Source organism: Arthrobacter sp. GmRoot5-12, assembly GCF_059739365.1.
The window spans coordinates 2,270,870-2,721,607 of record NZ_AP046056.1; the positions used below are offsets into that span (position 1 = coordinate 2,270,870).

General features: G+C 66.5%; 420 protein-coding genes, 1 tRNA gene and 1 riboswitch (2 of these 422 only partly in view). Of the genes, 224 read left to right on the forward strand and 197 right to left on the reverse strand.

All coding sequences use genetic code 11. The features are described from left to right. Positions 1-97: the beginning of a MarR family winged helix-turn-helix transcriptional regulator gene (locus tag AC6JAM_RS10345; protein WP_488315486.1), read on the reverse strand. Its footprint begins 416 nt before the window's first position; only the first 97 of its 513 coding nucleotides appear in the window; the start codon lies at positions 95-97; its stop codon lies beyond the left edge, outside the window. Positions 98-282: 185 nt separating this feature from the next. On the opposite strand from AC6JAM_RS10345, the gene AC6JAM_RS10350 reads away from it, so the two are divergent. Next, positions 283-2,484 carry an MMPL family transporter gene (locus AC6JAM_RS10350; RefSeq protein ID WP_497934608.1) on the forward strand — a complete coding sequence of 734 codons (2,202 nt, stop codon included), beginning with the start codon at positions 283-285 and terminating at the stop codon, positions 2,482-2,484. Positions 2,485-2,514: 30 nt separating this feature from the next. Here AC6JAM_RS10350 and AC6JAM_RS10355 read toward each other — a convergent pair whose 3' ends face one another. Continuing rightward, positions 2,515-3,444 (reverse strand): NAD-dependent epimerase/dehydratase family protein, encoded by a 930-nt coding sequence (locus tag AC6JAM_RS10355; protein WP_497934609.1) that lies wholly within the window; start codon positions 3,442-3,444, stop codon positions 2,515-2,517. Positions 3,445-3,570: 126 nt separating this feature from the next. Between AC6JAM_RS10355 and AC6JAM_RS10360 the strand changes: the two genes are divergently transcribed. The 7 genes from AC6JAM_RS10360 to AC6JAM_RS10390 all read left to right on the forward strand — a co-directional run bounded on the left by AC6JAM_RS10360 (position 3,571) and on the right by AC6JAM_RS10390 (position 9,786). Beyond that, positions 3,571-4,323 (forward strand): TetR/AcrR family transcriptional regulator, encoded by a 753-nt coding sequence (locus AC6JAM_RS10360; protein WP_497934610.1) that lies wholly within the window; start codon positions 3,571-3,573, stop codon positions 4,321-4,323. Positions 4,324-4,413: 90 nt separating this feature from the next. Then, a complete protein-coding gene (locus tag AC6JAM_RS10365) occupies positions 4,414-4,848 on the forward strand; it encodes a hypothetical protein (RefSeq protein WP_478222764.1) in 435 nt (144 codons plus the stop codon). Positions 4,849-5,081: 233 nt separating this feature from the next. Next, positions 5,082-6,959, forward strand: a complete 1,878-nt coding sequence (dnaK, locus tag AC6JAM_RS10370) for a molecular chaperone DnaK (protein ID WP_018770004.1) — start codon at positions 5,082-5,084, stop codon at positions 6,957-6,959. A gap of 3 nt (positions 6,960-6,962) precedes the next feature. Beyond that, complete coding sequence (locus AC6JAM_RS10375) at positions 6,963-7,661, forward strand: nucleotide exchange factor GrpE (RefSeq protein ID WP_018770005.1); 699 nt, start codon at positions 6,963-6,965, stop codon at positions 7,659-7,661. A 109-nt stretch (positions 7,662-7,770) separates the two neighbouring features. Next, complete coding sequence (locus AC6JAM_RS10380) at positions 7,771-8,742, forward strand: DnaJ C-terminal domain-containing protein (protein WP_026265889.1); 972 nt, start codon at positions 7,771-7,773, stop codon at positions 8,740-8,742. Positions 8,743-8,757: 15 nt separating this feature from the next. Then, positions 8,758-9,183 (forward strand): heat shock protein transcriptional repressor HspR, encoded by a 426-nt coding sequence (locus AC6JAM_RS10385; protein ID WP_018770007.1) that lies wholly within the window; start codon positions 8,758-8,760, stop codon positions 9,181-9,183. 216 nt (positions 9,184-9,399) lie between these two features. Continuing rightward, the gene (locus tag AC6JAM_RS10390; RefSeq protein WP_018770008.1) at positions 9,400-9,786 is read left to right on the forward strand and encodes a hypothetical protein; all 387 of its coding nucleotides are present in this window, start codon (positions 9,400-9,402) and stop codon (positions 9,784-9,786) included. Positions 9,787-9,847: 61 nt separating this feature from the next. On the opposite strand, the gene AC6JAM_RS10395 is transcribed toward AC6JAM_RS10390, so the two are convergent. Continuing rightward, complete coding sequence (locus tag AC6JAM_RS10395; RefSeq protein ID WP_018770009.1) at positions 9,848-11,257, reverse strand: aldehyde dehydrogenase family protein; 1,410 nt, start codon at positions 11,255-11,257, stop codon at positions 9,848-9,850. 344 nt (positions 11,258-11,601) lie between these two features. On the opposite strand from AC6JAM_RS10395, the gene AC6JAM_RS10400 reads away from it, so the two are divergent. Further along, positions 11,602-11,838, forward strand: coding sequence for a hypothetical protein (locus AC6JAM_RS10400; protein WP_134165026.1), 237 nt, complete (start codon positions 11,602-11,604; stop codon positions 11,836-11,838). Positions 11,839-11,899: 61 nt separating this feature from the next. On the opposite strand, the gene AC6JAM_RS10405 is transcribed toward AC6JAM_RS10400, so the two are convergent. The 7 genes from AC6JAM_RS10405 to AC6JAM_RS10435 all read right to left on the reverse strand — a co-directional run bounded on the left by AC6JAM_RS10405 (position 11,900) and on the right by AC6JAM_RS10435 (position 19,912). Then, the gene (locus AC6JAM_RS10405) at positions 11,900-13,402 is read right to left on the reverse strand and encodes an NAD-dependent succinate-semialdehyde dehydrogenase (RefSeq protein WP_497934614.1); all 1,503 of its coding nucleotides are present in this window, start codon (positions 13,400-13,402) and stop codon (positions 11,900-11,902) included. 23 nt (positions 13,403-13,425) lie between these two features. Beyond that, positions 13,426-14,247 carry an HpcH/HpaI aldolase family protein gene (locus tag AC6JAM_RS10410; protein WP_478222767.1) on the reverse strand — a complete coding sequence of 274 codons (822 nt, stop codon included), beginning with the start codon at positions 14,245-14,247 and terminating at the stop codon, positions 13,426-13,428. Next, positions 14,232-15,017, reverse strand: coding sequence for a 2-oxo-hept-4-ene-1,7-dioate hydratase (hpaH, locus tag AC6JAM_RS10415; RefSeq protein WP_056391900.1), 786 nt, complete (start codon positions 15,015-15,017; stop codon positions 14,232-14,234). Before hpaH ends, AC6JAM_RS10410 begins: the two co-directional genes overlap by 16 nt. A gap of 2 nt (positions 15,018-15,019) precedes the next feature. Beyond that, positions 15,020-16,105, reverse strand: coding sequence for a 3,4-dihydroxyphenylacetate 2,3-dioxygenase (gene hpaD, locus AC6JAM_RS10420; RefSeq protein WP_495634938.1), 1,086 nt, complete (start codon positions 16,103-16,105; stop codon positions 15,020-15,022). A 100-nt stretch (positions 16,106-16,205) separates the two neighbouring features. Then, positions 16,206-17,717 carry a 5-carboxymethyl-2-hydroxymuconate semialdehyde dehydrogenase gene (hpaE, locus tag AC6JAM_RS10425; protein WP_018770015.1) on the reverse strand — a complete coding sequence of 504 codons (1,512 nt, stop codon included), beginning with the start codon at positions 17,715-17,717 and terminating at the stop codon, positions 16,206-16,208. A 64-nt stretch (positions 17,718-17,781) separates the two neighbouring features. Beyond that, positions 17,782-18,456: a GntR family transcriptional regulator gene (locus tag AC6JAM_RS10430; protein WP_018770016.1), complete on the reverse strand. Its 675-nt coding sequence runs from the start codon at positions 18,454-18,456 to the stop codon at positions 17,782-17,784. After that, positions 18,449-19,912, reverse strand: coding sequence for a fumarylacetoacetate hydrolase family protein (locus tag AC6JAM_RS10435; RefSeq protein ID WP_478222770.1), 1,464 nt, complete (start codon positions 19,910-19,912; stop codon positions 18,449-18,451). Before AC6JAM_RS10435 ends, AC6JAM_RS10430 begins: the two co-directional genes overlap by 8 nt. A 231-nt stretch (positions 19,913-20,143) precedes the next feature. Between AC6JAM_RS10435 and AC6JAM_RS10440 the strand changes: the two genes are divergently transcribed. Beyond that, entirely contained in the window at positions 20,144-22,063 is a 1,920-nt protein-coding gene (locus tag AC6JAM_RS10440) for an FAD-binding monooxygenase (protein WP_497934615.1), read from the forward strand. Here AC6JAM_RS10440 and AC6JAM_RS10445 read toward each other — a convergent pair. The 7 genes from AC6JAM_RS10445 to AC6JAM_RS10475 form a co-directional block, all read right to left on the reverse strand. Further along, complete coding sequence (locus AC6JAM_RS10445) at positions 22,039-22,890, reverse strand: prephenate dehydratase (RefSeq protein WP_497934616.1); 852 nt, start codon at positions 22,888-22,890, stop codon at positions 22,039-22,041. The genes AC6JAM_RS10440 and AC6JAM_RS10445 overlap by 25 nt on opposite strands. 53 nt (positions 22,891-22,943) lie before the next feature. Next, positions 22,944-24,857: an amylosucrase gene (locus AC6JAM_RS10450; protein WP_497934617.1), complete on the reverse strand. Its 1,914-nt coding sequence runs from the start codon at positions 24,855-24,857 to the stop codon at positions 22,944-22,946. Positions 24,858-24,919: 62 nt separating this feature from the next. Next, positions 24,920-25,735, reverse strand: coding sequence for a polyphosphate--glucose phosphotransferase (ppgK, locus tag AC6JAM_RS10455; RefSeq protein WP_018770021.1), 816 nt, complete (start codon positions 25,733-25,735; stop codon positions 24,920-24,922). After that, positions 25,723-27,438: a glycoside hydrolase family 13 protein gene (locus AC6JAM_RS10460; RefSeq protein WP_497934618.1), complete on the reverse strand. Its 1,716-nt coding sequence runs from the start codon at positions 27,436-27,438 to the stop codon at positions 25,723-25,725. Before AC6JAM_RS10460 ends, ppgK begins: the two co-directional genes overlap by 13 nt. A 46-nt stretch (positions 27,439-27,484) precedes the next feature. After that, a complete protein-coding gene (locus AC6JAM_RS10465) occupies positions 27,485-28,375 on the reverse strand; it encodes a carbohydrate ABC transporter permease (RefSeq protein ID WP_134165034.1) in 891 nt (296 codons plus the stop codon). Continuing rightward, positions 28,372-29,310 carry a carbohydrate ABC transporter permease gene (locus tag AC6JAM_RS10470; RefSeq protein WP_497934619.1) on the reverse strand — a complete coding sequence of 313 codons (939 nt, stop codon included), beginning with the start codon at positions 29,308-29,310 and terminating at the stop codon, positions 28,372-28,374. Before AC6JAM_RS10470 ends, AC6JAM_RS10465 begins: the two co-directional genes overlap by 4 nt. 43 nt (positions 29,311-29,353) lie before the next feature. Further along, entirely contained in the window at positions 29,354-30,631 is a 1,278-nt protein-coding gene (locus tag AC6JAM_RS10475; protein ID WP_196804766.1) for an ABC transporter substrate-binding protein, read from the reverse strand. Between the two features lie 89 nt (positions 30,632-30,720). On the opposite strand from AC6JAM_RS10475, the gene AC6JAM_RS10480 reads away from it, so the two are divergent. After that, entirely contained in the window at positions 30,721-31,926 is a 1,206-nt protein-coding gene (locus AC6JAM_RS10480) for an ROK family protein (protein ID WP_497934620.1), read from the forward strand. Positions 31,927-31,946: 20 nt separating this feature from the next. On the opposite strand, the gene AC6JAM_RS10485 is transcribed toward AC6JAM_RS10480, so the two are convergent. Continuing rightward, entirely contained in the window at positions 31,947-32,606 is a 660-nt protein-coding gene (locus AC6JAM_RS10485; RefSeq protein ID WP_497934621.1) for a GntR family transcriptional regulator, read from the reverse strand. Positions 32,607-32,741: 135 nt separating this feature from the next. Here AC6JAM_RS10485 and glyA point away from each other — a divergent pair, with 135 nt between their 5' ends. Genes glyA through purU (AC6JAM_RS10520) form a run of 7 tightly spaced genes read left to right on the forward strand, consistent with a single transcriptional unit; the run spans position 32,742 to position 41,597 of the window. Beyond that, positions 32,742-34,082 carry a serine hydroxymethyltransferase gene (gene glyA / locus AC6JAM_RS10490; RefSeq protein WP_497934622.1) on the forward strand — a complete coding sequence of 447 codons (1,341 nt, stop codon included), beginning with the start codon at positions 32,742-32,744 and terminating at the stop codon, positions 34,080-34,082. Further along, a complete protein-coding gene (locus tag AC6JAM_RS10495; protein WP_018770029.1) occupies positions 34,079-35,299 on the forward strand; it encodes a sarcosine oxidase subunit beta family protein in 1,221 nt (406 codons plus the stop codon). Before glyA ends, AC6JAM_RS10495 begins: the two co-directional genes overlap by 4 nt. Before the next feature lie 29 nt (positions 35,300-35,328). Continuing rightward, positions 35,329-35,700 carry a sarcosine oxidase subunit delta gene (locus tag AC6JAM_RS10500; protein WP_018770030.1) on the forward strand — a complete coding sequence of 124 codons (372 nt, stop codon included), beginning with the start codon at positions 35,329-35,331 and terminating at the stop codon, positions 35,698-35,700. After that, positions 35,697-38,639, forward strand: coding sequence for a sarcosine oxidase subunit alpha family protein (locus AC6JAM_RS10505; protein ID WP_478222776.1), 2,943 nt, complete (start codon positions 35,697-35,699; stop codon positions 38,637-38,639). Before AC6JAM_RS10500 ends, AC6JAM_RS10505 begins: the two co-directional genes overlap by 4 nt. Continuing rightward, positions 38,632-39,270, forward strand: a complete 639-nt coding sequence (locus AC6JAM_RS10510) for a sarcosine oxidase subunit gamma (RefSeq protein ID WP_018770032.1) — start codon at positions 38,632-38,634, stop codon at positions 39,268-39,270. The genes AC6JAM_RS10505 and AC6JAM_RS10510 overlap by 8 nt, the downstream gene beginning before the upstream one ends. Then, on the forward strand, positions 39,270-40,697 hold the full coding sequence (locus AC6JAM_RS10515; protein ID WP_497934623.1) for an L-serine ammonia-lyase: 1,428 nt from the start codon (positions 39,270-39,272) through the stop codon (positions 40,695-40,697). The genes AC6JAM_RS10510 and AC6JAM_RS10515 overlap by 1 nt, the downstream gene beginning before the upstream one ends. Positions 40,698-40,700: 3 nt before the next feature. Next, positions 40,701-41,597, forward strand: a complete 897-nt coding sequence (gene purU, locus AC6JAM_RS10520) for a formyltetrahydrofolate deformylase (protein ID WP_056391878.1) — start codon at positions 40,701-40,703, stop codon at positions 41,595-41,597. A gap of 87 nt (positions 41,598-41,684) precedes the next feature. On the opposite strand, the gene AC6JAM_RS10525 is transcribed toward purU (AC6JAM_RS10520), so the two are convergent. After that, entirely contained in the window at positions 41,685-42,113 is a 429-nt protein-coding gene (locus AC6JAM_RS10525; protein WP_497934624.1) for a TetR family transcriptional regulator C-terminal domain-containing protein, read from the reverse strand. Positions 42,114-42,411: 298 nt separating this feature from the next. On the opposite strand from AC6JAM_RS10525, the gene AC6JAM_RS10530 reads away from it, so the two are divergent. Genes AC6JAM_RS10530 through AC6JAM_RS10540 form a run of 3 tightly spaced genes read left to right on the forward strand, consistent with a single transcriptional unit; the run spans position 42,412 to position 45,679 of the window. Further along, positions 42,412-42,756 carry a cupin domain-containing protein gene (locus AC6JAM_RS10530; protein ID WP_223992883.1) on the forward strand — a complete coding sequence of 115 codons (345 nt, stop codon included), beginning with the start codon at positions 42,412-42,414 and terminating at the stop codon, positions 42,754-42,756. Positions 42,757-42,764: 8 nt separating this feature from the next. Beyond that, the gene (locus AC6JAM_RS10535; protein WP_018770037.1) at positions 42,765-44,186 is read left to right on the forward strand and encodes a flavin monoamine oxidase family protein; all 1,422 of its coding nucleotides are present in this window, start codon (positions 42,765-42,767) and stop codon (positions 44,184-44,186) included. 17 nt (positions 44,187-44,203) lie between these two features. Continuing rightward, complete coding sequence (locus AC6JAM_RS10540) at positions 44,204-45,679, forward strand: APC family permease (protein ID WP_018770038.1); 1,476 nt, start codon at positions 44,204-44,206, stop codon at positions 45,677-45,679. Here the strand turns inward: AC6JAM_RS10540 and AC6JAM_RS10545 are convergent. Beyond that, entirely contained in the window at positions 45,672-46,301 is a 630-nt protein-coding gene (locus tag AC6JAM_RS10545; protein WP_497934625.1) for an AmiS/UreI family transporter, read from the reverse strand. The two genes, AC6JAM_RS10540 and AC6JAM_RS10545, sit on opposite strands and share 8 nt — an antisense overlap. A 203-nt stretch (positions 46,302-46,504) precedes the next feature. On the opposite strand from AC6JAM_RS10545, the gene gdhA reads away from it, so the two are divergent. Continuing rightward, positions 46,505-47,842, forward strand: a complete 1,338-nt coding sequence (gdhA, locus tag AC6JAM_RS10550; protein ID WP_497934626.1) for an NADP-specific glutamate dehydrogenase — start codon at positions 46,505-46,507, stop codon at positions 47,840-47,842. 56 nt (positions 47,843-47,898) lie between these two features. Here gdhA and AC6JAM_RS10555 read toward each other — a convergent pair whose 3' ends face one another. Then, on the reverse strand, positions 47,899-48,870 hold the full coding sequence (locus AC6JAM_RS10555; protein ID WP_497934627.1) for an AraC-like ligand-binding domain-containing protein: 972 nt from the start codon (positions 48,868-48,870) through the stop codon (positions 47,899-47,901). A 185-nt stretch (positions 48,871-49,055) separates the two neighbouring features. On the opposite strand from AC6JAM_RS10555, the gene AC6JAM_RS10560 reads away from it, so the two are divergent. Further along, on the forward strand, positions 49,056-49,730 hold the full coding sequence (locus AC6JAM_RS10560) for a DUF1345 domain-containing protein (RefSeq protein ID WP_223992878.1): 675 nt from the start codon (positions 49,056-49,058) through the stop codon (positions 49,728-49,730). 36 nt (positions 49,731-49,766) lie between these two features. Further along, positions 49,767-50,204 carry a DUF1003 domain-containing protein gene (locus tag AC6JAM_RS10565; protein WP_018770043.1) on the forward strand — a complete coding sequence of 146 codons (438 nt, stop codon included), beginning with the start codon at positions 49,767-49,769 and terminating at the stop codon, positions 50,202-50,204. A 54-nt stretch (positions 50,205-50,258) separates the two neighbouring features. Here the strand turns inward: AC6JAM_RS10565 and AC6JAM_RS10570 are convergent, their stop codons facing one another. Together AC6JAM_RS10570 and AC6JAM_RS10575 are read right to left on the reverse strand one after the other, a co-directional pair. Next, on the reverse strand, positions 50,259-50,435 hold the full coding sequence (locus AC6JAM_RS10570) for a CsbD family protein (protein WP_018770044.1): 177 nt from the start codon (positions 50,433-50,435) through the stop codon (positions 50,259-50,261). 85 nt (positions 50,436-50,520) lie between these two features. Further along, positions 50,521-51,126 carry a TetR/AcrR family transcriptional regulator gene (locus AC6JAM_RS10575; RefSeq protein WP_056392088.1) on the reverse strand — a complete coding sequence of 202 codons (606 nt, stop codon included), beginning with the start codon at positions 51,124-51,126 and terminating at the stop codon, positions 50,521-50,523. 124 nt (positions 51,127-51,250) lie between these two features. Between AC6JAM_RS10575 and AC6JAM_RS10580 the strand changes: the two genes are divergently transcribed. Together AC6JAM_RS10580 and AC6JAM_RS10585 are read left to right on the forward strand one after the other, a co-directional pair. Continuing rightward, positions 51,251-53,194 carry a primary-amine oxidase gene (locus tag AC6JAM_RS10580; RefSeq protein ID WP_497934629.1) on the forward strand — a complete coding sequence of 648 codons (1,944 nt, stop codon included), beginning with the start codon at positions 51,251-51,253 and terminating at the stop codon, positions 53,192-53,194. Further along, a complete protein-coding gene (locus tag AC6JAM_RS10585; RefSeq protein ID WP_223992876.1) occupies positions 53,178-53,642 on the forward strand; it encodes a hypothetical protein in 465 nt (154 codons plus the stop codon). Before AC6JAM_RS10580 ends, AC6JAM_RS10585 begins: the two co-directional genes overlap by 17 nt. A gap of 20 nt (positions 53,643-53,662) precedes the next feature. Here AC6JAM_RS10585 and AC6JAM_RS10590 read toward each other — a convergent pair whose 3' ends face one another. From AC6JAM_RS10590 to AC6JAM_RS10610, 5 genes are all read right to left on the reverse strand, one after another. Further along, positions 53,663-54,649: an NAD-dependent epimerase/dehydratase family protein gene (locus AC6JAM_RS10590; RefSeq protein ID WP_223992875.1), complete on the reverse strand. Its 987-nt coding sequence runs from the start codon at positions 54,647-54,649 to the stop codon at positions 53,663-53,665. Positions 54,650-54,753: 104 nt separating this feature from the next. Further along, a complete protein-coding gene (locus AC6JAM_RS10595; protein WP_018770049.1) occupies positions 54,754-55,128 on the reverse strand; it encodes a cupin domain-containing protein in 375 nt (124 codons plus the stop codon). A gap of 158 nt (positions 55,129-55,286) precedes the next feature. Then, complete coding sequence (locus AC6JAM_RS10600) at positions 55,287-56,033, reverse strand: ThuA domain-containing protein (RefSeq protein WP_497934630.1); 747 nt, start codon at positions 56,031-56,033, stop codon at positions 55,287-55,289. Further along, complete coding sequence (locus AC6JAM_RS10605; RefSeq protein ID WP_497934631.1) at positions 56,033-57,160, reverse strand: Gfo/Idh/MocA family protein; 1,128 nt, start codon at positions 57,158-57,160, stop codon at positions 56,033-56,035. The genes AC6JAM_RS10600 and AC6JAM_RS10605 overlap by 1 nt, the downstream gene beginning before the upstream one ends. A 135-nt stretch (positions 57,161-57,295) precedes the next feature. Then, the gene (locus AC6JAM_RS10610; protein ID WP_497934632.1) at positions 57,296-58,291 is read right to left on the reverse strand and encodes a LacI family DNA-binding transcriptional regulator; all 996 of its coding nucleotides are present in this window, start codon (positions 58,289-58,291) and stop codon (positions 57,296-57,298) included. Positions 58,292-58,532: 241 nt separating this feature from the next. Here AC6JAM_RS10610 and glnT point away from each other — a divergent pair, with 241 nt between their 5' ends. From glnT to AC6JAM_RS10650, 8 genes are all read left to right on the forward strand, one after another. Then, the gene (gene glnT / locus AC6JAM_RS10615) at positions 58,533-59,933 is read left to right on the forward strand and encodes a type III glutamate--ammonia ligase (protein ID WP_488315508.1); all 1,401 of its coding nucleotides are present in this window, start codon (positions 58,533-58,535) and stop codon (positions 59,931-59,933) included. Positions 59,934-59,963: 30 nt separating this feature from the next. Next, positions 59,964-60,872: a class II glutamine amidotransferase domain-containing protein gene (locus AC6JAM_RS10620; protein ID WP_223992856.1), complete on the forward strand. Its 909-nt coding sequence runs from the start codon at positions 59,964-59,966 to the stop codon at positions 60,870-60,872. After that, positions 60,860-61,591: a protein glxC gene (locus AC6JAM_RS10625; protein WP_497934633.1), complete on the forward strand. Its 732-nt coding sequence runs from the start codon at positions 60,860-60,862 to the stop codon at positions 61,589-61,591. The genes AC6JAM_RS10620 and AC6JAM_RS10625 overlap by 13 nt, the downstream gene beginning before the upstream one ends. Positions 61,592-61,600: 9 nt before the next feature. Beyond that, positions 61,601-62,953, forward strand: coding sequence for an FMN-binding glutamate synthase family protein (locus tag AC6JAM_RS10630; protein ID WP_223992853.1), 1,353 nt, complete (start codon positions 61,601-61,603; stop codon positions 62,951-62,953). Further along, positions 62,953-64,113 carry an FAD-dependent oxidoreductase gene (locus AC6JAM_RS10635; protein ID WP_497934634.1) on the forward strand — a complete coding sequence of 387 codons (1,161 nt, stop codon included), beginning with the start codon at positions 62,953-62,955 and terminating at the stop codon, positions 64,111-64,113. Before AC6JAM_RS10630 ends, AC6JAM_RS10635 begins: the two co-directional genes overlap by 1 nt. A gap of 10 nt (positions 64,114-64,123) precedes the next feature. Continuing rightward, positions 64,124-65,410 (forward strand): allantoate amidohydrolase, encoded by a 1,287-nt coding sequence (locus AC6JAM_RS10640; protein ID WP_223992849.1) that lies wholly within the window; start codon positions 64,124-64,126, stop codon positions 65,408-65,410. A gap of 38 nt (positions 65,411-65,448) precedes the next feature. Then, positions 65,449-66,072 (forward strand): helix-turn-helix domain-containing protein, encoded by a 624-nt coding sequence (locus tag AC6JAM_RS10645; RefSeq protein WP_056391819.1) that lies wholly within the window; start codon positions 65,449-65,451, stop codon positions 66,070-66,072. A 246-nt stretch (positions 66,073-66,318) separates the two neighbouring features. After that, positions 66,319-67,611 (forward strand): ammonium transporter, encoded by a 1,293-nt coding sequence (locus tag AC6JAM_RS10650; protein ID WP_018770060.1) that lies wholly within the window; start codon positions 66,319-66,321, stop codon positions 67,609-67,611. Positions 67,612-67,761: 150 nt separating this feature from the next. On the opposite strand, the gene AC6JAM_RS10655 is transcribed toward AC6JAM_RS10650, so the two are convergent. Then, positions 67,762-68,808, reverse strand: a complete 1,047-nt coding sequence (locus AC6JAM_RS10655) for a family 43 glycosylhydrolase (protein ID WP_497934635.1) — start codon at positions 68,806-68,808, stop codon at positions 67,762-67,764. 124 nt (positions 68,809-68,932) lie between these two features. Further along, positions 68,933-72,433 carry a DEAD/DEAH box helicase gene (locus AC6JAM_RS10660; protein WP_497934636.1) on the reverse strand — a complete coding sequence of 1,167 codons (3,501 nt, stop codon included), beginning with the start codon at positions 72,431-72,433 and terminating at the stop codon, positions 68,933-68,935. Between the two features lie 213 nt (positions 72,434-72,646). On the opposite strand from AC6JAM_RS10660, the gene AC6JAM_RS10665 reads away from it, so the two are divergent. The 4 genes from AC6JAM_RS10665 to AC6JAM_RS10680 all read left to right on the forward strand — a co-directional run bounded on the left by AC6JAM_RS10665 (position 72,647) and on the right by AC6JAM_RS10680 (position 75,517). Continuing rightward, positions 72,647-73,228: a DMP19 family protein gene (locus tag AC6JAM_RS10665; RefSeq protein WP_497934637.1), complete on the forward strand. Its 582-nt coding sequence runs from the start codon at positions 72,647-72,649 to the stop codon at positions 73,226-73,228. Positions 73,229-73,315: 87 nt separating this feature from the next. After that, positions 73,316-74,011 (forward strand): protein tyrosine phosphatase, encoded by a 696-nt coding sequence (locus AC6JAM_RS10670; RefSeq protein ID WP_497934638.1) that lies wholly within the window; start codon positions 73,316-73,318, stop codon positions 74,009-74,011. Positions 74,012-74,193: 182 nt separating this feature from the next. Next, the gene (locus AC6JAM_RS10675) at positions 74,194-74,772 is read left to right on the forward strand and encodes an RNA polymerase sigma factor (protein WP_056391811.1); all 579 of its coding nucleotides are present in this window, start codon (positions 74,194-74,196) and stop codon (positions 74,770-74,772) included. Then, positions 74,765-75,517 carry a hypothetical protein gene (locus tag AC6JAM_RS10680; protein ID WP_497934639.1) on the forward strand — a complete coding sequence of 251 codons (753 nt, stop codon included), beginning with the start codon at positions 74,765-74,767 and terminating at the stop codon, positions 75,515-75,517. The genes AC6JAM_RS10675 and AC6JAM_RS10680 overlap by 8 nt, the downstream gene beginning before the upstream one ends. A 23-nt stretch (positions 75,518-75,540) precedes the next feature. Here AC6JAM_RS10680 and AC6JAM_RS10685 read toward each other — a convergent pair whose 3' ends face one another. Next, positions 75,541-76,098 (reverse strand): COG4315 family predicted lipoprotein, encoded by a 558-nt coding sequence (locus AC6JAM_RS10685; RefSeq protein ID WP_018770067.1) that lies wholly within the window; start codon positions 76,096-76,098, stop codon positions 75,541-75,543. Between the two features lie 233 nt (positions 76,099-76,331). On the opposite strand from AC6JAM_RS10685, the gene AC6JAM_RS10690 reads away from it, so the two are divergent. Both AC6JAM_RS10690 and AC6JAM_RS10695 read left to right on the forward strand, forming a co-directional pair. Further along, the gene (locus AC6JAM_RS10690) at positions 76,332-76,832 is read left to right on the forward strand and encodes a sigma-70 family RNA polymerase sigma factor (protein ID WP_134165059.1); all 501 of its coding nucleotides are present in this window, start codon (positions 76,332-76,334) and stop codon (positions 76,830-76,832) included. Continuing rightward, complete coding sequence (locus tag AC6JAM_RS10695) at positions 76,829-77,482, forward strand: anti-sigma factor family protein (protein ID WP_144600143.1); 654 nt, start codon at positions 76,829-76,831, stop codon at positions 77,480-77,482. Before AC6JAM_RS10690 ends, AC6JAM_RS10695 begins: the two co-directional genes overlap by 4 nt. Here AC6JAM_RS10695 and AC6JAM_RS10700 read toward each other — a convergent pair. Next, complete coding sequence (locus AC6JAM_RS10700) at positions 77,479-77,958, reverse strand: SRPBCC family protein (RefSeq protein ID WP_134165060.1); 480 nt, start codon at positions 77,956-77,958, stop codon at positions 77,479-77,481. The genes AC6JAM_RS10695 and AC6JAM_RS10700 overlap by 4 nt on opposite strands. Positions 77,959-77,987: 29 nt before the next feature. Then, on the reverse strand, positions 77,988-78,806 hold the full coding sequence (locus tag AC6JAM_RS10705; RefSeq protein WP_043425048.1) for a DUF1206 domain-containing protein: 819 nt from the start codon (positions 78,804-78,806) through the stop codon (positions 77,988-77,990). Positions 78,807-79,120: 314 nt separating this feature from the next. On the opposite strand from AC6JAM_RS10705, the gene AC6JAM_RS10710 reads away from it, so the two are divergent. After that, entirely contained in the window at positions 79,121-80,695 is a 1,575-nt protein-coding gene (locus tag AC6JAM_RS10710; protein ID WP_497934640.1) for a fimbrial protein, read from the forward strand. Between the two features lie 5 nt (positions 80,696-80,700). After that, positions 80,701-81,147: a hypothetical protein gene (locus AC6JAM_RS10715; RefSeq protein ID WP_018770073.1), complete on the forward strand. Its 447-nt coding sequence runs from the start codon at positions 80,701-80,703 to the stop codon at positions 81,145-81,147. Positions 81,148-81,164: 17 nt separating this feature from the next. Here the strand turns inward: AC6JAM_RS10715 and trmB are convergent, their stop codons facing one another. Further along, positions 81,165-82,088, reverse strand: a complete 924-nt coding sequence (gene trmB / locus AC6JAM_RS10720) for a tRNA (guanosine(46)-N7)-methyltransferase TrmB (protein WP_018770074.1) — start codon at positions 82,086-82,088, stop codon at positions 81,165-81,167. Positions 82,089-82,132: 44 nt separating this feature from the next. Continuing rightward, positions 82,133-82,552: a hypothetical protein gene (locus tag AC6JAM_RS10725; protein ID WP_156400205.1), complete on the reverse strand. Its 420-nt coding sequence runs from the start codon at positions 82,550-82,552 to the stop codon at positions 82,133-82,135. Between the two features lie 149 nt (positions 82,553-82,701). Here AC6JAM_RS10725 and AC6JAM_RS10730 point away from each other — a divergent pair, with 149 nt between their 5' ends. Together AC6JAM_RS10730 and AC6JAM_RS10735 are read left to right on the forward strand one after the other, a co-directional pair. Continuing rightward, the gene (locus tag AC6JAM_RS10730; RefSeq protein WP_208324273.1) at positions 82,702-84,048 is read left to right on the forward strand and encodes an MFS transporter; all 1,347 of its coding nucleotides are present in this window, start codon (positions 82,702-82,704) and stop codon (positions 84,046-84,048) included. Positions 84,049-84,056: 8 nt separating this feature from the next. Then, complete coding sequence (locus tag AC6JAM_RS10735) at positions 84,057-85,463, forward strand: MFS transporter (protein ID WP_497934641.1); 1,407 nt, start codon at positions 84,057-84,059, stop codon at positions 85,461-85,463. On the opposite strand, the gene AC6JAM_RS10740 is transcribed toward AC6JAM_RS10735, so the two are convergent. Further along, positions 85,460-86,218, reverse strand: coding sequence for an SAM-dependent methyltransferase (locus AC6JAM_RS10740; protein WP_497934642.1), 759 nt, complete (start codon positions 86,216-86,218; stop codon positions 85,460-85,462). The two genes, AC6JAM_RS10735 and AC6JAM_RS10740, sit on opposite strands and share 4 nt — an antisense overlap. Before the next feature lie 316 nt (positions 86,219-86,534). Between AC6JAM_RS10740 and AC6JAM_RS10745 the strand changes: the two genes are divergently transcribed. Next, complete coding sequence (locus tag AC6JAM_RS10745; protein WP_018770079.1) at positions 86,535-88,427, forward strand: DEAD/DEAH box helicase; 1,893 nt, start codon at positions 86,535-86,537, stop codon at positions 88,425-88,427. Positions 88,428-88,499: 72 nt separating this feature from the next. Here the strand turns inward: AC6JAM_RS10745 and AC6JAM_RS10750 are convergent, their stop codons facing one another. The 7 genes from AC6JAM_RS10750 to AC6JAM_RS10780 form a co-directional block, all read right to left on the reverse strand. After that, positions 88,500-89,150, reverse strand: a complete 651-nt coding sequence (locus AC6JAM_RS10750) for an MBL fold metallo-hydrolase (protein ID WP_497934643.1) — start codon at positions 89,148-89,150, stop codon at positions 88,500-88,502. Between the two features lie 21 nt (positions 89,151-89,171). Continuing rightward, positions 89,172-89,474, reverse strand: coding sequence for a putative quinol monooxygenase (locus tag AC6JAM_RS10755; RefSeq protein ID WP_018770081.1), 303 nt, complete (start codon positions 89,472-89,474; stop codon positions 89,172-89,174). A 45-nt stretch (positions 89,475-89,519) separates the two neighbouring features. Then, on the reverse strand, positions 89,520-90,533 hold the full coding sequence (locus AC6JAM_RS10760; RefSeq protein WP_144600149.1) for an aldo/keto reductase: 1,014 nt from the start codon (positions 90,531-90,533) through the stop codon (positions 89,520-89,522). A 39-nt stretch (positions 90,534-90,572) separates the two neighbouring features. Further along, complete coding sequence (locus AC6JAM_RS10765; protein ID WP_497934644.1) at positions 90,573-91,199, reverse strand: nucleoside/nucleotide kinase family protein; 627 nt, start codon at positions 91,197-91,199, stop codon at positions 90,573-90,575. A gap of 22 nt (positions 91,200-91,221) precedes the next feature. Beyond that, positions 91,222-91,599: a DMT family transporter gene (locus AC6JAM_RS10770; RefSeq protein ID WP_056391787.1), complete on the reverse strand. Its 378-nt coding sequence runs from the start codon at positions 91,597-91,599 to the stop codon at positions 91,222-91,224. Continuing rightward, the gene (locus tag AC6JAM_RS10775) at positions 91,599-91,922 is read right to left on the reverse strand and encodes a DMT family transporter (RefSeq protein ID WP_056391785.1); all 324 of its coding nucleotides are present in this window, start codon (positions 91,920-91,922) and stop codon (positions 91,599-91,601) included. Before AC6JAM_RS10775 ends, AC6JAM_RS10770 begins: the two co-directional genes overlap by 1 nt. Before the next feature lie 10 nt (positions 91,923-91,932). Then, positions 91,933-91,998, reverse strand: a riboswitch (guanidine-III (ykkC-III) riboswitch). Positions 91,999-92,085: 87 nt separating this feature from the next. Next, on the reverse strand, positions 92,086-93,267 hold the full coding sequence (locus AC6JAM_RS10780) for an ROK family transcriptional regulator (RefSeq protein ID WP_056391782.1): 1,182 nt from the start codon (positions 93,265-93,267) through the stop codon (positions 92,086-92,088). A 126-nt stretch (positions 93,268-93,393) separates the two neighbouring features. Here AC6JAM_RS10780 and AC6JAM_RS10785 point away from each other — a divergent pair, with 126 nt between their 5' ends. The 6 genes from AC6JAM_RS10785 to AC6JAM_RS10810 are packed head-to-tail and all read left to right on the forward strand — an operon-like array spanning position 93,394 to position 100,301. Continuing rightward, positions 93,394-94,722 carry an ABC transporter substrate-binding protein gene (locus tag AC6JAM_RS10785; protein WP_018772145.1) on the forward strand — a complete coding sequence of 443 codons (1,329 nt, stop codon included), beginning with the start codon at positions 93,394-93,396 and terminating at the stop codon, positions 94,720-94,722. Beyond that, positions 94,722-95,636: a carbohydrate ABC transporter permease gene (locus AC6JAM_RS10790; protein ID WP_018772144.1), complete on the forward strand. Its 915-nt coding sequence runs from the start codon at positions 94,722-94,724 to the stop codon at positions 95,634-95,636. The genes AC6JAM_RS10785 and AC6JAM_RS10790 overlap by 1 nt, the downstream gene beginning before the upstream one ends. Next, positions 95,633-96,517: a carbohydrate ABC transporter permease gene (locus AC6JAM_RS10795; RefSeq protein ID WP_144600154.1), complete on the forward strand. Its 885-nt coding sequence runs from the start codon at positions 95,633-95,635 to the stop codon at positions 96,515-96,517. The genes AC6JAM_RS10790 and AC6JAM_RS10795 overlap by 4 nt, the downstream gene beginning before the upstream one ends. A gap of 23 nt (positions 96,518-96,540) precedes the next feature. After that, the gene (locus tag AC6JAM_RS10800; RefSeq protein ID WP_018772142.1) at positions 96,541-97,629 is read left to right on the forward strand and encodes an ABC transporter ATP-binding protein; all 1,089 of its coding nucleotides are present in this window, start codon (positions 96,541-96,543) and stop codon (positions 97,627-97,629) included. Then, positions 97,626-98,981, forward strand: a complete 1,356-nt coding sequence (gene ggh / locus AC6JAM_RS10805; RefSeq protein ID WP_497934646.1) for a glucosylglycerate hydrolase — start codon at positions 97,626-97,628, stop codon at positions 98,979-98,981. Before AC6JAM_RS10800 ends, ggh begins: the two co-directional genes overlap by 4 nt. Positions 98,982-99,026: 45 nt before the next feature. Continuing rightward, entirely contained in the window at positions 99,027-100,301 is a 1,275-nt protein-coding gene (locus AC6JAM_RS10810) for a Gfo/Idh/MocA family protein (RefSeq protein WP_497934647.1), read from the forward strand. Here the strand turns inward: AC6JAM_RS10810 and AC6JAM_RS10815 are convergent. Then, entirely contained in the window at positions 100,285-100,854 is a 570-nt protein-coding gene (locus AC6JAM_RS10815; RefSeq protein WP_488315522.1) for a HutD/Ves family protein, read from the reverse strand. The genes AC6JAM_RS10810 and AC6JAM_RS10815 overlap by 17 nt on opposite strands. Before the next feature lie 105 nt (positions 100,855-100,959). On the opposite strand from AC6JAM_RS10815, the gene AC6JAM_RS10820 reads away from it, so the two are divergent. Together AC6JAM_RS10820 and AC6JAM_RS10825 are read left to right on the forward strand one after the other, a co-directional pair. Next, on the forward strand, positions 100,960-101,571 hold the full coding sequence (locus AC6JAM_RS10820) for a phosphoribosylanthranilate isomerase (RefSeq protein ID WP_018772138.1): 612 nt from the start codon (positions 100,960-100,962) through the stop codon (positions 101,569-101,571). A gap of 84 nt (positions 101,572-101,655) precedes the next feature. Beyond that, positions 101,656-102,072 (forward strand): YccF domain-containing protein, encoded by a 417-nt coding sequence (locus AC6JAM_RS10825; protein ID WP_134165067.1) that lies wholly within the window; start codon positions 101,656-101,658, stop codon positions 102,070-102,072. On the opposite strand, the gene AC6JAM_RS10830 is transcribed toward AC6JAM_RS10825, so the two are convergent. Genes AC6JAM_RS10830 through AC6JAM_RS10840 form a run of 3 tightly spaced genes read right to left on the reverse strand, consistent with a single transcriptional unit; the run spans position 102,069 to position 104,184 of the window. Next, a complete protein-coding gene (locus AC6JAM_RS10830) occupies positions 102,069-102,452 on the reverse strand; it encodes a VOC family protein (protein ID WP_018772136.1) in 384 nt (127 codons plus the stop codon). The two genes, AC6JAM_RS10825 and AC6JAM_RS10830, sit on opposite strands and share 4 nt — an antisense overlap. Positions 102,453-102,508: 56 nt before the next feature. Then, entirely contained in the window at positions 102,509-103,318 is an 810-nt protein-coding gene (locus AC6JAM_RS10835) for a 2-phosphosulfolactate phosphatase (protein ID WP_134165068.1), read from the reverse strand. Next, positions 103,315-104,184: a DUF4031 domain-containing protein gene (locus AC6JAM_RS10840; protein WP_497934648.1), complete on the reverse strand. Its 870-nt coding sequence runs from the start codon at positions 104,182-104,184 to the stop codon at positions 103,315-103,317. Before AC6JAM_RS10840 ends, AC6JAM_RS10835 begins: the two co-directional genes overlap by 4 nt. A gap of 118 nt (positions 104,185-104,302) precedes the next feature. Between AC6JAM_RS10840 and AC6JAM_RS10845 the strand changes: the two genes are divergently transcribed. The 5 genes from AC6JAM_RS10845 (at position 104,303) to clpB (ending at position 110,385) form a co-directional block, all read left to right on the forward strand. Beyond that, positions 104,303-104,713, forward strand: a complete 411-nt coding sequence (locus AC6JAM_RS10845) for a TOBE domain-containing protein (RefSeq protein WP_268002071.1) — start codon at positions 104,303-104,305, stop codon at positions 104,711-104,713. Beyond that, positions 104,710-105,600, forward strand: coding sequence for a molybdate ABC transporter substrate-binding protein (gene modA / locus AC6JAM_RS10850; RefSeq protein WP_495634911.1), 891 nt, complete (start codon positions 104,710-104,712; stop codon positions 105,598-105,600). The genes AC6JAM_RS10845 and modA overlap by 4 nt, the downstream gene beginning before the upstream one ends. Before the next feature lie 38 nt (positions 105,601-105,638). Then, on the forward strand, positions 105,639-106,499 hold the full coding sequence (locus tag AC6JAM_RS10855; RefSeq protein WP_043425686.1) for an ABC transporter permease: 861 nt from the start codon (positions 105,639-105,641) through the stop codon (positions 106,497-106,499). Then, positions 106,496-107,581 (forward strand): sulfate/molybdate ABC transporter ATP-binding protein, encoded by a 1,086-nt coding sequence (locus AC6JAM_RS10860; protein ID WP_018772130.1) that lies wholly within the window; start codon positions 106,496-106,498, stop codon positions 107,579-107,581. Before AC6JAM_RS10855 ends, AC6JAM_RS10860 begins: the two co-directional genes overlap by 4 nt. A gap of 161 nt (positions 107,582-107,742) precedes the next feature. Continuing rightward, complete coding sequence (gene clpB / locus AC6JAM_RS10865) at positions 107,743-110,385, forward strand: ATP-dependent chaperone ClpB (protein WP_497934649.1); 2,643 nt, start codon at positions 107,743-107,745, stop codon at positions 110,383-110,385. A gap of 46 nt (positions 110,386-110,431) precedes the next feature. On the opposite strand, the gene AC6JAM_RS10870 is transcribed toward clpB, so the two are convergent. After that, positions 110,432-111,109 carry a septum formation family protein gene (locus tag AC6JAM_RS10870; RefSeq protein ID WP_018772128.1) on the reverse strand — a complete coding sequence of 226 codons (678 nt, stop codon included), beginning with the start codon at positions 111,107-111,109 and terminating at the stop codon, positions 110,432-110,434. A 272-nt stretch (positions 111,110-111,381) separates the two neighbouring features. Between AC6JAM_RS10870 and AC6JAM_RS10875 the strand changes: the two genes are divergently transcribed. Both AC6JAM_RS10875 and AC6JAM_RS10880 read left to right on the forward strand, forming a co-directional pair. Then, positions 111,382-111,615, forward strand: a complete 234-nt coding sequence (locus AC6JAM_RS10875; RefSeq protein WP_018772127.1) for a DUF3073 domain-containing protein — start codon at positions 111,382-111,384, stop codon at positions 111,613-111,615. Between the two features lie 126 nt (positions 111,616-111,741). Further along, a complete protein-coding gene (locus AC6JAM_RS10880) occupies positions 111,742-112,515 on the forward strand; it encodes a VOC family protein (RefSeq protein ID WP_223992823.1) in 774 nt (257 codons plus the stop codon). A 47-nt stretch (positions 112,516-112,562) separates the two neighbouring features. Here the strand turns inward: AC6JAM_RS10880 and purM are convergent, their stop codons facing one another. From purM to AC6JAM_RS10895, 3 genes are read right to left on the reverse strand one after another with little or no spacing between them, the layout of a single operon-like run. Then, positions 112,563-113,708 (reverse strand): phosphoribosylformylglycinamidine cyclo-ligase, encoded by a 1,146-nt coding sequence (purM, locus tag AC6JAM_RS10885; protein WP_018772125.1) that lies wholly within the window; start codon positions 113,706-113,708, stop codon positions 112,563-112,565. After that, the gene (gene purF, locus AC6JAM_RS10890) at positions 113,705-115,375 is read right to left on the reverse strand and encodes an amidophosphoribosyltransferase (protein WP_018772124.1); all 1,671 of its coding nucleotides are present in this window, start codon (positions 115,373-115,375) and stop codon (positions 113,705-113,707) included. Before purF ends, purM begins: the two co-directional genes overlap by 4 nt. A 57-nt stretch (positions 115,376-115,432) precedes the next feature. After that, positions 115,433-115,747 (reverse strand): hypothetical protein, encoded by a 315-nt coding sequence (locus AC6JAM_RS10895; protein WP_018772123.1) that lies wholly within the window; start codon positions 115,745-115,747, stop codon positions 115,433-115,435. A 320-nt stretch (positions 115,748-116,067) separates the two neighbouring features. On the opposite strand from AC6JAM_RS10895, the gene AC6JAM_RS10900 reads away from it, so the two are divergent. From AC6JAM_RS10900 to AC6JAM_RS10910, 3 genes are all read left to right on the forward strand, one after another. Continuing rightward, a complete protein-coding gene (locus AC6JAM_RS10900; protein WP_497934650.1) occupies positions 116,068-117,174 on the forward strand; it encodes an S-(hydroxymethyl)mycothiol dehydrogenase in 1,107 nt (368 codons plus the stop codon). Then, positions 117,171-117,791, forward strand: coding sequence for an MBL fold metallo-hydrolase (locus tag AC6JAM_RS10905; protein WP_497934651.1), 621 nt, complete (start codon positions 117,171-117,173; stop codon positions 117,789-117,791). The genes AC6JAM_RS10900 and AC6JAM_RS10905 overlap by 4 nt, the downstream gene beginning before the upstream one ends. Before the next feature lie 140 nt (positions 117,792-117,931). Further along, complete coding sequence (locus tag AC6JAM_RS10910; protein WP_497934652.1) at positions 117,932-120,280, forward strand: FdhF/YdeP family oxidoreductase; 2,349 nt, start codon at positions 117,932-117,934, stop codon at positions 120,278-120,280. Positions 120,281-120,357: 77 nt separating this feature from the next. On the opposite strand, the gene AC6JAM_RS10915 is transcribed toward AC6JAM_RS10910, so the two are convergent. The 9 genes from AC6JAM_RS10915 to purU (AC6JAM_RS10955) form a co-directional block, all read right to left on the reverse strand. Then, a complete protein-coding gene (locus AC6JAM_RS10915) occupies positions 120,358-120,576 on the reverse strand; it encodes a hypothetical protein (protein WP_497934653.1) in 219 nt (72 codons plus the stop codon). Positions 120,577-120,710: 134 nt separating this feature from the next. Beyond that, positions 120,711-122,189, reverse strand: coding sequence for an HNH endonuclease signature motif containing protein (locus AC6JAM_RS10920; protein WP_497934654.1), 1,479 nt, complete (start codon positions 122,187-122,189; stop codon positions 120,711-120,713). A gap of 499 nt (positions 122,190-122,688) precedes the next feature. Continuing rightward, complete coding sequence (locus AC6JAM_RS10925) at positions 122,689-125,196, reverse strand: GcvT family protein (protein ID WP_268002063.1); 2,508 nt, start codon at positions 125,194-125,196, stop codon at positions 122,689-122,691. Positions 125,197-125,452: 256 nt separating this feature from the next. Next, a complete protein-coding gene (locus AC6JAM_RS10930; protein WP_497934655.1) occupies positions 125,453-126,865 on the reverse strand; it encodes an MFS transporter in 1,413 nt (470 codons plus the stop codon). 529 nt (positions 126,866-127,394) lie between these two features. Beyond that, positions 127,395-128,726 carry a molybdopterin molybdotransferase MoeA gene (locus AC6JAM_RS10935; RefSeq protein WP_497934657.1) on the reverse strand — a complete coding sequence of 444 codons (1,332 nt, stop codon included), beginning with the start codon at positions 128,724-128,726 and terminating at the stop codon, positions 127,395-127,397. Between the two features lie 157 nt (positions 128,727-128,883). Then, positions 128,884-129,789 carry a bifunctional 5,10-methylenetetrahydrofolate dehydrogenase/5,10-methenyltetrahydrofolate cyclohydrolase gene (locus AC6JAM_RS10940; RefSeq protein WP_018771781.1) on the reverse strand — a complete coding sequence of 302 codons (906 nt, stop codon included), beginning with the start codon at positions 129,787-129,789 and terminating at the stop codon, positions 128,884-128,886. Further along, entirely contained in the window at positions 129,786-130,412 is a 627-nt protein-coding gene (locus AC6JAM_RS10945) for a cyclodeaminase/cyclohydrolase family protein (RefSeq protein ID WP_134165081.1), read from the reverse strand. The genes AC6JAM_RS10940 and AC6JAM_RS10945 overlap by 4 nt, the downstream gene beginning before the upstream one ends. A gap of 4 nt (positions 130,413-130,416) precedes the next feature. Continuing rightward, positions 130,417-132,909 (reverse strand): GcvT family protein, encoded by a 2,493-nt coding sequence (locus AC6JAM_RS10950; RefSeq protein WP_478222814.1) that lies wholly within the window; start codon positions 132,907-132,909, stop codon positions 130,417-130,419. Between the two features lie 49 nt (positions 132,910-132,958). Continuing rightward, positions 132,959-133,864 carry a formyltetrahydrofolate deformylase gene (gene purU, locus AC6JAM_RS10955; RefSeq protein WP_018771778.1) on the reverse strand — a complete coding sequence of 302 codons (906 nt, stop codon included), beginning with the start codon at positions 133,862-133,864 and terminating at the stop codon, positions 132,959-132,961. A gap of 122 nt (positions 133,865-133,986) precedes the next feature. Between purU (AC6JAM_RS10955) and AC6JAM_RS10960 the strand changes: the two genes are divergently transcribed. Beyond that, a complete protein-coding gene (locus tag AC6JAM_RS10960) occupies positions 133,987-134,667 on the forward strand; it encodes a GntR family transcriptional regulator (RefSeq protein ID WP_018771777.1) in 681 nt (226 codons plus the stop codon). Positions 134,668-134,799: 132 nt separating this feature from the next. Next, positions 134,800-135,081, forward strand: coding sequence for a hypothetical protein (locus tag AC6JAM_RS10965; protein WP_134165083.1), 282 nt, complete (start codon positions 134,800-134,802; stop codon positions 135,079-135,081). A 28-nt stretch (positions 135,082-135,109) separates the two neighbouring features. Here the strand turns inward: AC6JAM_RS10965 and AC6JAM_RS10970 are convergent, their stop codons facing one another. Next, entirely contained in the window at positions 135,110-136,426 is a 1,317-nt protein-coding gene (locus AC6JAM_RS10970) for a helix-turn-helix transcriptional regulator (RefSeq protein WP_134165084.1), read from the reverse strand. A 130-nt stretch (positions 136,427-136,556) separates the two neighbouring features. Between AC6JAM_RS10970 and hxlB the strand changes: the two genes are divergently transcribed. The 3 genes from hxlB to AC6JAM_RS10985 all read left to right on the forward strand — a co-directional run bounded on the left by hxlB (position 136,557) and on the right by AC6JAM_RS10985 (position 138,914). Further along, positions 136,557-137,156 (forward strand): 6-phospho-3-hexuloisomerase, encoded by a 600-nt coding sequence (gene hxlB / locus AC6JAM_RS10975; RefSeq protein WP_134165085.1) that lies wholly within the window; start codon positions 136,557-136,559, stop codon positions 137,154-137,156. A 54-nt stretch (positions 137,157-137,210) separates the two neighbouring features. After that, positions 137,211-137,834: a 3-hexulose-6-phosphate synthase gene (gene hxlA, locus AC6JAM_RS10980; protein ID WP_018771773.1), complete on the forward strand. Its 624-nt coding sequence runs from the start codon at positions 137,211-137,213 to the stop codon at positions 137,832-137,834. A 102-nt stretch (positions 137,835-137,936) separates the two neighbouring features. Beyond that, the gene (locus tag AC6JAM_RS10985; RefSeq protein ID WP_478222817.1) at positions 137,937-138,914 is read left to right on the forward strand and encodes a glucose-6-phosphate dehydrogenase assembly protein OpcA; all 978 of its coding nucleotides are present in this window, start codon (positions 137,937-137,939) and stop codon (positions 138,912-138,914) included. Between the two features lie 65 nt (positions 138,915-138,979). Here AC6JAM_RS10985 and AC6JAM_RS10990 read toward each other — a convergent pair whose 3' ends face one another. The 8 genes from AC6JAM_RS10990 to AC6JAM_RS11025 form a co-directional block, all read right to left on the reverse strand. Beyond that, entirely contained in the window at positions 138,980-140,899 is a 1,920-nt protein-coding gene (locus AC6JAM_RS10990) for a BCCT family transporter (protein WP_056391711.1), read from the reverse strand. A 386-nt stretch (positions 140,900-141,285) separates the two neighbouring features. Further along, positions 141,286-142,095, reverse strand: coding sequence for an IclR family transcriptional regulator (locus AC6JAM_RS10995; RefSeq protein ID WP_478222818.1), 810 nt, complete (start codon positions 142,093-142,095; stop codon positions 141,286-141,288). 81 nt (positions 142,096-142,176) lie between these two features. After that, positions 142,177-142,515: a hydroxyisourate hydrolase gene (gene uraH, locus AC6JAM_RS11000; protein ID WP_018771769.1), complete on the reverse strand. Its 339-nt coding sequence runs from the start codon at positions 142,513-142,515 to the stop codon at positions 142,177-142,179. Next, entirely contained in the window at positions 142,512-143,009 is a 498-nt protein-coding gene (uraD, locus tag AC6JAM_RS11005) for a 2-oxo-4-hydroxy-4-carboxy-5-ureidoimidazoline decarboxylase (RefSeq protein WP_056392068.1), read from the reverse strand. Before uraD ends, uraH begins: the two co-directional genes overlap by 4 nt. Positions 143,010-143,204: 195 nt before the next feature. Further along, positions 143,205-143,630, reverse strand: a complete 426-nt coding sequence (locus AC6JAM_RS11010; protein ID WP_018771767.1) for an ATP-binding protein — start codon at positions 143,628-143,630, stop codon at positions 143,205-143,207. Continuing rightward, entirely contained in the window at positions 143,623-143,955 is a 333-nt protein-coding gene (locus tag AC6JAM_RS11015) for an STAS domain-containing protein (RefSeq protein ID WP_018771766.1), read from the reverse strand. Before AC6JAM_RS11015 ends, AC6JAM_RS11010 begins: the two co-directional genes overlap by 8 nt. Beyond that, complete coding sequence (locus AC6JAM_RS11020; RefSeq protein ID WP_018771765.1) at positions 143,955-145,913, reverse strand: glycosyltransferase family 2 protein; 1,959 nt, start codon at positions 145,911-145,913, stop codon at positions 143,955-143,957. The genes AC6JAM_RS11015 and AC6JAM_RS11020 overlap by 1 nt, the downstream gene beginning before the upstream one ends. After that, on the reverse strand, positions 145,910-147,022 hold the full coding sequence (locus tag AC6JAM_RS11025) for a PP2C family protein-serine/threonine phosphatase (RefSeq protein ID WP_497934661.1): 1,113 nt from the start codon (positions 147,020-147,022) through the stop codon (positions 145,910-145,912). Before AC6JAM_RS11025 ends, AC6JAM_RS11020 begins: the two co-directional genes overlap by 4 nt. Before the next feature lie 244 nt (positions 147,023-147,266). Here AC6JAM_RS11025 and AC6JAM_RS11030 point away from each other — a divergent pair, with 244 nt between their 5' ends. Beyond that, the gene (locus tag AC6JAM_RS11030; RefSeq protein ID WP_223992807.1) at positions 147,267-147,548 is read left to right on the forward strand and encodes a hypothetical protein; all 282 of its coding nucleotides are present in this window, start codon (positions 147,267-147,269) and stop codon (positions 147,546-147,548) included. A 172-nt stretch (positions 147,549-147,720) separates the two neighbouring features. Here the strand turns inward: AC6JAM_RS11030 and AC6JAM_RS11035 are convergent, their stop codons facing one another. Then, positions 147,721-148,293, reverse strand: a complete 573-nt coding sequence (locus tag AC6JAM_RS11035; protein ID WP_018771761.1) for a GNAT family N-acetyltransferase — start codon at positions 148,291-148,293, stop codon at positions 147,721-147,723. Between the two features lie 71 nt (positions 148,294-148,364). Here AC6JAM_RS11035 and AC6JAM_RS11040 point away from each other — a divergent pair, with 71 nt between their 5' ends. Continuing rightward, positions 148,365-149,759 (forward strand): MFS transporter, encoded by a 1,395-nt coding sequence (locus AC6JAM_RS11040; RefSeq protein WP_018771760.1) that lies wholly within the window; start codon positions 148,365-148,367, stop codon positions 149,757-149,759. Positions 149,760-149,826: 67 nt separating this feature from the next. Here the strand turns inward: AC6JAM_RS11040 and bcp are convergent, their stop codons facing one another. From bcp to AC6JAM_RS11075, 7 genes are all read right to left on the reverse strand, one after another. Further along, positions 149,827-150,306 carry a thioredoxin-dependent thiol peroxidase gene (bcp, locus tag AC6JAM_RS11045; RefSeq protein WP_018771759.1) on the reverse strand — a complete coding sequence of 160 codons (480 nt, stop codon included), beginning with the start codon at positions 150,304-150,306 and terminating at the stop codon, positions 149,827-149,829. A gap of 81 nt (positions 150,307-150,387) precedes the next feature. After that, a complete protein-coding gene (locus AC6JAM_RS11050; protein ID WP_018771758.1) occupies positions 150,388-151,032 on the reverse strand; it encodes a winged helix-turn-helix domain-containing protein in 645 nt (214 codons plus the stop codon). A gap of 9 nt (positions 151,033-151,041) precedes the next feature. After that, positions 151,042-152,385 (reverse strand): allantoinase AllB, encoded by a 1,344-nt coding sequence (gene allB / locus AC6JAM_RS11055; RefSeq protein ID WP_056391695.1) that lies wholly within the window; start codon positions 152,383-152,385, stop codon positions 151,042-151,044. Further along, complete coding sequence (locus tag AC6JAM_RS11060; protein ID WP_497934662.1) at positions 152,378-153,571, reverse strand: glycerate kinase; 1,194 nt, start codon at positions 153,569-153,571, stop codon at positions 152,378-152,380. The genes allB and AC6JAM_RS11060 overlap by 8 nt, the downstream gene beginning before the upstream one ends. Positions 153,572-153,573: 2 nt before the next feature. Next, positions 153,574-155,364 carry a glyoxylate carboligase gene (gene gcl, locus AC6JAM_RS11065; RefSeq protein WP_497934663.1) on the reverse strand — a complete coding sequence of 597 codons (1,791 nt, stop codon included), beginning with the start codon at positions 155,362-155,364 and terminating at the stop codon, positions 153,574-153,576. Between the two features lie 166 nt (positions 155,365-155,530). Beyond that, positions 155,531-156,484, reverse strand: a complete 954-nt coding sequence (locus tag AC6JAM_RS11070) for a 2-hydroxy-3-oxopropionate reductase (RefSeq protein ID WP_497934664.1) — start codon at positions 156,482-156,484, stop codon at positions 155,531-155,533. A 37-nt stretch (positions 156,485-156,521) separates the two neighbouring features. Then, a complete protein-coding gene (locus tag AC6JAM_RS11075) occupies positions 156,522-157,322 on the reverse strand; it encodes a hydroxypyruvate isomerase family protein (protein WP_495634896.1) in 801 nt (266 codons plus the stop codon). A gap of 189 nt (positions 157,323-157,511) precedes the next feature. Here AC6JAM_RS11075 and AC6JAM_RS11080 point away from each other — a divergent pair, with 189 nt between their 5' ends. The 8 genes from AC6JAM_RS11080 to AC6JAM_RS11115 all read left to right on the forward strand — a co-directional run bounded on the left by AC6JAM_RS11080 (position 157,512) and on the right by AC6JAM_RS11115 (position 166,835). Beyond that, complete coding sequence (locus AC6JAM_RS11080; RefSeq protein ID WP_134165094.1) at positions 157,512-158,384, forward strand: hypothetical protein; 873 nt, start codon at positions 157,512-157,514, stop codon at positions 158,382-158,384. A 182-nt stretch (positions 158,385-158,566) separates the two neighbouring features. Next, positions 158,567-159,850, forward strand: a complete 1,284-nt coding sequence (locus AC6JAM_RS11085) for an ABC transporter substrate-binding protein (RefSeq protein ID WP_018771752.1) — start codon at positions 158,567-158,569, stop codon at positions 159,848-159,850. Positions 159,851-159,916: 66 nt separating this feature from the next. Then, entirely contained in the window at positions 159,917-160,804 is an 888-nt protein-coding gene (locus tag AC6JAM_RS11090) for a carbohydrate ABC transporter permease (RefSeq protein ID WP_497934665.1), read from the forward strand. Beyond that, a complete protein-coding gene (locus AC6JAM_RS11095; protein WP_018771750.1) occupies positions 160,804-161,754 on the forward strand; it encodes a carbohydrate ABC transporter permease in 951 nt (316 codons plus the stop codon). Before AC6JAM_RS11090 ends, AC6JAM_RS11095 begins: the two co-directional genes overlap by 1 nt. A gap of 68 nt (positions 161,755-161,822) precedes the next feature. After that, positions 161,823-162,866, forward strand: a complete 1,044-nt coding sequence (locus AC6JAM_RS11100; protein ID WP_018771749.1) for a LacI family DNA-binding transcriptional regulator — start codon at positions 161,823-161,825, stop codon at positions 162,864-162,866. Positions 162,867-162,905: 39 nt separating this feature from the next. Then, positions 162,906-164,489: a glycoside hydrolase family 32 protein gene (locus tag AC6JAM_RS11105; protein ID WP_056391679.1), complete on the forward strand. Its 1,584-nt coding sequence runs from the start codon at positions 162,906-162,908 to the stop codon at positions 164,487-164,489. Between the two features lie 34 nt (positions 164,490-164,523). Beyond that, positions 164,524-165,471 carry a carbohydrate kinase family protein gene (locus tag AC6JAM_RS11110; protein WP_497934666.1) on the forward strand — a complete coding sequence of 316 codons (948 nt, stop codon included), beginning with the start codon at positions 164,524-164,526 and terminating at the stop codon, positions 165,469-165,471. Between the two features lie 26 nt (positions 165,472-165,497). After that, positions 165,498-166,835: a NosD domain-containing protein gene (locus AC6JAM_RS11115; protein ID WP_478222829.1), complete on the forward strand. Its 1,338-nt coding sequence runs from the start codon at positions 165,498-165,500 to the stop codon at positions 166,833-166,835. Positions 166,836-166,913: 78 nt separating this feature from the next. Here AC6JAM_RS11115 and AC6JAM_RS11120 read toward each other — a convergent pair whose 3' ends face one another. Further along, positions 166,914-168,203, reverse strand: coding sequence for an MFS transporter (locus tag AC6JAM_RS11120; RefSeq protein ID WP_497934668.1), 1,290 nt, complete (start codon positions 168,201-168,203; stop codon positions 166,914-166,916). A gap of 45 nt (positions 168,204-168,248) precedes the next feature. After that, on the reverse strand, positions 168,249-169,517 hold the full coding sequence (locus AC6JAM_RS11125) for a M20 metallopeptidase family protein (protein WP_497934669.1): 1,269 nt from the start codon (positions 169,515-169,517) through the stop codon (positions 168,249-168,251). 137 nt (positions 169,518-169,654) lie between these two features. Between AC6JAM_RS11125 and AC6JAM_RS11130 the strand changes: the two genes are divergently transcribed. The 6 genes from AC6JAM_RS11130 to AC6JAM_RS11155 all read left to right on the forward strand — a co-directional run bounded on the left by AC6JAM_RS11130 (position 169,655) and on the right by AC6JAM_RS11155 (position 175,193). Beyond that, on the forward strand, positions 169,655-170,674 hold the full coding sequence (locus AC6JAM_RS11130) for an Lrp/AsnC family transcriptional regulator (RefSeq protein WP_018771743.1): 1,020 nt from the start codon (positions 169,655-169,657) through the stop codon (positions 170,672-170,674). 195 nt (positions 170,675-170,869) lie between these two features. Next, the gene (locus tag AC6JAM_RS11135; protein WP_144600312.1) at positions 170,870-172,321 is read left to right on the forward strand and encodes a cation:dicarboxylate symporter family transporter; all 1,452 of its coding nucleotides are present in this window, start codon (positions 170,870-170,872) and stop codon (positions 172,319-172,321) included. Positions 172,322-172,361: 40 nt separating this feature from the next. Beyond that, a complete protein-coding gene (locus AC6JAM_RS11140; protein ID WP_026266145.1) occupies positions 172,362-172,661 on the forward strand; it encodes a putative quinol monooxygenase in 300 nt (99 codons plus the stop codon). 92 nt (positions 172,662-172,753) lie between these two features. Next, on the forward strand, positions 172,754-173,632 hold the full coding sequence (locus tag AC6JAM_RS11145; RefSeq protein ID WP_134165102.1) for a Rieske (2Fe-2S) protein: 879 nt from the start codon (positions 172,754-172,756) through the stop codon (positions 173,630-173,632). A gap of 151 nt (positions 173,633-173,783) precedes the next feature. Continuing rightward, positions 173,784-174,356, forward strand: a complete 573-nt coding sequence (locus tag AC6JAM_RS11150) for a GyrI-like domain-containing protein (RefSeq protein ID WP_497934670.1) — start codon at positions 173,784-173,786, stop codon at positions 174,354-174,356. Between the two features lie 3 nt (positions 174,357-174,359). Continuing rightward, positions 174,360-175,193: an MBL fold metallo-hydrolase gene (locus AC6JAM_RS11155; protein WP_018771738.1), complete on the forward strand. Its 834-nt coding sequence runs from the start codon at positions 174,360-174,362 to the stop codon at positions 175,191-175,193. An 86-nt stretch (positions 175,194-175,279) separates the two neighbouring features. Here the strand turns inward: AC6JAM_RS11155 and AC6JAM_RS11160 are convergent, their stop codons facing one another. The 5 genes from AC6JAM_RS11160 to AC6JAM_RS11180 all read right to left on the reverse strand — a co-directional run bounded on the left by AC6JAM_RS11160 (position 175,280) and on the right by AC6JAM_RS11180 (position 180,948). Next, the gene (locus tag AC6JAM_RS11160; protein ID WP_497934671.1) at positions 175,280-176,788 is read right to left on the reverse strand and encodes an HNH endonuclease signature motif containing protein; all 1,509 of its coding nucleotides are present in this window, start codon (positions 176,786-176,788) and stop codon (positions 175,280-175,282) included. Positions 176,789-176,869: 81 nt separating this feature from the next. After that, positions 176,870-178,069 carry an N-acetylglucosamine-6-phosphate deacetylase gene (locus tag AC6JAM_RS11165; protein ID WP_497934672.1) on the reverse strand — a complete coding sequence of 400 codons (1,200 nt, stop codon included), beginning with the start codon at positions 178,067-178,069 and terminating at the stop codon, positions 176,870-176,872. A 3-nt stretch (positions 178,070-178,072) separates the two neighbouring features. Next, complete coding sequence (locus tag AC6JAM_RS11170; protein WP_497934673.1) at positions 178,073-178,876, reverse strand: copper homeostasis protein CutC; 804 nt, start codon at positions 178,874-178,876, stop codon at positions 178,073-178,075. Beyond that, complete coding sequence (nagB, locus tag AC6JAM_RS11175) at positions 178,861-179,640, reverse strand: glucosamine-6-phosphate deaminase (protein WP_056391656.1); 780 nt, start codon at positions 179,638-179,640, stop codon at positions 178,861-178,863. Before nagB ends, AC6JAM_RS11170 begins: the two co-directional genes overlap by 16 nt. A 57-nt stretch (positions 179,641-179,697) precedes the next feature. Further along, positions 179,698-180,948: a PTS transporter subunit EIIC gene (locus tag AC6JAM_RS11180; RefSeq protein ID WP_018770723.1), complete on the reverse strand. Its 1,251-nt coding sequence runs from the start codon at positions 180,946-180,948 to the stop codon at positions 179,698-179,700. Between the two features lie 231 nt (positions 180,949-181,179). On the opposite strand from AC6JAM_RS11180, the gene AC6JAM_RS11185 reads away from it, so the two are divergent. Continuing rightward, on the forward strand, positions 181,180-181,410 hold the full coding sequence (locus AC6JAM_RS11185) for a PTS sugar transporter subunit IIB (RefSeq protein WP_018770722.1): 231 nt from the start codon (positions 181,180-181,182) through the stop codon (positions 181,408-181,410). After that, positions 181,410-181,868, forward strand: coding sequence for a PTS sugar transporter subunit IIA (locus tag AC6JAM_RS11190; RefSeq protein ID WP_018770721.1), 459 nt, complete (start codon positions 181,410-181,412; stop codon positions 181,866-181,868). Before AC6JAM_RS11185 ends, AC6JAM_RS11190 begins: the two co-directional genes overlap by 1 nt. Positions 181,869-181,878: 10 nt before the next feature. On the opposite strand, the gene AC6JAM_RS11195 is transcribed toward AC6JAM_RS11190, so the two are convergent. Both AC6JAM_RS11195 and AC6JAM_RS11200 read right to left on the reverse strand, forming a co-directional pair. Continuing rightward, positions 181,879-182,631 (reverse strand): GntR family transcriptional regulator, encoded by a 753-nt coding sequence (locus tag AC6JAM_RS11195; RefSeq protein ID WP_018770720.1) that lies wholly within the window; start codon positions 182,629-182,631, stop codon positions 181,879-181,881. 111 nt (positions 182,632-182,742) lie between these two features. Continuing rightward, complete coding sequence (locus tag AC6JAM_RS11200; protein ID WP_497934675.1) at positions 182,743-184,137, reverse strand: MFS transporter; 1,395 nt, start codon at positions 184,135-184,137, stop codon at positions 182,743-182,745. A 59-nt stretch (positions 184,138-184,196) separates the two neighbouring features. Between AC6JAM_RS11200 and AC6JAM_RS11205 the strand changes: the two genes are divergently transcribed. Both AC6JAM_RS11205 and AC6JAM_RS11210 read left to right on the forward strand, forming a co-directional pair. Beyond that, positions 184,197-185,078 (forward strand): IclR family transcriptional regulator, encoded by an 882-nt coding sequence (locus tag AC6JAM_RS11205; RefSeq protein ID WP_082581751.1) that lies wholly within the window; start codon positions 184,197-184,199, stop codon positions 185,076-185,078. Between the two features lie 127 nt (positions 185,079-185,205). Further along, entirely contained in the window at positions 185,206-186,084 is an 879-nt protein-coding gene (locus AC6JAM_RS11210; RefSeq protein WP_497934676.1) for a hypothetical protein, read from the forward strand. Between the two features lie 84 nt (positions 186,085-186,168). Here the strand turns inward: AC6JAM_RS11210 and AC6JAM_RS11215 are convergent, their stop codons facing one another. The 3 genes from AC6JAM_RS11215 to AC6JAM_RS11225 form a co-directional block, all read right to left on the reverse strand. Further along, positions 186,169-187,656, reverse strand: coding sequence for a cation:dicarboxylate symporter family transporter (locus tag AC6JAM_RS11215; protein WP_488315550.1), 1,488 nt, complete (start codon positions 187,654-187,656; stop codon positions 186,169-186,171). A gap of 108 nt (positions 187,657-187,764) precedes the next feature. Further along, positions 187,765-188,349: a dTMP kinase gene (locus AC6JAM_RS11220; RefSeq protein WP_056391648.1), complete on the reverse strand. Its 585-nt coding sequence runs from the start codon at positions 188,347-188,349 to the stop codon at positions 187,765-187,767. A gap of 163 nt (positions 188,350-188,512) precedes the next feature. Then, the gene (locus tag AC6JAM_RS11225) at positions 188,513-189,895 is read right to left on the reverse strand and encodes an SLC13 family permease (protein WP_268002037.1); all 1,383 of its coding nucleotides are present in this window, start codon (positions 189,893-189,895) and stop codon (positions 188,513-188,515) included. A gap of 116 nt (positions 189,896-190,011) precedes the next feature. Between AC6JAM_RS11225 and AC6JAM_RS11230 the strand changes: the two genes are divergently transcribed. Further along, on the forward strand, positions 190,012-190,287 hold the full coding sequence (locus AC6JAM_RS11230) for a hypothetical protein (protein ID WP_018770713.1): 276 nt from the start codon (positions 190,012-190,014) through the stop codon (positions 190,285-190,287). Positions 190,288-190,289: 2 nt separating this feature from the next. Continuing rightward, complete coding sequence (locus AC6JAM_RS11235) at positions 190,290-191,222, forward strand: threonine/serine dehydratase (protein WP_134165513.1); 933 nt, start codon at positions 190,290-190,292, stop codon at positions 191,220-191,222. Between the two features lie 80 nt (positions 191,223-191,302). Here AC6JAM_RS11235 and AC6JAM_RS11240 read toward each other — a convergent pair whose 3' ends face one another. Then, positions 191,303-191,653 (reverse strand): hypothetical protein, encoded by a 351-nt coding sequence (locus tag AC6JAM_RS11240; protein ID WP_018770711.1) that lies wholly within the window; start codon positions 191,651-191,653, stop codon positions 191,303-191,305. A gap of 156 nt (positions 191,654-191,809) precedes the next feature. Between AC6JAM_RS11240 and AC6JAM_RS11245 the strand changes: the two genes are divergently transcribed. Next, a complete protein-coding gene (locus AC6JAM_RS11245; RefSeq protein ID WP_018770710.1) occupies positions 191,810-192,727 on the forward strand; it encodes an SMP-30/gluconolactonase/LRE family protein in 918 nt (305 codons plus the stop codon). A gap of 60 nt (positions 192,728-192,787) precedes the next feature. On the opposite strand, the gene AC6JAM_RS11250 is transcribed toward AC6JAM_RS11245, so the two are convergent. The 3 genes from AC6JAM_RS11250 to hisC form a co-directional block, all read right to left on the reverse strand. After that, the gene (locus AC6JAM_RS11250) at positions 192,788-193,429 is read right to left on the reverse strand and encodes an NADPH-dependent F420 reductase (RefSeq protein WP_018770709.1); all 642 of its coding nucleotides are present in this window, start codon (positions 193,427-193,429) and stop codon (positions 192,788-192,790) included. Positions 193,430-193,499: 70 nt separating this feature from the next. After that, positions 193,500-194,132, reverse strand: coding sequence for a YitT family protein (locus AC6JAM_RS11255; RefSeq protein WP_497935952.1), 633 nt, complete (start codon positions 194,130-194,132; stop codon positions 193,500-193,502). A gap of 50 nt (positions 194,133-194,182) precedes the next feature. Beyond that, the gene (gene hisC, locus AC6JAM_RS11260) at positions 194,183-195,301 is read right to left on the reverse strand and encodes a histidinol-phosphate transaminase (protein WP_018770707.1); all 1,119 of its coding nucleotides are present in this window, start codon (positions 195,299-195,301) and stop codon (positions 194,183-194,185) included. 92 nt (positions 195,302-195,393) lie between these two features. On the opposite strand from hisC, the gene AC6JAM_RS11265 reads away from it, so the two are divergent. Together AC6JAM_RS11265 and AC6JAM_RS11270 are read left to right on the forward strand one after the other, a co-directional pair. Next, the gene (locus AC6JAM_RS11265; RefSeq protein WP_018770706.1) at positions 195,394-195,867 is read left to right on the forward strand and encodes an Lrp/AsnC family transcriptional regulator; all 474 of its coding nucleotides are present in this window, start codon (positions 195,394-195,396) and stop codon (positions 195,865-195,867) included. Between the two features lie 244 nt (positions 195,868-196,111). Next, complete coding sequence (locus AC6JAM_RS11270; protein WP_268003444.1) at positions 196,112-198,112, forward strand: rhamnogalacturonan lyase; 2,001 nt, start codon at positions 196,112-196,114, stop codon at positions 198,110-198,112. Positions 198,113-198,500: 388 nt separating this feature from the next. Here the strand turns inward: AC6JAM_RS11270 and AC6JAM_RS11275 are convergent, their stop codons facing one another. The 3 genes from AC6JAM_RS11275 to AC6JAM_RS11285 form a co-directional block, all read right to left on the reverse strand. Further along, complete coding sequence (locus AC6JAM_RS11275; RefSeq protein ID WP_134165512.1) at positions 198,501-199,040, reverse strand: hypothetical protein; 540 nt, start codon at positions 199,038-199,040, stop codon at positions 198,501-198,503. Between the two features lie 59 nt (positions 199,041-199,099). Further along, entirely contained in the window at positions 199,100-199,921 is an 822-nt protein-coding gene (locus tag AC6JAM_RS11280) for a hypothetical protein (RefSeq protein WP_224084126.1), read from the reverse strand. Between the two features lie 523 nt (positions 199,922-200,444). Continuing rightward, positions 200,445-201,323 carry a MurR/RpiR family transcriptional regulator gene (locus AC6JAM_RS11285; protein WP_026265989.1) on the reverse strand — a complete coding sequence of 293 codons (879 nt, stop codon included), beginning with the start codon at positions 201,321-201,323 and terminating at the stop codon, positions 200,445-200,447. 101 nt (positions 201,324-201,424) lie between these two features. Here AC6JAM_RS11285 and AC6JAM_RS11290 point away from each other — a divergent pair, with 101 nt between their 5' ends. Genes AC6JAM_RS11290 through AC6JAM_RS11300 form a run of 3 tightly spaced genes read left to right on the forward strand, consistent with a single transcriptional unit; the run spans position 201,425 to position 204,542 of the window. Continuing rightward, positions 201,425-202,819, forward strand: a complete 1,395-nt coding sequence (locus AC6JAM_RS11290) for an MFS transporter (protein WP_026265988.1) — start codon at positions 201,425-201,427, stop codon at positions 202,817-202,819. Beyond that, positions 202,816-203,307, forward strand: coding sequence for a GAF domain-containing protein (locus AC6JAM_RS11295; protein ID WP_018770699.1), 492 nt, complete (start codon positions 202,816-202,818; stop codon positions 203,305-203,307). Before AC6JAM_RS11290 ends, AC6JAM_RS11295 begins: the two co-directional genes overlap by 4 nt. Next, on the forward strand, positions 203,304-204,542 hold the full coding sequence (locus AC6JAM_RS11300) for a metal-dependent hydrolase family protein (protein ID WP_497934677.1): 1,239 nt from the start codon (positions 203,304-203,306) through the stop codon (positions 204,540-204,542). Before AC6JAM_RS11295 ends, AC6JAM_RS11300 begins: the two co-directional genes overlap by 4 nt. Before the next feature lie 70 nt (positions 204,543-204,612). Here the strand turns inward: AC6JAM_RS11300 and AC6JAM_RS11305 are convergent, their stop codons facing one another. The 3 genes from AC6JAM_RS11305 to AC6JAM_RS11315 all read right to left on the reverse strand — a co-directional run bounded on the left by AC6JAM_RS11305 (position 204,613) and on the right by AC6JAM_RS11315 (position 208,712). Further along, a complete protein-coding gene (locus AC6JAM_RS11305) occupies positions 204,613-205,581 on the reverse strand; it encodes an SRPBCC family protein (protein ID WP_056391636.1) in 969 nt (322 codons plus the stop codon). A gap of 177 nt (positions 205,582-205,758) precedes the next feature. After that, positions 205,759-208,416 carry an exo-rhamnogalacturonan lyase family protein gene (locus AC6JAM_RS11310; RefSeq protein WP_497934678.1) on the reverse strand — a complete coding sequence of 886 codons (2,658 nt, stop codon included), beginning with the start codon at positions 208,414-208,416 and terminating at the stop codon, positions 205,759-205,761. 143 nt (positions 208,417-208,559) lie between these two features. Then, positions 208,560-208,712 carry a hypothetical protein gene (locus AC6JAM_RS11315; RefSeq protein WP_200953170.1) on the reverse strand — a complete coding sequence of 51 codons (153 nt, stop codon included), beginning with the start codon at positions 208,710-208,712 and terminating at the stop codon, positions 208,560-208,562. 227 nt (positions 208,713-208,939) lie between these two features. On the opposite strand from AC6JAM_RS11315, the gene AC6JAM_RS11320 reads away from it, so the two are divergent. Beyond that, on the forward strand, positions 208,940-209,551 hold the full coding sequence (locus AC6JAM_RS11320) for an NADPH-dependent FMN reductase (protein WP_018770694.1): 612 nt from the start codon (positions 208,940-208,942) through the stop codon (positions 209,549-209,551). 93 nt (positions 209,552-209,644) lie between these two features. Here AC6JAM_RS11320 and AC6JAM_RS11325 read toward each other — a convergent pair whose 3' ends face one another. Then, positions 209,645-210,121 carry a sensor histidine kinase gene (locus AC6JAM_RS11325; RefSeq protein ID WP_497934679.1) on the reverse strand — a complete coding sequence of 159 codons (477 nt, stop codon included), beginning with the start codon at positions 210,119-210,121 and terminating at the stop codon, positions 209,645-209,647. Between the two features lie 169 nt (positions 210,122-210,290). Between AC6JAM_RS11325 and AC6JAM_RS11330 the strand changes: the two genes are divergently transcribed. Further along, the gene (locus AC6JAM_RS11330) at positions 210,291-211,043 is read left to right on the forward strand and encodes a ZIP family metal transporter (protein WP_497934680.1); all 753 of its coding nucleotides are present in this window, start codon (positions 210,291-210,293) and stop codon (positions 211,041-211,043) included. 12 nt (positions 211,044-211,055) lie between these two features. On the opposite strand, the gene AC6JAM_RS11335 is transcribed toward AC6JAM_RS11330, so the two are convergent. Next, on the reverse strand, positions 211,056-211,760 hold the full coding sequence (locus AC6JAM_RS11335; RefSeq protein WP_497934682.1) for an ABC transporter ATP-binding protein: 705 nt from the start codon (positions 211,758-211,760) through the stop codon (positions 211,056-211,058). A gap of 26 nt (positions 211,761-211,786) precedes the next feature. Next, positions 211,787-212,890 (reverse strand): FtsX-like permease family protein, encoded by a 1,104-nt coding sequence (locus tag AC6JAM_RS11340; protein ID WP_497934683.1) that lies wholly within the window; start codon positions 212,888-212,890, stop codon positions 211,787-211,789. A gap of 166 nt (positions 212,891-213,056) precedes the next feature. Between AC6JAM_RS11340 and AC6JAM_RS11345 the strand changes: the two genes are divergently transcribed. The 4 genes from AC6JAM_RS11345 to AC6JAM_RS11360 all read left to right on the forward strand — a co-directional run bounded on the left by AC6JAM_RS11345 (position 213,057) and on the right by AC6JAM_RS11360 (position 216,993). Beyond that, positions 213,057-214,376, forward strand: a complete 1,320-nt coding sequence (locus AC6JAM_RS11345; RefSeq protein ID WP_497934684.1) for a sensor histidine kinase — start codon at positions 213,057-213,059, stop codon at positions 214,374-214,376. Then, complete coding sequence (locus tag AC6JAM_RS11350) at positions 214,369-215,028, forward strand: response regulator transcription factor (RefSeq protein ID WP_497934685.1); 660 nt, start codon at positions 214,369-214,371, stop codon at positions 215,026-215,028. Before AC6JAM_RS11345 ends, AC6JAM_RS11350 begins: the two co-directional genes overlap by 8 nt. 86 nt (positions 215,029-215,114) lie before the next feature. Then, positions 215,115-216,728, forward strand: a complete 1,614-nt coding sequence (locus AC6JAM_RS11355; protein WP_497934687.1) for an AMP-binding protein — start codon at positions 215,115-215,117, stop codon at positions 216,726-216,728. Between the two features lie 79 nt (positions 216,729-216,807). Further along, positions 216,808-216,993 carry a hypothetical protein gene (locus AC6JAM_RS11360; RefSeq protein WP_018770686.1) on the forward strand — a complete coding sequence of 62 codons (186 nt, stop codon included), beginning with the start codon at positions 216,808-216,810 and terminating at the stop codon, positions 216,991-216,993. A 189-nt stretch (positions 216,994-217,182) separates the two neighbouring features. Here AC6JAM_RS11360 and AC6JAM_RS11365 read toward each other — a convergent pair whose 3' ends face one another. Further along, on the reverse strand, positions 217,183-217,701 hold the full coding sequence (locus tag AC6JAM_RS11365; RefSeq protein WP_223992769.1) for a GNAT family N-acetyltransferase: 519 nt from the start codon (positions 217,699-217,701) through the stop codon (positions 217,183-217,185). A gap of 127 nt (positions 217,702-217,828) precedes the next feature. On the opposite strand from AC6JAM_RS11365, the gene AC6JAM_RS11370 reads away from it, so the two are divergent. Then, on the forward strand, positions 217,829-219,067 hold the full coding sequence (locus AC6JAM_RS11370; RefSeq protein ID WP_056391612.1) for a sensor histidine kinase: 1,239 nt from the start codon (positions 217,829-217,831) through the stop codon (positions 219,065-219,067). Between the two features lie 59 nt (positions 219,068-219,126). Here AC6JAM_RS11370 and katG read toward each other — a convergent pair whose 3' ends face one another. Then, complete coding sequence (katG, locus tag AC6JAM_RS11375) at positions 219,127-221,421, reverse strand: catalase/peroxidase HPI (protein ID WP_497934688.1); 2,295 nt, start codon at positions 221,419-221,421, stop codon at positions 219,127-219,129. 274 nt (positions 221,422-221,695) lie between these two features. Between katG and AC6JAM_RS11380 the strand changes: the two genes are divergently transcribed. From AC6JAM_RS11380 to AC6JAM_RS11395, 4 genes are all read left to right on the forward strand, one after another. Beyond that, positions 221,696-221,893 (forward strand): hypothetical protein, encoded by a 198-nt coding sequence (locus tag AC6JAM_RS11380; protein ID WP_134165503.1) that lies wholly within the window; start codon positions 221,696-221,698, stop codon positions 221,891-221,893. A gap of 102 nt (positions 221,894-221,995) precedes the next feature. Continuing rightward, a complete protein-coding gene (locus tag AC6JAM_RS11385; RefSeq protein WP_497934689.1) occupies positions 221,996-223,105 on the forward strand; it encodes an SDR family oxidoreductase in 1,110 nt (369 codons plus the stop codon). A 156-nt stretch (positions 223,106-223,261) separates the two neighbouring features. Beyond that, positions 223,262-225,010: an ABC transporter ATP-binding protein gene (locus AC6JAM_RS11390; protein ID WP_497934690.1), complete on the forward strand. Its 1,749-nt coding sequence runs from the start codon at positions 223,262-223,264 to the stop codon at positions 225,008-225,010. Further along, positions 225,007-227,043, forward strand: a complete 2,037-nt coding sequence (locus tag AC6JAM_RS11395; protein WP_497934692.1) for an ABC transporter ATP-binding protein — start codon at positions 225,007-225,009, stop codon at positions 227,041-227,043. Before AC6JAM_RS11390 ends, AC6JAM_RS11395 begins: the two co-directional genes overlap by 4 nt. Positions 227,044-227,157: 114 nt before the next feature. Here the strand turns inward: AC6JAM_RS11395 and AC6JAM_RS11400 are convergent, their stop codons facing one another. From AC6JAM_RS11400 to AC6JAM_RS11430, 7 genes are all read right to left on the reverse strand, one after another. Next, entirely contained in the window at positions 227,158-228,534 is a 1,377-nt protein-coding gene (locus AC6JAM_RS11400; RefSeq protein WP_223992760.1) for an MFS transporter, read from the reverse strand. Positions 228,535-228,621: 87 nt separating this feature from the next. Next, positions 228,622-229,074 (reverse strand): MaoC family dehydratase, encoded by a 453-nt coding sequence (locus tag AC6JAM_RS11405; protein WP_018770675.1) that lies wholly within the window; start codon positions 229,072-229,074, stop codon positions 228,622-228,624. Continuing rightward, entirely contained in the window at positions 229,075-230,268 is a 1,194-nt protein-coding gene (locus tag AC6JAM_RS11410; RefSeq protein WP_223992758.1) for a thiolase family protein, read from the reverse strand. Beyond that, the gene (fabG, locus tag AC6JAM_RS11415; RefSeq protein ID WP_018770673.1) at positions 230,268-231,044 is read right to left on the reverse strand and encodes a 3-oxoacyl-ACP reductase FabG; all 777 of its coding nucleotides are present in this window, start codon (positions 231,042-231,044) and stop codon (positions 230,268-230,270) included. Before fabG ends, AC6JAM_RS11410 begins: the two co-directional genes overlap by 1 nt. Before the next feature lie 63 nt (positions 231,045-231,107). Beyond that, the gene (locus AC6JAM_RS11420) at positions 231,108-232,304 is read right to left on the reverse strand and encodes an acyl-CoA dehydrogenase family protein (protein WP_497934693.1); all 1,197 of its coding nucleotides are present in this window, start codon (positions 232,302-232,304) and stop codon (positions 231,108-231,110) included. Further along, complete coding sequence (locus tag AC6JAM_RS11425) at positions 232,301-232,765, reverse strand: acyl-CoA thioesterase (RefSeq protein WP_018770671.1); 465 nt, start codon at positions 232,763-232,765, stop codon at positions 232,301-232,303. The genes AC6JAM_RS11420 and AC6JAM_RS11425 overlap by 4 nt, the downstream gene beginning before the upstream one ends. After that, on the reverse strand, positions 232,758-234,008 hold the full coding sequence (locus AC6JAM_RS11430) for a CaiB/BaiF CoA transferase family protein (RefSeq protein WP_497934694.1): 1,251 nt from the start codon (positions 234,006-234,008) through the stop codon (positions 232,758-232,760). The genes AC6JAM_RS11425 and AC6JAM_RS11430 overlap by 8 nt, the downstream gene beginning before the upstream one ends. 174 nt (positions 234,009-234,182) lie before the next feature. Here AC6JAM_RS11430 and AC6JAM_RS11435 point away from each other — a divergent pair, with 174 nt between their 5' ends. After that, on the forward strand, positions 234,183-235,079 hold the full coding sequence (locus tag AC6JAM_RS11435; RefSeq protein ID WP_497934695.1) for a LysR substrate-binding domain-containing protein: 897 nt from the start codon (positions 234,183-234,185) through the stop codon (positions 235,077-235,079). Positions 235,080-235,229: 150 nt separating this feature from the next. After that, the gene (locus AC6JAM_RS11440; protein WP_497934696.1) at positions 235,230-236,417 is read left to right on the forward strand and encodes an acyl-CoA dehydrogenase family protein; all 1,188 of its coding nucleotides are present in this window, start codon (positions 235,230-235,232) and stop codon (positions 236,415-236,417) included. 43 nt (positions 236,418-236,460) lie between these two features. Here the strand turns inward: AC6JAM_RS11440 and AC6JAM_RS11445 are convergent, their stop codons facing one another. Together AC6JAM_RS11445 and AC6JAM_RS11450 are read right to left on the reverse strand one after the other, a co-directional pair. Next, positions 236,461-237,732, reverse strand: coding sequence for an alkaline phosphatase family protein (locus AC6JAM_RS11445; RefSeq protein WP_497934697.1), 1,272 nt, complete (start codon positions 237,730-237,732; stop codon positions 236,461-236,463). Continuing rightward, a complete protein-coding gene (locus AC6JAM_RS11450) occupies positions 237,729-239,381 on the reverse strand; it encodes an alkaline phosphatase D family protein (RefSeq protein ID WP_497934698.1) in 1,653 nt (550 codons plus the stop codon). Before AC6JAM_RS11450 ends, AC6JAM_RS11445 begins: the two co-directional genes overlap by 4 nt. A gap of 302 nt (positions 239,382-239,683) precedes the next feature. Between AC6JAM_RS11450 and AC6JAM_RS11455 the strand changes: the two genes are divergently transcribed. From AC6JAM_RS11455 to AC6JAM_RS11470, 4 genes are all read left to right on the forward strand, one after another. Then, the gene (locus AC6JAM_RS11455; protein WP_497934699.1) at positions 239,684-241,132 is read left to right on the forward strand and encodes an HNH endonuclease signature motif containing protein; all 1,449 of its coding nucleotides are present in this window, start codon (positions 239,684-239,686) and stop codon (positions 241,130-241,132) included. Positions 241,133-241,440: 308 nt separating this feature from the next. Then, positions 241,441-242,319 (forward strand): phosphatidylinositol-specific phospholipase C/glycerophosphodiester phosphodiesterase family protein, encoded by an 879-nt coding sequence (locus AC6JAM_RS11460; RefSeq protein ID WP_497934700.1) that lies wholly within the window; start codon positions 241,441-241,443, stop codon positions 242,317-242,319. Between the two features lie 27 nt (positions 242,320-242,346). Further along, positions 242,347-243,402 (forward strand): hypothetical protein, encoded by a 1,056-nt coding sequence (locus AC6JAM_RS11465; RefSeq protein WP_497934701.1) that lies wholly within the window; start codon positions 242,347-242,349, stop codon positions 243,400-243,402. Positions 243,403-243,581: 179 nt separating this feature from the next. After that, the gene (locus tag AC6JAM_RS11470; RefSeq protein ID WP_018770662.1) at positions 243,582-244,064 is read left to right on the forward strand and encodes an SRPBCC family protein; all 483 of its coding nucleotides are present in this window, start codon (positions 243,582-243,584) and stop codon (positions 244,062-244,064) included. 79 nt (positions 244,065-244,143) lie between these two features. On the opposite strand, the gene AC6JAM_RS11475 is transcribed toward AC6JAM_RS11470, so the two are convergent. Both AC6JAM_RS11475 and AC6JAM_RS11480 read right to left on the reverse strand, forming a co-directional pair. Beyond that, entirely contained in the window at positions 244,144-245,541 is a 1,398-nt protein-coding gene (locus AC6JAM_RS11475; protein WP_018770661.1) for an MFS transporter, read from the reverse strand. 115 nt (positions 245,542-245,656) lie between these two features. After that, positions 245,657-246,592, reverse strand: coding sequence for a dihydrodipicolinate synthase family protein (locus AC6JAM_RS11480; protein ID WP_026265982.1), 936 nt, complete (start codon positions 246,590-246,592; stop codon positions 245,657-245,659). 166 nt (positions 246,593-246,758) lie between these two features. Between AC6JAM_RS11480 and AC6JAM_RS11485 the strand changes: the two genes are divergently transcribed. Beyond that, positions 246,759-247,784 carry a LacI family DNA-binding transcriptional regulator gene (locus tag AC6JAM_RS11485; protein WP_134165498.1) on the forward strand — a complete coding sequence of 342 codons (1,026 nt, stop codon included), beginning with the start codon at positions 246,759-246,761 and terminating at the stop codon, positions 247,782-247,784. A 14-nt stretch (positions 247,785-247,798) separates the two neighbouring features. Here AC6JAM_RS11485 and AC6JAM_RS11490 read toward each other — a convergent pair whose 3' ends face one another. Next, positions 247,799-248,278, reverse strand: coding sequence for a GNAT family N-acetyltransferase (locus tag AC6JAM_RS11490; protein ID WP_134165497.1), 480 nt, complete (start codon positions 248,276-248,278; stop codon positions 247,799-247,801). 190 nt (positions 248,279-248,468) lie between these two features. Between AC6JAM_RS11490 and AC6JAM_RS11495 the strand changes: the two genes are divergently transcribed. Further along, entirely contained in the window at positions 248,469-249,389 is a 921-nt protein-coding gene (locus AC6JAM_RS11495) for a patatin-like phospholipase family protein (protein WP_026265980.1), read from the forward strand. Positions 249,390-249,597: 208 nt separating this feature from the next. After that, positions 249,598-249,741, forward strand: coding sequence for a hypothetical protein (locus AC6JAM_RS11500; RefSeq protein ID WP_155845608.1), 144 nt, complete (start codon positions 249,598-249,600; stop codon positions 249,739-249,741). A 238-nt stretch (positions 249,742-249,979) separates the two neighbouring features. On the opposite strand, the gene AC6JAM_RS11505 is transcribed toward AC6JAM_RS11500, so the two are convergent. Then, a complete protein-coding gene (locus AC6JAM_RS11505; protein WP_144600224.1) occupies positions 249,980-250,339 on the reverse strand; it encodes a VOC family protein in 360 nt (119 codons plus the stop codon). Between the two features lie 119 nt (positions 250,340-250,458). Between AC6JAM_RS11505 and AC6JAM_RS11510 the strand changes: the two genes are divergently transcribed. From AC6JAM_RS11510 to AC6JAM_RS11550, 9 genes are all read left to right on the forward strand, one after another. Next, positions 250,459-251,361, forward strand: coding sequence for a LysR family transcriptional regulator (locus tag AC6JAM_RS11510; RefSeq protein ID WP_497934702.1), 903 nt, complete (start codon positions 250,459-250,461; stop codon positions 251,359-251,361). 131 nt (positions 251,362-251,492) lie between these two features. Beyond that, complete coding sequence (locus AC6JAM_RS11515; RefSeq protein WP_018770652.1) at positions 251,493-252,866, forward strand: MFS transporter; 1,374 nt, start codon at positions 251,493-251,495, stop codon at positions 252,864-252,866. Then, positions 252,863-253,774: a shikimate dehydrogenase gene (locus AC6JAM_RS11520; RefSeq protein ID WP_018770651.1), complete on the forward strand. Its 912-nt coding sequence runs from the start codon at positions 252,863-252,865 to the stop codon at positions 253,772-253,774. The genes AC6JAM_RS11515 and AC6JAM_RS11520 overlap by 4 nt, the downstream gene beginning before the upstream one ends. Then, a complete protein-coding gene (locus AC6JAM_RS11525) occupies positions 253,771-254,511 on the forward strand; it encodes an SDR family NAD(P)-dependent oxidoreductase (protein ID WP_056391576.1) in 741 nt (246 codons plus the stop codon). Before AC6JAM_RS11520 ends, AC6JAM_RS11525 begins: the two co-directional genes overlap by 4 nt. A 66-nt stretch (positions 254,512-254,577) precedes the next feature. Continuing rightward, the gene (locus AC6JAM_RS11530; protein ID WP_488315575.1) at positions 254,578-255,702 is read left to right on the forward strand and encodes a Gfo/Idh/MocA family protein; all 1,125 of its coding nucleotides are present in this window, start codon (positions 254,578-254,580) and stop codon (positions 255,700-255,702) included. Positions 255,703-255,710: 8 nt separating this feature from the next. After that, the gene (locus AC6JAM_RS11535; protein ID WP_497934704.1) at positions 255,711-257,777 is read left to right on the forward strand and encodes an FAD-dependent oxidoreductase; all 2,067 of its coding nucleotides are present in this window, start codon (positions 255,711-255,713) and stop codon (positions 257,775-257,777) included. After that, positions 257,774-258,643, forward strand: coding sequence for a sugar phosphate isomerase/epimerase family protein (locus AC6JAM_RS11540; RefSeq protein ID WP_497934705.1), 870 nt, complete (start codon positions 257,774-257,776; stop codon positions 258,641-258,643). Before AC6JAM_RS11535 ends, AC6JAM_RS11540 begins: the two co-directional genes overlap by 4 nt. After that, positions 258,640-259,479 (forward strand): aldo/keto reductase, encoded by an 840-nt coding sequence (locus tag AC6JAM_RS11545; protein WP_018770646.1) that lies wholly within the window; start codon positions 258,640-258,642, stop codon positions 259,477-259,479. Before AC6JAM_RS11540 ends, AC6JAM_RS11545 begins: the two co-directional genes overlap by 4 nt. Before the next feature lie 12 nt (positions 259,480-259,491). Next, on the forward strand, positions 259,492-261,285 hold the full coding sequence (locus AC6JAM_RS11550; protein WP_497934706.1) for an FAD-dependent oxidoreductase: 1,794 nt from the start codon (positions 259,492-259,494) through the stop codon (positions 261,283-261,285). Between the two features lie 61 nt (positions 261,286-261,346). Here AC6JAM_RS11550 and AC6JAM_RS11555 read toward each other — a convergent pair whose 3' ends face one another. Further along, the gene (locus tag AC6JAM_RS11555; protein WP_223992730.1) at positions 261,347-263,218 is read right to left on the reverse strand and encodes a pectinesterase family protein; all 1,872 of its coding nucleotides are present in this window, start codon (positions 263,216-263,218) and stop codon (positions 261,347-261,349) included. After that, positions 263,218-264,561, reverse strand: a complete 1,344-nt coding sequence (locus AC6JAM_RS11560) for a pectate lyase family protein (RefSeq protein WP_497934707.1) — start codon at positions 264,559-264,561, stop codon at positions 263,218-263,220. The genes AC6JAM_RS11555 and AC6JAM_RS11560 overlap by 1 nt, the downstream gene beginning before the upstream one ends. A 164-nt stretch (positions 264,562-264,725) precedes the next feature. Here AC6JAM_RS11560 and AC6JAM_RS11565 point away from each other — a divergent pair, with 164 nt between their 5' ends. The 4 genes from AC6JAM_RS11565 (at position 264,726) to AC6JAM_RS11580 (ending at position 266,181) form a co-directional block, all read left to right on the forward strand. Beyond that, complete coding sequence (locus tag AC6JAM_RS11565; protein WP_134165488.1) at positions 264,726-265,028, forward strand: hypothetical protein; 303 nt, start codon at positions 264,726-264,728, stop codon at positions 265,026-265,028. Between the two features lie 82 nt (positions 265,029-265,110). Beyond that, the gene (locus AC6JAM_RS11570) at positions 265,111-265,425 is read left to right on the forward strand and encodes an ArsR/SmtB family transcription factor (protein WP_018770641.1); all 315 of its coding nucleotides are present in this window, start codon (positions 265,111-265,113) and stop codon (positions 265,423-265,425) included. Then, positions 265,422-265,829 carry an SRPBCC family protein gene (locus AC6JAM_RS11575; RefSeq protein ID WP_018770640.1) on the forward strand — a complete coding sequence of 136 codons (408 nt, stop codon included), beginning with the start codon at positions 265,422-265,424 and terminating at the stop codon, positions 265,827-265,829. The genes AC6JAM_RS11570 and AC6JAM_RS11575 overlap by 4 nt, the downstream gene beginning before the upstream one ends. 103 nt (positions 265,830-265,932) lie before the next feature. Next, complete coding sequence (locus AC6JAM_RS11580; RefSeq protein ID WP_018770639.1) at positions 265,933-266,181, forward strand: hypothetical protein; 249 nt, start codon at positions 265,933-265,935, stop codon at positions 266,179-266,181. 433 nt (positions 266,182-266,614) lie between these two features. On the opposite strand, the gene AC6JAM_RS11585 is transcribed toward AC6JAM_RS11580, so the two are convergent. Then, positions 266,615-268,375, reverse strand: coding sequence for a DUF5671 domain-containing protein (locus AC6JAM_RS11585; protein ID WP_497935953.1), 1,761 nt, complete (start codon positions 268,373-268,375; stop codon positions 266,615-266,617). Then, positions 268,372-268,836 (reverse strand): LpqB family beta-propeller domain-containing protein, encoded by a 465-nt coding sequence (locus AC6JAM_RS11590; RefSeq protein ID WP_018770637.1) that lies wholly within the window; start codon positions 268,834-268,836, stop codon positions 268,372-268,374. Before AC6JAM_RS11590 ends, AC6JAM_RS11585 begins: the two co-directional genes overlap by 4 nt. A gap of 265 nt (positions 268,837-269,101) precedes the next feature. Between AC6JAM_RS11590 and AC6JAM_RS11595 the strand changes: the two genes are divergently transcribed. From AC6JAM_RS11595 to AC6JAM_RS11605, 3 genes are all read left to right on the forward strand, one after another. Then, a complete protein-coding gene (locus AC6JAM_RS11595; RefSeq protein WP_018770636.1) occupies positions 269,102-270,472 on the forward strand; it encodes an MFS transporter in 1,371 nt (456 codons plus the stop codon). A 110-nt stretch (positions 270,473-270,582) separates the two neighbouring features. Beyond that, positions 270,583-271,839 (forward strand): aminopeptidase P family protein, encoded by a 1,257-nt coding sequence (locus tag AC6JAM_RS11600; protein ID WP_018770635.1) that lies wholly within the window; start codon positions 270,583-270,585, stop codon positions 271,837-271,839. A gap of 62 nt (positions 271,840-271,901) precedes the next feature. Next, on the forward strand, positions 271,902-272,738 hold the full coding sequence (locus AC6JAM_RS11605) for an IclR family transcriptional regulator (protein ID WP_056391544.1): 837 nt from the start codon (positions 271,902-271,904) through the stop codon (positions 272,736-272,738). A gap of 26 nt (positions 272,739-272,764) precedes the next feature. Here AC6JAM_RS11605 and AC6JAM_RS11610 read toward each other — a convergent pair whose 3' ends face one another. Both AC6JAM_RS11610 and AC6JAM_RS11615 read right to left on the reverse strand, forming a co-directional pair. Continuing rightward, complete coding sequence (locus AC6JAM_RS11610) at positions 272,765-274,099, reverse strand: MBL fold metallo-hydrolase RNA specificity domain-containing protein (protein WP_223992714.1); 1,335 nt, start codon at positions 274,097-274,099, stop codon at positions 272,765-272,767. Positions 274,100-274,165: 66 nt separating this feature from the next. Further along, the gene (locus AC6JAM_RS11615; RefSeq protein ID WP_018770632.1) at positions 274,166-274,633 is read right to left on the reverse strand and encodes an Hsp20/alpha crystallin family protein; all 468 of its coding nucleotides are present in this window, start codon (positions 274,631-274,633) and stop codon (positions 274,166-274,168) included. Between the two features lie 271 nt (positions 274,634-274,904). Between AC6JAM_RS11615 and AC6JAM_RS11620 the strand changes: the two genes are divergently transcribed. Beyond that, complete coding sequence (locus AC6JAM_RS11620) at positions 274,905-275,372, forward strand: DUF4383 domain-containing protein (protein WP_056391542.1); 468 nt, start codon at positions 274,905-274,907, stop codon at positions 275,370-275,372. 44 nt (positions 275,373-275,416) lie between these two features. Beyond that, positions 275,417-275,872 (forward strand): universal stress protein, encoded by a 456-nt coding sequence (locus tag AC6JAM_RS11625; RefSeq protein ID WP_134165487.1) that lies wholly within the window; start codon positions 275,417-275,419, stop codon positions 275,870-275,872. Positions 275,873-276,373: 501 nt separating this feature from the next. Here AC6JAM_RS11625 and AC6JAM_RS11630 read toward each other — a convergent pair. Then, complete coding sequence (locus tag AC6JAM_RS11630) at positions 276,374-277,987, reverse strand: PucR family transcriptional regulator (protein ID WP_223992709.1); 1,614 nt, start codon at positions 277,985-277,987, stop codon at positions 276,374-276,376. 106 nt (positions 277,988-278,093) lie between these two features. On the opposite strand from AC6JAM_RS11630, the gene AC6JAM_RS11635 reads away from it, so the two are divergent. Together AC6JAM_RS11635 and AC6JAM_RS11640 are read left to right on the forward strand one after the other, a co-directional pair. Further along, a complete protein-coding gene (locus tag AC6JAM_RS11635; protein WP_144600233.1) occupies positions 278,094-279,644 on the forward strand; it encodes a purine-cytosine permease family protein in 1,551 nt (516 codons plus the stop codon). 60 nt (positions 279,645-279,704) lie between these two features. Continuing rightward, on the forward strand, positions 279,705-280,652 hold the full coding sequence (locus AC6JAM_RS11640; protein WP_056391529.1) for a polysaccharide deacetylase family protein: 948 nt from the start codon (positions 279,705-279,707) through the stop codon (positions 280,650-280,652). An 87-nt stretch (positions 280,653-280,739) separates the two neighbouring features. On the opposite strand, the gene AC6JAM_RS11645 is transcribed toward AC6JAM_RS11640, so the two are convergent. Beyond that, on the reverse strand, positions 280,740-281,582 hold the full coding sequence (locus AC6JAM_RS11645; RefSeq protein WP_488315592.1) for a helix-turn-helix transcriptional regulator: 843 nt from the start codon (positions 281,580-281,582) through the stop codon (positions 280,740-280,742). Between the two features lie 85 nt (positions 281,583-281,667). On the opposite strand from AC6JAM_RS11645, the gene ilvD reads away from it, so the two are divergent. The 6 genes from ilvD (at position 281,668) to AC6JAM_RS11675 (ending at position 287,960) form a co-directional block, all read left to right on the forward strand. Next, the gene (gene ilvD / locus AC6JAM_RS11650) at positions 281,668-283,527 is read left to right on the forward strand and encodes a dihydroxy-acid dehydratase (protein WP_497934709.1); all 1,860 of its coding nucleotides are present in this window, start codon (positions 281,668-281,670) and stop codon (positions 283,525-283,527) included. Positions 283,528-283,632: 105 nt separating this feature from the next. Then, positions 283,633-284,406, forward strand: coding sequence for a hypothetical protein (locus AC6JAM_RS11655; protein WP_497934711.1), 774 nt, complete (start codon positions 283,633-283,635; stop codon positions 284,404-284,406). Between the two features lie 82 nt (positions 284,407-284,488). After that, positions 284,489-285,307: an oxygenase MpaB family protein gene (locus AC6JAM_RS11660; protein WP_056391521.1), complete on the forward strand. Its 819-nt coding sequence runs from the start codon at positions 284,489-284,491 to the stop codon at positions 285,305-285,307. Further along, positions 285,300-286,208: a DUF817 domain-containing protein gene (locus AC6JAM_RS11665; RefSeq protein WP_134165480.1), complete on the forward strand. Its 909-nt coding sequence runs from the start codon at positions 285,300-285,302 to the stop codon at positions 286,206-286,208. Before AC6JAM_RS11660 ends, AC6JAM_RS11665 begins: the two co-directional genes overlap by 8 nt. A gap of 70 nt (positions 286,209-286,278) precedes the next feature. Beyond that, positions 286,279-287,520 carry an MFS transporter gene (locus AC6JAM_RS11670; RefSeq protein ID WP_497934713.1) on the forward strand — a complete coding sequence of 414 codons (1,242 nt, stop codon included), beginning with the start codon at positions 286,279-286,281 and terminating at the stop codon, positions 287,518-287,520. 44 nt (positions 287,521-287,564) lie between these two features. Then, complete coding sequence (locus AC6JAM_RS11675) at positions 287,565-287,960, forward strand: (R)-mandelonitrile lyase (RefSeq protein ID WP_134165516.1); 396 nt, start codon at positions 287,565-287,567, stop codon at positions 287,958-287,960. A 77-nt stretch (positions 287,961-288,037) separates the two neighbouring features. On the opposite strand, the gene AC6JAM_RS11680 is transcribed toward AC6JAM_RS11675, so the two are convergent. The 6 genes from AC6JAM_RS11680 to AC6JAM_RS11705 all read right to left on the reverse strand — a co-directional run bounded on the left by AC6JAM_RS11680 (position 288,038) and on the right by AC6JAM_RS11705 (position 293,926). Continuing rightward, complete coding sequence (locus AC6JAM_RS11680; RefSeq protein WP_018770619.1) at positions 288,038-288,460, reverse strand: universal stress protein; 423 nt, start codon at positions 288,458-288,460, stop codon at positions 288,038-288,040. 111 nt (positions 288,461-288,571) lie between these two features. Beyond that, entirely contained in the window at positions 288,572-289,948 is a 1,377-nt protein-coding gene (locus AC6JAM_RS11685) for an LLM class flavin-dependent oxidoreductase (RefSeq protein ID WP_488315594.1), read from the reverse strand. A gap of 24 nt (positions 289,949-289,972) precedes the next feature. Continuing rightward, on the reverse strand, positions 289,973-290,731 hold the full coding sequence (locus AC6JAM_RS11690) for an ABC transporter ATP-binding protein (RefSeq protein WP_018770617.1): 759 nt from the start codon (positions 290,729-290,731) through the stop codon (positions 289,973-289,975). Beyond that, positions 290,707-291,561, reverse strand: a complete 855-nt coding sequence (locus AC6JAM_RS11695) for an ABC transporter permease (RefSeq protein ID WP_223992704.1) — start codon at positions 291,559-291,561, stop codon at positions 290,707-290,709. The genes AC6JAM_RS11690 and AC6JAM_RS11695 overlap by 25 nt, the downstream gene beginning before the upstream one ends. Further along, complete coding sequence (locus AC6JAM_RS11700) at positions 291,558-292,676, reverse strand: ABC transporter substrate-binding protein (RefSeq protein WP_497934715.1); 1,119 nt, start codon at positions 292,674-292,676, stop codon at positions 291,558-291,560. The genes AC6JAM_RS11695 and AC6JAM_RS11700 overlap by 4 nt, the downstream gene beginning before the upstream one ends. Before the next feature lie 356 nt (positions 292,677-293,032). Continuing rightward, positions 293,033-293,926 carry a helix-turn-helix transcriptional regulator gene (locus tag AC6JAM_RS11705; RefSeq protein ID WP_497934716.1) on the reverse strand — a complete coding sequence of 298 codons (894 nt, stop codon included), beginning with the start codon at positions 293,924-293,926 and terminating at the stop codon, positions 293,033-293,035. Positions 293,927-294,066: 140 nt separating this feature from the next. Here AC6JAM_RS11705 and AC6JAM_RS11710 point away from each other — a divergent pair, with 140 nt between their 5' ends. Next, on the forward strand, positions 294,067-295,083 hold the full coding sequence (locus AC6JAM_RS11710; protein ID WP_018770613.1) for a zinc-dependent alcohol dehydrogenase family protein: 1,017 nt from the start codon (positions 294,067-294,069) through the stop codon (positions 295,081-295,083). 145 nt (positions 295,084-295,228) lie between these two features. After that, positions 295,229-296,269 (forward strand): NAD(P)-dependent alcohol dehydrogenase, encoded by a 1,041-nt coding sequence (locus tag AC6JAM_RS11715; protein WP_144600240.1) that lies wholly within the window; start codon positions 295,229-295,231, stop codon positions 296,267-296,269. A 93-nt stretch (positions 296,270-296,362) separates the two neighbouring features. Here the strand turns inward: AC6JAM_RS11715 and AC6JAM_RS11720 are convergent, their stop codons facing one another. The 5 genes from AC6JAM_RS11720 to AC6JAM_RS11740 form a co-directional block, all read right to left on the reverse strand. Then, positions 296,363-297,400, reverse strand: a complete 1,038-nt coding sequence (locus AC6JAM_RS11720; protein ID WP_018770611.1) for a nitronate monooxygenase — start codon at positions 297,398-297,400, stop codon at positions 296,363-296,365. A 171-nt stretch (positions 297,401-297,571) separates the two neighbouring features. Next, positions 297,572-297,766, reverse strand: a complete 195-nt coding sequence (locus tag AC6JAM_RS11725) for a hypothetical protein (RefSeq protein WP_497934717.1) — start codon at positions 297,764-297,766, stop codon at positions 297,572-297,574. 318 nt (positions 297,767-298,084) lie between these two features. Beyond that, complete coding sequence (locus tag AC6JAM_RS11730; RefSeq protein ID WP_497934718.1) at positions 298,085-298,816, reverse strand: GAF and ANTAR domain-containing protein; 732 nt, start codon at positions 298,814-298,816, stop codon at positions 298,085-298,087. Between the two features lie 100 nt (positions 298,817-298,916). Continuing rightward, a complete protein-coding gene (locus AC6JAM_RS11735; protein WP_134165464.1) occupies positions 298,917-299,267 on the reverse strand; it encodes a hypothetical protein in 351 nt (116 codons plus the stop codon). A 9-nt stretch (positions 299,268-299,276) separates the two neighbouring features. Then, positions 299,277-299,996, reverse strand: coding sequence for a GAF and ANTAR domain-containing protein (locus AC6JAM_RS11740; protein WP_223992695.1), 720 nt, complete (start codon positions 299,994-299,996; stop codon positions 299,277-299,279). Between the two features lie 67 nt (positions 299,997-300,063). Between AC6JAM_RS11740 and AC6JAM_RS11745 the strand changes: the two genes are divergently transcribed. Beyond that, positions 300,064-300,798 carry a GAF and ANTAR domain-containing protein gene (locus AC6JAM_RS11745; protein ID WP_018770606.1) on the forward strand — a complete coding sequence of 245 codons (735 nt, stop codon included), beginning with the start codon at positions 300,064-300,066 and terminating at the stop codon, positions 300,796-300,798. A gap of 31 nt (positions 300,799-300,829) precedes the next feature. Here AC6JAM_RS11745 and AC6JAM_RS11750 read toward each other — a convergent pair whose 3' ends face one another. Next, complete coding sequence (locus tag AC6JAM_RS11750) at positions 300,830-301,555, reverse strand: Type 1 glutamine amidotransferase-like domain-containing protein (RefSeq protein WP_018770605.1); 726 nt, start codon at positions 301,553-301,555, stop codon at positions 300,830-300,832. Between the two features lie 82 nt (positions 301,556-301,637). On the opposite strand from AC6JAM_RS11750, the gene AC6JAM_RS11755 reads away from it, so the two are divergent. The 3 genes from AC6JAM_RS11755 to AC6JAM_RS11765 all read left to right on the forward strand — a co-directional run bounded on the left by AC6JAM_RS11755 (position 301,638) and on the right by AC6JAM_RS11765 (position 303,236). Next, a complete protein-coding gene (locus AC6JAM_RS11755; RefSeq protein ID WP_018770604.1) occupies positions 301,638-301,970 on the forward strand; it encodes an ArsR/SmtB family transcription factor in 333 nt (110 codons plus the stop codon). A 12-nt stretch (positions 301,971-301,982) separates the two neighbouring features. Continuing rightward, positions 301,983-302,480 carry an SRPBCC family protein gene (locus tag AC6JAM_RS11760; protein ID WP_223992689.1) on the forward strand — a complete coding sequence of 166 codons (498 nt, stop codon included), beginning with the start codon at positions 301,983-301,985 and terminating at the stop codon, positions 302,478-302,480. Positions 302,481-302,636: 156 nt separating this feature from the next. Further along, entirely contained in the window at positions 302,637-303,236 is a 600-nt protein-coding gene (locus tag AC6JAM_RS11765) for a DnaJ family domain-containing protein (protein ID WP_497934719.1), read from the forward strand. A 133-nt stretch (positions 303,237-303,369) separates the two neighbouring features. Here AC6JAM_RS11765 and AC6JAM_RS11770 read toward each other — a convergent pair whose 3' ends face one another. Next, on the reverse strand, positions 303,370-305,541 hold the full coding sequence (locus tag AC6JAM_RS11770; protein WP_497934720.1) for a transglycosylase domain-containing protein: 2,172 nt from the start codon (positions 305,539-305,541) through the stop codon (positions 303,370-303,372). Between the two features lie 178 nt (positions 305,542-305,719). On the opposite strand from AC6JAM_RS11770, the gene AC6JAM_RS11775 reads away from it, so the two are divergent. Beyond that, on the forward strand, positions 305,720-306,346 hold the full coding sequence (locus AC6JAM_RS11775; protein WP_018770600.1) for a PadR family transcriptional regulator: 627 nt from the start codon (positions 305,720-305,722) through the stop codon (positions 306,344-306,346). Between the two features lie 24 nt (positions 306,347-306,370). Here the strand turns inward: AC6JAM_RS11775 and AC6JAM_RS11780 are convergent, their stop codons facing one another. The 3 genes from AC6JAM_RS11780 to AC6JAM_RS11790 form a co-directional block, all read right to left on the reverse strand. Continuing rightward, on the reverse strand, positions 306,371-307,690 hold the full coding sequence (locus AC6JAM_RS11780) for an ammonium transporter (protein ID WP_018770599.1): 1,320 nt from the start codon (positions 307,688-307,690) through the stop codon (positions 306,371-306,373). Positions 307,691-308,012: 322 nt separating this feature from the next. After that, entirely contained in the window at positions 308,013-308,807 is a 795-nt protein-coding gene (locus tag AC6JAM_RS11785; protein ID WP_497934721.1) for a carbon-nitrogen hydrolase family protein, read from the reverse strand. Next, a complete protein-coding gene (locus tag AC6JAM_RS11790; RefSeq protein WP_026265973.1) occupies positions 308,807-309,043 on the reverse strand; it encodes a DUF2630 family protein in 237 nt (78 codons plus the stop codon). The genes AC6JAM_RS11785 and AC6JAM_RS11790 overlap by 1 nt, the downstream gene beginning before the upstream one ends. An 85-nt stretch (positions 309,044-309,128) precedes the next feature. Here AC6JAM_RS11790 and AC6JAM_RS11795 point away from each other — a divergent pair, with 85 nt between their 5' ends. Continuing rightward, positions 309,129-309,527, forward strand: a complete 399-nt coding sequence (locus tag AC6JAM_RS11795) for a hypothetical protein (protein ID WP_018770596.1) — start codon at positions 309,129-309,131, stop codon at positions 309,525-309,527. Positions 309,528-309,559: 32 nt separating this feature from the next. On the opposite strand, the gene AC6JAM_RS11800 is transcribed toward AC6JAM_RS11795, so the two are convergent. The 3 genes from AC6JAM_RS11800 to AC6JAM_RS11810 are packed head-to-tail and all read right to left on the reverse strand — an operon-like array spanning position 309,560 to position 310,664. After that, positions 309,560-309,895: a DUF202 domain-containing protein gene (locus AC6JAM_RS11800; protein WP_144600246.1), complete on the reverse strand. Its 336-nt coding sequence runs from the start codon at positions 309,893-309,895 to the stop codon at positions 309,560-309,562. A 4-nt stretch (positions 309,896-309,899) separates the two neighbouring features. Continuing rightward, entirely contained in the window at positions 309,900-310,295 is a 396-nt protein-coding gene (locus AC6JAM_RS11805; RefSeq protein ID WP_495634838.1) for a YidH family protein, read from the reverse strand. Positions 310,296-310,304: 9 nt separating this feature from the next. Further along, positions 310,305-310,664, reverse strand: coding sequence for a YnfA family protein (locus AC6JAM_RS11810; protein WP_056392051.1), 360 nt, complete (start codon positions 310,662-310,664; stop codon positions 310,305-310,307). 54 nt (positions 310,665-310,718) lie between these two features. Between AC6JAM_RS11810 and AC6JAM_RS11815 the strand changes: the two genes are divergently transcribed. From AC6JAM_RS11815 to AC6JAM_RS11825, 3 genes are all read left to right on the forward strand, one after another. Further along, positions 310,719-311,747: an LLM class flavin-dependent oxidoreductase gene (locus AC6JAM_RS11815; RefSeq protein WP_056391473.1), complete on the forward strand. Its 1,029-nt coding sequence runs from the start codon at positions 310,719-310,721 to the stop codon at positions 311,745-311,747. 156 nt (positions 311,748-311,903) lie between these two features. Further along, the gene (locus AC6JAM_RS11820) at positions 311,904-313,001 is read left to right on the forward strand and encodes a ferredoxin reductase (RefSeq protein WP_018770591.1); all 1,098 of its coding nucleotides are present in this window, start codon (positions 311,904-311,906) and stop codon (positions 312,999-313,001) included. A 13-nt stretch (positions 313,002-313,014) separates the two neighbouring features. Continuing rightward, on the forward strand, positions 313,015-314,199 hold the full coding sequence (locus tag AC6JAM_RS11825) for a fatty acid desaturase family protein (protein WP_497934722.1): 1,185 nt from the start codon (positions 313,015-313,017) through the stop codon (positions 314,197-314,199). Positions 314,200-314,272: 73 nt separating this feature from the next. Here AC6JAM_RS11825 and AC6JAM_RS11830 read toward each other — a convergent pair whose 3' ends face one another. Together AC6JAM_RS11830 and AC6JAM_RS11835 are read right to left on the reverse strand one after the other, a co-directional pair. Next, on the reverse strand, positions 314,273-315,184 hold the full coding sequence (locus AC6JAM_RS11830) for a cation diffusion facilitator family transporter (RefSeq protein ID WP_497935954.1): 912 nt from the start codon (positions 315,182-315,184) through the stop codon (positions 314,273-314,275). 125 nt (positions 315,185-315,309) lie between these two features. Beyond that, entirely contained in the window at positions 315,310-315,717 is a 408-nt protein-coding gene (locus tag AC6JAM_RS11835) for an ArsR/SmtB family transcription factor (protein WP_497934723.1), read from the reverse strand. Positions 315,718-315,891: 174 nt separating this feature from the next. Here AC6JAM_RS11835 and AC6JAM_RS11840 point away from each other — a divergent pair, with 174 nt between their 5' ends. After that, positions 315,892-316,728 (forward strand): alpha/beta fold hydrolase, encoded by an 837-nt coding sequence (locus AC6JAM_RS11840; protein ID WP_497934724.1) that lies wholly within the window; start codon positions 315,892-315,894, stop codon positions 316,726-316,728. Positions 316,729-316,827: 99 nt separating this feature from the next. On the opposite strand, the gene AC6JAM_RS11845 is transcribed toward AC6JAM_RS11840, so the two are convergent. Continuing rightward, positions 316,828-317,238 carry a response regulator transcription factor gene (locus AC6JAM_RS11845; RefSeq protein WP_134165453.1) on the reverse strand — a complete coding sequence of 137 codons (411 nt, stop codon included), beginning with the start codon at positions 317,236-317,238 and terminating at the stop codon, positions 316,828-316,830. A 76-nt stretch (positions 317,239-317,314) separates the two neighbouring features. After that, entirely contained in the window at positions 317,315-318,058 is a 744-nt protein-coding gene (locus AC6JAM_RS11850; protein ID WP_018770584.1) for a GAF and ANTAR domain-containing protein, read from the reverse strand. Between the two features lie 295 nt (positions 318,059-318,353). On the opposite strand from AC6JAM_RS11850, the gene AC6JAM_RS11855 reads away from it, so the two are divergent. The 4 genes from AC6JAM_RS11855 to AC6JAM_RS11870 all read left to right on the forward strand — a co-directional run bounded on the left by AC6JAM_RS11855 (position 318,354) and on the right by AC6JAM_RS11870 (position 322,709). Further along, complete coding sequence (locus AC6JAM_RS11855; protein WP_056391456.1) at positions 318,354-318,947, forward strand: adenylate kinase; 594 nt, start codon at positions 318,354-318,356, stop codon at positions 318,945-318,947. Between the two features lie 46 nt (positions 318,948-318,993). Then, positions 318,994-319,872 carry an NAD-dependent epimerase/dehydratase family protein gene (locus AC6JAM_RS11860; protein WP_018770582.1) on the forward strand — a complete coding sequence of 293 codons (879 nt, stop codon included), beginning with the start codon at positions 318,994-318,996 and terminating at the stop codon, positions 319,870-319,872. 95 nt (positions 319,873-319,967) lie between these two features. Then, positions 319,968-321,815, forward strand: coding sequence for a S8 family serine peptidase (locus tag AC6JAM_RS11865; RefSeq protein WP_497934725.1), 1,848 nt, complete (start codon positions 319,968-319,970; stop codon positions 321,813-321,815). 96 nt (positions 321,816-321,911) lie between these two features. After that, positions 321,912-322,709 (forward strand): phosphatase PAP2 family protein, encoded by a 798-nt coding sequence (locus AC6JAM_RS11870; RefSeq protein WP_134165452.1) that lies wholly within the window; start codon positions 321,912-321,914, stop codon positions 322,707-322,709. 60 nt (positions 322,710-322,769) lie between these two features. On the opposite strand, the gene AC6JAM_RS11875 is transcribed toward AC6JAM_RS11870, so the two are convergent. Further along, on the reverse strand, positions 322,770-323,087 hold the full coding sequence (locus AC6JAM_RS11875) for a MerR family transcriptional regulator (protein WP_018770579.1): 318 nt from the start codon (positions 323,085-323,087) through the stop codon (positions 322,770-322,772). Positions 323,088-323,231: 144 nt separating this feature from the next. Between AC6JAM_RS11875 and AC6JAM_RS11880 the strand changes: the two genes are divergently transcribed. The 4 genes from AC6JAM_RS11880 to AC6JAM_RS11895 all read left to right on the forward strand — a co-directional run bounded on the left by AC6JAM_RS11880 (position 323,232) and on the right by AC6JAM_RS11895 (position 326,163). Beyond that, entirely contained in the window at positions 323,232-323,657 is a 426-nt protein-coding gene (locus AC6JAM_RS11880) for an Hsp20/alpha crystallin family protein (protein WP_026265970.1), read from the forward strand. 64 nt (positions 323,658-323,721) lie between these two features. Next, complete coding sequence (locus tag AC6JAM_RS11885; RefSeq protein WP_497934726.1) at positions 323,722-324,099, forward strand: J domain-containing protein; 378 nt, start codon at positions 323,722-323,724, stop codon at positions 324,097-324,099. Between the two features lie 41 nt (positions 324,100-324,140). Continuing rightward, the gene (locus tag AC6JAM_RS11890) at positions 324,141-324,518 is read left to right on the forward strand and encodes a hypothetical protein (protein WP_018770576.1); all 378 of its coding nucleotides are present in this window, start codon (positions 324,141-324,143) and stop codon (positions 324,516-324,518) included. Between the two features lie 97 nt (positions 324,519-324,615). Next, entirely contained in the window at positions 324,616-326,163 is a 1,548-nt protein-coding gene (locus AC6JAM_RS11895) for a glycoside hydrolase family 1 protein (protein WP_056391432.1), read from the forward strand. Positions 326,164-326,184: 21 nt separating this feature from the next. Here AC6JAM_RS11895 and AC6JAM_RS11900 read toward each other — a convergent pair whose 3' ends face one another. Then, complete coding sequence (locus AC6JAM_RS11900; protein ID WP_223992669.1) at positions 326,185-327,297, reverse strand: App1 family protein phosphatidate phosphatase; 1,113 nt, start codon at positions 327,295-327,297, stop codon at positions 326,185-326,187. A gap of 32 nt (positions 327,298-327,329) precedes the next feature. Continuing rightward, positions 327,330-328,061 carry a DUF72 domain-containing protein gene (locus tag AC6JAM_RS11905; protein ID WP_223992668.1) on the reverse strand — a complete coding sequence of 244 codons (732 nt, stop codon included), beginning with the start codon at positions 328,059-328,061 and terminating at the stop codon, positions 327,330-327,332. 43 nt (positions 328,062-328,104) lie between these two features. On the opposite strand from AC6JAM_RS11905, the gene AC6JAM_RS11910 reads away from it, so the two are divergent. The 3 genes from AC6JAM_RS11910 to AC6JAM_RS11920 all read left to right on the forward strand — a co-directional run bounded on the left by AC6JAM_RS11910 (position 328,105) and on the right by AC6JAM_RS11920 (position 331,049). Continuing rightward, on the forward strand, positions 328,105-329,931 hold the full coding sequence (locus tag AC6JAM_RS11910; protein WP_261377376.1) for a glycoside hydrolase family 15 protein: 1,827 nt from the start codon (positions 328,105-328,107) through the stop codon (positions 329,929-329,931). Between the two features lie 114 nt (positions 329,932-330,045). Further along, positions 330,046-330,336 (forward strand): hypothetical protein, encoded by a 291-nt coding sequence (locus AC6JAM_RS11915; protein ID WP_018770571.1) that lies wholly within the window; start codon positions 330,046-330,048, stop codon positions 330,334-330,336. Continuing rightward, positions 330,336-331,049: an HAD family hydrolase gene (locus AC6JAM_RS11920; RefSeq protein ID WP_223992667.1), complete on the forward strand. Its 714-nt coding sequence runs from the start codon at positions 330,336-330,338 to the stop codon at positions 331,047-331,049. The genes AC6JAM_RS11915 and AC6JAM_RS11920 overlap by 1 nt, the downstream gene beginning before the upstream one ends. A gap of 37 nt (positions 331,050-331,086) precedes the next feature. Here AC6JAM_RS11920 and AC6JAM_RS11925 read toward each other — a convergent pair whose 3' ends face one another. Further along, complete coding sequence (locus tag AC6JAM_RS11925; protein ID WP_223992666.1) at positions 331,087-331,335, reverse strand: hypothetical protein; 249 nt, start codon at positions 331,333-331,335, stop codon at positions 331,087-331,089. A gap of 192 nt (positions 331,336-331,527) precedes the next feature. On the opposite strand from AC6JAM_RS11925, the gene AC6JAM_RS11930 reads away from it, so the two are divergent. Continuing rightward, positions 331,528-332,709, forward strand: a complete 1,182-nt coding sequence (locus AC6JAM_RS11930) for a zinc-dependent alcohol dehydrogenase (RefSeq protein ID WP_223992665.1) — start codon at positions 331,528-331,530, stop codon at positions 332,707-332,709. 85 nt (positions 332,710-332,794) lie between these two features. Here AC6JAM_RS11930 and AC6JAM_RS11935 read toward each other — a convergent pair whose 3' ends face one another. From AC6JAM_RS11935 to AC6JAM_RS11950, 4 genes are read right to left on the reverse strand one after another with little or no spacing between them, the layout of a single operon-like run. Further along, positions 332,795-333,607 carry a bifunctional allantoicase/(S)-ureidoglycine aminohydrolase gene (locus AC6JAM_RS11935; protein ID WP_018770567.1) on the reverse strand — a complete coding sequence of 271 codons (813 nt, stop codon included), beginning with the start codon at positions 333,605-333,607 and terminating at the stop codon, positions 332,795-332,797. Between the two features lie 17 nt (positions 333,608-333,624). After that, on the reverse strand, positions 333,625-334,902 hold the full coding sequence (locus AC6JAM_RS11940; protein WP_497934729.1) for a DUF6986 family protein: 1,278 nt from the start codon (positions 334,900-334,902) through the stop codon (positions 333,625-333,627). A gap of 3 nt (positions 334,903-334,905) precedes the next feature. Then, positions 334,906-336,504: a malate synthase A gene (gene aceB, locus AC6JAM_RS11945; protein ID WP_134165445.1), complete on the reverse strand. Its 1,599-nt coding sequence runs from the start codon at positions 336,502-336,504 to the stop codon at positions 334,906-334,908. A gap of 34 nt (positions 336,505-336,538) precedes the next feature. After that, entirely contained in the window at positions 336,539-337,987 is a 1,449-nt protein-coding gene (locus AC6JAM_RS11950; RefSeq protein ID WP_056391405.1) for an NAD-dependent malic enzyme, read from the reverse strand. A 221-nt stretch (positions 337,988-338,208) separates the two neighbouring features. Here AC6JAM_RS11950 and AC6JAM_RS11955 point away from each other — a divergent pair, with 221 nt between their 5' ends. Further along, positions 338,209-338,964 (forward strand): IclR family transcriptional regulator, encoded by a 756-nt coding sequence (locus tag AC6JAM_RS11955; protein ID WP_018769696.1) that lies wholly within the window; start codon positions 338,209-338,211, stop codon positions 338,962-338,964. 89 nt (positions 338,965-339,053) lie between these two features. Here the strand turns inward: AC6JAM_RS11955 and AC6JAM_RS11960 are convergent, their stop codons facing one another. Then, positions 339,054-340,559 (reverse strand): nucleobase:cation symporter-2 family protein, encoded by a 1,506-nt coding sequence (locus tag AC6JAM_RS11960; RefSeq protein WP_134165443.1) that lies wholly within the window; start codon positions 340,557-340,559, stop codon positions 339,054-339,056. Positions 340,560-340,693: 134 nt separating this feature from the next. After that, positions 340,694-341,602 (reverse strand): factor-independent urate hydroxylase, encoded by a 909-nt coding sequence (gene pucL, locus AC6JAM_RS11965; protein WP_018769698.1) that lies wholly within the window; start codon positions 341,600-341,602, stop codon positions 340,694-340,696. A gap of 371 nt (positions 341,603-341,973) precedes the next feature. Between pucL and AC6JAM_RS11970 the strand changes: the two genes are divergently transcribed. Continuing rightward, entirely contained in the window at positions 341,974-342,144 is a 171-nt protein-coding gene (locus AC6JAM_RS11970) for a hypothetical protein (protein ID WP_018769699.1), read from the forward strand. 30 nt (positions 342,145-342,174) lie between these two features. Here the strand turns inward: AC6JAM_RS11970 and ligD are convergent, their stop codons facing one another. Continuing rightward, on the reverse strand, positions 342,175-343,419 hold the full coding sequence (ligD, locus tag AC6JAM_RS11975) for a non-homologous end-joining DNA ligase (protein ID WP_018769700.1): 1,245 nt from the start codon (positions 343,417-343,419) through the stop codon (positions 342,175-342,177). A 31-nt stretch (positions 343,420-343,450) separates the two neighbouring features. After that, a complete protein-coding gene (locus AC6JAM_RS11980; RefSeq protein ID WP_497934734.1) occupies positions 343,451-344,821 on the reverse strand; it encodes an 8-oxoguanine deaminase in 1,371 nt (456 codons plus the stop codon). A 401-nt stretch (positions 344,822-345,222) separates the two neighbouring features. Between AC6JAM_RS11980 and AC6JAM_RS11985 the strand changes: the two genes are divergently transcribed. The 9 genes from AC6JAM_RS11985 to AC6JAM_RS12025 all read left to right on the forward strand — a co-directional run bounded on the left by AC6JAM_RS11985 (position 345,223) and on the right by AC6JAM_RS12025 (position 356,363). Then, complete coding sequence (locus tag AC6JAM_RS11985) at positions 345,223-345,717, forward strand: nucleoside deaminase (RefSeq protein ID WP_018769702.1); 495 nt, start codon at positions 345,223-345,225, stop codon at positions 345,715-345,717. A 9-nt stretch (positions 345,718-345,726) separates the two neighbouring features. After that, on the forward strand, positions 345,727-347,268 hold the full coding sequence (locus AC6JAM_RS11990; RefSeq protein WP_497934735.1) for an NCS2 family permease: 1,542 nt from the start codon (positions 345,727-345,729) through the stop codon (positions 347,266-347,268). A 99-nt stretch (positions 347,269-347,367) separates the two neighbouring features. Beyond that, complete coding sequence (locus AC6JAM_RS11995) at positions 347,368-348,585, forward strand: XdhC family protein (protein WP_497934736.1); 1,218 nt, start codon at positions 347,368-347,370, stop codon at positions 348,583-348,585. Further along, positions 348,576-349,511 carry an FAD binding domain-containing protein gene (locus tag AC6JAM_RS12000; RefSeq protein ID WP_497934737.1) on the forward strand — a complete coding sequence of 312 codons (936 nt, stop codon included), beginning with the start codon at positions 348,576-348,578 and terminating at the stop codon, positions 349,509-349,511. Before AC6JAM_RS11995 ends, AC6JAM_RS12000 begins: the two co-directional genes overlap by 10 nt. 2 nt (positions 349,512-349,513) lie before the next feature. After that, positions 349,514-352,357, forward strand: coding sequence for a molybdopterin-dependent oxidoreductase (locus AC6JAM_RS12005; RefSeq protein WP_497934738.1), 2,844 nt, complete (start codon positions 349,514-349,516; stop codon positions 352,355-352,357). Positions 352,358-352,455: 98 nt separating this feature from the next. Beyond that, the gene (locus AC6JAM_RS12010; RefSeq protein WP_497934739.1) at positions 352,456-353,436 is read left to right on the forward strand and encodes an aldo/keto reductase; all 981 of its coding nucleotides are present in this window, start codon (positions 352,456-352,458) and stop codon (positions 353,434-353,436) included. A gap of 32 nt (positions 353,437-353,468) precedes the next feature. Further along, positions 353,469-354,209, forward strand: a complete 741-nt coding sequence (locus AC6JAM_RS12015; protein WP_056391387.1) for a HEAT repeat domain-containing protein — start codon at positions 353,469-353,471, stop codon at positions 354,207-354,209. Next, complete coding sequence (locus AC6JAM_RS12020; RefSeq protein ID WP_497934741.1) at positions 354,206-354,856, forward strand: uracil-DNA glycosylase; 651 nt, start codon at positions 354,206-354,208, stop codon at positions 354,854-354,856. Before AC6JAM_RS12015 ends, AC6JAM_RS12020 begins: the two co-directional genes overlap by 4 nt. A 49-nt stretch (positions 354,857-354,905) precedes the next feature. Then, complete coding sequence (locus tag AC6JAM_RS12025; protein WP_497934742.1) at positions 354,906-356,363, forward strand: HNH endonuclease signature motif containing protein; 1,458 nt, start codon at positions 354,906-354,908, stop codon at positions 356,361-356,363. Positions 356,364-356,376: 13 nt separating this feature from the next. Here AC6JAM_RS12025 and nboR read toward each other — a convergent pair whose 3' ends face one another. The 3 genes from nboR to aceE form a co-directional block, all read right to left on the reverse strand. Continuing rightward, a complete protein-coding gene (nboR, locus tag AC6JAM_RS12030) occupies positions 356,377-357,027 on the reverse strand; it encodes a nicotine blue oxidoreductase (protein WP_223992647.1) in 651 nt (216 codons plus the stop codon). Between the two features lie 34 nt (positions 357,028-357,061). Then, complete coding sequence (locus AC6JAM_RS12035; protein WP_497934743.1) at positions 357,062-358,039, reverse strand: NAD(P)H-dependent flavin oxidoreductase; 978 nt, start codon at positions 358,037-358,039, stop codon at positions 357,062-357,064. A gap of 118 nt (positions 358,040-358,157) precedes the next feature. Next, positions 358,158-360,899, reverse strand: coding sequence for a pyruvate dehydrogenase (acetyl-transferring), homodimeric type (aceE, locus tag AC6JAM_RS12040; RefSeq protein ID WP_144601043.1), 2,742 nt, complete (start codon positions 360,897-360,899; stop codon positions 358,158-358,160). A 310-nt stretch (positions 360,900-361,209) separates the two neighbouring features. On the opposite strand from aceE, the gene AC6JAM_RS12045 reads away from it, so the two are divergent. Genes AC6JAM_RS12045 through AC6JAM_RS12055 form a run of 3 tightly spaced genes read left to right on the forward strand, consistent with a single transcriptional unit; the run spans position 361,210 to position 364,324 of the window. Continuing rightward, on the forward strand, positions 361,210-362,778 hold the full coding sequence (locus tag AC6JAM_RS12045; protein ID WP_134164163.1) for an NCS1 family nucleobase:cation symporter-1: 1,569 nt from the start codon (positions 361,210-361,212) through the stop codon (positions 362,776-362,778). 27 nt (positions 362,779-362,805) lie between these two features. Beyond that, complete coding sequence (locus tag AC6JAM_RS12050) at positions 362,806-363,549, forward strand: aspartate/glutamate racemase family protein (RefSeq protein ID WP_018768995.1); 744 nt, start codon at positions 362,806-362,808, stop codon at positions 363,547-363,549. 13 nt (positions 363,550-363,562) lie between these two features. Next, positions 363,563-364,324 carry an SDR family oxidoreductase gene (locus AC6JAM_RS12055; protein WP_018768994.1) on the forward strand — a complete coding sequence of 254 codons (762 nt, stop codon included), beginning with the start codon at positions 363,563-363,565 and terminating at the stop codon, positions 364,322-364,324. A 40-nt stretch (positions 364,325-364,364) separates the two neighbouring features. Here the strand turns inward: AC6JAM_RS12055 and AC6JAM_RS12060 are convergent, their stop codons facing one another. From AC6JAM_RS12060 to AC6JAM_RS12070, 3 genes are read right to left on the reverse strand one after another with little or no spacing between them, the layout of a single operon-like run. Further along, positions 364,365-364,742, reverse strand: coding sequence for a sterol carrier family protein (locus tag AC6JAM_RS12060; protein WP_018768993.1), 378 nt, complete (start codon positions 364,740-364,742; stop codon positions 364,365-364,367). 40 nt (positions 364,743-364,782) lie between these two features. Next, a complete protein-coding gene (locus AC6JAM_RS12065; RefSeq protein ID WP_018768992.1) occupies positions 364,783-365,799 on the reverse strand; it encodes an asparaginase in 1,017 nt (338 codons plus the stop codon). Positions 365,800-365,852: 53 nt separating this feature from the next. Then, complete coding sequence (locus AC6JAM_RS12070) at positions 365,853-367,439, reverse strand: molybdopterin-dependent oxidoreductase (protein WP_497934745.1); 1,587 nt, start codon at positions 367,437-367,439, stop codon at positions 365,853-365,855. A gap of 95 nt (positions 367,440-367,534) precedes the next feature. On the opposite strand from AC6JAM_RS12070, the gene purD reads away from it, so the two are divergent. Continuing rightward, positions 367,535-368,851, forward strand: a complete 1,317-nt coding sequence (gene purD / locus AC6JAM_RS12075; protein ID WP_488315946.1) for a phosphoribosylamine--glycine ligase — start codon at positions 367,535-367,537, stop codon at positions 368,849-368,851. Between the two features lies 1 nt (position 368,852). Beyond that, entirely contained in the window at positions 368,853-369,791 is a 939-nt protein-coding gene (locus AC6JAM_RS12080) for a phosphoribosylaminoimidazolesuccinocarboxamide synthase (protein WP_018768989.1), read from the forward strand. A gap of 48 nt (positions 369,792-369,839) precedes the next feature. Here AC6JAM_RS12080 and AC6JAM_RS12085 read toward each other — a convergent pair whose 3' ends face one another. After that, positions 369,840-371,108, reverse strand: a complete 1,269-nt coding sequence (locus AC6JAM_RS12085) for a helix-turn-helix domain-containing protein (RefSeq protein WP_018768988.1) — start codon at positions 371,106-371,108, stop codon at positions 369,840-369,842. 128 nt (positions 371,109-371,236) lie between these two features. On the opposite strand from AC6JAM_RS12085, the gene AC6JAM_RS12090 reads away from it, so the two are divergent. After that, positions 371,237-371,455: a hypothetical protein gene (locus AC6JAM_RS12090; protein ID WP_018768987.1), complete on the forward strand. Its 219-nt coding sequence runs from the start codon at positions 371,237-371,239 to the stop codon at positions 371,453-371,455. Positions 371,456-371,591: 136 nt separating this feature from the next. On the opposite strand, the gene AC6JAM_RS12095 is transcribed toward AC6JAM_RS12090, so the two are convergent. The 5 genes from AC6JAM_RS12095 to AC6JAM_RS12115 all read right to left on the reverse strand — a co-directional run bounded on the left by AC6JAM_RS12095 (position 371,592) and on the right by AC6JAM_RS12115 (position 378,792). Then, positions 371,592-371,668, reverse strand: a tRNA-Pro gene (locus AC6JAM_RS12095). 83 nt (positions 371,669-371,751) lie between these two features. Beyond that, complete coding sequence (locus tag AC6JAM_RS12100; protein WP_056392561.1) at positions 371,752-373,578, reverse strand: ABC transporter ATP-binding protein; 1,827 nt, start codon at positions 373,576-373,578, stop codon at positions 371,752-371,754. Then, positions 373,575-375,383 (reverse strand): ABC transporter ATP-binding protein, encoded by a 1,809-nt coding sequence (locus tag AC6JAM_RS12105; RefSeq protein ID WP_056392563.1) that lies wholly within the window; start codon positions 375,381-375,383, stop codon positions 373,575-373,577. Before AC6JAM_RS12105 ends, AC6JAM_RS12100 begins: the two co-directional genes overlap by 4 nt. A 136-nt stretch (positions 375,384-375,519) precedes the next feature. After that, the gene (locus tag AC6JAM_RS12110) at positions 375,520-376,464 is read right to left on the reverse strand and encodes a metallophosphoesterase (RefSeq protein ID WP_056392564.1); all 945 of its coding nucleotides are present in this window, start codon (positions 376,462-376,464) and stop codon (positions 375,520-375,522) included. Positions 376,465-376,470: 6 nt separating this feature from the next. Beyond that, complete coding sequence (locus AC6JAM_RS12115; protein WP_043424879.1) at positions 376,471-378,792, reverse strand: transglycosylase domain-containing protein; 2,322 nt, start codon at positions 378,790-378,792, stop codon at positions 376,471-376,473. A gap of 37 nt (positions 378,793-378,829) precedes the next feature. Between AC6JAM_RS12115 and sp36 the strand changes: the two genes are divergently transcribed. The 11 genes from sp36 (at position 378,830) to AC6JAM_RS12170 (ending at position 388,243) form a co-directional block, all read left to right on the forward strand. Continuing rightward, entirely contained in the window at positions 378,830-378,985 is a 156-nt protein-coding gene (gene sp36 / locus AC6JAM_RS12120; RefSeq protein ID WP_009359196.1) for a Sp36 family protein, read from the forward strand. Between the two features lies 1 nt (position 378,986). Further along, the gene (locus tag AC6JAM_RS12125; protein ID WP_056392565.1) at positions 378,987-379,520 is read left to right on the forward strand and encodes a RidA family protein; all 534 of its coding nucleotides are present in this window, start codon (positions 378,987-378,989) and stop codon (positions 379,518-379,520) included. 15 nt (positions 379,521-379,535) lie between these two features. Next, the gene (locus AC6JAM_RS12130; protein WP_018768981.1) at positions 379,536-380,447 is read left to right on the forward strand and encodes an NUDIX hydrolase; all 912 of its coding nucleotides are present in this window, start codon (positions 379,536-379,538) and stop codon (positions 380,445-380,447) included. Positions 380,448-380,506: 59 nt separating this feature from the next. Further along, positions 380,507-381,505, forward strand: a complete 999-nt coding sequence (locus tag AC6JAM_RS12135) for a LacI family DNA-binding transcriptional regulator (protein WP_497934747.1) — start codon at positions 380,507-380,509, stop codon at positions 381,503-381,505. A gap of 291 nt (positions 381,506-381,796) precedes the next feature. Beyond that, complete coding sequence (locus AC6JAM_RS12140; protein WP_377204863.1) at positions 381,797-383,062, forward strand: extracellular solute-binding protein; 1,266 nt, start codon at positions 381,797-381,799, stop codon at positions 383,060-383,062. 26 nt (positions 383,063-383,088) lie between these two features. Further along, entirely contained in the window at positions 383,089-383,991 is a 903-nt protein-coding gene (locus tag AC6JAM_RS12145; RefSeq protein ID WP_018768978.1) for a carbohydrate ABC transporter permease, read from the forward strand. A 2-nt stretch (positions 383,992-383,993) separates the two neighbouring features. After that, the gene (locus AC6JAM_RS12150; protein WP_056392567.1) at positions 383,994-384,890 is read left to right on the forward strand and encodes a carbohydrate ABC transporter permease; all 897 of its coding nucleotides are present in this window, start codon (positions 383,994-383,996) and stop codon (positions 384,888-384,890) included. Positions 384,891-384,955: 65 nt separating this feature from the next. Continuing rightward, positions 384,956-386,494 (forward strand): arabinosylfuranosidase ArfA, encoded by a 1,539-nt coding sequence (gene arfA / locus AC6JAM_RS12155; RefSeq protein WP_497934748.1) that lies wholly within the window; start codon positions 384,956-384,958, stop codon positions 386,492-386,494. Between the two features lie 135 nt (positions 386,495-386,629). Next, positions 386,630-387,118, forward strand: a complete 489-nt coding sequence (locus AC6JAM_RS12160) for a helix-turn-helix domain-containing protein (RefSeq protein WP_497934749.1) — start codon at positions 386,630-386,632, stop codon at positions 387,116-387,118. Positions 387,119-387,156: 38 nt separating this feature from the next. Continuing rightward, positions 387,157-387,969, forward strand: coding sequence for an IS3 family transposase (locus tag AC6JAM_RS12165; RefSeq protein WP_497934750.1), 813 nt, complete (start codon positions 387,157-387,159; stop codon positions 387,967-387,969). Positions 387,970-388,042: 73 nt separating this feature from the next. Beyond that, complete coding sequence (locus AC6JAM_RS12170) at positions 388,043-388,243, forward strand: hypothetical protein (protein ID WP_018771088.1); 201 nt, start codon at positions 388,043-388,045, stop codon at positions 388,241-388,243. 148 nt (positions 388,244-388,391) lie between these two features. Here the strand turns inward: AC6JAM_RS12170 and AC6JAM_RS12175 are convergent, their stop codons facing one another. The 3 genes from AC6JAM_RS12175 to AC6JAM_RS12185 all read right to left on the reverse strand — a co-directional run bounded on the left by AC6JAM_RS12175 (position 388,392) and on the right by AC6JAM_RS12185 (position 390,546). After that, the gene (locus tag AC6JAM_RS12175; RefSeq protein WP_056388138.1) at positions 388,392-389,246 is read right to left on the reverse strand and encodes an IS3 family transposase; all 855 of its coding nucleotides are present in this window, start codon (positions 389,244-389,246) and stop codon (positions 388,392-388,394) included. Continuing rightward, positions 389,243-389,569: a helix-turn-helix domain-containing protein gene (locus AC6JAM_RS12180; protein ID WP_018772270.1), complete on the reverse strand. Its 327-nt coding sequence runs from the start codon at positions 389,567-389,569 to the stop codon at positions 389,243-389,245. The genes AC6JAM_RS12175 and AC6JAM_RS12180 overlap by 4 nt, the downstream gene beginning before the upstream one ends. Before the next feature lie 299 nt (positions 389,570-389,868). Then, the gene (locus AC6JAM_RS12185) at positions 389,869-390,546 is read right to left on the reverse strand and encodes a Crp/Fnr family transcriptional regulator (protein WP_011775987.1); all 678 of its coding nucleotides are present in this window, start codon (positions 390,544-390,546) and stop codon (positions 389,869-389,871) included. 195 nt (positions 390,547-390,741) lie between these two features. On the opposite strand from AC6JAM_RS12185, the gene AC6JAM_RS12190 reads away from it, so the two are divergent. After that, on the forward strand, positions 390,742-391,926 hold the full coding sequence (locus tag AC6JAM_RS12190; RefSeq protein WP_134164154.1) for a MarP family serine protease: 1,185 nt from the start codon (positions 390,742-390,744) through the stop codon (positions 391,924-391,926). 10 nt (positions 391,927-391,936) lie between these two features. Here the strand turns inward: AC6JAM_RS12190 and aroQ are convergent, their stop codons facing one another. The 5 genes from aroQ to AC6JAM_RS12215 form a co-directional block, all read right to left on the reverse strand. Then, a complete protein-coding gene (gene aroQ / locus AC6JAM_RS12195) occupies positions 391,937-392,401 on the reverse strand; it encodes a type II 3-dehydroquinate dehydratase (RefSeq protein WP_056392571.1) in 465 nt (154 codons plus the stop codon). 81 nt (positions 392,402-392,482) lie between these two features. Next, entirely contained in the window at positions 392,483-394,675 is a 2,193-nt protein-coding gene (locus AC6JAM_RS12200; protein WP_056392573.1) for an alpha-galactosidase, read from the reverse strand. A gap of 152 nt (positions 394,676-394,827) precedes the next feature. Beyond that, on the reverse strand, positions 394,828-396,174 hold the full coding sequence (locus AC6JAM_RS12205) for an ABC transporter substrate-binding protein (protein WP_056392575.1): 1,347 nt from the start codon (positions 396,172-396,174) through the stop codon (positions 394,828-394,830). A 76-nt stretch (positions 396,175-396,250) separates the two neighbouring features. Then, complete coding sequence (locus AC6JAM_RS12210) at positions 396,251-397,174, reverse strand: carbohydrate ABC transporter permease (RefSeq protein ID WP_018768971.1); 924 nt, start codon at positions 397,172-397,174, stop codon at positions 396,251-396,253. Positions 397,175-397,184: 10 nt separating this feature from the next. Beyond that, positions 397,185-398,117 carry a carbohydrate ABC transporter permease gene (locus tag AC6JAM_RS12215; protein WP_018768970.1) on the reverse strand — a complete coding sequence of 311 codons (933 nt, stop codon included), beginning with the start codon at positions 398,115-398,117 and terminating at the stop codon, positions 397,185-397,187. Positions 398,118-398,299: 182 nt separating this feature from the next. Between AC6JAM_RS12215 and AC6JAM_RS12220 the strand changes: the two genes are divergently transcribed. Both AC6JAM_RS12220 and AC6JAM_RS12225 read left to right on the forward strand, forming a co-directional pair. Then, entirely contained in the window at positions 398,300-399,505 is a 1,206-nt protein-coding gene (locus tag AC6JAM_RS12220; RefSeq protein WP_018768969.1) for a Gfo/Idh/MocA family protein, read from the forward strand. A gap of 10 nt (positions 399,506-399,515) precedes the next feature. Next, entirely contained in the window at positions 399,516-400,538 is a 1,023-nt protein-coding gene (locus tag AC6JAM_RS12225) for a LacI family DNA-binding transcriptional regulator (protein WP_018768968.1), read from the forward strand. Here the strand turns inward: AC6JAM_RS12225 and AC6JAM_RS12230 are convergent. Both AC6JAM_RS12230 and acs read right to left on the reverse strand, forming a co-directional pair. Then, positions 400,535-401,332, reverse strand: coding sequence for a DeoR/GlpR family DNA-binding transcription regulator (locus AC6JAM_RS12230; RefSeq protein ID WP_144601062.1), 798 nt, complete (start codon positions 401,330-401,332; stop codon positions 400,535-400,537). The two genes, AC6JAM_RS12225 and AC6JAM_RS12230, sit on opposite strands and share 4 nt — an antisense overlap. 90 nt (positions 401,333-401,422) lie before the next feature. Then, a complete protein-coding gene (gene acs / locus AC6JAM_RS12235) occupies positions 401,423-403,444 on the reverse strand; it encodes an acetate--CoA ligase (protein ID WP_497934755.1) in 2,022 nt (673 codons plus the stop codon). Positions 403,445-403,854: 410 nt separating this feature from the next. Here acs and AC6JAM_RS12240 point away from each other — a divergent pair, with 410 nt between their 5' ends. From AC6JAM_RS12240 to AC6JAM_RS12250, 3 genes are read left to right on the forward strand one after another with little or no spacing between them, the layout of a single operon-like run. Further along, positions 403,855-405,276, forward strand: a complete 1,422-nt coding sequence (locus AC6JAM_RS12240; protein WP_497934756.1) for an energy-coupling factor transporter transmembrane component T family protein — start codon at positions 403,855-403,857, stop codon at positions 405,274-405,276. Positions 405,277-405,319: 43 nt separating this feature from the next. After that, positions 405,320-406,114 carry an endonuclease III gene (gene nth / locus AC6JAM_RS12245; RefSeq protein ID WP_018768965.1) on the forward strand — a complete coding sequence of 265 codons (795 nt, stop codon included), beginning with the start codon at positions 405,320-405,322 and terminating at the stop codon, positions 406,112-406,114. Continuing rightward, positions 406,111-406,788, forward strand: a complete 678-nt coding sequence (locus tag AC6JAM_RS12250; RefSeq protein WP_056392582.1) for an NUDIX hydrolase — start codon at positions 406,111-406,113, stop codon at positions 406,786-406,788. The genes nth and AC6JAM_RS12250 overlap by 4 nt, the downstream gene beginning before the upstream one ends. 3 nt (positions 406,789-406,791) lie before the next feature. On the opposite strand, the gene AC6JAM_RS12255 is transcribed toward AC6JAM_RS12250, so the two are convergent. Continuing rightward, positions 406,792-406,983 (reverse strand): YegP family protein, encoded by a 192-nt coding sequence (locus AC6JAM_RS12255; protein ID WP_497934760.1) that lies wholly within the window; start codon positions 406,981-406,983, stop codon positions 406,792-406,794. 165 nt (positions 406,984-407,148) lie between these two features. Further along, positions 407,149-408,885, reverse strand: coding sequence for a bifunctional 3'-5' exonuclease/DNA polymerase (locus AC6JAM_RS12260; RefSeq protein WP_497934763.1), 1,737 nt, complete (start codon positions 408,883-408,885; stop codon positions 407,149-407,151). 343 nt (positions 408,886-409,228) lie between these two features. On the opposite strand from AC6JAM_RS12260, the gene ssd reads away from it, so the two are divergent. The 7 genes from ssd to AC6JAM_RS12295 all read left to right on the forward strand — a co-directional run bounded on the left by ssd (position 409,229) and on the right by AC6JAM_RS12295 (position 414,457). Beyond that, positions 409,229-410,296 carry a septum site-determining protein Ssd gene (ssd, locus tag AC6JAM_RS12265; protein WP_497935955.1) on the forward strand — a complete coding sequence of 356 codons (1,068 nt, stop codon included), beginning with the start codon at positions 409,229-409,231 and terminating at the stop codon, positions 410,294-410,296. Then, positions 410,293-411,597 carry a TadA family conjugal transfer-associated ATPase gene (locus AC6JAM_RS12270; protein ID WP_497934765.1) on the forward strand — a complete coding sequence of 435 codons (1,305 nt, stop codon included), beginning with the start codon at positions 410,293-410,295 and terminating at the stop codon, positions 411,595-411,597. The genes ssd and AC6JAM_RS12270 overlap by 4 nt, the downstream gene beginning before the upstream one ends. After that, positions 411,594-412,391, forward strand: a complete 798-nt coding sequence (locus tag AC6JAM_RS12275) for a type II secretion system F family protein (protein ID WP_497934766.1) — start codon at positions 411,594-411,596, stop codon at positions 412,389-412,391. Before AC6JAM_RS12270 ends, AC6JAM_RS12275 begins: the two co-directional genes overlap by 4 nt. Continuing rightward, complete coding sequence (locus AC6JAM_RS12280) at positions 412,388-412,993, forward strand: type II secretion system F family protein (RefSeq protein WP_497934767.1); 606 nt, start codon at positions 412,388-412,390, stop codon at positions 412,991-412,993. Before AC6JAM_RS12275 ends, AC6JAM_RS12280 begins: the two co-directional genes overlap by 4 nt. Before the next feature lie 164 nt (positions 412,994-413,157). Then, positions 413,158-413,538 (forward strand): DUF4244 domain-containing protein, encoded by a 381-nt coding sequence (locus tag AC6JAM_RS12285; protein ID WP_497934768.1) that lies wholly within the window; start codon positions 413,158-413,160, stop codon positions 413,536-413,538. Further along, positions 413,535-414,038, forward strand: coding sequence for a TadE family type IV pilus minor pilin (locus tag AC6JAM_RS12290; RefSeq protein WP_497934769.1), 504 nt, complete (start codon positions 413,535-413,537; stop codon positions 414,036-414,038). The genes AC6JAM_RS12285 and AC6JAM_RS12290 overlap by 4 nt, the downstream gene beginning before the upstream one ends. Further along, a complete protein-coding gene (locus tag AC6JAM_RS12295; protein ID WP_497934770.1) occupies positions 414,035-414,457 on the forward strand; it encodes an Rv3654c family TadE-like protein in 423 nt (140 codons plus the stop codon). The genes AC6JAM_RS12290 and AC6JAM_RS12295 overlap by 4 nt, the downstream gene beginning before the upstream one ends. A 21-nt stretch (positions 414,458-414,478) precedes the next feature. On the opposite strand, the gene AC6JAM_RS12300 is transcribed toward AC6JAM_RS12295, so the two are convergent. Then, the gene (locus AC6JAM_RS12300) at positions 414,479-416,854 is read right to left on the reverse strand and encodes a DEAD/DEAH box helicase (protein WP_056392592.1); all 2,376 of its coding nucleotides are present in this window, start codon (positions 416,852-416,854) and stop codon (positions 414,479-414,481) included. An 86-nt stretch (positions 416,855-416,940) separates the two neighbouring features. After that, complete coding sequence (locus tag AC6JAM_RS12305) at positions 416,941-417,633, reverse strand: GNAT family N-acetyltransferase (RefSeq protein WP_018768953.1); 693 nt, start codon at positions 417,631-417,633, stop codon at positions 416,941-416,943. Between the two features lie 132 nt (positions 417,634-417,765). On the opposite strand from AC6JAM_RS12305, the gene trhO reads away from it, so the two are divergent. Beyond that, positions 417,766-418,662, forward strand: coding sequence for an oxygen-dependent tRNA uridine(34) hydroxylase TrhO (trhO, locus tag AC6JAM_RS12310; protein WP_497934771.1), 897 nt, complete (start codon positions 417,766-417,768; stop codon positions 418,660-418,662). A gap of 66 nt (positions 418,663-418,728) precedes the next feature. On the opposite strand, the gene AC6JAM_RS12315 is transcribed toward trhO, so the two are convergent. Continuing rightward, on the reverse strand, positions 418,729-419,292 hold the full coding sequence (locus tag AC6JAM_RS12315; protein ID WP_235509831.1) for a DUF6023 family protein: 564 nt from the start codon (positions 419,290-419,292) through the stop codon (positions 418,729-418,731). Between the two features lie 50 nt (positions 419,293-419,342). Beyond that, complete coding sequence (locus AC6JAM_RS12320; protein ID WP_497934773.1) at positions 419,343-419,819, reverse strand: DUF6023 family protein; 477 nt, start codon at positions 419,817-419,819, stop codon at positions 419,343-419,345. 43 nt (positions 419,820-419,862) lie between these two features. Here AC6JAM_RS12320 and AC6JAM_RS12325 point away from each other — a divergent pair, with 43 nt between their 5' ends. The 5 genes from AC6JAM_RS12325 (at position 419,863) to proC (ending at position 426,923) form a co-directional block, all read left to right on the forward strand. Then, positions 419,863-421,530, forward strand: a complete 1,668-nt coding sequence (locus AC6JAM_RS12325; RefSeq protein WP_497934774.1) for a DUF7059 domain-containing protein — start codon at positions 419,863-419,865, stop codon at positions 421,528-421,530. Positions 421,531-421,659: 129 nt separating this feature from the next. Further along, positions 421,660-424,386, forward strand: a complete 2,727-nt coding sequence (gene topA / locus AC6JAM_RS12330) for a type I DNA topoisomerase (protein WP_497934775.1) — start codon at positions 421,660-421,662, stop codon at positions 424,384-424,386. Positions 424,387-424,437: 51 nt separating this feature from the next. Further along, a complete protein-coding gene (locus AC6JAM_RS12335; RefSeq protein ID WP_018768947.1) occupies positions 424,438-424,857 on the forward strand; it encodes an SseB family protein in 420 nt (139 codons plus the stop codon). Positions 424,858-424,864: 7 nt separating this feature from the next. Further along, complete coding sequence (locus tag AC6JAM_RS12340) at positions 424,865-425,854, forward strand: Ppx/GppA phosphatase family protein (protein WP_018768946.1); 990 nt, start codon at positions 424,865-424,867, stop codon at positions 425,852-425,854. A gap of 235 nt (positions 425,855-426,089) precedes the next feature. Continuing rightward, on the forward strand, positions 426,090-426,923 hold the full coding sequence (proC, locus tag AC6JAM_RS12345) for a pyrroline-5-carboxylate reductase (protein ID WP_018768945.1): 834 nt from the start codon (positions 426,090-426,092) through the stop codon (positions 426,921-426,923). Here the strand turns inward: proC and AC6JAM_RS12350 are convergent. Together AC6JAM_RS12350 and AC6JAM_RS12355 are read right to left on the reverse strand one after the other, a co-directional pair. Then, the gene (locus tag AC6JAM_RS12350; RefSeq protein ID WP_026265713.1) at positions 426,920-427,606 is read right to left on the reverse strand and encodes a potassium channel family protein; all 687 of its coding nucleotides are present in this window, start codon (positions 427,604-427,606) and stop codon (positions 426,920-426,922) included. The genes proC and AC6JAM_RS12350 overlap by 4 nt on opposite strands. Further along, positions 427,599-429,032, reverse strand: coding sequence for a TrkH family potassium uptake protein (locus AC6JAM_RS12355; protein WP_018768943.1), 1,434 nt, complete (start codon positions 429,030-429,032; stop codon positions 427,599-427,601). The genes AC6JAM_RS12350 and AC6JAM_RS12355 overlap by 8 nt, the downstream gene beginning before the upstream one ends. Positions 429,033-429,136: 104 nt before the next feature. Here AC6JAM_RS12355 and AC6JAM_RS12360 point away from each other — a divergent pair, with 104 nt between their 5' ends. Together AC6JAM_RS12360 and AC6JAM_RS12365 are read left to right on the forward strand one after the other, a co-directional pair. Then, the gene (locus AC6JAM_RS12360; RefSeq protein ID WP_497934777.1) at positions 429,137-430,348 is read left to right on the forward strand and encodes an acetoin utilization protein AcuC; all 1,212 of its coding nucleotides are present in this window, start codon (positions 429,137-429,139) and stop codon (positions 430,346-430,348) included. A 60-nt stretch (positions 430,349-430,408) separates the two neighbouring features. Continuing rightward, positions 430,409-431,053: an ArsR/SmtB family transcription factor gene (locus AC6JAM_RS12365; protein WP_056392605.1), complete on the forward strand. Its 645-nt coding sequence runs from the start codon at positions 430,409-430,411 to the stop codon at positions 431,051-431,053. A gap of 24 nt (positions 431,054-431,077) precedes the next feature. Here the strand turns inward: AC6JAM_RS12365 and AC6JAM_RS12370 are convergent, their stop codons facing one another. Then, positions 431,078-432,415 carry an alpha-hydroxy acid oxidase gene (locus AC6JAM_RS12370; RefSeq protein ID WP_056392608.1) on the reverse strand — a complete coding sequence of 446 codons (1,338 nt, stop codon included), beginning with the start codon at positions 432,413-432,415 and terminating at the stop codon, positions 431,078-431,080. 66 nt (positions 432,416-432,481) lie between these two features. Between AC6JAM_RS12370 and AC6JAM_RS12375 the strand changes: the two genes are divergently transcribed. Next, a complete protein-coding gene (locus AC6JAM_RS12375) occupies positions 432,482-433,174 on the forward strand; it encodes a FadR/GntR family transcriptional regulator (protein ID WP_056393107.1) in 693 nt (230 codons plus the stop codon). 25 nt (positions 433,175-433,199) lie between these two features. Here AC6JAM_RS12375 and AC6JAM_RS12380 read toward each other — a convergent pair whose 3' ends face one another. Beyond that, entirely contained in the window at positions 433,200-434,234 is a 1,035-nt protein-coding gene (locus AC6JAM_RS12380) for a LacI family DNA-binding transcriptional regulator (RefSeq protein WP_018768938.1), read from the reverse strand. Between the two features lie 360 nt (positions 434,235-434,594). Here AC6JAM_RS12380 and AC6JAM_RS12385 point away from each other — a divergent pair, with 360 nt between their 5' ends. From AC6JAM_RS12385 to AC6JAM_RS12405, 5 genes are read left to right on the forward strand one after another with little or no spacing between them, the layout of a single operon-like run. After that, complete coding sequence (locus AC6JAM_RS12385; RefSeq protein ID WP_497934778.1) at positions 434,595-436,010, forward strand: Gfo/Idh/MocA family protein; 1,416 nt, start codon at positions 434,595-434,597, stop codon at positions 436,008-436,010. 10 nt (positions 436,011-436,020) lie between these two features. After that, positions 436,021-436,986: an NAD-dependent epimerase/dehydratase family protein gene (locus AC6JAM_RS12390; RefSeq protein WP_018768936.1), complete on the forward strand. Its 966-nt coding sequence runs from the start codon at positions 436,021-436,023 to the stop codon at positions 436,984-436,986. After that, on the forward strand, positions 436,983-437,888 hold the full coding sequence (locus AC6JAM_RS12395) for a 5-dehydro-4-deoxyglucarate dehydratase (protein WP_497934779.1): 906 nt from the start codon (positions 436,983-436,985) through the stop codon (positions 437,886-437,888). The genes AC6JAM_RS12390 and AC6JAM_RS12395 overlap by 4 nt, the downstream gene beginning before the upstream one ends. After that, complete coding sequence (locus AC6JAM_RS12400) at positions 437,888-438,997, forward strand: mandelate racemase/muconate lactonizing enzyme family protein (protein ID WP_497934780.1); 1,110 nt, start codon at positions 437,888-437,890, stop codon at positions 438,995-438,997. The genes AC6JAM_RS12395 and AC6JAM_RS12400 overlap by 1 nt, the downstream gene beginning before the upstream one ends. Positions 438,998-439,025: 28 nt before the next feature. Then, positions 439,026-440,477 carry an aldehyde dehydrogenase (NADP(+)) gene (locus AC6JAM_RS12405; protein ID WP_018768933.1) on the forward strand — a complete coding sequence of 484 codons (1,452 nt, stop codon included), beginning with the start codon at positions 439,026-439,028 and terminating at the stop codon, positions 440,475-440,477. 78 nt (positions 440,478-440,555) lie between these two features. Here the strand turns inward: AC6JAM_RS12405 and AC6JAM_RS12410 are convergent, their stop codons facing one another. The 4 genes from AC6JAM_RS12410 to AC6JAM_RS12425 are packed head-to-tail and all read right to left on the reverse strand — an operon-like array spanning position 440,556 to position 446,185. Next, a complete protein-coding gene (locus AC6JAM_RS12410) occupies positions 440,556-441,668 on the reverse strand; it encodes a M24 family metallopeptidase (RefSeq protein ID WP_497934781.1) in 1,113 nt (370 codons plus the stop codon). Further along, complete coding sequence (locus tag AC6JAM_RS12415) at positions 441,665-443,710, reverse strand: DUF6807 family protein (protein ID WP_497934782.1); 2,046 nt, start codon at positions 443,708-443,710, stop codon at positions 441,665-441,667. The genes AC6JAM_RS12410 and AC6JAM_RS12415 overlap by 4 nt, the downstream gene beginning before the upstream one ends. A gap of 30 nt (positions 443,711-443,740) precedes the next feature. Next, entirely contained in the window at positions 443,741-444,862 is a 1,122-nt protein-coding gene (locus tag AC6JAM_RS12420) for an acetylxylan esterase (protein WP_497934783.1), read from the reverse strand. 54 nt (positions 444,863-444,916) lie between these two features. Beyond that, complete coding sequence (locus tag AC6JAM_RS12425) at positions 444,917-446,185, reverse strand: ABC transporter substrate-binding protein (RefSeq protein ID WP_497934784.1); 1,269 nt, start codon at positions 446,183-446,185, stop codon at positions 444,917-444,919. 371 nt (positions 446,186-446,556) lie between these two features. Here AC6JAM_RS12425 and AC6JAM_RS12430 point away from each other — a divergent pair, with 371 nt between their 5' ends. The 3 genes from AC6JAM_RS12430 to AC6JAM_RS12440 all read left to right on the forward strand — a co-directional run bounded on the left by AC6JAM_RS12430 (position 446,557) and on the right by AC6JAM_RS12440 (position 450,048). Further along, positions 446,557-447,501 carry a carbohydrate ABC transporter permease gene (locus tag AC6JAM_RS12430; RefSeq protein ID WP_018761806.1) on the forward strand — a complete coding sequence of 315 codons (945 nt, stop codon included), beginning with the start codon at positions 446,557-446,559 and terminating at the stop codon, positions 447,499-447,501. Then, entirely contained in the window at positions 447,491-448,435 is a 945-nt protein-coding gene (locus AC6JAM_RS12435; RefSeq protein WP_018768928.1) for a carbohydrate ABC transporter permease, read from the forward strand. The genes AC6JAM_RS12430 and AC6JAM_RS12435 overlap by 11 nt, the downstream gene beginning before the upstream one ends. Before the next feature lie 254 nt (positions 448,436-448,689). Then, on the forward strand, positions 448,690-450,048 hold the full coding sequence (locus AC6JAM_RS12440; RefSeq protein WP_134164126.1) for an ABC transporter substrate-binding protein: 1,359 nt from the start codon (positions 448,690-448,692) through the stop codon (positions 450,046-450,048). A gap of 123 nt (positions 450,049-450,171) precedes the next feature. Here AC6JAM_RS12440 and AC6JAM_RS12445 read toward each other — a convergent pair whose 3' ends face one another. After that, positions 450,172-450,738, reverse strand: partial view of a beta-galactosidase gene (locus AC6JAM_RS12445; protein ID WP_497934785.1) — the end only. The gene runs 1,485 nt beyond the window's last position; the window shows 567 of its 2,052 coding nt (coding positions 1,486-2,052); its start codon lies beyond the right edge, outside the window; it ends in the stop codon at positions 450,172-450,174.

Below are 450,738 nucleotides of genomic sequence, written 5' to 3' on the forward strand. Positions count from 1 at the left end.
TGAACTCCTGCAGGAGGCGGATCAGCGGGTGTGGCGGACCACCGGGAGGGCCGCCGGATGGTCCTGGTGCCGCGCCAGCTGACGTCTTGCGTGCCATGCCCACCTCCCTGCCTTCCTGGTTCCACGCCCACACTTCCGTCCGGCCGTACTGACGGATATTACTGCAGGCCCGGCATTCGTCCCCTACCTGCCGAAAAAAGCTTGGCAGCCACTTATCTCTATGGTGGAGATAATCTATGCTGGAACAAATACTACTCCGCCCGCTTATCGATGGAAGGCGCCATGAACCGCAATAAAGTTGCCAAGGAGCGAGTCCCTTTCTGGCTGCGCTGGCTGGTCCCTGTCGTCCTGGTGCTGACCTGGCTGGGTCTCGCCGGGGTCGGCGGCCCCACCTTCGGCCGGTTGGAGGAGGTCTCCTCCAACGACCAGGCGTCATTCCTGCCCGCCAGCGCCGAGGCCACCGAGGCGCAGGACTGGCAGGCAAAGTTCCGGGACTCGGATGAGGTCCCGGGGATCATCGTCATCGAGAAAAGCGAGGCTTTCACTCCCGCCCAGCTGGGGGAGCTGGCCACGCTCAAGACCAGCCTTGAAGACCTCAAGCTGGGCAGCGCGGTGATCGGCCCGATTCCCTCCAAGGACGCCAAGGCGGTGCAGTTCGTGGTCCCGGTCGGGTCCTCGGTTGAGCTCAAGGATGCGGTCAAGGAACTCCGCGGGACTGTCACAGAAGCGGCCCCGGCAGGTGCCCAGACCTTCGTGACCGGCCCCGCCGGCCTTGCCGCCGACCTCACCGCAGCCTTCGGCGGCATTGACGGCATCCTCCTGCTGGTGGCCTTGTCCGCGGTGTTCGTCATCCTCCTCATCGTTTACCGGTCCCTGCTGCTGCCCATCATGGTGCTGCTGACCTCCGTGTTTGCCCTGTGCGCAGCAATCCTGCTGGTGTTCGGCATGGCCAAAGCCGGCTGGATCCAGCTCAACGGCCAAAGCCAGGGCATCCTCTCCATCCTGGTAATCGGCGCGGCCACGGACTACGCCCTGCTGTTCGTGGCACGCTTCCGGGAAGCGCTCACCCACACCACCAACCGCACCGCGGCTGTCCTGAACGCCTGGAAGGCGTCCTTCGAGCCCATCCTGGCGTCCGGCGCCACCGTGATCATCGCGCTGCTGTGCCTGCTCTTCTCCGACCTGAACTCCAACAAGGCGCTGGGACCGGTGGCGGCCGCAGGCATCCTGTGTGCCCTGTTCGCAGCGCTGACCCTGCTGCCCGCGCTGATGGCCCTGCTGGGCCGGGCAGCCTTCTGGCCGTTCCGTCCCAAGCTCCTCCCTGCAGACCAGCGTGAACCCGAACTGGTTACGGGCCTGGAAGGCCAGAAGGGGCTGTGGCGTGCCACCGGTTCGCTGGTAGCGCGGCGGCCCAGGACCGTCTGGGTGGCTTCGGTCCTCCTGCTGCTGGTTGCGGCAGGCGGCCTGTTCCAGCTGAAGGCCAACGGCGTACCGCAGACCGACGTCATCCTCACCGCCTCCAACGCCGTCGACGGCCAGGACGCACTGGCCCGCCATTTCGACGCCGGCAGCGGCAGCCCCGCCGTCGTGATTGCTGACCAGGCCAAGGCCGCCGAGGTGCTGGACCGCGTGAAAGCGGACGACGGCGTGGGCGAGGCCTACCTGCTGGGCCCGGGCAGCGTCCCCATCACCGGAGCCCCCGGGGCTCCCAGCGCCCCGGACGTCCGCGAAGGAAAGGTGATCATCAACGCCACCCTCAACGACGCGGCGGACTCGCTGGAAGCGGAGGAAACCGTCAAGGCGCTGCGGGCCGGGGTGAAGGCCGTCGATCCCGGCGCCCTGGTGGGCGGCGTCACCGCTACGGCGCTGGACACCAACACCACCGCCCAGCACGACCTGGTGGTCATCATTCCGGTGGTCCTGGTGGTGATCCTCTTCATGCTGATGCTGCTGCTGCGCTCGATCGTGGCCCCGGTCCTGCTGGTGCTCTCCGTGGTGCTTTCCTACGCGGCGGCGCTCGGTGTGTCGGCCTTTGTCTTCAACAACATCCTTGGCTTCCCGGGCGCGGATGCGACGGTTCCGCTGTTTGGCTTCGTGTTCCTGGTGGCCCTGGGCGTGGACTACAACATCTTCCTGATGAGCCGGGTCCGTGAAGAGTCGCTCAAGCACGGCACCCGGCCCGGCATCCTCCGTGGCCTGGTGGTGACCGGAGGGGTCATCACCTCCGCGGGCGTGGTGCTCGCGGCCACATTTGCAGCGCTTGGCGTCATTCCCATCATGTTCCTGGTGCAGCTGGCGTTCATAGTGGCGTTCGGTGTGCTGCTGGACACCGTCCTGGTGCGCTCGCTGCTGGTGCCGGCGCTGGCCTACGACATCGGACCGAAGATCTGGTGGCCCAGCAAGCTGGGGCGCGCGGACGGCGGGAATGCAGCCCGGCCGCGGGAGCCCGGCGTCGAGCCGCTGGAAGAAGTGCCCAGCCGCTGACCCTGCGCCAAAGCGCTAAACCTCGGAGCACTAACCCTGCTGCCGCCACCAGTCCACGGTGGCGGCAGCAGCCGTTTCCAGCGGAGTCGGACCGACTTCCAGGGCAGCCTGGGACGCGGCCGAGTCCATGATGAACGGCCGCTCAAACTGGTACAGCATCTCGGCCAGCTCGCGGGCGTCGGTTGAGAGTATCCCGGCGGTGCGGAGGGTCCAGCCGGGCAGGGCGCGCACCTTGGGCGCCGGCCGTCCTGCCGCGGCGGCGAAGGCGTGGGCCAGCTCCATCTGGGTAAGGGCCGGACCCGTGGGGGCGTGCCATACGGCATTCCAGGCGGAGGGCCTGTCCGCCGCCGCGATCATCGCCGTGGCCAGGTCCGGGACGTACGTGAACGAGTGCGGCTGCCGTGAGCTGCCCACCACGCTGACGTTCTTCCCCGCCAGGATGGGCACCACCATGCGCTCCCCGCCGTGCGCCATCCGGACGCGGGGACCAAAAAAGTCGCCTGCCACCACGCTCACCGTTGGCGTTGTGGCGGCCTCGCGGGTCCGGAGCAGCTCCGTCCGCACCCCGCGTTTGCCGCCCGCAGCGTGGCGCGGGCTGCCCTCCGTCATCACGCTGTCCGGCTCGCTGTAGGAGTAGAGGCTTTCCGGGAATACGACGACGGCACCCGCTTGGTGCGCCGCAGTGAGGACCGCCTGCTCGGCGGCGGGAAGCTCCGCCCGCCATGCCGCGGCGGTGTACGCCGAGCCGTGAATGCAGTGGAAGACTGCCCGGGCGCCGGCCAGGGCTGATCGCAGAACCTCGGGATCCTTCGCGTCACCGGCGATGAGATCGATCAGCGGGTGCTGTGGTCCGCTGCCCGACCGCGTGAGGACGCGCACCTGCCGTCCCAGGTCTGCCAACTGTTCGGCCACCGTCCACCCCACCGGTCCCGCTCCGGTTACTACGTACACATCTGCCATTGTGGCTTCCTTGTTGCTGTTTCCGAGAGCACTGCTCTCGGAAACAGCATGACCCTATAAGCCGGCTAAGTCAAGAGCGGTGCTCTCTTTTGATTCCGGCGCTCTCGTTTATGGCATGCTGGACCCGTGACTGACGTCGAAAAAACAGCCGGCACTGTTGTCCGCCCCCTCACCCCGCGGCAACGGGCACGGGCGCAAACCGTGGCGGATATCGTCCGCCTGGGGCGGCAGCACCTGGCAACGCACGGTGCGGCCGCTCTCTCCCTGCGGGCGGTGGCGAGGGACCTCGGGGTGGTGTCCTCCGCGGTCTACCGCTATGTGGAGAGCCGGGACGAGCTCCTGACCTTGTTGCTGATAGACGCCTTCGGCGAGCTTGGGGACGCGGTGGACGCCGCCGTCGCCCAAGCGCCGGAGGATGACCACACTGCCCGCTTCCGGGCGCTGGGCCGCGCGGTCCGGGAATGGGCCCTGCGCGAGCCTGCCAGCTACGCGCTCCTTTTTGGCAGCCCCGTGCCCGGCTACAGCGCCCCGGCGGAGCGCACGGCGGGCCCGGGCACCAGGGTCATCGTCAGCCTCATCGGCATCCTGGATGCAGCTTCCCGGGCAGGGCAGCTGGCAGTTCCGGCCGAAGGCGCACCACAACTGCCGCCAACCCTGGGCAGGGACCTTGCCGCCATCCGTTCCGAGTTTGGCCTGGACCTTCCGGAGGAACTGGTGGCGAGGGGTGTCCTGGTGTGGAGCTCCCTCTTTGGTGCGGTCAGCTTCGAGGTGTTCAACCAGTACGGGCCGGATACCTTCCATGCGCCCGCTGACCTCTTCGACCATCACCTCGCCGTCCTGGCAGGCATCGCCGGCCTGCCGGCAGGGGCCTCCCGATAGGTGCCGGCGAAGCCCTGTTGGTGCGCGCGGGCCGTCGATAGACTGCCAGTGCGCCCGCATGGACGCGGAGCCTCGAAGGAGAGATGCACCATGACCGAGAACCCTGAAGTTGCAGCCGAGGAGCCCCGCAAGGGAAGCAGCGCACCCGGACTGGAGGGTGAAGGCGGGCAGTACGTGGATGGTGACTATGGCGATGCCGGAGCCGTGGAAAGGCCGGCGGGCGAACGGGACGACCAGTATCCGGAAGGCAACTACGGCGATGCCGGAACAGTTGGGGCCCCTGCCGGAGGTGCGGGCGAAGGCGGGCAATACGTGGACGCGGACCATGGCGCCGGCGGTACCGTCAACGGGCCCGGGCGGGACCTTGCCGACGGCGAATACGAGGAAGGCGACTACGGGGAGGCCGGCACAGCCGGCGGCGCCCGAACAGAGGAGGCCGTCCGCGAAGGGCTTACCGACCGCCAGGTCCAGGCGACGGCGGAAGAGCGCGGCCCGCTGCACGGCGACCGGGACACGGAGCGCTGAGTAGCCCGGCGCCGCGTTCTCCTAAAGCGAACCCGCCTTCCGGCGTCGTAATTCTGCGCGCAGAAGCCCGGAAATCCAAGGAATACCGCGGCTGTTATCCGGCGCGGCATCCAAAGTTGAGCGGACTGCACTCAACTTTGGATTGACATCGGTGGCGCCCTGAGTAAAGTTGAGTGCAGAACGCTCAATGCTTAGGGCGCCAACCAGTTTCCAAGGAAAGAAGGAAGCAACACATGTCACGTGCAGTAGGTATCGACCTCGGAACCACCAACTCCGTCGTCTCCGTTCTCGAAGGTGGCGAGCCCACCGTTATTGCCAACGCCGAGGGTGGCCGCACCACGCCGTCGGTCGTTGCATTCTCCAAGTCCGGCGAGGTCCTGGTTGGCGAAATCGCCAAGCGCCAGGCTGTCAACAACATCGAGCGCACCATCGCTTCAGTCAAGCGCCACATGGGCACCGACTGGAAGGTGGACATCGACGCCAAGAAGTACACCCCGCAGGAAATTTCCGCGCGTATCCTCATGAAGCTGAAGAACGACGCCGAGTCCTACCTGGGTGAAAAGGTCACCGACGCCGTCATCACCGTCCCGGCCTACTTCAACGACGCCGAGCGCCAGGCCACCAAGGAAGCCGGCGAAATCGCAGGCCTGAACGTCCTGCGCATCGTCAACGAGCCCACCGCCGCGGCACTGGCCTACGGCCTGGACAAGGGCAAGGAAGACGAACTCATCCTGGTCTTCGACCTCGGTGGCGGCACCTTCGACGTCTCCCTGCTGGAAGTCGGCAAGGACGAAGACAACTTCTCCACCATCCAGGTCCGCGCCACCGCCGGTGACAACCGCCTGGGCGGCGACGACTGGGACCAGCGCGTCGTTGACTACCTGCTGAACCAGCTCAAGGTGAAGGGCATCGACCTCTCCAAGGACAAGATCGCCCTTCAGCGCCTCCGCGAAGCAGCTGAGCAGGCCAAGAAGGAACTCTCCTCCTCCACCAGCACCAACGTCTCGCTCCAGTACCTCTCCGTCACCCCCGACGGCCCGGTCCACCTGGACGAGCAGCTGACCCGCGCCAAGTTCCAGGACCTCACCAAGGACCTGCTGGAGCGCACCAAGAAGCCGTTCCACGACGTCATCAAGGAAGCCGGCATCAAGCTATCCGACATCAACCACATCGTGCTGGTGGGCGGTTCAACCCGTATGCCCGCCGTCTACGACCTCGTGAAGGAACTGGCCGGCGGCAAGGAGCCCAACAAGGGCGTGAACCCGGACGAGGTCGTCGCAGTCGGCGCAGCCCTGCAGGCCGGCGTGCTGAAGGGTGAGCGCAAGGACGTCCTCCTGATCGACGTCACCCCGCTGTCCCTCGGCATCGAAACCAAGGGTGGCGTGATGACGCACCTGATCGAGCGCAACACCGCCATCCCCACCAAGCGGTCCGAGACCTTCACCACGGCGGATGACAACCAGCCGTCCGTGGCGATCCAGGTCTTCCAGGGCGAGCGCGAGTTCACCCGCGACAACAAGCCGCTGGGCACGTTCGAACTCACCGGCATCGCCCCGGCACCGCGCGGTATTCCGCAGATCGAGGTCACCTTCGACATCGACGCGAACGGCATCGTGCACGTCTCCGCCAAGGACAAGGGCACCGGCAAGGAGCAGTCCATGACCATCACCGGTGGCTCCAGCCTCTCCAAGGAAGACATCGACCGGATGGTCCGCGACGCCGAGGAGCACGCAGCCGAGGACAAGGCGCGCCGCGAGGCAACCGACACCCGCAACACGGCCGAGCAGCTTGCCTACTCCGTGGACAAACTGATCGCCGACAACGCGGACAAGCTGCCCGAAGAGGTCAAGACCGAGGTCCAGGCCGACGTCGACAGCCTCAAGAAGGCCCTTGAAGGCACCGACGACGCCGCTGTGAAGTCCGCGTTCGAGAAGCTGCAGGCTTCCCAGACCAAGCTGGGCGAGGCCATCTACGCCCAGGCCGGTTCGCCGGACGGCGCAGGCGCTGCAGGTGCTGCAGGTGCTGAAGGTGCCGCCGGAGCCTCGGCAGGTTCCAAGGACGAGGACATCGTCGACGCCGAAATCATCGACGAAGACGAAGCGAAGAAGTAACCCATGCCGCACCACGGTAACGAGGAAGAGCACAACACATCCGCAAGCCAGCAGAACACGCAGGGCAACGGCCAGGAGCCCGTCATCCGGGACAACCGCAAGGTTGACCCGGTGACCGGGCAGGCCCGGCACCCCGAGGGCGGCCAGTCCGCGCCGGGGGCCGGTTCCCGGGCCGGGGCAGCAGATTCCGACGGCGACGCGCTGGCCCAGGCCGAGGAGATTCTCAACGGCGTGGACGTGCCGGCCGAGGAATCCGTGGCCCAGGGTGCGCCCGCAGGGTCCGCCGGCGCCGAGGCAGCCGAACTGCGCAACGACCTGCTCCGCCTTCAGGCTGAGTACGTCAACTACCGCAAGCGCGTTGAACGCGACCGTGCCGTGGCAGGGGAAATGGCCGTCATCGGCGTCCTGAATTCCCTGCTCCCGGTCCTGGACGACGTCGACGCCGCACGGCAGCACGGTGACCTCACCGACGGCCCCTTCGCCGCGATCGCCACCAAACTGGAGAACGCGCTGAAGACCTACGGCCTGGTCCGCATCGACGAAACCGGCGTGGAGTTCGATCCCACGATCCACGAAGCCCTGATCCAGCAGCCCGGCGAGGACATCGAGGTTGACACCGTCAGCCAGGTCCTCCGCTCCGGCTACAAGTCAGGCGACCGTGTCCTCCGCGCAGCCCAGGTGATCGTGGCCGTCCCGGCTTAGTTGCCCCTCGCCTCCGCGGATGAGGGGGTCCCGCCCGGGCCCCCTCATCCGCTCCGGCGTTCAGCGGTAATCTCGCCCTAACGCTTTTGTACTTTGAAAGGAAACGCCATTGGCTAGCCAGGATTGGGTGGACAAGGACTTTTACAAGATCCTTGGTGTTGCCAAGGACGCTTCCGACGCCGACATCAAGAAGGCCTACCGGAAGCTTGCGCGGCAGCACCACCCTGATACGAATGCGGGGAACGCCGCTTCCGAGAGGAAGTTCAAGGACATCTCCGAGGCTTATTCGGTGCTTTCGGATCCGGATGAGCGCCAGCAGTATGACGCCATCCGGGCCATGGGCAGCGGGGCCCGCTTTGCTCCCGGCGGCGCCGGCGCCCCCAACGGCGGGTTCGAGGACATGTTCGGCGGCCTGTTCACCGGCAATACCGGACGGCACGCCGGTGGTTTCAATCCCTCCGCCGGCGGCATCCCGCCCGAGTTCGCCGACCTCTTCGGCGGCTTCGGCGGCGCCCCCGGATTCCAGCGCGCCCCGCAGAAGGGCGCCGACCGGACCGCGTCGACCAGCATCTCCTTTGCCGGCTCCATCCGCGGCACCACCATCGGCCTGCGTGAACCCAGCGGCGAGGTCATCGATGTCCGGGTTCCCGCGGGTATCAAGGACGGCCAGAAGGTCCGCGTGCGTGGCAAGGGCCAGCCCGGTCCTGCCGGCAATGGTGACCTGGTGGTCTCCGTGTCGGTCCAGCCACATGCGTTTTACACGCGCGACGGCGACAACCTCCGGATCCACGTCCCCGTCACCTTCCCGGAGGCTGCTTTGGGCGCGGACATCGAAGTTCCCACCATCGACGGCGACAAGGTCAAGGTCCGCGTCCCGGCAGGCACGCCGTCCGGCCGTACCCTGCGGGTCAAGGGCAAAGGCGTCAAGACGCCCAAGGCCACCGGCGACCTGCTGGTGACGATCGACGTCGCGGTTCCCAAGAATCTCAACAAGGACGCCGAAGCTGCGGTCAAGGCGTTCGCCGAGGCCACGTCGTCGGCGGACGTTCGCGAGGGCCTGGCAGCCAAGGCCCGGCTCTAGGCGCGGAGGTGAGGCGTGGACATCAATGCTGACCAGCCGATCTTTGTGATTTCGGTGGCGGCAGAGCTGGCGGACATGCACCCCCAGACCCTGCGGCAGTACGACAGGCTTGGCATCGTCAAGCCCAGCCGTGCCCCTGGAAAGTCCCGGCGCTATTCGCAGCGTGACGTGAACATGCTGCGGGAAGTGCAGCGGCTGTCGCACGAAGGTGTGTCGCTGGAGGGGATCAAGCGCATCCTGGAACTCGAAAACCAGGTGGCAGCCCTCCAGAGCCGGATCGCTGAACTCACCGAGGAACTCGGGCGGCGGCCGCGTTCCGTGGATTCGCGCATCTTCGCCGCCGGCGCCGCGGGCGATGTGGTGAGCCTGGCCCGTGGCCAGCGCCCCCGGCCCCGGTCACAGGCGGTCATGTTGTGGCGGCCCCGGGCGATCGGACAATAAGTGCGATCGGACAATAACGGGATGCCGGAGAGCAGGTAGCGTTTCCCGGTGCCCCGGACAAATATGAGTACCCGCTACTCGTGACGGAAAAGCCCCCTGGAATTTGAATGGAACCATCGCCGGATCAGCGGCGATGGTTCCGCAATTTCTGGGGGTTTTCGTGTTTAAGGTTCTCAGCGAAGCTGCTTCAACCCGGGTCCGGCCATGAGCCCGGGGATGGAATCCGTGGCCGCGTTCAGCAGCTCCTTGCCGGGGCAGATCCTGCTGGCCATCGGGCAGACCATTGTTGTGGTCTGCGTCTGCTTTGACATGGTCCGTGAATTGTCCGTCCCGCGGTCCCACCGGCGTTACGTGGCCAGCACCGTCTTCCGTACCCTGGCGATCCCGTCGATCGTGGCCAATGCCATGACTGTCTTCATCGCCCTGGTGGTGTCCTCCTGGGTGGACGTGGTGATGGGCATGTTTGTCCTGGTGGCCATTGTTTTCCGGTTCCACCACAACCAGGACGAGGACAACTGGTGGAAGGGCAAGGGCAAGAAACTTGCCCGGTGGGCCCGCCGGCAGTTCGCCGGCCGGACGTCCACGGCCCCGGCCATGGGGTAGCGCCGCGAAGCCCCGGGAGCCCGGCGCCGGCAACCTTGCGTGCCGGGCTCCCGCGTCAACATCAGCCGTTGATCACCTGCGGTACGCCCAGGGCCTTGAGGCCCTCCACGCCGAATTCCACGCCGTAGCCGGACTGCTTGGCGCCGCCGAACGGGATGCGCGGGTCCACGGCGCCGTGCCGGTTGATCCACACGGTTCCGGCCTGGATGCGGGCCGCGACCTCCCGGGCTGCTTCCAGGTTGGGGGACCAGACGGAGGCGCCCAGGCCGACGTCGAGCCCGTTCGCCTTTTCCACCGCCTCGTCGATGCTGCTGTAGCGGATGATCGGCAGGGCGGGGCCGAACTGTTCCTCGGCCACCAGCGGGTTGTCGTTGTCGATGTCCGCCACCAGGGTGGTGGGGTAGAAGTAGCCGGGCTGGCTGGTATCCGGGTTCCCGCCCAGCAGGACGCGTGCCCCGGAAGCCTTGGCCGCCTCCACGAGGGTGGCCACGACGTCGTACTGCGCCTTGTTCTGCAGCGGTCCCAGCACGTTGTTCTCGTCCAGGCCGTTGCCCATGGGCATCTGCTTGGCGACCGCCACGAGCTCGTCACAAACGGCGTCGTAGATGTCGTCGTGGACGTAGAGGCGCTTGAGCGCGGCGCAGGTCTGGCCGGTGTTGAGGAAGGCGCCCCAGAAGATGTCCGTGGCAATGGCCTTGGGGTCGGCGTCGGGCAGGACAATACCGGCGTCGTTGCCCCCAAGTTCCAGGGTGAGCCGCTTGACGGTGTCGGCGGAGGACTTGATGATGGCGCGGCCGCCGGCGGTGGAGCCGGTGAACATGATCTTGCCGATCGCCGGGTGGTCGGTGAGGCGGGCGCCCACCTCGCGGCCGCAGGACACCACGGACAGGATGCCTTCGGGGAGTTCTTCGTTGAGGACCTTGACCAGCGCCAGCACGGAGAGCGGGGTGTTGCCGGAGGGCTTGACGACGACGGTGTTGCCCATGCGCAGGGCCGGCGCCAGCTGCCAGACGGCGATCATCATGGGCCAGTTCCACGGGCCGATCGCCCCGACCACGCCGATGGGCCGGTAATGCAGCTCGGCGCGGGTCTCACCGTCGTCCACGATGGTTTCCGGTTCCAGCGGCAGGCCGGCCGTGGCGCGGAGCCAGGCGACGCAGGCGCCCACTTCGAAGCGGGCGTTGGGGCCGTTCAGCGGTTTGCCCTGCTCGCGGGAGAGCAGCTGGGCGAGTTCCTCGGCGGAGCGTTCGACGGCGTCGGCTGCCTTGAGCAGCGCGGCGGACCTTGCGTCGTGGCCCAGGGCAGCCCAGGCTGGCTGCGCGGCCACGGCTGCGGCCACGGCGCTTTCCAGGTAATCGAGGCTGTGGACGGGGGCTTCGCCTACCGGTTCGCCCGTGGCCGGATTGAGGATGGTCCGGCCAGTGCCGGCAGCGGGGGCAATGGAGGCAAGAAGTGCATCGTACGTTTCCAAGGGATACTCCACATCGAGTAGGCGAGGACGCCAGCCGGTCGGCGTAGCGGGTTACTCCCCAGTTTGGGTGAGTGCCCGCCCCCCGCTCTTGTGTTTGTGCGCAGGACTGTTGGCGGAGAGGGAACGGCGTAAAATCGGCCGGCCTTATTGTGAACTTGTCAGATTAAGCCTTAGGGTGGGGATCAGGCCGGCGAAGCCCTCGAGAACCGCCGGGTAACTCCTCCCCGGATCCAGGCAAACGACCCCGTCAAACGCCCAGCAGCGGTACCGCGGCCCTTATTGCGCCACGGCGCACAGGTGCTGGGTTTTGCGTCGTCGACGCCCCCGACAAGCAGGAGAACACCATGACCGTAGAGTCCGAGCTCACTGAAGCGCCCGCAACAGCACCTACCGACATCTCCCGAGGGGGCAGCTACGTTACGTTGCCATCCGGATCGGAGGTATCGCCGAAGCTTGAGGGCAGCTACGTCACGGTGCCCGGAGCCCTTCCCGGACATGGCAACAGGGCCCAGGGCACGTACGTGACACTTCCCGCGGCGCCGGCGGGGGCGACCGAGATCAGCTACACCCGCGTCGGCTGACCCGCGTCAAGAAGCACCTGCCACCCTTTCGACCAGGGCGGCAGGTGCTTCTTCCCCGCGGTTACCCGGCGTAGGGGTTGTTGATGCCGATGTATTGGGTGGTGGTGTATTCGGCGATGCCTTCGGAGCCGCCTTCGCGGCCCAGGCCGGATTGCTTGACGCCGCCGAAGGGTGCGGCGGCGTTGGAGATGACGCCGGCGTTGAACCCGACCATGCCGAATTCGATCTGTTCCGCGACGCGCAGGAGGCGGTTGAAGTCGCGGCTGTAGAGGTAGGACGCCAGGCCGTATTCGGTGTTGTTGGCGAGCCGGATGGCGTCTTCCTCGGTGCTGAAGGTGGTCACCGGGGCTACGGGGCCGAAGATTTCCTGGCCAAGGATCGCCGCGTGGTTGGGCACGTTGGCCAGGACGGTGGGCTGGTAGAAGTAGCCCGGTCCGTCCACCGGTGCGCCGCCGGTCACGGCCACTGCTCCGGCGTCGACGGCGGCGCTCACCAGTGCATGCACCTCATCACGGGCGCCTGCGTCGATGAGGGGTCCCACCTGGGTGGCCGCCTCGGTGCCGCGCCCGGTGTGCAGGGCGCCCATGGCGGCGGCGAACTTCCGGGTGAACTCCTGCGCCACGGATTCGTGGACCAGGAACCGGTTGGCCGCGGTGCAGGCTTCGCCCATGTTCCGCATCTTGGCTGCCATGGCCCCTTCGACGGCCTTGTCCAGGTCGGCATCTTCGAAGACGATGAACGGCGCGTTCCCGCCGAGCTCCATCGAGGTGCGCAGCACGTTCTGCGCGGCGTCTGCCATGAGGCGCTTGCCGACGGGGGTGGAGCCGGTGAAGGAGACCTTCCGCAGCCTTGAGTCCTTCAGGAGCGGGCCGGAAATCCCGGACGCGGAGGAGGATGCGACGACGTTGAGGACCCCGGCGGGAAGGCCGGCGTCGAGCATGGTCTGGGCGAAGTACTGCGCCGTAAGCGGGGTGAGCTTGGCGGGTTTGAGGACCATGGTGCAGCCGGCGGCGATGGCGGGGGCGACCTTGCGGGTGGCCATGGCGAGCGGGAAGTTCCAGGGGGTGATGAGCAGGCAGGGGCCCACGGGTTTGTGCTGGACCAGGATCTTGTTCCTGCCCTCCGGGGTGGTGAGGTAGCGGCCATAGTCGCGGACGGTTTCCTCGGCGAACCAGCGCAGGAACTCTGCCCCGTAGGTGACCTCACCGCGGGCCTCGGCCAGCGGTTTGCCCATTTCCAGGGTCATCAGCAGGGCGAAGTCCTCGGCCCGCTCGGTCACCAGGTCGAAGGCCCGCCGGAGGATCTCCGCCCGGGTCCTAGGTGCGGTGCGCGCCCAGGACGCCTGCACGGCGTCGGCTGCATCGAGTGCGGCAATGGCGTCTTCGCTGGTGGCGGAGGCGAGGGTGGCGAGCACCTCCCCGGTGGCGGGGTCGTGCACGTCGAACGTGCCGCCGTCGGACGCCTCGCGCCACTGACCGTTGATGAGCAGGCCGGTGGGGACGGAAGCCAGGAGCGAGGCTTCATGCTCCGGCGAAAAGGCAGGGGAGATCGCAGAAAGTGTCATGGGAAGTCCTTAGGAAGGGAAGGTCAGTAGCTGGCGGGGGTGTCGCCGTCGGCGTGGGGAATGTACTTTGCTGCGAGGGCCTCGGAACCGCGGGCGAGGAGTGCGACGTCGGCGCCCACCAGGATGAAGTCCGCGCCGTTGGCGAGGTAGTGCTCGGCCGTGGCGGGAGCGAAGGCGTTGACGCCCCCGGGTTTCCCGGCCGCCTTGGCAACGGACAGGCAGTGTTCGACGGCGGCGCGCACCTCGGGGTGTTCCTGCTGTCCCAGCAGGCCCATGGAAGCGGCGAGGTCGGAGGGGCCCACGAAGATGGCGTCCACGCCGTCGACTTTGAGGATGTCCTCCACAGCCTCGACGGCCGCCGTCGATTCAATCTGGACGGTGACGCTGATGGTCTCGCTGGCCCGGGCGAGGTAGTCCGGGACCCGGTTCCAGCGTGCGGCGCGGGCCAGGGCCGAGCCCACGCCGCGGGCGCCGTGGGGCGGATAGCGGGTGGCAGCAACCGCCGCCTCCGCTTCCGCCACCGAATTCACCATGGGGATCAGCAGGTTCTGAACCCCCAGGTCCAGGTACTGCTTGATCACCACCGTGTCATTCACCGGCGGCCGGACCACGGTGTGGACCGGGTAGCCATGGATGGCCTGGAGCTGGGCGAGGATGGACTCGAGGCCGTTGGGGCTGTGCTCCGCGTCCACCAGCAGCCAGTCCAGCCCTGCCCCCGCGCAGAGTTCGGCGACCAGCGGGCTGCCGGAGCACACCCACATCCCGGCGAGCGGGCGGCCTGCCTTTCCCTTCTGTTTTTGCGCAGCCAGGGCGGAGCGGAAGGTGTCTTCTATTCGAAACGGCATGTCACAGCTCCCAGGGGTCCGTAGTCGGCGTGGACGGTGTCGCCCTTGTACACCCACAGTGGGCGGGTGAACGAGCCGGCCAGGATGATGTCGCCTGCCTTGAGCGCGTCGCCGTGGGCGGCGATCTTGTTGGCCAGCCAGTGCACGCCGTTGGCGGGGTGGTCCAGCACGCCCGCGGCCACGCCGGTTTCCTCCACGGTCTGGTTCTTGTAGAGGATGGCGGAGACCCAGCGCAGGTCAACGGCGTCCGGCTTGACCGGGTTGCCGCCGATCACCATGGCGCCCATGGCGGCGTTGTCCGAGATGGTGTCCACGATGGTCCGGCCCTCCATCTCGATCCGGGAGTCCAGGATTTCGAGGGCCGGAACCACGTAGTCGGTGGCCTTCAGGACATCGAAGATGGTCACGCCCGGGCCCTTGAGTCCGTCCCTGAGGACGAACGCCAGCTCCACCTCCACGCGCGGGTGGGTGTACTGGTCCCACCGAACGGAGCAGCCGGTCTCCAGCACCATGTCATCGAAGATGGCGCCGTAGTCCGGTTCGGTGATGCCGGTGGCGGCCTGCATGGCCTTGGACGTGAGGCCGATCTTGCGCCCCACCAGGGTCCGGCCGGCGTCCTCGTTGCGGCGCCGCCACAGCTGCTGCACCGCGTAGGAATCCTCCACCGTCATCTCCGGGTACCGGGCGGTCAGGCGGGGGACAGGGGTGCGGGTCCGGCCGGCTTCCACCAGCTCGTCCGCGATGGCCTCAATCGTCGTGGGCTCCAGCATGGCTAGACCTGGACTCCCAGCTTGAAGCCCGTCCGGTCGCCTTCGGGCGAGCCGTCCTTGCGGGTGTAGGAGAAGCCGTCGGCGCCCACCGTGACCGCCATCTCGGACTTTTCCTCGCGGACGATGACCGGCTGCGGGTTGCCGTCCAGGTCCAGGACCAGGGAGGCCTCGGTGTACCAGGAGGGGACCACGGGGTTGCCCCACCAGTCGCGGCGCTGGTTGTCGTGGACGTCCCAGGTGATGGTGGGGTTGTCCGGGTCGCCGGTGTAGTAGTCCTGGGTGTAGATCTCAATGCGGTGGCCGTCCGGGTCCAGGATGTAGAGGTAGAACGCGTTGGACACGCCGTGGCGGCCGGGGCCGCGTTCGATCCGGTCGCTGATGCGCAGGGCGCCCATCTTGTCGCAGATCTGGATGATGTTGTGCTTCTCGTGCGTGGCGAACGCGACGTGGTGCATGCGGGGGCCGTTGCCGCCGGTCAGGGCGGTGTCATGGACGGTCTGCTTGCGGTGCATCCAGGCGGCGTAGGTGACGCCGTCGGCATCCTTGATGTCCTCGGAGACGCGGAAGCCCAGGTCCTCCAGGTACTTGCGGCCGCGCGGGACGTCCGGGGTGACCTGGTTGAAGTGGTCCAGGCGGACCAGTTCACCGGCGGAGTAGAGGTCATAGCGCTGGGTGAGCCGCTCCACGTGCTCCACGTCGTAGAAGAACTCGTACGGGAAGCCCAGCGGGTCCTCCACGCGGACGGAGTCGCCGATGCCTTTGGTGAAGCCTTCCTTGCGGCGCTCCACCCGGCAGCCGAGCTCCTTGTAGTAGGCCTCGGCGGCATCCACCTCCGCAGGGGACTTCACCCGGTAGGCGAAGGCGGCGACGGCGGCGATGGGTCCCTTGCGGAGCACCAGGTTGTGGTGGATGAATTCCTCCAGGGAGCGCAGGTAGATCGCGTTCTCGTCCTCCTCGGTGACGTGCAGGCCCAGGACGTCGACGTAGAACTCGCGGGACCTGGCGAGGTCGGTGACCACGATCTCCATGTAGGCGCAGCGGACGATGTCCGGTGCCGGGACGCTGGGGGTGGGAACGAAGTTGGTCATGATGGTCTCTCTTCTTTGAAAGGGGGCTTCTTCCCCAACTGACTGGCAGTAGTTGTCGTTTTGAGGCCTCAAAACGACAACAAATGCGAGCTGGTTGGGTTCAGGCGCCGAATTTGGGGGTGTGGACGGTGCCGAGCGTGATGTGCACGGCCTGCTGGTCGGTGTAGAAGTCGATGGAGCGGTAGCCGCCCTCGTGGCCCAGGCCGGAGGCCTTGACGCCGCCGAACGGGGTGCGCAGGTCGCGGACGTTGTGGCTGTTCAGCCACACCATGCCGGCTTCGACGTTCTGCGAGAAGTTGTGGGCCCGGGTCAGGTTCTGGGTCCAGATGTAGGCGGCCAGGCCGTACTTGGTGTTGTTCGCCAGGGCGAGGGCCTCGTCGTCGTTCTCGAACGGGGTGATGGCCACGACGGGTCCGAAGATTTCCTCCTGGAAGATCCGGGCATCGGGCGCGACGTCGGCGAACACCGTGGGTGCGATGTAGTTGCCTTCGGGCAGGTGGCCGGGGCGGCCGCCGCCGGCCAGGAGCCGGCCTTCGGACTTTCCAATCTCCACGTAGGAGGCCACCTTGTCGTAGTGCTCGGGGTGGACCAGGGCCCCCACTTCGGTCTTGGGGTCATGGGGGTCACCCACCACGATGTTCTTTGCCCGGGCGGCGTACTTTTCGCAGAATTCGTCGTAGATGGCGCGCTCCACCAGGATGCGTGAGCCGGCGGTGCAGCGCTCCCCGTTGAGGGAGAAGACCCCGAACAGGGCGGAGTCGATGGCGGCGTCCACGTCGGCGTCGGCGAACACGACGCAGGGGGATTTGCCGCCGAGCTCCATGGACAGGCCCTTGAGGTTGGCCGCGGCGTTGCGGAAGATCGTCTGGCCGGTGGTGGTCTCGCCGGTGAAGGAGATCAGCGGGACGTCCGGGTGCTTGACCAGGGCGTCGCCGGCCTCCTCGCCCAGGCCGTTGACCAGGTTGAAGACGCCGTCCGGCAGCCCTGCATCCTTGAAGATGGTGGCCCACAGGGAGGCGGACAGCGGGGTGAATTCGGCGGGCTTGAGGACCACGGTGTTGCCGGTGGCCAGCGCCGGGGCGAGCTTCCACGACTCCAGCATGAACGGGGTGTTCCACGGCGTAATCAGGCCGGCGACGCCGATGGGCTTGCGGTTGACGTAGTTGATCTGGGAGCCGGGGACCTTCATGGCGTCGTCGAACTGGGCCACGATCAGGTCGGCGAAGAACCGGAAGTTCTCCGCAGCGCGGAGGGCCTGGCCCTTGGCCTGGGTGATCGGCAGGCCGGTGTCGAACGTTTCGAGTTCGGCGAGCCGGGCTTCCTGGGCCTCGACGGCGTCGGCAATCCGGTTCAGGACACGGGCGCGTTCACGGGGCTTCATCCGGGGCCACGGGCCGTTCACGAATGCTTCACGGGCGGCCGCGACGGCGAGGTCGATGTCTTCCTTCTGGCCGGCCGCGGCGGTGGCGTAGTTGCGGTTGGACACCGGGTCCAGGACATCGAAGGTCTTGCCGGAGATTGAGTCCACGAACTGGCCGTTGATGTAGTGCTGGATGTGGCTGGGCAGGTCATCCGGAACGTAGTGCTTGGTGGTTTCTACTGAGGTCGTCATCGTTGAAGTCCTAACTGTGGTCTCTTCGTACAAGTGGTCGCGTCGTACAACTGGTCTTTTCGTACTAATTGGTTTGGGCGAGGTAAGCGTCCAGGGTCGCCGTGCGGTGCCGGCGGGCTGCCTTCTCGATGTCGTCGGCATCAGCGCCGGACTCGATCAGCTTTAGGAGTTCCTCATGTTCTTCCACCGAGTCGCGGGCCCGGCCGGGGACGAAGCGGAAGGTGGAGGACCTGAGTGCGGCCAGCCGGTTCCAGCCGCGGTGTACCAGGTCCAGGATGTGCGGGTTGGGGCAGTGTTCGAACAGGACGCTGTGGAAGTCCTGGTTGAGCTGGGTGAAGCGCACCGGATCGAAGTGCTCCAGGCACTGGCGCATTTCCTGGTTCACGGCACGGGCCCGGGCAATGGCCTGGCCGTCGATCAGCGGTGCGGAGAGTGCCGTGGCGGCACCTTCCACGATGCTGAGGGTCTGCATGGTGTAGAGGTATTCGGTGGGGTCGATGCCTGCCACCGTGGCGCCGACGTTCCGTTCAAACGTCACCAGTCCCTCGGCTTCAAGCCTGCGGATCGCTTCCCGGACCGGAACCACGCTGAAGCCCAGGTCCTTCGCTATGGCACCCAGGACCAGCCGGTAGCCGGGAGTGTAGGTGCCTTCCACGATCCGTGCCTTGACGGCCTGGTAGGCCTGTTGGGACTTGCTGCCGGGAGTGGCTGCCACGCCGGCCACGGCGGTTTCAGTCATGGCGGTTGCCTGCCCATTCCTTGTACCGGGCCTGCCATTCGGCGTTCATCGGGTAGAGGCCGTCCACGCTGTTGCCCTGCTTGACCATCTCGAAGATGAAGGCCTCTTCCTTTTCCTGCTGGATGCAGTCCTCAACGAGTTCTTCGGCGATGGCGGGCGGGATGACCAGGATGCCGTCGGAGTCGGCCACGATGATGTCGCCGGGCTGGACGGTGGCTCCGCCGCAGGCGATGGTGATGTCCGTGTCCCACGGGATGTGCCGGCGGCCCAGCACGGCGGGGTGCGGGTTGGCGAAGTACGTGGGCATTTCCAGGCCGGCCACCGCGGTATAGTCGCGGACGCCGCCGTCGGTGATGATCGCTGCCGCGCCGCGGACCTGGGCGCGCAGGGCCAGGATGTCGCCCACGGTGCCGGTGCCCTTTTCGCCGCGGGCTTCCATGACCAGGATTTCGCCTTCGTTGACGGAATCGATGGCGCGTTTCTGGGCGTTGAAGCCGCCGCCATGGGTCTTGAAGAGGTCTTCACGGTTGGGCACGTAGCGCAGGGTCCGGGCCAGGCCCACCACGCGCCGGTCCGGGCGGGTGGCCTGGAGGCCGTCGATGCTGACGTTGTTAAGGCCGCGCTTGCGCATCTGGGATGACAGGGTGGCGGTGGCGACCGACTCAAGCTTGGCTTTCAGTTCCGGGGTGAGGGCGCTGGCTGGAGCAGGGAGCCCTGCGGCTTCGCGGGATCCGTAGGCCTCCTCCCGCTGCAGGTCGTCAACCTTGGGCTGGGCGCCAAAGTCCGCGAACGCCGTCGTGCCTTGCTCAACGGTGGTGACCAGGCGTCCGGTGGTGAGGGTGCCATCAATCGTGCCCGCCTCAACCTCCAGGACGTCGCCCGGTGCGGCCACGGAGGCGCCGGCAGGGGTGCCGGTGAGGATAATGTCGCCCTCCTCGAGGGTGAGGAGCTGGGACAGGTCCGCCACCAGCCGGGCGAAGGGGAAGAGCAGGTCAGCGGTTGTGTCGTCCTGGACCAGTTCACCGTTGTGCCAGGTCCGGATGCGAAGTTTGGAAGGGTCGACGGCGTCTGCCGGAAGAAGTGCCGGGCCCACAGGGGTGAACCCGTCCCCGCCCTTGGACCGGAGGTTGGAGCCCTTGTCCGCGTAGCGCAGGTCGTACACGCCGAGGTCGTTGCTGGCGGTGACGGCGGCAACGTGGCTCCAGGCCTCCTCGACCGTGACGCGGCGGGCGGCCTTGCCGATGATGAGCGCAATCTCGCCTTCGTAGCCGAGCAGTTCGCAGCCGGCCGGGCGCTCCACGGGGCTTCCGCTGAGCGCCAGCGAGCTGGAAGGCTTGAGGAAGTAGGACGGTTGGGCCGGGGTGCGGCCACGCTGGGCGGCCCGGCTGGGGTAGTTGATGTGCACCGCGACCACCTTGCGTGCTGCTGCCAGGGTGTCGCCGTTGACCTGCTCCAAAACGTCTCCTCATCAGGTACGAAATCGTATACGATCACTATCCATAGATTTGCAGCTTCCGTCAACCCCCTTGTTTCGGCTGTTTTTGCGGCACTTCCGGAGCCACTTGTCGCCCGCGTCACAACCGGCGTACAGTGGAAAACAAGTTTAGAGTTTTCGATTATCGAATCTACTGTTCTGATATAGAACACGAACTGATGTGAATCATCCACAACGAAGTGAGGAAAGCCCGTGCAGTTCCACCACCACGGATACGTATCCGGTGACCCGCGCATCAAGCCGGCAGCCGGCGTCGGACTGAACCGCCCCGAGGAGCTCCCGGAGGAAGTGGACGTGCTCATCGTCGGCACCGGCCCGGCCGGAATGCTCGCCGCCGCGCAGCTGTCCATGTTCCCCAATGTCACCACGCGGATCATTGACCGCCGGCCGGGCCGCCTCGCTATTGGGCAGGCTGACGGGATCCAGGCGCGCAGCGTCGAAACCTTCCAGGCCTTCGGGTTCGCAGAGCGGATCATCGCCGAGGCGTACCGGATCACGGAGATGGCGTTCTGGAAGCCGGACCCTGCCAACAACGCCAACATCATCCGCGCCGCACGCGCCGTCGACGACGAAACAGGGATCAGCGAGTTCCCGCACCTGATCGTCAACCAGGCCCGCGTGCTGGACTACTTTGCCGAGTTTGCGGCGAACTCACCCACCCGCCTCAAGCCCGACTATGGCTATGACTTCCAGGGCCTCACCGTCGCCACCGAGGGCGACTACCCGGTCACTGTGACGCTGCTTCACACCGCCGGACCCAACGAGGGCCAGGAGCGGATTGTCCGTGCAAAGTACGTGGTGGGGGCCGACGGCGCGCGCAGCAAGGTTCGCCAGGCGATCGGCTGTACGCTGGCAGGGGACCAGGCCAACCACGCCTGGGGCGTCATGGACGTCCTGGCCGTCACCGACTTCCCTGACATCCGCACCAAGTGCGCCATCCAGGCCGAGAAGGGCAGCATCCTGCTGATTCCGCGGGAAGGCGGCTACCTGTTCCGCATGTACGTGGACCTGGGCGAAGTGGATCCTGCCACCCACCACGCCGTCCGCAACACGAGCATCGAGCAGATCATCCACAAGGCAAACGAGATCCTGCACCCCTACACCCTGGATGTACGCAACGTGGCATGGCACAGCGTGTACGAGGTGGGCCACCGCCTCACGGACAGGTTCGACGACGTCCTGCCCGCGGACCGCGGCACCCGCACCCCGCGGGTGTTCATCACCGGCGATGCCTGCCACACCCACAGTGCCAAGGCCGGCCAGGGCATGAACGTCTCCATGCAGGACGGGTTCAACATCGCCTGGAAGCTGGGGCATGTGCTGGAGGGCCGCAGCCCCGAGAGCCTGCTGACCACCTACTCGGAGGAGCGGCAGGTGGTGGCCAGGAACCTGATCGACTTCGACAAGGAGTGGTCCACCATGATGGCCAAGAAGCCCGAGGAGTTCGAGCACCCCTCGGACCTTGAGGACTTCTACGTGCGGACCGCCGAGTTCCCGGCAGGTTTCATGACCCAGTACGCGCCGTCCCTGATTGTTGGCGGCACCGACCACCAGGACCTGGCCGCCGGCTTCCCCGTGGGCAAGCGTTTCAAGTCGGCACCGGTAGTCCGCGTGGGCGACACCAACCCCATCCACCTGGGCCACCACGCCACGGCTGACGGCCGCTGGCGGATCTATGTCTTCGCGGATGCGGCCCAGCCCGGAACGGACTCCACCACGGACAAGCTCGCCGAGTGGTTCGCGCACTCGCCGGAATCACCTCTGGCAGCAACACCCGCGGACGCCGACCCGGACGCGTGGTTCGATCTGAAGGTCATTTACCAGCAGCCGCACACCGCCGTCGACATCAATGCCGTCCCCTCCGTCTTCAAGCCGCAGGTGGGCCCGTTCAAGCTCACCGACTACGAGAAGGTGTACGCAACCGATCCCACGGCGGACATCTTCGACCTGCGCGGACTGGACCGCAACGGCACCGTGGTGGTGGTCCGCCCGGACCAGTACGTGGCCAACGTCCTGCCGCTGACGGCAACCGCCGAGCTCGGCGCGTTCTTCGCGCCGCTGCTCAAGGCCGCGCCCGCACAGCCACGTCAGGCGGTGGCCGCCGCCCGGTAGTCAGCCGCGGGGTACACGCCGAGGATCCGCACCTCGGTGGTGAAGAAGTCCAGTTCCTCGAGGGCCAGCTTCAGCGGCAGGTCCTCGGGGTGGCCCTCGACGTCGGCCATGAACATGGTGGCGGCAAACTCGTTGCCCACCATGTAACTCTCCAGACGCGTCATGTTCACGCCGTTCGTGGCAAACCCGCCCAGCGCCTTGTACAGGGCGGAGGGGACGTTGCGGACGCGGAACACGAAACTGGTGACTGCCGGTCCGGGAAGACCCTGCCGGGCCGGCAGTGCCGTTTCCCGGGCAAGGACCACGAAGCGGGTGGTGTTGGAGGGGTCGTCCTCCACGCGCGAGGCCAGCACCTGGAGGCCGTAGATCTCCGCGGCCAGCGGGGGAGCCAGCGAGAGCTTGCGGGGGTCATTCCACTCGGCCACCTCCCGGGCGGACCCGGCGGTGTCACCGGCGATGACCGGCTTGAGGCCGTGGTCGCGGATCAGCTTCCGGCACTGGCCCAGGGCGTGGATGTGGCTGTGCACCTCGGTGGCGCCCTCAATGGTGCTGCCCGGAATGCCCAGCAGGTCGAAATGGATGGGCAGGAAGTATTCGCCCACGATCTGCAGGTTGGACTGCGGCAGCAGAATGTGGATGTCCGCCACCCGGCCCGCGATGGAATTCTCGATGGGGATCATGGCCAGGTCCGCTTCGCCGCCGGCCACCAGTTCGAAGGCGTCCTCGAAGCTGGCGCACGGGACGCTTTCCATGTCCGGGAACATCTGCTGACACGCGATATTGGAGTTGGCGCCGGGCTCACCCTGGTACGCAATCTTGGAGGCCATGGTCCGTATGCTTTCACGCGCGCGGGCCCGTTGCGAAAACGGGCCCGCGAGTGCTACGCGGGGGTGACGCGCAGCCAGAGGTACTGCCGGGGGAGGAGGGTGATGCCGTCGTCCAGTTGCAGGGTGGCTTCGGAGAGAAGGTCGACGGCGGCAGGGGAGTACCCGCTAAAGGTTTCCGCCGGGAGGGTCTGGGCGGAGTCGCTGAAATTGGCGAGGGCCAGGACGGTGCTGCCACCGTCCGGACCGCCCGGGCGCTGGTAGCCGAGCACCGAGCGGTTGTTCGTACGGAAATCCACCAGCGTGGTTCCGGCAAATTCAGGAGTGCCCGCCCGGACCTCGATCATGCGCTTCAATCCGGCGTAGACGGCCCCCTCGGGGGTGGAGGGATCGTCACGGCGGGCGTATTGTTCGGCGGGAAAGTGCGGCCGGTGCACCCAGCGGCTGTCCTCCTCGTGGCCGGGCTCGGACGCGTAGGAGTAGTCGTTGACCTGCCCCACTTCGTCGCCCAGGTACAGCAGCGGGATGCCGCCGGTGCTGAAGGGCACCGAATGGGCCAGGAGGATCCGTTCCACCGCGTCCGCCGGGTCAACCTCCATCCCGCACAGGGACGCCGTCGTGCCGGAAATCCGGCAGTCACCCGTCTTGGGGTTGTCCTGGAAGGGGACGCCGCGGGCGAAGCTGCCCGGGAACCGGTTGACGTAGAAGGAGTTCAGGAAGCGGCGGTGGTCAAAGCCGTTGATGCCCAGCTCGGCCGCGTCCTCATCGGCGAAGGTCCAGCCGATGTCGTCATGGCTGCGGACGTAGTTCACCCATGCCGTACCGTCGGGGATGTTGTGCCTGCGCTCCAGCGCCTGTGACAGCAGGGACACGTCCCTGGTGGCCAGGGACTCCCAGATCAGGGCCATCTGCAGCGGGTTGTAGGAAAGCTGGCATTCCGCGGGGTCGATGTACAGTGCCACCTCGTCGGGGTGCACGATGGCCTCCGACTTGAACAGCAGCGACGGTGCCGCCAGGCGGCAGACCGCGTTGAACGCCCGGAGCAGCGTGTGCGCCTGGGGGAGGTTTTCGCAGGGCGTCCCCAGCTGCTTCCAGATGAAGGCGACAGCGTCCATGCGCAGGATATCCACCCCCTGGTTGGCCAGGAACAGCATCTCGGCGGCCATGGCCCGGAAAACGCCGGGGTTGGAGTAGTTCAGGTCCCACTGGTAGGTGTGGAACGTGGCCCACACCCACCGGCCGTCCGCCATCTGGATGAAGGACCCCGGATGGTTCTCCGGGAAGATCTCGCGGACACTCGCCTCAAAGGCGTCCGGCATGGTCCGGTCCGGGAAGATCCAGTAGTAGTCGCTGCACTCGGGATCGCCCGCGGCTGCCTTCCGGGCCCATTCGTGCTCGTCCGAGGTGTGGTTGAAGATGAAGTCCACCACCAGGCTGATCCCGTTGGCGCGCAGTTCGGCGGCGAGGGAGCGCAGCTGTTCCATGGTGCCCAGCTTGGGGTTGACCTCCCGGTAGCTCGACACGGCGTAGCCGCCGTCCGAATGCGGTTCGGGCGCCAGGAACAGCGGCATCAGGTGCAGGTAGGTGAGGCCCAGCTCCTTGAAGTAGGGAATGCGGCTGCGCACTCCCTCCAGGCTTTCGGCGTAGCGGTCCACATAGCAGACGCCGCCCAGCATGCCGTTGGACTGGAACCAGTCCGGCGCCTCCTCGCGTTCGGCGTCCAGCGCCTTCAGCTCCGGGGAGCGCTCCTGCCACGACCGCGCGCTCTGCACCACCAGGGCGGACAGCTGCTCCAGCCAGTCCTGCCGGGCGCCGTAAAGCGAGTGGAACAGGCTGCGGAGGGTGGGGAAGTGCTCATCCAGCCGCCGGTCAAAGTCCGGATCCGCAGGGAGGCCGAGGTCCCGTTGCCGGGCGAGTGAAGCGATGACGGCCTGGCGCGCCTCTTCGTCCTCGTTAACGGTTTCCTGCATGCCACTGCCCCTTCCAGCCGCCGCCGAGATGTCCGGCCGCACATGTACTGAAGTATTCCATGTCACACATACTGAGCCTGTCCATCCTTGAGCCGCCTGCCGGCAAGGGCGGCGCCCACAACGCCCGCGGCGTTCTCGAGGCTGGCCGGAATGACCGGGGTGCGCAGTGAGAGGCGAGGGAGGTATTCGGTACTGCACGCTGAAATGCCCCCACCGATGATGATGAGGTCGGGCGAGAAGAGGAACTCCACGTGCGACAGGTACTGCTGCAGCCGGTCGGCGTACTCCACCCAGGTGAGGCCTTGGTTCTCCCTGACGACGGCCGATGCCCGGGACTCTGCCTTGCAGCCGCCGATTTCCAGGTGGCCCAGCTCGAAATTGGGAACGAGCCTGCCGTCCACCAGCAGTGCGGATCCGATGCCCGTCCCCAGGGTCAGGACCAGGACAACGCCGCGCTGGCCTTTCCCGGCGCCGTACAGGGCTTCCGCCGTACCGGCAGCGTCTGCGTCATTCACGACGCAAACGGATCGTCCAAGCCGGGACTCCAGGTAGGACTGGACATCAAGTCCCACCCAGCTGCCGTCCATGTTTGCTGCCGACAGCGCCACTCCGCGCTGGACAATCGAGGGGATGGCGACGCCGGCAGCCAGGTTCCCGTGCCCGGGGCTTTCGGATTGGAGCTCACTGATGAGCTGGTCCAGGGTGTCTGCCACGTCATCCACCCTGCCGCTGGACGGGGTCCGCAGGCGGCGGACACCGCCGGCCGGGGTGCCGCTGCCCAGGTTGACGAGTGCACCCTTAATCCAGGTCCCGCCAACATCGATTCCTATTCCGAAATCCAGTCCGGAGCCGGCGGCAGGGGCGCTCACCGCAGCCACGCCGTGGCAGCGCCGGGCAGCCGGCCGGCTTCGAGTGGCGAGCTGGAGACCAGCAGCTGGCCCGCGGGCAGCTCGAAGGGTTCCGTACCGAAGTTCGTTATGGAGGTCCAGCCGTTGGGGCGCCGGAAGGCCAGGACGTCATCCCGGCCGGTTTCCAGCAGCTCCAGCGCTTCTGTTGTTTGCAGCTGCGACCGCAGGGCGAGCGCCCGGCGGTAGAGGGACAGGGTTGAATCCCCCTTGCCCTCCTGGGCCTCCACTGAGCTGCCCGCGAACCATTCCGGCTGCGGCAGGTGGGAGCCGCCGGGGCCGAAACCGAATGAGCTGCCCGCCGAGGTCCACGGCAAGGGGACGCGGCAGCCGTCGCGGCCGATCTCCACGCCCTTGTTCCGGAAGAAAGCCGGATCCTGCCGGGCGGAGTCCGGGATTTCACTGCCGACTTCCTGCAGTCCCAGTTCCTCGCCTTGGTACAGGTACGCAGAACCCGGAAGGGCGAACATCAGCAGGGACGCGGCTCGGGCGCGGCGCAGGCCGAGTTCGGCGTCGACATCTTCCTGCCTGCCGCCGGCCAGAAGCCACCGCTTGCCCGCCTGGCCGGCCATGATGTCACCTCCGGCCGAAGGCTCGGACGCGGGGAGGCCGTAGCGCGTGGCATGCCGGACCACATCGTGGTTTGAGAACACCCAGGTGGACGACGCGCCGGATGCTTTGGCCTCTGCCAGGTTCTTGATGATCGTCTTCCGGAACTGGGCGGCGTCGAAGTCCGCCTGCAGCAAGTCGAAGTTGAAGGCCTGGCCCAGTCCCTCCGGGCTGGCGTAGCGGGCGCGGCGGTCGGTATGGACCCAGGCTTCGGCGACGGCGGTGCGCGGCGGGTTGTATTCATTGAACACGCGGCGCCACTCGGCGTAGATATCGTGGACCTCGTCGCGGTCCCAGTACGGGTGCTGCCCCGTGAGGTACAGCGCCTCGCCCTGGGCCTCGAGGTCCGCCTTGGTGGGCAGGGTTTCTTCCAGGTTCTTCGTCAGGGCGTGGGCGACGTCGATGCGGAAGCCGTCCACGCCCCGGTCCGACCAGAAGCGCAGGGTTTTCAGGAAGTCTTCGCGGACTTTGGGGTTGTCCCAGTTGAAGTCGGGCTGTTCCTTGGCAAAGATGTGCATGTACCACTGCCCCGGGCTGCCGTCGGGTTCGGTGATGCGCTCCCAGGCGGGGCCGCCGAACACCGAGTCCCAGTCCGACGGCGGCAGCTCGCCTTTTTCGCCCAGCCCGTCGCGGAAGATGTACCGGTTGCGCGCCGCGGACCCCTTGGGCGAGGCGAGGGCTTCCCGGAACCACTGGTGCCGGTCCGACGAGTGGTTGGGCACGATGTCCACGATCAGCTTGAGGCCGGCGGCGTGCAGGGCGTTGGCCATCGCGTCGAAGTCCTCCAGCGTGCCCAGCAGCGGGTCCACGTTGCGGTAGTCGTCCACGTCGTAGCCCCCATCGGCGAGTGCGGAGGGGTAGAAGGGGCTCAGCCAGACGGCATCGATGCCCAGGTTTTTCAGGTAAGGAACCTTGGCGGTGATGCCGTTGATGTCGCCGATGCCGTCGCCGTTCGAGTCCGCAAAGCTGCGGGGGTAGATCTGGTACACGGAGGCCTGACGCCACCAGTTGGGGTCGGCCGTGGGGGCGGGGTGGCTTTGGGTTGCCTGGGTGGCGGTGGTGGGCAAGATTGCTTCCTTCAGTTTCAGCTGTATCAGGTGTGTGGGTCCGGAGTTACTTGACGGCGCCCTGGGTGAGGCCGGACATGACCCAGCGCTGGGTAAACAGGTAGACGATGATCGCGGGGGCCATTGCCATCAGGTAGGAGGCGAAGGCCACGTTGTAGCTGTTGCTGAACTGCGTCTGGAAGATCTTTTGCAGCACGGGGATGGTCTGCAGTTCAGGATCGGAAATGATGAGTGACGGCATCATGAAGTCGTTCCATGACGCGATGAAGGCGAAGATGCCCACGGTTGCGCTCATGGGCCCCAGCAGGGGGAAGATGAGCTTCCAAAACACCTGCCACGTTCCCGCGCCGTCCATCCGCATGCTTTCCTCCAACTCCAGGGGGATCGAGCGGAGGAAGGCGGTGAAGAGCATGGTGTTGAAGGCCAGGGCGAAAACGATGTGCAGGATGGCTACCCCGAGCGGGTTGTCGAGTCCGACGAGTCCCGTGAGCTGGATCTGCGGCAGCGCCACCACGGGGAACGGGATGAACATTGCCGCGAGCAGGTAAAAGAAGGACCAGCGGAAGAGCCGACGGTCCCAGTTGCGGACGATGGCGTAGGCGGCCAGGGCCGAAACGATGATCTCCCCTGCAACGGCGATCACCGACACGAACACGGAAATTCCAAAGCCGCGGGGGAAGTTTGTGAGTGTCCAAGCCTGGGCAAAGCTGTCGAAGGTCAGGGGGCTTGGCAGGGAGAACGCGTTGCCGTCTACTGCCTGGCCAGTGGTTTTGAAGGCCATGCTGACCGTGACGTAGAGCGGGACGAGCACGCTGAGGGTGCAGACAATGAGGATGATGGTGGCGGGCCACTGGATGCGTTCGGGCCCGGCGGGTAGCCGGCGGCCCTTGGCGGCCGCCGTGGGTTCTGCCTGGATGATGCTGGGTGCGCTGCTCATGCTGCGATCCCTCCCTTGCCACGTGTGAAGCGAAGTTGGACGAGTGCGATGACGATGCTGATGAGGAAGAAGATCACGGCGTTGGCCATCTGGTAGGCATAGTCGCCGCCTTCGAAGCCGCGGAAGATCGACATCGCGACGCTTCGTGTGGCCACGCCGGGCCCGCCGTCGGTGAGGCCGATGATGATGTCGTAGGCGTTGAGGTAGTTCTTGAAGCCGAGGACCGTGTTGATCACGGCGTACCCCGCAATGAGCGGCAGGGTGATGTGCCGCAGGTTCTGCCAGGGCGATGCCCCGTCGATGGAACTCGCCTCGTAGACCTCGGCGGGGACCGTGAGGAGCCCTGCGATGTAGATCAGCATGGCACTCGGGATGGACTGCCACGCCGTGACGAAGACGATCGCAAGCCACGCGAGCTGGGGGTTTGCGAGAAGGCTGGTGGCCAGCGGCTCGATTCCCATGCTTTTGCCGGCAAGGGGCAGCGAGTTCGAGAAGAGGTACTGGAACACGAACGCGATGACGATGCCGGAGATCACCATGGGGATGACGAAGACGGTGCGAAGCGCGGCACGGAAGCGGACGCGGGACGTGAGGCCCAGGGCCAGGAGGAAGGCCACGGCATTCACGACGATGACGGTGACCAGCGAGAAAACGAGTGTGAAGCCGTAGGCGCCGAGGACTCCTTCATCACGGAACACCGCGATGAAGTTCCGGATGCCGATGAAATCGAAGTCACCGAAGCCCACGGAGTTCGTGAAGCTGTAGATGAACCCGAGAACGGCGGGCAGCGTGACGGCCAGCGTGAAGATCACCAGCGAGGGCAAGAGGAAAACATAGTAGAGCGGATCAATGCGGCTTTTGCGCACGCGTGTGGTTCCAGCCGCTGCCGGGGCCGTCACCTCCACCCTGGTGGAAGGTCTCGTCATTGATGACATGGATGGTCCTCGTTTCGTGCTTTGAGAGATCGAAAGTGTGGGTCTAAGCGCGGAAAGCCAGGCGGGCCCAGTCGGCGTCCATCCTGCGCAGCGTGCTCTCGGCATCGGCGCCGCCGATGATCGACTGGATGTAGTTGGCGGCCGGAATCGAGTTCGGAATGAACTGTGAGGCGCCCATGTAGAAGCGGCCCTCGTCGTAGTACTTCTGCATCTCGACGATTCGTGGGTCGGTCACCGGTGGCGCGTCCTTGGTCGTCCCGAAACCCAGGAATTTGGCGTTGTAAGGGTTCTGGATCTCCGGCCGCATCAGGTACTGCAGGAAATCGCGGGCACCCTGCTGCCCGTTGGCGACCTCGGGAACCCAGAGCGAGAGGTCGATGTTGACGCGGACTTTGAGATCTGCGGGATCACCGGTCATGGGCAGCGGGAAAGTTCCCAGATCCAGGTCTTTGCCGGCCTTTTCGATCTCGCCAAAGGCCCAGGGTCCCTGGAAGTACATGGCGGCCTGGCCCTGGGCCATTGCCGTGTTGCCGTCTCCGTAGCCGCGGCTTGCCGCATCGGGATTGACGTATTTGGTCAGTTGGACCATGCGCTTCACCGGCTCGAGCATCGTTTTCTGGAACGAAACTTCCGAATCCGGTCCGACGTTTTCGCCAATCCCATGCATTTTCTGATAGAAGTCGCGCACGTTGACCATGCCGCCCACCGTGTAGTCGAACAATCCCTGTGCCACGGTCCAGGGGTCGCGGAAAGTGCCGTAGATCGGCGTGATGCCTGCTGCCTTGAGCACCTCGCACACCTCGATCAGTTCATCCCAGGTTGTTGGGACGGCCACCCCGTTCTCTTCGAAGATGCGGCGGTTGTAGATGACCGAGGCCGCCATGACCGAGTAGGGGATGACGCTGGTGCGGCCGGCATAGGTTGGATACCAGTTGGTGAGGTCCAGCACGTCGTCCCGGATGGAGGCCGCTGCCGGGAGGTCGGAAAGATCCGAGAGCGCCCCGCGCTCCATGAACCGCGCCATCTCCAGGTTGTAGTTGAGGCATCCGAGGTCCGGGGGACTGCTGCGGACGAAGCTGGCAGAGAGATTTGTCGCCATGTCATGCAGGACGCGCACCCGGTCCTGCGAGTCGGTGAACTTCGCAGCCAGGTCCCGGAAGTATGGAACTGCCTCCGGCTTTGACTGGTGGAACGTGATGGTGGGCCTGGCACTGGCCGGGGCGCAGCCGGCCAACCCGAAAGCGGTGAGCGCACCTCCCGCAGCGGCAAGGAAAGTGCGCCGGGAAACGTGTCTCCCGGCGGACGTCAAAGGTGGCAACATCGGCTCCTCTTGGACTCTCGGATAATTTATATGGGTCTTATATTTAGGACCTATATGAGGATGGGGGACGCAGGGGCTATCGTCAAGGGGTGGACGGAAATACGGCGAGCTCGACACAACTGTTACGGCAGATCAACTCGGAGGCGCTGTTGCGCTTCGCCCTCCAGGAACAGGTGTTTACTGCCGGAGCAGCCATGGCTGCCACCGGGCTTACCCGCGCCACGGTGCTCGGGGTTTGTGACGGCCTGGTTGATGCGGGCTGGCTGGAGGAATTGACTGACGCCCGTACCGAGGCCGGCAGGCTCAAGGGCAGGCCGGCGCGGCAGTACCAGCTGCGCGAAGCTGCGGGTGTGGTTGTGGGCCTGGATGCCGGGGAGGGCTACTTCACAACCATCGTTGCCGACCTGCGCGGCCGCGAGCTGGGCAAGCGCCGCCAAAGCATTGATTCGCACGCGCTGGGACGCGCCGGCCGCGTGGCGAATGCACGGGAGCTGATCCGCCTGACCCTTGAGGATGTTTCATGCACCCCGGAGGATGTCCTGCTCACGGCCGTCGGCATCCCGGCGCCCATTGACGCGAACGGCGCGTCTCCCGCCGGAGGAGAATTCTGGCAGTTGATGAATTCCGGCTTCGCAGGGCACCTTTGGGGCACTGTCATCGTCGAAAATGACGCCAATCTCGCCGCCATCGCGGAGCAGGCACAGGAGCCGTCAGCCAACGTGGCCACCTTGCTGTCGGGTGAGCGGTTTGGTGCCGGCCTGATTGTCGATGGGCGCCTGCTGCGGGGTCGCCAGGGGGGCGCGGGGGAGATGCGGTTCCTGGATGAGCTGGACAGCAAGTTCGTGCCGGATGAGGGGAGCTCGGACGGGTTCGGAGCACTTGCGCGGAAGTGGGCGCGTGCCCGCATCCATTCCTACGATGGCGAGACGGTGCTGCGGCAAATACCCGAGGGGGACATCAACGCCGAAGATGTCTTCCAGGCGGCCCGCGCGGGAGACCCGCTGGCACAGGACATCATCGCCAGGCTCGGGGTGCGGCTGGCGCGAATCGCTGTGGTGCTCTCCAGCCTTCTTGACATTGAGCGGGTGGTCATCGCCGGCGCGATCTCACGCGCCATCGAACCGGTCCTGGAGCACGCCCGCAGCCTGCTGCCCACGGATTCCGGCCTGCCGCTGCCGGATCTGGTTGCGAGCACTCTCGGGGCGGAATCCGTAGTCCGGGGTGCCATTGAGTCGGCGCTGATGCGGATCAGGCGTGAACCCTCAGCGTTCATTCCGCGGGCGCCCCGTTCCTGAAAGGCGGGCGGGCGGACAGCCTAAAGCACGCTGCGGATGGCCTGCTCGAAACTGGTCACGTGCTCAAGGGCCAGCTTGCCCGCCCGGTCCGAGTCGCCGTCGGCCACTGCCTCCAGCAGTTCCACGTGTTCGGCGATGTGCTCCGCCACTGACGGCACCTTTTCCAGCACCATGCACCAAATGCGGGTGGCCAGGTTGTCGTAACGGATCAGCACGTCCTCGAGGTGGGTGTTGGCGGCGGCCCGGTAGATGAGGCGGTGGACCTTGATGTCATACCGCATGAGGTCATAGGGATCGTCATCCGCCCCCATCCTGGCAATTGCCGCCGCGGTTTCCCGTATTTCCTTGCGCAGGGCAGGGGGTGCCAGCTTGGCGGCCCGGCGGGCTGCCAGGGGTTCCAATGACTCCCGGAGTTCGGAGACGTCCGCGAGTTCGGTGATGTCGACGACGGTGGCGAACGTTCCACGGCGGGGGTACGACACGACGAGGTGGTCACCTTCCAGGCGCTTGAGCGCTTCCCGGACCGGCGTGCGGCCGATCCCGAGCTCGGCGGCGAGCTTGCCGTCGTTGATGGCCTCACCCGGCCGGATGTCGAGCATGATGAGCCGGTCCCGAAGGTGCCGGTAGGCCTGCTCGGCGAGCGAGAGGTCGCCTTCTCCGGCCAGCTGGTTCTCTGTCATTACGCTCATTCCGAGCTCTCCCAAGGTAGCTATTGACTGCCGCGTGATCTACAACATACTATTACGTCAGTTCTAATATATCAGTTACAGATCAGTTATGGATCAGTAACTTCGAAGGGCCCCAGAAGGAGAACCATGCAGGATGTACTGAACGCCTCGCTCGCCACGGTTGACGCCGACGTCGCCGCCGCTGTGGCACGGGAACTGCACCGCCAGCAGTCCACCCTTGAAATGATCGCGTCGGAGAACTTCGCTCCGTCAGCCGTGATGGAAGCCCAGGGCTCGGTCCTGACCAACAAGTACGCCGAAGGCTACCCGGGCAAGCGCTACTACGGCGGCTGCGAGCACGTGGACGTCATTGAACAGCTCGCCATCGACCGCGTCAAAGCCCTCTTCGGCGCCGAATTCGCCAACGTCCAGCCGCACTCCGGCGCGCAGGCCAACGCCGCCGCCATGTTCGCCCTGCTGAACCCGGGTGACACCATCCTTGGCCTCTCCCTGGCCCACGGCGGCCACCTGACCCACGGGATGAAGATTAACTTCTCCGGCAAGCTCTACAACGTGGTCCCCTACCACGTCCGCGAATCAGACCTCCGCGTGGACATGGCCGAGGTGGAAGCGCTGGCCCTGGAACACAAGCCCAAACTGATCGTGGCCGGCTGGTCCGCCTACTCCCGCCAGCTGGACTTCGCCGAATTCCGCCGTATCGCCGACCTCGTGGGCGCCTACCTCATGGTGGACATGGCCCACTTCGCCGGCCTGGTGGCTGCAGGCCTGCATCCCAACCCCGTCCCGTACGCCGACGTGGTCACCACCACCACCCACAAGACCCTTGGCGGACCCCGCGGCGGCGTCATCCTCGCCAAGGAGGAATACGCCAAGAAGATCAACAGCGCCGTGTTCCCCGGCCAGCAGGGCGGACCGCTGGAGCACGTGGTTGCCGCCAAGGCGGTGGCCTTCAAACTTGCCGCTGCTCCTGAATTCAAGGAACGCCAGGAGCGCGTCCTGCAGGGAGCAAAGCTGCTGGCAGAGCGACTCCTCCAGCCGGACGTCCAGGCCGCAGGCATCTCCGTGGTCAACGGCGGCACCGACGTCCACCTGGTCCTGGTGGACCTGCGCCACTCCGAACTGGACGGCCAGCAGGGTGAAGACGCCCTCCACAAGATCGGCATCACCGTCAACCGCAACGCCGTCCCGTTCGATCCCCGCCCGCCGATGGTTTCCTCCGGCCTCCGGATCGGCACCCCCGCCCTGGCCGCCCGCGGATTCGGCGCCCCCGAGTTCACCGAAGTGGCCGACATCATCGCTTCCGCGCTGATCGCATCGGCCGGCACGGGCACCCTGCCCGGGGACACCGCCGTCGAACTCCGCGAACGCGTGACGGCCCTGGCCGAAAAGTTCCCCCTTTACCCGCACCTCACCGCCGACGCCGGCCTGGCCGACGCTGAAGCAGACCTGATTGGAGCCGCCCAGTGAGCACCCAGCACCTTCCGGAGCACCCGGACTTCCTCTGGCGGAACCCGGAACCCAAGTCCTCCTATGACGCCGTGATCGTGGGCGGCGGCGGGCACGGCCTGGCCACCGCCTACTTCCTGGCCAAGAACCACGGGATGACCAACATTGCCGTCCTGGAAAAAGGCTGGCTGGCCGGCGGCAACATGGCCCGCAACACCACCATCATCCGCTCCAACTACCTCTGGGATGAGAGTGCGGCCATCTACGAGCACGCCCTCAAGCTCTGGGAGATCCTGCCCGAGGAACTCGAGTACGACTTCCTGTTCAGCCAGCGCGGCGTGATGAACCTGGCCCACACCCTGGGCGACGTCCGCGAAAGCATCCGCCGCGTGGGCGCCAACAAGCTCAACGGCGTGGACGCCGAATGGCTGGACCCGCAGCAGGTCAAGGAACTCTGCCCCATCCTGAACATCCGCGACAACATCCGCTACCCCGTCATGGGCGCCACCTACCAGCCGCGCGCCGGCATCGCCAAGCACGACCACGTGGCCTGGGCCTTCGCCCGCAAATGCGACGAAATGGGCGTTGACATCATCCAGAACTGCGAGGTGACCGGCTTCCTGAAGGAGGGGGACCGCGTGGTGGGCGTCAAGACCAACCGCGGCACCATCAACACCGAAAAGGTGGGCCTCTGCGCCGCAGGCCACAGCTCGGTCCTGGCCGAAATGGCCGGCTTCCAGCTGCCCATCCAGTCCCACCCCCTGCAGGCGCTGGTGTCCGAACTGCACGAGCCCGTCCACCCCACGGTGGTCATGTCCAACCACGTCCACGTCTACGTCTCCCAGGCCCACAAGGGCGAACTGGTCATGGGCGCCGGCGTCGACTCCTACAACGGCTACGGCCAGCGCGGCTCCTTCCACGTCATCGAGCAGCAGATGGCGGCCGCCGTCGAGCTCTTCCCCATCTTCGCCCGGGCCCACGTGCTCCGGACCTGGGGCGGGATCGTGGACACCACCCTGGACGCTTCCCCGATTGTGGGCCTGACCCCGGTGGAGAACATGTTCGTGAACTGCGGCTGGGGTACCGGCGGGTTCAAGGGCACGCCCGCCGCCGGCCTGACCTTCGCGCACACCATCGCCACCGGCGCCCCGCACGCACTGAACAAGCCGTTCTCGCTGGAGCGCTTCGAAACCGGCGCCCTCATCGACGAACACGGCGCCGCCGCCGTGGCCCACTAGCCGCCGCCACCAGAAAAGGACTAACGCACATGCTGCTGATCCCATGCCCCAACTGCGGCCCGCGGGACGAAACCGAATTCCACTACGGTGGCCAGGCCCACGTTCCGTACCCGGAGAACCCGTACGAGCTGAGCGACACCGAATGGTCCCGCTACCTCTTCTACCGCGAGAACCCCAAGGGCATCTTCGCCGAACGCTGGGTCCACAGCACCGGCTGCCGCCAGTGGTTCAACATGCTCCGCGACACCGTGAGCTACGACATCCAGGCCGTGTACCCGATGGGCGTGCCGCGGCCGGCCGCGCCCGTCCCGCCTGCAGCCGATACCGGCACCGCAAGCACCGGCCCGGCGAGCACCACCCCCCTCAGCCCCAGCACCGCCCCGGAAGGAGCGACCAAGTGACTTCCCAGAACGCCCGCCTGGCAACCGGCGGCCGCATCGACCGCACCATTTCCTGGCGCTTCACCGTTGACGGCGAGGAGTTCACCGGGCACCCCGGCGACACCCTGGCCTCGGCACTGCTGGCCAACGGCCACATCGCCGCAGGCAACTCGCTCTACGAGGACCGCCCCCGCGGCATCATGTCCGCCGGCGTCGAGGAAGCCAACGCTCTGGTCCGCGTGGAGGCCCGGTTCCCCGGCCACGTCGCCGAGTCCATGCTCCCTGCCACCACCGTCTCGCTGGTGGACGGGCTGCAGGCCACCCTGCTGAACGGCCTGGGCAAGCTGGATCCGGAAGATGACCGCGCCGAGTACGACAAGAAGTACGTCCACACCGACATCCTGGTCATCGGCGGCGGCCCTGCCGGCCTGGCCGCGGCCCGCGAGGCAGTCCGCAGCGGTGCCCGCGTGATGCTCCTGGACGACCAGCCCGAGCTCGGCGGCTCCCTGCTCTCCGGCTCCACGGCCCCGGGCGTGGCAGAGACCATCGAGGGCAAGCCCGCCCTGGAATGGGTGGCCGACGTCGAAGCCGAGCTGGTGTCCGGCGCGGAATCCACCGTGCTGAACCGCACCACCGCGTTCGGCGCCTACGACGCCAACTACGTCATCGCCGTCCAGAACCGCACCGACCACCTGGGCAGCCCCGCGGCTCCCGGTGTGTCACGCCAGCGGATTTGGCACATCCGTGCCAACCAGGTGGTCCTGGCGCCCGGCGCCCACGAGCGTCCCCTGGTGTTCGAGAACAACGACCGCCCCGGCATCATGCTGGCATCGGCCGTCCGCACCTACCTCAACCGGTACGGCGTGGCCGCCGGGAAGCGCGTGGTCATCAGCACCACCAACGACAGTGCCTACGCCGCCGCAGCCGATCTCGCCGCCGCCGGCGTCAAGGTTGCCGCGGTGGTGGACGCCCGCCCTGCGCTGACCGCCGTGGCAACTGCCGCCGTCGAATCCGGAATCCGGGTGCTGATCGGCAGCGCGGTGGCCAACACCTCTGCCGACGCATCCGGCCGGCTGGACGGCGTCACCGTCCGCAGCATCAACGACGACGGCGAGCTCACCTCCGGCATCGAGCAGATCGCCTGCGACCTGCTGGCGGTGTCCGGCGGCTGGAGCCCGCTGGTCCACCTGCACTCGCAGCGGCAGGGCAAGCTGCGCTGGGATGACGAGCTGGCAGCCTTCGTGCCCAGCACCGAAGTGCCCAACCAGCAGACCATCGGCTCCGGCCGCGGCTCCTTCGCCACCGCCGACTGCCTTGCCGAGGGCGTCTCCGCCGGCGCGCGGGCCGCCATCGCCGCGGGCTTCGAATCCGCCGTCGAGCCTTCCGTTTTCGCTGAGCCCAAGGCCGCCGCCCCCACCCGCCAGCTCTGGCTGGTGCCGGGGGAGAACGGCACCCCCGACGACTGGCACCACCACTTCGTGGACTTCCAGCGCGACCAGTCCGTGGCTGATGTGCTGCGCTCCACCGGGGCCGGCATGCGTTCCGTGGAGCACATCAAGCGGTACACCTCCATCAGCACCGCCAACGACCAGGGCAAGACCTCCGGCGTCAACGCCATCGGCGTGATCGCGGCGGCCCTCCGCACGGCCGGCGAGGCCTCGCGCGGCATCGGCGACATCGGCACCACCACCTACCGTGCACCGTTCACCCCGGTGGCCTTTGCGGCACTGGCCGGACGCCAGCGCGGCGAACTGTTCGATCCCGCCCGCATCACCTCCATCCACCCCTGGCACGTCGCCAAGGGCGCACTGTTCGAGGACGTTGGACAGTGGAAGCGGCCCTGGTACTACCCCCAGGGCGGGGAGGACATGGACGCTGCCGTGCTCCGCGAGTGCGCCGCCGTCCGCGAATCCGTGGGCTTCATGGACGCCACCACCCTGGGCAAGATCGAGATCCGCGGCAAGGACGCGGGGGAGTTCCTGAACCGGGTTTACACCAACGCGTTCAAGAAGCTCGCCCCGGGTTCGGCGCGTTACGGCGTCATGTGCACGCCGGACGGGATGATCTTCGACGACGGCGTGACCCTCCGCGTGGACGACGACACCTACTTCATGACCACCACCACCGGCGGCGCCGCGAAGGTCCTGGACTGGCTGGAGGAGTGGCTGCAGACCGAGTGGCCCGAACTGGACGTGCACTGCACCTCGGTGACGGAACAGTGGAGCACCATCGCCGTCGTGGGACCCAAGTCCCGCGAAGTCATCGCGAAGGTGGCTCCGGAACTGGCTGCCAACGGTGGCCTGGAGGCCGAGGCGTTCCCGTTCATGACCTTCCGCGAAACCATCCTTGCCTCCGGCGTGCGGGCCCGGATCTGCCGGATTTCGTTCTCCGGTGAACTGGCCTACGAAATCAACGTGCCGGCCTGGTACGGACTGAACACCTGGGAAGCCGTGGCCGCCGCAGGTGCTGAATTCAACATCACCCCCTACGGCACGGAAACCATGCACGTGCTGCGCGCCGAAAAGGGTTACCCGATCGTCGGCCAGGACACGGACGGCACCGTCACGCCGCAGGATGCCGGGATGGAATGGATTGTCTCCAAGGCCAAGGACTTCATCGGCAAGCGCTCCTACTCCCGGGCCGATGCCCAGCGCGAGGACCGCAAGCACCTGGTGAGCGTCCTGCCCGTCGACGGAACGCTCCGGCTGCCCGAAGGCACCCAGCTGGTGGAAAAGGGCCGCTCAACCAACCCGGCCTACGGCCCGGTGCCGATGGAAGGCTTCGTGACTTCCAGCTACCACAGCGCAGCGCTGGGCAGGTCCTTCGGCCTGGCCCTGATCAAGAACGGCCGCAACCGCATCGGCGAGACCCTGGTGGCCGCCGCCGGCGACCAGCTGGTTGACGTGGTTGTTGCAGAAACAGTGCTTTTTGACCCAGAAGGGACCCGTAAAGATGGCTGAAACAGCAGCATCCCCCACCGCCGCAGACAAGAATCTCGCAGCCCGCGTCAGCCCCGCCAGGCAGCTCGCGGAGGCCTTCGCGGCAGGCTCCCTGGCCGGCACCGTCGAACTTAGGGAGCTGCCCTTCCTCACCATGGTGGGTCTCCGGGCCCAGGCAGGATCGGACACCGCGCAGCGCCTGGCCGCCGTCACCGGCGGACTGCCGGCCGGCGTCGGCGCCGTGGACAGCTCCGGCGACACCTCGGTCCTCTGGCTGGGACCCGGTGAATTCCTGGTGGTGGCACCCACCGAGGCACACGAGTCCCTGGGCGGCGGCCTGATCCCCGCCCTCCGGGACGCGCTGGGCGACGGCGCGGGCCAGGTGGTGGACCTGTCCGCCAACCGGACCACGTTCGAACTGTCCGGCCCCCGTGCCCGGGCGGTCCTGGAAAAGGGCTGCTCGCTGGACCTGCACCCCCGGGTGTTCAAGGCCGGCACCGCCTACTCCACGGAGATCGCCAACATCCCCGCCATCCTGTGGAAGACCGGTGAGGACTCCTTCCGGATCTTCCCGCGGGCATCGTTCGCCGAGTTCCTGGGCCGGTGGCTGCTGGACGCCATGCGGGAGTACGCCTCGCCAGAGGTCCCCTGATGGCGCTCAGCGTCCTGGACCTGTTCTCTGTTGGCATCGGGCCCTCGTCATCACACACGGTGGGCCCGATGCGGGCGGCCAAGCTCTTCGCCGATGGCCTGAAGGGCGACGGCCAGCTGGCATCCACCGTGCGCGTCCAGTCGGAACTGTTCGGTTCCCTGGGCGCCACGGGGCGCGGCCACGGCTCCGACAAGGCGGTGGTCCTGGGACTGCAGGGCCTGGAACCCGAAACGGTGGATACGTTCACCGCGGACGACCAGGTGGCGGCCGCGGCCCTCAACGCTGAACTGCACGTCGCCGGCTCGCACCGCGTGGACTTCAACTGGGAAGAGGACGTGGTGCTCCACCGCCGCAAGTCCCTTCCCGCGCACCCCAACGGCATGACCTTCCGGGCTTTCGACCACACCGGAGCCGTGCTGAACGAGCGGAGCTTCTACTCGATCGGCGGCGGGTTCGTGGTGGACGGCGACGCGGAAGGCGCGGACAAGGTGGTGGCGGACGACACCGTCCTGCCCTACCCGTTCTCCACGGCGGACGAGCTCCTGCAGATCTGCAGCCGCGAAGGCATGTCCATCTCCGACGTCATGCTGGCCAACGAGCTCACCTGGCACAGCGAAGCCGAACTGCGGGAGAAGCTGCTGGGCCTGTGGGCCGTGATGCGCGAATGCGTGGAGAACGGCTGCAACGCCGAGGGCATCCTGCCGGGCGGCCTCAAGGTACCCCGGCGCGCACCTGCGCTGTTCCGCACGCTGACTGCCTCCGCAGCATCGGCGGAGGCGTCCGCAAAGGCGGCGGCAGCAACGCCGTCGCCCGTCCAGGCGCCGGCGGACCCGCTGCTGGCGATGGAATGGGTCAACCTGTTCGCGCTCGCCGTCAATGAGGAGAATGCGGCCGGCGGGCGGATCGTCACCGCGCCCACCAATGGCGCTGCCGGGATCGTGCCTGCCGTGCTGCACTACTACGTGAAATTTGTTCCGGGAGCAGACGACGACGGCGTGGTCCGCTTCCTGCTGGCGGCTGCCGCCGTCGGAATCCTGTTCAAGACGAACGCCTCCATCTCCGGTGCCGAAGTGGGCTGCCAGGGGGAGGTGGGCTCCGCCTGTTCGATGGCGGCGGCCGGGCTCTGCGAAGTGCTCGGCGGAACGCCCGCCCAGGTTGAGAACGCCGCGGAGGTGGGGATCGAGCACAACCTGGGCCTCACCTGCGATCCGGTGGGCGGCCTGGTGCAGATCCCCTGCATCGAGCGGAACGCGATCGCCAGCGTGAAGGCGATCAACGCAGCCCGCCTGGCCCTGCACGGGGACGGCAGCCACAAGGTCTCGCTGGACAAGGCCATCAAGACCATGCGCGACACCGGAGCCGACATGAAAACCAAGTACAAGGAAACCTCCAGAGGAGGACTCGCCGTGAATGTGATCGAGTGCTGAGCCATGACTGTTACTGAGACCCAGATGCCCGCCCCGAAGGCGCCCACCACCGTGGAACACGTCCTGACCCTCGACTGCGCCGAGGGCCCCGGCATTGTGCATGCCGTCTCCGGCTTCCTGCTGGAACACGGCTGCGACATCATCGACAACAAGCAGTTCGGTGAGCGCTCCGAGGGCCACTTCTTCATGCGCGTCCACTTCGTGTCCGAGGGGGACGAGTCCACGCTGGATACCCTGCGGAAATCGTTTGCTCCCGTGGCGGACAAGTTCGGCATGCGGTGGCAGCTTGAACGCCACGGTTCAAAGCGCAGGGTGCTGATCATGGTGTCCAAGTTTGGGCACTGCCTCAACGACCTGCTGTTCCGGGCCCGCATCGGCGAACTTCCCGTTGACGTGGTGGCGGTGGTGTCCAACCACCGTGACCACCAGGCCCTGGTGGAGTGGCACGGCATCCCGTTCCACCACATCCCGGTCACGGCTGACACCAAGCCCGACGCCGAGGCCAGGCTCATGGAACTGGTTGATGGGCTGGAGGTGGAACTGGTGGTGCTGGCCCGCTACATGCAGGTGCTCAGTGACGACCTGACCCGGAAGCTGGACGGCCGCGCCATCAACATCCACCACTCGTTCCTGCCCAGCTTCAAGGGCGCCAAGCCGTACCACCAGGCCTATGCACGCGGCGTCAAGACCGTGGGCGCCACCGCCCACTACGTCAACGCCGAACTGGACGAGGGACCCATCATCGCCCAGCAGGTGGTGGAGGTGGACCACACCTACGGGCCCGAGGACCTGGTGGCCGCCGGCCGCGACACGGAATGCAAGGCCCTCTCCAACGCGGTGAAATGGCACTGCGAGGGCAGGGTCCTGCTGCAGGGCAACCGGACCGTGGTGCTGCGGTAGGCCGGTACAACTAAACATCACCGGCGCGGCCGGCTGCCCCCAAGGGCGCCCGGCCGCGCTTTGGCGTGCCCGGGCGGTGGCGGCCGCTCACGCCTCCCGCCGCGAAAGCACAACCCGGTGTACCTCCTCAAGGGCCGCGGCAATCTGGTCCCGCCCAACCCCGGCCAGGTACTGCAGCACCAGTCCGTCCAGGGCCGCGAAGAGCGTGCGGGCAACGATGCGGACGTCGCCCTGGACGCCAAAAGCCTGCAGCCCCTCGGCAAGTGCGTTGACGTAGTTTTCGTACAGTTCCGCCACCGGGCCAGCCAACTCGGGGCGCCGGCGTGCTTCCAGGATCATCTCGTACTGGAATACCTGCAGTCCGGGATCCTCCAGCAGCAGCTCCAGCAGTGCTTCGGTGAAGCTTCCCTCCTGCTCCGCTGCCTCCCGCAACCTGGACGCGGCGATGGATTGCTCCGAAGCCCATTGCAGCGCGGCGGCAATCAGCGCATCCCGGGACCCGAAGTGGTGTGCCACCAGGGAATTGTTCACGGTAGGTAAGCCCGCGCAGGCCCTTTTGCGCCACCACGTCCACCGCGGCGCGCAGCAGGGCTTCACGCCCTTTGCCGTACCCAGGAGTCGCCGCGGGAGCAGTTGAAGCAGTCATGACGACGAGTCTAGCCAGCACCAGGCCGGTTCAAATCCCCTATTGACTTAAAACTAAGCAATTGCTTAGATTGCTTCCATCGGGTGATGCCCATCACAGGCGAACCTCTTCCGTCCCGTTTTCCGGTGACCGCCCCGGCAACAAGCCGGCCCTTCCCTTGGAGCACTTATGACCACAACGACTGCATTCACCACCTCGTCCTCCTTTGACCCCGCCAGGAATGAGCCCTTTGAACTTGGCCGCGTCCAGTGGATCCGCCGCTTTGGCGAGGGCGGCCGGCCTGCCCTCGCCTGCGGCTACTGGCACGTCGACCCCACAGAGGCGCCCGAGCCTTTCGATCTCGTTATGGAGGCGGACGAGACCATCCACATCATCGAGGGCCACCTCCGCATCGAAGTGGAGGGCGGGGATGTGCATGAGCTCACCGCCGGCGGTGCCGCATCCTTCAACAAAGGGGCACGCACACGCTGGGCCGTGCTGGCGCCCACCGTCGAATTCTTCGTCTACTCCTAGGCCGCCCCATGGATCAGGAACGCAGCGCCGCGGAAAACGACGGCCTGGACGTCATTATCGTGGGGGCCGGGTTCGCCGGCCTGACCGCTGCCCGGGAACTGAACCGGCAGGGGTTGTCCGTGCACATCGTGGAAGCCCGGGCCCGCATAGGAGGCAGGACCTGGCTGGACCACCGGCTGGGCCGGGACCTTGAGATCGGCGGAACGTGGGTGCACTGGACCCAGCCTTACGTTTGGGCCGAACTGAAGCGCTACGGCATCGGCACGGTTCCGAGCCCGGCGCCGCAGCAGGCCTTCTGGTGGGCCGACGGCGCCCGCCGGGCAGGTGCCCCCGCCGACCTTCTGGAACTGATCGGCACCTGCAATGCGCAGTTCGTCCAGGACTCGCGCCGCTACTTCCCCGAGCCCTTCAGTCCGTTGGCCAGCGATGACTTCAAAGAGATCGACCACATCGCGGTCCAGGACCGGATCCGGGAGCAGTTCCCCGCGGGGACTGCGCGGGACATCCTGGAATCGTTCTGGGCATTGAACTTCAATGGTCCGCTGGAGGACGCCGCCCTGACCCAGGCGCTGCGTTGGGTGGCCCTGACCAACGGTGACTGGGCCGTCAACTTCGAAGCCTGCGCCACCTACAAGATCCAGGGTGGAACCGCGGCCCTGGCCAACGCCATCCTCCAGGACACGCAGGCGGGCATGGACTTCGGCTTCACGGCAGCGGGGATCGTCGACGACGGACATTCCGTGACCGTCCGCAGCACCGGCGGCCGGACGGTGACCGCAAAGACGGCCATTGTGACGGTGCCTATGCATGTCCTCCCGGGAATCGTGTTCGAGCCCCCGCTGCCACCGGCAAAAACGGACGGCGCCCGGCGCGGGCAGATCTCCAAAGGCGTCAAGGTATGGATCCGGCTCCGGGGCGAACGTGCACCCTTTGTCGCACTGGGGAACGCCGACTGGCCGTTGAACTTCTTCCAGGCTGAATACACGCTCGACGGCGACACGATCGTCGTCGGCTTCGGCCCGGACGCGTCGAAGCTCGACGCCGCTGACAGGGCCGCAGTGCAGGCTCAGCTGGCCCGGCTGGTGCCCGGCGTTGAGGTGCTGGAGGTGGCCACCCACGACTGGGTGGCGGATCCGCTGGCAGGGGAGACATGGCCGATGCACAGGACAGGCTTCCTGGCCAACCACCTGGCCGCCCTGCAGGCTGGGCACGGAAACGTCCTCTTTGCCGGCTCTGACATCGCCAACGGCTGGGGCGGCTTCATTGACGGTGCCATCGAGAGCGGCATGGAGGCCGCGCTTGAAGCAGCATCGATTGTCAGCGGACGGACCGGCACTGCGCTGACGGACAACAACTCATCGCTGGTGGACAAAGCAGCAGCGGGCGCCGCTGCCAAGCTGGATCCCACAGCAATTTTCCCGAACTCATGACCGTTAAGAAGGATCCAATGAGTATTTCGAATTCCGAGGCCAGGACCACTGACGCTCCGGCAAAGGAGCATTCCACGGCCCTCCGCGCCGGCAGCATCGGCGTGCTGGGCATCCTGTTCTTCGTCCTGTCCGCCCAGGCACCACTGACGGGGATCGTCGGCGCAGCGCCGCTCGCGGCAGCGCTGGGCAACGGCGCCGGCGCCCCGGGCGCCTACCTGATCGTGGGCATCGTCATCGTGATCTTCGCCGTGGGTTTTGTGGCGATGAGCCGGAAGATCCAGGCCAACGGAGCCTTCTACGCCTACGTGACGGCGGCATTCGGCAGGCGGACCGGAGCCGGCGCGGCCTGGCTGGCACTGCTGGCCTACAGCACCGTCCAGGCTGCCATGTACGGGCTCTACGGTGCGGCGTTCTCCGGGCTCCTTGCCTCTGCCGGGCTGGACATTCCCTGGTGGTTGCTGGCCCTGGCCACCATGGCCGGCGTCCAGGTACTGGGCTCCCTCAACATCGAACTCGGCGCCCGCGTGCTGGCCGTGCTGGTGGGGCTGGAGGTGGCCATCCTCCTGATGTTCGGCTTCACCGTGCTGTTCCATGGCGGCGGCCCGGAAGGCATCAGCGTGGCCGCGTCCTTCTCCCCGGAAGCCATCGGGGCAGGAGCTCCCGGTGTTGCCATCATGTTCGCGGTGGCCTCCATGTTCGGCTTCGAGTCCACGGCCATCTACTCCGCCGAGGCCAAGGATCCGCACCGCACCGTGGCCCGGGCAACCTACCTGTCCGTCGGCGTGATCTCGGTGTTCTTCGCCTTTATTTCCTGGATGCTGGTCAGCTATTACGGCCCCTCGCAGGTGATGGACGCCGCGGGCGCCGCGCTCGAATCAGGGGATGCCACGTCCTTCGTCCTGGGCCCGCTCGTGGAACTGTTCGGCCCCTGGGCGGGCATCGTGGCCGGCATCCTGCTGGTCACCTCGCTGCTCGCCGGCATCATCGCCTTCCATAACGGCATCAACCGCTACCTCCACTCCCTGGCGCTGCGTGGTTCCATGCCCGCCGTCCTCGCCCGGACCAACCGGCACCGGGCACCTGCCGTGGCAGCCTGGGTCCAGTCCGCCACCGCCGTCGTGCTGGTGGTGCCCTTCGCCATCCTGGCCCTGGATCCCGTCCTGACGCTGTTTTCCTGGTTCAGCGGCCTGGCCGTGGCGGCACTGCTGGTGCTGTACATGCTGTGCTCCGCGGCCGTCGTCGCGTTCTTCCGCCGGGAAAGTGCCGGCGCCCAACTGTGGCAGACCCGCGTCGCTCCCGTCCTGGCGGCGGTCCTGCTGGCCTGGGTTTTGTCCCTGGTGGTCAGCAACTTCACCGCCCTCATCGGCGGCAGCGCCGAGACTGCGACGGCCCTGCTGGTGGCGGTCCCGGTGGTCTTCCTGGCCGGCGTCCTGGTGGAATCGGCCATCCAGCGCCGCCACCACATTGCCACCCTGGGCCACGCGCTCACTTAGCCGGCAGGGACTTCCCGGCACCGGCCCGGCGCGGAACATTCTGTCCGCGCCGGGCCAGTGTGCGTGCTGCCACGAACAGGCCCGCCAGGAGCAACGCGGCCAGCCACGCAACAGCGGCCGATCGCGGCCAGAGACCGGCCAGGCCAACAAGCGCCGGAACCGTGGCCGACGCCTGGCTGGTGAGCACCAGGGCCCAGCCCGTGAAGGGTTCGAGCCGCACTGCGTCGAGGGCCATGCCGGCGAACAGCAGTGCCCACAGCGCGGACCAGCACAGCCAAAGAACCGCGAGCAGCGGGTCAACGGTCAGCCAGGCGGCCGCCAGCACCAGCCCGCAGAATGCCACCATCCCGCAGAACCAGCCCAGGCCACGGCCCCCGAGTGCCAGCAGCAGGTCCAGTCCCGAGTACAGGTAGGTCACCGCGAACAGGAACATGCCGGCGGCCGTCAGGAGCATCGCCGGAGCGTCCCCGGACGAGGAAAGCTGGACGACGCCGAGCGCCAGTTGGGTGCCCCCGACGACGAGGCTGAGGACGGCGGCGTCGCGGCGGGGGAGGTGCCCAAGGGTGGCGAGGCCGTTGACCAGCAGGGCGGCGCCCGAAAGGAGGAGGCAGACGTACGGCATCAGGGCATCCTGTCCCGGTCACGCGGCTGATGGAATCCCATATAGCGGAAGGTTGCTGTCACAATGTGGAGATTAGCGCACGTGGGGGCGCCCGGCTAACGGCGCCCGGTCGCAATCCGATAGGTTGAAACGTAAACCTATCGGGGCGATGTTGCCTGCCTGGCGGCCGCTCCTGCCCCGGCGCAACGGTAAGGAAAAAGTTCATGGACGCACGGCTGGAAGCCATTAGGGACACCGTCCTGGCACGGAACCCGGGGGAAACAGAATTCCACCAGGCGGTGGTGGAGGTCTTTGAAAGCCTGGGCCCGGTGCACGACCGCCACCCCGAATTCCTGGAAGCCGCGATCCTGGAGCGCCTCTGCGAGCCCGAGCGCCAGATCATCTTCCGGGTCCCCTGGACGGACGACTCCGGCCGCGTGCGGATCAACCGCGGCTTCCGGGTGGAGTTCAACTCCGCCCTGGGCCCGTACAAGGGAGGCCTGCGCTTCCACCCTTCCGTATACCTCGGGATCGTCAAGTTCCTCGGCTTTGAGCAGATTTTCAAGAACGCCCTGACGGGAATGCCCATCGGCGGCGGCAAGGGCGGTTCCGACTTCGATCCCCGCGGCCGCAGCGACGCCGAAGTCATGAGGTTCTGCCAGTCCTTCATGACCGAGCTCTACCGCCATATCGGCGAATACACCGACGTCCCCGCCGGCGACATCGGTGTGGGCGGCCGCGAAATTGGCTACCTCTTCGGCCAGTACAAGCGGATCACCAACCGGTATGAGTCCGGGGTTCTCACCGGCAAGGGCATCTCCTGGGGCGGATCACTGGTGCGGCCGGAGGCCACCGGATTTGGCACTGTGATCTTCACAGAGCAGATGCTCCGGACCCGCGGGACGTCCTTTGATGGCCAGCGCGTCGTTGTCTCCGGATCCGGCAACGTGGCCATCAACGCCATCGCCAAGGCGCAGTCGCTCGGCGCCACCGTGGTGGCCTGCTCCGATTCCTCCGGTTACGTGGTGGATGAGGCGGGCATCGACGTCGGACTGCTCCGCGAGGTGAAGGAAGTGCAGCGGGCGCGGCTCAAGGACTACGCCGAGCGGCGGCCGGGCGTTGCCTACGTGGACGGCGGCTCGGTCTGGGACGTGGACGCTTCGGTGGCGCTGCCGTGCGCCACCCAGAATGAGCTCGACGGCGGTGCTGCCGCCCGGCTGGTGCGCGGCGGCCTGATGGCCGTCGGGGAAGGTGCCAACATGCCGTCCACGCGCGACGCCGTGGCGGTGTTCCAGGACGCCGGGGTGCTCTTCGGTCCCGGCAAAGCGGCGAATGCGGGAGGGGTAGCCACGTCGGCCCTGGAAATGCAGCAGAACGCCAGCCGGGACGCGTGGTCCTTCGAGCATACCGAGGCGCGGCTGACGGACATCATGGTGGGCATCCACGACCGGTGCGCGGCAACCGCCGAGGAATACGGCGAACCGGGCAACTACGTGCTCGGCGCGAACATCGGCGGCTTCATCAAGGTGGCCGACGCCATGTTGGCGCAGGGCTTGATCTAGCAGGGCTTGATCTAGCAGGGCTTGATCCGGGAGGGCTTTTTCCAGCAGGGCTTGATTTAGCCGCCGCGGCGCCACTGGGTGGGGGAGACCCCGAACGCGTCCCGGAACGTGCGGCTGAAGTGGGCGGCGTCCAGGAATCCCCAGGCGGCGGCCACGGCGCCCACGGACTTTCCGGCGTGCAGCGGGTCCCGAAGGTCCCGCCGGGCACCGTCCAGGCGCTGGCTCCGGATGAAGCCGGCAACTGTGCTGCCGGACTCGTGGAAGACGTTGTGCAGGTGCCGGGTGGAGATGAAGTGCGCCGCGGCGATTCCCGCCGGTGACAGCAGCGGATCGGAGAGGTTGGCCTCGATGTACTCCCGGATCGACACGGCCAGGAGTGCCTGCGGCTTCATCCTGTCCGGGGAGATGTCCATTTCCGCATGCAGCATGGTGGACACCAGGTCCAGGGCATTCGTGGCCAGCCTGGATCCACTGGGCCCGTTCAGGACATCCAGGTTCGACGACAGCTGCCGGATGAACTGGCCCACAATGCCGCTGAGGCCGCTGCTGCCCATCCGTACCGCCGCAAGCTGGCCGACGTAATCCGTGGGCAGGGACAGCGCGTCGCAGGGAAACATGAGCACCATGATCCGGGTATTTTCCTCGAAGGCGAGGGTATAGGGCCGGTTGGTGTCGTAGATGGCAAGGTCCCCGGGGTGAAGCACCGCTTCCCGGTTGTCCTGGATCAGCAGGCCCGTTCCCTCCAGCTGCAGGTTCAGCTTGAAGTAGCGCTCGTGGGCCTGGGCGATCAACGCCGGCGTGCGGTGGACCTCGTGGGAGCTGGCGGTGACTTCAACGATGGACATCCGGTCCAGCACCCGCGAACGCATCTGTCCCCGGAAGCCGTCCACGTCGTCGGTCCGCGCTGTGAGGGGCACGAAGGATTCGGCCACCAGGTGCTTCCAGTGGTCGAACGAGCCGGCCACCCTGGAAACAAGGTCCTGCGGTGCATGTCCGGACGTTGCCCGGGTTGGAGCTGTTGCTGGCATGGTGTTCCTCGTTACGTATGCAGCGTGACGTTCCCCCGGCTGTGTCGTGGGACACAGTGAGTCCAGATTAACCCCGGCTCCGTCTTTTTTCAACAGTTGGCGAAAATAAAACTGCGGCTCCGCGCTGGGTAAATCCGGCGCGCGCTTCACAGGTGGGCTGCAGCCTCCCGTGGCAGGATCGAGCCATGGACGGAGCAGCTGCCCCCGGGGGCATCAAGCGGAACTTTAATTCCCCTGCGCACCACTCGCGGCTCAGGATGCTGGTGATGCTGGGCGTGGGCCTGGCTGCCGCCCTGCTGGTGGGCTTTTGGGGCAATTGGGCATACGCACCCGCTCTTGGCTGGGCTGCTGCGTCCGTGACGTACCTGCTGTGGGTGTGGATCGTCATTGGGCGCCTGGGGCCCGCCGCCACCGCGGCCCATGCGTTGCGTGAGGACCCGGGCCGGGTCTTTTCGGATGCGCTGGTGCTCACGGCCACGGTGGCCAGCTTTGCGGGCGTGGGGCTGATCCTGGCGGATGCCTCCAATGCCCAGGGCTACACCAAGGACGCAACCGTGGCCATGGCCCTGGGCAGCATTGCCTTGTCCTGGTTCCTGGTCCACACCCTGTTCACCCTGAGGTATGCGGCCATTTACTACCGGGACGGGACCGGCGTTGATTTCAACGAGGAGACCCCTCCCCGGTACGCGGACTTCGCCTACCTGGCCTTCACTGTGGGGATGACGTTCCAGGTGTCCGATACAGACCTCAAAACCAACGCCATCCGTTCCACCGTCCTGCGGCAGGCACTGCTGTCCTACCTCCTTGGTGCGATCGTGCTGGCCACCACCATCAACCTCGTGTCGGGTCTTATCCACTAGCCGCGCCGCCGGGCTGGCGGGACATAGTCTGGGTCCATGGCGGACATCAGAGTCAACTGGCACCGGCGGCACAAGGAAGGGCTCACCCCTGGCGAAAGGGCCGCGGACACCCTCCGGAACGGGATGGGCAGCTGGCCCTTCGTGGGCATCTTTTTGGCTTTCATGATGCTGTGGGCCGCCCTGAACTCCTACGTCCTGGCAACCAGTGCGTGGGACCCCTATCCCTACATCCTCCTGAACCTTTTCCTGTCCATGCTGGCCGGCCTGCAGGGGGCCATCCTGCTGATCGCGGCCAAGCGCCAGGATGCCATTGCCTCGGCGATGGCGCAGCATGACTATGAGACGGACGTGAGGGCGGCGGCGCAGATAGAAATGCTCATGAACATCAATGCCGAACAGTTGAAGCTGCTGCAGGAACTGCGGGACATGAGGAACGGGCCGCCCGCCGAAGGCGCCGGAGCCGAATTCCCCTGAAAACGACAATGGGTGCAGCTCCTGCTGGAGCTGCACCCATTACGCGAGCGTCGATTAATCCTTCTTGAACGCATCCTTGACGTGCTCGCCGGCCTGCTTGAGGTCCGACTTTGCCTGGTCTGTCTGGCCTTCGGCCTTCAGGCTTTCATCGCCTGTGGCGTTTCCGGCAGCTTCCTTGCCCTTGCCGCCGAGCTTCTCTGCTGCGTTGCCAATCTTGTCATCCAAACCCATGGAGATGCTCCTTACAGTTCGTGCTCGCTCCGGTGTGAACCAGAACCTGACCCCTCAATAGTAAGCATACTTTCGAGTATGGCGCTCATTTGCCCGCGGGATTTTTGCCGAGCAGCGCAAGGTAGCCCTCAAGCTGGGCGGCGTGTCCAAAGTCCGTCCTGCCCTCCGGCGCAAGGGCAGCCTCAATCTGCGCGCCGAGGAGCATGTTCAAAAGTTGGCCGGCCAGGACGTGGTCGTCGACGGCGGCGGTCACGTCCCCGCTGTCCCTCGCCTCCGCCAGGTAGCGCCGGATGGCAGCCAGCCATTCGTCCATGGAGCGCTGGTGGATCCCGGCTTTTTCGGCATCGTTGACCGCCCTCTGCCAGAACGGGATAACAATCCGTGCCTCGTTGACGCGCTCCTCATCCAGGGGGAGCACTTCAAGGCAAAAGGCCCGGAGTGCGGCGAGGCCGGACTTGCCCTGCGTGACCTCTGCAATCCGCTGGTTGGTGCGGTTGAACACATGGCTGAATGCGAACTCCAGCAGTGTGTCCTTGGTGGGGAAGTAGGGTTTCAGTGCGCCGTTGGCGAATCCTGCCTCCATGGCAATCTCCCGCATGGTGGCGCCTTCGAGACCCTGCCGGGCAATGATCCGCCAGGTGGCATCCACCAGTTCCAGGCGCCGCTCGTCATGGTCAACAATCTTGGGCACTGCGGCCACTCCCCGAAAAAATATTGGTCCAGCCTCTTGTGAGCCATGTTACGGACGTTTATTCTCTACAACTATAGAAAATAAACCCAGTGGCCGGAAACGGCCCGGACAAAGGTTCACCCCCATGACGCTTGCCCCAACCGAAACTGTCTCCGCCTTTGGCCTGGCAACCGCCGCCGAAATCCTGCAGGTTCGGGCCATCCTGCAGGCGGAAGGCCACCTGGGCCCGCAGCACAGGATCGCCTACCTTGGCCTGCTCGATCCCGCCCGCGGCGCGGCTCCGGAAACCGCGGACCGCCGCTTCCGTGTGTTCATCCACGACGTCTCCGGCGCGGCCCCACGCGACGTCATTGTCTCCGCCACGCACCAAAAGGTGGCCTCCGCCGTCGAACTCGACACCGCGGTGACCGGCGAACTGCCGGTCCTGGAGGAGGAATTCGAAGTGGTGGAGTCCCTGCTGGCCACCGATGAACGGTGGCTCAAGGCGCTGGCGGACCGCGGTCTCGCCGTGGAGAAAGTCCGCGTGGCTCCGCTGTCCGCCGGTGTCTTCGAATATGCCGGGGAGAAGGGCCGGCGCATCCTGCGCGGGCTGGCATTCGTCCAGGAGTTCCCGGAGGACAGCGCCTGGGCGCACCCCGTGGACGGCCTGGTGGCCTATGTGGACGTGGTCAGCAAGGAGGTCACCCAGGTGATCGACCTCGGCGTGATGCCCATCCCGGCCGAGCACGGCAACTACACGGACCCGGAACTGACCGGGCCGCTGCGGACCACCCAGAAACCCATCAGCATTACCCAGCCGGAGGGGCCCAGCTTCACGGTGACGGGCGGCAACCACGTGGAGTGGGAAAAGTGGAGCGTGGATGTGGGGTTCGATGTCCGCGAAGGCGTGGTCCTGCACAACCTTGCCTTCCAGGACGGCGGCCGGAAGCGGCCCATCATCAACCGGGCGTCCATCGCCGAGATGGTGGTCCCGTACGGTGACCCGTCACCGGTCCGGTCCTGGCAGAACTACTTCGACACCGGCGAATACCTGGTGGGCCAGTACGCCAACTCCCTGGAACTGGGCTGCGACTGCCTGGGCGATATCACCTACCTGAGCCCCGTCATCTCCGATGCCTTTGGCAACCCCCGGGAAATCCGCAACGGCATCTGCATGCACGAGGAGGACTGGAGCATCCTCTCCAAGCACTCGGACCTCTGGAGCGGCGTCACCTACACCCGCCGCAACCGGCGCCTGGTCATTTCCTTCTTCACCACCATCGGCAACTACGACTACGGCTTCTACTGGTACCTCTACCTGGACGGCACCATCGAATTCGAGGCCAAGGCCACCGGCATTGTCTTCACGTCCGCCTTCCCCGAGGGCGGCTCGGATAACATTTCGCAGCTGGCACCCGGGCTGGGCGCGCCCTTCCATCAGCACCTCTTCAGTGCCCGGCTGGACATGGCCATCGACGGGTTCACCAACCGCGTGGAGGAGGAGGATGTGGTCCGCCAGCCCATGGGACCCGGCAATGAGCGGGGCAATGCCTTCTCCCGCAGGCGCACCGTCCTGGCCCGTGAATCACAGGGTGTCCGGGAGGCCGACGCGCGCACCGGCCGGACCTGGATCATCTCCAACCCGGACTCCCGGAACCGGCTGGGCGAACCCGTGGGCTACAAACTGCATTCCCACAACCAGCCCACCCTGCTGGCGGATCCCGGCTCCTCCATCGCCCGCCGGGCCGCGTTCGCCACCAAGGACCTGTGGGTCACCCGCTACGCCGAGGACGAGCGCTACCCCACGGGCGACTTCGTGAACCAGCACGCCGGGGGAGCGGGCCTGCCGGCCTACGTGGCGCAGGACCGCGATATCGACGGGCAGGACATCGTGGTGTGGCACACCTTTGGCCTCACCCACTTCCCCCGCGTGGAGGACTGGCCCATCATGCCCGTGGACACCGTGGGCTTCAAGCTCCGTCCCGAGGGCTTCTTCGACCGCAGCCCGGTGCTGGATGTCCCGGCCAATCCGAACATGCAGGCTGCGGCCTGCCACACCGAGGGCGGCAGCGGTGGCTCCTGCCACTGACCTCCTTGCGCCGGCAGGGAGCACGACGGCGGCAGGACGGGCCGGTGCCAGGGGCCCGGTCCTGCATCCGCGGCTGGTGGCCGTGGTCACCGCCGTCTGCTGCGCGGCACACCTGTGGCTGGCCGCTGCCGGCCGTCATGGGGTGTGGCTGAGTGTACTCATGCTGGCACTCGCCGCCATCTGCATGCCATGCGCGGTCCACATCTGGCGGCACAGCCGCGTGGGCGCCCTGCACCAGGTCACCGCCGCTGCAGTGGCCATGGCCGCCGTGCACGCCTTCCTGCTGCTGGCCGCCGGCGGTGCGGGGCACGCCCATGCCGGCGCCCCGCCGTCGTCCGTTGCCCCTGCGGACGGCGCGGCGGAACTGCTGCTGGTCATCGCACTGGAATTGGCGACAGCCCTGCTGGCCGCCGCGCTGGTGGCACGGCTCCGGCGGGTGCCCGTTTAGCGGGTGCCGCCCGGCCGGAGTCAGCCCGCGGGGACGCCCAGGGGCCGGGCGACGTGCAGCCGCTCATGCTCCACCAGCCATTGGATGGATTCGAAGACGGCCTGCTCCGGCTCATACCGGGGCGCATAACCCAGCACGGACGCGGCCTTTTCAATGCTGAAGCAGTGGCTGCGGTAGAGGTGGCCCCAGCTGGACTCGGCGTAGTCCCGGGAGGTGTTTTCGCGGAAGCGGTCCCACGTCACCGTCTCCAGCACGGCGGCGTGCCCGAACCAGGCAGCCGCGATGTCCGCGTAGCCACGCACGGTCAGGGCTGTGGGGGCCACGATGTTGAAGTCCTCGCCGGCGGCCGCCTCCCGCTGCGCGATGGCCTTTTCGAAAGCCTGGGCGACGTCGTCGGCATGCACGTGGTGCATCAGTTCCGCGCCGCTGCCGGGGATCCGGAGGGGTTGGCCGGCGGAGAGCGTCTGCCAGACGGACGGATCCAGGTTTCCGAGCGGGCCAACGGGGTGCCATCCCGGACCGACGATGTGGCCGGGGTGCAGCGACGTGGTTGCCAGGCCTCCGCTGGCGGTCTCTTCCTTGAGCATCAACGCGATCCGGTTCTTCTGGATGCCGTAGTCGCCAAAGGGTGCTGCGGCGGAATCCAAACCTTCCCGGATGGGCAGCTTCAGGCTTTGCCCGTAGCGCCAGATGGAGCCGCAGTGCAGCAGGTGCCCCACCTCGCCGCGCAACCGGTGCACCAGCGCCGCCGCAGATTCGAGGGTGAAGCAGACCAGATCCACCACGGCATCCGGCTTGAGCGCGGACACCCGCTCGGCGAACGTTCCGTCCCGGTCTTCCTCCTGCCGGTCCGCGATGACCTGGTGGACCTGTTGCCATTCGGGCGTGTCCGTGTAGGGGGCGCTGGTGCCGCGGCTGATGTTGGTGACTTCGTGGCCTGCGCGGACCAGCCGGGGGACCAGGAACGAACCGATGTGGCCGCTGCCGCCGATGACGGTGACTTTCATTGCTCTCCGATCGTCGTGTTCCCCTCAACGGTAGGGCCCCGGCGGCAGGAAAGGGAGGTCTGGGGGACCTCCCTTTCCTGCCGGTTCGCCGTGCTTCCGCAGAATCAGGCGGGCTTGGCGTACTCGGCCGCGCTGATGACTTCATACCCAACGAACGTCTCGCCGCCCTCCACCCAGGCGTCGTGCCCGGCCGGGATGGAATAGGCGTCACCGGCGTGGATGGTCTTCTGCGTTCCATCGTTGAGCTGCACCGTCAAGGTGCCGCCGGTGCAGAAGCCCAGATGGTTGTTCTGGCAGCTGTCCGTCTTGACCACCGTCTTCACGGTTTCAGACCAGCGCCAGCCGGGCTCGAAGGTGAACCGGCCAAGGGTGGCGCCGCCAATGCTGACCACATCCACCTGGGTCTTGGGTGGGCGGCGCTTCTCATCGGGCTCGTCGAAAGATTTGGTTGCAAGGTCCGTGACCGTTACTGCGGGCATTTCTGGCTCCTTCATAAGGAGTGGTTATTGAGTTCGTCCGGGGCTGTGTGCGCCGGGAAAGGGGACCGGCAGGGCGGGATGTGCCCGTCCAGAACCTGCCGGCCCCGTGTGCGACGCTCCCAATGTGCTCCCGGACGGACCCGATGTCAATGACGCTTTTACTCCTGGAACCACTCCCGGGCAGGGTTGGTCACCGCCGGGGCTGAACGGGCCAGCTCCGGCTGGGCGGCCCACTTCACGCCGTTGGCCAGGACCCGCTGGATCTGCGGGTGGTGGTACACCGGGTACTCCTGGTCGCCGGGGCTGAAGTAGAAGATGCGGCCCTTGCCCCGGGTGAACGTAACGCCGGAGCGGAACACCTCGCCGCCCGCGAAGGAACTGATGAAGATCAGGTCGTCCGGATCCGGGATGTCGAACAGCTCGCCGTACATCTCCTGTTCGGGGATGACGATGGGACTGTCCACGCCTTCGGCGATGGGATGGGACGGCTTGACGGTCCAGACCAGTTCGCGCCCGCCGTCGTTGCGCCAGGCGAGGGAGCAGCTGGTGCCCAGGAGTTTGGTGAAGATCTTCGCGAAGTGCCCCGAATGGAGCACAATCAGTCCCATGCCGCCAAGCACGTGCCGGTGGACGCGTTCGACGACGGCGTCGCCCACCTCGGCGTGGGCCATATGGCCCCACCAGAGCAGGACGTCCGTCTCCGCAAGCACCTCCTCGTCAAGGCCGTGCTGGTCGTCGGTGGCCAGGACCGCCGTCGTGATGTCAGCGTCCGGGAAGTAGGAACGAAGTCCTGCCGCAATGGCACCGTGGATGCCGTCAGGATAGATCCCCCCGATGTGCGACGGCTCGTTGATGGCCTCGTGGACGCCCTCGTTCCACACCCGGATCCTCAGTTTGCCGTTCATTAGAGACGAACCTCCCTCTGCTCCAGCGCGGACTGGTAGCACGCGTCAATGATCTGTGCACGGTAGAGCGCGAGGGAGCCGTCATGCCCGGCCCAAACGGCGTCGCCGCCGCGCACTGCCGTAACGAAGTCTTCCACCACTGCGTCATGCGCGCGGCCCGGGAGCACAGTTGGCACGTAGTCTGCGGATTCGCCGTCCTTGTCGGTAAACACCCGGAGCTGGCCGACCGGCGGGAAGGGTGCGCCGTGTACCTTGAGCTCCGCGCCGCCGTCGGTGCCGTAAACCGTGAAATCGAGCAGGTCGTCCTGTTCCCGGTAGGTGGCCCAGCCCGCCTCGATCAGCAGTGTGCCGCCGCCCTCAAGCCGGAGGAACGCTGACGCGAAGTCTTCCACCTCGAACGCGTGGCTGGTGGCCTGGGCCGTATACCGGCTGCCGCCGCCCCTGCCCTGCGGGCCAAGCTCCGAGTGGGTGGCGGCGGAGACAGCCAGCACCTTCGGTTCGCCCAGGAGGTGGAGGGCGTAATCCAGCGCGTGCACGCCGATGTCCGCCAGCGGTCCGCCGCCGGCAAGTTCGGGGTTGGTGAACCAGCTTCCCAGCGTCGGGATGCCGGAGCGGCGCAGCCAGGAAGCCTTGGCGTAGTAGGGCCGGCCCAGCCCGCCGTCGTCGATCACTTCCTTCAACGCCTGGATGTCGCCGCGCCGGCGGTGGTTGAAGGCGACGTCCAGGACACGGCCTGCCTTGCGGGAGGCGTCCACCATGGCCTGGCCCTCGACGGCGTTGCGCGCGATGGGCTTTTCGCTCAGCACGTGGATTCCCCGCTCCAGGGCGGCGATGGCGATGGGTGCGTGGAGGAAGGTGGGCACTGCCACACTGATGGCGTCCAGGCCGCCGTGGTCCAGCATCTCTTCCCATCCGGCGAAACCGTTGGGGATGGCGTATTCGGCCTGCAGGGAGTCACGGAGCTCCTGCTCCATCCCGGCCAGCGACACGATGCGGACACCGTCCAGCTCGGAATAGGCCTTGAGGTGCTGCTGGCCGGCCCAGCCAATGCCCACCACGCCCACGCGCAGTTCCGGGTTTCCTCCTGGCGCTGGTGGCTGCTGGACGGGGGTTTGCTGGTTGTTCACGAGGTTCTTTCCTTTTCCGGGCGGCGTTGGGGTGGGGTCATGGAATCGATTCCAAAATGGTTGGGGGTGGATCGCAGAGGTTTTGGAATCGATTCCAAAATCCTTTCAGGAACTGCCCCGGGGAGTCAACCCCTGTCAGTTCTTTGTGGAATCCCGGATGACGAGCTCGTGCGGGAGGAATGTCCGGCCGCGGCGGTGGGCCTGGCCGGTCATCCGTTCGAGGAGTGCTTCGAAGGCCACGCGGCCCAGGTCGTAGGCCGGTTGCCGGATGGTGGTGAGCTCCGGGATGCACATCTCCGCCTGGATGGAATCATCGAAGCCGGCAACCGCCACATCGTCCGGCACCCGCAGGTCGGCGTCGATGATTTCCCGGACGCAGCCTGCCGCCACCGTGTCGCTGCCGCAGAACACGGCATCGGGCAGGCGGTCCATGGCCAGCAGTTTCCTGGTGAGGCGGCGGCCGGCGTGGAAATCGAAGTCACCGTTGGCGAACAGGCCCTGTTCCGCGGCCAGGCCCGCCTCGGACAGGGCCTCCCGGAAACCCTGTTCGCGCAGCCTGCCGGAGCGGGCAGCCCGGTTGCCGATAATGGCAAGCCGCCGGGCGCCTGTCCCGATGAGGTGCCGCGTAATGTCGTAGGCGGCCTGCCGGTCATCAATGGATACGCCGAACGCTGCCTCGGAATCGACGATCTCGCAGACCTGGACAACGCTCAGCTGCTCTGCCAGCGCTTCAATGTCGCCGTCCGGCATGGTGGGGGAAAACAGGATCAATCCGTCCACGGACCCGTTGCGCAGCATGTCCACGAGCTGCTGTTCCCGCTCGAGGTCGCCGGACGTCGGGGCGATCAGGCTGACATAGCCGGACAAGGCCGCGGCGTCACCGAAGCCACGGAACGCTTCGCTGATGACGGGGGACTCGAGGTTTTTCGAGAGCGCCAGGATGCGCATGGTGCGGTCGCGGCGCAGGTCGCGTGCGGAGGCGAGCGGGCGGTAGTTGAGCTGCCGGATGGCACCGGCCACCTTTTCCCTGCTTGACGCGCTCACGGCAGGGCTTCCATTCAGCACGCGCGATACCGTGCCGACGGACACTCCCGCCGTTTTGGCGACGTCCTGCACAGTTGCTCGAGCCATTCCGATTCGTCCTTCCGCGGCCACTGGCCGAAGCCGCCCTCCACCCCGTGGTTGCGATTTTCAGCTTAGCCGCCGTTGCGGATGCGGCGGGCCGGCTGCTGCGGCCCCATCATGCCCATCCCTTCCCGTCGGCTGAAACATGCATTTAACCTTCCTGTCCGACGCACGAAATCACTCCTTGGCTAATCTGGTGCAACAAGGTTTACTGATAGCTAACGCCAACCCTGACAGGAATGTTTCGATGACGAGTGTCGCAACCCCTGCTGTGACCCCAATGCCAGAAGGCGGGCTGAAGGCGCCCGCGCCGGCCGAAGAACCAACCATCTCCCTGGCCGATATTGCGCGTGCCCACAACGTCCGCTTCCTGCTGGCCACGTTCGTGGACATGACCGGGAAGCCCTGCGCCAAGCTGGTCCCGGTGGAGGCCGCGGCTGAACTCGAGGACGGCGCCATGGGGTTCGCGGGCTATGCCGCGGGCCTAATGGGGCAGAAGCCGCAGGACCCGGACCTGATCGCTGTTCCCGATCTGGCGTCCTTCACCCCGGTCCCCTTCATCAAGGAAGGCCTGGCCATCATCCACTGCGACCCGCATGTGGGCGGGAAGCCCTGGCCCTACGCCCCGCGCGTCATTCTGAAGAACACGTTGGCCGGCCTGGCGGAGAAAGGCATGCAGGCCAAGGTGGGCGCCGAGGTGGAGTACTTCCTGGTGAAGAAAAACGACGACGGGACGCTGAGTACCGCCGACGACAGGGACGATTCGCCCCGCCCCTGCTACGACGCCCGCGGCGTCACCCGGATGTACGACCACCTCACCTCCATTTCGGAGGCGATGAACTCCCTGGGCTGGGGCAACTATGCGAACGATCACGAGGACGCCGCCGGCCAGTTCGAGCAGAACTTCAACTTCACGGACGCGCTGACCACGGCGGACCGCGTGGTGTCCCTCCGCTACATCCTGAATATCCTGGCCGGGCAGCGCGGCATGACCGCCACCTTCATGCCCAAGCCGTTCACCGACCGCACCGGCACCGGCCTGCACTTCCACTTTTCGCTGTGGGCAGGTTCCGATCCGCTGTTCCCCAGTGAGGGAACGGACGACGGCGGCCGCGGCCTCGGGCTTTCCGGCCTGGCTTGTTCGTTCATCGCCGGGATCCTGGAACATGCTCCTGCGCTGCAGGCCTTCCTCGCCCCCACCGTGAACTCCTACAAGCGGACCGGCGCCACCACCAGCTCCTCGGGTGCCACCTGGTCGCCGCGGAAGGCATCCTTCGGCGGGAACGACCGCACCCACATGATCCGGGTGCCGGACAACAAACGGATCGAACTCCGCTCCGGCGACGGCTCCGCCAACCCGTACCTGGCCATCGCCACCGCCCTTGCCGCCGGGCTGGACGGCGTGGAGAAGTCCCTGGATCCGGGCCGGCCGTCCGGGCCGGGAGAGTCCAAACCCGACGCGCATCTCCTTCCGGCTACGCTGCTCCACGCCGTGGAAGCACTGCGGAAGGACCCCGTGATCCTGGCCAGTCTCAGCGGGGATCCTGCCGTCGGCGGCTACTACGCGGACGCCAAGGAAGAGGAATTCCTCAGCTGGCACAACCAGGTCAGCGACTGGGAAATCCGCACGTACCTGACCTCGATTTAGCAACCCACACATCCAAGAAAAGGACTTTCCATGTGCGGAATCGCCGCGCTGCAGCTGCGCAATCCCTCGCTGCACCCCCAAATGGGCGCCCTGCTGTCCTCCATGCTCTGCCAGATTGTGGACCGCGGACCGGACTCGGCCGGCCTGGCCGTCTACAACACCCCGGGCCTGGTTTCTCCCGGAACCTCCACCCTCAGCCTCCTGGGCAAGGACCAGGGAATGACGCCGGCGGCCATCACCGCCGGCGTGGCCGGCCTCCTCCCGCTGGACGCGGCAGCAGCCGTCCGCGTGGTGGGTGACACCACCCTGGTGAGTGCCGGCGTCGGGACGGACCTCCTGGTGAAGGCCGTCGGCGAAACCCTGCCCGCCGCCACCATCATTGGCCGTGGCGAACACGTGGCCGTGATGAAGAGCGTGGGCCATCCCATGGAGATCGCCGCCGAGCACGGACTTGAGGCGATGGCCGGCAGCCAGGGCCTGTCCCACACCCGGATGGCCACCGAGTCAGCCGTCACCGCCGGGGGCTCGCACCCCTTTTCCGTGGCCGACGACCTCTGCCTGGTGCACAACGGCTCCTTCTCCAACCACGCCACCGTCCGCCGGGAACTCAAGCGCGAAGGCGTGGTGTTCGATTCCGAGAATGACACCGAGGTGGGCGCCCGATACGTAGCCTCCCGCCTGCAGCAGGGCGACACCCTCGAGGAAGCCCTGGTGAACCTGGGTAAGGTCCTGGACGGCTTCTACACGCTGGTGGTCACCACGGCGGACAGCATGGCCGTGGTCCGCGACCCCATCGCCTGCAAGCCGGCCATCATCGCCGAAACGGACGACTACGTGGCCATGGCCTCCGAATACCGTGCCCTGGCCGGGCTGCCCGGCATCGACAACGCCCGCATCTTTGAACCGGAACCCGGAAAGGTCTACACATGGTCACTCTGACGGCCCCCGAAACTTTCGCCCCGACGGCCGCCCCCGATGCCGGGCAGGCAGTGGTTGACCTGGCCATCAGCTCTGTCCGGGAACTGAACCAGGCCATCCACGACGCCGAAGACGGCCAGTCCTGGACCGTCACCAACCCCGGCGGGAAGCACAGCCTGGCCGTTGGCATCGACGCGGACATCGCGGTGGCCATCGACGGCCATGCCGGCTACTACGCAGCCGGGATGCACCAAAAGGGGAGCGTGGCCATCAACGGCAATGCCGGCGTCGGGCTGGCGGAAAACATCATGTCCGGGAAGGTCCATGTGACGGGGGATGCGTCCCAGTCCGCCGCGGCTACCGGGCACGGCGGCCTGGTGGTCATCGACGGCAACGCCGGAGCCCGCTGCGGGATCTCCATGAAAGGCGTGGACATCGTGGTGGGCGGCAACATCGGCCACATGTCCGCCTTCATGGCCCAGGCCGGCCGGCTGGTGGTCTGCGGCGACGCCGGTGACGCCCTGGGCGACTCCATCTACGAGGCACGGATCTACGTCAAAGGCACGGTGGCCTCCCTCGGCGCGGACTGCGTCGAAAAGCCGCTGCGCGAAGAGCATCTGGCCGAGCTCGCGGAACTGCTGGCCGCAGCCGGCCGTGCCGACAACCCGGCCGACTTCAAGCGCTACGGCTCAGCCCGGAACCTCTACCACTTCCACGTCGACAACTCGACTGCCTACTAGGAGGCCCCCATGACCATCACCTCCATGCCCGCCCCTGACATCGCTGAGCTTGGCCTGCGCGAGTCCGCCACCTTCGACCGCGCCACCATCGCCGACATCCAGCGCGCGGCCGCCACCGGCGTGTACGACATCCGCGGCTGGGGCGCCAAGCGCAAGGTCCCGCACTTCGACGACCTGCTCTTCCTCGGCGCCTCCATGTCCCGCTACCCACTGGAGGGCTACCGCGAAAAGTGCGATACCGACGTCGTCCTCGGCGACCGGTACGCCAGCCGCCCGCTGCACCTGCAGACCCCGGTGACCATCGCCGGCATGAGCTTTGGCGCCCTCTCCGCCAACGCCAAGGAAGCGCTGGGGCGCGGCGCATCCGAGGTGGGAACCTCCACAACCACGGGCGACGGCGGCATGACGCCCGAGGAGCGCGGCCAGTCCAGGCACCTGGTGTACCAGTACCTGCCGTCCCGGTACGGCATGAACCCTGACGACCTCCGCAAGGCGGACGCCATCGAGATCGTGCTGGGCCAAGGCGCCAAGCCCGGTGGCGGGGGCATGCTCCTGGGCCAGAAAATCACCGAACGCGTCGCCGGGATGCGCACCCTGCCGGTGGGCATCGACCAGCGTTCCGCCAGCCGCCACCCGGACTGGACCGGCCCGGACGACCTCGAAATCAAGATAGGCGAACTCCGCGAGATCACCGACTGGAAAACCCCCATTTACGTCAAGATCGGCGCCTCCCGGCCGTACTACGACACCGCCCTGGCAGTGAAGTCCGGCGCGGATGTGGTGGTGGTGGACGGGATGCAGGGCGGGACCGCCGCCACGCAGCAGGTGTTCATCGAGAACGTGGGCATCCCCACCCTGGCCGCCATCCCGCAGGCCGTCCAGGCCCTCCAGGAACTCGGCGTCCACCGCAAGGTCCAGCTCATCGTCTCCGGCGGAATCCGGACAGGGGCCGACGTCGCCAAGGCCATGGCCCTGGGTGCCGACGCCGTGGCCATCGGCACCGCGGCGCTGATCGCGCTGGGCGACAACGATCCCCGCTACGCTGCCGAATACTCCGCGCTGGGTTCCGCCGCCGGCTTCTACGACGACTTCCAGGACGGCCGCGACCCCGCCGGCATCACCACCCAGGACCCCGAATTGTCCTCCCGGCTCGACCCGGTGGTTGCCGGCAAGCGCCTGGCCAACTACCTGCGCGTCCTGACCATGGAGGCCCAGACCATCGCCCGGGCCTGCGGAAAGTCGCACCTGCACAACCTGGAACCGGAGGACCTGGTGGCACTGACCATCGAGGCGGCCGCCATGGCCCGGGTGCCGCTGGCCGGGACCAGCTGGATCCCGGGGGCAGGCCAAGGGGGCTTCTGATGACCGAGGCTTCCGACTATGTGGTGGTGGGTGCCGGCCTGGCCGGCGCCGCCACCGCCTGGCAACTGGCATCCCGCGGCCACCAGGTCACCCTGCTGGAACGCGACATCCCCGCCGCGCACGACGGCAGTTCCCACGGATCCGCCCGGATCTTCCGCTACGCCTACCCGGACCCGTTCTACACGCAGGCGGTGCTGGACTCGAAAGTCCTGTGGGACAGGCTCGCCCTGGATGCCGGCACGGAGCTGATCGCGCCTTTCGGGGCAGTGGACCACGGGTCCAGGCGGCAACCGGACCTGCTCGCCAAGGTGCTCGCCGACGTCGGAATTGACCACGAACTCCTCTCCGCCGCGGGCGCCCGGAAGCGGTGGCCGCAGATCGCCTTCGACACGGAGGTCCTCTGGCACCCCGGCGCCGGCGTGATCGACGCCGAAACCGCGGTCAACGCCATGGTGTCCCTCGCCGTCAGGAAGGGGGCGCGGCTACTGACGGGCTGGCACCTGGAGAGCATTGAGCGGGACGGCACCGGCTACCGCCTCTTCTCCTCCACCGGGGAAACGTTCGACGCGGGCCACGTGGTGGTCAGCGCGGGCGGCTGGCTGCCGGAGCTGCTGGGCTCCCTGTCACTTCCGGCGGGCTTCCTGGCCGCGCTCCCGGCGATCACCGTCCGGCAGGAGCAGGCGTTCCACTTCCGGTACAGGGACCACGACGGCGGCGCAGCCCCGGGTGCGGGCCCCTGGCCGACGTTCATCCACAAGGCGGCGGACATCCAGGCCTACGGTCTGCCCGGGGGCCGGGATGCCGGGTTCGCGGGCCAGAAAGTCGCCGAATACAACGGCGGCAGGCTCATTCCTTCCGCGGCAGGCCAGACGGGCCGGGTGGACCCGGCCAACCGCGCACGGGTGGTGGACTACGTGCGCCGCTGCCTGCCCGGCCTGGACCCGGAACCGTACGCCGAAACCACCTGCCTGTTCACCAACACTCCAAACGAGGACTTCCTCATCGACCGCGTGGACAACCTCACCGTCGTCTCGCCGTGCTCCGGGCACGGGGCAAAGTTCGCACCCCTGATCGGCCGGTGGGCAGCGGACCTGGCCACCGGCAGCGGGAATGTTCCGGACCGGTTCCGGAGCGCCTCTTCCACAGCATTCACCACCTAGAACGGACACCGTGAGCATTTCCCAGACAGCACCGGCGTCGGAGGCCCTGCCCTCCGCCGCAGCCAGCGCATCCACTGTTACCGGCCTCCTGCAGGACATCTCCACCGTCGGCAGGGATGCCTCCCGCGGCGGCTACTCCCGCCCGGTATTCTCCACCGCCGAGACGGACCTCCGCAGTTGGTTCATTGAGCAGGCGGCCCGGCGCGGGCTGGACGTGCACACGGATGCCAACGGGATTATCTGGGCCTGGTGGGACACAGCAACGGGAGTGCGGAAAGACGCCGTCGCCACCGGAAGCCACCTCGATTCCGTCCCCGGCGGCGGGGCGTACGACGGCCCGCTGGGGGTCGCCTCGGCGCTGGTCGCCGTCGACCTCCTCAAGGCCCGGAACTTGCGGCCCCGGCGGCCGCTGGCGATCGCCGTCTTCCCGGAAGAGGAGGGGTCACGGTTCGGCGTGGCCTGCCTGGGCTCACGGCTCCTCACCGGGGAACTGGACGCCAACAAGGCGCGCAACCTCAAAGACCCGGACGGCAACACGTATGCGGATGTCGCCGCGGCAAACGGCCAGGACCCGCGGCTGATCGGAGCCGACTACAAGACCCTGCAGCAGCTGGGGATGTTCGTGGAGCTGCACGTCGAGCAGGGGCGGGGGCTGATCGACCTCAACCAGCCGGTGGCCATCGGCTCGTCGATCCTGGGCCACGGCCGCTGGAAGCTGAGCATCACGGGGGAGGGGAACCACGCCGGCACCACGCTGATGAAGGACCGCCGGGACCCGATGATCGCCGCGGCCAAGGTGATGGTTTCCATCCGGGACACTGCCCGCAAATACCGTGACGCCCGTGCCACCGTGGGCCGGCTGCAGCCTGTTCCCGGCGGCACCAACGTCATCGCCTCCCGCGTGGACCTGTGGATCGACGTCCGGCACCCGGAGGACTCGGTCACCGCGGCCCTGGTGGAGGCCATCGGGCTCAACGCCCAGGTCCTTGCCGCCGAGGAAAACTGCACGGCGAGCCTGGGCACGGAGTCCCTGAGCCCCACAGTGCATTTCGACGGCGGGCTGCGGGACCGGCTGCGGGAACTGCTGCCTTCCGCGCCGGTGCTGGACACCGGCGCCGGCCACGACGCCGGCGTGCTGGCCGCGCACCTGCCCACCGCCATGCTGTTCGTCCGGAATCCCACGGGCGTCTCGCATTCACCGGACGAACTGGTGGAAGACTGGGACGCCGAAGCCGGCGCGCTCGCCCTGGCGGACTCACTCTCCGGCCTGCTGGGTGAGGCACGGGCGATCGGCTAGCGCCGCCGTCGTCCGTCCACCCGCCTAAGATGGCTGACATGACCGAACAGGCCGGGGACCGCGCAGAAGACCAGCACGCCGGCGACGGATCTGCCGAGGTAGCCGGGCGCCTGGAACAGGTCATCGCGGCGCAGGTGCGGCACTACCGCACGGCCGCAGGCCTGTCGTCCGCTGAGCTTGCCGCCCGCACCGGCCTGTCCAAAGCCATGATCTCGCGGGTGGAAACAGCCACCACATCCTGCTCGCTCACCACTTTGCAGCGGCTGGCGGACGGGCTGAAGGTTCCCGTGACCGCGCTGTTCCGCGGCGCGGACACGGACCGGGACGCCACCTTCACCAAGAGCGGCCAGGGAAGCCTCACCGTCCGCAGCGGAACCCAGCATGGCCACGAATACCGTGTCCTGGGCACGCTGAAAGGGCGCACCGACGCCATCGAACCCACGCTGGTCACCCTCACCGACGCCTCCGACGTGTTTCCCCTCTTCCAGCACCCGGGCACCGAGTTCATCTACATGCTCTCCGGCAGGATGGTGTACGGCCACGGCTCCTACGAATACGCCATGGAAGCGGGCGACTCGCTGCTGCTGGACGGCGAAGGCCCCCACGGACCGCTGGAGCTGCTGGACCTGCCCATCCAGTTCCTGGCGATTTCCGCCAAATAGCTTCCTGTTGCCGGCTGTTTCTGCAGCAACTCCTGCGTGCGGCGGGACGCCTGAAACTCGGTGGCGGATGACCGAAACGATCATTTAACACGCCGGAAACCCACCCAGAAACAGCCGCCATACAGTTGGAACCAGACGGCAACAGCCGCCCCTCCGCTGAACGTGGTCTCTCCATCCGCGTCCCTCCACGGAGCGGCTCTGACGGCAACTTACCGTTCTCTCTTCGCATCTTGAAAGGGGTTTCCCATGGATTCGGGAAATGTCGCTTGGATTTTGGCCAGCTCGGCGCTGGTTTGCATGATGATCCCCGCCCTGGCCCTGTTTTACGGGGGCATGGTGGGGTCGCGGCGCATCCTCAACATGATGATGATGTGCTTCGGCGGCGCCAGCCTGGTGGCCGTGCTCTGGGCATTGTTCGGGTACTCGATGGCGTTCGGCAACTCGGTTGGGGGGCTGGGTCTGATCGGTGACGTCACCGAGTTCCCCGGCATGGGGCAGATGCTGGCAAAGGATGACGCAGCGTCCATCCCGGTCATCCTGTTCGCCGCATTCCAGCTGTTCTTCGCCTGCGTCACCACGGCACTGGTTGCCGGCGCGGCGGCCGGGCGCATGAAGTTCGGCGCCTGGATGCTGTTCGCAGGCATCTGGGCCACCGTGGTCTACTTCCCCATCGCGCACTGGGTGTTCGCATTCGACTCGGCGGACGGCAGCACGGCTGGCGGCTGGATCGCCAACGGCATCAAGGCCATCGACTTCGCAGGCGGCACCGCGGTCCACATGAACGCCGGTGCGGCCGCCCTGGCCCTGGCCCTGGTCCTCGGCAAGAGCTCCGGCTGGCCCAAGGTGGAACACGCCAAGCCGCACAGCCGGCCGCTGGTCCTGGTGGGCGCAGGCCTGCTGTGGGTGGGCTGGTTCGGCTTCAACGCCGGTTCCGCCCTCTCGGCCGGCCAGTCGGCGTCGGTGGTCTTCCTCAACACCGCTGTGGCCGCATCCGCCGGCCTGCTCGCCTGGGCCCTGGTGGAGCGCGTCCGCCACGGTGCCGCCACCAGCATGGGCGCCGCCTCCGGCCTGATCTCCGCTCTCGTGGCCATCACCCCCGCCTGTGGTGCCGTCAGCCCGTTGGGCGCGGTGGCCATCGGCGCCATCGCCGGCGCTGTCTGCTCGCTGGCCATCGAGCTGAAGTTCCGGCTCGGCTTCGACGATTCCCTCGACGTCGTCGGTGTCCACCTGGTGGGCGGCATCCTGGGCACCCTGCTCATCGGCCTCTTCGCCACCGACGCAGCACCCAACGCCGTCAGCGGCCTGTTCTACGGCGGCGGGGTTGAACTGCTGGGCGTCCAGGCCCTCGCCACCGTCACGGTCCTGGTCTACTCCTTCGGCATCACCTGGGTCCTGGCAAAGATCCTGGACAAGACCATCGGCCTGCGCATCAAGCCCGAGGACGAACTGCGCGGCATCGACCTCGCGGCCCACTCCGAGCTGGCGTATCTGACGGACGAGGACCCGGTGGAACTGGGCTCGCCGCAGCGCGTCTCATAAGAGCTGCCGGGCGCCCGCCTGCTGGGGGCGGCGCCCGGTGCAGTGTTCACGCGGAGTGTCCCACGCGCCCCAGCGCACGAGTCAGGGCCAAACCTTGGACCGGTGCCGGCAGCCGCCGGCTTATAGTTCCGGGGTTTGGCCCTTCTGTGTTCAGTGTTCCGTGCAGACCAGGATGCCGTCGCGCACCTCAAGCATCGCGGCCCGTATGTGGCTCAGCCGGGTGCGCGGGTCCGGCGCCATGGTGCCGATGTCCTCGCCGTTCCAGTGCGGGTGCGTGAAGTAGACCAGCAGTGCCCGCTCCGCGCCGCCGTCGCCAGAGTCCCCACCCTCAAGCGAGACCACGTCCGCGTGGCGTCCGACGACGGCCCGCCCGTCCACCGATTCCGGCGCCGTGAGGATCAGCCCGTCCAGGTGCTCCTGCCGGGTCCAGTTTCCGGTAGCGTCGCGGGAGCGGTAGACGCCCTGGCCTCGCCATTCGTCCACGATCATCCAGTACCAGCCGCCCAGCCGGAAGACCTTGGGCCCTTCGTGCGGCCGGCCAGGGATCGCGACGCCCTCGCGGACCCAGGATGCTGGATCCGCCGGGGTCTCCGTCACGGCGCTGTAAGTATTTGAGCCTCGGGTTTCGTCCTTGTACCAGAGCCGGTACCGGCCGTCCCCGCACCGTGCCACGGCGGCGTCGATGACCCGCGGTGAGGCCAGGTCCACGGCGCCCAGGTACTCCCAGTGCTCCAAGTCGCGGCTGGTGAGCTGGACGATTCCGGCCGTCCCGGTCCAGTCGGTGCGCCTGCCGCCGAGGACCGAGAGGTACATGATCCACCGGTCGCCGATGCGTACGACGTCGGGCGCCCAGAGGGTTGCCGGAAGGTCCGTTCCGGGCGGGATAAGTCCCCCGGCGGTGCCTTCGTAGCGCCAGGTGGCGCCGCCGTCGGACGACCGTGCGACGCCGATCCCGGTGCCGTGCACCCATTCAACCCCCGTCAGCCCCGGAGCGGTGGCGCGGCGCTGCGTGTAGAAGAGGACCCACTCGTCCCGCAGGTGGTCCGCCACCAGGACGGGATCTGTGGGGCCGTCCCACACCGGGTCGCGGTACGGGTTGGCAAAGGCGTCAGGACGCAGGTGGGGGAGGGTCGGCGGTGCAGTCATGTGCTGGGACACAATTTCTCCAACGTTGTAGTTTGCGTTGGGCACCAGCATAGGCTGCGATTTTCGACGCGCAAACGCACTTGCGCTGCGCGGATTCCCTGGCGCTACCAAGATGTGGGCCGCGACAGTGAAGATGCGCGTCGAAAACCAGGATGCGCGTCGATAACGACGGGCCCTACTCCTTGAACAGGCCCGCCAGGTCCTCGGCCGTGATGGCCCCGCCGGCCAGGGCATCGCCCTCCATGACGTCGGCAAACAGCTGCGACTTCCGGGTCTTCAGCGCCATGACCTTCTCCTCGATGGTGTCCTTGGCCACCAGCCGGTACACCATCACGTTCCGGGCCTGGCCGATCCGGTGCGTCCGGTCAACAGCCTGCGCCTCGGACGCCGGGTTCCACCACGGATCAAGCAGGAACACGTAGTCGGCCTCCGTGAGGTTGAGCCCAAAACCGCCGGCCTTCAGCGAAATCAGGAACACCGGCGCGCTGCCGTTCTTGAACTCACTGACCACGTCGGCGCGGTTCCGCGTGCTGCCGTCGAGGTAGCAGTACTCGATGTCTTCCTCGTCCAGGCGCTCCCGGACCTTGCCCAGGAACCCGGTGAACTGGCTGAAGATCAGCGCGCGGTGCCCCTCGGCCACCAGGTCCTCGAGCTGTTCGAACAACACATCCAGCTTGCTGGACCGCACCGCTGACAACGCCGGGTCCACCAGCGACACGTCCAGGCTCAACTGCCGCAGCAGGGTCAGCGACTGGAAGATGGTGAACCGGTTCTTGTTGACGTCCTCGATCAGTCCCAGGATCTTCTGCCGCTCGCGCTGCAGGTGCGTCTGGTACACCTTCTGGTGCCGCGGGTTCAGCACCACTTCAAGGATCTGTTCCTGCTTGGGCGGCAGGTCCTTGATCACCTGGTCCTTGGTTCGGCGCATCATCAGCGGGCGGACCCGGCGGCGGAGTTTTTCCAGCTGCCCCTTGTCGCCGTTCTTTTCCACCGGCTTCTGGTAGTACTCCGCGAAGCGCTTGGGGCTGGAGAACAGGCCGGGGGCCACGATGGAGGTCAGCGCCCAGAACTCCATGAGGTTGTTCTCCAGCGGAGTGCCCGTGATGGCGAGCTTGAACGCGGCCGGCAGCTTCCGTGCACACTGGTACGCCTTGGACTGGTGGTTCTTGACGAACTGCGCCTCATCCAGCACCAGCCCGTTCCAGGTGCGGGAGGCGTAGGCCTCGTAATCGATGCGGAACAAGGCATAGGAGGTGATGACGATGTCGGCACCGTCAAGGGCCTCCGCCACCTCCTGGCCGCTCTTGGCAAAGGTCTCGCCGACCGTCCGAACGGTCAGCCCCGGCGCAAACCGGGCCGCTTCGAGGGCCCAGTTGCCCACCACGCTGGTGGGCGCCACCACCAGGAAAGGCGCGACGGCGGCGGGCCGGCTTTCAGCGGCAGCGGCAGCACCGGCGTTGGTATTCCCGTCGTCGGTGTTCCCGCCGTCGGTATTCCCAAGGGACGAAGCAGCCGCGGCTGCCAGCTCCTTGGCGGCGCACATCAAGGCCAGGGCCTGCACGGTCTTGCCCAGGCCCATGTCGTCGGCCAGGATGCCGCCCAACCCGTGCTTGTACAGGAAGCTGAGCCAGTTGTAGCCCTCCAGCTGGTACGGCCGCAGCTCCGCGTTCAAGGTGGGGGGCAGCGGCAGCCCGTCCGTGCCGCCCTCCAAGAGACCGCCCACGGCGGACCGCCAGGCCGCGGCCTGTTCGTCCACGATTCCCAGCTGTGCCAGTTCATCCCAGAGCCCCGCCTGGAACCGGCTGATCTGCAGCGGCGCATCCTTGTTGTCCTGCAGCGCCCTGGCTTCCTCGATCAGGGCCCGCAGCTGGTGCAGTTCCGGGAGGTCAAGGGAGAAGTAGGCGCCGCTGGGCAGCAGCATCTTGGTCTGTCCCGCGGCCAGGGCGGAGAACACGGCGGCGAAGGAAACAGGCTGGCCTTCCAGGGAAATCTGGATGCCCAGGTCGAACCAGTCGCGCTGCTCAGTTGCCTTGGTGGAGATGGACACCACCGGGGCTTCTTCAGCCTCGCGGTAGTCGGCGATGTCGCCCACCGTCTCCACGTCAACGTCCGGCGCCTCCCGCAGCCGCGGCAGCACTTCCTCGGTGAAGGCCAGCGTGTCCAGGCCCGTCAGTTCGGCCGACGCGGCCAGCCGGGGAGTGCCCCAGCCGCCCGTGGCGGACTCGCCCAGCGCGGGCACCACGTCCCACGGACGGCCAATGCCCTCAAGGATGCGGGACTCCGCCGTGTCATCGCGGTAGCCCGCATCGCCGGGGTGCCGCCACAGAGGTTGCGCGGTGACCAGCTTGCCGGTCTTGTAGTGCCACTCCCAGTGCAGCCGCACCCGGTGGTCCGCCCCGTAATTGGCCAGCAGCGACAGGGTGGGGACGGCCAGTTCGGGCAGTTCCACCGACTCGTCGCGGGCCGTCACCCGGGCCGCCTGCTTGAGCTTTGGATAAAAGCCCGTGAGGAAGCGTGACTCGTCCCTGGCAGGTATGTGCAGGGTGCTTGCGGCCGTGACGAACGCCAGCAGTTCCTCGCTGAGCCCGTTCTCCAGCGGCGCCAGGGTGATGGTTCCGTCGGGGTCGGGAACGCCGGGCAGCGCGGCCTCGCCGGATGTGAAGAACAGCCCGTGCGCCGGCCGGCCGATGGTGCCCACCGACGCCGGATCAACCTCAGCGCCCTCCACGGTGATGGTGGGCGACAGCTCCAGCCCGCCGTCGGAGGTCCCGGCGGTGGTGCCGGCCTCAGCGGCGTCCGCCACCGGAGTGCCGTACCGGCTCAGGGAAAGCCCGACGGCGGCAGGGGCCTCGGCCAGCCGGACCGGCCCGGTGCCGCGCGAGTGGACGAGGGCGAGCCCGATCTTCCCGGCCTCGGACAGCAGGCTCCACAGGTTCTTCCCCGAGTAGGAGTTCAGGCTCAGCCACAGTCCCGCGGAGTTGTGCATCCGGCTGGCGGTAGAGGAGTGGCCGGCGAGGAACTCCTGCAGCCATTCCACGTGCGCCTGGTTGGATTCGCGCCGGAAGTTCAGGTAGTTCAGGGTGTTCCAGGAAACGTCGCCGCGGATCCACTTGCCCTTGGCCCCCATGATGACGGGCCGCGCCTTGAGCTGCCGCACCCCGCGCACCGGGTCCCGGCGCCCCGTGTAGGAGAAATGCGGCGGCGGTTCCTCGATCTCGAATTGCAGGGCCAGGGGAACGCCGCTGGTGGAAGGGGCTGAACCGGGCTGGGAAATCAGCGGGCTGAGGGCCTGTTCCCAGTCGGACAGGACCGCCGAGGGTGCGCGGGATACCTGCGTGGAGGTGGACGGCGCCAGCAGCTGCACCCGGATGGACGGGTTGTCCTCCGCCGCGAACAGCAAGGCCGCCACGTGCTTGCAGTCCTTGCGGACCGGGCAGCTGCACACTCCCACGGTGCAGCTCCAGCCGCCCGCCTTCCGGACCAGCTTGGCCGTGGTGGAATAAGGGACCTCCGCACCGCCCCGGACCTTTCCCAGCATGAGGCCGGTGCCGCCGTCGAACGATATTCCCGAGACCCTGCTCGCCATGGCATAGGCCAGCCCGGCCGCCAACGAGCGGTCGTTGATGGCGGGTGTCTGTATTGCCAGTTCCGCACTTTCGTCCGGTTGGGATGGCATGTACGCGCTACTTTCGGCAGGTCACGGCGGGGCCGGGTCCGGTGGGTGGTTATCTGATCCATCTTAGTTCGCCCCGCGGCACGCCCATGCCGGGCGCCTTCCCGGCCGGCCCCGAAAACTTCGCTTGACGTTCATTTGTCCGCCGATCCTGCCGTGGCCCGGCCGCCGTAGCGTGAAGGCGTCCGGCGTACCACCACCCCAGCAAGGAGTGCCATGACCACCAGCCAGCAGCCCGTCGTCCTGACCAGCAGCAGCATCGAAGGCAGGGACGAGGAGGTGGTGGAGGCCAACGTGGCCATCATCGATGCAATGCACAACGCCCTGCTGGCCACGGAGGACATGTCTCCCGTGGCCGTCCGCAGCTATTTTGTGGACTTCTACCTTTGCCAGGCCCTGGAGGGCGGGTTCGCGCAATACGCCGTCATGGCGGCCGCACGGTCCACCATGGACACGCTGGTCCGGGAGGGGATGGCCGGAATGGGCGCAGGCGCGCACCTGGACCTGTTCAACCGCGCCGTGGACGCCTACGACGCACTGACCGCCGAAACAGCTGCCGCCTACCTGGACGGCATCGATGGCATCGGTGCCGTGCCCGACGGCGTCTTCCGGATGGAGGAGCTCGACGGCGAGTTTGAAGAGCTGCTGGAACGCGAAAACATCACTGCCCTCAATGCCCGCTGGCTGCGCGCCCAGGCGGACCTTCTGGTGCTGGACGATGAGGAAGTGGGCCCGTATATCCAGCGCCTCGCGGCAACCCTGGTTCCCAGGGAGAAAGAAAATTCGAGGCGCCCGTAACCTTTCCGCAACCGGAGGCGATGTAGTCCGTGATGGGTCCGCCCGGCGGACCCGATCCGATGTGTTGTCTAGGTTTGGAGAAGTTAGATGTCTGTGTTCACCGTTCTCGCCACCAGCAAAGTCGCCGCCGGAGTCCTGGCTGCAGGAACCCTGGCAGTGGGAGGAACCGGCGCCGCCGCCGTCTCGGGCGTCCTTCCCACCCAGGCCCAGCAGACCGCCCACGAGCTCTTCGGCGCACCTGCCCCCAAGCTTGCAGCCGAAGCAGCGGCTGACGCCCAGGCCGCCCCGGCGCCCACGGCGACCGAAGCTGTGACCGGTGCCCTGAAGACCGCCGACGCCGATGCTTCCGCCACGGCTTCCGGTTCGGCTGCGGCCTCCGACGACAAGGTCACCGCCGGTGCGACTGCTTCCGCGGCAGCCAACACCGCCGTTGACGCCGCCGGTCCTGCGGCCCTGGGCCTGTGCACCGCCTACACCCACGGTGGCGTGGACGCTTCCTCCAAGGCGTTCTCCTCGCTGTCCATCGCAGCCCAGGGTGAGGCGAACATCGAGGGCTACTGCACCGACGTCGTGGCCAAGGCCGATGCCGCTGCCAAGGCTGCGGCCGAGGCCAAGGGCTCCGCTGCCGTCGAGGCTGAGAAGCCTGAGCTTCCGTCCGCTCCCGCCGTTCCGGCAGTTCCTGCCGTCCCGGGTGCCGACGGCGCAACCGCTGTTCCTGCCGTTCCTGCCGTTCCCGCCGTGGACGGCGACACCGTGCACGCTCCGTCGGTTTCCACCCGCTAAGGCACGTTGGCTAGTCTGGACTGCGGCCGCCGCTCCGGCCGCGGCCGCAGTCCAGGCAGCCGGCCGGGCGCGCACGCCTTTGGAAGTGCACCCCCGCCAGGCCTGCAAAGAGGCAGCTGGAAGGCCACGGAGACTGGCAGTCCGTACCGGAAACCGGGACAGGGCGCGGGCCGGATCCCGGGATGGAGGAGCCGCTGGTGCTAGACACTTTGGTCCAGGAAGAGATCGACATATTCGACAACGCGGCCGGAACCGATCCGGCCGTGTTGTTCGCGGCTGCCTATCGAACCTTCGCGGGGCCGGTGCACGGCTACCTCAAGGCCCGCGGTCTGGATGATCCCGAAGCCGTCACCCAGGACGTCTTCCTGGCCTTTTATCCCAAAATCGGCAGCCTCACCGGCGGCTCGGCGGGCGCCAAGTCCCTGCTCTTTTCCATCGCGCATGCCCGCATGGTGGACCACTACCGCCGGCTGGAGCGCAGGCCGCAGCTGACACCGTACGATCCCCAGCAGGACGGCCGCACCTCGCCGTCCGCGGAGGACCAGGCCGTGGAACTGACCGCCGGGGCCGCGGCGATGCTGGAAGGCCTCAGCGCGGAACACCAGGAAGTGCTGGCCCTGCGCGTCGTGGCGGACCTGTCCATCGACCAGGTGGCCGACATCATGGGCAAGAGCGCCGGAGCCATCAAACAGCTCCAGCGCCGTGCCCTGCAGAACCTCAAGGCCCAAACGCTCAAGAGAAACCAGGCGAACCATGAGTGACACCGCAGGATCCCGCAACGACGGGACCGTTGACCAGCTCCTGCTGGAGGCCGGCGTGGACGACGACGGCCAGCTCCGTGATGCCCTGGTCAACCTGCGCGCCCTCGCGGCAGGCACCCCTGAGCCCTCCGCGGAAATCGCGGCCCTGATGGCGGGAACTTCCGCTGCCGGCCCCGCCCCCACCACGGTGCTCTCCGCCGCCGAACCTGCGGCACCGTCCACGCGTCCGGCCGGCCGCCCGGCCGATGAACTCGCCGCGCGCCGCAAGGCCAAGCGCCGGGTCACGCTCACCACCTTGTCTGTGGCCGCTTCGCTCGCGGCAGGTGGTGCCGTTGCCGCTGCTTCGGACCAGGGGTTCCGGGAATCCTTCACCCAGCTGAACCACGCCGTCACGTCATTCGTGACAGGGTCCACTGCGGCACCCACCGGCCACGACATGCCGCAGGTGCCCGCGCCACAGCCTGCGGCGCCCGCCCCGCAGGCAACCAGCGGCCCGGACGCCGTCCCGGCGGCACCGGCCCCGGCTTCGGCACCTGCCGGTGCGGCGCCGTCGGGTGTTCCGGCACACGGAAACACGCCCAGCCATGGGGCTGCCACGCAGCAGCCCGCGGCTACGGAGCCGTCACTGCCCGCCACCGTTACGGAGGATGTCAGGAAGGGCCTGGAACCAAGCTCCAAGCTGCCCGTTCCCGTGCCCACGGAAGTCCCCCTCCCGGGCAAGGTCCCGGACGTTCCCCTGAAGTAGGCCGGACCGGTGGGCCTGCAGGCCTAGTAGCCCTGGCCGGCTGCCTTGATCATCGCGCCCGACGGGTCCGACAGGTACCAGACGCCGCCCACACCCTGGCCCAGGATGTCGCCCGGCTTGGTGTCCTTTGCGAAGTAGTAGAGTGGCATGCCGTTCAGTGTCACCTGCTTCTTCCCGTCAGGGGTGCTGATGGTGCCCAGCTTGCCGGTCACGCCTTCGCCCGCGGGGGAGCCCGAGGTGGTGGTCAGCGGCGGCCACTGGACCAGGCAGGAGCCGGTGCAGGCGCTGGTGCCGGAGTCCTTGGTGTCCTTGGTGAAGAAGTAGAGGCTCATTCCCTTCGCATCCACCACAATGCTGCCTGCGGATGAGGATGCCGTTTTGAGGTCGACGGCGGCGCCCGCCTGGGTCGATGACGCGGAGGCTGAGGCGGTGCCGGACGAAGAAGCCGTGGCGGACGCGGTGCTGGAGGCACCCGTGGCCGGGCTGGTGGCCGACGGAGTGGTCCCGGTGCTGCTGCCGCAGCCGGTGAGGGCTGCCGCCAGGGCCAGGATGGCAAGGCCTGGCCCGACATGGTGCTTCATGATGTGCTCCTTGGCTGGTGTTTCCTGCTGATGCTGGTGCAGGCGCCCGGAGCTGAATTGCCGGACGCTAACCCCTACGACGCTTCCAGGTAAAGAATGGTTCACAGGCGCGCTCCGCAGCCGCCCGGTTGAACCTTTTCCTGCTGCCCAACGTGGTAACAGCCGGGAGCGCAGGATGCCGTGGCGTTCCACGCTGTGCAGTGATGTGAACGGGCAGGGACGGGGGAAGCGGGATGCCGCTTGACGACAAGGTGGTGGAAGCCATCTACCGTGAACACGGCAGCGCCCTGCGCCGGTTCGTGCTCAGCGCCATCCGGGATCCGCAGCTCGCGGAGGACGTGGTGCAGGAAACCGTGCTGCGCGTCTGGCAGCATGCGCCGGACATCAACGGCAGCTTCCGCAGTTATCTGTACCGCACGGCCAGGAACATCATGATCGACAATTACCGCCGGAGCCAGCGCCGGCCGAACGAGGCGCTGGAGAGCAGCCTTACCGACCCCGCCGCAGTGATGGGCCGCGTTGACGAGATGCTCAACCGGGTCCTGATGGAGGAAGCGCTGCTGCGGCTGAGCAAGGAACACCGGGACGTCCTGGTGGCCCTGCACTACCGCAGGTTCACGGTCAACGAGGCGGCCGTCCAGCTCAACATCCCCAGCGGAACGGTCAAATCCCGCGCCTTCTACGCGCTTCGGGCACTGCGCACCATCCTGGACGAGATGGGGGTGGAGCGGTGAACACCGACCTCCACCACCTGCTGGGTGCTTACGTCCTGGGCGGCCTGGATCCCGACGACCTCGCACTCTTCGAGGCACACCTCCAGGACTGCGGCGCCTGCCGCAGGGAACTGGCGGTGCTGGAGAAGGTGCCCATGCTCCTTGACTCCCTTCCGGTCCCCGACGCCGTGGCGCTGACCGCCGTCCCCGGCGGCAGCGGGGGTGCCGGCGCCACCCCCGCCCGCCTGCTCGACGAACTGGGCCGCCGGCGTCGGACATTACGACGGCGGTGGGCGGCGCTGGCAGGTGCCCTTGCCGCCGCGTGCCTGGCCGTGGGACTTGCGGTGGGTCCCATGCTCGCCAGGCCGCCGCATCCGGACGCCACCTACTCGGTGGCATCCGGGGGAGGGCTGCAGGTCAACATCGACATGGCCCGGAAGACGTGGGGAACCGAGCTTGCGGTGAGCGGCAGCAGCCTCCCGGCGGAAGGGACCCTTTCACTGTGGGTGCGCGACCGCGCCGGCGGGGAGGACCGTGCCTGCGCCTGGACGGCCACCCCGAGCGGGAAGGTCAAGGTCACCGGGGCAACCCCCATCCAGCTGGGCAGCATCTCAAGCGTGGAACTGCGCGACGGCGCCCAGCACGCGGTGGCGGTCATTACCGTTCCCTAGGGTGTGAGTCCCCTGAACTCCGCGACCAGTGACTCGTCCTCGCAGGCGCGGGCGAAGGCCTCGATCCGCCGTTCGATCTCGTAGCCCAGCAGCCGGCTGCCGATCCGTTCCATGAGGGGCCGGAGCGCAGCCGGGCGGCACGAAAAGGTGTATTTCCAGACCGCCCGGGTGCCGCCGTCGTCCGCCGTGAAACGCCAGCCGCCGCCGAAGTTGGTGAAGAACCAGGGGCCGGAGACCATGGTCATGCCCACGTTGCGGGGCGGCGCATAGGAGACATACTGGCTCACCATCGCCAGGCCAAGCCGGGACCTGGTGCGGGTGCGGACGCCTTTTCCTGGCGCCCGGGCGCCGTCAAGGAAGCCCTGGGCGGAGATGAAAGGGTCCCACTTGAGCCGGAAGTCCCCGGTGGTTTGGGAGAGGGCGAAGGCAGTCTCCGGATCGATGCGGATCAAGCGTTCGGCACGTACCTGGGGCATGCCTCTACCTAACCATGCTGATTGACGGCTTACTTGGTCATTTTGGCCAGCCGCGCGCGCATGATCATGTATGCGCCGTAGCAGACCAGTCCGGCTCCCACCGCGGCCAGCAGGTAGGGGCCCAGCGGCTGGTCGCGGAGGGCCCGCAGCCCGCCGTCCAGGCCGGTGGAATCTTCAGGGTGCTCCTTGAGCGTGGCGATGGCGATAAGCAGTCCGGCCAGCAGCAGCACGGTTCCCTTGGCCAGGTAGCCCGCCACCCCCAGGGCCGTCACCGCTGTCCTGGCCGGGCCGGGGGAAGGCATCCGCAACTGCTTCTCAAACGATTTCTTTGGTCCCCGGATGCCGTACGCCACGCCCGTGACTGCCACCGCCACGCCGATCAGGACGAGCAGCGCCACCCCGCCAGGGGCCTGCATCATGGAAATGGTGAAGTCGCTGGCGGCCTTCCGGTTGTCATCGCCCGTCCCCGTGCCCATGGCGAAGTGCCACAGGGTCAGGGCCAGGACGGCGTACACGATCGCCTGCAGGGCGGCCTTGGCCTTGTTCTTGATCTTCTTCCTGGTGGGCTGGTGGTTGAAGTCGAAGATGGCGTCGCCGGTCTGCCAGAGGGACAGTGCGGCGCAGGCGGCGAAGCTTCCCCACAGCAGGAACGGCCCCACGGGCATGGTGGCAAGTTCGGCAACGGCGCCGCTGAAATCGGCGTGGCCCGTGCCGCCCATGGCCAGGCGGATGGCGATGGCACCCACCAGCAGGTGCAGGATGCCGCTGGCTGCGAATCCGGACCGTGCCAGGATCTCGAGGACGCGCGAATTGGTGACGTCCTCTGCCGTGTCGACGGCCTGTTTCAGTTCTTCTTTGATCGTCGTTCCTTTGGACAGGCGCGTTGTGCGCCGCTGTGCGTGCCCTTCTTACACGGGTAATCGTGCCATGCCGGCCGGGCCCCGAACAGCCGGCCGGGAACCGCCGGGCCCCGAACAGCCGGCCTGGAACCGCCGGCCTCGAGCAGCCCGCCCGGCACGGCTCCACAGGAGACCGGCCACCCGATGCCCGGTTGCACAGGCAGCCGCGGGCGATGGGGAGGGATCCCCATCGCCGGGCCCCGGCAGCCTGTGCAACCATAAGGACCAGCGATTGACACGTACCGCACTTTCCCGGGGGAACCATGACTTTTTACGGCGCAGACACCAGCCAGTTGCGGGCGCTGGCCAAGGCGGCAGACCAGGCAGCGTCGCTGCTGAGCAGCCGGGCAGGGTCACTGCACAGCCAGATCCAGTCCGCGCCGTGGAAGGGCCGGGACGGGGACCGCTTCCGCCAGGAGTGGAGTGCCAGCCACCGGCCCGGCCTGGACAAGGTGGTGGCCAGCCTGCGGGAGAACTCGAAAATCCTGATGAAGCATGCCGACGAGCAGGAAAAGGCGTCGGCCGCCGGCGGGTCCGGCACCAGCGCTTGGGACCGGCTGACGTCGCTGGCCGCGCAGGCCAGGGAATGGCTCAGGGAAAAGGCCGAGGCAGCCAGGGCGGCGGCAGAACACCGCCGGGAGCTCGAGTCCGGGCTGGACCGGATGCTTAACGCCGGCCCGGAAGAGCAGGCGAAGTGGTGGGCCGCCCTCTCCGACGCGGACCGGAAATACCTGATTGAGGGCGAAGGCAGCGACGGCCCTTTCGCCGAGGACCTGATGCGCATGGATGGCGGAATTCCCGCCGCCGCCCAGCAGCTGGCCAAGCAGCACCTGCAGGAGCTGGCAAAGGCGGACATTCCGGTTTACTCGGAGACCGGGAAGGCCTCCATCGAGGCCCGGGTGGCCTGGGTCCATGGCGGTGCCGAGGTGGGGACCGAAGTGGTGGAGAACGCCGACGGTTCCGCCACGATGAAGGTTTACGGAAATATGGGCCTGGGCGTCAACGACACCACCGGAACGGCGGGGGCAACACTGACCGGGGAGGTCTCCCGCGAGTACACGTTCGCCAGCGTTGAGGAAGCGATGGCGGCGCGCCAACAGATGTACCGCGACCTCCCGCCGGACAGCATCGGCGAGATCAAGGACGTGGCGGGCAACCCGCCCGGATACATCCTGGACACCATCAATGATGCGGCGAAGGACAACGGCTCCACAGGGCAGACGGACAAGGCCAAGGGCACGTTTTCGCTGGCTGCCGAGGGTGAGGCCGGCACCGCGTCCGGCGGGGCAAAGCTTGACCTTGCGTACGAGCGGAACCTCACGGACGGTACCTCCACAGCCAGCGGCGAGGTCGCGGCGCAGGGCAAGCTCAATCTGGACGGCAGGGTCTTCGAGGCCTCCGGCAAGGGCGGGCTGCAGGTCACCATGGACAAGGGCAACAACATCGAGTCAGTCTCCGTATCCATGGACGGCACCGTGGCCCAGGGGGTGACCTCCGGCGTGAAATCCGAGGCCGCCAAGTTCGATTCCACCGTGACCGCCGGAACGCAGGGGACGGTGAAGATTGATGTGGACTACTCACCGGAGAACCGGCCCGTCATTGACAGCTACCTTCGCAACGTCGCCCTGGGGAATGAGGCAGGCGCCGCCCGCGACGCCGCCCGCCTGTACGAGGCCGGCTCCGCCACCATCCAGGTGAACTCCGTGGTGACGGCCACCAACGAGGCAGGGTTCGACGTCAAGGTGGGTGAGGTGGACGTCAAGACCGAGAACCAGTCCACCACCAACGTGTCCACATACTACAAAGTCCCCAATGACACCAAGCTCGAGAGGCTCTGAAACCAATGTCAGTGCACATCGAATCCCCGCTGGGCTTCACCGCAGACTTTCCCGAGCACACCCAGGTCCTGGATGATTCCACGGCTGGGCCCAACAGCGAGCAGTACGGCCTGCTGGGCGGCGTCCTGGTCACGGTGATCAAGGACGATACCTCGGTGCAGGATGCGCCGCAGGCCACCGGCTGGGCGCACCTGATGTCAGGGTTCTACCTTGAGGAACGCGGCGGCACCCTCCTGGCGGAGGGCGGGCTGAACCTGCCCGGCAAGGCCGCCTATGCGGTGGTTGTGGGATATGACGACGACGGAGGGCCGGCCAAGGTGGCGGCCACAGTGGGCGTGTGGGAAAGCGGGCGGTTCATTGGCGTGGTGGTCATCTGGCCCTACCTGAACCCGGAGGCCGAACCCCGGCTGGACATGCTCAAGGAGATCGTGGCCTCGATCAGCGTGGCCTGACCGCCGCCCGGCACCCCTCAGCGGCGGCGGTAGCAGAGATCGAAGATCAGGCGGCCTGCCTCGTGGGCCTTCGACTCGAAGCTGGTCCGGATCCTGCCCTCGAAGCGGGGAGCCCAGCCGCCCGTTTCATCCACGCCTTCGTTGGGACCGGTGTGCTCCGTACTCACCGGTGCGCGTCCCTCGCGGACGGGGGCGCCGCCCACCACGGATTCGACGCCGGACTGCCACACCTGGGTGAGCGGGCTTTCGGGTCCGCGGCGCTCGCCGGTGTGCAGGTTCTCGAAGTCCGCTGAGCCTGCCATGACGTCCCGGACATGGACGGCATAGTTGGACCAGTCGGTGGCGATCCGGAACAGGCCGCCGGGCTTCAGCGCCCGGGCCGCCAGCTTGGCGAACTCCGGCTGGATGAGCCGGCGTTTGTGATGCCGCGACTTATGCCAGGGATCGGGGAAAAAGACCCACAGTTCGCTGACCGAGCCTTCGGGCAGCATGGTGGCCAGCACCTCCGGGGCATTTGCCTCCACCACCCGGACGTTGTCCAGGCCGCGGCTGTTGATCTTGATGATCGTGTTGGCCAAGCCCGGGGTGTAGACCTCGACGGCCAGGAAGTTGGTGTCCGGGTTCTGTTCGGCCGCATGGCAGATGGCGTCGCCAAGGCCGGAGCCGATTTCGACGATAAGCGGGGCCTCCCGGCCGAACTCTGCGGCGGCGTCGAAGGTGTAGTCGGGGTGGACCGAGGTGTTGGCCACGTGACGTGGAACGTTGACGGCCCAGCGCTCGGCGTGCTCTGCCCAGGCAGCCTGCCGCCGGCCCTGCAGCCTGGTGCCGCGGCGCACGAAGCTGACAGGCCGGCCGCCGTAGGTGCCAAAGGAGGCCTGGGTCCCGGGCGTAACGGGCCTGGGGACATGCGGCTGCTGGGGGTTTTCAGGGGATTCGCTCATCCCTTCCAGAATAGCGCCGCGGGGGCAGCGGAAGATCAGGGCGGTCAGAACAGGCCAATAGCGTCGAGTGCCGGGCCCAAGGCCAGGGCGAAGACCAGGCCGCAGATGCAGAGGGAAACTGCCGCGGCAGACCAGTTGCCCGATCCCCGCGGGGACCCCTTCAGGGCAGGCAGTGCCAGCCGCAGCGCCAGTACGGCGAAGAGGAGAGGCAGGCTGAACAGCACCATGGGGGTTACCCACGGCCTTGGGGACGGCCCTTCGTCCGGGTAGGTCATCAACATGGCGAACATGGACAGCGGCCCGGTGAGGAACATGCTCGCTGGGGCAAGAATCGCCAGGACCAGGCTGTTCGTTCCCTTGTTGCCTGGCCCTGCATTTCCTGTTCCTCCGTTGCCTGGCCCTCCATTGCCGTGCACGCCCGGGGGCAGGGGAGGGTGGGGGTCCTGTGATGGCGTCGTTTCCATGATGCTCCCTCAAGTTGGTGCGGCTTGTTGGTCCAGCCATTTGCCGGGCCGCGGCTGCTTACAACCTATGAAGCTGCAGGGGGTGCGGGAAGGTACCCGGCTTCGTATGTGGAAAACTCCCGGCGGCGCTTCCCTGCAAGAATGGGCGCATGACGGACGCAACGAATGCCGAAGCGAAGAAGCAGCGGCGGGGGGATGCCTCCGGCGACGCCCGGGGAAGGGCCCGGACAGGCAGCAGCGTGGTGGACACCAGCACCCTCGTGGACGCAGAAATCGATGAGCTTCCGGCAGCGGAGCCCACCCGGGTGGGCAGCCGCCGTGCCCTTGCCTATCTGGGGGTGTGCCTGGTCCTGATCGGACTGAACCTGCGCAGCGTCTTTTCCAGCCTTTCCGCGGTCCTTCCGGAGGTGACCTCGCAGGCAGCGCTGCCGGGTTGGTCCGTGGTGGTGCTGACCACCGTTCCCGTCACCCTGCTGGGTGTGTTCGCGCCGCTTGCGCCGGTCCTGGCCCGCCGGTTCGGTGCGGAGCGGGTGCTGCTGGGGGCCATGGCCCTGCTGACCGCGGGGCTGCTGCTGCGGCCAGTGGACACCGGTGCTGCCCTGGGCGGCGCCGGCCACCTGCCTGCCCTCCTGGTGGGCACGGCAGCCTGCGGCGCGGCCATCGCATTGTGCAACGTGCTTCTTCCGGGCCTGGTGAAGCGCGACTTCCCGCACCGGCTGGGACTTATGGGCGGCCTCTACACCACCGCGATTTGCGCCTCCGCCGCGCTCGGTGCCGGCTTTACCTACCCGTTCTACACCGCGACGGGGGAGTGGACCAGGGCGCTGTGGGTCTGGGCGGTGCCCGCCGCCGTCGTCCTTCTGTTGTTCCTTCCCGTGGCCGTTCGGCAGGGGACCGTCCGGCACCAGGCGGTCAGGGACGGGGTCAACGTGTGGCGCTCACCCGTTGCCTGGCAGGTGACCATCTTCATGGTGCTGCAGGCCATGATGTCCTTCAGCGGCTTCGCCTGGCTGGCCCCCATCCTCCGCGAGAGGGGTGTTGACGGGGCCACCGCGGGGCTGATCGTTGCCGTGTGCATCGTGCTGCAGATGCTGGGTTCCCTGTTCGCCCCCGCACTGGCCGCCAGGTTCCGGGACCAGCGCGCCATCAACACGGTGGTGGCGCTGATGACCGGCAGCGGGTTCGTGCTGAGCATCCTGGGCCCGCTGGACCTGGTCTGGGTGTGGGCCGGGCTGCTGGGGCTGGGGCAGGGAAGCCTTACCGCCTGCGCGCTGACCCTGATCATGCTCCGCACGCGCGACGGGCATACCGCCGCGCATCTTTCGGGCATGATGCAGGGTGTTGGCTACGGGGTGGGCTCCACGGGAACCCTCATGGTGGGCCAGCTGCACCAGGCCACCGGGTCCTTCATTCCCGCCGGAGTCCTGTTCATGGTGGTCGGCCTGCTCGCGGCGGTCTTCGGCTACCGCTCCGGCCGGGACCGGTACGTGGGCTAGGGAACGCTGTGCGCGACTCCACCCTCCCGGCCGCCCATCCCGCCACCGGGATCTTCCGGCCCCCGTACTTCTGGGTCACCATCGGCACCTGCGCCCTGGTGTTCCTGGCCGCCTTCGAATCCCTTGCCGTGACCACCATCATGCCCCTGGTCAGCCGGGAACTGAACGGCGGAAGCCTCTACGCCCTGGCCTTTGCGGGACCCTTGGCAACCGGCGTGATCGGCATGGTGGGCGCGGGCAACTGGTCCGACCGCCGCGGCCCGGCCATGCCGCTCTACACCTCCGTGGCACTGTTCGTGGCCGGCCTGCTGATCGCGGGCACCTCAAGCTCCATGCCCATGCTGGTTGCCGGCCGGCTGGTCCAGGGGCTCGGCGGCGGCGCCCTCACCGTGGCGCTTTACGTGCTGGTGGCGCGGTTCTTTCCCGGGCCGCTGCACCCCAGGATCTTCGCCGCATTCTCGGCCGCCTGGGTGGTTCCCTCGCTGGTGGGGCCCTTCGCCGCCGGCGTCGTGGCCCAGGTCTTCAGCTGGCACTGGGTGTTTCTGGGTGTGGTTGGCCTGGTCATTCCGGCGCTGGCAATGATCGCCCCGGTACTGCGGGGGCTTGCAGAGCGCGAAAAGACAGGAGCGCCGGATAACACTGCTTCGCCCTGGGCCCCCGGACGCCTGGGGTGGGCGGCGCTGGCCGCGCTCGCCGTGCTGGGCCTGAACCTTTCCGCCGACGTCAGCATCCCCGCTTTTCCCGCCGCCACGGCACTCCTGGCGTCCGCCGCCGTCGTCCTTGCCTTGGTGGCTGTCCGGCCCCTGGTGCCCGCCGGTACCCTCACAGCCCGCCGCGGGCTGCCGAGCGTGATCCTGGCGCGGGGCCTCGCCTCGGCGTCGTTCTTCGGCGCTGAGGTCTATCTGCCCTACCTGCTGATCGACCGGTACGAATTCCCGCCCACCCTGGCGGGCCTGACCCTCACCGGGGGTGCGCTGGCCTGGGCCGGTGCCGCCGCTGTCCAGGGCCGGCTGGGCTCCCGGCTCCCGGATCTCCGCGCCGTCCGGGTGGGGTCGCTCATGGTCCTGGCGGCCGTGCTCCTGGCCCTGGCCACCACCGCGCTGCACTGGCCGGCCGCCGTCGCCATCGCCGGCTGGGTCCTGGCGGGCGGCGGCATGGGCCTGCTCTACCCGCGCCTGAGCGTGATGACCCTGGCGCTGTCCACCAAGGAGAACGAAGGCTTCAACAGCTCCGCCATGTCCATCTCCGATTCCCTCGGCGGGGCATTGTCGCTCGCCACCACAGGGCTCGTCTTCGCAGCCTTTACGACGGCGGCCCAGTCCTTCGCGGGCGTCTTCGCCTTCACCGCGGCCATCGGCGTCGCCGCGGCACTGGTGGCACCCCGCGTCACCGCCGGGAAGCCCGCGGGGAACTAGGGCAGGCGGGTGGCGCGCAGGACGACGTCGGCAATGGTCGCCTCCTGCCCCTCCGGCCCGGTCACCGGCCGCTCCCTGCTGGTGAGGACCTCGATCTGCCACCCGGGGCCGTTGAGCTTCAGTTCGCGGACCACGTCATCACCCGTGTAGAACATGTCCAGGTGCTGGTGGTGGTCGTTGCCCCAGGGCGGCAGCCGGTCCGGGTGGTGGCCCACCACCAGCAGGGTTCCGCCGGGCTTGACGGCGGAGGCAGCCGTGCGCAGCGGGATCCGCCAGTCCAGTTCCTGGGAGTGCAGGAACTGGGACGTCACCAGGTCAAAGGAAGTGCCGGGTTGCCACTGCGTCAGGTCCGCCAGTTGCCAGGTGATCCGGCTGGCGATGTCGCCATTGGACGCGCGTACGCTTTCCCGCGCCAGCTCCGCCAGTTCGTGGGAATGCGCCCGTTCCAGGGCGACGGCGGAAACGTCGACGGCGGTCACGGACCAGCCCTGCTGGGCAAGCCAAATGGCGTCGGCGCCTTCGCCGCATCCCAGTTCCAGCGCCTTGCCCGGACGCAGTCCGCCGGCTTCACGGACCAGCTGCGGGTTCGGCTTTCCGCTCCAAAGCCGCGCCTTGGTGCGGTACCGCTCGTCCCATGCCGCTGCGGGATCGATGCCGCCGCCGCCCCCTTCCGGCGCGCCGCCGCCGTCGTTCCCGTGATGCCGGTGGGTCTCCTCGTGCTGCGTCTCCTGGCGCCGGCCCGGCTGTTCGCTCATGCCTCAACAGTGCCCCGCCGGAGCCCCGAAGGCAACGCCGGGGTCGGTTACAGGGCCGCGGGGTGCTAGACTGGAGGAACTTGATGTGCAGTGATGCCGCCTGCTCCTGATCTGGAGAACCTTTCCAGGGAGTGGGCTTTCTTCATGTGAGAGGCACATCCTGCGTCGATGAACGCGTTCCATTTGGTCCCTGCCGGCTGTCCTTATTTGCAGCGGCACGGTTGATCACCTGACTTTTCTTCGGCGAACCCCTGGTCCAACCGGCATCGGGGGCCGATATCCGCATGGATACCGCCTGAAAGACCGTAAAAACTACATGACAACTTTTGCTGCCCTCGGTACTCCCAAGGCCCTTGCAGACACCCTTTCCGCCCAGGGAATTGTTGAACCGTTCCCCATCCAGGTGAAGACCCTTCCGGACACGCTGTCCGGTCGTGACGTCCTGGGCCGCGGCCGGACCGGATCCGGCAAGACCATCGCTTTCGCCATCCCGCTTGTAGCAAGACTCGCTGAGCGGGAAGCCAAGCACTTCCGCAAACCCGGCCGCCCCATGGGCCTGGTCCTGGCACCCACCCGTGAACTGGCAACCCAGATCAACGCCACCATCGAGCCGCTGGCCAAGGCCGCCGGCCTGAACACCACCGTGATCTACGGCGGCATCTCCCAGGCCCGCCAGGAAAAGGCGCTGCGTGCCGGCGTCGACATCGTCATCGCCTGCCCAGGCCGCCTGGAGGACCTGATCCGCCAGCGCATCCTGACCCTGGAGGCAGTGGAGATCACGGTCCTGGACGAGGCCGACCACATGGCCGACCTCGGCTTCCTGCCCGTGGTCAAGAAGCTCATGGACATGACCCCCAGCCAGGGCCAGCGCCTGCTCTTCTCGGCCACCCTGGACAACGGCGTGGACAAGATCGTCCAGCGCTACCTGTCCAACCCGCTCACCCACTCGGTGGACGACCCGCAGGCCGCGGTGACCACCATGGAGCACCACGTGCTGGTGGTCAACGACCAGACCGTCAAGAAGCAGCTGATCGTTGAGCTCGCTTCGGGTGCCGGCCGCCGCGTCCTGTTCATGCGGACCAAGCACCACGCCCGCAAGCTGGCCAAGACCTTGACCGACGCCGGCATCCCCGCCGTCGACCTGCACGGCAACCTGTCGCAGAACGCCCGCGACCGCAACCTCGCCGAGTTCTCCAACGGCGACGTCCGCGTCCTGGTGGCCACCGACGTCGCTGCCCGCGGTGTCCACGTCGACGACGTCGAACTGGTCATCCACGTGGACCCGCCCACCGAGCACAAGGCGTACCTGCACCGTTCCGGCCGCACCGCGCGTGCCGGCTCCGACGGCACCGTGGTCACGCTGACCCTCCCGGAGCAGCAGTCCGACGTCAAGAAGCTCATGAAGGCTGCCGGCGTCGACGTGAACTTTGAGCGCGTCACGGCAAACTCCCCGCTCGTGGCCGACCTGGTGGGCGAGATCGCCGACAAGGTCGACCCCCGCACCCGCGCCGCTCTGATGGCCGCCAAGGCTCCCCGCCAGGGCGGCGGCACCTCCACCGGTGCCAATGCTGAGCGCAAGCGTGCACGCCGCCAGGCTGCACCGTCTGCCGGTGGGCGCGGCGGCCGGGGCGGACGCGGCAAGGTTTCGGCCGAACCGGCCCGCACCGATGTTCCCCGCGCCGAGCGCCGGGCCGTGGCCTTCGAGGGCCGCACGGAAGCCCGCGCGGCATTCGACCGCAATGCCGAGCAAAATGAGGACCGCGCGGTGGCAGCAGCCGCTGCCCGCCGCAACGCCCGTGGCCGTGGTACCGCTTCGACCCACCGCAACGACGTCCCCGCAGCAGGTGGCCGCTCATCGGCCGGCCGCGGTTCGGACGGCCGTGCAGCAGAGGGCCGGGGCGATTCCCGGATCACCCGCAGCGACGCACCGCGCGGCGGCACCGGCCGTCCGGCTTCAGGCGGACGCCCCGCCGGCGGCGGCCAGCGCAGCGGCCGCCCCGCAACCGGCCAGCGTGCAGCAGCGGGGGCATCCGGCCAGCGCTCAGGTGCGGGTGCAACCGGCGGCAGCAAGGCTGTCTGGTCCTCCAACACCGGTGGAACCTCCGGCGGCTCCTACAGTGCAGGCAATGGCGGCGGCTCCGGCCGTCCGGCCCGCAGCGGCCCGCGCCGCGCGTCCGCCCCGGCGTCGAACGAACGCCGCGGCCGCTAGCCAATGAACTAGCCAATGAAAATGGCGGGCTCAACCACACGGTTGAGCCCGCCTTTTTTGTGTTTGACGTACCTACCAGCCGCGGGCGCGCCACTCTTCCAGATGCGGCCGCTCGGCGCCCAGCGTGGTGGGCTTGCCGTGCCCCGGGTGCACCACGGCGCTGTCCGGGTAGGCATTGAACAGCCGCTCCGTGACATCGGACAGGAGCTGGGTGAACCGGCCGGGATCCTTCTGCGTGTTGCCCACTCCGCCCGGGAACAGCGAGTCGCCGGAGAAGATGTGGGCGGGGCCGTCCGGATCCTGGTAGACAAAAGCGATCGAGCCGGGCGTGTGCCCGCGCAGGTGCACGGCGGTCACGTCGAAGCCGTCGAAATTGCCGACGTCCCCGTGGCCAAGCCGCACGTCCACGGGAACCGGCAACGCATCGGCGTCGTCCGCTCCGGCGGCTGTCCGCGCGCCGGTGGCCTCCACCAGCCCCTTGAGCGCCCGGACATGGTCCCAGTGCTGGTGCGTGGTTGCGACCAGCGCCAGGCGCGGCGTGGCCGATGTGTCCGCAGCGCCGTCCGCGAGCAGCTGCTGGATGGCAGGGAGATCGTCAGCGGCGTCAATCAGCAGCTGTGCCCCGCTTTCCTTGGTGGTCAGCAGGTACACGTTGTTGTCCATCGCACTGACGGAGATGCTGCGGATGGTCAGGGCCGGCAGGTCGTAGCGAAGTGATTCCATGGGCTTTGGTCCAGCCACGGGCTACAGGTCCAGCGGCAGGGTGGTCGAGTAGACCTGCTTGGATGGCGGCGCGGCCAGGACCTCATGCAGCGCGCTCTTGCCTTCCGGTGTTCTCCGCCAGGCCGCGTAGTCGTCATGGTCCTGCGTGGTGGCCCAGGTTTCCACCACCAGGATGTGGCAGGGGTCGGCGTCATCCACCAGCGCTTCGATGCCCTGGTTGCCGGGCCACGCCCGGGTGGCGGCCAGCGTTTCGGACAGGTACTTCGCGGCGTTCTCGCGGTGGGCGGGGTCGATCTGGACTTCGAAGTGGACGATGGCAGGCATGGGGCTCCTTGGGTTGGGTGAGGGACGGGTTTTTGGAGAGCGGCTTTATTCCCGGCCTTCGGACACCCAGGCGGGGTCCGCTGAACGGGAGCCGACGACGGCGTCCGACGCTGCGTCGAGGGCCTCCAGGTGCGCCGGGGTGAGGTCCAGGCCCAGCGCGCCAAGGTTTTCGTCGATGCGTGCGGCCTTGCGGGTGCCGGGAATGGGGACGACCGGCAGGCCGAGCCGCTTGCCCTGGGCGAGCAGCCAGGCCAGGGCCACCTGCGCCGGCGTGGCGGCCAGCTGGTCCGCCACGGCCCGGACGGCGTCCACCACCGCCTGGTTGGCGCTTGCGGCGTCCGGCGCAAAGCGGGGGATGTTCCGCCGGAAGTCCTTCTCGCCCAGGCTTGCGGTATCGACGGTTCCGGTGAGGAATCCGCGGCCCAGCGGCGAGTAGGGGACGAATCCCACTCCCAGGGCGGCTGCGGCGGGAACAACATTGCGTTCCACGTCCCGGCTCCAGATGGACCATTCGCTCTGGACCGCGGCGATCGGGTGGACCGCTGCCGCGTCCTGCAGCTCCTGCGCCGTCACTTCTGACAGGCCCAGGTGCTTGACCTTGCCCTGCTGGACCAGTTCCGCCATGGCGCCCACGGTTTCCTCGATGGGCACCCTGACGTCCCGGCGGTGCATGTAGTACAGGTCGATGGCGTCGGTGCCCAGCCGCTGCAGGCTCCGCTCAACGGCCTGGTGCACGTACCCGGCGTCGCCACGGATGTCCGTGTAGCCGTCAGTCGGCGTGCCCACCAGCGCGAACTTGGTGGCCAGCTGGACCTCGCCCCGCCGGTCCTTGAGCAGCCGGGAAATCAGTTCCTCGTTGCTGCCGCCGCCGTAGATGTCCGCGGTGTCGATGAAGCTGACGCCGGCGTCAACGGCGTGATGCAGTGTCCGCAGTGCCTCGGCGGGGTCAACCTCGCCGTATACGGGGGTAAGGGCCATGCCCCCGAATCCAAGGGGGCTGACGGCCAGGCCGTCGCCAAGCTGGACGGTGCCGCGGCGGTCGGTGGGTGCGTTTGCCATGGGTGCTCCTGTTCGTTTCCTGCTCTTGGAATTGGTTGTCTAAAGCCAGGGGATGATGCGGTCCGCGGCCGGGCGGGTGGCCTGGATCAGCCGGGCATTTGCTTCATCGGGTCCGCCGGCCCAGGCCACCGCAGCCTTCCGGTCCATCCCGAAGGATACGTGCCGGTCCACCAGCCGCTGCAGCCGCAGCGCGGGCGGGGTCTCGAGGAACCAGACCTGGTCCAGTTGCGCCCGTACCTCCTTCCACGGTTCCTGGTCCGCCAGCAGGTAGTTGCCCTCCGTGATGACCAGCGGGACGTCCGCCGGCACGGCAATGGAAGCCGCCACCGGCTCGTCCAGGGCGCGGCGGAACTCCGGTGCGTAGACGACGGCCTCGTCCCGGCGCACCAGGCGGCGCAGCAGCGAAAGGTACCCGCCGGCGTCGAACGTATCAATGGCGCCTTTACGCTGCCGCAGCGGGGTCCCCTCGATGACGGCGTTGCCCAGGTGGAAACCGTCCATGGGAACCACAACCGACATTCCCGGGCCGAACTGCTCCTGCAGCCAGGCGGCAAAGGTGGACTTCCCGGAGCCCGGCGCCCCGGCGATGCCCAGGATGGTCCGCGTTCCGGGCGCTACCCGGTGCCGCAGGGCGTCCAAGGCGTCAGTGATCTCGGGGGAGTCCATGGCAAAAGCCTAACCGCCGGGATCAGCGGCGGCTCGACTCCACGGGATAGTCAGCGGCGGCGTGGTCCCTGGCCGGCAGCGCCTTGAGGCCGGCCGCGCAGCCCACGATGCCTGCGATGAACAGCAGTTTCACCACGCTGAACGGTTCCACCCCGGTGGCCATCGCCCAGCCCACCGTCAATGCGGCGCCAATGCCCACCCAGATGGCGTAGGCGGTGCCGAGCGGAATGCTGCGGATGGACATGCCCAGGCCCAGCATGCTCAGGGCGGCCGTGACGGCGAAGACGAGCGTGGGCAGCGGCCTGCTGAAACCGTCGGACAAGCCCAGCGCCGTGGCCCACACGGCTTCCAGGACAGCGGAGGCCAGGAGCACCAGCCAGGGAAACGGGCGCTTCATCATCACGCCACCACCTTCAGGCCAACCACGCACGCGGCGATGCCGGACAGCAGCAGCAGGCGCGCCGCCGTCGGACGTTCAACCTTGCTGGCCATCGCATAGGCGGAGGTCAGGACCACGCCCACCCCCACCCAAACCGCGTAGGCAGTGCCGGTGGGAATGGACTGCATGGCCACGGCCAGTCCGCCGGTGCTGGCGGCAACGGCCACAAGGAACAGGGCGGCAGGGGCCACGCGCCGGCGGCCGGAAGCCCGGGAGGCGTTGTGCAGGGCGGCTGCCCAGACGGCCTCCAGCGCGCCGGAAAGAAGAAGGATTAACCACGCCATGACCAGATCCTTTGGCCAGTCTTGTCGCGTGCCGGGTACTGAACCGTCGTCCGGAGGCTCGGGGTGGAGCCTTGGATCCCAGCGTAGCAACGCACGACGGCGGGCGGCCACGTTGGTGCCCAACCTCACCACCCGCGGTGGCCGGCCGGATCAACCGGCGCTCTCAGCCGGCGCGTTGCGCCAGCAGCTGTTCCACCCGCTCCGGCGCGTAGAGGCTCTCCTCCACCAGCCGGCACAGGCCCACTGCGGTGGCCTTCCGGCTGTCAGCAGGGACGATCTCCAGATCCACCAGCGAGGGTTCGAAGGCATCGGCCAGGATTTGCTGCCGGCAGGCCTGCAGGAAACCAGGGAGGACCCCCACCAGCCCGCCCACCGCCACCCGGCCGGGGTTCAGCGTTCCCACGATGGCGGCGAGGACGCGTCCGAGCACCCTTCCGGCGTCTGCGACTGCGGCACGGACGTCCGGATCGTCGTCGGCCGCGTCAACGAGCCGCCGCAGCGACCCGTAATGCGCAAATTGCGGGGCGGCAAGCAGCGCGCGCCCGGAGGCCACCGCCGCCAGGCAGCCGTCCCTGCCGCACCGGCACCGGCAGCCGGCGGCTTCCGGGATGCGCACATGCCCGATGTCACCGGCGGCCCCGTGGGCGCCGCGCACCAACGAGCCCCGGACAATGATGCCGGAGCCGATCCCGGTGCTGACCTTCACCGCGACGAGGGAGTCGAGCGGGCCGCGGACCTCCCCCACCGCCATTGACCGGGTGTCGTTTTCCAGCAGGACCGGGCAGTCGAGCCTGGATTCCATGGCCTCCTGCAAAAGCTGCAGGTCCCAATGGGCAAGGACGGTCCGCTCCAGGCCCAGGCGGTGGAGGGGGTCAACGGGGGCGGGCAGTCCCACTCCTGCCCCTACGGGTTGCCGGCCGTCCAGCAGCCGCAGCGCCTCACCCACCACCTGGTCCACCACCACCTCCTGCGCATTCCCGATCTCCACAGGGATGCGGACGGAAGCCACCACCTCCCTGCTCAGGGACAGGAGATGGATTCCGGCGTGCGTATGGCCGATTTCCAGGCACACCACCAGCTTGTCGCGGTCATCGAACCGGAGGGAGCGGGGCGGCCGGCCCCGCTGGGCGCGCAGGGGAGTGGACTCGTAGACAAGGCCCGCCGCGAAAAGTGCATCGAGCCGCTCGTAGAGGGTGGATCGCGCCATTCCGGTGATCTCCAGCAGGTCCGCCCGGCTGTACCCCGCGGTGTTGGAGCGCAGGAGCTGGAGAAGATGCCCGGCGCTGGTGGCCGGCCCCGGCGACGGCTGGGCGGTCTCGCCCACCAGCGTCCTCTGCTCCGTCATGCGGCAGGCTTCCTTTCCACTGCGGGCGCGGGCGTGGCCCGTCCATCATTGACGCGATCTGTATCACACAATTATGATCGATCATCAGACAAAATACCTAGCAGCCCTTCACCCCAGGAGGCTCTAATGTCCGTTTCCGCCCACCACGACGTCAGCCGGCGAGCATTGCTGAAGGGGGGCCTGACGGTTTTGGCGGCCGGTCCGGTCCTTGCAGCCTGCGGGGTGAATACCAGCGGGAGCGGAGGCAAGGGTTCGGTCAGCTTCCTCTCCACGCAGTTCTCCCCGGTGGAGGAACGCCAGAAGTACGAGGCCACGCTCAAGAAATTCGCGGGGGACATCAGCGTGGCCTACAACCCCGTTGACACGGGCGTATTCAACACCACGCTGAAATCCCAGCTGGCAGCGGGGAAAGTCGAGGTGGGAATCGCAGGCGGACTGCACGGTGACCTGGCCCCCTTCGCCTCGCAGCTTGAGGATCTCAGCTCGCTCATGAACGACCTCTCCTCGGCGGGCTACTCCAAGGATGTGACCGAGCTGGCCAAGCTGGGCACCGACGTCCCCCGGTACATCCCCTGGATCCAGGCCACCTACGTGCTGGCCATCAACAAGAAGGCGCTGCAGTGGCTGCCGTCGGGAGCTGACGTCAACAAGCTCACCTACGACCAGTACCTTGCGTGGGCCAAGGCGGCCAAGGACGCCAACGGCCGGCCCGTCTTCGGCCTTCCCGCCGGCCCCAAGGGACTCCACCACCGCTTCTACCAGGGCTTCCTGCTGCCCAGCTTCACGGGCGGGCAAATCACCACCTTCCGCAACCAGGACGCCGTCAGCGCCTGGACGTACATGCGCGAGCTTTGGGCCAACACGAATCCGGCGTCCACCAACTACGACTTCATGCAGGAGCCGCTGGCCAACGGCGAGGTCCTGGTGGCCTGGGACCACGTGGCGCGCCTCATCACGGCCGTCAAGGACAAGCCGGACGACTGGCAGATGGTTCCGGCCCCGTCCGGGCCCAAGGGCAGGGGCTACCTCCTGATCGTGGGTGGCATGGCAGTGCCGAAGGGTTCCCCCGAGAAGGACAAAGCCTTTGAGCTCATCAAGGCCCTGTCCAAGCCCGAGGCGCAGATCGAGACACTGAAATCCAACGCATTCTTCCCTGTGGTGAAGACGGACATCGGCGGCGACCTGCCAGGCGGCATCGCCCTTGAAGCGAAGGCCGTCAAGGCGCAGCAGGAGGCTTCCGACGCCCTGCTCGCCCTGCCGCCCGTGGGCCTGGGCGACAAGGACCCCCAGGTCTCCCAGCTGTTCAAGAACTGCTTCCAGGAGATCTGCCTGAACAACTCGGACGTCAAGGCCACGCTGGACAAGCAGGGCGCGGAACTGGCCAAGATCATGGACACCCTCAACGTCCCGTGCTGGGCGCCGGATCCCAAGACATCCCCCTGCAAGGTCGCGTGATGGCCGCACCGGACGCGCCGGCGGCAGCCAGGCCGCACGTTCCCCCTGCGGGGCCCAAGGTCCGTGCCCCCAGGAGGAGGGGAAGCTCCGCGGCCCTGCTCCTGATTGCCCCGTCGATCGTGTTCATGACGCTGCTCTTTGGCTGGCCGATGGTCAGCGGCGTCCTGCAGGCATTCGGCGGCCCCGAAGGCTTGACGACGGCGAACTTTACCCGGATGTCCCAGGACCCGTACTTCTGGTCCTCGGTGGGCAACACCCTCCTGCTCATCGTGGTGATGATCCCCATCCAGTTCGTCCTCGCCCTGGCGATGGCCCTGCTGATCCGGGCCAAGCCCCGGGGGGCGTCTGCCTACTTCTACATCTGGGCCATCCCGCTCGCGGTCAGCGACCTCGCCGCCGGCCTGGTGTGGCTGACGGTCTTCACGGACCGCGGCTACCTCAACTCGCTCCTTGCATCCATGGGCCAGCAGCCCGTCTCCTGGCTCGCCTATGACAACTACCCCTCCATGTTCGCGGCGGTGCTCATTGCGGAGGTGTGGCGTGCCACGTCGCTGGTGTTCGTGATTGTCGTGGCCGGCCTGCAGTCCATTCCCAAGGATTACGAGGAAGCCGCCGGGGTCTTCGGGGCCAGCTTCTGGAACCGGCTGTGGCACGTGACCCTGCCGCTGCTGCGTCCCAGCCTGCAAACAGCGTTGATCCTGAGGACCATCCTGGCCTTCCAGACATTCGCCGTTGCCCTTGCCCTCACCGGCCAGAACTTTCCGCTGGTGGTGGGCGAGACCTACCGCTGGTACACAGGCCTGCAGGATCCCAACGTGGCATCGGCGCTGGCGCTGGTGGTCATGTTCGTCTCCATGGTCACGGCCGTGGGCTACCTGAAACTCCTGAGGGACCAGACGGAGGCGGCGCGATGAGCCATGCAACGACGGCCAGGACCACTGCCGGTGCCGACCGGCCCGAACCCGAGGTGGACCGCCGGCCCCTGGCCCGGCAGCGCCGCAACCGGGTGCTCCTCCAGGTGGCCTGCATCCTGATCACGCTCTTCATGGCACTGCCCATCTACCTGATCGCCCTGGCCGCGATGTCCAGCCGGCAATCGCTGCAGAAGTTCCCGCTCAGCTTCATCCCTGACAACTTCTCCACCGAGACCATGCAGACATTCCTGCAGTCCACCGGCATCCTGGGCGGCCTCATCAACTCCGTCCAGGTGGGCGTGTTCACGCTTGTGCTGTCGCTGCTCATCGGCGTTCCGGCAGGATACGCCGTGGCGCGCTTTGCCTTCCGGGGCAGGGAGCCGTACCAGCTCTTCCTGCTGTTCACCCGCGCCCTGCCGATCGTGGTGCTGTCCGTGCCGCTGGCCCAGCTCTTCCTGCAGACGGGGCTGTACGACAGCGCGCTCGCCGTCGTCCTGCTCCACTCGGCGCTGGCCCTGCCCACCACCATCCTGATTACGGCCTCGGTGTTCCTCGGTGTTCCGCGGGACGTGGAGGAAGCGGCGCGGATCTTCGGCTGCAGCCCGGTGCAGGCCTTCCTCAAAGTGGTGCTGCCCATGGCCATACCCGGCATCGCGGCGGCCTCGATCTTCACGTTCGTCATGTCCTGGAACGAGGTCCTGGGCGCGTCGATCCTGACCCTGAACCAGCGCACCCTCCCCGCCCAGGTCCTCAGCTCCCTCGCCGAATCGCCACTTGCCTACCGCTTCGCCGGCGGCTTCCTGCTGGTGGTCCCGGCACTGGTCTTCATCTTCTTCATGCGCCGCTACCTCACCAACATGTGGGGCTCCACCATCCGCTGATTGCGTCCCAGAGAGGCCGTCCCATGGCTGACATCTCCATCAAGGGTCTGCACAAGACCTACCCGGGCAGCACCGAGCTGGCCACGAACAACGTCTCCCTCGAGGTTGCCGAGGGCGAGTTCATGGTGCTGCTGGGACCCTCCGGCTGCGGGAAGACCACCCTGCTGCGCATGGTGGCGGGCCTGGACTTCCCGGACCAGGGCAGCATCTCCATCGGCGGGAGGGACGTGACCTACCTGCCCCCGCAGGACCGCAACCTGTCCATGGTCTTCCAGTCCTACGCCGTCTTCCCGCACCGGAACGTCCGCACCAACATCGCGTTCGGGCTGATGATGAAGAAGGTCCCCCGGGAAGAGCTGGAACGGAAGGTGAAATGGGCGGCGGACCTGCTGCAGCTGAGCCCGTACCTGGACCGCTACCCCGCCAACCTCTCCGGCGGCCAGCGGCAGCGTGTCGCCGTTGCCCGGGCCATCGTCATGGACGCCGATGTGCTGCTGATGGATGAGCCCCTGTCCAACCTGGATGCCCTTCTTCGCCTCGACTTCCGCGCCGAGTTGAAGAAGATCGTCCAGCAGCTCGGTTCCACCACGCTGTACGTCACCCACGACCAGGTGGAGGCGATGAGCCTCTCGGACCGGGTGGCGGTGATGAAGAAGGGCCAGATCGCCCAGCTCGGCCACCCGATCACGGTGTACGAGGAGCCGGCCGACCGGTTTGTGGGCGGTTTCATCGGATCCCCGCCCATGAATTTCCTGGACGGCCGGATCACCCCGCAAGGAGGCCTGGAAGTGGGCGGCCAGAGCATCGCGGCGCCCGAATTCCTGGCCCGGGCAGCGGCCCGTACCGGCGGCACGGCGGTCATGGTGGGCATCCGGGCCGAGAACATTTCGCTGGAGCAGCGGGGCGCGGAGGGTTCCCTGGATGCGGCCGTGGAGGTGGTGGAACCGCTCGGACACGCCACCTTGCTGACCGTGGACCTGGGTGGGCAGACCGTCAAGGTCCAGGTTCCCTCAACAGCGCGGGTTTCGGCGGGGGACACGGTGGGACTGCGTTTCGAGCAAAGCGCCCTCCGCTTTTTCGACACGGAAACCCAGTTGGGGCTGACGGCGTGAGCGCCGAAGCGGACGCGACTGGTTTTCCGCTTCGGGACCTGGCGGACATGAGGCAGCGGGCCAGGGATGTCCTGGCCGCCAATGACCTGGGCACCATGGTCACCGCCGCGCCGAATCTCTACCCGCACATGTGGAGCTGGGACGCGGCCTTCGTGGCCACCGGCCTATCCACGGTGAGCGTGGCCCGGGCGCTGCAGGAGCTGGACTACCTTCTCGCGGCGCAGTGGAAAAGCGGGATGATTCCGCACATCGTGTTCTCCGACGTCCCCGGCTACTTCCCGGACGTGGAGCGGTGGGGAACGCGCGGAGCATCGCCCGAGGGGGTGCAGTCCAGCGGCATCTGCCAGCCGCCCGTCCATGCGACGCTGCTGCGCCGCATCGTGGAGCGCGCGACGGCGGCGGGCGGCGAGGACGCCCGGCTCGCCGAAGAGTTCACCCGGCGGACGCTGCCCCAGTGGATCCGCTGGCATGCGTGGCTGCGCACCAGCCGCGGTGGCGACGGCTCGGGCCTGCTCACGATCTACCATGGCTGGGAGTCCGGCATGGATAACTCGCCGCGGTTCGACGGACCATACTCCAGGGTCCATCCCGGGCCGATGGAGCCCTTTGTCCGGACGGACACGCAAAAGGTCACCGACCGGAGCCAGCGGCCCAGCGACGAGGAATACAGCCGCTACCTCTGGCTGGTGCAGCAGATGGCCGACGTCCGGTTTGACGACGCCCGGCTGCCGGAAGTGATGGACTTCCAGGTCAAGGACGTCTTCATGTCGGCGATCTTCGCCGCGGCCAACAAGGACCTGGCCGTGTTGGCTGAACACATCGGCCTGCGCGGGGATGTGGCCCGGTTGCGGGAGTGGGCGGTGGAGTTCCGGGAGGGCGTGGACGCCACCGTGGATGACCAAACCGGGCTGGCGCGGGACCGCGATGTGCTGGCCGGTGAATGGATCGGGCTGCCCACGATGGCCGGGTTCGCCCCGCTCATCTCCACGGCGGATGACTCCCTGTTGCGGCGGCAGCTGGACATCTTCGAAGGACCGGACTGGACCGGCGACCCGCGCCTGGCCTTCCCGCTGCCGGCATCAACCTCCACCACCTATGAGGGCCTCAAACCCCGGCAGTACTGGCGCGGACCGGTCTGGCCGGTGATGAACTGGTTCCTGGCGGGCTGCCTGCGCAGGCGCGGTGACGGGGAACGGTACCTGCGGCTGCGGGACGCTTCCCTTGCCCAGCTGATGGAGGGCCACTTCGCCGAGTACTACGAACCGTTTACCGGCGAGCCGCTTGGCAGCATGGACCAGTCCTGGACGGCGGCCGTTGCCCTGGAATGGCTCGCCGATCCTGACGCCGGCTGACCCGTGGAGGCGCCGCCGTCGTCCATTCCAGTCACCGCACCACCGGTGCGCCTCCTCATTGCCGGCGCCGGTGCACGGGGTTCCGCCTATGCCCGTCTTGCCGTGGACACGGGCCGGGCCGCCGTGGTGGGGATCGCGGAGCCGCGACGGCACCTGCGCGAAGCCATCGCGGCGGAGCTCCACGTGCCGGCGGAGCGTGTCTTCGAGGACTGGCAGGCCATGCTCCGCACCCGGCTGCCTGCCGACGGCATCATCATTGCCACCCCGGACCGCGACCACGGAAGGCCTTTTGCGGCCGCCGCAGCCCACGGCTACCCGGTCCTCCTGGAGAAGCCCATCGCGCCCGACCCTGCCGGCTGCGCGGAGCTGGCGCGCCTGCAGCAGGAATCGGGAATCAGGGCAGCCGTCTGCCACGTCCTGCGCTACACGCCGCTGACCACCCTGCTGCGGCAACTTCTCTCCGCCGGGGCAGTGGGCCGGGTCATCTCCGTCCAGCACCTGGAACCCGTGGGCTTCTGGCATTTCGCGCACTCCTACGTCCGCGGGAACTGGCGGCGTGAGGCAGAGTCCAGCCCCTTCCTGCTGGCCAAGTGCACGCACGACGTCGACTGGCTCTCCTTCATCATTGGAAGCCGGCCCCTTCGGGTGTCCTCCTTTGGCAGGCTGTCGCATTTCCGTCCGGAGGAAGCGCCGGAAGGCGCGTCAGGGCGCTGCACGGACTGCCCGGCGGAAGCCCGCTGCCCCTATTCGGCCCTGCGCATCTACGCGCCGGGCCGGCCGCCGGACGGTGCCCCTGCGGACCCCGGCAGGGCCTATTTTGCCGACGTGGTGGACCCGGGCGGCACACCGGAATCGCTGTGGAAGGCGTTGGCAACGGGGCCCTACGGGCGGTGCGTCTACTCAGGAGGCAACGACGTGGTGGACCACCAGGTGGTGAACATCGACTACGAGGACGGCACCACCGCCGCCTTCACCGCCACGGCCTTCACCGCCGCAGGCCCGCGCCGCACCAGGATATTCGGGAGCCACGGAGAAATCTCCATCGAGGCAGGCAGCATATCGGTCCATGACTTCCTGACCGGGACCACCACCGCCTACCCCGCCCCCGCCGCTGACCCCACGGTGCCCGGCGAAAAGCATGAAGGCGGCGACCGGGGACTCGTGCAGGCCTGGGTCGCTGCCCTGGCCGGCGGTGACTGGTCCGGAGTGGTGTCGGGGCTGGAGGAGTCATTGGTCAGCCATGCGGTGGTTTTCGCGGCTGAGGAGGCGCGCCGGAGGGGCGCCGTGGTACCGGTGGAAGGGTTCAGTTCCCGGCTGTAACCGGATCGAGCGACACCACGGCCAGGAAGCCGCGGCCCAGGACCTCGGGCGAGTCGGCGTCGGAACCCACCACGGCGTCGTACCTGCCCAGCTCCAGCGGCTCGGTTCCGCTGTCGCTGACCGTCGCCTGCCCCTGCAGCAGCACCGCAAGCTGGCCCTCAAACACTGGGTGGGCGCGCTTCTTGGACAGCTCGATGATGGACGTGTAGCCCTTGAAGGCGGCTGCTCGCGTGATGACGTTCAGGTCCCGGATGTCCCCGGTGGGCAGTTTGGCCGCGGTGGCGGCGCCGCCGTCGAACCTGAAGGGACGGTACTTCTCCAGGGGCTGTTCCGCCCCGTCCACGGTGAGCAGCAGCAATTCCCCCTCGATGACCGTCAGGACCCGCTCCATGCCGGGGAACGCGGAGAAGTCCCCGGCCTTGGCCACGTCTGCGATGCTCACACGCCAGTCCCAGCCGCCGTCGGCCGCGCCCTGGCGGGCGATTTCCCTGGTCACCCCGCCGCCGTTGCGCCATGGTTCGGCCTTGAGTTCAGCGAAGCGGATGATCTGCATCAGCCCAGCCTAGTTCGCTGCGGTGGTCACGCGTCGCAGCCCGTACCCTGTCCCTGCTACTCTCCTGCGGGGGGTCATCACGAAAACAGCCTGAAGGAGCCGGGAATGTTCGTTAAAGTGTGTGGTCTCAGCACGCCCGAATCGGTGCGTGAAGCGGTGGATGCCGGCGCGGACGCCGTGGGGTTCGTCCTCACCGCGAGCCCCCGCGTTGTCTCGCCGTCGCAGGTGGCCTCCCTGCTGTCAGGGGTCCCCAAGGGTGTTTCCCCGATCGGGGTCTTCCGGGATGAGCCCGTGGCGGACGCCATCGCCATTGCCCGGGCCGCAGGCCTGGAATGGATCCAGCTGCACGGCCAGCGGTCGCGTGCGGACGTGGCAACAGTGCACGACGCCGGCATGAAGCTGGTCAGGGCCGTCACCATGGGTGCCGGCCAGGATGAGTTCGACGACTGGGGCGAGGACCTGCTCCTGATTGACGCCGCGGTGCCGGGCTCAGGGGAATCCTGGGACTACGCCTCCGTGGCGGACCTGCCGGTGCTGCAGGGACGGAACTGGCTGCTCGCCGGCGGACTGGACGCTGCCAATGTTGGCCAGGCATCAGCGGCCGCGCATGCCTGGGGAGTGGATGTTTCCTCAGGCGTGGAGGCATCCCGGGGCGTGAAGGACCCTGCCAAGATCCGCGCCTTTGTCCACGCCGCAAAGTCGGCCGCCACGGTGTAGGCGCCGCAGTCCGGCCGGGGATCAGGGCAGGATCAGGGGAGTCCCCCAGCGCCGCGTGGCAGGGGCTGGGGGCAGAATGGGTGCATGAAGACACTTCTGAACATCATCTGGCTGGTTTTCGGCGGCCTGTGGCTGGCCCTGGGCTATTTCCTCGCGGGCGTGGTCTGCTGCCTGCTGATCGTCACCATCCCCTGGGGCATCGCCTCGTTCCGGATCGCCGCCTACACGTTGTGGCCGTTCGGCCGGATGGTGGTGGACAAGCCCGGCGGCACCGGTGTCTTCTCGCTGCTGGGCAACGTGATCTGGCTGCTCGTGGCCGGCATCTGGATCGCCATCGGCCACGTGGTGACCGCGTTCGCCATGGCCGTGACCATCATCGGGATCCCGCTGGCCATCGCCAACCTCAAGCTCATCCCGGTATCCCTTATGCCGCTGGGCAAGCAGATCGTGCCCACCAATACGCCGTTTGTGAGCAACTACCCCGTCAGCCGCTACCGCTAGGCGGATCCGTCCGGGCGCATCGCCCGCAGCACGCAGAACTCGTTGCCGTCGGGATCAGCCATGACAACCCAGGTTGCCGCTGCCCCCTGTCCCACCGAGATTTGCCGGGCGCCCAGCTCTTCCAGCCTGGCCACCTCCGCGTCCTGGTCCTCCGGGCGGAGGTCCAGGTGAAGGCGGTTCTTGAGTTCCTTCTGCTCCGGGACCCTGAGGAAAAGCAGGTCCGGCAACACGCCGTCCCCGGCGCTGCCTGCCGGCGGCTCCAGCACGATCTCGTCGTCCTCTTCATGGGTGCGGCGCCAGCCAAGCGCTTTTTCCCAAAAGGCAGCAGGAACCCGGGGGTCGGTGGAATCAATGGCAAGGGCTTGGATGCGCAGGCTCATCCGTGCAGTTTTGCATCCGGTTCCGGCATCCGTAAACCCGTGGAAGCCGCAGCCCCTTAGAGCGGCCGGAACGCCCCGTTGCGCAGGAGGGCCACCGAATCGCTTTGGTCCAGTTCCGCGGCGATGTCCACGTCCTCTGGGTAGCCGGCCCCGGTCAACTCGCGGCCGCTGGAACACAACTGGAGCATCTCACGCAGCCGAGGTTCGGCGGCTTCGAAAACGGCCATGGCAGCTACGGCCTCCGGCGCGTAGCCGTGCCTGCCGTCCCCGGCTTCGTAGCCGCCCCTGCCGGCGGCCGCCAGCCCGGCGATGAACGCGCCCGCCCCGATCTGGTCCTCCACCGCAGGCCGCAGCGTGCCGTCCGGCCAGCGCTCCCCGGCAGCAACCACCGCCAGTACCGCGTCCTCCGGAAGGTTCGCCGCCACCCAGTCGGCCGTGGCTGCGGCGTTCCGGAGGCACACTGCGGCCACCAGCGGTACGTCCCCGGCCAGCGCGTGGCAAAGTTCCGACCCGTTGGGGGAGGGCAGGACCACTTTTCCCAGGGCTTCTGCCGCGCGGAGGCTTGCGGGGGAGAGGCTCAGCCCGCCACCGCCGCGCGGGCCGGCCAGCTGCGCCTGGTGGTGGGCGGCGAAGTCTTCGGCGCTGGTGTCCCGCCACGGGTAGGGAAACACCTCCGCGCCGCGGTCCAGCGCCACACTGACGCAGGTGCTGAAGGAAAAGACATCCACCACCACCGCAATGTCGGCGCCGGACGCCACGGTCCCGGCTCCATCAAGGCCCCAGTCCAGCCTGACCGTGAACGGAAGCTGGCGGTGCGCGGCATTGGCGGAGTGCGTGTGCCGTGAACCGGAGCCCGGAACGTTCATGCCAGTTCACCTTTCAGGTTCAGGTGCGCGGCGTCCTGCCACAGTTCCCGGGCCCGTGGGTGGTGAAAGAGCGGGTCCAGTTCCAGCAGGTGGCGCACGACGGCGGCCCTGCCGGCTGCGAAGTCGGCGTCACCGATGTGCGCGTAGTCTTTGCGGACAGCGGCAAGGTAGCGGGCGTATTCCTCAGGATCGCCGCCGAGGACCGAGAGGTCCGCGTCGCAGAGGAGGGCGCCGTCGTGGTCCCCTGGTTCGGGCCGGTGGTCCGACGTGAGGCGGACCAGCCGCGCCACTTCCGCCACCTCGTCCGGCGGCAGTCCGGTCCCGGCCAGCCGGCTTTCCGCCAGCCGGGCGGACTCCTCCTCGTCCCTGCCCGCCGCGCCGCGGTACACGGCATCGTGGAACCAGGCCGCCAGCAGCACGGTCCGCGGCGCCTGGCCCGGTTCGGTGAGCAGGTCCAGTGCCTCCAGGACGGAGAGCAGGTGGGTGCAGCCGTGGTAATGGCGGTGTGGTTCGCTCCATCGGTCCAGCAGGTCCAGGAAGAGTGCGTCACGGCCCGGCATGATGGCTTCCCAGCGGGACAGCAGTGGGACCTTCAGCGACTTGTTCCGCCGGCGTGCCGGGATCCGGAGCCCGCTGGCGATCAGTTTGCGGACCAGCACCCTGCCCTCCACCCGGACCGCGCCTGCCGCCACCAGCTCCTCAATGCGGCGTTCCGGCACATCGTAATGGTCGCCGTCGAACGCCCGCTCCGGGATCCCCGCGGCAGCTGCGAACGCATGCAGCTCATCCAGCGAAGAGTCCGAGACCAGGTGCGAGAAATGTGTTCCGTGTGCAGGCCACAGAGGCGGGTCAATGTAGATGGCCATGGAAGGAGTCTAGTGCCGCCCTTCGGGCAGGGGACGCGCAGCCACGGGGCACGCAGTCATTTTGCATATGCTCCCAGAAGCGGAGGCCTAATCCGCATCTGCGGACTAGAATCAAGAAATGACCCTTATCCGCGTTTCTGAAGCTGCCCGTCTCCTGGGCGTAAGTGACGATACCGTCCGCCGCTGGACGGAGCACGGAACACTTACCCCGCTCCGGGACGGTTCCGGCCGGCTCGCCGTCGATGGACTCGAGCTGGCGACGCATGCGCAAAAGCTGGCCCAGCTGCCCGATGACCCCAAGAGCGGGAGCAGCTCCGCCCGGAACCGGTTCGTGGGCCTGGTCACCAACGTCATCACGGACAAGGTGATGGCACAGGTGGAACTGCAGTGCGGGCCGTTCCGGGTGGTCTCGCTGATGAGCAGCGAGGCCGTGCGGGAACTGGGCCTGGAACCGGGCTCGGTGGCCACGGCGGTGGTCAAGGCAACAACGGTCATCATCGAATCCCCGAAGGGCAGGGCCACCGCATGACCCGGACCTCCACGCGTACCGCGGTGTCCGCCTCCCTGGCGCGGCTCCTTTCGCTTGCTGTCCTGCCGGCCGCCGTGCTGCTGCTGGCCGTCCTCACCGGCTGCGCTGCGGGCGGAGCGGCCCAGGGCACAGGCCCTGGCGAGGAGAACAGCGCGGGCAACAGCGCAGCCGGCTCAGGCGCCAAGCCGGAAGGCACCATCACCGTTTTCGCGGCCGCCTCCCTCAAAGGCACCTTCACCGAACTCGCCCGCACCTTCGAGGCGGAAAACCCCGGCACCACGGTTGCCCTGAGCTTTGCAGGGTCCTCGGACCTGGCCAGCCAGATCAGCCAGGGGGCGCCGGCGGATGTCTTCGCGCCGGCGGACCTGGCCAACATGAAGAAGGTGCAGGACGCCGGGCTGGTGGACGGCGCCGCCAGGAACTTCGCCACCAACACCCTCGCCATCGCAGTAGCGCCGGGCAACCCGGCAGGAATCACCGCACTGAAGGACCTTGCCCGGCCGGGCCTCAAACTGGTCACCTGCGCAAGGCAGGTTCCCTGCGGGACTGCCGCGGCCACGGCCGCGGAGGCGGCCGGAGTGGCGCTGAATCCGGTCAGCGAGGAGAACGCGGTCACGGACGTCCTGGGCAAGGTGGCCTCCGGGGAGGCCGACGCCGGGCTGGTCTACGGCACGGACATCAAGTCCGCCGGGTCCAAGGTGGCCGGGATCCAGTTCCCGGAATCAGGGAGTGCGGTCAACACCTACCCGATCGCCGGCGTCGCCGGCGGCCGGAACAAGGCCGCCGCCCGGGCTTTCCTGGACCTCGTCACCGGTCCGGAAGGCCGGCGCGTCCTCGCTGCAGCGGGGTTTGGGCCGGCCGGCGCCGGTGACGGAAGCGTCAAGTGACCCGGGAGCAGGCAGCAAGGCGGCAGCCCTTTCTGCCCATGGTGCGGCCACGCACCCCAAGCCCGGCCTACTCCGGCATCCCCGGCTGGGTCCGCGCGCTGGCCGTCCTGGCCGCCGTCGTCGTCGTGCTTCCGCTGCTGGCGATGGTGCTCCGCGTGGACTGGCCGCGGTTCCTCCCGCTGGTGACCTCCGGGCCGTCGCTGACCGCGCTTGGGCTGAGCCTGCGGACCTCGGCCGCCAGCACCCTGCTGTGCATTGTGCTGGGCGTACCGCTGGCTCTGGTCCTTGCCCGGGACACCTTCCGCCTGCAGGGGCTGCTGCGCTCGCTGGTGCTCCTGCCGCTGGTCCTTCCTCCTGTGGTGGGCGGCATCGCGCTGCTCTACACGTTCGGCCGGCAGGGGCTGCTGGGGCAGACGCTGAACGTGCTCGGCCTGCAGATCGCCTTCTCCACCACCGCGGTGGTCCTGGCGCAGACGTTCGTGGCCCTGCCGTTCCTGGTGGTTAGCCTTGAGGGTGCCCTGCGCACCTCGGGCTCCCGCTACGAGGCGGTGGCGGCGACGCTGGGCGCACGCCCCGGCACGGTGTTCCGTCGCGTCACGCTTCCGCTGGTGCTCCCGGGGCTGGCGTCCGGCGCGGTCCTCGCCTTCGCGCGGAGCCTGGGCGAGTTCGGCGCCACGCTGACGTTCGCGGGCAGCCTGCAGGGGGTGACGCGGACCCTGCCGCTGGAAATCTACCTGCAGCGCGAAACGGACCCGGACGCCGCCGTCGCCCTGTCCCTGGTACTCGTGGCCGTCGCCGTGGCGGTGGTTGCCCTTGCATACCGGCGCCCGGCACCGGGCCGTTCCGGGTCAGGCAAAAGGACGACGGCGCCGGCCCCGGCAGGAGGGGGTGTCCGGTGACATTGTCCTTCCACGCAGTGGTGGCCGGGCGCAGCTTCGACGTGGCCCTGAGCGTCCGACCGGGCGAAACCGTGGCCGTCATGGGGCCCAACGGTGCCGGCAAATCAACCCTGCTGGCCGGCATCGCGGGCCTCCTGCGGCCGGACAGCGGCCGGGCCGAACTCAACGGCAGGACCCTCTTTGACCTCGACGGCGGAAAACGTACGTGGGCGGCTCCGCACCGCCGCGGCACCGCCCTGCTGGCCCAGGAACCGCTGCTCTTCCCCCACCTGAATGCCCTGGACAATGTCTCGTTCGGGCCCCGCAGCGCCGGAGTTTCCAAGCGGAATGCGGAGGAGCAGGCGCTGCACTGGCTGGCCGAGGTGGAGGCCGGAGAACTGGCCGGGCGGCGTCCCGCCCAGCTGTCCGGCGGCCAGGCCCAGCGCGTGGCCGTGGCCCGTGCGCTCGCCGCCGACCCCGCCCTCCTCCTGCTCGACGAGCCGCTGGCAGCCCTGGATATCCACTCCGCGCCGCTGCTGCGCCGCCTGTTCAAGCGCGTCCTCGCAGGCCGGCAGGCCATCATCGTGACCCACGACGTACTGGACGCGCTGGTGCTCGCGGACCGGGTGGTCATCCTGGAAAACGGCCGGATCGCGGAGGAAGGCCCCACCCGGGCGGTGCTGGAGCGGCCGCGCAGCTCCTTTGCCGCCGGGCTCGCCGGGCTGAACTTCATTCCGGGCATCCTCGACGGGGCGGGGGTGCGGACCAGCCACGGCCTGCGGATTGCCGGCCACGACGAGGAAGCCGTCCCCGCCGCGGCGTCCGGGGAGCCTGGCCCGCTGCCCAGGGCGGGCGGTCCCGGCGTCGCCGTGTTCCCGCCGTCGGCCGTTTCCGTGTTCCTCGACGATGCGCACGGCAGCCCGCGGAACTCGTTTGCCGTCACCATCACGGACCTCGAGCCGCACGGCGACCAGATCCGCGTCCGGGCCGGCGGCCTGGCCGCGGACATCACCCCTGCCGCCTCCGCCGACCTGGGCCTTGTCCCCGGCATGACGGTGCACTTCGTGGTCAAGGCCGCGGCCGTGTCCGTGTACGGGACCTAGGCGGAGTATGTCCCGGCAGCCGATTGTCCAAGCAGGCCCGGCGGGACCTCCGGCTCTGGACAGCCGTTTCGCCGTGGGCAAACATGGCTAGTGGACGTCGCCGTCCAAAGTTGAGCGTAGTAGACTCAACTTAGTCAACAAGCCCCCGAAAGGAGCTCTCTTTGGACGTCAAATTCACCACCAAGAGCCAGGAGGCTCTTTCCGCCGCGGCAATGAACGCCTCGACGGCCGGCAACCCCCAGGTGGAACCGGCCCACCTCCTCAAGGCGCTGATGGACCAGCGTGAGGGCGTCGCCGTCGCGCTGCTTCGCGCAACTGGCGCCGATCCCGATGCCGTCAGCGTCCAGGCCAGCAGTGCCATCAAGGCACTGCCCGCCACGTCGGGCGGCTCCAGCCAGCAGGCGCAGCTGTCCCGGCCCGCACTGCAGGCCATCCAGCACGCCAAGGAGGAAGCGGACCGTCTGGGCGACAGCTTTGTCTCCACCGAGGTGCTCCTGGTGGGCCTCTCCACCGGCAACGATGCCGCCGCCCGCCTGCTGCGCGACGCCGGCGCCTCCCGCGAGGCACTTCTCGCCGCCCTGCCGGGCGTCCGCGGCGACCGCAAGGTGGACAGCCCGGACCCCGAGAACACCTTCCAGGCGCTCGAGAAGTACGGCACCGACCTCACCGCCATGGCCCGCGCCGGCAAGCTGGACCCCGTGATCGGCCGGGACGCCGAAATCCGGCGCGTTGTCCAGGTCCTGTCCCGCCGCACCAAGAACAACCCGGTGCTCATCGGCGAACCCGGCGTGGGCAAGACCGCCGTGGTGGAAGGCCTGGCCCAGCGGATGGTGGCCGGCGACGTCCCGGAGAGCCTGCGGGGCAAGACCCTCATCTCCCTTGACCTCGGCTCCATGGTGGCCGGCGCCAAGTACCGCGGCGAATTCGAGGAGCGGCTGAAGGCGGTCCTGGAGGAGATCAAGGGCTCAGACGGCCAGATTGTCACCTTCATCGACGAGATCCACACCGTGGTGGGCGCCGGCGCCACCGGCGATTCCTCCATGGACGCCGGCAACATGCTCAAGCCCATGCTGGCCCGTGGCGAGCTGCGGCTGATCGGCGCCACCACGCTGGACGAGTACCGGGAGAACATCGAGAAGGACGCGGCCCTGGAACGCCGCTTCCAGCAGGTGTACGTTGGCGAGCCCAGCGTGGAGGACACCATCGGCATCCTCCGTGGCCTGAAGGAGCGCTACGAGGCGCACCACAAGGTCTCCATCGCCGACTCCGCGCTGGTGGCGGCAGCCACGCTGTCCAACCGCTACATTTCGGGCCGCCAGCTGCCGGACAAGGCCATCGACCTGGTGGACGAGGCCGCGTCCCGGCTGCGCATGGAGATCGACTCCGCCCCGGAGGAGATCGACCAGCTGCGGCGCCAGGTGGACCGGCTCACCATGGAGGAGCTCGCGCTGGAGGGCGAGACCGACGCTGCCTCCGTGGAGCGGCTGGCTGCGCTCCGGGCCGACAAGGCGGACAAGGAGGAGGAGCTCTCCGCGCTCAACGCCCGCTGGGAGGCTGAAAAGGCCGGCCTGAACCGGGTGGGTGACCTGAAGGCCAAGCTCGATGAGCTGCGGTCCGCCGCGGACAAGGCCCAGCGCGAGGGTGACCTGGAGACCGCCTCGCGGATCCTCTACGGGGAAATTCCGGCGCTGGAACGCGAGCTGAACGCCGCTGCCGAAGCGGAGGCCGCCGTGACGGACAAGTCCGCGCAGATGGTGGCGGAGGAAGTGACGGCAGAAGACATCGCGGAGGTCATTTCCGCGTGGACCGGCATCCCGGCCGGCCGCATGCTGCAAGGTGAAAGCCAGAAGCTGCTGCACATGGAGGAGGAGCTCGGCAAGCGCCTCATCGGCCAGGGCAAGGCTGTAGCCGCAGTCTCAGACGCCGTCCGGCGCGCCAGGGCGGGCATCAGTGACCCCAACCGGCCCACGGGTTCCTTCCTGTTCCTGGGCCCCACCGGCGTAGGCAAGACCGAGCTGGCCAAGGCCCTGGCGGACTTCCTGTTCGACGACGAACGCGCCATGGTGCGGATCGACATGTCCGAGTACGGCGAGAAGCACAGCGTCGCCCGGCTGGTCGGGGCGCCTCCGGGATACGTGGGCTACGAGGAAGGCGGGCAGCTGACCGAGGCCGTGCGCCGTCGTCCCTACTCGGTGGTGCTGCTGGACGAAGTGGAGAAGGCGCACCCCGAGGTGTTCGACATCCTCCTGCAGGTGCTCGACGACGGCCGCCTCACCGACGGGCAGGGCCGCACCGTGGACTTCCGCAACGTGATCCTGGTGCTCACCTCCAACCTGGGCAGCCAGTTCCTGGTGGACCAGACGCTGGACGCCGAGGCCAAGCGCAATGCGGTCATGGCCACGGTGAACGCGTCCTTCAAGCCGGAGTTCCTCAACCGGCTCGATGAAGTGGTGCTGTTCGATGCCCTCACGGTGGAGGAGCTGGCGCACATTGTGGAACTGCACGTGGCGGAACTGGGCCGCAGGCTGCACGAGCGCCGGCTCACCCTCGATGTGACCGACAGCGCCAAGGCCTGGCTGGCCCTGTCCGGCTACGACCCCGCCTACGGCGCCCGGCCGCTGCGCCGCCTGGTGCAGCGCGAGATCGGCGACCGGCTGGCCAAGTCCATCCTCGCCGGTGAAATCAGCGACGGCGACACCGTCCTGGTTGATACCGCGCCGGACTTTGGGGAACTGACGGAGCGCAACGTGGACGCGTTGACGGGCGCCCCCAGTTCCGGACTGTCGGTGCGGCGGAAGGACTAGCCGCAGGGCCTCTGAAGCGGGCCGTGCTGCCCTGGCGGGCTGACCGTCAGGGCAGCACGCTCGCGTTAATCACATTGCCGGTGTCTGCCGTGACGTAGCAATCAACCCTGCGGTCGCCGGATTCCCAACTGGTGCTGCTGGGGAAGCTGCGCTGGTAGTTGAGCTGGAAGTTTTTCGCCGCCGGGCCGAGTTTCGCCGCCTGGCAGACTTCCAGTGCCTTGGCCTTGAGCGGCTCCGCCCCCGGGTACTTGGCGCTTTCCGGATATGTCAAGGTGGCCACCAGCTGGGCCGAATGGCCCGTATCGCAGGGCACCAGCGTGGACGTCAGGGCCTGGGGATCGAAATCCTTGAAGCAGTCACCCAGTGCGTACGCCGGGGGTGCGACCCCTTCGCGGGGAAGGGGTTGGGGAGTGGCCGGCGGCGTGACCGCGGTTTGCAGCACGCCCTGTGCGTCATTCTTTGCCGCATCGGTGCCAGGCGAGGAGTTCAACCAGACGGCAAGCCACACCAGTGAGCCGGCAACGGCGAGGATGACGACGACCAGAAACGCCTTCCACAGGGCAGGCTTCCTGTTGGTGTGTTTTTCCGGCGCAGGATCATGGCGCGGCTGGGACCAGGTAACGGATTCCGGGGCGGGGGCTGAACCGGTCCCACTGTGGATCTTCGGCAGGCTTCCGGTCCGCGGAGGCGAAGCGGGTTTCGGCGGGATGTCCTGGTGGTTCACGGGTGCGCATCCTCCTGGGTTTTGGTGCCACGGCTCGCCAACGGCCAGATAAAATCGGCAGTTCTTAAGCGACTCTACCGAAGAAAAATGCCGGAATCCCGCGGGAGGAGGTGCATCATGGTACCCCACCCGGCCGTCCGGGGCGCCGGGCGGCAAGCGGGGCCCGCCGAAAGCATGTAATCTAGGTGTACGACAAATTGACCAAACATTCCGGGGCCTCACCGATCGCCAAGGTGACCACCTCCGGTCCAAGTACAAAAGGGGGTCACGCCATGGGGCGCGGCCGTCAAAAGGCAAAAGCTACCAAGCAGGCTCGGGACATTAAGTACTACTCCCCGAACACTGACTACTCGGCACTTCAGCGTGAGCTGACGGGCCCTGGAAGTCGTTCAACGAGCCATTACTCGAATGAACCGGTCGAACCGGACTATTCGGCTTATGTGGATAAGTACGCGGATGATTTGGATGACGATGACGACGAGGTAGACAACCGTCGCATCGGCTAGTTGTCGCAAGCCTGCTGTGGCCCCTGGCCCGGCTGCTGTGGCGCCGCTTACGTCATGGAGCCCGCTGCCCCACCGAATTACCGGCAGGGCAGCGGGCTTTCCGTGTTTGGTTGGTAACCTGACCGCATGACTGTTCGGACCACGTACGCCAGCGGCGAGCCCTGCTGGGCGGATCTCCAGACCCCCGATGTTGATGCCGCCAAAGATTTCTACGGCCGCCTGTTCGGCTGGACCTACCAGGACTTCCCCACTCCGGACGGCCGCAGCTACGCGCAGGCCTTTGTCCGCGGGCAGTTGGTGGCCACCATTGCGCCGCAAAATCCCTTGCAGCTTGAGGCCGGCACCGCTGCCGAGTGGAACGTCTACTTTGCGGCCGCAGATGCCGCGGACCTGCTCCAGGAAGCGGGCCATGCCGGCGGAACCGCCCAGTTCGGGCCTGAGACGGTGGGCGACACCGGGGTGCTGGGCTTTTTGGCCCCTCCCGGCGGCGGAACCACCGGGATCTGGCAGGCGGGTACCCACTTCGGCAGCCGGCTCTTCAACGAGCCGGGCGCCTTGGCCTGGGCTGAGCTCTTTACACCCGAGCCGCAGGCCGCCATCGGCTTCTTCCAGCAGCTTTTCGGCCATGAAGTCACCGAGTACCCCCAGGACGACGGCGGCAGCTACAGCACGCTGCTCATCGACGGCAGCGAGGTGGCCGGCATCGTTCCTGCCGACGAAGGCGAGGAAGCGGACTGGCAGATCTACTTTGGCGCGGCAGATATTGCCGCGGCGGCAGCGGCCGCCCTGGCAGCAGGCGGCGAAGTCCTGGTGGAGCCGGATGACCGTCCCACGGTGGGATCACTGGCCACCATCGAGGACCCGCAGGGCGGTGTGCTGAACCTCATCCAGGTCGCTTAAAAGTGGAGGCTCCCCACCGCGTGCAGTGGGGAGCCTCCAGCAGTTGGCTAGGCGTAGGCGTTGACCAGGCGGACAGCGCCGCCGTCCACGCCCTTGGCGCCCTGGACGTAATCCGGGCCGGACTTCAGGATGGAGTCCGAATCCTCGGTGACCGTGCCCATGATCCAGGACGGCAGGCCCCGGTCGTTCAGGCGGGCAACGGCGGCGTCGGCAGCTTGGGGCGACACGATGGCCACCATGCCCACGCCAAGGTTCAGGGTGCGCTCGAGGTCCGCCAGGGGCACGTTGCCCAGCTCCGAGACCAGCTTGAAGATGGCCGGCAGTTCCCAGGTGGCGCGGTCCACGGTGGCCACGAGGCCCTGGGGGAGGACGCGGGCCAGGTTGGCGGCCAGGCCGCCGCCGGTGACGTGGCTGAAGCCGTGAACAGCCGCTTCGGCGCTGACCGGGAAGGTGCGGGCCAGGTCCAGGCAATCGGCCGCGTAGACGCGGGTGGGTTCCAGGAGTTCCTCACCCAGGGTGCGGCCCAGTTCGGACACCTGGCGGTCCAGGGCCCAGCCGGCGTGGTTGATGACCCGGCGGACCAGCGAGTAGCCGTTGGAGTGGAGGCCGGAAGAGGCCATGCCGATCACGACGTCGCCCGCACGGACGCGGTCCGGTCCCAGCAGGGCATCGGCCTCGACCACGCCGGTGGCTGCGCCGGCAACGTCGTATTCGTGCTCGCCCAGCAGGCCCGGGTGCTCGGCAGTCTCGCCGCCCACCAGGGCGGTGCCGGCCACGGAGCAGGCGGCCGCGATGCCGCGGACAATGCCCGCGATGCGTTCCGGGACCACCTTGCCGCAGGCGATGTAGTCGGTCATGTAGAGCGGCTCGGCGCCTACCACCACGATGTCATCCACCACCATGCCCACAAGGTCGAACCCGATGGTGTCGTGGATGTCCATGGCCTGGGCGATGGCAACCTTGGTGCCCACGCCGTCGGTGGACGTGGCCAGCAGCGGCCTCTTGTAGGTCAGCAGCCGGGAAACGTCGTAAAGGCCGGCGAAGCCGCCCACCCCGCCGATCACCGAGGAGTTGTGGGTTGCCTTGACGGCATCCTTCATGAGCTCGACGGCGCGGTCCCCGGCTTCAACGTCCACGCCTGCGGAGGCGTAGGTGATGCCGGAGTTGTTTGCGGCGGGGCTAACGGAAGTCATACGGACTCTTTCTTATCGGCGCTGGTGGCGGCGGGTACGTCGGGCACAAGGTCGGCTTCGGTCAGCAGGTTCTCGAATTCTGAGTCCGGGCCCGGATCACAGCCGGTAGCCCCGGCCTTCTCAGCGGGGTCCTCGGTGGCGTCAACGGCCAGGGCGGCGGTTTGGCCGGGAAGCGCGGACGGGGAGGGCTTCAGGCCGCCCAGGTCGGTGCGTTCCAGGAGGTTCTTTCCCAGCTTGTCCGCATCCGGGAGCTTGATGGGGTACTTGCCGGTGAAGCAGGCGGTGCAGAGGCGTTCGCGCGGCTGGCGGGTGGCACCGATCATGCCGTCCTCGGAGATGTAGGCCAGCGAGTCTGCGCCGATGGCTTGGGAGATCTCCTCAATGGTGGCGCCGTTGGCAATCAGTTCGGCCCGGGAGGCGAAGTCGATGCCATAGAAGCACGGCCACTGCACAGGAGGGGAGGAAATCTTCACGTGCACTGCGGCGGCGCCGGCCTCCCGGAGCATCCGCACAATGGCGCGCTGGGTGTTGCCGCGGACGATCGAATCATCCACCACCACAACACGCTTGCCGCGGATCACGGATTCAAGGGCGTTGAGCTTGAGTCGGATGCCCAGCTGGCGCAGGGTCTGGGAGGGCTGGATGAAGGTACGGCCCACGTAGGAGTTCTTGACGAAGCCGTGCGCGAACGGGATGCCGGATTCTTCGGCGTAGCCAACAGCCGCGGGGGTGCCGGATTCCGGCACGGGGATGACGATGTCCGCCTGCTGCGTGTTTTCGCGGGCCAGCTGGCGGCCCATCTCCACGCGGGACTCGTACACGGAGCGGCCGGCGATGGCCGCGTCCGGGCGCGCGAGGTAGACGTACTCGAAAACGCAACCTGCCGGCGTCGGCTCCGCGAACCGCTTGGACCGCACGCCTTCCTCGTCGATGGCAATGAACTCGCCCGGCTCGATCTCCCGGATGAAGCTGGCGCCCACGGTGGCCAGGGCGGACTGCTCGGAGGCAACCACCCAGCCGCGCTCCAGCCGGCCCAGGACCAGCGGGCGGATGCCGAAGGTGTCACGTGCAGCGTAGAGCGTGCCCTCGTCCATGAACACGAAGCAGAAGCCGCCCTTGATCTTGGGCAGGAGTTCGGTGGCGGTTTCTTCCAGGGTCTTGCCGGGCTCGCCCTCCAGCAGGGCGGTGACCAAGGCAGTGTCAGAGGTGTTGCCCTGCTTCATTTCGCCGGTGAGGTGGCCGCCGTTGCGCTCGGTGATCATGGCATTGAGCTCGGCGGTGTTGGTCAGGTTGCCGTTGTGTGCCAGGGCCACCGTGCCGGTGGCGGTGGCGCCAAGGGTGGGCTGCGCATTGGCCCAGTGGCTGGCGCCGGTGGTGGAGTAGCGGCAGTGGCCCACGGCCAGGTGCCCGGTCAGGGTGTTCAGCGTGGTCTCGTCGAAGACCTGGGACACGAGGCCCATGTCCTTGTAGACGTTGATCCGCTTGCCGTCGCTGGTTGCTATGCCCGCCGACTCCTGACCGCGGTGCTGCAGTGCATACAGCCCGTAATAGGTAAGTTTTGCTACCTCTTCGCCTGGGGCCCAGACGCCGAAGACGCCGCAAGCGTCCTGCGGGCCTTTTTCGCCGGGGAGAAGATCATGGGAAAGTTTTCCATCGCCGCGTGCCACTGGTCGATTATCTCACGATATGGGGTATGACTTTTCCGGCCGCCCGTTTGTGACTTGCTACGCCTGGGGATCGGTGTCCGGCTCCGAGTCGGGAACGGCCTCCACGACGGCCCGGTCCTGCCGCTTCAGGCTGCGGCGGTCCAGGACCAGCGCCAGTGCGGCGCCCAGGATTGCGCCGCACGCGGCAAACATCACCAGGAAGAATCCGAAGACAGCGCCGGGGTCGAACGTTGCATCGCCCGGTACCGCGTAGGCAACCACTGCGGCTGCAGCAACACCCACCAGCGCACCCAGGACCAGGAAGGGAACGTACTTGGGTGCCCGGCGGACGGTTACTTCGCGCCGCTCGGCAGCGGATTCTTCAAAAGCCATGCCATCAAGCGTACTGCCGGAGATTTTGGGGACATAACGGGGCGTACGCCGCCATTGAGCGCCCCGGGCGACCAAAAACGCCCAGGCGGCCAATGCCGGACGCCTATCGCCCCGCTGCCCTGCAACTGATATATCTATTGACACGAGGTGTGGCCGCTGTCATATTGCTAGGTAGCGCTATGTGCATTCTGTTGTGCATTACGCAATTGTTCAGGGGTTGGTAGGCCCAAGACCCCGTCCTTGAACAGCTGCGTCAGCTAGATTGGCACACGTCGCCGACTTACCGGACTGCCAAGGTCCAGGAAAGGAACACAAGAACAATGGTCCACAAGGTTCAAGCTGTCATTGTCCGGGAGAAGGACGCCCCTGTGTCGTTGGAGACCATCCTGGTGCCGGATCCGGGGCCGGGGGAAGCCCTGGTGGACATCCTGACCTGCGGCGTCTGCCACACCGACCTGCACTACAAGCAGGGCGGTATCGGAAACGACTTCCCGTACCTCCTGGGCCATGAAGCCACCGGTGTGGTCAGTGCCGTTGGCCCGGATGTGACCTCGGTGGCCCGGGGTGACCGGGTCATCCTTAACTGGCGTGCCGTCTGCGGGCAGTGCCGCGCGTGCGCCAAGGGCCAGCCGCAGTACTGCTTCAACACGCACAACGCCACGCAGAAGATGACCCTGGAGGACGGAACCGTGCTTTCGCCGGCCCTGGGCATCGGCGCCTTCGCCGAGAAGACGCTGGTCGCCGCCGGGCAGTGCACCAAGGTGGACCCGGACGTTGACGCAGCCGCGGTGGGCCTGCTGGGTTGCGGCATCATGGCCGGCATCGGCGCCGCGATCAACACCGGCGAGGTCAAGCGCGGGGAATCCGTGGCCGTCATTGGCTGCGGCGGCGTGGGCATCGCTGCGGTCGCCGGGGCCAGGCTGGCCGGTGCGACGACGATCATCGCCGTGGACATCGACGACAACAAGATCGACATGGCCAAGTCGCTCGGTGCCACCCATGGCGTGAACTCGCGCCGGGAGGACGCCGTGGAGGCCATCCGTGCCCTCACCGGAGGCCACGGAGCGGACGTGGTGATTGACGCCGTCGGCCGCCCTGAAACCTACAAGCAGGCCTTCTACGCCCGCGACCTTGCCGGCCGCGTGGTCCTTGTGGGTGTGCCGACGCCGGAGATGACGCTTGAACTGCCGCTGCTGGATGTCTTTGGCCGCGGCGGATCGCTGAAGTCCTCCTGGTACGGCGACTGCCTGCCCTCCCGCGACTTCCCGATGCTCGTCTCGCACTACAAGCAGGGCAACCTGAACCTCGACGCGTTCGTGTCCGAGCGGATCACCATCGACCAGGTGGAGGAAGCGTTCGGCAAGATGCACGAGGGCAAGGTGCTGCGCTCCGTCGTCGAGGTCCAGCCGGCAGGGGCGTCCGCATGAGCGTCACCATCGAAAACCTGGTCACCTCCGGCACATTTTCGCTCGACGGCGGCACCTGGGACGTGGACAACAACGTCTGGATCGTGGGCAATGACGAGGAATGCATCATCATCGACGCGCCGCACGACGCCGCCGCGATCATCAACCAGGTCCGCAACCGGAAGGTGAAGGCCATCCTGCTCACGCACGCGCACAACGACCACATCGGTGCCGCACGCGAGGTCGCCGATGCCCTGGGCGCACCGATCCACCTGAACAAGGAGGACCTGGTGTTGTGGGAGCAGGTCTACCCGGACGCCACACCGGACCACTACCACTCCGACGGTGACGTGTTCCAGGTGGGCGGGGCAACCCTGAAGGCAATCCACACGCCCGGCCACTCGCCCGGGTCCACCTGCTTCTACCTGGAAAGCGAGGGGACGGTCTTCACCGGGGACACGCTGTTCAACGGCGGCCCCGGCGCCACCGGACGGTCCTACAGCGACTACCCCACCATCCTGGCCTCCATCCGCGAACGGCTCCTGACCCTCCCGGCCGACACCGTGGTCCGCACCGGCCACGGCGGGAACACCACCATCGCCGCGGAGCAGGAAACGCTGGCGAAGGTAGCCCAGTAGCAAGCGACATTCAGTAAGGTGACGTGCCGGAGAAAGGCGCGCCGGGAGGCCCGGCGCGCTTTTCACTGGCCCTCGAACACCACTCGCCTTCGAACACCACTCACCTTCGAACAACACAGGCCGGTAAGGAAGTTGGAACGATGAAGTTCGGTAAGCAGCCCGCCCCCGTCGCGGACATCAATGAGGACAACCTTGAGGTCCACAAGCCCAAGACCGAGGCCGCCGGCGTCAAGGCCGTCATGGTTGCCCTGGAGCGTGCAGTCGCCCAGGCAGGGGTGGCCCGCACGGCGCAGTCACTGCTGCGGTTGAACCAGCGTGGCGGCTTCGACTGCCCGGGCTGCGCGTGGCCGGAATCGGACAAGAAGCGCAAGACGGCCGAGTTCTGCGAGAACGGCGCCAAAGCGGTGGCCGAGGAGAACACCCTGCGCACCGTAGGTGCGGAGTTCTGGGCCAGGCACTCCATTGCCGAGCTTTCCACCAAGACCGAGTACTGGCTGGGCAACCAGGGCCGGCTTTCCGAACCGGTGGTGATCCGGGAGGGCGAGACGCACTACTCGCCCATCTCCTGGAATGAGGCGTTCGAGCTGATCGGGGAGCACATCCGGGCCAGCACCCCGGACCGCTGCGTCTTCTACACCTCCGGACGCACCGCGAACGAGACTGCCTTCCTCTACCAGTTGTTCGCCCGGTCCATCGGGACGAACAACCTGCCCGACTGCTCCAACATGTGCCACGAGTCTTCCGGCTCGGCGCTGAACCCGACCATCGGCATCGGCAAGGGCACGGTGTCCCTGGACGACATCCACGACGCCGAACTGATCTTCGTCGTCGGCCAGAACCCGGGCACCAACCACCCCCGCATGCTGTCCGCGCTGAAGGAATGCAAGGACAAAGGCGGCAAGGTAGTGGCCGTGAACCCGCTGCCAGAGGCGGGCCTGTTCAACTTCAAGGACCCCCAGACCGTCTCCGGCGTGGTGGGCGGCGGCACCCCGCTCGCGGACGAATACCTGCAGATCAAGGTGGGCGGGGACCTGGCGCTGTTCCAGGCGCTCGGCCACCTGCTCCTGGCGGCTGAAGAAGCCAACCCGGGCACCGTCGTCGACCATTCCTTCATCGCCGCGCAGACGGACGGATTCGACGCCTACCGTGAAGCCCGCCGGACTCTGGACTGGGACGAGACCGAGCGGGCCACCGGCCTGTCCCGTGGGCAGATCGAGAAAGTGGCGTCGATGCTGGTGGCGTCCAAGGCGTCCATCTTCTGCTGGGCGCTGGGCGTGACGCAGCAGCCACACTCGGTGGACACCATCAAGGAGATGGTCAACGTGCTGCTGCTGCAGGGCAACTTCGGCAAGCCCGGCGCCGGCGCCTGCCCGGTCCGCGGGCACTCCAACGTCCAGGGCGACAGGACCATGGGCATCTGGGAGAAACCCAAGGAATGGCTCCTGCAGGCCCTGGACAGCGAGTTTGGAATCACCTCCCCCCGGCACCACGGCTACGACGCCGTGGAATCCATGGAGGCGTTCGAGCGCGACGAGGTGGACGTGTTCGTCTCGATGGGCGGCAACTTCTCGCTCGCCTGCTCGGACACCGAGGCCCTGGAAGCCGGGATGCAGCGGATCGGCCTGACCGTGCACATCAGCACCAAACCCAACCGCTCCCACATCGTGCACGGCCGCACCTCGCTGGTCCTGCCCACCCTGGGCCGGACCGACAAGGACGACAAGCACCCCAACGGCGCACAGTTCCTGTCGGTGGAGGACTCCATGTCCGTGGTCCACTCCACCCAGGGCCGCCTGACCCCTGTCTCCGAGCACCTGCTGGCCGAGCCCGTCATCGTGGCGCGGATGGCCGAGGCGACCTTCGGCCCGGACCACCCCGTCAACTGGAAGGCCATGGCCGAGGACTACGACGTGATCCGCGACCACATTGCCCGCGTGCTGCCCGGCTTCGAGGATTTCAACGCCCGGGTCCGGACCCAGAACGGCTTCGTGCTGCCCAACCCGCCCCGCGACACCCGCTCCTTCGCCACCGACATCGGCCGCGGCCGGTTCACGGTCAGCCCGCTGGAATACCTCACCCCGCCGCCGGGGCACCTGGTGCTGCAGACCATCCGCAGCCACGACCAGTACAACACCACGTTCTACGGCCTGGATGACCGCTACCGCGGCATCTCCGGCGGCCGCCGCGTGATCCTCATCCACCCCGACGACCTCGTCGAGCAGGGCTTCCAGGACCGGGAACTCGTGGACGTAGTCAGCACCTTCCAGGGCGTGGACCGCCGCGCGGACAAGTTCCGGTTGGTGGCCTACCCGACTGCCAAGGGCTGCGCCGCGGCGTACTTCCCCGAGGCCAACGCCCTGGTCCACAAGGAGAACGTGGCCCGCATCTCCAACACCCCCGGCTTCAAGGCCATGTTCGTCCGCTTCGAACCCCACAAGGGCGAGGACGCGGTGGCCGAAGAGGCAGGATTGCTGCAGGCCAGCGTGTAGATGGCGCGACAGAGCGCCCCTGCGTCCCCGGCTGGATAACAGCGGGGAGGCGGGGGCGCTCTTCCGTCGTTTACGGCCTAAACAGGGTTGTTTCCGTGGGGCTCGGCCTCCGGATGCAGGTCCTTGCCATAACCGCTGGCCGAGGCAAGCCCCGACACCTGCTGGCCGGCGTTCGTTTGACCGGGGGCAAACTGCCCGTCCTGTGGGTCCTGGGCTTCCCCCTCCGACCCGGGTGCGACATCCTGCCGCAGGTGCTCGTCGGAAGGAACGTTCTTGGATACCTCTTCATCAGCCATGCCAACAGCCAAACACTTGGGTCATAACGGCGGCAAGGGGTAAACGTGGGCCGCGTTCCGGCCATGCTCCCGGCATACAGTCCGCCCAGTAGAACCGTGGGGCACGTCCAAAACAGACCGGGGTGCAGCAGTCCTCATACGGGGGCGTGGAGGAACCGTTCCAAGGCTTCTTCTCCCGGGGACAGCGGAATGAACGCAAGGTCCGGTGGGCCGCCGAGTGACCTTCCGGGGGGTCCCACTATCCGTTTGAACCACTGGGGCCACCATGGTGGTTCCCAATCCTGGTGTTCGGACGTGTAATGGCGGCCGGTGGGTGAGGTCCAGCCGGGTGGTTCGTTCCTGGTGGCCGGGGTGGGTGTCCAGCCGGTGCTGTGCCGGAGTTTGTGGTGTTTTCGGCAGGGTTGTCCCAGGTTGGAGATCCCGGTGGTGCCGCCGTTGTTCCAGGCGATGATGTGGTCGGCGTCGTTGTCGAGTGAATTGTTGCTGCAACCGGGGAACGGGCATTTTCCGTCCCGCAGCCGCAGCCAGGCCCGCATCGCGCCCGTGACCCTGTAGCTGGTCCGCCCGATCTCCAGCGGCGCCCCGTCCCGCGGATCCACCAACACACGGTAGAACGAGCTGGCGCCGTTGGCGACGAGTTGCCTGGCCATGGACGGCGGGATGGGCCCGTAGCCGTCGAGCATGGCTGGTTCATCGGTCAACCCCATCAGCGAGGACACCGGGACGGTGACCAGCACCTGCGCTTGGATCCGTGGCGATGGGACATGTGCTGCTTCACCGTCTTCAACATCCCCGGTTGCGGTGCCGCTGCCCAGAATCGCGTCGGCGAAGGTGTCGGCCCGGAGCTGGGGCATGCTGCGGGGCTCGTCGGGGCCCTGCATGCTCCGGGCGAGGGCGGTGAGCCGGTTCCAGCCGGCCAAGGCTTGGTGGGCGGGCAGGTGTGCGGAGAGCCAGGCCATGCCGTCCTGGTCCGGCCGGAACTCCACCCGCCGATCCGCCACGGACTTAGCGTGGCGTTTTCCGATGCTCTCGGCATGGTGGCGTTCCCGCCAAATCCTTGCCTTGGCCCTGAACCGGTGCGCGGGCATCTGCCCGGCCGGGCAGCCCCGTGCCGGGTCCGGGGCGCCCGGGTCCAGGAAGTGCCCTTCCAGTGCGGCGGCACCGGCGGCATCAAGGCTGGCCGTCTCGTCAACCATGGCCAGGGCATGCTGCCACGACAGGTCCCCGGCTTCCAGTGCCGACAGCGTCCGGGGCAGCGTGGTGGCCAGGGCGTGGGAGGCGGCCAGGAACGACGACGCGGCCCGCGGCCCCAGAGACAGCACACACCCGACCTCAGCCGCGACAGCCATCTCCTGCGCCTGCACCGAAGCATCCGGCCCGGCAACACGATGGGCGCTGTCCGAGTACGTCACCGCGGCCTTCGCCTTCAACGCCGCGAACCCTGCCTCCACTTGACGGGCCCCGGCAAGAATATCAAGGCAACCATCGGCGAGCCCCGCCAAGGGATCAGCCGGCGAGAACGGCTCGGGACCGTGCCCCTCCACCTCGGCATGAAGCACAGCAAGGGCACCACGGATATCCGCATATGCCTTGGCCACCGCTGCTTTCCCCATGAACTAATCATCGGGGGAGGGTCTGACATTAAGAGGAGCGGCCGGACCTTTCACCGGCAGGGGAGATCGGAGCTAAACGACGGCTCCGTCATGGCGCTGCACCCGGCGGGAACGGCGGGGGAGGCGCCAGGCCCAGTACGCAATCATGAGTCCTGCCGTCGCTGCCCCTCCCGCGTATGTCGACGGCGAGCGGGAGGACCCAGGGACGGGCCGAACAACAGGAGCGTCAGCGAGGTCACCATCACGCAGACCGCGGCGAACGTCCAAGGGCGGCGGCCCGGGCGCTGCTGAATCACGGCAGTGACGCCAGAATGTCATCTGGCCACACCCTGGTCAGCACGCTGTTCCCCCAAACACCTGTTCCCTCAAATTTGTTGTTGCTCCGGTGAGTCTACGACACGGTTTTGCCGCGCGAATCAGTGCCCTCCCCGAGGCACCAAAAAGGGTGGGTGGTCCTGCCGGTCTCAAGCAGGTCCACCCACCCTTTGGGCGGGGCTGGTCAGCCGCGGAGGCGTTCCATGCCCGGGTCAAAGAGCGGCTCCGCAGTGACGGTGGCGGCCACCCGCCGGCCGAAGTACTCGATCTCCACGGCGTCCCCTTCGGACACTGACGAGGGCAGCCAGGCGTAGGCGATGGGCTTGCGGATGGTGAAGCCGTACGCCGCGCTCGTGACGTACCCAACGGCTTCCCCAGCCACAAACACCGGTTCCTTGCCCAGCACCACGGACGTGCCGTCGTCGACCGTCAGGCAGCGCAGTGTCTTGGCCGCCGGCTGTTCGCGGAGCGACGCCAGGGCCTCGGCACCAACAAAGCCCGTCTTGTCCTTGGCCACGGAGAAGCCAAGGCCGGCCTGGTAGGGGTGGTGCTCGGACGTCATGTCCGTGCCCCACAGCCGGTAGCCCTTCTCAAGGCGCATGCTGTTGAAGGCACCGCGGCCGGCGGCGACGATGCCGTGCTCCTGGCCCGCCTCGAACAGCAGGTCCCAGAGCTTCAGCCCATATTCGGCCGTGGTGTAGAGCTCCCAGCCGAGCTCGCCCACGTAGGAGAGCCGCATGGCCGTAACGGGGATGCCCCCAACGGAGATTTCCTTGGTGCGGAAGTACTTGAGGCCGTCGTTGCTGAGGTCGTCCCCGCTGACCTTGCCGATGACCTCGCGGGCCAGCGGGCCCCAGAGCCCGATGCAGCAGGTGCTGCCCGTGATGTCGGTGACGTGGACCCACTGGGCAGGATCAGCGGCCGACTGCTTCCGGGCCTCCACCCGGAGGTAGTCGAAGTCAACGTTGCTGTTGACGCCCAGCTGGAACTCCTCCTCGGCCAGCCTGGCCACGGTCACGTCACTGCGGATGCCGCCGTCGTCCGCCAGCAGCAGGCAGTACGTCACGGCACCCGGCTTTTTGGCGATATTGCCCGTGCTCAGGCGGTGCAGCAGTGCTTGGGCGCCGGGGCCGGCGACGGAGAGGCGCTTCAGCGGCGTCATGTCGAAAAGTCCGACGGCGGTGCGCGTCTTCCACGCTTCGGCCGCGGAAATGGGGGAGTGGAACATGGCGGACCATTCGTCGCGCCCAGGAGCCCGCCATTCTTCCGGCAGTTCGGCCAGGAGTCCGCGGTTGGCTTCGAACCAGTGCGGGCGCTCCCAGGCGGCGGACTCCAGGAAGAAGGCCCCGAGTTCCTTCTGGCGGACGTTGAACGGGCTGACGCGCAGGTCGCGCGGGGATTCGCGGGGCTGCAGCGGGTGCAGGACGTCGTAGATCTCCACGAAGTTCTGCTGCGACGTCTCGCTGACGTACGCGTCGGAGGTCTGCACCTTCTCGAAGCGTGTCAGCTCGCAGCCGTGCAGGTCGGTCTGCGGCTGGCCGTCGACGAGCAGTTCGGCCATGGCCTTGGCGACGCCGGCCGAGTGCGTGACCCACACTGCCTCGGCCACGAAGAAGCCGTCGAGGTCCGGCGCCTCGCCCATGAGCGGGCCGCCGTCAGGGGTGAACGAGAAGATGCCGTTGAAGCCGTCCTGGATTCCGGTGCTGCGCAGTGCCGGCAGCAGGTCCTGGCTGTCCTCCCACGCGGGCACGAAGTCTTCAAGGGTGAAGTCCAGGCGGGAGGGCATGCGGTGGTCGGACATCTCCCCGGCCGGGACCTTGGGCAGTGCAGCCATGTCCACGGGCATGGGACGGTGGGCGTAGCTGCCGATGCCAATGCGGTCGCCCCACTCGCGGTAGTACAGGTCCTTGTCCTGGTAGCGCAGAATCGGCTTGCTGGCACCCTTCGGAAGCTCGTTGACGCCCTCAAGTTCGGCAAGGGGCGTGGTGACCACGTACTGGTGGGCCAGCGGCAGCAGCGGCACCTCCAGGCCCACCATCCGGCCGAGCTCACGGCCCCAGAACCCTGCGCAGGACACCACGATGTCGGCTGGAATCACACCGGAGGAGGTCTCGACGCCGGTGACCTTGCTGCCCTCCCGTGCGATGCCGGTGACGGTGGTGGAGCCGAGGTAGGTGACACCGAGTTCGCGCGTCCGCTCGATCAGCAGCTGCACGGCCCGGGCCGCCAGGGCGATACCGTCGGTGGGGATAAGCAGGCCGCCCAGGACCTCGCGGCCGTCGGTAAGCTTGCCGGTGTTCAGCAGCGGGTAGATCTTTTCGCATTCGTCGGCGTCCACGATCCGGCTTTCGACGCCCCAGGAGGTCATCAGGCCCATCTTGCGCTTGAGGTCGGCCAGGCGCTCTGGGGTGGTTGCCAGTTCCAGGCCGCCCACTTGGTTGAAGCAGGACTGGCCGTCCTTGGTCAGGGCGAGCAGCTTGTTAACGGTGTAGGTTGCGAATTCCGTCATGGTCCTGGACGGGTTGTTCTGGAACACGAGGCCAGGGGCGTGCGACGTGGAGCCGCCTGCGAGCTCCAGCGGGCCCTGCTCGACGACGGTGATGTCGTTCCAGCCGCGGCTTGCCAGCTCGTCGGCGAGGTTGGTGCCGACGATGCCGGCTCCGATAATGACGACGCGGGGTGATGCGCTCATAATTCTTGGTTCTCCTGGTTGGTGCTGAAATCCGCCTGGCCGGGGTGATGAAGTTCGCTTCGCTATGAGCAACGCGCATCACTATATGCAACAGGGTGTCTCAGCTCACATAGGATGTCAAGGGTTTCCTGCTTTGTTGCGGGGATGGGCGGTGCTGTGATCACAGGCGGCGAAGAGGCCCCCGCCGCTGGTGCGGCGAAGGCCTCTTTGGTGCAGCTCCGGTTATCCGGCGGCGTGTGTCCGTGCGGTCCCGGTGTCAGTGGCAGAAGTCTGCTGAAATCTCGGCGAGGGTGCGCCCTTTCGTCTCAGGCGCGAGCCATTGCGAGAGGACTGCGCCGAGTAATGCGACGGCGGCGGCTACGACCATGGTTGCGCCCATGCCGATGTTGGCGATCGCCCATGGCAGGGCGAAGGTGCCGAGTGCGGCTCCGATCCGGCTGAAGGACGCAGCGAAGCCCATACCGACGCCGCGCAGGTGGCCGGGGAATACCTCGGCCGGATAGACCTGGGTCATCGTGGTGTAGCCGGCATTGAAGTAGGAGAAGGCGAGAAACAGGACGAGCACGAGGATCGCTGGTGCGTTCCCCCATACTCCGATGACCAGCAGGATGCCCGCGCAGAGCCACTGCCCGGGCACAGTGAGGATTCGGCGGCCGAGCTTATCAATCAGAAGTACGCTGGTGACAACGCCCGCGACCGCAAGTGCGGACAGGCCGACTCCACCGGCCCAGCCGCCGCCGAAGCCGAATTGGTTGAGTACCTCGTCGGCGAAGGTCGCGATCGCGAAGTACGGAGTGACCGCGCAGAACCAAAAACCTGCAGTGAAGACAGTGGCGCGCCAGTACTGCCTCGAGAACAGCATTCCGAAGGAGGCGTTCTTGATTTTGGTCCCACTCTCCGCGGCTTGGGCCTCCTGGAGCATCCTCAGATCCATCTCTCCGGTGATGCTGTCGTGCATCTGCGGCGATTCGACATATCGGTGTGCGATCTCGAGTGCTTCCTTGTGCCGTCCCTTAGTAATGAGCCAGCTCGGCGATTCGGGGAGGCCCATGCGGGCGAGGAACAGAACGAATGCCAGTATCGTGCTCGTGCCGAGTACTAGGCGCCATGGGGTGCCGGCGTCGTGCAGGAGCGTGCCGATGATGAATGCCATCATGAAACCGACGTACCAGGCGATCAGGGTCAGCCCGAGCAACCGCCCGCGGAGCTTGGGTGGGGAGAACTCTGACAGCAGTGGCCCACCGATTGAGTACTCGCCGCCGATCGCGACGCCCATCATGAATCGGATGATGGCCAGCTGGATCACGGCGCCGTCTCCAGAGGTTACGAAGAATTGGGCTCCTGAGGCGACCAGGAACAGGCCCATGTCCACCAGGAACATTGGCTTGCGTCCGAACTTGTCAGTAGCCCAGCCAGCCAGCGGGGAGCCGATGAAGATACCAGCCAGCGGGCCTGCAGCGATCATGCCCAGCGATAGTGCGTCGAGCTGGAGATCTGACCGCATGGATCCGGTGACCGGGCCGATGATTCCGAGGATGTAACCGTCGAGGAACATCCCGCCTATGAAGACCGCTACAAGCCGCATCATGAAGCGGCGCTTGAACTTGGAGCTGGTCTCTTTTGATGAGGAGGTGTCGACGGGGGCCGTCGTCTTGGTTGGATTGATCATTGAGATTCGTTCCCTTCCGGCTTCAGCGCAAACCGCTGAAGGTGCCAGAGCGCTGTTTCCTGGACCCACGGACAGGCTTCGGCGTCGTTCCCCGGTTCCGGCGCCCCGCGCTGCTTTGATCGATGGTGCTGCCATCCCTGATAGTCATAGACAGTTTCCTTTGGTGATCTGGCGCTGCCGCATGGATACTGGCAGCGTTGTGCGGCCGATGCACGGGCCAGGGCCCCTTTCGGATCGGCCATCATGAATTCGTTCGTCTGTTCCCCAAAGTCATCACGGGTGGAGCCGGGGGACGGGAGGAGCGTATCCGGGCGTGCCTCGTTCCGTGATGATCAACAACCTTCGCTGTATGCAACAAAATCGTGCGCTAGCTCACATTCAATGTCAAGAGTGTGACCCCCTAAAGGCAAAGTGTGTAGGCGCTCCTGCTGGGGACTCCGGGTCACACCAAAGGCCCTGACCGCTGGGACAGGGAGACCTCTGCCATATCGAGTGCCTGGTGAGGGGGTAAACAGGGCAAGCCTGTGCGTCAGGGTGGGATGGTGGCCTCCGCTCCGGGTGTCCTTGTGGTTTCTGGTGCTGCCCACGGAAGCGGGAGCACGGGAACGGGTCCCCCGGAATCTACACCCTGGGGTGGAACGGCCATGACCGCGTCCGCCCAGGCAAGCCCGCGCATCATGCCGGGCCCGGTGTGCTGGACTGGGAACGCAAGGCCGGACAGGAACCGGCAGGGGACCAGGCGTGTCCTTCCCGGATCGCCCTCGAGGTCGCAGCCGGACATCACGAGCTGCAACGGAGGCAGCTGCGCGCCCCCAAGCGAGGCCATCAGCGGTGCGCCCAGGGTGAGGAGGGCCATCATGGCCGCCAGGGGATTGCCGGGCAGGCCAATGACGAACCGGCCGCCGGGAAGCGCGGCGAGCACTGCCGGGTGCCCGGGACGCATCGCGATGCCGTCCACCAGCAACTGCCCGCCCATGGCGTCGACGGCGGCACGGAAATGGTCGGTGCCGGATTTTCCGGTGCCGCCGGTGGTGATGAGCACGTCTGCGTGCCCGCCATGGGGCATCACCGGGTTCTCCAGGGCAGCCAGCCAATCGCTGAACGAGTCACCGATTCTTTGCGGGCTGTCCGCAACACCGCCGAGCAGGGAAACCACGTGTCCGAGCTGCGGGCCAAAGGTGTCCCGGACCTGTCCCGGGCCCGGAATTCCTTGCGTCACCACTTCGGCGCCGGTGAGTACGACGGCGGCAGCGGGCCGGGCGCGGACCTGGACGGTGTCGTGCCCTGCCGCCGCAGCCAGGGCCACGTGCGCGGGATTAAGGACGGTGCCGGCAGGGATGAGTACGTCCCCTGACCGGGCTTCCTGCCCGGCAGGGCGGATGTGTTGGCCGCTGCACGGCTCACCGGGCTTCGCATCGGCACGCAGCGCCAGGATGTGGTTGCCGTTGGGGTCCCGCACGGCCAGGCCGCTTTCCTTCCGCAGGACGGCATCGGCACCGTGCGGTACCAGGCCGCCGGTGGCAATCACGGCGGCACTGTTTGCAGGCAGGAATCTGTTGCCTGCAGGCACCGGGGAGGCGTGCTGGCCGGCTCCGGCCAGCAGCCATGGACCAGGCCCGTTCACGGCCCAACCGTCCATGGCGGACGAGGCATAATGCGGGAGGTCCTGGAGGGCGGTGACATCCCGGCTCAGCGTGCGTCCATTGGCTTCAGCGAGCGGGACTGCCACGGGCGGGAGCGGACCGGCGGAACCGAAGGCCACATGGCGCGCTTCGGACCACGGTATGCACCCGCGTTCCGGGATGGGACCCGGCGCAGCCGTGCTCCTGGAAACGGTGGCTGTCAATCCATTGGCAGGCATCCGGGGCCCCTCCTTGTTAAGTCACCGGCACCATGCCGGTTGCGGGGTCCCGTTTTCCGAAAACGGTGCTTCGATGAGGAATACCTCCCCAGGTCTTAGGCCCATCGAAGCACCTTTCACGGAAAACGGGACGCCCGTTGCTAACGCTGCGCTTTTCCTAGCCCGCGGCTTCCAGGACCTGGGACTCCAGGGGCCCGGCCGCCAGCGGCAGGGAAGACACTTGCCTGCGTGCGGCCTCCACGGTGTGAAGCAGCAGCAATGCCGTGGTCACTGAGCCCACGCCGCCGGGAACCGGGGTGAGCGCCGCTGCCGTCCCGGTGACGCCGGCTTCGTCCACGTCACCCACCAGCGAGCCGTCGGGAAGGACGTTCGTGCCGACGTCGACCACTACCGTCCGGGAGGAGACATGGCTACCGGTCAGCAGGCCGGCGCGTCCGGCGGCGACCACCACGACGTCGGCATCCTTCGTGTAGCGCTCAAGAGGGCCCGACCTGGAATGGCAGACCGTCACGGCGGCATCGCGTGCCAGCAGCAGGAGGGACAGTGGCTTGCCCACCACGGCGGACCGGCCCACGACCACCACGCCCTTGCCCGCCAGGGGAACCTGGTAATGATCCAGGATTTCGACGACGGAGCGCGCGGTGGCGGGCGCAAAGGCCGGCTGCCCCACGGCAAGGCGACCCAGGCTCAACGGATTTGCGCCGTCAATGTCCTTTTCCGGGGCGATAAGGCCCACCAGGTTGTCCGTCCGGACACCGGGCGGCAGTGGAGTTTGCAGGATGATGCCGTTCACGGACGGTTCGGCGCTCAGGTCCCGCAGGACGCTGGCCAGCACCGGTTCCGTTGCGTCATGGCCCAGGTCGATGATCCGGCAACCCACTCCTGCCCGCTCCGCTGCCCGCTCGATGGAGCGGACGTACCAGTGCGTTGACTCATCGGCGGTCGCCATGACCACCGCCACGACCGGGCGGACGCCGTCCAGTTCAAGCGACCGGACCTGCTCCTGCACTTCCTTGTGGAACAAACCGGCCAAAGGCTTTCCGGAAAGTACTGCGGTGCTCAACCAAGGATCCTTTCCCGCACGCGGGCCGAGAGGGCCTCAGCCGCCAGGACTACCTTTTCCTCAATACCGTCCGTCTGCCGGGCAAGCAGCGCGCGTGCCTCCGGGTCCTTGACCGCCACGACGTTGATGTCGATGTTGACGCGCGCGGTGGCGGCAGCTGCGCGGGCGGCATCGGCAGCCGCTGCCACGTCGCTGATGACGTTCGCGTTGGCCACGTCGAACAGCTCCGTGGCGAGGTCCACGATGTCGCCTGAGACCTTGATGAGCTGGGCGGGTGTCTGTGCAGCCTGGATGAGTGCCGACTGGATCCCGGCCGCGCGCGCGGCCTTGGACTCATCCGTGTCGGACGGCAGCCTGTAGGAGTCGATGACTGCCTGGAAGGCCTGTTCGTCCGCGTCGGCCAGGCGCAGTGCCTCGGTAATGAGATTGTCTGCTGCCTGGGTAATGCGCTGCACCTGGGGTGCGTGCTGTTCGTACCTGGCGCCTGTGGTGTAACGCGCCACCATGGCCACCAGGGCTGCACCCTGGGCCGCATGCAGGGCCGCGGCTGCACCGCCGCCCGGCGTGGGCTGTTTTGCGGCCAGGCGTGTGAGGTAGCTGCTGACTGTCTCTGAGCTGATCATGGCACTACCCGCGGAGCCGGGTCATGGTGGGGTCGTACAGCGGGTCCTGGGTCACCGTGGCAACGATCCGGCGTCCGAAGTACTCGATCTCCACGGAGTCGCCGATCGAAACTTCGGCGGGCAGGTAGGAATAGGCGATCGGTTTCCTGACCGTGTAGCCGTAGGCGGCGCTGGTCACGTAGCCAACTGCCTGGTCCTTGTAGAACACCGGTTCCTTGCCGAGCACCAGGCTGCGGCCGTCGTCGACCGTGAGGCAGCGCAGGCGCCGCGCGGAGTTCTCCTCCGTGCGGCCTTCCAGGGCCGCCTTGCCGACGAAGTTGTCCTTGGCCATCTTCACCGCGAAGCCCAGGCCGGCCTCGAAGGGGTCGTGCTCGGTGGTCATGTCCGTGCCCCAGGAGCGGTAGCCCTTTTCCAGGCGGAGCGAGCTGAACGCGGCCCGCCCGGCAGCGATGACGCCAAACGGCTGGCCGGCCTTCCACAGTGCATCCCAGAGCCGCTGTCCGTTGTCGGCGCTGGTGTACAGTTCCCAGCCCAGCTCACCGACGTAGGACAGGCGCATGGCGGTAACGGGGACGCCACCGATGACCACCTTCTTGGCGCGGAAGTATTTCAGGCCATCGTTGGAGAAGTCATCACTGCTGACGGTGCTGACGAGGTCGCGGGCGAGCGGGCCCCACAGGCCGATGCAGCAGGTGCCGCCGGTGGTGTCGCGGACCTGGACCCAGTCGTCGGCGCTGCCGCTTGCTGTCTGGTGGCGGGCTGCGCGTTCAAAGTAGGCGGTGTCGATGTTGCCGTTGGCACCGAGCTGGAAGGTGTCCTCGCTGAGGCGGGCCACGGTGATGTCACTGCGGACCCCGCCCTGCTCGTCCAGGAGCAACGTGTAGGTGACGGCTCCGGGCTTCTTGTTCATTTCCGCGGTGGTCAGTTCCTGCAGCAGCTTCAGGGCGCCCGGTCCGGAGATTTCGAGGCGCTTGAGCGGGGTCATGTCGTACATGGCGACGGCGGTGCGCGTCTTCCATGCCTCGGCCGCGGCAATAGGCGAGCTGAACATGCCGGACCAGGAATCACGGGCCGGCGGCTGCCAGTCAGCGGGCATCTCCTTGAGGAGCTCGGCGTTGGCCTCGAACCAGTAGGGCCGTTCCCAGCCGCCGCCTTCCAGGAAGTAGCCGCCCAGCTGCTTGTGCCTGGCATGGAAGGGGCTGACGCGCAGGTTGCGCGGGGAGAGCTTGGGCTGCAGCGGGTGCAGGACGTCGTAGATCTCCACGAAGTTCTGCTGCGAGGTTTCGCTGACGTATTCGGGGGTCAGCTGCACGTCCTCGAAGCGGTGGATGTCGCAGTCGCCCAGGTCGATGGAGGACTTGCCGTCCACCAGGAGTTCGGCCACAGCGCGCGCGATGCCGGCGGAGTGGGTGACCCAGACGGCTTCGGCCACGAAGAAGCCGTCGAGTTCCCTGGACTCGCCAACGAGGGATCCGCCGTCGGGGGTGAAGGAGAAGATGCCGTTGAAGCCGTCCTCGATCTCGCTTTCGCGCAGGGCGGGCAGGATCTGCTTGGTGGCTTCCCACGCGGGGAGGAAGTCCTCGAGGGTGAAGTCCAGCCGGGACGGCATGTTGTGCTCGCTGATCTCATGCGGCTTGAAGCTGCCGAGTTCGTCGAGGTCCACGGGCATGGGCTTGTGGGCGTAGGAGCCGATGCCGTAGCGGTCGCCGTGTTCGCGGTAGTAGAGGTCCTGGTCCTGGTGCCGGAGGATGGGCAGCCGGGCGCCGTTGGGCAGTTCGTTCTTGCCCTGCTGTGCCGGAACCGGGGTGGTCTTGACGTACTGGTGGGCCAGGGGCAGCAGCGGCACGGACATGCCGATCAGCTCGCCCACCTTTGCACCCCAGAAGCCGGCGCAGGAGACCACGATGTCTGCCGGGATCACGCCGTCGGGCGTCTGGACGCCGGTGACCTGCCTGCCGGACTGTTCGATGCCGGTCACAGTGGTGTTGCCCAAGTACTTGACGCCGGCCGCTTCGGTGCGCTTGATCAGCAGCTGCACCGCCCGCGCCGCGCTGGCCAGGCCGTCGCTCGGGACGTGCAGGCCGCCGAGGATGTCCTCATCGTTGATGAGCGGGTAAAGCTCCTTGCATTCTGCCGGGGAAAGAATGGAGCCTTCGATGCCCCATGCCTGCGCATAGCCGAGCTTGCGCTTCAGGTCCGCGAGGCGGGTCTCGGTGGTGGCAACCTCCAGGCCGCCCACCTGGTTGAAGCAGCTGACGCCGTCTTCGGTGAGGGACAGCAGTTTCTCCACGGTGTACTTGGCGAACAGCGCCATGGACTTGGAGGGGTTGGTCTGGAAGACCAGTCCCGGGGCGTGCGAGGTGGAGCCGCCGGGCATGTTGAGGGGTCCCTGGTCCAGGACGGTGATGTTGTTCCAGCCGCGCGTGACGAGTTCATCCGCGAGGTTGGTGCCGACGATGCCGGCTCCGATAATGACAATGCGTGGTGACGATTCCAAGGAAGTCTCTCCTGCTGCTTTACGGGTTAGGTCTGCGGACGAGGGCTGCTTACCGGAACACCACGGTGCTGGTCTGGTCCAGCAGCACGCGGTGCTGGCAGTGCCAGCGGACGGCGCGGGAGAGGGCCAGTGCCTCGGCGTCCTGGCCCACGGTGGACAGCTGCGCCGGGCCGTAGCTGTGGTCCACGCGGATGACTTCCTGCTCGATGATGGGACCCTCATCCAGGTCCGCCGTGACGTAGTGGGCGGTGGCGCCCACCAGCTTGACTCCGCGGTCGTAGGCCTGGTGGTAGGGGCGTGCGCCCTTGAAGCCAGGGAGGAAGGAGTGGTGGATGTTGATGGCCCGGCCCTCCAGCGCCCGGCAGAGATCGTCGGAGAGCACCTGCATGTAACGGGCCAGGACCACGAGGTCGGCCTCGTACTCCTCCACCAGCTCCAGCAGCCTGCGTTCGGCGTCGGCCTTCGTGTCCGGTGTGACGGGGACGTAGATGAAGGGGAGCCCTGCGGCTTCCGCCATTGCACGGTGGGTCTCGTGGTTGGAAACGACCGCTACCAGTTCGCCGCCAAGGCTGCCGCCGCGCCAGCGGAAGATCAGGTCATTCAGGCAGTGCCCGAACTTGGACACCATCACCAGAACGCGCGGCTGGGTCTTGTCGTGGAAGCTGAAACTCATGTCGAACCGGCCTGCAATGGACGCAAATTCTTCCTCGAGCATCGCCGGCGTGTAGTTGGGGGAGCCGGAGAACGCTGTGCGCAGGTGCAGGGTCTCACGCAGGCTGTCATCGAACTGCTGGTGTTCCTCGATGTTGAAGCCACGCTCGAAGAGGAACGTGGTCACGGCCTGCACAATCCCTGCCTGCTCGCGGCAGGACAAGGTCAGCACGAACTTCTGCGCCTGCTCTTCCTTGAGCGCCGGCAGGGTAGCGGTTGCTGAAGCTGTTTCAATGAGGGTCATGTCCCTCCTCCTTCTAGATATATTCAAAAGCTGCGGACTGATATATTAGATTGGGTGTCAGCGTATACTGGTCTCGAGGCGAGGTCAATAGTTTTTTTCTGGGTGGGAAGAAGGGGCTCAGCATGGCATTCGAAGCTTTGGCGGTGGCGGACGACGCCGGCAGGAAGTCGCTGGCAGACGTCGCGTACGAGAGCATCCGCGACTGGTTGCTGACCCTTGAAATCAAGCCCGGCGAGCTGCTGAATGACGAGCTCCTTGCCAAGAACCTGGGCGTGGGGCGGACTCCGGTGCGCGAAGCGCTGAAGCGGCTGGAGCTGGACCGGCTGGTGAAGACCTACCCCCGGCGGGGTACCTTCGCCACCAGGGTGGACGTGACCGACCTTTCCTTCATCTCGGAAATCCGGGCCCAGCTCGAGCCCCTTGCTGCCGCACGTGCTGCCCGGGTGGCATCCCCGGCGGTTCGGGACGGGCTGCGTGCCACGCTCGAGAAGGTCGAGGCATTCGATGTTGCCGCAGCAACCGTAACCGAGACGCTGCAGCTGGATGCCCGGGTGCACCAGGGCATTTACGCCGCCGCTGCCAACCCTCACCTGGAGGACATCCTGATCCGCTATGACAACCTGGCAACGCGGATCTGGTGCATGGTCATCGACCGCCTGCCGGACCTGTCCCACCACGTGCGCGAACACCTCGATCTGCTCCGCGCCGTCATTGACGGGGATGAGGAGCGGGCCTCCGAGCTTGCCAAGGCCCACGTGAGTGGATTCGAGCATGCGGTCCGGGAGGCCCTCTTCAAGGCTTAGTCCCGGCCGGTCTGCGCGTCTGTTGACATCGGGTGTGACCTGCACCATACTCTGAATCCAGATTGATATATCAATCAAATATCAGAGTTGGATTCCCATGAGCGGCGATGGCGCCGGCGAACGGAGCGACCAGTGAATTCCCAGGCAACCCTTGAAGCCCCGCGGAGAGCCACCGGCCTTGACCGTCAACAACGTGGCCAGGGCGGCGGCACGTCGAAAAAGGCCCTTGGCCTCCGGACTGACTGGGCGCGCCTGCCTGGCCGCAATGTCGAGGTGTGGCTACTGGGGGAGTGCGTGGCCAGCGGGGTGGTGGACCAGGCTGCGGAGGATGGATCGGTGCTCTGGATAGCCGCCGAGGGCATCAGCACGCGGCGCATCTTCGACAAGCAATCGGGCTACCAGATCTGGGTGTGACTGTTCTTAGCCCTCGACGCTGCAGGTCCTAACGCAGTCCGTGGCTGTGGGCCAGCGCAATGGCTTCGGTCCGCGAAGCCACGCCCAGCTTCCTGAACAGGTTCCGCACGTGGAACTTGACCGTGTTCTCGCTGATGTTGAGCGCGGCGGCTATGCTTCGGTTGCGTTGGCCCGCAGCCAGCAGTTGGAGGACCTCGAGTTCCCGGGCCGCGAGGTTCCAGCCCGAGACGTCTGCCGGAGAAGCAGGCGGGTCCAGGGGCAGCGTGACGGAAATGTCCGCGCCCCACCCCGGCATGAGATCGACTTCCATGCGGCCGTCCAGTGCCTGGACCCTGCGCTGCAGCCGTTCCATGTTCGGGGCGTCAGCCGAGAGTCCGCCCCGTCCGTCGTCCCGGACATTGATCAGCAGGTTTTCGCCGTCGCAGTCCCACTGGGTCCGCACCCTGCGGACTTCCGGTTGCTCCATCATGGCCAACAGCAGCCCGCGCACGATGGCCCGCGCCGCGATGGCTACCTCGCCGGGCAGCGCCCGGCCATTCAAGGGGGGTTCGATGAATTGCACGTCGATCCCACTGAACCGGGTCAGCGGACGCAGATCCTCGCGAAGCCGTTCGAAGGCGGTGGCCACCGGTTCCTTCACCAGTTCTGCCGTCTGGTCATTGTGCGTGCGCAGTTCCACCAGCGCCTTGGCCGCGGCGTCACTGACGGTGGCCCGTGCCGTTGCGTCATCCAGGGAGCCTGACCGTGCGGCCGCCAGGATGGTTTCCAGGGTTGTGGAATGAAGGTCCACCAGCTCGCCCGTGACCCTGATCCGTTCCGCGGATGCTGCCCGTGACTCCAGCAGGTAGGACGGCGGCGCATCCTTCACCTTCTCCTGGATCCGGCGTGCTGCCATTACCCAGAGATAGGACACGAGGTCCAGGTTCTCCATGTCCCCGGCCTGCTGCCGGCCCCCGGCCGTCCCGGGATAGGTAATGACCAGCAAAGCGTTGCTGGGAGCGTACCTCAGGGCGAAGGCCTGCCGTTGCCTGCCTGCGATCTGTGCCGTTCCCGCCCAAGGCCCCTCAGCGGCCACCTGCTCGCGCAGCTGCTGGAGTTCGCTGATCGATACCCGGGCCACCACCTCCCCGTCGCCTGACTTCTTCTGCGGGCGTCCTGTGCATTCCTCGGTGAAGATCACCAGGGCGTCGCCGCCAGTGTAGGGGCGGACAGCTTCGTGCAGCCGTTCGGCAATGGCGGAGAGGGGCGCCTCCGCGATCCGGGCCACCGCGCGGAGCAGGGGCCAGGGAAGGGCGGTTTCGGGGAAGTCCGTAACCAGCCGAACGGGCGGGGTGCTCTCAATCATCTCGACAGATTACGCGAAGAATCCCGTCCTGAACTACCCGAACGGGTGGTTAAAACCATCCCGAATTGGCGTATCACCTACCCGCCCGTTTCGGCACGATGGATGCCAGGTACACGATGAAGGAGGAGATATGGACTCAACCGTTCTGACCGCTCCCGCGGTGGAAGCAACCGGCGGGGCCATCACGGGCAATATCTCCCTGGTGTTAAGGGAGATCGCAGACACCGCGGCCCGCATCAGCCCGGACAGGCTGCGCCAGGCGGTCTCGATGCTGGAGAACGCCGACCGCGTCTTTGTGGCCGGGGCAGGCCGCAGCGGCCTGGTGCTGAGGATGGCAGCGATGCGGCTGATGCACCTCGGCCTCGTGGTCCACGTGGCCGGGGACACCACCACCCCCGCCATCCGGAAGGGTGACCTTCTGCTCGTCGCATCGGGCTCCGGCAGCACGTCGGGGATCGTGAAGGCCGCCGAGACCGCCGCCAAGGCGGGGGCCCGGATCGTCGCCTTCACTGCCAACCCCGGTTCGGCACTCGCAGGACTGGCTGACGCCGTCGTGCTGCTCCCGGCCCAGCAAAAGACCGACCACGGCTCGGGCGTCTCCCGCCAGTACTCCGGGAGCCTCTTTGAACAGGTGCTCTTCGTGGCAACGGAGGCGGTGTTCCAAACACTCTGGGACAACGCCGACGTCCCCGCCGAGCAGTTGTGGCTGCGCCACGCCAACCTCGAATAGACCTTTCCCGACTTTCCAGTCCTTTGGACAAAACCCCAACAGAAAGAAGAAGCAATGAAACTTCAGGTAGCCATTGACCTCCTCACCGTCGAGGACGCCCTCGAGCTGGCCGGCAAGGTCGCTGAATACGTGGACATCATCGAACTGGGCACGCCCCTCATCAAGGCTGCGGGCCTCTCCGCCGTTACGGCCATCAAGGAAGCCCACCCGGACAAGCTGGTTTTCGCCGACATGAAGACCATGGACGCCGGCGAACTCGAAGCCGACATCGCCTTCAAGGCGGGCGCCGACCTGGTCACCGTGCTCGGCTCCGCCGATGACTCTACGATCGCGGGCGCCGTCAAGGCCGCAAAGGCACACAGCAAGGGCGTCGTCGTTGACCTGATCGGCATCGCGGACAAGGCCACCCGGGCCAGGGAAGTGCGCGCCCTGGGTGCGAAGTTCGTCGAGATGCACGCGGGCCTGGACGAGCAGGCAAAGCCCGGGTTCGACCTGACTGGACTGCTCCGCGCGGGCGAAGAATCGCAGGTGCCCTTCTCCGTGGCAGGCGGCGTGAACGTCAGCACCATCGCAGCCGTCCAGGCCGCAGGAGCCGACGTGGCGGTGGCCGGCGGCGCCATCTACGGCGCCGCAGATCCGGCTCTGGCCGCCAAGGAACTCCAGGCTGCCATCAACTAGGCCCTGGCATACGGCGGCGGCTCCACCTGGACCGGGGTGGGGCCGCCGCTGTGCCATGCCCTCATCGAGCCCATTCCGTGGCGGACGAACCTGGAGAAGGCCATGATCGTTAACCTGCCCGACACCACTACCTCGAAGGTGTCCAAGAAACTCATGGCCCTGCGCGAGCAGGGCGGCGTGATCGCGCTGGGCCGGGTCCTGACCCTGGTGGTCGTGACCAAGTCCGGGCTCGAGGAAGAAGCGATCGAGGCCGCGAACGACGCCAGCCGGGAACACCCCTGCCGGATCATCGTCCTCGCCGACGCCGGGAAGGACGCCGAAGACCGGCTCGACGCGCAGATCCGGGTGGGCGGGGACGCCGGCGCCTCGGAAGTGATCGTGCTGCGCGGCTATGGCCAACTGGCCCACGAGTCCGGGTCCCTGATGGCCGCGCTGCTGCTTCCGGACGCCCCGATCGTGGCCTGGTGGCCGCACGGCGCCCCCGCGAACGCGTGCGAGACCTCCATCGGCGCGATCGCGCACCGCAGGATCACCGACTCCGCGAACGAACCCGACCCCCAGGCCGCACTGGAACGGATCCACCGCACCTACAAGGCCGGCGACACCGACCTCGCCTGGACCCGACTGACCAACTGGCGGATCCAGCTCGCAGCAGCCCTGGACCAGGTCGACCCATCCTTGGTGCTTGCCGCCGAGGTGGAGGGCGCCCCGGATTCCCCCAGCCCGCTGCTGATGGCTGCCTGGCTCAAGCTCGCGCTGGACGTACCTGTGAACAAGGTTGCAGGACCGGCAGGATCAGGCCTTGGCCGAGTGAGCCTCACGCTGGCCGACGGTCGGATTCAGCTTCTCCGCCCCGGAGGCTTCGTCGCCGAACTCACCCAACCCGGCCACCCTGCCCAGCGGATCCCGCTCCCACGCCGCAGCCTCAGCGAATGCCTCGCCGAAGAACTCCGCCGCCTCCAGCCGGACCCTGTTTTCGGTGAGGTGCTGGCCACCGTGGGGCGTTTGTGCGCGGACAGGCAAGTGCAGCCGGTGCCTGAGGCCGGTTACCAGCTGCAGGGTTGCATGGTGGTGGCCTAGCCGCAGGGCCATTAAAGGATTTGGCCCCGGCGCATGATGCGCCGGGGCCAAATTCGGGTGTTTACCTAACGTGTGGCTGCCTTCTCCAGATCCTGCCCCTTGCCCGGGCACCTCTGGCCATCGGCGCACTCTTCTGCGCACTCGTGCTTTGTCACAAGGTCGAACTGCGCGCCCCGGTGTTGCTCCACGCCCGCCCGGATAGCCCGTTCCACCACAGAGTCCGCCAGCCGGCGGCGCAGGGAAAGGGGGTCCCTGCGCAGGTCCTTGGTGATGGCGAAACAAAGCAACAGCATGACGATCACGAAGGGCAGGGCAGCGACGATGGTGATCCGCTGCAGGCCCGACAACGCTTCGGAGGGCTGGTCACCGCCGGCCAAAAGCATGACGGCGGCCACGGCGCCGGTGAGGGCGCCCCAGAAGATGACCAGGGCACGCTTGGGGTCGGAGCTGCCGTTGGAGCTCAGCGACGCCATGATCAGGGAGGCGGAATCAGCACCGGTAATGAAGAAGATTGCCACCAGGACCATGGCCAGGACAATTACGGCCGCAATCATCCACTCCGGCAGGGGGAGGTTCTTCACCAGGTTGAACAGGGCGCCGTCAAAATCGATGGTTGCCTTGCCGTCGGTGACGGTCATCAGGCCCGGCGTGCCGGCTTTGTCAGCTTCCTGCTGGATGTGGAAGGCCGTACCGCCGAAGATGCCAAACCAGATGACGCTGACAATGCTGGGGACCAGCAGTACGCCGGTGACGAACTGCCGGATGGTCCGGCCGCGGCTGATCCTGGCGATGAACATGCCCACGAAGGGCGTCCAGGAAATCCACCAGGCCCAATAGAAGATGGTCCAGCCGGACATCCAGGTCCGCAGCGCCTCGTCGCCAACGGCCTCGGTGCGGGAGGACATTTCGGCCAGGTCGCGCAGATAGTCGCCCACCGCCGAGGGGATGAGGTTGAGGATGAAAAGAGTGGGGCCCGCCACGAAGACGATGGCGGCGAGGACCACTGCAAGGACCATGTTGACGTTGGACAGCCACTGGATTCCACGGCTGATGCCGGACACGGCGGAGGCGATGAAGCACGCTGTCAGGATGGCCACGATGGCCACGAGCACGGGTGTTCCGATCTCGCCTGTCCAGCCGTTCGAGGTGAAGCCGCTCCCGATCTGCAGGGCGCCAAGACCCAGTGACGCGGCGGTACCGAAGAGGGTGGCGAAGATGGCCAGGATGTTGATGACCTTGCCCACCGGCCCCTCAACGGTCCTGATGCCGAACAACGAGGTGAAGGCGGCGGAGATCAGTTGCCTGCGTCCCAGCCGGTAGGTGCCATAGGCCATGGCAATGCCCACCACCGCATACATGGCCCAGGGGTGCAGGGTCCAGTGGAAAATCGAGGTGGCCATGGCAGTCTGGATGGCTGCCGGGGTGCGCCCGTCAACCGTTCCGGGCGGGGGAGAAACGAAGTGGTACAGCGGCTCGGCCACCCCATAGAACATCAGGCCGATGCCCATTCCGGCGGCGAACATCATGGCGATCCATGACACCGTGCGGAATTCAGGTTTTTCGCCGTCCTTGCCCAGCGGAATGTTGCCGAACTTGCCCATGGCCAGCCACAGGACAAACACGACGAACAGGGACGCCAGGACCATGAAGAGCCAGCCGGTGTATTCCATGACCCAGTCCAGGGCGTCCTTGGAAGTGGTGGCCAGGCTGTCCTTGTCGGCAAATCCCCACACCACGAAGGCAAGGGCAATGGCGCCGGTGATGCCGAACGTGGCCTTGTCCAGCGTCAGCTTCCGGTCGCGGCGCTGGGAGACGGCCTGCTCCCTGTTACTCAGCCGCAGTTCGGCCAGAATCTGCTTGTGTTCGTTGACGGCGGGAAGGGCGGCTGTCGATTCCTCTTGGTCGGTGTCCAGAGGCTCGGGGGGAGCGCCATCTGAAGGCGGCACTTTTGGCTTGGCGGAGGTTAGATCACTATTAATGGCCATGAAAGCGGGTCCTTTGGCTAGTCCATGGGCTTGCGTTTAGTGCTGGGAATCGGGCAGAGCAATCCGGGGGTGAATTGCCGCGTGGCCGTTCGCCAGCGGTGGCAGGGCCTTGAGCCCCATGGGGGAGGTGTTCCGCAAAGATCAACAGAGTTCGCGCTAAGCAACAAGAGTGCTGTACGTCACTTTGAAAGTCAAGGATGCCAGGCAGCGTGAACCTCTTGGGGCGCATTGTGTCGCCGGACCGAGCTGTTGCATAGTGCGCTTGTTGTTGCGCTCCAGCGTCCGGGTTCAGTGCGCCGGCAGCGGCTCCCGCATAGGCGAAAGGGCAGGCCAACCGTTCGGGGACACAACAATGGCCCCGGGCACTGCCCGGGGCCATTGTTGTGTCATTTCCGCGTGTACCCCATATTGGCGCTGACCTGGAGCCCGGCTTCCTTGAGCGATTCGAGCAGGCCAGGAATCTTCTCGGGGTCGAACCGGAAGGCCGGGCCGGAGATGCTGAGGGCGCCAATCACGGTGCCCTGGTGGTTGTAGACCGGCACCGCCACGGCATTCAGGCCGATCTCGAACTCCTCGTGCACCACGGCGTACCCCTTGGCGGCTACCTCGAGCAGCTGTGCGTCCAGTTCCTTGCGGCTGGTGATGGTGCGGGCAGTCCGGGCAGCAAGGCCCGTCTCCTTGAGGATACGGTCCCGGTCGTCCGCCTCCAGGGCAGCCAGGAGGACTTTGCCGCTGGACGTGGCGTGCAGCGGGGTGAGGCTCCCCACCCAGTCGTAGGTGGCCAGGGTGGACGGGCCCATGGCCTGGTCCACATTCACCGCGTAGTTCGAGCGCAGGACCGCGAGGTTGACGGTTTCCTTGAATTCGTCGGCCAGGCTTTCCAGGACGGGCCGTGCCTCGCGGACCAGGCTGAGCCGCCCGGGGATGGAACTGGCCAGGCGCAGGATTCCAAAACCGAGCTGGTACTTGCCCCGCTCGCTGTTCTGGTGCACCATCTCGCGGGTCACCAGCGATCCCATCAGCCGGGAGACGGTGGACTTGTGGATCCCCATTTCCTCGGCTATTTCGCTCACGCCCGCGTGCCCTTCCCGGGCGAGGATCTCCAGGACGGTCAGGGCGCGCTCCACGGACTGCACGCCGCCGGACTGGCCGCCTTCGGCATCGGTATCGGATTCAGGGTCTCTATTCGAAGCCATACTTCCTGATCCTATGCCGGAAACTGTGACGGCGGTGACATTGGGTTAACGCGCTTGACACCCGGGCGCCCCCAGGCCGGCCTAGCTGCCGCGGTAGGTGGAGTACGCGAACGGGCTCAGGAGCAAAGGAACGTGGTAATGCTCCGGGCCGGTGACTTCGAAGACCAGGTCCACTTCAGGGAAGAACGTCGCGGTCTGCAGGCCGGCGTAGTACGTGCCCGTGGCGAAGTTCAACTTGTAGTGCCCGGGCTCCAGCTGTTCAGGCCCCAGGTCCTTCGCCCGGCCGTCGGCGTCCGTGCTGGAGGTGGCCAGCTCGCGCCAGGTACCGCCGTCGTTCTTCAAAAGGACGACGGCGACCCCCGCCGCCGGGCGCCCGGCGCCGGTGTCGAGGATGTGGGTGGTCACGTGGGAAACGCTCATTCGCTGATCAGTCCTTCAAGCCGCAGTACGGCGATTTCGCGCAGCTGCTGGGCCACGATGGTGTCTTCCTCCTGCGGGGAATTGCCGAGCCGCTGGTTCAGGGCCTGCAGGATTTCCGGAGCGGTGCGTCCGGCGGCCCGGATCAGGAAGACGCGGCCGAACTTCTCCTCGTACTCGCGGTTCCCCCGGGCCAGGGCTTCTGCTGCCGCAGCATCGGCCGGATCCACCCCGGCCTGCTCGGAACGGGACATGGACGCCTCGGTGCTGGCCGCCGTCGGACGTTCCCCGATCCTGGGGTGGTGGGCCATGGCGGCGTCAACCTCCGCAGGAGTGAAGGGGTTGGCTGCCTGGGCGGCGAACTCCAGCAGCTGGTCCCGGCTGGCGAACGGCCGGGCTGCTGCCACCGCCTCCACCCAGCGGCTGACGTCGATGCAGGGCCGGAGGGTGGCCTGGGCCGCGGCGGAGCCGGCGGCGTTGAATTCGGCTAGCTTCATGCTGGCGTATTCCTCGATGGTCATGCTGGCATCCATGGTGACGGCTATGCGGATGCCGGAGAACCCGGCGCCTGTTCGGGGATTTCCCCAAACAAGGCTTCCGCATCATGGAACTGTTATTTCAGCATACGTAATATTCAAGAACAGCCGCGTGGCCGTGTCAAGCGGCGGCGCGCAGCTCCGGCAGGGGCAGTCCTAATCCTGGGAGGACGTCCTGGAAAGGACCCAGGTGTTGGTGGCACCCTGGCGCTCGAAGGTCACCGTGGTGACCAGCGCCTCGATCAGCGCCAGGCCGCGGCCCGACTCGGCGTCGTCGCCGGGCGTGGCCGGCTCCATGGGGCCGTACGGTGGCTTGGCGTTGTAGGCACTCACCCGGGCCTGCAGCAGCGTGGGCTGCACGGTGGTCTCCACCCCCAGTTCCACCTCCCGGTCCCCGGCCGGCCTTGCGTGCTGGACGATGTTGGAGGCGGACTCGATGACTGCGGTGGTAAACGTCATCTGGTCCATGTCGTTGACGAACGGAACGTCCAGCCAAAGGCTGTCCAGGTCGTTGTGGACCGCTTCGATGGCGTCCTCGGCAGCAGGCCCCCGGAAGCTGCGCGAGGCCAGGACCTCAGTCATTGCCGAACGCCTCTTCGGCTGTGGCATACGCCGTAAGGACCTTGTCCATGCTGGTGAGCTTCAGGACCATGTTCACCTGGGGCTGCACCGCCGCGATCCGCAGGTCGCCGCCGGCCTGGCGGGCCGCCTTGAGGCAGCCGATCAGCGCGCCCAGCCCGGAGGAATCCATGAAGGCGGTGTTTTCCAGGTTCACCACGATCCGGTTGGACCCGCCGGCAATGACATCCGTGACGAACTCGCGCAGCTTGGGCGCGGAGACCATGTTGAGCCGCCCGTCCGCCTTGACTTCCGCGTACGAATCTTTGACCTCGTAACTGAACTCCATCAGGGTTCCTCTCTGTTTGCAGGTTCTGCGGCCGGTTCGTACCCCTTGTAGAGCACGGCGCGGACCAGGATGCTCATGACCACCAGGTCGAAAACCACCCAGACAACATTGACCAGGGTGCCCAGCGGTTCCGCCAGCCCGGCGGCAAGGCGGATGATTCCGACGACGGCGGCGACGGCAAGCAGGATGGACACCACGATCTGGGGCCGGATGAGGCTCCAGCTGGGTCCGCCGCTTTGGCGCGCCTTGGGGGTGACCGCGAACCCAAGGGGACGGCCGAACCACACGTTACGGGCCGCCGTCGTGCATGCCTTGATCCAGGTGGGGAACAGCGCCAGGCTGTACTGCTGCCCGCGCCAGGTGGGGATTCCGCGGCCGGCCACGGCGAACAGCAGCTGGTTGACCACCATGAACGGGATGAAGCGGATAAAGAAGTCCCAGCTCAGGCTGCTGACCGGCAGGATGCCCAGCAGCAGGTAGATGATGGGGGCCGCGAAGTAGATGACCGCGGCGAACCCGCTGAGGTAGGTCCACATGGTGGCGAAGTACATCAGGCGCTGGCCGAGCTTGAGGCCCTTCTGGACCAGCGGGTTTTCGCGGAGCAGCACCTGGATGGTGCCCTGCGCCCAGCGGAGGCGCTGGGTGAGCATGGTCTTCAGGTCCTCCGGCGCCAGGCCGTAGGCCAGGATCTCGTGGTGGTAGACGCTCTCCCAGCCCATGGCGTGCATGCGCATGGCGGTGGCCATGTCCTCGGTGACGGAGATGGTGGCCAGCGGCATTACCGGCTGGGCCTCGTCGCTGCGCTCCACGGTCAGCGCGTCCAGGACGGCCTGGACGGATTCCAGGGCGCCCAGCGGCGACCAGTCACGGGCGGACATGCGCTGGACGGCGTCGTCGGCCACCACCGGGACGCCGGACTCGCCCACGTGGGCCAGTTCCATGGCGGCGATCTCTTCGAGGTCGGCCTGCAGGGCGGCGACGTCGGCCTGGACCAGGGTCTGGACGGCGGCATCCACGCGGCGGCGGACGCGGTACGTGACCTCGCTGAGGGGCCTGCCGGCGTCCACTTCCTCCTGGGCCTCGCGGGTGGCTGCCTCCACCTCGTCGAGGACCTCGGCCACCAGGGGAGAGTCCACGTCTGCTGACTTGCGGGCCTGCTTGATGGCTGCCCGGGATGCGGCCAGGGCACGGCGGATACTCTTCTCGGTCTCCTTGACGTAGCCCACCAGGCCCAGCTGCATCAGGGCCTCGCGGCGAAGGATGGCGTTGGAGCCGCAGAAGAAGGCAGCGTTCCAGCCGTCCTTGCCCTGCTGGATGGGACCGTAAAACAGGGGCGCCTGGCTGCCTAGCGGATCATCGGCCGGCACATTGCTGAAGTATTGGGGGGTTTGGACCAGGGCCACCCGGCGGTTGTTGAAGTAGCCCAGGGTCTTTTCCAGGATGTCCGGCTCCGGGATCTGGTCCGCGTCCAGGATCAGCAGGAACTCGCCGTGGGTCACCATGAGGGCGTTGTTCAGGTTCCCGGCCTTGGCATGGCGGGGGAGGTCCTTGGTCCAGTCCTCGCTGCGGGTGACGTAGCCCAGGCCATGCTGTTCGGCCAGGGCCTTGAGCTCGGGCCGGGCGCCGTCGTCCAGGATCCAGGTGCTGTGCGGGTGCCGGATCTTCTGGGCCGCCAGTGCGGTGGTGAGGACCATGTCCAGGTCTTCGTTGTAGGTGGTGATGAAGACGTCCACGGTTGCATCGTGCGGCGGCGCGGGAGCGCCTTTGCGGATCCTCAGTTTCCACACGGTCATGCCGAAGAGCATGACGTCGATGAGGCTGTAGGTTTCGGCCACCACCAACGGCAGGGCGATCCACCAGGCGTCCCAGTTGAGGGACGCCATCCAGCGCCACGCGATGTAGTTCAGGCCGGTCAGGACGGTCAGGACAACCACCACGCGGGTCCAGAAGCGGATCAAGCCGGCACCTCCACGGGCAGGCGGCGGACCACAACCACGGTGACATCGTCTTCGGCGGTTTCTGCCGGGGCGAGGGCCAGGATGGAGTTGCTGGCTTCCTGCGCCGTACCTGCGGACTGCGTTGCGTGCTGCACTGCCTCGGTGAAGTCCTCCACTGACCCGAACACATCCAGCACTCCGTCGCTGACCACAACCAGCGAGTCGCCCGGGGCCAGCTCCAGGCCCGCCTGCGGCCACTGGGTCCCCGGCCAGGCGCCAACCGGTGGTCCGCCGGAGGGGAGGCGGTCCGCCGGTCCGGCCGGCTGGACATGCAGCGCAAGGCCGTGCCCGGCGTCTACATAGCTGACCTTGCCTGATGCCGCGTCCAGGCGGGCATGGAACAGGGTGACAAATGAGTTGGAGGAGTCCAGGTCGGCGGCGATCGCCTTGCTGGCGGCGCCGAACCCGGCGTCGAGGTCCTGCCGCAGGCCCGTGGAACGCATCACTGCGCGGACTGTTGCCGCGATCAGCGCCGCCCCCATGCCTTTGCCCATGGCATCGGCGAAAGTGAGGTGGAGCCCGTCCGGCGTCTGGTACCAATCGTAGAAGTCGCCGCCCACGCTTTGGGATGGGCGGAAGAGGCCCCCCACGTCGTAACCGTCAACCCGGATGTCTTCCTTGGGCAGGAGGCTTTGCTGCACTTCGGTGGCGCGTTCCAGCTCGCCCCGGGCGGCGGACTCCGCCGCGGCTGAGGGCCGGCGCCGGAACAGTGCATTGATCCGGGACTGCAGTTCCCGGGGGCTGAACGGCTTGCTGATGTATTCGTCGGCGCCGTTGTCCAGGCCGGTCAGCTTGTCGAGTTCGTCCGCACGGGCGGTGAGCATCACGATGAACGCGTCCGAGAACTCGCGAAGGAGCTTGCAGACCTCCAGCCCGTCAAGGTCCGGCAGGTTCAGGTCCAGGGTTACCAGGTCCGGCCTGGTGCGGCGGACTTCCTCCACCCCCGGGAGCCCTGCCCCGGCCTGGGTGACGTCGAAACCCTGCTTCACCAGGACGCGGACCAGGAGCCCGCGGATGTCGGGGTCGTCTTCGATGACCACGGCACGGCGGGTTTCGGGGGGAGAGACCATAGCTCTACTTCTACAGTATTAAGGCGCACGGGGCATGTCTTAGGCTCCACAGTTTCCGGTGACTTCGCTGACAGAAACGTTGTATGCGGCCCCCTCAGCAGATCTTGCGGAAATCTTGGCATCTGCTTGCCGGGACGTTGAGGAACGGACGTCACACTCGAAGGAACGCAGCAGCGTGCAGGCGGAAAAGCCCGACGACGGGCCACGCGGCGGGCTTCATGGTTGCGGAGAGCGGGGAAGCAGCATGGAACAAGTCAAAAAGAGGGGAGCGGACAAGGCCAAGGCATTGCTTCGCCTCTATTTCCACTCACGAAAAGTGCGGGCAGCGGCCAGGGAACTGGAGAACGCGCTGGCCGAATCGCGGGAAGTTTCCAGCTGGCCCGGAGACCGGCTCCCCGTGGGGGAGGAGATGTCCCGGCACGTGGAGAAACTGACCCGCCGGCTCAAGCTCGAGACCGAGGCGCACCACAGGCTGGGAATCCTTTTCAAGACTGCGGGTGGAGGGCATTCCGTAGCGGCGCTCTAGGTGCCACACTTAGCAGCAATCGATTGGCTGGGGATAGTCAGGAGATTGCTGTGAGTTTGTTTGTCGGTTGGTCGTACCTGATGGCTGGACTCATGACCATGGACGCGATGCTGCTGGCGCTGTGGGCCATGGAAGTCGATTGGCGAAAGTACTGGCACCGGAAGTAGCGCAGTTATTCCAGTTGCAGCCGCATCAGCACCCGGGGAAAGCCGTTGAGCACCGAGGTGGTGTCCGCAGCCTTGGTGAAGCCAGTATCCTCGAACAGCTTCCGGGTGCCCACGTAGGCCATGGTGAGGTCCACCTTGCGGCCGTTGTTGTCCACCGGATAACCCTCGATGGCCGGGGCCCCATAGGAGCGGGCCATCTCCACGGCGCCTGCCAGCAGAACGTGCGAGATGCCTTTGCCGCGGTGGCCGGGACGGACGCGCAGGCACCACACCGACCACACGTCCTGGTTGTCCACATGCGGGATCTTCCTGTTGCGGGCAAAGGCCGTGTCCGCCCGCGGATGGACCGCTGCCCACCCAACGGGTTCGCCGCCGTCGTACGCCACAATGCCGGGCGGGGGATCCTGGGCCACCAACTGGCGGACCAGCTCCCCGCGTTCCCCGCCACGGAGGGAGACGTTCTGGCGGGACGGGATGCGGTAGCTCAGGCACCAGCAGACGGTGGCATCCGGCCGTTTGGGCCCCACCAGTGTCTTCACGTCCTCGAAAATTGTTGCCGGACGAACCTCGATCGCCATGGAACTATCCTCACACCCACGTGCGAAACAGGGGGGACCAAAAGGCGGGCGCCGTCACTACACTGGGACGCATGACCGAGCAGGAACCGGGCAGGGCGGCTGCGGATTCCGACTCCACCGGCACCTTCCTGCGGAGCCCGGCAGAGCGCTCCCGCACCTTCACCGGCATCCTGGTGAACACAGCCCTGGCCAACATCACCACCAGCTATTTGTGGTTCGCGCTGACTTTTTGGTTGTACCTGGAGACGCGGAACGTGATTGCCACCGGGGTGGTGGGCGGCGCGTACATGCTGCTGATTGCCCTCTCCAGCATCAGCTTCGGCACCTTCGTGGACCGCTGCCGCAAGCTGGCCGTGATGCGCTTCGCTGCCTGCTTCACGCTGGTCATGTTCGTGCTGTCCGGGGTGATGTTCCTGCTGGTGCCTGCCGCGTCACTGCTGGACCTGGGGCAGGCATGGTTCTGGATCTTCACTCTGGTCATCCTGGTCGGCGCCGTGGTGGAGAACCTGCGGAACATTGCCCTGTCCACCACCGTCACCATCCTGATCGAACCGGAGCGCCGTGCCAATGCCAACGGGCTGGTGGGGATGGTGCAGGGGCTGATGTTCATTGTCACCTCCCTGCTGTCCGGATTGTCCGTCGGTCTGCTGGGCATGGGCTGGACCATCGCCGTCGCGCTGGTGCTCACGGCGCTGGCCTTCGCCCACCTGCTGACCCTGCGGATGCCCGAGGAGGTGCGGCCCGCGGCAACAGACGCCCGCGGCGGGTTCGACCTGAGGGGCTCGCTCGCGGCAGTGCTGGCCATTTCGGGGCTGTTCGCGCTGATCCTGTTCTCCACGTTCAACAACTTCATCGGCGGCGTGTACATGGCGCTGATGGATCCGTACGGGCTGGAAATGTTCTCAGTGCAGATGTGGGGTGCTGTTTTTGCGGTCGGATCCACCGGGTTCATCATCGGCGGCGCCTTGATCGGCAAGTTCGGGCTCGGCGCCAACCCCCTGCGCACCCTGCTGGTTGCGGTGGCGGCCATGGGAGTGCTGGGTGCGGTCTTCACGCTGCGGGAGTGGGCGTGGCTCTACATCCTGGGGATCTGGCTGTACCTGGTGCTGGTCCCGTTCGTGGAGGCGGCCGAGCAGACCGTCATCCAACGGGTGGTGCCGTTGGAGCGGCAGGGGCGCGTTTTTGGCTTCGCCATGGCATTCGAGTCCGCTGCCGCACCGGTCACCGCGTTCGTCATCGCGCCCATTGCCCAGTTCTGGATCATCCCGTACGCACGGTCAGCGGAAGGTGCAGCCCGACTGGACCCGCTGCTTGGCGGGGGCACCTCCCGCGGAATCGCCCTGGTTTTCCTGGTGGCCGGCATCATCATGATCGCGGCCGCCCTGCTGGCCTTCCTGACTCCCGTTTACCGCCGGGTTTCGGCTTCGTATGCCCACGTGGCGGCGGAGGCGAAGGCAGGTGGTTAAACGCCCGGACGCTCCCGCAGCACGTGCGGAAGCGTCGGGGAAAACCCGCAGCAGGTGATGGATCGTCCTAGACGCCCAGGGCCTCCTTGAGGCGGGCGACGTGGCCGTCGGCCTGCACCTGGTACTGGGCCAGGGTGACTTTGCCTTCGGGGTCCACCACAACGGTGGAGCGGACAATGCCTTCGTGGATTTCGCCCTTGACCAGCTTCTCGCCCCAGGCGCCATAGGCCAGGGCAACGGCATGGTCGGGGTCCGAGAGCAGGGGGAAGGTCAGGGAGAAGTCGCCGCTGAAGCCGGCCAGGGCTTCCTGGGCATCCGGGGAAACCCCGATGACTTCGTAGCCCTTGCCCTGGAGGGAGGCAAGGCTGTCGCGGAAGTCGCAGGCCTCGGTGGTGCAGCCGGGGGTGGCGGCCTTCGGGTAGAAGTAGACAATGACGTTCTTGCCACGGTAATCGGCCAAGGAGGTCTCCCGGCCCTGGGCGTCCCGGAGGGTGAATTCAGGAGCCGGGGTGCCGGGCTGAAGCTTGGTGGTCAGGGTGGGGCTCATGGCGTTCCTTTGTAAGACTCGGTCAGTGATGGCCAAACATCAAGTGAAGCGGGTTGCCGCTTACTGATACAAACCAGCGCGTCATATGCAGTATTCCGCCGGTCCACGAACTGCAGCGTGCGGACCCGGCACAAACTGGTACCCGCCGCCGCGGACAGTTGCCACGGCATGGCGGGCGTTGCCCAGTTTCTTGCGGATCCTGCCCACGTAGACGTCGATGGAGCGTGCCGTAGCGCCGGGGAAATCGAGGGACTCCAGGAACTCCTGCAGTTCCTCGCGGCCCACCGTCCGTGACAGGTGGGTCACCAGGTAGCGCAGCACTTTGTATTCGACGCCGGTCAGGGCCACGGGCCTGCCGTCCAGCAGGACGGTGTCGGCGGCGAGGTCCACGGCGACCCGGCTGACGGGGCCGGCCGACGGCGGCAGGCGGGTGCCGCCGTCGTCATCAGTTGCGCCGGGGTTCTCCGCCGCGGAGGGAGCCGGAGAGGAGTCGGCTGCGGCTCCTTCCGCGGCGGACGTGGGGGCTCCGGCGGCAGGCCAATGGACTTCCGCCTCCGGAGCAGTTTCGAGGGCCCTTGCCAGGACCATTTGGGCGGCGTGGCGCAGGAGTTCCGGGCTGGTTCCTTCGGCCGGAACCACCCACACCGCGAGACCGCGGGCGGCGGCCTTGCGTGAAGGAAATCCCGGCCGCGCCCCCGCCCCCGGATAGTGCGCTTCCACTGCCATGGCGTCTCCCTAGACGCCGCCGCGGCGGATCAGCCTGCCCGTGGGGGTCTGGCCGTCCACTACGGCGCCGCGGAGGAAGGTCTTGCGCACCACGCCGGACAGGGCTTTGCCGTCGTACGGGGTGATGGGGTTCTTGTGCTTGAGCTTGGACACGTCCACCACGAAGGCCTCGTCGGGCGCAAAGACGGCGAAGTCGGCGTCGTAGCCCAGCGCCAGCTGGCCCTTGTTGGTGAGGCGGGCCAGTCCGGCGGGCTTCTCCGCCATCCAGGACACCACCTGTTCCAGCGGGATGCCGCGGTGCCGAGCCTCGGTCCAGATCAGGGACAGGCCCAGCTGCAGCGAGGAGACGCCGCCCCAGGCCACGGCGAAGTCGCCGTTTTCCAGATCCTTCAGGTCCAGCGTGGAGGGGGAGTGGTCCGAGACGATGCAGTCGATGGTGCCGTCCAGGAGGCCCTGCCACAGCAGCTCCCGGTTGGAGGCCTCCCGGATGGGTGGGCAGCACTTGTAGGCGGTGGCACCGTCCGGGATCTCCTCCGCCATCAGGGTCAGGTAGTGCGGGCACGTCTCCACGGTGAGCTTGACGCCGTCGCGCTTTGCGCTGGCGATCATGGGCAGCGCGTCCGACGACGACAGGTGCAGGATGTGCGCACGCGCACCGGTCCAGCGGGCCCGTTCGATGACCTCGGCGATGGCCTTGTTCTCGGCGCCACGGGGGCGGGAGGCAAGGAACGTGGAGTAGTGGTCGCCGCCGGGGTGCGGGGCGCGGTCAATCGCGTGCGAGTCCTCGGCGTGGACGATCATGAGGGAGTCGAAGGACTTGAGCTCGGCCATGTCCTCCTCCATCTCGTCCGCGTCCAGGTGCGGGAACTCGTCCACGCCGGAGTGCAGGAGGAAGCACTTGAAGCCGAAGACGCCCTCATCATGCAGGGGGCGCAGATCGGCCTTGTTGCCGGGGATGGCACCGCCCCAGAACCCGACGTCGATGAACGCCTGGTCTTCGGCCACCTCGCGCTTGAGCTTGAGGTTTTCCACCGTGGTGGTGGGCGGAACGGAGTTCAGGGGCATGTCGATGATGGTGGTCACGCCGCCCGCTGCCGCGGCCCGGGTGGCAGAGGCGAAGCCCTCCCACTCGGTGCGGCCGGGCTCGTTGACGTGGACGTGGGTGTCCACCAGGCCCGGGAGCAGCGTCTCGTCGTCGGCGAGGTCGATGATCTCGGCGCCGGCCAGGCCGTTGCCGAGCGGTTCGAGGGCCACGATCTTGCCGTTGCGGACGCCCACCTCGCGTGGCGCGATGCCGGCGGTGGTCAGGATGCGCCGGCCCCGGATGACGAGGTCGAAACGTTCTTCAGACACGGAGGTCCTCCTTGGTACTTGCGGCGGCAGGCCTGTTGGCTGCCAGCCCCGCACTGATTTGGGTGCCCAGCTGCTCCAGCAGCGGCCCTGCCTCTGCTATGCACCTGTTTACATCGGTTTCGAGCGCCGTCAAAGCGTAAACATCCTCGAATCCTGCGGCCGCTGCCTGGCCCTGGTCCAGGGTGGTCCGGCCGCAGACGGCGATGACCGGAACGCCCTGCGCCGCAGCAGCCCGGGCAACACCCATGGGGGTCTTGCCCAGCAGGCTTTGCTCATCCAGGCTGCCTTCGCCGGTGATCACCAGGTCGGCGCCGGCCAGCCGCTGCTCCAGTTCCGTGAATTCAAGGACGACGTCGATCCCCGGCCGCCGCGTGGCGGCCAGGACGGCGATGGCGGCGTAGCCCACGCCGCCGGCTGCCCCGGCTCCGGGAGCCTCGGCAGCCTTGACGGCGCGGAATCCGATTTCCCTGGCCAGGACTTCGACAAACCTGGCCAGGGCGGCGTCGAGCATGCCGACGTCCTGTTGTGTGGCTCCCTTTTGCGGGCCGAAAACCGCCGGGGCGCCCTGGGCGCCCAGCAGCGGGTTGTCGACGTCGGATGCCAGCACAAAGCGGGTGTCCACCAGCCGGGGCTCGAAATCGGTGAAGTCGATGCTGTGCAGGTTTGCCAGCGCAGCCCCGCCCGGTGGAAGTTCGTTGTTCCTGCTGTCCAGGAACCTGGCACCAAGCCCCTGCAGGAGCCCCGCGCCGCCGTCGGTGTTGGCGCTGCCGCCCACGCCCAGGATGATCCGCCGGCAGCCGGCGTCCAGGGCGGCCCTGATGAGCTGGCCCGTGCCCAGGCTGGTGGCTGTGGTGGCGTCAGCCGAGCCCGGCCTGCCGCTGTTCCGGACGCCCGGCATCAGCGCGAGCCCGGATGCCGTGGCCATCTCGATGACGGCTTCGTGCCCGCGGACGGCGAAGTCCGCATCCACGGGCTGCCCGCTGGGACCGGTGACCGTTGCGCTCCGGCGGGTGAAGCCGGAGCCGACGGCGGCGTCGAGGGTGCCCTCGCCGCCGTCGGCCACCGGAATCCGGACCACGTCAAGGTTCCCGCCGGCCCCGCGCTGCAGGCCCCGCTCCAGGTGGCTGCAGACCTCCGGCGCGGACAGCGAACCCTTGAACTTGTCCGGGGCGATAACCACGCGCATGGTTATGCCTGCAGGGCCAGGATGGCGGTGGGTGCGTCTGCGGCAGTCTCGGCCAGGGGCTCGAACTCGTTGACGGCGTTGATTTCCACGCCCATGGAGATGTTGGTGACCTTTTCCAGGATCACTTCCACCACCACGGGAACCTGGAACTCGCCCATGAGCGCCTTGGCCTTGTCGAACGCGGCGGCGAGGTCGTTGGGGTCCTCCACACGGACGGCCTTGCAGCCCAGGCCCTCGGCCACCTTGAGGTGGTCAACGCCGTAGCCGCGGGTGTCCTCGGACAGGTGTGCGCTGTTGATGTTCTCGAACGCCAGGGACACGTTCTGCTCCATGTTGAACCCGCGCTGGGACTGGCGGATCAGGCCCAGGTAGGAGTTGTTCACCACCACGTGGATGTAGGGGAGGTTGAACTGGGCGCCCACGGCCAGTTCCTCGATCATGAACTGGAAGTCGTAGTCTCCGGAGAGGGCCACCACGGTCTCATCCGGCTTGCCGCGGACCACGCCAAGCGCTGCCGGGGCGGTCCAGCCCAGCGGGCCTGCCTGGCCGGCGTTGATCCATTTGCGGGGACCGAACACGTGCAGCATCTGGGCCCCGGCGATCTGCGACAGGCCGATGGTGGACACGTAGATGGTGTCGCGGCCGAAGGACTTGTTCATCTCCTCGTACACGCGCTGCGGCTTGATGGGGATGTTCTCGAAGTGCGTCTTGCGGTGCAGGGAGGCCTTGCGGTCCTGGCACTCGGCAACCCAGGCGGTGTAGTCCGGCAGGGACCCTGCCGCCTTGCGCTCTTTGGCGAGTTCAACCAGCCCTGCCAGCGCCGCGCCGGCGTCGGACGCGATGCCCAGGTCCGGGGAGAACACGCGGCCGATCTGGGTGGGCTCGATGTCGATGTGCACGAACTTGCGGCCGGCGGTGTAGGTGTCCAGGCCGCCCGTGTGGCGGTTGGCCCAGCGGTTGCCGATGCCGATCACGAAGTCGCTCTGCAAATAGTTCTCGTTGCCGTAGCGGTGGCTGGTCTGCAGGCCCACCATGCCGGCCATCAGGCGGTGGTCATCCGGAATGGTGCCCCAGCCCATCAGGGTGGGAATGACCGGAATGTTGAGGGTTTCGGCCAGTTCCACCAGCTGCGCGGAGGCGCCGGCGTTGATGATGCCGCCCCCGGCCACGATCAGCGGATGCTTGGCCGCGGTCAGCATGTCCAGGGCCTTTTCCAGCTGCTTGCGGGAGGCCTTGGGCTTTTCGACGGGAAGGGGCTCGTAGGTATCGATGTCGAACTCGATCTCCGCCAGCTGCACGTCGATGGGCAGGTCCAGGAGAACCGGGCCGGGGCGGCCGGAGCGCATCAGCTGGAAGGCCTTCTGGAAGGCGCCCGGAACCTGGCCGGGCTCCAGGATGGTCATGGCCATCTTGGTGACGGGCTTGGCGATGGATTCGATGTCCACGGCCTGGAAGTCTTCCTTGTGCAGCTTGGCAACCGGGGCCTGGCCGGTGATGCAGAGCATGGGGATGGAGTCTGCCCAGGCGGCGTAGAGGCCGGTGATCATGTCGGTGCCGGCAGGGCCGGAGGTGCCGATGCAGATGCCGATGTTGCCGTCCTTGGCGCGGCTGAAGCCGTCGGCCATGTGGCTGGCGCCTTCAACGTGGCGGGCCAGGGTGTGGCGGATGCCGCCGTGGGCGCGCATTGCGGAATAGAAGGGGTTGATCGCGGCGCCTGGCAGGCCGAACGCCTCGATGGCGCCTTCCTTTTCCAGGATGGCCACCGCTGCATCAACGGTACGCATCTTGCTCATGGGGTGCTCCTTGAAAGCTTGGGAAGTCTGTTTTTGGGTGTGCTGAAGGAAGGCCCGGCGGTCGCGGGGCACTTTGGGAGTGTCGGCGTCGTAAATTACGACGGCGGCCGGCGTGTCCGTGTCAATGTGCCCCGTTTTCGGGGCGGCCGGCTGGGCTGCGTGAGGGTTACTTGCGGCCGCTGAGCTGGAGGACCTGCTTGAAGAGTCCGGAGTGGTCCAATGCGCCGTCACCCTGGTTGACGGTGGCGGCGACGAGCTGGGCGACGACGGCGCCGAGCGGGATGGCCACGTTGGCTTCGCGGGCGGCGGAGGTGACGATGCCCAAGTCCTTGTGGTGCAGGGCCAGGCGGAAGCCGGGATCGAAGTTGCGGTCCAGCATCTTCTGGCCCTTCTGCTCCAGGACCTTGGAACCGGCCAGGCCGCCGCCGAGGACCTTGAGGGCGGCGTCGGTGTCCACGCCGTAGGCCTCGAGGAAGGCGATGGCTTCGCCGAGGACTTCGATGTTGACCGCAACGATCAGCTGGTTGGCTGCCTTGACGGTCTGGCCGGATCCGGAGGGGCCCACGTGGACGATGGTTTTGCCGACGGCATTCAGGACGTCCTGGGCGTCGTCAAAGTCAGCCTTGTCCCCGCCCACCATGATGGAAAGGACGGCGTCGATGGCGCCCTGTTCGCCGCCGGAAACCGGGGCGTCGAGGGGGCGGATGCCTGCTTCCCTGGCCTCCGCCGCGAGGCGGACGGCGACGTCGGGGCGAATGCTGGAGGCGTCGATCCAGAGGGCGCCCTGCTTGGCGTTGGCGAAGACACCATCCTTGCCGCTGACCACGCCCTCGACGTCGGGGGAGTCCGGCACCATGGTGATGACGACGTCGGCATCCTTGACGGCGTCCGCGATGCTGGTGGCGCCCTTGCCGCCTTCGGAGACCAGCTTGTCGATCTTGTCCTGGCTGCGGTTGAAGCCGGTGACGGTGTGGCCGGCCTTGACCAGGTTGATGGCCATGGGCAGGCCCATGATTCCGAGTCCGATGACTGCAACGTTGCTCATGATGGTTCTCTTTCCTGAAAAGTCTGTTCGTGGTTTCCCAACTGACTCGCATTTGTTGTCGTTTTGAACGCTCATAACGACAACTACTGCGAGTTAGTTGGGCGGGTGGGGACTACTTGGCGATGCGTTCGCGGATGGCCCAGCTGAAGGCCGTCTCCTGCGGTTCCTTGTACTCGAGGCCGATGTAGCCCTCGTAGCCGAGTTCGCGGCTGCGGGCGATCCATTCGCCGAGCGGGAGGGTGCCGGTGCCGGGGGCGCCGCGGCCGGGGTTGTCGGCGATCTGGATGTGGCCGAAGTCCTTGGCGTGGTTTTCGATCACGGCCGGGACGTCGTCGCCGTTGACGGCCAGGTGGTAGAAGTCGGCGAGGAGCTTGATGTTGCCGGCGCCGGCCTCGGCCTTGACGCGGGCAATGACCCTGAGTGCGTCGTCGGCGGTGAGGAGCGGGTACCTGGGTGCGCCGCTGACCGGTTCCAGGAGGACGGTGCCGCCGATGCGGGCAACCCCTTCTGCCGCTGCCGCCAGGTTCCTGACAGCCAGTTCGTCCTGTTCTTCAGGGGCGAATTCGTCCTGCCTGTTGCCGTAGAGGGCGTTGAAGGCCTTGCAGCCCAGGCGCCCGCCGATGCCGGCAACAACGTCCACGTTGTCCTTGAACTCCGAGCAGCGTCCCTTCCATGAGACCAGGCCCCGGTCGCCGCCGGGCATGTTGCCGGCGTTGAAGTTCAGCCCGGTGAGCTGGACGCCGGCGTCCGTGATGGCGTTCTCGAACTTGGTGATCTCGCTGTCCGCCGGAACGGAGGTCTCGAAAGGCCACCAGAACTCGACGGCGTCAAAGCCGGCTGCCTTTGCCGCGGCAGGGCGCTCGAGCAGGGGAAGCTCCGTGAGGAGGATGGAGCAGTTCACTGTGTACGTCATCGTAGGTCCTTCCGAGGAGGGGCTTTGATCTATCTTCCCTTGCTTCCGGCTCCCTTGCGGTTTCCGCTTCGTGGAATTTAGATTCTGCTTTATGAAAAGTGTAGGGAAGGTGGGGTGGGGTAGTCAAGGGGAGCCGGGGGCAGGAGACTGGGATGAGGTAAGCCCGCTCAACAGGAATGGACTCGAGCGATGACCACCGGTGCCCGCCTGCGTCTCCTGGCCTGGCTCGTTGCCCTGGCCGGATTCCTTGCGGCCTGTGTTCCCGTGGCGGGCCTGCAGGAGGCCGCCACGGCTCCCGCTCCGGCTTCGGCCTCCGCGGAGACCGGCCTGCCGGGGGACGCTGCGGGTGGTGCGGCCCTTACTGCCCCGCCGGTTTCCAGTGATCCGGCGGCTCCGGTCCAGGCTTCCCTCCCCACCTCGGAGCCTTCGCCGGCGCCGGCACCCGTCCCTGCCCCGGTGCCGCAGCCGTTCGCCCTGAACCTCTACCGGGAGGGTGACTTCGTTCCGCAGTACACCTTTGACTGGTGCGTTGCCGCGAGCATCCAGATGGCGCACAACCTTATTGACGATACGGGCGGGGGCACCTGGGCTGACCGTGCGCAGCAGAATGAACTGTGGGAGATGGCGCGCGCCCGTTCCTCTGATTCGTTCAACGGTGCCAACCCCTTTGGCTGGGCCCAGGTGCTCACCGAATCGGGAATGGGACCGTACCGGGTGGTAAGCATTCCCGACTATCCGGAAGCGGTGAGGACGGCGGCCCGGGCCATTACCGACACGGGCCGGCCGGTGGGACTGGTCATGTGGAGCGGCAGGCACGCCTGGGTGATGAGCGGGTTCGAATCCCTCGGCGACCCCCGGCAATTCTCCGACTTCGCCGTGACCGGCATCCGCGTCCTGGATCCGCTGTACCCGTACGGCAGTGGACAGTGGGGCCCGTCGCCTGTTCCCAACAGCCTGCTGACCCCCGAGGAGCTGGCCACCCAGTTCGTGGTGCGGGAGCCACGCCGCTGGAGCAGCGGGCTCCCCGCCGGCTATCTCCTGGTGCTGCCGGTCACTGCCTGAACCTGCAGGCGGCTTCCCGGGACTTCTTTCTTGGGACTTCTTTCCCCGGACGGTTCTTCCGCTGTGACACTTGACACCTTTCCCTGCTGAAACCTAAAGTAAGTGCCAAGTCGTTTTGGCAAAACGATTTTTCGCCCCGATAGTCTCTCCGTTTCCGTTCAAGAGAAAGTGAGTCGACAGCGATGTCCACTCGTAAAAACATCAACAGGCTCGCCACAATCGGCGGTATCTGCACCGTCGTCGCCCTGGCTGCCTCCGGGTGCGGCGCAGGGGGCCCGGCATCATCGTCCGGGAGCGCCGGCACCAGCACCGTAAACGTCCTGGTGGAAGCCGGCGGCCACGCCGAGCTGACGGGCGTCGCGGAACAATGCAAGAAGGAAACCGGCGTCGACGTCAACTTCGTCGAACTGCCCTACGACGGCATGTTCAACCGTCTCTCCAGCGAATTTTCCTCCGGCACCGTCTCCTTCGACGTCGCCGCCCTGGACTCCGTCTGGCTGCCCAGCTTCAAGGACGCCGTCCAGCCCATTGACGAACTCTTTACCGATGAGGCAAAGAAGGACATCTTCCCGGCGTTGGTCAAGGAAGCCAACGTGGACGGCCATTTCATCGGGATGCCCGCCTGGACCAACGCGGAAATCATCCTGTACCGCAAGGATCTGTTCGAGGACGCCAAGAACAAGGCTGACTTCCAGGCCAAGTACGGCTACGGGCTCGCCGCCCCTACAACATGGAAGCAGTACCAGGACATTTCCGCGTTCTTCACCAAGGACGGCATGTACGGAACCGACGTCAAGGGCGGTGTGGAAACCGAATGGCTTGCCCACGTCCTGCAGGCCGGCTCGCCCATGGTCCTGGATGCGAACAACAAGGTGGTCATCGACAACGCCGCCCACAAGGAAGCCCTGGACTTCTACACCAGCCTCGTCAAGGACGCGCCCTCGGGTGCCGCACAGGTTGACTGGGCTGCCGCGCAGAACCTGTTCAACCAGGGCAAGACGGCCATGACCCGTTTCTGGGCCCACGCTTACCGCCAGATCCCCAAGGACTCGGCAGTGGCCGGCAAGGTTGGTGCTGCACCCATGATCGCCGGTTCAGCCGGCGTCGGCGGCGTGCCAGGCCCCTGGTACCTGTCCGTACCGAAAGCCACCAAGAACGCGGACGCCGCCAAGAAGTTCGTCAAGTGCGCCTACGACTACAACGACAAGGGCATCGAGTCGAATCTTGGCCTGGCCGCACGCATCTCCGCCTTCGAGAAATACCAGGACAAGCCAGGCTATGAGAGCTTCAAGCCCCTGATCCAGACCCTCAACGGCAAGGCCACGGCCACGCGCCCCGCTACCGAAAAGTGGCAGCAGATCGTGGACACCGTGCTGGTGCCCATGCTCCAGAAGGCTGTCGCCGGCGGTGACTCCGCAACTCTCCTCGCCGATGCCAAAAAGCAGATCGAGGACCTCCTTAAGTAAGACCCCCGCGGCCGGCGCCTGACTCACCGGCGCCGGCCGCGGCCCCAACCAGCGGAAGAGAAAACCGTGCGTATCTCCGATCGCCGCTTCGCATTGTTCCTGATGACACCAGCGGCGCTGTTCCTGGCAGTTTTTGTGGCCTTTCCGCTGTTCCGCCTGGTGGCGGACAGCTTCTTCAAGATTTCCCCGATTGCCGGCGGCCCCCGCGAGTTCGTAGGCCTGGACAACTACGTCAGGGCCTTCGCCTCGGAGGCCTTCACCGGCGCAGGGTGGCGGACACTTGCCTACACCCTGGTGGTGGTCACGCTGGAATTCGCGCTGGGCCTGGGCATGGCGCTGCTGTTCACCATGCTGGGCAAGAGCTCCCAGATCTGGCGGACCGTCTTCATGTATCCGCTGATGATCGCCCCCATCGTGGCCGGCCTGCTGTGGAAATTCCTGATGATCGACAACTTCGGCCTGATCGGAACCCTCCTGCACCAGACGGGGATCCTGTCCGACCCCAACCAGATCGGCTGGCTGTCGGACCCGGGCATCGTGCTCTACTCGGTGGCCGTCCCTGACATCTGGCTGACCACATCGTTCATGTGCCTGGTGCTCTTCGCAGGCCTGCAAAACATCCCCGGTGACCTGATCGAGGCAGCACGGCTGGACGGTGCACGCGCACCGGCACTGCTGTTCCGGATCATCCTGCCCCTGCTGCGGCCGGTCATCGCCGTCGCCCTGGTGGTCCGCGGCATCGACGCAGCCCGCGCCTTTGACACCATCCTCATCCAAACCAATGGCGGCCCGCAGTCCGCGTCGGAAACCATGAGCCTGCTGATTTACCGGACCATGATCCGGTTCGGAGACCCCGGGCTGGCAAGCGCCATGGGCACCCTCTACCTGCTGGCCATGCTTGCCGTCGCCTTCGTGGCGGTATCCACCATTTGGCGGCCAGGGAAGGACAACTGATGAGAACCGCAGAAAGAGTCAGGCACGACGGCGGGGCCACGGCCATGGCGCCCGGGGCACCTTCGGCGCCGGTCGCCACAGGCAAGGAACGCAAGCGCCGCGGTGTGAACCGGGAAGGCCTGGAAGCAGGCCGGCGGGGCACCCGTACCCTGCTGTGGGTCCTCCTGGCGGCAGCGATGGTGCTGTACGGGTTCCCGTTCCTGTACCTGCTGTTCACGTCCTTTAAGACGCCGATCGACACCATCGCGGTGCCGCCCACCATCCTTCCCCGGGAGTGGACGCTGGAGAACTACGCCAATGCGCTGGGCCGCAGCGGCGTGCCGGCGTCGTTCATCAACAGCATCCAGACGGCCATCATCAGTACCGTGCTTTCGCTGGTGCTGGCGGTGCCGGCGGCATACGGCATCACCCGGTACAAGACCCTCAGCGGCCGGATCTTCATCATGGCCGCGCTGGTGACCCGGATGGTGCCGCCGGTGGCCATCGGAATCCCGCTGGCGTCCATGATGGCCTCAATGGGGTTGGCCGACACTCCCATTGCCCTGTCCATCGCCCACACCACCATTTCCTTGCCGCTCTCGATCTGGCTCATGTCCAGCTTCTTCGAAGCGGTGCCGAAGGACCTGGAGGAAGCGGCCACCGTGGACGGGTGCAGCCGGCTGGGAGCCCTGTGGCGCGTGGTGATCCCGGTGGTGTCCGGCGGCATCGCGGTCACAGCCATCTTCGCCTTCCTGGCCTCCTGGAACGAGTTCCTGTTCGCGCTACTGATGACGGCCATCCGCTCCCAGACAACGCCCGTGGTGATCGCGAACTTCCAGACGCAGTTTGGCCTGGACTGGGGATCCATGACGGCCCTCGCCGCCGTGTATTCCATCCCCGTCATCCTCCTCACGCTGCTCCTGCAGCGCAGGATCGTGGCGGGCATGACCCTCGGCGCCGTCAAGGGCTAGATCACCAGCAACGAGTAGCCTACTGGTAGCCCCAGGGGCATCACTGACCATAAGGACGTGGGAGACAGATGAGCAACAAGAACATCGGCATCAAGGACGTGGCCGTGGCCGCCGGCGTGTCCGTCACCACCGTCTCCCATGTCCTCAATGACGTCTCATACGCCAGGGTGAGTCCGGAAACCCGGAACAAGGTGCGGTCCGCCGCCGAGCAGTTGGGGTACGGGCCAAACCGCCTGGCCCAGGCGCTGCGCACGCAGAGGACCGGCATGCTGGGCCTGGTCAGCGAGGATATCGCCACCACGCCGCACGCCGGGCGGATCATCCTCGGCGCCGACGAGGCCGCCAAAGCACGCGGGTACAACCTGATGATCATCAACACCTCCGGCTCGGCCAGCCTGGAGTCCCGGGAGGCCGACGTCGAGGCCCTCCTGGACCGCCGGGTGGACGGAATCCTCTACGCCACCATGTACCACCGCAACGTGGAACTGCCGCCCAACCTCGGCAGCGTGCCCTCCGTCCTGGTGGACTCCGTGGCCACCGGCGGAAACATCACCGCAGTGATCCCGGATGAGGAAGGCGGTGCCCGCGCGGCCGTGACCGCGCTCCTCGAAGCGGGCCACACCCGGGTGGGATTCATCAACAACACTGACGACGTCCCCGCGACCCGTCAGCGGCTCCGGGCCTTCCGGGCCACGCTGACGGAAGCAGGGCTCGACGGCGACGCGGCACCTGTCGAGTCCGAGGTTTCCGAGGTGCATGGCGGCTATGAAGCGGCCCGGCGCATCCTGGCAGGCGCCCACCGGCCGACGGGCCTGTTCTGCTACAACGACCGGATGGCCATGGGCGCCTATCGCGCCGCTGCCGAACTGGGCCTGTCCATCCCGGCCGACCTTTCGATTGTCGGCTTCGATGACCAGGAACTGATCGCCGCCAACCTTTATCCGGGCCTCACCACCGTGGCCCTGCCGCACTACGAGATGGGTGCCTGGGCCACCGAGCACCTGATCGACGCCGTCGAGGGGAAGACGGACCTTTCCCTCATGGCCCTTCACCCGACCATCCTGAGTTGCCCCCTGGTGCGCCGCGACTCCATCGCGGCGCCCCGCCAGTAGGCAGCCAGCTCCTTCCACTTCCCAAGGGGAACACCAGACATGTCCAGTTGCCTTGATGCCGCCCGCCCGGAAACAGCTCCGGCAGAAATCTCCAGGTTCCGGCCTGCCATCCATTTCACGGCAAGGGATACCTGGCTGAACGATCCCAACGGCCTGGTGTTCCACGACGGCCTGTACCACCTCTTCTACCAAAACAACCCCTATGGCAGCGTCTGGGGCAACATGTCCTGGGGCCACGCCACCTCCCGTGACCTGCTGCACTGGACGGAACACCCGGTGGCGATTGCGTGCGACGAGACGGAGGACATCTTCTCCGGCAGCGTCGTGGTGGACCGCGGCAACACGGCCGGTTTCGGCACGGCGGACGCACCCGCCCTGGTGGCCATCTACACCAGTGCCTTCAAAGCCGCGTCAGAACTGAACGGCACGCAGGCCCAGTCCCTCGCGTACAGCACCGACGGCGGCATGACGTGGCAGAAATACGACGGAAACCCTGTCCTCACCAGGAATTCGGCGAACTTCAGGGATCCCAAGGTGTTCCGCTACCAAGGGGAGCTGGGCGCGTACTGGGTCATGGTCGCGGTCGAAGCGCATCACCAGCAGGTGGTCTTCTACCGTTCGGATGACCTCAAGTCGTGGGATTTCCTGAGTGATTTCGGCCCGGCCAACGCCGACGCCGGTGACTGGGAGTGCCCCGATCTTTTTCCCCTCGCAGTGGACGGGGACCCGGCCAACACCAAATGGGTCCTGATCGTCAACGTCAACCCCGGCGCAGTGGCTGGGGGATCCGGCGGCCAGTACTTCGTGGGCCAGTTCGACGGCGCCCGGTTCGTTCCGGACGCAGGTTCCCTCGTGGCTCCGGCCGGGCTGCGTACCGTCCCGGACCCCTCGGAGGCTTCGGCCGCGCTGCGGCAGTGCCTGTGGCTTGACTGGGGACGCGACTGCTACGCCTCCGTTTCGTTCAGCAACGCCCCGGATGACCGGCGCATCATCATCGGCTGGATGAACAACTGGGACTACGCCAACGAACTGCCCACAGCCCCATGGCGCTCTTCCATGACCCTGGCCCGCGAACTGCGTCTCACCGCAGTCGATGGCTGCGCCCGCCTGGTCCAACAGCCGGTCCTGCCGGAACCCGGCACAGGGGGAGCACTGCCCGCCGCAGGGGAGCACCTGACCGTGGAAACGGTTGAGCTGCGGAACGAAGCCCTCCGCCTGCCGGACCCCGTACCCGGCAGTGCCCAGGTCATCGAGGCTGACATACTGCCCGGCACGGCGGACCGGATCGGGTTCCAATTCTTCGGAAACAGCGACGGCACCGCCGGCGCCATCCTCAGTTACGACCCAGCAACTGCCCAACTCATCCTTGACCGCAGGCAGTCGGGAAACACTGGCTTTCACGGGAAATTCGCTTCGGTTGAGTCCGCGCCGGTCCACCTTGAAAACGGTGTCCTGAAGCTGCTGATTGTCGTGGACCACTGCTCGGTCGAAGTCTTCGCCCAGGGCGGCAGGACGGTCCTGACCGATCTCATCTTCCCAGGCCCCGGCAACACGGAGAACCGGCTGACGGTCGACGGAGGCCCGGCAACAATACTCAAGCTCGCCGTCAGTGAACTTGCTTAACGGTTCGCCCTCGCCCAACGAAAGGTCCAAAAAGATGCCAACAGTCCAGCAGGCTGCCGACCCAAGGCAGGGCATCGACGTGGTTGTTGTCGGTGAAGCCCTCATGGACATCGTGGTCACGCCGCGGGGCACCGTGGAGCACCCTGGCGGGTCGCCGGCCAATGTGGCCTATGGGCTCGGGCGGCTGGGGGCAAGCACGGCATTGTTCACCTCGATCGGCGACGACCACCACGGCTCCGCCATCGAACAGCACCTCCAAAGCGCGGGAGTCCAACTCCTGCCGGGTTCCCGGGTCCGCGGCGCGACCTCTACGGCCACCGCGGTTCTGGCGTCCGACGGTTCCGCCCAGTACGACTTCAACATACGGTGGGACCTCCCACGGACCGCCCCGGCGGTCCTTCCCAAAATCCTGCACACCGGTTCGATCGCCTCCTTCCTGGCACCGGGAGCGCAAGGAGTCAGGGAGCTCCTTGAGCAGTCCCACGAGCGCTGCGTGGTCACCTACGATCCCAACATCCGCCCAGCCCTGCTCGGCAGCCACTTTGAGGCAAAGACCGTCTTCGAGGAACTTGTTCCGTTCACGGAGGTGGTGAAACTCAGCGATGAGGACGCCCGCTGGCTCTATCCGCGGCTGGCCGTGGATGACATCGCACAGCGAATCGTTGGGCTTGGGGCCGGTCTCGTCGCCGTCACCATGGGCGCGGAAGGATCCCTGCTCACAACAGGTGGCGCACGGGTGGAAGTACCGTCCGTCAGGTCGGCGGTGGTGGACACCATCGGGGCCGGCGACTCGTACATGGCTGCCCTCATCTACGGACTGCTTATGCGCGGAGCAGACGGGCTGGCACCGTCGGTGCTGGAGTCCCTGGGCCGCATGGCAGCCAAGGCAGCGGCCATCACGGTGCGCCGCCCAGGGGCCCACCCTCCAACACTGGAGGAACTGCGGGAGGACCTTCCCGAGCATCAGCCGGTGGCCCCATGAACACCACAACACAAAGGGAAGAAGCCATGTCCAGCAACAACTACTACGACGTGACGACGTGGCCTGCCGGCGACCCGTTCGAGGACGTCGGTGAAGTCATCAACAGCATCATCGATGACATCAAGCACCGGCAGGCCGCCACCGATGCGAACAGCGGCGGAAAACCCGGCGCGGTGATCTACATACCGCCGGGGGACTACCGGCTGCGTACCCAGGTGCTGATCGACATCAGCTTCCTCAAGATCCAGGGATCGGGACACGGGTTTACGTCCTCCAGCATCCGGTTCAACGTTCCCGAAGACGACTGGCCCAACCTGCACGAGCTGTGGCCCGGCGGCAGCCGCATCCTGGTGGACATTCCCCTCAGTGGCGGCAGCGGGGAATCCCAAGGCGCCGCCTTCTACGTGGAGCGAACCGGGAACCCGCGGATCAGCTCGGTGGAGTTCTCCAATTTCTGCATTGACGGGTTGCACTTCAGCCCGGACGGCTCGGGGATGCATCCGGAGAACACGTACGTCAACGGCAAGACTGGCATCCATGTGGCGAACGCGAATGACTCGTTCCGCGTCAACGGCATGGGATTCGTGTACCTCGAGAACGCCCTGACCATCTACAACGCTGATGCGCTTTCCATCCACGACAATTTCATCGCCGAATGCGGAAGCTGCATTGAACTGCGCGGGTGGGGGCAGGCGTCAAAGATCACTGACAACCTGATCGGGGCAGGCTTCAAGGGCCACTCGATCTACGCGGAGAAGCATGGCGGCCTCCTGGTCACCGCAAACAACGTCTTCCCCCGGGGTGCCAGCAGCATCCGTTTCAACGGCGTCACGCGCTCAAGCGTCACCAACAACCGCCTGCATTCGTTCTACCCCGGCATGGTGGTGCTCGAAGCGAACAGTTCGGAAAACCTCGTGGCCACGAACCACTTCCTGCGCGACCATGAGCCATGGACCCCGTTCCAGGGAGTCGGGAACGGACTGGACGACCTCACAGGGCTTCTCTGCGTCAGCGGCAACAGCAACTCGGTGATCGGGAACCACTTTTCCGAGGTCATCGACGCGCACAGCGTCCGGCCGGCCGGCGCCACGCCGGTCATCATCCGGCTGATGGAGGGGGCGGGCAACTTCGTTTCCAACAACCATGTGGTGGCCCTTGACGTTAATGCCTCGTCGAGTGACTCCTGCTTCGAGGCCCAGGTGGGCGCCCTGCTGGCCACTGGCGCTGCCGACGGCCTCGCCGTGACGGCCGTCGTGGTCGATTCCGCGTCAACGCGGAACACCATCCTTGATTCCGGAACTGACGCCCAAATCAGCGCTGACAGGGCCGCGAATGCCGTCAGGGCCACCCCAACGGCCGGCTGACAACGACAAGCCGGCTGACAACGACAAGAGGTCCCCGGCGCCGGAATGCTCGCCGGAGACCTCTTGGCAGCGGGACGGTCAGTGCGTCAGGTCCTTGCCCTTGGTCTCAGGGATGGTGAACACAAATGCCGCGCTGACCACCAGCAGCAGCACTGCGTACGCATTGAACACCTGCGGCGCGCCAAGCGAGGAACCCAGCCACTGCTGCAGGTAAGGGGCGGTGCCACCGAACAGGGCCACGCAGATGGAGTAGGGGACGCCCACGCCTACGGTGCGGATGGACGTTGGGAACAGCTCGGCGTACACGGCGGGGACGATGGCTGCGCTCGCGGCGATGAACACCAGCATCACGGACATGGACACCCCCAGCTGCCAGGCCGAATCCTTCAGGAGCCAGGTCATGGGGAAGTGCAGCACTGCCGAGCCGATGGCGCCGGCCCAGAGGACTTTCTTGCGGCCGATGCGGTCGGACAGCTTGCCCCATACCGGCAGCGCGGCGATGAACACGATATTCGCGATGACGCCGGCCCACAATGCCTCGCCGCGGTCGATCTTCAGGGCGGTGGTGGCGTAGCTCGGTGCCACGACGCCCCAGATGTAGTAAATAACCGTGAGGCCCACGGTCAGGCCGATGACCTGCAGCGCCTGCTTGCGGTAGCGGACAATCTGCGGCCAGATCCGCGCGCGCTTTTCGGTGACGGCTTCGCCCTGGAAGGCCTCGGTTTCGTGCAGCCGCGACCGCATGATCAGCGCGTACAGGCCCATGGCGGCACCGATGAGGAACGGCACTCGCCAGCCCCACGCGTTCATCGCCTCGGTGCTCAGGGCCATGTTCAGCACGGCTCCCAGCAGCGTGCCGAAGAGGATGCCCACCGTCCCCGACGTGTAGATCAGGGTGGCCCAGAAGCCGCGGTGCTCCTTGGGAGCCATCTCGGACAGATACGTTTGCGACGACGGCAGCTCACCGCCGTGCGCCAGGCCCTGCACCAGCCGGGCCACCAGCAGCATCAGGGAAGCGAACGCCCCGACGCTGGCAAAGGTGGGGGCGACGCCGATCATCAGGCTGCCCAGCGACGCGAGGCCGACGGCGAGCGTCATCGACGTCTTGCGGCCCACCCGGTCGCCGATCCAGCCGAAGAGGAAGCCGCCGAAGGGCCGGGCCACGAAGCCCACGGCGAAGATCGCCAGCGTGGACAGGACGGCCGATGCCGGGTCCGCTTTGCTGAACAGTTGGCTGGCAATGAACGGGGTAAACGTGGCGTAGATGGCCCAGTCGTACCACTCAACGGCGTTGCCGATGCCGGTGCCGACGACGGTCTTGGCGGTGGACATGCGTCCAGTCTGTGGCTTGGTTGCTGCAACGGACATGGTCTTCTTCCTGGTGGGTTGGGGCATGGTGGCGGTGCTGCCGGGCTAGGAGGCCTGCGAAAGGGCGGCCAGCCGGGAGATGGCGAGTTCCGCATAGAGGGCGGCCCCGTCAGCCAGCACGCCGTCGTGGAACGTTGCGTAGGGTGAATGGTTGAACGGCGAGGTTGCCGGATCGCCGCCCGGGGCCACGGCGCTGAGCCCCACAAAGGTGCCCGGTACCTCTTCGAGGACCCGGGAGAAGTCCTCCGAGCCGCTGAGGGGGGTGGCCCAGCGCGAGAGGCGGCGCTCGCCGAAGAGTTCGGTGATCACCTTTTCGGCGGTGTGGGTTTCGTCCTCGCTGGTGATGGTGAGGGGATACTCCTGCAGGTAGTCGACGGCGACCTCCACCCCGTGCGCGGCGGCGATTCCCTTGAGCAGGCGCGGCACGGCGTCCATCATCTTCAGGCGCGATGCTTCGGAGAACGTCCGGATGGTGGCCTCGATGCGGGCCGATTCGGGGATGACGTTCCGTTTGGTGCCGGCATGGAGCACGCCCACGGACAGGACCACGGGATCGAACATGTTGAACTGCCGGGTGACCATGACCTGCAGGGCAGTCACCATCTCTGCCGCCACGGTCACCGGATCCTTCGCCGAGTGCGGGGCCGAGCCGTGGCCGCCGGCGCCCAGCACCGTGACTTCCAGCCCGTCGGAGGCGCTGAGCATGACGCCGGGCTTGGTGCAAAAAGTGCCATGCGGCTCCAGTGAGGAGAACACGTGCATGCCGTAGGCCGCATGGACGCGCGTGCCCGCGGCGTTCAGGACACCTTCCCGGAGCATGTAGCTGGCGCCGTCGAACCCTTCCTCACCCGGCTGGAACATGAGGACGACGTCGCCACGGAGTTGGTGCCTCTTCTCGGCCAGAAGGGTGGCGGCGCCGGCGAGCATGGAGGTGTGCAGGTCGTGGCCACACGCGTGCATGGCACCGTCAGCCTGGGAGGTGAAGTCCACGCCGGTCTTCTCCTGGACAGGCAACCCGTCCATGTCGGCGCGAAGCAGGACGGCGGGGCGGACCGCGCTGTCCCCGGCATGGCTGTCCCCGGCACTGCTGCCGCCGTTCCCCTGCTCCCCGCCCGGGTGCCCGCCGCGCAGGACCGCGGTGACCGACGTCGTGTCCTTGCCCAGCGTGATCTCGTAGGGAAGTCCGTCCAGCGCCTGAAGGACCCGCTCCTGGGTGCGGGGGAGGTGCAGGCCAATTTCCGGCTGCCGGTGCAGGTCGTGGCGGATCCGGATGAGCTCTTCCTGCAGGTCCTTGGCGTCGTCGGTTATGGGCACGTGTCACTCCTTGGAAATAGGCATCAGGGCTTGTGGACTATTCTGAAGTGGCGTGGTTCACATCAGACGAAAGCGCTGGAATTATTCGTGGAATGCCGCTTGTGGGCAGAATTCGCGCATCAAAGAAAGGTGGTCCGATGGAGCTCAGTGAGGATGACCTTGCCCTGATCCAGGTCCTGCAGGCCGCGCCGCGCCTGGGGTGGACGGACGCTGCCAAGGTACTGGACGAGCATGCCACCACGCTGGCGGCCCGCTGGGAGCGCCTGACGGAAAGCGGGGCGGCGTGGGTGACGGCGCACCTGGCGGGTGACCCGAAGCAGATGCTCCTGGCCTACGTGGCGGTGGACTGCGAGATGAACCGCCGGGACAGTGTCACGGCGGAACTGGCTGCTGTTCCCGAGATCGTGACGGTGGAGGAGGCGGCCAGCAACCGCGACCTGATGCTGACCGTCATCACACGTTCACTGGAGGAGTTCAGCGACAAGATCATTACCCGCCTCAAAGCGGTTGAGGGGCTCACAAAATACCAGGTGGCCCTGTGCACCCGGCTGCACAGCAGTGGCGACGACTGGCGGTTGAATGTCCTGAGCCGTTCACAGTTGGCCACGCTGCGGACGCTTGGCTCCCCGGCTGTTCCGGATTCCGCTCGGCCCGGCCACCTTCCGCAGAGCCACCTCGACCTGCTGCCGTTCCTTGCCAGGGACGGCCGCGCGACGGCGGCTGGGATGGCCCGCTCCCTCGGACGGCACCCGGCAACCGTGCAGCGTCAGTTGAACCGCGTGCTGGCAAGCGGCATCCTGTCGTTCCGCTGCGAGATCGCCCAGCGGTATTCGTCGTTTCCGGTGACCTGCCAGTGGTTTGTCAACGTACCAGCGGGCCAGCATGAGGCGGCTGCCGCCGGGATCCGCACCATCAGCAATGTCCGGTTGAGTGCCTCCACCACCGGGCCCACCAACTTTGTCATCATCATGTGGCTCCACACGCTGGCGGATGTCATGTCCGCCGAACTGGCGCTGCAGCAGAAGGTGCCGGGCATCGAGATCGTGGAAAGTGCGGTGATGCTGCGCACCGTCAAGCGGGTGGGCTGGATGCTGAAGGAAGACACGACGGCGAGTGGCGCCGTCGTGCATGCCGGAAGCCTGGGTGCCGCGGAGTGAGCGGGCATTGCGCCGCAACAGCGCACACGTCCCCTGGATAGCACGCTTCATCTTTAATAGTTCCGCATTACGGATTTATCTTTCCGGAAACATCCGTTTCCTACCGTTGGGGTGATCCTGCGGCGTCCGATGGCGCCGCCGTCCGAAGCAGGCGTCCTCCTGGATGACGTCCTCCCTAACGAACAGGCACCCCGCATGAAGACCACCGCGCCCGCACCGCAGCCGCAAGTTCCGGCATCCGCGCCACGCACGAAACCGCTGTACAGGTCCCTCTTCGTCCAGATCCTCGCGGCGGTGGTGGCGGGTATCCTGGTGGGCCACTTCTGGCCGGACCTCGGCGCAGGGCTCCGTCCGCTGGGCGACGGCTTCATCCAGCTGATCAAGATGATCATCGCGCCGCTGATTTTCCTGGTCATCGTCACCGGCATCGCCGCGGTCAGCGACGTGAAGGCCGTGGGCCGGGTGGGTATCAAGGCCCTGGCCTACTTCACGGGTGCCACCCTGTTCGCGCTGGTCTTCGGGCTGGTGGTGGGGAACCTGGTGCAGCCGGGAGCCGGGCTCAACATCGACCCCGCAACCCTGTCCCAGGATGCCCTCAATGCCAAAACCGCCACCGCCCCGCCCAAGGATGCCGGAGCCTTCCTGCTGGGCATCATCCCCACCAGCGTCATTGGCGCCTTTGCCGGCAACAACCTCCTGCAGGTCCTGTGCTTCTCCGTGTTCTTCGGGGCGGCGATCGTCGTCGTCGGACGTGAACGCTGCCTGCCGGTGATCACCCTGATGGAAACGGTGCTGGAACTGTTCTTCAAGATCATGGCCTGGGTGATGCGGGCAGCGCCGGTGGGTGCCTTCGGTGCCATGGCCTTCATCATCGGCCAGTACGGCCTCGATTCCCTGGGGACGTACGCTGTGCTGATTGCGGCCTGTTACGGCGCCGCGGTGGCATTCATCGGGCTGCTGTTCGTGGTGGCGTGGGCCTACCCGCGGGTGCCGCTGTGGCAGTTCATGAAATATACGCGCGAGGAGTTCCTCCTGGCGCTGGGGACGGCGTCCACGGAGTCCGTACTGCCCCGGATCATGACCAAGCTGACCAACGCCGGCTGCTCGCGTGCCACCACCGGGCTGGTGGTTCCCACCGGCTACTCCTTCAACCTTGACGGGGCCGCCCTGTACCTCTCCATCTCGCTGCTTTTCCTGGCGCAGGCATTTGGCTACAGCCTGGACCTGGGCCAGCAGTTGGCGGCCCTGGGAGTCCTGATGCTGACATCCAAGGGCATGGCGGGCGTTCCCGGTTCCGCCTTCCTGGCCCTGTCCGCCACTGCCGGGGCGCTGGGCATCTTCCCGGTGGCCGGCGTCGCGCTGCTGCTGGGCGCCGACCGGCTGATGGACTCCATGCGCGTCGTGGTGAACCTGCTGGGAAACTGCGTGGCCACCTTTGTCGTGGCCAAGTGGGAAGGGCAGTTCGACCGCGCCGCCATGCTGCGTGCATTTGCCGGTGAAGGTACGACGGCGGAAGCGGCCGGGCAGCCAGCCCCCACCAAGGTGCCGGAAGAGGAAGCGCCGCGCTCCGCCGTCGGGCCTGCCCACCAAAGCGCCGTGTCAGGCGGCGTCCCTGCGGAGCCCGCCGCGCCGGCGGTGGTCCCGTAAGTTCACCACCTCCTTCAACCCCATGCTGCACAATGTCCCCATGACGTTTGCCAATGTGGGACTTCTTGGAACCAAGCCAGGCCAGCGCGACGCCCTCGTGGCCATCCTGCTCCGGCCCAAGCCCGGGATGAAGGAAGCCGGCTGCCTTCTCTATGAGGTGGGCATCAACGATGACCTGCCGGACACCGTCTTTGTTTCCGAACTCTGGGAATCCGCGGAAGCGCACCAGGCGTCGCTGGAACTGGCCAGCACGCGCGCCGCAATCGCCGAGGCGATGCCGCTGCTCTCAGGGGAGATGGGAGGCCACCGGTTTGCCGTTGTGGGGTCACCCCTGCGCTGACGGCGCCGGAGGCAGCCTGCCCAATAAACAGGTCTCCTGGACAGGGTGTTCTGTGATGAGTGGATTGCGGCGATTGGGGTAAGGGAGGACACATGAAACCGTTGCCCGCACTTGAGCTTGTCACCCGTTTCGAAGATGCCGAATGGCTTGACCCGTTGGCCAGGACTGTCCGGAAAGCCGTCAAGAAAGTCATCAAGCCCCAGTGGGCCCGGGACATCCTGCACGGCGTCCCCATCGGCCACCCGGTCCACCCCCTCGCTGTCCAGGTGCCGATTGGCGCCTGGGTCTCGGCGGGCGTGCTTGATGCCGTTCCCGGTGGCGAAAAAGCTGCCAGGTTGTTGATCGGTGTGGGCACCGCAAGCGTGCTTCCGTCCGCGCTGGCCGGGCTCATGGACTGGTCGCAGCTGCACCCGCAGCAGCAGCGGGTGGGCCTGGTGCACGCGGCGGCTAACGTCACGGCAACCGGCCTCTACATTGCATCACTCGTCCAGCGGGCCAGGGGCGGCCAGGGCGGCGGCAAGGTGCTTGCGTACCTGGGGCTCGCCACTGTGGGCGCCGGCGGGTTCCTTGGCGGGCACCTGACCTACCGCCAAGCCGCAGGGGTCAACCACAGCGAGGAGATTCCGCACCGCTTTCCCTCCGGCTGGCATCCGCTGTCCCCGCTGGCCGAACTGCCGGAGGGCGGCCTCCATAAGCGCGTCGTGGCCGGTATTCCGCTGCTGGTCCACCGCGAGGGCACCACCATCAATGTGCTGTCCGATGTCTGCAGCCACCTTTCCGGACCGCTTCACGAAGGCAAGATCAAGGACGTCGGCGGGGACGCATGCGTGGTCTGCCCCTGGCACCGGAGCACGTTCGCACTGCGCACGGGCGAAGTGAAGGCCGGTCCCGCCACGTCCAGGCAGCCGGTCTTCGAAACGCGCGTCACCGGGGACACCGTAGAAGTGTGCCTGCCCGGGGCCGACGGGTAGTGCGGGCGGACGGGTAGTAAGGACATTCGGCCCTACTGGCTGCTGTCACGCCGGGGAAAACTGGCTCCATGGGTTGGCTGCGTGTACGGTGAGTGACCTCCGGCAGGACATTGCGTCTCTCTACAAAACCCGCAAAGGAACTGTCGACTTCGTGGACGTTCCTCCGCTGCTCTTCGCTGTCGTCCAGGGTCAAGGGGACCCTGATGGGCCAGCATTCGCCGGGGCGGTGCAGGCGTTGTTTACCGTCAGCTACGCGGCACACTTTGGTCTTAAGAAGCAGTCCGGTGAGGTGACAAAAGTGATGCCCCTCGAAGCCTTGTGGTGGTTCGAGGCCCCGGATCACACGGAGCCGACGGAAGCCGTGAGCGCAGGCTTCACGGGACTCGGGGGCTTTGCCCGGGAGTCATGGCGCTGGCAGGCCATGATGGTGCAGCCTGAACCGATCGATGAAGCCCTTCTTGAGCGGGCCGTGGAAGAAGCCCGTCCCAAAGGGCTTCCCAGTTTGGAGTTGGTCCGCTTCGAGCGTTGGGAAGAGGGCCGCTGCGCGCAGGCGCTCCATATCGGTCCCTACGCGGATGAAGGCCAGACCATCGCCCTTCTGGACGCGGCCATCACGGCCGCCGGATTGAAGGTCCGGGGGCGGCACCATGAGATCTACCTCGGCGATCCGCGACGCAGCGCACCGGAAAAGCTGCGCACTTTGCTTCGCCACCCAGTGGTGTGATTCATGATGGTGCGGATTTCAGAACCACGGGAGATTGCCTCCGGAGTGGTCCTCATGACCACCGGTTCAGGGCCCATGGCCTCAAATCTCTACCTTGTGAGGTCAGGTTCCGCGTGGGTGATGGTTGACTGCGGATGGGCGGCCAGTGCGGAGCCGGTCCGCAAGGCTGTGGAAGACATGCTCGGATCCGGGACTGCGCCCGCAGCCATCTTCCTGACGCACATCCATCCCGACCACTCGGGCGCTGCCGGGGCCCTGGCACGGCGGTGGGACATCCCGGTGTTCGTCCACCAGGCTGAATTGCCCATGGCTGCCGGGCGGTACATCCCTGAGTTCTCCATGCCGTTGGACCGGTGGCTCATCGCCCCGTTCCTGTGGTCCCTGCCGGCCCGTGCACGCCGGCGGGTTGAAGCCGCAGGCGACATCACCGACGTGGTGCAGAGCCTGCCCCGGGACGGAAAAATGCCAGGTCTACCCGAGTGGGTCGCCGTCCCAACGCCCGGCCACACCGCCGGACACGTGGCCTACTGGCGATCCCGCGACGGTGTCCTGATCACTGGTGATGCTGTTGTGACGGTCAACTTGAACTCGATTCGCGGGCTCCTGCCGGGAAGACAGGATCTGTCCGGGCCTCCCTGGTACACCACGTGGAACTGGAAGCTGGCCATGGAATCAGCCAGGCGCCTGGCGGAGCTGGGGCCGCGGTTGCTGGCACCCGGGCACGGACCGCCCCTGGCCATGGGGGTGGTGCCCCGGCTCCGGGCCCTGGCCGCCAGGGAGCGTGCCTTGCGGATTCCACTTCGTCGCCGCCTTGGGGGAGCGCCCGAGGCTGCATAGCCACATGGGCGTCGGCAGTAAACCAGGCATGCGTAACCGCTGCTCCGCCGCAGCCTGACAGTCAGTCTCAACCTACGTGGCCAGTCTTAGACGGCGAGGCGCTCCAGGAGCGCTTCCTCTAGGAGGCTTCGTTGCCCCGGGAGGGTGCCTGGCGGCCAGTGGGTTGGTTCGGGGTCTTGGTGTTCGGGGTTGTAGTGGCGGCCTGTGGGTGAGGTCCAGCCGGGCGGTCCGTTGTTGGTGGCGGGGTCGGGGGTCCAGGTGCGGGCGTGCTTCAAGCGGTGATGTTTGGGGCATAGCTGGGCCAGGTTCCGGACGGCTGTTCTGCCGCCGTGTTCCCAGGCTGTGAGGTGGTCGGTGTGGTTGTCGGGGGTGTGGTTGCTGCAGCCGGGGAAGGTGCATTTCCGGTCCCGCATGCGGATCCATTGTTTGATGGTTTCGGGGAGCCGGTAGCGGGTGCGTCCGATCTCCAGGGGTGCCCCGTCGCGGGGGTCGACCAGGACCCGGTAGAACGACTCCGCCCCGTCCGCGACAAGCCTCCGCGCCATCGACGCCGGGATGGGGCCCAGGCCGTCCAGCACGGCCGGCTCATCGGTGAGTCCGAGCAGGGCGAAGAACGGGACGGTGACCAGGACATCGGCCCGCGGGGTGGGAACCTTTCCAACACCACCGCTACTCCCGGTAGTTGTTCCCGCAGGATCACCCGTAGCCCGTGCAGCCCCACCCACAGCAGCCTCACCCGTGGCCGTGGTGTTTCCTGCGCCGAGGAGGAGTGCTGCTGCGATGTCGGGGCGGAGTTGGGTGAGGGTGCGGGGCTCGTCAGGGCCTTGGAGGCCGCGGGCGGTGGCGGTGGTGCGGTTCCAGATGGCGCAGGCGGTGTCACCGGGGAGGTAGAGCGAGAGCCAGGCCATGCCGTCGCGGTCCGGGGTGTATTCCATCCGCCGGTCCGCGACGCCTTTGGCGTGGCGTTTGGCGAGGGTTTCGGGGTGGTGGCGTTCCCGCCAGGCGCGGACCTTGGCGCGGAACCGGGCAGGGACGAGTTCACCGGGCGCGGCGCCGCGGGCGGGGTTGGGGGCGTCGGGGTCGAAGAAGTGCGCCACCAAGGCAGCAGCCCCGTCGGGGGTGAGGCCTTCGGTTTCATCGGCGACAATCCTGGCATGCTGCCACGACACCGACCCAGACGACAATGCACCCATCACCCGCGGCAATGAACACATCCGCCGGGACTGCTCCACCAAAGCACCCGCCGCCCCAGAACTCACTGTCAGGACTCCGGCGATCTCCTCCACCGCGGACATCTCCGAAAACATGCGCTCATCCACCGGGGCGTCAGGGGCAAGCAGTGCCTGCTGGAAACCGACGCACTCCGCCGCATCGCGCGCCTTGACCGCCGCGAGCTGAGCCTCCAACCGCCACACGGCCGCCAACCGCTCCAGACACAACTCGTACCGCCGCTGCAACACATCAACAGCGGCACCTGCGACGGCCCCCAAACCAGCTGAATCGAGGGAAGCGTCTTCCAGAACCAGTACATCCAACGCAGCAACGGAGGCACGAACGCCCTCCATCACCGCCGCCAGGTCAGTACTGATTTCCATAAAAACATCGTCCTACGAGGCACTGACAATAATAGGTCGTGGGTAGGCCACGGCAGCAGACGCCCATCGCCGCAATGCAGCTCAGCCGGGTGCGGTGACCCATTCGCCGCTTCGCAGCACTGCCTTCAGGTTCAGGTCCTGGTCAAGAACGACGACGTCGGCCTGCATTCCGGCGCGCAGGTCGCCCGCATGCGCCGAGAGACCCAGCAACGATGCCGGGACTGCCGACGCGGAGGTGACGGCATCCCGCAACGGAACTCCGGCAGCAACGCAGGAGCGGATGACGTCCAGCAACGTGCTGGTGCCGCCGGCAATGGCGCCAGTGGCGTCAACCCGGGCTACGCCGCCGGCAACTGTGACGGAGAGGGACCCCAGCCTGTACTGTCCGTCCTCCAGGCCGGTGGCGGCCATCGAATCGGTCACCAGCGTGATGTTGTGCGGCCCCACAAGGTCAAACACCAACTTCACGGTTTCCGGTGCCAGATGCACGCCATCGGCAATCAGCTCCACCACAGCCTGCCCGGCCTTGGCTGCGCTGAGGCTCGCCGATACTGGCCCGGGGGAGCGGTGGTGAAGCGGAGGCATGGCATTGAACAGGTGGGTTACCGTTGGGCGGTTCCTGCCGGTGGAATTGCCGGCCGAGTCCAAAGCCGCGGCCGCGCGCGACAAGAAGGCTGCCGCCGTCGCATGGTCCGCGGCGGTGTGGCCCAGGGATGGGATGATGCCGCGGGCCGCAAGCTGGGCGGCAAGTTCGGAGGCGCCGGGCAGCTCGGCCGCCAAGGTCATGGAGGCCAGGGTTGGCCCTGCCGCGGCCAGCATGCGGGCCACCACCTCAGGATCCGGTTCCAGGAGCAGGACGGGATCGTGCGCGCCACACTGCTGGCCTGAGAGGAATGGACCTTCCAGGTGCGATCCGGCAATCAGCCCCAGGCCTGCCAGCTCCCGCAGTATCTCCAGGTTCCGGACCAGGTCCCCGGGCTCTCCGGTAACCAGGCTGGCCAGCAGCGTGGTGGTCCCGCGGCTGTGCAGGTAGCGTGCCGCCCGCTCGGCGCCGTCGGGATCGCCCTCCGAGAAATCCGAACCGTAGGCGCCATGGCAGTGCACGTCCACCAGTCCCGGCACCAGGATGCGTCCGCCGGGTGCGTCCGGCGGAAGTACCCCGGGGAAGTCCTGCGCCGGGCCCGCGAAGGTGACCAGGCCGCCGTCGGCCGCCACCACCCCGTCCGCAATATCCAGCGAGGCGGTGACGATGCGGCCGCGAAGAAACAGTTCCTTGCCCATCGGTTACCGTCCTTCGTTCGTCGGTTGGGGCAGCGGCACGGCCGCCACGGCGGCAGCCATGCGGGCGGCCAGTCCGTGGTCCGCGGCGCCGGCGCGGTCCCCGCCCGCCCCGCCCCCTTCCCGGGGCCGCGCCGAGGTGTGCACGGCATGGACTCCCGCTTCAAGGAGCGACGGTACCAGCGCCAGGGTGACACCCCCACCGGCCATGATCTGGACCGAGGGAGCACTCCGGCGTCCCTGCCGCACAATCCTGCGCAGCATCTCCAGCCCCGCGGCGCAGTCGGGGGCCCCACCACTGGTGAGGACCCGGTCCACCCCTGCGTGCTCCAGCCGGGAGAGCGCCCCGGCAGGGTCCAGGCCGGCGGCCAGGGCTGCGTCGAACGCGCGGTGGAACGTGACTTCGGCATCCGGCCTCACGGCCCGCGCTGCTGCCACAATGTGCCGGATTGCCTGGACATCCGGGCCGCCGTCGGATGCCAGGACACCAACCACCACGCCCGCGGCTCCGGCACCCAAAGCCGCAGCGGCATCGCGCTCAATGACATCGAGCTCGCCGGGCGAATAGGTGAAGTTGCCCGGCCGCGGACGCACCAGGACATGGACGGGAAGGCCCAGGTCGCACGCCTGCCCGATGGTGCCGATGCTTGGCGTGACGCCCTCTGTCTCCGCCAGGGCGGCGCACAGTTCAACCCGGGCCGCGCCCACGGCGGCGGCCAGCCGGACGCCGTCGGCATTCTCCACGGCCAGCTCAAACTGCGGCGCGGTGCCTTCCACGGACACAAGCCTGCCGCTCAGAGTCCCTGCCATGCCGGCTTCCGGCCGAAGGTGTCCTGGTAATACTCGCGGTGGGCGAGCCGGGAGGCTGCGGCCTCGTCCACCAGTACCGAGACGTGCGGGTGCAACTGGAGGGCCGACGCCGGGCAGATGGCCGCTACGGGACCTTCGACGGCGGCAGCCACAGCCTCTGCCTTGGCCTCCCCCGTGGCCAGCAGCAGCAGGTGCCGGGCCTCACGGATGGTTCCCAGGCCCTGGGTCAGCACATGGTCCGGCACCTCCTCCGGTGCATCAAAGAAGCGGGCGTTGTCCAGGCGCGTCTGCCGGGTGAGCGTCTTGATCCGCGTACGGGAGGCCAGCGAGGACATGGGTTCATTGAAGCCCACATGGCCATCCGTCCCGATGCCCAGAATCTGGATATCCACGCCGCCCGCGGCGGCGATCCGGGCCTCGTAAGCGGCGGCCTCCGCCTGCGGATCCCGGGCCATGCCGTCCAGTCCGCGGACCGCGCCGTCGCCGAAGTCCACGCTGGTCGTGAATTCCTCCCGGATGACCGAGTGGTATGACTGCGGATGCCCGGCAGGCAGTCCCACGTACTCGTCCAGCAGGAACGCCTGGGCCTGCGCGAAGCTCAGGCCGCCGCTGCGGTGCCGTTCGATAAGTTCCTGGTAGGTGCCCAGCGGGGTGGACCCGGTGGCCAGTCCCAGGACGGACGGGCCGCGGCGGACCTGGTCCTCGATGGCATCAGCGGCCGTGCGGGCCACGTCGTCAGGGGTGGGAAGGATGATGATTTCCATGCGCTCTGGGTGCTTCCGGTTGCAGTTGCGGGAGATGGGGATGAAAACGGGGTGGCGCTACTTGGCGGCGTCGGTCTCCACGGTGACTTCGTCGTCCTCGCGGCCGGGGGTGCGCAGATTCCAGCGCTTGATGACGAAGGAGAAGAGGAAGTAGTAGATCGCCGCGTAGCCAAGTCCTATGGGGATGAGCAGCCAGCCGTTCTGTGATTTGCCGAAGTTGAGGACAAAGTCGATCAGGCCTGCAGAGAATGTGAACCCGTGATGGATTCCCAGCGCGTTGACCAGGGCCATGGACGTTCCGGTCAGGACGGCGTGGACGATGTAGAGCGGGAAGGCCACGAACATGAAGGAGTACTCAAGCGGTTCGGTGATGCCGGTGAAGAAGGCGGTCAGCGCGGTGGAGAGCATGATGCCGCCGACGATCTTCTTCTGCGAGGGCTTGGCGTGGCGCCAGATGGCAAGCGCTGCTGCAGGCAGGCCGAACATCATGATGGGGAAGAAGCCGGTCATGAAGATGCCCGCGCTGGGGTCTCCGGCGAAGAAGCGGTTGAGGTCACCGCGGACCAGGTGGCCCGAGGCGTCGGTGTAGTCGCCGATGAGGAACCAGACGCCGGAGTTCAGGATGTGGTGCAGTCCCGCGGGGATCAACATGCGGTTGGCGAAGCCGTAGATGCCGCCGCCGGCAACAGCATTGCTGGCCACGGCCTGGCCCACCGCGGAAAGGCCGGCGTTGAAGAGCGGGTAGGCCAAGGCAAGGACGACGCCGGCTACCAGGCTGGAAACGGAGGTCAGGATGGGCACCAGGCGGCGGCCGCTGAAGAATCCAAGGAAGTCCGGCAGTTTTGTGCGGTAGAAGCGCTGCCACAGCGATGCGGAAAGCAGGCCCACCACAATGCCGGCCAGGACGCCGTAATTGATCATCGCCTGCTTGCCGGCCGGGTCAACCTGTCCTGCCAGGACCAGCGGGGACATGGCCTTGAAGACGCCGTCGATCACCATGTAGCCAACGACGGCGGCCAAAGCAGTGGAACCATCGGCCTTCTTGGCCCAGCCGATGGCAATGCCCACCGCAAAAATGAGCGGCAGCCAGGTGAAGACCGCATTGCCGGCTGCGGAGATGACGGCGGCGCCGCCTTCGAATCCAGGAATGGCGCCAAGCAGGTCGGCCTGGCCAATGCGCAGCAGGATGCCTGCGGCGGGAAGAACGGCGATGGGCAGCATCAGGGTGCGGCCCAGGCGCTGCAGTGTGGCAAACGCCTTGTTTGGCTTCTTTTCGGGAGCCAAGGCGGCGGTCTCGGATGTTGACATGGTTGCACCTCTGCGGGTTCGGGTGGGGCTTGTAAAGGAGGGGTTCCAGCCGGTACTGTCTGGTTATGACCAGTTCAGTGTGATTCATCCCACGAGTACCTGTCAAGGCAATGGGAAATCCCGCCGGGCCATTCAAAAGGCCGGTGGTGGAAGCCATAATTGGTCGCACTTGGGCCGCCGGCCCCGGTGAGGAAGCAGTGCTCCCAGCGGGCACCATCAGAAAGGGCAACCATGTCCAAAGCAGAAAAGATCATTGAAGGACTGGGCGGCGCCGGCAACATCGTGGAGATTGAAGCCTGCATTACCCGCCTTCGCACGGAGGTTAAAGATGGTTCCCTCGTGAACGAGGCCTCCTTGAAGGCCGCCGGAGCCCACGGCGTGCTGACCTCCGGCACGGCTGTCCAGGTCATTGTTGGCCCGGAGGCCGACAACCTGGCCGAAGACATCGAGGACCTCCTCTAGTGGGTCAGTCCCTGGTGGTGCTGGCACCCATCGCGGGTACCGTAATTCGCCTTGCCGAAGTCCCGGACCCTGTGTTCGCCGGCCAGATGGTGGGTTCCGGGGCCGCAGTGGAACCGCCGGCGGGCGAGATGTTCGACGTCGTGTCCCCCGTAGCGGGAAAGGTGGTCAAGCTGCTGCCGCACGCCTTTGTTGTGGTTGAGTCCTCGGGGCGCGGCGTCCTCACCCATGTGGGCATCGATACGGTCAAGCTCAAAGGCGAAGGCTTTAAGCTTCTGATTGCCCAAGGCGACACTGTCGACGCCGGCGCTGCCGTCATGCGTGTCGATCCCACCGCCGCCCTTGCGGCAGGTTACTCGATGGTGAGTCCCGTCGTCGTCCTCGATACCAAGCCGGACGTGGCAACGCTTACTGGAGCCGGCACGGTCACCGCCGGCCAGGAGCTGTTCTCGCTGGACTAGGGGTTGGCTTCTAGAGCCGGACTTCCATGTTCAGCGAGTAGCGGTCGGAGCGGTACCACGAACGTGAATGTTCGATGGCAAGGGGGCCTGAATAGGACACCCGGTCGAAGGCCAGCACCGGCGCCCCCGTGCCGGTTCCGAGGAGCGCCCCCACATCCGCGGGGGCGCCCTCGGACCGCACGCTCTGCCGTGCCCTGTCGATCTGGTGCCCGAACTGCGCGGCGAGGGCTTTGTAAACCGAGCCGGTCAGGTCGATGTCCAGAAGGCCGCGGGCATGTTCGGGGTTGTACCAGGCGTCATCCACGCTGACCGGCCGGCCGTCTGCCAGGCGGAGGCGCTTCAAGTGGATGGCCTCGGAGCCCGGCGGCAGGCTGAGCGCCTCTGCCGTATCCGCGGGGGCAGCGCCCGCTTCGGCCACCAGCACCACCGTACTGGGCACGTGTCCCATCGCCTCCATTTCCTGCGTGAACGAGGCCAGGTGGAGTGTTGACTGCACTGGGGAATCCGCCACGAAGGTACCCTTCGCCGGAACCCGGACCAGGTGCCCCTCGTTGACCAGGCGGCCGATGGCGGCGCGGACTGTAATGCGGCTGACACCGTAGGAGTCCATGAGCGTCCGCTCGCTGGGAAGCCGGGCGCCGGGCTCCAGTTCCTCTTTGGCGAGCTTGAGTATGATCAACCGCAGCTGCTCGTGCTTGGGGACCTGGGTGTTATTGATGGCCGTGGCCGCCGCTCCGGCGGTGCTCCTTGATGTGGCGGACAATTGAGGCCCCTCCTGCTGCTGGATAAGTCCGGTCCGGACCACCTGCTTGGATTATTCCACAGGCGCGGGCCGCGGGGGGCCGCCCGGCCACCTTTGTTGCCGGGCCGGGCGTTAGCGCACCAGTTCCGCATCGCGGGGCGCGGCAGGCTGCCGCACTGCCCTGGTGCGCAGTGCGAGCATGAGCACCGCACCCAGCAGGGCGGGCGCCGCGAAGGCAATGGCGGCTACGGGGACGCCGCCGCCTAAGCCCACCAGCAGTGCGCCGTAGGTTGGGCCTGCGATGGCTCCGATGCGTCCCACAGCAAGTGCCCAGCCAAGGCCGGTGGCGCGGGTGGCGGCAGGGTAGAACTGGGCGATGTAGTCGTTGATCATGTTCTGCGTGCCCAGGCCGCCGAAACCTGCGACGGCGGCGAGCACCGTCATGAGCGCGGCCGGCGGGTTGGCGGACATCAGGAGCAGGGCTGCCGCTGCACTGGCGAACCCCACCACCACCAGCGGCCCGGGCCCGAACTTCTGGCTGGCCACAGATGCCAGGACGGTGCCGACCACGGCACCCACCGAGTAGGCCAGCAGGAATGACACAGAGGATCCGACGCCGAACCCGGCAGTGCGCATGATCTGCGGCAGCCACGTGCTGACGCCAAAGATGGTCAGCAGGCTCAGGAGAGTGATGCCCCACAGCAGGACTGTGGTCTTGCCGGTGCCGTTGGCGACGAGGGCGCGCGTGGGAGAGACCCGCACGGCTGTGGCCGGGACTTCCGTGGTGCGGGGCAGCCCGTAGGCGGCCTCGATGCTGTCGGCCTCTGCGGTGCGGGACCGGGTCCGCAGGAACGACGGTGACTCCGGCAGCAGGAACCAGGCGAAGGGAACGATCAGCAGCCCTGCGGCACCGATCGCGTACACCGGGCGGAAACCACTGGACTCCAGGACAGCGAGGGACGTCAGCGAAGCGGCAACAGTACCCGTTGCCGGCCCGGTCAGCACCGCACCGAGGACCAGTGACTTCTTCCCCGGCGGCGCGAATTCATTGGTGAGGGCTACCGCCGTCGGCAGCAGGCCGCCCACGCCGAAGCAGGCGATGAAGCGGAACGCTGCGAAGAGCTCCCAGCTGGGTGCCATGGCGCAGGCGAGCATGGCCAGCGAGAACAACGCCAGGGCGGACACAAAGATCCGGCGGCGGCCAAGCCGGTCCGTGAGCGTACCCACGATGAGTGAACCGAGCAGCATCCCCACCAGCGCCAACGAGCCCACCGCGCCTGCCGCGGCGGGCGTGACATTGAAGGGCGGCTGCCCGATCAGGGCGGGGAGGGTGGCGCCGTAGACGTAGAGGTCGTAGCCGTCGGCGAGCAGGCCAAGCCAGCACAGCACGAAGATACCGGCCAGGGATTTGCTGGGGGCATTGGAGTTCATCATTGATTCCAATCGGGTCAAGGGACGCTGGCGGTATGCCTGCGGGACGTCCATCAGCTTGGCCTGCTGCAGCAGCCCTGCGAACGGTCTTTTCACTGGGTGAAAAGCCTCTTTGTGGCGGGGCCCACACCGCCCAGTCTTGAAGGACGCAACGGATGGAGGCGGAGATGGCGGGAGCGGGCAGGGCGGCAGCCGCCGCGCCCACAGAGGCCGCCACGGGTCTTCCGGGCACGCCCGTACTGGTGCGGGCTCTGAGCCTTCTTGCCCAGTTTACGGAACAGCGCCGTGCCCTGAATCTGTCCGAACTGTCCCGCCAGGCCGGACTTGCCCCTGCCACGGCCCTGCGGCTGGTGCGGCACCTGACGGAGTGGGGCGCGCTGGAACGCCTCGAGGACGGCCGCTACGTGGTGGGTGTGCGCCTCTGGGAAATTGCCTCGCTCTCGCCGCGGGGCCACGGGGTGCGGCAAATCGCCCTGCCTTACCTTGAGGATCTGTACGAGGTCACCCGGCATCACGTGCTGCTTGCCGTCCGCGAAGGCACGGACGCGGTCCTGATCGATCGGCTCTCTTCCCGGACCGCGACGGAGGTGGCTTACCGGGTTGGCGGACGCATGCCGCTGGGGACCACCGCCGTCGGGCAGGTCCTGCTGGCCCACGCCGCTCCGGAGCTGCTGCAGGAACTGCTTTCGCAGCCGGCGCCCCCAGGGGTGCCGGGCAGTGTTTCGGGTGCCGGGAGTCTCCCGGCGGCCCGGCTTCGCGGTGTCCTGGCAAACGTAAGGCAATCCGGCGTCGCAGTGGTTCGGCGGGACCATCCCTCCCGCACTGTCTCCGTCGCCGCACCCATTCATGGGGCTGCCGGCGATGTAGTGGCTGCATTGTCCATTGTGGTCCCGGATGCCCAGACGCCGGCGCATGAGCTGGTGCCGCTGGTCAGGGCCGCCGCGCGGGCCATCTCGCGAAGCCTCGGCCACCAGGCGAAGGCCAGCGGAGCATGGCGGCACCCGCAGCTCCAGGAGCCGGGCCACCCCCCGGCCTGACACTTGGCGTCCTCCCGGCGCCCGTCAATCCCGCCGGTTTTGAGACCGTTCCGTTATTTGCGTCCCGCCTTTCACCCTTTACGCTTGAAACTACTAAGCATGCTGTCTATTTCGGAGGTTAACCCTGATGCGAAAAGTTTCTGCGCTTGGAGTGGTAACTGCGGCGATGCTGGCCTTGGCCGGCTGTTCGGGAGGAGGCGGCGGAACTGCCAGCCCGTCAGGCACGGCAACAACGTCGGCATCCGCCTCTGCCAGCCAAACCGCCAACGCCAAGGTGTACTCGGAGGACGAGCTCCGCGACCTCATTTCGGGCATGAAGGACGCTGACGGCAACGAACTCAAGCTGTACTCCAAGGAGCAGGTTGACCAGGGCGGAAACATTGCCAACCTGCTCATGAGCACGGCAACCATTGACCCCAAGGACTGCAAGGACATTGCCACCGCCGGCTTGCTGGACAAGGTGGAAAGCGGCGACGTAGCCGTGGCGCTTTCCGAGGGCAACCAGCCGCGCACGCTGTCAGCACAGTCCGGCAGCCAGGGCCCCGACGCCGTCAAGACACTGAGCGACATCAGCGGCAAGATGAACCAGTGCGCCAAGTTCTCGGTCTCCGCCCTTGGCCAGAAGTACGACGTTTCCAGCCAGGAGCTGAAGGCGGACACTGACGCTGAAAAGACCTTCGCAACCGTCAGCACCCGCAGCGGCGACAACCAGCAGAAGCTGATGCAGGTTTCCGCTGCCCAGGGGCGCCTGTTGGTGGTTGCCACCAAGGGCGGCACCGATCTGGGCGACAAGGACCAGAAGGAGCTTGAGGAGCTCATTAACGACGTGTTGAAGAAGGCCGAAGGCGGCGCAACGTCCAGCCCCACCTCCACCAGCTCGTCCGGTTCTTCCGGCACGTCATCGCCGGGCAGCTCGGCGTCGTCCACCGCCTCGTCCACCTCGTCGGCGACGATGACCGCGGGCAGCGGTTCCTCGTCGTCGGCCTCCCCAACGGCGTCGCGGTAGCGGCACCAACTCCGCAATATTGAAACGGGGCGGGCCAGGACAATTATTGTCCTGGCCCGCCCCGTTCTCTCGTTGCCCGGCGCCCTACTTGGCTTTGCCGCTCAAGCCGACGCTGGCGCTTGTGTTTTCCGGCAACTCGGAGACGACCTCCCGTGTTGGTGCGCCCCGGAACTTCGGTGATGGGTCCTGTCCCGCTGTAAGCCGCTGCAGCTCCTGCCCCTCAAAATCCTCTTCCTTGCCCAGCAGGATCGCAGAGTCGTGGTTGGTGATCTCACCCTTGAAGGCGCGCAGCATGACGCTGTGGTCAAACTGGCCTTCCCACTTCGAGACAACGAAGGTGGCAACACAGTTGCCCAGCAGGTTGACTACGACGCGCATTGAGTCCATGAGCCGGTCTGCGCCAAGGAGCAGTGCCACGCCGGCCACCGGGAAGATACCCAGTGCTGCAGCAGTGGCGGAAAGCGCGAGGAATGAGGAGCCGGGAACCCCCGCCATGCCCTTGGATGTCAGCAGCAGTACGCCAAGGGCGGCCAGCTGTTGGCCAAGGTCAAGGTGGTGGCCGAAGGCCTGGGCCAGGAACAGCAGGGAGATCGAAAGGTAGATCGCGGCGCCATCGAGGTTGAAGGAGTAACCGGTGGGCACCACAAGGCCGGTGGTGGCACGGGAACAGCCCGCGTTGGTCAGTTTGGTCATGATCCTGGGCATCACCGCTTCGGTTGATGCGGTGCCCAGGGCCAGGAGGAACTCCTCCCGCGTGTACTTCAGGAACTGCCAGAGCGGCACCCGGGCAAACCCCCAGGCCACGACGAACAGCAGGCCGATGAAGACCAAAGCGGCGCCGTAGCAGGCTGCGATCAGGACCGCGTAGGTGCTCAGGGTATCCAGCCCGTACTGGCCGATGATGAATGCCATGGCGCCGAAGGCGCCCAGCGGGGCGACCTTCATGATCCATGCCATGATCTTGAAGATCAGTTCCAGGATGGTTTCCATGACGTTGATGACCGGCAGGCACTTTTCACGCCCGATCACTACGATGGCAGCACCAAAAAACACTGAGAAGAAGAGCACTTGCAGGAGGCTGTTGCTGGCAAATGCGCCGATGACGCTGGCCGGGATGATGTCCAGAATGAAGGATGCTGCATCCTTGGGTGCCGCGGACCCGGTCTTTGCGTCCAGGTCTGCCTGGGAGAGCGTCGACGGGTCGATGTTCAGGCCGGCTCCGGGCTGGACGATGTTTCCCACAATGAGTCCGAAGACCAGGGCGAACAGGGTTGCTCCCGTGAAGTAGAGCAGGGCCTTTACCCCAACCCTTCCGACCGCCTTGACGTCGCCTACGGCTGAAATTCCGGTAACGATCACCAGGAAGATCAGCGGCGCGATGATCATTTTGATGAGTTTGATGAAGCCATCTCCGAGCGGCCTCAGTTGTGATCCAAGGTCCGGCCAGAAATGCCCGATGAGGACACCTGCCACGACGGCGATCAGAATCTGGAAGAAGAGCGACTTGTACAGCGGCTTCCTCTTCGCGGGCACCGAACTCGCCTTCAGTGCCTCAGGGTTTGGGATCTTCATTGACCTTTGCCTATCAATCGGGAACAGCCCGTTTTCGGGGCCGTTTCCAACGTAATCCTCGTCACACTAATTCCGCAAGAGGAAAACCAAATTCCGCTATGTGGAATGTTAAATAGTGTTTGTGACTGCGACCCCGTCGAGTCGTGAGCGCAACTCGGCCATCAACTGCTGTGCGGGGACGGAGGCGTCCAGCTTCACGAAGCGCGCGTACTCCGGCAGGTCCCGGTATCCCGACTGGAATGCGGCGAGGTCATCAAGGCTCTCTGAGTCAGTGCCCCGGACAATGATGCGGTGGTGCGCCTCGACGGGGTCGATGTCCAGATGGAAAATGGCGTCCGGTTCCGGCAGGCGGGCCAGCAGCCACGGAAGGAACCGGCCGCGTGGCAATCCGTTGGCGGTCCGCAGTGCCAGCTGGCAGTGGAGGTGCCGGTCCATGATTACCAGGCCGTCGAACCGGCTGGCGCGCAGGTGCGATACCAGTACGTTGCCCACCCGGAGGGCGGTTTCGACGGCGTCGGCCAGTTTGGCGGGCAGGCGCACTCCCAGCCTGGCGGACAGCAGGGACATGACCCGCCGGCCCGCGTGGTTGCTCAGGAGCAGCGCACGGCCGCCCTCCGCCCGCACCGACGACGCCAAGGCGCGGGCCGCCGTCGACTTCCCTGATCCGTCGATACCCGTCAGCACAATGATCATCCGGCCTCCTCCCGCCGCCTTGTTCAACGCCGGGGGAGGGCGCAACGTCCCGGGTGAGCTGCAATTCACAGCTGGGGGACAGAGTCCGGGGCGGCAGGTCAAGGAAGTGAACAGCAAAGCGGGCCGCTAGATGCTGACGGGCCGCCTGATGGTGGAAAAGGACCTACATGATGCCGGTGGGTACCAGCAGGGCCCACGCCAGTGCCGGTGCCACCAGCACCACGCCGCCTGCGTAGAACATCAGCTGCTTGTAGACGCGCTGCCGGTCGTCGTCGCGGGCGTTGGCCACTACGAGTGCTCCGTCCGTGGAGAAGGGGGATACGTCGACGACGGTGGCTGCGATGGCCAGCGCGGCCACGGTTCCGGAGGCGCTGAGCGAGCTGGTGGCCAGGAGTGGGCCGGCCAGCGGGATGAAGGCGGTCAGCAGGGCGGTGGAGGACGCGAAGGCCGAGCCGACACCGATCACGTAGCAGAGGACCAGGGCGATCAGCAGCGGAGCCCCCAGGGCCAGGGCGTGCTCGGCAAGCGTGTCGATGACGCCCACGTGCTCCAGCAGGGATACGTACGTGATCATGCCTGCCACCAGCAGGACGGTGGACCAGGAGATGCCGCCGATGAAGGTCTTGTGTTCCTTGATGTTGACGAACGCGAGCAGGAGGCCGGCGGAGAGGGCCACGAAGCCGATGGGCATGTGGAAGCCGAGGGTGCACACCAGCATTGCCGCGATCAGCGCCAGCGTCAGAATCTGCTGGCCGTGCGGGCGTCCGGCGGAGGAAGTGTCGATGTCCACGTGCAGCCCGCTGGCACCGTCGCGCAGTTTGCCGATCAGGGCGAACAGGACGATGGTCAGCACCGAGAGGATGAGGTTCAGGGCGAAGCTGGCAATGAACAGGCCGCCCTGGGAAATCGGGAAGTCGTTCTTCAGTGCGATGTTGTGGACCAGCACGCCGGCCACTGACAGCGGGGAGAATCCGCCGGCGTGTGCGCCGTTGATGATGAAGGCGCCCATGACCACGGGGTGGATGCGCGATTCGTAAGCGAACCCGATCGCGGCCGGTGCCAGCAGCGCGATGGCGGCCGGGGAGAACGTTCCGAGCGAGGTCAGCGCGGCGGCGACCAGGAAGAACACCCACGGCAGCAGCATCGTCTTGCCGCGGACAATCCGCACACATCCCTTGACGATGATCTCGATGGTGCCGTTGCGCTGGGCCATGCTGAAGAAGTAGGTGACGCCGATGATGGTGAGGACGATGGTGGCCGGGAACTCCTCGAGGATCTGCTTGTCAGACATCCCGAGCATGAAATAGCCGACGCCGAATGACGCGACGAGTCCCATCACCCCGATGTTCAGCGGCCATTTGGTGGCGACGACGAACATCACCACGAGGATCACCAGCGGGATGATCTGGACAGCGGTCATGGTCGGCTCCGGGTCCGTGGCGGCCGCCTGGTTGAACATGCCGCCGGCAACGAGGGCAATCACACCCAGGATGGCCAGGCCGGCCACCACCCACAGCAGGATACGACGGCGGAGGTTGCCTTCCACTCAACACTGCTGGAAATCGCGCGGGAACGGGCCGGCGACTACCTCCAGACCGTAGGCTGGAAGCCGGTCGGGGGTTCCCCGGCCGGTACAGCAGTTCCCAGGTGAAAGGCAGGACCATGACCGTTTCCAGCGACGATCCCCAGAACACCGCAGACCTCCGCGGGCCGGGCGACCCGGACGGGGCCAAGGACGAAACCAAGGACGACGTCACCAAGGCCCCGCAGTCCGGCCAGCACCTGGAACAGCCGGGAGCATCCAACATCCGCGAGGAACAGCAGGGCCATGCTGCCGGAACGGTCCCGGCATCGTATGTGGGCGGCGAAGAGGCCGACCCGGAACAGAAGCCCGAAGAGGCGCTGGCGGAGCCGGGCGCCTGGGATGACGAAGTCTGACAATGATCACCCGCGCTGACATCGACCAGGCCGCGCAGCGGACAGCGGGCCTTGTCCGCAGGACGCCCGTCCTGCAGGCGGATGCGGGCACCGCCGCCGGCCCGGTTTGGTTCAAATGCGAATTCATGCAGCACACGGGCACGTTCAAGGCCCGGGGCGCGCTGAACCGGATCCTGGCCAGCAAGGAACGGGGTGAACTGCAGGCGGACGTGGGGGTGGTTGTTGCATCCGGCGGGAACGCGGGCCTGGCCAACGCCTATGCGGCGGCCCAGCTCGGGGTGCCTGCAACGGTCTTCGTTCCTGAAGCGGCACCGGCCGTCAAAGTCGGCAAGCTCAGGGCCATCGGTGCCACCGTGGTCCAGGGCGGTTCAGAGTACGCGGCCGCCTACCAGGCCGCCATTGCGCACGCAGAGAAGACCGGCGCCATCTACTGCCATGCCTACGACCAGCCGGAAATTGCCGCCGGCGCCGGGACGGTGGGCTCCGAATTGCTGGAACAGGTGCCGGACGTGGACACCGTCCTGGTGGCCGTGGGCGGTGGCGGCCTGATGGCGGGAGTAGCCGCCGCCGTCGAAGGCTTTGCCAAAGTGGTGGCTGTGGAACCGGAAACTGCGCCCACCCTCCACGCCGCCCTGGCGGCAGGGGAACCGGTGGACGTCCCGGTATCGGGCGTCGCCGCGGACTCCCTGGGTGCCCGCCGCATAGGCGACATCGGCTTCTCCGTCGCGGTCCGCTGCGGCGTCGGGAGCGTCCTGGTCTCCGATGAACAGATCATCGCCGCCCGCTCCGCGCTGTGGAACGACTACCGGATCGTGGTGGAGCACGGTGCCGCAGCCGCCTACGCCGCGCTCGCCTCCGGCGCCTACGTGCCCGGAAAGGACGAACGCGTTGCCGTCATCCTTTGCGGCGCCAACACGGATCCGGCCACGCTCTAGGCCGGAGACAGAGATAGGCCGGAGAAAGAGAAAGGACCGGCCGCCTGTCCCGCAGGCGGCCGGTCCCTTCAGAAGATTGTCTAGCCGCCGGCCTGGCCGCAGAACTTGCTGTAGGTGCTGCCGGCTTCCTGGTAGCCCGACTGCAGATCGGCCAGCTTGTCCTTGTCCGGGTTTTCCTTGGCCTGCTCGTCCGTGTACGCCAGGATCGAGGCCAGGGCGGGCTTGAGATCGTCCGAGGCAACGGCGTGGATGGGTCGGATCTGGTTGGCGAGGTTGTTCATCCCCGTCTTGCCGGCGTTGTTGGCGGGGTTCGACACAACGGCCTGGATCCGCTCGCAGGTTTCAGCGGTGGACAGTTGGTGCGTGGCGGAGCAGGCCGTGGCGGAGGCAACGAGGCCGGCGGCAAACAGGGCTGTGGCGAATTTCTTCATGGGTCCCTCAGTAGTGGTCAGAGGTTTCGATTGTAAGCAGATTGGGTAGGCCGATGCCTTCGCAAGCCCAATACATGCGCTTAAACTGGCAGCACCAATCGTGCGGAGCTTCCGCAGATGGGCCCCGCGCGCATCGACCCAGACTAAGGAACAAGCATGCGCCATCCAGTACGCCACGGTGCCGCCGCAGGGCTCGTGGCCTCTTTTTCATTGCTTCTTCCCACTGCCCTTCCGGCGTCGGCTGCTCCACCGTCCGGGGAGATAGTGCTCGACGGCGCCACCTCCGCCGAAGGCATCGCGGCAGGGGAGGGCAGGACTTTCTATGCAGGGGAACTCACCACGGGCGATATTTTCCGCGGCGACATCCGCAAGGGCACGGCAACCCGCTTCATCGATGCACCGGCAGGCCGCGCCGCCGCCGGGATGAAGGCCGATACCTGCCACCACCTGCTGTTTGTGGCGGGCGCCAACACCGGCAAGGCATTCGTCTACAACACCGACACGGGCAAGCCGGTTGCCGATATCCGCCTGGCCCAGGGGTTCATCAACGACGTCACCCTCACCAGTGACGGGGCCTGGTTCACCAACTCAGCCGCCGCGGAGCTCTACTTCCTGCCGGTCGGCGGGGACGGGGAACTGGGCAAAGTGAAGACCCTCAAGCTCAGTGGCCCGGCGGCGGACGTCAAACAGGGGTTCAACCTCAACGGCATTGCGGCCGTGCGGGACGGCAAAATGCTCATCGTGGCCCACTCCCTCAACGGAGCCCTCTACACGGTGGACCCCAGGACCGGGGAGAGCGCTGCGATCAAGGGCGTCAAGGTTCCTTATGTTGACGGCATCCTGGTACGCGGCGACAACCTTTGGGCCGTCCAGAACCAGCTGAACCAGATAGCGCGCATCGACCTCTCCGGCGACCTGGCTTCCGGTGAGGTACGGGACACGATCAAGAGCAGCGACTTCAATGTGCCTACAACGGTCGCCTTGTTCGGGAATACGCTCGCCGCGGTCAACGCCCAGTTCAACCAGCCGCCCAGCCCGTTCGAAGTGGTGCTGGTACCGGCCTGGAACCGTTAAACGTTAAACACAGAACTGGCTGGCAGTAGGCACTGCCAGCCAGTTGTCGGACGGGACGAATCAGACAGTCCGCGCAGCCTTTTCCAGGTTGTCCTTCAGCTCAACGGCGTTCTGCCTCTTCACGTAGGCAGGACGGTCCCGCTCCACGCGCCAGCTCTCGGACAGCGGCCCCACGTTAACCGTGTCGAAACCGAATTCGTCGTACAGCCGGGTCACCAGGTCCGCGGCTTCCTGGTAGTCGCTGGCGGTGGCCAGGGCGCGCCGGTTTTCCGTGCCGTCCGGAGTTCCGTCCGTGGTGATGTCCTTTGCCATGATGTGGTTGAAGCCCTTGGCCACCTTTGACTGCGGGAGGTGCTCCTGCAGCAGACCGGAGGTGGTGGCTTCGCCGTTGTCCAGGGCGGGGATCCTGCCGTCCCGCTCCCAGTAGTAGTTGTTGGTATCGATCACAATCTTGCCGGCCAGCGGCTCCACCGGGATGTCCTTGTAGTTCTTCAGCGGCACCGTGACCACGGCGAAGTCGCCGGCCGCTGCTGCTTCAGCCGGCGTGGCGGCCCGCGCCCTGGGGCCAAGTTCCGAAACCAGCTCCTGGAGGGTTTCGGGCCCACGGGAGTTGCTGATGACTACGTCGTAGCCCAGCTCCACGGCCTTCCGTGCAACCTGGCTGCCAATATGTCCTGCACCGATGATTCCGATTGTTGTCATATGGGCGGCAACGCAGGTCCCCGCGCAGATATTTCAGCGGCCTGCAGGGAATAAAAAGCCGGTGAGCCGCCTACTTTCCCAGGTACCGGCCCGGCCGGTGGTTCAGGGCGAGGATCAGGTTCAGGAGGGTGGCGCCGGCCGCGGACAGCAGCACCATCAGGGGCGGAACGAGTGCCAGGGCCGCCAGGACGATGGCCACGTCCAGCACCATCTGCACGTACCCTGCGCGCCATTTCAGCTTTTCCTGCAGCAGCAGGGCCAGGATGTTGAAGCCGCCCAGGCTTGACTGGTGCCGGAACAGGATCAGGAGGCCGACGCCGGCGAGCAGGTTTCCGCCCAGCACGCCATACACGGGGTCAATGTGCAGGGACCCCAGGGCCGCCGGGTGCAGGCTGGCCATCACGGACACCAGGGAGATCGCGGCGCCGGTGCGGAGGGCGAAGTTCCAGCCCTTCTTCCACACCGCCAGGGCGAAGAACGGCAGGTTCACTGCGAAGAAGATGACGCCAAACGGCAGTGCGACCGAATAGCTGAGCAGCAGTGCGAGGCCGGCGGTGCCGCCCGTCACGGCCCCGCTCGACTTGAGCAGGAACAGCCCCAGCGACGCCGCGAAGGTGCCGGTCAGGATGCCCAGGACGTCCTCAACCACGGAATGACGGACGGCCGACGGCGGCGCTGAAGGTGCCGCCGTCGGCCCTTCCATGTGCCGGGCTGGGGCAGGGGTTGCGGCAGCCGGTGTTTCTGTTGTGGTGCTCACTGGGCCGCGGCCGCCTCACGCAGGAACCGCCCGCGGTTGGCCAGGACAGCAAGGACCCTGTCGTTGGTGGCCCGGTCCGCCAGCGTGATGCGGACCCCGTCCACGGCGTAGCCGCGCACCAGGATGTCGGCGTCGGCCAACGCGTCCAGGAGCTGCACACGCAAATCATCGTCGGCACGCAGCCAGTAGAAGTTGGCCTGACTGTCCGGCACATCCCAGCCATAGTCCCGTAGCGCACCGATGACCCGGGTGCGTTCCTGGGCCACCGCCTCGGTCCGCTCAAGAATTTCGTCCCCGGCGGCCAGCGAAGCAACCGCGGCCGCCTGCGCCATCCTGTTCACGCCGAAGGGGACGGCCGTCCGGCGGAGGCCATCAGCAATTTCCGGCCGGGCAATGGCGTATCCGATCCGCAGGCCCGCCAGCCCGTATGCCTTGGAGAAGGTGCGCAGAATGCACAGGTTGGGGTGGCGGCGGTAGAAATCGAGCGAGTCGACGCCTGGTCCGCGCTGGAATTCGACGTAGGCCTCGTCCAGTACCACCAGCACCCGCGGCGGAACAGAGCGGAGGAACTCCTCAAGGTCCGCGGGGCTGATGGACACACCCGTGGGGTTGTTGGGCGAGCACAGGATGACCAGGCGAGTGCGGTCCGTGATCGCCGCGGCCATGGAGTGGAGATCGTGCTGCTCGGTGGCCAGCAGCGGCACGGGGACCGAAACGGCGCCCGCCACTGCCACCAGGATGGGGTAGGCCTCGAAGGAGCGCCACGCGTACACCACCTCGTCGCCGTGGCCGCAGACTGCGGAAATGATCTGCTGCAGGACGCCGGAGCTCCCCGGTCCGGCGGCGACTTCCCCGGCGCTGACGCCGAACTGCCGGGCAATGGCGTCCCGCGCCTCCACCGCACCCATGCTTGGGTAACGGTGGATCCTGCCCGCCTCGGCCGACATTGCCTCAATGACGGACGGCAGGGGAGCAAAGTGGCTTTCATTCGAGGCGAGGGCGGCGGTCAGGTCAGACTGCGCGCTCTTGCCGGCCACGTAGGCGGGAAGTTGGGCGACGGCGGTACGGACCTCGGGTGCCTGGGTTTCGGGAAGGGTGCTGGTCATGGAGAGCATGCTCCCGGAGCGCAGGACGTTTGCGCAACACAACTGTGTGCAGGAGGACAGATCCGGTGCGCAGGGACTGCAGGGGTGGAAAAATGCTCAGTATGCACCGCATTGATGCCCTTGACGCTGAGATCCTCCTCACACTTGACCGGGATCCGCAGGCCACGGTCCTGTCCCTCTCCAGGACGCTGGGCGTTGCCCGCAATACGGTGCACGCCCGGCTCCGCCGGCTGGTCAACGACGGCAGCCTGGCGCCCTTCAGCCAGCGGGTGCGAACGGAAGCGCTGGGCCTGCCGCTGATTGCCTTCATCTCGATCTCCATCAGCCAGTCCGCCAGCGACATTGCCGTGGCAGCGCTGCAGACCATTCCGGAAATCATCGAGATGCATGCCACCACCGGGGACGCGGACCTGCTCGCCAAGGTGGCCGCAAGGGACCCCGCCGACCTGCACAGGATCACCAACGCGATGCTGGCGATTGACGGCGTCGTCCGCACCAGCACGGCCATGTCCCTGGTGGAAGTCATGCCCACCCGCACCCTGCCGCTGCTGCAGGCGGCGACGGGGAAGCAGTGAATCCAACGAGGTGGGAAACAAACGCAATGGAACAAAATCTCCCAATTACTTCCGTCACACTATTGACCATATTTGTCATGCGCTGATAAACCTAAAGGGCAGAAAGCGTTTCCCCGCAGCTTCCATCCCTCCTCCACATCACTCGGGAGTGAGATCCTTGGCGTGAATGAAACGTTCCAAACTGACGTGCGGCAGACTCAGCTGCCGCCGCATCAAAGGAGATGTTCTTTTGGCACAATCCTCAATGTGTTCCCCGCAATCCCCAGCGGGCAGGGCCTGGAAGGCCGCGCCGGCCGCAGCGGCGGCAACGCTCGCCGCAGCACTGGCTTTCACTGGCGTCCCGCTTGCTGCTGCTGATCCCGGCCAGGCCGGGCCGGCCGCCCAGGCCAGCCCCGCCGCCCCGGCACCGTCCGGGCCCACACGCCAGGTGGAAACCCTGGACCGTGCCCCCGTGGCTGTGCTCACGGACCGGGGCGTCACCCTGGGTTGGCGGATGCTCGGCCTGGACAAGGACAGCGTGGGCTTCCACGTCATCCGTGACGGCGTCCAGATCACCGACGAGCCCATCCGCAGCACCACCACCTATGTGGATCCTGCGGGAACGGCGGCCTCGAAGTACGTCATCAAGACGGTCGGGAACGGCAACGGGCAGGACAAGCTCAGTGCCGAATTCAGTCCGCTGGCGCAGAACTACCTGCCCATCAAACTGGACAAGCCCGCCGACGGCGTCAGCAAGGACGGCAAGCCGTACACCTATACGGCCAACGATTCGAGTGTGGCGGATCTGGACGGCGATGGCGGCTACGAAATCATCCAGCTCTGGAACCCGTCCAACGCCCAGGACAACTCCAAGTCCGGCTACACCGGCAATGTGTACGTGGACGCCTACAAGATGGACGGCACCAAGCTTTGGCGAATCGACCTTGGCCGCAACATCCGTGCCGGCGCCCATTACACCCAGATGCTGGCCTATGACTTCGACGGCGACGGCAAAGGCGACGTGGCTTTCAAGACTGCGGACGGCACCACCGATGCGGCGGGGACCGTCATTGGCGATGCTGCGGCTGACTACCGCAACAGCGCCGGCTACGTCCTGTCAGGGCCGGAATTCCTCACTGTGTTCAACGGTGCCAGCGGCACCATTATGGACACGGTTCCTTACGATCCGCCGCGCGGGAGCGTAGCCGCCTGGGGTGATGGTTACGGCAACCGCGTGGACCGTTTCCTTGCCGGAGTGGCGTACCTCGATGGTGAGCACCCGTCCATGATGTTCAGCCGTGGCTACTACACCCGCACGGTCCTGGTCACCTACGACCTCGTCAACGGCAAACTGGTCAAGCGGTGGAAGTTCGATTCCGACGTGGCCGGGGCCGAATACAAGGGCCAGGGCAATCACAACCTGTCTGTGGCGGACGTGGACCAGGATGGCAGGGATGAGTTCGTCTTCGGCTCCATGACGATCGACGACGACGGCACGCCGCTGTACAACACCAAGCTGGGCCACGGGGACGCCATCCACACCGGCGACCTTGACCCCTCGCGGCCGGGCTTTGAGACGTTCGCCGTACACGAGAGCATGTCCGCGAGCGGCAATCGCGGTGCCACCTTCCGCGACTCCGCCACCGGTGAAGTGCTCTGGAGCATTCCCGCTGTCAAGGACACCGGCCGAGGCGCCACCGGCGACATCGACCCCCGGTTCCCAGGCTCGGAAAGCTGGGCCGTGGGCGGTGACGCTGCCTGGAACTCACCGGCGGGGTTCCTGATGTCGGCCAAGGGCGAGCGGATTTCGGACAAGATCCCGGCGGCCAACTTCATGGCCTGGTGGGACGGCGACCTGCTGCGGGAAATCGTTGACCACGACTTCAATGCCGAGGCAGGCGTGGGCGTACCCACCATCTCCAAGTGGAACTGGGAAACCGAAACCAGCGACCGGCTCCTGACAGCCACCGGCGCTAGGACCAACAACGGCACCAAGGGCAACCCGTCACTGCAGGCCGACTTGCTGGGTGACTGGCGCGAGGAACTGGTGTTCCCCTCCGCCGACAGCACCGAGCTGCGGATCTACACCACCACCTCTCCCACCGAGGTCCGGCTCCGCACCCTGATGCACGACCCCATGTACCGGACCGGCGTGGCCCGCGAGACGGTCGGCTACAACCAGCCTCCGCACCCCAGCTTCTTCATCGGTGAGGGCATGCAGACGCCGGCCTCACCGGCTGTCTTCTACGCAGGCAAGGCCAGGTAAGCCGCCGGACTCCGGCGAAGTCATCATGCAGATGCAGCCTGATGAAGGGCTATATGGAGGATCGGGAAGGGCGCGCTCAGCTACTCGGGGCGCGCCTTTTTCATGTCGTCGATCGGGAGGTCAGAGCCCAAAGATTTGGCGCTGCCATAGGTGCGGAGGGGTGCTGTGGGACGACGACGGGCCCCCGTTCCGACGCAGTGCGCTGGAACGCGGCGCGTGCTTAAGCGTCTGCCCGTCTGGCGGCGGGGGGCGCAGTTGTTCCCGGCTCGCGGCAAGGCGGCCACGGCGGGGCACCAATAGCCGCCGGAATGCTTCACGCTAGTGAGGATTCTTCATCTCGTCGACAAACTCCTGCGCTATCTGCGACATCAGGGTCAGTGCCTCTTCCTCAGTTATCGCCGCACCTGTGTTGGCACCCATGTCCAGAGACACCGTTCCGGCAAGGACGCGGAGCCCCGACCCCAACAGCGTTGCCGTCGAAGGATTCCTTGGTCAGGTACGCCTTCTCACCAATGTCCGGACCAGGGAGAAGTTGAATGGTGAACCTCTGGGGTCCATTGGCTGAGGAAAGTGTCTGGTCAAACATGGCGCAGCGAGCCATCAGCTCCGGGCTGTAGTCAAAGTCCGCTTTGGCGAGCGTCTCCCGAGGCGCGCTCCGCACATCAAAGAGAACCATGCCCATGCCTCGATTGCCGGCGTTGAAGATCTCGGCCAGCGCGAAGCCCATGGAGGGATCCAATTGCGCCTCGTGCTGCCACGACCTGTGGAAGACGTTGCATTCACCTGGCTCGGTCGGACCGAGGATCGGCGGAGTCGATCCAGACGCCGGTGGTTGGGTGATCAAGGCATAGGACTTGCGGACCATGGCTGTGTCTTCGGCCCTTCCGCCGTAAGGCTCCAGCACTTTGCTGCTGGCTTCTGGATGCATCGGGGTCCTCCTCCTGTTGGTTTCCGTCCCAGAGCTTGTTGGGGCGGGCAGGGGCTGTCTCAGAAGTCGATCCCCTTGACCAAGGTGACGAACTGTTCCTTAACCTGCTCTTCGGTGGGTCCAGCTGGTGAGATCAGGATCTCTGCGACGAATATGGCCATGTTCTGGCCGCGGGCCACCATCAGTGACATGTAGGTAACCGGTACATCACTTGGCGGCCGGAGAGCCTTGGGTCCGCCCGGGTCTGATCGGATTAGCAGGATTGCTTTGTCTCCAACGCCTTCGATGCTTTGGCCATCAGGCGGCATAGGCCCCGAGAGCGCGGACGCACCGCCTTGATGGAGCTCGATGGCGAATTTGAGCGAGTCCGCCCCGGGCGTACCCAGAGCACCAAATTGGTACCGACAGTTACCCTCACCCGGGAGAACCTGCGCCTGCGTTGTGGTGCCAAAGGCCTGCTTGAGCGCGTCTACGCTTACCAAGGCACATACGGGATTGTTCGTCTCAGTCTGGGGACCGACGGGCGGGGCGGGCGGTACACGGAGTTCAGCCCCGTTGCCCCACCCGCCCTCGACAAGGGCCTGGGCAAGTGCGCGCGCCGCGGCGTCGCCGTCCGGTCCCGGGGTGTCCGGTGACATTGGCGGCATGGCCACGATCCGCAGGTCGAGCGACTCGTTGCCGCGGACAGCCTTGAGCACCGTGTTTGCCGACGCCCCGCCGGACTCGCCGCGGAACCAGCCCGACCACTGCATGCATGCGAAATCACCGATGCCCTCAATGACCGAGCAGTCCGGTGTCTTTTTCGTTTCGGCGATCTCCGCCGCCGACGCGGGTGAGGTCAGTGAAACGGTGAGCGCAAGGACCTTCTCCGCCTTGCTCATGTAACTGCACACATACCCCTGGCTCCCCGCCGGTTTGCCCCCTGGGCCCATTTGGGCCAAACCAGGATCGATCTTTACGGCGATCTCGGGTGTGATCAGGTCACAGGCCGGACTGCCCGACTTGGCTGAAGCTGACCGCGTTGGTCCGGACAAGGGGGACTGCATTGGTTCGGATGAGGGCGACGCTGTTGGTGACGGAGGCGCACCGCCTTGCGCGCACCCTCCGAGGAGAAGGGCCTGTGCCGCGACAAGCGCAAGACCTTTCCACGGGGAAAGTTTCCGGTCAGCGCTCATTGCTTCCCCCTCCACCTCCAAAAAGCTGCCAAGCATCCGGCTGTTCTAATGCGCTGATGCTATGGGTGTGAAGGGCGGGTCGAAAGAGGCTAAGGACCCGCTGAAAAGAGAAGACGTGAACCGCTGAACATCACCGTGAGTTGTTCCGATGAAGCCGCGCGCACATCAGTACCGATACACCGGCCACCCACCTGAACGACTACCTCTGCCGGTCCTATCATTGGGCAGCTTATGAACTGGGCCGCGGGTGCATGATCCGCATCTGGTCCCAGGTGCGTTCCGAAGCCGCGATACTCCGCGTCGACCGATCGCGATCCAAGGAAGCGAGCTCAACAGCCACAGCCTGCACCGCCGCCACTGCGCCCGTCAGGGAGGGGAAGAAGCCCGCACTTTCGGCAGGCACCACAATCCGGTCCGTTGCATGTTCCGCAACCGGTGAGCTGGCGGTGTCCGTGATGGTAACGATCCTGGTGCCGAGACTGTGTGCGATGTCCACGGCCCGGACGGTGCTGTCATAGACGCGCCAAAGGCTGATGGCAATGACCAGATCGTCCGGCGTCAGGCGAGCCACAGCATTGGTCAGTGCCGCCACGTCGGCGTCGAACAGCCTGACGTCGTACCCGGCAATGATGGCGTTGTGTTCCAGCGCCTTACCCGGAATGGCATAACTGCCGGCAGCAATAATGAGGGTTTGCCGCGCACCTGCGATGGCCTCGGCAACCGCATGGACCACGCCCGGATCCACGGTCCGCTCCAGGTGCGCCAGGTTGGACCGATCGGTGGTCAGCGAGGCCTGCGCCGGGCTGCTGACGTGGCCGTTGTGTTCGGCGGCGATTTCGACTGCGCTCAGCGATGCGAGGAACCGGGAGCGGAGCTCGAATTGAAACTCAGCCCACCCCTTGAAACCAAGCGTTTGGGCGGTGCGGGTCACGGTCGACGCGTTCGACGATGCCGCGGCCGCTATGTCGCTGACTGAACCGTAGGAGGCCAGCCGGGGCTGGGATCGAAGGACACCCAGTACCTGCAGCTGCCGGGCTGCAAGCTTGCGTCCCTGGGCCTGGCCGTCGAGCCATTCGGTCAAGGTGGCGCTGTTAACTTCTTGTTTCACCTATTGACCTCCGCAAGTGATCCACGTAACTTCAATCTACATGCACGGATCTGTGCAAATTCAAAAAACTGTACAACTTGGCCCACTTCGGCAGGATTCCCATGTCTCTTACAGCTCGCCTGGACCGGCTCCCACTCAGTCGTCCACACTACAAGCTTCTCCTTATCGGAGGGCTTGGATACTCCTTTGACGGCATGGACGGCGCGGTCGTGGCCTTCCTGCTGCCCCGCATCCAGGAACTCTGGGGCCTCAGCACGGCGTCCCTGGGCCTGGTTGGCTCCGCCGCGCCGCTGGGCTTCTTCTTTGGCGCTATTCTTTCCGGCTGGATGGGGGACCGGTTCGGGCGCAAGAAGGTCATGCTGTGGGCCCTTGCCTTCTACTGCGCCATGTCCGTGGTTGCTGCCATGGCGCCCAATTTTGAAGTCTTCCTCGTTGCACGTGTCCTTGCAGGGCTCGGCGCTGGAGCGGAAAGCGTCATCATCGCCCCGTTCCTCTCAGAGTTCATCCCGCCCAAGCGGCGTGGCTGGTTCATCGGGACGCTGGCCGGGTTCTTCTCCTTCGGCTTCGTTGCCGCCGCATTCATCGGACGGTTCGTCGTCCCCGTGGGCGACGACGGATGGCGGTGGGCGCAGGTCATCACGGCAGTTCCCATCCTGCTGCTCCTCTGGTGGCGCCGCAGCCTGCCTGAATCACCCCGCTTCCTCATGAGTCAAGGCCGTGCGGCGGAAGCCCAACGCGTGGTTGAAGGCTTCGAGCAGAAGGTCCTCCGCGCAACAGGCAAGGAGTTGCCGGCAGCGGAGGAAGGCGTCGAGGATATTGCCAAGCATGGGCAAAAAATCAGCATTTGGAACGCCCTGAAGGTCATGTGGTCGCCTGCCCTCCGTCGCAGGACCGCCGTGATCTGGCTGATTTGGTTCGTCATCACCTTCTCCTACTACGGATTCTTCTCCTGGATCCCCACCCTTCTTGTGGGGCGCGGAATCACGGTCACCAAGAGCTTCGAATACTCCATCATCATTTACCTGGCCCAAATCCCCGGCTACTTCTCCGCCGCCTGGCTCTGCGACCGCATCGACCGCAAGAACACCATCGCCCTGTACCTGGCGGGCTCGGCCCTCAGCGCGTTCTGGCTCAGCCAATCCAGCGATGCCGGGATGATCCTGGTGGCGGCAGCAACGCTTTCCTTCTTCCTCAACGGCACCTACGCCGGCGTTTACGCATACACGCCGGAACTTTTCCCCACGTGGATGCGGGCTACCGGCGTAGGGCTGGCAAGTGCCGTTGGCAGGGTGGGAAGCATCCTGGCCCCGTCCATCATCGGTGTGTTCGCCGCAACCCTGGGCTTCGGCGGTGTCTTCACCATGACCACGGTGGTCCTGGCAGTCGGCGTTCTGGGTGTGGTCATCTTTGGAACGTCGACAGCGGGCAAGTCCTTGGAAGATATCAACGCCCGCACTGAACCGGAGCGCCCGGCCGCAGTGGGAGGCGGCAAATGAACGGATCGAAAGTCGACGCAGCACTCCAGGCCGTCTACGGAGAATTGCGCCAGGATCCTGGAGTCATCCTGTTCACCGCACTCCGTTGGCTGCAGGCAGACTCCGTATTGCGGCGTGTGTTCACCAGCCATCCAGAGGAGTACCCGCTGGGTGCTGAAAAGTCAGTGGAAATCTCTGCAGGCTGGCTGGAAACCGTCATAGCTAAGCAGCAGCCATTCCTGGCACCCGATCTGGAGTCGCTGGCCGAAGTGTTTACTGATGTTGCCCTGATTCAGTCCCTCGGATGCGGTGCGGTCATCAATATTCCCGTGGTCTCCGGCGGTGCGGTGGTGGGTGTGTTGGCACTGCTTGATGCCGAAGGAAAGTACACCGATCGGAGCCTCAGCACCGCATCAGCAGTTGTGTCCGCTGCGACCGAAGAGATCGCATCGGCCTTTATCAATTCAGACCAAACCGTCTTTACCGGAAAGGAAGCAGTCCGCCCGTGACTCAATCCACCCAACCACTTGTCATTAGGAACGCCAGTGTCCTGGACGTTCACGGCGGCACCTTCTCGGTCGCCGACGTAGTCACAGCAGACGGAAAAATCAGGAGTGTAGAGAAGGGTGCGGATGCTCCGGAAGAAGCGCAGATCATCGACGGAACGGGCAAATATGTCATCCCGGGCCTCATTGACGCCCACGTGCACGTCGTGGCCTCGAGCGCGGACTTCCGTTCGCTGACCTGGACTCCGCCCTCCTATGTGTATGCGCAGACCGCCCGAATCATGCAGGGTATGCTGCGGCGGGGCTTCACCACCGTCCGTGACCTTTCAGGTGCAGATTTCGGCCTGGCGAAGGCGCAGGCCGAAGGGCTTCTTGAGGGTCCCAAGCTTCACTTCTGCGGGCGGGCCCTCAGCCAGACGGGTGGCCACGGCGATATGCGCCTTCCCGGCGAGGACCATGAGCCCAACCGCAAAGGCTGCTGCGGGATCGGCCGGGTTGCCGATGGTGTGGACGCCGTGCGCGCCGCGGCCCGTGACGAGCTCCGCAAGGGAGCCCACCACATCAAAATCATGGCCTCAGGAGGGGTATCGTCCCCCACCGATCGCATCGACTCCACCCAGTACTCGCGCGATGAAATGCGGGCCGCCGTGGAGGAAGCGGAGGCGGCCAACCGGTACGTCGCCGCGCACGCCTACACTGCCCGCGCCATCAACCGGGCCCTGGAGGCAGGAGTCAGGTCGATCGAACACGGCAACCTTCTTGATGACGAGAGCCTTCGTCTCTTCCTGGAAAAGGACGCCTTCCTGGTGCCCACCCTGGTGACATATTGGGCCCTGAAGGAAGAAGGCCGGGAGTCCGGGCTGACGGAGGAGATGTGGGCCAAAGTGGATTCTGTCCTAAACAGTGGACTTGAAGCCATTGCCCAGGCCCACGAAGCAGGCGTGAAGCTGGTCTACGGTTCAGACCTGCTGGGCGGCATGCATCGTCACCAGAACGAACAGTTCAGGCTGCTGGGAAAGGTCCAGCCGGCCATCGACGCTATCCGTGCCGCGACCACCACGGCCGCCGAGTTGCTGGGAAGGCCCGGTGAAATTGGAATTATCGCGCCCGGAGCGGACGCCGACATGCTCGTCCTGACGGCTGATCCGGTACAGGACATTGCTGTGCTTGCCGACATGGCTGACCATCTTGAGTTCGTCATCCAGGACGGCGCCGTCATCCCGGGGGCCGCAAACTAAGCAGTGACGGCAAAGCGCCGCCCGCCTTTGGGGGAAAGGCGGGCGGCGCTGGTTCTTCGGTTGGGACGGGTCAGTGGCCGCCGAGGTTGCCACCCACAGGCGGAAGGCCGCCGTCGGCGTTGCGGTCGTCCTCGCGCCGTTCGCCGGCGCTCAGGTTTTCGCCGGCAACCGTGTCATCGGACTCGCCGGTGGTGTCCACGAGGCCGTTGGTCTGGTCAAAAGCGTGGCCGATCCTGTCATCGCCCAGGTCGGCGACCGAGCCGGTGGAGCCGGCCCCCGACGTCGTGCCTGGGGTTGTGGTGTCAGTTGTCCCCGTGCCCGGGTAGGCGCTGCCGGTGGTGGCGCCGGTGGTGAGGGGCTCCGCGGGCACAACCGGTTCTGCCGGGACCGCGGGAGTGGTCTGCGTAACCGTCACGTCACGCGTTTCGGTGTCTTCCTTGTTGCCGCTGGCAGCCATGGCCGCTGCTGCGCCCGCAGCCGCTGCGATGCCGACGCCGGCCGCAACCTTGCCGGAGACGCCGGCCTTGCCGGAATCGCCGCGGGAGCCCCCTGCATGTTCAACACCGGGCGTGCCCACAGCTGAGCCGGCATTGACGGATCCGCGCCAGGCGCCGCTGGCGTAGCCTTCGTCCTCAATAAATTCCTTGAACTTCTGCAGGTCCGATTCCGCCTGCCGGTCCACGACGTTGAGCTTGTCGCCCACCTTCTCGATCAGGCCTTCGGGCTCGTATTCGAGGCTCAGCCGGATGGAGGTCTGGCCGCCTCCCACGTCCTCGAACTCCACAGCGCCGGCGTTCGTGGCACCTTCGGTCGCGGCCCACGCAACTTTGCGGTCCGGGACCTGCTCCAAAATCTTGGCTTCCCATTGCCTGCGGACGCCGCCGATCTCGGCCACCCATTCCAGCCGGTCGTCACTGAGCTGGGTCACGCTCTTGACGCCGCCCATGAAGTGCGGGAATTCCTCGAACTGGGTCCACTGGTTATAAGCGGTGCTCACCGGTACGTTCACCAGAATGCGTTTTTCCACCTTCGTGCTCATAACGTCTCCTTCGCTTTGCTACCGGAAACCAATGACTCGGGAAGAATCATCAGCATGCTTACTAACATACCTTTTGATCTTGGATGTTTCCAGAGTCCAACTTGGTCATGGGGGAAAACGGACGACGGCGCCACCCGGCCAGGTGCCGCCGTCGCGGTTTTGTGCCACGCAGGAGTGTCAGTCCAGGTACCGGCCCACGAGCGCCAGGTTCTGGATGACTGCCAGCCCGAACTGGGCGGTGTCATTGGTGGACACCGTCGGCGCCTCGTCCACGGGCGCCAGCACGTGGGGCGGCTCGATTTTCCGCAGGGTGAAGGCCGATTCGTGGTTCAGGTGCTCCCCGCCTTCGGCAAAGCTTTCCCATGCCCGGGCTGCCAGTTCGGGGTCCTGCAACCTGGCCGCCGCGTAGGCCGTCAGCCTGCTGTGGGCCTGGGTGAGATGGATGCCGTCGAGCGGCCGGCCCACGGCTTCCACCTGTTCCTCCTTCGATGCCAGAAAGAGCCGGCAGTACTGCAGCCAGGCCCGCTCGAACTCCGGGTCCGGCACCAGGTCCACCAGCTCGCTGCAGATTTCCACCAGGCCGAACACCGCGCTGAGGTGTGAGACCTGGATCTGCTCGCGGCCGGTGTCGAACCGGCCCTTGTCCAGGTCATACAGCGCTTCACCGGTGAGGAAACCGTACTTGAGCGAACCGATGTCCGCCATGGTTCCCAGCAGCCGGTCGCGGGAACGCGGGTTGCCGGTGCGTTCCCAGTCCGTCAGCCAGGTTGCGGCGAGGGAACCCCAGTCCGTCCCCAGCCCAACGCCAAGTGCGCCGCGGTTGGGACGGTAGGTGTCGGCATCCGGGCGGACCTTGCGCACGGGGTCAAGACCCAGGAAGTTCTGGTCGCTGTCCACCAGTTCGGTCAGCAGGTCCCCGGTGCGCTCGTCCGCCGTCAGGTAGTAGTAGAAACGCCGGTAGGCCGGCGTGCTGATCCGCAGCTGCTTGGCGCTGCAGCCCCAGTGCTGGACGTTGTGCCGTGAGCCGAGCCCCTTCCAGGGACCCAGGTGGTAAACGTCCACTTCTCCCGTGTGCCGGGTCATGGCCTCGGCAAAGCGGAAGATGTCCGCCCGGCCGGAGCGCAGGTAGGAATACCAGAGCCACAGGTCGGGGGACAGTTCCGAATTGTCCCAGGCGTAGCCGCCCACGTCGTACCGCCACACGTGCCGGTCAAAGTCGTAGGTGTGCATCACGTCGCCGTAGTTCCAGAAGCCGTACCAGCGCCGCTGTTCCACCTGGCCGGCGTAGAAATCGAACAGGAAGTCCAACCGGTCTTCAAGCACGGCCCGCGCGGGAGTGCTCCGGTCCACCGGATCCCAGTCGCCAAAGACGCCCGCCGAGTGCAGATACTCCGGTGTGGCCTGCAGCAGGGCCGGGGTGGCAGCGGAGGCGGCGTCGGCCGCGAGGCTTTCGGTGGGCGCGGTGGCATCGTAAGCGAACAGGGTCAACTCGTGGGTGCGGGCAATTCCCGTAGGGTTGCCGAAGCCCGGCTCATAGTCCTCATACGTGATTTCCAGGCCGTCGAGCTGTTCCTCGAACGTTTCCTGGCCCAGGCCGTCGTGGTAGAAACGCAGGTCCATGGGCTGGGCCTCGGGGGAGAACAGCCACGCCGTGAGCGAGGCCTCGCCGGTGGCGGCGCCGCGGATGTCCAGCTGGCCCGGGTGGGACTGCCAGAAGTCCTTGATGCCCACCCCGAGTCCGCCGCGGGTATCGCTCAGGGAGCAGAAGCCGCCGGCGCGGGTGCCGCCGGTGATTCCCACCCAGCCGTGGCCGGCGGCGGTGCGCTTGCGCAGCTCGAATCCGTCGGCGCTGAGCTGGCTGAGGGTGTAGTCGCCCCACGTGGGAACCAGGTGGAGGCGGGTCGAGACGTCAGGGTTCCAGGTATCCGGCGGGGGAGTGGGGCGGCCGTTAATCTGCGCCTCCCGTACGTCCTCGCCCGGGTCGCGGCGGAGTCCGGTGAGGCCGCGGACTGCCTCGGCGAGGAACCCGCCGTCGGCTCCGGCGATGCGGATGTGCCGGTTGTGCAGCTCCGCCGCCAGTGGCACTGTGAACCGCACGCCCAGTCCTGCCAGGAAGTCCTGGTCCGCGTCTCCGTCCCAAATGAAAGAGTGCACCATCCGCACGCTGCGGGCGTTGGCATGGAAGTAGAAGCGGACCACAAACGGCAGCCAGTCCCGCTTTCCGCTTTCTGGAGTGTCCGGACGGTGGTTGCCTTCCAGCCGCACCACCGCCCGCACGGTGCCGCTTTGTTCCAGGACGACGGCGGTGACCCCGCCGGTGAAGGCGTCCCGGCCAACCGTTCCCGCGCCCTCGGGGACGCTGTCCTGCAGCAGGCTGACCAGCCGGGCGTCCCGGGCAACTTCCCGCCCGTTCCGGGAAAGGGTGCTGAACAGGGTGGAACCGCCGCGGTTGATCACCATCTGCAGGACGCCGGTGTCCACGGTGAGGGTGTCCGCACTTTCGGTGACCGTGACGGACGCGCCGGCCGACGACGGCTGGCTGGGTTCGGCGGCCGTGCCGCCGTCGGCCCTCACCTGATAGGTGTCCGAGGGCGTGTCCGTTGCCGGCAGCGCAATGCCCGCCCACTTCAGGGACCCGTCCGGCCAGGTGGCCAGGGGCCAGGCCTGGTTGGGGACCGGCGTGCCGCTGCCGTCCGCAACTGACAACGCCTCCACACCTTGCGCGGTGCCGCGCGGGAACGGCATCCCCCACGTGGTTCCGCCGCTGATTTCTGCGGGTGCCTGCCCGTCGATCCACCTGATGAGGGTGTTGTCCGTCATGTCATCCAATTCCACTGGTGATTGCTGCGCGCGGAAGTCCCGATAGTGGGAAAGCGCTTTCTCGATGACCTACAACGTAGTAGACAGGTGGCGTGCGTGCAAGGGGATTTTGCCAGGCGGGACGGTTGGCTGCTGGGCCGGGGCTGGCGTCCGGGCGGCTATTTCCTGGCGGGGTCCCCGTCGTCGTCTGCTCCCTCGGCTGGGTCCTGGGAGTGGACGCGGATGTCGGCAGGATCGGCGTCCGGATCGCCTTCGGCGGGCGATTCAGCGTGGACCCGGTCGTCGTCGTTCCGTGAGCGATCTTCAGTCATGGCTGCTCCTCGTGGCGCTGGTTCGCGGTACCCCTCATTCAGCGCTCCGCTCCATGACGTGTCAAGGACCTCCGACGCACTCTGGCCGCAGCAGGGCTTGTGTGCTGGACTGGTGAAGCAGTGAGCACCAACCGCCGTTTCTTCGCTCCTCCAGGCTGCTGGGACGGCGCCATTTCCAACCCAAACCGACCCAGCCGGCGCGGCCCGGCTGTTGGAAAGGACCACTCATGGCAACGTACAAGATCGGATATTTCGTGGGCAGCCTGGCCAGCGGCTCCATCAACCGGGTTCTGGCCAAGGCCCTGATCAAACTCGCGCCCGGGGAACTGGAATTCACGGAGATCCCCATCAAGGACCTCCCGCTGTACAGCTACGACTACGACGCCGACTTCCCGCCGGAGGGCCGGGCCCTCAAGGAAGCCATCGAGGCCGCGGACGGGATCCTCTTCGTGTCCCCGGAATACAACCGCTCCATCCCGGGAGCCCTCAAGAACGCCATCGACTGGGGATCCCGGCCCTGGGGCACCAACTCCTTTGCCCGCAAGCCCACCGGCATCATCGGCGCCTCACCTGGCAGCATCGGGACGGCCGTGATGCAGTCCTCCATGCGGGCCGTCCTGAGCTTCCTGGACGCACCGCAGCTGAATGCGCCGGAGGCCTACGTCAAGTACGATCCCAAGGTTTTCGGCGACGACGGCGAGGTCAAGGACGGGTCCACCGCCAAGTTCCTCAGCCACTACATGGAAGAGTATGCGGCCTTCGTGGCACGGGTCCTGGCCGCCAACGCGCCCGGTCACATCGGCGACCTGGAACCGGACGCCGCCAAGCTTTCCCGCTGATTCCCTGGCGGGTCTTCATAGGGCGTACGGATGCCCGCCGTCCCAGCAACGGCGGGCATCCGAGTCTTTATGCCGGCATCGCGAGCCGGCGGGTCAGTCCAGCGGCAGCGTCACCGTCACGCTGGTGCCCTGGCCGGGGCTGGAACTGATCTCCACTGCGCCGCCCGCTTCCTGCACGGCGACCGCCATGAGCCGCAGGCCGTAGCCGTGGTGCCGCCCGCTCTTGGCGAGGATGCAGTCGAAGCCCGTGCCGTCGTCGGCCACTACCAAGCGGATGCCGTGGTCAACAGCCGCCAGCTGGATGCTGAGCGTGGACGCGGACGAGAATTTGAACGCGTTGCTGAGCGCCTCCCGGGCCGACTGGTACAGGAGGGACGCGCAGTCCGCCGGGATCTCGACGCCCCAGTGCGGAGTATCCCAGTGGACCGAGGTCCCGCGCTGCCTCAGGGGGGCGGTAAGCCGGTCAATGCACCCGGCCAGTCCCAACGTGTGGAAATCCAGCGGCTGCTTGTCCGTCAGCACGCCTCCCACGGTTGTGACCTCGTTGTCCAACGCTGTTCTGCTTCCCATGACTTCCTGCTCCCCACAAGCTGGTTTGGTCCTATGGCTAAAGCGTGGACCTGCAATGTCTAGGGATGGCAAGGTTTGCCTCAAGATCCCATCAATTCTGCGCGTGGAGGGTGACCGGGTGCACTGCTGCCCCTTGTTTCATTGCCGCCGCGCTGGGGACGGAAGAGGTATGCCTACCTGGTTGATGTCACTTGTATGGGGCACCGGTGCCGGTGCTGCCCTGGTCCTGGGAGCTGCCGTGTCCTGGCGGTGGTCCATCCCCTCCAAAATCGTCTCGACGGTCATGGCTTTCGGCGCAGGTGTGCTGATCTCGGCCCTTGCCTTTGAACTGGTGGACGAGGCGGTCAAGGGCGGTGGCCTTTGGCCCACGGTGGCGGGCTTCCTGGCGGGGGCAGTGGTGTACGTGGGCGCCAACGTGCTCCTGGCCAGGGCCGGCGCCAAGCACCGCAAGCGGTCCGGGGACCAGCAGCCCTCCGAAAAGGACAATCCGGGCAGCGGCACCGCCATCGCCGTCGGTGCACTGCTGGACGGCGTCCCGGAATCGGTGGTCTTGGGCGTCGGCCTGCTGGCCGGCGGAGCGGTGAGTCCTGCCATGCTGGCAGCCGTCTTCATCTCCAACGTGCCGGAGGGCCTGTCCGGCACCGCCGGCATGAAGAAGGCGGGCCGGAGCAGGGGGTACGTGTTCGGGCTCTGGGGCGGCATTGCGCTCCTGAGCGGAGTGGCAGCGCTGGTGGGATATGTGGCGCTGGAGGACGCCCCGGATGAGCTGGTCGCATTCATCACCTCCGTTGCCGCCGGCGGCATCCTGGCCATGCTGGCGGACACGATGATTCCCGAGGCCTTCGAGGAGCACCACAACCTGACCGGACTCACCGCGGCCGTGGGGTTCCTGACGGCGTTTACGGTGCACCACCTGGGGTGAGGACAGAGGCCCCTACGCCCCCGTCAGCACCGGCGCCGTCAGCCTGCCGTCCCGCATGGTGGCCACCACGTCCGTCAGCGGCACGAACTCGGTGTCATGGGTGACCATCATGGTGGCCACCCCGAACCCGGTGGTCACCTGGCGGAGGAGCCCGATGATCGAGGCGCTGCGTTCCTGGTCCAGAGCGGCGGTTGGTTCGTCCACCAGCAGCACTTTGGGGCTGCCCATGAGTGCCCGGGCGATGTTCACCCGCTGGCGCTGGCCGCCGGAGAGCTGGTGCGGCAGTTTCCTGGCGCTCGCGGAGAGGCCAACGACGTCCAGCAGTTCCGCGGCCTTCGTCCGAGCCGCCTTGGCAGGCTTTCCGCGCAGGTGGTCGCTGATGATGAGCTGTTCGACGGCGGTGAGCGAGGGCAGCAGGTTGGGCTGCTGGAAGATGATGCCCACCTTGTGCCGGCGCAGCGAGGTGAGCTCCTTGTCCCTGAGGCCACCGGTATCGGTGCCGTCAATCATGACCTGCCCGTGGGAGGGGCGGACCAGGGTGGCGGCGACGGCCAGGAGGCTTGATTTGCCGGAGCCCGAGGGGCCCACGAGGGCAACCAGCTGGCCGGCCGGGGCCGTGAGGCTGACCCGGTCCAGGGCGGTGGTGGTTCCGCCGCCGTCCGGATATTCGAGGGTGACGTTGACCAGGCTCAGGGGAGCGGGGGTGGGGGAGGGCATGATGGCGTTCCTTTCGTAAGGGTGGATTAGTTGCCGCCGAGCGCCAGGAGCGCGTCGACCTTGGTCACGCGGCGGACCGCCAGTGCGGCGCCGGCCAGGCCCAGGGCAACAATCCCGACGACGGGAAGCACCGTGGTGCCCGCGTTCAGCAGGAACGGGGCAGCCTGGGCGGCAAGGGACCCGGCCGCGACGCCCACGGCTCCACCTACGGCGGCACCGGCGGTGAGGACGATCGCGGCCTGGGTCAGGGCGTCCCGGAGGATGTAGGCACCGGGCGCGCCCATGGCTTTCAGCACGGCAATGTCACGGGTCCGCTGGATGGTCCATACGGTCAGGAATGCCACGATCACCAGTGACGAGATCCCGTACAGGAACGCCTGCATCAGGGTCAGGGACCCGTTCTCGCTCTTGAAGGAGCCCAGCGCCTGGAAGGACCCGGCGCGTGAGGTGCTGACCGTATGCGCGGCTGCGTCGACGGCGGCGCCGTCCACCGTGGCCCCCGGGGCGTAGGTGACGGCGACGACGGTCGCCAGCTGTCCGCCGTCGGACACGTGCGCTGCCCTGGCCCACGCCGGCAGGGCCGTCCACACCACGCTGGTATGTGCGTACCACTGATCCGGCACCACCGCGGCGACGGAAAGCTCCACGCCGCCCAGGGAGACTTTGTCGCCTTGGCCGGCCGACAGAGCCTCCGCAACCGAGGTACCCAGCACCGCGGTGCCGGCGGACACCTCAACGGGTGCCAGCGGGCTTCCCGGGGAAACGCCGAAAACCGCCACGTTGGCCGTGCCCGACCCCTTGACGGTCTGGGCCCGGGTCTGGGTAATGCCCAGCGGCTCTGCGGACCTGACGCCGGGCTGGTTCTTCCAGCGCTCCACCTGGGCGGCCGTCACGGAGCTTTCCGTGTAGGACGCCTTGGGGGTGGCGGAACCGGGAGCGCCGAAGACGATGGTGTCCACCGGCCTGGTGCCGGCCGCGCCCAGCTTGTCGATGGCCGACGTCGACTGCTCGGCCAGGCCCGCTGTCAGGCCTGACAGCATGACCAGCAGGAGGGTGATCAGGGCTACGACGCCGCCCATCATGGCGAACCGGCCTTTGGCGAAGCGGATATCGCGGATTGCCAGGAACACGTTGTTTCTTCTCTCAGCAGGGGTGGATTCTTGTGTCCTTCCACTCTCCCGGGGGCTGCCCCCGGCGGCATCGCGGGGACGGTTGATCCTCCGGGATGGAAGGGTTGAGCCGGGAGTCAACCGTTCGGTTGATCCCCTGCAGGCGGTCCCGGCATAAGCTGGGGAAATGCCCGCCACGCCCCCGCCGCAACCACCGGAAAAGGCCGGCGGCATCCCCGCGACGGGGCCGTTGAATGCGCTGGAAAATGCATCGTCGGCGGCAATCCTTCGGGTCCTGCGGGTCACCCTGCACACGGGGTTCGCGGTGCTGCTGGCCGTGGCCCTGGTCCGGATACTGATGTCCGGTGGTTCCCTGCGCTGGCTGTGGGCGGGCGCCGCCGTGGTCCTCGCTGCTGTGTACCTGGCCGGAACGGTCCTCGAAAAGCGCCACGCGGAAGCCCGGATCGGCTTCAACCCCCGCCGTTACGGCCTGCTCTGGCTGGCCCTGGTCACGGGCTTGTGGGCGTTGCTGCTTGCCGGGAGTGCGGACTTTGCGTGGCTGGCGTTCCCCATCTTCTTCCTGCACCTGCACCTGCTGCCCCGGCGGGCTGCGCTGCCGACCATCGCGCTGATGACGGTGGCGGTAGTTGCCTCCCAGTGGGCTGCCAGCGGCGCCCCGGTGCCGCATGCCGCGGCCGTGGTGGGACCTGTGCTGGGTGCGGTCTTCTCGGTAATCACCGGGCTGGCGTACGCGGCCCTGTACCGCGAGGCCGAAAACCAGCGGCGTGCGGCCGACGAACTGCGCCGGACGCGGCAGGAGCTGGCCAGGTCCCAGCACGACGCCGGGATGCTGGCGGAGCGGGAGCGGCTGGCCCGGGAAATCCACGACACCCTGGCCCAGGGCCTGTCCAGCATCGTGCTCCTGGGACGGGCGGCGGAGCAGTCCCTCGCCGACGGTGATGCCGCGACCGCATCCTCACGGCTGGCGCTGGTGCAGCAGACCGCCGCCGACAACCTTGCGGAGGCGCGCAGCTTCGTCCGCGGCCTGTCCTCGCCACAGCTGGAGGGGACCACTTTGGTGGAGGCCCTGCGCCGGTTGTGCGGCAAGACGGAGGCAGGCGCCGCGGCCGCTGGGGTGGCGTTGCGGTGCCGGCTGGAGGTGGACGGTGAGCCGCAGGATCTGCCCCAGCCGGTCCGCGTGACCCTGCTGCGGGCGGCTCAGGCGAGCCTCGCGAATGTCCGCGAACACTCCCGGGCAGCGAACGCCGTCGTCACCCTTGCCTTCCTGGGCACCGAGGTGACCATGGACATTTACGACGACGGCACGGGCTTTGATCCCGCCGCTGCGGCCGGTGCCGCGGACCCAGCGGACGGCAGCGGGTTCGGGCTGCGCTCGCTGCGGGAGCGGGTCACCGGATTGAACGGGACGCTGGCACTGGAGTCCGCGCCCGGCGAGGGCACCGTGGTGGCCATCCGGCTGCCGCTGGACGGCGGTCCCCGTGGGTGAGGTGCGCGTCCTGCTGGTGGACGACCACCCCGTGGTCCGTGCCGGGCTGCGTGCCATGCTCACCGGAATCGAGGGCATCTCCATCGCCGCCGAGGCCGCTGACGGGGCCGCTGCGCTGAAGGAACTGGCCCGGCTGACGGCGCTGGGCGAGGCGCCGGATGTGGTCCTCATGGACCTGCAAATGGGCGAGGGGATGGACGGTGTCACGGCCACTGCCGAGATCCGCAAACTTCACGCCGCTCCGCCGGTACTCATCCTCACCACGTACGACACCGACGCGGACATCCTGGCGGCCGTCGAGGCGGGAGCCAGCGGGTACATACTGAAGGACGCGCCGCCGGACCAGCTGCGGCAGGCGGTTTTGCAGGCAGCGGCGGGCGGGACGGCCCTGGCGCCGCGGGCGGCTGCGCTGCTGATGGACCGGATCAGCAACCCCGGCACTTCGCTGACCCCCCGGGAAGTGCAGCTGTTGGAGCTGCTGGCCACGGGCCTGTCCAACCGCGCCATCGCCAGGCAGGTCTTCATTTCCGAGGCGACGGTGAAGACCCACCTGGTGCACATCTACGGCAAGCTCGGCGTGGACAACCGCACCGCCGCCATCGCGGCCGCTGCCCAGCGGCGCATCATCAGGCCGCCGGGCGCCAGGGGCTGACCTGCAGTACGTTTGTTCCACTGCGTTACAGAGGCCGCTGTTTCCAGGTGCCGCTGTTCCAGGTCACATTGTTCAAAGGAGAATGAATGTCCCGTCCGGTCCCAGCCGTTGATGCCCTTCTTGCCACCTACGGTGCGGCCGACGCCTGTGCGGCCGAACTCCTGTGTGACAGCCACGATCCCAACGCCGTTGCCTTTACGGTGGTTGCTGCCGACCTGTCCGCCGAGGACATCACCTACGGCGAGCTCCGGGAACGCTCGGAACGGGGAGCCGCCGCCTTGGCGGAGTTGGGAATAGGTCCGGGAGATGCGGTGGCCACCCTGATGGGAAAGTCGGCGGACCTGGTGGTCATGCTCCTGGCTATTTGGCGCCGCGGCGCCGTCCACGTGCCGCTGTTCACCGCCTTCGCGTGGCCGGCCATCGAGCTTCGCCTCACAGCCTCCGGCGCAAAGGCTGTGATCACCGACGCCGACCAGCGGGCGAAGATCCACGAAACCGAGGCCGCCGTCGTGGTTGCCGGCGCAGAAGCATCCCTGCCGGACCTGGCGCTCACGCCGCTCCTTGCCAGGCAGCAACCGGGGATCGCGGCCGAAGCTGTGGGAGGTGACGGTGATTTGGTGCTGATCTTCACGTCCGGAACCACCGGTGCACCCAAGGGCGTGCCGGTGCCCGTCCGGGCGTTGGCCGCGTTCCGCCAGTACGTCGAGCTGGGCCTGGACGTCAGTGACGAGGATGTTTTTTGGAATGCCGCAGATCCCGGCTGGGCCTACGGCCTGTACTACGGGATCCTCGGTCCCATGGCGGCAGGGCGGCGGAACCTCCTGCTGCGCCCGGGTTTCTCGCCGGAACTCAGCTTCAAAGTGCTGGATGCGTTTTCCGTCACCAACTTCGCGGCTGCCCCCACCGTGTACCGCACCATGCGCGCGAAAGCCGGCGCCGGATTCAGTCCCTTCCACCTTGGGCGCGCCTCGTCCGCCGGCGAACCGCTGACCCCGGAGGTGATCAGCTGGGCCCGGGAGGTGCTGGGGGTTCCGGTAAGGGACCATTACGGACAGACCGAACACGGGATGATGATCATCAATGCCTGGCATGACGACGTGCGGACGGAACTCAGGCCGGGTTCCATGGGCCGGCCCCTGCCGGGGTGGAGCTGTGCGGTCCTCAAGGACAACGCCGACGAGCCGGCCGCGCCGGGTGAACTGGGCCGGGTTGCCGTCAATGTGGCAGACAGCCCCATGATGTGGTTCAAGGGGTACCAGGACGCACCGGAAAAGACGGCGGAAAGATTCAGCGCGGACGCCAAGTGGTACCTGACCGGCGACGCGGGCACGGTGGACGCGGACGGCTACTATTTCTTCTCCTCCCGTGATGACGACGTGATCATCATGGCCGGCTACCGGATTGGCCCTTTCGATGTGGAGAGCGTCCTGGCCACCCATCCGGCGGTCCTGGAAACTGCCGTGGTGGGCGCTCCCGACGAACTGCGCGGAGAAGTCCTGGAGGCTTATGTTGTCCTGGCGGAAGGGACCACCGGCAGTGATGCCCTGGTGGCCGAACTGCAGACCATGGTCAAGACGCAGTTCGCCGCACACGCCTACCCGCGCCGCGTCCACTTCGTTGAGGACCTGCCAAAGACGCCGTCGGGCAAGCTGCAGCGCTACATCCTGAGGCAGCAGCGGGCCGCGGAACTGGGCAGCTGACTTCAGGAGATGGCCGCCTTCCGGCGCCTTTTGGGTCGGGGGCTGTTAGCGTGGAGGCCCAGCCACAGAAGGAGGAGCGATGTCCATCAATTCACCTGATTCACTGCCCGGGGATGAGCCGCAGGAAGGCTCGGCGGCCGGCAAAGGCAATGCCGACGGCGGGATCCCCGGTGGTAAGGACGGCGTCGGGATTTCCGACGGCGCCGAGCCCAACACCTTTGAACCGGAAGAGGATCCGGATGCCGCGGCGGGGCCAACGGACTGAGTTCCGATGAGATCGCGCAGTGAGCTCCGCTCAAGGTTGGCTCAAGATTGGCCGAAGGTGCCGGTTTTGGGCATTTAGGCAGGCTACCGACCGGTAATTTCTTAACTGCTTCCACGTCAGTTCCCCGGCAGGAAGCATTGGAGGCCCCTGCGCTGGAGCTAGACTCGCGCGGGGGCTTCCCCCCATGGGCTAGGCGTTCTCTATCCAATAGCGGCGCTTGCCGTTGCGCGTGTCTTCGTACTGCCCGCCATTCTTTTCAATGGTGGCCCTCGAGCCGGCATTGGCCTCGTCGCAGGTCAGGAGCACCCGTTCGATCCCCAGCGCCCGCGCCACGGGAAGCGCGTCTGCCAACGCTTTCGCGGCATGGCCGCGCCGCCTCGCGGAGGGCCTGACGCTGTAGCCGATGTGCCCGCCTTCGTTGAGGAGGTAGTCGTTCAAGCTGTGCCTGATGGCCAGCGAGCCGAGGAACGTGCCGCCGTCGACAATCCACAGGTAGGTGCAGGGCACGTAGCCGGGCTTCCGCACCGTTTCCGGCCTGGCGTCTTTGATGAGGACGTCAACGAACCGGCTGAACGCCTGTGCACCGATGAGATCGTCCGGGGACCAGCTGTCTGCGCCCGCACCGTCCTGCCGGGCACCGGCAAACTCTGCCGCTGCCTCAAGCCACGATGAGTGGAGGCTGACGTCTGGTGCGATGAGCTGGGCCATGAGAAGATCCTATGCTGCGGGTGTGCCTGCGTTCCGGCCGTGCACGGTGAGCGCGTTCCCGGGAAATCGCTGCTGGCCTGTACTATCGGCCCCGGACCCAAATTTGCGGTCTGAAAGGGGACAATTCATGGCGCGCACTCAGACGGTAACTGCAGCTCCCGCGGATCCGGCCGGGCGGGACGAACTGCTGCAGGAATACGGGTTCGCCTTTGCCGCTGACGAAGGATCCACGCACACCCCTGACGAGCTGTCTACGGAACCCCTGAAGAACCTGGTTCAGTTGGCCGCCAAACTTTGCGGCGTCCCCTTCGGCGTGATCAATGTTGTCACCTCCGATCAGCAACAGCAGGTGGCGGCCGTCGGCTTTGAGGCCGCCGTCTGCGCCCGCGAAGATTCCATGTGTTCACAAGTCTTCCTTTCGGGGAAGCCAACCGTTGTCCCCGACGCATCCCTGGACCCCCGCCTCGCATCGAATCCGTTTGTGACAGGGGAGATCGCCTCCGTGCGGTTCTACGCGTCGGTGCCCCTGGAGACCGCGTCCGGGTTCGTGCTGGGCTCCCTCTGCGTCTTCGCCAATACCCCGGGCACCCCTGGGAAGGACCAGCTGGGCATGCTGGAGATCCTGGCCCGCCAGGCCGTCCAGCTCCTGGAACTCCAGCGGCGAACCCTCCAGCTGAACAGCGCCCTCAGCGAAGTGCGCGAAAGCAATGCCAAACTGGCGGAGTTCGCGGGACGTGTCAGCCACGACCTGCGCGGACCCCTCACCACCATGCTGGGCTACGTGGAGATGGCCGGGGACGAGGTGGACGGCGACCACCCTGCGGCCGAGTACCTCCAGATCATCGATGCCAGCGGGCACCGGATGCTCGCCATGCTTGAAGACGTCCTGACCTACTCCCGGATGGGCGGTGCCCTCCAGCGGCAACGGGTCTCCCTCCAGACGGTGGCAGCAGAGGTCGCCAAGGATCTGGGCCTGTCCTTCGGCAGTGGCGCCGTCCTGGACGCCGAGGCTATGAAGCTCCATGTGGATCCCGGCCAGCTGCGCACGCTCCTGCAGAACCTGGTGGCCAACGCAGTGAATTACCGGAGCCCGGACCGGGACCTCAAGGTCCGCATCAGCGGTATTTCCAACTACCACGGAACCACGGTGTTTGTGGCGGACAACGGCAAGGGGATCGCCCCGGAGGACCGGCAGCGCGTCCTGGAACCCCTCGTCCGGCTCCACAGGGACGGTGACGGACACGGCTCGGGTCTGGGCCTGGCAATCGCCCGGCGCGTTGTGGAAGCCCACGGTGGAGAGCTGAGCCTGAAAGAGACGCCGGGCGGCGGCACCACCGCGGTGATCAGCTTTCCCGCCGGACCCTGACAATCGCTTCAAAGGAGTCAGGGCCGGCTGCGGTGTGCAGCCGGCCCTGACTTAGGGGTCTAGTTCAGGTCGAAGCGGTCCAGCTCCATGACCTTGGTCCAGGCGGCCACGAAGTCGTTGACGAACTTCTCCCGGGCGTCGTCGCTGGCGTAGACCTCGGCGAGGGCGCGCAGTTGCGAGTTGGAGCCGAAGACCAGGTCCACGGGGGTGGCCGTCCACTTCAGCTCACCGGTGGCGGCATCGGTAATTTCGTAGACATTTTCCTCCGACTCGGACGCCTTCCATTTGGTGCCTGGTGAGAGAAGGTTGACGAAGAAATCGTTCGTCAGGACCTGCGGCCTGTCCGTAAGCACGCCATGGCCGGCGCCGCCCACGTTGGTGCCCAGGGCACGCATGCCGCCCACCAGCGCCGTCATTTCCGGCGCGGAGAGGTCCAGCATGTAGGCCTTGTCCAGCAGGAGGGTCTCTGGCTGGAGCTTCAGGCCGGGCCGCAGGTAGTTGCGGAACCCGTCAGCCCGCGGCTGCAGGTACTGGAATGATTCGACGTCGGTCTGCTCCTGGGTGGCGTCCGCGCGGCCGGGCCGGAACGGCACAGTCACGGGGAACCCTGCGTCGGCAGCGGCCTTTTCCACCGCAGCCGCGCCGCCCAGGACGATCAGGTCGGCGAGGGACACCTTCTTGCCGCCTGCCTGGGCTGAATTGAACTCATCCTGGACACGCTCAAGGGCCTGGAGCACGGTGGACAGCTGCTCCGGTTCGGAGACGTCCCAGCTGCGCTGCGGCTCCAGCCGGATCCGGGCACCGTTGGCGCCGCCACGGCGGTCCGTCTTGCGGTAGGTGGCAGCCGAGGCCCAGGCCGTGCCGGCCAGTTGCGGGATGGTCAGGCCGGAATCCAGCAGCTTGGCCTTCAGGGAGGCGACGTCCTGGTCGTCAATCAGTTCATGGTCGACGGCGGGAACAGGGTCCTGCCACAGTTGCGGCTCCGGGACCCACGGGCCCAGCATGTGGGGCCCCACCGGGCCCATGTCGCGGTGCAGCAGCTTGTACCAGGCCTTGGCGAACGCCAGGGCGAACTCGTCCGGGTTCTTGAGGAAGCGCCGTCCGATCGCCTCATAGACGGGGTCGAAGCGCAGCGACAGGTCCGTTGTCAGCATGGTGGGCCGGTGCTTCTTAGCGGGATCGTGGGCGTCCGGGATGATCTCGGGGGCGTCCTTGGCCACCCACTGGTGGGCGCCACCCGGGCTCTTGACCAGTTCCCACTCGTACTCGAACAGGATCTCCAGGAAGCGGTTGCTCCATTGCGTAGGCCTGTCCGTCCAGGTGACCTCAAGGCCCGAGGTGATGGTGTCGCCACCCTTGCCGCTGCCGTAGGTGCTGAGCCAGCCCAGGCCCTGTGCCTCAAGGTTGGCGGCTTCCGGTTCGGGACCCACATGAGCATCGGCGGGGCCGGCGCCATGGGTCTTGCCGAAGGTGTGGCCGCCGGCGATCAGCGCGAAGGTTTCTTCGTCGTTCATTGCCATCCGCTTGAAGGTCTCGCGGATGAACGCGGCAGCGGCCACCGGGTCCGGGTTGCCCTTGGGGCCTTCGGGGTTGACGTAAATCAGGCCCATTTCGGTGGAGCCGACCTCTTCGGACATCTGCCCTTCGCCGACGTAGCGCTCGTCGCCGAGCCAGGCATCCTCCGGGCCCCAGAAGATCTGCTCGGGCTCCCACACGTCCTCCCGGCCAAAGGCAAAGCCGAAGGTCTTGAAGCCCATCGATTCCAGGGCAACGTTTCCGGCCAGGACCAGCAGGTCGGCCCAGGAGAGCTTCTGGCCGTACTTCTGCTTGACCGGCCACAGCAGGCGCCGGGCCTTGTCCAGATTGGCGTTGTCCGGCCAGCTGTTCAGCGGCGCGAACCGTTGGCTGCCGTCACCTGCTCCGCCGCGGCCGTCGTGGACGCGGTAGGTTCCGGCGGCGTGCCAGCTCAGGCGGATCATCAGTCCGCCGTAGTGGCCGAAGTCCGCCGGCCACCAATCCTGCGAGGTGGTCAGGACCTGGCTGATGTCCTGCTTGAGGGCTTCGACGTCGAGCTTCTGGAATTCCTCGCGGTAGCTGAAGGACGGGCCCAGCGGGTTGCTTGCCTGGCCGTGCGTGTGCAGCACGGAAAGGTCCAGCTGGTTGGGCCACCAGTCCTGGTTGGTCCGTGGCCGGTGCCCCTTGGGCTGCGGCGTGTCAATCGCCGGGTTTTCACTTTCGCTGCCCTGGGCCGTGGCGCTGCCATGGGCTACGGGGCACCCACCCTCAACCTTCTGGTCCAGGCCCTGTGCGCTCCCGGGCGTGGGGACCGGGGGATGGTCTTGGGGTTCGGTCATGTGCTTCTTCCTTCCGTTGGGCCGAGGCCGCGGTTGGACTCGGGCAGCCGGTGCAACCCTCCTATTGGAACATAGACGAGGGGGAGGGAAACCCCTCTTTTCCAGGAGGGATCCGTTCTCCAAGTGAGGGAACGTAACAGTTGGTCAACCGGTTGGGAGGCTGCCGCTGCCCCCAGCCATAATCAACGTGCGGGTCCTCTCTCAGTCAGTCCGCACTCTCCATTTCTTCCCACCCTTTTGCGTGGGACCACTCGAAATTTCAGGAAACAACTTCATGGACGGTTCAAGCCTTGTAGCCCTCTTCCTTGCGAGGAGCGACGACACTGCCACCAGCGCGCTGCCGCGTGCGCCCAAGAGGGTTCGGGTAAAGAAGCCCGGCCTGTCACCCTGGTCAATCCTGCGGGGCCGGACGGCAAGTGTGCTGCACCGCCTTGCGTGGGCGATTGAGCCTGACACGGAGGGCAGCTTCTAGCCCCCTCCGCCTACACCTCGACTGAGCGGCGGAATATCTGCCTGACGCTGGGGCTTGTCGCAAGGGGGCGTCGTCGGACAACCCTGCAGCAGAAGGAGCACTATGACCATCGGTTCAGGAACAGCAGCGGGTTCAGGATCAGCAGCGGGCAACGGGCGGACTGCCCTGGTGGTGGGTGCCACCGGCATCGCGGGGTCCGCGCTGGTGGATACTTTGGTTGGCGAAGGCTGGGCTGTCCTTGCCTTGTCCCGCAGGCCCGGAGCTGAGCGCCCTGGCGTCCGGTGGCTCTCGGCGGACCTGACCTCAGCTTCCTCCCTGGCGGCTGTGCTTGGTCCGGAGAACCCCTCCCATGTCTACTTCACCGCGTGGTCGCGCCGGGCCACCGAGGAAGAGAACATCGCCGTCAATTCGGGCATGGTTCGTGATCTCCTCTCAGCACTGCAGGGCAAGGCCGTGGCCCACGTTGCCCTGATGACCGGACTCAAGCATTACCTGGGACCGTTCGAGGCGTACGCCGCCGGGGAAATGCCGGACACCCCCTTCCATGAGGAAGAACCGCGCCTTCCGGTGCCGAACTTCTATTACGCCCAGGAGGACGAGCTGTGGGCGGCAGCGGCCCGGCAGGGGTTCACCTGGTCCGTGCACCGCGCCCACACCGTCATTGGGCATGCGGTGGGCAACGCCATGAACATGGGCCTCACGCTCGCTGCGCAGGCCACCCTGTGCCGGGACAGCGGGCAGCCGTTCGTGTTCCCGGGATCCGAGACGCAATGGAACGGCCTCACTGACACGCCGGATGCAGGTCTGCTGGCCGAGCACATGCTCTGGGCCTCCACCACCCCGGAAGCCGCGAACCAGGCCTTCAACATCGTCAACGGTGACGTGTTCCGCTGGCGGTGGATGTGGCCGAAACTCGCCGCCTACTTCGGCGTGGAGTGGGAGGGGTATCAGGGAGAGCCCCGTCCCCTGGAGCAGTCCATGGCGGGGCGCGGGGACCAGTGGCGGCAGCTCGCCGCCCACCACAACCTCAGCGAGCCGGAGCTGGACCGGGTGGCATCCTGGTGGCACACGGACGGTGACCTGGGACGCGGCATCGAGGTGGTGACGGACATGGGCAAGAGCCGGGACGCCGGCTTCATGGGATACCGGCGGACGCTGGATTCCTTCACGGCCCTGTTCGACCGCTACCGCGCCGATAGCCTGATTCCCTGATCAAGGAGGCCCAAAGAGCTGTTCGGAGGGCCCGCGTACGCCGTCAGTGAACCCTGAAAGTTCTGGCTCGAACCCCCGGTTAAGTCCCAGCCTCCGGACGTACACTGACCTTCGCACCACGTTTGTGGACACTCCGTCAGGTGAGGGCTTGTACGTATGCTCTGGAAGTTGCTTGTCGAATACCTGCGGCCGCACCGGCCGCTGCTGGTCGCCGTCGTGGTTTTCCAGCTGGCGCAGTCCATCGCGTCGCTGTACCTGCCAACGCTGAACGCGGACATCATTGACCAGGGTGTGGCCCGCGGCGACACCGCCTACATCATGTCCACGGGCAGCGTCATGCTGCTCATCACCCTCGCGCAGATTGCCTGCGCCGTGGTGGCCGTGTACTTCGGTGCCAAGGCCGCGATGGGCCTGGGCCGGGACCTGCGCGGCGCCATCTTTGACCGCGTGGGCGAGTTTTCCGAGCAGGAGGTCACCCGCTTCGGCGCCCCGAGCCTGATCACCAGGTCCACCAATGACGTCCAGCAGGTCCAGCAGCTGGTGCTGATGTCCGCCACGCTTATGGTGGCCGCGCCCATGCTCAGCATCGGTGGCGTGATCATGGCCATCCGGCAGGACGCCCAGCTGTCCTGGCTCATTGCCGTGTGTGTCCCGGTGCTGCTGATCGCCGTCGGGCTCATTGTCACGCGGATGGTGCCGCTGTTCCGCAAGATGCAGGCCCGGATCGACACCGTGAACCGCGTGCTGCGCGAACAGCTCGCGGGCATCCGCGTGGTGCGGGCATTCGTGCGGGAGGACATGGAAACGGCGCGGTTCGCCCAGGCCAACACGGACGTCACGGACGTTGCCCTCCGCGCCGGACGCCTGATGGCGCTCATGTTCCCCACCGTCATGCTGATCCTGAACGTATCCAGCGTGGCGGTTATCTGGTTCGGCGCCTTCCGGATCGAGGACGGGTCCATGCAGGTGGGCACCCTGATCGCGTTCCTGAGCTACCTGATGCAGATCCTCATGTCCGTCATGATGGCCACCTTCATGGCGGTGATGATCCCGCGCGCGTCGGTGTCCGCGGACCGGATCGGCGAGGTGCTGGGCACCAGTTCCAGCGTCCTGCCGCCGGAGAACCCGGTCACCAGCGCGGCGTTCGCCGGCAGGCAGCGGCGCGGCGAGTTGGAGATGCGCGACGTCGGATTCGCCTACCCGGGAGCCGACCAGCCGGTTCTGTCAGGCATCAGCTTCACCGCCCGCGCTGGGCAGACGACCGCGATCATCGGCAGCACCGGCTCCGGCAAGACCACGCTGGTGAACCTGATGCCACGGCTCTTCGACGTCACCTCCGGCGCGGTGCTGATGGACGGAGTGGACGTCAGGGACCTGGACCCGGACCTGCTCTGGGGGCACATCGGCCTGGTGCCACAGCGGCCATACCTGTTTTCCGGCACCGTGCGCAGCAACCTCCTGTACGGCAACCCGGACGCCACCGAGGACGGGCTGTGGACTGCGCTGGAGATCGCCCAGGCCCGGGACTTCGTGGAGCAGATGGAGGATGGGCTGGACGCGGCGATCTCGCAGGGCGGCACCAACGTCTCCGGCGGGCAGCGGCAGCGGCTGGCCATCGCCCGGGCCCTGGTGAAGCGGCCCGAGCTCTACATCTTTGACGACTCGTTCTCGTCCCTGGACACCGGCACCGACGCCCGGCTGCGCCAGGCGCTCAAGCGCAGCACTGCCGGTGCCACCATGGTCATCATCGCCCAGCGCGTGTCCAGCATCGTTGACGCGGACCAGATTATGGTGCTCGACGACGGCAGGATCGTTGCGCACGGCACGCACCATGAGTTGCTGGAGACATCCGAGACGTACCGTGAGATTGTTTCGTCCCAGCTGGCAGCGGAGGAAACGGTATGAGCACCCAACACCCGGGGACCCGTCCCGCTCGCGGCACCAAAACCGGGCCCGGCTCCGGAGCCGGCCAGGCCGACGTCGTACGCATTCCCCGGCCGCGCGGCGGCCCAGGGCACGGCGGACCGTTTGCCGGGATGAACGTCCCGGCAGAGAAGGCGATGAACTTCGGCGGTTCGGCCAAACGGCTGCTGGGCACCCTGCGGCCGGAACGGCTCTGGCTGGTGCTGGTGCTGGTAATGGCCGTGGCGGGCGTAGTGCTGCAGGTGATTGGGCCGCGGCTGCTCGGCGAGGGCACCAACCTGATTTTCGCCGGTGTGGTGTCCAAGCAGCTGCCGCCGGGGATGACGCAGGCGCAACTGATTGCGCAGCTGCGGGCGGCGGGGGAGAACCAGAAGGCGGACATGCTGGGCGCCATGACGCTGACGCCGGGTGCGGGGATCGACTTTGCGGCGCTGGCCAGCGTGCTGACGTGGGCGCTGGTGCTGTACGTGCTGGGGTCGGCGTTCATGTGGGGGCAGGCGTATGTTCTGAACGGCGTGGTGCAGCGGACGGTGTTTGGGCTGCGCGAGAAGATCGAGGCGAAGATCAACCGGCTGCCGCTGCGGTATTTCGACTCGATCCAGCGCGGTGAGCTGCTCAGCCGGGTGACCAACGACGTGGACAACATTTCGCAGAGCCTGCAGCAGTCCATCAGCCAGGCGGTGACGTCGTTGCTGACGGTGGTGGGCGTGTTGGTGATGATGTTCATCCTGTCCCCGACGCTGGCGCTGATCGCGCTGGTGACCATTCCGCTGACGCTGGGGATCACGGCGCTGATTGCCAAGCGCTCGCAGAAGCTGTTTGTGCAGCAGTGGAAGAACACCGGTGAGCTGAATGGGCAGATTGAGGAGACCTACACCGGGCATGCACTGGTAAAGGTGTTCGGCCGGCAGCGCGAGGTGGGGGAGCGGTTCCGGCAGAAGAACGTGGAGCTGTATGAGGCGAGTTTCGGGGCGCAGTTCATTTCCGGGCTGATCATGCCGGCCATGACGTTCATCGGGAACCTGGTGTACGTGGGGATCGCCGTGGTGGGCGGCCTGCAGGTTGCGTCCGGGGCCATGCAGTTGGGTGACGTGCAGGCGTTCATCCAGTACTCGCGGCAGTTCACCCAGCCGCTGGCGCAGCTCGGCTCGATGGCCAACCTGCTGCAGTCAGGCGTTGCGTCGGCTGAGCGGGTGTTCGAGTTGTTGGATACGGAGGAACAGTCTGCCGATCCTGTGGGTGCTTCTTTGCAGAGTCCTGATGGTGCCGGGCGCGGGCGGCTGGTGTTCGAGGACGTGTCCTTCTCGTATTCGCCGGACAAGCCTCTGATTTCCGGGTTGTCTTTGGTGGCGGAGCCGGGGCAAACGGTGGCCATTGTGGGGCCGACGGGGGCGGGCAAGACCACGCTGGTGAACCTGATGATGCGGTTCTACGAGCTGGATGCCGGCCGGATCACGTTGGACGGCGTGGACATCACCACCATGACCCGGAACGACCTGCGCTCGCGGATGGGGATGGTGCTGCAGGATACGTGGCTGTTCGGTGGGACCATCCGGGACAACATTGCCTACGGCCGGCCCGCTGCGTCTTCGGACGAAATCCTGGAGGCGGCGCGGGCGACGTATGTGGACCGGTTCGTGAAGTCGCTGCCCGAAGGGTACGACACCGTGCTGGACGACGAAGGCTCCAACGTGTCAGCGGGTGAGAAGCAGCTGCTGACCATCGCGCGGGCCTTCCTGGCGCGGCCCTCTGTTTTGATCCTGGACGAGGCGACGTCTTCGGTGGACACCCGGACCGAGGTGCTGGTGCAGAAGGCCATGAGCGCCCTGCGGTCAGACCGGACGTCATTTGTGATCGCGCACCGCCTGTCCACGATCCGCGACGCCGACCTCATCCTGGTGATGGAGGCCGGCCAGATCGTGGAGCAGGGGACCCACTCATCACTGCTGGCCGCCGGCGGGGCTTACGCACGGCTGTACGAGGCCCAGTTCGCTGCGCCGGTTGCGGAGGTTTAGGACCTGGGGTCACCGCAGGCCTCACAGGCGGGCGACGACGGGAAGTCCCGTCCCGTCGTCGTCCGCCTTCCCCAACGGAAGAAGGCCAGGTTCACGCTGGCCCGGCTCCTGGGCTTAGAAAGCGTCGGCCTCCGCATTGAGGTCCCGGCCCCTGGTTTCCGGCGCAAAAAACCCTGCCACAATACCGATCGCAGCGTAGGCCATGAGGATTCCGGCTACCGGGATCCACCCCGGCCCGGTCGCAGCAACGACGCTGGCTGCAATGATGGGGCCGAGACCGCCGGACAGGACGGCGCCGATTTCCTTGACCGTGGTCATGAAGGAAAAGCGGCGTTTGGACCCGAACATTTCTACCAGCCAGGTTGACTCCACGCCGTACAGATTCGGCAGTGGACCGCCAACGAAGATGACGAAGACCAGGGCCACCAGCACAGGGTTACGCGTTTCGATCATCAGCATCGCGGGAATCGTAAAGGCAAACTGGAATCCGGAGAGCCAGAGCCAGACCCTGCGGCGGCCGAATCGGTCAGTGAGCTTCCCGGTCAGCAAGACTGTGGCCACGCCCAGGACGGAGCCGAGTGTTACACCGGTGGTGACGAGGTTTGCGTCCATTTTCACCACCGATACCGTCCAGCCGATAAGGAAGCCCTTGACGAGGTAGACCGAACCGTTTTCGCCGAGTTTGATACCCAGTGAGACGAGGAAGGCCTTTTTGGCATCCGCGGCGTCACGCCAGATGCTTTGCTGCCTGGCTTCCAGACGTGCTGCGGCACGCCGCGCCTTGACCGCCTCGAAGACCGGTGATTCGCTCACGCTGCGACGAAGGTAGAGCGCTACTAGGGTGGTACCGACGCTGAGCAGGAAGGGAATACGCCATCCCCAGGCAAGGAAATCGTCCTTGGGCATCTGCGAGAGCAGCAGCCACAGTCCGCTGGCCAACAGCACACCGGTCGCAGTTCCCAGTGCCACCACGGCGCCGTAAAAGCCGCGCTTACCGGAAGGAGCGGATTCCACCAGCAGCAGCGAGGCCCCGGATAGCTCCGCGCCCGCGCCGAAGCCCTGGATAAGCCGCAGGAGCACAAGGAGGATTGGGGCCGCGACCCCGATCTGGGCAAATGTGGGCAACAGACCCATTCCCAAAGTGGCGATACCCATCATCCCCACGGTGATGACCAGGACGGATTTCCGCCCATACTTGTCGCCAAGGTAGCCAAAGTAGATCCCGCCCAGGGGCCGGACGAGAAACCCTGAACCGAAGGCGGCAAAGCTCGCCATCAATGCCATCGCCGGGTCCGTGTTGGGGAAGAAGAGCGGCCCGAAGACCAGCGCTGCCGCCAGGGTGTAGAGCGTAAAGTCCATGTATTCCAAGGCGGAACCAAGGAACGACGAAATGGAGGTGCGGCGCAGTTCAGCCGGCGCCACCTCCAGCTCCGATACCAGGCCCTGCGGCTCAGCGGCGGCATATTTCAGGTTTGGGTTTTCTGTGACCATGGGGTTTCTCCCTTGTGTAGAGCCTGTCGGCAGGCCCGGAGGCAAACGTCATTGTTCGGATGGTGGTGCAAGGTCTTCAAGGGCAGTTCAGTTCGGGAGCAGGGAGACAGTCTCCGCTATGCAGGCAGGCTTTTGTGAGCCTTCCAGTTCGATCAGGTGATTGAACTGCAGCTGCCGCCCATTGGCCGTCTCGCTCACCGATGCCAGCGTCAGCCGGTCCCTGATGCGTGAGTTGACCCTGGCCGGCGCCGGGAACCTTACCTTATTCAGGCCGTAGTTGATGATCATCGCGGCCCCGTCGACCCGGTATACCTGGCCGGCCAGGTATGGCAGCAGCGACAAGCTGAGGTAGCCGTGGGCGACAGTGGCCCCGAAGGGCCCGCCTGCTGCCCGCTCCGGGTCCGTGTGTATCCACTGTTGGTCCAGGGTGGCATCGGCGAAAGCCTGGATCTGGGATTGGTCCAGGGTATGCCATCCACTCACCCCGATTTCCTGGCCAGCCATGGTGGCGAGCTCGGCGGCGTCCTTGAACAGTTTCATTTAGACCCTCTCCAGCAGCATGGCGACGCCCTGGCCCAGGCCCACGCACATGGTGGCCAGGCCGCGGTTTGCGTCTTCGCGTTCCATCCGGCCCAGTAGCGTGACGACGATCCGTGATCCGGAGGAGCCCAGGGGATGGCCCAGGGCGATCGCACCGCCGTCGTTGTTGACGGTTCCCTCATCCATTCCGAGCAGCCGAATGCAGGCCAGAGCCTGCGCTGCGAACGCCTCGTTGAGTTCGACGGCCCCCACCTCGGCCAGGTCCCAGCGCGCCTTGGCCAGGGCCTTTTGTGTCGCAGGCACCGGGCCGATGCCCATTACATCCGGCGCCACACCGGCCGCTTGGCTGGTCACGATGCGGGCCCGGGGCGTGAGCCCGTAGCGCTCCACGGCCTCGCCGCTGGCGACCAATACAGCTGATGCGCCGTCGTTGAGGGAACTGGAGTTGCCAGCGGTGACCACTCCGCGGGGCGCCACGATCGGCCGGAGGGCGGCCAGGGCATCAGCGGTTGACCCGCGTCTGGGTCCCTCATCGGTGACTACCAGCGAGACTTCCCCCCGCCTGCCCGTGACCGGAACAGGGACTATCTCGTCGCTGAAGCGGCCGGCGTCGATCGCCGCCACTGCCAGGTTGTGGGAGCGCAGTGCAAAGCTGTCCGCGTCGGCACGGGAAATCCCCTCCCGCTTCGCTACCTCTTCTGCCGTTTCGGGCATGGAAAACAGTGCCCCCGACTCCATCCGCGGGTTAACAAACCGCGCACCGATTGAGGTGTCCGCGAGTTCACCCGGTTTGGAGTAGGGCTTCTCCGGCTTTGCCATCACCCACGGCGCGCGGGTCATGGACTCTACGCCGCCGGCCACCACAAGGTCGGCGTCACCGTTGCGCACCGACTGCGCCGCCATGCTGATGGCTGTTAGCCCGGAGGCACAGAGCCGGTTGACGGTCACGGCCGGTACGGCGTGCGGGAACCCGGCCAGCAGTGCGGCCATCCGGGCAACGTTACGGTTGTCCTCACCGGCCTGATTAACACAGCCAAAGATGACCTCGTCAACGGTGGCAGGATCGACGCCGGCCCTGTCCACTGCGGCCTGCAGCACAAGCGCGGCCATGTCGTCGGGACGGACAGTGGCGAGCACGCCGCCGTGACGGCCCACCGGGGTACGGACGCCCCCGACGAGGAATGCCTCGGGCATCAGCGGGCCCCGCCGTTGATGTAAAGGGTCTGGCCGGAGATGTAAGAGGAGTCGTCACCGGCGAAGAAAGCCACGGCCGCTGCCACTTCCTCCGGCTGGCCTACACGTCCCAGTGGGGTTCGCTCCGCCACCGCCTGCTGGTGCTCGGCCGGGCTGGCCCCCACCCGCTCTGCCGTTGCGGCAGTCATTGAGGTGGCGATGTAACCCGGCGCCACCGCATTGACCGTGATGTTGAACGGACCAAGTTCGATGGCGAGCGTCGCGGTCAGGCCCTGGATACCGGCCTTTGCAGCCGCGTAGTTGGCCTGGCCGCGGTTGCCCAGCGCGCTGCGGCTGCTGAGCGAGACGATCTTGCCGTACTTGGCCGGAACCATGTAGCGCTGGGCAGCGCGCGTGCAGAGGTAGGCGCTGGTGAGGTTCGTGGCCAGGACCGAATCCCAATCCTGCCGCTCCATCTTGAAGAACATGTTGTCGCGGGTGATCCCGGCGTTGTTTACCAGGATGTCCAGCCGGCCGAACTCCCGGTGGATGTCATCGAATACCCGGTCTACTGCTGCCTCATCCGTGACGTCGCAGCAGGCGGCAAGGGCCTTTCCGCCCGCCGCCACGACGTCCGGGTGGTCCGAGATACGCTGCGCGGTGTCCTTGGCGCGGTCCTCGTTGAGGTCCAGGACGGCGACAGTGGCGCCGCCATTGGCCAGTTTCAGCGCGGTGGCTGCGCCGATTCCCTGCGCCCCTCCAGTGACTACTGCCACCCGGTTGGTGAAATTGCTCATGACATTTCCTTTGCTGGTGTTTGGAGCGTGCTTTGGCAAGCCCGGGTCGGGCCCGCCCGGGAGCTAGCTGAAGGCGGAGAGGCCGGTGATCTCGCGGCCAACGAGAAGGGATTGGATCGAGTCCGTGCCCTCATAGGTGGAGACGACCTCCATGTCGGTCATGTGCCTCGCCACGTGGTTCTCCAGCAGCATTCCGTTGCCGCCGAGCATGTCCCGTGCCTCTGAACAGATCCAGCGGGCTATCCGGGCCGTGTGCATCTTGGCCATGGAGGCCATGGGCCCGGTCATCCGGCCGTCCTCGGCCAGCACGGCAAGGCGAAAGCAGATCAGCTGCATGGCTGTCAGTTCTGCAAGCATGTTGGCCAGCTTGTTTTGCACCAGCTGGAAACTGCCGATTGGTTTGCCGAACTGCTGGCGGGTCTTGGCATAGTCCACTGCGATCTCGTAAGCGGCCATTGCGTGGCCGTAGGACTCCCAGGAGGCGCCGCTGCGTGTGGAAGTGAGTACCTTGGTGACGTCCTTGAACGAATGGCATTCCGTGAGCCGGTTGGCCGCCGGGACCCGGAGGTTCTCAAGGGTGATGTCCGGTTGGAGGATCGCCCGCTTGCCAATCTTGCCGGTGATGACTTCGGTGGTATACCCCTCTGGAAAGCTGCCGTCCTCGTTACGCTCCATCACGAACGCCTTGACCTTGGCATCCGCTTCGTCGCGGGCAAAGATGATGACGACGTCGGCCATGCTGGCGTTGCCGATCCAGCGTTTGCGCCCGTTGATGATGTAGCTGTCCCCCTCGCGCCGTGCGCTGGTTTCGAGCGCCACGGAGTCAGACCCGTGCTCGGGTTCGGTCAGGGCGAAGGCGCCGATCTTGCCGAGGGCGGCCATGGCAGGAAGCCAGCGCTGCTTTTGCTCCTCGCTGCCGAGCATGTTGATGGTTCCCATCGCCAGTCCGGACTGGACGCCGAGGAAGGTGTTGACGGAACCGTCGCCGCGGGAGACCTCGGCGGCGACAATCCCCGCGGCAAGCCGGCTTAGCCCAGGGCATCCGTAGCCCTGAATGGTTGTTCCGACGATGCCGAGCCCGGCAAGTTTGGGTACAAGTTCGAAGGGGAACTCGGCACGTTCCCAATAGCCGTTGATGACCGGCAGCAGGTCTTTGTCGACGAAGGCGCGGACTTTCAGCCGGAGCGCCCGGTCCTCAGCGCTGAGGAAATCGTCCATGAGGTAAAAATCGGTGCCGTTCGCGGCCGTTTCGCGTTTCATTGAGTGAGCTCCAGTGGTGTGTGATCGGGGACCCATTTGCCCTGCGGGTCTGCAGTTCGATGTGAAGGCTGGAAAAGGGTGAGCCAGTGGCGCTCGTGTTCCGCCAGGGGCCGGGACTTGCCAGTGTCCGGCTGGACTGAAACCAGCACGGTACGGCCGTCTACGGCGACCGCCCCGAATTGGCTGCCCCTGAATTCCAGGCTGAACGAACTCGTGCCGATCCTGGTCACCGCGAGTTCAACCTCCAGGTCTTCGCCGTGGTGGACTGGCCGCCGATAGTTCACTTCGAGGCTGGCTACCACCGTGGGGGTCGCTTCGGCTCGGCGTATGCCCGGCATCGAAGACCGCCATTTGATTCTTGACTCCTCCAGGAGCGTGACGACGGCGGCGTGGTTGACGTGCCCGTTGAGGTCCTGGTCGGACCATCGTGGGCAGACTCGGGTCCGGTAGGTTTCAGGCATCGACCAGGGCTTTCCGATGGAGTAGCCATTCCCGCACCAAGCGGGAGCTTTCGTTCAATCCCGGGGGTGCGAGCGAATAGTCCACCGGCGTAAGGGAATACTCGACAGGATGGCGGACCGTGGGTATCTTCCGGGGCCCGTCGCCAGCCATCACTACCGGGTTCAGCCCCAGCTGTTCAGCGAGCTCCACACCGCCGCGGACATCCTGGATCGGAGCGCAGGGCAGCCCTGCCGAGGAGAGCTCACGGAACCATTCGTCGGCTGACTGGCTGGCCAGTTGGGCGTGGAGGATGCCGCGCAGCTCGTTACGGTTGGCGTTGCGCTGCAGAGTTGTGACGAACTTTGGATCACGGGCGACTCCGGGAATCCCCAGCGCCTCGCACAGCCGGACGAACTGGGCATCATTTCCCGTCGCGATGATGATAGTGCCGTCCCCGGTCTGCATCGGAGCGTATGGATACATGCTGGGGTGTTCGTTCCCCATCCTGGTCGGTACCACACCGCCCGTTACATAGGCCGCAGACTGGTTCACCATTCCGGACAGGGCCGAGGTCAGCAGGTTCAGTTCCACCAGCTGACCCTCGCCGGTCCGGTCCTTGTGGTGTAGTGCCCCCAGGATGCCGATGGCAGCGTGCAGGCCCGTGATGACATCGAACAGCGCGATGCCTGCCCGGTACGGTTGGGAGTCCTGGTCCCCGGTAAGGCTCATCATCCCCGATGCGGCCTGTACCAACAGGTCATACCCCGGAATATGTGCGCCCGCTCCAGTACCGAACCCAGTGATGGAAGCATAGATAATGTTCGGGTTCAGTTCGGCCGCGGACGCGTAATCCAAGCCCAGCCGCGCCATGTTGCCGGGCTTGAAATTCTCGATCATGACATCAGCGCTGGCGATCAGGGAACGCGCAACGTTGAGGTCCTCCGGGTCTTTCAGGTCCAGGGCAATGGAATGTTTGTTGCGGTTAACCGCGAGGAAGAACGTGGCCTCGCCGTCCCGTACGGGGGGCATATACGTGCGGGTGTCGTCGCCCTCAGGTCCCTCCACCTTGATCACCGTGGCGCCCATGTCAGCCAGGAGCATGGTGGCGTACGGGCCTGCCAGCACCCTGCTGAAATCTGCCACCACAACGCCGGCGAGGGGACCCGCGCTGGCCCGGCCCAGGACGCCACCTTCAGGATTGTCGTCACTGCCAGCGGGACGACTATGTCCGCTGGAAACCGGTTCGTTGATCGGTTGTGTCATCTGCTTCCTCCGCTTTGTGGTGTGCATCACCTACCTTCCCAAGCGGACTGATTCGCGTCCAATACACATTGGGTGCCGGACTGATACCTCAGCGCCATCAATGTCAGCTGGGTCTGCCTTCGGTATGTTGGGCGTATGAACAACGACGTTTACCTGGTCAGGAGCTGAGCGGAAGTGGAGATACACCAGATCCGGGCCTTTCTCGCCGTGGCAGAGGAACTGCACTTCGGTCGGGCCGCGCGTCGGCTCCATATGGCCCAGCCGCCGCTGAGCCGGTCCATCCAGCGGCTTGAGCACGAACTGAAGGCGCCGCTGTTTATCCGCAGCACGCGCACGGTGCAGCTGACCGCCGCGGGTGAGGCCCTTCTCGGCCCGGCACGCGAGATACTCGAGGGGTGCCGGCGGGGCCGCCTCGCGGTCGCCTCGGTGGGCCGCGGCGAAACCGGGCGCGTGCGGGTCGCCTTTGCCGGGGTTTCCTCGCATGTCATGGTTGGCAAGCTCGCCAAGCGTGTCCGGGAGGTGCACCCGGGAATCGACTTTGAGCTGTCCAGCTCCAATTTCGCCCTTCCGGCCATGGACAAGGTTATGAGCGGGTCCATGGAAGTCGGCCTGGGCCGCTGGAATTTCATTCCTGCTGTCCTTGACTCGCGGATCGTGGCCAACGAGCGGCTCGTCGTTGCCCTGTATGAAAGCCACCCCCTGGGCGGACAGGCTTCGCTGCGTATGGCAGACCTCGCGGGGCAGCCTTTCGTCACGTTGCCGGAGCACCCCGGCGCCATCCTCCATGACCACCTTCGAAGGCTCTCCAGTGCCGCAGGTTACGTCGTGGAGATTGCCCAGGTGGCGCCGGATTCCCAGACTCTTATGGCGCTGGTGGCAGCCGAGATCGGTGTCGCCCTGACAGTGTCCTCCGTGCCGGAAAACTTCAGCCACCCGGGTGTCGTGTTCATTCCCCTTGATGATCCGGTTGACCCCATCCAACTGCGGCTGGTCTGGCGGAAGGACAACACCAGCCCGGCGCTGCGCGAGGTCCTTGGGCTGTCGGAAGAGGTCCTTCCATCGCCGGACTGAATCGTCCATTGATGCGCATGGGGCATAACCGGAATCATTATTAGGTATTGGATCTGACGGCAATCAGGCTGGCACAGTGGTTCGGGTCACCGGGTGCAAGTACGCCCGTGCTGACGCCAACCCTTCCCTTGACCTGCCAGGAGAATCACCGTGACCGTAACCGCACCTGCCCTGGTCTTCGACGACGTGCTAAACCTTGACAACCTCCTGACCTCCAGGGAACTGGAGCTGCGCAGCACTGTCCGTGCCTTTGTGGATGAACGGATCCGGCCCAACATCGCCGAGTGGTATGAGGACGCCCACTTCCCGCTCGAGCTTGTTCCCGAGCTTGGGGAGTTGGGGGTCCTCGGGATGCACCTCAAGGGCTACGGATGCCCGGGCCGCAGCGCCGTCGAGTATGGCCTCGCCGCCATGGAGTTGGAAGCCGGCGACTCCGGGCTTCGGACCTTCGTCAGCGTCCAGGGTTCCCTGGCCATGAGTGCCATCCACAAGTGGGGGTCCGAGGAGCAGCGGAACGAGCACCTGCCGGCGATGGCGCGGGGCGAGAAGATCGGCTGCTTCGGACTCACCGAGCCCACGGCCGGCTCCGATCCTTCCAGCATGGCAACTTTCGCGGCGCCCGACGGAGACGGCGGTTGGGTCATCAACGGCGCAAAGCGCTGGATCGGGCTCGCCTCAGTCGCCCAGATTGCGGTCATCTGGGCCAACACTACCGAAGGTATCCGCGGGTTCATCGTCCCGACGGACACCCCCGGCTTCACTGCGACGCCCATCAACTCGAAGCTGTCCATGCGGGCTTCCATTCAATGTGACATCAGCCTCGATGAAGTACGGCTGCCGTCCACTGCGCTCCTGCCCGGTGCCCGCGGGCTCAGCGGCCCGTTTTCCTGCCTTAATGAGGCCCGTTACGGAATCATTTGGGGGGCTATGGGTGCCGCGCGGGACTCCTACGAAACGGCCTTGGCGTATTCCAGCGACCGCCTCCAGTTTGGCAAGCCCCTCGCCGGCTACCAGCTTACGCAGGAAAAACTGGTCAATATGCTGCTGGAAATCCAAAAGGGGACCCTGCTGGCGCTTCATACCGGACGCCTGAAGGACTCCGGGACGCTGGAGCCAGTTCAGATCTCCGTGGGAAAGCTGAACAACGTCAGGGAGGCCATTGCCATCTGCCGCGAAGCCCGCACCATCCTTGGGGGAAACGGAATTACCCTGGACTACTCGCCGCTGCGGCACGCTAACAACCTTGAATCAGTGCGAACGTATGAAGGTACGGACGAGGTCCATACCCTAATCCTGGGTCAGCGGATCACGGGCATCCCGGCGTTCCGGCAGGAGTGACGGCATGGCACGCGGCTGTGCGGCCGCGTGCCATGCCGGCCGCTTAAAGCCCAAGTGCTCCTGCCCGGGAAGCCCCGTCATAGCCGCCGGCCGGTGGGTTGAGTCCGTAGATCGCGCCAATGGTCGGCGCCACGTCGGCCGTCCTGGCCGGATCCGAAGAAACCCCCGCGACTACCTTGGGGCTGCCGCCGGTAATGAAGAAGGGGATAGGTTCCGTGGCGGGATGTCCGTGATTACCGGGAATCGGATTTGAGATCACGTACGGGTCGGAGAAGCGCCAGCCCGCCCGGCAATAGGCCACCAGGTCTCCCGCCTCGGCCCCGAGCCGGAGTTCGCCGTGCTTATGTACTGACAGCACTCCCTCATGCGCGTCCACAAGCTGTTCGACGGCGGCCAATCCCGCAAGGCGGTCCGCTGCGGAACCGGTCCAGTACAGCAGGTCCGCCCCGCCATTTTGGGCGATCCTGATGTTGGCCTGGAGGTCAGGGCGTGCCTGCAGGATCAGGTCGACGGAAACCACATTGGTGGGAATGGACCAGTCCATGGAGTGGTCAGCAAGCACCATGATCACGCTCGACTCCCATTTGCCCGTGCCCTTGAGGTGATCGATGAAACGTCCCACCTGCTGGTCAGTGTTCATCAGCGCGGCCTCGCGTGCCGCCCGCAGCGTGGTGCCGGTGAGGTCGGAGTGCCCCACCCGGTCGATGTCGCCCAGGTTGGTGAACACGAAGTCGGGGTCCGGCCCGCTGACCATGGCCAGCAGGGCGTCCATTGTGGCCAGATCGGGTGCGTGGCCGGTTACCGGGAGAAGCGGCTGGGGTTCCCAGCGGTAGCTGGCTCGGGTTCCGAAAATGCCGTAAAGGTACTTCTTGCTGAGTACAGACCCCGTGGTAAGTCCGCGCTCCTGCAAACGCTCCAAAATAGTTGGAAAGTGCAGGTCGGTGGGCCGGTCGAGGTCGCGGACCACACTTTCCGTGCTGTCGAAGATGGAGTTGGCAGGGACCCCGGAGCGGTCCGGACGGACACCCGTCATCATCATCACGTGGTTTGGAATGGTCTCCATGACGGGGAGCGACCGGGCTGCCGGGAAGTTGGTGCCAGCGGCCCGGAGCGCGGCCAGCCGTGGGGTCAGCGTGGTGGAGATTTCGTCTGGGCGGCAGCCGTCCACCACCAGCACGTAGCTTCGCACACGTTCGGCGGCGGGTGCTGCCCATGCCGCCCCATGGGCGGCGGAAAGCACGACGGCGGAACCTCCTGCGGCGGCGAGTTTCAGGAACTGCCGGCGTCCTGGGTTCTGATGGGTTGATGAGCTCAAGAGAGGCCTCCTTGTGCCGGCGTTACTTTGCCGGTGTTGGCTGCGATATTAAACGAGGTGGACAGGGTGGATCCTGAGCCGGCGGAAGTTCGCTCGGCGAGGACATACCAATCCATCCGCACTCCGCCGGGCGTGACGTCCAGGACGGAATAGCCGTGCGAGTCGAAATCGAGGTACTTCACGTGCGGGTTTGCCCCCTTGATGGCGCTCTCGACGCCGACGGAGGCCGTACGGGGTGGCACGTTGAGGATGTCGTCCAGGTTGTCACTCGTCACCGAAGTACAGACAAGTTCGGCCGCCACGGAATCGCCCGTGACGGGGTAGGTGGCGGGATCGGCCGGGATGTCGCATGCCCAGCCGGAGTGGATGTCGCCGGTCAGGAACACAGTGTCCTTGACCGCGTTGTCCCGCAGGTGGCTGATGACGCGGTGCTGATCCGCCTCGTAGCCGTCCCACTGGTCGACGTTGATCTGCGCCCCGTCGATGGTGGTGCCGCCCATAAGTTTCTGCACCCCGCCCAGTTCGGCCGTGCTCAGCGATGACGGGACGCGCACTGGCGTGATCATGACCGGGTTGCCGACCAGCTTCCATTGCGGGCCAGTGGAATTCAGGTTGCCAAGGAGCCAGTCCATCTGTGCGGCGCCAGTGATGCTGCGGTCAGGGCTGCCGACGGTGGGGTCGGCTGCGTTGGCGGCCTGATGATCGCGGTAGGAGCGCAAATCCAGCATGGACAAGCTGGCCAGGGAACCGAAGTCCAACCGCCGGTAAAGTTGGCCGCCAGGTTCGTACCGCACTGGCATCCATTCGGCGTAGGCCTGATGTGCCGCGGCAAAACGCTCATCCCACGCTCCCTCGGCTCCCTCAGTGTGGTTTTCCGCGCCGCCCTTCCAGGCGTCGTTGGCCGATTCGTGGTCGTCCCAGGTCACGATGAACGGCGCGGCGGCGTGCAGCGACTGCAGGTCCGGGTCGGTCTTATATTGTGCGTGCCGGCGGCGGTAGTGGGCCAACTGCGTCATTTCGTGGGCAGGCTCGTGGGGACGGACCACCACGTCACGTGCCTGGTATTCGCCAGGCCCGTATTCGTAGAGGTAATCGCCGAGGTGAAGCACGGCGTCGAGGTCTCCGCGGGCGGCGAGGTGGCGGTAAGAGGAAAAATAGCCGGCCTGCAGGTTGGCGCATGACACCACGCCAAACTTCAGCCGGTCCACGGGGGTACCGGCGGCGGGTGCTGTTCGGGTCCTGCCCACGGGGGAAACTGATTGCCCCAAGGTAAACCTGAACCAGTAACTGGTGCCTGGGGAGAGCCGGGGCGCAACAACCTTGACGGTGTGGTCCCTGGCCGGGCTGGCGTTGGCGATGCCGCGGGCAACTATTTTTCTAAAGTCTGCATCAGCCGCGACTTCCCACCCCACCGTGACCTCCGGGCCCAGCCCGCTCCCGGGCAGGGCCTCAGGTGACGGCGTGACCCGTGTCCAGAGCAGCACGCTGTCAGGAAATGGGTCGCCCGAGGCAACACCGTAGGCGAAAATCCCCGTACCAGCTGCGGCCGCGCTGGCCGCGGCGGTCCCGGCCCAAAGCGAGCCACTGCCACCTGCTGCCGCAACCACCGCTGCGGACCTTAGCATTTGACGACGAGTGTAAGTGTTCATAATTCGAGTATTCCTACTCGCCAGTAGCGGATTGGGCTTTCCGTCCGGGAGTTCGCCTGCAGTTTCCCAAGTGTTTGCTCCCGGGCAACTGACGGATACCTCCCACGTCTGCCTCCCGATGATGGCAAGGCCAGGTGGCGCGGATGCACAGTCCTGGCCGCCCCGTTCAGCGCATGGGCCCCGAAGAACCATGGCTGGAGATGTGTGCGCCGATGTCCTGATGAACACAATCGCTTGCCTCAGCACGGTGGACAGGTTGAATCGGAACTCGAATTGTCAGACCCCAGTGACAGCATTTGGGTATGGAAACCGGAGCGGTTGTGGACGCGGGACGCAGGGCCGGGTTGCCGGCTGCCGTCACCTCCCTGGCCGGACTGGTGAACGAGTTGGCCGGAGTCCTTGCCCGTTCCTCGGAAGCGTCGGCTCGTGGAGACGGCATGGCTGGCCATGATCCTCTGCGGGAACTTTCCGAGTCCTGCCTGGACGGCCTGGCGGTGGTGGCCCGGATCGAAGCTGCCACAGCCGCGGCGAAGGTCCAATTGCTGGCCGGTTACGCAGAGGCGTCAGATGCGTTGGAAGGGCCGGCGCAAAGTGCCTATGAATCGTCGGCGCGGGAAATGAGCATGGTGGCAGAGGTTGCCTGCGTCCTCACCATCGGTGAACGTGCCGCGTCTGCACTTTTGGGGGAAGCCCAGGCGCTGACCAGCTCTTTGCCGTCGACGCTGGATGCGCTCCAGGACGGAAGCATTTCCTGGCAGCACGCACGGATCCTTGTGGACGAAACCTCTGGCCTCAACCCCGCTGCGGCCGCTTCATTGGAAGCTCACTTCCTTGACCCGGAGGCACCGAACGCGGCCAGGGGAGCCGCTGCTGGCGAATTGGTGCCGGCCCGGTTTCGTCGGAAAGTCCGTTCCTGGCGGGAACGGCATCACCCGGAGTCCCTGGATTCGAGGCACGCGAAGTGCGCAGGGGACCGGCGGATGGAGTACTCCCTGGACCGGGACGGAATGGCATGGGTCTCGCTGTACATGCGGGCGGACACGGCATGCGCGGTCTGGAACAGGATGTCCGCCATGGCCCGCGGCCTGCAGGGCCCGGATGAACCGCGGACGCTTGCCCAGCTCAGGGCGGATGTGGCTGCGGGGTTGCTGTTGGGCAATCCAGCCCAGGAAGTTGGCGCGGCGCCCTCCCTTAAAGCCGACGTGCTGGTCACGGTGCCGGTGTTTTCACTCCTCGGAACCGCGGACGAGGCCGCCGAGCTTGACGGCTACGGACCCATCCCGGCGTCGATGGCCCGAAGGCTCGTCACGGAAGGTGCCGGCTCGTTCTACCGGGTCCTCGTGGATCCCCGGGACGGGGCACCGCTGGAAATCAGCCGGACCAGCTACCGCCTCCCGGAATCACTGAAGCGGTGGTTGCGGATGCGCGATGGAAAATGCACTTTTCCCGGCTGCAGCAACGCCAGCCTGGATAATGAATCAGACCACCTCACAGCCTGGGAACATGGCGGAACTACCGGAATCAGCAACTTGGGTCAGCTGTGCCCCAAGCACCACAGGCTCAAGCACCGAACGGGCTGGAGCCCCGGACCAGCCGCCAGGAACGAACCACCCGGCTGGATCTCTCCCACCGGGCGCCAATACAACGCCGAACAACCGGACCGGGAACCGCCACTGTGGCCGCCGGGCTTCCTGCCCGGAGAAGGAAGCCTCTTGGAAGCAGTATGCGTGGATTATCTGGCTGCGTCATAGCCGGGGTATTCATGCTCTCCGTCGGCGTGCTCCGTTGGTGTGCGCCCCGGCACAGCCAGGACCGCGTCCAACCACGGCGCCACGTGGAGCAATCATCCGTGCCGGTCCTGGAAGTGAAGTAGACATCCGTGCCGGTCTTGGAAGCAGCCTGCCGGTCCTGTAGGGACCGGCCTGTTGTTCCCTTCCGTTTACCCACCATCAACCAAAGCGCTCCAAACCGTTCCAGCAGGCACAGCAAGCTGTTCGGGCACCCTTCCGCCCGTCACACCCCGGCCGGGCAGACATCCCCGACGCACCAGGAGTACTCCGTGTTCGTGAAAAGCACCCTCGCCACCGTCGCCATCCTCGCTTCCCTTGCCGGGACAGCCGTAGCCCCGGCCCAGGCGCAGACTCAAGCCCCGGCTGAGGCACCCAGGCCGGCTCCCGTCGTCGTCGGCCAGCCGCTTGCCGGGACACACGCCCACAATGATTACGAGCATGACCAGCCCCTGTTCGACGCCCTGGAGCACGGCTTCACCAGCGTCGAGGCGGACGTGTGGCTTGTGGACGGCGAACTGCGGGTGGCCCACGACCTCGCCGACGCCAAGCAGGGCGTCACGCTCGAGAGCCTCTACCTCGACCCGCTCCAGGACCTGGTCCGCAGCCAGCCCGGCCACAGCGTCTACCCCCAGTGGGACGGCAGCCTCCAACTCCTGATCGACATCAAGAGCGAAGGCGAGGCCACCTACGCCGCCGTCGAACAGGAACTGTCCGAGCACCGCGGCATCATGAGCCGCTACACCAACGGCAACGTCAAGACCGGCCCGGTGACCGCCGTCATCAGCGGCAACCGCCCACTGGCCACCATGCAGGCACAGACCCAGCGCTTCAGCTTCTACGACGGCCGCTCAACGGACCTCGCCTCAGGCCTCCCCGCCGCCCTGATGCCCCTGGTCAGCGACAACTGGACCAAGCTCTTCACCTGGCAAGGCGTGGGCCCCATGCCCGAATCCGAGCGGACCAAGCTGCGCGCCTTCGTTGCCACGGCCCACGCCAACGGCTACCGCGTCCGCTTCTGGGCCACCCCGGACCAGCCCGGCGCCGCCCGCGACGCCGTCTGGACCGAACTGGCCGACGCCGGCGTGGACCACATCAACACCGACGACCTCGCCGGCCTCCAGCAGTTCCTCACCGCCCGCGGCGCCTAGGCATTTAGCAGAAACAGGAGCAATCACATGCCCACAAAGACTTTGAAAATTACGACGGCGGCACTCACCCTGGCGCTTGGCCTCCTTGCGTCCCAGCCCGCATTCGCCGGAATACAGGCTGCGGACAGCAGCAGCGACAACAACCAGGCCTTCACCTTCGCCGCGATCGGCGACATCCCCTACGGCGCAACCGAGATCGCCAAGTTCCCGTCCCGCATCCAGGACCTCAACGCCGACAAGGACCTGAAGTTTGTAGCACACGTGGGCGACATCAAGAACGGCTCCTCCGTCTGCTCCGACGGGTACTTCTCCTACATCCGCTCCCAGTTCGACACCTTCACCCACCCGCTGGTCTACACGCCTGGCGACAACGAATGGGTGGACTGCCACCGCGCCAACAACGGCGCCTACAACCCGCTGGAACGCCTGGACAAACTGCGGGAGGTCTTCTTCAACCAGCCCGGCAAGACACTCGGCGCCACCATGCCGGTGAAGTCCCAGGCGAACCTGGGCCTGCCCGAGGACGTCCGCTTCACCAAGAACCGGGTGGCCTTCTCCGTCCTGAACGTCCAGGGCAGCAACAACTCCCTCCTGCCGTGGACGGGCCTGGGCAAGACAGAACCCACCCCAGAGCAGCTGGCGGAGGTGGAGCACCGGACGGACGCCGTCATCACCCAGATCCACCAGACCTTCGCCGACGCCAGGCGCAGCAATGAGCGCGCGGTGGTGCTCATGCAGCAGGCCGACATGTTCGACCCTTCCCTCCTGGCCGACGCCACCGCCAATCCCGAAACCGTCTCCGGCTTCCGCGGGATCGTGCAGGCGATCGTCGAGGAAAGCAACCACTTCGACGCACCGGTCTACCTCATCAACGGTGACAGCCACGTCTTCGCGGAGAACCAGCCCCTCGCCGCGGGATCGCCGTGGCTGGGCATCTACGGCTCGGCCCCAGCGGACAACCTGCGGCGCATCACCGTGGACGGCGCCAACAACGCCGTGGACTATGTGCGCTTCACTGTGGCCGGCAACAGCGCCACGGGTGAGGACGTCCTGAGTTGGGAAAAGGTCGCCTTCAGCGGGTAGGCACCAACCGGAAGCGTACGACGTCGGGCGCCCACCCGCCGTCGTACGCTTGGGAATTCCAAGGCTCTGGACACAGATAGCTGCCGGACTTATCGTGCTGGGGTGGCGGCCGCCTGACTGGCAGGAAGGCCAGTGCTGCCGGTCTGTCGCTGCGGCCGTCCGTCATAAGGAGGAAGCAGATGGAACACTTCGAAGAGGTTGAAGAGACCGTTGAAGTCGCCGTCCCGGTGGGTACCGCTTACAACCAGTGGACCCAGTTCGAATCCTTTCCGCGGTTCATGTCCGGAGTGGAATCGATAACCCAGCTGACGGACACCACCAACCACTGGGTTACCAAGGTGGGTGGCGTCAGGCGGGAGTTCGACACTGAAATTGTCGACCAGGAGCCCGATGACCGGATCGCCTGGCGCAGCGTCGACGGCAAGTCGCATGCCGGTATCGTCAGGTTCACGCCGCTGGACGCTACTCACACCAAGGTCAAAGTCCATTTCGAATGGGCCCCGGAAACCGTCACCGAAAAGGCAGGCGCGGCGCTGAAGATCGACAAGATGCAGGTCAAGGCGGACATGCGCAAGTTCAAGGACTTCGTTGAATCGCGCGGCACCGAAACCGGAGGCTGGCGTGGCGAAGTCAAGGACAGCGGCCCCACCGGCCAGTTGTAGACCTGGCAAACAGAAACGTACGACGGCGGGTGCCCACCCGGCGTCGTACGTTTCCTTGTTTTTGTGGTTGTGGTGCGGGTCAGGGCGAGAGTTCCTCGAGGACCCGGCCCTTGGTTTCGATGGCAAAGAAGATGGTGACCAGTCCACCGATGAGCGCGACTGCGGCGAAGACCGTGAAGACGTAGCTGACCCCGTAGTTGTCCACGATCCAGCCGACCAGGATGGGCCCGATCGCGGAGCCTGCCCGAAGCCAGGCACTTCCGAATCCGGTGCCGATGGCGCGGAGACGCGTCGGGTAGAGCTCGGCCGAGTAGAGGTAGAGGGAAAACGAGATGGTCTGGAGGATGGCGTAGGCGATGCTGGCGAACACCACAACCTGCGTGGCGGAGACGGCGCCGAGGGCGGTGAGCACTACCAGCGGGACCGTAGCGGCGAGGAATGCCCATGAGTACCAGCGCTTGCGGCCCACGCGGTCGATGAGGAGCGCGCACAGGATGGACGCCACGACGCCTACTGCCGATGTCACCCAGCCGTAGGCAAGGCTGGCCTGAAGCGGGAGGTTGAAGGTCTGCTTATAGAGCGTTGGGAGCCAGGTGATAAGGCCGTTGTTGACCATGTAGACGCAGATCCAAAGCATCCAGATCATGAGCGTGCGTTTGCGGTAGATGCCTGAGAAGAGTTCGCGCCAGTCGGTCCGGGCGGTCGCTTTCGGGTCCACGGGGCGCACAACGGGCTCGGAAAGGGCGTGGCCTGCTTTTCGGGCTTCATTTTCCAGCATGGTGACAACCATGTCAGCCTTGTTTACGTGTCCCCGGGAGGCGAGCCAGCGGGGGGATTCGGGCATCAGCCAGCGCATGGGAATGGTGAGCAGGGCGGGGACGATGCCGACGATAAACATCGCCTTCCAGCCCACCACCGGGACCAGGAAGTACCCGGCGATGCCGGCGAACATGAGGCCCACGGGGAAGATGACCTCGTAGAGGAGGAAGAACCTGCCGCGCTTTTTCGCCCCAACGAATTCGTTGATGTAGGCGCTGGCCACCGGGACCTCACCACCGGTTCCAATGCCCTGGATGAAGCGGAAGACGATCATCGACGCGGCGCCCCACGCGAACAGGCAGGCGACGTCCATGGAGACGAAGAGCAGGATGGTGATGAGCAGGACGGGAAGTCTGCCGATCCTTTCGGCCAGCTGGCCAAAGAAGAGTGAGCCGAAGATCTGGCCGACGTATCCGGCTGACAGGATCATCCCGATCTCCCCGGCCGTCAGGTGCCATTCCGTGGACAGCTGCGGCATGGCGAAGGCGATGGCCAGGACGGTATAGGCGTCGAAGAACGTGGCGGACCCGATGATCACGCGGATCAGGGTCAGGCGCCGGGTGAGCGGGAGCCTTTCGAGACGGGCTACGAGCTCTGCATTTATCCGGGCGGCGTTGGGGCCGCCAGCCATGGTGGTGGTGTTGTTCGGCTCGCGCATTGCGAGTCCTCCTTCTCCAGCGCGGTGCTGGGGTCCTCATTGACCAAGAGTGGAGATGGCAAAAGCCTAGGGGAGGATGGCGGGAGTTGTCCCCGCCATCCTCAGGATCCGTGGATCAGACAGTGGCGGTGACCTTGCCGATGTTTGCGGCGGCGAAGGCTTCCGCAATTTCGGTCTCGGCGCCTTCCGGCAGGGGCAGGAGCGGGGTGCGCACTGTTGCGTGCTCGAGGATACCGCGGTTCACCAGGCCCCACTTCAAGGCGACGGTGCCCTCCATGTGGGAGCCGCGGTGGTAAACGTTCTTGGTCACTGGCAGCAGCCGCTCATGAATGGCGTGGGCACGCTTGTAGTCCTGCGCCTTGCCGGCCTCGATCAGTTCGACGAGCAGTTCGGGGGCGATGTTGCCGTAGCCGACGAGCAGACCGTCGACATCGAACATTGTCGGGAGCAGGTACTCGTCATGGCAGGACAGCACCTGCAGCTCGGGGTACGCGGCGCGCAGTGCGGGAATCTCGGTATACCACCGGCGCATGTTGCGGACACCGTTCTTCGTGGCAAAGACGCCCTCCTGGCCGGCGATCTCCAGCTGGGTGTCGAGGTCGTAGGTCGCCTTGGTGTTATCGGGGTACTGGAAGAGGATCAGCGGCAGGCCGGACTCTTCGTAGATCTCCTGGTAGCGCGACTGCGGGGCACCCTTCTGGTATCCGAAGCGCAGCCACCCGTGCGAAGGGTAGACGAGACCAGCTGACGCGCCGGCTTCGACGGCCTTCCTGGCCTCGAGGGCCGCGGTCTTGTTGCCCTCCTTCGTGATGCCCGCCACGACCGGAATGCGGCCGTCGGTGGACGCCACGAACGCGCGGATGACGTCCAGCTGCTCCTCTTCGGTAAGGAACGTGCCTTCGCCGGCGTGGCCCAAGACGACGAGACTCTTCACGCCCTCAATCGATCCGAGCCACGAACCCAGACGCTGGATCGCAGCGAAGTCGACAGCGCCATCTTCGGTGAACGGGGTGACAGGTGCGGGGCTGAGTCCGCGGAGATCGAGTGTCATTACAGCTACCTTCTTGTCTTCTTTGATAGTTGGCAGTTCCGCTAATATGGGAACGTTTGCAGGAACGTTTTCAAGTTTGCACGTGTCGCAGCTCACTGTCAAGGGAACGTTTGCAAGTTGGAGGAATAGAGTGTCTGTTACACCCTTGCTGAAGAGGAGAACCGCGATGGAACGGGCCTTACCGGCTGAGATCGTTACCCTGAAGGACGTCGCAGCTGCCAGTGGCGTCAGCATCTCCACGGCCAGCCGCGCCCTGGATGAACGCACCCCGTCCCGTTCAGCGGCCGCAATACACGTCCGGAAAATCGCTGAGGAGCTCGGCTATCGGCGGAACTCCTTCGCCTCCAGTCTTCGCCGCGGCGAGACCCGGACGTTGGGTGTCTTGGTCCCCCGCCTGAGCGACACCGTCATGGCCCTGATGTTCGAAGAACTCGAAAAGGCCGCCTCTTCCCGCGGCTACTTCGCCATGGTCGCTACCAGTGGGGATGACCCTGAGGATGAACGACGCGCAGCCGAAACACTCCTGGACAGAAACGTCGACGGGTTGATTCTCGCCACGGCACGCCTCGATGACGAACTCCCCCGGCGGCTGCGTGAGCGCCGGGTAGCCCATGCGCTGGTGCTGCGCACCGACGGTATCAGCCCCTCCGCGCTCGGAGACGACGAGATTGGCGGATACCTCGCCGCACGCCACCTCATCGACCTCGGTCACCGTGACATCGCCGTTGTTACCGGTCCCGCCTTCACATCAACCGGAACCGCACGCCTGGCAGGAGCCCGGAAAGCACTGAGCGAAGCAGGGATACAGCCGCGCGAAGAATGGCTGATCGCAGCCGGATACGGCATCGAGAATGGATATTCGGCAGGTGAAACCCTGCTTGGACACACTGCGGGAAACCGACCCACAGCCATATTCGCAGCCAATGACAACATTGCCATGGGGGTCATTGCCGCGGCGCACCATCACCGGATCGAGATAGGGAAAGACCTGGCCCTCGTGGGCTATAACGACATCCCCCTGGCTGCCAGGCTCTCCACGCCCCTGACGTCCGTGCGGGTACCCCTGGACCAGATCGCCGCCACCGCGATCGACCTCATTGTGAATCCCGGAAAGGAACCGCGCATACGGAAATCCCTTCCAACGCTCATTCCCCGCGAATCCAGCGGCGCCCCCAAACACTTTCCGCGGTAAGGGGGCGTCTACCCTTACGCCTGGAGCCTCAGCTCCATGAACACGCTGTTGGGGTCCAGGACGTAGTCGGCGAAGGGCGGGCACTCGGTGAAACCGTGCCGGGCGTAGAGACGCCGTGCGGGCGCGAAGTAATCCTCTGTTCCGGTCTCCAGGAAGACGTGCCCAAGGTTCCGGGCACGGGCGTCCTCAAGGATATGCCGAATCATGAGGGTGGCCACACCCCGTCCCCGCGCCGTTGCCGTGGTGCGCATCGACTTGATCTCGCCGTGCCTTGCGGTGCCGGCGGGGGAGGGCAAAAGTTTGAGGGCGCCGCACCCCAGCAGCGCGCCGTCCTCGCGTGCGGTCCAGAACGAGATGGACGGCGCGGACAGCGCGGAATGGTCCAGGGCATGGACGCTTTCGGCCGGCGAGGTGGCGAACATGTCCGCCAGGTGCTCGCTCAGGAGCAGACGGACGTCATCACGCGCGGGGCTGTCCCGCTCAATCAAAATCATCGCTACAAATTTACCCGTTGCGCCCGGCCCCGCAGGTGTGCCAAGATTCCCATGATTGTGACCAGGCCGCAGGAGGTGAGACCCATGAATGCTGTATCCGCAATGGGCGCTCCCCGCAGTCCACGATCGAGCGGCTGAACTAGTCGCCACCGGGAGCGCCGAATCAGGCAATTCGCGAAGGGCGACTCCCATGAACTCAACACCTTCTTTAACTCCGCACGGCACCTCCGCGGTGTCTTCCGGGCGCGCACTGGTCCTTGGCGGCGGCGGCTCAACAGGAAATGCATGGCTGATCGGCGTCCTCGCCGGGCTGGCGGATGCCGGTTTGGACGCGACCGGCGCCGAGCTGGTCATCGGCACCTCCGCCGGGTCAACAGCTGCAGCCCAGATCGCCGGCGCCCCTCCCGCCGAACTCTATGCGGCCGTCCTTGACGCTGCGCCGCAGCAACGAACGGCTCCGGCCGGAGCAGCTGCTGGGGTGAGTCCCGCCAGGCCGGTGTCCGACCACCTCGAGCGGACTGACCGGATCATCGCCTCAGCTGCAGATCCAGCCGACATGCGCCGCAGGATGGGCGCGCTGGCGCTGGACCTCGCTTCCGCGCATGACGCCACCGGGCGGTGGCGCGAAACCGTCGCCAGCCGGCTGCCAATCCGGGAGTGGCCGCAGCACAGGCTGCTCATTACGGCGGTCGATGCCCGCACCGGCGAACCGGCCGTCTTCGACCGCAACAGCGGCGTGGACCTGGTGGACGCCGTCGCCGCCAGCTGTGCCAGCGGGTTCGCCTACGGGATCGGGGACAGGCGCTATATCGACGGCGGCTACCGGCGCAACGAGAACGCCGACCTTGCCGCGGGGCACGGGCGCGTCCTGGTGCTTTCGCCCTTTGGCGGCAGGACCCGGATGCCGCTCGAATGGGGCATGCAGCTCACCGCGCAGATGGCGGAGCTGACTGCGGGTGGGAGCAGGGTGGAAACGGTCTTCCCGGACAGCGGTTCCGAGCACATGTTTGGCGCCAACGCCATGGATCTGTCACTTCGTCCGGCCGCGGCCCGGGCTGGGTTCAGCCACGGTGAAAAGCTGGCCCCGCAGCTCACTGAATTCTGGCGTTGAGTGGGTGGTTTTCCTGCGGCAATTTCGGAAATTTCGGCGCCATGCCCAAATCAGCAGAATCATCAATTTAATGTTTTTGTACTCCGCTCCGAAAATGACCAGACCCCGCCGCAGGGCAGGTGGAGGCGGCTGCGTGGGGCGATTTTGGGAGGGCTGGATAAATAAATAAAACGGCGTAGGGTGGCGGGTATCGCAAGCAAGGAAAGGCGTGATTCCGATGTCCGGAAAATCTCCCAGGGGCTCCGCTGCCAAAAAGGTCGGCAAGTCGATTCTTGAAAAACGGGCCGACAAAAAAGCGAAACATGAAAGCGGCATACTCAACATCGTGAAGCCGCGCAAGAACCAGCGCTGACAGGCGCGCGGGCGGCCGGAACTCCTAGCCCGGCCGCCCGCTGCTGACGGCCGGGATCAAAGCAGGAAGGACGACGGCGGGTGCCCACCCGCCGTCGTCCTTCCTGCCTGACTGCCAGTCCTCCGATGGTGACGCCGCGCCAGAAGGTGTTTTTGCCGCTCTCCCGCAGGTAGCCGGCGTTGACAGTGTCGCGCGGGAAGTAGTGGTGCCGGCGGCGGGCTTGTTTCCGGTGACGGCGCTATCGCGGGCTTTTGTCGATGACGCAGAACCGGTTCCCGTCCGGATCCTCCAGGACCACGAAGTCCGGGTCATCCGGGTACAGGTCCCAGTCCACCCGCTGGGCGCCCAGCGAGACCAACCGGTCAACCTCCGCAGCCTGGTCATCCGCGTAGAGGTCCAGGTGGATCCGCGGGTGGTCCTGGACGGGCGTTTCGCTGAGCTGGAGGGACAGTTCCGCGCCAGGGCCCGACGCCGGCACGAGGGTCACCCACGTGTCGTCGCCAGGTTCCCGCGGGACGTAGCCGATGGCGGCGTTCCAGAAGTTGGTGGCGGCGGCAACGTCGTTGACGCCGAGGACGATGGTTCCGATGGTCAACATCCGCCCAGCCTAAACCCGGTCCTTGGGGACCGGCCAGGTTCCTGCGCATGGGGGAGCGCCGGTGTCTGCGAAAGCTGCGCGCCCACGGCAATAGGCACGAAAGAGTAAATTCTGAAGATATGACAGAGATCCGCTGGCTGGAAGCATTTGTTGCGGTTGCCGAAGAACTGCATTTCGGCCGTGCCGCACTGCGCCTGCACACTTCGCAGTCGCCGCTGAGCCAGACCATCCGGAAGCTGGAGGCGGACCTGGGGACGCGTCTCTTTGAACGCAACACCAGAAGCGTAGCCCTCACACCGGCAGGGTATGCCCTGCTGCCGCGGGCGTACCGTGTGCTCCACGAAATGCGCCTTGCCCGGGAGGCGGCCCAGACCGAGGAGGCGGGCGTCCGTGGCAACATCAGGATTGGATTCTCAGGTGCCGTAAACCATCTCACTCTTCCGCCGCTCACCCGCGCCGTCCGGCGTCGCTATCCCGACATCAAGATGGACCTCACCAGCCGGGTCCGAACGGCTGATGGACTGGCCAGCGTCGCGAAGGGCGCTCTCGACCTTGCTTTCGTTGGCCTTCCCGAATCCCCGCCAGCGTCGGTGATGACCAGGCTGGTTGCCAGTGAGGAAGTCGGCGCGGTACTTCCTTTGGACCATCCGCTGGCCCAGGAACAGTCCATCCCATTGAAGTCACTGGCAACCGACGACTTCATTTCCCCGCCGCTGGATGGCTCATCGTCAATGACCGACGTGATGCTCGCGGCCTGCCAGGCGGCGGGATTCCGTCCCCGCATCGTCCAGGAGTTGTCAGACCCCTACATGGTGTTGACCTTCGTCGCCGCCGGTGTGGGGGTCACCCTGATGAGCAGCGGGATAGCGGGCATCATTCCCTCCGGAGCCACATACGTGGCCCTGGATGACCCACCGCATTTCATGAACCATGCCATCGCGTGGTCGGCGGAGAACGATTCAGCCGTCCTGGCCGCTGTGCTCGGAGTTGTCGAGGAGATCTTTCCGGAGATTCCCCGCTGACGACACCTAACTCCACTTAGTGGAATAGCAGCATAGTGATAGATCATTTTAGTCGTGGACTAGCTAAGTGATGACAGCCACACTGGATGGAGCAGCCGCATCAAGCGGCGAACCACAAGAAAGGGAACTCCATGTCAGTGTCGACATCGGCTCCAGCACGCCCCAAAAACAACGCGAAAATCGCGGCCGTATCCGGCTTCGTGGGCAGCGCACTTGAGTACTACGACTTTTTCATCTTCGGCTCCGCGGCAGCGCTGATCTTCGGCAAGCTGTTCTTCGCGCCCGGTCCCTCCGCCATGCTGCTGTCCTTTGCAACGGTGGGCGTCGCCTACATCGCCCGCCCGCTCGGAGCAGTGGTCTGCGGGCACCTCGGCGACAAGTTCGGCCGCAAGCGGGTCCTGCTCCTGACCCTGCTGCTAATGGGTACCTCGACCTTCCTCATCGGCTGCCTGCCTACCTATAGCCAAATCGGGATGGCAGCGCCCATCCTCATCGTGGTTCTTCGCCTTGTGCAGGGACTTTCGGCGGGCGGCGAATCACCCGGATCAAGCTCACTGACCCTTGAGCACGCCCCTGACGGGAAGCGCGCCTTCTACACCAGCTGGACGATGAGCGGCATCATGTTCGGCATCGTGCTTTCCACCCTTGTCTTTATTCCGGTGGCATCCATGCCCGAAGACCAGCTGTTCTCCTGGGGCTGGCGCATCCCCTTCCTCGCCAGCGCAGTAGTCACAGTCATCGCCTTTATCCTCCGCCGCCTCCTCGAAGAGCCTGCCGTCTTCGAGGAAGTCAAAGAGCACGACGCAGTGGTCAAGGTACCGCTTGTTACGCTGTTCCGGCATCACTGGGCAACCGTCATCCGCGTCACGGCAATGTCGCTGTTCACCATCATCAACACCATCATCAACGTCTTCGCCCTCTCCTACGCCACCTCGGTGGTCGGCGTGGAAAAGGGACTCATGCTGACGGTGATCGCCGTCGCGAACCTTGCCGCCGTCGCCATGGGTCCGCTGGCAGGCATGCTGTCGGACCGGATCGGCCGCAAACCCGTCTTCGTCTCCGGGCTGCTGCTGCAGATCGGCATGATCTACGTGTTCTTCATGGCCCTCTCCGCCGCGAACGTCCCGCTGATCTTCCTCACCGGCATCCTGCTGATCGGTGTCGCCTACACGTCCACCAACTCCATCTACCCCGCCTACTTCCCGGAGCAGTTCCCGGTCAGGGTCCGGTACTCGGGCATGGCCATCAGCCTCATGTTCGGACTGCTCCTGGCCGGATTCGCCCCGGTCATTTCCGAGCTGCTGATCGGTGGGGACAAAGCCAACTGGGTGCCGGTCGCAACCTTCGCCGCGGTGGCCTGTGCCATCTCCGCGGTCGCTGCGCTGATGGCACCCGAGACCTTCAAGACTCCAACTGCCCAGCTGGGACTGAAGAAGTCTGACCTGGCGCGCCACCCGGCGTCGTCCGCCATTCCTGCGGCAGCCACCGCCAAGGTGCAGGCATGAGCCAGCTCGCGCTGCCTGGCCTGTGGTCATTCCAACCACGTGAAGCCGATACCGGCCACCGGTTTGTCGTCGGACTGCTCGGATCGGGGATCGGCGGCTCACTGACCCCGGCCCTACATGAAGCGGAAGCCGATAGCCTGGGCCTTTCCTACACGTACCGAGTCATCGATCTGGACGTCATCGGAGAACCCGCAGAGCGGTCCGCGGCACTGGTGCGGCGCGCAGCAGACCTCGGATTCGACGGCCTGAACATCACCCATCCGAGCAAACAACTGGTGCAGGACGGCCTCGACGAACTCTCACCCGAAGCCCGGATCCTCGGTGCCGTCAACACCGTCACTTTCCACAACGGAAGGGCGGTGGGCCACAACACGGACCACGTTGGCTTCATCGGCGGTCTCCGGGCCGGCCTTCCGACCGCAACGACCGGCTCGGTGGTTCAGATCGGTGCCGGGGGAGCCGGTGCGGCAGTGGCCTTCGGGCTGCTCAGCGCCGGAACCAGGAACCTGGTCATTGCTGATATTGAACCGGCAAGGGCCGAAGATCTCGCCGCCAGGCTCGCCCGGCACTTCCCGGGCAGCCAGCTGTCAGTGAGCGGGACGGATGCCATCGCCGGAAGCCTCCGGGAGGCCGACGGGCTGGTGAACTCCACGCCCATCGGCATGACAGGCCACCCCGGTACACCGGTGGATCCGGACCTCATCCACCCCGGCCTGTGGGTGGCGGACGTGGTCTACCGGCCGCTCGAAACCCAATTGATCAGGGCAGCGCGTGGCAAGGGCTGCGCTGTACTTGACGGCGGCCGCATGGTGGTTGGCCAGGCAGCCGCCGCCTTCGAACTCTTCACCGGGATTCCCGCAGACGCTGACCGCATGCTTGCCAACTTCCGACGGGCGGTTAGCCGATGACACGCCAGGCACCGGCCACCATCACCGGGTCCCGCTGCCTGGTGGTCGGGGCAGCCAGCGGCATCGGGCGTGCGACGGCGTCATGCCTTCGGGCGTCCGGGGCGGCGGTGGTCGGCGCCGACCTGCCCTCGGCCACCTGGCCCGGAGAAGCCGGGACCTCGTCACTGGCCATGGACGTCACCAACCCGAGGTCCGTTGCTGCGGCCGTGTCCGCCGCAACGGAGGACATGGGAGGGCTCGACGCGGTGGTGAACTGCGCCGGCATCCTGGGTCCCGTGTCCCCTGCGGCGGACATGTCCGTGGAAGACTTCGAACGCATCATCAGGATCAACCTGACCGGGGCGTTCATCGTCTCCCGGGCCGTCCTGCCGCGAATGGCAGAAGCAGGCTACGGCCGGCTGCTCCACATTTCCTCGACAGCCGGCAAGGAAGGCGTGGCCAACATGGCCGCCTACTCCGCCAGCAAAGCCGGGATCCTGGGCCTGGTCAAGTCCCTCGCCAAGGAGTTTGCGCTGTCAGGGGTCACCGTCAACGCCCTCGCCCCGGGCAATGTTGTAACCCCGCTCTTCGCCGAAGTTCCGCAAGAACAACAGGCAGCCCAGGCCGCCAAAATCCCGATGGGCAGGTTCGGCACGCCCGCCGAGGCGGCCTCGCTCATCCAATTCATCATTTCGCCGGCGGCCTCCTACACCACTGGCTTCGTTTTCGACCTGTCCGGCGGCCGCGCCACCTACTAGGCCGGAACCAGCCGGCCGCCCGGACCCACACACTTTCCCACCGCACCAGAAAGACGGCACCAGTCGATGAACACCGCACCACCTCCCACCGCCCGCCCTCTCCGGATTGGAATCGCAGGATGCGGCGCAATCTCCCGCAACCACCTGGAGGCCTTCCGCGCCCTTGACCACGTCACCATCGCCGGGGTCTGCGACATCGACCTGGACCGTGCGCGTGGCACTGCCGGGGCGTGGGGGATCCCGGCGGCAGTGAACACCGTCCGGGAGCTCCTGGACCTGGGCCTGGATATCATCTCCGTCTGCACGCCGCACCCCACCCATGAGGATGTGGTGTTGCAGGCCGCTGCGGCAGGCGTCCATGTTCTTTGTGAAAAGCCCATCGCCATTGAGCTGGCATCGGCTGAGCGGATGGTGAAGGCCTGCGGGGATGCCGGTGTGAAGTTGGGCGTCCTCTTCCAACGCCGGTTCTGGCCTGCCGCGCAGCGCATCCGTGCAGCGATTGACGACGGCACGCTGGGCCGGCCCATCATGGGCCAATGCTCGGTGATGTTGTACCGCGAACCGGAGTACTACTCCCGGGATGCCTGGCGCGGAACGTGGGCCAACGACGGCGGCGGCGTCCTGATGACCCAGGCCATCCATTACATCGACCTGCTGCAGTGGTTCATGGGAGATGTGGCAGAGGTCTACGGGAAGATCACCACCTACAAGCACGGCGGGCACATCGAAGTGGAGGACTCAGCGACGGCCGTCATTACCTTCACCTCCGGTGCCATGGCCACCCTTGAAGCGTCGACGGCGGTGTCCCCGAGCCTTGGCGTGCAGGTCAGGATCACGGGGGAGACCGGTGCCTCCGCGTCCCTCACCGAATTCCCGGAAGGCAGCGACGGGCGGGTGGACCTGTGGGCAGTATCCGGGACGGTCAGCACCGAGCCAGCCTACCCGGAAGGAATGCAGGGGAACGTTCCCCTGGAAAGGATCAATGGCCAACTCATCCCCCACCACACCTCCCAGGTCAAGGATTTTGTCCAGGCCGTCCGTGAAGGAGGCGAACCGGCCATCACAGGCCGGGACGCCACGAAGGCCCTGCGGATCCTGCTGGCGGTTTACGAATCGTCCCGTACCGGCAAACCCGTCCACTTCACCCAACTGCCGTCAGATACCCTGCCCCGTGTTCGGGTTGCAGGCTAAGGAACGTCATGGAATCCAACACACGCCACGCCGCCCGTCCGCTCACCCTGGGCCGCAACGGCCGCACCCCAAAAACTCTCCGTAACCGCCTCGCCTCCGCTCCCATGGAACGCAATTACGGAACCGCCGACGGCCGGATCACCGAGCAGTACATCGACTATCTGGTGACCCGCGCCAAGGCCGGGCTGGGGATGGTCACCACCGAGGCCACGTATGTCCGCGCCGACGGCAAGGGCCGCACCCACCAGCTGGGCCTGCACAGTGATGCCATGATCCCGGGTTTGCGCAGACTCACGGACGCCCTGCACGCGGAAGGCGCGCTGGCCGCCGTCGAACTCAACCATGGTGGGCGCACCGCCCAGGCCGCCGTGTCCGGTCTCCGGAACGTGGCGCCCTCACCGGTGGCGTGCGAGGTGGCCGGCGGCGAGGTTCCGCGTGAACTCACCGTGGAAGAGTGCCACGAACTGGCGGAAGCCTACGCCCACGCCGCCCGCCGGGCGGTCCAAGCAGGGTTCGACGTCATCAACATCCACGGCGCCCACGGCTACCTGATCCATCAGTTCATGTCGCCCATTTCCAACCACCGCACGGATGAATTCGCCGCCCCGGAACGTTTCATGAACCTGGTCATCGATGCAGTGCGGGCGGCTGTCCCGGACACCATTGTGGGCATGAGGGTGTCAGTTGTTGAAGGTCCAGCGGACGGCATCACCGCCGAGCAGCAGGTGGCCATCATCGCCAGGGCCCACCTGGAGCACCTGGACTTCCTGGACCTCTCCGCCGGCAGCTACGAAGCCGGCGAATGGATTGTGCAATCCGGCGAATGGAAACCTGGAATCCTCGCTGACTACGCCAAGGCGTACCGACAGTTCGGCCTGCCCCTCGGGATGGCGGGGCGCCTGAACTCCCCGGCCATCATCGAAGAAGTACTCCGGGAGGAAACCTGCGATTTCGTCAGCCTTGCCCGCGCCATCCACGCCGACCCGGCTTTCGTCGGCGGCGTCCTCCAGGGCGGCCGCTACCGTCCCTGCATCGCCTGCAACGTCTGCATCGACAACCTGGGGCTCGGCCAGGTGACCTGCACCGTTAACCCGGCCCTGGGACGTTCCCGCGTTCCCGTTCCCACACCTGCCGTTCGCGAAGGATCCCGCGTTGTCGTGGTGGGTGCCGGCCCTGCGGGCCTTACGGCAGCCCGGGAACTTGCTGAAGCGGGAGCGCAGGTGACCGTCCTCGACGACGGCGCCCGCGCGGGCGGTCAGTTCGCCCTCGCCGAGCGGATGAAGTCCACGCCGGACTTCCACCGTTTTGCCGAATGGTCCGCGGAGGAGAATACACGGCTGGGCATCGATGTCCGGCTGGGGGCCCACGTGAATACCGGCCGCCTGGACGACCTTGTCCGCGGCATGGAAGCAGACGCCGTCGTGCTGGCAACGGGGGGTCTCCGACCCGCGGCAGGATTCACCGGGGCAGACTCCGCCAACGTTATGGATGTCCGCGAGTGGCTCGCCAAGCACCCGGAGGTTCTCGGCGCCAGTCCGTCAGACAGTGAAGTCCCTGATGCCGTGACCATCTGGGGAGCGGACTCCGTCGCCATGAGCGTCGCTGACACTTTGGCCCACAGGGGGACGGCTGTGCTCCTGGTGGGCCCGCAGGAGGCCATCGCGCCGGAATCCGGGCGGAGGGCCAAGATCCTGGCCGTGCCCCGGCTTGAGGCCAACCCACGGGTACGGATCCGGCTCGGCTCGACGATTGAAGAGTACGACGGCGGCCGGGTCCGGATCAGCGGTCCGGGCCTGGCTCCCGAGGGGGAGTGGCTGGACGCGCCGGGACCGCTCCTGGTTTCGCGCTCCGTGGTTCCGCTTGACGGGTCCGTCCCGGCGCGGATCCGGGACGGAGAGCTGGGCCGCCAGGCCACCGTGCCGGTGACGCTGGCCGGGACCGTGGCGGACCAGGCCCCGGCCATTGCCTCCAACGCCGTCAAGAGCGGCTATGACGCAGCGCAGAGGATCGCCGGGCTGCTGGCGTCCAGCGCCGCCGCAAACACCGAATTGAGCCTGAACGGAGCATCGTCATGACCGGAAATGCGCACAGGCCCATCGGCCTGGCACAGCTGTCCCTGCTGAACACGGCCCCGCCTGAACTTGTGGGCGTGGCAGCCCGGGCGGGCTTTGATTTCGTCGGCGTCCGGGTCCGGCCCGTAACGCCGTCCGAACGGCGTTACGATCTGCAGCCCGGTTCACCGATGCTGCGCGAAACGCTGGCCCGGATCAAGGACACGGGCGTCGGCGTACGGGACATCGAATTCCTGCTTCTTGACGGAAGCGACCAGCGCGACGCGTGGCTGCGGATGATGGAAGCCGGCCAGGCACTCGGTGCCAGTTCCCTGACGGTGGCCGGCGGCGATCCGGACAGCACCCGCCTGACGGACACACTGGCGCGGATGACCGAGGACGGTCGAGGTTTCGGCATCACACCCACCCTGGAGGCGATCTCCTACCAGCCGGTCGCCTCCATCGCCCATGCAGCTGGCATCGCGCGACAGGCGGGCTGCGGGATCGTGGTGGATACCCTCCATTTCAACCGCTGCAGCGGTCCGGGCGCGGCCGCCCAGTGGAAGGAGCTGCGCACCAACGCGGACCTCGTGCCGCTCCTGCAGTTGTGCGACGGGCCGGCAGCACGGCCGGTCAGCCGTGAGGCGCTGGTCGTAGAGTCGCGGTCTGAGCGCGGGATTCCCGGCGAGGGCGGGTTCGGCCTTGCGGAGGCGGTTGCCGCGGTGCCGCCCGGACTTCCGGTCAGTGCGGAGGTGCCCTCGGACCGGCGCGTGGCGGAATTCGGCGAGCTCGGCTGGGCACGCCGGCTCAAGGCAGGCGTTGACACTGTGCTGGCGCAGGCCGGCAGCAGGCAGCCGAACAGCTCTGTCCGCGCGGTGGCCGCGACATGAGCGCCACCACAAGCGAGATCACGACGGCGGAGCTTACGCCGGGTGTGCGCATTCCGCTCGTCGGCCTGGGAACATGGCCCTTGACTGGTGAGGGCGCCGCAGCGGCGGTGCAGCAGGCCATCGGCAACGGCTACCGGCATATCGATACGGCCGAGAACTACGGCAACGAAGAAGCGGTGGGGGAGGGGATCCGCCGCAGCGGTATCGGGCGCGGAGACCTTTTCCTCACCAGCAAATTCAACAGCCGGTGGCACAGCCGCAGCGGAGTGCGTGATGCCTTCGGCGAGGCTGTAAAGCGGCTCCGCGTCGACTACCTGGACTTGTTCCTGGTTCACTGGCCCAACCCAACCCAGGGGAGGTTCGTCGAAGCCTGCGAAGGACTGCAGGAACTTGTCAATGACGGCTCCATCAGGGCCTGGGGCGTCTCCAACTTCAAGCCGGCGCATCTACGGCTCGTTCAGGACGCAGGCCTTGCCGTCCCGCTGAACCAGGTCCAGGTGGACCCCGAGCACGGCCAGCCGGCGCAACTGGCCTGGCACCGTCGGCACGGGATAGTCACTGCCGCCTACAGCCCGTTGGGCCGCAACGGTAAGTTCCTCGGCCATCCTGCGGTGACCGGACCGGCGCGGCAGCTCGGCAAAACCCCCGCCCAAATTGTCCTGCGCTGGCATGTCCAGCACGGCCGGGTGGCGGTGCCGAAGTCCGCGGACGGCCAACGCCAGCGCGAGAACCTGGACGTTTTCGGCTTTGCCCTGGCACCGGAACAGCTTGAGGCCATCGACGCCCTGGAGACCGGCGCGCCGCCGCGCCTGGACTCCGATACCTTCTTCCATTAAGAAAGCACCGAAATGACTGCATCATCAACAACACCTTCATCTGCCCTGCCGACGATAGACTGCGACGTCCTGGTAGTCGGCTCCGGGGCCGGCGGCCTGTCCGCCGCCGTCACGGCTGCCTACCACGGCTTAAAGGTCATTGTGGTGGAAAAAGCCGAGGTCTGCGGCGGGGCCACATCATGGTCCGGGGGGTGGGCCTGGACGCCCGGAAATCCATTGGCCAAGGCCGACGGCGTCGCCGAGGACCGGGAACTGTTCCGTACATACCTGCGCCACTGTCTCGGCCGGAACTATCAGGAGGAGCGGGTAGAGGCCTTTCTGGAAGCGGCCCCGCACATGGTTGGCTTCTTCCAGAACAAGACAAGCCTCCAGTTCGTGCCGGGAACCAAGATCAAGGACATCTACGGCAACACCCCGGGCGCGGGCGCCGGCCACCGCTCAGTGGGGCCCAAGCCAATGAACGCCCGCCGGATCAAGCCAGAGCTGCGCGCCAAGATGCGCCACCAGCTCTACGAAACCTCGTTCCTTGGAATGGGGATCATGGCGGGTCCTGACCTGACCAAATTCCTCTCCGCCTCCCGTGGCAACATCAGGGGCATCGTCCATGCAGGTTGGCGGGTGGGCTTCCACCTCCTGGACCTCCTCACACACCGCCGGAACATGCAGCTTGTCAACGGCACGGCCCTCACCGGGCGCCTGCTGAAGTCGGCAGATGACCTGGGGGTGGAAATCCGCGTCTCCACCCCAGCCAAGCACCTGCTTACCGACGGTTCCGGCACGGTGACGGGCGCCGTCGTAAGTTCCCCGCAAGGTGAGCTGCAGATCGATGCCTCCCGCGGCGTCGTCCTGGCCGCAGGCGGCTTCCCCAATGACATCTCCCGGCGCAAGGCGCTGTTCCCCGGGAACCCCACGGGCCGGGAGCATTGGACACTGGCACCGAAGGAAACCACCGGGGACGGCATCACCATGGCCCAGGCCATTGGGGCACGCTTCGAGACCGATGTCGCGTCGCCCGCTGCATGGTGCCCGGTGTCGCTGGTCCCGTACCGGAACGGACGGACCGGTACGTTTCCGCACATCATGGACCGTGCCAAGCCGGGCAGCATCGGAGTCCGCCGGGATGGCAAGCGGTTCGTCAACGAGGCAAACGGCTACTACGACTACGTTGAAGGCCTGCTCAATGCGACCCCCGAGGGTGAGCCCGTAGAGGCGTGGCAAATCGCCGATGCCGCGTTCGTGCGGAAGTTCCCCCTGGGCATGGCGAAACCCCTGCCGGTGCCTCTCTTCCCGTACATACGGTCCGGCTACCTCAAGAAGGGCAACACCCTTGAGGAACTGGCGGCAGCATGCGGGATTGATCCACAGGGGCTCACGGCCACAGTGGCAGCCTTCAACGCCAATGCCCGTCTGGGCATTGACCCCGACTTCAACCGCGGTGAGACCGAGTTCAACAGGTACGGCGGCGACCCCGGGAACACCCCCAACCCTTCACTGCGTCCCCTGGAGAAGGGCCCCTTCTACGCAGTGAAAATTGTCCCCGGATCCTTCGGTACCTTTGCCGGACTCGCAGCCGATCATCACGCACGGGTCCTGGATACGCAGGGCCAGCCCATCAGCGGCCTTTACGTTGGGGGCAACGACCAGGCCTCGGTCATGGGTGGGCACTACCCGGCTGGCGGAATCAACCTGGGCCCCGCGCTGACCTTTGGGTACATTGCGGGGCGCCGCCTCGCGGACGCTACGGAGTATGAAGACGACAACACCCTCGAACCGGGAGTACAGGGGAGCCAAGTTCATCCAGGCTGAGAGACGTGCAAGCTGCGAGAGCCCGGCTCCCCTGCCGGAACCGGGCTTTCCCGTCCCGGGACTAAACGGCAGGCACCACGCTGCAATCCGCCCTTGAACCAGCGAGCTGCGGCGCCCACCCGTCACTTCCCTGCAGGTAGGTCCTGGTCGTGTACTTGGCCGCCTCAGCCGCGGGCAACTGCGGACGGTCGGGGGTAACCTGCGCGCCGGGGCCGTGGTTGTTGTACTCATGGAACCGCGCCTCGCGCCAGGAGAAGCCGCTCATGTCCGTCCACGGCGTGCCGGAGATGTGGGCGCCAAGCCAGGAGTCCCGCACCAGGACCTGGGCAACGGCTTTCGGGTCGCCGCTGGGATGCCACGGCCTGCCGAGATGGACGGTGTCCCTCGCCGCGTCCGACACCAGCCGGCACTGGTCGAAGAGGTAACCGTGCGGGATGGACAGGTCCTGGCTGCCCGCCGTCACGTAACCGTTGTTGGTGGTGGAACCCCGATCCAGGGATTTGATTTCGCAGCCTCTGAAGACGGCCGTTCCGCGGCCGAAGATGAAGTCCACGTCGCCTTCCACATAGCAGCCGTCAAAGTAGAAACGGGCCTGGACGCCTGCAGCCGGTGAGTTGACCAGCAGGGTGTCCTGGTTGCCCAACAGCCTGATGTTGGACAGCACCGACCGGTCCGCCGTGATGTGCAGCGCCACGGCCTGGCGGTCCTTCATCCCCGTGTTGGCTGCCTCGTCGAAATCGTTGCTGATGGTCAGGTTCCGGGCCACAAAGTCCGGCCCGTCGATCCGGACGGACGCGCTGCCGGAGGTGCCAAAGTTCCCGCTGCCACCCGGCTTGGGGGTGCCGGACGCGTTGTTGAAGACCAGCACCACATCCTCGGGACGTCCGCCCTGGCCGATGAAGGAGATCCGCGGCTTGTCGGCCGGAACCCGCACGGCTTCGCGGTAGGTGCCGGGCTGGATCCTGATGACGGCCCGCTGGAGGCTCCCCGCAGGCGCGGAATCCACGGCGGCCTGTACGGTAGCGAACGTCCTGCCGGGTCCGACGTCGAGCGTCATCGGGACGTCGATGGGCCGCTCGGCCGGCCAGTACATGTCGAGCAGGGGTTCCGTGACGGCATCGATGTTCTGGAAATAGCCCGGCGGGACGATCTCCTTGGACTGCAGTTCACGTGCCACGAGGCGGGCCACCGCCACCGCGCCGGCGGCTTGGAAATGCGTGTTGTCCTCCGAACCCTGAGGGTACTGCGGGTGCTCGCCGGGAGCCAGGAAAAGGAACTGCGACTTGGTTCCTTCCGGCCCCAGCTGCTGCCAGAGCTGCTTCGAGGACGCGGTGAGGTCCACCAAAGGAGTGCCGGACGCGGCGGCAAGCTCCCGGACAGCCTGCGGATACGCGCCGTGGGAGTCCTTCGCATTGCCGAACGAGTCGAAGCGGCGGCGTTCCACCGGGGTGACCAGCACAGGTTTTCCCCCGCGTGCCCTGGCCCCGTCGATGTACCTGCCCAGGTACTCCTTGAACGTGGTGTCCGGGAGCGTTCCGCGCGCTGGGTCCGCCACCTTTTCGTCATTGTGGCCGAAAGAGACCAGCAGGTAATCGCCCGCCTGCATCAAGGTCAGCACCTGGTCCAGCAGCCCGGTGTCGGCAAAGCTCTTCGAGGAGGCGCCGGACCATGCGTAATCAAAGACGGTTGCCTGCGACCCCAACAGGAGTGGCAGGGCCTGGCCCCAACCGGCGCGGGGGCGCTCGGACTGCTGGTAGGCCGACGACGTCGAGTCCCCGACCACGAAGATGACCGGCCTGTTGCGGGGTTTCGTGGGGTCGGGGCCAGCTTGGGCGAAGGCCGCCGCCATGCCCGTTCCAGGGAAGGCTGCGGCGCCGGCGGTGAGTGCCAGCGCTGTCAGGACGCTGCGGCGGCTGGGCAGGATGGCAGCCATCAGAGGTCGCCTCCGGCCGTGAAGACCGGGCCCGTGGAGTCCTTGAGCAGTGCCGGCACGGCCTGGGCCGGGTGGACCTGGGTGCGCAGGGCAGGTATCCAGGACGTGTCCTCGGCCAGCTGGCCTGCGGGCGCCGCGGCGGCGTTGTACTCGGCGCGAATGTCGGTGATCTTGCCATTGACTGCATTGGCGGTGGTGGTAATGGCCGTTCCCTTGTAGCGGCCGATGATCTCCGCCGCATCAACGCCGGCTGGAAGCGTGAAGGCGTTCGCCTCCGCGTAGAGGTGTGAGCTGAACCCGGCGCCCAGGCTGTATTCGTAGGGGATGGCGCTGTCTTCGGTCACCTTAAAGTGGTTGTTGTACACGTCCACGTGGCCGAACCGGACGCGTGGCGCGCGCTGGCCCACATTTTCAAAGACGTTGTGGTGGATGGTGACCCGCAGTTTGCCGGGGTCCCCGCGCGTGGGCGAATCGGTGGAGCCGATCAGCAGCAGCTTGTCGTGGTCGGAGAACCGGTTGTAGGACATGGTTACCAGGTCCGATCCGTTGGTGACATCGACGGCGCCATCATGCACCTGGTAGGGGCGGCCGAAGTAGAGCGGCTGGGAGCTGTCGAGATTGGGGGCGTCCGTGAAAGCAGAGTGGTCGATCCAGACGTGCGTGGCCTTGTTGATGACTTGCAGCAGGTCGTATTCGCTGTTCCAGTTCCCCTCAGTGCCATCTGTGGGATCCCACGCGGGAAAGCAGTCGGCAGCGTCCCGCAGGGTGAGGTTACGGACGATGACATTGCTGGCTCCGTTGATGCGGAGGGCTGCGCCGGTGATGCTGCTGCCGGGAGTGGCACCGACGATGGTGGTGTTGCCTGGGATGTCCCACCGGATGGTCTTCGCCTGCTTTGCGGCGGCCAGGCGCCTCGCGTCCTCCTGCGGGCCCTCCGGCTTGCGGTCCCGGCCGTGGGTTGCCGGATCAAAATCCTCGAGGTACTGCGCCAGGCTGTAGTTCGTGCCGTCCGCGTAGCTTTCGCAGGTGAGTGGCGAACCATCCGCGGCAGTGTTGGCGTCGATGCTGCCGTGAACACGGACAATCTTGGGCTGGTTGCCGCCGGTGGCGAATGCAGCCAACAGTTCCGCCTTTGTGGAGACGTCGTAAACATTGGCGGCCTCTGCTGCCGAGCCGCCGGTGGTTCCAGTACCTTCGGATGCCCAGCCGTTTCCAGTGGGAAGAATCTGGCGCTCAAGCGGCGTCTGGGCGGTCTGGGCCGTGGGATCCGCCACTGGAACTGGGGAAGCTCCTGCCGGTCCGGCAACGAGGAGTGCTCCTGCAATGGCAATGGCTGCAGACATGGATAAGTGCGTACTGCTTTTTCGCATGTTCTCTCTTCCGTCATTGGAATGAACTGCGCCCAGGACCGGGGCCACTATGCCGCCGACATTTGTGAGCGCTGACAAGGACCATATCCAGAAAACGGTTTCTCGGCAATAGTTCTACTCCGGCTAGACTCGCCTGCATGGGGGAAAACAACATGCCTGACGAGCGCCAACCGTCCAAACGCGGCAAGCTTCCAGCCGCCGTCGTGCCAGTGCTCGGTGCTGCGGCGGTGCTGCTTGGCTGCCTGATCGCGTACCTGAACCGCAACTTCACCGGCTGGTTTGCCTATGCGCCGCTGAGCAAGACGCCCTTCAGCGCCAACGGCGCGGCCTTCGTCACCCAGGGGACCCAGATAGGCCTGGCCATCATGGCCGCCGGGCTGCTGGTGCTCGCATTCTGGGCTGGCTACCGGTTGGGACGGCGGGCGAACCCCGGACGCTAAGGCGCCGCCAGACCCGAGCCAGCGGAGCCGCCCAGCGGAACCCGCCTTGATACGTCGGAAAATTCCGACATATACTGTGGGTGTGCTTCCCGATGTCTTTGCCGCCGTAGCCAACCCGGCACGGCGCACCATCCTGGACGAGCTTCGGCAGGGACCGCGGACGGCCGGTGAGCTTACCGGCCTGCTGGACCTCAGCCGCCCCGCCGCGTCCGAACACCTGGCCGTGCTTCGCGAGGTGGGGCTGGTCCGCGAGGAGCGGCAGGGCCGGAACCGGGTGTACCACCTCCAGCCTGCCGCCCTCGCCGAGGTCGGCGGCTGGGTAAAGAACTTTGAGCACTACTGGAACCAGCGGCTGGACGCGCTGGCAGACCTTCTGGACGAGGAGAATCCGTCATGACCGAGAATGCCATCCGGCTGGAACGCCACTACCCGCACCCTGCCCCGGCGGTGTGGGCTGCACTGACCACACCGGAACTGCTGGCGCGCTGGTGGGCGCCCGGCGATATTGCGCCCGTGGCGGGACATCGTTTCACCATGGACATGGACGCCTGGGGCCGGCAGCAGTGCGAGGTCCTGGCCGTGGAGGAGGGCAGCTCCATCAGCTTCCTCTTCTCCGAAGGCCAGCTGGACACCACCATCACCTGGCGGCTCGAACCGGTCGACGGCGGTACCGTCCTCCACTTCGAACACGCGGGCTTCCAAGTCGATACCCCTATGGGCCGCCATGCCATAGAAGGCATGGGCAACGGCTGGCCGGGCCTGCTGGCCCGCATTGACGGGATCCTCGCCGAAGTCTCCTGACGCCTAGGGGGAGCGGACGACGGCGGGACGCGCCCGCCGTCGTCCGCTCCCTTCGGCGCCTTCCGCAGGTTTACCGCCCGAAGGAGAAGGGTAACGATGGAGTATGACTGATTCAGGAGCGGGCGGCGCCAACGACCCCTTTGACGGCAGCGACGGGATCGTGGCCGGAACCGAGCACCTTGAGACGCCTGAAAGCATCGCCGAGGATGTCCGCCACGACATCCAACTGGGCCACGTCCAGGACGATGTTACCCACGTCCTTGAGGAGCGGTTCGAGGAAGCAGGCATTGAGGCCCGCCCTGAGGAAGTGGATGACCTCGCCGAAGAAATCGAGCGGGACGCATCAAGCTAAGCCCCTGGCGTCGACGCCAAGGAGCAGGTGCTTCACCGAGCAGGACGGGCCTGAAACGGCAGGTAACAACCTGGTCCAGTGCGCTGGCCGTGTTGGGCGCATGGCTTCAAGGAGTCATACCGGTGGTCCAGGTGGCCCGCCCCTCAACAGGGTGGTTGCGGCTTAGGGCCAATCGGCCCGGGTGAAGCGTATGGGGCTCCGCAGTGTGAGAAGGCAATCGGATGTCCACTCGGCGACATTGCCTTGTGAGTCCTGTGCATTGGGCGCTGCGACCTGCTGCACGTCCTGGTTTGCAGCGTCTTGAGGACCATCGGCGATGCTTTTCATTTATCCCCCTTGGCAAGCGTGTGTGCCCACCCTAGGCACCCCGGAATGCCAAAGGAAGAGGGTTAATCCACCAGCGGGATAAACTGCGCAAATCTTGAGTATCACGCTACTCGGCACCAGGAACGGTCCGTGTTCGCGCTGTGGTTGCTGCCTTCCAGGGCCCCGCCCCGGCTGCTACCAGCGGCGTGACTTCCAGCCGGGTTCCCGGCCCTGCCAGCACCAGGACATGCTGGGCTGCCACGCCATCCAGGGCGGCAGCCACCTGCGGGACGATGTCCTCCACCCCGGCAGGAAGGACGGACGACGGCGGAAGTCCGGCGCCGCCGTCGTCTGCCCTCAGCCACGTGGTCACTTTGGCGCCGCCGGTGGCATCAGCGATGCCACGTGCCAACGCCTCCGGGTCCACGGTTCCCGGCGCGTAGCCGCTGATGAGCGTGACCCGCTCAATAACCCGTTTATGGATGGGTGCGGCGGCGGCAAGCAGGGCCCGGTCATGCCGCCACAGAGCAAAGTGGTAACCCGCCACCAGCCCGGCCGCCACCAGGAGGCCCAGCGGGGCCCGGATCCGGTCCAAAAGGCTGCCGCCCGAAACGTCACCCAGGAGGAATTCGAAGAGCCGGTAGCCAATGACCAGCAGCGTAATGAGCGCCACCACCGCACTGACACCGAAAAACGCCACCAGGTAGACGCGCCGGCCGGGAGGGATATCGGCTGCCGTCCGCGGCTGGTGCCTCGGCTTCCAGGCCTGCCACCAGACCGGGCCGCCGACGGCGAGGGAACTGATGCCGCCCAGGAGCAGGGTGCGCGTGGCACCACCGGCCAGTGGCGATACCGCAGCGGCCAGCAACGCGTTCACCACCACTCCGATGCCGGACGCGGCCGCGGCAAGCGCCACGGCCGACGTCACCAGGAGACTGGCGCGGCGGGTCCGGGGTGATCGGTGGACGGACGTGGTGCGGTGGTACCGCCACACCAGGGCGCCGATGACGGCGGCCGCAATGGCCGGGGCGAGCGGTTCGAGCAGGTCGTTCAGCGGGTCGTTCCGGTCAAACGCCAGCCGCAGGAGGACAAACAGGATGACACCCAGCCCGCCCAAAGCGGAGATCCCGGCGACGAAGATGCCGACAACGATGATGGTGACGTCCACCAGCCCTGTTTGGTAGCGCCGGCCACCCTCCCGGAACCAGTGCCACCACCACACCACTGCTCCGCCGGCGGCCCAAATGAGGGACCGGAGGACGTCGACCCACCACGGCTCAAAGGTGGCGGTGGCCGTGAAACCGCGGATGGCGACATCCAACAGCGTACTGAGCGCGGCAATCGAAGCGCCGGCGGCCAGCAACAGGCCAAAGACGAAGCCGACGACGGCGCGCACGTCCTCAAGGTGCGATGACGGTTTGCGGGGGTGCTTCCACATCCACCGGTGCCACCACCAGATAGCTGCCCACACAAGGGCGTTGGCCAACGGGGACTGCCACTGGCTTTCCTTCGCATCAACAAAAGATGAGGCGAGGTCCAGCAGCGATGTGGTGCCGATGATGAGCGAGACCGCGTACATACCGGTCAGGTAGAGGCCCCACCCGGGCGCAGTCCGCTCCGATTCGTCGTCGAGCCTCCGCCACACGAACCACCAGAGAAGCAGTGCCAGCGGGCCGCCGATCAGGGTGAAGGCCAGCGACAGGGCCAGCCCGGCCACGTCGCCCGCCGCCAGGACAGACGCCGTTCGGAACAGCCGTTCCAGCAGTCCGCTGAGGCCTGACGCCGTGATGACCACCAAGGAAAACAGCAGAACGTACAGGATCAGGCGGCGAAGTGTGGCCAGGCCGCTGGCGGGAGCGGGAGCCAATGGTGCTGCCGGCGCCGTCATTGCTTCACCGGCGTCACGGTGCAGGCCATCAGGGGGTACGGCGGCTGGTCGATCATCCATGTCCCGTTCACCTTGAGGAGCGAGAAGGCGTCCTCCATCTCATACTCTGAGGGGCCGAACGGTCCGCCCTGTGACGACCGCACGATCGAAACTTTGACGGTGGCTGAATCGGTGCGCTCCGTCGTCGAAATCAACACCACCCGGGCAGGGCGCGGTTCGCCCGGGTAGGACCCGCTGCACCTGCTCCGGGCACCCTCGGTGAGGAAGGACTGCGCGGTGGGGATGTCGCCGTCGATCACGGCTTTGCTGTACTGCTGGACCACTCCGGCGGGGCTCGCCTTATCCAGCGGTGCCGGCTCACCCCGGGTAAATACCACGGCCAGCGCAACCACCACCAGCACCACCACAACGCCCGCCAGCGCGAGCAGGATCCGGTCCGGTTTTCGCGCTGCGTCGTCCATGGCGCAAGTATGCGGCAGGTCGGCGGCTTTCGCCCGTGTCTTAGGACCTGATTTTCCGCCGCCACTCGAAAACTCAACAACGTTGCGCCTCACGCAACATAATCGGGCATTGCTGGCCGATTGCGTTCGTCCTGCGACGGCGTTGCCACTCCGTGGAATGAGCTAAGAAACTTTATCGGCGGCTATTGACTGTGGCACGCGTCACGGCCTATCTTGAAACAACCATGTTGCAACAGCTGCAACTCCTACTTTTACTGGTGGTTCCATGAGTAACGAATCAAACTCACCCGTCGCAGGAGTCATTGCCAATGACGTTGATGCTCCTTCCGCGGCAGGCCACGGCGCGGACAACCCGGTGGCCAGCAAGGACGTTCGACGCCGGGTGGTCACGGCGAGCTTCATCGGCAACTTCGTCGAGTGGTTCGACTACGCCGTGTACGGCTATCTCGCGGCCGTCATTTCCTCGGTATTCTTTCCCGAAGCCGACCGGCAGACCGCGCTGCTGGCAACCTTCGGCGTCTTTGCCATTTCCTTCTTCGTCCGGCCCCTGGGCGGCTTCTTCTGGGGCCACATCGGCGACAAGCTGGGCAGGCGCAAAGCCCTGTCGCTCTCCATCGTCATCATGTCCGTCTCCACCTTCTGCATCGCCCTCATTCCGGGATACTCAACCATCGGCATGCTGGCTCCGGTCCTGCTGCTCCTGGTCCGCGTGGTGCAGGGCTTCTCGGCAGCCGGCGAATACGCAGGCGCCTCAGCCTTCCTGGTGGAATACGCCCCGGCCAACCGCCGCGGACTCTACGCCGCGGTGGTCCCGGCCAGCACCGCAGCGGGCCTGCTCCTGGGTTCCCTGATCGCTGCGCTCCTCAGCTCTGTGCTCAGCACCGAACAGCTGCACGAGTGGGGCTGGCGGCTGCCGTTCCTCCTGGCGGCACCCATGGGCCTGATCGGCCGCTACATCCGCACCAAGCTGGAGGACACACCCGCTTTCCGCGCCCTGGCCGACCAAGCTGAATCAGCGCCTAAGGCTCCTGCGCTGGACATGTTCCGGACCTACCGCAAGCAGCTGATCATTGCCTGCGGGGCAGTGCTGCTCAACGCCGTCGGCTTCTACGTCATCCTCAGCTACATGCCCACGTACCTTTCCGAGGAACTGGGCTTCGGGCCCACCGAATCCTTCCTGGCCACTACCATCGCCCTGGCCAGCTACATCGGATTCATCTTCCTGACCGGCATCGCGTCGGACCGGTTCGGCCGCAAGAAAATGCTGATCACCGCCTCCGTGCTGTTCATCCTCCTGACCGTCCCCGCCTTCATGCTCCTGGACACCGGCAACTTCCTGGTCATCGTGCTGGTCCAGATCCTGCTGGGCGGCATGCTCACCCTGAACGACGGCACCCTGCCCAGCTTCCTTGCCGAACTGTTCCCCACCAAGGTCCGGTACAGCGGATTCGCAGTCAGCTTCAACCTGTCCAATGCATTGTTCGGCGGCACCGCACCCTTCATGGCCACACTGCTGATCGGCCTGACGCAGAGCAAGCTGGCCCCCGGCTGGTACCTGGTGGCGGCCTCTGTCGTATCCCTGGTGGCCGTGCTGTTCGCCGCCGAAACGTCGCGGAAGCCCCTTAAACACCTCTGAGCGACCAGAGGCCCCTCAACCAACCCCTCGCACAAACAACACCAACTGCAGCGCAATCACCTGCCGCGGCATGCCCTGGCAGCAGCTGCATCCATTAGAAAGGCACACCCGTGACCATCACTGCCGACAACGCCTCATCCATCGCCGAGCTGGAGCGCCTCAAGGTCCTGCACAACGGCACCAAGGGCAAGCTCACGTTCTCCGACGCAGAGTTCGAGCGCCGCCTGGGCGGGCTCCGCCGGATCATGGCCGCCAAGGACCTGGACGCGGTCATCCTCACCAGCTACCACGGCATCAAGTACTACTCCGACTTCCTGTACACCACGTTCGGCCGCAACTACGCCCTGGTGGTCACCGCTGACGACTCCGTCACCGTCACGGCCAACATCGACGCCGGCATGCCCTGGCGCACCTCCTACGGCGAGAACATCGTCTACACCGACTGGCGCCGCGACAACTTCTACTTCGGCCTGCAGGAGGCACTGCGCCAGCGCGGCGTCAAGGCCTCCCGCCTGGGCGTCGAGGACGACTTCCTCCCCGGCCTGACCCGCGAGAAGATCGCCGCCGCCTTCCCCGGAGCGGAACTCCTGGACGTTTCGCAGGACGCCATGCGCCAGCGCATGATCAAGTCCGCCGAGGAGATCGAGGTCATCAAGCACGGCGCCCGCATCGGCGACCTGGGCGGCGAAGCCATCCGCAACGCCATCCGCGAGGGCATCACCGAGTACGAGGTGGCCCTGATCGGCACCGAGGCCATGGTGCACGAAATCGCCCGCACGTTCCCGCACCGCGAGGTCCGCGACACCTGGGTGTGGTTCCAGTCCGGCATCAACACCGACGGCGCCCACAACTGGGCCACCACCCGGAAACTGCAGCAGGGCGACATCCTCTCGCTCAACTGCTTCCCGATGACCTCCGGCTACTACACCGCCCTGGAGCGCACCCTCTTCCTGGGCCAGCCGGACGAACGCTCCCTGGAACTGTGGAACATCAACGTGGAGGTGCACCGCCGCGGCCTGGAACTCATCAAGCCCGGCGCCGTCTGCAAGGACATCGCCGCCGAGCTCAACGAGATCTACATCAGCCACGGCCTGCTGGCCAACCGCACCTTCGGCTACGGACACTCCTTCGGCGTCCTCAGCCACTACTACGGCCGCGAAGCCGGCCTGGAACTGCGCGAGGACATCGACACCGTCCTGGAACCCGGCATGGTGGTCTCCATGGAACCCATGATCACGGTGGCGGACGGCCTGCCGGGCGCCGGCGGCTACCGCGAGCACGACATCCTGGTCATCGGCGAGGACAACACGGTGGAGAACATCACCAAGTTCCCGTTCGGCCCGGAACACAACATCATCCAGGCATAACCATCACACTGGGAGGCGGCGCCACGGACACGTGGCGCCGCCTCTGCCGTCCATGAGGAAAGATGGTGTCCACCATGACTCCTGCAAAAACCTCCGACAGCAACGGCAACGGGACCGGCACCAACGGCGGGACGGACGCGAAAGGCGCCTCCGTCGTCGTCAATGCCATCGCCGTCCTGCGCACCTTCACGGCTGACGAACCCCTGCTGGGCGTCACCGAAATCGCCAACCGCGTAGGCATGCACAAGAGCAGCGTCTCCCGGATCCTGGCCACGTTCGAGCAGGAAAACCTGGTGGAACGGGACCCCGAAACCAAGCGGTTCCGGCTGGGGCTGGGACTCATCGCCGTCGCCGGGCCGCTGCTGGCCGAGATGGAGGAACGGCGCGTGGCGTATCCGGTCCTGCGGCAATTGACCGAGCAGACCGGGGAAACCAGTGCGCTGATGCTCTGGAACGGGGATGAGGCCATCTGCGTGGAGCAGATCGCCAGCCACCATCAGATCAAGCACACCACGCCTTTGGGGGCGCGCTACCGGGACGCCATGAGCGCCTCCGTCCAGGTATTCCTCTCCACCCTCCCGGCCGAGCGGGTACGGGAGCTGCTGCGCAGCGGAACCATCACCTTTCCAGGACTGGACGACGCCGGACTGGCAGCTTACGAAGCCAGGCTCCAGGATGTGGCGGAGCGGGGATGGGCGGGAAACTACGGCGAATCGTCCATGGACGAGGTTGGCGTCGCCGCCCCCGTCCGGGACCACCGCGGCGACATAGTGGCCGCCGTCCTCATCCCAGCCCCCCGCTTCCGGGTATCGAAGGAACAGTTCGAAAGCCTGGGGGAGGCCTGCGTGGCCGCCGCCGCCAAAGTCACCACCCGCCTGGGCGGGCGCCCCACAACCTGAAGCGGCGTGGCGGTGTTCTGCGTCTTTTAGCTGGGGTGTTCGAGCGAGATGGTTTCCAGGTGCTCGGGGACGCGGGCTTTCCAGCCAAGTTGGCGCTTGATGCGGGCCCGGAGGGTGTCTGCGGCGTCCGGTTCACCATGCGTGACGTAGGTCATGGCCGGCGCCTGGGAAGCGGTCTTCATCCATTGGATCAGCTCGTCGGAATCCGCATGGGCTGACAGTCCTTCCATTTGGATGACTTCTGCTCCGATTTCAACGTCCTGTCCGTAGATGCGGAGGTGTTTTTCACCCGCGGCGAGCGATGCTCCGCGCGTGCCTCCGGCCTGGTATCCGCTGAGGATGATGGCGTTGCGCCGGTCCGGCCCGTAGGCCGCGAGGTGGTGCAGGATCCTGCCGCCAGTGAGCATGCCGCTGGCGGAGATGATGATCATGGGTCCGCCGCGAAGGTTGAGCAGCTTGGATTCGTCAGCGCTTCGGACGGGCGTAGCCACTTTGTACATGCTTTCGAATTCGTGCTGTTTGAGCCTGTGTTCCTCGCGGTGGCGCTGGTACATACCGGAGGCGTCAATGGCCATCGGGCTGTTGAGGTAGATCGGGATGGAGGGGATGGCATTCCTGGCCAGAAGGCGTGAGAGGTGCAGCAGGACTGTTTCGGCCCGGCCGACGGCGAACGCAGCGATCATGATGACGCCGCGTCGTTTGGCCACCCGGCTGATGATCTCGCCCAGTTCGGTTTCAGGGTTCCCCGCGGGATGTGCCCTGTTGCCGTAGGTGGATTCGGTGACCAGTACGTCCACGGGCTCAAGGTCACGGGGCGGGTACATCAGTGGGTCGTGGGTGCGGCCCAGATCCCCGGTGAAATGGATCGTCCTGCCGCCGAGTTTGAGGTGCACCTGTGCGGCGCCCAGGATGTGGCCGGCGGGAAGGAATGTCGCTTCGATGCCCCCGGGCAGGGAAAACGGGGAGTCGAAGCCCTGGGTCCTGAAACTGTTGAGCGATCGGACGGCGTCTTCTGCAGTGTAGAGGGGCACTGGCGGATGATGTGTTGATGATGCTGTGCGGTCCGCATACCGGGCTTCCTCTTCCTGGAGGTAACCGCTGTCGGGAAGCAGCAGTGAACACAGTTCTGCCGTACCAGGGGTCGCATAGACAGGGCCGTTGAAACCGTCGCGGACCAGGGCAGGAACATACCCGGTGTGGTCCAGGTGGGCATGTGTGAGGACAACGGCGTCGATGTTCGCGGGGCTGACCTGGAACGCTACCCGGTTACGGTCGCGGAGGTGTTTATAGCCTTGGAACAGACCGCACTCGATCAGGACCCGGTGGCCGCGTGAACGGATCAGGTACCTGGAACCCGTCACAGTGTCGGTTGCACCGAGGAACTGCAACGTCGGGGGATGCTGGTCCCTTGGCTGGGGCACTGCCCGTTACCCGCGGGTGATGGGAAGTTTTTTCGGTTCGGTGGGTTGGGCCTGCTCGGGCAACGGGGTGCGGACTTCCAGGACCCCGTTGGTGTAAGTGGCTTTGATGTCTTCTTCCTTGACCCCGTCAGGGAGCGGGATGTTCCGGCTGAAGGACCCGTAGCGGAACTCTGACCGATAGCTGCCTTTGTCCTTGTGTTCTTCCTTTTCCTGGCGTTCAGCGCGGATCCGCAGGAACCCGTCATCCATTGTCACTTCAATGTCTTTGTCAGGATCGACGCCGGGCATCTCGGCACGCACCACAAGGGTCTTGTCGTCGACGAACTCTTCGACCCTGATCGGGGCAGGGCTGGCCGGTGACTCAAACATGCGCTCTATGGAGTCCAGCAACTCCGCCGGGGAGCGCAGGGCAGACGTGAAGGGGGAGGGCCACCGGGAGGCTGCGAAGGGGGACCATTTGAGCAGATCAGACATGACAAAAACTCTCCAGATTCGGTGCGGAGGACGCCCGGAAGGGGCCGTATCAATCCAGTAAATACCCGTGCAGCCGGGGCTGGCAGGGGCAAAAGACCCGCCCGCCCGGAGCCCTCACGCACAGCCCTGAAATTCATGGATACCTGAGGACTAAAGCCTCTGAAGGCAAGACGCGCCCGGCTCGAAGCTGGAACCATAGGGAGGCTTGCCCCACCCCGGCAGCCGAACTTAAACACAACAATTTCCCTCCCTGCGTACAAGGAAGCAAGCCATGTCTGCATCATCAGCACATCCGGGCGTAGGCGCACGTCACCACCGCACGGCCATCGAAATCACTGCCCTGGCGGCGGGAGCAGTTTTCGCCCTGGTGGGCGTTCTCGGTTTCATCCCTGGAGTCACCACGAACTATTCGGAACTGAGTTTCGCCGGCCCCGACTCCGGCGCGATGCTCCTGGGTGTCTTCCAGGTATCCATCCTGCACAACATTGTTCACCTCCTCTTTGGAGCAGCCGGCCTGCTCATGGGCAGGACCGCCTCCCAGTCGAAGTACTACCTCATCGGCGGCGGCGCCCTCTACCTGGTTATTTGGCTCTACGGACTCCTGATTGACCAGGCATCCTCGGCCAACTTCATCCCGGTGAACACCTCAGATAACTGGCTCCACGTGGTGCTGGGAGTCGTCATGCTCGCAGTGGGGATTGTGCTTGGCCGCGGAACCGGCCCGGCGAAAGCACCCTGATCCCTCTGACCCAGTACGGCTCGGGGCAGTGAAAGGAAAGACGAATGACCAGCACTGGTCCATTCCTGATTGTTGTCGGCTTTGACGGTTCCGAACCCTCCCAGGCAGCACTGGACTGGGCGATGGATGAGGCCCGCCAACGCAATGGCCAACTCCGCTTCGTCACCGCCTGGAACAAGCCGCCAATGGCGTGGTATCCGGCTGTCCTGGAAACGGCCGCAGGTGAAATTGCCGCCGAAGAGTCTCCGGAGCACATCGCCCGGACGCTCCAGGGTGAGGCGCTGAAGGCCGCCGCAGATGGCGGCGTGACCGCTTCGGGGCAACTCGTAGACACCCATTCACCTGCTTCGGCGATTCTTGACGCCGCCAAGGACGCGGATCTCATTGTCGTCGGCTCCCGGGGCCATGGGGGATTTCCAGGGCTGCACATGGGCTCCGTATCCACCCAGGTGGTCAACCACGCCCCCTGTGCTGTCCTGGTGGTCCAATCCAAGGCGTAATGCCCCTGGAGCCTGCTCAGCTGGGCCCTGTCAGCCGCTGCAGCTGGGCGCGTGGAGGGGACGCACACCAAAAGTTCAAGCGGAATGCGCTCTACCTCTGGTGGAGTGCCGGGGCCGGTCGTAAAGTGGAAGTGCCTGCAGGTAACCATCAGATGACGCCGGGTTGTTCAGGACATGAGAATGTCCGAGCCGTCTCTTAGCGAGATCGCGAAGGTACCTGCAGGTTCTGCGTTTAAACACTTTTCTCCGCTGGAAATTTGGCTCTTGCGTCCCCGCAAAACCAGGCGTAACACTGTTAATACGTTCTTCGAAAGAAGGGCGGGAACGGACAACAGGGAACCCTGGAACACACCGTGGATCTGATCCAGGTGGTCTGCCGGTGACGAGGCAGGAAGCACCAGGATTCCCGCAAGTTCGGGAGATGATGTTCGTCATAACGGAATCAAAACAGTCGAAGCCCCTTCAGCATTGCTGGTGGGGCTTCCCCTTTGTACTGCCAGGTCAGGGCAGTCCGGCCATCCGGGCCGCCAGGTGCAGTGCCGCCAGCCGGCCCGTGCCGCGCGGATCACCGCCGCACAGCTCGAAAATGCGCTGCAACCTGTGGTGCATCGACTGGCGCTCCAAGTGCAGTTCCCGTGCAGACTGCGCTGTGTTGCAGCCTGAGTCCAGCCACACCTGCAGGGTCTCCAGCAGCTGGGACTGCCGCTGCGCATCATGCTCAAGGACCGCCCGCAGTTGCCGGTTGACGAACGCCTCCCGTGATGAGGCATCAAGGCAGGTCAGGGACAGGCTCTCCACGGCAGCGTCCTCCGCATCCACCACCACCAGGCCGCGGGCCGGATAGCGCCTGCGCGCCGACGCGTTCCTGCGCCGGATCTGGCGCACCTCCAGGGTGCGGCGGGCTTCGGCCAGGGACCAGGCGGCTTCCGCCACGCCGCCGGCCAGGGGACCGACGGCGATCACCGCATCATGGTCCCCTTCCAGCCCCCTCAGCGATTCCACAAGCTGCCGCCGTTCACCGACAGTGTCAGCGCAGGGCAGGCCGATCATCACCACCAGTTCGGCATCATCCAGATAGGCGGCGCACGGAATGCGCCGTGAGCTGAGGAAGCTTTCGACGGCGCCACGCAGCTCCTGCGGTGACGCGGCGTGGATTGCCGCCACCACGGAGGGGGAGTCCGTGGGGAAGCCGGCACCCGGAGCCAGCTGCTCAAGGCGCCACTCCGGAGCTGCGTTCAGGACTGCCCGCATCAGTTCGGCGCCAGCCAGGGCATGCAGTCCGGGAGGCGTGTGCTGCAGCAGGGCCAGGCCCAGGATGTCCACGGCGCGTTCCCCCGCCACCTGCGCCAGGGCCACGTCCGCGGCATCCGGAACCCGCACCTCCAGGCGGCCCATGAGGACACCCCGCACGGGAATGTCCACGGTGATCATCGTTCCGCCGGCCCTGCCGTGAAAGCCGCCGTGCCCGCCCGGCCCGGAGCCGCCGTCGTCCGCTGTATCGCCAGCTGCCGCCGCCCCGGCTTCCGCGCCAATGTCACCGTTCCAGCCCTCGGGCATGGCGCTGCCCATGGTGACTCCCCAGGGGGAGGTGAGCTTCACCGCGGAGCTGGTGATGCCGGCCAGTACGCCCAGGATCTTGTCGAGTGAAGCGCCGTGGGCCAGCTCCGCCGCCATGGCCCGGGTGGCAGCGTCAGCCTGCTGCAGGTGTCCCACGGACTCGCTCACAAGCAGGGAATTGATGGCCTGCATGACGCCCACGAACGGCACCACCTTGCGCAGCTCCACCACCGGAAGGCCATATTCCTCGGCCTTTTCGAGCATGTTGGCCGGGATCTCCGGCAGGGCGCCACCGGTCTCGATGGCGAGCGCTGCAATCCCGCGCTGGGCCAGTTCGCGCACGTAGTCCTCCCGCTTGGCAGGCGTGGCCGTGGCCAGGGTGATCCCGCCGCACAGCAGCAGTTCGCCGCCCCGGAGCAGGGGTGCAATGTCAAGCACTTCGCTGGAGTGGACCCAGCGGACCGGTTGCGCGTCGGCCGCCACACCCAGGGGATGGACCACGGGATCGGCGGCGGCGAGGGCGGGGTGGGCGAGTATTTCGCCAAGAAACACTGACACGACAGTCCGTAACGTTGTAGGGGAATCTGTTCGACACATCGTATCTTGTTCCTTGTGATGGGGGCCACATAGCCTTTTGGTACTTATCCACCTCACGGAGGCCCCCATGCAAGAAAAGCTTTCACCAGCCACGCACGGCCAGCCCGGCCAGGCCACGCAGGACCACAACGCCGTGGACCACGAAGCCTGGCTCCAGCCCATCCCCGAATCAGCACGCACACGCAAGGTTTCCGGCCAGTTCTGGATCTGGGCGGGCGCCAACCTGGCACCCATCAACTGGGTGCTGGGGGCACTCGGGATCCAGCTGGGACTCGGGTTGGCGGACACCGTCACCGTCCTGGTCCTGGGCAACCTGATCGGCATGCTGCTCTTTGGCTGCTTCGTCCTCCTGGGCCAGAAGACCGGCGCCACCGGCATGGTCCTGGCCCGCGCCGCATTCGGACGGCGCGGCAATTACCTCCCGGCCGCCATCCAGGCCCTCCTGGTCATCGGCTGGTGCGCGGTGAACACCTGGATCATCCTGGACCTGGTCATGGCGCTCTTCGGAACCCTTGGGTGGGTTGACCCGGAAGCCCCCAACTACGCCTGGAAGATCGGCGTCGCCACCTTCATCATGGCCCTGCAGGTAGCCATCGCCTGGTTCGGCTACAAGGCCATCGCGGCCTTCGAAAAATGGACCGTACCGCCCACCATCCTCATCCTGGCCGTTATGTCGGCCGTCGCCTGGTTCGGCATGGACATCGACTGGGGCTACGCCGGACCGGCCGGCGCCATCCTGGAAGGCTCGGAGCGGATCGCCGCCATGAGCGCCGTCATGACCGCCATCGGCATCGGCTGGGGCATCACCTGGTTCACCTACGCCGCGGACTACTCCCGGTTCGTCAGCACCAGCGTCCCCAAGAAGAAGGTCTACCTCGCCTCGGTCCTTGGCCAGTTCATCCCGGTGGTCTGGCTGGGTGTCCTGGGCGCCAGCCTGGCCACCAACTCCGGGGAGATCGACCCCGGCAAGCTGATCGTCCTCAACTTCGGCGCCATGGCGCTGCCGGTGCTGCTCATGGTGCTCCACGGCCCCATCGCCACCAACATCCTCAACATCTATACGTTCTCCGTCGCAACCCAGGCACTGGATATCTCCATCAGCCGCCGCAAGCTCAACCTGTTCGTCGGCGTCTTCTCGCTGGCCGCCGTCGTCTTCTTCATCTTCCAGGAGGACTTCGCCGCGGTACTCGACGCCTGGCTGATTGGCCTGGTGGCCTGGGTGGCCGCCTGGGGCGGCATCATGCTGGTGCACTACTTCTGGCTGGACAAGCGCTGGCCGGGCGAGCCGGAGCGGCTGTTCGACGCCGTGGGCACCAAGCGGCTGCCCGGCGTCAACTGGGCCGGTGTCATCTCCCTGGTGGCCGGGATTTTCGCAACGTGGCTCTTCATGTACGGCCTGATCCCCATCATGCAGGGCCCCATCGCGGTGGCGCTGGGCGGCTGGGACCTGTCCTGGCTGGCCGGTGGACTGACCAGCGCCGGGGTGTACGCCATCCTCGGGCCGCGGCAGCACATCCGCTACCTTGCCCTGCAGCCCCGCATCAAGGAGGCGGCGGACAGCGCCCCTGGAGCAGACGGCAAGGCAGCGGACAGCGCGCCCGCCCTTCCCGCCCTCTAAACGGCCCTGCCCTTCTTCCCCAGCACCTGGCGCGCACTGCGCCCGCCGAAAGGATTCCCCATGAACCAGCCCGCCATCGCAGACCCGCTGCACCCCATCACCTGGCCCGACGGCGCCAAGGCCGCCGCATCCTTCACCTTCGACGTGGACGCAGAGTCCTGCACCATCGCCCACAACCCCACCAGCACCCGGCGCATGTCCCTGATGAGCCACCAGTCCTACGGCCCCAAAATCGCGGTGCCGCGGCTCCTGGCCATCCTGGCGCGCCAGGACATCCAGGCCACCTTCTTCATCCCGGGCTTCACCGCCGAGTCCTACCCGGACGTGGTGCGGCAGATCGTGGACGGCGGCCATGAAGTGGCGCACCACGGCTACCTGCACGAACCCATGCAGGGCATCGACGCCGCCACCGAGGCAAGCTACATCGACCGGGGCCTTGAGGCCCTGGCCACGGTGGCCGGAGTCCGGCCGGTGGGCTACCGGGCACCGTGGTGGGAGCTGAACTGGCACTCGCCGGGTCTGCTGGCCGACCGCGGCTTCCTCTACGATTCCAGCCTGCTCGACGGCGACGCCCCCTACCGCTTCGCCGTCGCCGCCGATGATCCCCGGGACATTGTGGAGATTCCGGTGGACTGGACCCTTGACGACTGGGAGCAGTACGCGTTCTATCCCGGCGTGACGGGCAGCGGGGTGATCGAGAGCCCGGCCAAGGTCCTGGAGATGTGGACCCTTGAAGCCGAGGCCCACCACTCCCAGGGCAGCTGTTTCGTGCTGACCAACCACCCGTTCATCTCCGGCCGGCCGTCCAAGGCGGTGGCGCTGGAGCAGCTGATCGAGCGGGTTAAGGCGATGGACGGCATGTGGGTAACCACCATGGAACAGATTGCCCGGCACACCAAGGAAACCGTGACGGAGGTCCACACCCACGCTCGGATCGACGTGCCGGTATTCCCGGGCGCGGGTGCACAGTTCCAGCCCGCCTTGGTGCGGCAGGGGGTGCTGGCCTAGCGTCCTGGGGTAGCGCCCGGGGCAAGCGTCCCGGGCGAGGAAAGCGGCCGACGGCGGGAGTTCCCGCCGCCGGCCGCTTTCGGTTGTTTACGACTGGTCAGCCGTGGTCATCAGGGACTGCATCTGGGCTGCGGCGCCGCTGCCCGGGGCGGGCGTGTAGACAACGATGTGCAGGTCCGGCCGGTCCGAAGGCGACACTTGGTGGTGTTCCAGCTGGAGGACTCCGACGGCGGGGTGGTGGAAGAGCCGCTCGCGGGATTCGAAGCCCAGGATGTCGTACAGGTCCCAGCCCTGGCGGAACTCGGGGCTTGCCTCCTTGAGCCGTTCCACCTGGTACTGGATGTCCGGATCACCCAGCCGCTGTCCGGTTTCGGCGCGGAATTCGGCAAGGAAACGCTTGCTGGTGGTGTCCCAGTCCGGGAGCAGGTCCCGGACGTAGGGGTCGGTGAACACCAGCCACAGCAGGTTCCGGTCCGCCGGGGGCGCTGTGGCGATGTTGGGGTACAGCGCCGCATAGGCCTTGTTCCAGCCGGCTACGCCCCAGTCCGGGAACAGGGCAAAGGACGGATTGGGATCAAGTGCATCCAGCAGCCGCTGGATGTGGGGCGGAGCAGTATCGGCGGCGGGGCCGGAGGGCGCCGCGGACGCATACCCGCCCAGGGACAGGACATAGCCAAGGCCGGTGGTGGAAAGATGCAGCGCACGGCTGACGGCCTCCAGGACCTGTCGGGAGGGGCTGATGTCCCTGCCCTGCTCCAGCCAGGTGTACCAGGTGACGCTGACACCGGAGAGGAAAGCCACCTCCTCGCGGCGCAATCCCCGGTCGCGCGAGCGGCCGATCGGCGGCAGGCCATAGTCGGCCCGCAGCGCCTGGTCGCGGCGGGCGCGCAGGAAGAGGCCAAGTTCCTTGCGCCGTCCGGGATCACTCACCCGAAAATACTATTACTCTGGTACTCCTACTACTAGTAGCAAGAGCGTCTTCCACCCCGGCCCATGAGCCCGCAGGATGGTAGGCATGCCTGCACTTCGCTCTAAAACAGTCACCCATGGCCGCAACATGGCCGGCGCCCGCGCACTGCTGCGCGCTTCCGGCGTCGCCAACTCGGACATCGGAAAGCCGATCATCGCCGTGGCCAACTCCTTCACCGAGTTCGTCCCCGGCCACACCCACCTCGCCCCCGTGGGCCGGATCGTCTCCGACGCGATCCTCGCCGCCGGCGCCGTGCCGCGCGAGTTCAACACCATCGCCGTGGACGACGGCATCGCCATGGGCCACAGCGGCATGCTCTACTCGCTGCCGTCCCGCGACCTGATCGCCGACTCCGTGGAGTACATGGTCAACGCACACTGCGCCGACGCCCTGGTATGCATCTCCAACTGCGACAAGATCACCCCCGGCATGCTCATGGCCGCGCTGCGCCTGAACATCCCCGTGGTCTTCGTCTCCGGCGGCCCCATGGAAGCAGGGCGCGTGACCCTGACCGACGGCTCCGTCCGCTCCCTGGACCTGGTGAACGCGATTGCCGATGCCGTGGACGAGTCCATCTCCGATGCCGACATCAACCTCATCGAAGAGAACGCCTGCCCCACCTGCGGCTCCTGCTCCGGCATGTTCACCGCCAACTCGATGAACTGCCTCACCGAGGCCATCGGCCTGTCCCTGCCGGGCAACGGGTCCGTGCTCGCCACCCATACCGCCCGCAAGGCCCTGTACGAGAAGGCCGGTGCCGCCGTCGTCGAGCTGGTGAAGCGCTACTACGACGGCGACGACGACTCCGTGCTGCCGCGCTCCATCGCCACCGCGAAGGCCTTCGATAACGCCATGGCCCTGGACATCTCCATGGGCGGCTCCACCAACACCATCCTGCACCTGCTGGCCGCCGCCCAGGAGGCCGGCGTGGACTACGGCCTGGCCGAGATGGATGCCAAGTCCCGCCAGGTGCCCTGCCTGGCCAAGGTGGCTCCGAACGTGGCCAAGGACAAGACCTACTACATGGAGGACGTGCACCGCGCCGGCGGCATCCCCGCCCTGCTGGGCGAGCTGAACCGAGGCGGCCTCCTGCACAAGGACGTCCACTCCGTGCACTCCGATAACCTGGACGGCTGGCTGGATGACTGGGACATCCGGGGCGGCAAAGCCACCGAGGAAGCAAAGGCCCTGTGGCACGCCGCTCCCGGCGGCGTCCGTTCCTCCACCGCGTTCTCCCAGTCGAACGAGTGGACCTCCCTGGACACCGACGCCGCAGAAGGCTGCATCCGCTCGGTGGAGCACGCGTACTCCAAGGACGGCGGACTGGCCGTGCTCCGCGGCAATGTGGCCATCGACGGCGCCGTGGTGAAGACCGCCGGCGTGGACGAGTCCATCTGGACCTTCTCGGGCCCGGCCGTGGTGTGCGAATCCCAGGATGAAGCCGTGGAAAAAATCCTGAACAAGACCGTCAAGGAAGGCGACGTGGTGGTCATCCGTTACGAAGGCCCCCGCGGCGGCCCCGGCATGCAGGAAATGCTCTACCCGACGTCGTTCCTCAAGGGCCGCGGCCTGGGCAAGAAGTGCGCCCTCATCACTGATGGCCGTTTCTCCGGCGGCACGTCCGGCCTGTCGATCGGGCACATCTCGCCGGAGGCTGCCTCCGGCGGCGCCATCGCCCTGGTGGAGGACGGTGACATCATCAGCATTAACATCTCGCAGCGTTCCATGCAGCTTGAGGTCTCGGACGAGATCCTGGCCGAACGCCGCGAGAAGCTGGAGGTCAACGGCGGCTACAAGCCCAAGGACCGGGACCGCCAGGTCTCCGCTGCACTGCGCGCCTACGCCGCCATGGCCCTGTCCGCGGACAAGGGCGCAGTACGGGACGTGTCGCTGGTAGAGCGGTAAGGCGTCCACGGCGGGGAAGGGGAGAAGCAGGTCCTCCGGCCCTCCCCCGCCCGGGCCCGGCGCGCCACACTTGAAGGGTCATCGGCAGGCCCAAAGGAGGGTGTGGTGCGCAGGCTCATCACGGCGTTTTCGGCAGCGGCCCTGGCAATGCTGTTCCTGGCCGGCTGCTCACCGCAGCCGGGAAGTCCACAGCCCTCGCCATCCACGGCGGGCTCTGCCGCCACGTCAGCAACGGCCACCGGTACGGCCGCCGGGCCGACGCCGTCGAGCGTCCCTTCCACACCAACAGCCGCGCCCGGCACTTCTGCGGCCGGTTCTGCCGCGGCTGCCTGGACCACGTTCACGACGGCGGATGGCGCCATGGCGTTCGACTTACCTGCCGCCTGGAGCGTCAAGGATCCGGCAGGGGAGTTGGCGGAGGGCGGAGGGGCCTTTGCGGAGGTGCGGAACCAGGCCGGAAAGGTGATGGCCACGCTGCGGACCAACATGGCCACCGGCTCCACGTGTACCGAGAGGTACCCGTATGAAGTCCTGGACAGCGCGGACATCCCGGTACTGGTCCAGGGCGGCGTGGTGCCGCAGTTCGTGTTCGAGACCCGCGCAAACGCCGCGGCGCCGGGCATGTACCGCACCCCGGCGGCCGGCTACGGCATTACGTCCGGCCCTCCGCCGAGCGGTCCCGACGCCTGCCCCATCTTCCAGTTTTTCCGGTGGCCGCCCAACGCTGCCATGTTCGGCGCCTCCTACGACCCGGAAATCAACGCGACACCCGGCGACCAGTCACTGCCGTACCTTGAGCTGGCGCGGAAGTACCGGGACACGGCCGAGTGCGCGGACATCAAGAGAATGATCACCTCGCTGCGGCCGGTAAACCGCTGACCGGACGATACGTGGGCCTGGCCCCTTGTCAACGGGCCAAAGGTCCGGTCCTGCCGTCCTGCCGTGACGGTACCCTGTTGACATGGTGCAGGAATTTTCCGACTACCGGGCGGAAGGCATCCTGCTTGCTGGGGCAGGGCGGGCCATTCTGCTGCAGCTTGCCAATCCGGCCATTGGCCGGGGCGTGGCGGAACACAGCACGTTCACTGAGCGCCCCGTCAACAGGCTCAAAGGCACACTGACGTATGTCTACGCGGTCGTCTATGGAAACGACGCCCAGGTTAACGAGGTCCGCCGCAGGGTTAACCGGGCTCATGTTCCGGTGCACGGCACTGCGGACAAAACGTCCGCCGGGTACAACGCCTATGATCCGGAACTGCAGCTCTGGGTGGTGGCCACACTCTACGACACCGCTCTGACCATCATCGAGAAGATCTACGGCCCGCTGGACGATGCAGCTGCCGACGCCATGTACCTGGACTACGCGCGGATCGGCACCGCGCTGCAGCTTCCGCCGGGCATGTGGCCCAAGGACAGGGCGGAGTTCGGCCGCTACTGGGCCGAACACGTCTCCACCCTGCACGCGGAGGCCCCCGGGGTCCGCGTTGGACGCGGCCTGCTGTTTCCCAAGCACACAGCCCTGTGGTACCGGGCCATCATCCCCCCTGCCAGGTTCCTCACCGCCGGACTCCTTCCCCACCAGTTGCGGAAAGACTTCGGCCTCGGCTGGAGCGACCGGCACGAACGGCGCTTCAACCGCACCTTTCGCATCCTGGCCGTTGCCTACCCGCGGCTGCCGCGGGGCATCAGGTACTGGTTCAAGAACTACTGCCTGCGCGAACTCGACAGGGACCTGAAGAGGAACACCCGGCCAAGCCAGCGCCAGGGGATCAGTGCCTAGCCCCAGACGCGGTTCACCACCGGTGGAGCAGCGGATCGACGAACGGGCCAGGAGGTTCCTGGCAACTGCTCCGGCCGGCGGCGGCAAAACAAGACTCACTGAGTTCGTGGTCTTTGGCCTCAAGCAGGGCTGGGCCTGCATCTTCGGCGCGGCGCTCCTGGCAGTGCTCATGGCCGCCAGGATCTGGTATCCGGACACTGCCGGCCTGGCGCGCAACGACTTCCTGACGATCGCCGCCGTCGTCATCCAAATCCTGATGGTGGCGTTCAAGCTGGAAACCCTGCGGGAACTGCGGGTCATCGTCCTGTTCCATCTTGTGGGGACCGTCATGGAGCTGTTCAAGACGGACGTGGGTTCGTGGTCCTACGATGCCCAAGGCTTCCTGCGCATCGGGGCCGTGCCGCTCTTCAGCGGGTTCATGTATGCCGCCGTGGGCTCGTACATGGTGCGCGTCTACCGGCTGTTCGACCTGAAGTTCGCCGCCTACCCCCGGCGCTGGATCACCGCCGTCCTCGCCGCCGCGATCTACGCCAACTTCTTCACCCACCACTACATCTGGGACCTGCGCTGGGTGCTGCTCGCCGCCGTCGTGCTCATCTATGGCCGGTGCGTCATGCACTTCCGCGTGTTCCGCCGGGAGTTCCACATGCCGCTGCCGGTCTCTTTCCTGCTGGTGGCGCTGTTCATCTGGCTCGCCGAGAACATCGCCACCTGGTCCGGCGCCTGGCTCTACCCCAGCCAGGTGGACGGCTGGCACCCGGTGGGCCTTGAGAAACTCGTGGCTTGGTTCCTGCTAATGATCATCTCTGTGGTGCTGGTGGCCTGGGTGTACAAGCCGCAGCCCCCGGTGGCGGCCACGGGAGGGCGGCGGGAGGCCCCGTCGTCAGCTGTGCTGCGGTAAGGGGGGTCTGCCAAGACCCGTTTCAGCAGGGCCCTCGCTAGGGCTTCGGAAGCGCGCTTTGATGGAGGCTATGGCCTCCGAAACAACCGTCATCAACACCAGCGGGCAGCAGCGACCAGGCATCCCCGGGCACCAGCAGGCCCACTGGGGAGGCGTCTTCGCGATGTCGCTGTGCGTCTTCGCGCTGATCGCCTCCGAGTTCATGCCGGTCAGCCTGCTCACGCCGATGGCCTCGGAACTGCAGGTTTCCGAGGGCATGGTGGGACAGGGCATCGCGGTCTCCGGCGTGCTGGCCGTCCTGACCAGCCTGTCCGTGTCCACTCTGGCCGGAGGCATAAACCGCAAGACCCTGCTGCTGGGCCTGACGGCGCTGATGGCCGCCTCCGCGGCGCTGGTGGCCACGGCCCCGGGGTACCTGCCCTTCATGATCGGCCGCGCCCTCATCGGCGTGGTGATCGGGGGGTTCTGGACCATGTCGGCAGCCACCGCCATGCGGCTGGTGCCGGCCCACCAGGTGGCGCGGGCCTTGGCCATCTTCAACGGCGGCAACGCCCTCGCAACCGTGCTGGCTGCACCGCTGGGAAGCTACCTTGGCTCCGTCATCGGCTGGCGCGGGGCGTTCTTCTGCCTGGTGCCGGTGGCCGTGCTCGCGCTTCTCTGGCAGTGGATCAGCCTGCCGTCCATGAACGTCCAAAGGCAGGCGCGTGCGGCGGGAAACATCTTCGGGATCTTCGCCGCGTTCAAGAGCCGGCCGATTGCCTGGGGCATGGCCGCCTGCGGCGCCTTCTTCATGGGGCAGTTCGTCCTGTTCACCTACGTCCGCCCGTTCCTGGAAACGGTGACCCGCGTCGATGCGGGCATGGTGTCCCTGGTGTTGCTGGTCATCGGTGCGGCGGGATTTGCAGGCACCCTGCTGATCGGCCGGTTTCTCGGCACCGGACTGTACCGGACGCTGGTCTTTATTCCGGCGCTCATGGCAGTCCTTGCCGCAGCGCTCGTTCCCTCCGGCGGGTGGATCGCCGCCGTCGTGGTTCTCCTGGGCCTGTGGGGCCTGATGTCCACGTCCGCGCCGGTGGGCTGGTGGAGCTGGATTGCGAAGGCGATGCCCCACAACGCGGAGGCGGGCGGCGGCCTGATGGTGGCCGTCATCCAAACATCAATCGCCATCGGATCCACGCTGGGCGGAGTGCTGTTCGACTGGGCCGGCTACCGCGTCACCTTCCTGGTGGCCGCAGCGGTCCTTGCGGCGGCGTCCGTCCTGGCCTTCGTGACGTCCCGGGCCACGCCTGCCGGCCCCGGGCAGACAGCATGACCAACGCACACCTTCCCATCTACCCGAACCATCAGGAGGAGAACATGAAGTACACCCAGAGCGGCGGCCAGACGGCGGCCGGGCCCAAGGAATGGTTCACGGGTACGGTCCAGATCGACGGGATCCGGAATCCGGATGAACAGTCAGCCATTGGCTGCGCGCACGTCCGGTTCGCGCCCGGCGCCCGGACCGCCTGGCACCACCACCCCATGGGCCAGACCCTCTACGTGACGGACGGCATCGGCCTGGTGGCCCGCCGCGGCGGCGAGGTCCAGGAAATCCGCCCCGGCGATGTGGTCTACATCGAACCCGGCGAGGAGCACTGGCACGGGGCCACCCCTGAGCGGTTCATGGCACACATCGCCATGCAGGAAGCCGACGGGAACGGACAGGTTGTCACCTGGCTCCGCCACGTGACCGATGAGGAGTACGGGGCGTAACTGACCGTTGCGCAGAAGGAGGGCGGACGACGCCGGGAGTTCCCGACGTCGTCCGCCCTCCTTGTGTGTGGGGCAGGTCAGTCCTCGTACGTGTTCGCGATGTAGACATCGCACGGGGCATTGTGCGCCACACTGTTGGCGACGCTGCCCAGGAGCCGGCCGATGCCGCGCATCCTGCGGTTGCCCACCACGATCAGCCGGGCATCCAGGCGGATGGCTTCCTTGATGAGGGAATCGGCCGGCTTGCCGCGGGCAGCGAAGTGGGTAATCTCCACTCCCGGCCGCGAGGCGCCGAGCGACTTTGCCACCATCTCCGAGCTGTCCGCGTTGGAGATGCGCACCTTGTCCGAGCCCACCCCGAAGGTTTCGGCGTTCTCCATTTCAAAGGCGGTCACCACATGGAGTGTCGCTCCCAGCGACTCCGCCAGCCCCAGCGCCACTTCCGCAGCCTTCCGTGCGGACGGGCTGGCGTCCACACCTACAACGATTACACCGCTCATGTCCTGCTCCTTCGTCCAGTCCTGGCCTTAATGTTCACTGCCAGTCTAGGGACTACCCCTCCCGGGCCCTCGTATCACACGGCCTGGGGCACCGTCTCATGGACCCGGCAGTCAGAACGCGGATCCAATCGAGGCAAGGCCGGCGGCGGACGCCCCCGCGTACCGGTTGGCCGGCCGTGGCAGGCCGTAGTGCTCCCGCAGGGTCCGGCCCGTGTATTCGGTCCGGAACAGGCTGCGCTCCTGCAGGATGGGCACCACCTGGTCCACGAAGGTTTCCAGCCCGGACGGGAGCACCGGCGGCATGATGTTGAAGCCGTCCGCCGCTCCGCCGTCGAACCATTCCTGGATGGCGTCCGCCACCTGCACCGGGGTGCCGGTGAAGGTGCGGTGCCCGCGGCCGCCGCCCAGGCGGCCGATCAGCTGCCGCACGGTGAGCTGCTCCCGGCGCGCCAGCTGGACGATCAGGGTGTAACGGCTCTTGGCGCCCTCGATCTCATCCTCGCTGGGCAGGTTGTCCGGCAGTTGCCGGTCCAGCGGCAGGTCCTCCGGGTCCACGCGCAGGGTCTTGGCCAGCTGGATCCGGGCGTATTCGGGCTTGATCAGCCGGTCCAGCTCGCGCTCCAGCTCCTGGGCTTCCTCCTCCGTGGCACCAATGACCGGCACGATGCCCGGCAGGATCTTGATGGCCTCCGGATCACGGCCGGCAGCCGCGGTGCGGGCCTTCAGGTCGCGGTAGAACTCCTGCGCATCGGCAAGGGTCTGGTGGGCGGTAAAGACGGCGTCCGCGTACCGGGCAGCGAGGTCCTTGCCGTCCTCGGACGAGCCCGCCTGGACGATCAGCGGGTGCCCCTGCGGTGAGCGGGGAACGTTCAGGGGACCGCGGACCTTGAAGTGCCTGCCCTCGTGGTCGATGGTCCGGATCTTGTCCGCGTCACCCCACACGCCTTCGGCCTTGTCGGCCAGCACGGCGTCGTCCTGCCAGCTGTCCCACAGCTTCTGCGCCACCTCGATGAACTCTGCGGCGCGCTCGTACCGGACAGCGTGGGCGGGCTGGTCGTCCACGCCGAAGTTGCGGGCGGCGTCCGGGCCGGCCGTGGTCACCACGTTCCACCCTGCCCGTCCGCCGCTGGCCCAGTCCACGGACGCGAAGCGGCGGGCCAGGTTGAAGGGCTCGTTGTAGGTGGTGGACGCGGTGGCGATCAGCCCGATCCGTTCGGTGGCGCCGGCGATCGCCGTCAGCAGCACCGTGGGCTCGAGCTTGCCGGCAGGACGGCGGCCCACCTCGCCGAACAGGACGGGGGAGTCGGCAAAGAAGATGGAGTCCAGCTTGCCGCGCTCGGCAGTCTGGGCGAGCAACTTGTAGTGCCCAATATCCGTGCTGGCCTGCGGATCGCTTTCCGGCAGCCGCCATGAGGCCTCGTGGTGGCCGGTGCTCATCAGGAACGCGTTCAGGTGGAGCCGGCGCCGGGGAGGGTTGTTGGAAGTCATGGGTAGTCCTTCGGGTCTGGTGGTTCAGTGGGTGGCGCCGACGACGCCAAGATCGGTGAGGAGGCCGCGGCGGAGGGCTTCATGCCCGGCCGCATCGGCGGAGGATCGGATCTCCGGCGTTACCGGGCGGACGGTGGCGATGCGGCCGTGGTCCAGGACCACGATCCGGTCTGCAAGCGCGATGGCCTCGTCCACGTCGTGCGTGACCAGCAGGACGGCTGGGCGGTGCGCGGCCACCAGGTCCTGGAGCAGCCCGTGCATCCTGATCCGGGTCAGCGCATCCAGGGCGCCGAACGGCTCGTCGGCCAGCAGCAGCTGGGGTTCGCGGACCAGTGAACGGGCCAGCGCCACGCGCTGCTGTTCGCCGCCGGACAGCTGGTGCGGCCATGCTTTTTCACGTCCGGCGAGCCCCACTTCGGCGAGGGCCTTGCGGGCGCGGGCTTCGGCGTCGTGCTCCCGGACGCCCAGGGTGACATTGCCCAGCACGCTGTCCCAGGGCAGGAGCCGCGAGTCCTGGAAAACCACGGAGACGCGGTCCGGGACGCTGATCACGCCGCTGCCCCGGACGTCGTGGTCCAGGCCGGCCAGGGCGCGCAGCAGGGTGCTTTTGCCGCAGCCGCTGGGTCCCAGCAGGGCCACGAACTCGCCGGGGGCGATGTCCAGGTCAACGCCGTTCAGGACTCCCTTCGGGCCGAATCCCCGGACCAGGTCCCGGACGGAAACGGCGGAACGTACGGGACGTGCGGGGCCGATGGCGGTCAGCCCGCCAGGGTGCGCTGCCATGAGAGGGCCTTTCGTTCGATGAAGCGGACAATGCCGTCGGAGAGGAGGCCAAGGATGCCGTAGACGGCCAAGCCCAGGACGATGATGTTGGTCTGGCCGTAGGTGCGGGCGAGCTCCATCATGTAGCCGATGCCGCTGGTGGCGTTGATCTGCTCCACCACCACCAGGGACACCCAGGCGCCGGTCACGGCGAAGCGCAGGCCCAGGAAGAACCCGGGCAGGGCACCGGGGAGGACCACCTTGCGGATGAAGCCGGCCCGGCTGAGCCCCACGGTCTGTGCGAGCTCCACGAAGCGCAGGTCGATGCCGCGCAGGCCCGCATGCGTCTGCAGGTACACCGGGACAAAGACGCCCAGGGTGATGGTGAGGACCTTCATGGTCTCGTCGATGCCGAACCACAGGATCAGCAGCGGGATCAGGGCCAGGCCGGGGATGGCGCGCTTGATCTGCACGGGCCCGTCGATGAGGGCCTCACCCACCCGGCTCAGCCCGGACAGGAGCGCCAGGACGGCGCCCACCAGGATGCCGAAGAAGAGCCCCAGGCCGGCGCGCTGGGCGGAAATGGCCAGGTTCTCCTGGAGCCGGCCGTCCGCGATGAGCTCACCGGCGGTGGCCACCACGGTCCAGGGCTCGGACAGGATCCTGGGGTCCAGGAGCCCTGTTGCGGAAGAGACTGTCCACAGCAGCAGCAAGGCGGACGGGCCCACCCAGGCGAGCTGCCGGCGTCGTCCGGGCCCCAGCCGCTTCCCTGCGGGCCGCACATCCGGCCGCCCTGCCGGTGCCGGATCCTGGTGGGCTGCCACCACGGGCCGGTCCAGTACGGCGCTCATGCGGCACCTGCCTTTCCGGCGGGCGCAAATGCCGTGCCGGCGAGGGCTTCAAACCTGGTGTCGTACAGTTCGGCCGCCGTCAGCTGCGGCTTCTTCTGCTCGCGTGCCAGGAGGTCGATGGTTTCCTGGTGCCTGGCGATCGCTTCGGTCCAGGCGGTGGGCAGGTCGCGCTTGCCGGTTGCATCGATCAGGTATTGGCCGTCCTCGCGGGACAGCCCCTGGTCCTTGACGTAGTAGCCGTCAAGCCACTCCGCCGGGTGGTCTTCGATCCAGCGCTGCGCCTTGCCCCAGACCTTCACGTAGGCGGCCAGGGCGGCGGCCTTGGCCGGATCGGCCAGGACCTTGGCGGGGGAGTAGAGGAGGCTGGGATCATCGCGCAGCCCGTGGCGGATGGTGGTGGCGCGGTCGGCCTTGTACTTGGCCAGGTAGCGTTTGATCTGGACCCCGCCCAGGGGAGCGGCGTCCACCTGTTTGCTGGCCAGCGCCGTGGCGTAGGCGTCCCCGGTGCTGGGCAGCTCCACCAGCTTGACGTCCTCCTGCCTGAGCCCGGCCTTGTCCAGGATCCGCAGCACCAGCGCACCCTGCGCCTGGCCCGGGCTGTAGGCCACTTTCTTGCCGCGCAGGTCTTCCAGGCGGCTGATGCCCGCTCCCGGGGCGACGCCCAGCTCATAAATGGGATGGTTCACGGCATCCTGGCGGTAGCCCGCGGCGATGATGCGGACGTCCAGGCCGGTCCAGGTGGCGTGGATGGGCGGGATGTCCGCCACGGACCCCACGTCCAGGGCGTTCGCCCGGAACGCCTCGGTGGTCTGCGGGCCGCCGGAGATGTTGGCGAACTCCACCGTGAAGCCGTCCAGGTCCTTGATCAGGCCGGACAGTTCCAGCGCCACTTTGATGCTGGGATCGCCCACCTTGATGGTGGTCCCGGCAGGCACCGAGGCAGCCAGCGGTTCCAGGGCGCCCTGGCTGATGCGGGCTCCGCCTGCGGTGGCGGTCCCGCCGCAGGCGGACAGCAGGCCGACGGCGGGAATCGCCAGAAGTGCGCCCAGCGCACGGCGGCGGGTGAATGCCGGGGAGCCGGGGCTGGAGTGGGGCGGGGGTGCTGGGAAGGACATGGTGTTCCTTTCGGGAAAAGATTCCGGGTACGACGACGGCACCCGGGGTGTGTGCCCGGGTGGACGTGTGAGGTGGGTGGGGCCGTCGGCGCGGCGGCGTGCCCGCGCTTTGGGCTGGTGCTTACGGCCTGGCCGGTGCCGTGAAAACACTTAAGCACGGTCCGCAGGGCGTTGGCCAGCAGCACGCAATGGAGGCTAAACGCTGCGAAACGGCGCTACTTATGGCGCCATCCGGCCGACAAACGCGGACCAATGGGGACAAGCCAGGCAACGCGGAGCCACGAACCGCAACGGGAGTACATGTGACTGGACGGCGAGTCGCGGGCGAAGGGCGGCGGCCGGTGAAGCCCTGTGGCCTAGGCGCGGACTTGGCCCTGGGCCATGTCCGCGATCTTCTCTGTGACGGCCCAGGAGGCCAGGAGCCTGAGTGCTTCCTCGGAGGGGCTGCCGGGAGTGGCGGGATACACGGTGAGCGTGTGCCCGGGGTCCTCTTCCAGGCCCAGGACCTGGTAGTTCAGTTCCAGGAGGCCCACCACGGGGTGCTGGAAGAACTTGGTTCCCGCGTAGTGGCGGCGGACGTTGTGCGCTGCCCAGAGTGTGCGGAACTCGTCACTCCGCATGGACAGTTCACCGATGAGTTCGGCGATGCCCTTGTCATGCGGGTTGCGGCCCGCCTCGCGGCGGAGGATGGCCACATTGGTGTTGGCGGCCCGGTCCCAGTCGGTGTAGAAGTTGTGGGCCCGGGGGTCAAGGAAGATGAACCGGGAGTGGTTGGCCGGCCGTGACGGGGCACGGTACATGTCCGAGTAGAGGGCGTAGCCCAGGGTGTTGGCGGCCACGATGTCCATCCGGTTGTTGCCGATGAACGCAGGTGCCCCGGTGATGGTGTCCAGGAGGTACTGCAGCTCGGGCCGGACTTTCGAGGGCGCGGAACCGCCTGCGCCCGCAGCCCTCTTCCGGCCCGACGTGTTGGCCGCCCGGGCCAGGTCGTAGAGGTGGTCGTGTTCCGCGCGGTCCAGTTCCAGGGCACCGGCAATGGCATCCAGGACACTGTCCGAAACGCCGCTGAGGTTCCCGCGTTCCAGCCGGGTGTAATAGTCCACGCTGACGCCCGCCAGCCGGGCCACCTCCTCGCGGCGCAGCCCCGGTACGCGCCGCCGGCCGCCGTACGGTTCGATGCCGGCCTGCTCAGGGGTGATGCGCCCACGGCGGGAGGACAGGAACTGTCGGACCTCGGCTCGGTTATCCATGGGGACCACGTTACGACCATCGGCATCGCCCTAAGGAGGTTCTGCCAGAACCAGTTACAGCAGGGCCCTCGCCAACATTCCCCGGGCCGGGTTTGATGGGATTGTCCGTTTTCAGCTTTCCACCCCTTGGAGGACCCAGCATGCGCGCAGCCATCATGCACGCCCCCGGAGACGTGCGCGTCGAGGACCGTGACAAACCCGCCATCAGGCAGCCCAGCGACGCGGTCATCAAACTCGTTGCCGCCTGTGTCTGCGGGTCCGACCTCTGGCCCTACCGGGGCGCAGACAAACTGGCCAAACCCATGCCGATGGGCCACGAATACGTGGGAATCGTCGAAGAAGTGGGCGCCGACGTGAAGAATGTCCGCCCCGGCCAGTTCGTGGTTGGCTCCTTCTTCGCCTCGGACAACACCTGTGAGATCTGCCGCTCCGGCTACCAAAGCGGCTGCGTCCACCGGCAGGGCGTGGGCGGTGCGCAGGCTGAGTACCTGCGCGTCCCGCTGGCGGACGGCACCCTGGTGGCCACGCCGGAGATGCCCGACGCCGGCATGGTTCCGTCGCTGCTTGCCGCCTCCGATGTCCTGGGCACGGGATGGTTTGCCGCCAAGGCGGCCGAAGCGGGACCAGGCAAAACCGTGGCGGTGGTGGGCGACGGCGCCGTGGGGCTTTTGGGGATCCTGGCCGCACAGCAGATGGGCGCCGAACGCATCATTGCCATGTCCCGCCACGCCGACCGGCAGGCCCTGGCCCGCGAATTCGGCGCCACCGACATCGTCGAGGAGCGCGGGGACGCAGGCGTGAAGAAGATCAAGGAACTCACGGGCGGGCTCGGCGCACACTCGGTCATCGAGGCCGTTGGCACGCAGGAATCCATGCTGCAGGCAATCCACGCCACCCGTGCCGGCGGCCATGTGGGCTTCGTCGGTGTCTCCCATGACGTGGCGCTGCCAGGCCGGGACCTGTTCTACTCGCACGTCCACCTGCACGGCGGTCCCGCTCCGGTCCGACAGTACCTTCCCGAGCTGATCGACCTGATCCTCCGTGGCGACATCAACCCCGGAAAGGTGTTCGACCTCGAACTCCCCTTGGACCAGGCAGCAGAGGCGTACAAGGCCATGGACGAACGCCGCGCCATCAAGGTGCTCCTCCGGCCCTGACGTTTCACCGGCTTGGCCAGGCTGCGGAGGGTAGGACTGCCAAGACCAGGTACAACAGGGCCACTCTGGCCCCACCTTTTCCGGGGTTTGATCCGAACAACCCCGGTAGCATTTCAGTTATCCCCCAACAGATCACAGGAGAACCATGACTACCGTCAAGGCTTATGCATCCCCGTCCGCCACGGAGGACCTGGTGGCAACCACCATTGAGCGCCGCGAGGTGGGTCCCCACGACGTCATGATCGACATCAAGTTCGCCGGCATCTGCCACTCGGACATCCACACTGTCCGCGGCGACTGGGGCCCGCAGCAGTACCCGCTGGTTCCCGGCCACGAAATCGCGGGCATCGTTACCGAGGTGGGCTCCGCGGTGACCAAGCATGCCGTTGGCGACCGTGTTGGTGTTGGCTGCATGGTCAACTCCTGCAAGGAGTGCGCCAACTGCCAGAAGGGCGAGGAACAGTACTGCCTCAAGGGCAACGTTGGCACGTACGGCGCCGTTGACCGCGACGGCACCATCACCCAGGGCGGCTACTCCACCCACGTTGTGGTGACCGAGGACTTCGTGGTGACCATCCCCGAGGGCATCGAACTCGATGTCGCCGCACCGCTGCTGTGCGCCGGCATCACCACCTACTCACCGCTGCGGCACTGGGGCGCCGGTCCCGGCAAGAAGGTCGCCGTCGTCGGCCTCGGCGGCCTGGGCCACATGGCCGTCAAGCTCGCCCACGCCATGGGCGCCGACGTGACTGTCCTGTCCCAGTCGCTGAAGAAGCAGGAAGACGGCCTGCGCCTGGGCGCTGACAGCTACTTCGCCACCAGCGATCCCGCCACGTTTGAGGTGCTCGCCGGCTCCTTCGACCTCATCATCAACACGGTCAGCGCTTCAATCGACATCAGCTCCTACCTCGGCCTGCTGAAGCTTGACGGCGCACTGGTCAACGTTGGTGCTCCTGCCGAGCCGCTTCCCGTCAATGCGTTCGCACTGATCGGCGGCCGCCGCTCCTTCGCCGGTTCCATGATCGGCGGCATCCGCGAGACCCAGGAGATGCTCAACTTCTGCGCCGAGCACGGCCTGGGCGCCGAGGTCGAGGTCATCCCGGCTGAGAAGATCAACGAAGCCTACGAGCGCGTCCTTGCCTCGGACGTCCGCTACCGCTTCGTGATCGACACCGCCACCCTCTAAAGCACCACCCCCGCGCGGCGGGCCGGCTCCGAAAGGGGCCGGCCCGCCGTCGTCCGTGGCAGAAGCAGCAGCCGTGGCAGAAGCATCAACCCGCTACGGGGCGAGGCTCTTGAGGATCGCCGCCGCGGGGCCGTCCACGGCATGCCGGTAGTTGATGCCGGCCCACAGGTTCAGCCAGTCCGGCTCGCCGGCGGCTGCAGCCGCTGCCCGCAGGGGAGTGGTCAGGTGGTGGATCTCCGGGTAGCCGTAGGGGGCATCGGGGTCGTGGCGGCGCATGAATTCGTTGTAGAGGCCGCGGGCGTTGCGGCCCGAGAAGGCGCGGGTGACGGCGGTGGTGGTGAACCGCTCCGATGACGACAACGCGGCCCGGTGCGCCGCCTTGGTTCCCGCTTCATCCGCGCGGAGGAAGGCGGTTCCGGCCTGGACCGCCGCGGCACCCACGGCGAGGGCAGCCCGCGTGTCATCGGGCGTGGCAATCCCGCCGGCCGCGATGAGCGGCACCTCAAGGTCGGAGAGCTCTTCGAGGATGCCATGCAGGGGCACCTCGGGAGGCGGAACATCCGCCTTGAACGTCCCGCGGTGGCCGCCGGCTTCCGGGCCCTGGACGCACAGGGCGTCGGCGCCTGCCTCAAGCGCCTGAAGCGCTTCGCCGCGGTCCGTCACCGTGGCGACCACATACACACCCTGCTTTTGGAGGGCCTGGACCACGCCGGTAGCGGGAACGTCGAAGGTGAAGGACACAACGGCCGGCGCGAGCTCCAGCAGGACCTCGAGCTTTTTGTCCCAGTCGTCATGGTCATGCCGTGGCTCGCCCAGGCTGACACCGAAGCGCTCGGCGTCAGGGGCCAGGGACGCCGCGTACTGCTGAAGGGACGCCGGGCTGATGACCGACGGCTGGGGAACGAACAGGTTGACCCCGAACGCCCGGCTGGTGAGTGAGCGCACCGTCTCAATCTCGGAGCGCATCGCCGCGGCGGTCTTGTATCCGGCCGCGAGGAAGCCGAGGCCGCCGGCGGCAGTGGCAGCCGCCGCGAGCTGAGGTGTGGAGGGCCCGCCTGCCATCGGTGCCTGGATGATCGGCACTGCCAGGGACCCGAGGTTGAACCGGCCGGGCTTTTGCTGGGTATCCATGTTTCCTCCCCGTCCTGCTGCGCGTACCTCACGAATGCTACGCCGTTCCGCGGCGGCGGGCTGCGCCAGGTTGTGCGGTCAGGGCCCCCGTCCCCGCGGGGCAGCAAAAAAAGCGCGGACGACGGCGGGTGGTTCCCCGGCGTCGTCCGCGCCCCTTGGTGGTGGGAGTGCCTAGAGGGCCAGTGCCGCCTCGTCGCCGCGCACACTCAGGGTGAAGGTGTTGGGCCCGCTGCACGTGACATCGATGCGGCAGGTGGTGGTGTTGTGGCGCGACGACAGGTCGCTGACCGCGGAATCGAGGGTCTCGTGGAGTGAGGTACGGTCCCAGATCTTCAGGGTCAAGGATTCGGCAGTATTAAACGTCATTGTTCAGACTTTCCTGTATCAAGCCGGCGCTGCGTCCGGTCAATTGGCCTGTCCGCGCTCAGAGGATCGGTGGCCGGTGCTCACCGGTGGGCCTCGTTGCGTCACCAGGATGTCAAGGGCCGATGTGTCCGGCCCTGCCCTTCCATAGTGCCCATGACGAAAGTGCCTGCTCAACCAAAATGCCCTATTATTGCGAGTGATTCTCATCACTTGTGAGCGGGCGCACAGTCCACTCCGGCGTTACGGAAGCGCAGTGCTGCTCCACGCCGTTGCTCGTCGGCTTCGATCAGCTGGTCCGGCCGCCGGTCCATTCGGCATTCATCTTTTACCCCCACCCGGATCGGCATTAAGGCTGCCCCTCGCCACGATCTCCCGCGCAATCTCCTGGATCCGGCGGTTGCCGGATGCGGCAGCGGCCTGGAGGAGGTCCAGTGCGCCGTCCCGGCCGCCGCGGGCCTGGAGCATAACCAGCGCAATGGCCGCGTCAACCACCGCGCGCGACTTCAGTGCGGCCCGCAGGTCCTCGGAAAAGACCTCGGGGGCGTGGAGCCGCAGGGCGAGCCGAAGGATGCGGGACATCGACGCCGCCTGGTCCTCCACCAGCTTGACGGTCTCGGGGTCGAAGGCATGGACAGCATGCGCGTAGCAATTGAGGGCCGCTTGGGAAAGGGGCTCCGTGCGGATGGGTACCTCCAAAACCGAGCGCACACCCAGCTTTGCAACGGCATAGGTGTACGGTGCCCACCTCTGGTCAAGCTGCAGGTCGTCGATCAATACGCTGCGCTGCTCCCTGAGCGCGGCGAGGCATGGGCCTATGCCAAAGGCGTACTGGGTCTCGTCCAGCCGGCGGCCCTCTTCGCTGCTGTAGGCAAACGTGGACAGGGCGCCGTCGCGCTCCACGGTGACCGTACATGCCACCGGCGTCCCGTCTCCCCCCAGCTGCGACGCGGATATGGTCGCAAGGCCCAGGAGGAACTGCGAAAATTCCGGGGTGTTGAGCAATAAATCCTGATACTGGTCTGCGGTGGTGACTGCATCGTTGTTGGCCATAAGGCCTCAATCCCTAGTTGCGCCAGTGATCCTTTATTCGACACTACGCCTGTAAAGGGGATTCCGAACAGGGTTTGATGCCCGTCTCACTGATGCTGCTTCAGGAGCTTGGCGCGGCGGCGCCTGGTTCGCTGCCGCCGTCGTCATCCCCTTCCGCATCCCCATCCGCATCCTCTTCCGCGGCCTCCGGCCTGGATGTGAAGTCATTGGAGTAGGGCGCACGCGGCCGCGGCCGCTCGTCAATCAACTCGTTCGCCGCAAGCGCCAGCAGGTCGCGCTGGATCGGCGGCAGCGAGAGAAGGCCCTGCAGGTAGGCCTCCACCTCATATTCGCCTGCGTCTCCGGACATGCCAAAGTACTTCAACCACAGCTCCGACACGGAGATATCCGCTGCCCTGAGGGCTGCACGGAGCCGGCGCCTTTGTTCCGGTTCGTGTGGATCGAAACCCATCCGCGCTGCCTAAATCCCGGACGCCGGCGTCCCGGCCAGAATGGATTCGCTGATGTTCAGCAGGGTGGTGCGCTCGTTCCGCGCCTGGTTCATCAGCTGTTGCAGCGCCGCCTTGTGCGTCGTGCCCAGGCGTTCCATCACCACACCGCAGGCGCGGTTGATGACATCCCTGCTGTGGAGCGAAGTCTGCAGCCCTTCCGTCATTTTGCGCGGAGCTTCGCTTCCTTGGACGTGCGACAGAAGGGTCGCGGCCGGCCCGGCGAACAGTTGAATCAGCCGCACGCTGGTTTCGTCGTAGCCGGACGGTGTGGCGGCATACAGTTTGAGGGCGCCGATCGCTTCCTTGCCGGCCATCAACGGTGCACTCACCACTGACCGGATGGGCAGTTCCCGCACCGAGTCCCGCCATAGCGGCCACCGCATGTCGTCGTGGAGGTCCTGGACCAGGACGGGAATCTCTGCCGCCCAGGCTGTCAGGCAGGGACCTTCGCCATGGCGGTACTGTTCGGCGTCAGCCTGTTCCACCACCCCGTCGGTGTAGCCGCTGCTGGTCCGCCGGCCCCGGGAGTCAAGCAGGGACACGCCAGCACCGATGGTGCCCGGGACTGACTCCTTGGCGGCCCGCGCCAGGAGGCTGACCGCGGTGCCCACCTTTTCCTCTGTCAGCAACAATCCCTGAATCCGAGCAATCACAATGCTGAGCTCGTCAATGGGCAGGTGCTGGGGCATCTCTCCAGCATATGTTAACCACTTGGCGTCTCCACGCGCCGCTTGGCTGCAACAGTAGGATTGCAGCATGTCGACATCAGCAGATAACGAGTCGGTCCGTCAGCTGCAGGAAATCCTGGTGGGCGCGGAGGGCATTGTGGATTTCCTGTCCGGGCTGTCGGGCATGGCTGCCGCAGCGGTCTCCGAAGCTGCGAACGACACGATCGAGTGTGCTGTCACCCTCAAAGTCCGGCGGCGTCCTGCCACTGCAGCCGGCAGCAGCGACCGTGCGCTGGAGCTCGACCACATAGAGCAGCTGTTGGGCGACGGGCCTTGCGTCCGTGCCCTCCGGGAGATGACTCCGATCATGATTGACGACGTCGCAGAAGACCCGAGATGGCCGGACTTCAACAAGAAGCTGGCCGAACACAGCGTGCGCAGCAGCCTTGGCGTGCCGTTGGTGATAACCGGTGATGCAAGGGCGGCGTTGAACTTTTTCGCCGCCAAACCCCACGCGTTCACCGCTGATGTATACGATAAGGCAGTTGGTTTCGCTGGTGCCGCCCACAACACCATGCAGCTCTCCGTGCGCATCAACACGAGCGAAAACCGGGCCGACGACCTGGAAGCCGCCCTTGAGAGCAGGACCGCCATCAATCTGGCCTGCGGCGTGATCATGGCGCAGAACCGATGCTCGCAGGAAGAGGCGATGGAGATCCTCACCAAGGTCTCAAGCAACCGCAACCGTAAGCTCCGGGATGTTGCCAAGGAACTGATTGAGCAGTTGTCCGGCACCAGCGTCCGCACGCACTTCGACTCGTAGCCGGCAGGTTGCCAACCTGATCCCGGCCCGGTCAGTATGCAGATCTTACGGATACGACGGCGGTCCCTCCGCTTCGGTGAACGTCCCAGCAGTGGCCGCTGCCGATGACGTCGTAGTCCCCGTCGCCCAAGGCCGCTAAAACCACGGCTGTTTGCTCGTCAATGGCCACCGCCCTTTCCACCAGGCCAGCTGCCACGGCGCCCACGGCACGGCTCAGCGTCCCGGCCTGGGCGGCATGGACATCCACGGAAAACCCGGCCAGCCCCAGACCCTCGCGGAAATCCACTGAGTCCAGGCCCTCCGAGCACTCTTCGCCGCAAACTTCCACTCCGTTGACCTTGTATCCGCCAACCAACGCCCGCCGGGGTGCCACCATGGCGCCGGCGGAAAACCCCAGATAGGGTGCGCCGTCGGCAACCAGGCGCCGTATCGTTGCGGCCGCGGGGTGCAGGGCCTCCCAATAGGCCGGTGTGAGACCGCCGCCCACCACGACCGCATCGACTTTCGCGAAAGCGCCGGGGTCGGCAGGCTTGCCGTCTGGAAGCGGTACGGCAGCAATTTCGCACTCGATCCTGGCCTGGAGGGGTTCGGCGCAGGCGGCCACGAGTTCCTGCAGGTTGCCGCCGCGTTGGTGCACGGCTACGGCGATGCGGGGAGTCCGGCGGCCGGCATGTTCCCGGACGTCGAGTGCGAACCGGTCGAAGACCTCCTGGAATGCCAGCGGATCCGGGCCCGCCCCGGCGAGGAAGATGCTCATGGCCTTCAAGATACCGGCACGGCCGGGGTGCCCACGGCAGGACCATTGACGCACGTCCAACTGAGGGCTAATCTACAACCAAATGGTTGTAGATACGCTGACTGAGACTGAGCTGGACCGCCTCTTCCAGGCGTTCGCCGATTCCACCAGGCGGGACATCGTCCGCCGGGTGACTGTCGGCGAGTACTCCGTTTCCGGCCTGGCGGCGCTTTATGCCATGAGTTTTGCGGCCGTCCAGAAGCATGTGGCGGTGTTGGCGCGGGCATCCCTGGTCACCAAGGAAAAACGCGGAAGGGAGCAGATCGTGCGGGGCAATCATGAAGGACTGCGGAAAGCCCGGCAGCTGCTCGACGAATATGAACAAATCTGGCGGCAGCGCGCCGCCAGGATGGCAGACATTCTCGCTGAAGGTTAGGAAGGCATTGCCATGGCAGTCATCACTATGGACAAGAACCCGGAGGCGCTGACCCTCACCCTGGTCGCAGAGTTCGACGCCGGCGTCGATCGTGTGTGGCAGCTGTGGGAGGACCCCCGCCAGCTGGAGCGCTGGTGGGGCCCACCCACTTGGCCGGCCACATTCCACAAACTGGAATTCGTCCCCGGCGGCCGTGCCAACTACTACATGACCGGCCCGGAGGGGGAGAAGGCCCACGGCTGGTGGGAATTCACAGCGATTGATGCCCCGCGGACGCTGCAGTTCGACGACGGGTTCGCGGACGACGACGGCAATCCCACCGGCGACCTGGGCGTCACCCACGCCACGGTCACGTTGGAGCCGCTGGGGGAGCGTACCCGCATGACCATCCAATCGTCCTTTGAATCCGAGGAGCAGTTGGAGCAGATGGTGGCCATGGGCATGGAGGAGGGCCTGAAGGGAGCCGTGGGCCAGATCGACGGCATCCTCGCCGAGCACGCCCACGCCTGACTGCACGGTTGCCACGACGAACTCCCGCCACAGCATCTGGTGGGCGGACGACGGCGGGACGTCCCGCCGTCGTCCGCCCACCTTTGCCGTTGAACAAGGAAGCCGCCCGTTGAAATACTGGAAGGTGGTTCAGGCCGAGGGAAGGCGGTGGCAGCAATGAGCGGCGGGACAGGGGATTTCCGGAAGCGCCTGGAGAGGGCAGTGGAGCTCCGTTCATTCCGCGGCGCCGGCATCAGTGCCGAGGAGGAAGCCGCGCTGGACGCCCTCGACGAGAGGGAGCGTGAGAAGCGGAGGAAAGTCAGTGATGCCGCCCGCGCCGAGTACCTGGTCCGGGACGCCATGGCACAGGGCAAGTTCGACAACCTCAAGTACGCGGGCAAACCGATCCCCGGCCTGGGGGACTCGTACGATCCCGACTGGTGGGTCAAGGGGCTGATCCAGCGGGAACATATCAGCGGCCTGGGCCCGGCTGCCATCCTGCTCCGCGCCGAGGACGCTGAGCTCGAAGCCAAGCTGGATACCCAGTACACCGAGCAGCAGGTCCGGGACCTCCTTCAGGATTTCAACCGGCGCGTGATCGATGCCCGCCGCCAGCTGCAGGGCGGGCCGCCGGTGGTCACCAAGACCCGTGACGTGGAGGAGGAAGTGGAGCGCTGGCGCAGCCGGCGTGCGGCGCGGAGTGTGGAAGTTCCTGCCGAACCGGAGCCCCAGCGTTCCTGGTGGAAGCGGTTGTGGAAGGGGACGGGCCAGGAATAAGGGTTCCACTGCTCATGGACCTGGCTGGCAGATGTGGGGACAGTTAACGGCGGTCAGCTGGTTTTCCACATAGGGCTTTTGGCTGGCTGTCGCTGTCGGACCCTGAGGTCTGCCGCTCCGCTGAAGCCAGGGCCTACGGCTTCGGGGTGGGGCTGGGACCAATCATCGAAGCGGGAGGCGGCGCGAACGGGGTTGCGGGATAAAGCGGCGCCACCTTGAGCATGTAGTTGGCCCACTGTGGACCGGCGATCATGTATCCGTCCAGCCGGGGGTAGAAGGTGCCGTTGATGGTCACGTTTTGTCCTGGCCGCTTTTGGCCTTCCAGGGCATCCCCGAAGAAGGAAGCGGTGACCATGCCGGTGGTGTATCCCACCACCCAGGTGGAACCGTTGTTGTTCGAGGTCCCGGTCTTGGCTGCGGTGGGGACCTTGTCCTGGACCTTCGGGTTGATCCAGACACCGGAGCCCTTCTTCAGGACATCCTGCAGTACCGAGTTGACGCCGCGGGCTACGTCCGGTTTGACGGCATCGTGGCAGTCCGGGGCCTGGGCGGGCAGCTTCGCCCCGGCTGCATCCGTGACATCAACCAGTCCAATGGGTGCGCAGAAGCGGCCGTCCGTGGCGAAAGTGGCAAAGGCATTGGCAAGGGTAAGGGGGGCAACGCCGGTTCCGCCCAGCAGGTTGCCCAGCTGGTGCATGTTGACCGGGGTGCTGTCGAGGCCACTGTGCAGCCCGACGGCATCCACCATCTTCTGGATGCCGCAGAAGTCCAGCTGCGCCGCCGCGGCGAAGGTGGCGGTATTGATCGAGTTGTACAGGCCGTAGTTGACGGGCATCGGCCGGTAGAAGCCGTCCTCGGCATTCTGCAGGTCGTCGGCAGCACCAAGGGCGGGGTTTGCCTGCGCGGTGCTGTAGGCTCCCAGCACCTTTCCGCAGCTGTCCTTCCACGGGAACCCCAGGGGATAGACGCGGCGTGAGGCGTCCACTTCGGCGGTGATCGACTTTCCCTCGTTCAGCCACTCCGCAAAGGTGAAGGGCTTCATGGTGGACCCGGGCTGGAAACCTCCGGCGCCGTTCAGGTCGTTGCCCTGGGCGTCCTTGGCATCCACGTTGAAGTTGAGGTTGGTGTCGAACTTGCCGGGTTGCGGAAGGAACACCGTGTTTTGGGCCATCGCCAGGATCTTGCCGCTGCCGGGCTGGATGATTACCAGCGAAGCTGCCCACCGGTCAGGATTTGCGCCTGCGGTGCCGTCAACCTGGGCCTGTGCGGCGGCCTGAAGCCTGCTGTCCAGGGTGGTGACGATAGTGAGCCCACCCCGGTACAGCCTTCGTTCCCGTTCAGGTTCCGTCGGGCCGTAGGCGGGATTGTTGAGGATCAGGTGCGAGATGTAATCGCAGAAGTACGGCGCGATGGCCGCATTGGCGCAACCCTGCTGCTGGGGCGTGATCTTCAATTCAATCGGAGCGGCCACGGCCTCGTCATGCTGGGCCTGGGTGATCTTGCGCAGGCGCAGCATCTCGGACAGGACCTGGTTGCGGCGCACAATGGACTTGTCCGGGTTGGTGGCCGGGTTGTACAGGGTTGGGCTGTTGACCAGCCCGGCCAGCAAGGCTGCCTGGGGAAGGGTGAGGTCTTTCGCGCTGGTGCTGAAGAAGTAGCGTGCCGCGGCTTCAATTCCGTAGGCGTTGCTGCTGAAGAACACGATGTTGAGGTAACCCTCAAGGATCTGGTCCTTGGTGTACTTCTTCTCCAGCGTGATGGCGAGCTTCATTTCCCGCAGTTTGTCGCCAAGGGTCTTCTGCCCGTTCAGCACCACCGCGTCCGGCCTGTCCTGTGAGAGCTGTGCCTCGTTCAGGACGTTGGTGACGTACTGCTGGGTGATGGTCGAGGCGCCCTGCTCGCCGCCCTTGGTCAGGTTGGACACCATCGCCCGCAGGATCCCCTGCGGATCAACACCCGCATGGTCGTAAAACCTGCTGTCCTCGATGGCGACAATGCCGGTCTTGATGAAGGGCGACATCTGGTCCAGCGGTACCCGCACACGGTTCTCCGTGTAAAACGTGGCGATCGGTTGCCCATCGGCGGTCAGGACCTTCGTAGCCTGCGAGGGCGGCTGCACCGTCAATTCCGCCGGCAGGCTTTCGAAGAAGCCAATGGAGGAACTGACGCCCATCCCGGCGGCTGCCACAGCCGGAACCACCAGGCTGGCTGCCAGCACGCCGCACATGACGCTCGCTGCAAGGAACCCCAGGACCCGTCCCAGGGCCGCGCCAAAACCGCCCCTGCGCTTCCGCTTCTTCACCATTCCTCAGCCCTCGTCCTGTGAGGTGGGAACAGGATACGCCCCTGCCAAGGGCCGAAACAGGGGCGGAAGGTCAGGATTTGGTCACACCGAACCATTGACCAAGCGATAGTTACCGACATATCGTTAACTATCGCTGAATAAAACAGCGAGCTTCTGAAAACGAAAGGACCATGCCACCATGAAAGGCATATTTGATGACAGGAATCCCGGCCCGGAATTCGGCAAGGGCCGCTTCGAACGGGGGAGGGGCCACAGGGGACCGCACGGGCACCGGGGTCCGGGCTTTGGTCCCGGTTTCGGACCTGGTTTTGGACCTGGTTTCGGACCTGGATTCGGGCCGGGCTTTGGCCCGGGTTTCGGGCGGGGCGGCCGGCGGGCAAGCCGGGGCGATGTCCGTGCAGCCATCCTCTCGCTCCTTGCGGAGGCACCATCCAATGGTTACGGACTGATCAAGACCATCGCCGCAAAGACCGGCGGAATGTGGCGGCCAAGCCCGGGATCCATTTACCCCACGCTCCAGCAGTTGGTGGATGAGGGCCTGATCGAGGCGCTCAGTGAAGGCCGCGGGACCGAGTTCGCACTCACGGACGCAGGCAGGGCCTATGTGGCAGAGCATGCCGAGGAGATGGAGAACGCCTGGAACGCCGAACCGGACAGCGCCGACAGGGACTTCCACCAAAGCATCGGCAAGCTCCTGGGCGCCATCCATCAGTTCCGCACCGGCGTGACCCAGGAACAGCGTGCTGCTGCGATCGAGAAGATGGACGAAACCCGCCGGGCGCTTTACAAAATCCTTGCGGACTAGATCCTTAGGCCGCGGCTGTGGAAGCTACGCGAAGGAGTCTTCCCGGGCGTGCCGCTCCGCGGGAGCAGCAGCGGTTGGGATGTGCGCAGCTGCCTGGCGCAGGGGGTTGAAGCCTGCTCCGATCTCGCCGAACGCGTAGGCGGTCTCGGCGTGCTCGGACAGGTCCACGCCGGCGGTCTCGGCCTCGTGGCTGACGCGGAAGCCCACCGCCTTGTTGATGACCCGCGCAATGACCGCCGTTCCAAGTCCGGACAGCAGCAGGGTGATGACGACGGCGGCTGTCTGGGCGATGAGCTGCTGGACACCGCCGCCGTAGAAGAGGCCGCCGCCCTGGCCGTTCACGGGGAGGGCGATGAATCCCAGGGACAGGGTGCCAATGAGGCCGGCCCCCAGGTGGACGCCCACCACGTCCAGGGAGTCATCAAGGCCGAACCGGTACTTGAGGTCCACGAATACGCAGCATGCCGCTCCCGCCACCAGGCCCAGGCCGATGGCTGCCACCGGGCTGACGTTGGCGCAGGAAGGGGTGATGGCCACAAGGCCGGCCACAACGCCGGAGGCGGCGCCCAGGGAGGTGGGGTGCCCGTGGCGGATCTTTTCGGTGATGAGCCAGGTGAGCATGGCCGCGGCGGGGGCCACCAGCGTGTTGATCCAGATGAGGCCGGCCTGTTCAGCGCTGGTTGCGGCGCCGCCATTGAAGCCAAACCAGCCGAACCACAGGATGGCCGCGCCCAGCATGATGAAGGGCAGGTTGTGGGGGCGGTGATTGGGGTCCTTAGCGAAGCCGTGGCGCTGGCCCACGATGATGGCCAGCACCAGCGCGGCAGTTCCTGAACTGATTTCCACCACGGCGCCACCGGCGAAATCGATGACCTGGCCGAAGATTGCGGTGACGGCCCCGCCTGCACTCATCAGCCCGCCACCCCAGATCATGTAGGCGAGAGGGCAGTAGATCAGGGTGATCCACACGGGAACGAACAGTGCCCATGCGCTGAACTTCGCGCGGTCGGCGATGGCGCCGCTGATCAGGGCCACGGTGATGATGGCGAAGGTGGCGCTGTAACCGGCCTTGAGGAGGTCCGGCGAGCCCATCAGGTTCTGCAGGCCGAAACTCGTGAAGGGATTGCCGAAGAGCCCCAGGATGCCGTCTCCGGTAGTCATGGAGTAACCCCAGAGAACCCACACCACGCCCACGATCCCGGCGGAGATGAAGCTCATCATGATCATGTTCAGCGCGGCCTTGGCGCGGGTCATGCCGCCGTAGAAGAGGCCGAGCCCAGGGGTCATCAGCAGTACCATGGCGGCCGAAATCATCAGCCAGACGTGTTGGGCAGTGATTTCCACCGGCGGGTCCCTTCGCAACGTGATCTTGGTCCGGGGCCCGTTTTGGCCCCAAGCATTTCCCCCGGGATCCATTTTTGGCGTCGCGTGTTTCAGTCAATGCCGCTTAAAGTTGCAGGCACGTTACACAAATCGCTCCCGCGTGAAGTTCACGTATCCGGTATGTTTCGGGAATGTAAACGGCGTCTCTGGCCGGAGCCACCCACGCTGGCACCTTCCCAAAACTTCCCCGCCGGCACAGGCGACGCAGCGCACCTAAGGTGAGAAACGCCGTCGTACCCTGCTTGGCCTTCTGTTTCAGAGCTATGAACGGCAGCTCACAGGGTCAGAACCTGCGCGCGTTGGCCAGGACCGGCAGGTTGGCCCGTACGTCGGCCACCGTGGCGGGGTCAATATCGACGACGGCGAGTTCGGGTTTTCCGCCAAGGGTCACCAGCGGTTTGCCGAGTGGGGTCACAACCGCGCTGTGGCCGATTCCCGTGGGTGCTGTTCCGGCGGGACCAGCGCCGACAGTTTCGGGATCCCCTTGGCCGCAGGCAATCACGAACGCGGTGCTGTCCAGCGCCCGTGCGCGAATCAGCAGGTCCCACTGCTCGGCCTTGCCCTCCCCGGCGCCCCAGGAAGCGCACACGATGTTCACCTGCGCCCCCGCGTTCGCGTTTGCCGTGAACAGGCCGGGAAAGCGCACGTCGTAGCAGGTGGCAAGGCCGAAGACGGTCCCGTCCAGTTCGAACGTAACCGGCCCTTCCCCTGGGTCCACTGTCCTGGACTCCGTGAACCCAAAGGCATCGAAGAGGTGGATCTTGTCGTAGGAAGCATCCACACCGGGTCCGGTGACCAGCAGCGTGTTGCGGACGCGGCCGTCCTTCCCCGGCGTGAACATGCCGGCCACAATCGTGATCTCCAGCTCCCGGGCCATCCTGCGGACCTCGCTGGCCCACGGGCCGTCGAGGGGCTCGGCAATGTCCCTGAGGGAGTGCCCGAACGCGCGCATCGTCGCTTCGGGAAAGACAACCAACTGCGCGTCCGCATTACTGGCCTGCGCGGCGTAGTCCCACATCAGTTCAAGGTTGGCGGCGGTGTCTGCACCGCTGATGATCTGCGCTACGGCAATACGCATTACTGCCGGTAGCCCTCAACCTCGCTGATGGGGCGGGCCTCGGCGTCGTTCGGGTTCTCCCCGGAATCCTTCTTGGCCCGGCGCTGGCGCAGCAGGTCCCAGCACTGGTCCAGGCTTTCTTCCACGTACTTCAACCGCGCCGGGTCCGGGGCCTGCCCGCTGCCCGATCCCTCGCGCAGCGAGTGCTCCTCCTCCACCAGGGCCTGGATGTGCGTCAAAATGTCCTGATCATTCATGGCTTCCCCTAACTCCGGACCGGTCACCTTCAGCGTACGGATCAGGTGCTGAAGCCACCAGTCCCCGCGCGGTACCATCAACTTCATGCCCACTGCGCTCGATATGGCAGGTCCCATCCTGGAAGTGCTCACCTGGTTGTGCCTGCCCGCCGGGCTGGGACTGCTTTTCTACACCGGCTTCCTCCGCCGCTTCGTGCACCCCTGGGACGTGGCCGAGGCCGTGGTGTACTCCGATTCCACCGGCGTGGGGTTCCGCTGGTTCGACCGGAAGCACCAGGTCCACAACGCCCCCATGTCTCCCTACGACATCAGGGACATGGCGGCGGGAGACACCCTCCCCATCTACTACCACCCCAAGCGCCCAACGCAGTGGCAGACCACCGCGCCGGAGGAAGCCGGCAGGACAGCCTCGGTCCTGGGCCGCTGCCTGACGGCGATCGGCTCGGTAGCGCTCCTGGCCGGCTTCGTCCTGCCGATGTTCTAGGAACCGGCTGTGTTCTAGGAACTGGCTGTGTTCTACGGACTGATCAGGACCACAACAATGCCAAGTCCGCCAAGGACCACTCCGGCGAGAGCGGTCCAGAGCACGGCAGGCAGGTCCGCTTCGATGCTTTCGCCTGCCAGGCCATGGGACCTGGCCCGGTACCGGCGGCGCTGCGTGAGGTAGATGGCAAGGGCGGCGCCGCCGGAAATCGCCGGCAGCATCAGGATGGGTAACCCGTAGACGGGTAGCCAGCGCAGGAAGAAGGCGCTCGCCGTCACCAGCGCCAGCATGGTGCGGCCCCATGCCAGGGCGGTCCGCTCGGGCTGGAGGCCGGGATCGCCGTGGGGGCTGGGAGCATGGGCTGCCACAGGCTCAGCGCCAGAGGATAAAGACCAGGACGACGGCGGCAGCCAACGCACCTGCCCCGGCCAACAGGGGCACAAAAAACGGCAGGGGCAGCGGGGCCCTGGTGCGCATGCTCCGCTCCACCCGAAGCCACCGCACCGCGGCACCACCGCTGAGCATCATGCCCAGCAGCAACAGGATGACCGCAAGGCCTTTACGGACAGGCTCAACAAAAAGTCCGGACGTGAACGCCTCAACGGCAATGCCGCCTGCCAGCAGCGCCAGCGACGTGCGGATCCAGGCGAGGAAGGTGCGCTCGTTGGCAAGCGTGAAGCGGGGGTCCGGTTCCTCGCCGCCGGGGAGCAGCCGTTCGGCCATTTTTCCGCGCGGGGGCGGGCCGGGCGGCTGCTCACTGTTGGTCACCGGGCCAGTTTAGCCGCCGCTCCGCGGGGCAAACATGATCACGGCAACACCCAGCAGGCAAACCAGGGAGCCTGTGATATCCCACCTGTCGGGGCGGAAGCCGTCAAAGACCATGCCCCATGCCAGGGAACCTGCCACAAACACCCCGCCATAGGCCGCCAGGATCCGGCCGAAGTGCGCGTCCGGCTGCAGGGTGGCCACGAAGCCGTAGGCGCCGAGCGCGGCCACGCCAAGTCCGGCCCACCACCAGTCCCTGCCTTCGCGGACGGACTGCCACACCAGCCAGGCGCCGCCGATCTCCGCTGCCGCGGCCAGCACGAACAACACAATGGCCTTGAAAATACTGACGGTTTCCTCCGGTATGCCCACGGAGCCATCTTTCCAGCCGGGAATGCCACCGGTATCCGGACAGTTGGGCAAGGTATGCAGCGCATAGGATTCCTTTCATTCGGCCACTGGGGCCCCGGCCAGGGCTCGCGCACCAGGACGGCGGCGGACGCCCTGCTCCAGGGGATCGAACTGGCGGTTGCCGCTGAAGAACTCGGCGTGGACGGGGCATTCTTCCGGGTCCACCACTTCGCCAGGCAGCAGGCATCACCTTTCCCGCTCCTGTCAGCCATCGCAGCCCGCACCAGCCGGATCGAAATTGGCACCGGCGTCATCGACATGCGCTACGAAAATCCCCTGTACATGGCGGAGGAGGCTGCAGCGGCAGACCTGATCAGCGGTGGCAGGCTGCAGTTGGGCATCAGCCGCGGGTCACCCGAGCCGGCCCGGGAAGGCGCGTCGGCATTCGGCTACCGGCCGCAGCCGGGGGAGACCGACGCCGACATGGCCCGGCGCCACACCGCCGTCTTCCGCAAGGCCATCACGGGTGCCGGCATGGCTGAGGCGGACCCCAGGTACGCCGGCGGCGCCACCGGCCTCCTCCCCGTCCAGCCCCAGTCCCCGGGCCTCGCGGAACGGATCTGGTGGGGCGCCGGCAGCAGGAAGACCGCCGTCTGGGCCGCGGAACTGGGCATGAACCTGATGAGCTCCACACTGCTCACCGAGGACACCGGTGTCCCCTTCCATGAACTCCAGGCCGAACAGATCCAGCTGTTCAGGGACGCGTGGGCGGCAGCAGGACATACCCATGCCCCGCGTGTTTCGGTCAGCCGCAGCGTCCTTCCCATCGTGGATGAGGAGGACAACTACTACTTCGCCGGCAGCGCCCTTCGTGACGGCCGCGACCAGGTGGGCGTTATCGACGGACTGACTGCCAGGTTCGGCAAGAGCTACGTGGGCGCGCCGGACCTCCTGGCGGAACAACTCGCAGCCGATGCGGCAGTGCAGGCAGCGGACACCCTGCTGCTGACCGTTCCCAACCAATTGGGCGTGGACTTCAACGCCAAGCTGCTGGGAAACATCGCCGGGCACGTCGCCCCGGCCCTGGGCTGGAGCCGCCAATAAGGTGCGGAAACCAGGTGCGGGAACAATTTGTGAGACCGAACCGTTACTCTTATAGTGCGGCGTGGGGGCTTCGCGCCCTTAACTAGTGTGTGACTGCGGAACGGTCATATGACGGAGAGAGAGATATATGGCTCGCACCGCTCTAGGCTTAACCGTATGATCCGGCTACGTCAGCTGGCCCAGGCGGCCTCAGTGCTTACCACCCCTTTGGCGCCGGAAGACATTCTGGCACTTTTCAACCCTGTCTACTCAGCCAGGCAACTGCGCGGCGTGGTCACCCGCGTGGTCCAGGAGACGGCCCAGTCGGCCACCATCTTCTTCCGCCCCGGCCGCGGCTGGAAGGCGCACCTTGCCGGTCAGTGGGCCCGCATCGGCGTCGAACTGGACGGCGTCCGGCACTGGCGCTCCTATTCGCTCAGCGCTCCGGCAGGCAAGGATCCTGCCATCACCGTCACGGACGTCGGCGCCGTGTCCGGCACGCTGGTGCGCACCACCAAGCCCGGCGATGTCCTGTTCCTGGCTCCGCCGCAGGGCGACTTCGTGCTTCCGGAGCACCCCCGGCCCCTGCTGATGGTTACGGCGGGCAGTGGCATCACCCCGGTGATGTCCATGATCCGTACCCTTGTGCCGCGGCGTCCGGATGCCGACGTCGTGCTGGTCCACTCCGCACGCACTCCGGGCGACAGCCTGTTCCGTGAAGAGCTGGCCGAACTCGCGGACCAGTTCCCCAACTTCCGCCTGGCCCACTGGTACACCGGTGAACAGGGGCGGATGGACTTCTCCAGCACCAAGGAGCTGGACGAAATCTGCCCCGACTGGAAGGACCGGGCTGCCTACGCCTGCGGTCCGGACAGCTTCCTGGACGACGCCGAGGCCCTCTGGAAGCGCGCTGCGCTGACCACCCGGTCGCCGGGGACCGACGTCGCCGTTGCCGGAGACGCCGGCAACCTCATGATCGAGCGCTTCAACACCACCTTCAACGCCGGTGTAGGGCACGACGGCGGCTTGGTCACCTTCGAAGCCTCGGACCGGGAGGTGGAGGCCGACGGCGACACCCCCATCCTGGACATCGGCGAGGACGCCGGGGTGCTGATGCCCAGCGGCTGCCGGATGGGCATCTGCCACAGCTGCCTCACACCGCTCCTGGCCGGCCAGGTCCGCGACCTGCGGACCGGGGAAATCCATGGCGAACCAGGCCAACTTATCCAAACGTGTGTCTCGGCAGCCGCCGGGCCCGTCAACCTCGAACTCTGAGGAGCAGTACCGTATGACTGTCATCTCACCCACAAAGACCACGGCCGCCGGAGGAGCCAGCGCCGGCACCTCACGGACGCGCCCGGGCAAACTCGCCGAATCCGGCAGCCCCACCGTCCGCCCGCCGGCCGCCGCGCACCTCAGCGACGAGCAGGTAGCTGAACTCGGCCGCGAACTGGACGCCATCCGGGACGAGGTCCTGGCCAAGCGCGGGGCCGAGGATGCTGCCTACATCCGCCGGATGATCAAGATCCAGCGCGGCCTGGAGATTTCCGGCCGCGCCGCCCTCCTGGTCAGCAAGAACAAAGCCGCCTGGGTTACCGGCACCACCCTGCTGAGCCTGGCCAAGATCCTGGAAAACATGGAGCTGGGCCACAACATCCTGCACGGCCAGTGGGACTGGATGCGGGACCCGGACATCCACTCCACCACCTGGGAATGGGACTTCGTCACGCCCTCGCGGTCCTGGCAGCACACCCACAATGACCTGCACCACCGCTGGACCAATGTGGTGGGCAAGGACAACGACGTCGGATACAACCTTCTGCGCATGGACGAGAACCAGCCGTGGAAGCCCATCAACCTGGCCAACCCGCTGTTCAATGCCATCCTGGCGCCGGTTTTCGAGTGGGGCATCGCCATCTACGACCTCGAGCTGACCGAGTACAAGGAAGGCACCAAGTCCAAGGAAGCCCTGCTCAAGGACCTCAAGGCGCTGGGCAAGAAAGTCGTTACCCAGTTCACCAAGGACTACGCGGCCACTCCTGCCGTCGCCATGCTGACCGGATCCGGCAAGCAGGCGCTGTTCGGCACGATCACTGCCAACGCCGTCCGCAATGTGTGGGCCCACGCGGTTATCTTCTGCGGCCACTTCCCGGAAGGAACCGACACCTTCACCGAAGAGATGGTTGACGGCGAAACCCGCGGTGACTGGTACGTGCGGCAGATGATCGGCTCGGCGAACATCTCGGGCTCCAAGTTCATGCACCTCATGACCGGCAACCTCTCGCACCAGATCGAGCACCACCTTTTCCCCGACCTGCCCTCCAACCGGTACGCCGAGGTGGCGCCCAAGGTCCGCGAGATCTGCCAGCGCTATGGCCTGAAGTACACCACCGGCCCGCTGCTGAAGCAGGTGGGTTCGTCCTGGGCCAAGGTCTTCAAGCTGGCCCTGCCCGTCAAGGCTGCGCGGGCCTAGAAGCCTCAAAGCAAAACCCGGGAAGTGACCCGGCCGGCGCTGCCCGGCCGGGTCACTTCTGCGTTGGCGGCCTTTAGTGCCGGGTGCCTGGAACCAGGAGCACGTGGTCCAGCTTGGGCAGTGCATGACGCAGTCGGTGTTCGGCGCTTTCAAGGACCGCTTCCGCCCGGGACAATGCCATGTCCGCCAGGTCAATCCGTGCCGAGCCCTGCAACCGGTGCCCGGACCACCGCAGCTGCAGGTGCCGGACTGCCAGGACGCCCGGCGTCGCCGCCAGCGCGGCTTCGGCACGCGACACCAGGTCCGGCTCGATGCCATCCATGAGCCGGCGCCCAATGCTGCGGACCGTTCCCCACAGCAGGACCATGATGGCAGCGGAGATGATCAGCCCGACGATCGGATCAGCCAGCGGGAAACCCAGCATGACCCCCACCGCTCCGATGACCACCGCGAGCGAAGTGAAGCCATCCGTCCTGGCATGCACACCGTCCGCCACGAGCGCCGCGGAACCGATCCTCCGGCCAACCCGGATGCGGTAGATTGCCACGGCCTCATTCCCGGCGAAGCCGATCAGGCCGGCGGCGATGACCCAGCCGAGGTTTTGCAGCGGCTGGGGATGGATCAGCCGGTCCACGGACTGCCAGCCGGCCACCACTGCGGAGAGGGCCACCACGGCCACGATGAACAGTCCGGCCAAATCCTCAGCCCTGCCGTAGCCATACGTGTAGCGGCGGGTGGCGGCCCTGCGTCCCAGGATGAAGGCCACCCACAGGGGCACCGCGGTCAGGGCGTCCGAGAAGTTGTGGATGGTGTCCGCGAGCAGGGCCACCGAACTGCTGAACAGGACCACCAGGAACTGCAGCGCCGTCGTGGCCAGCAGGACGAACATGCTGATCTTCAGCGCCCTGATGCCCTCGGTGCTGGCCTCCATGGCATCGTCAATCGAATCAGCGGCGTCATGCGTGTGCGGAACGAAGAGCTCCATCAGCCAGCCCTTGAAGCCGGTGTGGTGATGATGCCCGTGGTCGTGGTCGTGGTCGTGTCCGTGGTCGCCGTGGTCCGTCCCGTGCGGGTGGCCGTGGGCGTGCGTTGACCCGCGGTGCGGGCCGGTCACGACGCGTTCCCCTGTCCGGTGTGGACGAAGCTCTGGTCGTGGGGGACCTGCTTGTGGGGAGCGCGGTGGTGGGCAGGTTCGCCGCCGAGTGCATGCTCGGCCTGGAAGATGGCGTCCGCCACCAACTGCCGCGCGTGTTCATTTTCCAGCCGGTAGAGCACCCGGGTCCCGTCCTGCCGCGTGGAAACCATTCTTGCCAGCCGCATCTTGGCCAGGTGCTGGGACACGGCGGCGGGGGACTTGCCCACCACGTCCGCCAGGGCACCCACCGCCATCTCGCCGTCACGGAGGGCCAAAATGATCCGCACCCTGGTGGCGTCCGCCAGCATGGCAAAGACCTCCACGGCCAATTCCACGTACTGGCTGTCCGCCTTCAGTGGGCAAGCATTACTATCTGCATTCATGCGCATATAGTGTCACACTATTTCACAGCAGCGGATCCAGGCCGCCGCGGGCAGCGAACGGCGCGACGAATCGAGGCTGCTGGAGCGGGGGCCGCCCCCTAGAGTAGGAGGTGCAGGGCCCGGCGCTCCGCCGGGCTGCTCCGATCAGATCAGTCTCGAAAGGAACTTGCCTCCATGGCTTTCATTACCGTAGGTACCGAGAACAGCACTGACATCGAGCTCTACTACGAGGACCACGGCTCCGGCCAGCCCGTCGTGCTGATCCATGGCTACCCGCTGGACGGATCATCCTGGGAAAAGCAGACCGCCGCCCTCCTGGATGCCGGGTACCGTGTCATCACCTATGACCGCCGAGGCTTCGGAAAATCCAGCAAGCCCACCGAGGGCTACGACTACGACACCTTCGCAGCGGACCTCAACACCCTGCTCAACACCCTGGACCTGAACAACGTGGTGCTGGTGGGCTTCTCCATGGGCACGGGAGAGGTGGGCCGCTACCTCGGTACGTACGGCTCGGCCCGCGTGGCCCGCGCGGCGTTCCTCGGGTCCCTGGAGCCCTTCCTGCTCAAGACCGATGACAACCCCGACGGCGTCCCGCAGGACGTGTTCGACGGCCTCAAGGAAGCGGTCACCGCCGACCGCTACGCCTTCTTCACCGAATTCTTCAAGAACTTCTACAACTCCGACACCTTCCTGGGCACCCCGCGGCTCAGCCAGGAAGCCGTCAACGCCAGCTGGAACCTGGCTGCCGGCGCCGGAGCGCATGCTTCTGCTGCAGCGCAGCCCACCTGGCTTACGGATTTCCGCCAGGACATCCCCAAGATCGATGTTCCGGCGCTGATCCTGCACGGCACCGCTGACAACATCCTGCCCATCGATTCCACCGGCCGGCTGTTCGCCAAGGCCCTGCCGAGTGCCGAGTACGTGGAGATCGAGGGTGCACCGCACGGCCTGCTCTGGACGCACGCCGCGGAGGTCAACGAAGCGCTGCTGGCCTTCCTTTCGCAGTAGGGGTCAAGCGGACAAACGGCGACGACGGTATGCCGCCGTCGCCGTTTGCTCACCACCGCGGTCCGCTGAGGTGTCATGCCTCATTTCCAGGAGGCGAACTTAGCAGGCGGGTTTGCCCGTTATGTGCGGCTCCTGGGAAACCGGCGGCGGTGTCACCAGTTGTACGGCGAGCTCCCTGAGCTCCTGCGGACGGAAAGGCTTGGTGAGGTACCCCGCGGCCCCCGATGCCATGCCGGCCAGCACGTCGTCCTGCTCGGAACGGGCCGTGAGGAACAGCAGGGGCGCGCTGGTAAGGGCGCGGATGGCGCGGGCCACCACGTACCCGTCCATATCCGGCAGCCCAACGTCCAGGGTCACCAGGGCGATGGCGGGATCAGCCGCGGCGGCAATGGCCTCGGCCCCCGTGCCCACCATCCTGACCTCAAAGCCCGCGCGCGACAGGACCACTTCGATCAGTCCGCGGATATCGTCGTCATCCTCCACGACAAGGCAAACACGCTGCTGTTCCATCAAGCCCCCCGGCGAAAAGTTGGCACCAGTCTACCTGCGGGAACGCTGCCGGCATGACCGACGCAAAAGATGGCCGCTATCCGTCGTAATGCGTGCGCGCCGGGCCCTGGCCCAGGGCGTTGACGACCGCCGCGGCCACATCATGCAGCTTGGTGTTCCGGGTGCTGGAAGCGGTCTTCAGGATGTCGAAGGCTTCCTGCTGGCTGCACCGGTTCTGGGCCATGATGATGCCGACAGCCATGTCAATGACCGTGCGGGACTCAAGGGTGGCCCGAAGGTTCGCGGCCGTTTCGCTGTAGTGCGCGAACCGCACCGCAAGGCGGAGCGCCAGCGAGGTCTGGCTGACGAAATCCTCGGCAAACTTCAGCACGCGGCCCTCGAACCGGTGCGGGCGGCGGGAGTACAGCAGCAGCGATGCCTTGGTTTCCCCCTCAAGCCGGAACGGAACTGCCGCCACGGAGCGGATCCCCTCGGCAGTCGCGGCGGCGGCGTACTCAGGCCAGCGGCCATCCGCGGTGAGGTCCGGAGCGTGCACGATCTCCTGGGCCGTGGAAGCCGTGAGGCCCGGGGTGTCGCTGTACCTGTGTTCAAGCCGTCCGATGGACTTTGCATCCGGGCTGCTGCTGGCGACCGTGGCGGCCTTGCGTTGCCGGAGGAGGGTGATGGCGCACAGCATTTCGTCGCCGGGCTCGGAGAGATTGCGTGCGGAGACCTGTGCCAGTTCATTAAGGAAGTCCTCAACGTCGGAGCTGTTGAGGACAAGTTCATGCAGGTGCTCAGTGATGGATGTATCGGTTTTTGCTGTTGACTCGCTGGCCACGATTTTCTGGTGCCATTCGCTCAGGTCAAAACGAGCCGGCAACACGCCAACACCCCGCAACTGGGCGGGGAGCCGGTGATGGTCGCTGGATCGACGAACTTTCCAACGGCCTGCTGCTAAACCGATAACCAGAAGTATATACATCCCCGTGCCGCCCAAAGCGTCATATATGGCTGCCCCGGAGCGGGCAAAGGCTGGCGCGGGGCCGGGCATACCGGCACAATGAAGCAGGCGCCGGTGCTGCTGCGGGCTGGCCGCGGGACCAAGGGCTGCTCAGCGGCGGAGGGACAGGAACATGACCAGGCTGCTCATCATTGGACCACCAGGGTCCGGCAAGGGAACCCAGGCCGAACACCTCGCGCGGCACTTCCGGGTCCCTGCCGTTTCCACCGGGGATATTTTCCGGAGCAACGTCAGCCAACAGACCGACCTGGGGAACCAGGCCGCCCGGTACCTGGATGACGGCCATTTCGTACCGGACCACCTCACCAACGCGCTGGTCAAGAACCGTCTCCTCGAAAGCGACGCGATGCACGGGTTCCTGCTGGACGGCTATCCGCGGACAGCTCAACAGGTACTGGAACTCGACCGCATGCTTGAGGCACAGGGGCATGCGCTGGACGCCGTGATCGAACTGCAGGCGCCCGACGAGGAACTGGAGCAGCGGATGCACCGCCGCGCCCTGGAGCAGGGGCGCACGGATGACACCATCGACGTCTTCAGGCGCCGGCTGGACCTCTACCACCGCCAGACGCATGAAGTAGTCTCGGTGTACGCGGGCCGGGGCATTCTTGTGTCCGTCAACGGCAGCGGGGACCCGGGCGGGATAACTGCACTGGCAATCGCCGCCGTCGAAAAGTTCCTTGCAGCCCCGCAACCCCCGTCCTGACCGAAAACACCGCACGGTGAACGCACTCGAGCAAAAGGAAACAGTGATGAGAATTGCCGTTACAGGCGGAAGCGGAAAACTGGGGCGGCACGTGGTGCGCCGGCTGACAGGCGACGGCCACCAGGTCCTCACCCTGGACCGTGCGGGTGCCCGCAGCCCGGAACTGCTGGTGGTTGACCTGCGCAACTACGGCCAGGTGGTGGACGCGCTGCTGGGCGTTGATGACCGGCATGACGGGTTCGACGCCGTGGTGCACCTGGGTGCCATTCCCGCCCCGGGCATCCTTCCGGACGCAGCCACCTTCGAAAACAACATGCTGTCCACCTACAACGTCTTCCAGGCGGCGCGGCGCGCCGGCATCAAGAAGGTGGTGTACGCCTCCAGCGAGACGGTCCTGGGGCTGCCGTTCGACATCGACCCGCCCTACATCCCGGTGGATGAGGAGTACCCGCCGCGGCCGGAAAGCACCTACTCGCTGGTGAAGACGCTGGAGGAGCAGATGGCTGTGGAGATGACGCGGTGGGACCCCGAACTGAGCATCACCGGCCTGCGGTTCTCCAACGTCATGGACGAGGCCGACTACGCTAAATTCCCCTCCTTCGACGCCGACGCGACGCTGCGGAAGTGGAACCTGTGGGGTTATATCGACGGCAGGGACGGCGCGCAGGCCGTAGTACGTGCGCTGGAGAACGCCAAACCAGGGTTCGAAGCCTTCATCATCGCCAACGCTGACACGGTGATGAGCCGGTCAAGCGCCAGCCTGGCGGAAGAGGTCTTTCCCGGCGTCAAGGTCACCAAGGACCTGGGAGAGCACGAAACGATGCTGTCCATCGACAAGGCGCGGCGCCTGCTCGGTTTCGAACCCGAGCACAGTTGGCGTAACCACGTGGCGGCCGGCTCCAACACGGTGGAAAGCCAGCGATAACCACCGGTCCGCAGGAATCGCCGAGGGTTCGCGAAGGATCATCCAAGGAGCCGGAAGCCGTGTGCTTCCGGCTCCTATCCTTTTGGTATCCCCCCTTGCCCCGCCACCACAAGGACCCCAAAATTCGTACCCGATTCTTCGTGCTGCCGGCCCTCACGGCGCTGCTCTCCGCCGTCGGCCTTTCCACCGTGTCCCTGCCGGCGGCTGCTGCTCCTGCCCCCGCCGCCGCAACCGGCCGTTACATCGTGCAGTACGCCGCCACTGCCGACCTCGCAGCCGAGGTGTCCGGGCTGCGCGGCCAGGGCCTCGCCGTCGGCCGTACCTTCGAGCATGCAGTCCGCGGCGCCGTCGTCACGGCCAACCCCGCGCAGGCGGCAGCCCTTGCCAGGTCCGGGAAGGTGCTGTCCGTGGAGCCCGACGCCCCCGTCAAGGTTTCCGGGACCGAGCAGCCCGCCCCCTGGGGCCTGGACCGCGCAGACCAGCGGACCCTTCCGCTCTCCGGTTCGTACTCGTGGACCGCGGCGGGCGCCGGGGTGACCGCCTACGTGGTGGACACCGGCATCCTGGCATCGCACACCGACTTCGGTGGCCGGGTTGCGGCAGGCTGGACAGCGGTGGCGGACGGCAACGGCACCACCGACTGCAACGGCCACGGCACCCACGTGGCCGGAACCGTGGCCGGAGCCACGTATGGCGTCGCCAAGAGCGCCACGCTGGTGCCCGTGAGGGTGCTCGACTGCAGCGGGTCCGGCTACAACTCGGACGTGGTGGCCGGCCTGGACTGGATCGCCGCCAACCATGCGGCCGGAACCCCCGCCGTGGCAAACCTCAGCCTGGGCGGAGCGGCCAGCAGCACCGTGGACGCCGCCATCCAGGCAGTTCTTGACGACGGCGTCACCACAGTGGTTGCCGCAGGAAACTCCGCCGTGGATGCCTGCACCGCTTCGCCCGCCCGCGTCCCCGGGGCTGTCACGGTGGCAGCCAGCGACTCCGCCGACAAGCAGGCCTCGTTCTCCAACTTCGGGTCCTGCGTGGACCTGTATGCGCCCGGCGTCGGCATCACCTCCGACTACTACACCTCCACCACCGCCACCGCATCCATGTCCGGAACCTCCATGGCCGCGCCGCACACCGCCGGAGCAGCCGCCGTCCTGCTGTCGCAGAACCCTGCCCTGGCACCGGCCGACGTAGCAGCGGCACTGGTAGCCAATTCCACGTCCGGCGTCATCGCCGGCGCCTCCGCGGGAACCCCGAACCGCCTGCTGTACACCGGGGCAACGGCACCTGCACCTGCGCCTGCCCCTGCACCCGCTGTCACGTCTGTTTCACCGGCCGCCAAGGCCACCGCCGTGGCAGCTGGAACGAACGTCACGGCCACCTTCAGCACCGCTGTTCAGGGCGTGAGCGCCGGGACGTTCGTGCTCAGGAATGCAGCCGGCAACAGCATCGCGGCCACCGTCACGTACAACGCCACCACCCTGGCCGCCACCCTTGACCCGGCAGCAAGCCTTGCCCCCGATGCCAGCTACACCGCAATCCTGACAGGAGGAGCCTCGGCCATCCGCGATGCCGCAGGTACCCCGCTGGCGTCCACCAGCTGGACGTTCACCACTGGCCCCGCGCCCACCGTCACCAGCTACTCGCCGGGCAGCAACGCCCTCCTGGTCCGCAGGAGCAGCAGCATCAGCGCCACCTTCAGCGAGGCGGTCCAGGGCGTTAACACCACCACGTTCACCCTGAAGAACCCGGCCACCGGCGCCGTGGTGGCAGCAACGGCCTACCGCAACAGCACCACCAACCAGTGGATCCTTGACCCCCAGGAGACCCTCGCCGCCAAGACGCGGTACACCGTGACCCTCACGGGCGGGACCAGCGGCATCCGGGACGTGGCCGGCAACCCCCTCGCCAGCCGGAGCTGGCAGTTCACCACCGGCTCTTTCTAGCCGCCTGATGGAGTGAATGGGCCGTGGCCGGGATAATCTTCACCCTAGGCATTCATCACGGCACGCATCTTCCGCGGCGTAGGGACGGGCAGCACATTGGCACAGAAATCAGCAGGTTCCGCAGTCTCTGAACGGAAAGCGGGAAGGTGGCACGCCTTCCACGAGAAGTTCGTGGTGGAGGAACGCTACGTGGACCCTGCCGACCGGCGGGGCCTGTACCGCGCGTCGATCATCCTGGCCGTCGTGGGGCTGGCACTCTTCATTGCCACCCTGGTCAGCGTGGTGCAGGCCGACGGCCTTTCCGTTGCCGACACTCCCGTGCATGACTGGCTGCTGACCACCCGTTCAGCGGCCGTCACTGCCATCATGATCTTCCTGGCGGTGATTTTCGGCCCCATCGCTCTGCCCATCATCGTGCTGGTGGTGATCCTTGTCTGGGGATTCGCAGCCAAGCACGCCTGGCGCCCCATCCTGCTCGCCTCCGCGATGCTGACCGGAGTGGTCATCTCGCAGATCATCCTCCACATCGTCCAGCGCTCCCGCCCTCCCGTGGACCAGATGCTGTTCGGCGCGGACCAGACCTTCTCGTTCCCGTCCGGGCACGTCCTGGGGGCCTGCGACTTCCTGCTGGTGGGCGCCTACCTGATTTTCTCCCGGCGCCGGAACCCGCGTGCCGCGGTGTTCGGCTTCATCGGGGCCGGGATCGGCATCATCCTCGCTATCGCCAGCCGGTTGTACCTTGGCTACCACTGGCCCACGGATGCGTTGGCGTCGTTCGCGCTCTCGCTGCTCATCCTCTCCGGGGTCATCGCGCTTGACACGTGGCGGACGGCCAGGATTCCGGGGGAACCGATCACCGGAGAGCTGTCAAGGGCCGAATCCACCGGAGAGTAGGAACTTACCGGGAGCAGTCCAGGAACCGGATCCCGCTTCCTGGGCCGCTTCCTGGCCCACTTATTGCGGCCGCGATTTTGCCCGCTTGAGTGCCCGGTGCAGCTTCACGATGGCTGCCTCCAGCTCCAGTACCTTCGCAACGCCCGCCAGGTTCAACCCCTCCTGCAGGAGTTCGCCGATCCGCAGCAGTACGGCAATATCGTCGTCGCTGTACTGGCGCGTGCCGCCCGCCGTCCGCGAGGGCGTCAACAGTCCCTTGGTTTCGTACAGCCTGATGTTCTGCTGTCCGGTTCCCGTGAGCTCCGCCGCCACCGAGATGGCGTACAGGGCGCGTGAACCGGGGGAGCGGCCAGCCCGACCTGCTTCAGGATCCGCCATTCTTTCTCCCAAAAATCGCTTCCGCTGGTACCTTGCTTCAGTTTTGCACGAGTGCTATAAAAAATCTATATCCACCACCATAGATTAAAGGAGGTGGTGGGTAGCTGCAGATCCAGCACCTGGAAGCTAAAGGAGTGGGAAATGATGTTGATGCGTACGGACCCGTTCCGTGAGCTGGACCGGCTCACGCAGCAGGTCTTTGGAACCTCCGCCCGCCCGGCAGCCATGCCCATGGACGCGTGGCAGGAAGACGGGGAATTCGTGGTGGCGTTCGACCTTCCCGGTGTGAACGTGGATTCCCTGGACCTGAACGTTGAGCGGAACGTCCTGACCGTCCGGGCGGAGCGCAAGGACCCCACGCAGCCCAACGTGGAGCTCGTGGCCTCTGAGCGTCCCCGGGGCGTGTTCAGCCGCCAGTTGATCCTGGGTGACACCCTGGACACCGAGCACATCAAGGCCAGCTATGACCAGGGTGTCCTGACCCTGCGGATTCCGGTTGCCGAGCAGGCCAAGCCGCGCAAGATCGAGATCCAGACCCAGCAGGGCGAGAAGCACCAGATCGGCAGCTAGGACCATGCTTTCGTGCCGGCGCCCCTGACCCTCCGGGCGGGGCGCCGGCGAAACAGGAGGCAGGATGACTGATCTCCCCGACTACTACGCCATCCTGGGCGTAGGCCGGGACGCCGGCCGCCAGGAAATCTCGCATGCCTACCGCGCCCTCATGCGCACCCACCATCCGGATATGGACGGCGGGCGGGCTTACGAAGGCATGGAGACCATGGGGGATACGACGGCGGAGAAGGGCAACACTGCACAGGGGGAGGAACTTCTCCGGATCATGCAGGCGTTTAACGTGCTGCGTGACCCCGGGCGCCGCGCCGACTACGACAGGAAGCTGGCGGCAGCTGCGCCCACCATCATTCCGGTCCGGAGAGTCCGCAGCCGTGGCGGGCAGTCCGGACCTCCCATCCGCGTCACCCCGGTGCGGTGGGAAAGCGGGCCCTGGTCCTGATCCAGGCCCTGGGCCATTGATCCAAGGAGGCGGAAAACTGCATGGGCGACTGGCGGCGCTACGATTCACACCTCATTCCTGCATTCTTCGAACGCTTTGAGCAGCGGTGGGGCGAGGGAACCGCGCCCTTCCTGGACCCGGAGGCGCACGAACAGCCTCTGCCGCGGGCACAGTGGATCAACCCCACCACGGGTGCTGCGCTGGCGGTGGTTCCGGTATGGACCGCCGATGAGAGGCAGCAGCGTTCCTTCGGCGTGTTCTACCTCCCGCCGGGCGGGGACATCTGGGTCCTGCGGCCCGGGTACACCGGCTACCTGGAGCCGTCCGACGACGACACGGAACACCTGGTGACGCTCCGGAATGATGCCTTCCGCAAGGCAGTGGCGCACGCCAAGGAGTTCCTGTTCGGCACCCAGTAGTTGCCGGCGCAGGGAGCGGAGTTGCTGCTCGTCAGCCGACCTCCGCTGTGACATTCTGGGACGTACCCTAACTACCGTGACCAAAGGCTGGACCCCAATGCACATCACCGCCAAGGACCTCGCAGCGCTCATCCCCCCGGGGTTCACGCTTGGCGTCGCAACCGCAGCATTCCAGATCGAAGGGGCGCTGGACGAGGATGGGCGGGGACCGGCGGGCTGGGACAGGTTCGCTGCCCGGCCCGGTGCCATCGTTGAGGACCACAGCCCGGTGGTGGCCACGGACCACTACCACCGGATGCCGCAGGACGTGGCCCTCCTGAAGCAGCTCGGCGTTGACTCCTACCGGTTCTCCTTCTCCTGGCCGCGCATCCAGCCGGGCGGCACCGGCCCGGCCAACCGCGCAGGCATGGCGTTCTATGACCGGCTCCTGGACGAGCTCCTGGCCAACGGAATCTCGCCCATGGCCACCATCTACCATTGGGATACGCCCCTGGAACTGGATGAGGCCGGCGGCTGGATGAACCGGGACACCGCCTACCGGCTGGGGGAGTACGCGGCGCTCGTGGCGGATGCCTTCGGTGACAGGGTGGCCCGGTGGGTCACCATCAACGAGCCGGCAACGGTGAGCGCCAACGGCTACTCGCTGGGGCTGCACTCCCCAGGCAAGGAGCTGGCCCTGGGTGCCTTCCCCACGGTCCACCACCAGCTGCTGGGCCACGGGCTCGCCGTCCAGGCCCTTCGCGCGGCGCGGGTGCCCGGCGAAATCGGCATGACCAACGTCTACTCACCCATGGTGCCCAACTCCATCAACCCGCTGGACAAGATCAGCGCGGGACTTATGGACCTGGGGCAGAACCGGCTCTACGCGGACCCTGTCCTGACGGGCAAGTACCCGGACCTCATCCGCGCGGCCAAGTTCTTCAGCTCCTTCGAACATCCCGAAGAGGACATGGAGATCATTTCCCAGCCCCTCGATTTCTACGGGCTCAACTACTACATGCCCACCAAGGTGGCCGTTGGGCCGGGCAACGGCGCCGTGCCGGCCAGCATGGCCGAGGCCATGGGCAGCGACCTCAGCGCGGCCGGAAACGGCGCTACGCCCTTCCACGTGGAGACGTGGCCGGAAGCGGACGTCACCGCATACGGCTGGCCGGTCAAGCCGGAGTACATGGCCGTGGCCCTGAAGGAGATGGCCGAGCGGTACCCCAACCTGCCGCCCGTGATCATCACCGAGGGCGGAGCCAGCTTCGAGGACATCATTGTCCGGGACAAGTCCACCAACACCAGGTTCATCCCGGACGAGCGGCGGCTGAAGTACATTTCAGACCACCTTGAAACCGCGCTCCGGGCCACGGCGCCCGGTGGGGTGGCCGAATCCGTGGACCTGCGCGGCTACTACGTGTGGTCCTTCCTGGACAACTTCGAGTGGTCCGCCGGCTACAACCAGCCGTTCGGCCTCCTGCACGTGGACTTCGAAACGCTCGACCGCACACCCAAGGCGTCCTACTTCTGGTTCCAGGAGCTCATCGAGGAACGCGACCTGGCTGCCGCGGCCGGGGCGGCCATCGCGCAGGCAGCGGTTCCGGAGCTGTTGGACAGTGAATTGCCCGACGACGGCGCACCCCTGGGTGCCAACGCGCAGTAAGGCTGCGCAGCCGGGAGCCGTTCAGCCCCGGAGCAGGTCCAGCATGGCCAGCTGCTTGGCGATGCCGGCGCCGTCGGGCGAGTAGATCCACGGCACGCGGGAGGTGGTGTGGTCGCCGTCCTCGGAGTGGCCGCCGGCGAACACGGATTCGCTGACGGACAGCTGCCGGATGGCGATTGCTGCAACCTTGTCCGGATTTTCGGCGGCAAAGGCGGAGTAGATGGCCTCGTCATGCTGTCCGTTGTCGCCGATCAGGAGCCACCGCATGTCCGGGAATTCCTGGGCCAGCCGCTCCAGGTTGCGGTGCTTGTGGTCCTGGCCGCTGCGGAACCAGCGGTCCTGGGTGAGTCCCCAGTCCGTGAGCAGCAGCGCGCCCTTGGGGTACATGTTGCGGGTCAGGAACCGTGCCAGGGTGGGGGCCGCGTTCCAGGGGCCGGTGGACAGGTAAATGACCGGGGCTTCAGGGTGCTCGATGGTCAGCCGGTCCAGCAGCACGGCCATCCCCGGAGTGGCCATGCGCGCCCGTTCGCTGAGCACGAAGGTGTTCCACAGGGCCAGGAAGGGCCGGGGCAGGGCGGTCACCATGACGGTGTCGTCGATGTCCGAGACGATGCCGAACTGCACGCCCGGAGCGATCACCTGGATCAGTGCCTCCGCCGGCTCGGTTCCCTCGGCCCGCAGCACGGCAGTGTGCCAGCCGGGGGACAGCTGCACGTCCACCTCGGTATCGATCAGCCCGCCCCGGTCCGCCGTGACGTGGGAGACCACATCACCGATGGTGATTTCGACGTCGGAAAACTGCAACGGCACCCCCGTGAACGCCCGCCAGCCGCGGATGTTCTGGTTGCCGTTCCTGGCCGCGTGCTCGGCCTTGCTTCCGGGCGGCGGCTTCTGTGTCAGCAGTACCCTGCCCAGGACGCGCACCCGGGTGGTGGAGCCATAACCCTGGTACGCGATGGTCTGCGGCACGAACTTCCACCGCTTGGCGAGCTGGATCCGGACGTCGTTGACCGCGTCCGACAACCGGTGTGCCAGCCGGAAGAACTGGCTTCCGGACAGGGCGGTGCGGCCCTTCGTGTTCCGCCGGGGTGGGCGTGCCGTGTCCTGGTCGGGGTTCTGCGGGGCCGAGTCCATGCCACCACTCTGCCACAGGGCGGCAGCGGGCATCAGCCGTTGCCGAGGATCGCGCGGAGGGTCCGGGCGTTCCACACGGCGTTCCCGCCGCCGTCGTTGTTGAAGTACGCGTAGACATCGATGCCCGCGCCGTCCCACTCACGGATCCGGTCGGCCCACCAGTGGAGGTCGGCGTCCGAGTAGGAGCCGCCGTAGAGGTGCTGGTGGTCGGGTCCGTGCAGCCGGACATATGCGAAGGGGGCGGTGGTCCGCAGGATGCAGGGCAGGTTGGCGCCGCTCATGATGCAGTAGGCGGCCTGGTGCCGCTCCAGCAGGGCAAACACCTCAGGGCAGTCCCAGCTGGGGTGCCTGAACTCCACGGCAACCCTGATCCACGGCGGAACCGCAGCGAGGAAGTAGTCCATCCTGGCGTCGTCGCGCTCCAATTGGGGCGGCAGCTGGACCAGGAGCACGGCACGTTTGTCCCCCAGTTCGTGCCAGCAGCGGGCAATCCGCTCCACCCAGACTTCCGGTGAATACAGTTTCCGCGCGTGCGTGAGTCCCCTGGGAGCTTTGACGGACATGGCGAACCCGGGCGGCAGGCGCCTGTTCCATCCGGCGAAGGTGGTATCCCTGGGCCAGCGGTAGAAGCTGGCGTTCAGTTCCACCGTGCTGAATTCGGCGACGTAGCACTGGAGCCGGTCCCGCACGGGCAGCCCGGGCGGGTACAGGACGTTCTCCCAGTGGTCGTAGCTCCAGCCGGAGGTGCCGATGTGGATTCCCATTTGCCTCAGGCTACACCGGGCTTCCCCTTCCGTTCGGGCCCGGGTGTGGCAGGGTAATGTCATGGCGCGAATCGAAGATTATGCGGTTGTTGGCGACCTTCAAACCGGAGCCCTGGTCAGCAGGGAAGGCTCGATCGACTGGCTCTGCCTCCCGAGGTTCGATTCCCCTGCCTGCTTCAATTCACTGTTGGACACGCCGGACTCGGGGCGCTGGCTGCTGGCTCCGGAAAGAGGGGGTGAATGCACCCGCCGGAGCTACCGCGAGGGCACCCTCATCCTGGATACGGAGTGGGAGACGCCGGACGGAACCGTGCGCATCACCGATTTCATGCCGCCGCGTGATTCCGTCGCTGACATCGTCCGGATTGTGGAAGGCATCAGCGGCAGCGTCAGGATGCACGGCGAACTGGTCCTGAGGTTCGACTACGGGCACATCATTCCGTGGGTGCGCAAGGACAAGCGCGGGCTGCACGCGATCGCCGGTCCGGATGCCGTCTACCTGGTCACTCCGGCACCCCTGCATGGCGAGAACATGCACACTGTCAGCGACTTCACCGTGAATGCAGGCGAAAAGGTACCTTTCGTGCTGACCTGGGCGCCCAGCCATGTGGGACGCCCGGTATCCGTGGACGCGGAAGTAGTCCTTGACAGCACCTTTGCATTCTGGCGGGGCTGGTCCTCGCAATGCACCGTCAAGGGCAAGTACCGGGAGGCCGTGGTCCGTTCCCTGATAACGCTCAAGGCGCTGACGTATGGCCCTACCGGCGGGATCGTCGCGGCCGTCACAACGTCGCTGCCGGAGCAGCCGGGCGGCCAGCGTAACTGGGACTACCGCTACTGCTGGCTGCGGGACGCCGCCATGACGCTGCAGGCGCTGCTGGCGGCCGGCTACACCGCGGAGGCCGCGGCCTGGCGGGACTGGCTGCTCCGGGCCGTGGCCGGCGACCCCGCCGACCTGCAGATCATGTACGGGATCCATGGCGAGCGGCGGCTGCCGGAAATGGAGTTGCCGTGGCTGAAGGGTTACGAGAACTCGGTACCGGTGCGGATCGGGAATGCGGCGGCTGAGCAGTTTCAGCTGGATGTATGGGGTGAGGTCCTTGACTGCCTGGCGCTGACCCGGAACTCGCTGCTGACGCATACGGACGAGGCCTGGGACGTGCAGATTGCGCTGATGGAGCACCTTGAAACCATCTGGGACCAGCCGGACAACGGGCTCTGGGAGATGCGTGGGCCGCGCCGGCATTTCACCCACTCCAAGGTCATGGCGTGGGTGGCTGCGGACCGGATGGTGAAGGGTGTGCGCGAGTCCGGCCTGCCGGGCCCCGTGGAGCGCTGGGAGCTGCTGCGGGACCAGATCCGCAAGGACATCATGGCCAACGGCTTCGACGCGGAGCGCAATACGTTTGTCCAGTCCTACGGCCGTCCGGAGCTGGACGCCAGCCTGCTGTTGATTCCCAGGGTGGGGTTCCTGCCGCCCGATGATCCCAAGGTGGTGGGAACCATCGAAGCAATCCAGCGGGAGCTGACCCAGGACGGGTTTGTGCTGCGGTACCGGCCGGAGCAGAGCGACGACGGCCTGCCGGGCGACGAGGGCGTCTTCCTGGCGTGCTCGTTCTGGCTGGTGGAGGCGCTTTTGGGGGCGGGCCGCCATGAGGAATCCCGCGAACTCTTTGAGCGGCTGCTGGAACTGCGCAACGACGTCGGGCTGCTAAGCGAGGAATGGGCGGTGAAAGCCAAGCGTCAGCTGGGCAACACGCCGCAGGCGTTCAGCCATTTTGCCCTTGTGACTAGCGCCCTGGAGCTGCATCAGGATACGGTTCGGCGCAGTGACAGCCCCATTCCGCCTGAAGGGGTGGATTCGCGCTGAGGCGGCGCGGACCGGGGCTGGAACTTCTCCTTCGCAGGATAGATAAGTATACTTACTAATACCTCATGGAGTGCTCCCAAGCACAGCGCCGTGATTGATGGAGGAGTGATAGTTATGGCCGGATATTTTGAGCTCGTTGATGCCCCCGACGGCGGGTACCGGATCAGGATGATGGACGGAAGCGGGAACCTGATGGCCATCTCGGTAACCTTTCCCACCAAGAGGGCTGCTGTGGCGGGCGTCGCGATGGCCCGGGAAATTGCCGGCACCGGCCTGATCCGGGACAAGAGCCTGGACGGGGCCGGATCGGTCATCCGCGACCGCGTGCGGCCCGTCAACTCCCCCAAGGAGGAGGCGGCCCGGCGGAAGAAAGCGCCGGAGGCACGACGGGCAGCGGTGAGCTGATGCCGGGTTCCACTCCACCCCCCGGCGGCCCGCGCCGGGGGGTCCTCTTTGACGTTGACGGGACGCTGATCGACTCGTCCTACATCCACACCGTCGCCTGGTGGGGGGCGTTCCGCCAGTACGGCCACGACGTGCCCATGGCGGCCATTCACCAACTCGTTGGCATGGGCGGCGCCCGGCTGGTGGACAATCTCCTGCCGTCCGGCCGCGACCGCGGCGAGGATGAGGACATCATGGCCAGCCACGGCGCGCTGTATGCCTCGCACTGGCCCTCCCTCCGCGCCCTCGACGGGGCCAAGGAACTGTTAGGCCGGTGCCATGCGGGCGGGCTGGCTGTGGCCCTGGCATCCTCGGCGAGGGACCGCGACCTCGAGGTGATGCGGTCCGTCCTCGACGCCGACCCCTTCATTGATGCCGCCACCAGCGCGAATGATGCGGAGGAAAGCAAGCCTGCGCCGGACATCCTGGAGGCGGCCCTGGCGGCCACCGGCCTCGATGCCGCAAACGTTGTCTACGTCGGGGACGCGGTATGGGACATGAAGGCGGCGGCGGCGCTGGGGATCCCTTCCATCGGCGTGACCTGCGGTGGAATCCAGGCCGGCCAGCTGCGTGACGCCGGCGCGGTGGAGGTCTACCAGGGACCGCGCGACCTGCTGGAAAACCTGGGCTCAAGTGCCATTGGCCGGCTGCTCGCGCTCCAGCCGAACGCCTGACAGCACCCCGCTTGACGGCACCCACGCCTGGCGGCGGTCATAACGGCTGGCCGCCGGGCACCGAATCCTCGTTGCCGGCGATGGCGGGCTTCGTCCACGACACCACCACCTTCACCGAGCCGTCGTCATTCCGCTCGATGTCAGTGGCCACCTCTGCTGCGGGCGCGCCCATTTCCGCGATCCGCGCGCGGTAGGTGCTGACCAGCTCAGCCAGGGTTTCTTCCGTCCATTCGCCCGGACGCATGCGGGTGGAGATCTCGACTGGTTCCGGCTGGTACAGCGACATGGCGTTCCTCTTTCCCGTTGTCTTTTGCCTGCCCTTCCTACGCTAGGAGCAGTCGACGGCGGTCACAAGGTTTTCATCAGCATGCTTACTTTTTTTCCCTAAAACAGATAGCGTCGAAGAAAGGGTGCCTGCAGGCGCCCTTCGCACGCCCCCGGAGAGAGCCCGGAGGCAGGACAGAGTGAAAGGGAGACTGTGAAAGCACTGACGTGGCAAGGAAAACGGTCGGTAAGCGTTGAAGAAGTACCCGATCCCGTCATCCAGGAACCGACGGATGCGATCGTCCGGATCACCTCCACAGCCATCTGCGGCTCGGACCTGCACCTCTACGAAGTCCTGGGGCCATACATGCACAAGGGCGACGTCATCGGCCACGAGCCGATGGGCATCGTGGAAGAAGTGGGAAGCGGCGTCACCAACCTCCGCAAGGGCGACCGCGTGGTGATTCCCTTCAACATCTCCTGCGGTTCCTGCTTCATGTGCAGCCAGGGCCTGCAGTCGCAGTGCGAAACCACACAGGTTCAGGAGAAGGGTTCCGGCGCGGCACTGTTCGGTTTCTCCGAGCTGTATGGATCCGTACCCGGCGGGCAGGCGGAATTCCTTCGCGTCCCGCACGCGGATTATGGCCCCATCAAGGTGGGCAGCGAGCTTTCGGATGAACGCTACCTGTTCCTTTCCGATATCCTGCCCACGGCGTGGCAGGGCGTGGAGTACGCCAATGTCCAGCCCGGTGGCACCTTGACGGTTTTCGGGCTGGGGCCCGTGGGCCAGTTCGCCACCCGGATCGGGATCCACCGCGGTTACCGGGTCATTGGTGTGGACCCGGTCCCGGAGCGGCGTGAAATGGCCGCCCGCCACGGCGTGGAAACCCTTGACTACAGCAAAGGCGTCGCCGACGAACTGCGGGAGATAACAGACGGCAGGGGCCCGAACGGCATCGTGGACGCCGTCGGTATGGAGGCGCACGGTTCCCCGGTGGCCGGCTTCGCCCACCAGGCCCTTGGCCTCCTGCCGGACAAGCTCGCACAGAAAGCGATGGAGACTGCCGGCGTGGACAAGCTGGCCGTGCTGCATACCGCAATCGACGCGGTCCGCCGCGGCGGCACCCTGTCGCTGAGCGGCGTCTACGGCGGCGAAGCCAGCCCCATGCCACTGATGACCATGTTCGACAAGCAGCTCCAGCTGCGCATGGGCCAGTGCAATGTCCGCAACTGGACGGACCAGCTCATCCCGCTGGTGGAGGACGACGCCGATCCGCTGGGCGTCATGGACCTGGTCACCCACCGCTCCAGCCTGGAGGGTGCGTCCGCCCTGTACGAAAAGTTCCAGAAGAAGGAAGACGGCTGCATCAAGGTGGTCCTCAACCCCGGCGCCTGATGCCCGGGTGTCTGTACACACAAGCAGGGGCGGTTACGGAAATCCGTAACCGCCCCTGCTCCTGTCCGGACAGGCCGGAAAACTCCTAGGTGAGCTTCACCTGGCGGTTCATGTCCTTGTAGAGCAGGTAGCGGAACTCACCCGGGCCGCCGGCGTAGCAGGCCTGCGGGCAGAAGGCACGCAGCCACATGAAGTCGCCGGCCTCCACCTCCACCCAGTCGTTGTTCAGCAGGTACATGGCCTTGCCCTCCAGGACGTACAGGCCGTGCTCCATGACATGGGTTTCCGGGAACGGGATCACGCCGCCCGGCTGGAAGGTCACGATGTTGACCTGCATGTCATGGGCGAGGTCGCTGGAGTCCGTGAAGCGGGTGGTCTTCCAGACGTCGTTGGTGTCCGGCATGGACGTGGGCGCCACGTCCTTTTCGTTGGTGACGAAGGACTTGGCCTCATAGCCTTCCAGGCGCTCGTAGGCCTTGCGGATCCAGTGGAAGGACACGATGTCGTCGGAGATGTTCTCCAGCCCCCACTGCGCGCCGGCCGCCAGGTAGGCGTAGCCGCCCTCCTCCAGCTGGTGCAGCTCGCCGTCGAGGGTCAGGTTGACCGTGCCCTTGGTGACGAAGACGACGCCCTCAACGCCTTCCTCGAACTCCGCCTTCGGCGCCCCGCCGCCGGGAGCGATTTCCACGATCAGCTGCGAGAACGTGGTGGCGAAACCGGAGATGGGGCGGGCAATGATCCAGGAGCGGGTCTTCGAGAAGCCGGGCAGGTTGGACGTGACGATGTCCGTCAGCACGCCCTTGGGGATGACCGTGTAAGCCTCGGTGACGATGGCGCGCTCGGTGGTGAGGTGGGTCTGCGGCGGCAGGCCGCCTTGCGGGTAGTAGTACTTGCCCATGAACGAAGGTCCTTTTCTTAGGAGTTTGACGTGGTGGCGAGCCGCGGGTGCGCCAGCGCGGTGAGCTGCGGAATCCCGACGCCGGCAAGCGCCTGGACTTCATCCGCACCGACTGCGCCGCACTGGACGCCGCGGAGCACGAAGGCGGCCAGGGCCCGTGCGGTGGCGGGCTCGTCCATGACGCCGCCTTCGGTCCGCTCCACATAGTTCCGCAGGCGGGCGGCGGCGGCCGGCAGGCCCTCGCGGTAGAACGCATAGGTGGCGGCAAACCGGCTGGGAAGCTGGGCCGGATGCAGGTCCCAGCCCTGGTAGTAGCCGCGTTCCAGCGACCGGCGGACCAGGCGCCCGTGCAGCTGCCAGGCGTTCTCCACGTTGTCGCCCACCGGGATGATGTTGGTGGACCCGTCGGAGAGCCTGATGCCGGTGCCGGCGACGGCCAGCTGCATGACCTCCTTGGCGAAGTCGGCCACCGGGTGCTCCATGGACTGGTACTCGGCAGAGATCTGCAGCGACGCCGAGTAGTCGTAGGTGCCGTAGTGCAGCCCGCTGATCCGGCCCGGCACGGCATGCGGCAGCTGCGCCACCGGGGAGGTGCCGTCGGGGCCGAGGATCAGCTGTGGCGTCTCCACCTGGACCTCGAAACGGAGCCGTCCGGCGGGCAGCGAGTGGACTTCCTCCAGCCGCGACACCGCGTAGTCCATTGCCTGGGCCTGGGCCACGGTGGTGACCTTGGGCAGGGTCAGGACCAGGCCCTCCGGCAGTTCGCCGGCGGCGGCGAGGCCGGAGACAAACAAGTCCAGGGTGCGCAGCCCCCGCGCACGGGTGGCCGCCTCGAAGCACTTGAAGCGGATGCCGATGAACGGGGGAGCGGACCCGGCCGAGACGGCGGCGGCCACCGCGGACGCCGCGGCAACCGCGGCGGCGTCCTCGGCGTCGTCGCCCCGGTCCCCGAAGCCGTCCTCAAAATCGAGGCGCAGGTCCTCGATAGGTTCGCTGGTGAGCTTCGCTTCCACGCGCCCGGCGACTGCTTCGGCGAGGCTGCCTTCCTGGCCCAGGAGCCGGCCCAGTGCTTCCAGGCCGCCGTGGGCGTTGGCCACAGCCAGCGCCTGGGCGCCCCAGTCGGCAGCGAACGACGGCGTGAACCGGTCCGCGGGCACGTAGGCCGTATGCACGGGCTGGCGGGAGCCGTCGTCGCCCGGGTAGTTGCGCTCCAGCAGCCGGTCGGTGGCGGCCAGCTGCCCGTCGATGTGCGCGAGGTCCCCTGCGGACAGCGAGGGCCTGGATGCTGCGGCCATGCCTCAGCCCACCAGTTCGTAGGCCGGCGTGGTGAGGAAGTCCGTGTACTCGTCGGAGAGGCAGATGTCCGCGATCAGTTCGCTGGCCGGCTGGTAGTAGCGGCGGAACGCTTCATCGCCGAACTCCGTGCGGAGCCGTTCCGTCTCCTCGGCGAGGATCCGCTCCACCAGTTCCCTGGTCACGGTGTTGCCGGTGTCGGCCAGGACGGACTTGTTGCGGATCTGCTGCCATACCTGTGAGCGGGAGATTTCCGCGGTGGCGGCGTCCTCCATCAGGTTGTGGATGGCCACGGCACCGTTTCCAGACAGCCAGACGGCCGTGTAGGCGACAGCCACGTAGAGGTTCAGGCGCAGGCCGGCCTCGGTGACCTGGCCGTCGGCGGAGGAAACGTCCAGCAGCTGTTCCGCCGTGACCGAGACGTCCGGGCGCTGCTTGTCCACCTGGTTGGGCTTGTCACCCAGCACCGAGTCGAAGACTTCGCGGCAGGTGGGGACCAGGTCCGGGTGGGCCACCCAGGAGCCGTCGAAGCCGTCGTTTGCCTCGCGGGTCTTGTCCGCCCGCACCTTTTCGAAGGCAGCCTCGGTGACTTCCGGGTGGCGCCGGTTGGGGATCACCGCGGCCATGCCGCCCATGGCGAAGGCGCCGCGCTTGTGGCAGGTCTTGACCAGGAGTTCGGTGTAGGCACGCATGAAGGGCGCGGTCATTACCACGGACGCGCGGTCCGGGAGGACGAATTCCTCGCCGGCGTCCCGGAAGTACTTGATGATGCTGAACAGGTAGTCCCAGCGGCCGGCGTTCAGGCCGGAGGCGTGGTCCCGCAGTTCGTGCAGGATCTCGTCCATCTCGAAGGCGGCCGGGATGGTCTCGATCAGCACGGTGGCGCGGATGGTGCCCTGGTGCAGTCCCAGGAAGTCCTGCGCGAAGACGAACACGTCGTTCCACAGCCGGGCTTCAAGGTGGCTCTCCATCTTGGGCAGGTAGTAGTACGGCCCCTGGCCGTTGAGCACCAGCTGCTTGGCGATGTGGAAGAAGTGCAGGCCGAAGTCCACCAGCGCACCCACGGCCGGCTCGCCGTTGACCAGCAGGTGCTTCTCCTGCATGTGCCAGCCGCGGGGGCGGGCCACCACCACGGCGAGCGGCGCGTCGGTGCGGAGGCGGTACTCCTTGCCTTCCTCCGAGGTGTAGCTGAGGGTGCCCTGGGCGGCGTCCCGGAGGTTCAGGATGGCGTCGATGACGTTGGCCCAGGTGGGTGTGCTGGCGTCCTCGAGGTCCGCCAGCCACACCTTGGCGCCGGAGTTCAGGGCGTTGATGGCCATCTTCGCCGGCGAGGCGGGCCCGGTCATCTCAACCCGGCGGTCCTGCAGGGCTGCCGGTGCGGGCGCAACCTTCCAGTCGCCGTCGCGCACGTCCTTGGTTTCCGGGAGGAAATCCAGCTTGCCGGTTTCTGCCACCCGCTGCCGCTTGACGGCGCGGGCCGCCAGCAGCTCGTTGCGGGTGCCGGCGAACCTGTTGTGAAGTTCCTCCACGAAGGCTAGTGCCTTGGGCGTGAGGATCTCCTCTGCGCGTGCGATGGGCCGGGGATCTGTGACGGTGATGGCCATTTCTGGTCCTTTCCTTTGGCTGGACGTCGGGCGGTCAGGCGGAAGCCAGTGCTGCTGCTGGTTCCAAGGCGGAATCGGCCGGTTCAGCCGTTGCAACGTGTGCGGACCGGGCGGCCGCGGCCACCGCTGCGGCAACGTCGGCAGCCACATGGGGATCGAAGACGCTGGGGATAATGTAGCTGGCATTCAGCTCATCGTCAGCCACGCGGTTGGCAATGGCCTCCGCGGCGGCCACCAGCATGTCCGGTGTGATGTCCGAGGCTCCGGCGTCCAGCAGGCCGCGGAAGAAGCCGGGGAATGCCAGCACGTTGTTGATCTGGTTGGGGAAGTCGCTGCGCCCGGTGGCCACCACGGCGGCGTGCCGGGACGCGATGACGGGATCGATCTCGGGCGTGGGGTTGGCCATGGCGAACACGATGGCGTTCTCCGCCATGGCTGCCACCTGCTCCTCGCCGATCACGTGCGGTGCACTGACGCCGATGAAGACGTCCGCGCCCACGAGGGCCTGGTGCAGGCTACCGGCAAAGCCTTCCCCGTTGGTGTTCGCGGCGATCCAGCTGCGGTGCTCATCCCCGTAGGTCTCGCCGGAGTGGATGGCACCGGAGCGGCCGGCGGCGATGATGTGCCGCGCACCCTGGGCTTTGAGGAGCTGGATGATGGCGGAGCCGGCGGCGCCGACGCCGGAGACCACGATCTTGACGTCCTCCAGCTTCTTGTCCACTACGCGCAGGGCGTTGACCAGGGCTGCGAGCGTGACGATGGCGGTGCCGTGCTGGTCATCGTGGAACACGGGGATGTCCAGCTCCTCGCGGAGCCGGTTCTCGATCTCGAAGCAGCGCGGGGCGGCGATGTCCTCAAGGTTGATGCCGCCGTAGACGGGGGCCATGGCCTTGGCGATCATGATGATTTCTTCGGTGTCCTGGGTGTCCAGGCAGACCGGCCACGCGTCCACGTTGGCGAACTGCTTGAACAGGGCAGCCTTGCCCTCCATTACGGGGAGGGCTGCGGCGGGGCCGATGTTGCCCAGGCCCAGGACGGCAGAACCGTCGGTGAGGACGGCGATGGTGTTGCGCTTGACCGTCAGGTTGCGGGCTGCCGCGGGATCCTCGGCAATTGCCAGGCAAACGCGGGCGACGCCGGGCGTGTAGGCGCGGGAGAGGTCGTCCCGGTTGCGCAGGGCTACCTTCGGGACGACCTCGAGCTTGCCGCCCAGGTGCATCAGGAACGTGCGGTCCGAGACGTGCTGGACCGTGACGCCGTCGAGCGCGTCCAGGGCGTCCTTGACGCGGGCGGCGTGGGCGTCGTCGGTGGTGTTGCAGGTGACGTCCACCACCAGGGTCTCGTGGTGGGATTCGCTGACGTCCAGGGCGGTGATTGCTGCGCCTGCGGCTCCCACGGCTGCGGCGAGTTCGCTGGTGGCGCTGAAGCTTGACGGTGCTTCCACGCGCAGGGTGATCGAATTTCCGGGGCTGGGGTTCGCCATTGAATGTCCTCCTGTTGGGCCTTGGGCCGGCTGCTGCTCGGATCCGAATGTTTTCGTATTATGGATATTATTATCTACTTTATGGAAACACAACCCCTCCGATTGCGACCGGAGGCCAACGTCGCCGTGGAAACCCGCGTGCTGTATCTTGGGTGTTCTAAGCAACTCTTTTCACGATGCGGATAAGAGTTGTCGGATTCCGAGCCGTAGGAGACAACGGAATGGCAGAAAAAGCCTCTGGTGGGGTGCAGTCGGTGGAGCGCGTTTTCGAACTGCTGGAACTCATCACCGATGCCGGCGGCGACGTCACGCTCAGCGAGCTGTCGTCCTCCACGGACCTGCCGCTGCCCACCATCCACCGCCTGCTGAGGACGCTGGTGTCGCTGGGCTACATCCGCCAGCTGCCCAACCGGCGCTACGCCCTTGGTCCCCGGCTCATCAGGCTGGGGGAGGGTGCCAACAAACAGCTGGGTGCCCTGGCCCAGCCGCAGCTGAAGATCCTGGTGGACCGGCTGGGGGAGACCTCCAACATGGCTGTGCTGGACTCGGACATGGTGATCTACGTGGCCCAGGTGCCGTCGCTGCATTCCATGCGCATGTTCACCGAAGTGGGCCGGCGCGCCCATACCCATGCCACCGGCGTGGGCAAGGCCATCCTGGCCCAACTCGACGACGACACGGTCCGCGGCATCGTGGCCAGGGCCGGGATGCCCACCCCTACCGCCAAGAGCATCGGAGACGTGGACGAACTCCTGGCGGACCTTAAGCTCATCCGCGAGCGGGGATACTCCATTGACGAGGAAGAGCAGGAACTGGGTGTCCGCTGCTTCGCCATGGCAGTGCCCAACGCGCCCACCCCCACGGCGATTTCCGTATCCGGTCCCGTATCCCGGGTGGACGAGGACTTCGCCGACAAGGCCGTGCCGGTCCTCCGCGAAGCGGCCGAGGCCATCTCCCGCGAGCTCAACCGCACCTGACGCACCTGCCCTGCGCGGGCGGTGCCAACCACGCGCGACGGCGGCCCCTCCTTTCCGGAGCGGGCCGCCGTCGTCGTTTGCGTGGAAGGTCAGTGCTCTGTTGCCTTGCCGGCTGACTGGATGGGGACTTCCTTACCGTCGCAGTCGATGAGCTTGCCGTTCTCGAAGCGGTCGCCTTCGGCCAGGCACCGGAGGTCCTCCGAGCGCACCAGCCGCTCCGTGCCGGCCACGAAAACGGACTGGTTGTCCGAATTTCCGGCCCGGAGGTGGTTGAACAGCAGGTTCAGCAGGATGGCCATCACGGCGGCCGAGCTGATGCCGGAGTGGAAGATGGTGCCGAACCAGGACGGGAACTGGTCGTAGAAGGCCGGGGCGGCGATGGGGATCATGCCGAAGCCGATGGAGGCGGCCACCACGATCAGGTTCATGTTGTTCTTGTAGTCCACCTTGGACAATGTCCGGATGCCGCTGGCCGCAACTGTGCCGAAGAGCACGACGCCGGCACCGCCCAGGACGGGGGTGGGCACCGCGGCCACCACCCGGCCAAGGACCGGCAGCAGGCCAAGGACCACCAGGATCACGCCGCCGGCGCTGACCACGAACCGGCTCTTGACGCCGGTGATGGCCACCAAGCCTACGTTCTGCGCGAAGGCGCTCTGGGTGAAGGAGTTGAACAGCGGGGAGACGGCGCTGGACAGCATGTCCGCCCGCAGGCCGTTGCCGATCCGCTTGGAGTCCACCTTGGTTCCAACGATCTCGCCCACGGCAATGATGTCTGCGGAGGTCTCGGTGAGGGTGACCAGGATGACGATCAGCATGGAGATGATGGCGGCGAGTTCAAACGTGGGCGGTCCGAACGCGAAGGGGGTGGGGAAGGCGACGATCCCGCCCTGGCCCACCTTGGAGAAGTCGGCCATGCCGAACGCGACGGCAATCAGCGTGCCCAGGACCATGGCCAGCAGGATGGACAGCCGGGAGATGGCGGCGCTGCCCACCTTGCTCAACAGCAGGACGATGCCCATGGTGGCTGCTGCCAGGCCGATGTTCGCAACGCTGCCGTAGTTGGGCGCCTTGTTGTTGCCGCCCATGGCCCAGTTTGCGGCAACCGGCATCAGCGTCAGGCCGATGGTGGTGATCACCGTGCCGGTGACCACCGGCGGGAAGAACCGGATGATCTTCGAGAACAGGGGGGTGATCAGCAGTCCGATCAGGGAGGCCGCGATGACCGAACCGAAGACGGCCTGGATGCCCCCGCCGCCGTGGACGATAGCCACCATCGTGGAGACCCCTGCGAAGGAGACGCCTTGGACCAGCGGCAGCTGCGAACCGAAGAAGGGGACGCCGACCGTCTGCAGGATGGTGGCCAGGCCGCCAACGAAAAGGCAGGCCGCAATGAGCAGGCCAATGTCCTGGGAGTTCATGCCTGCGGCCGCGCCGATGATCAGGGGTGGGGCAATGATGCCGCCGTACATTGTGAGGACGTGCTGGAAGCCGTAGGCAAACATGCTTCCGATCGGGAGGAGCTGGTCCTCGGGGCGGGCGGGCCGTGCGCCTTTTTCGGCGGCTGCAGTGGCCAGTTTCTTCTTGGTGTTCATGGCAGACTTTCTTGGTTCATGGCAGACGTCATCGTCTGGCTAACGTTGTCTGGCTAACAGGTGAAGCTGTGGGGTGGCCTCGACGGGCCCAGCCGCCAATGGTGGTTGGGCCCGTCGAAACCTGTTGTCGTGCTTTAGCAGAAGCCGGCGATACCCGACCAGGCGGCCGGGGCCGCCGCAGCGTCCTCGCGCTGGACGGTGGCCTCGATCAGGCCGTACGGGCGGTCGGCCGCGTAGAAGACCTCATTGGGGTTGTCCAGGCCGAATGGGGAAAGGTCCACCAGGAAGTGGTGCTTGTTGGGCATGGAGAACTTGATCTCGTCGATTTCGCTGTGCGCCTCCAGGACCTTGGCGCCCATGTCGAACAGGGTCTGCTGCAGTGCATGGGAGTACTTTTCCGTGAAGCCTTCGAGCAGGAGGCCCTTGACGTCGTCGTAGCTCTTGTTGAAGTCCAGCGCGCTGAAATCGGTGCCGGTCTTGAAGCGCCAGCGGGCCGAAACGTCCGTTGCAAGGATGCGGTCGGTGGTCTCGGGAAGCGTGGTGTAGCGGTCCCGGGGGTAGCCGACAAAGCCGGACTGGGTGGACTTGAGGACGGTGAGGTCCTTCAGCCCGGAAATCAGGTGGCTGGTGGCCCCGTCACGGACCAGGACGGCGGTCCGGACTTCCTGGCCGTTGCGGACGAACGAGTGGTCGTGTTCGCTGCCGTGGGCCTGGATCCGGTTCCATGCGTAGGACTCGGCTTCCCAGCGGCCCCCGGTGACCCAGTCGAAGCTGGACGTGAAGTGCTCGCCGAGGCGCAGCAGGAACGCTTCCGGCGAGCCGATGCCCTCACGGGCGAAAGCGTAGATGGTGTTTTTCTGGGTGTCCGTGGCCACCACGTGGGCGTTGTCGCCCTCAAGGTGGGCCGCGGCAAAGTCGCCCCGCAGCTGCGAGGTGACGTTCAGGTCCTCGATCTCGTGGCGGTTGGTGTCGCGGGTGATCTTGACGACGCGCACTTCTGCCTTGCCGTACTGGTTTTCGCCGAGGATGATCTTGCTGCTCATGGTCTTTTCCCAACTTCCGGTAAGTGGAACCTAGGTTCCATCACTGAAATTAAGCGCGCATTTCATGCGCGTTTCCGATGGAGCCGACCCAACAAAAAAGAGCCGGCATCCGTTGATGCCAGCTCATTACGACCCTGCCTGCTGCTCCCAGGTTACGTGACGTGCGCCACGAGTTGCCTAACAGCGTACCTCCGCAAACCGGTGGTGTACATCACAAGGCCAAAAATCATTTTATGACTGCCGTATGCCCAGCCGGCCCCGGAGCACCATTGACGGAACCGTTGACGTCAAGCTGCTCCACTACCTACACTTTTCATATAGCAATAAATAAATTCCGAGATACGGAAACGCTATAGGAACAGGAGGAGCAGATGAACCCCCAGGAACAGAACCAGGTTGTGGAATTCCCGGCGCCGGGCCAGGAGTTGTACCTGCCCTTCGGAGCCAGTGATCCCGACTTCTACATTCCGGCCGACCACGAGCGGCGGTCCGGAGGCTTTTCACGCTGGCTCCGCGCCCTTCCGGTGTTCGGGCGCCGCTGACCCCGGCCGCCGCTGACCCTTGGCCGGGCGTCAGGAGCCGGGGCCTCCGGGCCACTGCTTGCCCGCCCAGGGGTCGTAGTCCGCGACGAGCTCCTCCTGGGGCGGGCGGTCCGCCTCGGGTACATGCTGCAGGTTTACCCGCACCCGGTACCAGAGCGAGCTGGATCCACGCATCCCGTCCACAAGGACATCGGCGGGCTGAAGGGCCGCCACGACTCCGGCGTGCCGGGACCTCCATTCATCGAGCGCGGCGAGCGCCTCGGGCTTGGTCCTGGTCCGGGCCACTTCGATGAGCGGCATCACCGACTGCCGGCGTCCGGATCCGTTGCCGCCGCGCGGTGCCTTCTCTGCGGGACCCAGTTTTTCGGCAAGGGCCAGGAGGCCATCGAGCCTGCCCACCGCGCCGTCAATACCCGCATGCGGATCGCCGATCTCGGCGAACCGCTCCAGGACGGTGGGCACCGTGAACTGTTCCGGCCTGGCGGTGCGCACCTCTTCCCAGGTAAGCGGCGCCGAGACCCGGGCATCGGGCAGCGGCCTGACTGAATAGGCGGAGGCCACGGTGCGGTCCTTGGCGTTCTGGTTGAAGTCCACGAACACGCTCTCGCCGCGCTCCTCCTTCCACCACCGTGCCGTGGCGAGTCCGGGAGCGCGGTTTTCCACCTCCCGGGCCAGGGTTTCCGCAGCGAGCCGGACATCGCGGTAGGACCACTCCGGGGCAATGCGCACCAGGATGTGCAGCCCCCGCGAACCGCTGGTCTTCGGCCACCCCTCCAGGCCCACGTCCGCCAGGACCTCCTGCGCCACGTAGGCCACGTCCACGATCTGCGGCCAGTCCACTCCCGGCATGGGGTCCAGGTCCACGCGGAGTTCGTCCGGGTGTTCCAGGTCCTCTGCCCGGACCGGGTGCGGGTTCAGGTCAAGGCAGCCGAGGTTGATCACCCAGGCCAGGCCGGCCGCATCGCGGATCACTGCCTCCTCCGCCGAGGTCCCGGACGCGTAATGCAGCGTGGTGGTGTCAATAAAGGGCGGGTGGTTTTCCGGGACGCGCTTCTGGAAGAACGGCTCCGCGTCGATCCCCTTGGGAAACCGCTTGAGCACCATCGGCCGCCCTCCCGCACCCCGCAGCGCTCCGTCCGCCACAGCCAGGTAATAGCGCACGAGGTCAAGCTTGGTCAGCCCCGGCTGGGGGAATACCACCTTGTCCGGGCTGGAGATCCGGACCTCAACACCCTCGATATCCAGGACTTCGGCCGGCGTCTTTGACGGAGTCATGCCGCCACGGTAGCAGCGGCCAGTATCCCTGTCAGCCGTTTATCAGGCGTCGTGCCGCGGCGGAGTGCTCCGCGATGAGCCCCGCCACGTCCAATCCCGGAACCTGGCCGTCCACCACACGCCACTGCCCGCCGACCATCACCCGGTCCGCCCGGTCCGCGGCGCACAGGAGGAGGGCGGCCACGGGATCGTGGCTGCCGGAGAAACGCAGGTCGTCGAGCCGGAAGAGTGCCAGGTCCGCCTGCATCCCGGGTGCCAGCTGGCCCAGTCCGGTTCTGCCCAGGACCGCGGCGGATCCGCGGGTGGCCCAGCCCAGGGCCCGTTCCACCGGTACGTCGGCCCCGTACCGCAGCCGCTGGAGGTAGAGGGCCTGCCGCGCTTCCAGGATCATGTTGGAGGCGTCATTGGATGCCGAACCGTCAACGCCCAGCCCCACCGGAACCCCGGCGTCTTCCAGTTCCAGGACCCGGGCGGTGCCTGACGCCAGACGCATATTGGAGGTGGGGCAATGCGCCACCGCGGTCCCCGCGGCACCCAGCCGGGCGATCTCCGCGTCGCTGAAATGGATGCCGTGGCCCAGCCAGGTGCGGTCCGTCAACCAGCCGACGCTGTCCAGGTAGTCCACCGTCCGCAGCCCGAACATCTCCCGGCAGAAGTCCTCCTCGTCGAGGGTTTCTGCCAGGTGGGTGTGCAGCCGGACGTCCAGCCGCCCGGCGAGGGCCGCGCTTTCGGCCATGATCTCCTTGGTTACCGAGAACGGGGAGCACGGCGCCAGCGCAATCTGGATCACCGCGTCATCGCCGCGCTCGTGGTACCGGCCCACCAGGCGCTCGCTGTCCGCCAGCACCACTTCCGGGGCCTGCACGGTGGACTGCGGCGGCAGGCCGCCGTCGTCCGTTCCCAGCGTCATGGACCCGCGGGTGAGGGTGGCCCGCATGCCCAGCCGGCGCACCGCCTCCACTTCAATGTCAATGGCGTCCTCAAGGCCCGCGGGAAAAAGGTAGTGGTGGTCGGCAGCGGTGGTGCAGCCCGAGAGCAGCAGTTCGGCAAGGGCCACCGTGGTGGCCAGTTCCAGGTCTTTCGGCGTCAGCCGGGCCCACACCGGATAAAGGTTCTGCAGCCACGGGAACAGCGGGGCGTTGGCCGCCGGACCCCAGGCCCGGGTGAGGGTTTGGTAGAAGTGGTGGTGCGTGTTGACCAGGCCCGGCAGCAGGACGTGGCTGCCGGCGTCGAACGTTTCGGTGCAGGGCGCGGCCGGCTTCTGCCCCGCTGCCAGGACTTCTTCAATCACTCCGCCGTTGACCACCACGCCACCCGAGGCGTCAAGAGTGTTGGCGGTGAAGGCGGCCAGGGGGCTCCGGATCCACAGGCGGGAGGCGGGCGCTGGATGGGGCTGGGGCATGGGATGTCCTGTTCTGGGCGCAGTGGCAGTTGTTCCAGCTCAGTGAGGCCCTGTCTGCTGATCCAGGTGCCCGCCACCTGCGGGCAGGACGGGTGGGATCAGACTAGGAAAACGCCTCCACCTGCGTCAATGGAAGTGATTGTGACTGCGTGGCGGCATCCGACGTGAAGGCGTCGAAACATGGATTTCACATTGCGAAATTAAATTTCCAGAAAACTATGGCGCAGCCCACAAAGCGGTGCTAATCTCGATTCTGCCAAAGGCGGGCGCCCCTCCTCGGGGAAGCTATCTACCAGGCGCAACTTAACCTTCACAGCACATGCTGAAGCCTGGTAACCGTTCGCACCTGGTTCTACTGGTACTGCACGGCATCAGGCTTCCCGGCAAAAGGAAGTCGCATCATGAGTACCACCGTCACGGCCGAACAATTTCTGGCCCGCTCCATCCGGCTGGCAACGGCCAACGTCCTTAACAGCGGAGGCCCGTTCGGCGCCATGATCGTCACGGCGGACGGCCAAACGTTCGACGGCGTCAACCGTGTCACAGCGGACAACGATCCCACCGCCCACGCCGAAGTCACCGCCATCCGCACCGCCTGCCGCGAACTGGGCACCTTCGACCTCAGCGGCGCAGTCCTGTACACCAGCTGCGAGCCATGCCCCATGTGCCTGGCGTCCGCACTTTGGGCCCGGGTGGGCCGCGTGGTCTACGCCGCGGACCGCCACGACGCCGCCTCCGTCGGCTTTGACGACGCCGTCTTCTACGAATACTTCGAAAACCAGGACAGGGACTCCCTGATGCCGGTATCCAAACTGGAGCTGGGCGATCCCCAGGCCCCGGCACCACTGGAGCCGTTCAACACCTGGAACACGCTCGAATCCAGGATCGACTACTAGGCGGCTGGGATGACCATCCTGGACCATTCCCACGAGGAGCATCCGGCTCCAACCACCAGCACCTCCCGGCGGGCGCCGCGCACTTCGGCACAGGGACCGCACGTCCCGCTGCCGCCGGCCCCGGAATCCTTCCTGGACCGCTTCTTCCAGGTCACCCGGCGCGGCTCAACCCTTGCCCGCGAATTCCGCGGGGGCCTGGTCACCTTCTTCACCATGGCGTACATCGTCATCCTGAACCCCCTCATCCTCGGCGGGTTCAGCGCGGACAACGCCCCCACCGACGTCGCCGGGGGCTGGCTATCCGCAGCCCAGGTGGGTGCCGTCACCGGCCTCACCGCCGGCGTCATGACCATCCTCTTTGGCCTCATCGCCAACCTGCCCTTCGGACTTGCCGCCGGCCTGGGCATCAACTCCTTCCTGGCGGTCTCGGTGATCCAGGAAGTCACCTGGCCCGAGGCCATGGGCCTGGTGGTGATCAACGGCATCCTGATCGTCCTCTTCGGCGTCACCGGCGCCCGGACCGCCATCTTCCGGGCAGTGCCCAAGGAACTGAAGGCCGCCATCACCGTGGGCATCGGCCTGTTCATCGCCTTCATCGGCTTCGTGGACTCCGGCTTCGTCCGGCCCACGGCAGGCGGTCCGCCGGTCCAACTGGGCGACGGCGGCTCCATCACCTCGGTACCCACGCTCGTCTTCGTCATCGGCCTCCTTGCCATGGGGATCCTGGTGGCGCGCAAGGTCCAGGGCGGCCTGCTCATCGGCATCGTCGGCACCACCGTGCTGGCCGCCGTCGTGGAAGCCGTCCTGAAGCTTGGCCCGGCCAGCGCCACCAACCCCGGCGGCTGGCACCTGAACACCCCCGTCCTGTCCGGCCGGCTGGTCTCGGCACCGGACCTCGGTTTGGTGGGGCAGTTCGACCTGTTCGGCTCGTTCGCCCGGATCGGCGGCCTGGCCGCCACCATGCTGGTGTTCACGCTGGTGTTCACCAACTTCTTCGACGCCATGGGAACCATGACCGGCCTGGCCAGGAGCGCCGGCGTCGCCCGCAAGGACGGCACGTTCCCGCGGCTGAAAGCGGCCTTCATCGTGGAAGGCTTCGGCGCCGTGGCGGGCGGGGCAACCTCCGGTTCCTCCAACACCGTGTACATCGACTCCGCCGCCGGCATCGGCGAAGGGGCACGGACCGGCCTGGCCTCGGTGGTCACCGGCGTGCTGTTCCTCGGCTCGATGTTCCTCACCCCGCTCACCAGCGTGGTGCCGCTCGAGGTCGCGGCCGCCGCCCTGGTGGTGGTGGGGGCGATGATGATGGCGCAGATCCGGGAGATCAAGTTCACCAAGTTCACCGTGGCCCTGCCGGCATTCCTGACCATCGTCACCATGCCGCTGACCTACTCGATCGCCAACGGCATCGGTGTTGGCTTCGTGAGCTGGGCCGTCATCGGGGCTGCGTCAGGCAAGGCGAAGAAAATCCATCCGCTGATGTGGGTGGTGAGCATCGGGTTCCTGGTGTACTTCGCCCGCGGTCCGATCAACCACCTGCTCGGAGGCTGAGCTTGCGCCAGCCACACCGGGGGCCGGGCCAACCCTTGGCCCGGCCCCTGCCAGGACCGACAATGGACACCACCGCCGCGCGGAAGAAGGAGTGCCGCCATGCTTGACCTGATCCCTTCGCTGGGCCCGTGGCTGCACCGGCTTGCAGACGGGCAGTTCGCCGTTGCCACCATCGTGGCGGCGTCCGGTTCCGTGCCCCGGCCGCTGGGAACATCCATGCTGGTCACCGAATCCGGCGAGGTGCTGGGCAGCCTCTCCGGCGGCTGCGTGGAAGGCGCCGTGGTGGTGCTCGCCCAGGAGGCAATGGACGACGGCGGCCCGCGCCTTGAGTCCTACGGGTTCAGTGCCGCCGACGCCTTCGCCGCCGGGCTCACCTGCGGGGGACGGCTGGACATCCACATCCAGCCGGTGCCCGCCGCGGTTCCGGGCGAACCCGCCCATCCGCTGCGCACTGCCCTGCTGCAACTCGCCGAACCCGGCCCGGACCAACCCATGGCCCTGGTACGGCTGCTGGGCAGCCCGGGAGGCGCCGCCGTCGTACTGCACCACCCCGCCACGGCCGGCGTGGCCGCATCCCCGGAGCTGTCCTTCCTCCAGGGGGAGGCGGCACTGCAGGTGGAGGCCATCCTGCGCCTCGGTGGCACCGGCCTAGTCAGTATTCCCGGGGCAGGGGACTGTCTGCCAGACCGGACAGGGCAGCCTATGGACGGGTCCGCCGTCCTCGTGGAGTCGCGGCTGGCCCCGCCGCGGATGCTGGTGTTCGGCGCCAACGACTTCGGCGCGGCACTGGTACCGGCTGCGAAGCTGCTGGGCTACCACGTGACCCTGGTTGATGCCCGGCCCGCCTTCGCCAGGCAGCCCCGTTTTGCCGCCGCCGACCAGGTGGTGGCCGACTGGCCGCACCGGTACCTGGCGGCGGAAGCGGCTGCGGGCAGGACGGACCACCGCACCGTGGCCGCCGTCCTGACCCATGATCCGAAGTTCGACATCCCGTTGCTGGAAGCCGCGCTGGCCCTGGACCTCGCCTACGTTGGCGCCATGGGCTCCCGCCGGAGCCACCTCCAGCGGGTGGGCGAACTCCTCAGCGCGGGTGTCCCGCCGGAGCGGATCGCCCAGCTGCACTCACCCATCGGGCTGGATCTTGGTGCCGCCACCCCCGCCGAAGTGGCGGTGTCCATCACCGCGGACATCATCGCAGCCCGCAACCGCGCCGCCAGTTGCCTGCCGCTGCGCGAAACCTCCGGCACCATCCACCCCCACCCCGCGCCCACGCCGGCGCCTACAGACTCTGACAAGCAGGAGATCGCATGGACATGAACACCATTGAGGCGGTGGTCCGCACCACCGACCCCGCGGAATGGCGCGACGGCGACGCCTGGCTTGCCGGCGGGACGGTCCTTTTCTCCTACGGCAGCTACGCCTTCGGGCCCCAGCCGCTCAAACGGCTCCTGGACCTCGGCGCCGCAGGCTGGACGCCGATCACCGTCACCGACGACGGGATCGAGCTTGCCGCCACCTGCACCATCGCCGGGCTGTACAGCCTTCCCGGGCTTCCGGATGTGTCGGACCGCGGCTGGCGGGCGCTGGACCTGGTCCGGGCATGCTGTGACTCCTTCGTGGCTTCCTTCAAGGTGTGGAACATGTCCACCGTGGGCGGCAACCTCTGCACCTCGCTGCCCGCCGGGCCCGTCATTTCGCTGTGCGCCGGACTGGACGGCACAGCCACCCTCATCGCACCGAATGGCGGCAGCCGCACCCTTCCGGTGGCGGACTTCATCACCGGCGACGCGAAAAACGCCCTGGCACCCGGTGAGCTGCTCCGCAGCGTCCACCTCCCGGCGTCGGCCCTTTTCGCCCGCGTGGCGTTCCGCCGCCTGTCCCTGAGCAACCTGGGCCGGTCCGGCGTGCTGCTCATTGGAAGGCTCGACGGCGGCACCTCCCTGGTGCTGACCGTCACCGCCGCCACCAAGCGGCCCGTGCAGCTGCGCTTCGACGCGCTGCCGGACGCGGACCGGCTGGCGGCCGGACTCGATGACCATATTCCGGCGGAGCTCTACCACGACGACATCCACGGGCTGCCCGCCTGGCGCCGCGACATGACGTACCGGCTGGCCGAGGAAATCCGCGGCGAGCTGGCAGCGCCGCAGGGAACGCCGGGACTGGCTGTGTCCGGGGACTTCTGGCCGCCCCGGACCGGCGGGATGCCGGGGCCCGGGCCCACAACTCTTTCGAAAGGGGCCTGAGCATGGCCATCGAGATCAACGGAATTTCCGCGGACGCGGCACCCCGTCCCGGGCAGTGCCTGCGCACGTTCCTGCGGGAGCAGGGAAACCTTGGGGTAAAGAAAGGCTGTGACGGCGGCGACTGCGGTGCCTGCACGGTGCACGTGGACGGCACCCCGGTCCACAGCTGCATCTACCCGGCTGTCCGGGCGGAGGGCCATGCCGTCACCACTATCGAGGGGCTCGCGGGTGCCGGCGGCCCCGACGGGCAGCTCCACCCGGTGCAGCAGCAGTTCCTGGAGCGCCAGGGCTTCCAGTGCGGCTTCTGCACGGCCGGCATGGTGATGACGGCCGCCACCTTCACAGATGAACAGAAGGAGAACCTGCCCCGGAACCTCAAAGGCAACCTCTGCCGGTGCACCGGCTACCGTGCCATCGCGGATGCCGTCTGCGGGGACGCCGGGCACCCGGATCCCCAGGGGCCGGGCTCCGGCATCGCAGGGGACGGGCAGCCGGATCCGGAGCCGGGCCGGCTGGGCGATGACGTCCCGGCGCCGGCCAGCCGCGCGGTGGTCACGGGCGCTGCCCGGTACACCCTGGACGTGCCGCCGGAGCAGCTGAGGGAACAGCTGCAGGGCCTGCTGCACCTGAAGATCCTGCGTTCGCCCCATGCCCACGCGCGGGTGGTGTCCATCGACAAGGCTGCGGCGCTGAGGGTTCCCGGCGTGGTAGCCGTCTTCACCTCCGAAGACGCCCCGGAACAGCTGTTCTCCACCGCACAACACGAGCTGTTCACGGACGATCCCGATGACACCCGGGTGCTCGATGACGTGGTCCGGTTCATTGGGCAGCGGGTGGCCGCCGTCGTGGCTGAATCGGTGGGCGCCGCGGAGGCCGGCGTCCGTGCCCTCCGGGTGGACTATGAGGAACTCCCGGCGGTCCTCTCACCGCAGGTTGCACTGCTGCCCGGCGCCCCGCTGGTCCACGGTGGCAAGGATGCTGCAGGCTCCCGGATCGCCCGGCCTGAGCGGAACGTGGTGGCGGAGCTCCACTCGGAGCTGGGCAGCGTGGCCGACGGTTTCGCCGCCGCCGACTTCATCCACGAGAAGACCTACCAAACCCAGCGGGTCCAGCACGTGGCACTGGAAACCCATGCTGCCATCGCCTCGGTGGACGCGGAAGGACGGCTGCAGGTGCGCACCTCCAGCCAGGTCCCCTTCCTGGTCCGCCGCACCCTGTGCCGGATCTTCGGCCTGGAAGAGGACAAGGTGCATGTGGTGGCCGGCCGCGTGGGCGGCGGGTTCGGCGGCAAGCAGGAAGTGCTCACCGAGGACCTCGTGGCGCTCGCGGCCCTCAAGCTCGGGCGGCCCGTCCAGCTGGAACTGACCCGCACCGAACAGTTCACCGCCACCACCACCCGGCACCCCTTCACCATCAAGCTGAAGGCCGGAGCCAGCAAGGACGGGAAGCTGACGGCCCTGGAGCTGGACGTGGTGACCAACACCGGCGCCTACGGAAACCACGGCCCCGGCGTCATGTTCCACGGCTGCGGCGAATCGCTGGCGGTCTACAACTGCGCGAACAAGAAGGTGGACGCGCATTCTGTGTACACCAACACCGTGCCGTCCGGAGCTTTCCGCGGGTACGGGCTGAGCCAGATGATCTTCGCCGTCGAGTCCGCCATGGATGAGCTCGCCGCCGGGATCGGCATGGACCCGTTCGAGTTCCGCCGCCGGAACATGGTCCGGGAAGGGGACCACATGCTGTCCACCCAGCCGGACCCGGAAGAGGACGTCCATTACGGCAGCTACGGGCTGGACCAATGCCTGGACCTGGTCAGGGACGCCCTGGACCGCGGCCGCGAACGCTACCGGCAGGCCGGCCTTGAGGACCTGGGGCCTGACTGGATGGTGGGCGAAGGCACGGCCCTGTCCATGATCGACACCGTGCCGCCGCGCGGCCACTTTGCCCATTCAAGGCTCCGGCTCCTGCCGGACGGAACGTACCAGGCCGACGTCGGGACCGCCGAGTTCGGGAACGGCACCACCACGGTGCACGCCCAGCTTGCCGCTACCGCCCTCTCCACGGAAGCGTCCAGGGTGGCGGTGCGGCAATCGGACACGGACTTGGTAGAGCACGATACCGGCGCCTTCGGCTCGGCCGGCACCGTAGTGGCCGGCAAAGCCACCCTCGCCGCAGCAGAGGAACTGGCCGTCCGGATCCGTGCATTCGCCGCCGGCATCCGGCAGACCCAGGCGTCCGCCTGCGTCCTTGAGGACGACGTCCTGGTGGTCGACGGGACTCCCGTGGCACTGTCTGAACTGGCCCAGGCCGCGGAGAGTGCCGGCGTCGAACTCGCCGCCGAGGGGCGCTGGGGCGGGACTCCGCGCTCCGTCGCATTCAATGTGCACGGCTTCCGGGTGGCGGTGAACCGCGGCACCGGCGAGCTGAAGATCCTGCAAAGCGTGCAGGCGGCCGACGCCGGCGTGGTGGTCAACCCGCGGCAGTGCCGCGGCCAGATCGAAGGTGGGATCGCCCAGGCCCTTGGCGCCACGCTCTACGAGGAGGTGGTGGTGGACGACGCCGGGAAGGTCACCACGGACATCCTGCGGCAGTACCACATCCCTACTTTTGCGGACGTGCCGCGCAGCGAGGTGTACTTCGCGGACACCAACGACAAGATGGGGCCGCTGGGGGCCAAATCGATGAGCGAAAGCCCCTTCAACCCGGTGGCGCCGGCGCTGGCCAACGCCATCCGCAACGCCACGGGCGTGCGCTTCGCGTCGCTGCCAATTGCCCGGGACCGCATCTACCTGGGGCTGAAAGAGGCGGGGCTGATGCCCAAGCTCGAGCACGCCCAATCATAACCCCGGGGCCGTGCCCGCACCGTGCGTGCGGAAGGCCCAAAAGGTGCTCGCAGCGGGGCAACCTGACTGCGGGTTGCATCGTTGCATATAGTCAGGGGATGGAACAGCGGATTTTAGGCAAGACCGGACGGAACGTCTCCATCGTGGGGCTCGGCACCTGGCAGCTCGGCGCGGACTGGGGCAACGTGGACCCGGCACAGGCGCAGGCCATCCTCGCCGCCTCCGTGGAGGCCGGGGTCACCCTCTTCGACACCGCAGACGTGTATGGCGACGGCAAGAGTGAGCAGGCTATCGGGAAGTTCCTGGCGGACAACCCGGGCCTCGGCGTCACGGTGGCCACCAAGATGGGCCGCCGGATGGAACAGCGGCCGGAAAACTACACGCTGGCCAATTTCCGCCAATGGGTGGACCGCTCAAGGAAAAACCTGGGCACGGACACCCTGGACCTGGTCCAGCTGCACTGCCCGCCCACCCCGGTCTACAGCAACAACGAGGTCTACGACGCCCTGGACACCCTTGTGGCCGAAGGCGCCATCCGTAACTACGGCGTCAGCGTGGAGCGGACGGACGAGGCCCTCGAAGCCATCCGCCACGAGGGAACTGCCTCGGTGCAGATCATCCTGAACGCCTTCCGGCTCAAGCCGCTGGACGAGGTGCTTCCGGCCGCCAAAGCGGCGGGGGTGGGCATCATCGCCCGCGTGCCGCTGGCGTCCGGCCTGCTGTCCGGGAAGTACTCGAAAGAGACCACCTTCGCGGAGAACGACCACCGGAACTACAACCGCAAGGGCGAGGCGTTCGACGTTGGCGAGACTTTCTCCGGCGTGGACTACGAACTGGGCCTGAAGGCCGTGGCGGAGTTCGAACAGCTGGTGCCGGAGGGCGCCACCACCGCGCAGGCGGCCATTGCCTGGATTGCCGCGCAGGACGGCGTCACCTCGGTGATCCCCGGCGCGCGCAACGTGGATCAGGCCAGGGCGAACGCCGCTGCGGCCACGGTCAGCATCAGCGAAGAGTTCGACGCCGGCGTCCGCTGGATCTACGACCACTACTTCCGTGAGGCCATCCACCCCCGCTGGTAAGGCAGCACCTGTGGGCGGCAGGGAGTTGAACGATGACCAAGACGTCGGACTACCGGGCGGTCCTGGAAGCGCTGCCGTCGGCGCAATGGGAGGCGTACCTCCGCGCCGAGTCAGGATTGCCGGGGCCGCGCGGCAACCTTGAACTGGTTGCGGCGTTCGCCGACGTGGCGGATCCCGGCCTCATCCGACGGCTCGTTGACAGTCCGGACGAGTACCTTGCCATGTGCGCTGCTGTCGGCCTCGGCCGCCTGCTTGCCGCGGGTGACCAGCGCGCCGCGGAAACACTAAGGGTCATGGCGGAGGACGGGCGCTGGCGGGTTCGTGAAGGTGTTGCCATGGCCCTGCAGCGGCTGGGAGACGCGGACATGCGGGCACTGTGGGCGTTGGCCAGGGAATGGGTGGACGGGAAGCCCCTGGTCCAACGTGCCCTTGCAGCCGGGGTCTGCGAACCACGGCTGCTCCGCGTACCGGAAGATGCAGCCAAGGCAGTGGAAACCCTCGACCGGATCACGGCGTCGGTCGAAGGAACCGGCCCGGAATCGCGGAAGCTGGATCAATTCCGCGTGCTGCGCCAGGGGCTCGGCTATTGCTGGAGCGTTGCCGCGGCCGCTTCCCCTGCCCTGGGCTTCGCGCGGCTGGAGCGGTGGGCAGCCAGCCAGGACAAGGATGTCCGCTGGATCGTGCGCGAAAACCTTCGGAAAGCCCGGCTGTCCCGCGCGGACGCACCGGCAGCGGAACGCGTTGCGGCGGTCCTGGACCACTCCGGCGGATGACAGCGCCAGCAATTCAAGCCTTCGTTGAGCGGCTGGCCGCCGTCGAGGCCGGGCCGGCCTGCAACAACTTCTTCAACCGTTCCGTCCCGGCGAATGAGCTGCGCCGGCGCAACCTTGAGATCTACCTGCAGGAAATGCTGGACCGGCGGCCCAGGGTACTGCTGGTGGGTGAGGCCCCGGGCTTTAGGGGCATGCGGATCACGGGCGTGCCCTTCACCAACAGGACCATCATCGAAGGTCCCGTCAACAGGTTTGGACTCTTCGGCCCCGGCAAAGGCTATGTGCTGCCGCCGGACGCCGCGGGAATAGCCGCCGAACCTACTGCAACGGTGCTGTGGCAAGTCCTCGAAGAAGTGGACATCGTACCGCTGCTCTGGAGTGCTTTCCCCTGGCACCCCCACCAGCCCGGCAAGCCCTTGTCCAACCGCACACCAAAACCCTCGGAAACCAAGCTCGGAATATCCTTCTGGCAGGAGCTCGCGGAGATCTTCGGGATCAGCTCCATCGTGGCAGTGGGAAATGTGGCCCAGCACAGCCTGCAGCGCAGCGGCCTGGCTGCCCCTAAGATCCGGCATCCTGCCCATGGCGGCCGGTCCGGCTTCAAGCGGGGACTCGAGGAGTTGCTTGAGGGAAGGCTGCAGGATTGACCTGACTCTTCACGGCCAGAATGTCGGACCCCCTTGTCATGATGGGTTTATGGGGAAGGCGGCGGTGGTGAGGGCGTTCGAGGAGATTCGCGCTGCCCTTGCGGTGCTTCAGGCTGAGGTGGATGGGGCGGGTCTGGAGGCGTTCGCGGATGCTGATGCGGGTTCTGATCCGCTGGCCGGTCTGGCCGATGGCTGCCTGGATATTCTGGCCCAGTCCCGGGAGGTCGAGGCGCGGGTTGCGGGGGTGAAGGCGAAGGCTGCGGTGGCGTACGCGGAGGCTGCGCATGCTGTGGCGGGGCCGGACGTGCCGGTGGTGGCGCAGGAGATGGCGGTCGCGGCGGAGATCGGGTGCGTGCTGGCGTTGGGTCCGCGGGCGGCGGCGTCGTTCCTGGCCACGTCCCATGCCCTGACCAGCAGCTTGCCGCGGACTTTGGAGGCTTTGCAGGCCGGGGTGATCTCGTGGCAGCACGCGGTGGTGATGGGCGACGAAACGGCGGGTCTTGATGTGGCGGGGGTGGCGGCGTTGGAGGCGCATTTCCTGGACCCTGAAGCACAGGACGCCGCCCGGGGCTGCCCGGTTGGGGAGCTGCCGGCGCACCGGTTCCGGGTCAAGGCCCGGACCTGGCGGGAACGCCACCACGCCGAATCGATCGAGAAGCGGCATGCGAGGGGTGTGGCGGAGCGGCGGGTGGAGTTCCGGGCGGACCGGGACGGGATGGCGTGGCTGGGCGCGTACCTGCCCGCGGACCAGGCCATGTCTGGGTGGAACCGGCTCACCGCTGCCGCACGGGGTTTGCAGGGGCCGGGCGAGGACAGGACCATGCCCCAGCTGCGGGCCGACAGTTTCGCCGCAGCCATCCTCGGCAGCACCAGCGGCAGCGGGACCAGCGCCGCATCGGGAACTGGCCACCAGTCGCCATCGGTCCGCGCCGAGGTGCTGGTTACGGTTCCGGTGTTCGCGCTGATGGGTTTGACCGATGAGCCGGCGATGCTGGACGGGTATGGTCCGGTGCCGGCGTCGATGGCGCGGCGACTGGTCGCGGACGGGGCGGGCTCGTTCTACCGGGTGTTGGTGGACCCGCGGGACGGGGCGCCGTTGGAGATCGGCCGGAAGAGTTACCGGGTTCCCAGGGCCATGCGGGCCTGGCTGCGGATGCGGGACGGGAAATGCCCGTTCCCGGGCTGCAGCAACACCTCCCTGGACACGGAGGCCGACCATCTCCTCGCCTGGCACCACGCCGGCACCACCGGCATCAGCAACCTGGGACAGCCCTGCCCGAAACACCACAGGCTCCGGCACACCACCGCCTGGAAACCCACCCCGGCCACCACGAACGAACCATCCGGCTGGACCTCACCCACCGGCCGCCACTACACAAGCGAACACCAGGACTGGGAACCACCAAGGTGGCCGGAACGACCACAGCCGGGCAGCATCGACATCGTTCACCACGGCACGTCCCCCTGGGAGGATGCCCTTGAGAAGTTCCTGCACGCCCATGCCTGACCACCCTCGGTTGCTAACGGAGAAGCCCCAACTGGTCCGGGGTATCCACATCCTCACCCGTTGATTGGTCGCTGCAATCCACCTCATCCACCAGTTCCGGATGCGCCCGCAGGAAGCCGCGTGCGCCGGCGTCGCCCTTCACTGTTGCACACACCGCTTCCCGCAGGGTCACGTCGATGAGCAGGGGATGGCCGCGCTGGAGTTCAGCGTCCCCGCCCTCGCCGGGGCCGTCGCGTCGGCGATAGGCGGCAGCGGTAATCCGTCCGGGGCGGTGGCGGTCCAGCAGCCGCTCCACGGTTTCGGAGGTCAGGCCAGGCTGGTCCACCAGCGCAACCAGCAGGTGATCCTGCGGAGCCGCGGCCTGGTTCCCGAGCAGGAAGGAACTGCCCATGCCTGACTGCCATTCCACGTTGGTCAGCACGCGGCACTGGTCCAAACGGGCAGCAGCCTCAACATCAGCTGCTCCAGCCCCCAGGACCACCACCACTTCCCGGCAACCGCCGTCGAGCAGCCTGCCTGCGATGGCCTCAACCAGTGGCCGACCGCGATACGGCAACAGGGCCTTGGGGCCCAAACCCAGCCGTGTCCCGCCTCCGGCTGCCAGCACAATGCCCGTCACCCTGGGGCCAGCCGATTCCGTTCCGCGGGCATCCATGCTCGTCATAGCTGCACTGTAGTGCTTCCGAGGCGGTGGCCTTTTACACACCAAGTTCCCGGGCACGCCGCAATGCGCCAACGGCTCCAGCCACGAGCTCCTGCACGATCCCTGCGGCCGGGAGAATGCTGCTGACCAGCCCCGCGGACTGGCCGGTGAATGGTACATACTCCTCCATCCGCCCCTCCCGGATTCCCGTTCCAATATCTTCCTGGAGCCGGGCCGACTGCTGCACCGCTCCAGCCCGGTTGGGTTGCCACTGATCTATGAAAGGGGTCCGCAGGGCGCGGGGAACCACATCGAAGGCACCGCTCCCCGGTTTCGTGAAGATATCGTCCCAGACCTCCACCTTGACGGCGTCCTGGGCTTCGGCGGCTACCAGGGAGCGTTTCCAGCCTTCGCTGATCGATGCTTCTGTCGACGCCAGGAAACGCGTCCCCATATTGGCTCCCTGGGCGCCCAGCATGAGGGCAGCCGCCAAGCCCCTGCCGTCTGCAATTCCACCCGCAGCCAGAACCGGCAAGGGATTCACCGCATCCACCACCTGCGGCACCAGGACCAACGTGGAGATACTCCCGCCGAACCCGCCGGCTTCAGCTCCCTGGGCAATGATCACGTCCGCGCCGCGGTCCGCAGCCAGCCGGGCCTGCTGGACAGTGTGGACCTGCTGTACAAAAAGGCCACCCGCTGCATGCACCATTGCCGGGAACCCGTACGGATCGCCCAGCGCCATGGAAATCACAGGCGCCTGCATCTCCACAGCTATGTCGAAGGACTCGGGGTGGCCCTGCAGCCAGGGCTGGGTGAAGTTCACCGCGAAAGGCCGCCCGGTGAGCTCCCGGATTCGCCGGATGCTGCCGCGAAGATCCTCGGCGGTGCGAAGTGCACCGCCGAGGCTGCCCAAAGCGCCTGCGTTGGAAACAGCAGCAGCCAGTGCTGCATCGCTCCCGAAGGGCCCCATTCCCGCCTGCATGATGGGGTAGTCAATTCCGAGGAGTTTACAAAAAGACGTCCGCAGCATCGGACTCCACCGCTGCTCCTTCACACAACAGGGACGGGCTTACAGGGCAAGTACAGACCGCAGCTGCACCGTCGTCAATAGGCCCAAAGGCCTCCGGAATTTGGCGCGGTTCCCCGTCTCAGGCGTCGCCGCCCGCGCCACCGGTGGTGCCGGCGTTGACGTCCAGGAGTTTGTAGCGGTCCAGGGCATACGACGGCGCGCCCTCCTCAACCTCGCCCCTCGCCGCCAGCATTTGCAGCACTTTCACCACGATGGAGTGGGTGTCGTTCTTGAAGTAGCGGCGCGCTGCTGCGCGGGTGTCGGAGAAGCCGAAGCCGTCGGCGCCGAGGGTGGCGAATTCGTTGGGGACGAACTGACGGATCTGGTCGGGGACGGCTTTCATGTAGTCGGAGACGGCGACGATGGGGCCGGTGGCGCCTTCGAGTTGCTGGGTGACGAACGGGGTGCGGGCGGGTTGGCCGGGGTTGAGGAAGGCTTCTTCTTCGGCGGCGAGGCCGTCGCGGCGCAGTTCGTTCCAGGAGGTGACGGACCAGACGTCGGCGGAGACGTTCCAGTCGTCGGCCAGGACGCGCTGGGCTTCGATGGCCCAGGGCACGGAGACGCCGGAGGCGAGGATCTGGGTGCGGGGGCCGTCGATCTTTGCCGGTGCGAGCAGGTAGATGCCCTTGATGACGCCTTCGATGTCGAGGTTTTCGGGTTCGGCGGGCTGGACGATGGGTTCGTTGTACACGGTGAGGTAGTACATGACGTTCTTGTCCGTTGAGTCCGGCCCGTACATGCGTTCGAGGCCGGAGCGGATGATGTGGCCGATTTCGTAGCCGTAGGCGGGGTCGTAGGTGAGCACGGCGGGGTTGGTGGAGGCGAGCAGGGGGGAGTGGCCGTCGGCGTGCTGGAGGCCTTCGCCGGTGAGGGTGGTCCGGCCTGCGGTGGCGCCGATGATGAAGCCGCGGGTCATTTGGTCTGCTGCGGCCCAGAAGGCGTCGCCGGTGCGCTGGAAGCCGAACATGGAGTAGAACACGTAGACCGGGACCAGGGGCACGCCGTGGGTGGCGTAGGAGGTCCCGGCGGCGGTGAAGGCTGCCACGGCGCCGGCTTCGTTGATGCCGGGGTGGATCAGTTGCCCGGCGGGGGATTCCTTGTAGGCCAGGACCAGGTCGCGGTCCACGGAGAGGTAGTTCTGGCCCTCGGGGTTGTAGATCTTCGCGGTGGGGAAGAACGCATCCATGCCGAACGTGCGTGATTCATCCGGCACGATGGGCACAATCCTGCCCCCGAACTTTTTGTCACGGAGCAAATCCTTGAGCAGGCGGACGAAGGCCATGGTGGTGGCGGCCTGCTGCTTGCCAGAACCCCGCCTGGCTACCTCGTAGGACTTTTCATCCGGAAGCTCCACAGCACTGTATCGGCTGCGGCGCTCGGGAACCGATCCGCCCAACGCCCGCCGCCGTTCAAGGAGGTAGGCGATCTCGGGTGCATCCAGGCCCGGGTGGTAATAGGGAGGCCGGTATGGGTCGGCGTCCAGTTGTTCGTCCGAGATGGGGATCCGCAGGTAATCCCTGAAGTCCTTGAGATCCTCGACCGTCAGCTTCTTCATTTGGTGCGTGGCATTCCTGCCTTCAAACCGCGGTCCCAGGCCGTAGCCCTTGACGGTGTGGGCGAGGATGACGGTGGGTTTGCCCTTGAATTCGGTGGCGGCTTTGTAGGCTGCGTAGACCTTGCGGTAGTCGTGGCCGCCGCGTTTGAGGTTCCAGATCTGGTCGTCGGTGAGGTCCGCGACGAGGTCTTTGGTCTGCGGGGTTTTGCCGAAGAAGTGTTCGCGGACGAACCCGCCGGATTCGGCCTTGTAGGTCTGGTAGTCCCCGTCGACGGTTTCGTTCATGATTTTCACCAGGGACCCGTCGGTGTCGCGGGTGAGCAGGTCATCCCATTCCCGGCCCCAGACGACCTTGATCACGTTCCAGCCCGCGCCGCGGAAGAACGCTTCGAGTTCCTGCATGATCTTGCCGTTGCCGCGCACCGGCCCGTCCAGGCGCTGGAGGTTGCAGTTGATCACGAAGTTCAGGTTGTCCAGGTTTTCGTTCGCCGCCAGCTGCAGCAGGCCGCGGGATTCGGGTTCGTCCATTTCGCCGTCGCCCAGGAACGCCCAGACCTGCTGGTCCGAGGTGTCTTTCAGGCCACGGTTGTGCAGGTACCGGTTGTTCTGGGCCTGGTAGATCGCGTTCATCGGGCCGATGCCCATGGACACGGTGGGGAATTCCCAGAAGTGCGGCATCAGGCGCGGGTGCGGGTAGGAGGACAGGGCGTGGCCCTCGCGGGACTTTTCCTGCCGGAACCCGTCCAGGTCCTCCTCGGAGAGGCGTCCTTCCATGAACGCCCGGGCGTACATGCCGGGGGAGGCGTGGCCCTGGAAGAAGACCTGGTCCCCGCCGCCGGGGTGGTCCTTGCCGCGGAAGAAGTGGTTGAACCCGACCTCGTACAGGGTCGCGGCACCGGCGTAGGTGGAGATGTGCCCGCCGACGCCGATATCGGGCCGCTGCGCCCGGTGGACCATGACGGCGGCGTTCCACCGCATGTAGGCCCGGTACCGGCGCTCGTACTCCTCGTTGCCCGGGAACTGGGCTTCCTGGTCCACCGGGATCGTGTTCACGTAATCGGTGGTGGTCACCATCGGCACCCCGACGCTCTGCGCGCCGGCGCGCTGCAGCAGGCTCCGCATGATGTATTGGGCACGCTCGGTGCCCTGTTCCCTGATCAACGCATCCAGGGACTCAACCCACTCGGCAGTCTCTTCCGGATCACGATCAGGCAGCTGGTTAGTCAACCCGCTGAGGATATGGGAGGTATCTTCTCCTGCAGCCACGGCAGCCTCTTTTCATCTTCGAATGCTCGGCTTGAGTTTTCATATTACGAGAAAACATTATTGCTAGATGAGATTAGTCAGACGCGGGGGTATGGTCAATGCGACCGGTGCCCCTGAGCCCGCAGAGTGCGCAGGCCGGGAGGAAGAAACGGTTTGTGACTGCCGCCCATGCCGGCATTGCTTGACGTTCCCGTGACGCAGGTCATACTCTTATTTCACTATTCAATATCTCGATTCCGCAATGTGGAATAACAGAAACGACCCGAGGTCGGCCTCACCACACGGAATCCACCAAAGAATTGAGACCCCTATGCAAACCCCTCCATCGGCGGGCGTTGACGCGGACCTGGACCTGACAGCGCCGTCAGCCGGGCCGGTCCACCCGGCCGGCAGCGTTGAAGCCCTGTGCGAATCGGCCAGCGCGGCTTCCGGCAAGAGCATCAGCCCTTCCCTCTACAATGCAGACCTTGCCCCCACCAAGCGCGCAGGCCGCAGCTGGACGAGCTACAGCATCTTCACCCTGTGGGCCAATGACGTGCACAGCCTGGGCAACTACGCCTTCGCCATCGGGCTGTTCGCATTGGGGCTGGGCGGGTGGCAGATCCTGATGGCACTCGGCATTGGTGCCGCGCTGCTGTTCGGCCTCCTTACCCTTTCCGGCTTCATGGGGGTGAAGACCGGCGTCCCCTTCCCGGTCATGAGCCGCATCAGCTTCGGCATCAGGGGCGCCCAGATCGCCAGCCTCCTCCGCGGCGCGGTGGCCGTGGCCTGGTTCGGCATTCAGACGTACCTGGCGTCCGTTGTCTTCCGCGTCATGCTCGTGGCCATGTTCCCGGGCCTCCACGACCTGGACCAGGACTCCCTCCTGGGGCTGTCCACGCTGGGGTGGATGGCATTCGTGGCCCTCTGGGTGGTCCAGCTGGTCATCGTCAGCTTCGGCATGGAGATGATCCGCAAATACGAGGCCTTCGCCGGCCCTGTCATCCTGGCCACCATGGCCGCAATGGCTGTCTGGATCTTCGTGGAAGCCGGCGGAAGCATCGCCTGGTCCTCCAACAAGGCCCTGGAAGGGCCGGAAATGTGGCTCACGATCTTCGCCGGCGGCGCCCTATGGGTTTCGATCTACGGCACCTTCGTCCTGAACTTCTGCGATTTCACCCGCTCAGCCGTCTCAAAGAAGGCCGTGGTCCGCGGAAACTTCTGGGGCATCCCCATCAACATGCTCGTGTTCGGCGCCATCGTGGTGGTCATGGCCGGTGGCCAGTTCAAAATCAACGGGACCATCATCAAGAGCCCCTCGGATATCGTCCAGACCATCCCCAACACGCTGTTCCTGGTCCTTGCGTGCCTTGCCCTGCTGATCCTGACCATCGCAGTGAACCTCATGGCCAACTTCGTCGCCCCTGTCTACGCCCTGACCAACCTGTTCCCCCGGCGGTTGAACTTCCGCAAGGCAGCAATGGTCTCCGCCACCATCGGCCTGGTCATCCTGCCCTGGAACCTCTACAACAACCCGCTGGTCATCGTGTACTTCCTGGGCGGCCTCGGTGCCTTGCTCGGCCCGCTGTTCGGCGTCGTCATGGCTGACTACTGGCTGATCCGCCGTGGCAAGGTCAACGTCCCGGAGCTCTACACGGCATCACCGGAGGGCGCGTACTTCTACAGGAAGGGCGTCAACCCCCGGGCGATCATCGCCATGGTTCCGGCCGCCGTCCTTGCCCTGCTGATCGCCTTCGTACCGGCACTGGCTGCCGCGGCACCCTTCGCCTGGTTCTTCGCAGCGGGCATTGCGGCGGCACTGTACTTCTTCATCGCCGACCGCAACCAAAGGCTGGACGACCACGACGGGGAAGCCATCGCCGTCGTCAGTACCCACTGAGCCAGTCACAAGCCAAGGACCTACCCAATGCGCATACTTGTCGCCAACGTAAACACCACGCAATCAATGACGGACTCCATCGCGGCCTCGGCACGCAGTGTTGCCGCTCCCGGCACGGAAATCGTGGGAATCACCCCGAGGTTCGGCGCGGACTCCTGCGAAGGCAACTTCGAAAGCTACCTGGCTGCCATCGCCGTGATGGACGCCGTCACCTCCTTCCCGGGAACGTTTGACGCCGTCATCCAGGCCGGCTACGGCGAGCACGGGAGGGAAGGGCTCCAGGAACTGCTGGACGTGCCGGTGGTCGACATCACCGAGGCTGCCGCCGGCACAGCCATGTTCCTGGGCCACAAATACTCGGTGGTCACCACGCTGGACCGGACGGTTCCCCTCATCGAGGACCGGCTGAAGCTGGCCGGCCTGGACGCAAGATGTGCTTCCGTCCGTGCCAGCGGAATGGCGGTCCTGGAACTCGAGGAGGAACCGGAACGCGCCGTTGAGGCAATCATCAACCAGGCCATGCTGGCCGTCACTGAGGACAAGGCCGAGGTGATTGTCCTTGGCTGCGGCGGGATGGCGGGGCTGGACGAACAGATCCGGCAACGGGCAGGCGTTCCCGTGGTGGACGGTGTGGCCTCGGCCGTAACCATCGCCGAATCGCTGGTCCGGATGGGCCTTTCCACCTCCAAGGTGCGGACCTTCGCTGCGCCGCGTCCCAAGACCGTCATAGGCTGGCCGCTGAACAAGCCGGCCGTGCCGGCGCAGTTTTAGGCCAGGAGACCGCATGACCACTTCCCTTCCCACAGCACGCGTCGCCGTAGTGACCGGGGCCGGCTCCGGCATTGGCCGGGAGGTTGCCCGGCAGATGCTGGCCGACGGCTACCGCGTGGTGCTGGCCGGCCGCCGCGAGGCCCAACTTGCTGAAACGGCGGACGGCCACGCGGAGGCCCTGGTGGTGCCGTGCGACGTCACCCGGCGCGACGACGTCGAACGGCTTTTCGAGGCAGCGCGCCGGAAGTGGGGGCGGGTGGACGTCCTGTTCAACAATGCCGGCGTGTTCGGCCCCGCCGCCGGGGTGGATGAGATCAGCCTGGAAGACTGGAACGCCACCCTTGCCGTGAACCTCACCGGGTCCATGCTGTGCGCCGCCGCGGCGGTAAGGACCATGAAATCGCAGGAACCGCAGGGCGGCCGGATCATCAACAACGGCTCCATCTCGGCGCATTCACCGCGGCCGCGGACGGTGGCCTATACGGTCACCAAGCACGCCATGACAGGCCTGACCAGGAGCATCGAACTGGACGGCCGGGGCTACGGCATCACCTGCGGGCAGATCGACATCGGCAACACCGCCACCGACATCATGGACACCATCGGCGTCGGCTCGGGGGCCCTGCAGGCAGACGGCAGCCGCAAGGTGGAGCCCATGTTTCCGGTGGCGGACGCGGCCCGCGCAGTACTGATGATGGCCAACATGCCGGCCTCGGCCAGCGTGGGGTCAGTAGTGGTCACCGCTGCGGGCATGCCCTTCATCGGCCGCGGCTAAGGCTTCTGCCGGGCCGGAGCAGCGCGAAGGGCCGGAGGGGCTAGAGGGGCAGCAGGGCTGACAGGTCCGCCCGCAGCCCGGACGCGGCCACCTTTCCGGCGCTGACTGCGTCGGCCCACTCCATCTGTCCCGTCACCATCGCAAGCCAGGTGGCGGCGTCGCACTCAATCACGTTGGGCGGGGTGCCGCGCGTATGCCGCGGGCCCTCAACGCACTGGGTGACGCCGAAGGGCGGGACGCGCACCTCCACGGAGTTTCCCGGTGCACGCGCCGTCAGCTCCTCCAGCGAGTACCTGACGGCAGTGGCCAGGACGGTTCGCGGCAAGGGAGCGTCCGACGACGGCTGGGCAGCTTCCAGCCATGCGTTCAGTGCTGCTTTGCCTTGCTGGACGTCAATACGACGGCGGGCTACGGCCATGCGGTCAGCCTTCCTTTGATGTCTGGTGTGGGAAGGGGTGTCAGTCCAGGAGGGCGGAAACAGCGGGGCCCAGGCGGATCTTTCCTACCGGCCGTCCGCCGCCCATCACCGGTTCCACAACCTGCTCCAGGGCGCTGGCAACTCCCGGGATCTCCACGGCCCCCGCCGCGGCGAGCAGCGTCAGGGCCACCAGCGAGGTGGCCCTGATGTTTCCGTCCAGGATCTTGACGGCCACGGACACGCCCTGCGGAGTGGCCATGGCCAGCACCCCCTCTGCCCCGATCTTGGCGATGATCTCCAGCTCGTCCATCACCAGGGTGTTGGCCTCGCCACGGCCCTGTACCGCCCATGGGTAATCGAGCATCGAAGTGGCGATGGTGGCGGCCCTGGCGCTGAAGCTCTGGTCCCCGGGAGCCTTGGCGAGCTGGGAGTAAGCCCTGGCCAGGCCTTTCAGGGAGACAGCCGCCACGGGGGCGCCGCAGCCGTCGATCCCCAGGTGGGCGATCTTCTCACCCGTGTATTCCTCCACAACGGTGCGCACGCGCTGCTGCAGCGGGTGGTTCGGCTCCAGGTAGCTGTGCGTGTCCCACCCGTTTTCCGTGCAGGCCCACAGGAAAGCGGCGTGCTTTCCGGAGCAGTTGTACGCCAGCCGCGACTTGCCCTTTTCGGAGCGCACCAGCCAGTTCCGGGCCGTTTCATCCTGCGGCCAGGCCTCGGGGCACTGCAGCTGGTCTTCACGGACTCCGGCGGCCTTGAGCATGCCCGCCACCACGTCCATGTGGTCCAGGGAGCCCGTGTGGCTTCCGCAGGCAATGGCCACCTGGGCGCCCCGCAGCGGAACCCCGGACTGCATGGCGGCCAATGCCTGGAACGGCTTGAGCGTGGACCGCGCGAAGATGGGCGTGTTGATGTCTCCGAGTTCGGTGACCACCGAGCCGTCGGCGGACAGGAGCACGGCGGAACCGATGTGCCGCGACTCCACAAAGCCGCTGCGTTCGATCACGGCCAGTTCGACGGCGGAGTCAACAGTGAAGGTGGCATGCGGATTATGCGGCATACTGCCAGTCTATGGGCCAGCCCCGCAGAAGCCCGGGCACTCCGGGCTGCGGCCTACTGCACGGTGACCATTATCGACTGCCAGCCCGACGCACCGTCAGGCACGGGATCTGCGCGCTGGTCGGTTTGGACCGCCCCGGTCCCGTCGGTTGCCCGTACCTTGATGTAGTGGGGGCCGGGCGTGGCGTCCCACTCATAGGACCACTGGCGCCAGGTAACGGTGGACGCTTCGGCGGAGAGGGTGGCTTCCGCCCACCCGCCGTTGTCGATCTGGATTTCCACTTTGCTGATGCCGCGAGTTTGGGCCCATGCGGTGCCGCCCACCGCGACTTTCCCGGCCGGCACCTTCGCGAAGGACTTGGGCACGTCCACGCGGGCCATCGTCTTGATGGGGCCGCGCTCGGACCAGCCGCGCTCGGTCCAGTAGGCCTTGCTGTCCGCGAAACGGGTGACCTCCAGGTCCACCACCCATTTGGTGGCGGAAACAAACCCGTACAGTCCGGGGACCACCATCCGCACGGGGTAGCCGTGCTCCAGCGGAAGCGGCTCACCGTTCATGCCGATGGCCAGCATGGCGTCCCTGTCATCCTGCAGAACCTCAAGGGGAGTGGAAGCGCTGAAGCCGTCGATGGACTTTGACAGCACCATGTCTGCTCCGTCTTTGGGCTTGGCGCGCGCCAGCACCTCACGGATGGGCAGGCCCAGCCACTTGGCGTTTCCGGCGAGGTTGCCGCCCACTGGATTGGACACGCAGGTGAGCGTGACGTGGGATTCGATGAGCTCGGCGTCGAGCAGGTCCTGGAAGGTGAGCGTCACTTCCTGCTCCACCAGCCCGTGAATGCGCAGTTCCCAGTCGTCAACGTTGATTTCCGGCACGCTCAAAGCCGTATCGATCCGGTAGAACTCGCCGGTGGGCGTCAGCCACGGCGGGACGCCGGGGACCGTGGACTGGACCCCGGCCGGTACGGCGGCTGCAGCTTTCGCCGGCGTTGGCAGGCTCAACGCTTCACGGGCCTGGGCCACATTGCTGCGCGCCGCAGCCAGCAGCCGCCCACCGGTGGCGGCGATGCCCGCGGCTACGGCCGTGATCCCGGCAGTGGCGAAGAAGCGCCGGCGGCTGGTGCCTACGCCCCCAGGCCGTTCGCCGCCGTCGGACGCTGTATCCGCCGGTGCTTCCGGCCACGCCTTCAGCCCCCACAGCGGCACCATCAGGCGGTGCAGGACCACCAGTCCGGCCAGGGTTCCCAGCACCGAAGGGATGGCGTCGGCGGGCCCCACGCCGGCGCGGGTCACTACGCTGGCCACGATCACGGCCCCCATGAAGAGCACACCCAGGACGCCGAGGGCCCATTTCCGGTAGGCCACCACGCCCAGGATGCAGGCGAGCACCGCAATGGTCAGGCCCATGCCCACGAATAGCGCTGTCTTGTCGTTGGTGCCGAACGTGGCGATCGCAAAGTCCTTGAGCCACGGCGGTGTGAAGTCGATGAAGGTGGACCCCAGGGCAAAGAGGGGGGTGGCGCGGGCGGTAAAAAATGCGCCAATCAGCTCCGCAACGGCAAGTACGACGGCGGCTGCCACCACGCCTGCCAACGCGGCCATGGTTCCGGCGCCTGTCATCCTGTTTCGCAGCTTTGTCATATGTATGGTTCGGAGCGGGCGGGACTCCGGATTGACCAGGCGGGGGAGGACACAGCTTAGGAGCGGGGAGGGTGCACAAAGTACCCTTGGACACTGTGAAGGTACTCGTCATTGGCCCCGGAGGCCGCGAACACGCCATTGTCCGCTCCCTGCTCGCCGACCCCAACGTGTCCGAGGTCCACGCGGCACCTGGCAATGCCGGCATCAGCAAACTGGTTCCCACCTACGACATCAACGGAAACGATCCCGACGCCGTCGCCGGGCTGGCCGCACGGCTCGGTGTGGACCTCGTGGTGGTGGGCCCGGAAGCTCCGCTGGCCGCCGGCGTATCGGACGCCGTCCGCGAAGCCGGGATCCCCGTCTTCGGACCCAGCAAGGCAGCAGCCCAGCTTGAGGCCTCGAAGGCCTTCGCCAAGGAGGTCATGGCGGAAGCCGGCGTCCCCACGGCGATGGCCATGGTGGCCACCAACGCCGAGGAAGCAGCATCGGCACTGGACACCTTCGGCGCCCCCTACGTGGTGAAGGACGATGGACTCGCCGCGGGCAAGGGTGTTGTTGTCACCCGCAACCGCGATGAAGCTTTGGCGCATGCCCAGTCCTGCTTCGACGCCGGCGGCTCCGTGGTCATCGAGGAGTTCCTGGACGGCCCGGAGGTTTCCCTGTTTGTGCTCTGCGACGGGCAGAACACGGTGGCGCTCTCGCCCGCCCAGGACTTCAAGCGCATCTTCGACAATGACGAAGGGCCCAACACCGGCGGCATGGGTGCCTATACCCCGCTTGAGTGGGCCCCCGAGGGACTGGTGCAGGAAGTCCTCGAACGCGTGGCCCAGCCCACCGTCAACGAGATGGCCCGCCGCGGCACCCCTTTCGTCGGCGTGCTGTTCGTCGGCCTGGCCCTCACGTCACGCGGCACCCGCGTGATCGAGTTCAACGTCCGCTTCGGCGACCCGGAAACCCAGGCCGTCCTCGCCCGGCTCAAGACCCCCCTCGGTGCGCTGCTGATGGCCGCCGCCAAGGGCGAACTGGACAAGGCTGAGGAGCTGCGGTGGTCCAAGGAGTCCGCCGTCGCCGTCGTCATTGCCTCCGAAAACTACCCGGACACGCCCCGCACCGGTGACCGGATCCGTGGCCTCAAGAAAGTGGAAGCGCTGGACGGCGTGCACGTTATCCACGCCGGAACCGCCCTGGACAAGGAAGGCAAGGTGGTGTCCGCCGGCGGCCGTGTCCTGGCGGTTGTCGCCCTGGGCAGTGACCTGGTGGAGGCGCGCGAGAAAGCGTACGACGGCGTGGAGCTGGTCCAGCTGGACGGGGCGCAGTTCCGCACCGACATCGCCCGCAAAGCCGCCCGTGGCGAGATCAAGGTTCCTTACGGCGCCACCGGTTCGATGCCCATCGTGAAAGCAAAGGCCTGACATGACTGAAAACCGAGAGAACCGCGGCTACGCGACCAAAACACTGGACCTTCCCGGCTGGACCCACGTCTACTCCGGCAAGGTGCGCGACCTCTATGAGCCCGCCGACGAATCCATCCTGCAGCGCGTTGGGCAGGACTGCGTACTGGTGGTGGCCAGCGACCGCATCAGCGCCTTTGACCATGTGCTGTCCAGCGAAATCCCGGACAAGGGACGCATCCTCACGCAACTGAGCCTCTGGTGGTTCGACCAGTTGGGCGTGGAACACCATGTGCTCGGCTCCACGGTGGAGGACGGCGTCCCGGCCGAGGTTGAAGGCCGGGCCATGATCTGCAAGAAGCTGGACATGTTCCCGGTGGAATGCATCGCACGCGGCTACCTCACGGGCTCCGGCCTGCAGGAGTACAAGGCCTCCGGAACCGTATGCAACATCCCGCTGCCGGAAGGGCTGGTGGACGGATCCCGGCTGGAGCACGCCATCTTCACGCCGTCGGCCAAAGCGCTGATCGGGGAGCACGATGAGAACATCACCTACGACGCCGTAGTGGCGCTGGTGGGCGACGACATCGCGGGCCGCCTCAGTGAGTTGACACTGAAGATTTACACGACGGCGGAAAAGATCGCCCGGGAGCGCGGCATCATCCTGGCGGACACCAAGGTGGAGTTCGGCTACGACGCAGCCTCCGGGTCGATCACCCTGGGCGACGAGGTGCTGACCCCGGATTCCTCGCGTTTCTGGGACGCTGCCACCTACAAGCCGGGCCAGGCCCAGCCGTCCTACGACAAACAGTATGTGCGGGACTGGCTGACATCGGCGGAGTCCGGCTGGGACAAGGCCTCGGACACGCCGCCGCCGGCGCTCCCCGCTGAAGTAGTGGAACGGACCCGCAGCCGCTACGTCGAAGCATACGAGAAGATCACGGGGAAGGCGTTCTCCTAGAACAACCGGAAGCCAGGTAACCCCGCACTGCGGGTTTACCTGGCCTGGTCAGCTGGCTTTCGCAGCCGCAGCGGCGGCGCGTTTCTGCGCCAGCTTAATCTCGAGGATCGCGTCCAGCGCCTGTTGAACCCGGTCCTGGGCGCCGGCAGTGGCGAAGGCCTTTTGGGCTTCCTCGAGATGCACCAGTGCTTCGTCCGTATCACCCGCGGCCTTGAGGGACTTGCCCAGGAGGAGGGAAACTTCACCCGCGGTGTGCTTGGCGAGCTCCGCGCGTTCGGCGTGGATTTCCCGCAGCTTTTCGACGGCGGCCACAATGTCCCCGGTCAGGTACAGCCAGCGGGCACGGATGAAGGCGACCTCCAGCTGATCGGACTTGTTCCCACCCACAATCGACAAGGCCAGTTCGGCACGTTCGATTGCCGACAGGGTCTCCGGCTCCACGATGCCCGAGGAAAGCCGGACGGCTGCGGAGGCCTTGTTGAACCGGGCCCACAGTTCGATGTCATTGGCGGGGGAGAGCAGGCGTGCTGCCCGCTCATGGTGTTTGACGCCTTCCGTGTAGTCATGCCGCATGAATGCAACGTTCCCCACAACCCAGGCCACCTCGCCGGCGAGCTGCGTCATGGAAAGCTCATCCACGTGGTCGATCATGGCCTGGCAATACTTCCAGGCCTCGTCGAGCCGTCCGCTTTCTGCAAGCGCCCCGATCAGCGCGTGATGGGCGTTGATGATCAGGGTGGATCCCTTGGGAAGCTGCCTGCAGAGGTCCACTGCCTGGATCCCCTGGTCCACGGCAAGGCTCAGCTGGCCTTGTCCCTGGTAGATACCCGCCAGCATCTGGTGTGCCCGTACGGCAAGGCCGGCGGATTCCCTGGCCATGGGGTGCTCCAGCAAGTGCTCCATGATCTTCTGGGCTTCGCGCCAGTTTCCCTGTTTGATGAGGCATTCGGCCTGCATATAGGTCATGTTCCACCAGGCGCTGGTGTTCCGCCCCTCGAGGGCAATCTTCGCGGCCGTGGCAGCGTGGCTTGCCGCCAGTGGATAATCACGAAGGTCCCACGCCTGGCGGGCATAGAGGCCTGCCAGCACGTACTCGGCGTCGCTCACGGAAATTGGCTGGCTCCAAGCCTCCAGCGCCTTGGGGGCCAGTTCCAATCTGCGTGCCAATTCTTCAATTACTTCGGCTGTCGGCTCCCGGCGGCCGGTTTCCAGCAGCGAAATGTAGCTGGGTGAATACAGGTCCTTGCCCAGTTCGGCCTGTGTCAGTCCACGCTCCAGGCGCTCCGCGCGGAGCTTTTCTCCGAACCCGTTGCCCACGCGTTTCCTCCTTCTGGACACTTGGGCTGCCGAATGCTTGACAGTCCCTGTGGAAAATATTTTACAATGTGTGTCAACAAGGACAGTGCTGGCTTTGTAACGAATCCGACTCGTATTGAGGAACTTATATGTTGAAGAAGATCGCAACCGCGGCCGTCCTGGCTGGGGCCCTGGCTTTTTCTGCGGCGGCTCCGGCCGTCCTGGCTTCAGGTTCCGTCGCCGATAATTCGGGTGTGTCGGTAGCTGTTGGTAACTGGCCTGATCCCGCCTCAGCAAAGGTGAAGAAGGACAAGAAGACCGATACTACCTACACAACGTACGTTGGCAACTGGCCTGATCCCGCTTAAACAGCTTCCTCACACAGGAGGCGGGAGTGGCCCCGGAGCAACAGCTCCGGGGCCACTCGTTTAACCCCGGGGTGCCGGGCCGTGACCACATCGAGACAAAAAAGAGGGCCTCCGCAAGGAGACCCTCTTTTCGTTATGGTCGGGATGACAGGATTTGAACCTGCGACCTCTTCGTCCCGAACGAAGCGCGCTACCAAGCTGCGCTACATCCCGATCCGCTGCAAAAGCAACTTTACAAGGATAGCCGATTCCGGGTCCCGATGCGAAATCCAGCCCGGTCCGGGGCGGGACGCGGGTCAGACCAGGGAGTCCTTCCACGCCCCATGCAGGTCGGCGAAGCGTCCGCCGCCGCCGATCAGTTCCTCCGGCGTGCCGTCCTCCACGATCCGCCCGTCGTGCACCACCAGGACACGGTCCGCCGTCTCCACCGTGGACAAGCGGTGGGCGATGATCAACGCCGTCCGGCGTCTGGCTTCCGTGCCGGCCAGCAGGCGGGCCAGTCCGGCCTGCACCAGGCGTTCGGACGGGATGTCCAGTGAGGAGGTTGCCTCGTCCAGGATCAGCACGGCCGGCTGCGCCAGGAACGCCCTGGCAAAGCTGATCAGCTGCCGCTGGCCGGAGGAGACCCTGCCGCCGCGCTTGTTGACGTCGGTGTCGTAGCCCTCGGGAAGTTCAAGGATGAATTCGTGGGCGCCAACTGCCTTGGCGGCCTCTTCGATTTCGGCGCGTGATGCCTCCGGCCGTCCCAGGGCGATGTTGTCCGCCACCGAGCCGCTGAACAGGAAGGCCTCCTGGGTGACCATGACGATGTTCCGGCGGAGGTCGGTGGTGGCCAGGTCGCGGAGGTCCACGCCGTCCAGGGTGAGCGTTCCGGAGGTGACGTCGTAGAACCGGGCGATGAGTTTGGCCAGGGTGGATTTTCCAGCGCCCGTTTGTCCCACCAGCGCCACTGTCTGTCCGGCCGGGATGTGCAGGTCCAGGCGCGGCACCACCAACGGACCGTCGCCATAGCGGAACTCGACGCCGTTGAAGTCGATGCGTCCCGTGGCGCTGGGCAGGGCCACCGGGTTCCTGGGTGGCCGGACCGTGGGAACCTCTTCGAGCAGTCCGGACACCTTCTCCAGTGCTGCCTGCGCGCTCTGGAATGAGTTGTAGAACATGGCCATCTGGTCCACCGGCTGGAAGAAGCGCTTGGTGGACAGGATGAGGGCCAGGAGTACGCCCACTGCCAGGCCGCCGTCCAGCACCCGGAATCCGCCGAAGAGCAGGACCACGGCAACGCAGACGTTGCCAATCAGCACCAGTCCCGGTTGGAAGATGCCGTTGAGGTTGATGGAGCGGACTGTGACCAGGCGGTAGTCCTCGGCGAGTTTCCCGTAGCGCTCCGAGTTCTCCTTCTCCTTGCGGAAGGCCTTGACGGCGCGGATGCCGGTCATGGTCTCCACGAAATGCACGATCAGCCGGGCGGAGACCACGCGGGACTCCCTGAAGGCAATCTGCGAGTGCTTCTGGTACCAGCGCGAAAGGAAGAACATCGGCACGCCGGCGGCCAGCACCAGCAAACCGCTCCGCCAGTCCAGGGCAAAGATGGTGACGGCGGTGAAGGCCATGAAGAGCATTCCCGAAGCCAGTGAACTGACCCCCGAGTCGAGGAGTTCGCGCAGTGCTTCAAGGTCTGAGGTCTGCCGGGCGATGATCCTGCCGGAGGTGTATTTCTCGTGGAACTCCAGGCTGAGCCGCTGCGTGTGCCGGAAGACGCGCACCCTGAGGTCCAGCAGCATCGCCTGGCTGAGCCGCGCCGTGGAGGTGACGTACAGGGCGGTGAGTCCCGCCGTCGCAATGGCTGCCAGAAGGTAGCCGACGCCGGTGAACACCAAGGGGGCGTTGTTGCCGGCCTGGAGGGCGGGAAGGGCATGGTCGATCCCGAACGCGATCAGTGCCGGGCCGGCCACCCGCGCGGCCTGGGACAGGACCACCATGGCGATGGTCAGCCAGAACCGCGCCCGCACGGGACGGATCAGCGATCGCAGCAGGGCAAGTGACCGCCGTCGTACTGCCCGGCTGTCGCTCTTGCTGAGGTGGGCATTGTCTTCATTTGCGGTGCCGAACGTTGCAGTGCTCATCGGGACACTTCCTCAGCATTGTCTTCAAGTGCCGACAGTTCAGAGTCCAGGTCCCGCGGCTCCCGGTCCAGGCTGGCGATGACGTAGCGGTAGTGCTGGTTATGGGCCAGCAGTTCGGTGTGCGTTCCGACGGCGGCGATGCGGCCGTCTTCCAGCAGGGCCACCCGGTCCGCGAGGGCCACCGTGGACGGCCGGTGGGCCACGATCAGGGTGGTGGTGTCCTTCAGGACCTCGCGGAGGCGGGCCTCCACCAGCTCCTCGGTGTGGACGTCCAGGGCTGACAGCGGGTCGTCCAGGACCAGGATCCGCGGACGGGCGGCGATGGCACGTGCCAGGGCGATCCGTTGCCGCTGGCCGCCGGACAGGCTCAGGCCTTCCTCGCCGATCAACGTGTCCACACCCCCGGGCAGGGAATAGGCGAAGTGCGCCTGCGCCACATCGAGGGCCTCGTCCAGGACCTCCTCTGTGCGGGCCGGGGCGCCGAGCAGGACGTTGTCCCGCACGGAATTGGAAAAGAGCGTGGTGTCCTCGAAGGCCACCCCCACGATCCGGCGCAGCTCCTCCACGCCGAAGTCCCGGATGTCGACGCCGTCGATGGTGATGGCGCCGCCGGTGACGTCGTACAGGCGCGGCACCAGCTGGATCAGCGCACTCTTGCCGCTGCCGGTGATGCCCACCAGGGCCATGGTTTCGCCGGGCCGGATGTCCAGGTTGATGTCCTTGAGAATGGGCTTGTCCGGGGCGTCCTCGAAGGCGAAGGTTGCGTTGTTGAAGCGCAGTGCCCCGGCCAGCTCAGCCGGCCGGCGGGGCTGGGCGGGACTGGTGATGGTGTTTTGCGTGTCCATCACTTCGTAGTGGCGGTCGACGGCGGTCTTGGCGGTGAGTGCCATGGCCAGCAGCATGCCGGAGAATTCCACGGGGGAGGCGATGACTGCCGCGGTGGCGAAGAACGCCACCAGGGAGCCGATGCTCAACTGGCCGCTGGCGCACAGCATGACCCCGACCACCAGGCCGGCTCCCAGGGCGAGTTCAGGAAGCAGGGTGACCACCATGGTGAACGTTGCCTGGTGGCGTGCCTTCTCGATCTCTGTCTGGCGCAGGCCTTCTGCCTGCTCGTTGAAGTTTTCCAGGGCTTCCCGGCTGCGTCCGAAGGCCTTGAGCACGCGGATGCCGTGGACCGATTCCTCCACGGTGGTGGCAAGGTCGCCGGCCTGGTCCTGGCTTCGCCGCGCCACCTTGCTGAACCGGGTGCGGAACCGGAAGCTGTTGATGGTGATGGGAACGGCGGCGGCCAGGAAGATCAGGGCCAGCTGCCAGCTCATGGCGAACATGGCCACGACGCCGATGATCACCGTCAGGGTGGTGACCACCAGCATGATGGCGCCAAAAGCCATCCAGCGGCGCAGGAAGTTCAGGTCCGTCATGGCCCGGGACAGCAATTGGCCGGATCCCCACCGGTCGTGGAAGGAGACGGTCAGGTCCTGCAGATGGTTGTAGAGGGACACCCGCATGCGGGTCTCCACGGTGGTGGCGGGGTTGATGACGAACTGCCGGCGCAGCGCCACCAGTCCGGCTTCAGCGATGCCCAGGACCAGGATGACGGCAGCCGACACCCAGACCGCCTCCGGCGTGGCCCCTGGCTGCAGCGCGGTATTGACCAGGACCCGCAGCACCTGGGGGATGGTCAGCGCCACGACGCTGGCGAGCAGGGCGCACAGGAGTCCCAGCAGGAGCCTGGGGATGATGGGCCGGACGTGCGGATAAAGACGGCTGATGGATCGGAAAAATGGAGTCTGCTTGGCCATGCCCGCTTCTCAAGCTCTAAAACGAATGTAGTTTCCTCTAGCAACTACCCTATGCCATTGGCGTGAGGCGGTTCACAGGGATTTGCGGTGCTGGCCGGCTGCTTGCCCAGTTATTGCAGACCGTAATGCTTTCGGTTCAGTTGGGGGAGGTAAGGGTCAGCAGGACGGCCTCGGGTTTGCAGGCGATCCTTACCGGGGCGAAGCGTGAGGTGCCGATGCCGCCGGACACGTTGACCGGCGTCGTGCTTCCGTTGCTTGTCCAGTCGTTGAGGCCCTTCGCCCGCCAAGTGGGGAGGTCGCAGTTGGCCACGAGGGCGCCATACCCGGGGATGCACAGCTGGCCGCCGTGTGTGTGGCCGGCCAGCAGGAGGTCCGCGCCGTTTTCGGTGAAGTGGTCCAGGACCCGCTGGTACGGTGCATGGATGACCGCGATCCTGAGGTGGTCCTTGGCATCCTGGCTGACCGTTCCACGGGGCCAGCCGGCGTACCGTTCCCGGTTCAGGTGCGGGTCGTCGACGCCGGAGAAATCGAAGCGCATGCCGTTGAGGACCAATGACTGGTGGCGATTGGTCAGGTCCACCCAGCCGCTCATGCCGAAGCCGGACCGCAGGCGCGGCCAGTCGAGGGCAACCGGCTTGGGCTTCGCCTTGGACGGCCCCAGCAGGTAGGACGCAGGGTTCTTTGGGCTGGGCGCGAAGTAGTCGTTGGACCCGGGGACAAAGACGCCGGGGAACTGCAGCAGCGGTTTCAGGGCATCCAGCAGCGGGTCCACAGCCTTCACGTGGCTGAGGTTGTCGCCGGTGTTCACCACCAGGTCCGGCCTGAGGTCCGCCAGGGACCTTAGCCAATCAGCCTTCTTCCGCTGCCCCGGCACGAAGTGGATGTCGCTCAGGTGCAGGATGCGGAACGGACCGCGGCCGGGAGGGAGGATGGCCAGGGTTTCCTCCCGGAGGACGAACTGGTTCTTCTCCCACAGGCCGTAGCCGAAGGCTGCCATTCCGGCCGCGGCCCCGGCGCCTGCAGTGACGGCAAAGCCGCGCCCGATTGCGCGGGCGCGGCCTGCCAGGCTGTCGATGCTCATGCGTGCTTAGCCGTTGCCCTTTCCATTCCCGTTGCCATTGCTGGTGGGGGCGGGGGCCGGCGCCTGGGTGGCGGGCGCCTGCGTTGCCGGCGTGGACGGTACGGGAGCCTGGGTGGCCTGCGGGGTGGTCCTTCCAGGCGAAGTAGTGGTTGTTCCGTTGACCATGTTGCTCGGCGGTGCCGGGAACGGGTTGGTGCCGTATGCCGGGGCGATCTTCGCCATGTAGCTGGAGAACATGGGACCGGCGATCATGTAACCATCGATGCCTTTATAGAACTTGCCGTTGACCGTGATGTTCTGCCCTGCACGGTCCTGTGCTCCCAGCGGGTCGCCGAACCAGGCGGCCGTTGCCAGGCCGGTGGTGTGCCCAACAACCCAGGTGGAGCCGTTGTTGTTGGACGTACCGGTCTTGGCGCCAATGGGGAAGCTGGTCTTGGTGGAAATCCGGGGCTGGATCAGCGAACCGGAGCCCCTGTTCAGCACTTCCTGGAGCGCGTAGTTCACGCCGCGTGCAACCTCCGGTTTGATGGCGTCACGGCAGCTGCTGGACTGTGCCGGGAGCTGCTTGCCGGTGGCGTCCGTCACCGAGGTGATGGCGATGGGCTCGCAGTACTTGCCGTCGTTAGCGAAGGTGGCAAACGCGCTGGCCATGGTCAGCGGAGAGGTCTGCGTGGACCCCAGCAGGTTGCCCAGCGTCATCATGTTCACCTTGGGGTTCGGCTCGCTGCCGTCCGCTGAGGGCAAGCCGCTGTGCAGTCCCACCGCATCGGCGATCTTCTGGATGCCGCAGAAGTCCAGCTGTGCCGCGGACGCAAACGTCACCGTGTTGATCGAGTTGTAAAGGCCCTCCAGGACCGACAGCGGCTTGTACCACTGGGGCTCGGCGTTCTGGAGGTCGTCTGCCGCGTCCAGGCCCGCGTTCTTCTGCGCCGTGCTGTAGGCACCCTGGACCTTGCCGCAGGTGTTGCGCCACGGATAGCCGATCGGGTAGACGCGCTGGGCCGCGTTGACCATGGTGTTCATGGACTTGCCCTCGTTGAGCCACTCGGCAAAGGTGAACGGCTTCATGGTGGACCCGGGCTGGGCGCCGCCCATGCCGTTGAGGTCGTTGCCGTCCTTATCCAGCTTGTCCACGTTGAAGTTGAGCTGGGAATCGAAGCCCTGGCCGGGCAGGAATGTGGTGTTCTGGGCCATTGAGATGATCTTGCCCGTACCCGGCTGCACCGACACCATGGAGGCGCCCCACTTGTCGGGGTTGGCGCCGGCGGCGGCATTGGCCTGCTCCTGGGCCGTGGCCTGGGCCTTGGGGTCCAGTGTGGTGGTGATGGTCAGCCCGCCGCCGTAGATCAGCCGCTGGCGCTCCTTGACGTCCGCGCCGTAGGCAGGGTTGTTCTCCAGCAGGTGCAGGATGTAGTCGCAGAAGTACGGGGCCGAGGCCGCGTAGGCGCAGCCCTGCTTGGGCTGGGTCACCTTGGGCTCCACCGGAGTGGCGACGGCCGCGTCGTGTTCCGCCTGGGTGATCTTCTTCTGGTCAAGCATCAGTCCCAGCACCAGGTCCCTGCGCTGCTTTGACTTCTCGGGATTGATGATGGGGTCAAAGGCGGAGGGGCTGTTCACCAGGCCGGCCAGCAGCGCTGCCTGGGGGAGCGTCAGGTCCTTGGCGGTGGTGCTGAAGAAGTACCTGGAAGCGGCCTCGATGCCATATGCATCACGGTTGAAGAACACGATGTTCAGGTAGCCCTCAAGGATCTGGTCCTTGCTGAACTCCTTCTCCAGGGCGATGGCGAGCTTCATCTCGCGGAGCTTGTCACCAACACCCTTGTTGACGCCGTTCAGCTTGATCTGGTCCTCCTCGCCGGCGGCGGCGAGGTTGGCGTTGAGAACGTTGTTGACGTACTGCTGCGTGATGGTGGAGGCACCCTGCTTGTTGCCTCGGATGGTGCTGACCAGCGCGCGGAGGATACCGGTGGTGTCCACGCCGCCGTGGTCATAGAACCTGCTGTCCTCGACGGCGAGGATGGCGTTCTTCATGTTCGGTGAAATCTGGTCCAGCGGAACCTTGGTGCGGTTCTCGGTATAGACGCTGGCGATCTCGCTGCCGTCGGCAGCCAGGATCCGGGTGGTCTGGCTGGGGGGATCTACCTTCAGCTCCGCCGGAAGGGAATCGAAAAAGTCGATGGAACCGCTTGCCGCGCTGCCGGAGACGGCCGCGGCAGGCACCAGGAGGCCTGCCACGAGGACACCGCAAATTGCGCTCACACCAAGGAAAAGAAGGATCTTACCCAGTGTGGTGGCAGTGTCGAATAAGGGGTTCTTGCGAGTCGCCATGTTTTCCACTTTACCGGCAAGGGCTACGCTTTCTTTCATGACCAAATGGGAGTACGCGACGATTCCGCTCATTATCCACGCCACAAAGCAGATCCTGGACCAGTGGGGAGAGGACGGCTGGGAGCTCGTCCAGGTAGTCCCCGGACCTGACGGCAACGGCCTTGTCGCCTACCTCAAAAGGGAGAAGCAGTAGCATGAGCACCCCCGCAGAAGCCCAGTCCAGCGCCGCAGCGGCGCCCGTATCCGCCGTCGAGCAGCGCCTCGCGGAACTCGGCATCACCCTGCCCGCGGTCGCCGCCCCGGTGGCCTCCTACGTTCCCGCCGTAGTCTCCGGAAGCCATGTCTACACCTCGGGCCAGTTGCCGTTTATTAACGGCAAACTCGAAGCTACGGGCAAGGTGTCCGCGGGCACCGAAGGGTACGCCGACGAGCCCACCGTTTCCCCGGAGGACGCGCAGCGCTTCGCAGCGGTCTGCGCCGTCAACGCCCTGGCCGCCGTCAAGAGCGTCATCGGGGACCTGGACCGGATCACCCGGATCGTGAAGGTGGTGGGATTCGTCGCTTCGGATCCCTCGTTCACGGGCCAGCCCGCCGTCGTCAACGGTGCCTCGGAACTGCTGGGCCGCGTCCTCGGTGACGCCGGGCAGCACGCACGTTCCGCCGTCGGCGTTGCCGTTCTTCCGCTCGACTCTCCCGTAGAGGTCGAGCTCATTGCCGAATTCAGCTAAGACCGGACACTTCCCTTGCCGCACCTCGCACGACGCCTTTTTGCACTTCCCCAAGACCTTGAAGGGGCGGCGCAAAGCTGGCTCGAACACGGCGAGCGCACCCCCCGGGCCGCGCGCTACGCCTCATCCGTAGTCCTCCTGCGTGATTCACCCACCGGCCTGGAGACTTGGCTGGGTTACCGGCCCGGCTCCTCGCCGCTGGGCGTCCTGGCGTTCCCCGGCGGGTCCCTTGACCCGGCCGACGACGACGCCATGGGTTGGCTGGGACCCTCACCGCAGCATTGGGCCGAGCAGATGGGAACGGACGACGTCGGGCTGGCCCGCCGCCACGTGGTGGGCGCCATCCGGGAACTCTTCGAGGAGACCGGCGTGCTCCTGGCCGGTCCCGACATGTCCAGCACGGTGGAGGCCACGTCCACGTCCGAGTGGATGCGGGCACGCGTGGCGGTGGCCGACCAGGAGAAGACGCTTGCCCAGGTGCTGGGCAAGCGCGGGCTCTCCCTGCGCACCGACCTGCTCAAGTCCCTCGTCAACTGGCGCAGCCCCGACTTCGCGCACCGCCGCTTCGACACCCGCTACTTCGCCGCCACGGTGCCGCTGGGCCAGGAACCTTCGCTGCTGGACGGCAAGGGCGTGTGGGGCAGGTGGGTCAACGCCGCGCAGGTGATCCAGGAGCGGAACTCCACGGCGCTGGGCGACGAGGCAGGCCAGGAGAACACAGTGGGCCGCCCGCTGGGCGAACTGCTGGTCCCGGGTTCCGAAATCATGCTCGAGAAGATGGCCGCGGCCAACGGCTGCATTGCCTACCTGAGCTACAAGCGCAAGCCCCACGTTTACCAGCCAACCCTGGTTGAAGAGGACGGCAGGCTCATGCTCGAAGTCGAGGCTGCCAAGACCGTGGCGGGGGACCACCAGCGCGAACGCTGACGCTCCACGGAGCCGGGTAAAATCTTCACCAAAGCCACACCGGGAGCAAGGGGGCGCCTTTGCGCGCAACGGTCAAGGACGTAGCGCGCCTCGCAGGGGTTTCGCCAAAGACCGTCTCGAACGTCATGAACGGCATTGTTCCGGTCAGCGGCCCCACCAGGATCAAGGTGGAGCAGGCCATGGCGGAACTGGACTACGTTCCCAACCTCTCTGCCCGGGGACTGCGCAACGGAAGGTCGGGCGTCATCGCCCTGGCCCTGCCCGATCTGGCCACGCCGTACTCCGCCGAGATCGCACACAGCGTGGTGGAGGTGGCCCACGAGCAGGGGTGGAGCGTGCAGATCGAGGAGACGGGGTCCGATCCCACGCGCGAATACGAGCTGATGTCGCGGGCGCGGTCCAACCTCATCGACGGGCTCATCCTCAACCCCGTGGTTTTGGACGAGAGTGCCGTGAAGGTGGGGGTTGCCCTGCCTCCGGTGGTCCTGCTGGGTGAGGTGACGCAGAAACTGGCTGACCGTGTATGGGTGGACAGTGTTGCCGCCGCACGGGACATGACGCTGGCGCTGGGCAGGACCGGGAGGCGCCGTATTGCCGTGCTGGGGGCCGCGGAAGGCAGGGGCTCGGCGGCGGCCGTCCTCCGCACCCGTGGGTACCAGGCTGCACTCGAGGAACTTGGCATTGGCTGGGATGAGTCACTGATCATCCCCTGCGAAAAGTGGAGCCCGGATACGGCGGCGAAAGCGCTGTCCACCTACCTTGACTCGCATCCCCTGCCCGAGGCCTTGTTCTGCTTCACCGACTCCATGGCCATCGGGGCCCTCAGTGTGCTGTGGAAGCGGGGCATCAGGGTGCCCGACGAGGTGGCCGTTGCCGGCTTCGACGACATCGCCGACGCCAGGTATGCAGTGCCGTCACTGACCACCGTTTCCTTTGACAAGCGCCAGGTGGCCAGGGAGGCCTTGCGCCTCCTGACCGAGCGCATGGCCGACCGTGAGGGCCCGCAGAAGGTAGTGGCCATCGATTACCGGATCGTGGAACGGCAGAGTACCTCCTAGGCTCCTGCCCTCCGACCGAGATCCTGGCGCGGGAGCCCTAATCGAGAGTGGCGGGTCACTTTGCGAACGCTAACAATTTTCCATTGCGGCGGCCATTACATCGATGTAATGTGAGGCGTGCATCACACCGGGGGCCCCGCGGGGCATGGCTGCCCAGCATGCGGCAGCAACGGTTTGTGGCGCGGGAATGACTTTCAGCGGACCCATCCAAAGGAGTGACGGGTGAAGCAGTTTGATTTTTTCGCAGGCAGGCAGCTGTCGAGACGGCAGCTGTTGTCGGGAACCGCAGCAATGGGCAGCGTCATTGCTGCGGCGGCCCTGGCAGGGTGCGGTGGGAATGCCTCCGCAGCGGCCGCCAGGGACATCCAGTTCTGGCATCTGTTGTCCGGCGGCGACGGCATCAAGATGCAGGCCATGATCAACAAGGCGAACGAAGCCAACCCCGGGTTCAAGGTGCACCCGACCGTCCTTGCCTGGGGCCCGCCCTACTACACCAAGCTCGCCATGGCCTCGGCCGGCGGCCGGCCGCCGGAGTTGGCCATCATGCACGCCAGCCGTGTCCCGGGCTACGCCCCGGGCGGCCTGATTGAGCCCTGGGACCTCTCGCTGCTGGCAGAGCACGGCGTCACCGGCGCCGACTTTGCCCCGCGGATCTGGCAGAAGAGCCAGCAGGACGGCAAGGTGTTTTCCATCGCCCTGGATTCGCACCCGTTCATCATGTTCTACAACACGGACATTGCCCGCAAGGCCGGCGTCCTGGGTGGTAACGGGCAGCTGCAGGAGGTCACGTCCCCGCAGGGGTTCATGGCCATGGCCAAGGAAATGCAGAAGGTCACGCAGGCCCACGGGTTGTCCTTTGGCTACCTCGGCAGCGGATCCCAGATGTGGCGGCTGTTCTACACGCTCTACAAGCAGCACGGCGCGGACATGACGCTGACGCCGGGCCAGCCGATGAAGGTTGACCGGGACGCCGCCATTGAGTCGCTGGAATTCATGGCATCGCTTTTCGACGACACCATTGCGGCAAAGAGCGGCGACATCAGCACCGGCATCGCGGAATTCGCCCGCGGCGGCTCGGGCATGCTGTTCAGCGGCGTCTGGGAACTGCCGACCATGAAGAAGGCAGGCCTCCCGGTGGACGCTGCAACGATCCCCACGCTCTTTGGCACCCCGGCCGCGTACGCGGACTCGCATTCCTTCGTCCTGCCACGGCAATTGAACGTGGACGATACGAAGCGGCGCGATGTCTACAAGTTCGTCAGCGACATCCTCAAAGGATCGCTGTCCTGGGCGGAGGCAGGACACATCCCCGCCTACCAGCCCGTGGTCCAGTCCCAGGCGTATAAGGCCCTCACACCGCAGGTGCATTACGCCAACGCCGCGGACGTCATTGCCTACGATCCCGAAGCCTGGTTCAGCGGCTCCGGTTCCGACTGGCAGACCTACTTTGCCGAAAACGTCCAAAACGTCCTCCTAGGCCGCGACAAGGCAGCGGCCGGATGGGACGCCTTCGAAAAGCGCACCAACACCCTTCTTTCCCGGCCAAATCCGGTCTAACCGCCCGAGCGACAAAGGAGTCCTTCATGAGTTCTTCACCAGCAGCCCGGCGCAGGACCGGGAGCCTCGCCAGGAGCAACCTCAGCGGTTGGGGGTTTGCGGCGCCCTTCCTGGCTTTCTTCGTCGTCTTCCTGGTGTGGCCGGTTCTTTACGGCATCTATATGAGCCTCACCGGCAAATCCCTTACCGGAGCCAACGACAGCGTGATCGGTTTCGCGAACTACGCCGAAGCCTTCGCCGATGCCGACATGTGGCGTTCGCTCGGCAACACCCTCTACTTCACCGTCATCAGCACGGTCCCGCTGGTGCTGGTCGCTTTGGTGATGGCGGCACTGCTCAACGCCGGCCTGCCGGCGCAGTGGCTGTGGCGCCTGTCCTACTTTGCCCCGTACCTGCTCGCGTCCACCGTCGTTTCGCTGTTCTTCAGCTGGATGTACAACCCGCAGCTGGGCCTCATCAACGATTCCCTGTCCAGGATCGGCATCCCCAAAGTCGCCTGGCTCAACGACCCCAACGTGGCCATGTGGGCCATCGTCATTGCCACGCTGTGGTGGACGGTGGGGTTCAACTTCCTGCTGTACCTGGCGGCCATGCAGAACATCCCGCAGCAGCACTATGAGGCGGCATCCCTCGACGGCGCCGGAGCCTGGCGCCAGCTCTTCTCGATCACCTTGCCGCAACTGGGCCCCACCACCGTGATGATCGTGCTCCTCCAGGTCCTTGCCTCGCTCAAGATCTTCGACCAGGTGTACCAGATGACCGCCGGCGGGCCCGGAGGGTCCACCAGGCCGGTGGTGCAGTACATCTTCGAAACCGGGTTCACCGGCTACCGGCTGGGCTATTCCGCAGCCATCTCCTACATCTTCTTCGGACTGATCGTGGTCGTCTCGGTCATGCAGTTCGTCATCACCCGCCGCAGGAGTGCATAACCATGGCAACCCAGACCATCAGCCGGCCCCGACCAGGCACCAACACCAGCCAGGAAACCCGCCAGCCCCGCAAGACGATGACCCCGGGCAAGATCGCCACCCTGGTGGTGGCCGCGGCCATCGCGGTCCTGTGGCTGATCCCGTTCGCCTGGGCCACCGCCACCGCCTTCAAGAGCGAGACGGATGCCGCAGCTCCGAAGGTCAGCTGGCTGCCGCCGTCGGGCTTTACTGCCGACGCATTCGTCAAGGTCTTCCAGGACGGAAACATCCCGCTTTGGACGTGGAATTCCCTCTATACTTCGGCCGCCATCACGGCCATCACCCTGGTGATCTCGGCGCTCGTGGCCTACGCCCTGTCCCGGATCGACTTCAAGGGCAAGAAGGTGCTGATGACGGTAATCATCGCCTCCATCATCGTCCCGCCGCCGGTCCTGATCATTCCGCTCTTCTACCAGATGCTCGCCCTGCACATGGTGGACACCTCATGGGCCATCATCCTGCCCCAGGTCATCCACCCGGCCATGGTGTTCGTACTCAAGAAGTTCTTCGACCAGATTCCCCGCGAACTTGAGGAAGCCGCGGTGATGGACGGTGCCAGCCGCATGAGGATCTTCACCCAGATCATCCTGCCGTTGTCCCGGCCCATCCTGGCCGCCGTCGCCATCTTTGTGTTCATCGGCGCATGGAACAACTTCCTGTGGCCGTTCATCGCCACCAACGACGCCTCGCTGCTCACCCTCCCGGTGGGCCTGCAAACCATCAAGAGCGCCTACGGCATCCAGTACGCGCAGAACATGGCGTCCGCCCTGCTCGCGGCGCTGCCGCTCATCCTCGTGTTCCTTTTCTTCCAGCGCCAGATCATCAAGGGCGTCGCGACGACGGGCCTCGCCGGAACCTGAGCCGGCACCTTCCGCCCATCCAGACCCACACCTGCGAACCAACCACAACCAAGGAGATGTCCCACATGTCCCGCGCACGGATCACCCTCGACCGCGACTTCACCATCGGCGAAGTCCCCCGACGCCTCTTTGGCTCCTTCGTGGAGCACATGGGCCGCTGCGTCTACACCGGCATCTACGAACCGGGCCACCCTGAAGCAGATGAGCACGGCTTCCGGCAGGACGTCCTCAAACTCGTCAAGGAACTCGGCGCCACCGTCATCCGCTACCCGGGCGGCAACTTCGTCTCCGGCTACAACTGGGAAGACGGCATCGGCCCCCGCGAAAACCGGCCCCGCCGGCTGGACGGCGCCTGGCACACCGTGGAGACCAATGCGTTCGGCCTCCACGAATTCGTGGACTGGTCCCGCCAGGCCGGCACGGAAATCATGGAAGCCATCAACCTGGGCACCGGGGGAGTGGACGCGGCCCGCGAGATCGTCGAGTACGCCAACCACCCCGGCGGCAGCTACTGGTCCGACCTCCGCGCGAAGAACGGCCACAAGGATCCGTTCAACATCAAGCTCTGGTGCCTGGGCAACGAGATGGACGGGCCGTGGCAGATCGGCCACAAGACCGCAGAGGAATACGGCCGTCTGGCCCAGGAAGCCGCCAAGGCCATGCGTTTCGTGGACCCGGACATTGAACTGGTGGCCTGCGGAAGTTCCAACTCCGGCATGCCCACCTTCGGCGCCTGGGAGCAGACTGTCCTGACCCATGCCTACGACGAGGTGGACTACGTCTCCCTCCACGCCTACTACCAGGAGCACGACGGCGACGTGGGCAGCTTCCTCGCCAGCGCAGTCGACACCGACTATTTCATCGAGTCAGTCATCGCAACCGCCGACGCCGTCCGGGCGAAGGGAAAGCACAAGAAACACATCAACCTTTCCTTCGACGAATGGAATGTCTGGTACCAGCGCGGCCGGGACACCGAGGACCAGCTGCGCAACGTCGCCAAGGCCGGCTGGCGCGAGCACCCCCGGCTTATCGAGGACAAGTACAACGTGACGGATGCCGTGGTGGTGGGAACCCTGCTGAACTCGCTGCTCCGCCACGGCGACCGCGTCAAAATCGCCAACCAGGCGCAGCTGGTCAACGTCATCGCCCCGATCTTCAGCGAGGAGAACGGCCCGGCCTGGCGCCAGACCATCTTCCACCCGTTCGCCCGGATGGCAGAGCTGGCCAAGGGCCAGATCCTGCGGTTGTCCGTGGACTCGGACCAGTACGCCAACAGCCGGTTTGGTGACACGGACCTGGTGGATGTCAGCGCCACCTGGAACGAGGAAACCGGCCGCGTGGCCCTGTTCCTGGCCAACCGCGGCCTGGAAGAGGCCGCGGACGTGGAGGTCAGCCTGCGGGGCTTCGACGCACGGCGGGTGGTCAGGGCGGAGGTGCTCGAGATCCCGGAAGGCGGCGACCGCTTCACCATCAACAACCAGGAAAAACCCGACCGGGTGGGCCTGAAGCCGCTTGAGGGAGCCAAGGCAACCGGATCTGAGCTCCGGCTGGGACTTCCCGCCCTGTCGTGGGCTGTGGTGGAACTGGACGTGGCGAAGAACTGACCCACGTTCCAGGCACAAAAGGTCAGGCACAAATGGTCAGGCACAAAAGGTCAGGCACAGGAAAGGCCGCCCCGAGTGAACTGCTCCCCGAAAGTTGGACTGAAGATTCAGTTCTGACTTACGGGGAGCAGTTTCATGTTTAAGAACAGTTCATTGTCTGAGGAACAGCGCGAAGCCGCTGTCGCGCTGTTTAGGATCGGGTGGGGCTCCAGAGCTGTAGCAACCAAGCTGGGGGTGGGTCGAAAGGCAGTCCTCCGGTTGCACGACAGATGGCGTGTTCGTGGAGATACTGCTCTTGTGACCAAACCAGGCAACCGCGTGTATCCATTCGAGCTCAAGCTCAGCGCCGTGCAGCGATACATCTCCGGCGAGACCAGGGTCGCCCTGGCCAAAGAGTTCGAACTGTCCTCGCCACATCTGATAGCCGTGTGGGCGATGCAGTACCGGGCTCAGGGCGAGGAAGGCCTCCGTCCGAAGCCTAGAGGCCGCGCAAGGAAGAACCCTGATACCCCGCCGAAGCAGGAACCGGAGCTGCAGCGGCTGCGGCGTGAGAACGAACGCCTGCGTGCAGAGGTTGCCTTCCTGGGAAAAGTAAACGCCTTGAGGGACGGGGAACAGCGCTAAAGGTTCGCGCTGTCATCGCTCTCAAGGCTCAACACAGGTTGGAAGTTCTCCTGGACGTGGCCGGGTTACCACGGTCCACGTTCTTCTACCACCAGTCCCGCCTCCAAGGCCCCGATCCGCGGGCTTCCCTGAAGGCCGCTATTACAGAGATTTTCAAGAAGAACCACGGCCGGTACGGGCACCGCCGGATCCACATCGAACTGCTCAAACAAGGGTGGACGGTCGCGAAGAAGACCGTCCTGAAGCTGATGCGATCCCTGCGGCTGGTCTGCAAGGTCCGAAGCAGGAAGCGCTACAACTCCTACCAGGGCGAACAAGGCGTTGTGGCCCCGAACCTGCTGAAACGCCAGTTCGAAGCGGATGCACCGAATCAGAAGTGGGTGACCGATGTGACCGAGTTCAGCGTGGGTGACCGGAAGCTCTACCTCTCACCGATCATGGATCTTTTTGACCGGCAAATCATCTCCTACGCGATTGGCACGTCGCCCAACCTGGAGCTGGCCAATGCATCGCTGCGCGGCGCCCTGGCCACGCTCGAGAACGGCCAGCAACCCCTTGTGCACTCAGACCAGGGGTTCCAATATCAGCACAGCTCCTGGCGCACACTCTTGGCGGACGCCGGCGCAGTCCAATCGATGTCCCGCAAAGCCAACTGCTACGACAATGCCGTGATGGAAAACTTCTTTGGACACCTCAAAGAAGAACTCTTCCACCGCGTCCGCTTCCTGAACACCGAAGCGCTAACACCGGCCCTGCATGAGTACATCCGCTGGTACAACACCGAAAGAATCTCCACCAAGCTCAACGGCCTGAGTCCAATGCAGTACCGGGCTCAGGCCCTCGCGGCTTAGCCCATCAGTTAGCCGGCACAGCTTCTTTAGTACTGACCGAAGATAGGCGCTTGGGCGCCGGTAGGATCACGGCATGAGCGCCAACGGCAAAAAGCGCGAGACCAAGCGGCAAGTGAGCGTGCGGATCGCATTCGTTTTCATCGCAGGAATCGTGGGCAGCGTCCTGGTATCACGGCTGATACCTCAGGTTGAATGGCTGGCATTCCTACCCGCGGCATTAGCCACCGGAATTATCATTCCGGATGTGGTCGCTCTGATGCGAGGGGATCCGTGATGGATCGCCTTGAACCCAGGGCGGGCCGATAATGTCAGCCAGCTTGCATGTACCCCGGGTAGGTTCGCCGGTACATGAGTCCTACGCAGAAAAGGCTCCGTCCCAGAGATGAACTGCTCCCCGGAAGTTGGACTGACTAAATAAGAGCCTAAGCCGCGAGGGTCTGGGTCCGGTATTGCACCGGGCTCAGGCCCTTGAGCTTTGTCGAGATTCTTTCGGTGTTGTACCAGCGGATGTATTCGTGCAGTGCCCCTGCCAAGGCGTCGGTGCTGAGGTATCGCACGTGGTGGAAGAGCTCTTCCTTAAGGTGGCCGAAGAAGTTTTCCATCACGGCGTTGTCGTAGCAGTTGCCCTTGCGTGACATCGACTGGCTCGCGCCGGCTTCCTGTAAGAGTTTTCGCCACGAGACGTGCTGGTACTGGAAGCCCTGGTCCGAATGCACGAGTGGTTGCTGGTTATCCTCAAGGCAGGCAAGGGCCTGGCGCAGCGAATTATTGGTGAGCTCCAGATTCGGAGACGGGCTGATCGAGTAGGAGATGATCTGCCGGTCGAAAAGATCCATAACCGGCGAAAGGTAGAGCTTACGGTCGCCGACGCTGAACTCCGTCACATCCGTTACCCACTTCCGGTTCGGGGCATCAGCCTCGAACTCCCGGTTCAACACGTTCGGAGCAACCCGGCCCTGCCCGCCCTGGTAGGAGTTATAACGCTTCTTCCGCCGGACCTTGCACACCAGATTCAGGGACCGCATGAGCTTCAGAACGGTCTTTTTCGCGACCGTCCACCCTTGCTTGACCATCTCGGTGTGGACCCGCCGGTGCCCGTACCGGCCATGGTTCTTCTCGAAAATTTCCCTGACAGCGGCCTTGATGGACTCCTGCGGATCAGGGCCTTGGATGCGTGCCTGATGATAGAAGAACGTCGATCTGGCAAGAGATGCTGCCTGCAGCAGGACCGGAAGCGGGAAGTCAGCCTTGAGAGCGATGAGGGCTTGGACCTTCACCGTCGTTCCTGCGCCCTCAAGGCCCGCAATTTTCCCAGGTAAGCCACTTCCGCCCGCAACCGTTCGTTCTCCCGCCGTAACCGCTCCAGTTCCGATACCTCGGCCGGCTGCGGGGCATCAGGTGCCTTAGGCCTGCCCTTGGACTTGGGACGTAATGCGTCCGGGCCCTCGCGGCGATACGCCCGGGCCCACGTCTTCAGTAGCGTGGGCGAGGACAAACCCACCTCCGCCGCGAGATCCGGGGCAGTCTCACCGGCGATAAACCGTTCAACCAGCGCGAGCTTGAATTCGAACGAGTACACCTGTTTCGTCGGCTTGGCCACCAGCGCTCCTCGACCATGGATCTTCCACCGCCGATAGAGAACCCTTATCGGCGGGCGGGACACCCCTAGCAACGTCGCCGCCGCACTATCCGCGATGCCCTTCTCAAACCACGCTACAGCGGCCTCACGCTGAACCTCAGACAACGAACTACGTGCATGCATAAAACTGCTCCCCGGAAGTCGGAACTGAATTTCTCAGTCCAACTTCCGGGGAGCAGTTCATTTCCTGTTGGGCCTGGTTTTTGTTGGGCCTGGTTTTTGTTGGGCCTGGTATTTCTTGGTTCTGGTTTTTGTTTGTCCTAGCGGGAGCGCTGGCGGAGGCGCTGCATGTCCAGGATGACCACCGCGCGGGCTTCGAGGCGCAGCCAGCCGCGCTGGACGAACTCGGCCAGGGCCTTGTTGACCGTTTCGCGGGAGGCGCCCACCAGCTGCGCCAGTTCTTCCTGCGTGAGCTCGTGGGCCACCAGGACGCCGTCGGTAGCCGGCCGGCCGAAGCGGTCCGCCAGGTCCAGCAGCGCCTTTGCCACGCGGCCGGGGACGTCGGAGAACACAAGGTCCGAGAGGGAGTCGTTGGTGCGGCGCAGGCGGCGGGCCAGGGCCTGCAGCAGCTGGGCCGAAACCTCCGGGCGGGTGCGCAGCAGGGCGTTCAGGCTCTCGTTCTTCAGCCCGGCCAGCCGGGTTTCGGAGACCGCGGTGGCGGTGGCGGTGCGGGGGCTGGGGTCGAACAGCGCCATCTCACCAAAGAGCTCGCCCGGGCCGAGGATGGCCAGAAGCGATTCACGGCCGTCGGGCGAGGTGCGGCCAAGCTTTACCTTGCCGGAGACGATGAAGTACAGCTGGTCACCCTGGTCACCTTCGCGGAACACCGAAGCGCCGCGGGACAGGTCCACCTCGGTGAGCTCGTCCGTCAGCAGCCGGAATGCGTCGTCGTCGAGCGTGGCGAAAAGGGGTGCTCGGCGCAGTACCTCGATGTCCATGAAATCTCCTGAGTAAAAGTATCGGCTGTGGCGCTTGTGCCATTGTTTCAGAATTTTCAACGTTCTGTGACGAACTTGGCAGCCGAAACGCCTGCGGGCAACCGAATGCAGGTCTGCCGGAGGGCGGTGCACGCCACAGAAGATTGTCAGCGTCCGCCACTAGAATGGGGGTTCAACTGTAAATAAGGAGCCTTTGTGGTCGGCCTGACTGTCCTGGACATCGTCCTGATCCTGGCGCTGCTGTCATACCTGATCTATGGCCTCCGCAACGGGTTCCTGGTCACTGTCGGCGGCCTCGCCGGGTTTGCTGCCGGTGCCATCGCCGCATTCTTTGCCGTCCCCCTCGTCAGCACCTTTGTCGAGGACTCCGGGTGGAGGCTTACCGCCATCATCGCTGCCGCCGTCGTGCTGATGGCCGTGGGACATGGCCTGGGCACCATGGCCGGGCGGCAACTGCGCGGCGTGGTGCGGATCCGTCCCTTGCGGGCGGTGGACCGGCTGGTGGGCGGGGCGCTGAACCTGGTGGTCTCCGCGCTGGTCATGTCCATGCTGGCGTTCAGCGTCAGCTCCCTGGGCGTGCCTTTTGTGTCCCAGCAGCTGGCCGAGTCCAAGGTGATCCGCTTCATCGACGGGCTCACCCCCACCCCCGTCAAGGCCACCATGGCGCAGCTGCGGTCCACCGTGATCGGCAACGGCATTCCCACGTTGATCGAAGGGCTGGACCAGGGCCAGGCGGTCCAGGTGCCCAACACCAGCACCAACACTCCGGCGCTGAACAAAGCGGCGCAGTCCGTCCTGAGGATCGCCGGCACTGCCTACGAATGCGGCCAGAACCAGACCGGCAGCGGCTTCGTGGTTTCCCCGGACCGCGTGGTGACCAACGCCCATGTCGTTGCGGGCGTGTCGCAGCCGGTAGTGGAGATGCCCGACGGCGGTGCGATGCCCGGCCGCGTGGTCTACTTCGACACCAAGCGGGATCTGGCGGTCCTGGCGGTGGACAACCTGCCGTCCCGGCCGCTGCCGCTGAGCCGCGACCTGCCCGGCGGCAGCCAGGCCGCGTTCGCCGGGTACCCGCACGGCGGGCCTTTCCAGTCCAAGCCCGCCACCGTGCAGGACATTGCCACGGTCCTGGTCCCGGACATCTACGGGAACAACCCGTCCCCGGAGGACATCTACCGCCTTGCCGGGGACGTGCAGCCGGGAAACTCGGGCGGCCCGCTGCTGACAACTGACGGCCAGGTGGCCGGGGTGGTCTTTGCCAAGGCAACCTCTGACGCCGAGGTGGGGTTCGCCATCACCATGAACGATCTTGACCCGGTCGCGGAGCAGGCGCCCGCATTGTCCACACCCGTCTCCTCCGGGCAGTGCATCCAGAAGTAGCGGCTCCCGGCTACAGGACCTCGGCCAGGTAGTCGATGGCAAGTTTGTAGCCGAACACCCCGGCACCAACGATCACCGCCGCGCAGACCGGCGACAGGTAGGAGTGGTGCCGGAATTCCTCGCGCTGGTGCACGTTGGTGATGTGCACCTCGACGGCGGGCACCTGCACCGCGGCCAGGGCGTCACGAAGAGCGACGGACGTGTGCGTGAAGGCGCCGGCGTTCAGGACAATGCCCACCGCGGTGCCCCGGGCGGCGTGGATGGTGTCCAGCAGGACGCCTTCGTGGTTGGACTGGACGCACTCCACTGCGAAACCGTGCCGCTCTCCGGCGGAAGCGGCCAGCCGCTCCACATCGGCAAGGGTGGAGGTGCCGTACTTCTCCGGCTCCCGCGTACCCAGCAGGTTCAGGTTGGGGCCATTGATGACCAGGATGGTGCCGCGGCCGGCTTCGACGGTGGAGGAGGCTTCAGTCATGCCTGCAAATCTATCGGTTGGCCCTGCCCGCCGCGCATTCTTACGTCCGGATGCGCGGCGGGCAGGGGGTCCGATGGCTGTTTAGAGGGCCGTCGCCTTCAGCAGCAGGGCATGCTCGGGGTTCAGCACCGGCATCGGCAGCCCTACCTCCGCGAGGAAACGGCCGTTGGCAACGGCTCCACCGGCAAGCCACGCCGGCGGTTGCGCCTGGGTGAAGGTGTGCGCGTAGTCGGCGTCCTCCTGGACGGGGGCGAGGACCTCAATCCGGTAATTCCGCTCCGGCTCCAGGCCGGGGAGGCCCATGCGTCCGGGCTGCTCCGCGGCAGAGGTGCGCGTGCCCACAACGGCGAACAGGGCCGCCGTCGTGCTGTCCGCGATGGACCCGTCCGCCACCACGCCGTGCAGCAGGAAGGCATCATCGGCGACGTCCGCGTGGACCCGGCGGCCGCTGTGGATCAGGTCCCGGTGTTCCTTGTACAGGCCCACGATGCGCCGAAGTTCGTCGCGCTCCTTGCCCTGGACGCTCCGGACGTCCCATTCCATGCCAAAGTGGCCGAACAGGGCGGTGATGGCCCGGAAGGACAGGTCGTGCGTGCGGGCGGTGGTGTGCGACGTGGTGGGGCCGATGTGGCTGCCCACCAGCTCGGGCGGGACCACCGCGCCGGTCCAGCGTTGGATGGTCTGCCGTTCCAGCGCATCGTTGCAGTCCGAGGCCCAGATCCGGTCGGTCCGCTCCAGGATGCCCAGGTCCACGCGCGCGCCGCCGGAGGAGCAGCTTTCAATCTCCACGCCGGGGTGTGCCTTGCGGAGCTCGTCGAACAACCGGTACGCGGCGAGGGTCTGCGCGTGGACGGAAGGGGCGCCGGCGTGGCCGTGTTCCACGAGGTCGCGGTTCTGGTCCCACTTCAGGTAGCTGATGTTGTTGCCGGACAGGAGCCCGTCGATCCGGTCGTAGATGTACTGCCACGCGTCCGGGTTCACCAGGTCGATGACGTGCTGGTTGCGCCACTCCAGGGGCAGCCGGCCGCCGTCCTTGTGTGCCTTCGCCGACGGGCCCACGATCCAGTCAGGGTGGGCGCGCGCGATGTCCGAGTCAAGGTTGACCATCTCCGGTTCAACCCACAGCCCAAACTCCATGCCGCGGGAGGTGACGGCGTCGATGAGGGGGGCCAGGCCGTTGGGCCACAGGGTTTCGTCCACGTACCAGTCGCCCAGGCCTGCATGGTCGTCCCGGCGGCCGCGGAACCAGCCGTCGTCGAGCACGAAGCGCTCCACGCCGAGGTCGGCGGCCGATTCCGCCAGTTCGGTCAGGATGTCCAGGTTGTGGTTGAAGTAGACGGCCTCCCAGACGTTGAGGACGACGGGCCGCGGCTTGCCGGCGGGCAGGCCGGTGGACGCGGCGGGCAGGACATGGTGGGGACGGGAGCGGAACCAGCTGTAGAACGCTTCGGTAATGCCGTCCAGGCCGTGGTCGGAGTAGGCGGCGAACAAAGCGGGGGTGGTGTAGCGGGCACCTGGTTCAAGGATGACTTCGGCGGGACCCAGCAGCTCGGAACCGCCGATCATGGTCCGGCCGTCGCCGATGGTGTCGGCGAACTGTTCATGGTTGCCGCTCCAGGCCAGGTGGGTGGCCCACACCCTGCCGTGCCGGTTGCCGAAGCCCTTGGTGCCGGCGGCGAACAGCAGGGAGGAATCGTGGCCGGTGCGGCCGTGCCGGCCGGTGCGAACCCAGGTGCCCTGCTGGATGGGGCGGCGCTGGGGATGCCGCTCGCGGCACCAGCGCCCGGTCAGGTCAAGGAGTTCGACGGCGTCCGGTGCCACGGGCAGGACGGTCGCCAGCTCGTCCACCTGGAAAGGCGTGGTTCCCTCATTGGTGATGGTGTGGCGCAGTTCCAGCAGGCCGCCCGCATGAAGCGCAAGGGACGTGGCGACGCTCAGGCCCGTGTCGCCGTCGGCCTGCACGATGGTGGCGCAGGATCCTTCGGTGCTGACGGAGGTGACGCGGAGGCGGGAGGAGAAGTCCCGGCCGGCGCCGCTGTCCGTGATCCTGTGGCCACGCAGGGCCGGGCGCCCGCGCCAGGCCGAGGAAGCCTGGGGGAGGAGGCCCGCGGGAACGCGGACGTCGATCGACGAGGGCGGCACCGCAGCCGTGAGGATGGCCAGGTCCGGCAGGTCTGCGCCCAGCTCGGCGCCCCAGTGGATGACTTCGGCCTCTCCGCTGTCGAAGCTGATCACCAGGCTGGTGCCGGCGGAACGGAGGTGCAAGGGATCCATAGGGAAGTCTCTTTCAGTGTTCAGGGATTGCGTCGTCACGAACGCGCAAAAGGAAAATCACGGGAAGGGGAGGCCGGGTGCCGCCGCCGCGAGGAGGGGACGGCGGCACCCGGCCGGGTGGCTGCGACCACATACGCAGCCACGTGCGGGGGTTACTTGAAGAGGGCGTTGACCTGGTCGTTGGCGGCCGTCAGGGAGCTGGCCTTGGATTTGCCGGAGACCACGGAGTCCATGGCCGGCTTCATGATGCCGTCAACCTTCGCGGCGTTGTCAGCGATCGGGTAGAGGAACGTGGTGCCGTCCTTGACCTGCTGGCTGAAGGGGGTGACGTCCACGCCCTTGGCCTTGAAGGCTTCCACGGCCTTGTCTGCGGAGGTCTTGATGGCGGGGAAGACGACGGCCTTGGAAGCCACCACGTCCTGGCAGGCGGCGGAGCCGAGGTATTCGACCCACTTGATGGCGGCTTCGGGCTTCTTGGTGCCGGCGTAGATGGAGTCCGCCAGGCCGTTGTACATGCTGGCGCGCTTGCCGTTGACACCCACCGGGGTGGGGGCGATGCCCACCTTGACGTCCTTGTAGCCGGTGTACTGGCCGATCATCCAGGAGCCGTTGGCGTTGATGACGGACTTGCCGGCGGCGAAGGTATCGGCCATGCTGGCGCCCACCGTGGTTTCGAGCTTGGGCATGTAGCCCTTCTCCACCAGCCCGGCGAACCAGTCGATGCTTTCCTGGAACTTGGGGTCGTCGTAGTTGAAGTGCTTGCCCCACGGGTTCTTGTCCGTGTGCGTCCAGCCGGTGGTGCCGGTCAGGTAGCTCCATTCGGTCTGGCCCTGGCCGGAACCGGAGCCGTTGAGGCCGAGCCCGTAGACGGCAACGTTGTTCTTGTCGAAGCCGGGCTCGTCGCCGCGCTTGCCGTTCTTGTCCACGGTCAGGTGGGCGATGGTCTTTTCGTACGAACCGCCGTCCTTCGGATTCCACGTCAGGTTGGCCATCTGCTCCGGGGTGACGCCGGCGTCCGCGGCAAGTTTGGTGTTGTAGAACAGCGCGATGGTGTCCCAGTCCTTGGGAAGTCCGTAGCGCTTGCCGTCCTGGCCCACCCAGAGGTCCGCCAGGCCGGAGTTGTAGATGCCGGTGTCGATGTTGTCCTTCTTGATGGCGTCGTCCAGGGCGAGCAGCTGCTTGTTCTTGATGAATTCGGGGTACTTGCCCAGGTGGTCGGTGAAGACGTCCGGGGCGGTGCCTGCCACGAATCCGTTGGTCAGGGTGCCCCAGTAATCGTCCCAGCCGCGCTGGGTGACCTTGACGGTGATGTCCGGGTTGGCCTTGTGGAAGTCGTCGGCGCACTGCTTGTAGGCGGGGAGCTGGTTGGCGTCCCAGAGCCAGTAGTTGAGCTCGCCCTTGCCGGCTTCCGCGGAGCCGCCGCCTCCGCAGGCGGAGAGGGCCAGGACTGCTGCCGCAGCTGCTGCGAGGGAGCCGAGTGCTTTCTTGTTCAGGTTCATGGGGGTCCTTTCAGGGTGCTTCCGGGCAGGCCGCCGTGGCGCGCGCCGGGAGGGGGAATTTCGAGGGAAGGGGTGATTACTTGATGCCGGAGAAGCCGATGGAGTTGACGATTTTCTTGCCGAAGACGGCGAACAGGATCAGGACGGGAAGGGCGGAGACCAGCGTGGCCGCCATGAGGCCGGACCAGTCCGGCGCTCCCTGCGGCGATTGGGACTTGAACACGCCCAGGCCCACCGTGAGGACGCGGACGGACTCCTCCTGGCCCACCAGCAGCGGCCAGAAGTACTCGTTCCACTGGCCGATGAAGGTGAGCAGGGCCAGGGTGGCGATGGGGGCGGCGGCGTTTGGCAGGATGATCTGGAAGAAGATCCGAAGGTGCTTGGCGCCGTCGAGCATTGCCGCTTCCTCCACCTCGCGGGACATGTTCAGGAAGAACTGCCGGAGGAAGAAAATGGCGAACGGGGTCATGAAGATGTAGGGGAGTACCAGCCCCGCCATGGTGTTGAGCAGGCCCAGGTTCTTGATCAGGAGGAAGTTGGGCAGCGCGGTGAAGATCGGCGGCACCATCATGGTGGCCAGGAACAGGCTGAAGACCAGGTTCCGTCCCCGCCACCGCAGCCGGGCGAAGGCGTAGGCGGCCATGGCGCTGAAGAACACTGCGCCGGTGGTGGTGATGGAGGCAAAGAGCACGGAGTTGCGCAGGTAGATCCAGAAGTCGATTTGCGCGCCGGATCCGCCCTGGGCCACTGCCTCTTCGGGGGACTGCAGGCCGAAGACGCGCTGGAATGCGCCCAGGCTGAATTCTGCGGGCAGCAGGTTGGTGGCGTTGCCGGCCAGCGCCCCGTTGGTGGACAGCGCCGTCCGGAGGATCCAGTAGAAGGGGAGGACCGAGACGGCAACGGCGATGGCCACAAGGAACCAGGCGGCGGTGCGGCGCCAGTTGAACGGACGACGGCGGGTGGCGGGCCGGGCGGGTGCGGAGACTTTTGCGGTGGTCATGGAAGTGTCCTTAATCCAGGTCTGATTCGTTGCCCTTGAGGAACTTCATCTGGATGAAGGCCACCAGGGCGAGGATGACGAAGAGGATGACCGCCAGGGCGGAGCCGTAGCCGAAGTCCGATTCCGTGAAGGCCTTTTGGTAGATGTAGAACTGCAGCACCCGGCTGGCATTGACGGGTCCGCCCAGGGTGGTGACGGCAACGGTGTCGAACACCTGGAAGGAACCGATGACGGTGACGATCAGGACCAGCGCGAGCACCGGGCGCAGCAGCGGCATGGTGATCTTGCGGAATGTTTGCCAGGGTGAGGCGCCGTCCAGGTTGGCCACTTCGTAGACGTGGCTGGGAATGGCCTGCAGGCCGGCGAACAGCAGCAGGGCGGTGTAGCCCATGTGCCGCCAGGTGTTGATGAGGGCCTGGGTGGGGATGGCCCATTCCTCGCTGCCGAAGAATGCCACCTTGGGCAGGCCGATGGCGTCGATGAAGTAGTTGACGATGCCGATCTGGTAGTCCAGGAGCCAGAACCAGAGGAGGGCGGCGATCACGTTCGCCATCAGGTACGGCAGCAGGAGCGCGCCGCGGATCACGGTTGATTTGGCTACCCGGTGCATCAGCAGGGCAAGCCCCAGCGCGAGCGTGGTCTGGAGGAGGATGTTGATCAGGACGTACTGCCCGGTGACAGCCAGCGCATTCCAGAACAGGGGGTCCTTGGCGATGGCCTCATAGTTGGCGGCACCGATCCACGTCGGGTCGCCGAGGATGCTGTATTCGGTGAAGCTGAGGTAGATGCCCCGCAGGGTGGGCACCAGGTAGAAAACGATAAATCCGATCATCGCCGGGGCTATGAAGAACAATGCGATCTTCAGGTCGCTCTGTCCCCGGCGCTTCAGCGGCCGGTGCGCTGCGTGCACTGCCGGGCTGGCGTTCCTGGTAAGGGTGGTCATCGTCGACCCTTTCCTGAGTGTGATGGAAGTAACAGGCTGGAAAGAAATCTACACGAGTAGATATTGGACGGCAAGGGCTTATTTCAATGTTTCAAAACCAGGGCAATTACGCCAGTGACTGGATATTGACTCGAGTAGATGCGGGTGAAACACTCGGAGAAACTTCAATCGGAAGGCAAACAATGACGTTCTCCATCGGCATCGTGGGCGCGGGCCAGTTCGGCAGCCAGTTCGCACACCTGTTCAACCTGCATCCCGGCGTCAGTGCGGTCTATGTTGTGGACGAGCTGCCGGAGCGGGCTGAATCCGTGGTCCGAAGGCTGGATCTTGCCGGCGTCGTGCCCGACTTTGACGCCCTTCTGGCCTCCGACGTCGACGCCGTGGCGGTCTTCACCCAGCGCTGGACGCACGGACCCCTGGTGGAGCGTGCTCTCCGCGCCGGCAAGCACGTCTACTCAGCCGTGCCCATGGCGGTTGCCGAAGAGGAGATCGCCCGCATCATCCAGGCCGTCCGGGACACCGGCAAGGTGTACATGATGGGTGAGACCAGCTACTACAACCCCGCCACCGTGTATGCCCGCGAACAGCAGGCGGCCGGCAGGTTTGGCCGGGTCTTCTACTCCGAAGGCGACTACGTCCACGACATGGACCTCGGCTTTTATGACGCCTACCAGTACAGCGGGGGCGAGCGGTGGAAGGAGACGGCAAGCTACCCGCCAATGCTCTACCCCACCCATGCGATCGGCGGGGTGCTGGGGGCCATCCCGGCGCACGCCGTCAGCGTCAGCTGCGTGGGCGTCAAGGACCAGCGGGATGACGGGGTATTCGACAAGGACGTCAGCATGTTCGGCAATGACTTCTCCAACGCCACGGCGCTCTTTGAACTGAACGACGGCGGCGTGATGCGCACCAACGAGATGCGCCGCGTGGGCTATCCGTCCCACATCCGCGAATCGCGCTTCCGGTTTTTTGGCACGGAGGCAAGCTTTGAACAGCTCGCCAGGGTCACCGTCTGGCAGGACAAACAGAATGTCCACGACATCTCCGAGCAGATGGAAACCCGGCCCAGCATGTCCCTGGACGATCCCTCACTGGCCAACGTGGCCCCGGAACTCCGGGACGCATTCGTGTCGGGACTCGCTCCCGTCCACGACGCCGGACGGTTGCCTGAGGAGTTCCGCGGCGCACCGAACGGGCACGAGGGAAGCCACCATTTCCTGGTGGACGACTTCGTCACGGCGGTTAATGACGGCACACTGCCGCCCGTGAATGCGTGGGTGGCCGCCCGCTTCACCCTCCCGGGCATCGTGGCCCACCAGTCCGCCCTGCAAAACGGCGTACGGCTTCCCATCCGTGACTTTGGGGATGCGCCGGGTATGAGTGGTTAGCATGGACAGCATGACTTCCCCGGCCGCGCAGGCCTCCCGCGGCGGCCCGGTGACCCGCAAGGATGTGGCGCGCTATGCCGGCGTCAGCACCGCCGTCGTCAGTTACGTGGTCAATGGCGGACCCAAGAAAGTGGCGCCGGCCACCGAAGCCAAGGTCCAGGACGCCATCCGCGTCCTGGGCTACCGGCCCAACGCCGCCGCGCGGGCGCTGAAGCTCGGCTCAAGCGAGACCCTGGGGCTTATCGTCCCGGACATCTCGAACCCGTTCTTCTCACTGTTTTCGCACGCCGTGGAGGATGCCGCCGCAGACCTGGGGTACGCGCTGGTGCTGAGCAACTCGGACGGAAACCTGGCCAAGGAACGCCGCAACATCCGGAACCTCGCCGCCCGGCAGGTGGACGGCGTCCTGCTGGCCAGCGTCCTTTTCGAACCCGATCTCGAGGCGCTGGAAACGGCGGACATCCCGTCCGTGCTGCTCAACCAGGAACGTGACGCCCCGGGCTTCAACAGCATCGGTGTGGACCTGGCGGCCGGAGCCAGGATCGCGGTGGAACACCTGATCAGCCATGGCCACACCAACATCGGCCTGGCCATGGGAACCAACGTCTCCGGGGAGACCGACGGCCGTGAAGTAGGTTGGCGGCAGGCGCTCCAGGAAGCTGGTCTGCCCGAGGGGCCCATTGCCTACAGTGCCTTCACCCGGCCCGGAGGGTACGTGGCCGGGCAACGCCTCCTGGCGTCAGTGAACCGGCCAACGGCCGTCTTCGCCACGTCCGATATGCAGGGGATTGGACTGCTGCGGGCCATCCATGAAGCGGGACTGTCTGTTCCGGGCGACATTGCCGTGGCGTCTTTTGACGGCTCGGCCGACTCTGAATACTCCTGGCCGCCGCTGACCACCGTTGAGCAGCCGGTGGCGGCCATGGCGGAGGCTGCCGTGGCGGCACTCGTTGGAGCCAGCCGGGGGGAGGACCCGCGGCACCGGATATTTCCCACCAAACTGCACGTACGCCAATCCTGCGGCTGCCCCTAGCCGGCCGACTGCATGGCGGGCAGGCGCAGCCTGGTCCGCTCCTGCAGGACCCGCCGGGCCTCCGGGCCAAGTCCGGAATCGCTGATGACCTCATCCACGTCATCCAGGGCGGCGATGGAACTGATGCCCAGCATTCCCCATTTGGTGTGGTCGGCCAGCACCACTGTCTTGCGCGCTGCTGCCATGAAGGCCCGGTCGGTTTCGGCTTCGAGCAGGTTGGGTGTGGTGAAGCCCGCCTCGGCATCCATCCCGTGGACGCCCAGGAACAGCACGTCCAGGTGCAGTTGCTTGAGGGCGCCCGTTGCGATGGGCCCCACCAGGGCGTCTGAGGGCGTGCGCTCGCCGCCCACCAGGATCACGGTGGAGGAGTAACGGGCCGAGCCGGACGAGGCCGCGTGGTGGAAGAGGTCCGCGATCCTGACAGAGTTGGTGACCACCGTGATCCGCGGCCCTCCAACCAGTTCCTTGGCCAATGCCCACGTGGTGGTGCCGGCACCCAGGCCGACCGCCATGCCCTCGTGGACCAGGGCGGCCGCCTCCACGGCGATGGCGCGCTTCTCCACGGTCAACTGCGTGGACTTCAGCTCGAAACCGGGCTCATGCGTGCTTGCATCCCCCGGCAGCTTGGCGCCGCCGTGGATTCGTTCCAGCTTGCCGCCCTCCTCGAGCAGCTCGATGTCCCGCCTCACCGTCATCAACGAGACGCCAAGCTGGGTGGCGAGGTCCGAGACCCGGACCACCCGCTCCCGCTGGACGGCATCCAGGATTGCTTGGTGTCGGGCGGCAGGCAGCATGGAGGCGGATCCTTCAACGCGGGTGGCAAGGGTGCTCCCAGCATACGGCGACGGCGCCTCCCCGGCTGGGGAAGCGCCGTCGCCGTATTGCTACTTCCGGAGGCTGGCCGCGATCTGCTGCATGATCGTGGGGTCGGACAGCGTGGTGGCGTCGCCCGGGTCGCGGCCTTCCGCCACGTCCTTGAGGAGCCGGCGCATGATCTTGCCGGACCGGGTCTTGGGCAGTTCGGGCACCACCAGGATGTTCTTGGGCTTGGCAATGGGCCCGATTTCCTTGCCCACGTGGTTGCGCAGCTCCTGTACGGTGGCGTCGCCGTTGTTCACGGCATCGCCGCGGAGGATCACGAACGCAACCACGGCCTGGCCGGTGGTTTCGTCCGTGGCGCCCACGACGGCGGCCTCCGCCACGGCGGGGTGGCTCACCAGGGCGGATTCGATTTCTGTGGTGGAGAGCCGGTGCCCGGAGACGTTCATGACGTCGTCCACGCGGCCCAGCAGCCAGATGTCCCCGTCTTCGTCCTTCTTGGCGCCGTCCCCGGCGAAGTACATGTTTTCGAAGCGGGACCAGTAGGTGTCCTTGAACCGCTGCGGGTCGCCCCAGATGCCGCGCAGCATGGCCGGCCAGGGTTCGCGGATCACCAGGAAACCGCCGTGGCCGTTGGGGACGGACTCGCCCATTTCATCCACCACGTCCACGGCGATACCGGGCAGCGGCACCTGGGCGGAGCCGGGTTTGGTGGCGGTGACCCCGGGAAGCGGGGCGATCATCTGTGCGCCGGTTTCGGTCTGCCACCAGGTGTCCACGATGGGCGCCTTGTCGCCGCCGATTACCTTGCGGTACCACATCCAGGCCTCGGGGTTGATGGGCTCGCCCACCGAACCCAGCACCCGCAGGGAGGAAAGATCGTACTTCGCCGGGATCTCCGCGCCCCACTTCATGAAGGTGCGGATGGCGGTGGGAGCGGTGTACAGGATGGAGACCTTGTACTTTTCCACGATCTCCCACCAGCGGCCCTGGTGCGGGGAGTCCGGCGTGCCCTCGTACATGACCTGCGTGGCGCCGTTGATGAGCGGGGCGTAGGCGACGTAGGAGTGGCCGGTGACCCAGCCGACGTCGGCCGTGCACCAGTACACGTCCGTTTCCGGATGCAGGTCAAAGACCGCCCTGTGGGTGTAGGCGGTCTGGGTGAGGTAGCCGCCGGTGGTGTGCAGGATGCCCTTGGGCTTCCCGGTGGTACCGGACGTGTAGAGGATGTACAGCGGGTGCTCCGAATCGTGGCCCACTGCGGTGTGCTCTGCGCTGGACGTCCCCACCGTGTCCGCCCACCAGTGGTCCCGGCCCTCGTGCCAGTCCACGTCCTGGCCGTTGCGCTTGACCACCACCACGTTCTGGACCGTGTGGCCATCGTGGGCCAGGGCATCATCGACGGCCGGCTTCAGGGGGCTCGGCTTGCCTCGGCGGTAGGTGCCGTCGGCGGTCACCACCAGCTTGGCTTCGGCGTCGTCGATCCGGGACCGGAGGGCCTCCGCCGAGAATCCACCGAACACCACCGAGTGGACCGCGCCGATGCGTGCGCAGGCCAGCAGCGTGATCACGGCCTCCGGGATCATCGGCAGGTACACGGCAACCCGGTCACCCTTGGCCACGCCCAATGACTCGAAAGCGTTGGCCGCCTTCTTCACTTCCTCGGTCAGCTGGGCGTAGGTATAGGTGCGGGTGTCGCCGGGCTCGCCCTCGAAGTAGATGGCCACGCGGTCGCCGTTGCCGGCCTCCACATGCCGGTCCAGCGCGTTGTACGCCGCGTTGATTTCGCCGCCAACGAACCACTTGGCGAACGGCGGATCAGACCAGTCCAGCGCCTGTGTGAAGTCCTTGGACCACGTCAGCAGCTCCCGGGCCTTCTTCGCCCAAAACGCGGGCCGGTCGGCATTCGCTTCCCCGTACTCGGCGGCGGTGACAACGGCGTCGGCCGCGAATTCCGGGGAGGGTGGAAAGGCCCGCGTCTCATGCAGCAGGTTCGCGAAGGCGTCGCCCTGGTGGCCTTGCTGTCCTGCCGGCTGGGCGGAAGCGGACGGAACGGTAGCCGTGGAGCTGGGGGTGTCCTGGGACATGTGAACCTCATCATTCATCGATCTTTGCCGCGCGGGACGCCGCCACCGCATTGGCCCGCCGATCGCGCGGCATTGGGCTCCAGCCGGGGGCGGGCATACCGCAAAGAGCTGTTCCGCAACCAAGCCTAATGCTTACGGTGCATCCGCTGTGTGCCCCGTCACATAGGCGGCCATGAGCGGCATTTTTTATGCGGTGAATGGTCTCTTCATGACTCGCCAGGCACCGCCGGAGGCCTGCCCCAGCTAGTGATCGGCCGGGCCGTTGACTAGGCTGAGATGGAATTGTGACTTCACTTCGGACCTCTCCGGCCGGGCGCAAACAGCGCCTTGCCGGGCCCGGACCGCATGTCAAGACGGCACAGTTTTCGGGTCCGGACCGGGCCCGGTGCCGCCACGCTAAGGAGAGCAGAATGAACCAGCAGAGTTACGGCCAGCGAACGGGTCCGGACACCAAGGCAGGGCCAGGAGCCTCCGGGCCTGCCGTGGGAGGATCCGCGCACGCGACACCGGCCGGCAACGCCGCCAAGGGGCAGGCTGCAGGGCAGAAGGCCGGCTCCGGGAAGATCGACCCGAACGCCAACCAGGCGGTCCTCGGTCCGTTCACCGTGCGCGACCTGGCCGTCTTCGCAGGCACCCTGATCCTCTTTGTCGCGTCCCTGCTTCCCCTCTTCGGCGCCCGGTACAACCTGTGGAACCTCAACAACCTGTTCTTCCTGGGACTGGGCATCGTCCTGCCGCTGATCGCCAGCGCACTGTTCGCGGCGCGCCGCCTGGCACCCGCCACAAGGATCCGCGTGGGGTCGCTCTCGATCGACCAGTTCGCCTCCGTTGTGGCCTCCTTCGCCCTGGCCTTCTTCTTCCTGTCCGTTGCAGGCGGCTACGTCACCAGCCTGCTGGTGGGCCTGATCGGCTCGCTCGTCCTCTTCGCCGCCACCGTGCTGGGCCGGTTCCTGCCGTACCTTTCCGGTGACTTCAAGGACCGGCCAGAGACGCCGGCGCACATTGTGGCCCGCGAGGCCGCGGTCCCGCTGCGGAAGCCGCGCACCCCCAAAGCCCCCAAGCCGGAGTCCGGCTCCAACCAGTCAAAGGGCGGCTTCAAAGGTGCCACCCTGTTCGGTGGGGCCGGTGCAGGTTCCTCCGCCGTCGAGCCGGGATCTTCCAGCCCCAACCCTGCGCCGGCGCGTTCCACCCACACGCCCGCCACTGCCGCCGTCCCCGTGGCCAATGCCGGGGCTGCCGTTGCAGGGACCGGCGCTGCAGCTGCCGGCGCTCCAGCTGCGGGCACCGTCGCGGGTCCGGCTGCCTCTACCCCCGCGGCGCCAACCGCCCCTGTATCAACCAGCCCTGTATCATCCACCCCTGTATCAACCGCCCCCGAAGCCGCTGACCGGGATGCCGGCACGCCGCATCAGGACGCCGGCCCGCCCACCCAGGCGGCCGACGTCGTCCGTCCTGACTCAACCCCGGCCCCGGCAGCCGAGGAGACCCAGCACGGTGCCGTCCCCGCCGCGGGCGCTCCGCAGGCAGCGTGGGAGCCGCCGGCCGCCACCGCTGTCCACCAGCAGGTCCGTTCCGAGCAGCCCATCGGCGCGACGGTGGACCCGTCCACCCGCCATGACGAGACCGACGGGCAGCCCATCCATGAGGCTTTCTGGTTCGCCGTCGCCCAGCACCGCACCGCCTACGACCCCCGCACCGGTGCGCCTGCCTTCGTGATCGAGCCCGGCGGCTGGGTACTGGCGCTTGAGGACCGGGGCCACGAATTCCTGGTCCAGCACACGGACGGACGGCTGGGCGTCCTGCGCGACCTCAGCAACATCGAGCGCGGCTGACGCCGTGGCCGGGCCACGCAGCAAGAACGGGCAGGCCGCGGGGATGCCCGTGGTCTCGTCCGAATCCGTCCTGGCGCTGAAACGGCGGGCACGGCGCATCCACCGGGCCCTGGCCGAAAAATATCCCTACGCCCACGCGGAACTGGACTTCCGCAACCCCTTCGAACTGCTGGTGGCCACCGTGCTGTCCGCCCAGACCACCGACGTCACGGTCAACCAGGTCACCAAAGTGCTGTTCGCACGCTGGCCCAATGCCCGGTCCCTGGCCGAGGCGGACCCCACGGAGCTTGAAACCATCCTCAAGCCCACGGGGTTCTTCCGCGCCAAAGCGAGGAACGTCCTGGCGCTGTGCACCCGCCTGGTGGATGACTTTGACGGCGAGGTCCCGGGGCGGATGGAAGACCTGGTCACCTTGCCCGGGGTGGGCCGCAAAACCGCCAACGTGGTGCTGGCCAACGCCTTCGGCATCCCGGGCATCTCCGTCGATACCCATTTCGCCCGGCTGGCCAAGCGGTTTGGGTGGACCCAGTCCGAGGACCCTGTGCAGATCGAACAGGACGTGGCGGAGTTGTTTGACCGCAGGGACTGGACCATGCTGTCCCACCGTGTGATCTTCCACGGCCGCCGCGTCTGCCACGCCCGGAAGCCCGCCTGTGGTGCCTGTCCCGTGGCTAATTGGTGCCCGAGCTATGGCCTGGGGGAGACCGACCCCGTCAAAGCAGCCAAGCTCCTCAAGTATGAACTTGCGCCCGGCAGCGAGGCGTTGCTGGAGCAGTACCTGTCTGAACAGCAGCGGGCTGCGGAGATCCGGATGGCCTCCCAGGCGAGGGCCACGTGAGCGCAAGGGAAGACCTGGCCGCGCTGGTCCAGCGGGCGGAAGCCGGGACGGCCGGGCCCCCTGATCCACGCTGGGCTGCACTGACAGTAGATGCCTCCCGCGCCCGCAGGGCCGCGGTCCTGATGCTTTTCGGGGTGCTCGACGACGTCCCGGCCGCGTCCGGCAAGCCACTGGCGCCGGCGGATCTGGACGTCCTGCTCCTGGAGCGCGCCCACACCCTGGGTTCGCATCCAGGGCAGGTGGCGTTTCCCGGCGGCAGCATCGACCGGGGCGAAACGCCGGTGGCGGCTGCGCTTAGGGAAGCCGAGGAGGAAACCGGACTGGACACCGGCGGGGTGGAAGTCCTCGGCACGCTCCAGGAACTGGGCCTGGCGCACAGCAACTTCCTGGTGACGCCGGTGCTCGGATGGTGGCACTCGCCGTCGCCGGTACGGGTGGTGGACTACGCCGAATCCGCCCAGGTATTCCGCGTCCCGGTCAGGGACCTCCTGGACCCGGACAACAGGGTGATGGCCACGGTGCACCGCGCAGGCCGCACGTTTGACAGCCCTGCCTTCACTGTCAACGGCGTGGTGGTGTGGGGCTTCACCGGCATTGTGCTGAGCGGCCTCTTCGACCAGCTCGGCTGGTCCGTTCCATGGGACCGTACCAGACTGCACCCGATCGGGGTCTAGTTTTCAGGCCTGCTGGTGGCGCAAATCCACCACGATTCCGGTGGCGGCATTCTCGCGCATGGCGTTGATCCCGTCGCGGAGCAGGCTGAGGGACCTGAAGGTTGGTGACACCGCAACGATATTGCCTTCGGCGTCGGTCAGCCGCAGCCGGTACGACTCATCGCCTGTACGGTGAATTTCAAATCTTCCCGCCATGGACGGGGACCTCCCTGGTATGCGTCGTTGCATCAGCGTGTGGACCGGTCTGCATCAGCCCCGCTTCGACTGTAACGTCCGTCACCGGGCGCGCATAGCTACCGCCGGGTAGATTACTTATCGTCTCGACGACAGTAAAAGAGGCAGCACGGGAGGCCCTCCGCCCTATTTGGCGAGGTCGTAGGAGTCCACCACGGCCATGCTGACGGGGAACTCCACGGGGATGGGACCGAACAGCAATTCCTTGGCGGCCTTGGCCGATTCCTCGATTGCCGCGATGCAGGCATCGACGCGGTCCGAGGGCGCGTGCACCATGACTTCGTCATGCAGGAAGAAGGCGAGTTGGGCCCCCACAGGTCCGCCGCTGCCGCCGGTTCCTGCCGGCCGCAAGGCGCGCAGCCGCCGTCGCAATTCTGCCAGCCAGCAGGCCGCCCAGTCCGCTGCCGAGCCCTGGACCACGAAGTTCCGGGTAAACCGCCCGCGGGACCGCGCGATCGACTCTGCCCTCCGCTGCTCCTCCGCCGTGGCCGAGCGCTGGCTGAGGAACCACTGCCCGGACGGCGGAGGGCTGCTGCGGCCCAGCCTGGTGGTGACCGTCCCGCCCGCTTCGCCCGCCCGTGCCGCCCGCTCCACAAAGTCCACGGCACGCGGGTAGATGCGGGCCAATTGCGGCATGAGGCGGCCGGCCTCGCCGGAGGTGGCGCCGTACATGGCGCCCAGCAGGGCCATCTTCGCCTTGGCCCGGTCGCCGCCAAATCCCTTGGCGGCGATCCCGGCGTACAGGTCCTGGTCCCGCGCCGCCTCAGCCATGGCCGAGTCCTGCGCCAGGGCCGCCAGGACGCGCGGCTCCAGCTGCGAGGCGTCCGCAACGATGAGCTTGTGGCCAGGGTCGGCGTGCACCGCGCCGCGGACCTGGCGCGGAATCTGCAGCGCCCCGCCGCCGCGGGATGCCCAGCGGCCCGACACCACGCCTCCCACCACGTATTCCGGGCGGAACCGGCCGCCGTCCACCCACGCGTCCAGCCAGGACCAGCCGTTGGCGGTGTGAAGGCGGGAAAGCCTCTTGTACTCCAGCAACGGCTCGATGGCGGGGTGGCTGGACTCCCTCAGCTCCCACTTGCGGGTGCTTTTGACCTCGATCCCGTTGCGGTGCAGGGCGCGCATCAGGTCCTGCGGGGAGTCCGGGTTGAGCCCGGGTGAGTTGAGCATGACGCGCAGCTCCGCCGCCAGCGCCTCCAGTTTCACGGGACGCTGCCCGGCGGGCGGGCGGGGTCCCAGATGGCCGGCCAGGATCTGTTCGTGCAGGTCTTCCCGCCAGGGGACCCCGGCGTGCTGCATCTCGGCGGCCACAATAGCTGCCGCCGACTCCGCCGCGAGCAGCAGCTGGAGGCGGTTCCGGCGGTTTTCCTCCGTGCCCACGCCTGCCAGCGCACTCTGTTGGGCTGCGTATTCGGAACGGAGTTCCTCGAGCGGCGCCCCCGGCGGCAGCCCGGTTGCGGGATCATCGAACAGCGCGCCCTGGTCTGCAGGGGGACGCGGCGGCTGCAGCGCCTTTGGCGGAAGAGCGGGATCCTCCACCGGTACCCTGTCCGTGTTCCGGGCGTAGTCGGTGTGCGCGCTGAACTGCGAGAAGGCCAGGATGTTGCCGCACAGGGTGAGGTCGTAGCAGCGCTCCACCTCCACCCCGGATGCGAGCAGCGCCGGGTACCAGTCCTGGGTCCGGTGCCATATCCAGCGGGGCGGTTGGCCACCGGGGCGCCGTGCCTCCAGTTCGCGGACGACGGCGGCAAGGTCGGTGAGTGCCACAACGCGGGGTTCGGGATTGGCCGGCTGGGCGAGGCCCGCCTGCGTCAGTTCCTGGAGCGCCGCGCCGCGGGGGTGGGCGGCGAGCAGCAGGTACATGTTCCCATTGTGCCTTGTTGGAGGCTGTGCCTCGTTGGAGGGTTGGGCCTTGTTGAGGTGTCCGCGCTGCAGGTTGTCCACATACGGGACTTGCTCCCTTAACCAGGCCGCACCGCCGCGGCAGAGTGGCTCCATGAGCAGGCACCAGCTGAACGCATCCACATCCGGTCCGGGACCGGCCTCCGGCTCCTCGTGGCGGCCAACGAACACGGCGCCACCATCCCGCGGGGGTCCTGTTGCGGACAGCGGGGAAGCGTCCGAGGCCGCCTGGCTGCCGGAGCATTCAAAGCCTGGCGCTTCAGGGCTCAGGGGTTCAGGGCTTGGGGGTTCAATGCCCGCCGGGATGCGGCCGGATGGTGCGGGAGAGGTTCTGCTGGTGACCTCCTCCGGCGTCCTCCGTGCCGAAGTGGAGCGTATTGTGGCAGCCGCCGGCGCGCACCTGCACGTTGTCCCGGACGCAGTGGAGGCAGGCCGCTACTGGGAGGCGGCAGCTGCCGTCCTGGTGGGCAGTGACGTGCGTGAACTGCCGCCCCGGCGCAGCACGCCTGCGGTCATGGTGGGCCTCGACGGCGAGGGCGACAGCCTATGGCACCTGGCGGCGGCCCTCGGGGCAGAGCGTGTTGCCGTACTGCCGGATGCCGCCGCCTGGCTGGCAGACCATCTGAGCAGGTCGCGGTCGCCGGGCCCGGGCGGAATGGTCCTTGGCATCACGGGCGGTTGCGGCGGTGCAGGAGCCACCACCGCCGCCATCTGGATAGCGCAGGCGGCAGCAGGGCTGGGGGTACGGGTCCTGCTGGTTGACGGCGACCCATGGGGTGGCGGCCTGGAGTTGGCGCTCGCAGCAGAGGAAACCCCCGGGCTCCGATGGCCGGACCTCGCCGAGGCCAGGGGAAGCATCGACCCCCTGCAGCTCTCGGATTCCCTACCCGTTGCGGGAGGCTTTTCCTTCCTGTCCTGGCCTGCCACACGGGAGCAGACCCTTCCCGTTGCCGCCGCAGCCGCAGCAGGTGTGCTTGATGCTGCGCGTCGTGGCTATGAACTGGTCCTGCTCGATGTGGGAAGGGGGGCAGAGCCGCTCCGTACGGTGGCCTGGGACTGCGACCGGATCATGATGGTGGTACCCGCACAACTGAAGGCAGCAGTGGCGGCGGTACGCCTGATGCAGGAGCTTCCGCCGGTGGAGGCGGCCCTGCTGGTGCGGGGCCGGCCGGGCTCCGCGCTGGACAGTTCGCTGATCGCTGACGCCGTGGGGCTGCCGGTCCAAGGCCGGATACCAGAACTCCGCGGCGTCGGCGGAGCCATGGAATCGGGCCGGCTGCTGGACCTGGGGAAGCGCCGGAACATCCGGCGCTTCGCTGCATCTGTGCTCGATTGGCTTGGCGATGACCTGCCGGCTGGAGAGTTGGCATGAGTCCGGCGCCGGGTAATCCGTCGGCTCCGGCCGGGAAAACGGGCAGCGCAGCGGGGCCGGGAGGCCTGGGCTCACGGCGCAGCGTCCGCATCCTGGAAGCAAACCAGGCAGGCCGCCTGACGCGCAGCAGGGGAACCGCCGGCAGCGGCAGGACCATCGATTCAGGGCTGCTGGAATCCGTCCGCGAGTCGATGATGGCAGAGGCCGGTGCCGTGACGCCGTCACGGGTTGCCGCGGCAGTCCAGGCGACCGGCAAGCTGTTGGGCACCGCAGGATCCCTTGCCGCCGTAGAGCGGATCAGTGCCGAACTCAACGGGCTGGGGCCGCTGCAGGAGCTCACCCGGGATCCCGCCGTCACCGACATCTTCGTCAACGCTCCCCACTCCGTCTGGGTGGACCGGGGCCGCGGCATCGAGCGGGTCCCCGTCCTGTTCGACGGCGAGGCACAGCTGCGGGCGCTGGCCTGCAGGCTCGTCGCTGCAGGCGGGCGCCGCCTCGATGACGGCTCGCCCTGTGTCGATGTCAGGCTCGCCGGCGGCTACCGTGTCCATGCCGTGTTGCCGCCGGTTTCCACGTCCGGGACGCTGCTGAGCGTCCGGATCCGCAGGGAGAAGGTCTTCAGCATGGAGGAGCTGCGCGCCGGGGGCATGTTCGGCCCGGGAGTGCAGGCGGTGCTTGAGAAGGTTGTGGACAGGAGGCTGAGCTTCCTGATCAGCGGTGCCACGGGTTCCGGGAAGACCACGCTGCTGTCTACGCTCCTGGGATTGTGTGCGGCGGAGGAGCGGCTGGTCCTGATCGAGGATGCGTCCGAACTGAATCCTGTCCACCCGCACGTGGTCGCGTTGGAATCACGGCACGGAAACCTCGAAGGCGGCGGGACAGTGGACCTGGGGGAACTCGTCAGGCAGGCACTGCGCATGCGTCCGGACAGGTTGGTGGTGGGCGAGTGCCGGGGCGCGGAAGTCCGCGAGCTCCTTACCGCGATGAACACCGGGCACAGCGGCGGTGGAGGCACCATCCACGCCAACACGGCAGCAGCAGTCCCCGCCAGGCTCAACGCCCTGGGCGCGCTCGCCGGGCTGGGACCCGAGGCTGTTCGGCTCCAGGCTGCCAGCGCCCTTGACGCTGTGATCCACGTGGGCAGGACGTCCCGGGGGAGGGAAGTCCTTTGCATCGGACTGATCGGCGACGGCCCGGAGGGGCTGACGGTGGTGCCGGCGGTTGAAGAATCGGGGGTGGCAGGTCCCGCATGGCCGGCGCTGGCTGCCCGTTTGGGAATGGACTCCGGGGTCACCCTGTGACGATCCTCCTCATCGGAGTCCTGGGCGCCGCTGTGGTGCTGCTCCTGAAGCCGCCCCTGGATGCTGCGTCCAGGTTGCGTGCAGCAGGTGGCAGCAGCCAGAAGGCACCGGGATCCCGGCAGAGCCGGATACTGCGCTGGGGCAGCGCAGGCGGACGGGGCCCGGCGAAAGTGCGGGGCCCTGGACTGACCCTGGTGGTGCAGCAGCTGGCGGCGCTTCTCAGGGGCGGCCGGACACCCGGGCGGCTGTGGGACGAGCTGTGGTCCGTGTACGGCACGCCGCAGGACGGGCAATGGCATGACCACGCGGCGCTCCCATCCCCAGCGCTGTCAGAGGGTTCAACTGCCGTCCTGGCTTCCGCACGCGCGGCCGCGGCAACCGGAGCCCCTGTCTCGGAGGCCATCCGGCGTGCGGTTTCCACGGCGTTGCCTCACAGGGACCGGGAGGCCAGGACCTGGTCTGAGCTTGCTGCCTGCTTTGACATCGCCGAAGCCAGTGGATGTCCGCTCGCCGACGTGCTGACCCGGTTCGTGGCCCAGCTGGAAGCGGAGGATGATGCGGATGCAGCCAGGCAGACCGCCCTCGCCGGCCCCAAAGCCACGGTCCGTCTTTTGACCTGGCTTCCGTTGATGGGTCTTGGACTGGGTGCTGCCCTGGGCGTGGATCCATTGGCCACCCTGCTGGGAACACCCCTGGGACTGGCCGCATTGTTCAGTGGCGCGGTGCTCACGGCAGCAGGAAGGGTGTGGTCCGCCAGGCTTGTTGCGGCGGCCGCAGGGACAGGAGTGCCATGACACCGGGTTTGGCTGCAGGCTTTGCACTGTTCCTGCTGCTCGCCGCAAGTGCCTGGCTTGCCTGTTCCGGCTTTAAACGGTCGCGTCACCGGCTCCGCCACCTGTTTCATGCCGTCCCCGGGGCGCAGCAGGTGGCCGAAGCCGAGTGGCCCGCAGGGGGCCGCGGCGCAGGCCTGAAGGACACTGCCATGATGCTCGAACTCGTGGCGGCGATGCTGGATGCCGGAGCCGGCATCGGGCGATCGCTCGAACTGGTGGCTGCCTCGGCCGCGCCGCAGTACAGGGACTCACTGCGGCCGGTCGTCTCGGCGCTGGCCATCGGGGCCGACTGGGAAACAGCGTGGCGCAGCTCCGCCGTCCGGCTCCCCGAAATCCTGGAGCTCCGGGATGCGCTGGGCTTCGCCGCGCTCACGGGGGCGCCATCGTCTGCAATCCTCTACGCCCAGGCAGCAAGGCTTCGCCGGGAACGGTTCCGGGCCGCGGAAAAGCGGGCCGCTTCGCTTGGCGTGAAGCTGGTGGTTCCGCTGGGCCTGTGTTCACTCCCTGCCTTTATCTGCCTTGGCGTCGTCCCCGTGCTGCTTGCCCTGGTTCCCACCGGGTAACCTGCCGCTGCCGTGGCCACCGCGAACGCCGATCCCTTCCTCCACAACACCGGGACGGCCCACCTTTTCCACTTAGCGCATCCCCTCCCTTACCTGCTCCCGCTGGGCGGGGAAGAGTCAAGACAGCCGGGAAACCACCGGAAACCAATGGAAAGGAAAACCACATGTCCATCCACCACCGCCGTCACTACACGGCAGGAACCTCCGCGTTCGCCGCGTCCGGCCAGAAGCCCGCGAAAAAGGACGGCGCCCCGCGCAGCACCAGCAGCATCCCATCCGCTTCCGCCCCTGCCGTGGGCCCAAAGACTTCCCTCCCGGAGGCAGGCAGGATCGTCGAACTCCACCCTGGTTCGGGAAGTCTCCGGCCCAAGACATGGCGCCCCACGGGGCTGCTGGGTTCCCAGGCCGGCATGGCCACCGCGGAATATGCCATTGCTACCCTGGCCGCCGTCGGGTTCGCCGGGCTGCTTGTGTTCATCCTCCGCAGCGACGAGGTACGTGGTTTCCTGCTCAACCTCATCCGCACCGCGCTGGCGCTGCCGTGACACCTCTGCCGGCGGGGCTGCGAATTCATGGACCCCTCACGGCCGTCGTCGGCAGCAGCGCCGGCGGCAACGATGACCGGAAGACGGCGGACGCCGGTGCAAACGCCCGCGGCGCGGTTACCGCAGAGTTCGCCGTGGCACTGCCTGCCGTACTGGCATTGCTGGCCATGCTGCTTGCAGCAGCCGCCGCGGGGATGACACAACTGCGCATCGAGGAGGGAGCCAGGGCCGGTGCCAGGGCGCTGGCGCGGGGTGATGACACCGCGGCAGTGGAACGGACGGTCCGGACGCTCGCCGGCGGTTCGGCGGCTGCGTCAGTTGCTGCAGACGGCGAGTGGTTCAACATCACGGTCACGGACCGCGTGCCTGGGCCATTGGGAGCATCCATCCCGTGGACCCTCACCGCGCGTGCGTCAATGCGGAGCGAAACAGCCGGGACGGGAGCCGGCATCGGCACCAGTGCCCTCAGGGGCTCCACGCATGGCCAGGCCGCCAAATGATGGCCGATGCCGGACGGCCCCACACCGCCGCCGCCAGGCGCCACACCACCAAGGGCAGGCGCGGGGCGGGAAGGCATGACGGCCGCGAACGCGGTTCGGGCACAGTCCTGGCCGCAGGGCTGGCCCTTGTGGTCATGACGGCCATGGCCGTCATGCTGCTGCTGGCCCAGTCCGCCGTGCTGGCCAGCAGGGCGGCAGCAGCTGCGGACCTGGCGGCCCTTGCCGCAGCGGATGCGCTCCGCGGCATCACCACGGGCGAGCCCTGCAGTGTTGCCGCCGAGGTCGCCGCGCGGCACGCCGCCACGGTCCTTAGCTGTAACGAGGGCGAGGGCCAGACCATTGAGGTGCGGACCCGGCTTGGCGAGCGCCCGCTGCTGGGAGCCGCAACCGGACATGCCCGGGCAGGGCCGCCGCCATAGCGCTGACGCCGGCCTCGGGCGTCAGCTCCTCGCCTCCACATCCACACGGGACGTCTCGGAGGCATCCTTGAGCAGGACATCCAGCAGGGTCACCGCGGCGGCCTTGTCCAGCGGATTGTTCTTGTTGCCGCACTTGGGGGACTGCACGCAGGACGGGCAGCCGGACTCGCACTCGCAGGCCTTGATGGCGTCCCGGGTTGCCGCCAGCCACACCATGGCCTTGTCGAAGCCCCGTTCGGCAAACCCCGCCCCGCCGGGGTGCCCGTCATACACGAAGATGGTGGGCACCCCGGTGTCCGCATGCAGTGCCGTGGAGACCCCGCCGATGTCCCAGCGGTCGCTGGAGGCGACGAGGGGCAGGAGCCCGATCGCGGCGTGCTCGGCGGCGTGGAGGGCACCGGGGAACTGGGCTTCGATGAGGCCGGCCCCCGTCAAGGAACGGTTGTCCACCACGAACCATACGGCCTTGGTGAAGAGCTCCCGGGCACCCAGCTCAAGGGGCTCCTCACCCAGGACTTCGTTGGAAATCAAGGCCTTGCGCTGGAAGGAGACAACCTGCGTGGTGACCTTCACATCGCCGAAGTGGACGGTTACATCGCCCCATTGCATGGTCCGCACCGTGTCCAGGACCTCGATCTGGGTCACGTCCCGTGCTGTGGTGTAGTAGTCGGGGTTTGCCCGGCGAACCATGACACAGTGGTCGTCTTCGTTCAGGTCCTCCACCACGTAGGTGTCGCCCTGGTGGACGTATACCGCGCCCGTGTGGGCCTGGTAATGGGTCTGGGGCGAGTCCATGGTCCCCAGCAGCGAGCCGGTCTCGGCGTCAACGATGCTGACCGGACCGCCGCCGTCGGCCCGGAGATTGACCATGGCCGCGGCGCTTTGCGAGTGGGTCCAGAACCAGCCGGCGGGACGCCGCCGCAAATATCCCTGCGCCACCAGACGGTCCAGGAGCTTTTCGGCAGTTCCGCCAAAAAGGTCCAGCTCCGCCGGTCCCAGGGGGAGTTCCGCTGCCGCGGCGCAGAGGTGTGGTCCCAGCACATAGGGGTTGGACGGGTCGAAGACCGTGGCCTCCACCGAGACATCGAAAATCGCCTCCGGGTGGTTCACCAGGAAGGTGTCCAGCGGATCATCGCTGGCCACAAATGCGGCGATGGCATCCTGGCCCGCCCTGCCGGCGCGGCCAATCTGCTGGAACAGGGAAGCCCGCGTCCCGGGCCAGCCGGCCACCAAGACCGCATCGAGACCGGAAATGTCGATTCCCAGCTCCAGGGCGGACGTGCTGGAAACGCCCAGCAGCTGGCCCGACCGCAGCGCCTTCTCCACCGCGCGCCGCTCTTCCGGAAGGTATCCGGAGCGGTAGGCGGCCACCCGCTGCGGGAGGCTGGGGTCCACCTCGTCAAGGAGCCGCTTGGTGATGGCGGAGATGGTCTCGGCGCCGCGGCGGGATTTGATGAAGGCAATGGTCCGGATCCGGGCGGACACCAGGTTGGCGAGCAGGTCAGAAGTTTCGGCCACTGCCGTCCGCCGCTCCTTGGCCCCGTTCTCGCCCCGGACCTCGGTCAGCGCCGGTTCCCAGAGCGCCACGGTGGTGGCCCCGTGGGGCGAGCAGTCCTCGGAGACCGCCTTCACGGGGGCGCCGATGAGGCGTGAGAAGGAGACATCAGGCTCGGAGGCGGTGGCGGAAGCGGCGATGAAGACCGGTTCGGGGAACGAGGTGCCCGCGCCGTAGTACGCGCAGATCCGGCGGAGCCGGCGCATCAGGTTGGCAACATGCGATCCGAAGACGCCACGGTAGCTGTGTGCCTCGTCCACGATGACGTAGCGCAGCCGGCGGAAGAACCCGGCCCACCAGGCATGGTTGGGAAGGATGCCGAAATGCAGCATGTCCGGGTTGGCCAGGATGAAATTCGCGTGGTCCCGGATCCACCGCCGGGCGGCCGGATCCGTGTCGCCGTCGTACGTTTCCGCCCGTACCGTGGGCAGCCTCAGGGCCCGGATGGCGTTCAGCTGGTCGGCCGCCAGCGCTTTGGTGGGGGAAAGGTAAAGGGTGACGGCACCGTCGTCGTGGATCTTTCCCGGCTCCGCCAGCACGCGCAGCTCGGAACGGTGGATCGCATCCAGCGCCGGCAACTGGTACGCCAGCGACTTCCCGGACGCGGTTCCGGTGGCCACCACAACGTGCTCCCCGGCATATGCTGCATTGGCCGCGTCCACCTGGTGCCGGTACGGCTCGCGGATGCCAAGCGACCCGTACGCCCCGAGAATGTCCGGGTGCACCCAGGCCGGCCACGGCGCGTGGATTGCCTCCCGCGCCGGGATCCTGCGGACATGACGGAGCTGTTCCGGGTCCGGGCCGCGGCCCAGCAGAGGAATCAGGGAGTCATGGGGGTTCACCCCACCATTCTTTCATCCGATGCACCGCGGCAGGCCACGGGTCACCAACGGGAACCCCGCAGCCCCGCTCCGCCGGACGGGCCGGCTCAGCTCAGCGACAGATCCGATCCGTCATGCGATGCCGAAAGCATCAGGACCCGGGCAATGGTGCTCCAGCCGAGGTGCGAATAGAGCTTCTGCCCGTCCACGGACGCCAGCAGGAGGCCGGTCCGGATGCCGCGGCCGGACGCCTGCGCCGCCAACGCCCGCATGATCAGGCTCCCCAGGCCCCTGCGCTGGAATGCCGGCTGGGTGATGATCTTGTCAAAGACGGCGGTATCACCCACTACGAAGGCCCGGCCGCCCGCCGCGACCGCGTCCCCCGAAAGGACTTCGGCGTAATACACGCCGTCCCTTTCGTACGTGGAAAGTCTCAGGTCGTCATCGGAAAGCCACGGGTCCTCCGCGTCCTGGGTTTCCATGTCAACGATCATCATCGCCTGCGAATCCGAGGTGACATTCAGGCCCTGCCGGCCTGCCATTGCCGCATAGCGGGAGGGGTCATTGGTAAGGATGGTCAGCACCCGCGCGGGGGTTTCTGCGGTTCGGGCGGCCAGCGTGGCGAACTCGTCATCAGTAGGTTCTGAGGCGAAGACTTCCCACTCGCCGCTGGTATCAGCACGGAGTGCTGCCGGGAAGCGGCCCTCCTTGGCGGTCTGGTAACCGCGACACCCGGCCCAGCCCGCAACCCACACCTCAAGCAGGCCAGTGATGTCTTCAACCGCGGTTTCCGGACTCATGGCAAGAAGACTATTCCAGCCCGATCGCCAGCAACAGGGGGTAGGGAATCGCTTATGCAATCGTAATGAGGCCCTCCTCCGGGCGTTGTGAAGCAGGACCAGGCCGCCGCTGCAGCCGGTACCCTTAAATGCGTGGCTTTGAACAAAATTGTGCTTTTCTACGGCTTCACCCCCATCACCGATCCGGACGCCGTCCGGCTCTGGCAGCGCGCCCTCTGCGAGAAGCTGGGCCTTACGGGCCGCATCATCCTCTCTAAGGACGGAATCAACGCCACCGTGGGCGGGGAAATCGGCGCCGTTAAGCAGTACGTCAAGACCACGCGCGAATACGCCGGGTTCCGCGGCATCGACGTCAAATGGTCCGACGGCGGAGCAGAGGACTTCCCCCGGCTCAGCGTCAAGGTGCGGGACGAGATCGTCTCCTTCGGCGCACCCGGAGAACTCAAGGTCGACGCCAACGGCGTGGTGGGCGGCGGGAAGCACCTCAAACCCGAGGAACTCCATGAACTGGTGGATGCCAGGAAGAAGGACGGCGAGGACGTCGTCTTCTTCGACGGCCGCAACGCGTTCGAAGCTGAGATAGGCCGGTTCAAGGACGCTGTAGTCCCGGACGTGGCCACCACCCACGACTTCATCAAGGAACTGGACTCCGGCAGGTACGACTCCCTGAAGGACAAGCCGGTGGTCACCTACTGCACCGGGGGCATCCGCTGCGAGGTGCTCTCCAGCCTGATGGTGAACCGCGGCTTTAAAGAGGTGTACCAGCTGGACGGGGGCATCGTGCGCTACGGCGAAGCCTTCAAGGACCAGGGACTGTGGGAAGGCTCGCTCTACGTCTTTGACAAGCGCATGCACCTGGAGTTCAGCGACGACGCCAAGACCATTGGCCAGTGCGCCCGCTGCTCCGCGCCGACCAGCAAGTTCGAGAACTGTTCCAATCCCAGCTGCCGCACGCTGACGCTGTACTGCACGGAGTGTGCCGCCAGTCCCGAGACGTTGCGCTGCCCCCAAGGCTGCACCGCCGCCTGAGGACGGTGCCGCCCCGGACGGAGGTGCCAAGCCAGGGTGAGGCCCCCGCCGGGACAACCCCGGCCGTCAGAGCCGGTACACGCGGAACGCATAGTTGGCCGCGGTCCTGGCCTCCACCCTGACCGTCAGGACGCTGTCTGTGGACAGGTAGATGACGTTTTCGCGGTTGATGCCGCACCGCAGGCCCAGGTCCACCAGCGTGAGGGTCTCAGTGCGCACCGTGAAGGTCACCCGGCGCTGGCTCCTGCAGGCGATGGCCAGGGTGTAGGTTCCGGTCTTCAGGACCGGTGAGGAGATGGTCCGCACTTCCGCGGGGGCCAGGAGCCCGGCATCGGCCTGGACCACCGGACCGGTGCCGTCGGGGAGCGCCCGCGACACCCAATCGCCCAGTTCCGCCTCGCTGACCGGGTCCTGCTGCAACGGGTCACGGGTGAAGGCCGGCGCCGGGGCGGCGCTGGCGGTGCCCTGCACGGTGCCGGTCCGGGCGTCGTCGTACGTATATTCGCAGCCGGCCAGCGCACCTGCCGCAAGCACCAGCCCAAGGGCGACGGCGGCGGCGGGCTTCGGTGCCAGCGGCGCCCGTGCTCTCCCTCGGGGAAGGGGCGCGGAGATTCTCCGCACACTGGGCATAGTCAGACTTTATGCCCGCAGCGGGCGGCGGACCATAGCCCGAGCGGGCGTTATTGGGCCGGTACCAGCTGGTAGGCGTAAAGCAGCGGAGCGTCCACGCTGGAGCTGCTGATTTCTACCTGTCCGGCAGCCGGCAGGCTGATTTTCGTGGTCTCGCGCCGGCCGTTGCAGGCGGCCCCGGCTTCCGCCACGGGCTTGCCGTCCAGCGTCACCGCGAAGAAGGCCTTCCCCGTCCCGTCACAGACTGCCGTCAGCGTGTAGCTTCCGGCAGGCACCCTTGCGGCCGCCTGCACGATCCGGTCGCGGTTAAGGATCTTGCCCGAGTCCTGGAGCACAACGGCCGCTGAGGAGGAGGGCAGGGCCGTGGCCCGCCACTTGGGGACATCCGCATTCTCCACGGAGGTCCCGGGCGAACACCCCGCAACGGCCAGGGCGAGGACCGCGGCAAACAGAGTCCCCGGCAGCGGCCGGCGCACCGCAGCGGCTGCCATGCGGGCGCGCGGAAGGAGGGCAGGACGTGAAGGCATGGCTCCACCGTACCGCGCAGGCAGGCCGGACTAAACTTGAGCGGTGCCTAGATCCCCTCACGAGTTCACCGCCGGCAACACCCCCGACGCTCCCCGCAGCGACCTTCCCGGCCTGCTGGCGGCGCTCGCCGCAGACCTCCGCCGCCTCGATTACACGCTCGACGGCGTCGCCCGGCTGCTTGGCCCCACCGCCTCCGCGGCACTGAACCGGGACCAGATCATCCCCGCGCTGCTCGCTGCCGAGCGGGCAGTGCGGCAGGACAACCAAGCAGCGCCGCTTGCCGCCGTCGTCCGTCTGTGGCTCCTTGCCGAGCCCCAGGAACGGGAAACGCTCGACGCCGCCCTGCCGGGCACAGGCGTGGAAGGCCTCCTCGAGCTTGGGCTGGTACAGCCCGTTCCCGGCTCGGGCCTGCTCACCGCCAAGGCCGACCTGCGGCCGTACGGATGGGACAGGAATGACGACGGCAGCGGCGGCGCCGAGCTGTGGGTGGCCAGCGACCTTGCCGCCCACCAGCAGGCCGGGGTGCTGCGGCACGACCACGTCCTGGGCATCGGGCAGGCCTCCACCACCCTGGTGCAGACCACCATCCGCCGCCACACCGAGCGCGCCCTGGACCTGGGAACCGGCTGCGGCATCCAGGCCTTCCACCTGCTCCACCACTGCCAGCACGTGACCGCCACCGACATCTCCGAGCGAGCCCTGGCCTACGCCCGGTTCAACATCCTGCTCAATGCAGAGGCGCTGTCCGTCGATCCCGACCGGCTCGAGGACCGGGTGAGCCTGCGCCTGGGTTCCCTCCTGGAGCCTGTAACCGGTGAGGAATTCGGGCTGGTGGTCTCCAACCCGCCGTTCGTCATCACCCCGCGCAGTTCCGGCGAGGATGCCGCAGACCAGTTCACCTACCGCGACGGCGGCCTCCCTGGCGATGACATCGTCGCATCCCTGGTGGCAGACCTGCCCGGGATCCTGGCCCCCGGCGGTTCGGCACAGATGCTGGGCAACTGGGAAGTCCCGGCCGGCTCTGGCTGGGACGAGCGGCCAAAGTCGTGGGTGCGGGCGGGAACTGACGCATGGTTTATCCAGCGCGAGCAGGTCAGCCCGGAACAATATGCCGAAACCTGGCTGCAGGACGCCTCGGAATCCCGGGACCGGCAGCACTACCGGGACGCGTACGCCGCCTACCTTGACGACTTCGCCTCCCGGAACGTGGCAGGGATCGGTTTCGGCATGGTGTGGCTGCGGCGCCCCGCACACGGCGGCCCGGCCGCCATCAGCCGTTTCGAGGAAATCAGCTACCCCATCGAGCAGCCCATCGGACCCCACCTGGGTGCCGCCGTCGAACGCAGCGACTGGCTGGCCGCGCATGATCTTGCCGGCACGCACCTGCTGGTGGCCGACGACGTCACCGAGGAGCGCCACCAGCGCCCCGGTGCCGAACACCCGGGCGTGATCCTGCTCCGGCAGGGTGCCGGGCTTCGGCGCACCAACCTGATGAGCACCGAGCTGGCGGGCTTCGTGTCCGCGTGCGACGGCGACCTCACCGCCGGTCAGATCGCCGGTGCCCTGGAGGCCCTCCTGGGTGGGGCCCTGGACGCCGGCGGGGACGGGGAGGAAGGGTTCGACGCCGGATCCTTCCAGGGTGCGCTGCTCGCCGACGTGGCCAACCTGGTCCGCGACGGCTTCCTCGTTCCGGCAGGGAGCCCAGCCTGACGGGAGGCCCCCTAAGACGCTCGCCGGAACCCCGTCTTTTCCACATGAATGCGCACGATTCCCCAAAATATGGTGAACTAGGCGAACATGGGCTCATCTGCCCCAGCAACCTTTTTCTGTAGGAGCACAGTGCCAAGCAAGGCCAAAACCGGCAAGAAACTCGTGATTGTGGAGTCTCCGGCCAAGAGCAAGACCATCGCCAAGTACCTCGGCGAGGGCTTCATCGTTGAGGCCTCCATTGGTCACATCCGCGACCTGCCGCAGCCGTCCGAACTCCCTGCCGAGCTGAAGAAGACCTCGGTGGGCAAGTTCGCCGTGGACATTGAGCACGACTTCAAGCCGTACTACGTGGTGTCCCCGGACAAGAAGAAAAAGGTGACCGAGCTCAAGGCTGCGCTCAAGGACGCCGACGAACTCTATCTCGCAACCGATGGGGACCGCGAAGGCGAAGCCATCGCGTGGCACCTGCTGGAAGTGCTGAAGCCCAAGGTCCCGGTGTACCGGATGACGTTCGGCGAAATCACCAAGGAAGCCATCCAGCGCGCCATGGGCAACCTGCGCGACGTGGACCAGGACCTGGTGGATGCCCAGGAAACCCGCCGCGTGCTTGACCGGCTCTACGGCTACGAAATCTCCCCCGTGCTGTGGCGCAAGGTGGCGCGGGGACTGTCCGCCGGGCGCGTGCAGTCCGTGGTCACACGCATGGTGGTGGACCGTGAACGCGAACGCATGGCCTTCAAGGCAGCCTCCTACTGGGACCTGACCGGCCAGTTCGGTGCCGACTCCGGCTCCTTTAAGGCCAAGCTTGCCGCCGTTGACGGCGCCAAGGTGGCCACGGGCCGCGATTTCAACGACAACGGCGAACTCACTTCCCGGAACGTGGCCCACCTCAACGAGGAACTGGCAACGTCCCTGGCGGCAGGGCTGCAGGATGCGGAGTTCCGGGTCCGCTCCGTTGACACCAAGCCGTACACCCGGCGTCCCGCGGCGCCGTTCACCACCTCCACGCTGCAGCAGGAGGCGGGCCGGAAGCTGCGCTTCTCCTCCAAGAGCACCATGCAGATCGCCCAGCGGCTGTATGAAAACGGCTACATCACCTATATGCGTACGGACTCCTCCGCGCTGAGTGACGAAGCCATCACCGCTGCCCGCCGGCAGGCTTCGGAGCTGTACGGCCCCGAGTACATCCCGCAGTCACCGCGCGTGTACACCGGCAAGGCAGCGAACGCGCAGGAGGCACACGAGGCCATCCGCCCCGCCGGCGACTCGTTCCGCACCCCGGCCCAGGTGGCCAAGCAGCTGTCGGGCGACGAATTCCGTTTGTACGAACTGATCTGGAAGCGCACCGTCGCCTCCCAGATGGGCGACGCCAAGGGTTCGACGGCGACCATCCGCCTGGGTGCCGTGGCCACCGACGGGCGGGACGCGGAATTCTCCGCCTCCGGCACCGTGATTACCTTCCCCGGCTTCCTCGCCGCCTACGAGGAAGGCAAGGACGAGACGCGCGGCGACGACGACTCCGACGAAGCGCGCCGCCTGCCCAACGTGGCCAAGGGCGACGCCCTCACCGCTGCGGACATCCAGGCCGTGGGCCATGAGACCTCCCCGCCTCCGCGCTACACCGAAGCATCCCTGACCGCGGAACTGGAAAAGAAGGGCATCGGCCGCCCGTCCACCTACGCCTCCACCATCTCCACCATCCAGGACCGCGGCTACGTCCGGAAGCAGGGCTCCGCGCTGGTGCCCAGCTGGATCGCCTTCTCGGTCATCCGGCTCCTGGAGCAGCACTTCTCCGACTACGTGGACTACGAGTTCACCGCCGACATGGAAGGCGATTTGGACAAGATCGCCAACGGCCAGGAAGCCGGCGCGTCATGGCTGCGGCACTTCTACTTCGGCGAGGACCCCGACCCCGGCCTGCTGAGCATCGTGAACAACCTGGGCGAGATCGATGCCCGGGAAATCAACTCGATCCCCATCACAGACGACATCACCCTCCGGGTGGGCAAGTTTGGCCCCTACCTGGAAAGCTCGGCGGCAGTGGTGGACCCGAAGACCGGCGAAATCGTCGAATCGGCGCGCGCCAATGTGCCCGAGGACCTGGCCCCCGACGAGCTCACCGCCGCCAAGGCCATCGAACTGATGGAGACGGCGGCGCCGGAGGAACGTGTGCTGGGCACCGACCCGCACACGGGCCACACCGTTGTTGCCAAGAACGGCCGCTACGGCGCCTACGTCACCGAAATCATCCCGGAGATGACCGAGGAACAAATTGCGGCGCAGCCGGTGGAGTACTACAAGAACGGCAAGCCCAAGCCGCCCAAGAAGCCGGTCAAGGCCAAGCCGCGCACCGGTTCGCTGTTCAAATCCATGACCGTCGAATCGGTCACGCTGGACGAGGCACTGCAGCTCATGAGCCTGCCCCGCGTCCTGGGCGAGGACGCCGAGGGCAACCTCATCACGGTGCAGAACGGCCGGTTCGGCCCGTACCTGAAGAAGGGAACCGACTCCCGGTCCATCGGCTCGGAAGAGGAAATCTTCACCATCACGCTGGAGCAGGCGCTGGAGATCTACTCCCAGCCCAAGCAGCGGGGCGCCCGCGCCGCGGTTCCGCCGCTGGCAGAGTTCGGCCCGGACCCGGTGTCCGAGAAGAACATCGTGGTGAAGGAAGGCCGGTTCGGCCCCTACATCACCGACGGGATCACCAACATCACGGTTCCGCGGGCCACGCCCCTCGAGGAACTGACGCGCGAACAGGCCGTGGAACTCCTGGCCGAGAAACGCGCCAAGGGTCCGGTCAAGCGGACCGCCACCCGCAAGGCTCCGGCCAAGAAGAAGGCAACGGCGAAGAAGTAGCCCGTGGCCGGCGCGTTTGCGCCGGCCACCGGATCGTGATCGGCTAGTCGTATGACTGAACAGCCAGCGCACACGGACCTCCAGCCGCTCAACGACCTCGAAGAGAAGCTCGCCACCGGCGGACAACCCGACGCGAACCCCGTGGACGTCATCCTGTCGTTCCTGAACAGCGAGGTCTACATCATCAGCTCGGACACGGTTGAGGGCATCGACTCCCAGGTGGAGCCCCTGGTCCTTGCCAACGCCGACGGCGACCCCGTCCTTGCCGTGTTCTCGCACCCGAGCCGGGTGGACCAGCAGTACCTGGAAGCTGCACCCAACGTGCTGGGCACCCAGGGCGCCGCCATCATCGCCAACCTTGGCGATGAACTCGGCATGGTGATCAACCCCGGTGCTGCCTATGGTTTCGAGATCAACCCCGAAGGCGTGGCCAACATCAGGCGCGACTTCAAGCGCGCTGACGAGCAATAATGTCCCCATGCGTCTAGGCGTCCTCGATATCGGTTCCAATACTGTCCATCTGCTCCTGGTGGATGCCCACCCCGGTGCGCAGCCGGTCCCGTTCGCGTCCCACAAGCGGCCGCTGTCCCTGGTCCAGTACCTGGAGCCGGACGGCAGCATCAGCGACGAGGGCCAGCACGAGCTGACCGAGTTCGTGCTGGAAGCGTGGGAATTTGCTGCCCGGCACAAGGCCGAGGACCTGCTGGCCTTCTGTACGTCAGCCATCCGCGAGGCCACCAACGGCCCGGCAGTGCTGGCCCGGGTCAAGCACGAAACCACGGTGACCCTCCAGGAACTCACCGGAAGCGAGGAAGCGTCCATGACGTTCTTCGCGGTGCGGCGCTGGCACGGGTGGGGCGCCGGACCCATCCTGAACCTGGACATCGGCGGCGGTTCCTTTGAAATGGCTTTCGGCCAGGACGAGCTCCCCGAAGTGGCCACGTCCGTGCCGCTCGGCGCAAGCCGCCTCACCCGGGACTGGCTCGCCGAGGATCCGCCGTCGGCCAAAAGCGTCAAGGAACTCCGGCGCTATATCAGGGCGACGCTCAAGCCCGCCGTCCGCGGGTTCGACGGCCTGGGCCGGGCCAATGTGGTGGCCGGCACCTCCAAGACCTTCCGCTCCCTGGCCCGGATCGCCGGGGCTGCCCCCAGCGCTGAGGGCCCGTACGTCAAACGGGAACTGCACGCCTCGGACCTGGGGATCTGGACCCAGCGGATCTCGGCCATGAGCTCGGAGGACAGGCTGCACCTTCCCGGCGTCTCCGAGGCGCGGGCCCATCAGCTCCTGGCCGGCGCGCTGGTGGCCGAAGCCGCGCTTGAGATGTTCAAGTTCAAGAAGCTCCGCATCTGCCCCTGGGCACTGCGTGAAGGCCTCATCCTCCGGCGCCTGGACCAGCTGGTATTTTCCGGTCCGCTGGAGCCGGCACCGCATGTGGCCGCTTCCCGGCCGGTGGAAGCACCGGTCTAGGGGCCCAACGCCCCCGCTGCCGCGGCCGTTAAAAGCGGAAGCACCGGGGCGGGCAACAGGAAAATGGGGGAAAACCTGTCGCCGCGCCGCCGGTGCCCTGGCAGGCATCCCCATGCCTGCCGCATCACTCGCACCCTCAATGAGGTAATAACTACGTTAGGACCGCAAGTTGTGTGCTGCCTGCGGTGAAGATGGGAGTTGCCTGTGAATGCCTGCCTCCTGCAATGATGGAGGCATGAGCAACCGAATCGCATTCCTTGGCTGTGGATCCATGAACGAGGCCATTCTTGGCGGCCTGCTGGAGGCAGGGACGGATCCCGGGGATGTGGTGGCCACGGTCCGCCGCGCGGAGCGTGCATCCGAGCTGGCCGAGCGCTACCCGGGGATCACTGCCATTGCCGGCGAGGAGGAACCTGACAACAACAGGCAAGCCACCAAGGGGTCCGCCGTCGTCATCCTTGGCGTCAAGCCGGTGGGCATCGCGGACCTTGCCCGGGAGATCAGCCCGGCACTTTCGCCGGACACCGTGGTGGTCAGCGTCGCCGCCGCGGTCTCGATCGCCCAACTCGAGGCAGCCCTCCCGGAAGGGCAGCCGGTCATCCGGACCATGCCCAACACGCCGGCAAAACTGGGGCGCGGCGTCGTGTCCGTCTCGCCAGGAACCCACTGCAGCCCTGGGCAGCTCCAGAAGGTCAAGGACATCCTCCAGGGCGCAGGCACCGTGGTGGAGGTCCCGGAGGAGCAGGTGGACGCGCTCTCCGCCATCAGCGGGTCCGGCCCGGCCTACGCTTTCTACCTCGCCGAGGCCATGGCGTCCGCCGGGGAGGAACTGGGCCTGGACCGGGAGTTGTCCCTGTTGCTGGCGCGCGAAACGGTTGCCGGTGCGGGCCTCATGCTCGCCCAGCCCGGAGCGGACCCGGCAGCGCTGCGCAAAGCCGTGACCAGCCCCAACGGCACCACCGAACGCGCCATTGCCACCTTCGACGAACAGGGCATCCCGGCCATCATTGCGGCCGGTGCCCGCGCGGCAGCCGACCGGGCAGCGGAGATTACCAGGCAGCTCGGCTAGGGCCGCGCGGCGAACCGTTCGAGCAGGTCCACGTGGCCGGAGACGATGAGCATGTCGCGGGAGGACACCTTGGTCTCGGGCCGGGCATAGGTGAAGTCCTCGCCGGGGGACTTCACGCCCACAATGGTCACGCCGTACTTGGAACGGACCTTTGACTCGTCCAGGGTGAAACCCACGGTTTCGCGCGGCGGGTACATTTTCACGATGGCAAAGTCGTCGTCGAACTCGATGAAGTCCAGCATGCGCCCGGAGACCAGGTGCGCGGCGCGGACACCGGCGTCGGCTTCCGGGTAGATCACGTGGTTGGCGCCGATGCGGGTCAGGATCTTGCCGTGGGAGGGCGTAATGGCCTTCACCCACAGGTGCTCGATGCCGAGGTCCACCAGGTTGACGGTAATCAGCACGGAGGATTCGATGGAGGTGCCCACACCCACGACGGCGGAGCTGAACTCCTGGGCGCCGAGCTGGCGGAGCGCATCGATGTTGGTGGCGTCCGCCTCCACCACGTGGGTCAGGAGGGGCGCCCATTTCTGCACCAGGTTCCGGTCCCGTTCGATCGCGAGGACTTCCCGGCCCTGCTTCACCAGCTGTTCAGCCGTGGATGATCCGAAGCGGCCCAGCCCGATCACCAGTACAGGGGCATTGTGGGCGGGGCGCCGGGGGGCGTCTGTGGAACTAGCCAATGATCGGCCTCTCTTCGGGATAGTGGTACAACTGGCTGCGCTGGCGCAGGGCCAGGGCAGCGGCGAGGGTAACGGTACCCACGCGGCCCGCGAACATCAGCGCCGTGAGGACGTAGACGCCGGCGGGCGGCACCTCCGCGCTGAGGTTGGTGCTGAGTCCCACCGTGGCGAACGCGGAGATGGTTTCGAACAACACACGGTCAAGTGACTGGCCGCTGATGTGCAGCAGCAGGAAAGCCGACACGGAAACCAGGGTGGCGCCGGCGACGATCACAGAGATGGCCACCCGCATGCTGCCCTGCGGGATGGTCCGGCCGTAGACCTTGACGTCGGCGTCGCCACGGGCCTCGGCGACGATGGCCAGGAACATGACGGCGATGGTGGTCACCTTGATGCCGCCGGCCGTGGAGGCGGAGCCGCCGCCGGCAAACATCAGGGCATCGGTCAGCAGCATAGTGGTGGAGTCCATTTGGTTCTGGTCCACCAGGTTGAATCCGCCCGAACGCGTCATCACGGACGCGAAGAGCGCGTGGGTGATCTTGTCGCCCACGCTCATGGTGCCGATGGTCCGGGCGTTGTCCCACTCCATCAGCGCCCACAGGAACGCCCCTGCCGCCAGGAGGATCAGGGAAACCTGGATGGTGAGCTTGGTGTGGAGATTCCACTTCTTCCAGTTCAGGCCGTTCTGCTGCAGGACCATCACCACGGGGAATCCCAGGCTGCCCATGAAGACCCCCACCATGAGGGGGATCAGGATCCAGAGGTCCGTCTCGTAGGGCACGATCCCGTCCGAGTGCGGCGTGAAGCCGGCGTTGTTGAACGACGAGATGGCATAGAAAATACCGTGCCACACCGACTGCCAGAAGGGCTCACCCAGGGTGAGGAACCGGGGGACCAGCGCGAGCGCCAGGACACCCTCGATGACCACGGACGTGGTGATGACGATCCGCAGCAGGGTGCCCACCTCGCCCAGGCGCCCGGCGTTGTTCATGGACTCCGCCGCGATGATCTTGCCCCGGACACCCAGCCGCTTGCTCACCATCAGTGCCAGCAACGACGCCAGCGTCAAGGTGCCCAAGCCGCCGATGAAGATGCCCACCAGGATCACCAGCTGGCCGAAGAAGGACCAGTGGACCGCCGTCGACACCACCGTGAGCCCCGTGACGCACACCGCAGAGACCGCGGTGAACAGCGCCTGGTGGATAGGCGTGGGGGTTCCGTCAGCTGAGGAGACCGGCAGGGACAGCAGGAACGTGAACACCGTGCAGACGGCGGCGAACGCCGTCAGCGCCAGCCGTGCGGGTGTGGTGTTGGCAATGTCGTCAATGAAGTCGCGCAGCCGCGTGAGGACCCGGAGGCCCTCCCGCTCCTGCGCCGGGGGGTGCCAGGTGGCCGGCGTCCGGGGCCTCGACTGGCTCTGGGTCATGTGTGGCTTTTCCTCGGTTGTAACGGCTTCCCCCAGTAGTAAACCACTAAAGCCCGCGTCATGGCCGGGTGGGCGGCCGTGCGGGCTCGGGTAGCCTGTGATTGATGACATACCTGCCCGGCCTCAGCCAGCCCGCGCCGCCAACGATGGTGGCGTGGAGTCCTGACATGACAGCCTACAACTTTGGTCCGGGCCACCCCATGGCGCCGGAGCGGATGGACCTGACGGCCCGCCTTGCCCGCAGCCTGGGTCTGTTCGACCTGGACCATGTTGATGTCGCGGCGCCGGAGGTGGCCTCGGACGCCGACCTGCAGTCCGTTCACTCGCCGGAATACGTGGCGGCGGTCCGCCGTGTCAGCACGGACCCCTCCCGGCCGGACGAGTCCCGGGGGCTGGGAACTGAGGACGATCCCGCGTTCGCCGGCATGCATGAGGCCGCGGCACGCCTGGCCGGCGGCTCCCTGCTGGCGGCATCGCGCGTGCTGGAGGGGTCGGCCGTCCACGCCGTCAACTTCGGCGGCGGCATGCACCACGCGTCCCGGGACCGTGCCAGCGGATTCTGCATCTACAACGACGCAGCGGTTGCGGTGCAGAAGCTGCTCGACGGCGGCGTACGCAAAGTGGCCTACATCGACGTCGACGCCCACCACGGGGACGGCACCCAGAACATCTTCTGGGATGATCCCCGGGTCCTCACCCTCTCGCTGCATGAGACAGGGCTGACCCTCTTTCCCGGGACCGGGTTCGCCAACGAGATCGGCGGCCCGGCGGCAGAAGGAACCGCAGTGAATGTTGCCCTGCCTGCGGGCACCGGTGACGCCGGGTGGCTCCGCGCCTTCTACGCCGTGGTGCCGCAACTGGTGGGCGCCTTCGAACCCGAGGTGATCGTGAGCCAGCACGGCTGCGATTCACACCGCAGCGATCCCCTGACGCACCTCAACCTCAGCGTGGACGGACAGCGGGAGGCAGCGAACGCCGTCGGGCATCTGGCCGAGCGCTACTGCGGTGGCCGGTGGATCGCCACCGGCGGCGGCGGCTACAACGTGCTGGACGTGGTGCCGCGGGCCTGGAGCCACCTGGTGGCCATCGCCGCCGGACGGCCCGTGCCGCTGCGGACGCCCGTGCCCGGGGACTGGCGGCAGTATGTGACGGAGAAGTTCGGCAGGGAGGCGCCGGCCCTCATGGGGGATGACGTGGAGCTGTGGTGGCGGTCCTGGGAAGTGGGCTTCGACCCCAACGACGCCGTGGACCGCACTGTCATGGCCACCCGCAGGGCAGTGTTCCCGCTGCATGGGCTGGACCCATGGTTCGACTAGGCTCCCTGGCGGCCGAAATAGTTGATGCCTTTCGGGGCATATGTCGCTAGGGTGGGAGGCATGGTGACAGACGACGTATTTGCCGTCATAGCGGAATCCACCCGGCGGGATATCCTGGTGGCCCTCCGGGCAGGAGACAAGGCCGTGGGGGAGCTGGTGGAGGAACTGGCGGCGAGCCAGCCCACCATTTCCAAGCACCTGAAAGTCCTTCGTGAAGCACAGCTGGTCAGCATGCGGGCCCAAGGCCAGAAGCGGTACTACGCGTTGAACCGCGGGCCGCTGGAGGGCATCGCCAGCTGGCTGGAGACGTTCGACGTCGGCCCTGGCACCAAAGCCGCCACGGCACCGCGTGGCCATCATCAGGAAATCCCGGGTCAGGCAGTCCCGGCCCAGGCGGGCAGTGCCACAGCGGGCGCTGCCCACCTGACCGAAGGCGTCGCCGCCGCGGCCCCCTCCCTGTCCCGGGCCGCCGGCGCTGCCGGGCCAGGCGCGTCGCAGACCCGGGAGGAAGTCCCGGCGCCCGTCCTGGTGCGCGAAGGCGCCGAGCTGAGCCCCGCCGTCGTGATTCCCGGCGGGACGGCCGCCCCTTTGAGCGATGACAGCGTGCCCCAGCAAATCGGCAGGACTGTTGGCCGCGCTGCCACCAAGGCCGCCGACCTGCTGGCGAACCTGCCCAACCTCCCTAAGTTCGGCCGCAAGAAGTAATCCCCGCGGAGCGGTAAGCGCAGCCTACTTGGCCAGCAGGCGCACGTGGTCCGGGGTGAGTTCGGACACCTTGCTGACGCCCAGCAGCGCCATGGTCCGCGCCATGTCCTTCTCGAGGATCTGCAGGGTGCGGTCCACTCCCGCCCGTCCGCCGGCCATCAGGCCGTAGAGGTAGGCGCGGCCGATCAGGGTGAAGTCCGCGCCCAGGGCCAGGGCGGCCACGATGTCCGCGCCGCTCATGATCCCGGTGTCCAGGATGATGGCGGCATCGGTGTTGTCCGCCGTGAAGGCCTCCTTGACCCCGGGCAGCAGGTGGAACGGGATGGGGGCCCGGTCCAGCTGGCGGCCGCCGTGGTTGGACAGGACCACGCCGTCGGCGCCGTGGTCCACTACCTTGCGGGCGTCCTCAACGGTCTGGATGCCCTTGACCACCAGCTTGCCTTTCCAGGTTTCGCGCAGCCAGTCCAGGTCCTCGAACGTGAGGGTGGGATCGAACATGGAGTTGATGAGATCGGCCACGGTGCCGGTGTAGCGGGAGAGCGAGGCGAACGTGAGCGGCTCGTGGGTGAGGAAGTTGAACCACCAGGCCGGCCGGTAGGAGGCATCCAGGACGGTCTTCACCGTGAGCGCCGGCGGGATGGTCATGCCGTTGCGGACGTCGCGCAGGCGGGCGCCGGCCACGGCAGTGTCCACGGTCACCATGAGGGTGTCGTTGCCCGCCCTGGCTGCGCGCTCGATCAGTTCCAGCGACCGGTCCCGGTCCGTCCACAGGTACAGCTGGAACCAGTTGCGCCCGTTGGGTGCGGCAGCGGCGACGTCCTCGATCGAGGCGGTGCCCATGGTGGACAGGGTGTAGGGGATGCCTGCGGCCGCCGCTGCCTGCGACCCTGCGTATTCGCCCTCGGACTGCATCATCCGGGTGAACCCTGTCGGTGCGATGCCAACGGGAAGCCGCGAGGGCTTTCCCAGGATCTCCGTACTGAGGTCGATGGCGGAGACGTTCCGCAGGATGCCCGGCCGGAACTCGATGTCCAGGAAGGCCTGGCGGGCGCGGCGGAGCGTGATCTCCTCTTCAGCCGCGCCGTCGGTGTAGTCGAAAGGCGCCTTGGGGGTGCGGCGCTTGGCGATGTCGCGGAGTTCCCAGATGGTGCTGGCCCGCTTCAGCCGCGCCTCCTTGCTGAACTCCGGCTTCTTGAACTGCATCAGCGGCGCCAGGTCCGAGTACTTGGGAATGCGGCGCTTCAAGGCTGCGGGCAGCGCGGACGACGACGGTGCCGGGGCGGGTGCCGGCGCTGCGGGGATGTCGGTGGTGTCCGGCGCCGGGGTCGCCTCAGGGTTGTTGGGCTGGATGGTATGCGTCATGGGTCCTCCTATGGTCCAACCACACTCTAGGTGATGTGGTCCAACCACATCAAGTACCATTGGCCTATGCGTACCCATCAGCTGGTCCTGTCCTGGATCGAGGACCAACTCTCGGCCGGCCGGTTGGCCGTGGGTGGAAGGCTGCCGGCGGAGCGCACCTTGGCCGAACAGCTCAAGGTCTCCCGCACATCGGTCCGCGAGGCGATCCGGATTCTGGAGGCAATGGGAGTGGTCCGCGCGGGCGTCGGGTCCGGGCCGGAAGCCGGGACGGTGGTGATTTCGGACCCCACCGCGGCGCTGGGATCCGCCCTGCGGCTGCACGTGGCCACCCAGCACCTGCCCGTGGCGGACATCGTGGAAACGCGGGTCCTGCTGGAGTCATGGGCTGCGGCGAAAGCCCCGCAGGACGCACCCGAACTTGACGGGGCGGCCGCGCTCCTGGCGGCCATGGATGCCCCGGACGGGCTTTCGGCCAGCGATTTCCTGGCCCTCGATGTCCGGTTCCACCTGGCCCTGGCCAACGCCGCCGGCAATGCGGTGGTCAGTGCCATGATGGGGTCGCTCCGGGAAGCCATCCAAGGCTACGCTGCCGAACTCACGGCCACCTTGCCGGACTGGGAAGCCACAGCGTCGCGCCTGCGCACCGAACACCACGCCATCCTCGCTGCGGTCAGGAATGGCGACGGCGCCCGGGCCGCGGAACTCGTGGCGGCCCACATCGAGGGATTCTACAAAGAGGCCGGGCTGGGCGAGGGATAAACCTGGGCGCAGCGTAGAGAAAGGCTCAGCCGTGGACCGTGCTGCGCGGCGCCTTGGCCGGCCCGGTGCTGGCCCGCACTTCCAGCCTCGGCTGGTAGCGGCTGCCCGTGGACGCATTGCCTTCCTTCCGGATCAGCGCCCGGAGCTGGTGCCAGGCCTGCTCGCCCAGTTCGGTGATGGGGACCGCGCCGGTGGTGAGGGCCGGCGTCGTGTACCTGGCGAAGGGGATGTCATCGAAGCCGGTCACGGAAATGTCTCCGGGGACGTCCAGGCCGCGCTCATGCAGTCCGCTCATCAGGCCCATTGCCACCAGGTCATTGAAGGCCAGGATGCCTGTGGCCCCGCTCGCCAGGACGGCATCCACCGCTTCGTGCCCGGTGTCGAAGTCGGAGCCGCCCTCCAGCATGGTCACCTCCACCTCGGGGTGGGCGGCCCTGAAGGCCTCCAGGCCCTTGAGCCGCATCTCATTGGAGGCGCTGCGGGGCGGGCCCGCGAGGAAGGCCAGGCGGGTGTGGCCCAATTCCACAAGGTGCCCCGCGATGTCCTGGACGCCCTGGCCGTAGTCCACCACCAAGCTGGGCACGTTCGGCGTGGAGGTGGTGCGGTTGATCAGCACCAGCGGGTGCAGCGAGGGTGCGATCTCCTCCAGTTCCGCATCGGACATGCGCGGGGCGCACAGGACCAGCCCGTCGCAGCGCCGGCGCGCCTCGCCCGCGAGGATGGACTCCTCGCTGGACACTTCGAATGAGTCCGCGATGAGCACGCGGTAACCGTCCTGGGCGGCTGCCCGGCTCAGGCCGCGGAGGATCGCCTGGAAGGTGGGGTTGGCCAGGTCCGGCACCACAATGCCGATGGTGTCCGTCTTGCCCAGGGCCAGGCTGCGGCCCACGGGATTGGGCTGGTACTTCAGTTCGGCGGCCGCTGCACGGACCCTGGCGGCAATGTCCGGGTCCACGGTGAAGTTTCCGTTCATGACACGCGAAACGGTGGCATGGGAGACTCCCGCCTTCACGGCGACATCTGCGATGCCGATCCTGCCGCTTGCCGATTTCCTGGCCATGGGGAACCCTTCGTTTGCGCCATCCGCCGGAGCTGCCGCGACCGGTTGGTGCCCGGGCGGCCGGCCGTGATGGCAACCTGCTTTGAAAGACAGCATATACGGGCGTAGGAAAGCGATTTCTATGCTTTTCCCAGCCGTTTTCCCGGACCGCCGGCAGATGTCCTGCGCCGGGAGCGAAGAAAGCGCTTTCCCTCAGCGCGGGAAATGGTTGACGAATGCCCCGCGGGGTTGGTACAACTTTTATAGACAACTGAGAAAACGCTTTCTCGCCTGCTTTTCCAACGGGTGCAGCAGAGTGCCGCCGCTGATCCACAGCCGCCGTTCCCACGGCCGTTCAATGAGCTTTCGAAAGGGACCCCCATGGTCAACACAGCCGAGACGACGTCGGCCGCAGCTGCCGCCCAGGCCACTGCCAAGGACGGCGGGAAGACCCGCATCGCCCTGATCGGCACCGGTGGCCGCTCCGAGATGTACATCCGGGCCATCTTCGGCAAGCACGCCGACACCGCCGAACTGGTGGCGTTCTCCGACGTGAATCCCGGACGCGTGGAGTTTTACCAGAAGCTCATCCAGGAACTGGGCGCGCCGGGACCGGTGGCGTCCTTTGATCCCGCGGACCTGACAGCGTTTATCCAGGCCAACGGCATCGACCGGATTATTGTCACTACCCCGGACTACACCCATGCGGACTATATTGTTGAGGGTCTTCGTGCCGGAGCGGATGTCGTGGTCGAAAAGCCACTGACCATCGATGCCGAAGGCTGCCGCCGCATCACCCAGGCCGTCCAGGAAACCGGCCGGAACGTGGTGGTCACGTTCAACTACCGCTACTCGCCCCGCAACAGCGCGCTCAAGGAAATCATCCAGAGCGGCGTGATCGGCAAAGTCACGTCCGTCGACTTCAGCTGGGTCCTGGACACCGTCCACGGCGCGGACTACTTCCGCCGCTGGCACCGTGAGAAGAAGAACTCCGGCGGGCTGCTCATCCACAAGGCGTCGCACCACTTTGACTTGGTCAACTGGTGGATCGACGACGTCCCGGAGCGGGTCTTCGCTTCCGGTGGCCTGAAGTTCTATGGCGACAAGAACGCTGCCGAGCGCGGCCTTGGCCCACGCCCGGAACGGGGAACGCCCGACGCCGATGCCCCCGCCGGCGCGAAGGACCCCTTCGCGCTGGACCTGCGCGAGGACGAGCGGCTCAAGGCACTGTTCCTGGACAACGAACACTACGACGGCTACCGCCGCGACCAGGATGTCTTCACCGCCGGCATCACCATTGAGGACAACCTGGCCCTGGTGGTGGAGTACCAGGGTGGGCCGCGCCTGAGCTACTCGCTGAACGCGCACAGCCCCTGGGAAGGCTACCGGGTGGGGGTCAACGGCACCGAGGGCCGGGCGGAGCTTGAAGTGGTGGAACGCGCCGCCGTCCTGCACAGCACCGACCAGAAAACCGTCGTGGACCCTTCCGCGACCCCGGTGGAGGAAGAGGACGCCGTGCGCCGCAACGGCGAGCGGCTGGTGGTCCAGCGCCACTGGGAGGCCGCGTACGAGGTGCCGATCGTCAACGGCGAAGGCGGGCACGGCGGCGGTGACGAACTGCTGCTGTCGGACCTCTTCAACGGACCGGGCGAGGACCCCCTGGGCCGGCCCTCCGGTTACCTGGACGGCCTGCGTTCAGTGTCCGTGGGCATCGCAGGCAACCGCTCCCTGGAATCGTCCCTGCCCGTCCGGGTCGAGGACCTGGACCTCGGCGTCGATCTTCGCCGCGCCAAGTAGAGGAAAAACCATGAGCAGGATATTCGTGACCGGCGGCGCGGGCCGCCTTGGCCGCAGCGTGGTGGCGGGGCTGGCCCAGGCGGGCCATGAGGTGGTCTCGGTTGACCGTGACGCCGTCCCCGCCGGGCTCCTGCCGGCCGGCGTCGTCCAGGAGACCGCGGACCTCCTGGCGCCGGGCGAGGCACTGCGCCTCCTTCGGGATGCAAGGCCCGACGCCGTCATCCACCTTGCGGCGATCGCGGTACCGTTCAGCGCACCCGAGGACGTCATTTTCGCCACCAACACCCGGCTCGCCTTCGCGGTCATCAGCGCCGCAACGGAACTGGGCGTTGGCAAAATCGTCACCGCCAGCAGCCCCACGGTCCTGGGCTACGGATGCCCGGCGGGGTGGCTGCCGCCGTCGTTCCCGTTGGACGAGCGCACGCCGCCCAAGCCCTGGAACGCCTACGCGCTGTCCAAGCTCATCGCCGAGCAGACCATGCAGATGTTCGCCACGGCGCAGGGAGAGAAGATCCGGTACGCGGCGTTTCGTCCCTGCTTTGTCATCTCGCCGGAGGAATGGGACGGTGCCCCCACCCAGCAGGGGCACACGCTCGCCGAACGCCTGGCCGACCCCGCCCTCTCCGCTCCGGCGCTGTTCAACTACGTGGACGCCCGGGATGTGGCTGATTTCCTGGACCTGCTGCTGCAGAAAATGGCAGACATTCCGAACGGGGAAACCTTCTTCGTAGGGGCAGCCGACGCACTGGCCACCGCGCCCCTGGCGGAGCTGATGCCAAAATTCCTGCCGGGAAGCGAAGCGCTCAGCGCCGGCCTGACCGGAACCAACCCGGCGTTCTCCATTGCCAAGGCCCGGGAACTGCTCGGCTGGCAGCCCAAGCGCAGCTGGCGCACAGAACTCAAGTCCCACCCAACCCTCAACGACGAGGCTTCCACGCTGGTTACCGCCAGCGCCGGAGGCAAGGAGACATCATGAAATTCGACGGCGTACTGTTCTTCCCCGTCACCCCGTTCACGGCCGAAGGTGCCGTTGACGTGGAACTGCTCAAGGAACACATCAGCTCCCGGCTGCCTTTCGGCCCGGGCGGCGTCTTCCCCGCCTGCGGCACCGGCGAATTCCACGCCCTCAGCATCGGGGAGGTCCGCACCGTGGTGGCGGCCGCCGTCGAGGTCGTTGCCGGACGAGTCCCTGTGGTGGCCGGTGCGGGCGGACCCCTGGGCCACGCCCTCGCAGCCGCCCGGGCTGCCGAGGAAGCAGGCGCCGACGCGCTGCTGGTGCTTCCGCCGTACCTGGTCACCGGCCCCACGGACGGACTGGTGGCCTACATCGAGGCCGTGGCCAACGCCAGCAGCCTGCCGGTCATCGTGTACCACCGCGGCAACGCCAAATTCACTGCGATATCAATGGCCAAGCTCGCCGCCAACCCCAAGGTCATCGGTTTCAAGGATGGTCTTGGCGACGTGGGCCTCGCCCAGGAAATCGTGTCCGCGGTCAAGGCAACGGGCCGCGAGGACTTCGCCTTCTTCAACGGCCTGCTCACCGCCGAACTGACGCAGGGCGCGTACCGCGGTCTGGGCATCCCGCTGTACTCCTCGGCGGCTTTCGCCATGGCCCCGGAGATCGCCAAGGCCTACTACGATGCCTACGCTGCCGGAGACGAGGAACGGCGCAACGCCCTCCTTGAGGGCTTCTACGCACCCCTGGTACGCCTGCGGGACCAGACCCCCGGCTTCGGCGTTTCCCTGATCAAGGCGGGCCTCCGGCTGGGCGGAATGCCGGTGGGTTCCGTCCGCCCGCCGCTGGTGGACCCCACGGAGGAACAGCTCGTGGAGCTCAAGGCCATCCTGGCCAAGGGTTACGAGCTGGCCGGGCACTGATGGGCGCACCGGCGGCCGAAGCCGTCCGTACCGTTCCGCGCATCACCGGCCTGTCGACGCGGCTCCTCACCGTTCCGCTGCGCCGCAGCTGGGGCGCAGAGGCGCCGGAGAACCACGTGATCGCCACGGAGGTTCACACGGACGACGGCGGCACGGGCTTTGGTTTCTCCTGGACGCCCACCATCGGTCCCCAGGCAGTCAAGGCGCTGCTTGATCACGACATCGCCCCTTTCATCGCCGGTCTGCCCGCCACCCCCGGGGGCGTGTGGGACGTGCTCTGGAAGCGGCTGCACGAGGCCGGCGGCGGAGGGCTCACCACCATCGCCATGGCTGGTGTGGACCTTGCGCTGTGGGACCTGCAGGCCCGCCGTGCCGGGACATCGGTCACCGGCCTGCTGGGCCAGCGGCAGGAATCAGCCGAGGTTTACGGCTCCGGCGTGAACCTGCACTACACCCTGGACGAGCTGGTGGCACAGGCTGAACGCTGGGTTGCCGCCGGCCACCAGGCAGTGAAGATCAAGGTGGGCAAACCGGACCTCCGCGAGGACCGCGAACGCGTTGCCGCCGTCCGCTCCGTCCTGGGCCCGGACCGCAGGCTCATGATCGACGCAAACCAGCGGTGGGACCTGCCCACCACCTTCCGGGCCCTCGATGTGCTGGCCGAATTCGGGCTGGAATGGCTGGAGGAACCCATCCGCGCGGACGATCTCTGGGCCTACCGCAGGCTCCGGAAGCACTCGCCCGTGCCCATCGCCCTTGGCGAAAACCTGCACACCATCTACCGGTTCCGCGATTTCATAGAGGCGGAGGCGGTGGACATCATCCAGCCCAACATCATCCGGGTGGGCGGCATTACCCCGTTCCGGCGGATCGTTGAGCTGGCACGGACCAATAGCATCAAGGTCATGCCGCACCTGCTGCCCGAACTGTCCGGGCAGCTGGCCCTGACCCTGGCGGAGCCCACCATGGTGGAGGACGTCGAGGAGGCATCCTTCGAACAGTTGGGGATCCTGGCCGGCCCGTCGCCGGTGCGGTTCGCCAACAGCAGGGTGGCCCTGGCGGACCGGCCCGGACTGGGCTTCCGCTTCCGGGAAACCCCGCAGCCATGAACTTCCATACGACGAACAGGTACCTGACGTGACAACTGCAACGCTTTCCCTGACAGAGCTCACCGCTGCGGCCACAGCAGCAGCCAGGATCTCGGCCGCAGCCCCTGACGCAGAGCGCGCCGGCTGGCTGAACGCGGTGGCTGACGCCCTGGACGCCAATGCTGCTGAACTGGTGGACATCGCGGACGCCGAGACCAGCCTGGGTGCCCCGCGGCTGACGGGGGAGGTGGCCCGCACCACCGGCCAGCTGCGCCTGTTCGCCCGGGTGATCACTGAGGGTTCCTATCTTGAAGCCATCATCGACCACGCGGATCCCGCTGCCACCCCGCCCAGGCCTGACCTCCGCAGGATCCTCAAGCCCATCGGCCCTGTTGCCGTCTTTTCCGCCTCCAATTTCCCGTTTGCCTTCTCCGTGGCAGGCGGTGACACCGCCTCGGCCCTCGCCGTCGGGTGCCCGGTCATCGTCAAGGCACACTCAGGCCACCTGCGGCTGTCCGAACGCACGGCGGAGATCGTGGCGGAGGCGCTTCGCGGCGCGGGTGCACCGGACGGCCTGTTCGCCCTGGTCCACGGCCGTGAAGTGGGAACAGCCCTGGTCCAGGACCCCGCCATCAAGGCCGTGGGCTTCACCGGGTCCATCCCCGGCGGCCGGGCCCTGTTCGACCTTGCCACCTCCCGCCCCGACCCCATCCCGTTCTACGGGGAACTGGGGAGCCTGAACCCCGTGGTCATCACCGCGGCGGCACTGGAGGCACGCTCCGCGGAACTCGCCGCCGGACTGGCGGGCTCCTTCACCCTTGGGGCGGGCCAGTTCTGCACCAAGCCGGGCCTGGTGTTCATCCCCGCGGGGACGCAGTTTGCCGGGGCCGTGGCGGAGGCCAGCAAGGACAAGCCAGCCCTGGGCATGCTCACCAGCCGGATCGCGGAAGCCTACCCGGACGGGTTGCGCGCCTTCGCGTCAGTCGACGGCGTGGAGGTGGTCAGCGGCACCGTGGACCAGGACGCGGCCGCCAACGGCGCCGCTCCGGTGGTCTTCTCCACCACCGCCGCCAAGGTGCTGGAACGCCCGGAGCAGCTGCTGGAGGAGTGCTTCGGCCCCACCACCATCCTCATCGAATACACGGGCCAGGACGAACTGTCCGCCGTCCTGGCCAAGGTCCCGGGGAGCCTGACCGGCACCCTGCACGCCCAGCCCGGTGAGGACATCGCAGGCCTGGTGGAGCAGCTGTCCGGACTTGCAGGACGCGTCCTGTTCGAAGGCTGGCCCACGGGCGTGGCCGTCAACTGGGCCCAGCAGCACGGTGGCCCGTACCCGGCCACCACGTCACTGTTCACCTCGGTGGGCGCGACGGCGGTCCGCAGGTTCCAGCGGCCGGTGGCCTACCAGGACGCCCCGGAGGCAGTGCTGCACCCGGCACTGCGTGAGGACAACCCCCTGGGCATCCCGCGCCGCGTGGACGGTGAACTGCAGCTTCCGTAAGCCAAGGGCCGGCAGGACCATCAACTAAGCCCCGGGACCGCAAGGTCCCGGGGCTTACGTGATGCCTGCAGAAGCGCCTTACAGCTGCAGCGTCACCGGCCGGTCCAGCCCATTCACGGTGGCCACAGGCCAGCGCGGGTCCACGGTGAGCACTCGAAGTCCGGATTCCGTGAGCTGTACCGTGTCTTCGATCTTGACGCCGGGGCCGGAAGGGTTCCAGGTGAAGGCCTGGTCCAGCACCACAGTGTCGGTGGCTTCGGATGTCACCCGCGGGTCACGGCCCGCGTAGCCGGCCGGACCACCCTGGTGGTGCTGCTCCCACTGGTCCGCCCCGAAACCGTGCCGCACGTAGGATGCCTGGATCTCGGCGAAAATCCTGTCCAGCCCGACTCCCGGGACGGTGGCGTCAAAAACATCCGCTTCCACTGCCGCGATGCGCGCCTCGGCGTCGCGCTCTTCCGGGGTGCCGGCGTCGAACCTGATCCAGCGGGTGATGTTGGCAACCAGGCCGTCGCGGCGGGCGCACACGACGGCCATGGCACGCCTGCCGAGGGGGGAGTGCGTGGCCAACGGGTGCCGGAAGGTGGTGCGGGAGCTGCCGTTGCACAGCAGGACCAGCGGCTCCGCGCCGGCGGCCACCACCCGGCCCGCCAGGGCCGAAACCAGCTCGAATTCCGTGGTGTCGGGGCGGGCGGCAGACAGGACATCGGTCATCATGGCGGCCAGTTCCGCGCTGAGGGTGGAATAGCGGGCGCTTTCAGCGGGAAGGAGCCGCTGGCGGGCGGCCCGCAGCTGCGAAGAGACGTCCGCTTCCGCCAGCGGCCGGGAGCCGTTTCCGACGGCGGCCGCGGCCTGGTGCAGGTTCCCGTACCAGGGCACGGTGTGCAGGTTGACGCCGCCGGGAAGCTCCTCGGCCGCGATCCTGCCGGCTTCGTTGTTGAACGTGACCAGGTGGTCGCCGTCCCGGTCCACCAGCAGGGCGGCGATGGGATCGCCGGCCAGGCTGATGTGGACGCGGCTGCCGTCCAGGTACCACGTCAGGGCGGTGTTCGTGGTGAGAAGCACGGAGTCATACCCGGCGGCGTCGAGAATGTCCAGGACACGCTGGCGCTTGATGGCCCGGTCCGTCCTGGACCCGGGAGCCACCCGCGCCTCCCGCCCGGAAACGGCTGATGTTGTTGTTTGGCTCACGACGGCTCCCCCTGCTGGTTGGTCAAATCTTCGATGTCGGTTGTGGACAGGATTCCGTCGGCCACAAAGACGGTGACGCGCCGCCGCACGGGACTGCCCGGCCGGGCCATCACGGGGGCGTCCCATGCCAGGGACTGGCCCACTCCGGGGTAGCCGTCCACCCGGACAAACCAGGGATCCGTGGACCCTTCCGGTGCGACGAACACCAGGGTGGCGGGCCCGCCGTCGAACTTTCCTGACCAGGCGAGCCAGGGCGTGACGCTTCCGTGGGTCTCCGCCTCGCCGGAACCGGCGGGCGTCCAGACCGCGGCGTCACCGCAAGGGGGCAGGCGCCAGAAGAAGCCACCGTAACCGCCCTCGAAGCGTCCGTTCGATCCCGGGCTGCCCAGGCTGACCGGCTTGTCACCGGCGGGGGACAGCGCGAAGTCGAGGGACAGCCGCCAGATGGAGGGCGCGACGCCGGACCACGCCCAGGAGCGCTCCTCCACCAGGATGGGGGCACCGTCGGGCCCGTTCCAGTCCAGGGTTTCCTGGAGCTTGCCCGCACGCCCTTCGCCGGCGTCGGCCTGCACCGCCGTGGTGGCGGTGCGGACGATGCTGCCATGATCAGGACGCCAGACGTACTGCCCGGCTTCCCGGGTATAGGTGCGGCCGCCCCAGAAATTCACCCCGTCCACGTCCTGCAGCGCCACCCCAACCCCCAGGTGCCACACGTGGTCCAGCGGCTGGTGGTCCGTCACCACGGTTCCGGCCAGTGTCCGGACCGGGTGCAGGTAGGGGCGGGGGGAGGACACTGCACGGATGTGGCTGCCGTCCTGGTAGTCCGCCACCGGTCGGCCCCCAACGGTCAGCGTCCGGACCGGCGGAAGCGGGCGGGCCCAGGGGACGCCGAGTTCGGCGAAGGTTGCCTGCGCCTTGACGGCGCGGGCCATCAGGTCGGTGATGCCCGGGACCACGGGGTGGGCGTCGTCGCCCCCGCCCTCCCAGGAGACGTACCGGGCGTCGATCGGGGCCGGTGCCGGAGAGGTGCGGATGGCCTCCAGGACGGCAGTGAACGCGCCGGTGTCCTCAAGGGCGCAGAGCAGGGGAGCCCCCGTGGCCCGGGCCTCGAGCAGGTTCTCCAGCAGGTCCGTCCGCGCGTAGGTCTCCCGGCGCTCGCCGTCGGGCGTGGTGATGACCACCTCATCGCTGGTGTAGGAAAGGGTGATTTCACCCAGGGTTCCGTGCACGGTCACGGTGGGGTCCAGCTGTTCCGGGGCGCAGAGCGTGAGGGCGCACAGCAGCGTGGTTCCCTGGGAAGTGCGGACGCGCAGCACGGAGGTGTCGTCGCTTTCGGTCTGGTTGGCCCGGTACAGGTCCGTTTCCACGGAGGCAATGTCCGCCAGGGTGGGTGCCCCGGCCAGATGCAGGGCGGTGGCCACTGCGTGTGCCAGGGCATTGGTGGCCACGCCGTCCACCACGTCCACGCCGTCGAGGCTGCGCTTCCCGGCCCAGCGCGAGCGCTTGAAGTATGCCGTGGTCCGGAGCCACTGGCCGGTGGCGCTGATGCCCAGGACGGTGCCGATGTCCCCGGCGGCCACCAGGTCCCTGATGGCGGGCAGGGCGTGCGATCCCAGGCTCTGGAAGCCTACCTGGACCAGGCGGCCCGCTTTCCCGGCGGCTGCCAGCACGTCCTGGAACTGGGCGAGGGATGCTACCGGCGGCTTTTCCACATACACGTCCTTGCCCGCTGACAGGGCGGCGAGGGCCAGGGGAGCATGGGTCTGGATGGGGGTGGCAATGATGACGACGTCGACGCCCGGCTGGGCGGCCAGCAGCCCGTCCATGTCCGGGTACACAGCCACCGAACCGGCCAGGCTGCCGGGCTGCGGCGGGTTGGGATCGGCGACGGCCACCAGTTCAAGGGCGCCTGCCTGTTCAAGGCGGGCCAGGTTGGCAAGGTGCCGCTCGCCGAAGCCGTGCACGCCCACCAGGGCCACCCTGGGGAGGTCTGTGGACGGGGGCTGCCGGTGTGTGGATTCCGCCGAATGCTGTGTGGTCACGTGGGTCCTTGGGGAGGTTGTGGAAGAGGGTCAGAAGGCCAGCGTCTTGGCCAGGAACTCAAGGGCTTCGTCCTGCATGGGCGCGGTGAAGACGTGCCCGCCGGGCCAAAAGCTGCCCGTGTACCTGTCGGTGCCCCCGTACAGGGATTCCAGTATCCGGTGCGCCTGGCGCATTCCGTCTTCCGGAAAGAGATCGTCGGCCAGGGCGTACTGCACCAGGAACCGGGCGGCTCCTGCGCGGGCGGTGAGTTCGGGCCAGTCGCCCAGCTTCCACAGCCCGGGAGTCTGCAGCAGCCACGAATGGGCGTCCAGGTAGGCCGGGAGCAGGGACTCGAAGGTGGTCATCATGCAGGACACCACGGCGGCCCGGATACGCGGACTGAGGACTGCCAGGGCCAGGGAACGGCCGCCGCCGCCGGAGAATCCGATGCAGCCCAGCCTGTCCTGGTCGACGTCCGGCAGGGACGCCAGGATGTCCAGCGCGGCGAGGTCGTCGTGTGCCACCATGCCTGCCAGGCTGCTGCCGAGCAGCCCTGCGGCCTTGGCCACCGTGTCCTCGTGAAAGCCCGCAGCGGCGTTGTAATCGTCCGCGTCGGAAGGTACGACGCCGTCGTCCCGCCATTGTGCCCGCCGCGCGTCCAGTGCGGCGGAAGTGCGCCAGGGGGGAGCAGAAAGGTCGAATTTGCGGCTGCCCCAGGCGAAAGAGTCATGGGCCAGCACAGCGAAGCCGCGGCGAGCGGTGTCGGTGGCCAGGGCGTGGCCGTCGTAGTGGCCGGCGCGGGCTGCCGCCGCCGACGGATGGTTGTTCGGCAGTTCCACCAGCCGGTCGGCGCCGCCGAACTTGTTGCCGCCGTGGCAGTGCAGCGCCAGGACCCCCGGCAGGGGCCCGGAGCTTCCGGCCGGCCGGACCAGCCAGCCCGTGGTCCGTGGGCCGAAGCCCAACTGCCAGCTGAGCTGGGAGGTGGTGGCGCCGTCGTGCGTTTCCTCCCAGTGCACGGTTAGTCCGGAAGGTGCGCATGCGCCGGGAACACCCAAGGCGTCCGAGAACTCCTGCGCAGGAGGGGCGGAGGCCTGATGCCGTGGATGGTTCCGGACGTAGGCAGGCCAGTCTTCATAGCCGGCAATGGCACTGGGGCGTGCTGTCGGGGTCATCCAGCCTGCCTCCTTTCGGCGGTGATTCTGCTATTACAGCGCGGTCGGTCCGGTTCACGCGAGGTTCTGATTAACCTCGGAGATCATGCCCTTGGCTGCGTCCCTTGGGGAGATCTTCCCGAAGAGTACATCCGTGTTGTAACGGTTCAAAACTTCCAGGGTTGCGGATGATCCTGCCGGGAACGGCTTGGGGGCCTCGACCTTCAGGGCGGCGATGCGGTCCAGGTACGCTGCCTCCTTCTGCTGTGTTTCCTTCAGCAGTGGAGTGATGCCCGCCTTCAGTTCGGTGTTGGCAGGCATGCCCCGGTCGCTCTTGATCTTGGACGCTGCATCCATGTTGTTGACCAGGTAGTTGATGAGAAGGGCCGCTTCCTTGGGCTGCGCGGACTTGGACGAGATGGCGTATTCCATCGAGGACCGCAGCCAGGCGCCAGGCTGTTTGCTCTCACCCGGCAGCTTGGCCATGACCAGGGGTGCACCCGAGTAGGACGTCATCTGGTTGCTCCAGGAAATCTTCATGCCTTGTTTCCCCTGTCCCATCAGCGTCAGTTCCGGCTGCGCGGAACCGTCCTCAACGGTCTGGGACGCGGAGGGGGCGCCTCCGGTTTCCATCAGCTTCTTGTTGAGCTCAAACCACTTGGCGAGCGTGTCCTCGCTGATGCCCATTTTCTTGCCGTCGTCCGTGTAGAGCTCCTGGCCATTCTGGCGCGCCCAGACGGCAAGGAAGGAGTCGTTGGCCATGGGGGTCGTGCCGAAGGTGCCGGCGGGCGACTTTTTGGTGATTTCCGCGGCGATCCGCGCGTAGTCGTCCCAGGTCCAGGTTTCGTCGTCCGGCAGCGGCACCCCGGCGGCCTCGAAGACCTTGGGGTCCAGGACCATGGACATGGAGTTGACGCCCGCCGTAATGGTGTACTGCTTTCCGTTGATCTTGCCCAGGTCAACGGTCCCGTCGGCGAACTTCGAGGTGTCGATCTGGTCCTTGACCTTGTCGAGGTCCAGGAGGACGCCGCGGCTGGAGTATTCGCTGGGGTAGGCGCCGCTCATGGCGATCACGTCCGGGGTGGTTCCGCCGGCGATCTGGGTGGCCATCTTGTCCCAGTAGGAACTGAATTCGGTGTTCTCGCCCTGGACCTTGATGGTGGGGTTGGCGGCTTCGAAGGCTTTGATGACCTCCATGGTGGTCTTTGCCCTGGAGTCGTTGCCCCACCATGCGAACCGGATCGTGACGGGATCCTCCGCAGTCCCTACTTTCCCGGCCTGCGGGCTGTTGCCGCAGCCGGTAAGAACCATAGCCAGTGCGGCGGCGGCGCCGGTGATTCCCATTACCGATTTCCTGAGACCAAACCTCATTGTTGTTTCCTCATATTTGGTAGTCACGTCCCCCTGCCACATGTAACAGAAAACGTTTTCTCAAAAACTAACAAAGGGCTGTACAGGAGTCAAGAAACCGTTTACTTTGGTACGGAGCCGCTTTCTAAAACGACGCTCCCGGCGGGCGGAACCGCTCCAGCCCTGGCGGGCATGCAGCGGGCCCGCAAAGGGAGTCCCGATCCCCCATCGCCTGGCGATGACCGAAACGTGGAGGCCACGATGACCGAAGGAGACCACATGGCCGCAAAACATATTCCCAGGACGCGCCGTCCGGCCCAGTTGCCGGCCGCAGCGTGCCTGCTGTCCGTGACGGAGCAGCAACCGTGAGCGCCATCAGCGAACTGTCTTCGCTGAGCCGGCGGAAGGGCAAAGCCACCGCTGAGGAGAAGAAGGCCAACAGGCGGGACAACAAGGCCGCCTACATCTTCCTGCTCCCGTGGCTGGTGGGCCTGGTGGCCATCACCATCGGCCCCATGTTGATGTCCCTCTACCTGTCCTTTACGGACTACAACCTGCTGCAGCCGCCTGAATGGACGGGGCTGGACAACTTCACCAGGATGCTCAGCGATGCCCGGCTGCACAACTCGTTGCGGGTTACGTTCACGTACGTCCTGGTGGGTGTTCCACTGCAGCTGGCTGTTGCACTGCTGATCGCGCTCGTCCTGGATAAGGGGCTCCGCGGCCTTCCGTTCTACCGCTCGGTGTTCTACCTTCCGTCGTTGCTGGGCGGTTCGGTGGCCGTCGCCATCCTGTGGAAGCAGATCTTCGGTACCACGGGCTTGGTCAACCAGGTGCTGGCCATGTTCGGGATCCAGGGTCCCGGCTGGATCTCGGATCCCAGCACCGCCCTGGGATCCATCATCCTGCTGCACGTCTGGACCTTTGGCGCTCCCATGATCATCTTCCTCGCGGGGCTGCGACAGATCCCAAATATGTACTATGAGGCGGCCAGGGTGGATGGTGCCACCACGCTGCAGCAGTTCTGGCGGATCACCATGCCGATGCTGAGCCCGATTATCTTCTTCAACCTGGTGCTGCAGATCATCGGTTCGTTCCAGTCCTTCACCCAGGCGTTCATCGTCTCCGGCGGCAACGGCGGACCTTCCGACTCGACGATGTTCTTCACCCTGTACCTCTACCAAAAGGGCTTCGGCCAGTTCGACATGGGCTACGCCTCAGCCATGGCGTGGGTGCTGCTGCTTATCATCGGCGTTTTCACCGCCATCAACTTCATCGCTTCTAAGTATTGGGTTTTCTATGACGACTAAGCTTGAGACGCTGCCCACCCCGGAGAAGAAGTCCGGGGGCGCCGGCAAGCCTACGAACCGCAAGCCCAGGGTCCGCGAGTCCCGGGGAACCCTGGCCTTCAGCCGTGCCCAGCGCAGCAAATCGCTGATGAAGCACGGCATTCTGATCCTCGCCGGCACGCTGATGATCTACCCGCTGCTGTGGATGGTGGTGTCCTCGCTGCGTCCGAACGAGATGATCTTCCGTGAACCGGGCCTGTGGCTGAACAGCCTGGAAATGAGCAACTACACGTCCGGATGGTCGGCCCTGACCCATCCGTTCGGCCACTACATGATCAACTCCGCGATCGTGGTGATTGGATCGATCCTGGGCAACCTGGTCTCATGCTCGATGGCTGCCTACGCGTTCGCCCGCCTGCAGTTCACCGCCAAGAAGCTGTTCTTCGGCATCATGCTGCTGACCATCATGCTCCCGTTCCACGTGGTGATCGTTCCGCAGTACATCCTGTTTTCGCAGATCGGCTGGGTGAACACCTTCTGGCCGCTGATCGTCCCCAAACTGCTCGCCACGGATGCGTTCTTCGTCTTCCTCATGGTGCAGTTCATCCGCGGCATCCCCAAGGAGCTTGACGAGGCCGCCAGAATCGATGGAGCCGGCCACCCGCGCATCTTCCTTCGCGTGATTCTGCCGCTGATGGTGCCGGCCCTGGCCACCACCACCATTTTCACCTTCATCTGGACCTGGAACGACTTCTTCGGCGCCCTGATCTACCTCACGGACCCGGACATGTTCACGGTTCCGGTGGCCCTGCGGGCCTTCGTGGATTCGCAGTCGGCCACGAGCTGGGGCTCCCTGTTTGCCATGTCCATCGTGTCCCTGCTGCCGGTTTTCCTGGTCTTCCTCTTCGGCCAGCGGTTCCTCATCAAGGGCATCGCCACCACCGGAATCAAATAACGGCAGGCCTCGCCCGTCGCCGCGGTACCACCCTGCACTATCTGTTCGAACGGCCCGTCGCCAGCGACGGGCCGTTCGTGCGTCACGGGACGGGGGCATTTCGTCCGCATCTTGTAATACAAGTAATGAACTTGTAGCATTAGGTACAGAAAGCGCTTTCGCGGACTGTGGCCGGCCTTCGAAACCTCGACGGCCATGCCACCGGCCAGCCCCAACATCACCGCACCTGGATCAAAGAAGATCGGAGTTACACAGTGCCGCTATTTCCCCGTCCTGCATCCGCTGCCAAGCAGCCGGCAGGGGTACCACCTTCACGCCCATTGCGCCGAACCCGTACAGCAGGTGCGGTCGCCGCTGCCGTCGCCGCCGTCCTTGCCCTCAGCGCCTGCGGCGGGGGAGCCGCTCCGCAGAACGCTGACGGAACCGTTGAGCTTCGCTTCTCCTGGTGGGGCGGCGACAAACGCGCCCAACTGACGCAGGAAGCCATCAAGCAGTTCGAAGCCGAAAATCCCAAGATCAAGATCAAGCCGGAGTTTGGGGACTGGAGCGGCTACTGGGACAAGTTGGCCACGCAGGTGGCAGCCAACGATGCCCCGGACATCATTCAGATGGACGAGAAGTACATCACGGAGTACTCCAGCCGCGGCGCCCTTCTTGACCTGTCCAAGTACGACATCGACACCTCCAAGCTGGACGAGGCAGCACTCAACGCAGGCAAGGGCGAGAAGGGGCTGACGGGGATTGCCGCCGGCATTAACGCGGCCACCATCCTGGCCAATCCTGCCGTCTTCCAGGCTGCCGGGGTTCCGCTCCCGGACGATAGCAAGTGGACCTGGGACGACTTTGGCCGCATTGCCGCTGAGATCACCGCCAAGTCGCCCAAGGGGACCTACGGCGCTGCAGCCTATGGAACTGACGAGGCGTCCCTGGGTGTCTGGCTTCGGCAGAACGGCAAATCCCTGTATACCTCCGATGGAAAGCTGGGCTTCGAGCCGAGCGACATCGCCGAGTGGTGGGCATTCCTGAAGCAGCTGAGCCAGAAGAAAGCAGTCCCATCCGCATCCGAGGTAGTGGAAGCCGAGGCTGCCCCGCTTGACCAGAGCGGATTGGCAACAGGCAAGAACGGCATGGCCTTCTGGTGGTCCAACCAGGCGCCGGCCCTGGAAAAGGCAAGCGGCGGGGACCTGAAGATCCTGCGGTTCCCCACCAAGACCGGCTCTGCCGCTGATGCAGGCCTCTGGTACAAAGCGTCGCAGTTCTGGTCGGCTTCCTCGCGCACCAAGCACCCGCAGGAAACGGCCAAGTTCATCAACTTCCTGACCAACAATGTCAAAGCCGGCGAGGCCCTCCTCGCTGACCGGGGTGTCTACCCCAACTCCGACGTGCGGGCTGCGATCCAGCCGAAACTCACCCCGGCCGATGTCAAGGTGGTCAAGTTCATCGACCAGATCAAAGACGAGCTCGGCGAGGCGCCGGCGCCGCCGCCGAAGGGAGCCGGTGCCATCCAGGAGATCATCAAGCGTTACACCTCTGAGGTCCTCTTCGAGCGCTTGTCCCCGGATGATGCCGGCAAGAAGGCCACCGACGAGATGAAGTCGGCCATCAGCAAGTAGGACTCCACACCGCCAACACGGCTCCGGACAACATGGGTGGGTGCCTCCCCACCCAGATGTCCGACGGCGGGTGGCAGCTCCGCCCCGGCGGGAACCGATGGTTCCTTTCCGGGGCGGAGTTGTTTAAAGCGCAGTTGTACGGCTGCCGGCTTGCTGCGCCTGGCTTTCAGCCACCACTGCGACGCCGCCGGCAGGAACTGTACCCGGAAACTGCTCACCGGTCAGCAGGTCCACACCGGCGGCTGTGACGGCGGCATCCGCCCGCGTGTGGTTGATCGCGAAGAGGAAGCTGCGCCCGTCGGCGGACCGGCGTCGCACCACTTCCACCCCGGGATCGGCAGTGGCAACGGCGGATACGCCTGATTCGGCCAGCAGTTTGTCAACCAGGGCCTCAATCCCGTCGGCATCGGGGAACGTGGCCAAGTACCAGGCAGCCCCGGAACCCACGGGCCGGCGGGTGAGGGAAGGGATGCCCTCCAGCGGGTATTCGGTGAAGGTCTGGATGGCCTCGGCGCCGGCAAGGTGCAGGTGTTCGCTCCAGACGGATGACACAGTGCCGTCGCCCAGCTTCAGCTGCACCCCGGCCAGCAGCGGATGGAACTCCTCCACCCTTACGCCCAGGAGCTCACGGAAGGCGCCCGGATAGCCGCCCAGCCGCACATGGTCCTGCATGTCCACGATCCCGCTGAA

Excerpts from the sequence above, each read along its gene's own strand:
- AC6JAM_RS11790 (WP_026265973.1), bottom strand. The coding sequence starts at position 309,043 with ATGAATGATCAGGACATTTTGACGCACATCCAGGCCCTGGTGGAGGAG.
- AC6JAM_RS11940 (WP_497934729.1), bottom strand. The coding sequence starts at position 334,902 with ATGGCCGCAGCATCCAGGCCCTCGCTGTCCGCAGGGGACCTCGCGCAC.
- AC6JAM_RS11060 (WP_497934662.1), bottom strand. The coding sequence starts at position 153,571 with ATGCGCGTGGTTATCGCCCCGGACAAGTTCAAGGGTTCGCTGTCCGCG.
- AC6JAM_RS11215 (WP_488315550.1), bottom strand. The coding sequence starts at position 187,656 with ATGAAGATCCCAAACCCTGAGGCACTGAAGGCGAGTTCGGTGCCCGCG.
- AC6JAM_RS11895 (WP_056391432.1), top strand. The coding sequence starts at position 324,616 with ATGCACATCACCGCCAAGGACCTCGCAGCGCTCATCCCCCCGGGGTTC.
- AC6JAM_RS10765 (WP_497934644.1), bottom strand. The coding sequence starts at position 91,199 with ATGGACTCCCCCGAGATCACTGACGCCTTGGACGCCCTGCGGCACCGG.
- AC6JAM_RS10510 (WP_018770032.1), top strand. The coding sequence starts at position 38,632 with ATGGCTGAAACAGCAGCATCCCCCACCGCCGCAGACAAGAATCTCGCA.
- purU (WP_056391878.1), top strand. The coding sequence starts at position 40,701 with ATGACTGTTACTGAGACCCAGATGCCCGCCCCGAAGGCGCCCACCACC.
- AC6JAM_RS11115 (WP_478222829.1), top strand. The coding sequence starts at position 165,498 with ATGTCCAGCAACAACTACTACGACGTGACGACGTGGCCTGCCGGCGAC.
- AC6JAM_RS11555 (WP_223992730.1), bottom strand. The coding sequence starts at position 263,218 with ATGGCTGCCATCCTGCCCAGCCGCCGCAGCGTCCTGACAGCGCTGGCA.
- AC6JAM_RS10755 (WP_018770081.1), bottom strand. The coding sequence starts at position 89,474 with ATGCCTGCCATCGTCCACTTCGAAGTCCAGATCGACCCCGCCCACCGC.
- trmB (WP_018770074.1), bottom strand. The coding sequence starts at position 82,088 with ATGAGCGAATCCCCTGAAAACCCCCAGCAGCCGCATGTCCCCAGGCCC.
- AC6JAM_RS11040 (WP_018771760.1), top strand. The coding sequence starts at position 148,365 with ATGACCGAGCAGGAACCGGGCAGGGCGGCTGCGGATTCCGACTCCACC.
- modA (WP_495634911.1), top strand. The coding sequence starts at position 104,710 with ATGACCCGGACCTCCACGCGTACCGCGGTGTCCGCCTCCCTGGCGCGG.
- AC6JAM_RS12150 (WP_056392567.1), top strand. The coding sequence starts at position 383,994 with ATGGCAACCCAGACCATCAGCCGGCCCCGACCAGGCACCAACACCAGC.
- glyA (WP_497934622.1), top strand. The coding sequence starts at position 32,742 with ATGCAGGATGTACTGAACGCCTCGCTCGCCACGGTTGACGCCGACGTC.
- AC6JAM_RS12070 (WP_497934745.1), bottom strand. The coding sequence starts at position 367,439 with ATGACAAAGCTGCGAAACAGGATGACAGGCGCCGGAACCATGGCCGCG.
- AC6JAM_RS11985 (WP_018769702.1), top strand. The coding sequence starts at position 345,223 with ATGAGTACCACCGTCACGGCCGAACAATTTCTGGCCCGCTCCATCCGG.
- AC6JAM_RS11660 (WP_056391521.1), top strand. The coding sequence starts at position 284,489 with ATGGTGCAGGAATTTTCCGACTACCGGGCGGAAGGCATCCTGCTTGCT.
- AC6JAM_RS11015 (WP_018771766.1), bottom strand. The coding sequence starts at position 143,955 with ATGGAGTTCAGTTACGAGGTCAAAGATTCGTACGCGGAAGTCAAGGCG.
- AC6JAM_RS10840 (WP_497934648.1), bottom strand. The coding sequence starts at position 104,184 with ATGGCCATCTACATTGACCCGCCTCTGTGGCCTGCACACGGAACACAT.
- AC6JAM_RS12255 (WP_497934760.1), bottom strand. The coding sequence starts at position 406,983 with ATGGCGGGAAGATTTGAAATTCACCGTACAGGCGATGAGTCGTACCGG.
- AC6JAM_RS11545 (WP_018770646.1), top strand. The coding sequence starts at position 258,640 with ATGAGCGCCACCACAAGCGAGATCACGACGGCGGAGCTTACGCCGGGT.
- AC6JAM_RS12025 (WP_497934742.1), top strand. The coding sequence starts at position 354,906 with ATGGGGAAGGCGGCGGTGGTGAGGGCGTTCGAGGAGATTCGCGCTGCC.
- AC6JAM_RS11230 (WP_018770713.1), top strand. The coding sequence starts at position 190,012 with ATGACCGTTTCCAGCGACGATCCCCAGAACACCGCAGACCTCCGCGGG.
- AC6JAM_RS11815 (WP_056391473.1), top strand. The coding sequence starts at position 310,719 with ATGCAGCGCATAGGATTCCTTTCATTCGGCCACTGGGGCCCCGGCCAG.
- AC6JAM_RS10900 (WP_497934650.1), top strand. The coding sequence starts at position 116,068 with ATGGTCCACAAGGTTCAAGCTGTCATTGTCCGGGAGAAGGACGCCCCT.
- AC6JAM_RS12400 (WP_497934780.1), top strand. The coding sequence starts at position 437,888 with ATGGGCGCACCGGCGGCCGAAGCCGTCCGTACCGTTCCGCGCATCACC.
- AC6JAM_RS11705 (WP_497934716.1), bottom strand. The coding sequence starts at position 293,926 with ATGGATAACCGAGCCGAGGTCCGACAGTTCCTGTCCTCCCGCCGTGGG.
- AC6JAM_RS11590 (WP_018770637.1), bottom strand. The coding sequence starts at position 268,836 with ATGGACGACGCAGCGCGAAAACCGGACCGGATCCTGCTCGCGCTGGCG.
- AC6JAM_RS11875 (WP_018770579.1), bottom strand. The coding sequence starts at position 323,087 with ATGGCGGATCCTGAAGCAGGTCGGGCTGGCCGCTCCCCCGGTTCACGC.
- AC6JAM_RS10560 (WP_223992878.1), top strand. The coding sequence starts at position 49,056 with ATGGACGGAGCAGCTGCCCCCGGGGGCATCAAGCGGAACTTTAATTCC.
- AC6JAM_RS11425 (WP_018770671.1), bottom strand. The coding sequence starts at position 232,765 with ATGCCTGAAACCTACCGGACCCGAGTCTGCCCACGATGGTCCGACCAG.
- AC6JAM_RS10700 (WP_134165060.1), bottom strand. The coding sequence starts at position 77,958 with ATGCCCCAGGTACGTGCCGAACGCTTGATCCGCATCGATCCGGAGACT.
- AC6JAM_RS10625 (WP_497934633.1), top strand. The coding sequence starts at position 60,860 with ATGGTCACTCTGACGGCCCCCGAAACTTTCGCCCCGACGGCCGCCCCC.
- AC6JAM_RS12380 (WP_018768938.1), bottom strand. The coding sequence starts at position 434,234 with ATGGCCAGGAAATCGGCAAGCGGCAGGATCGGCATCGCAGATGTCGCC.
- purU (WP_018771778.1), bottom strand. The coding sequence starts at position 133,864 with ATGACCCTCATTGAAACAGCTTCAGCAACCGCTACCCTGCCGGCGCTC.
- AC6JAM_RS12305 (WP_018768953.1), bottom strand. The coding sequence starts at position 417,633 with ATGAGTCCGGAAACCGCGGTTGAAGACATCACTGGCCTGCTTGAGGTG.
- AC6JAM_RS12045 (WP_134164163.1), top strand. The coding sequence starts at position 361,210 with ATGCAAACCCCTCCATCGGCGGGCGTTGACGCGGACCTGGACCTGACA.
- AC6JAM_RS11685 (WP_488315594.1), bottom strand. The coding sequence starts at position 289,948 with ATGACTTCCAACAACCCTCCCCGGCGCCGGCTCCACCTGAACGCGTTC.
- AC6JAM_RS11840 (WP_497934724.1), top strand. The coding sequence starts at position 315,892 with ATGGCTTTCATTACCGTAGGTACCGAGAACAGCACTGACATCGAGCTC.
- AC6JAM_RS10465 (WP_134165034.1), bottom strand. The coding sequence starts at position 28,375 with ATGAGCAGCGCACCCAGCATCATCCAGGCAGAACCCACGGCGGCCGCC.
- AC6JAM_RS11825 (WP_497934722.1), top strand. The coding sequence starts at position 313,015 with ATGACTGTCATCTCACCCACAAAGACCACGGCCGCCGGAGGAGCCAGC.
- AC6JAM_RS10770 (WP_056391787.1), bottom strand. The coding sequence starts at position 91,599 with ATGATGAAGCGCCCGTTTCCCTGGCTGGTGCTCCTGGCCTCCGCTGTC.
- AC6JAM_RS10655 (WP_497934635.1), bottom strand. The coding sequence starts at position 68,808 with ATGCTGGTGCCCAACGCAAACTACAACGTTGGAGAAATTGTGTCCCAG.
- AC6JAM_RS11525 (WP_056391576.1), top strand. The coding sequence starts at position 253,771 with ATGACACGCCAGGCACCGGCCACCATCACCGGGTCCCGCTGCCTGGTG.
- AC6JAM_RS11700 (WP_497934715.1), bottom strand. The coding sequence starts at position 292,676 with ATGTCCTTCCCAGCACCCCCGCCCCACTCCAGCCCCGGCTCCCCGGCA.
- AC6JAM_RS10485 (WP_497934621.1), bottom strand. The coding sequence starts at position 32,606 with ATGACAGAGAACCAGCTGGCCGGAGAAGGCGACCTCTCGCTCGCCGAG.
- nboR (WP_223992647.1), bottom strand. The coding sequence starts at position 357,027 with ATGACGAGCATGGATGCCCGCGGAACGGAATCGGCTGGCCCCAGGGTG.
- AC6JAM_RS12365 (WP_056392605.1), top strand. The coding sequence starts at position 430,409 with ATGGTGACAGACGACGTATTTGCCGTCATAGCGGAATCCACCCGGCGG.
- AC6JAM_RS10935 (WP_497934657.1), bottom strand. The coding sequence starts at position 128,726 with ATGCCTGCCAATGGATTGACAGCCACCGTTTCCAGGAGCACGGCTGCG.
- AC6JAM_RS12060 (WP_018768993.1), bottom strand. The coding sequence starts at position 364,742 with ATGGCCGTAGCCCGCCGTCGTATTGACGTCCAGCAAGGCAAAGCAGCA.
- AC6JAM_RS11290 (WP_026265988.1), top strand. The coding sequence starts at position 201,425 with ATGTCTCTTACAGCTCGCCTGGACCGGCTCCCACTCAGTCGTCCACAC.
- AC6JAM_RS12435 (WP_018768928.1), top strand. The coding sequence starts at position 447,491 with ATGACGACTAAGCTTGAGACGCTGCCCACCCCGGAGAAGAAGTCCGGG.
- AC6JAM_RS11835 (WP_497934723.1), bottom strand. The coding sequence starts at position 315,717 with ATGAATGCAGATAGTAATGCTTGCCCACTGAAGGCGGACAGCCAGTAC.
- AC6JAM_RS10990 (WP_056391711.1), bottom strand. The coding sequence starts at position 140,899 with ATGGCCATTAATAGTGATCTAACCTCCGCCAAGCCAAAAGTGCCGCCT.
- AC6JAM_RS10760 (WP_144600149.1), bottom strand. The coding sequence starts at position 90,533 with ATGGCAAACGCACCCACCGACCGCCGCGGCACCGTCCAGCTTGGCGAC.
- AC6JAM_RS12210 (WP_018768971.1), bottom strand. The coding sequence starts at position 397,174 with ATGACCACCGCAAAAGTCTCCGCACCCGCCCGGCCCGCCACCCGCCGT.
- AC6JAM_RS11170 (WP_497934673.1), bottom strand. The coding sequence starts at position 178,876 with ATGGCAGGGACTCTGAGCGGCAGGCTTGTGTCCGTGGAAGGCACCGCG.
- AC6JAM_RS12390 (WP_018768936.1), top strand. The coding sequence starts at position 436,021 with ATGAGCAGGATATTCGTGACCGGCGGCGCGGGCCGCCTTGGCCGCAGC.
- AC6JAM_RS10570 (WP_018770044.1), bottom strand. The coding sequence starts at position 50,435 with ATGGGTTTGGATGACAAGATTGGCAACGCAGCAGAGAAGCTCGGCGGC.
- AC6JAM_RS11080 (WP_134165094.1), top strand. The coding sequence starts at position 157,512 with ATGACCACCGGTGCCCGCCTGCGTCTCCTGGCCTGGCTCGTTGCCCTG.
- AC6JAM_RS11385 (WP_497934689.1), top strand. The coding sequence starts at position 221,996 with ATGACCATCGGTTCAGGAACAGCAGCGGGTTCAGGATCAGCAGCGGGC.
- AC6JAM_RS10515 (WP_497934623.1), top strand. The coding sequence starts at position 39,270 with ATGGCGCTCAGCGTCCTGGACCTGTTCTCTGTTGGCATCGGGCCCTCG.
- AC6JAM_RS10780 (WP_056391782.1), bottom strand. The coding sequence starts at position 93,267 with ATGACGGAGCAGAGGACGCTGGTGGGCGAGACCGCCCAGCCGTCGCCG.
- ligD (WP_018769700.1), bottom strand. The coding sequence starts at position 343,419 with ATGACTCCGTCAAAGACGCCGGCCGAAGTCCTGGATATCGAGGGTGTT.
- AC6JAM_RS11325 (WP_497934679.1), bottom strand. The coding sequence starts at position 210,121 with ATGGGAAGCAGAACAGCGTTGGACAACGAGGTCACAACCGTGGGAGGC.
- AC6JAM_RS12320 (WP_497934773.1), bottom strand. The coding sequence starts at position 419,819 with ATGCCTTCACGTCCTGCCCTCCTTCCGCGCGCCCGCATGGCAGCCGCT.
- AC6JAM_RS10430 (WP_018770016.1), bottom strand. The coding sequence starts at position 18,456 with ATGACTGAAACCGCCGTGGCCGGCGTGGCAGCCACTCCCGGCAGCAAG.
- AC6JAM_RS11955 (WP_018769696.1), top strand. The coding sequence starts at position 338,209 with ATGGCAGAAAAAGCCTCTGGTGGGGTGCAGTCGGTGGAGCGCGTTTTC.
- AC6JAM_RS11360 (WP_018770686.1), top strand. The coding sequence starts at position 216,808 with ATGTCCATCAATTCACCTGATTCACTGCCCGGGGATGAGCCGCAGGAA.
- AC6JAM_RS11765 (WP_497934719.1), top strand. The coding sequence starts at position 302,637 with ATGAGCGGCGGGACAGGGGATTTCCGGAAGCGCCTGGAGAGGGCAGTG.
- AC6JAM_RS11880 (WP_026265970.1), top strand. The coding sequence starts at position 323,232 with ATGTTGATGCGTACGGACCCGTTCCGTGAGCTGGACCGGCTCACGCAG.
- AC6JAM_RS11510 (WP_497934702.1), top strand. The coding sequence starts at position 250,459 with ATGACAGAGATCCGCTGGCTGGAAGCATTTGTTGCGGTTGCCGAAGAA.
- AC6JAM_RS11990 (WP_497934735.1), top strand. The coding sequence starts at position 345,727 with ATGACCATCCTGGACCATTCCCACGAGGAGCATCCGGCTCCAACCACC.
- AC6JAM_RS12185 (WP_011775987.1), bottom strand. The coding sequence starts at position 390,546 with ATGGACATCGAGGTACTGCGCCGAGCACCCCTTTTCGCCACGCTCGAC.
- AC6JAM_RS11505 (WP_144600224.1), bottom strand. The coding sequence starts at position 250,339 with ATGTTGACCATCGGAACCATCGTCCTCGGCGTCAACGACGTTGCCGCC.
- AC6JAM_RS10670 (WP_497934638.1), top strand. The coding sequence starts at position 73,316 with ATGTCTGTGTTCACCGTTCTCGCCACCAGCAAAGTCGCCGCCGGAGTC.
- AC6JAM_RS11935 (WP_018770567.1), bottom strand. The coding sequence starts at position 333,607 with ATGGGCAAGTACTACTACCCGCAAGGCGGCCTGCCGCCGCAGACCCAC.
- AC6JAM_RS11970 (WP_018769699.1), top strand. The coding sequence starts at position 341,974 with ATGAACCCCCAGGAACAGAACCAGGTTGTGGAATTCCCGGCGCCGGGC.
- AC6JAM_RS12215 (WP_018768970.1), bottom strand. The coding sequence starts at position 398,117 with ATGACCACCCTTACCAGGAACGCCAGCCCGGCAGTGCACGCAGCGCAC.
- AC6JAM_RS10820 (WP_018772138.1), top strand. The coding sequence starts at position 100,960 with ATGTTCGTTAAAGTGTGTGGTCTCAGCACGCCCGAATCGGTGCGTGAA.
- AC6JAM_RS10680 (WP_497934639.1), top strand. The coding sequence starts at position 74,765 with ATGAGTGACACCGCAGGATCCCGCAACGACGGGACCGTTGACCAGCTC.
- hpaD (WP_495634938.1), bottom strand. The coding sequence starts at position 16,105 with ATGACCAACTTCGTTCCCACCCCCAGCGTCCCGGCACCGGACATCGTC.
- AC6JAM_RS10470 (WP_497934619.1), bottom strand. The coding sequence starts at position 29,310 with ATGTCATCAATGACGAGACCTTCCACCAGGGTGGAGGTGACGGCCCCG.
- aroQ (WP_056392571.1), bottom strand. The coding sequence starts at position 392,401 with ATGACTGAAGCCTCCTCCACCGTCGAAGCCGGCCGCGGCACCATCCTG.
- AC6JAM_RS10630 (WP_223992853.1), top strand. The coding sequence starts at position 61,601 with ATGACCATCACCTCCATGCCCGCCCCTGACATCGCTGAGCTTGGCCTG.
- AC6JAM_RS11615 (WP_018770632.1), bottom strand. The coding sequence starts at position 274,633 with ATGTCTGATCTGCTCAAATGGTCCCCCTTCGCAGCCTCCCGGTGGCCC.
- AC6JAM_RS11295 (WP_018770699.1), top strand. The coding sequence starts at position 202,816 with ATGAACGGATCGAAAGTCGACGCAGCACTCCAGGCCGTCTACGGAGAA.
- AC6JAM_RS12230 (WP_144601062.1), bottom strand. The coding sequence starts at position 401,332 with ATGCTGCCTGCCGCCCGACACCAAGCAATCCTGGATGCCGTCCAGCGG.
- AC6JAM_RS10855 (WP_043425686.1), top strand. The coding sequence starts at position 105,639 with ATGGTGCGGCCACGCACCCCAAGCCCGGCCTACTCCGGCATCCCCGGC.
- AC6JAM_RS12055 (WP_018768994.1), top strand. The coding sequence starts at position 363,563 with ATGACCACTTCCCTTCCCACAGCACGCGTCGCCGTAGTGACCGGGGCC.
- AC6JAM_RS10775 (WP_056391785.1), bottom strand. The coding sequence starts at position 91,922 with ATGGCGTGGTTAATCCTTCTTCTTTCCGGCGCGCTGGAGGCCGTCTGG.
- AC6JAM_RS11560 (WP_497934707.1), bottom strand. The coding sequence starts at position 264,561 with ATGTCTGCAGCCATTGCCATTGCAGGAGCACTCCTCGTTGCCGGACCG.
- AC6JAM_RS11730 (WP_497934718.1), bottom strand. The coding sequence starts at position 298,816 with ATGGCCAACAACGATGCAGTCACCACCGCAGACCAGTATCAGGATTTA.
- AC6JAM_RS12090 (WP_018768987.1), top strand. The coding sequence starts at position 371,237 with ATGTTGAAGAAGATCGCAACCGCGGCCGTCCTGGCTGGGGCCCTGGCT.
- AC6JAM_RS11255 (WP_497935952.1), bottom strand. The coding sequence starts at position 194,132 with ATGGAAGGGCCGACGGCGGCACCTTCAGCGCCGCCGTCGGCCGTCCGT.
- AC6JAM_RS10685 (WP_018770067.1), bottom strand. The coding sequence starts at position 76,098 with ATGAAGCACCATGTCGGGCCAGGCCTTGCCATCCTGGCCCTGGCGGCA.
- AC6JAM_RS12420 (WP_497934783.1), bottom strand. The coding sequence starts at position 444,862 with ATGACCCCGACAGCACGCCCCAGTGCCATTGCCGGCTATGAAGACTGG.
- AC6JAM_RS11890 (WP_018770576.1), top strand. The coding sequence starts at position 324,141 with ATGGGCGACTGGCGGCGCTACGATTCACACCTCATTCCTGCATTCTTC.
- pucL (WP_018769698.1), bottom strand. The coding sequence starts at position 341,602 with ATGAGCAGCAAGATCATCCTCGGCGAAAACCAGTACGGCAAGGCAGAA.
- AC6JAM_RS12370 (WP_056392608.1), bottom strand. The coding sequence starts at position 432,415 with ATGACGCATACCATCCAGCCCAACAACCCTGAGGCGACCCCGGCGCCG.
- AC6JAM_RS11540 (WP_497934705.1), top strand. The coding sequence starts at position 257,774 with ATGACCGGAAATGCGCACAGGCCCATCGGCCTGGCACAGCTGTCCCTG.
- AC6JAM_RS11110 (WP_497934666.1), top strand. The coding sequence starts at position 164,524 with ATGCCAACAGTCCAGCAGGCTGCCGACCCAAGGCAGGGCATCGACGTG.
- AC6JAM_RS12080 (WP_018768989.1), top strand. The coding sequence starts at position 368,853 with ATGACTGAAAACCGAGAGAACCGCGGCTACGCGACCAAAACACTGGAC.
- AC6JAM_RS10825 (WP_134165067.1), top strand. The coding sequence starts at position 101,656 with ATGAAGACACTTCTGAACATCATCTGGCTGGTTTTCGGCGGCCTGTGG.
- AC6JAM_RS11345 (WP_497934684.1), top strand. The coding sequence starts at position 213,057 with ATGCCCGCCACGCCCCCGCCGCAACCACCGGAAAAGGCCGGCGGCATC.
- AC6JAM_RS11315 (WP_200953170.1), bottom strand. The coding sequence starts at position 208,712 with ATGACTGAAGATCGCTCACGGAACGACGACGACCGGGTCCACGCTGAA.
- AC6JAM_RS11960 (WP_134165443.1), bottom strand. The coding sequence starts at position 340,559 with ATGAACACCAAGAAGAAACTGGCCACTGCAGCCGCCGAAAAAGGCGCA.
- AC6JAM_RS11370 (WP_056391612.1), top strand. The coding sequence starts at position 217,829 with ATGGCGCGCACTCAGACGGTAACTGCAGCTCCCGCGGATCCGGCCGGG.
- AC6JAM_RS10540 (WP_018770038.1), top strand. The coding sequence starts at position 44,204 with ATGAGTATTTCGAATTCCGAGGCCAGGACCACTGACGCTCCGGCAAAG.
- AC6JAM_RS11670 (WP_497934713.1), top strand. The coding sequence starts at position 286,279 with ATGGCCTCCGAAACAACCGTCATCAACACCAGCGGGCAGCAGCGACCA.
- AC6JAM_RS10915 (WP_497934653.1), bottom strand. The coding sequence starts at position 120,576 with ATGGCTGATGAAGAGGTATCCAAGAACGTTCCTTCCGACGAGCACCTG.
- AC6JAM_RS10845 (WP_268002071.1), top strand. The coding sequence starts at position 104,303 with ATGACCCTTATCCGCGTTTCTGAAGCTGCCCGTCTCCTGGGCGTAAGT.
- AC6JAM_RS11390 (WP_497934690.1), top strand. The coding sequence starts at position 223,262 with ATGCTCTGGAAGTTGCTTGTCGAATACCTGCGGCCGCACCGGCCGCTG.
- AC6JAM_RS10715 (WP_018770073.1), top strand. The coding sequence starts at position 80,701 with ATGTCAGTGCACATCGAATCCCCGCTGGGCTTCACCGCAGACTTTCCC.
- AC6JAM_RS11995 (WP_497934736.1), top strand. The coding sequence starts at position 347,368 with ATGCTTGACCTGATCCCTTCGCTGGGCCCGTGGCTGCACCGGCTTGCA.
- AC6JAM_RS12385 (WP_497934778.1), top strand. The coding sequence starts at position 434,595 with ATGGTCAACACAGCCGAGACGACGTCGGCCGCAGCTGCCGCCCAGGCC.
- AC6JAM_RS12125 (WP_056392565.1), top strand. The coding sequence starts at position 378,987 with ATGAGCACCCCCGCAGAAGCCCAGTCCAGCGCCGCAGCGGCGCCCGTA.
- AC6JAM_RS12020 (WP_497934741.1), top strand. The coding sequence starts at position 354,206 with ATGACAGCGCCAGCAATTCAAGCCTTCGTTGAGCGGCTGGCCGCCGTC.
- AC6JAM_RS12335 (WP_018768947.1), top strand. The coding sequence starts at position 424,438 with ATGACTGAACAGCCAGCGCACACGGACCTCCAGCCGCTCAACGACCTC.
- AC6JAM_RS11905 (WP_223992668.1), bottom strand. The coding sequence starts at position 328,061 with ATGGGAATCCACATCGGCACCTCCGGCTGGAGCTACGACCACTGGGAG.
- AC6JAM_RS11240 (WP_018770711.1), bottom strand. The coding sequence starts at position 191,653 with ATGAAGAAATTCGCCACAGCCCTGTTTGCCGCCGGCCTCGTTGCCTCC.
- AC6JAM_RS11145 (WP_134165102.1), top strand. The coding sequence starts at position 172,754 with ATGAAACCGTTGCCCGCACTTGAGCTTGTCACCCGTTTCGAAGATGCC.
- AC6JAM_RS11050 (WP_018771758.1), bottom strand. The coding sequence starts at position 151,032 with ATGGCAGTGGAAGCGCACTATCCGGGGGCGGGGGCGCGGCCGGGATTT.
- AC6JAM_RS11235 (WP_134165513.1), top strand. The coding sequence starts at position 190,290 with ATGATCACCCGCGCTGACATCGACCAGGCCGCGCAGCGGACAGCGGGC.
- AC6JAM_RS11490 (WP_134165497.1), bottom strand. The coding sequence starts at position 248,278 with ATGATTTTGATTGAGCGGGACAGCCCCGCGCGTGATGACGTCCGTCTG.
- AC6JAM_RS11680 (WP_018770619.1), bottom strand. The coding sequence starts at position 288,460 with ATGAGCGGTGTAATCGTTGTAGGTGTGGACGCCAGCCCGTCCGCACGG.
- AC6JAM_RS11140 (WP_026266145.1), top strand. The coding sequence starts at position 172,362 with ATGACGTTTGCCAATGTGGGACTTCTTGGAACCAAGCCAGGCCAGCGC.
- AC6JAM_RS11900 (WP_223992669.1), bottom strand. The coding sequence starts at position 327,297 with ATGGACTCGGCCCCGCAGAACCCCGACCAGGACACGGCACGCCCACCC.
- AC6JAM_RS10405 (WP_497934614.1), bottom strand. The coding sequence starts at position 13,402 with ATGACACTTTCTGCGATCTCCCCTGCCTTTTCGCCGGAGCATGAAGCC.
- acs (WP_497934755.1), bottom strand. The coding sequence starts at position 403,444 with ATGTCCCAGGACACCCCCAGCTCCACGGCTACCGTTCCGTCCGCTTCC.
- AC6JAM_RS11480 (WP_026265982.1), bottom strand. The coding sequence starts at position 246,592 with ATGACACTCGATCTCCGCGGACTCAGCCCCGCACCTGTCACCCCGTTC.
- AC6JAM_RS10375 (WP_018770005.1), top strand. The coding sequence starts at position 6,963 with ATGCCGCACCACGGTAACGAGGAAGAGCACAACACATCCGCAAGCCAG.
- ilvD (WP_497934709.1), top strand. The coding sequence starts at position 281,668 with ATGCCTGCACTTCGCTCTAAAACAGTCACCCATGGCCGCAACATGGCC.
- AC6JAM_RS10785 (WP_018772145.1), top strand. The coding sequence starts at position 93,394 with ATGTCCGTTTCCGCCCACCACGACGTCAGCCGGCGAGCATTGCTGAAG.
- AC6JAM_RS11855 (WP_056391456.1), top strand. The coding sequence starts at position 318,354 with ATGACCAGGCTGCTCATCATTGGACCACCAGGGTCCGGCAAGGGAACC.
- AC6JAM_RS10690 (WP_134165059.1), top strand. The coding sequence starts at position 76,332 with ATGCCGCTTGACGACAAGGTGGTGGAAGCCATCTACCGTGAACACGGC.
- AC6JAM_RS11400 (WP_223992760.1), bottom strand. The coding sequence starts at position 228,534 with ATGGTCACAGAAAACCCAAACCTGAAATATGCCGCCGCTGAGCCGCAG.
- AC6JAM_RS11595 (WP_018770636.1), top strand. The coding sequence starts at position 269,102 with ATGAGTAACGAATCAAACTCACCCGTCGCAGGAGTCATTGCCAATGAC.
- gcl (WP_497934663.1), bottom strand. The coding sequence starts at position 155,364 with ATGAGCAAGATGCGTACCGTTGATGCAGCGGTGGCCATCCTGGAAAAG.
- AC6JAM_RS11520 (WP_018770651.1), top strand. The coding sequence starts at position 252,863 with ATGAGCCAGCTCGCGCTGCCTGGCCTGTGGTCATTCCAACCACGTGAA.
- AC6JAM_RS10880 (WP_223992823.1), top strand. The coding sequence starts at position 111,742 with ATGACTGTTCGGACCACGTACGCCAGCGGCGAGCCCTGCTGGGCGGAT.
- AC6JAM_RS11635 (WP_144600233.1), top strand. The coding sequence starts at position 278,094 with ATGCAAGAAAAGCTTTCACCAGCCACGCACGGCCAGCCCGGCCAGGCC.
- AC6JAM_RS11580 (WP_018770639.1), top strand. The coding sequence starts at position 265,933 with ATGACTGATTCAGGAGCGGGCGGCGCCAACGACCCCTTTGACGGCAGC.
- proC (WP_018768945.1), top strand. The coding sequence starts at position 426,090 with ATGAGCAACCGAATCGCATTCCTTGGCTGTGGATCCATGAACGAGGCC.
- AC6JAM_RS12140 (WP_377204863.1), top strand. The coding sequence starts at position 381,797 with ATGGGCAGCGTCATTGCTGCGGCGGCCCTGGCAGGGTGCGGTGGGAAT.
- AC6JAM_RS11690 (WP_018770617.1), bottom strand. The coding sequence starts at position 290,731 with ATGGCAGCGCACCCTGGCGGGCTGACCGCCATCGGCCCCGCACGTCCC.
- AC6JAM_RS10895 (WP_018772123.1), bottom strand. The coding sequence starts at position 115,747 with ATGGCTTTTGAAGAATCCGCTGCCGAGCGGCGCGAAGTAACCGTCCGC.
- gdhA (WP_497934626.1), top strand. The coding sequence starts at position 46,505 with ATGGACGCACGGCTGGAAGCCATTAGGGACACCGTCCTGGCACGGAAC.
- AC6JAM_RS12105 (WP_056392563.1), bottom strand. The coding sequence starts at position 375,383 with ATGGCCAAGCAGACTCCATTTTTCCGATCCATCAGCCGTCTTTATCCG.
- AC6JAM_RS10660 (WP_497934636.1), bottom strand. The coding sequence starts at position 72,433 with ATGCCATCCCAACCGGACGAAAGTGCGGAACTGGCAATACAGACACCC.
- AC6JAM_RS11280 (WP_224084126.1), bottom strand. The coding sequence starts at position 199,921 with ATGAGCAAGGCGGAGAAGGTCCTTGCGCTCACCGTTTCACTGACCTCA.
- AC6JAM_RS11860 (WP_018770582.1), top strand. The coding sequence starts at position 318,994 with ATGAGAATTGCCGTTACAGGCGGAAGCGGAAAACTGGGGCGGCACGTG.
- AC6JAM_RS10815 (WP_488315522.1), bottom strand. The coding sequence starts at position 100,854 with ATGCAGATCATCCGCTTCGCTGAACTCAAGGCCGAACCATGGCGCAAC.
- AC6JAM_RS10445 (WP_497934616.1), bottom strand. The coding sequence starts at position 22,890 with ATGGCCTCCAAGATTGCGTACCAGGGTGAGCCCGGCGCCAACTCCAAT.
- AC6JAM_RS10945 (WP_134165081.1), bottom strand. The coding sequence starts at position 130,412 with ATGATCAGCTCAGAGACAGTCAGCAGCTACCTCACACGCCTGGCCGCA.
- AC6JAM_RS12115 (WP_043424879.1), bottom strand. The coding sequence starts at position 378,792 with ATGGCGACTCGCAAGAACCCCTTATTCGACACTGCCACCACACTGGGT.
- AC6JAM_RS12005 (WP_497934738.1), top strand. The coding sequence starts at position 349,514 with ATGGCCATCGAGATCAACGGAATTTCCGCGGACGCGGCACCCCGTCCC.
- AC6JAM_RS12035 (WP_497934743.1), bottom strand. The coding sequence starts at position 358,039 with ATGCTGCGGACGTCTTTTTGTAAACTCCTCGGAATTGACTACCCCATC.
- AC6JAM_RS10710 (WP_497934640.1), top strand. The coding sequence starts at position 79,121 with ATGACTTTTTACGGCGCAGACACCAGCCAGTTGCGGGCGCTGGCCAAG.
- AC6JAM_RS11210 (WP_497934676.1), top strand. The coding sequence starts at position 185,206 with ATGCGAAAAGTTTCTGCGCTTGGAGTGGTAACTGCGGCGATGCTGGCC.
- AC6JAM_RS10740 (WP_497934642.1), bottom strand. The coding sequence starts at position 86,218 with ATGAGCGAACAGCCGGGCCGGCGCCAGGAGACGCAGCACGAGGAGACC.
- AC6JAM_RS11470 (WP_018770662.1), top strand. The coding sequence starts at position 243,582 with ATGGAACACTTCGAAGAGGTTGAAGAGACCGTTGAAGTCGCCGTCCCG.
- AC6JAM_RS11380 (WP_134165503.1), top strand. The coding sequence starts at position 221,696 with ATGGACGGTTCAAGCCTTGTAGCCCTCTTCCTTGCGAGGAGCGACGAC.
- AC6JAM_RS10830 (WP_018772136.1), bottom strand. The coding sequence starts at position 102,452 with ATGAGCCTGCGCATCCAAGCCCTTGCCATTGATTCCACCGACCCCCGG.
- AC6JAM_RS11485 (WP_134165498.1), top strand. The coding sequence starts at position 246,759 with ATGGAACGGGCCTTACCGGCTGAGATCGTTACCCTGAAGGACGTCGCA.
- AC6JAM_RS11095 (WP_018771750.1), top strand. The coding sequence starts at position 160,804 with ATGAGAACCGCAGAAAGAGTCAGGCACGACGGCGGGGCCACGGCCATG.
- AC6JAM_RS11605 (WP_056391544.1), top strand. The coding sequence starts at position 271,902 with ATGGTGTCCACCATGACTCCTGCAAAAACCTCCGACAGCAACGGCAAC.
- AC6JAM_RS12260 (WP_497934763.1), bottom strand. The coding sequence starts at position 408,885 with ATGTACCTGCTGCTCGCCGCCCACCCCCGCGGCGCGGCGCTCCAGGAA.
- AC6JAM_RS10595 (WP_018770049.1), bottom strand. The coding sequence starts at position 55,128 with ATGCCCGCAGTAACGGTCACGGACCTTGCAACCAAATCTTTCGACGAG.
- AC6JAM_RS11265 (WP_018770706.1), top strand. The coding sequence starts at position 195,394 with ATGCACCGCATTGATGCCCTTGACGCTGAGATCCTCCTCACACTTGAC.
- AC6JAM_RS10985 (WP_478222817.1), top strand. The coding sequence starts at position 137,937 with ATGATCGTTAACCTGCCCGACACCACTACCTCGAAGGTGTCCAAGAAA.
- AC6JAM_RS10610 (WP_497934632.1), bottom strand. The coding sequence starts at position 58,291 with ATGGCTCGAGCAACTGTGCAGGACGTCGCCAAAACGGCGGGAGTGTCC.
- AC6JAM_RS11575 (WP_018770640.1), top strand. The coding sequence starts at position 265,422 with ATGACCGAGAATGCCATCCGGCTGGAACGCCACTACCCGCACCCTGCC.
- AC6JAM_RS11395 (WP_497934692.1), top strand. The coding sequence starts at position 225,007 with ATGAGCACCCAACACCCGGGGACCCGTCCCGCTCGCGGCACCAAAACC.
- AC6JAM_RS10750 (WP_497934643.1), bottom strand. The coding sequence starts at position 89,150 with ATGGAATCACTTCGCTACGACCTGCCGGCCCTGACCATCCGCAGCATC.
- AC6JAM_RS10365 (WP_478222764.1), top strand. The coding sequence starts at position 4,414 with ATGACCGAGAACCCTGAAGTTGCAGCCGAGGAGCCCCGCAAGGGAAGC.
- AC6JAM_RS12065 (WP_018768992.1), bottom strand. The coding sequence starts at position 365,799 with ATGCCGCATAATCCGCATGCCACCTTCACTGTTGACTCCGCCGTCGAA.
- AC6JAM_RS11745 (WP_018770606.1), top strand. The coding sequence starts at position 300,064 with ATGTCGACATCAGCAGATAACGAGTCGGTCCGTCAGCTGCAGGAAATC.
- AC6JAM_RS11740 (WP_223992695.1), bottom strand. The coding sequence starts at position 299,996 with ATGCCCCAGCACCTGCCCATTGACGAGCTCAGCATTGTGATTGCTCGG.
- AC6JAM_RS10530 (WP_223992883.1), top strand. The coding sequence starts at position 42,412 with ATGACCACAACGACTGCATTCACCACCTCGTCCTCCTTTGACCCCGCC.
- AC6JAM_RS10995 (WP_478222818.1), bottom strand. The coding sequence starts at position 142,095 with ATGGCTTCGAATAGAGACCCTGAATCCGATACCGATGCCGAAGGCGGC.
- AC6JAM_RS11885 (WP_497934726.1), top strand. The coding sequence starts at position 323,722 with ATGACTGATCTCCCCGACTACTACGCCATCCTGGGCGTAGGCCGGGAC.
- uraH (WP_018771769.1), bottom strand. The coding sequence starts at position 142,515 with ATGAGCGTTTCCCACGTGACCACCCACATCCTCGACACCGGCGCCGGG.
- AC6JAM_RS11420 (WP_497934693.1), bottom strand. The coding sequence starts at position 232,304 with ATGAAACGCGAAACGGCCGCGAACGGCACCGATTTTTACCTCATGGAC.
- hpaE (WP_018770015.1), bottom strand. The coding sequence starts at position 17,717 with ATGACGACCTCAGTAGAAACCACCAAGCACTACGTTCCGGATGACCTG.
- AC6JAM_RS12010 (WP_497934739.1), top strand. The coding sequence starts at position 352,456 with ATGGAACAGCGGATTTTAGGCAAGACCGGACGGAACGTCTCCATCGTG.
- AC6JAM_RS12220 (WP_018768969.1), top strand. The coding sequence starts at position 398,300 with ATGACGTTCTCCATCGGCATCGTGGGCGCGGGCCAGTTCGGCAGCCAG.
- AC6JAM_RS11640 (WP_056391529.1), top strand. The coding sequence starts at position 279,705 with ATGAACCAGCCCGCCATCGCAGACCCGCTGCACCCCATCACCTGGCCC.
- AC6JAM_RS10930 (WP_497934655.1), bottom strand. The coding sequence starts at position 126,865 with ATGATCAATCCAACCAAGACGACGGCCCCCGTCGACACCTCCTCATCA.
- AC6JAM_RS11845 (WP_134165453.1), bottom strand. The coding sequence starts at position 317,238 with ATGGAACAGCAGCGTGTTTGCCTTGTCGTGGAGGATGACGACGATATC.
- AC6JAM_RS11585 (WP_497935953.1), bottom strand. The coding sequence starts at position 268,375 with ATGACGGCGCCGGCAGCACCATTGGCTCCCGCTCCCGCCAGCGGCCTG.
- nagB (WP_056391656.1), bottom strand. The coding sequence starts at position 179,640 with ATGGAAATCATCATCCTTCCCACCCCTGACGACGTGGCCCGCACGGCC.
- nth (WP_018768965.1), top strand. The coding sequence starts at position 405,320 with ATGCCCGTGGTCTCGTCCGAATCCGTCCTGGCGCTGAAACGGCGGGCA.
- AC6JAM_RS11710 (WP_018770613.1), top strand. The coding sequence starts at position 294,067 with ATGCGCGCAGCCATCATGCACGCCCCCGGAGACGTGCGCGTCGAGGAC.
- AC6JAM_RS10925 (WP_268002063.1), bottom strand. The coding sequence starts at position 125,196 with ATGAGCGCATCACCCCGCGTCGTCATTATCGGAGCCGGCATCGTCGGC.
- AC6JAM_RS10545 (WP_497934625.1), bottom strand. The coding sequence starts at position 46,301 with ATGCCGTACGTCTGCCTCCTCCTTTCGGGCGCCGCCCTGCTGGTCAAC.
- AC6JAM_RS10960 (WP_018771777.1), top strand. The coding sequence starts at position 133,987 with ATGGCATTCGAAGCTTTGGCGGTGGCGGACGACGCCGGCAGGAAGTCG.
- AC6JAM_RS10650 (WP_018770060.1), top strand. The coding sequence starts at position 66,319 with ATGGATTCGGGAAATGTCGCTTGGATTTTGGCCAGCTCGGCGCTGGTT.
- AC6JAM_RS10725 (WP_156400205.1), bottom strand. The coding sequence starts at position 82,552 with ATGGAAACGACGCCATCACAGGACCCCCACCCTCCCCTGCCCCCGGGC.
- AC6JAM_RS10350 (WP_497934608.1), top strand. The coding sequence starts at position 283 with ATGAACCGCAATAAAGTTGCCAAGGAGCGAGTCCCTTTCTGGCTGCGC.
- AC6JAM_RS12205 (WP_056392575.1), bottom strand. The coding sequence starts at position 396,174 with ATGAACCTGAACAAGAAAGCACTCGGCTCCCTCGCAGCAGCTGCGGCA.
- AC6JAM_RS10590 (WP_223992875.1), bottom strand. The coding sequence starts at position 54,649 with ATGAAAGTCACCGTCATCGGCGGCAGCGGCCACATCGGTTCGTTCCTG.
- uraD (WP_056392068.1), bottom strand. The coding sequence starts at position 143,009 with ATGAAGCTAGCCGAATTCAACGCCGCCGGCTCCGCCGCGGCCCAGGCC.
- AC6JAM_RS11305 (WP_056391636.1), bottom strand. The coding sequence starts at position 205,581 with ATGAGCACGAAGGTGGAAAAACGCATTCTGGTGAACGTACCGGTGAGC.
- AC6JAM_RS12315 (WP_235509831.1), bottom strand. The coding sequence starts at position 419,292 with ATGCCCAGTGTGCGGAGAATCTCCGCGCCCCTTCCCCGAGGGAGAGCA.
- AC6JAM_RS12375 (WP_056393107.1), top strand. The coding sequence starts at position 432,482 with ATGCGTACCCATCAGCTGGTCCTGTCCTGGATCGAGGACCAACTCTCG.
- AC6JAM_RS10800 (WP_018772142.1), top strand. The coding sequence starts at position 96,541 with ATGGCTGACATCTCCATCAAGGGTCTGCACAAGACCTACCCGGGCAGC.
- AC6JAM_RS11355 (WP_497934687.1), top strand. The coding sequence starts at position 215,115 with ATGTCCCGTCCGGTCCCAGCCGTTGATGCCCTTCTTGCCACCTACGGT.
- AC6JAM_RS11035 (WP_018771761.1), bottom strand. The coding sequence starts at position 148,293 with ATGGCGATCGAGGTTCGTCCGGCAACAATTTTCGAGGACGTGAAGACA.
- AC6JAM_RS10635 (WP_497934634.1), top strand. The coding sequence starts at position 62,953 with ATGACCGAGGCTTCCGACTATGTGGTGGTGGGTGCCGGCCTGGCCGGC.
- AC6JAM_RS11530 (WP_488315575.1), top strand. The coding sequence starts at position 254,578 with ATGAACACCGCACCACCTCCCACCGCCCGCCCTCTCCGGATTGGAATC.
- AC6JAM_RS11735 (WP_134165464.1), bottom strand. The coding sequence starts at position 299,267 with ATGGGTTTCGATCCACACGAACCGGAACAAAGGCGCCGGCTCCGTGCA.
- AC6JAM_RS11180 (WP_018770723.1), bottom strand. The coding sequence starts at position 180,948 with ATGTCAACATCCGAGACCGCCGCCTTGGCTCCCGAAAAGAAGCCAAAC.
- AC6JAM_RS11100 (WP_018771749.1), top strand. The coding sequence starts at position 161,823 with ATGAGCAACAAGAACATCGGCATCAAGGACGTGGCCGTGGCCGCCGGC.
- AC6JAM_RS11495 (WP_026265980.1), top strand. The coding sequence starts at position 248,469 with ATGAACTCAACACCTTCTTTAACTCCGCACGGCACCTCCGCGGTGTCT.
- AC6JAM_RS11915 (WP_018770571.1), top strand. The coding sequence starts at position 330,046 with ATGGCCGGATATTTTGAGCTCGTTGATGCCCCCGACGGCGGGTACCGG.
- AC6JAM_RS11330 (WP_497934680.1), top strand. The coding sequence starts at position 210,291 with ATGCCTACCTGGTTGATGTCACTTGTATGGGGCACCGGTGCCGGTGCT.
- hxlB (WP_134165085.1), top strand. The coding sequence starts at position 136,557 with ATGGACTCAACCGTTCTGACCGCTCCCGCGGTGGAAGCAACCGGCGGG.
- AC6JAM_RS11205 (WP_082581751.1), top strand. The coding sequence starts at position 184,197 with ATGGAGGCGGAGATGGCGGGAGCGGGCAGGGCGGCAGCCGCCGCGCCC.
- aceB (WP_134165445.1), bottom strand. The coding sequence starts at position 336,504 with ATGGCCATCACCGTCACAGATCCCCGGCCCATCGCACGCGCAGAGGAG.
- hisC (WP_018770707.1), bottom strand. The coding sequence starts at position 195,301 with ATGCTCTCCATGACCAGCACCCTTCCCGAAACCCAGGCACCCGAGGTC.
- AC6JAM_RS11075 (WP_495634896.1), bottom strand. The coding sequence starts at position 157,322 with ATGACGTACACAGTGAACTGCTCCATCCTCCTCACGGAGCTTCCCCTG.
- AC6JAM_RS12285 (WP_497934768.1), top strand. The coding sequence starts at position 413,158 with ATGTCCATCCACCACCGCCGTCACTACACGGCAGGAACCTCCGCGTTC.
- AC6JAM_RS10620 (WP_223992856.1), top strand. The coding sequence starts at position 59,964 with ATGTGCGGAATCGCCGCGCTGCAGCTGCGCAATCCCTCGCTGCACCCC.
- AC6JAM_RS11245 (WP_018770710.1), top strand. The coding sequence starts at position 191,810 with ATGCGCCATCCAGTACGCCACGGTGCCGCCGCAGGGCTCGTGGCCTCT.
- AC6JAM_RS11775 (WP_018770600.1), top strand. The coding sequence starts at position 305,720 with ATGAAAGGCATATTTGATGACAGGAATCCCGGCCCGGAATTCGGCAAG.
- AC6JAM_RS12225 (WP_018768968.1), top strand. The coding sequence starts at position 399,516 with ATGACTTCCCCGGCCGCGCAGGCCTCCCGCGGCGGCCCGGTGACCCGC.
- AC6JAM_RS10555 (WP_497934627.1), bottom strand. The coding sequence starts at position 48,870 with ATGCCAGCAACAGCTCCAACCCGGGCAACGTCCGGACATGCACCGCAG.
- AC6JAM_RS12110 (WP_056392564.1), bottom strand. The coding sequence starts at position 376,464 with ATGAGCATCGACAGCCTGGCAGGCCGCGCCCGCGCAATCGGGCGCGGC.
- AC6JAM_RS11755 (WP_018770604.1), top strand. The coding sequence starts at position 301,638 with ATGGTTGTAGATACGCTGACTGAGACTGAGCTGGACCGCCTCTTCCAG.
- AC6JAM_RS11160 (WP_497934671.1), bottom strand. The coding sequence starts at position 176,788 with ATGGAAATCAGTACTGACCTGGCGGCGGTGATGGAGGGCGTTCGTGCC.
- AC6JAM_RS10390 (WP_018770008.1), top strand. The coding sequence starts at position 9,400 with ATGGAATCCGTGGCCGCGTTCAGCAGCTCCTTGCCGGGGCAGATCCTG.
- ssd (WP_497935955.1), top strand. The coding sequence starts at position 409,229 with ATGCGGCCGGATGGTGCGGGAGAGGTTCTGCTGGTGACCTCCTCCGGC.
- AC6JAM_RS11185 (WP_018770722.1), top strand. The coding sequence starts at position 181,180 with ATGTCCAAAGCAGAAAAGATCATTGAAGGACTGGGCGGCGCCGGCAAC.
- bcp (WP_018771759.1), bottom strand. The coding sequence starts at position 150,306 with ATGAGCCCCACCCTGACCACCAAGCTTCAGCCCGGCACCCCGGCTCCT.
- AC6JAM_RS10905 (WP_497934651.1), top strand. The coding sequence starts at position 117,171 with ATGAGCGTCACCATCGAAAACCTGGTCACCTCCGGCACATTTTCGCTC.
- AC6JAM_RS12355 (WP_018768943.1), bottom strand. The coding sequence starts at position 429,032 with ATGACCCAGAGCCAGTCGAGGCCCCGGACGCCGGCCACCTGGCACCCC.
- AC6JAM_RS10600 (WP_497934630.1), bottom strand. The coding sequence starts at position 56,033 with ATGAACGGCAAACTGAGGATCCGGGTGTGGAACGAGGGCGTCCACGAG.
- arfA (WP_497934748.1), top strand. The coding sequence starts at position 384,956 with ATGTCCCGCGCACGGATCACCCTCGACCGCGACTTCACCATCGGCGAA.
- AC6JAM_RS10835 (WP_134165068.1), bottom strand. The coding sequence starts at position 103,318 with ATGAACGTTCCGGGCTCCGGTTCACGGCACACGCACTCCGCCAATGCC.
- AC6JAM_RS12160 (WP_497934749.1), top strand. The coding sequence starts at position 386,630 with ATGTTTAAGAACAGTTCATTGTCTGAGGAACAGCGCGAAGCCGCTGTC.
- AC6JAM_RS11405 (WP_018770675.1), bottom strand. The coding sequence starts at position 229,074 with ATGAAACTGTTCAAGGACGCCGCCGAGCTCGCCACCATGGCTGGCCAG.
- AC6JAM_RS10450 (WP_497934617.1), bottom strand. The coding sequence starts at position 24,857 with ATGCAGGAAACCGTTAACGAGGACGAAGAGGCGCGCCAGGCCGTCATC.
- AC6JAM_RS11270 (WP_268003444.1), top strand. The coding sequence starts at position 196,112 with ATGTGTTCCCCGCAATCCCCAGCGGGCAGGGCCTGGAAGGCCGCGCCG.
- AC6JAM_RS11795 (WP_018770596.1), top strand. The coding sequence starts at position 309,129 with ATGCCCACTGCGCTCGATATGGCAGGTCCCATCCTGGAAGTGCTCACC.
- AC6JAM_RS11465 (WP_497934701.1), top strand. The coding sequence starts at position 242,347 with ATGCCCACAAAGACTTTGAAAATTACGACGGCGGCACTCACCCTGGCG.
- AC6JAM_RS12000 (WP_497934737.1), top strand. The coding sequence starts at position 348,576 with ATGGACATGAACACCATTGAGGCGGTGGTCCGCACCACCGACCCCGCG.
- hxlA (WP_018771773.1), top strand. The coding sequence starts at position 137,211 with ATGAAACTTCAGGTAGCCATTGACCTCCTCACCGTCGAGGACGCCCTC.
- AC6JAM_RS11675 (WP_134165516.1), top strand. The coding sequence starts at position 287,565 with ATGAAGTACACCCAGAGCGGCGGCCAGACGGCGGCCGGGCCCAAGGAA.
- AC6JAM_RS10875 (WP_018772127.1), top strand. The coding sequence starts at position 111,382 with ATGGGGCGCGGCCGTCAAAAGGCAAAAGCTACCAAGCAGGCTCGGGAC.
- AC6JAM_RS12270 (WP_497934765.1), top strand. The coding sequence starts at position 410,293 with ATGAGTCCGGCGCCGGGTAATCCGTCGGCTCCGGCCGGGAAAACGGGC.
- AC6JAM_RS11925 (WP_223992666.1), bottom strand. The coding sequence starts at position 331,335 with ATGTCGCTGTACCAGCCGGAACCAGTCGAGATCTCCACCCGCATGCGT.
- AC6JAM_RS12200 (WP_056392573.1), bottom strand. The coding sequence starts at position 394,675 with ATGGATCCCTTGCACCTCCGTTCCGCCGGCACCAGCCTGGTGATCAGC.
- AC6JAM_RS12240 (WP_497934756.1), top strand. The coding sequence starts at position 403,855 with ATGAACCAGCAGAGTTACGGCCAGCGAACGGGTCCGGACACCAAGGCA.
- AC6JAM_RS10795 (WP_144600154.1), top strand. The coding sequence starts at position 95,633 with ATGAGCCATGCAACGACGGCCAGGACCACTGCCGGTGCCGACCGGCCC.
- AC6JAM_RS11410 (WP_223992758.1), bottom strand. The coding sequence starts at position 230,268 with ATGCCCGAGGCATTCCTCGTCGGGGGCGTCCGTACCCCGGTGGGCCGT.
- AC6JAM_RS11250 (WP_018770709.1), bottom strand. The coding sequence starts at position 193,429 with ATGACAACAATCGGAATCATCGGTGCAGGACATATTGGCAGCCAGGTT.
- AC6JAM_RS11475 (WP_018770661.1), bottom strand. The coding sequence starts at position 245,541 with ATGCGCGAGCCGAACAACACCACCACCATGGCTGGCGGCCCCAACGCC.
- AC6JAM_RS12360 (WP_497934777.1), top strand. The coding sequence starts at position 429,137 with ATGACATACCTGCCCGGCCTCAGCCAGCCCGCGCCGCCAACGATGGTG.
- AC6JAM_RS11715 (WP_144600240.1), top strand. The coding sequence starts at position 295,229 with ATGACTACCGTCAAGGCTTATGCATCCCCGTCCGCCACGGAGGACCTG.
- AC6JAM_RS12280 (WP_497934767.1), top strand. The coding sequence starts at position 412,388 with ATGACACCGGGTTTGGCTGCAGGCTTTGCACTGTTCCTGCTGCTCGCC.
- AC6JAM_RS11365 (WP_223992769.1), bottom strand. The coding sequence starts at position 217,701 with ATGGCCCAGCTCATCGCACCAGACGTCAGCCTCCACTCATCGTGGCTT.
- AC6JAM_RS11620 (WP_056391542.1), top strand. The coding sequence starts at position 274,905 with ATGTCTGCATCATCAGCACATCCGGGCGTAGGCGCACGTCACCACCGC.
- AC6JAM_RS10535 (WP_018770037.1), top strand. The coding sequence starts at position 42,765 with ATGGATCAGGAACGCAGCGCCGCGGAAAACGACGGCCTGGACGTCATT.
- AC6JAM_RS11830 (WP_497935954.1), bottom strand. The coding sequence starts at position 315,184 with ATGGAGCTCTTCGTTCCGCACACGCATGACGCCGCTGATTCGATTGAC.
- AC6JAM_RS11450 (WP_497934698.1), bottom strand. The coding sequence starts at position 239,381 with ATGAACACTTACACTCGTCGTCAAATGCTAAGGTCCGCAGCGGTGGTT.
- AC6JAM_RS11535 (WP_497934704.1), top strand. The coding sequence starts at position 255,711 with ATGGAATCCAACACACGCCACGCCGCCCGTCCGCTCACCCTGGGCCGC.
- AC6JAM_RS12295 (WP_497934770.1), top strand. The coding sequence starts at position 414,035 with ATGATGGCCGATGCCGGACGGCCCCACACCGCCGCCGCCAGGCGCCAC.
- AC6JAM_RS12340 (WP_018768946.1), top strand. The coding sequence starts at position 424,865 with ATGCGTCTAGGCGTCCTCGATATCGGTTCCAATACTGTCCATCTGCTC.
- AC6JAM_RS10645 (WP_056391819.1), top strand. The coding sequence starts at position 65,449 with ATGACCGAACAGGCCGGGGACCGCGCAGAAGACCAGCACGCCGGCGAC.
- AC6JAM_RS10970 (WP_134165084.1), bottom strand. The coding sequence starts at position 136,426 with ATGATTGAGAGCACCCCGCCCGTTCGGCTGGTTACGGACTTCCCCGAA.
- AC6JAM_RS10355 (WP_497934609.1), bottom strand. The coding sequence starts at position 3,444 with ATGGCAGATGTGTACGTAGTAACCGGAGCGGGACCGGTGGGGTGGACG.
- AC6JAM_RS11515 (WP_018770652.1), top strand. The coding sequence starts at position 251,493 with ATGTCAGTGTCGACATCGGCTCCAGCACGCCCCAAAAACAACGCGAAA.
- AC6JAM_RS10475 (WP_196804766.1), bottom strand. The coding sequence starts at position 30,631 with ATGTTGCCACCTTTGACGTCCGCCGGGAGACACGTTTCCCGGCGCACT.
- AC6JAM_RS11950 (WP_056391405.1), bottom strand. The coding sequence starts at position 337,987 with ATGGCGAACCCCAGCCCCGGAAATTCGATCACCCTGCGCGTGGAAGCA.
- AC6JAM_RS11335 (WP_497934682.1), bottom strand. The coding sequence starts at position 211,760 with ATGCCCTCCCCCACCCCCGCTCCCCTGAGCCTGGTCAACGTCACCCTC.
- AC6JAM_RS11070 (WP_497934664.1), bottom strand. The coding sequence starts at position 156,484 with ATGAGCGTTCAAAACGACAACAAATGCGAGTCAGTTGGGAAACCACGA.
- AC6JAM_RS10920 (WP_497934654.1), bottom strand. The coding sequence starts at position 122,189 with ATGGGGAAAGCAGCGGTGGCCAAGGCATATGCGGATATCCGTGGTGCC.
- katG (WP_497934688.1), bottom strand. The coding sequence starts at position 221,421 with ATGACCGAACCCCAAGACCATCCCCCGGTCCCCACGCCCGGGAGCGCA.
- AC6JAM_RS11625 (WP_134165487.1), top strand. The coding sequence starts at position 275,417 with ATGACCAGCACTGGTCCATTCCTGATTGTTGTCGGCTTTGACGGTTCC.
- AC6JAM_RS10500 (WP_018770030.1), top strand. The coding sequence starts at position 35,329 with ATGCTGCTGATCCCATGCCCCAACTGCGGCCCGCGGGACGAAACCGAA.
- AC6JAM_RS11165 (WP_497934672.1), bottom strand. The coding sequence starts at position 178,069 with ATGGGCAAGGAACTGTTTCTTCGCGGCCGCATCGTCACCGCCTCGCTG.
- AC6JAM_RS12145 (WP_018768978.1), top strand. The coding sequence starts at position 383,089 with ATGAGTTCTTCACCAGCAGCCCGGCGCAGGACCGGGAGCCTCGCCAGG.
- AC6JAM_RS11320 (WP_018770694.1), top strand. The coding sequence starts at position 208,940 with ATGGCAACGTACAAGATCGGATATTTCGTGGGCAGCCTGGCCAGCGGC.
- AC6JAM_RS11275 (WP_134165512.1), bottom strand. The coding sequence starts at position 199,040 with ATGCATCCAGAAGCCAGCAGCAAAGTGCTGGAGCCTTACGGCGGAAGG.
- fabG (WP_018770673.1), bottom strand. The coding sequence starts at position 231,044 with ATGAGCAATTTCACCAACCGGGTGGCAGTAGTCACTGGAGGGGCGCAG.
- AC6JAM_RS12170 (WP_018771088.1), top strand. The coding sequence starts at position 388,043 with ATGAGCGCCAACGGCAAAAAGCGCGAGACCAAGCGGCAAGTGAGCGTG.
- AC6JAM_RS12100 (WP_056392561.1), bottom strand. The coding sequence starts at position 373,578 with ATGAGCACTGCAACGTTCGGCACCGCAAATGAAGACAATGCCCACCTC.
- AC6JAM_RS11725 (WP_497934717.1), bottom strand. The coding sequence starts at position 297,766 with ATGACGTTTAATACTGCCGAATCCTTGACCCTGAAGATCTGGGACCGT.
- AC6JAM_RS11980 (WP_497934734.1), bottom strand. The coding sequence starts at position 344,821 with ATGCCCCAGCCCCATCCAGCGCCCGCCTCCCGCCTGTGGATCCGGAGC.
- AC6JAM_RS10910 (WP_497934652.1), top strand. The coding sequence starts at position 117,932 with ATGAAGTTCGGTAAGCAGCCCGCCCCCGTCGCGGACATCAATGAGGAC.
- AC6JAM_RS11455 (WP_497934699.1), top strand. The coding sequence starts at position 239,684 with ATGGAAACCGGAGCGGTTGTGGACGCGGGACGCAGGGCCGGGTTGCCG.
- AC6JAM_RS11105 (WP_056391679.1), top strand. The coding sequence starts at position 162,906 with ATGTCCAGTTGCCTTGATGCCGCCCGCCCGGAAACAGCTCCGGCAGAA.
- AC6JAM_RS11695 (WP_223992704.1), bottom strand. The coding sequence starts at position 291,561 with ATGAGCGCCGTACTGGACCGGCCCGTGGTGGCAGCCCACCAGGATCCG.
- AC6JAM_RS12015 (WP_056391387.1), top strand. The coding sequence starts at position 353,469 with ATGACCAAGACGTCGGACTACCGGGCGGTCCTGGAAGCGCTGCCGTCG.
- AC6JAM_RS10730 (WP_208324273.1), top strand. The coding sequence starts at position 82,702 with ATGACGGACGCAACGAATGCCGAAGCGAAGAAGCAGCGGCGGGGGGAT.
- AC6JAM_RS10790 (WP_018772144.1), top strand. The coding sequence starts at position 94,722 with ATGGCCGCACCGGACGCGCCGGCGGCAGCCAGGCCGCACGTTCCCCCT.
- AC6JAM_RS11155 (WP_018771738.1), top strand. The coding sequence starts at position 174,360 with ATGATGGTGCGGATTTCAGAACCACGGGAGATTGCCTCCGGAGTGGTC.
- AC6JAM_RS11010 (WP_018771767.1), bottom strand. The coding sequence starts at position 143,630 with ATGACTGAGGTCCTGGCCTCGCGCAGCTTCCGGGGGCCTGCTGCCGAG.
- AC6JAM_RS11550 (WP_497934706.1), top strand. The coding sequence starts at position 259,492 with ATGACTGCATCATCAACAACACCTTCATCTGCCCTGCCGACGATAGAC.
- AC6JAM_RS11770 (WP_497934720.1), bottom strand. The coding sequence starts at position 305,541 with ATGGTGAAGAAGCGGAAGCGCAGGGGCGGTTTTGGCGCGGCCCTGGGA.
- AC6JAM_RS10580 (WP_497934629.1), top strand. The coding sequence starts at position 51,251 with ATGACGCTTGCCCCAACCGAAACTGTCTCCGCCTTTGGCCTGGCAACC.
- AC6JAM_RS11720 (WP_018770611.1), bottom strand. The coding sequence starts at position 297,400 with ATGGATACCCAGCAAAAGCCCGGCCGGTTCAACCTCGGGTCCCTGGCA.
- AC6JAM_RS10400 (WP_134165026.1), top strand. The coding sequence starts at position 11,602 with ATGACCGTAGAGTCCGAGCTCACTGAAGCGCCCGCAACAGCACCTACC.
- sp36 (WP_009359196.1), top strand. The coding sequence starts at position 378,830 with ATGACCAAATGGGAGTACGCGACGATTCCGCTCATTATCCACGCCACA.
- AC6JAM_RS11565 (WP_134165488.1), top strand. The coding sequence starts at position 264,726 with ATGGGGGAAAACAACATGCCTGACGAGCGCCAACCGTCCAAACGCGGC.
- AC6JAM_RS11085 (WP_018771752.1), top strand. The coding sequence starts at position 158,567 with ATGTCCACTCGTAAAAACATCAACAGGCTCGCCACAATCGGCGGTATC.
- hpaH (WP_056391900.1), bottom strand. The coding sequence starts at position 15,017 with ATGCTGGAGCCCACGACGATTGAGGCCATCGCGGACGAGCTGGTGGAA.
- AC6JAM_RS11820 (WP_018770591.1), top strand. The coding sequence starts at position 311,904 with ATGATCCGGCTACGTCAGCTGGCCCAGGCGGCCTCAGTGCTTACCACC.
- dnaK (WP_018770004.1), top strand. The coding sequence starts at position 5,082 with ATGTCACGTGCAGTAGGTATCGACCTCGGAACCACCAACTCCGTCGTC.
- AC6JAM_RS10745 (WP_018770079.1), top strand. The coding sequence starts at position 86,535 with ATGACAACTTTTGCTGCCCTCGGTACTCCCAAGGCCCTTGCAGACACC.
- AC6JAM_RS11030 (WP_223992807.1), top strand. The coding sequence starts at position 147,267 with ATGGAACAAGTCAAAAAGAGGGGAGCGGACAAGGCCAAGGCATTGCTT.
- purM (WP_018772125.1), bottom strand. The coding sequence starts at position 113,708 with ATGACTTCCGTTAGCCCCGCCGCAAACAACTCCGGCATCACCTACGCC.
- AC6JAM_RS10665 (WP_497934637.1), top strand. The coding sequence starts at position 72,647 with ATGACCACCAGCCAGCAGCCCGTCGTCCTGACCAGCAGCAGCATCGAA.
- AC6JAM_RS11135 (WP_144600312.1), top strand. The coding sequence starts at position 170,870 with ATGAAGACCACCGCGCCCGCACCGCAGCCGCAAGTTCCGGCATCCGCG.
- AC6JAM_RS11760 (WP_223992689.1), top strand. The coding sequence starts at position 301,983 with ATGGCAGTCATCACTATGGACAAGAACCCGGAGGCGCTGACCCTCACC.
- AC6JAM_RS11750 (WP_018770605.1), bottom strand. The coding sequence starts at position 301,555 with ATGAGCATCTTCCTCGCCGGGGCGGGCCCGGATCCGCTGGCATTCCAG.
- AC6JAM_RS11920 (WP_223992667.1), top strand. The coding sequence starts at position 330,336 with ATGCCGGGTTCCACTCCACCCCCCGGCGGCCCGCGCCGGGGGGTCCTC.
- AC6JAM_RS10410 (WP_478222767.1), bottom strand. The coding sequence starts at position 14,247 with ATGCCGTTTCGAATAGAAGACACCTTCCGCTCCGCCCTGGCTGCGCAA.
- glnT (WP_488315508.1), top strand. The coding sequence starts at position 58,533 with ATGACGAGTGTCGCAACCCCTGCTGTGACCCCAATGCCAGAAGGCGGG.
- AC6JAM_RS11785 (WP_497934721.1), bottom strand. The coding sequence starts at position 308,807 with ATGCGTATTGCCGTAGCGCAGATCATCAGCGGTGCAGACACCGCCGCC.
- AC6JAM_RS11430 (WP_497934694.1), bottom strand. The coding sequence starts at position 234,008 with ATGACACAACCGATCAACGAACCGGTTTCCAGCGGACATAGTCGTCCC.
- AC6JAM_RS11120 (WP_497934668.1), bottom strand. The coding sequence starts at position 168,203 with ATGTCCGTTGCAGCAACCAAGCCACAGACTGGACGCATGTCCACCGCC.
- AC6JAM_RS10675 (WP_056391811.1), top strand. The coding sequence starts at position 74,194 with ATGGAGGAGCCGCTGGTGCTAGACACTTTGGTCCAGGAAGAGATCGAC.
- AC6JAM_RS11025 (WP_497934661.1), bottom strand. The coding sequence starts at position 147,022 with ATGGTCTCTCCCCCCGAAACCCGCCGTGCCGTGGTCATCGAAGACGAC.
- AC6JAM_RS12425 (WP_497934784.1), bottom strand. The coding sequence starts at position 446,185 with ATGGGAATCACCGGCGCCGCCGCCGCACTGGCTATGGTTCTTACCGGC.
- AC6JAM_RS11220 (WP_056391648.1), bottom strand. The coding sequence starts at position 188,349 with ATGATCATTGTGCTGACGGGTATCGACGGATCAGGGAAGTCGACGGCG.
- AC6JAM_RS12050 (WP_018768995.1), top strand. The coding sequence starts at position 362,806 with ATGCGCATACTTGTCGCCAACGTAAACACCACGCAATCAATGACGGAC.
- AC6JAM_RS12395 (WP_497934779.1), top strand. The coding sequence starts at position 436,983 with ATGAAATTCGACGGCGTACTGTTCTTCCCCGTCACCCCGTTCACGGCC.
- AC6JAM_RS11130 (WP_018771743.1), top strand. The coding sequence starts at position 169,655 with ATGGAGCTCAGTGAGGATGACCTTGCCCTGATCCAGGTCCTGCAGGCC.
- AC6JAM_RS10565 (WP_018770043.1), top strand. The coding sequence starts at position 49,767 with ATGGCGGACATCAGAGTCAACTGGCACCGGCGGCACAAGGAAGGGCTC.